Here is a 397034-nt window from a genome sequence, read left to right as displayed (position 1 = left end):
TCCGAACACGGCCGTGAAACGCCCCAGCGCCAATGGTACTTCGTCTCAAGACGCGGGAGAGTAGGTCGCTGCCAGGTCTGCTAAAGGCAATCAAAAATCTTCCCGAAAACACGACAACAAAATTCCCGTCCGGGCAAAGCGCCCGCTTTCTTGGTGACGCGGGGTGGAGCAGCCCGGTAGCTCGTCAGGCTCATAACCTGAAGGCCGCAGGTTCAAATCCTGCCCCCGCAACCAAATTCCCATCGCCCAAACACAGACAGACAAACCCCCATACCTCCCGCTCCTCCGCAAACGCCGAGGAGCGTTTTGCGTTTTGGGGGCACGAGAGCTCATCGGGCGCCAGGTCCGCCAGGGGTGGAGATCACGACCTTCAGGTCCGGCACGATCCGCGTCAGGCACTATTCGACACGCTCATCGCCTCTGCCTGAGCTTGGCCGTGAGGGGAAACGGGAAGTTGGAAAGCAAATCCCGCGCCGCCGAGTGTGCTTTCTCGCATGAGTTCGATGTGGCCCTTGTGCGCTTCGATGATCGACCGGCATACGGCCAGCCCTACCCCCATTCCATCCTCCCTCATGGTGAAGAAGCTGTCGAAAAGCTGGGGGACGTGCTGCTCCGGAATGCCGGGACCGGAATCCTCGACCCTGCATCGGACCCAGGTTGCGTCCGCCGTCGTGGTGACGCGGATCTTGCGGGTGCCGGGAGGCGATGACGACAGTGCCTGTTTCGCGTTGAGCGCAAGGTTGACAATCACCTGCTGGACCTGTGTCCGATCGACCGCGGCCAGCGCATCTTGTTCAGACGGGCAATGTTCGACGTCTATCTGTGCTGAATTGAACTCATGCTCGAGAAACAGCAGGGCTTCTCGGATGATGTCGTCGAGGGAAAGGACTTTCAGCTCCGTTTCCCGGCGTATGGCCATTGACCTCAGCCGGGTGACGATATCGGCGGCGCGACGGGCGTCGGAGACGACACGCCCCAAGGCTTCCTGGACCTTGCCGGGCTCGGGGGAGCGCCTGAGCCAGCGCAAGCCCGCCTCGCCGTTGATCGCGATCGCAGCCAAGGGCTGGGCGATCTCGTGGACGATCGAGGCCGTGAGTTGGCCCATGGCCGAGACCCTCGCGGCGTGAGCGAAATTTGCCTGAACCTGAGCGAGTTGCCGCTCGGCCCGTTTCTTGTCGGTCAGATCGACAAAGGCATTGAGGGTAAGCCCCGCCTGCACTGACGCGGGCGAGGAGGTCACGGTCAGCATGCCCTCGAGGATGCGTCCATCGAGCGTGATAAAAGTAGCTTCCTCCCGGAAGGAGCGGGCGAAACGGAAACGGTTTTCGAGATGGCGCAGGTAGGCCTCCTCGCTGTTGCGCCAGAAAGGTTCGACCGGTCCAAGAAGATCCTTCAGACGCCTTCCCCCGAACAGTGTAATCGCTTCCCTGTTGGCGTGCAGGATGATGGTGTTTTGCATGGCGAACTTCAGGAAGCCGGGGTTGTCGCGTGTGTAGTCGCGTATGCTGGTGACGCCCCGACTTTTCAACTCCGTCATCCGGCGCGTCAGCCTGCCCGCCTCGACCTGGAGGAGCGGGATCGGGGCATATTGAAAAAGGTCGTCGTAACGTTGATCGCTTCCGTCCAGGTCGCAAAATGCCTGACCCGCTTGCGCGCCACGCGATGCGGGCTGAAAGTCAGCCGCGTCTTCGCCCCAATATCCAAGGGACTCCTCGACAGCCGGCGGCACGATATCAGGCGCCATGCGGGGCTCATCGACGAGCCCTCCGTCTTCCTTCCGGCAAGCGTGCGGGAACATCATTCGTCTCCATTGAGGACCATCGGAACTGATGTTGCGGCCAGAGTGGAGGAGACAAAGGAGGTGCGCCAGTTAAACGGTGTAAAGCCGCGTGTAATGGCATGGCGAAGGACGACGAGATAACTGCATTCGACAGCGAACGTATGGGCTGCCCTGATCGCGGCTGCGTGTTTCAGCCGATAGATCCGATGGACAGGGAATTCATCGACCAAAGAGGGACGGCAGGAAGAAAATGATCTCGGGCGAGCCCAGCAACAGGAGAAGGATGGCGAGGTCCATCAGCAGAAACCAGACGATGCCCTTGAAGATGGAAGAGGTTTCAACCCTGTCTCCAACCACGGCCTTGATGACGAAGACGTTCATCCCCACGGGTGGCGTGATCATCCCGATTTCCAGGAGCTTCGTGAGCACAACTCCGAACCAGACGAGGCCGAACCCCGCGTCGGACACCAGCGGCAGAACAATGGGCAGGGTCAGCAGCATGGACCCGATCGGATCGAGGAACAGGCCGAGGACAAGGTAGACGATCACCAGTCCAAGAAGAAAGAGCAATGGGTCTGCGTCGAGCGCGAGAACGGCGTCGGTGATCAAGGTGCTGGCTCCGGAGAGGGACAGCAACCTGGCCAGCATGCTTGCGCCGATCCCGATGATGATCAGAGCCGAGGTTGTCACGGCCGCTTCGCAGATCGACTGGATCAGGCGAGGGACGCTGTACGTCCTCTTGTAAATTGCAATGACGCAGGCAAGCGCGACGCTGACTGCGCCCGCCTCGGTCGGCGTCAGGAAACCACCCAGTATTCCGGCAAGAACGACGCCACCCAGCAACAGCAGATGCCAGCAACCGAGGGTCGCCACCACCCTCTCGCGGGCGGTGAAGGAAGCATCGGCAGCGGGTGCGAGATGGGGTTGCAGACGTACACGGACCAGGATGACGACGACATATCCGATCGCCGTCAGGACGCCCGCAAACAGCCCTCCCAAGAACAGTTCGGTCACGGAAACCTGGGCAAACACGCTGTAGATGATCAGGATGATCGAGGGCGGGATCAATGCCCCGACCGTGCCGGCAACTGCGACCGTGCCGGCGGCAAGTTGCGCATCGTATTTTGCGTCAAGCATCACCGGAACGGCTACGCGGCCTATCGTTGCCGAACAGGCAATCGACGAGCCGCATATCGACGCGAAGGCTGAGGCGCCAAGGACGGCGGCGATGGCGAGGCCGCCCGGTATTCGCGACAGCAGGATCGTGGCGAGCTTGAGAAGCTCATTCGATAATTGCATGTGCTGGCAGATAAAGCCGAGCAAGAGGAACATCGGAAGGGAGCTGAGTATCCAGCTTGCCGCGAAATTGTAGGGAATGATGCCGAGGGTCCCCCAGGCAACGCTCCACCCCGAAAGGCACCACAGGCCCAGGTAGGAGGTTGTCAAGAGAGCGATGCCGACCGGAACTTTCAAAAGGATCGCGACGACGACCGCAGCCAGCGATATCAGGCCGATGTTGGCGTCACCGATATTCATCTGGCTCGCCGGTTTCGCAGGGCTTCAAGCAGTCGGGCAAAGGCCAGCAACGCCATGATGCCCGTCCCGAACGGCAGGAAAAAATATCCCGGCCATGTGGGAATAAGGTGGTTTCCATCAATATGAGCGGTTCGCAGGCGCCACGCCTCTATCGCCTCGGTCATGGTGCGGACAGCCAGCACAGACATCACGATCCAAATCAGGAGGAGGATGGCGATGTCGAGAAATCTGACCCGGTGGGGTAGGATAAACCCGTCGAGAATTTCGACCGATATGTGGGCCCTCTGCTTCTGTGCCAGTGCGAGCGGAGCAAAGCTGGCGGCCAGCATGTAATATTGCGAGACGGCGACGAAGGTACCCGGGAGTCCCATGCCAAAGGCGGTACGCAGGGCAACATCGCACGTAATGTGCAGCATCATCAGAAAGATCCCGATCCCTCCGACAACGGCGCCAAGATTTACCAGCATGGACAGGAGCCGATCAGCTTTCGCGCGCATCATTGCGCATTGACCGAAGGCAGCGCGTCGGTCAAATCCAGCTTGGAGAACAGCTCCAACATGTAGAGATCCGCGAGTTCTTCCTCGGAGGTGAGCCCGCCTGCAAGAACCAGCCATCGCTCGATGATCTCGCGGAAGTCCTTTTGCATCTCGGCCGCACGGGTCACACCCCGCCCTTCATAGATCGACGCCAGGGCAGCCAGGTCCTCTTCCATGAAATTCTCGGTGAGATCGAGGAGCGCCTGGTCAGAGTGATAGACCTGGCCTCCGTTCTGACGAAAGCGGTCGAGTACTCGCTGCTCATCCTGGTGATAGGCCCAGCTTGTGGCGGCTGCACCACGAGCAACCCCCTTCACCATGGCGGCCTTTTCCTGTGGCGTGAATGCCAGCCACCTGTCCCGGTTCACATTGGCGAAGGATGCAACATAAACCCCTCCCGGCACATCCCGGGTTATGTGTTTGACCGCCGAGACGAGGCCGAAGGTCTGGATATCGGGTATCGACAGGACGACGCAATCTATCAGGCCCTGGCTGAGGGCCTGAAGCGTCTCGTCGCCGGCCATGGTCACCGGCGACGCTCCGACGGCTCCGGCCCACCTCGCCCAGCTTGCACCGCCGACCCTTAATCTCGCGCCGCCGATCTCGGCCGCGGACGAGATCGGCTTGCTGCAGTTCAGCGCATAGCGCGAGCTTCCTGCACCTCCAAGGAACACCTGGTTCTGTCGCAGGAACTCGCTGATGCATTCGGGACATCTGGTATGGATGAACTCCGTGACCGCAGCGGCATAGGCCGCGCCCACCGGCGTGTCGCCGGGAGCGGCACCGATCAGGAGCGATGAATCGAGAATGAAGTTGGTGTGAGGATATTCGGCAGGATGATAGGTGACCATGACGGCGCCCATGTCGGCCAGGCCATCCCTGATCCCGGCGGAGGTTTCGGCCATGGTAAGCAGCGACATCGGAAAAATGCGCGCTTTGACGAGGCCACCGGTTTCTTCTTCGAGAGTCCTTGCGAAGGTTTCGGCCCCTCGTGCAAAGATTGACCCTGGGGGATGGCCGAGCGAGAAGGAGATATCGCGGGCCTCGGCCGACGCGAAGCTCCACGTCAGCATGAATACGGAAAGCAGACCTCTACGCCAAGTTGACATCGCTTTTCCTCCGGGTGCCTCTACAGGCTCGCTCGCACGGCTCTTTCATTGCCAGTCGGACGTCGGGGACTTGCAGCAGCGCCCGGGCCTCCGTCAGACAGCGGGAGGTGCCGTTAAGCGCGACCGAGGCCATGAGCACTGCCAGTTCCTGATGCATCCGTTGCCCGTGCTTCAGCAGTTCCAACGACGCCTCAAGCTCGTGATGTACATCTGAATGTCGCCGTGCGACTGCTCGTGCCTCCTGAAACCACTCAACCATCCTGCCCGCAGGAGCGCTGGGGTCTCGGCCCTCGATCTGACCGGCGAGAATGTAAAGCTCGGGCAGATGGCATGAGCCCGATCCTCGCCGGGCTCTCTCTATGGCGACGTCGATCAGTCGTTTGGCCCGGTCGATCCTGCCCGATCTGCTGAAAGCATCGCTGAGGCTCCCCAGGAAGACCGGCGTCAGGATGTGGTGTTCTTCGGCCTCCAGATAGGCGATCGCGGCCTGAAGTTTTTCGATGCCGCTGTCCAGGCGATTACACAGGACGTCCACCTGGCCTGCGAGGGCGAGGCCCACCATCTCGTACGGCTTCAGCGAATTGCGCGCAGCGACCTCGAGAAGCCGCTGCGACCTTGCGTCCGCCGTTTCAGCATCCCGATCCCAAATCGCGATCGTGCAGACGTACAGCAGAGCGATACAGAGGTCGATCTGGCTGTTCTTTCGCACCGCCTCGGAGATGGCCGTTTCGGCCACCCGTCTTGCTTCTTCCGGCTTGCCGCGCAGCCACAGGGTTCGTACGAGCACGATCAACGCTCTGATCTGGTGATCGTAGCCGAAGTATCGCGTGTCCCGTGGCGAAGACAGGGGCACAGTGTCAAAGCCGCGCTCGGTAAATTCCAGCGCCTTCGCCTGGTCTCCGATGAGATGATAGGAACAGCCCACCATCCATTCGGCGGTCGCGATCCCGGCGGGGTCACCCTCAGCCCGGCATACTCTCAAGCAGTGCTCGGCGCATTCCAGCGCAGCCCGGAAGTCCCCGATGCGGGTAAAGAATATGTGCTGGCCCGACAGCAGATGGAGCGTTCTCTCGAACTGGCCGCTCCGTTCCGCAAGCTCCAGGCCCCTTGAGATGGCGCTACGGACGGTATCGTGGTTGCCGTTCGTGAACATGCTGGCGATCGCCAGCCCCTCCTGGATCGAAAGCTCCAACGGATCGTCGAGAGCAGGGCCCGACCGGGCGAGGACATGGGCACACCACTTCCCGCACTCCGTGAGCAAGCCAAGTCCGACAAAAACGGGCACCGATGCCGCGCAGAGCCGTGCCAGACACGGATGGTCCGGGGCCGCCGCCGCCCTTTCCAGGGCAAGCCGGATGTTGGGGACGTCCGCCATGTAGGAGGAGAAATCCTTCCGGGTGAAAGCGCCTCCTGAACCCGTCCCACCCAGCCGTGCCAGATAATAGGCGGCATGTTTTTCGTAGGCATCACATGCGGCGCCGGAGGCCATCAGCTTTTCCTGCGCATATTCGCGCGTGGTGTCGAGCAGACGGAAACAAGTCAGGCTGCCTTTGGCGGATGCCGTGAGGAGGGATTTGTTCACAAGCCGGGTGATGGCGTTCGATACCGCGAAGATGTCGCGCGTGTCGTTTGTGGCCACGAATTGCGCGGCATCGAGCGTGAAGTCGCCGACGAAGGCTGACAGGTACATAAGCACGTCACGATCGGTCATGGAAAGGAGATCGTAGCTCCAATCCAGCATGGTCTCGAGCGTCTGATGGCGAAGAGCGGCATTTCGCTTCCCCTCCAGTCTGAGGCTGTGTCTTTCGCCGAGTAGCGTCAGCAGGCCTGAAAAGCCGAAGGTCGAGGCGTGGCTCGCGACAAGCTCGATCGCAAGCGGTATTCCATCAAGGCGTCGGCAAATGTCTCCCACGATGGCAAGATCCTCGGCCGCTAACTCGCCGCGAAATCCGCTTGATGACACCTTGTCGAAGAACATCTCCACCGCAGGCGAGGCCCTTAACGCTCCCAGTTCGCTGTCCCCGGTCGGAACGGCAAGCGCGGAGAGATGGAAAATCCGCTCGCAGTCAATTCGAAGCGCTTCCCTGCTGGTGACGAGAATATGAAGCTCGGGGAGATGGTCCCAGAGGCTTTGGGCGAGTTCGGCCATGGCGTCGGCGAGATGCTCGCAACTGTCCAGAACCAGGAGCGCGCGTTGGCCCCTCAGATGGGAGAGAAGCAGTGCTTCAGAAGGTTGCCGGCCGGTTGCCACGCCAACGGATCGTGCCAGGGCAGGTATGACGAGGCCGGGATCCCTGATCTCGGAAAGGTCCAGAAAGAACTGGGCAGCAAGATCACTTCCGAGAAGCCGATGTGCGGTGGCGAGTGCAACGGTTGTCTTGCCCAGGCCGCCGGGGCCGACGATGCTGACGAACCTGCCCGCTGCCAGCAACTGGCAGACATCGGCGACCTCCGCTTCCCGACCGATGATGCGTGAGCGCAGCGGGGGCGGTGGAGAAGCGCTCCCGGGCGCTCCGGATACTTGTGCACCGGACGACGCTGCCGCCGGCGGATCTCCATCGAGCCACTGCACGGGTGCCACGAAGCAATAGCCGCGCCCGACGAGGTTTTCTATGTAGCGGACGCCGTCCTTTCCGCACCCGAGCGTCTTGCGAAGGCTCGAAATGTGAACCCGAAGGTTCGCCTCTTCGACGTGGATCCCGGGCCACGCGAACTGGATGAGTTCCTTGTTGGTGAGGCTCCGTCCGGCACTTCCGACAAGCGCCTGAAGAATGTCGAATGCACGGGTGCCGAGAAGGACCTCCTGATGATCCCGCATCAGCCGTCGCCGAGACGGATTGAACCGAAACGGACCGAAGCTTGCCACCCTGACATCACTACCCGCCATGTACCCTCGACAGAGAATTCTACGCTGCTCACAGGGACGAAGGCCTAGCCCCGTTCGTCACGGATCGAGCGTCTTCCTTTCCATTGACGCAAGAGTGAGATGGTTCCACCGATGGAGCGCTCCCGGTGTGGGCCGGACCCGTATCGGTACTAGAGCGGGGCTAGAGATTGCCGGCTATCGCCGCACGTCCCGCTCTTCCGGATATTCATTGTGCGCCAATGTGACCTTATCCGCGACCGGATGCGGACGATTACTGCAAATTCAGAGTATTACTGTCCCACGCCGAGACCGCAGCCCTTTAAAACCCACCGTCCCATCCTCCTGCATCCAGGAAAGACTACAACAAGAACTTTTGGTTGCAAAGGTCGCGGGGTCAGTGCCCGGATTGCTTACGCCAGGCCCTTGGCGTCACTCCGAAGAACCGCTTGAAAGTATTGGTGAAATGGGCCTGATCCGCCATTCCGATCTCCAACGCGACCTGGCTCAGCGAATAGTCTGTGCGCAGCATAAGCGTCCGGGAATAGTTCAGGCGTTGGCGAAGTACATAGTTGTAGGGAGAGTCATTGAAGCTGATCTGGAATGCCCTGGAAAAATGGCTGGTGCTCAGTTGTACATGGGCTGCCATGCTGGCGACCGAAATGGTGATGCTGAGATTGCTTTCGACATAATCGACGATCCGGGCGATCTGCCAGGGGGCGAGCCCGCCCACGCTTGCAGAGGGATCCGCAGGCTTGCGTCCGTTTCGAGCTTGGGACCTCGGTATCGGCGGTGGCCCGACCGAGCAGGCCGCATCCAGGTCTCGCATGTCATTTCCTCGGCGACCGGTGTCGAGGAAGGATGACGTCCGCAGGTCGCCGCTGCGATCACGCAGGCGTTTGGCTCGTCCACGCCAAGGTATGAACCGCCTGATCCCATAGTAGGCGGGAATCGCTTCTGGGGGTGGACTGGGCAGTGCGGCCAACCGCGCGGGGACTTGCCGGCCGTCTCCCTCATGTCACCACGTCCGACGCCAGCGGTGCCCTGTGTAGGATGGGGATGACGATGCAGGGGACCCGGCATGGTTGAGGCCACGTTTTTCCGCCACCGGTTTCATGGTATTCTCGCCGAGAGGTCGGCCGGGGCGGCATTGCGGGGTAAGGATGCAGGGGAATTCAGGGATAAAAGACAATCCGGTTCCAGTCGCGGATGCCCGGCGAGGATACTGCCTCGCGGACCGGAAGGGGATATCTTTGCCTCCTATCGATGAGGCCAAAGCATGAGGACCGATCACGCCCTATCCCGGCCTCCGATCGTTTATATCATCGACGACGACCAGGGTCTGCGCGCCGCGCTCAAGGATCTTCTCCAATCGGTCGGCTATGAGGTGGACAGCTATGGAAGCCCGGCGGAGTTCCTCGAGGCGCACCACGTCGATCGACCGGCCTGTCTCATTCTCGACATCCGGCTGCCGGGCGTTAACGGTCTCGATTTCCAGGATCACCTTACAAGCCAGGGATACACGCTGCCGATAATCCTGGTGTCCGGTTTCGGCGACGTGCCGATGAGCGTGCGCGGCATCAAGGCGGGAGCGATCGATTTCATCGAGAAGCCGTTCCGGGATCAGGACCTGCTTGACGCGGTGGGTCGCGCCCTGGAGGAAGGCCGCCGGCGCGCGGCGATCGTCCAGCGCCAGCAGGATGCCCGGCAGAGATTTGACGCCCTGACGCCCCGGGAAAGAGACGTCATCGAACGCGTCGTTCAGGGCCAGCTCAGCAAGCAGATCGCCTTCTCGCTCTCGATCAGCGAGGTTACCGTGAAGATCCACCGCGCTGCCGCGATGAAGAAGCTCAAGGTCAGGTCGCTGATCGAACTGACGCGGCTGGCCGAGGTGCTTGGTCGCTGAGACGGCAGGATCAGATGGTGATGACGGTCGCCAGCCGCGCGATCAGGGTCTCGGCGCTGAACGGCTTCCGCAGAAAACAGATCGCCCCGACATTTTGCGCCCTGGCTTCATAATCCTTGTCGGAACGGCCGCTGATCAGGATCAGGGGTTGCCTGGAAACGGCGGCTAGCTTTGTTCCCAGTTCGAACCCGTTCATCCCGCCCGGCAGGTCCACGTCACTGATCACGCAGCCGGGCCTCGACGAAAGGGCAGAGCGAAGAAACTCTTCGGCCGACGCAAATGCCGCCGACCGCAAGCCAAGGGAGCGCATGAGGCTGTCCAGTGAAGAGCGGACGGCCTCGTCATCATCGATGATGGAAATGATAGCCTCGCCCACGGAATCTCCAGTCGCTTTTGCGCAGGTGGTCATCCCCCGGGTATAGGGCAAAGCAAAGCCCGCTCCAATTATACACACGTGTTACTTAAGGAATTCCTCATATACGTAGCCGCGTCTCGTTTCGGGCCGAAGTCACGGGTGGACCGGGTGACGATGACGGTAGGTCCTATGCTTCGTTGGTTGAAGAGGCGGCCGGTTCTGCATGGGGAAGAAGAAGGCTGAAGCGCGCGCCACCCAGGACGCTTTCATTGTCCGCACGGATACTGCCGCCGTGGCTTTCCACGATGGAGCGGCAGATGGCCAATCCCATCCCCATTCCGTCATGCTTGGTCGTGAAGAAGCTCTGGAAGATGCGGTCGTGATCGTCCTCTGCAATCCCGGGTCCCGAATCCTCGATGCAGAAGCGAGCATAGCCCCCCTCGGCGTCCGTGCTGACGCGGATCTCGCGCCGTCGATCGGAGTGGGCTGCCATGGCCTGTGCCGCGTTCACCGCGAGGTTGACGACGATCTGTTGCAGCTGAGTGCGGTCAGCCGACACGTCCACCCTCTTTGCCGCAGGGTGATGCGTGACGGTCACCCCCTTCGCCTGAAGCTCATGGCGCAGCAACAGAAAGGATTCGCGCACGATCTCGTCCAGCTGGAGGATTTCCCGTTCAGGCGCACGGCGAAGTGCCATCCCGCGGACCCGGGCGATCACATCGGCGGCGCGCTGGGCTTCCGAGACGATCCGCGTCGTGAGCCCTTCCAGTTCCCGGAGGTCGGGTTGGGGGCGCCTGAGCCAGCGCAGCCCCGCCTCGCCATTGGTGGCGATTGCCGCCAACGGCTGGTTGACCTCGTGAGCGATCGAGGCGGTCAGCTCGCCCAACATCGACACACGGGCGGCATGGGCAAACTCACTCTCCATCTCTCGCACCCGCATGACCGCGCGGTTCTTGTCGGTCGTATCCACGAAGGCATGCAGCGTGATCCCGAGCTTGTCCAACGCAGGCGGAAAGGCAACCGTCAGGACCCCTTCGATGACGCGACCGTCGATGGCGGTCACCTTGATTTCCTCCTCATAGGTGTCCATGCCCCGGAAGCGATTGTTCAGTACCCTTGCGAACGCGGAGGGGTGGCTTTCCCACAGGCGGGTCATGGGGACGTGCAGATCGTCGGCCCTGCGGGCGCCAAACAGGCGGACGGCTGAGCCATTGGCCTCGGTGATCAGGGAGGATTCCATGGCGATCCGCAGGAACTCGGGATGTTCTGCCACATAGGCGCCGAGATCACTGATCCCCGCCTCCTTCAGTTCGATCAGAAGACTGCGCAGATTGCGGGTGTCGACCTGGAGAACCGGGATCGGCATATGGTCGAAGAGATCCTTGTATCTTTGCTCGCTGAGTTCGAGCTGGGTATAGGCGCGGACCCGCTCGCTGATGTCGGTAACGGCGACCAGGCCGCGGCTTCGATCATCATCCATGAACCGAAGCGTGAACTGGGCGTCGAAGATCGTTCCGTCGAGCCGCTGCAGGAGGGTTTCGATGGTTACCGCAGACCCGCCTTGAAGGACGGCTGCCAAAGCATCCGCAAAGTCGCCGATGCGCTCGCTCGGCCAGAACTCCTCCAGGGGGCGCAGCAAGGCCGGCTTATCTGTGCCTCCGAACAGGGCAAGCGTCTGCTCATTGACGTCCAGGATCCTCGCCGCTTTCAGGATGTGCCCGACAATGTCGACATTGTCGCGGAAGTACTGTCGGTAATCGGTACCTGTTTCGGGCTCATGTTTCGGGAGAAGATCCAGGACCTCGGCCAGGTCCACCTCCCAGAACGAGACCGTCATGGCCTGAAACAGGTTCTGATAACGACGTTCGCTGCGCTGCAAGGCGGCCTCGGCCTTCTTGCGCTCGGTGATGTCGATGAAGCCGACAAGGCTCTTTTCGGGCATGTCCTCGTTTCGGGCAGCGGCATAGAGGACGTCGAGGCTCTCGCCATTCATGCGGACGACACGGGTTTCCTCCTGGAAGAGATCCTGGCCGCGATAGCGTGCCACCAACGAGCGGCGCATGGTCGACCGGCTTGCCTGCCAGTAGCGCCAGACCGAGCCGCGCATTTCCTCGACCGATCCCGCCCCGAACATGGAAAGATTGTGCTGGTTGACGTCTTCGACGGTCAGCGCCTCGAGCGCCTTGTCGAGGAACTCGGGGTGTTCATCGATGTAAGCGTCCAGATCCTCCACTCCCTTCCGCCGCAGGTCGACAAACAGGGCAACGAGCGAGCTTGCATCGACCTGCGTCAATCCGATCGGCATGTAGTCGAAGAGGCTCCGGTAGCGACGCTCGCTGGCTTCCAGCTCGCGGTAGGCCTGTTGGGACGGTGACACATCCTTGAAACCGAAGATCAAGGTCGCTGCAGGATCGTCGCTTGAGCGGATAGCCGTGACATCGAAATCTACGGGCGCACCGAGCGCCGGCATCAACTGGAAAGTGCCCCGGTAGGACGACTGGCCGTTCGACAGCGCAAGCAGACAATCGGTGAAAGTCGACAGGCTTTCCTGGGGCCACATATGCTGAAACGCGTGCGTCGGATCAGTGGAACCCCCTTGGCCGAAGAGCGACAAGAATGCCCCATTCGCCTCAACGACTTTCACCCGCTGCAACATGGAGGCAATTCTGCGGGACCTTCCTGATGGGGTGCCTTTGGGTTCGACGCCAAAGGTCGACAGCTCCGTCGTCAGGGTGGTGATATTCACCTCGCACCAGGCAAGTTCCATGGCATCCAGAAGACGGAGGCTGCTCCCCTTATCGCCCATGCCCCGATCAGAATGTCCACTAGCCTCCGGTGTCGTAACCAATGCTCGTCTCCTGGACCCATTAAGAACGTTATCGCGACGGATGAGAAACCAGCGTCTCGGTGCCACGTCCTCCTCTCCTCTGGAGCGGGAAAGCGCGTGGTGATCGGAGCTGCCGGATCCCCCGGATTCAATCCCGATTGCCGGACAACGAGGGAGGGCGCCCGTTGTCCGGCTTCGGATGCTGCCGCGGTCTGGCGGGGAGGGAAGCGCGGATCAGCAATGGCATGATCCCCCAAACGGCTCCTTTGGCCTATCGCGCATTAGTAGATGCGAGCTCACTCCTGGGTATGAGGCCGATCATCCTCCCGGCCTGACATGCGTCAACGAACCGACGTGACCGGGACAGCTCGGACTGGGTGCAATCCGTTAAAAAGCGATCGCTCATCCCTGACGTTCTGTCCGGGATGAGCGATGAGCTGGATACGAGATGGTATGCCGAGCTGGGAGGCTCCGCCCTTGTGGTTTGCGACCTGGACGGGACCTGCCGATGTCTTGAATGGACTGCGTTAGATCGGGCGCTCGGCGCCGAGGTAGTAGTCGCCGCTGTTGACCGGTGCCTTCGAGACAGAGCGCATGCCGGCCGCATCGGAAACCGAACCCGTATAGCCGAAGCTGCGGTCGATGCCGACGGAGCGGGTGCTTTCGTTCGGCGATACACCTTCGTAATATTCGCCTTCGGCGGCAAAGGCGGGGCCGGATGCCATGGCAAGCAGGGCAAGGGCGGTAAGGGAGGAAAGATACTTCATGATCGTGGTCCTTTCGTTGGGTGCGCTTTGCGCGGGTTGATGAAATCTGAACTACGTCTTCATTTATCAATTGCGATAATTGTTATCGCAATAACTAAATAGGCTGATCACCTTTGAATGTCAACCTTCTCCGCATCATTTCGACCAAATGCCTCGGGCCACTCTTGATGCGCAGATATTTCTGAAGCTCGGCCGCCTTTCCAAAAACCTGGGGGAAGGAGTGCTTTGCTATCTCCGGTTTGTTCCGGCGATGAGTTGAATCTACATTGATTTTCTTCCGATCCTACTGAACTCCTGGGCGTGTTCCTCACATCTTGCGTTTAGCCCTCTATACCCAGGTATGAAGGACCGGTGACGGCAAGGGCGCAGCGTCCAGCACTCTGGTTCAGCGTTTCGGCTGCCGATCAACTCGCCTCTCAGGCTTTTCGTCGAGGAATGTTTTCCTCCGGTTACAAAACCGGCCGGTTCTTCAGCTCCTCAAGGTACCAGAGGATGATCGGACGGGCGACCGTCGCTTCCCGGCTTTTCCAGTCGCGGAAGAGTTCCGTGCTGAGCGCGAGGGCGGTATTCGGAATGGCTCCGGCGTGAACCATCCGGTCTATCGCCGTCGCATGAGCGGTCTGCGACAGGCCGCCAACCGCATCGTTGACGATGGCGACTTCATATCCCTCTGCAAGGGCTTCCACGACGGGGTAGGTCAGGCAGATTTCCGTGTAAAGCGCACCGATCATCAGCCTGCGTTTACCCGTGGCTCTGACCGCGGCCAGAAAGTTCGGGTCTTCCCACGCGTTCATCGAACTGCGGTCGATGATGCTTGAGCCTGGAAGCTCCCCTGCAATCGCCTCCACCGTGGGACCGTTGACGCCCATCTCCACGCCGACGGTCGAAAGAACGACCGGGATGTTGAACGCTTTCGCTATCTTGATCAGGAAGCGGGTGTTCAGCTCGACCTGTGCGGCAGTGGTCTCGGAGCGGATGTTGCCGAACATCTCCGGCTGGTAATCGATGAGCAGCAGCGCCACTTCGTCGTGGTTCCACACAGCCTGTTGAGCAGACTTGGGTTGCGATCGATATGGGGCGCCCGCGCCCGTCGTGGCGCCTGAAGGTTGTGCAAGCGCCGGGGCTGCGAAGAGCAGTCCGGCTGCCGCGGTCACGAAGGTGCGGCGGGGAAGCGTGATTCTCCGGATGGGAGAAACCTCATTCTTGTTCATCGGCTTGTTCCTCTGACTGGGGGGGGATCAGTTGCGGATGAGGAGGGCTGAGATAGGCAGGTCGTCGATGGATCCCTGTCCGGATTGATCTCGAGCGCGGTCCCTGACCCGAAACTGCGCCAAACGCGCTGCACCGGAAACTCCACCTGACGGTGCGTCGCTCATCCATGAGTATGAGCAAACCAACGCGGAGGTCTGTCCCTATTGTTCGGATCAGCACGTGATCGGCGTCACGGAGCCACGTCCGTGGAGGCACCGTTACCAGACGGCCGAGGGGAAGGCGTTGAGCGGGATTTTCAGGTAGCGCTTGCCGCTGGCGTCTTCCGCCGGCAACCTGCCTCCGAGAATGTTGACCTGCAGGGCAGGCAGAATAAGCTTCGGCATCGGCAGGGACCGGTCGCGTGCTTCGCGCAAGGCGATGAACTCCGATGCCGACCTGCAGCGCAGATGCGCGTTGAATTCCCGTTGCTCGGCGATCGTCGATTGCCATTGGGCGGGCCGCCCGCCGGGTCGATAGTCATGCCCGGTAAACAGGCGGGTATCCTCCGGCAATGCCAGGATCTCCTGGATGGAGGTCCACAGGTCGGCGGCGCTACCGCCCGGGAAATCAGCACGCGCCGAGCCGCTGTCGGGCATGAAGAGCGTATCATGGATGAACGCGGCGTCGCCGATCAGATAGGTCACGGACGCGAGCGTATGCCCGGGAGAATGGAGGACACGGGCCTGCAGCCTTCCGATGGGGAAACTGTCTCCGTGAGAGAAAAGCTGGTCCCAGCAGGAGCCTTCACAGGGCAGGGCTTCCCAGTCGTAGATCTCCTTCCATATGGCCTGGACCCGTCTGACGTGCTCGCCCATGGCGGTCGGAGCCCCGGTTTTCTCGCTCAGGTAACGGGCCGCGGAAAGATGATCGGCGTGAGGGTGGGTATCCAGGATCCACTCGACGACGAGTTCTCTGTCTCGGATATGCTGCAGGATAGCATCGGCATTGGTGGTGGCCGTCGAGCCGGACTTTTCGTCAAAGTCCAGCACCGGATCGATGATCGCACATCGCCGCGTTTGCGGATCCGCCACGACGTATTGGACGGAACCTGTGCGTGCATCATGGAAGGCAGAAACAGCGGGCTTCGACATGGATGGCATCCGGTGCGGTGGGAGGCAATGTCGCCAACATTCCTCGATCGGGGACTCCGGTCGGAGATGTGGCCTATGGCGCCTGGGCGGTAAGTTGCACGCATCATAACAGGGACGGGGGACGTTGCCGGGGCTTAGCCAAGCTGGACCATCTCTCTACCGTCCCCCGGGTAAGCAATCAGGCCGTGGGTTGCCTCGTCTTGCGCAGATAGGGCAGGACCGTCTCATAACCGCCAAACCGGGCGACGGCGTCTTCGTTGGACACGGCCGCGGTGATGATCACATCGTCGCCCTGCTGCCAGTTTGCCGGCGTAGCCACCTGATGGCGCAACGTCAGCTGAATGGAGTCGATCGCCCGGAGGATCTCGTTGAGATTGCGGCCCGTCGTCATCGGATAGGTCAGGATCAGCTTGATCTTCTTGTCGGGTCCGATCACGTAGACCGAGCGAACGGTGGCATTGTCCACCGGCGTCCGGCCCTCCGCTGACGTGCCAGCGTCGGCGGGCAGCATGTCGTAGAGTTTTGCGACATGAAGGTTTTCATCGCCGATAAGGGGATAGTCGACATCGAAGCCGGTCGCCGTCCGGATATCCTGCTTCCAGGCCGCGTGGCTCTCCACTGCATCGACGGAGATTCCGATGATCTTCACGTTGCGCTTCTGAAATTCATCTGCGAGGCCCGCCATCGCGCCAAGCTCCGTGGTGCAGACGGGGGTGAAATTCTTCGGATGCGAGAACAGCACCACCCAGTCGTCGCCCATCCATTGATGGAAGTCGATCAGACCGTGGGTGCTTTTTGCCGAGAAATCGGGGGCGATATCATTGATGCGCAGGCTCATGTCTTCATCCTTTTCGTTTTGTTCCTGGAGTGCCGGTGGTCTTCGAGCGGGCTGACCGCTTAGCGGTCGCCGTGTGCTCAGGGTGCAGGCCCGAGGATCTGATCCATCTGCCGGTCGCTCAGGTCGACCTGGTAGAAGAGCTTGAAGAAATGATGGACCTCCGAGCGGATATTTTCGGCCTTGCGCGCGGGAAAGAGTTTGGCTTTCAACCAGCTCAGGCCGATCAGGCGGTTTATGCCGGGAGGCTGGTCGAGCCAGCCGAAGGGCAGGGCGGGCGGTTGGAAGACCATGCCATTGCGCAGCGCCGTGATGTCGCTCCACTCAGGATTTTCCATGACAGCCTCCGCAAACGCAGGCGTTGCGGCGACGATGACCTGCGGGTCCCATTCCCGGATCTGGTCTACCGAAACCTTCGCCGTTGCCTCCATTCCGTCCGCGGTGGCTACGTTTGTGCCGCCGACCAGTTCGATCCACTCGGTATTGATCGAAGCCTGGAAGCCGGGCTCGAGCCCGTCCTCACCCTTGCCATAATAGATTCTGGGCCTCTCGGAAGGCTGGAGGGTTCCAAGGTGGGCGGCGAGGCTCCGGAAGTGCGGTCCGGCGAAGGACGCGAGTTTCTCTGCCCGCGGGGACACGTCGAGAACAGTCCCCATCAGTTGAAGGCTCTCGGGCGTTTGGGTCAGGCTGCCGTCGATCAAAACGTAGGGAATGCCTGTCTCCTTCTGTACCCGGTCGGCGAGCGACACGTAGCGTCCATCGATATTTCCGACGTCGATGATGAGATCGGGCTTCAACGCTTCGAGCGCGGCGGGCTCGATCGTGCCACCTCTGCCGGTAAGCCGACCGACGACGGGCAGTTCGCCGGCGGCGGGCAGCAGGAATGCCTTTTCTGCAGGCGACATCTCGCGGTGCCAGCCGAGGAGTTTGTCCGGGGCCACGACATAAACCATCACGGCGGCAGGCGGACCGGCCGGGAACACGCGGCTGATGCGATCGGGCAGGGTGACCGTCCTTCCGGCCGAATCCACCACCTGCCGGGCGACAACCGCTGGGCAGGTGATGAGCATGAATGAGATCGTCAAAAGGATTATCTTCAGCATGTCAGGTCCATGAGGCGATCTTGGAGAACGGGTGCGGGCCCTCATCCCGGAACCCTGGGAGACATGCGGCCGCCCCGTTACCCGATGGTTTCAGGGGCAGCCTGCGACGCTACAGATGTAGCTGGCCCGATCGGCCCGAGGCGCAACCGCTCAGGGCGGACTTGGGCCCGCCGGCTAGCGGCTGCTCGAGGCGGAGCGCCATGTCAGCTTCAGGGAGTGATCCGGGCGCACGACATAGAGCTCCTTGATCCGTTGGCCCCGGTAGTGAAACTCGTGGGTCACCGTGCTTCCGATCGGCAGTTTCGCGCGCTTCACAATCGGCTTCTCGAAGGTCAGGCTTCCCGGCAGGGCCTCCAGCGCCGAAGCGGGCCCCAAAATTCCCATCAAGAGAATACCTGTCAGGAAAAAGGTCTTCATGAATCGTCTCCTATCTTTGAACACTGACCGGCTCTTCGCCGGCTCCTCGATAAGAACGGAGTTCCGCCATGCCGCGATTTCAGGAACGGGTGAAATGCCTGCAATGGAAACGCACAGGTTGCATGCGTAACCGCCGAACGGGGAAAACACGGCTGTGTTGGAGCGGGCCAATCGAGGCTCTCGAGGCACATCCGCGTCAGGCGCCCCGACCCGTATCGCAGTCGATCAACTTCGTACCGCAACCCTTGATACCGGCGCGGCATACGCGCGTATGAGCAAAGGCATCCGATGAGGTCGAACGGATGCTCCAAAGGCCGATTTAAGAAGGTGCGGATTTCTCGGAAGCTTTCCCGGTCACAACAACCCTAGATCGGAGAAAAAGAAATGCTTCAGTCAAAGCCAACCATGATGGCCCTCCTGCTTACGGCCGTCTCCGTCGGAACTGCAAACGACGATCTTTCCGGCAAGTACTTCATGCCGGACGGGCAGGAATCCATCGTTTCCGATGCTCATCGGAATTTTGCGGGCAACAAGCCCTCCGTTCGTCCGCCGACGTCCCGCGACGACCGGTTCCGGGGGGATGACGTACGACAAGGCCGATGATCCGTAGCGTTCCGGGGTGTGTCCAGTGGCGAGCAGACGGAGCGCCGGTCCTGCCGCCAACCCTTCGTTCCCTCTCGGCACACCTCAGGAACGCCCGGTCATCGATAGCCAGAATGTACCCTGGCTACTCGTCGCCCTGCTTCGCGTCCCAGTCGCCAACCGCGGGGCCCGCAGGCCTGCCCGGCTCCCGGCTCCGAAGCACGGCCGGGACAACACACAGGCGTAAGCGCCTCATACGAAGGTTTGAGGCCGGAATCCACAGGTTCAATGGGCCTGCCATCGGTCTTCGGGCACCTTGGTATGGCTGATCGATGGGGCTTCCCGCCTTTCCGAGCTGGACCAACGACCGCCCCATGACCCGAAGGTCACGACCGTCGTCCTGCCTCGATCAGCACGCCCATCGGCTTTACCGATTTTTCTCGAACCAAAGGAACGGAACATGGAACTCCTTCAGCTTACCCTTTCCCTCAGCGGCGCAACCGCGCTGGCGCTCGCGATGCTTCTTCCGACCGCGGCTGCCGCCGAACCGGTTAAGAACGTCGTCCTGGTGCATGGCGCCTTTGCGGATGGCGCCGGCTGGCGCAAAGTCTATGACGATCTCACCAGTCGCGGATATCAGGTCACGATCGTGCAGAACCCGCTCACGTCCCTTAAGGATGATGTCGCCGCGACGACGCGGGTCCTTGATCGCCAGCAGGGCCCCACCATTCTCGTCGGGCACTCCTGGGGCGGCACCGTGATCACCGAGGCCGGCGTGCATGAGAACGTCGCCGGGCTCGTATACGTCTCGGCGCTTTTGCCCGATGCCGGCGAAACGACGAGCCAGCAATACGAGGGCTTTGCGGCCACGCCCGATTTCGTCATCGAGACGACCGACGACGGTTTCGGCTTTCTCAGCCTCGAAAAATTCAAGGCCGGGTTTGCAGCCGACACGAGCGACGCCGATGCCGCTTTCATGGCCCGCTCCCAGGTGCCGATCAACATGTCGGCATTCGGTGAAAAGGTCCAGAACGCCGCCTGGCGGAGCAAGCCGACTTGGGCCGTCATCGCCACGCAGGACAAGGCCTTCGATCAGGCCATGCTGATCCATATGGCAGAACGAGCCGGCGCAAAGATTACCAAGGTCGATGCGAGCCATGCGGTGTTTACGACGCAACCGACGGCGGTTGCCGATACGATCGACGAGGCCGCGAAAAGCGCCGTACATTCCGCGAACTGAACTGATCCGGTCGGACGGCGCAGCATCATCCGAAGCTGCGCCGTCCTCGACACTTCAAAGAAAGGCTGACGGGTGGAAAAGAACAAGGTTTTCACCGTGCATGTCATCGACGATGACACCGGGATGCGTCTTGCCCTGGACACATTGTTCCGTTCGGTCGGATACGCGACCAAGCTTTACGGCAGTGCGGCCGAGTTCAGCGGGGCGGACGACCATCTGGCGGCCGGCTGCCTGGTGCTGGATGTGCGCCTTCCCGGCCTGAGCGGGCTCGATTTTCAGGAGCAGCTTGCGGCGTCCGGCAGTTCGCTCCCGGTGATCCTGATGACCGGCCACGGTGACATCCCGATGAGCGTTCGCGGGATGAAGTCAGGAGCGGTGGACTTCCTGCCGAAGCCCTTCCGGGATCAGGACATGCTAGATGCGGTCGCCACTGCAATGAAGCGCGATCGGGAGAACCGGGAGGCCGCAAGCAGTCAGGCATCTCTTCAGGCACGCCTGGAAACGCTCTCGCAGCGGGAACGCCAGGTTGCTGCCCTGGTTGCCCGGGGATTGATGAACAAGCAGGTCGCTCACGCGCTGCAGATCAGCGAGATCACCGTCAAGATTCACCGTGGAAACGCCATGCGCAAGATGGGCGCGCGAAGCCTTGCCGATCTGGTGCTCATGGTCGCGAATCTCGGCCTGAACGATCCCCGGTAGAGGCGAGGCCGCCCCTTATACCCGGGGCGTAGTGACCCCCATCCGCAGGCCAATTGCGAAAGGCCCCCTGGTTCGCCAGCCTTGGCGGGCGCCGATCCGCGGCGCCAAGCTCAACAGAGGAGCCTCCCATGGCGCAGATCGGCACAGACTGCGGAGAAGGCATAAGGTCGGTTTCAGTCAGTCCGACTGCGGGACGCAGGTTATGGTTCTCCGTGGGGATCGGCAATTTCATCGAATGGTTCGATTTTGCGATCTACGGATATCTTGCGACGATCATAGCCCAGGTTTTCTTTCCTCCCATGGCGCCCGGGATCGGCCTCCTGTCCGCGTTGGCGATTTTCGCGGTGGGCTTCGTCTCACGCCCGCTTGGTGCCTTCCTGCTTGGGCCGATCGGTGACAGGTACGGGCGAAAGACGGTTCTCGTCATCACGGTATGCGGAATGGGGCTTGTCACCGGCCTGATTGGCCTGTTGCCCGGTTACGGCCAGATCGGCATCGCCAGCCCGATCCTCCTGATCGTATTGCGGTTTCTGCAGGGAACCATGGTGGGCGGCGAGTGGTCCAGCGCCGGGATCTATATTGTCGAAAGTGCTGCACAGGAAAGACGCGCCCTCGCCGCAAGCCTCGTTACCGCAACAGCGGCGCTTGCGTTCGTCGCGGGCATGGCAGCGGCCGCAAGCCTCTCATGGGCGCTGTCCCAGCAGGCCATGATCAGCTGGGGCTGGCGAATTCCGTTTCTCGCCTCCTTCCTTCTGATGGGGCTCGGCCTCCATATGCGGCGCGAACTGGCCGAGTCGCCGGTCTACGCAGTGATTGCGAACCGCCGTCGCTTCGCCCCGGTGGCAGCCGTTCCGGCGCGACAGAAATGGACGTCGTTTGCGGTCACCTTCGCCTTCTCCGCGGTTTTCGGAGTATCCCTCTATTACCTGATCGCCTACCTCGCCAATCATCTGATCCAGTCGGTCGGGGTGACGAGAGCTGCAGCACTGTGGACATGTGCCGCTGCCCTGGCATTGTCTGCGGTGCTTCACCCGCTTATCGGCTTCCTGAGTGATCGGTGGGGACGCCGGCCGTTCATGCTCGGCGCTTCGCTGGGGCTTGCCGTATTCGGCTATCCCCTCTTCCTCATGCTTGATACGGCGGACCTGACCGTCGTCTTCTCTGCACTGGCGATCCTAGCCGTGCTGGTCGCCGTTGCCGCGGTGATGAATGTCGTGCTGCTTGTCGAGGTCTTTCCGGCCTCCGTCCGCTCCACGCATGCAGCTCTCGGGTATAACCTTGCGCTCGCCGTCGTCGCCGGCCCGAGCCCCTTCATCGCCGCCGCGCTGGTTCACTGGAGCGGCCGAGCCACGGCAGCCGGCTGGCATCTATCGCTTGTCGCCCTCGTCTGCTTCCTGGTGCTCTTGTTCACTCTGCCTGAAACTCGGCGACGCGATATCTATCAGGGCTGATCGGGGGGCTGCCGCCTCCTGTCCGCTGGGCGCCGCCGATGGGCGGTCAATTGTTTCGCTTTCGCCGCCGCGGGTATATGAAGGGGTGTCAGGAGGCCATCTTGAGCGACATCCTTACCACAGCTCAGGCAGCAACGCTGCTCGGCGTATCGATCCGCACGGCCCAGTTGTGGGTCGAAAGCGGCCAACTGCCCTCGTGGAAAACGCCGGGCGGGCATCGACGCATTCCCCGGCCCGCGGTTCTGGAACTGATTGCCGGCCGCCCCGCTCCTCTCATCTCGGCGAGAGCCATCGTTCTTGCAGGCGAAGACCAGAGATCGTCCTGGGAAGGGCTGATCCAATGCGGTTTCGTAGTGGATATCATCGAAGATCCCATGCTGGCGGCGGCGCGTATCGGCGAGACCCTCCCGGCGTTGATCGTGATCGACGACGATGGCGCGGGCGAGCGCCTTCCGCTGATCGAGCGATTGCAGAACGTGGCAAGCCTGGCACCGGCGCTGGTTCTGTGTCGCACGGATCAGCCGATCGTCGTTCCGAAACGCTTCCACCATATCCGCCTTCCGAAAAGCGTCTCCATCTCCGAATGCCTCGAGGCCATCGTCGCAGACTTTGCGCGAAACTCTTCGGACGTCCCGCCCGCTGAGGTGGCCTATCCGCTTCCACCCAATGAAGCGGAGCGACTGAAGGCGGTGGAAAACAGCGGGCTGCTCTTCTCGCCGCGAGAACCGTCCTTCGATCGCCTTGTCGATCTGGCGGCTCGATTGTTCGACACGCCTTTGGCCATGGTCAGCTTGCTGACGGAAAGCCAGCAATGGTTCAAGGCGAGCCATGGCTATGCCGGCGATGTCACGCCTCGGGAATGGTCGCTGTGCAATTTCACGGTGACCGCCAACGGACTGACGGTGATCGAGGACATTACCCTCGATCCGCGGCTTGCCGGTCACGCCACGATCGAAGCCCCGTTCGGATTCCGCTTCTATGCCGGCGCGCCCGTGAGGGATCACCGCGGATATGCATTGGGCTCCCTCTGCGTGATAGATCGTCGGCCGAGATCCTTCGGTCCGGAGGATCGCGACGCGCTGACGACACTGGCCGACGCTGCCTCGCGCATCATCAAGGAACGAGGCCAGATGCGAGAGCTTCGGGAGGCGCAGCATTCGTCGGCATCCGTCCGGGATCCATCCATCAGGGCAGGCCAGAGAGCTTGAGTTTCAGGGCTGGGCTTTCGCTGGATAGTTCTGATAGCGATCAGGCGGCCGCAAGCGACCGCCGCGGAGACGCCGTCCATGTTCAAGGGCAGAAACGACTTCTTCCGTTTCTTCGCGATCCAACGGTCGCTTAAACCATTTCAAACGAAACTCGTTTTTTGAAATGATATATTTGATACAATAAGTATAAATGATACCGATCGTGTGTCTTCACGAAAGGATATTATCATGATGCCGATGACAGATGCATACGATCAGTCCTCCGGATCTGACCAAGTGCCGATCTTGCGGGTAAAGGACCTGGAAGCAGATCCGCATGCCGCCTTCCGCTATTGGCGCCAGCGACGCGCAGTCGTCGCCTTCGAAGGTGGGTATTTTGTGCTCCGCCATGAAGCGGTTGTTCGCCTGAGCAAGGACGAGCGCCTTCGCGCCACGGAAACCGCATTTCCCCGAACACGCGGCATTTCGGACGGTCACCTGTTCGAATTCTTCCAGAACGGCATGCTGACGGCCAATGACGGGATCCATGCCACCCGTCGCCTTCCCGTGTCACACGCGCTGGCGACGCGCTTGATCGACGACGTCAGACGTCATGCCCGCGCCTCTGCCCGTCGTTTGATCGCGGCCTTCCCGAAACAGGAACCCTTCGATTTCGTCGGTCATTTTGCAGCACTCCTGCCCATCCATGTGCTCGCCAGCCTTCTGGCCGTGCCCGAACAGGAACAGGCGGCGTTTACCGACGAGGTCCAGCAGTTCAGTACATTCTTCCGCCCATCCTCCGGCGAGAAGGATGTCGCTTCCTCATCAGACGCGGCCGGACATCTCTTTGCCCGTCTTCGATCGCTGTGCGAGACGCGACGGCATGACCCCCAAGACGACATCATCTCCCATCTCGTTTCCTCGGCGGATGATCATGAGCTTAGCGGGGAGGAAGTGCTTGCCCAGGTCACGCAGTTGATCATCGGCGGCACGGAATCGATGCGCGCGACCATTGCGGGAATGACCGGAAATCTCCTCCTGCGCCGGGCGCAATGGCGGGAGGTCTGCCAGGGACCGGAACTGGTGGCGGCCGCCGTGCGCGAAGCCATGCGCTACGAACCTGGGATTGCCGGCCTGGTCAGGATAGCCGCGGAGCCGATCGACATCGACGGCACCACCATCCCTGGCGGAGCGCTCGTCGTTCTTTCGATCATGTCGGCCTTGCGGGATGAGGAAGTCTTTCACGATCCTGACGTCTTCGACATTCATCGCGCGCCCGGGCCTTTTCCGCATCTTGCCTTCGGAGCCGGCGTTCACCATTGCGTCGGGCGGGCCCTGGGGCTTGCACAACTGGAGGAATGCCTCGCCGTCCTCACAAGCACGTTGCCGGGCCTGCGGCTTGAAGATGTTCCCGTCGTGAACGGCTTCATGTTCACCCGAGATCCCTTGCCGATGTGCGTTTCACATCCCGATCGCCTTGCAATGGACTAAGGGCCGCCCGCTGGCGAACGGGGGCACATGCCTGTCGCTCCCGTGCTCGCGGGTTCCGGTTCCATTCGAAAGACAATTCCACAGTCGTGAAATTCAGACGCCACGGGGATGGAAAGAATGGGAACTGACACCGGCTCGTGTCGGTGTGTCCCGATCATCACGATGGAGGATGGAAGATGACCACACATTTTGTGAGCCTCGACCGTCAGACAGCCAGAGGCGTTCTTTCACGGCTTGTGAGCAAGTTTACCGATGCGCTGAAGCGTCGGCGCAAACAGCAACGGGCGACCGAAGCTCTGGAAAGCCTGCCTGACTATCTGCTGAAGGACATCGGTATTTCCAGGAGCCAGATCCGGTCCGCCGTGACGCGCGATATCGAGCCGGGTCCCTTCTAGGCTCAAACGGTCCTGTCCTGGGCGCGGGCAGAACACGTGGCGCATTACTCGACGATGCGGTCCCATCTTTGGGCGCGGACATAGCTGAGGAATGCGCGGACAGCGGCGCTGGTGTGGCGTCGGCCGGGATAATACAGGTACCAACTCGGCAGCGTCTGTTTCCAGTCGCCGAGCAATTCCGTGAGCCTGCCTTGGCGGATATCCTCACGGGAATAGTCGTCGAGCAGATGAGCGATGCCTGCGCCCGCAAGAGCCGCCTGGCGCTCCTGGTGCGCGGAACTCAGCGTCAGACGACCTTTCGGCGCGATTTCCACCTCCGCGCCGTCTTTCGAGAATTTCCACGTGGCCATGGTCCCGCCGGGAAAACGGCGGCGAACGCAATCGTGCTGCAGAAGATCCTGCGGCGTCTCTGGTCGGCCGCGCCTGACGAGATAATCCGGCGATGCCACGATCGCATACTGCAGGGCAGGTCCGAGGGGGATTGCAATCATGTCCTGCGCGAGTTGGTTTCCGAAGCGGACGCCCGCATCAAAACCCTGCTCGACGATATCGATGATTGCAGCATCACTGACGATCTCGACGTTGATGTGGGGATAGATTTCCATGAACCCGAAGGCCAGCGGGCACAAGATGTGGTCGGCGGCCGGACCCGGAGCATTGATCCGCACCGTGCCGGACGGGTGCTCGCGCAACTGGTTGAGATCGTCGATGGCCGTCCTGATGTCGTGAAGGGCGGGTCTCAGCCGCTGGAGAAGCCGCTCGCCCGCTTCGGTCGGCGCGACGCTCCGGGTCGTCCTGTTCAGCAGGCGGATGCCCAGCGCCTCTTCGAGCAGACTGATCGACTGGCTGATCGCGGAGGACGAGACGCCCCTGTTCAGCGCGGCAGCCCTGAAGCCTCCGCACCGGACGACGTCCTCGAAAATCTCCAGATTGTCCAGGCGGAGCGGGCGCATTGCAAAGCCTTGCTTAATAAGCTGATCGGGTTTGATTAGCTTATCCGCGCGATCCATCCGTGTCATCCTTTCAAGGCAGGTAGTAGACGGGAAGGCGCTCAGCGCCTGCCACCGACCGCTGGAAAACAATCGGCACGAACCACTGATGGACGGGATGACGAGGATGAGCGAAATCACAGTAAACCGCCGGCGGATCATGCTGGCTGCCGCTTCGGGTGCAGCGGGGCTGATGGTGGCCCCTGGCATCGCGCTTTCGCAGGACGCTCCGGCGACGTCATCGCCTGCCCGGGGCGGAAACGTCGGGTATTACCGTTTTCGCGTCGGCGAGGATATTTCGGCGACGGTGTTGAGTGACGGGCTGATCGGCGGGCCACCGCGCGTCTATGCCAGCGACGTGCCGGAGGCTGAGCTGGAGGCGGTTCTGAGGCAGGCCTTTCTGCCGACCGATCGCCTGACGCTCAACCTCAATACGCTGCTGATCGAGACGCAAGGGAGACGGATACTCCTGGAGGCCGGAGCAGGAGAGACGATGGGGCCGCAAGGTGGGCGGGTCTTCGCCAACCTGGCGGCGATCGGTCTACGACCCGAAGATATCGACGTGGTGGTCGTCTCCCACACGCACCCGGACCATGTTGGCAACCTGCGAACGGCTGACGGCGGCAGGGCATTTCCGCGGGCGACGATCTTTGCCCCTCGTGCTGACTGGGACTTTTTCGTCAGCAACGATCCCGACCTTTCCTACATGCCGGTGCCGGAGGAATTCCGCCGCAATTTCGCAGCCGCCATCAAGCGGAGTGTCGAGCCCGTCACAAGGGGGATCGAGCTCTACGAGGCAGGGGCGGAGATCGTTCCCGGACTGACCACGCTTCCGGCAGTCGGACACACTCCCGGCATGGCGAACTTCCTCGTTCATTCCGGGAGTGACCAGCTCCTGTTGACGGCCGATCTCGCCTATCATCCCGTCGTCAATGTCGATCGCCCCTGGCTGCCTGGACCCGACCGCGACAAGGACACCGCCCTTGCATCGCGCCGCCGCATATTCGACATGGCAGCGGCAGACCGGCTCCTCGTTCTCGGCTTCCACTATCCGTTCCCGGGGCTTGGCCGGATGCTCAAGACCGATGCGGGCTATGCCTGGGTTCCGATCACCTGGCAGTTCTGACGAGGTGAGGTGACGCCTGGGCCATCCGCGCCAGTTGACATCGACAATCAGTGCGGGTTGTGTGCTCCGATAAGGACAACCAAGATATTGTTGTGGAGCGCCGCAATGACAGCGACCATTTCCGGCATCACGCATCATCGCGCGGTGGTGAACGGCACGAACCTGCATTACGTCTCCGCGGGCAATACCGGTTCGCCGGTCCTCCTGATCCATGGTTGGCCGGAAACCTGGTGGGCTTTCCACAAGGTCATTCCATCGGTTGCCGAAAACCATCGCGTGTTCGCCATCGATCTGCGGGGCTTCGGGGATTCCGATATCGCCCGACCCGGCGACACGGCCGCCACCATGGCCGAAGATATTCACGCACTGATCGGGCATCTTGGGCTGGGGCCGGTTCACCTCGTCGCCCAGGACTTTTCCGGCCCGCTGGCCTTTCGGGCGGCGGCGACCTGGCCGCAGGACGTCAAGAGTTTCATCGCAGTCGAGACCGGCCTGCCGGGTTTCGGCCTCGAAATCCTGGCCCACCCGACGATCGCCTGGTATTTCGGCACGCTCGCAAAACCGGGTGCCGCAGAGCGCTTCTTCAAGGGGCGTGAGACGGAACTGCTGAGCGAGTTCATCTTCACGCCGCCCGTAACAGTATCCAATGCCATCCAGGCTGACGACATTGCCGAATTCATTCGCGGCTATGCCCGGCCAGGTGGCTGGAATGGCGCGCAGACGATCTATGACAGCAACCTGCGAGACATCGAGGCGTACAAGGCGCTGGTCGCGACCAGGCCTCTGGCAATGCCAGTCCTAGCCATCGACCAGCAGGGGTCCAGTTTCACCGCGCAGTCGTTCAGCGCGGCTGCCCCGAATACCTTAAGGACCCGGGCGATCGCCGAGACCGGTCACTATATCGCCATGGAGGCACCGGTCTCTCTCGCCTCGGCCATGCTGGAATTCATGAGGGACATCGACCAGACCGGCTGACATCGTGTCGGAGCCTCAGGCACTCCCCGAAGATGCTCGCGGAGGCGGGCTTTCCTCGATCGCCATGTTGCTGGACAGGCGGTCCAGGTCGTCCGAGATCGCAGAGGCCGCCGACTTGAGGACGGGGGCGAAGCGGTCGATGGCCTGCTGGTCCGAATCGAAGGCGGACTTGAAGTAGGTGAGGCCGAGGGTGGCGAGGACGCTTCCTGTCTTGCCGATGATCGGAACGGCGATCGTGTTGGAGTTTCTGGGCTCCACCAGCGAGGAACGCGTAGCGTAGCCGGTCTTGCGGATCTGCTTGATCAACCGGTTCAGGTCGTCCGGGTGGTGGCTGAGCGCATTTTCGGGATCTTCCGACTTCCTGAGGCTGTCTGTGATCGCGTCGAACTCCTGCTGGTCCACGAAGGCGAGGTAGGCAAGCCCCAGGCCCCGGGTCAGCATGCCAAGCCTGCGGTTTACCGTGCTGTGGAAGGGCGAGATCGGGCTGTCCGGCACGGTGCTGAAGCGCACGATCATCCCGTCGTAATCCGGAAGGGCGATCGCGACCGGCCATTTGTGCTTGCGGGTGATGGCGATCGCCCAGGCGCGCCCGGCCTCGACTACCATCGGCCCCTTGTGGAAGCCCGAACTGAGGGAGGTGACGAGCGCGGTCACCTGATAGCCCCCCTGGCGTGCGTCATTCTCCACATAGCCGGCTTCCTCCAGGGTCTGGAGGATGCGCACGAGCGTCGGTTTGGGAAGCTTGGTCCGCGCGTGAAGCCTTGCAATCGTATTGATGGGCTGCAGGTTGAGTTCCTGCAGGACGTTCATTGCACGTTCGATCGACCGAATTCCCATGATTGTCTCCCCCTCGTGCTCCACATCGTTTCGATGCGCGGAACGTTCCGGACGATAGGTTGTCGCAGGCCCAAGTCAAGTTCTAAGCCTGCCGGGACAGAGCGAGGAGACAGCATGGCCACCGCAGATGATACGAAACGCAATCGCGAACAGGTCCGCGAACTGATTGCCGGCGTGGACGAGGCTCTTGCGGCAAGGCTGCTGCGCGGCGCACTCGATCTTCATGTCCATTCCGGTCCCTCGACCATGCCGCGTCAGCTCGACCATCTCCAGGCGGCCGAGGAGGCGGCGGCAGCGGGTATGAGGGCCGTGCTCTTCAAGGACCATCACTATTCCGTCGCCCCGTTCATCCCCTTGATGGAGAGGATCCTCGACCGCGATGGCCTGTCGATGTTCAGCGGCCTCGTCCTCAACAATTCGACCGGCGGCCTCAATCCGTTCGTCGTCGATGCCCAGCTGAAGATGGGCGCCAAGCTCATCTGGATGCCGACGGCGCAGGCGGCGAACCATATCAGGAGCGCCCATCGCAAGGTCCGTCTCGCCTCCAACGTCCAGTTGCGGGACGCTCCCGGGCTTACCGTCGTCGACGGCTACGGCAATATCCTCGACGAGGTGAAGCAGATCCTCGATCTCATCGCCGAGTTCGACGCCATTCTCTCCTCTGGACACCTGCATGTCTGGGAGATCTGGCGGCTGTTCGAGGAGGCGAGGGCGCGGGGCGTGAAGCGGCTCCTGGTCAACCACCCTATGTACGGGCTGCATTTCAGTTATGACGACATCCGCGACCTCGCCGCCATGGGGGCGCTGATCGAACAGTCGGCCGCGCTTTATGTGGACAGCCGCTTCAACGTCTTCTCTCCCCAGGAGCTGAAGGAGCACATCCTGGCAGCCGGGGTCGCACGATCGTCGATCGGCTCGGACCTCGGGCAGGTGGATAATCCGACCCCGGTCGAAGGGATGCGCCAAGCGATCAAGCTTTGTCTCGCCCTCGGGTTCACCGAGGCGGAGGTGCGTACCATGGTGGCGGACAATCCGGCTGCGCTCGTGGGCCTGACGGACTGACCGGACGAGCACGGTGAAGATCGTCGAAATCGAAAAGCCGGGTGGTCCGGAGGTGCTGCGGATCGTGGAACGACCGCGGCCTCGGCCAAAGGCAGGGGAGGTCGTGATCCGGGTCGTCGCCGCCGGCGTCAACCGGCCGGACGTCCAGCAGCGGCGCGGCCTTTACCTTTCGCCACCGGGTGCCTCGGCGGTCCCCGGTCTCGACGTCTCCGGCATTGTCGAGGAGGTCGGGGCAGGGGTCATGACGCTGACGCCGGGAACCCCGGTCTGCGCTCTCGTGAACGGCGGCGGATATTCAGAGTTCTGCCTCGCCCCCGCCGTGCAATGCATGCCGGTTCCCGCAGGCCTCACGTTCATCGAGGGGGCGTCCTTGCCGGAGGTCTTCTTTACCGCATGGAATAACCTCATCCGGCTCGGTCGCCTTGCCGAGGGGGAGACGCTTCTTATCCACGGGGGGACGAGCGGCGTCGGCATGGCCGGCATCCAGATCGCACGGCACCTGCGTCGCGCGACAGTCTTCGCAACTGCAGGCAGCGTCGAGAAACGGAATATCTGCCTGCAGGCGGGAGCCATCGCGGCCGTGGACTACCGGGGAGCCTGGGATGCGGAGATCCGGGCGCTAAACGGCGGACGCGGCGTGGATGTTATCCTCGACGCCCAGGCGGGACCGGACACGCAACGGCAACTCGATCTCCTCAGCGAAGACGGGCGGCTGATCCTCATTGCCAGCCACCAGGGGGAGGTTGCGGAGGTGAACTTGCGGACGCTGGTGCGGCGTCGCCTGACAGTCGCCGGCTCGACCTTGCGACCACGGACCCCGGAGTACAAGGGGCAAATAGCCCGCGAACTGGTGGAGGAGGTCTGGCCGCTGATCGCCGACGGTCGCATCCGGACACGGATCCACGACGCGCTGCCCTTCGGGAAGGTTCGTGATGCCCACGCCATCCTGGACGAGAACCGGCAGATCGGAAAGGTCGTGCTGGTCGTCGATCCGTCGCTGGCGGAGACGGTTCCCCAGCCATGTCATTCGTTTCGGCAGGAGAAGACAGCATGACCGGTGAACGACCGAGCTTCACGACCTTCCGCGATCGTCTCCTGGCGCGCGAGCGAATGCTCGGCACCTTCCTGAAGATCCCGACGACGCAGGTCATCGAGATCCTCGGCGCGCTCGGCTACCATTTCGTGGTGATCGACCAGGAGCATGCCGCCCTCGACCGGGGGATAACCGACCTCATGATCCTCGCGGCACGGGCGGCCAATATCGCACCGGTGGTCAGGGTTCCGGAATACAATCCGGCTGCCATCCTGTCGGCGCTCGACAGTGGCGCGATGGGGATCATGGTTCCGCATGTCACCTCCGTGGAGAAGGCGCAGGCGGTTACCAGAAGTTGCCGGTACGCCGGCGGTGGTCGCGGTTTTGCCGGATTGACCCGGGCGAGCAACTGGGGAAGCGTCGGCGGCACGGAGCACATGGTCCTGCAGGACAGCCAGGTTGCCTGCATCGCCATGATCGAGGACCAGGAAGCGGTCGACAGGGCGGGAGATATTGCCCGCGTCGAGGGGGTGGATTGCCTCTTCATCGGACGCGGCGACCTCACGGCATCCTTCGGGGCCGATCCCGATGCCGGCCAGAAGGTCGCGGAAATCAGTACGAGAGTTGCGTCCGCTGCACGGCAGGCAAATGTGCCGTTGATGATGCTTTCCGGGAGCAAGGCCGATCATGAGTTCGTGACAGGGCTCGGTGCAAGCGCCATGCTGGTTTCCAGCGACCACGGATTCATCCGGCAAGCCGCGGGAAAGGCTCTTGCCGATTACAGGGAATAGGCGGTCTGCTGCGTTGGAGGGGAGCGGAAGAAAATGTCGGACAGGATCAAGATCCCCGAACTGCCGGTGCCAGGGGTAAGCGTCGTCACGGGCGGAAGCAGCGGGATCGGCCGAGCGACCGCCGTGCGGCTGGCCGCGCTCGGCGGGACCGTGGTCGTCGGCTACAACAGCCGACTTGATGCGGCCGAGGATGTCGTGCGCGGACTTGCCGGGAACGGCCATGTGGCGATGCGGATTTCGATCGACGATCCGGTGTCGATTTCAGCCGCGGTCGCCGCCGTCACGGAGCGGTTCGGAAAGGTCGATGCGCTCGTCAACAACGGCGGCGCGACCACGCCCGTCCCTGCCGGGGACCTCGATGGCCTGACGGACGAGATCTTCGACCGGACCGTCATGCTCAACCTGCGCGGTCCGTATGCGATGATCCGGGCCTTCCGCCCGCTGCTCGAGCGCGGGGACAAGGCGGCGATCGTCAACATTTCCTCCATTGCGGCGCGGACGGGGATCGGCAGCAGCCTTGCCTATCTCGCGGCGAAGGGCGGGCTGGACTCGCTGACGATCGCTCTCGCCAAGGTGCTGGCACCGAAAATCCGGGTCTTCTCCGTCTCGCCGGCGGGGGTGGACACCGACTTCGTGCCAAACCGGACGCGGGAGCAGCTCGAGAAGGTCGCCGAGAAACTGCCGCTGGGACGAGTTACCACTCCGGACGACGTGGCCCGCGCGGTCGTCGCCTGTATCGTCAACCTGACGAGCTCGACAGGCATCATCGTGCCGGTCGACGAAGGCCGGCACCTGTGAGGCGGGCAGGCGCCTTGCCTTCAGGCATGTTCCGCCGGCTCCGTCAGGCGGAATGGCACCGGGAACGCGTTGCGACGACGACTGAAAACTGTACTGTCCTCAAACCCAAGCCTGCGGTCACCCAATGAGCCGAACCATGGAAAAGCTGAAATTCTATATCGACGGTGGCTGGGTTGATCCGGCCGTGGCCGCCGAGACCGGCGTTATCAATCCGGCCACGGAGGAGGAGTTCGGGAAGATCAGTCTCGGCACGCGCGAGGACGTGGATCGCGCCGTTCGGGCCGCCCGGTCTGCCTTCTGGACCTACAGCGAGACGAGCGTCGCGGAGCGGCTCGAGTATCTGGCAAGGATCATTCGCGGGTTCAGGGCCCAACTGCCCGAACTGGCGAGGCTGATGACGCTGGAGATGGGATCGCCCATCACCTTTTCCACCGAGCGCCAGGCTACGGTGGCGCTGTTCCATTTCGAGGAGGCGGTCCGCGTCCTGTCGGCCTATGAATTCGAGCAGAGAATGGGCAGCGGGATCATTCGCCGCGAGCCGATCGGGGTTTGCGGTTTCATCACGCCGTGGAACTGGCCCCTCAACCAGGTTGCCTCCAAGGTCGCGCCCGCACTGGCCGCAGGCTGTACCGTCGTGCTGAAGCCGAGCGAGCTGGCGCCGTTGAGTTCGATGCTGCTCGCCGAGATCATCGACGATGCGGGGCTGCCGTCGGGGGTCTTCAATCTGGTCAACGGCGACGGCCCGGTCGTGGGCGAGGCGATTGCGAGCCATCCCGATATCGACATGGTCTCTTTCACCGGCTCGACCGCTGCCGGCATCAGGGTCGCAAAACTCGCCGCGGATACGGTCAAACGCGTCGCCCAGGAGCTCGGCGGAAAGTCGGCCAACATCATCCTGCGCGATGCCGATATCGAGGCCTCGGTGACGGCGGGCGTGCACGCCTGCTACACGAATGCCGGCCAGAACTGCCAGTCGCCCACCCGCATGCTCGTTCACCGGTCACAGCGCGATCTGGCGTTCGAGGCGGCTCGAAAGGCCGTGGCCGGCATCCGGCTGGGGGATCCGCTCGATCCCGGTACCACGATGGGACCACTGGTCAGCCGTGCTCAGTTCGAGAAGGTCGAGAGCCTTATCCAGGCGGGGGTGGACGAGGGTGCGACCCTCGTCGCGGGCGGACCCGGCCAGCCAGCCGAACTCAACCGGGGATACTTCGTCCGCCCGACGGTCTTCGGCGACGTCACGCGCGGGATGCGGATCGCGCGCGAGGAGATTTTCGGCCCCGTCCTATCGATCATCAACTACGAGACGGAAGAGGAAGCGATCGAGATCGCCAACGACACTCCGTTCGGCCTTGCCGGCTTCGTCCAGTCCTCAAATCCGGACAGGGCCCGACAGGTTGCCAATCGGATAAGGGCAGGACGGGTCTATCTCAACGGCGCGCCCTTCGACCGCAGCCTGCCGTTCGGAGGCTACAAGCAGTCCGGCAACGGCCGGGAGTTCGGCCTTTTCGGCTTCGAGGAATATCTCGAGGTCAAGGCAATCCTTGGCTACCCATCCTAGCCGGCCACCAACTGCAGCCGCTTCGACGAGGAGGTCGAGCGGCTTGCAGCAACATTGCTGAATACGGGCGACCCCGGCCAAACGGGACTTCTGCGCGTGTTCGTTTCGGGAGGTTTCGCATGAAAATCGGCCAGGACAGCTTGCTCGGGTTCTTTTTTACCCTGACCGGCTGCGTCGCGTTCGCGATCGCGATCCAGTATCCGTTCGGTACGTCCGGGCGCATGGGGCCGGGATATTTCCCGGTTATCGTCGCGGGACTGCTGGTTCTGACCGGAATAGCCGTTCTCGTCCGCTCCATGTCTTCCTCCGGGGAAGAACTCCAGGCGGTCCGCTGGAAGCCAATGCTCCTGGTGCCCGGGGCAATCGTCGTTTTTGCCCTCGCCGTCGAGCCGCTCGGGCTTCTGGTGGCGGTTGTTCTTCTGCTCGTTCTCAGTGCTGCAACCAGCATCAAGTTCCGCCTCGACCCCAAGGCGCTCGTCGGATCGGTGGTCTTCGCCGGCGTCTGCTGCATCCTGTTCGTGCAGTTGATCGGTCTTCCCATGCCGATCCTCGGCACCTGGCTGCAATAGACGACGCGGAAGGAGAGCTCTGACATGGACATATTCGACGGACTTCTGGTGGGGTTCTCGACGGCGACCACCCTTTGGAACCTGCTCTACTGCTTCGCGGGCGTCCTGCTCGGCACGGCGGTGGGTGTCCTGCCGGGGCTGGGGCCGATCGCCACGATTTCCATGCTCCTGCCGTTCACCTTCGGCCTCCCGGTCGACACCGCGTTGATCATGCTGGCCGGCATTTTCTACGGCTCGCAGTATGGCGGCTCCACCACGGCCATCCTGATGAACCTCCCGGGCGAGGCTTCCTCGGTCGTCACCACGCTTGACGGCCACGAGATGGCGAAGCAGGGCAAGGCAGGCCGGGCGCTGGCAGCTGCGGCGATCGGCAGCTTCTTCGCGGGCACCGTCGGCACGCTTTTCATCGCCATCTCCGCGCCGCTTTTGGCAAGTCTCGCACTCACCTTCGGCCCGGCCGAGTACTTCTCCCTGATCATGCTCGGGCTGATCACCTCCATGGTGCTGGCAAGCGGATCGCTGCTGACGGCCTTCGGAATGGCGCTCTTCGGGATGATGCTCGGCATGATAGGCACGGACGTCAATTCAGGCGCGGCGCGCTTCACCTTCGGGTCTCCAAACCTGCTCGACGGGTTGAACTTCGTCGTCGTCGCGACGGGTATCTTCGGGCTCGGCGACATTCTCGCCAATCTGGAGAACGAACGGACCAGGCAGGCCGGAATTGCCCCGGTCAGCAGCCTTTTCCCGACCCGCGAGGATCGGCGCCGGATGGTCGCCCCGATCCTGCGGGGCACGGGTCTCGGCGTCGTGCTCGGCGTGCTGCCGGGTGCGGGGGTGCTGCTTGCCTCCTTCTCCGCCTATGCCCTAGAGAAGAAGGTCTCGCGCCATCCGGAAGAGTTCGGCAGGGGCGCCATAGAGGGGGTGGCGGCGCCGGAGGCGGCGAACAACGCCGCAGCCCAGACCTGTTTCATTCCCATGCTGACGCTTGGACTTCCAGGAACCGCGACCATGGCGCTGATGATCGGGGCCCTCGTTATTCAGGGCGTGCAGCCGGGACCGGAAATCCTGTCGCAGCAGCCGGCCCTGTTCTGGGGGCTCGTCGTGTCCATGTGGCTGGGCAACCTGATGCTGCTTTTCCTGAACCTGCCGCTTGTCGGCCTCTGGGCGAAGCTTATCTCGGTGCCCTACCACTTTCTCTATCCGATGATCTGCGTCTTCGTCGCCATCGGGGTCTACAGCATCAACAACAGCGTGTTCGACGTCTACATGATGGCCCTGTTCGGCGTGCTCGGCTATTTCTTCCGCAAGGTGGGAGCGGAGCCTGCGCCGCTTATCCTCGCCATGATCCTGGGACCGATGGCGGAGGAGTACCTGCGACGCGCGCTCCTGCTCTCGCACGGTGATGCCAGCGTTTTCGTCACCTCGCCTCTCAGCCTCATAACACTGATCGCGGCGGCCCTCCTGCTCCTTTCCATCGTCTCGCCGAGGTTTAGGCGGGTACGGGAGGAAGGCCTGCAGGAAGCGGACTGAGCGAGACGATCTTCCATTCGTCCCCCGGAATTGATGCGCGCAGTCGCAGGAGGAAGCCATGCTGCAGGATACCGATACTCGCCTGAGGGCACATCTCGACCGCGAGGAGCTTTTCGATCTGGTCCGCCGCGAGCGGTTTGCGCGGGACCAGCGCCGCTTCGAGGTGATGCGGGCATGCTTCCATTCGGACGCCTACGTGCGCACAAGCTGGTACGAGGGACGCGGCGGCGACGCCTATGTCGAGGCGACCCGGACATGGATGGGCAATACCGGCAACAGCAAGCACTGGGTCTTTCCAGCCTTCGCCCAGGTGGTCGGGGACCGGGCAACGGTGGAAAGCCCGGCGATGATCTTCAACCGGGCGCGGGTGGAGGACGTGGAAGTGGATTTTCATGTGTTTTGCCGCTTCTTCTCGCGCGCGGTCAGGGAGGAAGGGCGGTGGCGGCTCGCGTCCTTCGAGGTGCTGTTCGAGAGGGACGTCATGAAACAGGTCAATCCCGCGGATACGCTGCCGATCGACTGGCAGGTGCTTTCCGGCATGAGACCCTCCTACAAGTTCCTGACCTACATTCAGAGCCTGCGCGGGGTGATGGTCAATCCCGATCTACTGGGAGATGACCGACCGGAGCAGTTGACCCGGTTCCACGCCGGCGAGGATCATTGGCTTGCGGGTGATGAATGACGGTGTCTGCAGGCTCGCGGTTCCGTCAGGCGAAAGACCGGAAGTCGGCCCTTCGGCGAAAGGCTTCACCACGCTATTTTCGATGAGGAGGCCCGCCTAGCGGGCGGAGGGAGGAGCAAGAGATGAACAGACGTGAATTCATGGTGCTGGGCGGGACGGCAGCCATGCTGGCTTCCGGCCGGTTTGCCCTGGCCGATCAATGGCCGAGCAAATCAGCCGTCGTGATATCCGCATATCCGCCGGGCGGGACGAGCGACATCATTACGCGACTGGTGGCCGACCTGCTAACGGCAAAATTCGGCCAGCAGTTCGTCGTCGAGAACCTCGCCGGTGCCGCGGGTGCACTGGCGGGCGGTCGGCTCGCCCGGTCGGCGCCGGACGGCTATACCATCATGGTGAGCGGCAGCGCGCCGATCGCCGCCAACAAGGTCGTCCAGAAGAACCTCGCCTATGATCCGCAGGTGGACTTTACCCCGATCACGATCATCGCCCAGAGCCCGGCACTCCTGACCGCCAGCGCGTCTGCCCCTGCCGGTACGTTGCAGGAGCTTGTCGCCTATGCCAGGGCCAATCCCGGCAAGGTCAATATCGGCAATCCCGGTGCCGGGACCAAGGGCCATATAGCGGCGGCGATCATCGGCCAGATGGCCGGCGTGGAGATCAACCACATTCCCTACAAGGGATCGCCGCCCTTGCTCGCCGACCTTCTCGGGGGCCACATCGACTTCGCCCTCGATGCACCGTCGAACTACCTGCCGCATGTGCGGGAGGGGAAGGTCCGGGCACTTGCCGTCACCTCGGCCGAGCGCGCGTCGGAACTTCCGAACGTGCCGACGGTCGGGGAGCAGGGCTTCAAGGATTACGAGCAGACGCTCTGGTTCGGCGTGGTCGGTCCGAAGGACTTGCCAGTGGAGATCGTGAGCGCGATCAATGGCGCCATCAAGGAATGGGCCGACACGCCGGCGGCCAAGGAGAAGCTCGCAACGCTCGGCCTGACGCCCGTCGTCAATTCCCCGCAGGAGATGAGCGAGGCGATACAGCGCGAGATCGACGCTATTCGTCCGCTGGTCGATGCAGGGCTCGTCCTGCCCACCTGAACGATCGCGCCCGGGGTTCGTCCGCTGGACGCGCGCCCCGGGCCGCCGTTGCCGATGAGGATGCCCGGGACTCCTCCCGGGCATCGCCGATTCAATCCTGCTGCGGTCTCATCGGATAATCGTCCTCGTTGAGGACCCAGCCGGGCTTCAGCGAAAAATCCAGGCGTGGCGGCGCGAAGATATCCACGAGCTGGTTCACTCCGCTCCCCTCCGCCGTGGTCGTGTGGATTGAGGGCGGCGGGATCACGCAGATCGACGGAGACTCGCAATAGAGATGTTCGTCCTCGCGCCAGACATTCATGTTGGTGGTCCAGGGCCAGCGCAGGTGGTGCGTGAAGGCGCCGCTCAGTGCCAGCGAGCACTGCTCGAAGTCGTCATGATGATGCGGCGAGACCTTATCCCGCTCACGGGGTCCGATCCGGGGATTGAGGTAGTTGATCATGAAGGTCGTGCAACGATAGATCCGCCCGAAACGCGACGGATCGTCCGGCACGTCGAGCGTGTACCACCTGAGCTTCAACCCGCCCGGCGGCTCCGGCCAGGGTTCGAAGGGCGTCACATTGGGATGAGGCTCGCTGAACGCCGCTGCATTGGAGGCGGACGCAGCCATGTCGGCAGATTTCGGAGTGAAAAGCCGGATGATCGGCCCCGGGGCCAGCATTCGGATCGTGCTCTCGCCCGGCGGCACGAAGGCGACCGAGTAACCGGGGACGGTGGTGGTTCCCTCCGCCGTGGTGATCTCGACCGACGTGTCCTTCTCGGGGAGGATGACGGCATACTCGTCAGGCTGGCCGCTCCGCGAGAAAAGGCCGCCCTCCGCGCCGCGGCTGTAGGCCACCACGAAGCTCCCGCCCCGGCTGATCCAGGTGTCTCCGTGGTCGTCTGAAACCTGTGGCTCGGTGCCATAGAAGAGGCACAACTGCGAGCCGAAGAATTTGTCGTGCGTCTTGCCTGCCTTCGGCTTTTCGGTCGCGGCAAGGGCGGATCGCGGGTCGCTCTGGATGTACATGCTGGGGCTCCAGTTATCGTTGAGGATGATGCGGGACCGCGATTGGTTTCGGGCGAGCCCGGCCTGTCGGTCCGCCGGTCAAGCCGCCTTGGGCAGCTGCCTCTTCAGGCCGAGGATCTCGCGGGTTTCCGCCGGCGTGGCGATCGAGCCCCCGAGGTCCTTGACGATTCGGGCGGCCTTGCGCACGAGTTCTGCATTGCCTTTGGCAAGTACGCCTTTTTCGAGATAGATGTTGTCCTCCAGCCCGACCCGGACGTGGCCTCCGAGCAGGAAGGCCTGCGCCAGCATGGGGAATTCCCAGCGGCCGATGCCGAAGGCAGCCCAGTGGGAGCCGGCAGGCAGAAGCGATTTCATGTAGGCCAGCGTCTCCGTCGTCGCTATCGCGCCATAACGCACGCCGAGCACGATCTGGAAGAGGGCAGGGGCGTCGAGCCTGCCTTCCTGGATGAACTGGTTCGCGAGCTGGATGTCACCGCTGTCGAAGACTTCAAGTTCCGGACGAACGCCGGCATTGCGTATGATCTCGGCCATGATGGCAAGGTTGCGCGGCGTGTTGATGACGACGGAGTTGCCCGAATACATGGTGTTGAAGTCAAGGCTGCAGAGTTCCGGGCGCAGCGCCAGTATGTGCTCTACCCGCCGCTCCGGCACCATGAGAGTGGTGCCGGAAGCGGCGACCGCCGGATCGGCTTCGCTCGGAACGTATCTCTGTCCCGGACCGGTCGTGAGGTTGATGATGACGTCCTCGTCGGCCGCGCGGAGCCGATCGACCACCTCGCGGTAATGCTGCATTTCCATGCTCGGACGGCCGTCCGGATGACGAACGTGGATATGAACGATGGCGGCCCCGGCTCTGACGGCCTCGAGGCTGGAACTGGCGATCTGCTCCGGCGTCACGGGCAGGTAGGGCGTCGAATCGACGGTTGTGATGTTGCCGGTGATAGCGCAACTGATGATGGTCGGCTGAACCAATGCTCTCTCCTGCGTCGTGGAGCATCGAACCTGCCCACCGCCCGGTCGTCGCATTGTCTCGAAGGGGACGCAAAAGCTCTTCCTCGGCGTTTCGCAGGAAGAAATTGGCGCGCCCTCAGGCTGCCTAGGCGCTAACCCAGTGGCCGAGATCATTTCCATCCGCCGGCACCGCCTTGTCGACGCTGCGACGGTCAGGACCCGGGAAACGACGGCGTCCCATCATCTGCTCGCGCCACACCTTTGGCGTTACGCCGTAGAACCTCTTGAACGTGTTGCTGAAGTGAGCCTGATCGACCATCCCGATTTCCAGCGCGATCTCGCTCAGCGAACTGTCGGTGCAGAGCATGAGGATCTGGGAAATGTTCAGGCGCTGGCGCAGGACGTAGTTATAGGGCGAGTCATGGAAGGTGAGCTGGAACGCTCTGGAAAAATGGCTCTCGCTCAGCTTGGCATGGGCAGCCATCTTTGCGACCGAGATGCAGATGCTGAGGTTGTTTTCGACATAGTGAAGGACCCTGCTGATCTGCCAGGGGGTCAGGCCGCCGGTGACCGCAGGTGCGTTCGCCGTTCGGGCGATGCGGCGGATACGCTCCTTCCGCAACGGCAATGTAACCGGCACCCCCTGAAAGTCTTGATGCACGTCTTGCATGTAACCGCTCCTAGTTGATGCCCGTCCGGAAGAACGGCTCCCTGTCGCTTCAGGCGAAATCGCGCGTGGTTCCATACGTTGCGTCCCAGGTCGGGACGCTGCGAGTATGTTACGGACGCCGATACTGGAAATGCATGGCGGTGATGTCCCCGCGAAAGATGGGCGCATCTTTATATTAAAGCGATGACGAATGTACCCCTCGCCGTCGCAACAGTTTGTTCCTCTGGACTAGACAATCAAAGAAAATACTCGTCACGCCCCAAAGCCAAAGGATTGCAAATGAAAGGCTGTCGGCGGAGCGCGACATTTGCGGCCAACAATCTCTGGCTAGAAGCGGGACGGCTGCGTGTGCAGCCGCGAGCTGAAACCAGGAGTAGCGCCGTGCCTATTTTTTCCTTTCGTCCCAGAGTATTGGCATGTCGATCCACATTGGCCCTCTGGGGTCTGACCACGCTTCTCCTGCCGCAGCCGAGCCAGGCAGAATCCATTGCCAGCCTTCTGCAGAGGGGAGAATATCTGGTCACCATCGGCAATTGCGATCACTGTCACACGCCCGGACATTTCCTCGGAAAACGACAGGATGCGCAAAGGCTGGCGGGGTCGGATGTAGGCTTCCAGATTCCGGACGTCGGCACGATTGTGGGACCGAATATCACCCCAAGCAAGACGACCGGTATCGGCAACTGGACCAGGGCGGAAATCATCAAGGCCTTGCGGACGGGGGAAAGGCCGGACGGCCGGATTCTCTCCACCATCATGCCGTGGCCCGATCTCGCAAAACTGACCGACCGAGACATGGAGGCCATGGTTGCCTATCTCCGCTCCCTCCCGCCGGTAGAAAGGCAGACGCCAGGCCCGTTCGGACCCGGTGAGCCCGTGTCGGTCCACGTATTCCAGTTGATGCCGCCGGATGTCGATTAGTTGAAGCGAAGGGCCGCCCATCAGGCGATGGGTGTGGCCGGAACTCGCGTCTCGATCAGCAGCATGCCCCATGCTGACGGATGGCATTTGTAGCGGTTTGCGGTGTTGCCGAAACCTGTCTGTAACAGTCCCGCAGCAAACGTTCCGTCGCCCGGTTCCGCCTGCGAAAGGTAAGACAATGCAAGGCAAATCCGCTGATCCGATTGTCTGCGTCGCAGGTGCGGGGTCCATCGGCCTCATGCTCGCCGGTCGGCTGATGATCGGCGGTGCCAGGGTCAGGCTGGTCGCAAGACAGGCCAGCGTCGATTTCATCCGCCAGTACGGCTTGCGTCTGGTCGACACCGACGGCACGCATCACCTGCGACCCGAGACCGGGGTGGCGTCGCATTTTTCAGCGGCAGACATCCTTTTCCTCTGCTCGAAATCCTATGACCTTGCCGAGCTTGCGGTCTCCGTTCGTCATCTGATCTCTGCCGACACCCTTGTCGTTCCGATCGTCAACGGCGTCCCATGGTGGTATTTCGATGGCCGGAACGATGTCTGGGACGGGCAGCCGATCCTCGCGGTCGATCCGGAAAACCGGCTGAAGACGGTGATATCGTCACGCCAGGTAATCGGCACCACCACGATGGTCACCGCCGAGAGGCTCGATCGAGGCACGGTCCGGATCATGAACGGGCTTCAAATGACCATCGGCGAACTGGATGACCGCGTAACGCCAAGGCTGGCGGAACTTGGCCTGCTGCTTGAACGAAGCGGCTTTCGTGTCGACATCGTGCCACGGATAAGGGATGCGGTCTGGAACAAGGTCGCGAAGAACCTGATCTCCAACCCGTTGACGGCGATTACCGGTGCAAGCCTGGGCACTGTTTTTTCCGAACCCGTTCTGGCCAAGGTGTCGCGCCAGATGCTTCACGAAGTAACGCCGCTGATCGAGGCCCACGGCGCACGGCTCGATATCGATGAGCAATCGATTTTCCTGCAGGGCGCGAAGCTCGGAGCGTTCAAGACGTCCATGCTCCAGGATATCGAACGGGGGCGTCCGCTGGAATTGGCGGCCATCTGCGATGCGGTGCTCGAACTTGCGGCGGGCCACGGTATCCCCATGCCCGTCGTCGAGGCAGTCCGAAATATCGCCCATTACTGCTCGGAGCGACCGGACGAGGGCGTGCTCCTGCCGGTGGAGAGTGCACGACCGGCGACGGCGGAGGTCGTGAAAGGCGATTTCTCCCGGCGTCAATAGGGAGGCGGGGCGATTGCGGCGAACGCCTTGTGCGCAGACGCGAATGCCGCCTTCAGGGAACGCTTGACGAAACGCCAGATTGTTCGCGGGATCATTTCACCCTCCGGGTCGCGCCCAGTCGGCGCAACAGGATGGTGATGGCTGGAGATCAACCTTTGATCACAGGTCGACGGCAAAAGGTTGCAGGTGAAACGCCCGTGAATCGTGGAGGTACGGCTTTCTCCAACGGCTGAGGGTCCGCACGATGCGGCAGTTTCAGGCCCGTTCCGTGGCAACTCGGCGACAAAGATGTCGTTGCTCCGATTTCCCGGTTCCAATCGAAAGACAATTCCAGCCCCCTGAAATCCCGAGGCCATCCCGATGGAGAAAATGGGCATGCAACCGGTGATGCCGGTGCATACCGCTCATCACGATGGAGGATGAAGATGACTACGCATTTGATCGGATCATTCGCAGGGAGTACGAGAACTCAAGGCAGGGCCTCGCGGCTGGTCGCCGGACTTGCGGCGGCTTGGCGACGATGGAGCCGACGGCGACGCGCGGCGGAAACCCTGTACAGCTTGCCTGATTACTACCTCAAGGATCTCGGCATTTCGAGAAGCGAGATCGAAGGCGCGGTCCGAGGTGACTTCAACCGAGGCAGGCTCTAGCGCGACGGGTGTCCAGCCCGCATATGCCTTCGAAGCCTTGGTTCATCCGGACCGGGCACAATGATGCAGACGCGATCGCGTCCAGGGCATTTTCGAGGATGGCGGCAGCATTGCCGCCTCGAACGCCAGGCTATCAGGCGGACGACGCGTCCCTGCTGGTGTCCCGAATTTCCTGGAATGCTTGTCCCTGTTCGGCATCCCATGCCGGACGACGGTCGCAGCGAGCCTCGCCGGCTCCTGAGGTTATTTCCGGAGATTTCAAATGAAGAAGATCGAGGCCAATATCCCGACCTTCCGCCTGCTCGAGGTAAGGGAGGCATTGGCCGTCCTCGGGATGTTCGAGTTCCTTGCGATCGATGCCAATGACGTGGCGCAGGCGGCCGGGCTGATTGAACTCCATCGCGGGCTTGCAGCGGAGAGCGATTTGCGCCCCGTCCTGCGGCTGGAAATCCTCGTGGAGGATGATCTCATCCGGCCAGCCATCGCGGCCATCGCCTCCGGAGTGGCTGGTCTGAGGGACTGGGACCTTCCTGGCTCTCACAGATATCCAGAGCGTCACGACCATCGACGGTACTCGACCTGGTGCAGTGCCATTTACCGCGTAGACGCCGCGGATCCCGACTTCCCGTCTCTCGACAGGCCTCAATGAGCTGGCGTCGACGATCTTCTTCCCGCTACGGACAGTTCGGGCTGGCCTTCAGGTCATCTTGAGGGGCGGCTCCGCTCCCACGGCGCAGAGATTCCCGAGGGCAAAAAGAAAGGGCCAACGGAAACCGAAGGCCCTTCAAAGCTGGAGGGACTGGGCCTCCAGAGGGAACAGCCGAGACCATCCCGGGAGAACATGGCCTCAACGCTTTTCATATCAGCCTTCTTTTTCTTCAGCACAATAGCTCCCGCATCGGGTGTTAGTTTTGACATCAATATCCGTGGTTTGTAACGCCCGGTTAATCGAGCCGGACCGCTTCCGGTTTCAGATTACACGGCTTCATATCGTTTGAAGCCTCGCGCTCGCGAAGCGAAATTTCCCGACCATCGGCACGAACTAGGACTTCATCCGCGACGCCGGCCGTCTCCTCGGACGGCGGCCGAAACGAAGGTTGGACCACACGGAGGAGGTGGTTATGAACTCTCTCGCCAGACTGCCGGGCGAACTCGATCCCTGCACGCTTTTTTCCGCGGCATTGCCCCGCCGGGCGCCAGTGCCGGCTCGCGCCCATGCAGCCGGCATCCCGATTATGTCCCCACTACCGTCGATCGCGCGTAACGGCTTCGAGGAGCCCGTGTGATGCTTCCCGTCATCGATGGCAACCCCGTCGCCATAGCCGCGGCAGGCTTCGGTGCCCTCTGCCTCATATCCTGGCCGTTCTTTCCCAATCGTCGGCTCATGCTCCTGGTTCAGCTTGGAATAGGCTTGGGCTTTGGTGCTCATTACGCGCTGATAGGGGCCGGGACGGCAGCAGTTGCAAACTGGCTGAGCGCCTTGCAGGTCGCCTTGTCGCTGCGGCTGCCAGCCACCGGGTGCTGGCGCTGGGTTCCCGTTTCTCTGCTGATTGCGGCCATGCTGGTTGTGGGTTTGCTCACCTTTGCGGGGCCATCCTCCATGTGTGCAATGGCGGGGACTGTAATCCTTGCGATCGGCAGGATGCAGATCGACGAACTCCGCCTGCGCATATGGGTGATGGCCGGCACCATACCCTGGCTTGTGCACGACCTCCTGGTCGCGTCGCCCATTGCCGTCGTCGATGCAGTCGGCATAGCAACGGCTCTTTTCGGGATCTGGCGATCGCGCCGCGCAATCCCCGCGTGTCACTCATGAGAGTACGGCACTGCTCCGCTGAGGCGGGTCCGGCCTCGCCTCGTTCAGCGGGCGGTGTTCATCAGATCAAAGATCGCATTTGCCAGGGCCCTGGAGCTGAAGGGCTTCTTCAGGAATGACGCGGTGATCTCCGGATTTGCGACACATTGCTTGCGGTCATCCTCGACCAGCACGAGGTAGCGGCCAGCCGACAGCGATGCGGCGAGAGAATGAGGGGGGCCGTCCAGGGAGAGGGAATCGGCGTCGATGATCATCAGGTCGGGCGAGGTGCCATTGCCGTGAATGGCCTCCTTGAGGGTCCTGATGTTCTGGTAGCCCAAGGCTTCGTAACCCAGCGCGGCGACCTTCTCCTCGTACATTTCAAGCAGGGATCGGTCGTTGTTCAGGATCACGACGCGCTCTCCGTTCCCGGTCGGGACGGCGCGCTGGTCGAAGAAGCTCTTGATCGGCAAAGGCGGGAGTGAGCTGGCCGGGAAATAGAGTTCGAAGCGGGTCCCCGATCCCGCTGCGCTCTGGACGTTGATGCTTCCGCCCAGGCTGGTGACGCTGCCATGAACGGCCGACAGGCCGAGCCCCGTCCCCCCGACAGTCGATTTCGTGGTGAAGAAGGGTTCGAACACATGGGGCAGAACATGTTCCGCGATGCCCGGGCCGTAGTCTTCGACCGACAGATAGACATAGGTGCCGGGCGATATCTCGCCGTGAGACAGGGTGCGCCTGCGCCTCACCTCGATCGTCTTGACCTCGACCACCACCTCCTGTCCCCGTGACGAGGCCTCCATGGCGTTCTTGCAGAGGTTCATGATGATCTGGTGGATCTCGATCGGGTTGCCTTCCACGACGGCGGGCTGCTGGCTCAGGTGCGCCATGAGCGTCACCTTGCTGCCGAGGGTGACCTCGATCAGCGGCAGGATGTCGGCCACCGCCTCGGTGACGCTGAACGGCCTGATCGCCCGTTCGCGCTTGCGGCTGAAGGTCAGGATCTGGTCGACGATATGCTTTGCCCGCTCGCCGCTGATCAGAATTTCCTGGACGTAGTTACGCGTCATCGAGGGCTTGCGCAGCAGCTGGAGAGCCATCTCACCATAACCCAGGATGGCGCCCAGGACGTTGTTGAACTCGTGGGCGATGCCGCCGGCGAGCGTGCCGACGGCTTCGAGCCGCTGCGCATGTTCCAGCCGGTGCTCGAGTGCCTCCCGCTCGCGCTGGCTGTTGTTGGTCTCGACGAACTCGATCAATGTCTGAAGGCATCCCTGCAGGAAGGTAATCTCGTCTGTACCCAGTTCCGGGCGCGGGAGATCGAAGAGCAGCAGCAGGGCGGCCATCTGCCGGTCTGGCATTGGGGATCCGACGACCAGCCCCAGGATCGTGGCATCGCGGGTGTAGGTCAGCTCGTTGGGCCGCAGGAGGCTGACATAGGGGGAACGGTCATGGGGCGCAGGGGGAGGGTCCTTTGCCCGAACGTCGCGGATGAAGTCGATGATGAGGGCGCGATTTTCCTCGTCCTCCTCCGCAAGTCCGTAGACCTGCTTTATCTCCTCGCTGTCGAGATTGACCATGGCCAGCGAGCACGAGTCTCCGGTGAAGAAGGACGTCATCCTGTTCAGCGCACCGTTCATGAACTCGGCGAAATCGCGTGGTGCTGTATTGAACATCTCCGCCTTGCTCTCGGCGATGACCTGTTCGTACTGCAGGCGCCGCTTCAGCCTTTCGGTCTGGTTGCGCAGGCGATAGACAAGAACGAAGACGTAGAGGCACAGCGCAATGGCCGTCACCGCGAGCAGCATCCGGCTGGCTGCCGCGCGTGCATTGGCCTCCCCTGCCACCTCCAGATACTTCGCCTGCAGGCGTTCGGCGCGCAAAGGGGTGGCGGAGGCCTGCATCGAGGCGACCTTGGCATCGACCGTCGGAAGGATCGACAGGATCATGCGGGCGTGGGCCGTCAGCGTCTGTATGTCCTTTCCGACCGGAAGGACGGGGATCGACTGATCCAGCCGGGCCAGGCGAATTCCGATGGCTCGTTTGAGATCAAGGTCAGGCCGCGTCGAAAACCGCATCATCAGGTTGCCGAGGTCGCTGACCTCATCCAGCACCGACTTGACCCCGTCGTCAGGCGACTGATGCAGTTCCGTCAGGGTCTGCCCGAACACGCCGATCGAGTTTTGCAAGAGGGCGTTGCGCGTCTTGAAGCGCTCCACAAGGGTTTCGTCCGCGTCGATCGCGGCTTGAAGTTCGGACAGCAGAGCTTCGAGCTCGCCGCGAGGACCGAAGTAGCTGTTGGCGAACAGCTCGTGAAGGGTCGCTGCGGTCTTGCGCAGCGCGACCACGGAATTGACCAGGGGATCGTAGGACATCAACAGGCCGGCACGCGCCCGCAACACGTCGCGCTGAAGCGAGGCGTGGTTGACGTCGACGGCTCTCAGGTTCAGCATCACCGCTTCATGCGCCGGGCGTCCTGCGTCGCGACCGACCGCGATGACCGCGAGAAAGATCGCAGAAAGCGTCGCAAGGACGATCAGCCAGGCTTCACCGGCGATCTTCTCCGTTAGAGGTTTGAAGCCTCTTGCCATTGTATTCTCCGGTCAGGCTTTCAAGAAATGCGGTGATTGCGTCTATTTCAGTGTCGGCGATTTCGCGTCCGAGCTGGCTTCTTCCCATGATCGCCACCGCTTCACGGAGCGTCTCGGCCCTGCCGTCATGGAAATAGGGGGCGGTGACCGCGACGTTGCGCAGGCTCGGAACGCGAAACGCTTCCTGGTCCTGGGCGATGTCGTTCAGCGGCCATTCCGGGGAGAGGGTTGCCGAGAGCCTGTCGGTTTCGGGGTCCGCAAAGACGCCAAAAATCTGGAACATGTTGCCGCCGATATGTGCTCCCTGATGGCACGACATGCAGCCATATCCCTTGAACAGCTCGTAGCCATGTTTCTGCTGCGCCGAAATGGCGTTGGTATCACCCTGCAGGAACAGGTCGAACGGTGCGTTCGGGGTCGTCAGCGACCGCTGAAAGCTGACCAGCGCATCCAGGACGGATTCCCGATCCGGTACGTTGCCGTACACCCTCTTGAACTCAGCGCCGTAGTAGTGATGTCGACTGAGGCGCGGGAGAAGGATGCCCCACTCGTTGGCCATCAGGTTGGGATCGATCAGGACCCTCTCGTTCTGCAGGGCAAGGGAGGTGAACTTCCCGCGCCAGCCGAGCCGGTAGTTATGACCGACGTTGAAAATGGTGGGTGCATTGAAGGCATGCATCCGTCCGTCATAACCGATAGTCCGCTTCAGCGGCACGGTGCCGCCGATCGACAGGTCGTGACAAGAGCTGCAGGAGAGCGTCTGGCGACGCGACATGATGGTATCGTGAAACAGGCGGCCGCCGAGCGCCACCCGGTCCCGATCCAGCGGCGGGGTAGCCGGCAGAGGTGCCAGCGGCTCCGACGGAGCAAAGCCGCGGATCTCCTCCGCGCCGACCAGTGGTGGTCCCGGTACGGCGAGAGAAAGGGCCAGAAGGGCGATCAGGTTCACCCATAGCCGCATGGCCGGCTGGTTCACGTCCGGGCTCCCGCGGCCTGATTGACGGCCACCTCCGCATCGAAAGTATAGCCTATTCCCCGCTCCGTCTTGATCAGGCGGGGACGCGAGGGATCGGCCTCGAGCTTGCGGCGGAGCCTCAGGATCAGGACGTCGATGCTTCGGTCGAAGACTTCTTCGCTATGGACGCGGCTCGCCGACAGTAGCTGCTCGCGGGAAAGAACCTGCATCGGCGACTTCAGAAAGGCGCAGAGAAGATTGAATTCGCCGGCCGTCAGCTTCACCTCATCGCCCTTGGGACTGAGAAGACGGCGCAGCCTGACGTTCAGGTTCCAGCCCGCGAAGGCGTAGCTCTTGTCGGAACTCGTTCGCCTCGGCTGCTCGTCGGTTCGTCGCAGGCAGGATCGCAGGCGAGCGAGAAGCTCGCGAATGCCGAACGGCTTGGTGATATAGTCGACGGCGCCCAGTTCCAGCCCTACGACCTTGTCGGCCTCTTCAAGCCGGTCGCCGCTGATGATCATCACCGGGGCATCCGAGGACGTGGTTAGTGTCCGGACGATCTGGAGGCCGTCTTCATGGCCGAGGTTGAGATCGACGATGACCACATCGGCCGGATCATTGGTCATGATGCGGGTCAGGTGTTGGCTGTCGCTGAGGCCGGTGACGCGGAACGCATGCTGGGACAGGAAATCGACCAGCATGGATCGTATGGCCGGATCGTCATCAATGAGAAGAACATGCTTCATGTCGTCATGTCCACGGAAGCTTCTGACATCGTTTGCGGCCCGGGAAGACGTCCTGAAGCAACGCCCCTGATTTAACGTTGCCGCCAGGCCCGAATCCTCGCCGGAGCGACTGCGTAACCCCGCTCCGTTTCATTTGTGTTTCAGAATCTTCCCCGCCGTTGCCGATGGAAATCTGTGCAGCCGGCGCATTGGGACTTCGTGCGCTGAAAGCCGTGCCGAATGCTCCTTGCGGGTACATAGCCTGCCAATTCTCCCGAAAGCTGACGGACGTGACAGTGCGAGAGGGTGGTCGCCTTGCGGCGTCATCCCGGTTCGGGTGCACACATCCATGGCGCGCAAGCGCGCCCCGGCGTCAACAAAACCGCAAACCGCCCCGCAATCTTGCAAGATTCGATCACAAAGGGGTGGCGATCACGTGCAAGCGGGTCACGTACGCGAGCGTCCCCAGTGAAAGCCTTCTGCGGATCCCTCCAGGAGATAGGGATTGCGGTACAGATAGTGGCCAAGGCAGAAGGTGAGGAAGGCGATGAACAGGATGTAATAGGCTGGCGCCATCGGCTCGAACTGGACCAGCCAGGCTACCAAGGCGGGGGGCAGCCCGCCAAAGACCGCTAAGGTTATGTTGTACGCGGCCGACACTCCGCTTGCCCTGACGCGCGGCGGAAACGACATGACCATGATAGAGGGTGCCGCGCCCAGCAATCCGACCGTGAACCCCAGGGATGCAGAGAGAATATAAAGGAGGGGGAGGGACCAGCCTGCAAGGGAATAGAAGGAAAAGCTTGTCAGTGCGCAAAGAATGCTGCCCCCCATCATGCAGGTCGCGGGGCCCAGCCGGTCGAAGAGGAGGCCGGAAATAAAGGCGCCCGTCGTCAGGCCGAAGGCCGTGATGCTCACCGCGAGGAGGGCGTGTTGCGTTGTCACGCCGTAGACCGTCTGCAGGATGACCGGCGTCATCAGCAAGATTACGATCATACCGGCCGATATTACCCAGGTCAGCAGAATGGAGAAAGCGAGCGCAGGCCGATGGTCGTGCAGGACGGCGTGCAGGGGAAAGCTCGGCATCAATACCCGATTGCCCTTGAGCGCCGGATATATCCTCGTTTCCTTCAGCCGACGGCGAAGACAAACCGCCGGCACGGCAAGTGCAGCCCCGAGTGCAAAGGGGATGCGCCAGGCGAAGGCTTCCATCTCGGCGACGGTGAAGATCAGGTTGAGCGCCGTTACGATGACGGCGGCGAGAAGCATGCCCCCGATAAGGCCGGCGGAAACCGCGCCGCAGGCCAGCCCCACCCGCTCGCGCGGCACCTGTTCCGCAGCAAGCGTCCATGCGCCGGGAATGTCACTTCCGATGGCAATTCCCTGCAGCGCCCTGAACGCCAGCAGAAGGATCGGTGAGGCAATGCCGATCGAGGCATAGCCGGGCAGAACCGCGATCGCGAGCGTCGCGCCGGACATCAGGAGGGTGGAGAAGGCGAAGATGCGTTTGCGCCCGAAGAGGTCGCTGTAATGGGCAAGGACGATCCCCCCGAAGGGGCGGAAGACATAGCCCGCGGCAAAGATGCCAAAGGTCTGGACCGAGACGAGCCAGGGCGAGATTCCGGAAGGAAAGAAGATCTTGCCGATGACCGGGGCAAGGAAGGCGAAGACGATGAAATCGTACGTGCCGACTGCCCCGCTGAACGACACCAGCCCAACCGTTCGAAGGCTGTCCTGCATGCGAATGCCTGGGCCTGGCTTTTGCTGGGCGCTTTCCGGATACTCTATCCTGTCCGCCATACCATTTCCCACCCCCTTTGCGCGTTGCCTATGCACCATTACCCGCACATGTGAGGCGTTTGTTTCAGGGCCGGCAAGGCTTTGTTACAAAGGTAACGAAGCGAGGATGGATAACGCCTTCGCCATGGGGGAGATCGGGATATTAACTTGGGCACCACTCCCCAAGTTCAATTCGTCAGCAGGCTTTGGGTCGCGGACGATCAAGCAGCGCGACATCCGCGTTGAAGACATAGCCTGCGCCTCGTTCCGTCTTGATGAGGCTAGGGCGGGAAGGGTCGATTTCGAGTTTCCGGCGCAGCCTGAGGATCAGGACGTCGATGCTGCGATCGAAGACCTCCTCGTCGTGGACGCGGCTTGCGGCCAGCAGTTGTTCGCGGGAAAGGATTTGCCGGGGTGATTTCAGGAAGGCCGTCAGCAGGTTGAATTCGCCGGCGGTCAGTTTCACCTCCCTGGTTTCAGCGTGAACAAGCTTGCGCAGCTTCATGTTCAGCACCCAGTCGCCAAAGGTGTAGACCTTCCGTTCCTTCCTGCCCGGATTGCTGGTGCGCGGCCTCATCGAGGCGCGGACCCGGGCCAGGAACTCGCGGGTCCCGAACGGCTTGGTGATGTAGTCAACCGCACCGAGCTCGAGACCAACGACCTTGTCGGCTTCTTCTATGCGATCCCCGCTGATGATGATCACCGGGGCATCGGAGGAGGTGGAAAGGTTGCGGACGATCTCCAGTCCATCCTCGTGACCAAGATTGAGATCGACGATGACAAGATCGACAGGATCTGTCCCCAGAATGCGGACCAGATGCTGACTATCGCCTATGCCGGTAACCCTGAAGGCATGCTGGCTGAGATAGTCGATCAGAAAGCTGCGCATGCTTGTATCGTCATCGATAATCAGAATGTGCTTCAAAATTCATGCTCCTGGCGGCAAGCCCGGGGGCTGCGCGCTCCTCACCGACCGTGATGGCGCCACAGAGTTGCCGAACGGGCACGTGTAGGTCGCCGGAAACCATAGTCTCCGGGGCGGCTTTATTTGACACTCCAGATGTCACCGCGATTTCATATCCGCGGAATTGAATGCATTCGTAACATTTCCGCTCCGGAGGCGGAGGACAACAATTCCCAAGGGTAGTGTTCTCCTTCCTGAAGGCCGAGATCCAAGCATGAAGAGCGGTCGTTGCAGATGAAGCCCAAGTCAAGGCCTTCGTAATCATCCGTCAATGCAGGAAAAACAACGATCGTGACGTCAACGTCACGAGGAAGACCATGAACGATACCTGGACAAGACGAAGCCCGCTGTCGGCCGCTGCCCTGGAGGCATTTCGGCTGCATTTCGGCGAGGCGGCCATCTGGCCGGACAGCCCGCTGTACGAGAATGCCCGCAAGGTCTGGAACGCGATGATCGATCGTCGTCCCGGCCTGATCTTGATGTGCTCGAATGTCGTCGACGTCGTCACCGCCGTAAGGCTGGCGCGCGCCTACGACGTGGACGTCGCCGTACGCGGTGGCGGCCACAACATCGCCGGGCGTGGGGTCTGTGACGACGGTATCGTGATCGACCTCAGTCGAATGAAGGCGATCAAAGTGGACCCGGCGCGTCGGGTGGTCGAGGTGCAACCGGGCGTGACGCTCGGGGAGCTCGATGCGGCGACCGCACCTTTCGATCTCGCGGTGCCGACGGGGATTGCCCCGCCGACCGGGATCGCCGGCCTTACGCTCGGTGGCGGGATCGGGTGGTTGACCCACAAATACGGGCTGACATGCGACAATCTCCTGCGCTGTGAAGTCGTTACCGCCGAAGGTGCCGTCCTGACCGCAGACAAACACGAAAACCCGGAGCTGTTCTGGGCGCTTCGCGGCGGCGGCGGGAATTTCGGCATCGTCACTTCCTTCGAGTTCCAGGCGCATCCCGTCGGGAAAATCTTCGGCGGAATAGTCCTCCATCCCAGGGATCACGCACGGGGCGTCCTTCGGGTCTATCGCGACCTCATGGCGGCGGCTCCCAGGGAACTAACCGCTTACGCAGGCGTGATGTCGGCACCCGACGGAACGCCGGTGGTTGCCATTGCGGCGTGCTATTGTGGTGATCTCGACGAGGGGAAGGCGGTTCTGCAACCCCTTCGGGAGTTCGGCCACCCGATCATGGACATGATGGACATCCTGCCCTTCGTCGAGATGCAGAAACTCGGCTACCAGCCTGGCAACGCTCCCACCCACCACTACTGGCGCTCCGTTGTTGTCGACGAACTGCCGGACGCGTTAATCGACCTGATGATCGATCGCACGAACCTCGCGGCGTCCCCCCTCAGTGGATCCTTCATCCAGTTTATGGGTGGAACCGCAGAGCGACTGCCTGACGAAGGGACGGCCTTTGCGCATCGCCAACGGCGCTACAGCCTGGGTATCGAGGCGCAATGGAGCGAGAAGGGCGAAGGGGATCAGCATATCGCCTGGGCGCGCGATCTGGCGAAGGCTCTGGAGCCGTTTTCGAAGCCGGGCCATATTCTCAACTTCCTGAATGATGAGGGCGAGAGCGCCAACAGGGCGAGTTTCGGGGAGAATTACGAGCGTTTGCGTGCCATAAAGACCCGCTATGATCCGGGCAATTTCTTCCACCACAACCAGAACATCCTGCCCCTGGGTAACGGCGTGCGGTGACGCGGGAAGCTCCGTCGGTGACGACCCGCGAGTGGACCGGGGCTGCGGCCGATGCCTCCGCCCCGGGTCCTTGGCCTAATTGGGACGAACCGCCCCTTCGTAGTAGTCCCCGCTGTTGAGGTGGCCATCGACAGGCCGCCTCTGGGGTCTCGGGTAGCTCATGGTCCTGGGGCTCTCCGCCGGAACAGCCTGACGGCTGAACGGCTGCCCATCGTCCAGTAGCGATGAGTTCGAGCTGTCTTCGATGGTCTCTGGAACGAGTGCGAGGCGATGATGCGATCGACCCATGGAGCCGACCTCGTGGTCTGGCACCGGAAGAGCCCACATCGGCGCATCGAAGGCACCGGCCGATGTGGATCCGAGCAAAAGGGCGAAAGCGGCAATGGGAAGTCTGTTCATGGTATTCTCCTGCTTCGACGGTCTTGGGAGGTCGTCGGGATTTGAATGATGCCGTCGCGGCGCGGAATTCGGCGACGCTGTCGGCCATTCGATAAGAACGGGCGCGTGCGACGGTGCGATTTCAGATCCGGGAGAAGCGCCTGCAACGATAACCTGCCGAATGCAGATGTAACGGCGCGAGGTGCGCGGTGACCTGATCGGCATGCCCTGGCTCGATCCGACCGACGTCCCGGGCGGATTGATCACGGGACGATGCGCGCGGGGTATGACCGGTATGACCATTGCCCATAAGGAGGATACCAAGTGAGCGAAGCGACCTCGGTAACAGGCCGGCTCCTGCACCCCGGGCCGGCGAATCCGATCCGGCGGCAGGTCGTAAGGACCTCTCTTGCACCGGTCAGCGGCAGGCTCGAACCCGGCGAGACGGTCATCGAGGGTGTCACGCGCGTCGTTTCCGGGGCCGGATGCCGTGGCGGCGTCCTGTTCTTCGAAGATGGCGCGTGCGATCCCTTCCGGTATGTTCTGCCCGCACTCTCGCGCGACCCCGATCATGCAGCATGGTACAGCGAGACACTTGGGCCGCATGCCGGTGCGCGCTTCGTCAACGCCACCGCCACGATCGGAGAAAGGAATGGCGCTCCCTTTCTCCACTGCCACGGGCTTTGGGATGTCGGGGAGGGCGCCTTGAGGATGGGACATCTCCTTCCCTACGATAGCCTGGTCAGTAAGCCGGTGCCGGTCCGCGGTTACGGCAGCTTGTCCGCGAGCTTTGTTTCATCTCTCGATGCCGAGACCAATTTCGCCCTGTTCTCGGCAGAGGGGCGGGCAGGAAACGGTGGTGATCATGTCTTCGTGCGTTTGCGACCCGAGGAAGATGTCTGCACGGCAGCAGAGGAAATCTGCGCCGACCTGGGCATCGAGCGGGCTCGCATATACGGGCTGGGCAGCATTTGCGCGCCGGTTTTCAGCGGTGGCCGCAAGGTGAACTGCTCCGCCACGGAGGTGGTCATCCAGGATGGACTTCTCGAGAGGGGCTCCCTGGGCGTGAAGGCGATCATCGACACGGCGCTCGTCGACATGGACGGAACCGTCCACTATGGGCGCTTGCGCAAAGGCGACAACCCGGTGGCCGTGACATTCGAGCTGGTGATCGTAAACCTCGACGGGCGCTGATCAACGCCCATCGCCCCAAGAGCGATCCGAGTCCTGCTGAGGGACGCCGATGTGCGACGTGGAGGGCGGAGCCCGTATGGAAAGGGCCCCGCTGGCCGGATCGGCAGGCTTACTGCACGGTCGTATAGGTGATCGAGCCGCTGCTGTCGGGACCCCACTTGTAGACGGTGTAGTCCTGGTCCCTCCGGTCGCCTTTTCCGTCGAACATGATCGGGCCGATGGCGGTCTGGAAGGCCTGGTCGGAGGAGAGAAGGAAATCCGCGACGGCCTGCGGATCGCGCGAGCCTCCGCCCTCGATGCCCTGCTTGAGAATCTCCAGGGCGGCATAGGCGTAGAGAGTATAGGCTTCCGGCTCGAAGCCGTTGGAGCGGAAGGCCTGCACGATCGGCGTTGCCGTCGGATTCTGTCTCGGATCCGGCGCAAAGGTCATCAATGTGCCTTCTGCGGCAGGGCCCGCGATTGCCGCAAATTCACTGGATGCGATCCCATCGCCGCCGATCAATACCGCTTTCAGGCCCTGATCGGCCGCCTGCCGGACGAGCAGGCCGGCTTCCGTATAAAGGCCTCCGAAGTAGATCGCCTGGACGCCCTGTTCCTTGAGCTTCGCGATCAGGACGGAAAAGTCCTTTTCACCGGGGTTGATCCCCTCGAAGGTGACTTCCTTGACGCCCGCCGCGTTGATGGTCTTCTTGACCTCGCCGGCGATGCCCGCACCGTATGCAGTCTGGTCATGGATGATGGCGAGCGGCTTGTCCTGCAACTTGTCGACGATGTATTTCCCCGCAACTGCCCCCTGCTGGTCATCCCGGCCGCAAATGCGGATGGTGTTCCAGAGGCTGCGCTCCGTAAAGACGGGATTGGTGGAGGCCGGAGTGATCTGGAGAATGCCGTTCTCGGCATAGACTTCCGAGGCCGGGATGGAGACCCCCGAGTTATAGTGCCCGATGACATAGGTGACGCCGTCGGCAACGAACCTGTTGGCAACGGAAATTCCCTGCTTCGGGTCAGAGGCGTCATCGCCAAAGGACAGGACCACCTGTTCGCCGTCGATGCCGCCATTCGCATTGATCGTCTCGGCAGCCATCGTGGCGCCGCGACGGAATTGTTCGCCCACGGCCGCGTTCGGCCCGGTCAGAGGCCCGGCAACTCCGACCAGTATCTCGGCGTGTGCGGTCTCGGCGCCGGCCAGGAGGCCTAGCAGGATGGGCAGATATTGATAAAAGTGCGTCATTGGAACGACCCTCGCGTTGAAGTTACGGCGGGTCTTAAACCGACTCAAGATGATCGGTTTGTATCCAAACAGCAGGAAATGATGTGAACTGTAACGCGGCGCCATTATGGGGCAAGATGCCGCGACTGGCTTGGGACCAAGTCTACCCGGGCGCCGAGAGCGGCCGCAACTTCGAACGTCAGCAGCATCCCCGCAGGGAGCGCAGCCGCAAGGCTGGGTAGGCGCCGTAGTGCGGTCTGACCGCGAGGCGGGCGTGCCCACCAATGGTGAAGGTTTCGGGCCTTCTGCGGCATTACATTTTAAATTGAACCAGCGGGAACTGAAATACGCGGGAGACTTCGCCGCCTGATCTTCCGACCCGACGAGAACCGCTAGAGGAAGACGCCGTGACCCAGCTGGAAATGAATCGAACCGCCGCACAGCCGCCCGTTGTCAGCTTTGAAGAGTTGAACAGCCGGCCGCATGACGTATTCCGGACCTACCGCGGCGACTATCCAGTTATTCAGCGCGACGACGGAGTTTTCTTCGTGCTGAGGGCACGTGACGTTGAGGCTCTCGTTGCCGATCCGCGCACTCGTCAGGTGGCGACGGAACTGTTGGCTGCGCGGGGCTTGACCTCCGGTCCGGTAGTCGATTTTCTAGCCAACACCATGCTTTTTGCCGACGGTGCTGTGCATCGGCGACGCCGCAAGCCGTTGTCCCGATTGTTTGCCTATCGCATGATGGCCGATCTCCGTCCCAGGATACGGGAACTCGCCGAGGACCTGCTCAAGGAGCCGTTGCGTAACGGAACACTGCGTGTGGGCGAAGAGTATGCATCGCTCGTTCCGAGCATTACTATAGCGGCGATCCTGGGCATCCCACGTTCCGACGTGCCGCATTTCACCAAGATCGCCTACGACGTGGCAAGATCCCTGACGACTTCCTGGACGATGGAGGACGTGCCGGGCATCGAGGCCGCGACCGACGAACTCCTTTCGTATACCGCGAACCTAATCGAGGAGCGGCGCCGTTCACCCAAGGACGACTTCCTGTCGACTTATGTGCGAAACGTCGATGACGCGCACGAGTTATCCGCCATCGAGGCAATAAACCAGATTGCCGGCATCATTATTGGTGGTAGTGACACCACCCGTGCTGCGATTGTCATAGAGACCGCTTTGCTGGCGGAGAGGCCCTCGGTATGGGAGGCGGTTTGTCAAGATAGTGATCTTGCAGCACCCGCAGTCATGGAGTGCCTGCGGTTCGAGCCGCCTGTTGCCTCCTTCACTCGTTTCACGTTGGCGGACATCGAGATCGATGGTTACCTCATCCCCAAGGGGCGGCCGCTCGTCATGTCCTCCCTTTCGGCCATGCGTGACCCGGCGGTTTATGACGATCCCGACGAATTCGACATCATGCGTACGCAAGTCCGGTGGCATCCGGTGTTCGGCGGAGGCGCGCACCGATGCCTGGGGGAAGCGCTTGCGAGGATCGAATTGGAAGAGGCACTTCTGGCACTAGCGGCGTCTGGCAAGCGATTGGAACTCGCCGGCGAGCCCTTGAGAGTTCAGGGACACGGCGGCATCCGCCGGGTCGATGAACTGGAAGTTCGCTTCGTTTGAAAAGATAAGCCTCCATTAGGCCTGCAACGCTGCCAAAGCCGGACCCTGCAAAGGGGGGGAGCCGGCAGTGCCGGCGTTCTTGGACTGAAGGCGCGTCAGGAGATGTCGGCTTGCCAGCCTGCTCCGGGCGCGCAGTCCTGCTTCAGGAAATCCACGAAGGCCCGCACGGTCGGCGACAGCACGCGGCGACTGGGAAACACGGTCGAGACTTCGACCGGCGGCATCGACCATTCCGGCAGCACCCTGACGAGCCGCCCACTTTCGAGGTCCTCGCGGCACAGGTATCCCGAGATGATCGCTATTCCGGCGCCGTGCAGGCAAAGCCGATGGATCGTCAGCGCTTCGTTCACGGTGATCCTGGGCGTGAGCCGGACCTCGGCTGTTTCCTCTCCGCGCTTCATGGCCCAGGTTCGCCCCCTGCCGTCGCGTCCCGGCATCTCGATACAGTCGTGGTTTTCGATATCCGAAGGAACGTGGGGCATGCCGCGTTCTTCAAGATATGCGGGCGAGGCGCACATGTATCTCGGCAGTCTGCCGATGCGGCTGGTGATGAGGGAAGAGTCCGTGATCGGACCCATGCGGATCGCCACGTCCACCTGTTCCTGCACGAGTTCAGCCTCTCGGCTGGTGAGATCGAGCAAAACGTTCACCAGGGGATAGCGACGCGTGAAGGCCGGGAGGCACTCCGACAGGACATTGATGCCGAAGCCTATTCCGGCACTGACGCGCAGAAGCCCGCGAGGCTCGTCCGCCAGGCGTGACACGAGGTCGATCGTCTCGTTGGCATCCGCGAGCAGGAGTGCCGACCGGTCTTGAAGCAGTCGCCCCGCCTCGGTCAGGACCACGTCCCGGGTGGTCCGTTGGAGAAGCCGTATCCCCAGCGCGGCTTCCAGTCTCGTGACGCTTCGGCTGACCGTGGATTTCGGCATTGCCAGAGACTTGGCAGCCTTGGAGAAACTCCTCAGGGCTGCCACGCGTTCGAAGATGCGCAGGTCGTTCAAGTCGATCATGTCTTGCCGCTGCCAACCAAGCCCGTCGCCGGAAAGCATCCCGTTTTTCGCCCGAAGCGTCAACGGCGTGCGTGTTCGCGAACACTCTCATCCCATCCTGCGGAGGATTTGTTCCGGAAACGGGACAAAGCTTACACCGCGAGGAACGATCCAAAGCCCGAGTAGCACGTTGTCGGCTCCGTGAAGGACAGGAGACCGCGCCGGATGCCTCGTGGCAGGCGCTTCATCGGAGGAGACCGGAGGATGAAGACGGGCAGGATCGTTGTCGTGACAGGTGCGGCGGGCGGAATGGGAAAGCTCTTCGCCGCCCGCTTCCTGGCAAACGAGGACATCGTCATCGCGAGCGACACGAGCGAGGAAGCGCTGGAAAAGCTGCAGGCGGAACTCGGTCACGAACGGCTGCATGTGAAGCACGGCGACATCAGCGACGAGCGCGACACGCAGGCACTTGCCGATCTCGCGCAAGAGGCGGGCGGCAGGGTCGACGTGCTGGTGAATGCAGCCGGCTGGTTCCCCATCCAGCCTTTCGAGGAGGTCACCGCGGACGATTTCCGCAAGGTCGTCGACATCAATCTCACCGGCACGTTCCTGGTGATCAAGGCGATCTATCCGCTCATGAAGAACGGCTGGGGCCGGATCATCAATTTCGGGTCCGGGTCGACGTTCGTCGGCGTCGCGACGCAGGCTCATTATGTTGCCGCGAAAGCCGGCGTCACCGGCCTTACGCGCAGCATCGCCCGAGCCCTGGGCGGCGAGAACATTACCGTCAACGTCATCACGCCGGGGCTCACGGTGACGCCTGTCGTGAAAAGAACCTTTCCATCGGAACTTCTGGACGCATCGGTGAAGGCGAGGGCGATCCAGCGCGAGGAGATCGCCGAGGATCTGGTCGGCGCCGTGTTCTTCCTCGCGTCACCCGATGCGGATTTCATCTCGGGGCAGACCATCAATGTCGATGGCGGCGCCTTCATGATCTGACACACAACATCCGGAGGAGACCATGACCGATCTTTTTTCGCCGATCACAATCGGCACGATGAACCTGCCCAATCGCGTCTTCATGTCCGCAATGACGCGGACGCGGGCGACCGAAGACAATGTTCCAACGGCACTGATGGCGGAGTATTATTCGCAGCGCGCTGCGGCCGGCCTGATCGTGACGGAATGCACTGCAGTCTCGGCTCAAGGCAAGGGCGTCATCCGCGGGCCGGGGATCTGGCGGCAGGACCAGGTGGAGGGATGGAAACAGGTCACCCGCGCCGTTCACGAGGCGGGCGGGAGAATATACTGCCAGCTCTGGCATTGCGGCCGCGTCGCACATCCGGACATGAGAAACGGAGAGATGCCGGTCGCGCCGTCCGCCATCCCGGCCGAAGGCAGCTTCTTTCTCGACAGCGGACGGGTCGACTTCCCGGTCCCGCGGGCGCTCGAGAGGGACGAGATACCCGGCATCATCCTCGATTTCGCGCAGGCGACGCGCAACGCCCGGCAAGCGGGCTTCGATGGCGTCGAACTGCATGGCGCCAATGGCTACCTGCACGACGAGTTCCTTCAGGACAATGCCAACCGACGTACCGATGAATATGGAGGCTCCGTCGAGAACCGCGCGCGCCTCATCATCGAGACCGCGCAGGCAATGATCGATGCATGGGATGCAAGCCACGTCGGGGTGCGCCTCGGGCCTTCGATACCGCTTTATGGGATCAACGACAGCAACAAGCTTGAGACCTTCAGCACGGTGATCAAGGGCCTGGATGCGCTGCGGCCGGCCTATATCTGCCTTCTGGAGCCAACCGCCAAGGACCTCAAGGAGGGGGTGCAGATCGAGCATGTCGCAAGGACGTTCCGGCCGCTCATCTCGGTTCCGCTTGTCGTCAACACCGGGTTCGACAAACGGTCCGCCGACCGCGTCATTGCGAACGGGGAGGCCGATGCGGTCTCCTTCGGCGTCCCCTTCATCGCCAATCCGGATCTCGTTCAGCGCTTCCGCCTGGATGGACCGATCAACGCGCCGGACCCGCAGACCTTCTACGGCGTCGGTCCGAAGGGATACACGGACTACCCATCCCTGGCCCGGGCATCGTGAGCCGGCTTTCTTCTTTCAGCATCGGAAAAGGATGAAATGATGGACAATCGTGACAGAATGGATGCCGAAGTGAAGCCCATCCCGGCCGATGATCCCGGTCGTGAGCTGACGCATGTCCGCCGAGACGGACCGGGTGTCGAGCACATCCACCTCGCCGGCGGGACCTACACAATTCTGGTCAGCGGCGCAGACACCAACGGCACCTATTGCCTGATCGACATGCTGGTTTCTCCGGGTGGCGGGCCGGCCCCGCATCGGCACGACTTCGAGGAGATGTTCTACCTGCTCGAGGGCGAGGTGGAACTGACTTTCCGGGGCGAAAGAGTTACGGCCAGGGCGGGCGAGACGATCAACATACCGGCAAACGCGCCGCACGCCTTCCGCAACGTCTCGACGCGAGCGGCGCGGCTCTTGTGCATGTGCACGCCCGCCGGCCAGGAGGATTTCTTCCGCCAAGTCGGCAGCCCCGCCGGAAGTGCAGAGGAGCCGGCGCCGAAGCTGACGCCGGACGAACTCAAGGCATTCGTCGCAAAAGCCGTGCGCCTTGCCCCGATCTATCGCTCGGAACTGCTGCCTCCCGCCTGAGGCAAGGGTGACGCATCCCTCATCCTAGCGCTTGCCGTCGAAGCATTCCTGCGCGGCGGCAAGGTCGCCCTGATGATCCACCGCCCAGTCATAGAGGGCCAGGAACGGGTCCTGCAGCGTCCGGCCCAGCGGGGTGATGGAATATTCCACGGCAATGGGGGAAGTGGTCGTGACGCTGCGCGCGATGAGGCCATTGCGCTCGAGCTTTCGGAGCGCCTCGGTCAGCGACTTCTGGGTGATCCCGTCCAGCCGGCGCTTCAGGGCGTTGAAGCGTTTCGGCTCCTCGCAGAGGAAGGTGAGGATCAGGATCGACCACTTGTGCGCAATCTGCTCCAGCACCGGCCTTACGCCCGGAAGCGTATCGAGAACCTGTTCTTCCGTGTAGGCCATCCGGTTTCCTCCATCATACCTAGGATACAACAGGTGCGTAATTGACACCTAGTATACGACATATACCCATGGAGGCCCTTCGTCACCATAGGAAAGAGAGCGCCGTGACAGTCCTTCATTCACCCGAAATCGGCACGGCCATCGTGACCGGTGCATCATCCGGCATCGGCAAGGTCTATGCCGAACGTCTTGCCGCCCGCGGGCACGATCTTGTCCTGGTCGCCCGAAGGCGCGATCGGCTGGAGCAGATCGCAGATGACCTGCAGGCGCGGTTCTCGATCAGGGCGAGGCCCCTGGTGGCCGATCTCTCCACCGGCACGGGGGTCGATGCGGTCACGGACCTCCTGGCGACCGACCCTTCCGTCTCGCTCATCGTCAACAATGCCGGGTTCTCGGCCCTGAGGCCGCTGACGCAGACACCGGAAGACACGGTCAGCAGGATGATCGCGCTCAATGTCACCGCGCTGACGGCGCTCTCCAAGGCGGCGCTTGCCGCGTTCAAGGCGCGCAACAGGGGAACGATCATCAATGTCGGTTCCGGCGCCGGGTTCAGTCCCTATCCGGGCATTCCGGTCTATGGTTCGACCAAGGCCTATGTCTTCCTCTTTACCCAGAGCTTGCAGCAGGAAATCGCGGGAACTGACGTGCGGGTGCAACTCGTGCTCCCCGGCGCTGTCCTGTCGGAGGGCTGGGAGGTCGCCGGTGGAGGGGATCTCGATCCCTTGCCCGACAATCTGGTCATGACGGCCGAAGATTGCGTCGATGCGGCTCTTGCCGGCCTGGACCAGGAGGAAGCCATCTCCGCCCCGTCGCTGCACGACGTCTCCCTCCTGTCGGAATACGTCGCCCTGTCCGGCAGGCTGTTGCAGGCGGTGTTCGATGCGACGCCGGCCGAGCGATACCGGCTGCGCAGATAGCGGGCGGCACCCGCACCATCCTCGCCAACCGAGCGGATAAGTATCCAAAAGATGGCCGCTGCTCGCGGCCATCTTCATGTGCGGAACAGATGGGGAGCCGGTCGTCAGTCCAGCGGCTTGTAGGCGATGACGTCCATCTCGACCTTGGCGTCGACCATCATCGGCGACTGGACGGTGGAGCGAGCCGGCGGGTGGTCGATGAAGTGCTTCTGGAATACCGCGTTGAAGCTCGAGAAATCGCGGGCGTCATCGAGCCAGACGTTGACCTTGACCACGTGCTCCAGCGTGCAGTCCGCAAGGGCGAGGACGGACTTGATGTTGGCGATCACCTGTTCGGTCTGCGCAACGATATTGCCGACGATGACCTCGCCATCGACCGTCGGGACCTGGCCCGAGACGTAGACGAAATCGCCGGCGCGAACCGCCTTGGCGAAGGGGCGGCGCTGGCCGCCGGCCTGGTTATCAGCGACATCGTAGCGGATGAGGTTCTTGCTGCTCATGGTTCGGCTTTCTGTTTTCGTTGGGGCAGGTGCGGCGACGGCGACCTAGGCGATTTCCTGGACGAGATGCCCGGGCGAGACTTCGCGGTAGATCCGTTTCGGCACGACATAGTCGAACGGCCGGACCGGGCTCTTGATCTCCTCGGAAAGCGGCGGCGCCATCTGACCCCGGCGGGTCGGGTCGGGGACGGGCACGGCGGAGATCAGTCGACGGGTGTAGGGATGTTGCGGGTTGTCGAAGATGGCCGCCCGCGGCCCGATCTCGACGATCTCGCCCAGGAACATCACCGCCACGCGGTGGCTCATCCGTTCGACCACGGCCATGTCGTGGGAGATGAAGAGGTATGCCAGGCCGTGCTTCTGTTGCAGGTCCAGGAGGAGGTTGGAGACCTGCGCCTTCACCGTTACGTCGAGCGCCGAGACGGCTTCGTCGGCGACGATGAACTTGGGTTCGAGCGCGAGCGCCCTCGCGATCGAGATGCGCTGGCGCTGGCCGCCGGAGAACTCGTGCGGATGGCGATCGGCCATCGCGGCGGACAATCCCACCTGTTCAAGGAGTTGCGCAACGCGCGCCTTGGCATCCCGGCGGCCCATCAGGCCATGGGCGAGGATCGGCTCGGCGATCGCGGACCCCACCGTGATGCGCGGATTGAGCGACGCGAACGGATCCTGGAAGATCATCTGCGAGGTGCGCCGCATGACGCGCAGGTCGCGTGTTCCGGCTTTCGTCACGTCGTTGCCGTCGATCACGATCGAACCGGCGGCCGGCGTCAGCAGGCGGATGATCGCCCGTCCGGTCGTGGACTTGCCGCAGCCGGATTCACCGACCAGCGAAAGCGTCTCGCTTGGCCGCAGGTCGAAGGATACGTCTTCGACGGCATGGACGCGGCCATTCGGAAGGTCGAAGCGGACCGCGAGATTTTCGACCTTGAGGATCGGCTCGACCGTCTGCGGCACCGGACTTGTCTCGATGCCGTCCGTCGCCTCGCCGGTCAGCGGGTCGACCTCGGGAAAACGTCTCGGCGCGACGGCAGCTCCCATCGTGCCCAGACGTGGAATGGAGGCGAGCAGCGACTTCGTGTAGACGGCCCTCGGCTTTTCGAAGAGGTCTGCGGTCCGGCCGGTCTCGACCATGTCGCCGCGGAACATCACGACGGTGCGATCCGCTATCTCGGCGACGACCCCCATGTCGTGGGTGATGAACAATATCCCCATCTTCTCTTCACGCTGCAATTCGCGCAACAGGTGAAGGATCTCGGCCTGGATGGTCACGTCGAGCGCCGTCGTAGGCTCGTCGGCGATGAGCAGTTTTGGCCGACAGGCAAGCGCCATGGCGATCATGACGCGCTGGCGCATGCCGCCAGAGAACTTGTGCGGATATTCGTTGAGCCGGGCCTTCGCCGCCGGAATGCGGACGCGTTCCATCAGGCGCAGGGCTTCCGCTTCCGCTGCCTTCCACGACAGCCCGCGATGCAGGACGAGCGCCTCGGCGATCTGGTTGCCGATCGTGAAGACCGGGTTGAGCGACGTCATCGGCTCCTGGAAGATCATCCCGATCGAACCGCCGCGGATGGAGCGCATGGTCTTTTCGCTCGCCTTCAGGAGGTCCGTTCCATCGAGCAGGATCCGGCCTTCCGTGCGCGAGCGCCCGGCGGGAAGAAGACGCATGGCAGACAGGGCTGTCACGCTTTTGCCAGAACCGGACTCGCCGACGATGGCAACCGTTTCGCCGGCGTCGACATGCAGGTTGATGTCGCGAACGACCGTCTTCCATCCCTGCGGCGTCTTGAAGGAGGTCGTCAGGTTCTCAACCGCAAGTACCGGCCGGGCGATGATCGTGGAATTGGTCATGATCAGGCTTCCTTGGCCAGTCTCGGGTCGACGAGATCGCGCAGACCGTCTCCCAGCAACTGCAGGGAAAGGACGGAGAACACGATCGCAAGTCCTGGAAACACCATCAGCCAGGGAGCATTGTTCATATACTCGCGGCCGGATGCCAGCATCGTGCCCCAGGTCGGCATGTCTGTGGATACGCCGACGCCCAGGAAGGAGAGGCTCGCTTCGGCCAGCATCGCGGATGCGAAGACGAAGGTCGCCTGGACCAGGATGGGGGAGGCGAGGTTCAGGAGAACGTGGCGGACAAGGATCTGCCAGGTCGGCAGACCCATGGCGACGGCCGCTTCGATATAGGGCAGTTCGCGCAGGACGAGCGTCGAGCCGCGTACGATGCGGGCAAGGCGCGGCGCATAGGTGATCCCGAGTGCCAGGATCACCGTCGAAAGCGATGGACCGAGCGCCGCTACCAGTGCGATCGCCAGCAGGATGTCCGGGAAAGACATCATCGCGTCGAGCAGGCGGGAGATCGGTGCGTCGAGGCGTCGGAAGAAGCCGGCGGCCACTCCGAGGATCACGCCGAGCACGGTGGAGATGAGGACGACCCCCAGGCTGACGAGCAGCGAGATCCGCCCGGCAAAGACGGCGCGGGAGAAGATATCGCGTCCGAATTCGTCCGTCCCGAAGAAGTGCGCCATCGACGGGGGCTGGAGCTTGTTGACGATCGAGAGCTTGTTCGGCGCGTAGGGCGCCACCCAGGGCGCGAGAAGGGCGGCGAGGACGACAAGCGCGAGGATGATGGCGCCGACGAGGATGGTACGGTTGCCGAAAAGGCGGCGAAGACCGGAGGCGAGAGGCATGGAGACGGAGGCCATGGCGGTCATTGGCGCACCCGCGGATCGACGAGGATATAGAGCATGTCTACAACGAAATTGATGAGCACATAGATGGCGGCCACGACGAGCAGGGCTCCCTGGATCACCGGATAATCGCGTCTCAGCACCGCGGAGACGACGAGGTTTCCGATGCCGGGAAGGCCGAAGACGGTTTCCGTCACCACCGCGCCCGCCACGAGCATGGCGACCGACAGCCCGATGACGGTGATGATCGGGATCAGCGCATTCTTCAATGCGTGCTTCAGGATCACGCGACCTTCGCCGGCGCCCTTCGCCCGTGCGGTACGGACATAGTCGTCGCCGAGGACGTCGAGCATGGCGGCGCGGGTGAAGCGCGTGATCAGCGCGGAATTGACGATGCCGAGGGCGACGGCCGGGAGAACGAGATGGTGCAGCCGTTCGAGGAGCGGCGTGTCGGGCCCGCCGTAACCGGAGGCGGGAAACCAGCCCTGGCTGACCGCAAACACCTGGATCAGCAGCAGGCCGAGCCAGAAGCTCGGAATGCTCGCCGCCACCATGGTGAGCGTCACGACGATCTGGTCGAAGATCGTGCCGCGCTTGACGGCGGACAGGATTCCGACCGGCAGAGCAATCGCGATGGCGATCAGGATGGAGAACAGGGTGAGAAAGAAGGTCGGCTCAGCCCGTGCGGCAAGGGCCGTGGTCACGGGCTGATTGAGGAAGATCGACTGACCAAGGTCGCCCTGCAATATGCCCAGGACGAACTGGCCATACTGCAGGAGGAGCGGCGCATCGAGCCCCAGGCGGGTGCGCAGTTGCGCGATGTCTTCCGGGGTCGCATCCGACCCCAGCATGACGGCGGCAGGATCGCCGGGCGTGACGCGAACGATGATGAAGACCACCGTCACGACCAGGGCGAGCACGATTGCCATACCTCCCAGCCGTTTCAACAGTGCCTGTGCGACCCTTGCCATGGTTCGGTCCTTACTTCTTCGGGCTTACGTTCCAGAAATGCGGCCAGTAGGTGGGCTCATAGCCTTCAATGCCATCGGCGAGACCGGAAACTGCGTTGAAGTTGCCAACCTTGTAGAGCGGCGCGTCATCGTAGATGACGGTCTGGATGCCTTCCCATGCCTGCTTCTTGGCGTCGTCGGTCGTGGCGTCCATGTAGGTCGCGACCGCCTTGGCCTTCTGCTCGGACACATACCAGCCCGGATAGCTGTCCGTGATGGTGTTGATGGTCGTCGGATCGCCCGGGAAGTTCGAGTGGGTGATGAAGATGTCCCATTCCTTCGGATCGGCGCGACGGGTCGTGAGCGTTGCCCAGTCGACCACCTGCAGGTCGACCTTGAAGCCCGCGGCTTCGAGGTAGGCCTTGGCAACTTCGCCGATCTTGTAGTGGAATTCGTACTGGCGGCTGGTCATGAGGCGCAGGGGCGTGCCGTCATAGCCACCCTCTTCCAGAAGCTTGGCGGCCGCTTCCGGATCGCCTTCGCCATAGCGCTCGACGCCGGCTTCGGTGTGCCAGAAGGAGCTTTCCGGGAATATCGAGGCGTCGACGCTGAAGAAGCGATCATCGGAGAAGGCGGCCAGCATCATGTCGTTCGGGTTGAGCGCAGCCTGTACGGCCTGGCGGAATTCCTTCTTAACGAGAAGGCCTTCCTTCATGTTCATGTTCATCGACGCCCAGCCGGCATCCTTGAAAATCACCGGCTTGGCCTTGCGGCTCTGCTCGACCCGCTCATAGGCGCTCACGGGAAGCGCATCGGCGTAGTCGAATTGTCCGGAGATCAGGCCTTCGACGCGGGTATTGGCGTCGGGAACGGGCACGAAGCGGATTTCCTTGGCGATCGCCTCGCGCTTGCCGGCATAGTTGCTGACTTCGCCTTCCGGAGACTTGTAATCCTCGAAACGGACGAGCTGCGTGTACTGGTCGGGCTTCCGCTCCTTCAGCGCATAGGGGCCGGTGCCGACGAATTCGGTCAGCGTGTCGGCGATCTTTTCGGACGGCATGATGACCGAAGCCTGCGACAGCGTGGCGAGCAGGGGCGCGTAACGCGACTTCAGCTTGATCACGACGGCATTGTCGCCGTCTTCCGTGATGTTCTCGACGATTTCCGCGACCTGCTTGCCCTTGGAGTTGATCGCCATCCAGCGCGTGAGCGACGCGGTCACGTCCTTGGCGTCGAAGCTGCTGCCATCGTGGAAGGTCACCCCTTCACGCAGCGGGATGCGGTAGGTGAGCCCATCTTCGGAAAGCTCCGGCATGCCGGCTGCCAGCAGCGGTACGGATTTCCACTGCGCATCATAGGTGTAAAGCGTCTCGAAGATGTGCTGGTCGATGGTGAGGACGATATCGGTGGGCGTCTGCATGACGTCCAGCGTCGGCGGTTCGCCGATCGTTGCCACCGTCAATACGCCTTCGCTCGCCTGCGCCAGGGCCAGGCTGCTGGTGCCGGCAAGCGCTGCCGCGGTCATTAGAACAAGTGCACTCTTTTTCATGGTAACTCCCCTTCGTTGCATCAAGTGGTTCTTCAGTTCCGGCCGGCTTTCCTTCCGGCCGGAAGTTCAGGCATGGTCCAGTCCCAGCGGATCGGCGACGCGCGGCCAAAGTTCGAGACTCGCCTTTCGGTAAGGCGTTGTCGCCGGGTCGGTGGGATAGGAGGTCGGCGCGGCGATGTAGACGATCTCGGACGAGATCGGCTGGAAGCCCGCATAGAAGTGGTTGGTCGACTTGATCAGCAGATAAGCCTTCCCGGAGACGTCGACGCCCTGGTTCGTAAAGATGTCGGGCTCGTAGGTCTGCGTGCGGCTGGTGATCAGCACGATGTCGATATTGGTGCCGACCGGGCGCACGACGGCTGTGCTGCCGAGCGTTACCCGGCTGTTGCGGAAGCTCTGCGATCCGGCGTCGAATACCTTCTCGACAGTCACCCTGAGGTCGAGTGGATCGCCACCCTCAGGGGCCGACTTTCCGCCGAGGCGCAGATTGAGCTGCGCTCCCTCTCCCGCCGCATGGCAGAAGCTGACGGCGATCGGATCCCATATGGTCGCCACGGCGAAATCATCCATGCCGCGTTCCATCATCCGGCGCAGGATGTGCGTCGCGTCGCCCGCCACGCCGCCGCCGGGATTGTCCCAGATGTCGGCGATCGTGACCGGCCTTTGCGACTGGGCGGTGCGGATCGCCACCGCATGGTCCAGGCCTGCCTCGGTATCGAACATCGGCATGGCCGTCGTCTTGCGCAGGCCATAAAGCTCGTGCCCCAACCGGGCGGCCGTAGCGTCGCCCTTTGCCTTGTCGTTGTCGGTTACGACGACGATGCGTGTACCCATGTCGGGCAGGTCGCCCGCCATGAAGCCGTGGATGACGGAGGCGGAGAGGATCCCGTCCGTCCCTTCCATGGCCTTGAGGCGGTCCACAAACGATCGCATCGGTTCGCGGCTGGTCGGGAAGATGGTGATCATCCGGCAATCAAACGTGGAAATGACCGGCTTGATCTCGCCGCGCAATGTACGGAGCGCCAGATCGACGACATGCTCGCCCCGCTCCTCGAAATCCGTGTGGGGGAACTCGAGGAAGGCGGCCATGATGTCGAGATTGGCGACGCGCAGCGCCGTCAGATGGCTGTGCGGGTCGAATTCCGCCGCGATCAGGACCTCTTTGCCGACGATTTCCCGGACACGGGAAAGAAGGTCGCCTTCCGGATCGTCATAGCCCTGGGCGGCCATGGCGCCGTGCAGGCCGAGCACGACACCATCGACTGGCAGTGCTGCCTTCAGTTCGGAAAGGATCAGGTCGCGGAGCGTTTCGTAGGTCCGGCGCTGGATGAGGCCCGCGGGCTCTGCCCAGCAGGACGTGCCCTCGATGACGGTGAAGCCTTCCTCCCGTCCGCGGCGGCGCAGGATGGGTACGACCGAAGAGCAGAGCGTCGGAGTGTCGGGGTGCTCGCCCGGTGCAGCATAGAAGGCTGCCTTGAAGGCATTCATGTCTGTTGGAACGGGGGAGAAGGTATTTGTTTCGGTTGCCAGCGAGGCGGTGAAAATGCGCATTTTACTCTAGTTCCGAATACACTCCGGCCTTCGGGCCGTCACTAACCGGTCCGCCGCCGTGGTTCTGTTTTTCTGTGTGCAAATCCCCGAACTGGCGGACTGGTCGGCGTCTTGTTCAGCCGCAGCCGCGCTATCCCCGGTTCTCGATCTTCCGTCGTCTTCTGTTCACCCGCTCACCGTCTCGGTGTAATTTATTTTCTTCATAATGCGTCAAAAACGTTCCAAGTCAATGTTGCCTGGTCGTAACAGTGGGGATTGTGTAACAAATTTTCTTATACGGGAAAAATCTGCGAAATTTTCATCAGGCGCTCGCTTGGTCGGAGTCGCTATTCGAACGACCTGGATCGGGCAATCGCTTGGATAATCATGGCGGTCACACAGGCCGGATCGTTTTGAAGGTGGCCTGCAGGCATCGCTAGAGGTCACTAGAGAATGAAAAAGCGCGCCCATAGGAGGCGCGCCATTTTCATGGTTTTGCCCGTAGCCGGTCGGCCGGGCATTCAACGCCTCTCGAGGGAGGGTAAGAAAATGTAACGCAGATCACCAGACGGTGCCGCGCGCGTCTACCTTCTCGACCCGCGTGACGATGCCGCCCCGGTGAAAGACCATGCGGTCGAAAAGGTTGGTCACGACGCATGTGTGGTTCGGAACCACTCTCACCATGGTTCCGATCTCCGGGAAGGCGCTGCTGCACTGCGAAAGGTCGACCACCGCATGCTCTTCCGACAGCGACACGATCCGGGCTCTTTCGAAGCCGTCGATCGCTCCGAAATCGGCAAAGCCGAGAAGGTCGGAGGTCAGGGCCTTGGAGCCGCAATCGAGCACGGCCCTGTCGGGTGCCGGGCGCGAGACCACGGTGGCAAGGACGTGCATGGCGAGGTCGTCCGAGCTGCAGTGACCAGCGCGAACCATGCTTCGGTCGTTGTAGACATAGGTGCCGGCCCGATGTTCCGTCGCAGAGGGCACGAGATGGGCGGCGAAGAGATCCGGCGATCCGCCGCTGGAGCGGACGGGGCAGTCGATGCCCTTCTCTGACAGGAGCGCCATGGTTCTGGCGAGGAAAGCCTCGACCTCGGTGGCGCCGCCGATTGCCGGATAGGTCATGACGCCGCCGAAGCGCAGGCCGGGGGCGGCTGCGATCTTCTCCGCGAGCGCGACCGCCGCCTCCGGCGACTGCACGCCGCAACGCCGGGCACCCGTGTCGCATTCGATCAGGACGGTGAGGGGACGGTCTGCCGCGAAGGTAGAAGCAAGGCCGGCAACGGTGATCTCGCTGTCGGCAACCACTGCAAGTTTCGCCATCCGGCTATTGAGGGCCTTCAGCCGTGCGAGCTTCGCCTGCCCCAGAATGTTGTAGGTGATCAGGATGTCGTCGAAGCCGGCATCGGCAAAGACCTCCGCCTCGGTCACCTTCTGGCAGTTGATGCCGACAGCGCCGGCTTCGATCTGCTGGCGGGCAACGGCTGCGATCTTGTGGGTCTTGATATGAGGCCGGAATGCCTTGCCGTGCTGATTGCAATAGGCCTGCACGCGCGCGATGTTGGCGGCCAGGCGATCCTCGTCGATGACCGGCATGGGCGTTGCGATCTGGTCGAGCGGAGTGCCGGCTTGCGGCCAAGGGTAGGTCATTCTGGTCCTCGTTGGAAAAGACGCGCTGCCGGTGCATCACGGAAAGCGCAGGAAGTTGCATTTATTTTCTTTGCCGGGGGCAAACAGTTTGATGCCCGTCTCTATAATGCTATCAAAAGAGCGGCAGTGAAATTTATTTTCAGCGGATTTCGTTTTTTCCACCGCCGCGGTTACAGGGTACGCTCGAATGGACTTGTTTCATGCGCTTTCCAACGAGGACGGCCGACTTTCCGCCCTGGAGGCCAAGCTTGCGCAGTTCGCGCTGGAAAACGTGGATTTCGTCGTCAACTCTTCCATCGTCGAACTCGCTGAGCGGGCAGGCGTCTCACCCCCGACGGTCACCCGTTTCTGCCGGCGGCTGGGTTGCCAGGGTTATTCGGACTTCAAGGTTCAGCTTGCCAAGCTCGCCTATGTCGGGCTGCGCTACCTGAAACCGGAAGCGCCGACGGCAACCGCCGAAGAAGTGGCGCACGATATCGTCTCGAAGGCGCAGAACGCACTGTTCGAACTGCACCGGCAGCTCGATCTCGCGGCAATCGAAAAGGCGGCGCATATCCTGCGGGCGGCCGAGTTCATTCAGGCCTTCGGTGCCAGCGGCAACTCGACGATGATCGTCAATGAGTTGCACAATCGCCTTTTCCGTCTCGGCTGCCGCATCAACGCGTCCAACGATTACGGCATGAACCTGATGATTTCGGCGGCGGCGCAGCCCGGAACGGTGGTGTTCGGGTCGTCCTTCACCGGTCGCGACATGGGCCTCGTCCATTGCCTGGAGCTTCTGCGCCGGAACGGGATCCCGACCATCGTGATGACCCAGCCCAATTCCCCGGTTGCGGCGGCCGCGGACGTGGTGATCGCGATCGAGATGCCGGAAGGAAAGAACATTTTCCGCCCGACATCGACGCGCTACGCCTATCTTGCCGCGATCGACATCCTGGCCAACATGGTTGCCTATGCCGATCGCAACAAGGCGCTCAGATCACTGCGAAGAATCAAGGAGGAACTCGTGCGTAACCGGGATGGCGACGACCGCCAGCTTCTCGGGGACTAAGTGCCGGCGAAGGACCTCGGAAGCCCGAGGCGTCAGCGACAGATCAATAGGACTTGTCGGAGCGACGATGGTTTTCCCCGCCGCCATCAGGTCTATATGAAAGAGGATGCAGGAACTGCATGCCGATCGAGCAAATGCGTTCTGAGAATGACGTCCAATGATCATATCTGATGGCCTAACCTCTCTGCCGACGGCAGACGTCTGCATCGTCGGAGCGGGGCCCGTCGGCCTTGCGCTGGCCTTCAAGCTCGAGACACTGGGGCGAACCGTCCTCGTGCTCGAAAGCGGACCCTCGGCGCCTTCGCTAGGTTTGACCGAATTCACGGCGGGCAATCATGCTCAACCCGCCCTGTCCACCTCTCGCGGGATTGGCGGAACCTCGGCGCTGTGGGGCGGGCGTTGCGTGCCCTTCGACGACCTCGACTTCCAGCCGCGTTCCCATGTGCCCTATTCCGGCTGGCCGATCCCGCATTCCAGCGTTTCGCGGCACTATGCGGACGCAGCGCGGTTTCTTCAGGCCGGTGAGGTCGGCCTTCCGCCAGGCACACGGGGCGAGGAGGAGGACGAAGGCGACGAGGGCTTCACGCTCGACGCGGTCGAGACATGGAGCAGGAAGCCGGCGATCGCGCCTCTCTACGAGCCCGGATTGATCCACTCGCAGAAGATCACGCTCGTCACCGGCGCCGCCGTCACCGGGTTGGTGCTGGGGGAGAACGGCCGGGTGAAGGCACTGCGCCTGGACGGAAGGGGCGACGTTCCCATGCCGAACCAGGTCGTCCTGGCGGCCGGAGGCCTGGAGACTGCAAGGCTGCTTCTGGCTCTCCAGGGGGAGCATCCCGCGTTGCTTGGTGGTCCGGAGGGACCGCTCGGCCGCTTCTACCAGGGACACCTCACCGGATATCTCGCCGTCGCCCATCTGGAAGACGGGGCGATCATCCGGAAGTTGTCCTTCGCATCGGACGGACATGGCCATCGCAGTCGTCGGCGTCTTCAGCCCAGCGAAAGGCAGCAGACGAGCGAGGAATTGCTCAACATCGTGTTCTGGCTCGACGCGATCTCGATCTCGGACCCTTCGCACGGCTCGGGCCGACTGTCGCTGCTCTATCTGATCCTGAAGTTTACCGGCACCTATCGGTGGCTCTCGCAGGGGCTCGCTCCCCGTTCCGGGCCGACGAAGCCGGAAGAGGCCTTCCGTCACCTTCGAAACCTGAAGCTCCGGGACGCCTCGCCGGCGCCGATCCTCCGAATGCTGAGGCATCTCTGGAATGACGGCGAGCGGGGGATGCTGATGAGATCGTCCGGACGATTTCTGTTGCGGTACCACGCCGAGCAGGCGCCCAATGCGGAAAGTCGGGTGAGGCTGCGGGAGGGGGACGGAGGAGCGTCCACTCTCCAGGTCGACTACCGTGTCGAGGATCGGGACATCGTCTCGGTCATCAAGTCTCACCAGCTGCTCGACGAGTGGCTGAGGGCGAAAGGCTATGGACGGTTGGAATATCTCCAGCCCGACGAGGAGCGTTTCCGCAGCGTCCTTGCCCAGGCTTTTGACGGCTACCACCAGATCGGCCTGGCGCGCATGTCGGAGGATCCGGGGCTCGGCGTCGTCGACAAGGAATGCCGCGTGCACGGAATCGATAACCTCTACCTTGCCGGCGCTTCCGTATTCCCGACCGGGGGTCACGCCAATCCGACGCTTCCCGCCGTCGCCCTGGCGCTTCGGCTGGCGGAGCATCTGGCCGGGGTAACCGAGCAGGCAAGACCGGCCGCCACAATGCAGGAGGCTAGGGGGCGGGAGGAGGCGTTACCGCATAGTCGGCCCTGAAGCGGCGGCGCTTCACCAGCCGCTGGATCGGCTTTTCGATCATCTCGTAGGCCACGACCCCCGCCAGAGTGCCGGCGACGATGCCCGCCGCGGCGACGGCCGGGGCCGGCAGGTGAAGACTGAAGCCGACCTTGGTGACGACCGCCAGAGCGAACGTGTGCCAGAGATAGGTGGAATAGGAAGCATCGCCGAGATAGGCGAGCATCGGGAGGCTGGGCAGCTTCCTCCCCGTCTCGACGGCAAGGGTGCCTGCCACCAGCAAGACGGCGAGCGGGCCGCAATTCCAGGCGCCGAACTCCATCCGGCCCAGTTCGATAATGCCGAAGCCGATGAGAGCTGCAAGGATCATCGCCACGCCCGCTCCGGGACCAGGCGTGATCCCTCGCAGCCACAGTCGTCCCAGCCATGCGCCGGCGGCGAACTCGAGGATGATCGGTTGCATGTAGAATTGCAGCAGCGGGTTTTGAGGATGCGCAACGGCTCCTACGACGACCAGCACGAGCAGCGTGCCGGCGAGCCAGGGCAATTGCCTCCCCGGCGGCGCAAGGAGGGCCATCGCGAAGACGAGGTAGAAGAAAATCTCGTAGTTCAGGGTCCATCCCTGCACAAGCACCGGCCAAAGATGGCCGCCGTTCGGGGACGGGATGGGCACGAAAAGGTACGACCCGAGGACGTGAAGGGGCTCGATCTGCAGGTTTGGAAACAGTCCGGCGACGGCGCCTGCAAGCATTACCGCGGTCGCGATCCAGTAGCTGGGGACGATGCGCAGCAGCCGGTCGCGCAGGAATTGCAGCGGCCTGACGGGGCGCCTTGCGGCTATCACCATCATGATGAAGCCGCTGACCACGAAGAAGACATCGACGCCCGCCGCACCGATGTTGAAATGGAGACCCGTGCGCTCGGCCGCGTGGAACACGACCACCGCACAGGCGGCGATGGCGCGCAGGTACTGGATGCCGTAGAGCGTCGTTGCCGGAGGGGTGGTGCTCGGGTAGCGGATGGACGACATCTCGGCTAGCCTGTCCCGACGGGGATCTGGCCGATATCCCGACCCTTGCGCCCGCGCGAAGATGCGGGAGCAAGGCGATGCTCCCGTTGCGCAAGCGTCAGGCTTCCCGCCGCGAAATAGAGCAGGAAGGAACCGACCTGGTAGGGGTGCATGACATCGATCTCCACGAAGGATCGGATGATGAGCAGGATGGTCACCGCGAAGAGAAGGGCGGCCTCGGGGCTGCGGTCGAGGACCAGCAGCCGGCGGAAATGGCCGGCCGTGGTCCGCACGAGGACGAAAACGATGAAAACAGTGCCCAGGAGACCTGTTTCCACCATGGTTTCGATGTAGGTGTTGTGGAAGTGGAAGCCATTGCGTGACCCGATGAAGAACTCATCCCACAAGCGCTCCGCTTCGGGAAAACCCTGCACCCAGTAGCCCTGATAGCCGACCCCGATCCAAGGCGAAGTTCCGGCTGCCTCGAGGCCCTGCTGCCAGAGGTAGGTCCGCCCGGTCAGTGTCGTATCCTTGCCGAAGGCGCCGAGCAGAGCATCCATGGCTCCCGACTGAAGAGCGAACGCACTACCGCCGATCGCGACGATCATGCCGGCAACGAAGAGAAATCGTCTCTGCCTTGGAGAAACGCGGAGCATGACCTGCAGGGTGCCCGCCAGGGCGATGATGGCGACCGTGGTGATGACCGAGGTTGCCGATTGCGAGGCCAGAAGCGAATAGGCGGAAATGATCCCGACGACGGCCGACAGTGCCAGCCAGATGCCACGGGCGCGAAAGACGAAGCACGTGGTGAAGGTGAACAGCAGGCCGAGCGAGGCGTAGAGGCCGAGCTGGTTCTTGGAAGAGAAGGCGCCGACGAAGCTGTAGCTGCCGTCGAGCGGATCGTAGTGGTAGCTCCCGACGAGCAGCGAGTAGATCAGCACCACGGCGCAGCCGATCATGGCGCCCCGCGAAAGCGTCCGGGGCGCCAGTACCCGCACGGCGATGAGGGCGCAGACGACATGGGTGAGGTACTGGATGGAGGCCCTCAGCGACGTGCCCGGCGCCGCCGACCAGAAGCTCGACAGGAAACACACCGCCGCGAAGGCGAAGATCCATCCATAGCGCGTGTAGGGCCCCAGCACTCTCCGGTAGTCGATCAGGACGAGAGGGAGCCAGAGCGCATAGTAGAGGAGGATGGCGACCGGCCCGAAACGGGTGGAATAGGCAAACACGAAAAGCGACAGCGTGACCGCGCCAAGCCCGTAGGCCTGGTTACGTTGCGGGTCCACGATTGTCGCCTTGGCGATCTTCATCGTCGCCTCACTGCATCAGCAGTTCAGAGGCAACCTTGACGACATCGCCGGGCTTGAGGGGCGTAGTCTCGTCGACGGGCATCTCCTCCGGTCCGTCTTCTCCTTCGCGCACCACGATGTAGTTGATGGTGGCCTTCGATGCGTCGAACTTCAGGGCCTCAGCCGATTGCGCCAGGGCTTCCGACATCAGTTGCCTGCTCGTGGTCAGTTCCAGGTCAAGCTTTTCGAGTTCCGCTTCCGTGTCCTGGAGTTCCTTGGCCCGCTGGGCCTCCCAGTCGTTGCGAAGGTTTATTTCGTCCTGGTTGGCCTTGCTGATGTCCTGCTTGGCCCGCAGCGAGGCCGTATCTATGTCCAGCAAGGTCGATTCGACGTCGGCCGTGCGTTCCTCGATGGAAAGGCGACGCTGGCTGGTCGCAAGGCCCTGCTCGCTGAGACGGGAGATGCGCTCCCTGTCGCGCTGGGCGAGCGCAAGCTGCTCCTTTTGCGTTTCCGCCTTCTGCGCGAGGGATTTCACCTCGCTCTCAAGCAGTTCGCGAAGTTCGGCGAGCGCCTTGAGCTGGAGTTCATAGCGCTCGCGGCGGGACTTCATGAGCGCACTCTCGCTTCCGAGGAGCGCCGGAGCGTTCGGCACCTTTTCCAGGGATGCCGGCATCGCGATCTCCTCGGCGCCGTCGATCTCCGCCAGGAGCCGAGCCTTTCGGGCGAGCAGCCTGCCACGCTCGCTTCCGGAGACGGCGGCGTCGCCGCTGGCGTTGATGAAATCCCGCGCAAAGCGCTGGCCGGCGTCGGAGCGCCGCAGGCCGCCCGCAAGGCTGACGGCCTTGAGCACGGTCATCCCCGGCGCGTATGGATATTCACCGGGCGTCGTCACGTCGCCCGTGAGGTAGACTGGCCGAAACCTTGCGATCTCGACGGACGCCGATGGCTCCGTCTTGAGGGCGAATTCACTCTGGAGGCGTTGACCGATCTCGCTGGCGACGTCGCCGGTCGTCTTCCCGGCAACCATGAGTTCGCCGATGAAGGGCAGCGAGATGGCGCCTCCAGGGCCCACGGCATAGTCGCCGCCGATGACGCCCCAATCCCTGACGGTCCCCTCGGCCGGTTGCCATTCCGCAACCCGGATCCTCACCTGATCCATGACGCCCAGGTGATAAGCCGTTTCCTGGGCGCGGACGCCCGAGGGCGCCGCCAGCACGGCTGCGAGAGCGCCCACGGCGAGCATGTTAAGAGCGGCTGAAACCGTCTTGTCGCGCATGATACCTCCTTGGTTGGCAAACGATGCGGCGCGAAGGTCCCGGGACCTCCGCTGACTTGCCCGGAACCTGGAGCAGGAATCCGGGCAGTTCCTAGTAGCTGCCTCTGGACAGGCAGACTGCCGGCACGGTCTTCGCGATGATCAGGACGTCCTGGATCAGGGACCAGTTCTGTACATACTGGGTGTCGAAGGCGATGCGGGTCTCGTAGGACACGTCGTTCCGTCCGCTGATCTGCCAGAGGCCCGTCAGCCCGGGACGCGTGCTGAGGTAGTAGACCGCATGGGCGTCGTAGAGATTGAGTTCCTCGTCCACCACGGGACGGGGACCGACGACGCTCATCTCCCCACGAAGAATGTTGATGAGCTGGGGGAGTTCATCGAGGCTGAGCTTGCGCAGAACGTTGCCCACCGCTGTCACGCGGGGGTCGGAACGCAGCTTGCGCGTTGCACGCCATTCCTCGGCGGCAGACGGGTTGGCGTTCAGATAGGCCCTCAGAACCTCGTCGCCATTCGGGACCATGGTGCGGAACTTGAGGCAATGGAAATATCTTCCGTTATGGCCGACCCGTCGGTGGCCGTAGAAGATCGATCCCCCGTCGGAGCACTTCACGAGTGCCATGATCAGGAGAAAGATCGGGGCGAATGCGATCAGCGCAAGGGTTGCGATGGTCACGTCAAAACCGCGCTTGGCGACTCCTCCGGTCGCGAAGCTGAAGGACGTCTTGTCGGGAATGATGAACGGCGATCCGGCCGAACGTGTCGCTGACTTCATAGAGGAAACTCCATCCAGTTGTGCGCGGGATCGGTTGTCTTGCGGCGTGTCTGCAGTGCGAAGAGAATAACAAGTATGTGTTCGGAATTTGTTGGCAATGCGAATTCTGACACTGTCTCGCATCGGGAGCCAATTTCCCATGTTGATTCTGCCGATGTTTCACGGATTTACCATCCGAAGCGACAAGTGACGTTCAGTGTAGTTTGAATAAGTCTTTCAGAGAATCTGTATGGCGGCATGATATGCTGTGAAAAATGGCGTTGATCATCTTTTAGAGGGTCGAAATGTTTATCGCGGATGCACGCGAATTAGGCGGCGGATACTACCATCCAAGCGACCGAGCCTAAAAATGTTGCGCTGCAATACAGTGCTGCAGCGCGGTAGTTGTGATCAGTTGGCGCCACACCCTGGAAATAAAAGTTGATTAAAATCAAATCTCGTGGCGACGGCTGGCGCCGGAGGTCCGTCCTTTGGTTCCCGACGGGAGAGATGCGGGGTCGATTCGCTGACGGTGGTGGTAAATGTGTTCGCCCGGAAGCCACAGTTTTCCAAAATTACGAAAGTTTCAACGCGATCGCTGCATATATACGGCGAGATACGTATACCCGCGCCCTCCGATATGGTTCAATGATACGGTGAGGCAGCGGACACTGAGATCTGCAACTCCGGGAGGGTGAAGGCCATGTATGCGCCGCGCGTCTTTTTCAGCATGATCTGCGTCCTGCTGGTATTTGCGGTCGCAGCCTATTGGATGACGGGATCAGTCGCCCAGGTGCTTCTGGCAACCATAGCCTGTGCCATGCTGCTTCAGGTGGGCTATTTCATCGGCATCCTTTACCTGGTCCGCCAGGAGAAACAGGAGCGTCGCGAGACCTCCTCGTCGCAAGCGGGCGCGCATCCGGTCAGCGACGTCGGCAACACGAACGATATTCCCGGGGACGTCGCGCGGCATTGATGCCGACTTGGCGAGCTGTCGCCACTGTTCCATATCCAGGTCACTTTTGCCGCGTCTAGTGCGGCCGGATGTCAGCCTGGAGAGAAGCAATGCCTGAGCCCACCCCCGAGGCAATCTGCGTGATCATCGCCGCGAAGAACGCGGCAGCCACGATACCGACGGCCATCTCTTCGGCCCTTTCGCAACCCGCCGTCGCAGAGGTCGTCGTCGTCGATGACGGTTCCACCGATGACACCGCTTCGGTCGCCGAGGGTGCCGACGACGGGAGCGGACGGCTCCGGGTCCTGTCCCTGCCGCGCAACGTCGGACCGGCCGCTGCCCGCAATCATGCGATCGCCCACTCGCAGGCCCCGCTCATCGCGATCCTCGATGCCGACGACTTCTTCTTCCCGGGCCGTTTCGAGGCGATGCTGCGGCACGCCGGATGGGATTTCATCGCAGACAACATAGCCTTCACGCGCCATGCGTCCGCGCAGCATGAGCCACAGGCATTCGAGGCTCGGGCGCGATCGCTGTCGACAGTGGAATTCATCCAGGGAAACATTTCCGTCCCCGGATCACGCCGCGGCGAGATCGGTTTCCTCAAGCCGGTCATGCGGCGAAGCTTCCTCGACAGCCACAATCTCCGATACAACGAGGATCTGCGGCTCGGGGAGGATTACGATCTCTATCTGCGGGCGCTCGTGAAGGGAGCCCGCTACACCGTCATCGAACATTGCGGCTATGGCGCCGTGGTGCGAAGCGATTCCCTCAGCGGCCGCCATCGCACCGAAGACCTGCGCCGACTTTATGAGGCCGATCGGAGCGTGCGGGCGACTGCCGGTTTGCCCGCCGACGTCATGGCGGCACTCAGGGAACACGAGCGCCACATTCGCGGCCGGTACGAACTGAGGGCTTTCCTGGACAGGAAGCGGAGCGGGGGTGCCGCGGAAGCGGTCGCCTATGCCATACGCAATCCGCGAGCCGTGCCGGCCATCACGACCGGCGTTCTCCGAGACAAGACGCGCCGCTTCAGGCAGGAGCCGGACGCCGCACCCGAAACGGGCCTTAGGTACCTTATGCCGGGTATCCCGATCCCTCAGAAATAATCCCGTCGGACACCTTCCAGAACCTCGTAGAACTGCTGCTTCCGCGATTCCAGTGCGCCGTCCGGGCTTAGCTGGGGTTCCTGGCGACTTGCCTGCCAGAGGGCCAGCACGGACGGTGCGGCGAGAAACTGCTTCACCATGCCCCGGACACCTTGCCGCGAGCGTTCGGCCCTGACGAGGAGTTCTCCCGCGGGAACGTCATCGGCCGTCGCTTCCCTATTGCCGCCATCGAAGGGGAGGCCCCAGAAGCGTGTCTTCTTGGCGATTGCCTCGGCGCGCGTCGAGACCGGCACGAACCGCGGCCGGTAGGTCGCCCCGACGCTGCCGGCCCAGTCGTTCCACTTGAAGTCATTGATCGACGATGAGGTGGTCACCGCGATCCACGGCACCCGGAATGCGTCGGCGAGGATCGCTCCGTGCATGGATTCCGCGACGACCATTTCCGACTGGGCAATGTGCCGGATGACTGCCTTCGCCTCGCCGCGCGGGTCGAGATAGGTGAGCCCCGCGGGTTCGCAGACGGCATTCCAAATGCCGAATTCCGCAGACTCCCAATGGGGCACGAAGGTCTTCTTGTGAAGCTTGGGGAGGTCCCGGAACTCCTCCATGTCGCTGATCATCACCGCCGGATCGACGATCCCCTTGTCGGGGGAAAGACCAAGCCTTTCCGCTGTCTTCGGCCCGCGGACGCAGCGGACATCCCATTCGCGCGGGTCGCGTATGTCCGGCGGATCGCCGTATCCGTAGCCGCTGCCGATGACCAGTTTGTGGACGCCGCCGGGTAGGAGGGCCGGATTGAGCACAGTGCCGACGCCAACCAAAAGCGTTTCCTCCCGCACCTCCCGCACGCCGGGAAGGAGGGCGTCCCATAGCCAGAGGTTGAGGTCGTCACCGAAATTGCCGTGATGCGAAGGCCAGTGGTACGGCTTCATCGCTGTTCTCCCCGTGCCTGGTTGCCGCGTGCGAACTTGCCTGCTCCGAGTTCCATCAGGGTGCGCAGCAGGGCCGGATCCCGCCATGCCCAGCGTGCAAGCAGGCTGACCTCGGGAGCGCTGCGCCGCCGCACCCGGCCCGCCTGGCTCCATAGGGCCTGTTGGCGCGCCCTGTTCTTGTAGGTGGTGATGGAGGCGACATCGTCCGGCCGGCGGGAGAAACGCTGCTCGAGCCGGTCGAGCGCAACCCAGGTATTGAACTGCTGCTGCAGGAACTGGGGCGACTGGTTGTCGATGCTGTGGAAGATGTTCAGGCCCATTCCCCGGGCCGCGCCCGGTTCGTCGCAAAGAAGGCTGCGCTGGGAGGCGAGGATGCAGTCGCAGAAGAACAGGACGTCTTCCGCCGCCAGCCGGAGGGCGGCGTCGAACCGGATCGTCTCGAAGAGGTTCCGGGCGAGGACCATGCAGGAGAGGTGGAGGAAGCTCCAGTTCTTGAGCATCACGCTGGCCAGATCGGGCACCTCGATCACGAGCGGCTCGTTCGACAGCCGGTTGCCTCCCTCCTTCGCCTCCAGTTCGGCCATGCCGAAGTGGTAGTAGAATTCGTCGCTCGCCTGCATCGAGGCCCAGTAGCAGTCGCCGTCGAAACGCGTCATGCAGTCGTGGGCGTTTTTCAGGTGGTCCGGAAGCCAGAGGTCGTCGGAATCGAGGAAAGCCACGAAGCGGGTCGCGGCCGGCACATTGTCGAGGCCGGTATTGCGTGCGCCTCCGGGACCTGCGTTCGCCTGCCTGATGACGGTGATCCGCGATCTTGCCTTTGCATCGAGCGGCTCCAGTTCCCTCTCTGCCTCCAGGGGAGACGCGTCATCCACCACCAGGACGTCGAAATCCTGGAAGCTCTGCTCGAATACCGAAGTCAAGGCACGCCGCAGAATGCCTGCCTCTCGTTGATAGAACGGAATAACTACCGTGAATGTCGCCATCTTTTCGCCCCTGCTGTCGCTGAAGGAATGCAAGTTCGCTGGTAAAAGGCTGTCCTAGGCTTTCGCCAAACGACCCAGCTACGGGATCTTATCTATGGCTCCAGTTCATGGCGTGAAGACGATCACGACAAATGTCGGATGGAGCGTCCTGTCAAAGACCGCCACATTCGGGCTGAAATTTGTCACCGTGCCCATTCTCGCGCGGCTGCTCACGCCCGACGAGTTCGGCGTCGTCGCGGTGGCGCTCACCGTGGTGCAGTTCCTCGCCATGATCGGCGGTGCCGGACTGACGGCGGCGCTCGTAATGCAGCAGGACGCCGACGAGGAAACCGTTCACAGCGTCTTCTGGGCCAACCTGTTCATGGCGCTTCTGATGTCGCTCTGTCTCTACGTGTGGGCCGCGCCGCTCGGGAGCCTGATGGGCGCCGTCGAAAGCGCTCCCTTATTGCAGATCATGGCGCTTCTGATCCCCGTGCAACTGGCGGGAGACGTTGCCTACACCCTGCTGGCCAAGCGCATGAACTTCAGCAAGGACGCGATGTGGAGCACGATCTCCGAGTCGACCGCGGCGGTCATGGCGGTGTTCATGGCCTATCTCGGATTCGGCATATGGGCTCTTGTCGCGCAGCTGTTCTGCTCGGCGCTGATTCGCCTGGTCGGGCTCTACTCGGCGGCACGTTATATACCCAGGCTCGTCCTCCGTCCGGCGAAGCTGAAGCCGCTGCTCGCCTTCAGTTCCGGGGTCATGGGGTCCGAAATCGCGAATTTCGCGACCTTCCAGTCCCCCATGATCATCGTCGCGCGTCTGCTCGGGCTCTCCGATGCCGGTGCCTATTCCGTGGCAAACCGCTTCGCCAGCATTCCCAACCAGGTGGTGCTGACGGCGGTCATGGGCGTCCTTTTCCCGGCGTTCAGTCTCATGGGGGACGATCGAAAACGGCGCTCCGATGCGTTGATCCTCAGCACGCAGGTCACCACCGTTCTTCTGGCGCCCGCCATGTTCGGGCTCTGGGCGGTCGCCGAGCCGGCGATGACGGTCATCTTCGGCGCGTCGTGGGCCCATGCATGGCCGGTACTGGGGCTATTGGCGCTCTCGAAGGGCATCGTGACCCCATGCAGCACGTTCATCCCCTATCTGAAGGGCGCCGGCCACGGGCACGCACTCTTCTGGTCGGCCGTCATCCGTGCCGTCGTGACCACCGTCGCCGTCGCGATGGCTGCGTGGTACGGCACGCTGGTCGACGCGATGATCGCGCTCTGCGTCGTCAACGCAGCCACCCTGATCGGCTATTCCTGGGCGGTCTTCCGCGTCGATAACATTCCCTTCCTCAGCGGCTTGCTGACGACCAGCCGTTCCATGATCAACGCGATGATCATGGCCGTCTGCGTGCGTATTTCGCTGGGGCCGATACAGGCGCGGCTCGACCACGAGTACCTGCAACTCGCGGCGGGCGCCGCGATCGGCGCAGTAATCTACGGCGCTCTTCTGCTGCTGACGGAGCGGACGCTGTTGCGCAAGCTTTTCCGACTCGTCCGGACAAGGGGCGTGGCTGCGGCCTAGCTGCCCGATTGGAGCCACATTACATCCCCTCGGTGCAGGATATGCTTCATGCACCCGAGTTCCACTTCCCCTACAGCGGAAGAAAAACATGCCGTTCCTATAATTGAGACCTACCTAACATGCCTTGGTTCCATGGAGGTTAGCGCAACGGCAATGCCCCTCAAATGACATGGTGGAATCTTGGGTCTGGCCTTTTTGCTGCGCCGCCACATTTTGCTCCAATCCGACGTCGATGTTTCCAAGGACGCGGGCACCAGTCTGCTTTGACTGAACCGGTGGCGAGGGAGGCGCTGCCCAAATAGGGGTGACTCATTTGGCGGTTGATCAGAACCTGTCTTCCCGCATCAACCTGATGCGCATCCTTCTGATCTGCGGCATCGTGTTTGTCCACGTGCCTTTTGATCCTCAGACGAGCCCGTTCCTGGGGCAGTTCGGGCTGTTCGACTGGCTCAGGGTCTTCCTCGGCGACAGCCTGTTCCGGATCGGCGTGCCCTGCCTGAGCGCGATCTCCGGCTATCTCCTCTTCAGGCGGGGGCTTTCCGGCTTCCGATATCAATCCGTCGTCCGGTCGAAGCTCGATACGGTCGTGTTGCCGTTCCTGCAGTGGAACCTCACGCTCTTGCTGCTCATCCTCGTCATGCAGCTTGCGCAGGTCGGCATCGGTTACTTCCCGGATTTCTGGAACAGCGGTGCTGCCGAGTTCGCCAACAGCGCCATCGCGCTCCAGGGATACCCGATCAACCTGCCGCTGTACTTCCTGCGCGACCTCTTCGTCTGCATCCTTCTTTCGCCGCTTCTGGCCGCACTCGTCGCGCGCGCTCCCTGGCTCACCTGCGGCGCCCTCTTTCTTCTCGCGATCCTGCCGGACGTGACCATCGGCCTGGTGCTGAAGAAGTCGATCCTGTTCAGCTTTACCTTCGGCATTGCCCTGGCGGTGCACGAAGTTGACGCCAAGGCGTTGGACCATCACGCCCGGATCGGTGTCGTCGTGACATTGGTTGCTGCGGTGCTGCTGGCCTCGGCCCTTTACCTGACAGGCCCGGACTTTGCCTTTTGGCTGAAGCTGGCCCGCAACATGCTCTCCATCGTCGGGGCACTCGGCGTCTGGCTGCTGTCAGCCCTGCTCATCCAGACAGGGTTAGGACAAAGACTGGCGAAGACGGGCAGTCTCAGCTTCTGGATATTCTGTGGCCATTATCCGGTGCTTGTAGCCCTGTGGATGGTCTGGAACCGGGTCGGCACGGCCGCTGAGTATTCGCTGTTCTACATGGGGGCGATCCTGGCCACCTTTGCGATCCTGATTTCCTCCAATGCCGTCATCAGCCGCCTCCTGCCTGGAATCTATCAGGTCCTGACGGGAAGCAGAGATCGGATTGCGCGGGCCTTGCCGGCGCCCCGTCGCCTGGATGATCCCGACGCTCTTGCCGCAAACGGCGGCGCGTTCAGCCAAGATCGGAGATAAGCCATGTCCAAGATCCTTTTCGCTGGAAGGCGAACCATGCTCGTTGCTGCCATCGGACTTGCAATAGGGGCGGCAGGCTCCCAGGCCCTCGCACAGGACAAGACCGCGGGCGCCTCCTTCGTCGAGGAGTTCGACAGTCTCGACAGCTCGTTCTGGTACGTCTCCGACGGCTGGAGCAACGGCAATCACCAGAACTGTGTCTGGTCCAAGAAGCAGATCCGCATCGAGGATGGAAAGGTCCAGCTCGGTCTCGAGAAAGCCGATGTCCGCGACCGCGAATTTGCCTGCGGAGAGATCCAGACCCGGGCGCGATACGGCTATGGCACTTACGAGGCGCGGATGAAGGCCGGGGAGGGCTCCGGCGTCAATTCGGCCTTTTTCACTTACATCGGCCCAACCGACAAGAAGCCGCACGACGAGATCGATTTCGAAGTGCTGGGCAAGAACCTTCGCCAGGTGCAGCTCAACCAATATGTCTCCGCCAAGGGCGGCAACGAAAAGATGGTGGGTCTTGACGAAGAGGCCGATACGACGTTCCACGATTATGCCTTCATCTGGGAAAAAGACCGATTGCGCTACTTCGTGAATGGCGAGCTCGTCCATGAGGTCACGGATCCTGCGAAGATCCCTTCCAATCCTCAGAAAATCTTTCTGAGCTTCTGGGGAACCGACAACCTTAGCAGCTGGATGGGCCACTTTTCCTACGAGGGACCACGGAAGATGGAGGTCGAGCGTGTCGCCTTCACGGCGCAGGGCGATGAGTGCCAGTTCGCGGAATCGCTCCTCTGCAAGCTCAATTGAGAGGCTCTCCACCCGGACACAACGCAGCAAGGGAAAGCGTGGACATGACAGATGTTCTCTATCTTGCACATGACCTGAGCGACGCTGCGGTCCGTCGGCGTGTCCTGATGCTGAAGGCCGGCGGGGCACGGGTCACCGTGGCCGGGTTCCAGCGGGCGGGCAACCTGCTTGCCGAGGATCCGGACGTCCCGGTCATCGTTCTCGGCCGGACAGCCGACGCGCGACTGGCCCAGCGGGTATCAGCGGTCCTCGGGGCGTCGGTCGCGCTTCGGCGAACGCTCGGAGAGATGAAAAGGCCTAGCCTGATCGTGGCGCGCAATCTTGAAATGCTCGCTCTCGCCGGGCGTGCATCAAGCCTGTTCGGCGGCAAGGTCCCCATTGCCTACGAATGCCTCGATATCCACCGGCTGCTTCTCGACGAGGGCGGCAAGGGCCGCCTGCTGCGGATGGCAGAGGGCTACTTCGGTCGCAATGCCAGCCTGCTCATCACCAGTTCGCCGGCCTTCATCGAGAACTACTTTGCGCGAAAATCGGGACTGGATCTTCCGACCCTGCTTCTCGAAAACAAGGTTCTCGATATTCGCGGGGGCTTCGAAGGCCTGCCACGCAGGACCGCTCCGCTCCCCGGCGAGCCATGGCGGATCGGCTGGTTCGGCGCGCTTCGCTGCCGTAAATCGCTGCAGATCCTGATCGATCTGGCGGCGCGCCTTCAGGGGCGGGTCGAGATCATCCTTCGGGGCCGGCCGGCCTACAGCGAGTTCGAGGACTTCGACGATCTGGTCCGGCGGGCGCCGCATATCGACTTCCGCGGATCCTACCGCAATCCCGAAGACCTGGCCGATATCTACCGGGACGTCCACTTCGTCTGGGCCATCGATTTCTTCGAAGAGGGCCTGAATTCGGAATGGCTCCTGCCGAACCGGCTGTACGAAGGCTCGCTGCATGGCGCCGTTCCGATTGCGCTGGATTCCTCGGAGACAGGCCGCTTCCTCCGGCGAAAGTCGATCGGGCTTACGCTCGGCTCGGTGAAGCCTGACGCACTGGCCGAGGTTTTCGAGCGGATGGATGCGCAGCGCTATGACGAACTTGCCGAGGGAATTGCGGCGATCGATCAGGACTGCTGGGTAACTGGGCCGGAGGAATGCCGTGCGCTGGTCGAGCGCCTGTCGTCGCTGTCCAGGCCCCTGCATTCGGGAGGCACCCCATGACGCCTGCAGGTGAACAACAAGCGGCGCTGATCGCGATCCCCTGCCTCAACGAGGAGGGGAACATCGAGCGCCTGGTGCGTCAGCTCGTCGATGGACGCGGGGGGCGGAGCATGCCGATCGTCGTGGTCGACGGGGGCAGCACCGACAGAACCCGCGACATCGTGGCGACACTGGCGGAAGAGTTCCCCGATCTCTTCCTCCTCGACAATCCCAAGCGCCTCCAGGCGCCTGGCATCAACCTTGCGGTAGAACGGTTCGGCGACGGCTGCGAGTTTCTCATCCGGATCGATGCCCACGGGGATTATCCGCCGGACTATTGCCAGGTTCTGCTGAAGGAAGCCGCGGCGCGGCAAGCCGATTCCGTCGTCGTGGGGATGAAGACGGTCGGCTTCGGCTTCTTCCAGAAGGCAACCGCGATCGCCCAGAACTCCTTGCTCGGGAATGGGGGTTCAAAGCATCGCGAGGGGCGCGGCGGCCAGTGGGTTGATCACGGGCACCATGCGCTGATGCGGATATCGGCCTTCCGCGCGGTCGGGGGCTACGACGAGAGCTTCAGCCACAACGAGGATGCGGAGCTCGATCATCGACTTCGCGCTGCCGGCTTCCGGATATGGATGACCGGAGAGACGTTCATGACCTACTATCCGAGGTCCACCGCCTGGTCTCTGTACCGTCAGTATCTCGGCTATGGCCGGGGGCGGGCGAGAAACCTGCTGAAGCATCGGATGAAGCCAAAGCTCAGGCAGGCACTTCCGCTGGCCGTCGTCCCCGTTTTCGTCGGTGCCCTTCTGGCATTCCTTCACTGGGTGGCGGCGGTGCCCTTCATCCTTTGGGCCGGCCTGTGCGTGGCCTACGGCTTCTGGATCGCGGTGTCGCAGAAGAACCCGTACGCCCCGATGGCGGCGGTGTCCGCGATGATCATGCACTTTGCGTGGTCGGCCGGCTTCTGGTGGGAACTGCTGCGGCACCGGCAAAGGAGGTCCGTTCAGTGATCGCGACAACCCGTCCGCCGCTCTCCGTGGATATCGCCGTCTGCACCTTCCGCCGACCTGCGTTGAGGCAAACGCTGTCATCACTCTTCGGCTTGAGCCTTCCGGAGGGATTCCGGGTGCGGCTGATCGTGGCTGACAATGATGCGGAACCGACCGCGCAGGCGCTGGTGCACGAGATGCGGAGCGCGTCGCCCTTCGAGATCGAATACGTGCATTGCCCGAAATCGAATATCTCGATCGCGCGGAATGCCTGCCTCTCCGCCAGCAGAAGCGACTATCTTGCATTCATCGACGACGACGAAGTTGCAAACCCGTCATGGCTGCAGGAACTCGTCCAGACCATCCGGGCTACGGGTGCAGATGCGGTGCTGGGACCTGTCCGGGCGATCTATGACACCGATGCGCCCGGATGGATGAGGCGCGGCGACGTGCATTCCACCATGCCCGTTTGGGTGTCCGGAGTGATCAGGACGGGCTATACCTGCAACGTGATCCTCGACATGCGCTCGCCCCATGTTGCTGGTCGCCGGTTCGACCTGTCGCTTGGACAAAGCGGTGGCGAGGACACGCAGTTCTTCTCGGCGATGACCGATGAGGGCGGCAGGATCGCCTTCGCGCCGGGGGCGTTCCTCGACGAGCCGGTCCCAGCGGCACGGGCGAGCTTTTCATGGCTCGCCAAGCGCCGGTTCCGGTCAGGGCAGACGCATGGACGTATCATCGCGAGCAAGTCCGCGGGCAGCGGACGGTTCGCGCAGGCCGGGCTTGCCCTCGGGAAGTCGGTTTATTGCACTTTCGCAGCGCTGATGACGGCCCCGATGCCTGTCCGGCGCAATCAATTCATTCTGCGCGCAATCCTGCATGCCGGCGCCGTCGCCGGCCTTCTGGGGATGCGCGAGGTTCGTCAGTACGGACTGGTGGAGGTATCATGAGCGACGCATCGCAACAGCCTGACGTCACGTTTGTCATCGCCGCCTACAATGCGGAGCAGACGCTGCCCCGCGCGATCGAAAGCGCTCTTTCGCAGGTATCGGTGGATGTCGAGGTCGTCGTGGTGGACGATTGCTCCACCGACGGGACGCTCGAAGCCGCCCGCGCCTTCAACGATCCCCGGGTCCGGGTGATCCGGCAGGCAAGTAACGGCGGACCGGGCAGGGCGCGCAACATCGGCATCGCCACTGCGACCGGCAAATGGATCGCGGTCCTCGATGCCGACGATGCGGTGCTGCCGAGGCGTTCAATCGCGATGATCGAGCGGGCGGCCGCAAGCAGCGCGGAGGTCGTGGTCGACAATCTCGAGGTCGTTCCCCCCGGCGAGGGCCAGGCCTATCGCATGTTCGAGGACGGGGCGCTTTCGTTGCGCAGGGAAATAACCCTCACGGACTACATCGATTCCAACGTGATTTTCCGCGAGACCTTCAACTTCGGCTACATGAAGCCGATCTACCTGCGCGAGTTCATCCAGCGTCACGACCTTCGCTTCGACGAGAGCCTGAGGATCGGCGAGGACTACATCATGATGGCCTCCGCGCTTGCCAGCGGAGGCCGATGCGCGGTCGAGCCTTCCGTCGGCTACGTCTATTATCTGATGCAGGGCTCCATCTCCCGCGTGCTGGAACTGCACCACGTGGATTCCATGCTTGCCGCGGACCAGGCTTTTCTCGACCGTTTCCCGCTGAAGGGAAGCGCTCTCGCCGCACAGTATCGCCGCACGCACAGCCTGATGGAGGCACGCGCCTTTCTGGTGCTGGTCCAGGCGATCAAGAGGCGGTCGCCGGCCGGGATTATCCGGACGGCGGTCGCTCACCCGGCGGCGCTGCGCCACCTGCGGATGCCGATTGCCGTGCGGCTTCGACGCCTACTCTCGCGCTCATCCGTATGGCAGCGACGCGCCGGCTCCCGGAAAGGCGGGGTCCGGCAGGCAGGATAGAGGCCATGCTGATCAGCCGTGACCGCACAAGAACCATCCCGAGGGCTCAGAGGCAGTTCCTCGAGCCCGAATGCAACAGGTTCCGCATCTTGCGGCCCCAAAAGAATCCGAGGTGAAGCGACATGGACCAGATGAGTTTTCGATCGCGGTCGATGTTCAGGAACAACGAGCCGGACGGCGACAGTTTCATCGACCTGGACAAGCTCTGGGCAGCCGTGGTGCGGCGGCTCGGGATCATCATCGCCTGCGTCATCGCGTCGATGGTCCTTGCCGGGATCTATCTGTTCGCGGCGCCGCCGACCTATACCGCGATGACCCAGATCCTCATCGACGACGATCTCTCGCGTTTCGCCGAAGAGCAGACCGACGTGCAGAGCGCGCAGCAGATCGACAATCGCATGTCGAGCGCTGTCGAGATCCTCAAGTCCAAGGCGCTGGCGCTTCGCGTGGTGGACGATGCCCAACTTGCGGACAATGAACTGATCACCGATCCGCCGCGATCGCCGGTCGATTTCATCAAGAGTACCGTAAAAAGCGTCGTCTTCGCGCTTACGCCCGCGAAGCCGCCGGTGCCTGAGGAACAAGCGCGCAACGGGCGTCGCGAAAAGGCGGCCGCCGTCCTTCAACAGTCTCTCAACGTCAACCGGGTCGGTCGCAGTTCCGTCATCGCGCTCGCCGCCGCATCGCCCGATCCGCTGCTTTCCGCGAAGATCGCCAAAACCTATGCCGATGCCTACATCGAGGAGCAACTGAACGCGAATTTCGACGCCAGCGAGAGGGCCTCGGTCTGGCTTCAGGAGAGGCTGAACGATCTCAATGCGCGCTCGCAGGAAGCATCGCTGGCCGTCGAACGTTTTAAGCGGGAGCACGGGCTCGTTTCCCCGCGGGGTGAATTGCTCTCGACGCAGCAACTGGCGGACCTCAACAGCCAGTTGATCGTCGCCCAGGCGGACGCCGCCACAGCCTCTGCCCGTTACCAGCAGTACAAGGCGATCATCGACCAGGGACCCGAAGCGGCGGTCAACAATGCGGTCGTTTCCACCAGGGAAACCGACAATTCGATCCTCCAGGACCTTCGCAAGAGATATCTCGCAGCCCATCAGCGGGAGCAGGCGATCGTCGAGCAGTTCGGTGCGGAGCACCGCCAGGCGGTTGCCCTGAAGGTGGAGAAGGAAGACCTTTCCCAGCAGATCTACCGGGAACTGGAGCAGTTGACCGGCAGCTTCCGCAACGAGTTCGAAGTGGCGAGTTCGCGCGAAAAGTCGCTGCGCGAGAGTATCGAAAAGGTCGCGGGCACGAATTCCGAGGCGAATGTCTCCATGGTCCAACTGGCCGAACTGGAGCAGAAGGCGGCGGCGCTGAAGACGCTCTACCAGTCCTATCTGGCCCGATTCGAGCAGGCATCACAGCAGCAGTCTTTCCCGATTGCGAAGGCGCGGGTGATTTCCGAGGCGGGCGTGCCTACGGCCCCGTCCAGTCCCCGCAAGACCCTTACCATGGCGCTCTCCATCGTGCTCGGCCTGATGGCCGGCGGTGGGGTGGCGGGCTTCCTCGAAATGCGCGAACGCTACTTCAGGACGGGCGAGGACGTGCAGGCTAAGCTCGGCATGCGCTTCCTCGGCTATCTGCCGCTGATCACGGCCAAGAAGCTCACGGCCCAGGCGCCAACGGGCGAGGAGGGGGAGCAGCCCCCTGAAGGCCAGTCGATCGATTTCCGCGAGATGATGCGCTACGCGGTCGATGCGCCGCGCTCGAGCTTCGCAGAGACATTGCGGAACACGCGACTTGCTTGCGACGTCGTTCTGCAGGGGAAGAAACCCCGGGTCATCGGCGTCGTCTCCTGCCTTCCCGGCGAAGGCAAGTCCACGGTTGCGGCGAACTTCGCCGGACTTCTTGCTGCCAGCGGCGTGCGAACGCTTGTCGTGGACGCGGACCTGCGCAACCCCGGGCTCACCCGCATGTTGTCGGCCGAGCCGAAGGTCGGGCTGGTCGAGGTGGCGCTGGGGCAGGCCGAATGGACGCAGGCAGTGCGGGTGGATCGCCGCTCGAAACTTGCGATCCTGCCGGTCGCGAGCGGTTCCACCAAGCTTTCGCATACGAGCGAACTTCTGTCCTCTTCGGGAATGGCGCAACTGCTGGACAGTGCCCGCGAGACCTTCGACGTCATCGTCGTCGACCTCGCCCCGCTCGTGCCGGTCATCGACGCGAAAGCCATCGAGCCGCAGGTGGACGGCTTCATCTTTGTCACGCAGTGGGGCGTCACGCCGGCGACGACCGTGCAGAACGTTCTGGCAGCAGAACCCCAGATCGCTTCCAAGGTGATCGGCGTGGTCCTGAACAAGACCGACATGGAACGGTTGCACCGCTACGCCGATCCCGGGACCCCGGAGCAATTCCGGCAGCGATACATGTTCTACTACGAGAGCTGAGAGGGCGGGGCGACCTTGCCGCCCGGCGGCTAATCGAGCTCCTGCACGCCGCCGCCGGACACGGTGAGGATCTGGCCGCTGATCCAGGACGCCGCGCCCGAGCACAGGAAGAGTGCGGCATAGGCGATATCGTCCGGCTCTCCCAGACGACCGAGCGGGGTGTGCTTCAGCATCGCCGCCTCGGCTTCCGGCGTCAGAACGGAGGCGAGGGCGGCGGTCCGGATCGCCCCGGGCGCAATGGCATTCACCCTTACTCCCATCTCACCGAGGTCGAAGGCGATGTTTCGCGTCAGATGATTGAGCGCGGCCTTGGAGGAACTGTAGGACGCCATCCGCACGTTCTTGTTCTCGCCCGCCATGGAGGAAATATTGAGGACCGCCCCGTTGCCCGCCGCTGCGAGGTGAGGGGAGGTAAGCTGCGCCAATCGAAAAACCGAAAAGACGTTCAGTTCATATGCCCACCGGAAGTCGCTCATGGGCATGTTGAAGGGTTTGGGTCCCCCGCCACCGGCATTGTTTACGAGGATGGAAAGCTTGCCGAAACGGTTGATCGATGTCTGGACCAGGGCCTGCAGGTCGTCATCCTTGGTGACGTTGCAGGCGACCCCTATGGCATTCCCACCGGCCTCCCTGATTTCGGCCGCCACCGTCTCGGCGGCATCGGCGCGCAGGTCGCTGATGACGACACTCGCTCCGGCGCTTGCGAAGAGAACCCCGATGGCACGGCCGATCCCGGCACCGGCGCCGGTGACGATGGCCACGTGCCCGTCCAGACGAAACTTCGCGCCATCGAACATTGCGTGCCCCCCTCCAGTGCTGGGTGCGAGCCTGACAATTCAGGGGCCCGGAACTTCCCTGCCGACTGACGGCCGCGCCACGGTTCCCGTCACTAGACCCCATTCTGCAAGGGGGCTCATTGCTCACGGTCAATTCCGTATCCCTTGCGGGAGGCTACGCGTTGCCGCCACCTGCCGGCCGACCAATGGCGCTCCTACAGCGAGTAGCGCGCTTCCATCAGGTCGATCTCGCTCACAAGCCGGCGCATGAGGTCGTCGGGAATTTCTCCCTTGCGGGCCAGGCGGAAGTATTCGTCCCGCTGAGCCCTGAGGGCTCCAAGCCGGAGACGGCGGTCTGCCGCCTCAATCTTCCGAAATGTATCGATCTCGTCGTTCGTGCCGGCCCGCCCGTCGATGCGACGGCGATACATTTCCGTCAGCCTCGATGCGACATCGGCGTAAAGCTCGGAGTCCGGACCCTCTTCCGTCACGGCTTGCTGAAGGCGGCTGATCATCCGGATCGCAGCCTCGGCTGCGCTCGCGCGGGCCATGTCCTCGGCGTGGCGATGGTTGGGTTCCGGAGGAAGCTCGATACCCTTCAGCACCATCGGAAGTCCTATGGTCGCGGCAATCAGGGATAGGACGATGACGCCGGCTGCGAGGAAGATCGCCAGGTCGCGGGCGGGAAAGGGCGTGCCGTCGTTCATCAGGAACGGCAGCGTCAGGATGCCTGCGAGGGTGACCGCGCCGCGGGTTCCTCCAAGGGAGGTCGCGACCAACAGGCGCCAACCGGGCCTGGAGGCGTGCTTTCCTGCAGGAGCCGTTCCGAACCACGTAAACCGGAACGACACCCAGACCCAGGCGAAGCGCAGGAGCGCGAGGCCCGCGGTGATGGCGATCACGTAGACCGCCAACCACACCGGGTGAAGATGTCCCGTTTCGCGGACGATCCTTGCCGCACCTGACGCGATCCGCGGCAACTGCTCGCCGAAGAGAACAAAGATCATTCCGTTCAGCGCGAAATGCAGGGTATCCCATACGGCGTTGCGGCCGACACGGGTCGTCGCCATCGCCGCACCGCGCAATTCGACGTAGCTCATGGTGATACCGGCGGCCACTGCGGCAAGGATGCCAGAGCAGCCCAGATGTTCGGCCAACAGATAGGCGCCGAACGGCAGCACGAGGCTGAGAAGGATTTCCGAACCCGACTCCTCTCCGTATCGGCGCACGAGCGCCTGCTTGACGGTCATCACAAACAGGACGGTGCCGGTTCCGAGTGCCACGCCCCCCAGAGCGAGCCACAGAAAGGTTCCGAAGGCGTCCAGGAGCGAAAACGTCCCGGTCAGGGCGGCGGCAACCGCAAACCGCATGCAGACGAGGCCCGACGCATCGTTCAGCAGCGCTTCGCCTTCGAGGATCTGCATAAGCCGGTGCGGGATGGGAACGCGTGCGGCGACCGCCGAGACCGCGATCGGATCCGTCGGCGAGAGGATGGCGGCAAGCGCGAACGCAACCGCCAGCGGCATCGCCGGGATCATCCAGTGGATGAGGAAGCCGGCGCCGAGCACGGTGAAGACGACGAGGCCCATGGCCAGGGAGAGTATCGTCCCCTTGTTGCGAAGCAGGCCTTCCTTCGGGATGCGCCATCCGTCCAGGAACATCAGCGGCGGCAGGAAAAGAAAGAAGAATATCTCGGGTTGAAGCCTCACCCCGCTATGGGTGAACCCGGCTATGGCTGCTCCCAGCGCGATCTGGACAAGCGGCAAGGGGATGGCGACCGGGGACAGGCGCGATATCGTGCCGCTCAAGATCACTGCGAGGATGAAGATCAGCGCGATCGTAATGCTTTGCATTTCCCGCCCCATTGTTTCCGCAAGAGCGGCGTGGATAGGAGATACGGCGTGTCGATTGGCGAGAGCTATCCGGCGACCATCAAGGTCTCTTCCCGGCCATAACCTGCTCAACGCCTCCAGCATTTCCGGCTCCGGAAGCCGGTTTTCTTCATCACGAGATGGATTGCTAAGTTAGCTGATGGTGATGGAGGCGGCAATCTGCGAGAAGGCGGGATAGACGATGAGGCTGGTTGGCTGGAGAGCCCAATTGGCCGGCGGGGGCAAAAAATTCAGTGGGGGATGCAAGATGGAGCCGACCGGCTCCGTATACTCCCACATGAACGACAGGAAGAGCATGCTCGACGTACTGGGGCAACTGAATGCATTGAGGCGCTACGCACGTTCGCTGTCCCGCAATGCGGTCGATGCGGAAGACCTCGTGCACGATGCGCTGATACGAGCCTACGAGCGGCGCTCGACCTTCCGGCCCGGAGCCAATCTCAGAGGCTGGCTGATGTCCATCCTCCACAATGTGCATGTAGACCGGAGCCGGTCCGACACCGCACGCGTGCGGCGGGAGGCGGAAACGCGGGCGGAAGCGGATATCGCTTATCCGCCGCACCAGGAGCACGGCGTTCAGCTCGCTCAGGTGCGCCGGGCATTCGAACGTCTTCCTGAGGAGCAGCGCGAGGCGCTGCATCTCATCGCCGTGGAAGAGCTTTCCTATCAGGAAGCGAGCGAAGTCCTCGGCGTGCCCGTCGGCACGCTGATGTCGCGCGTCTCCCGCGCCAGGGCGACGCTCCGCGGCTTGGAGGAAGACGCCGACAGGCCGAGCCATTTGCGATTGGTCGGAGGTGACCATGACTGACAACATGATTTGCAGCGAAACGGATATCCTGGCCTATGTGGACGGCCAGCTGGACGCTGCCGGACGCGCGCGGGTCGAGGCTGCGTTGTCGAAGGACCCCGAGCTTGCTGCGCGGGTGATGGCGGATCTGAGCGTCAATACGCGACTGAAGCTTGCCGCAAGCGAAGACGAGCCGCGCTTCCGGCCGCGGACGCGCCAGGCCGCCCGACATCTGCAGGCGGGACTTTCGGAAGCCGGCCTTTTCGTCGCCCTGCGGAAAGTGGCCGCGGTCGTGCTGCTGATCGCCATAGGCTGGTCCGCCAGCACATCCATGGGCGCACGCGACGTGAATGCCAATGCGCATCCGCCCGCCTTCGTCGAGCAGGCAATACGGGCGCACACCACGTCGCTGGTTCGCTCCCGCATGCATTCCCAGCCGGAGGTGAAAGCATACGACCGCAGCGATATCCGCTCGGCTACCGGGATCGTCATGCCGCAACTTCCCGACAACTGGAAGGTGGCGGATGTCCAGGTTTTCCCGTCCGAGCACGGTCCGAGCGTTGAAGCGCTGGTGCATACCAGCGAGGGCACGCTGATCTCGCTGTTTGCCAACCGGACCGGGACTTTCGCGGTCGAACCCGTAGCGGACATCAACCTCTCGGGCGCCGAAGCCGCATGGTGGCAAATCGGCGACGTCGCCTACGCCGTCGTTTCAAGCACGCCTCAGACCGGCCTGGTCGACGAGGCTCAAACTCTCAAGAACTCTCTCTACTGATCGCGAGGAAATCATCATGTATCCAAACCAGAACCGCTTCGGTGGCGTCAGCCAGGCGTCTGCCGCCGCCTTTGACGAGGGCCTGCGCCAGCACATGCTGCGCGTCTACAACTACATGGGCCTCGGCCTCGTTTTGACGGGACTTGTCGCCTTCATCGTCGGCAACACGCCGGCGCTCTACGTCCCGATCTTCTCCTCGCCGCTCAAGTGGGTGGTGATGCTGGCGCCGCTCGCCTTCGTCTTCTTCTTCTCCTTCCGCATCCAGACGATGTCGGCCTCGACTGCCCAGATGACCTTCTGGGCCTTCTGCGCGATCATGGGGCTGTCGCTCGCTTCCGTCTTCCTGGTCTTCACGGGAGCGAGCATTGCGCGCACCTTCTTCATCGCGGCCACGATGTTCGGCGCCACGAGCCTCTACGGCTACGTGACCAAGCGTGATCTGTCGAAGTTCGGCTCCTTCCTGATGATGGGCCTGATCGGCGTCCTCATCGCCTCGGTCGTCAACATCTTCCTCGGTTCCAGCGCCCTGCAGTTCGCCATTTCGGTGATCGGCATCGTCGTCTTCGTCGGCCTCACCGCCTGGGATACGCAGAATATCAAGGAACAGTACGCCGAGAACTTCGACCAGGAGTCGCAGCAGAAGATCGCCGTCTTCGGGGCGCTGTCGCTCTACCTGAACTTCGTCAACATCTTCCAGCTGCTGCTCAACTTCACCGGCCAGCGCGAAGAGTAACCTATCCGTGAAAGCGCCCTGCCGTATCTTGCGGTGGGGCGTAACGGCTCCGACCAGTTGATATGAGTATCAGTGGTTGTTCAGGATGATGTGCAGGTCGCGGATCATGCCGGCGGCGAGCAGAAGCGCCTTCCTGACAAGCTGGTCGTCCTCCGACTTCTGGCTGATGGCGATCTCCACCGCCTGAAGATAGGCGATGGCCTCGTCGGCCTTCTTGGTGCGGGGAATGCCAGCTTCCTCCCTCAGCTCGCAGATGGTAATTATCGCGCGCTCAAGCAGCTGACCTTTTTTGAAGCGAGTGTCGCTCCCGGTGTCATTTGCCGCCTTCACTAGTTCGGCTATGAAAGCGTTTACCCTGCTCATTTTCCACAACCCGCAGGATGGAGTTCGTGACGTGCGTGCAGCGTCTACAGACCTCTGTCTGTCAGAAATTGCCAGGTCCTGGTCCCGACAAAGGGTCAACGTCGGTCAAAACGGGAAACAGGCCACAGGCCCGGCAGCCGATGCCGAACATCGGCACGCCGGTGATCGAAGGGTGGTTGCTTTGCGGTGTCCGACGATCTATTCGTGGAGGCCGAGCGCGGCGAGATCCACCGAGGGCGCCTGTTCGAGGTTTTCCTTGGTCAGCGTGGGCGCCGTGATGAGCAGCTTGCGGCCATTGTCTTCGGGCGTGATCTGGAGGGTCTTCCAGTTGACGAGCACATGCTTGGCGTCGATCCCGAGGAAGCCGCCGACCTCCAGCGCCACGGCTGCGACCGTGCCGTCCATGTTGAGCAGCACATCCTCGATGTCGGCGATCTTCTTGCCGTCGGCGCCGTAGACGTCGTATTCTTCCAGGGTGTTGGCGGAGGTGTAGCTGGGCAGCCCCTCGACGACGACGATTTCCGAGAGCACGACGAAAGGTCCTTCGGTGGCGGTCTGAGCGAATGCGCTGCCGGCCAGGAGTACCGCAGCTGCGGTCAGGACGATGGTCTTCATGAGCCTTCTCACTTCCAATCTAGTCGCCCGACCGGGACGGCCGCGCTTCATCGCCACAACGATACCCACGTCCCCGCCTTGCGGCATTGATTGCAAGCAATGAGGGACAGCGCGTGGGATCCGGCCCTGCGGCGCGTCTATTGCTGCCGCTTGCCTCCGCTAAGCGCTCCACCCGTGGCCAGTCCTGCCAGGACGGCGAGGAAGCCGATGACGAGGCTGGCGACCGCATAGGTGACGCCCACCATGACCCCGATCTCCGAGGTGGTGAGAAGTACGAATGTCGCGTAGACGAAGCTCGAGAAGGTGGACATGCCGCCCGTGAGACCGGTCCCGACGAACAGATTGGCGTTAGTCCCGATCGATCCACCGGAATGAAGACTGTTCGTCAGTCCCAGCACGTAGGACGCGACCACGTTGGCGACGAAAATGGAGTAGGGAAAACCCTCATGCCCGGTCGGTACCGTCAGCATGAGAAGTTCCCGGAGCGTCGCTCCGACCGCACCTCCCAGGAATACGAGGATCACCTGCTGGAACATGGGTTCTGCCTTCTTCCGACTTTCACTAGAGCGAGCCGCGCCAGGCGCTAGCCGCTCAGCCTCGCCAATTCCGCTCCGAGCCCCGCGGCAACTATCCCGAAGACGACCGAGCCGATCAGGTAGGCCGCCGCCGTTCCCGCAGAACGTGCCTTGCTCAGCTTGGCGGCATCCAGCTGCATCGTGCTGAAGGTCGTATAGCCACCGAGAAGGCCGGTCAGGACGGCCGAATTCAATGCGCTGCCGTAGCGGTCGTGCCATTCCACGGAAAACAGGACGGACAGGTATCCGATCACGAAGGCGCCGCTGACATTGATAAGGATCGTCGACCATGGAATTCCGTCTGCATGAGTGGGGACGAGTTTTCCCACCAGCCATCGCAGCAACGATCCCACTCCCCCGCCAAGTGCTACTAGAAGGACGTCAGGAAGCTCCATGTCAACGACCTCGCAGGCAAGTATTCCGTCTTAACTATTTCCCGCTGGTATAAAGACATTTCCAGAATTGAAATTGCGTACGATCAACGACAGGTCACCTGGCATATCGTTTAGTGAGGACATCACTTGGGTCGCACGAGCCCGTCGCGATCGCCAAAGAACATATCCATCTACAGGAGGCAGTTACATGAAACGGTCCCCGGTTTGTCTTCTGGCTGCCCTTTCAAGTATTATCCCAAGCGTGGCTCTCGCGCATACAGGTGCTCACACGAGCGGTTTCGCACATGGGTTCGCTCATCCCATATCCGGTCTGGACCACGTTCTCGCCATGGTCATGGTTGGGCTGTTTGCCTACCAGCTTGGCGGGCGTGCCCTGTGGATCGTCCCTCTTGCATTCGTCTCGGCAATGTCCGTCGGGGGAGTCCTCGGGCTTGCGGGTATCGGCGTACCATTCATTGAAATCGGCATCGCGCTCTCGGTGGTCGTCCTGGGAGCCCTCGTAGCCTCGAATGCACGAACCCCTGTCATCGCGGCCGTCGCGATGGTCGGCTTCTTCGCCATTTTCCACGGTTACGCTCACGGGGCCGAGATGCCGGCGAATGCAGCCGCTCTCACCTACGCCATCGCCTTCCTCATCGCCACGGCGCTGCTCCACCTGACAGGTGCAGCCCTCGGGCTCGGTATCGACAAGGCGGGTCAACGGACCGGTTCCGCATTCGTGCGCGTGGCCGGGGCGTTCGGGCTGGTTGCGGGTCTGGGGATCTTCACGGGCATTCTCTGAGGCCGAGCCGCGACCGAGGACGAACGATATCGAGCATTGGACGCGGAGGTCTCAGACCCCCCGCATCCGCATCATCGTCTGCAGGAAGCTAACTCCAGTAACGTCCGAGGCTTGAGATGCACATCACCCCGCGAGAATTCGACAAACTCCTGATCTACATGATGGCCATGGTCGCGCAACGGCGCAAGGACAGCGGCCTCAAGCTCAATCACCCCGAAGCGGTATCCCTCATCACGACCGCAGCGCTCGACAACGCCCGCGCCGGCAAGAGCCTAGAAGAGGTCATGGACATAGCGCGCAAGGCGATCAAGCGCAGCGACGTGATGGAGGGGGTCGCCGACATGATCCCCTATGTCCAGGTCGAGGCGGTCTTCACCGACGGAAGTCGCCTGGTCACCGTTCACAATCCCATCCAGTAGCTTGAGGAGTGGTGGCCATGGCCCCGAAGACAAAGAAGGCAGGCGTCGGTGGACTGGTGCTCGCCGACGGCGACATAGAGATCAACGCCGGCTATCCGACAACCAACCTCAAGGTGCGAAATACGGGTGACCGTCCCATCCAGGTCGGTTCCCACTTCCATTTCTTCGAGGTGAATGCCGCCCTCGAGTTTGCGCGGGAGGAGGCGTTCGGAAAGCGCCTCAACATACCCGCGACGACCGCGCTGCGGTTCGAGCCCGGCGACGAGAAGGATGTTGTTCTGGTTCCCATACAGGGCAAGCGCCGCGCGATCGGCTTCAATGGCCTCGTGAATGGATGGGTGGGGGAAGAGAGCTACAACGACAGTCGGCCACGCCTTGCGGATGCGATGGTGCGCGTCGAGCGATACGGATTCAAGAACAAGCCTGAATGACGTCGAGGATACCTCCTTAGGATAGGTCAGACCATGGCAAAGATATCGAGAGCGCAGTACGCGGACCTCTATGGTCCCACCACCGGCGACAAGATCCGTCTGGGCGATACCGAACTTTACATCGAGATTGAGAAGGATCTGCGCGTCTATGGCGAGGAAGCCGTCTACGGTGGCGGCAAGACCCTTCGCGACGGCATGGGGTTCGACAACGAACTGACGAGTATTGCCGGCGCACCGGACCTGATCATCACGAATGTCACCATCGTCGATGCCATCCAGGGCGTCATCAAGGCGGATGTCGGCATCAAGAACGGCAACATATGCGGCATCGGAAAAGCCGGTAACCCGTCGACCATGCCCGGGGTTACGCCGCAACTGGCGCTCGGGCCCGGCACCGACGCGATCTCCGGCGAGCATCTCATACTCACCGCAGGCGGTATCGATGCACATGTCCACTTCATCTCGCCGCAGCAGGCCGAAGCCGCGCTCAGCAACGGCATCACGACCCTGTTCGGCGGCGGTATCGGGCCGAGCGACGGCACCAACGGAACCACCATAACACCCGGGACATGGAACATCGAAATGATGCTCCGCTCGTTCGATGCCTGGCCGGTCAACGCGGGTGTCCTCGGAAAGGGAAACTGCTCCTCGCCGACCCCGTTGACGGAACAGATCCACGCGGGGGCAATGGGGCTGAAGATCCACGAAGACTGGGGAAGCACTCCCGCCGCCATCCGCACGGCGCTGAAGGTGGCCGACCAGTACGACGTGCAGGTCTGCATCCATACCGACACGCTGAACGAAGCGGGCTTTGTGGAAAACACGATCGCGGCCTTCGAAGGGCGCACCATCCACACCTACCACACGGAAGGTGCGGGTGGCGGACACGCGCCGGATATCATCCGGGTGGCCGGCCAGCCCAATGTCCTGCCCAGCTCGACCAATCCGACCTTGCCTTTCGGGATAAATTCCCAGGCTGAATTGTTCGACATGACGATGATCTGCCACAATCTCAACCCCAAGATCCCCACCGACGTGGCGTTCGCGGAAAGCCGCGTCCGGCCCGAGACCATCGCCGCAGAGAACGTCCTGCACGATCTCGGAGCGATCTCGATCATCTCGAGCGACAGCCAGGCAATGGGTCGAGTCGGTGAAAGCTGGATGCGAACGATCCAGACGGCTCACCTGTCGAAAGTTCGGCGAGGGGCCTATTCCGGCGACACGTCCAACAACGACAATGAACGGGTCCTCCGCTTTGTCGCAAAAGTCACCATCAACCCGGCCATCGCGCAGGGCGTCAGCCAACTGATCGGCTCTATCGAAGTGGGCAAGATGGCGGATCTCGTGCTTTGGGAGCCCGCATTCTTCGGGGCAAAGCCCAAGCTGGTGATCAAGGGCGGCTTCATCTCCTGGGCGCTGATGGGCGATCCCAACGCCTCACTGCCGACGCCCCAGCCCGTCCGGTACCGACCAATGTACGGCGGCATGGGATCGGCGCTGCAGCAGACGCGCGTGACCTTCACATCCCGGGCGGCCTTCAACGACGGCATCGTCGATCGCTACGGCCTCCAGTCGAACGTGGTTCCGGTCTCCGGCACACGTATCGTCAGCAAGACCAACATGGTGCGCAATTCGACGCTGCCGGTCATCGAGGTGAACCCGGAAACCTATGCGGTGACGGTGGATGGCGTGCACGCCACCATCGAGCCGGCCGACCGGCTGCCGCTTGCACAACTGCATTTCTTCAGCTGAGCCGCGCGGGCTGTCACGAGCACGCGCCGGCCAGGAGCAACCGGAGAATGAGATGATCTTGATCGAGAAGACGCTTGGAAATATCCGGGAGCACAAATGGAACGGTGCTGACGTCGAATACCTCACCCTTGAACAGTGGGAAGCACCGAAGACGAGGCTGCGCAAGCACACCCGCAGCGGCCTGGAACTGGCGATTTCCCTGCCTCGCACGGATCATCTGCACGACGGAGACGTCCTTTATCACGACACCCGGGAGAACCGGGTGGTCGTCGCCAAGATCGCGATGAAGGAGGTCATGGTGATCGAGCTGGAAGACGTCGAAGGAATGCCGCCCACCGAGATTTTCAAGCTTGCGTTCGAAATAGGCCATGCGCTCGGAAATCAGCATTGGCCGGCCGTCATCAAGGGGACGACGATCTACGTGCCCCTCTCGGTGGACAGGAAGGTAATGGCCTCGGTGATGAGGACGCACGCCTTCCAACATGCCGAGATCCGGTTCGAACCGGGAGAGGAGGTGGCGGCCGGGCTCGATGCCAAGGAGATCAGGCTTCTGTTCGCCGGGGCCGACGCCACACCTCACCATCACCACCATGAACATGGCTAGATGCGATGAACGCCAATGCGAAGTGGCCCAGTTCAGCCATGACCCGGCTGGCGCACCTGTTGCAGTTCTCGGATTCGACGCTGCCGGTCGGCGCGTTCGCCTTTTCCCAGGGGCTGGAGTCCGCGATTCAGCTAGGCGTGGTGACCGACGCGGCGAGCCTGAAAAGCTACCTCGCGCTCATCCTGCGGCAGGCGGCACATTCGGACGGGATCGCGCTTCTGCATGCGCACCGTGCTGCATGCGAGGGCAATTACGAGAAGGTACGTGAAGCCGACCAGGCCCTCTGGGCGCGTCGCGTCGGCGAGGAGCAACAGTTGATGCTGGCGCGGATGGGCAAGAAGTTTGCGGAACTGGCGCTGGCGATCGAGCCCGCGCCTCTTCTCGGCCGCTGGCTCGCGGACGTCAATCGCGGCGAGACGCCGGGTTGCTTCCCGGTTGCCCAGGCGATCGGATTTGCCCGACTGCAGGCAAGCGAGGCCGAAGCCTTCACCATCCATCAGTACGGCCTGTCGTCGATGATCCTCAATGCCGCGCTTCGGCTCATGAGGATCGATCATCTCACGACGCAGAAGATACTTTTCGAGGCGCAGGCCACCGTGGACGGCCACTACGAAGCCATCCGGCCGCTCGAACTCGATGAAATGTCGAGCTTCGCCCCCGTCTACGACGTGATCGTCGCTCACCACACACGAACGCATCTCCGGCTGTTCATGAACTGAACGGCCCAAGGAAGGACCAGCCATGAAGAAGATCACGCGCATCGGTATCGGCGGGCCGGTCGGCTCCGGCAAGACCGCGGTCATTGAAACCATCACGCCGCGGCTCATCGAGTTGGGAGTGAAGCCGCTGATCATCACAAACGACGTGGTGACCACCGAGGATGCGAAACAGGTCCGCCGCACCCTGAAGGGCATTCTCGTCGAGGAAAAGATCGTCGGCGTCGAGACGGGTGCGTGCCCGCATACCGCCGTGCGGGAGGACCCCTCGATGAACATCGCCGCGGTGGAGGATCTGGAAGAGCGCTATCCGAACAGCGACGTGGTTCTGATCGAGTCGGGCGGCGACAACCTGACCCTGACCTTCAGCCCGGCGCTGGCGGATTTCTACATCTATGTCATCGACGTGGCTGCCGGCGACAAGATCCCCCGCAAGAACGGCGCCGGCGTCTGCCAGTCCGACATCCTGGTGATCAACAAGAAGGACCTGGCTCCCTACGTGGGAGCAAGCCTCGAGGTGATGGATCGCGACTCGCGACTGATGCGCGGCGACAAGCCATTCGTCTTCACAAACTGCAAGACGGGCGAGGGGGTCGACGCGCTGATGGACCTGATCATGGACATGGCGCTCTTCGACGTCAAACCCGAGACGACGGCCGTGCGAATGGAGGCAAGTGCATGAGCCTCCACGAGCGGCTGGTATCGATCGACAAGTCCCGGGAACTGGACGGCTTTCATACCGAGCCCGCTCAGATGCGTGCAGCCGGGCCGGGAAAGGTCGGGGAGCTGCGCCTCGGCTTTGCGATGCAGGACGGACGATCGGTGCTGCATGATCTCTATCGGGTGACGCCGTTGCTGGTGCAGCAGGCCCTTTACTGGGACGAGGCGATGCCGGAGTTGCCGGTATGCTCGATCATCTCGATCGGCGGCGGGGTGCTCCAGGGAGACCGCTATCGCATCGACATCACGGCTGAGGCGGGCGCGTGCGCTCACGTCACGACGCAAGGCGCAAACCGCATTCATCGCATGGATGCGAACTACGCGTCCCAGTACATGGACCTGCATCTCGCTGCGAATGCCTATCTGGAATACCTCCCGCACGTCACGATCCCCTATCGGGACTCCCGCTTCGTCAGCCGGACGGACATCACCATCGACGAGACTGCGACGCTTCTCTACGGCGACATGTTCATGTCGGGGCGGAAATACCATCACGCATCCGAGCGCTTCGGGATGGACGTCTTGTCCATGCAGGTATGCGCGAAGCGTCCCGACGGAACGGTTATCTTCGCCGAGAAGCTTCTGATCGAGAGGGGCAACGAGACGATCGACTTTCCGTCCGTCGCGCAAGGCTACGATGCCTTCGCGAATGTTCTCTGCCTGACACCTCCCGAGATTGCGGCGCGCATCAGCGAGCGCATCGAGATCAACGCTGCAGCCGGTTCTTCCCGCGCCATGTCAGGCGTGTCGAAGCTGCCGAACGCGGCAGGGCTGATGTTTCGCGCCGTCGGGGTGGAAACCTACGACGTGCGCGCCGAGGTCCGCCGGTTCTGGCGTGTCGTGAGAGAGGAAGCGCGGGGACGGACCTTGCCTGAAGAGTTCCTTTGGCAGTGAACCTGGAGGCTGCGTGCCATGCAAGTCAACGAAGGAAACTTTCTGATGGTTTGCCTGAAGGGGGCCGGACAGGTCTTCTTCATGGAGAACGCGGTGACCGGGGCGCTGTTTCTCGTGGCCATCGGTTACGCCTCCTTCGAGACAGGGGTCTGGGCCACGACGATCGGCGCGGTCATAGGGTTGCTCGTCGCGACCGCCGCGGCCAAGGCGTTCAGCGTCGATCCTCAATCCTATAGATCGGGGCTTTTCGGTTTCAACGGCATTCTCGTAGGGGTGGCACTTCCGACCTTCATTGCCGTATCGCCGCAGCTCTGGCTCTACATCATCCTCGGCGCTGCAATCAGCACCGTCGTGACCAGCGCCTTCAGCGCGACGATCACCAAGAGCTGGGGAATTCCCGGATCGACCGGACCCTTCGTGCTGACCGCCTGGCTGCTTCTGGCGGGCGCCTACCAGTTCGGCTCCCTCAGGGTGGTCGGCGAGACGCCCAAGTTCACGACCGACTACACGCTGGGAACGGAAACCATCCCCAATGCCCTCGAGGTGGTCGAGATCTTCTTCCGCAATATCGGGCAGGTCTATCTTCTCGGAAGCTGGGTCAGCGGCGCCATCATCCTGATCGGGATCATCATCGCATCGAGAGCGGCGGGAATCGCGGCCATCGGGGGATCGCTTCTGGCGCTGGCCACCGCCTATGTGATGAAAGCCGATCCCACTGTGGTCTCGCAGGGGCTCTACGGCTTCAGTCCGGTCCTCACCGCCATTGCCGTCGGGACGGTCTTCCTCAAGCCGTCCTGGTCGGTGGCCGCCTACGCGGCCCTGGCGACGGTGACCACCGTGTTCGTGCAGGCGGGCTTCGACGCGCTGATGGCACCGATGGGACTGCCGTCCTACACGGCACCCTACGTGCTGACCATGTACCTGTTCATCGCGCCGAGAATGTTCGAGGCACCGCATCCGCACAGTCCGGTCACGGAACATTTCCTGAATGAAGAACAGGCTCCACGTTCGCAGACGGGCGCACAGGCGTCATAGCTGGAGAAAGGAAAGAGCAATGAGTGCCATCAATCCCGGCGATACCGCCTTCCTGCTGATATGTACTGCGCTCGTTTGTATGATGACGCCGGCGCTCGCGCTGTTCTACGGCGGCCTCGTCAGGGAACGCGACGTCCTGTCGATCATGATCCAGAATTTCGTCTGCATCGGTGTCGTGGGGATCATATGGGTCTTCGGCGGATTCAGCCTCGCCTTCGGCCCGTCCATAGGCGGCGTCATCGGCAACCCCTGGACCTATTTCGGCATGTATCACATCGGTGTCTCTCCCGACCCCAGATATGCTGCGAACGTGCCTTTCATCCTGGTTTTCGGATACCAGATGATGTTCGCGATCATCACCCCGGCGCTGATGACCGGCGCCTTCGTCGGCCGGATAAGGTTCGGGGCCTATCTGTGGTTCATCGCGCTGTGGACCATCCTCATCTATCTCCCGGTGGCCCACTGGATCTGGGGCGGCGGCTTCCTGTCGCGTCTCGGGGTCGTGGATTTTGCGGGCGGCATCGTCATCCACGCCTCTGCCGGCGTCTCCGCGCTGGTGACGGCGCATTACCTCGGCAAGCGGGTCACTGGCGACGGGGAGAGTTCGCCGGCGAACCTGCCGCTGGTGGCGCTAGGTGCCGGCCTGCTCTGGTTCGGCTGGTTCGGCTTCAATGCCGGCGGCGCCTACGCCGCGGATGCGCTCGCTGCCTACGCCTTCACCAACACCATGCTTTCAGGCTCGATCGCAATGCTGGTCTGGATGTTCTGGGAATGGCGGGAGACCGGCCGTCCGTCGTTCTCGGGCGTCCTCGTCGGCGCGGTGACGGGACTGGCCACCATCACGCCGGCATCGGGCTATGTCGACCCGATGGCTGCGCTTCTGATCGGGGCCATCGGTGCCACGGCGTGCTATTTCGCCAAGTACATCCAGTCCTGGCTCAAGGTGGACGACACGCTCGAGGTCTTTCGGGCCCATGGCATCGGCGGGATCACCGGCTCGCTGCTGATCGGGATCATGGCGAGCTCCCACATCAACGCCGTCTCGGCAAGCCTTCGTCAGTTCCTGGTGCAGGCGCTCGCAATCGTGGTCGTCGCCGTCTACTCGGCCGTCGTCACAAATATCATCCTTCGCCTGATCGACAGCATGGGCACGCTCCGTGTTCCGGAAGAGGTCCAGAGGCAAGGTCTCGACGAAAGCCTCTATGGCGAGCACGCCTACAGCTGGTGGAACATGAAGCCCGGAATGAAGGATTGATCAGAGCTTTGTCTGGCAGAGCCCATCGGTTCCAGGCGGTCCAGGGATGAACACAGATCTGACCGATCTCACCGTCCTGATCTTCCTGCTGGTCTACCTTGCCATGGCGCTGGGGACTTTGCCTGGCCTGCGGGTAGACCGGACCGGCGCGGCGATCGTCGGCGCGCTGGCGATGATGACGATCGGCAGTATTTCGCCCCGGGCGGCCTGGGATTCGATCGACTACGCCAGTCTCGGGATGCTCTTCGGCCTCATGCTGGTTTCCGCCGCCTTCGTGGTCTCTGGCTTCTACGGGTTGACGGCGCAGAAGGTGGCGAGCGCGCAGGTATCTCCGCCGGTCCTTCTGGCGATCCTCATCAGCGTCGCCGGCGTGATGGCGGCGTTTCTGACCAATGACGTCGTGGCAGTAGCGATGACGCCTCTCCTGATCTCGATCGTCCTTGCGCGCGGGCTCAATCCCATCCCATTCCTGCTCGGCTTCTGCTTCGCCGCCAATGCAGGTGCGGCAGGGACGATCATCGGGAGCCCGCAGAACATGATCGCGGCGCAACAGCTGAACCTCTCGTTCGCGGGTCTCTCGGAGATCACGGCCGCCCCCGCCCTTATTTCCCTGGTGGTGATATGGGCGGTGATCTGCGTCCTTTACCGCAGGCGCTGGCGCCTCTCCACCCAGGTCAACCAAGTCACCCATCCGTCCGCCCCCGCTGCTTCCCAAGCCCCGCCATTTTCCATGGGGGAGACGATCAAGGCATTTCTTGTGGCCATCGCGGTCGTGCTGGCCTTCATCTTCAGCGACTGGCCCCGGGACCTCATTGCCCTGACCGCCGCCGGTTTCCTGCTGCTCAGTCGGAAAGTCTCGTCGAGGGACATGCTCAAGGAGGTGGACGGCGACCTCCTCCTGCTCATCATGGGGCTGTTCGTCGTCAATGCGGCGCTCTCCAACACGGGGCTGCCGCAAGTACTTCTGACCCGGCTCGCCGATACCGGCATCGACCTCAACAAGCCTTGGACGCTCTTCCTGGTGAGCAGCGTCGTCAGCAATATCGTCGGAAACAACCCGGCCGTTATCATGCTCGTGCCGTATCTTCACGCCGAAGGGAACGCGAACGATCTGGGTGCCGCACTCTCGCTCGGCACGCATTTTTCCAGCAACCTCGTGGTGTTCGGAAGTCTTGCGGGGATCATCGTCGTCGAAAAGGCCAGGGAATATGGTCTGAAGATTTCGCTTGCCGAGTTTTCGACCGCGGGAGCGATCGTGACCGCGCTGACGATGGCTGTAGGGATCGCTTGGCTTCTTGCGTTCTAAGCCGCGGCGTCATGCCGTCCGTGCTCCTTCAAGGGGACCTTCGCTGACGCGATGACCGTTCTTATCGGCCTCGAGATGCTGCAGGATCCCGAGCAGCGTTTCCACCGCATATCTGATCTCGTTGTCCTCGGGGCGTGTTTCGCTCCCCTCGATCCGTATCGTGTCAGCGAACTGGGGCTCGGGTTCGCCTGGTGAAGGGCTCTCTCCCACCAGTAGCCGCAGGCGATCCCTGATTTGGCGGAGGGCTTGAGCTTCATTGGCATTCGGCGGGTTGTCGCGAAAGGCGTGCTGCAGGAGATGTGCCGCATGGGTCATGAAATAGGCGTGCCGCATCATGTTCACCGTGTGCACGTCCGTGCTGCCGAGTGTCCATGCGCTGCGCATCGGCTCGCAGGCCGTCAACACATCGGTATAGGCGTGGTCCACGGCGTTGATGCCGGCTGTCATCGATTTCGCGGGTTTCCGGTCGTCGATGATGATCTCGATCAGGTCGAGAAGGGCAACGGTCAGACCATGCATCGTCTCCTCCGCTTTTCGCACCGCGCTGACCGGAAGTATCATCAGCGATACGAACATCCCGGCGGCCGCGCCCACTGCCGTCTCGAGCAAGCGCAAGAGGAGGAGCTCAGGCGTGAATATCCCGATATAGCCGTAGATGAGGGAGATGGCGATGTTGATGCAGAACATCATAGTAACATAGGACAGACGCGTGATGTAAAACGCCGTGAAGATGGCGATCGCAACCAGCGGAATGGTCCAGTACGGGTTGCCATGAATGAGCGTTGCCAATGCGATGCCGACAAATATCCCTGCGGCCGTTCCGAGGGACCGGTTCACCGCGCGGATCGCCACCGCTCCCCCGGACTGGGTGTTCATGAAGATCAGAAAGGCAGTCATGACCGCCCAGAACCAGCGCTGGGAGGATAGCAATTCCCCACCCGCCATTGCTATGCCGCACGCCAGAGTGACCTGGAGAGAACGGCGCAGAGGCTCGTCCTTCAGCCATTGCCCGGGAGCGGGAAACAACTTCGCCTTTCCTGCAGGCGGCTTGGCTGAAACGTTCTTGGGCAAGGAGTCCGGGAGGCTTTTTACCGCGGCCCGTATGGCTTCCTCAGATTGCCTGAGTTCCTCTGTCGCATGAGACAGGTCTCCCGCCTGGGGACCGCGCCGTCCCGCAACCTCAGGGATACAGAGTTCTGTAGCGGTTTCGGCGGCAAGCTGCAGGTCGAGAAACCGCAGGCCGATCGCGGACGTCGGGTCGGCGTTCTTGTCCTCGGTCTGAGGCGGAAGATAGCTCTCGCACATCATGATGGCGTTGCGGAGACTCCGCATGATCATCATGATGTCCTTGCTGCGGGGGCTCCCATCCGCGACAGGCGTCGTGCCTATCGCCTGCCGCAACTGCCCGGAAACGTAAAGCGTCGTGCCCACGACGCGCCGGAAGTCACGGCTGGCGATTTCCGGCATGACAAAGTTGCGAACGAGATGGGCAGTAAATCCGGAAATCACCAGTGCTATGGCAATGTCGCGGAGATCCGCCTCCGGCGCCTTCAGGTATGCACCCACGATCCCGCACATGAAGGCGAATACTCCGACCGCCTGCCAGCGGAGGCCAAGGCGGCTCACATATATCGCCAGGAAGACGACGAGCAGCACGACGAGATCGAGTTGCAGCACTGATTGCCTGACGACGGATATGGCGGCAATGACGACGAACGCGGCGATCGCGGCATAGACGCGCGTCACGGCTCGGCCCGCGATCGTGGGATCCCGGATCTGGGCCGCTCCCTGGACGGCCGACAGCATACCCAGCGTGAGTGCCGCCGTCGGCATATGCAGCCAGCGATCAACAATGATGAGAACAACGCAGACCGCGGCAAGCGTGAGAACGACACGGACGCCTACCCTGAGGTTCACCCGGCCTGGATCGGATGCCAGAAGATAGAATTTAAGCCTGTCTACCGGTCCCATGGCCGTCAAGCTCTTGTCCGAGTAAGAGGGATCCGGTTATCGGAAAGCCCGGATTGCGAAGTTCGGCCGACCAAGCCCGTCTCGGGGACTTATACAGGTTCGCCTGCCGACGGCGACTGAGTTCCAATCTTCTTCGTCTGCTCATCCAGTGGGGCGGTAATCGTGTCGTCTGAGGTGGAATCCTTGTTGCCGTAGAGCGGGTGACCAAGAAGCCTCGCGTGACCCCACTCCCGCACGCGCTCCAGGACAACGTAGAGCATCGGGATCATGAAGATCCCGACGACCGCGCTTGCGATCATTCCGCCGAAGACGGTCGTGCCGACGGAGCGTCGGCTTGCCGCGGATGCGCCAACCGCAATCACCAGCGGGACGAGGCTGAGGATGAAGGCGATGCTCGTCATCATGACCGGGCGGAACCGCTGGCGCGCGCCCACGATTGCCGCCTCGTCCACAGACATTCCTTCCTCTCGCCTGTCCTTGGCAAACTCCACGATCAGGATGGCGTTCTTGCTGGCGAGAGCGATGAGCACGACGATGCCGATCTGGGCATAGATGTCGTTTTCCAGTCCTGTCGCCAGAAGCGCGACGAAGGCTCCGAAGACACCGACGATCACGGAGAGAAGCACGCCGAGGGGAATGGTCCAGCTTTCGTACAATGCCACCAGGAACAGATAGGCGAACAGCACCGCCAGCCCCAGAACGATCGGGGTTTCGCCGGCGGCCTGCAATTCCTGCAGGGCAGTGCCCGTCCACTCGTATCCATAGCCGGAGGGAAGGGTGGCATTCGACACCTCCGCCATCGCCGCCAGGGCTTCGCCGGAACTGACACCCGGCGCCGCGTTGCCGTTAATGGCCACGGCCCGATAATTGTTATAGCGGGTGATGAAGAGCGGACCGAGGCTCTCTTCCACGGTGACCAATGAGCGTAGCGGGATCATGTCCCCGCTGGAGGAGCGTACGAACACCCGGTAGATGTCTTCAATCGTCGTTCGGTCGGTTTCCTCTCCCTGGACGATGACCTGCCATGTCCGCCCCAGTGTGTTGAAGTTGTTTACGAAATATCCGCCCAACGTGGATTGCAACGCGTTGTAGATGGCGACCGGCTGCACGCCGAGACTAAGCGCCTTGTTGCGATCCACCTCTAGCGAAAGCTCTGGCGTGTCCGTCGCAAAGGTCGTGAACACGGCCGAGAGTTTCGGATTCTGGTTTGCCGCGATGACAAGCGCCTGGGCGACGGAGGCAAGCTCCTGGGGCGAACTGCCTTCCCGATCCTCCAACTCGTACTGGAACCCGCCCGACGTACCGAGTCCGATGATGGGGGGGAGATTGAGCGAGATGGCCGTGGCGTCCGTGAGCCCTGCAGTGCGCTTGTTGACCTCGTCGATCACCTTGAAGACGGTGATGTCGTCCTTCGTCCGCTGGTCGAACGGTGTGAGCGCCACCATCAGCAGCCCCGCATTGGATTCCGCAAGCCCGTCGATAAAGCTGAAGCCTGTGACGCTCGTGACGTCTGCCACGCCGGGAATATCGCGTATCATTCCCTCGACCTGAGACACCACCGCCGACGTGCGTGGCTGCGATGCGGCGGGCGGCAGGGTGACCTGCACGAAGAACAGCCCCTGGTCCTCGGAGGGCAGGAACCCGGTCGGAGTTATTCGGTTGAGATAATAGCTTCCCCCGGCAAAAAGCAGGACAAGGGGGATGCTGATCGCCGCGACGCGGACGAGCCTGCTGACGATCTTCGCGTATCCCTCGCTGACGTGTTCTATGCCGTTGGACAGCTTGGTCATCAGCCGTCCGTAGGCACTCGTACTGCGATGGCTCGGCTTCAACAGGACGCCGCACAATGCCGGACTGAGGGTGAGGGCGTTGATCGCCGATATGAGCATCGCGACGCTCACCGTGACCGCAAACTGCGAATAGAGCTCGCCGGTGATGCCGGGGATGAAACCGACCGGTACAAAGACGGACAGAAGGACAAGCGTCACCGCGATGATGGGAGCGGTAATCTCGCGCATTGCCATCTTGGTCGCTTCCTTCGGGGGAAGCCCGGTCGTCGTCATGACGCGCTCGACGTTTTCCACGACGATGATGGCATCATCGACCACGATGCCGATGGCAAGGATCATCGCAAACAGTGAAATTGTGTTGGCGGAATAGCCGAGTACCAGGAGAACCGCGAAGGTTCCGACGAGGGATACCGGCACCGCGATCGTCGGTATGAGCGTGGCGCGAAGGTTGCCGAGGAAGAAGAAGACCACCAGCACCACCAGCACGAAGGCCTCGATCAGCGTCTTGATGACCTCGTCGATGGTCGAGGAGACGAAGACCGTCGTGTCGTAGGTGATCTTGTAGTCGAGCCCTTCCGGGAAACCTTTCGATATTTCCGCCATGGCCTTGCGCACGCCGTCGGCGGCGGCAACCGCGTTTGAACCCGGTGACTGGTAGACGGCAATGACGGAGGCAGGTGCGCCGTTCAGCCGGCCCATGCTCTCGTAGGACTGGGCGGCGAGCTCGACGCGGGCGACGTCGCCAAGCCGTACAAGCGAGCCGTCGGGATTGGCGCGGATGACGATCTGTTCGAACTCGTCGACGGTGGTCAGCCGACCCTGGGTCGTCAACGTCAATTGTATCTGCTGCTGGTCGCTGATGGGCGGCGCCCCGATCCGCCCGACCGCGGCCTGGACGTTCTGATCACTGACGGCATTGATGATGTCATTCGGTACGAGCGCAAGGCTGGTGAGCGCATCGGTATCCAGCCAGATGCGCATGCTGTAGTTCATCGTTCCGAAGGACTGCGCCTGGCCGACGCCGGATACGCGTGCAAGGGGATCGATGACATTGAGAACCGCGTAGTTGTTGAGGAAGAGCTCGTCGTAGACGCCGGTCGGCGAATAGAGCGTGACGACCTGCAGGAACGAGCTCGACTGCTTCTTGACGAAGACGCCGACACGGGTGACTTCCTCCGGCAGGAGCGTCTCCGCAATCTGGACGCGGTTCTGGACGTTGACCGCGTTCAGGCTGGGGTCCGATCCCACCGCGAAGGTGATCGTCAGGTTGTAGGAGCCGTCGTTGCCGCTGGTCGAACTCATGTAGATCATGTTGTCGACGCCGTTGATCTGGGCTTCGATGGGCTGGGCTATGCTTGCCTCGACAACCTCCGCGCTCGCTCCGGTGTAGGTCGCGGTCACAGAAACCTGCGGGGGGACGATGTTGGGGAACTGCGCGATCGGTATCGCCCGCAGAGCGATGATCCCGGCAAGCGCGGTAACGATGGCGATGACGATGGCGAACCGGGGGCGATCTACGAAGATTGACGACAGCATGGTTCAATTCCCCGCTGCTGGCGGGGTTTCCGGCGGGGTTACGGGGCTCGTCGCCGCCGGCTGGGGGTCGATCGGCTGGGGGTCGATTGGCTGGCCGGGGCGGACCCGTTGCAGCCCGTCGACAATCACCCGGTCTCCCTTCTGCAGTCCCGACCGGATGACCACGTCGGTGCCGACCGTCTCGCCCTGCGTGACCTGTCGTTGCGCGGCCTTGTTGTCCTCGCCGACGACGAAGACGTAATTGCCGCTCTGGTTTGTCAGCACCGCTTTCTGCGGGATAACCAGCGCCTGGACCGGGCTCTTGATCTCGGCGGACACGCGCGCGAACTGTCCGTCGAGCAGCCTGTTGTCCGGATTGGGGAAGACCGCGCGGATGAGAACCGTATCGGTATTCTCGTCGACCTTTACCCCGGTGAAGTCGATCTTGCCCGGGTGCGGATAGGTTTTGTTGTCGCTCGTGACCAGCTGTACCGTGATTTCGTTCGTAGAAAGGTCCGCGCGGTTGCCCTGGGTATAGGTGAGGATGGTGGCGTCACTGACCGGAAATGCCGCATAGATCGGATCCTGGCTTATGACGCTGGTCAGAGCGCCCGAACTCGGACCGACCAGGGCACCGATGCTGAAATTGGAAACCCCGACGCGACCGTCGAAAGGAGCACGGATATCCGTGTAGCCGAGATTGATCTCGGCCTGTTTCAGCGAGGCTTGAGCCTGCTGGACGGCCGCCTTGGCCTGCAGTTCGGTGGCGACGCGATCATCGAGCGTGCTCTGCGAGATGGTGTTCTGGGAATAGAGCAGGCGGGCCCGATCTGCTTGAACCTTCGCGTTGTTCGCGTCGGCCTCCACCTTGGCGAGGTTTGCCTGGGAAGCCTGGAGGGCGGCCTCCAGCGGGGCCTTTTCCAGAACGAAGAGGAGATCGCCGGCCTTCACGGCCTGGCCTTCCGTGAAGGTCCTTTGAACCACGAAGCCCTCGACGCGGGCGGTAATGTCGACGGTATTGACCGCCTGGACCCGTCCCACGAAGGACATTCCGGGGTGGATGGGGCGTTCGACCACGTCGAACACGCCGACGCGGATCGGGGTAGGAGCCTCGCTGCTTGCGGTCCTGGTTTCTTCCTTGCGGCAGGCGGCGGTGGCAAGCGCAATGGCAACCGCGAGAGTTGCGGCTGAAAGGCGCCGCACGAAATGGTCACTGGGATGAGAAGCCTGATGCATCAACTGTTCCCGACGATGGAAAGGCGGCTGACGGTAAAATCTTACCAGAGCCCGCGGCGGTGCGGCCTGCGGCAGACCTGTGATCTTCAGAGGCCTCGGATGTGGCCGATATTCGATCGGACACCTGGGAAGAGGCCGGATCTCCACGCCCTCTCTGTCATTGATCGCGCACGGATCGCGAAATGATCGCTGGGAATCTCGCCGAGGCGTCCCCGGCTCCTTCGTGCTGCGGAACCTCCGCGACGCTTCGAACCCATCGTCCGGAGGTGCGGAAAGCGCTAGTCGCCTAACGCCTTTCGCCCTGTTCTCCGCGTCTTGGAAGCAGTGACCGCCCCATGACTTTGCTGATGTCGATGGTCGAAGTGGACCAGTCAGGGCGTCAGGCCAGGCCGACACCCACATCAGCTGGTGGCGTCACTTGACGTAGACGATCTTGCCGCCATCCGCCGCGGTCTGGATGCCGACGACGTTCTTCAACTCGACGTTCTGTCCTTCCAGGATCGATTTCAGGGAAGGGTTCGCCTCGATCTCGGCTTGAGCCTGCTGCTCCGTCTCGGCGTTCAGCGGAGGAAGCGGCTGGGTCTTGTTGTCGCGGGTGAGGTCCGAATTGACGAAAACAACGTTGACCTGAGCAGGCGTAAGCGTGGTCTGTGCATTCGCTACTCCAAGGAAGGACAACGCAGATACAGAGAGTGCGAAGAAAAGCGTACGAGTTCTCATTGTAATCTCCAAGATTTAAGAGCCGGACAAGTCAACTCGCGCCAGATGGCGCAATTATATCTCAGTCGCGCTATGGATCTGCGGAAGGCTCGGCGGCGACAAATATATCTCCCGCGGTAGCAGATGTTCCCAAGCAAATTCACGATAGCGGAGGCTCATGCGAGTGTAATTGATCATGAGCAATTGAGACGGGGCACCCGGGTCGCGGTTACTCGGCAGGTTTCCTGCTTCCCGCGTTCTCCAGCGTACGCGCCAGCAATTGCTCGTAGATCGGCTTGCCACCCAGCCAGTTCGCAACGAGGCTGGCCGCCAGGCAGGTCGCCAATAGGGGAACTGTGTGGGCGTATGCACCGGTCAATTCCACAGTGAGAACAACGCCGACCATGGGCGAACGAACGGATGCCGTGAAAAGTCCCCCCATGGCTGCAATGGCAAATGCGGCGGGAACGACACCCCAGTCGACCCCGAAGGCACTCACCAGAGCCGCAAAGGCCATCCCGACACATCCGGCTAGAGAAAGCATGGGCGCGAAAATGCCACCCGGGACGCCGGAAGAGTAGCTTGCAACCGTGGTGAAGAAGCGCGCGGTGGCCAGCAGCAGCAGCACGACCAGACCAGGCTGTTCGGCGACCAGCGCCGGAACCAGGCTTTCGCCTCCCGTGACGCTGTGCGGGTAAAGCACTACCAAAGCCCCGACGACCAGGCCTACCATGGCCGGGTAAGCGTACGGAGCCCTGGACTGGGCAGTCGCCGCAAAGGCCAGCCCTCGCAGGACGGCGGCGTTGAACAGGACGCCTATCACGCCCAGGAGACAGCCGAGAACGATGAAGAGCGGCAAGGCAAGAAGAGGGGGGGCATCGGCAGACATTGAGAGGTCGGGCCCCATGCCGCCGATCCACTCCGTCATGGCGGTTGCCAGCAGGCAGGCGGCGATCACACCCATATATGTCCGGAACGTGTAGGGAAACTCGCTGCGGGTCTCCTCTATGACAAAGAGGATGGCCGCGACGGGCGCGTTGAATGCGCAGGCGAGCCCGGCCCCGGCGCCGGCTGCAAGCAACCCGCTGCGGTCGGTTCTGCCCGTTCGGAGGACGTCTGAAAACATGGCGGCCACGGAGGCGCCGATGTGAATTGTCGGTCCTTCGCGCCCCAGGACAAGGCCGGAGCCTATCGAGGCGATGCCGCCGAAGAATTTTACGGGAAGAACCCGCGCCCAGCGGACCTCCCTCAGGCCCACCATCGCACCCTCCACCTCCTGGATACCGCTTCCACCGGCTTCGGGAGCGGAGTGGCGAACCAGCGCGACCACAGTTACGGTGATGAGCATGGTGATGAGGGCGGCGCAGATTACGAGAAGGGGGCCCTCCAGCATCTGGCGAAGGTGTGACGGCCAAAGGAGAAACGCGTTTATCGCCAGATGAAAAATCGATCCGATTGTGCCGGCGATGACCCCGACCACGCAGCAGAGCGCCACATAGCGGCCATCCGCTAGGTGCCGTTCCGGTGATCCTGCGCCGCTGGCATCGGACATCATCGGTGCTCCGGTTACTTATGGCTTCTGGAAACCCGCCGAGGGCCGCAGAGGATCGGCGGCAGGCCGCCGCCGGCCGTCTCCGGATCAAGCGGCGCAGCCCACACGTCTCGCCGGGAATGGTACCATCATTTGTTGGGATGTAACTGATCAGGCGCAGGTATATCGGAGCTCTTACACGGCGATTTCGAGTATCCTTGCCGCGCCTTCAGGAGCCAACACGGGCAATGCTTCCCGGCGGAGTGGGTACTAGTGTTGCCGGGACATCGGCCGGAATTGATCCTAATCACGCAGGGATTGGCATTGAGGGAGTAAGCTGGTCCGTGAACCCGTGCGGCCAGGCCCAAGCCGGGGCTGCAGCGTGGGCCAAGGCAATCCATGGGAGACCTAGCGCGTGTCAGGGCCGTCATTCTACCTGTTCGGAGCGTACTTCCCGTCCTGGATGCTATGCCTGCTGGTTGCGGTGATCTTGACGCTCGTCGTCCGCGCGGTCTTCATCTGGGTCGGCATCGACGACATCCTGCCGTTGCGTCTCACGGCCTATACCGCGATGGTCGTGACGATCGCCTGCGCTGTGCTGCTGTTGGTCTACGGTCGGTAACATGGACAGCAACGCCTACAGCAAAAGAAGATACAGCATCGTCGGGGTGTTGCTGACCGGCATCCTCGTCGTCGCAGCCTTCACGATGACCTGGCTCTATCTGCGCAAGGCACGCGACAACCCGCTTTCGGAGGATGCGGTCATCGGGGCCACCCTCGTCAATATATCGGCGAGCGTGGCCGGAAGGGTCGTCTCCATCGATGTCCGGGAAAACCAGGCCGTCAAAAAGGGGGATGTCCTTTTTGTGATCGATCCAAAGCCTCTTCAACTCATCGTCGAGCAGACGGCGGCGGATCTGGCGATCGCCGAGGCGGAACTGGAAAACCAGCGGCGCGCGGTCAAGGCAGAGGCCGAGAATGCAGGGATCGCCGACCAGCAGATCGCGCGGGCCGAGTCGAACCTTGCTCTTGCGGAAGCGACGCTCAAGCGACTCGAGGCGCTGAGCCCGAAGGGCTACGTGACGCGCCAGCAGGTGGAGGATGCGAGGACCGCGCGGGACGATGCACAGATCAGCCTCGGTCAGGCCGTCCAGCAAGCCGCGGCAGCCAAGACGCTTGTCGGCTCGCTCGACGGAGCCGAAGCGCTGGTGCGCGCCCGCCAGGCGGCCCTCGCGCTCGCCCAGCACAACCTGGACAACGCCGTCGTTCGTGCACCCCATGACGGCCGGATCGTCGGTCTTCTGTACGGTACCGGGCAGGTCGTGGCGCCCGGCCAGTCAATGTTCACGCTGATCGATACATCGAGCTGGTACGCTTCGGCGACATTTCCCGAAACAGAACTGAGGAGCATCAGCAAGGGTGACTGTGCCGAGGTGCGGATTCTTGCCGACAGCTCGATCGTCGTCAGGGGCACCGTCGAGGGTATCGGCTGGGGGGTCTCGTCGGAGGACGTGGTCAATATCCCGCGCAACCTGCCCTATGTGCCGAAAGACCTCGACTGGGTGCGGATCGCCCAGCGTTTTCCCGTCAGGGTAAGGTTGATCGATCCACCCGAAGACCTCACGCGCTCAGGCGCCTCGGCCGTTGTGACGGTGATCCATGGAACAAATTGTTAGACCGACGCTGGCGGATGCAATCCGCGAGACGCTGGCGGATCTGATGCCGTTTCCGGGGCGCATGGCGACGTCCCTGGGTGTCGCCGTCGTGTCCGCCATGGTGGCGGGCATCGCGATGATGTTTCACATCCCTGAATCGGCGCTCAGCTGCTACCTCGTCATGTACCTGATGAAGGCCGACGGGGCCGAGAATACCGTCGTGGCCACGGCGGCAATCCTGGGCTTCGCCTTGCTCGTTGTGCTGATGATCCCGATCCTTCAATGGACGGTCAGTTCCGCTCTGTTGCGGATCCTGGTGATGATCGCGGTATCCTTCGTCTTCATCTTCCTCGGTGCCGCAAGCAAGCTCGGCGAGGGGGGCAGCGTCGTTGCGCTCATCATTGCCTTCATACTGAGCCTTGTGAACCAGGTGCCCATCAATGGCGTGATTTCCTATGCGCTGCGTTACGCCGCGGAGATGGGGATCATGCCCATGTTCGTCATCGCCGGTTTCAGCCTCTTTTTCGGCCGCTGGAGCCTGGCGCTCTTGCGCGATGAGATGCGCGAGCGTTTCCAGGTGGCGCGCGACGTATTGCTCGCGAGGAATTCGGGGACGCTGTCCGCCTTGCAGGAAAAGCTCGGAGCGGCGAACGAAGAGCAGGACAAGCGCCTGATGCTGGTGAACATCCTGCATCAAACGACCCGCGGGAGAGCAGCCAAGATCAAGGTCGACATTCCGGCATCCTACCAGCTTCTTTTTGCCGTATCCGCGCTGCCGCCCGAAACATCGGCCGAACATGAAAGGAAGTATGTCGAGCACCTCGATGACATGGCGTCGGCGCTCGATGCAGGCCGGCCGCTTCCACCTCCTTCGCCGGAACTTGCCGTTTCGGGGAGCCGGCAGGAAGCCGCGATGTTGCAGGCTCTGGAAAACCTCGCCGGCACCGGCAATCACGCTTACGCCTCCGGTGGTCGCGACAGGCTGTTTGCCGCCGACGCCTTCACCAACCCGATATACGAGCGTTTCGCGATCAAGACGACGATGGCCGCGATACTGTGTTACATGTTCTATGCCGCGATAGACTGGCAGGGCATCCATACGGCGATGGTGACCTGTTACGTCGCCTCGATGGGCACCGCCGGGGATACGATCCACAAGCTCGGCCTGCGCATCGCCGGGTGTCTCGTCGGGGCGGCGATCGGCGTCGGTTCGCTGATATTCCTGATACCGCACCTCGAGACCGTCGGCGGGCTGATGGTCCTCGTCTTCGGCGTCGCTCTCCTTTCGGCCTGGGTCACGGCGGGCAGCGAGAAGGTTTCCTACGGCGGGCTGCAAATCGGCCTCGCCTTCACGCTCACCGTCCTGCACGGCTTCGGTCCCTCCACCGACCTCGACACGGCGCGCGACCGCATCATCGGCATCCTGGTCGGCAATTTTGCGGTCTACATCATCTCCACCATGATATGGCCGGTGCCGGTCGCGACGGTCATCCGACAACGTCTCTCGCAGGCTGCTCGGAAGGTCGCGCAGATTGCCGCAGCGCCCTCCGAGCACCGCTTCGGGATGATCGCCACCGCGGCGGAAACCGAACGGCTGCTTCAGGACGTGCGCTACTGTTTCTACCTCCTGCCATTCGAACCCAGCGCCCTTCGACCGTCCGCTGAACGGGAGGGCGCGCTCCTCTTTGCCGCCAACAAGCTTGCTTCGCTAAATAAGCATGTTTACTTTTCAGCCGAGGCGATGCCGGATGCTGTCGCAAGACTAAACAGCTTATCGTCGCAACTCGAAAGATCCCGGCCACCGGGGGAGAGCTCGGTCCGCGATCCATCTTCTTCTGCTTCTGACACGGAGACTGCGGGGATAATGCAAATCCACAGGCATATCACGGACCTGGAGGCAGCCCTGCAGGACAGTCGCTTATGAGAGCAACTGCGGACGCATGCCTGCTCGTCCTGCCTCTCCTGATCGCCCTCATTCTGACCGGCTGCGCGACGGAAGCGCTGGAACTGGCGCCGGAAGCAGCGGACAAGCCCTGGAAGATGACGGCGGCGCGCGGCGAGCCTGCAAGTGCGACCGGAGGGCCGGATGATTTCAGCGTCCCGTCCAATCCGTCGCTTGCCCGGATTGCCGATCCCGTGGCGATCGATACCAATGCCCGGTACAACCTCGCGCAACTCATCGATATTGCCCAGCGCAGCAATCCCACGACCCGCAACGCCTGGGAACAGGCGCGCCAGGCCGCGCTCAGTGTCGGCATGGTGGAGGCCACCATGCTGCCGGTCATCACCGCGAACGTCATCGGGGGTGTCCAGGAAACCACGGTCCCCGTCGAGGTACCGCTGCTCGGTCGGCGCGACATCGACACGAGGGTGGAAGGGGTGACACCTTCCATCGCGCTCCAGTGGCTGGTTTTCGATTTCGGGCAACGCGCCGCCCTCGCGGATGCCGCCGAACAGGTCTCCTTCGCGGCGAACGTGACCTTCAACGCGGCGCATCAGAAGGTCATCTTCGATGTGACGCGAAGCTATTACGTCTACAGCGCCTCGGTCGTGGCGAACCGGATCGCGCAGGAAACGCTGCGCAACAGCGAGGCGGTGGCGGCTGCTGCCCAGGCGAACTTCGACGAGGGACGCGCGACCACCGTCGAAACCGCACTCGCCCGCCAGCAGGTCGCCCAGTCGGAACTGAGGATCGTGCGGGCGCAGGGCCAGCAACAGGATGCCTATCAGGCCCTTCTCGCGGCCATGGGCGTGAACGCGATGCTGAAGATCAAGATCAACGGTTCGCTGGACGGAAGGCTGCCCGCCGGTCTCGACAGGATGACGCAATCGGTGCTGGACGCGGCACTCTCCCGCCGTCCTGACGTGATCGCCAGTTTCGCGGCGCTCCAGGCAAGCAGGGCGGGCGTGCAGGCCGCGGAGGCGGAGTTCCTGCCGAAGATATTCGTTGCCGCAACGCTGGCGTCGACATCCGACAGCTTCGACGTCGGCAACCTGCCGGCCCTCGGCAACCAGGCATCGGGCGTCGGCGTGCTTGTGGGTGCCACGGTGCCGCTATACGACGCCGGCCTGCGTGCAGCCCAGTTGAAGAAGGCACAGTCCGCGGTCGGCGCCGCAGCGGAGACCCTCCGCCAGGTTCAGCTGGAGGCGGCGACGGAAATCATGGTCGCCTCGAACGCGCTGCGGACTGCCCTGGCTGCCAACAAGGCCGCCGGCGTTCTCGTCCAGACATCGGAGACCGCCTTCGATGCCGCGCTTGCATCCTACAAGAACGGGCTGGGAACGGTTACCGTGGTGAACGAGACCAACAATGCCCTGTTGGATGCCAGGCTAGCTCAAACCGATGCGCGGGCAGCGGCCCGCATTGCCGCCGCCAACCTTGCCTTTCTTACAGGGGCCTTGACCTCCAACCGCAGCGTGCTCCCCGGCGTCACCATGGCGGGTTCTCCGTGATGGTCGCGTCGTCAAGGGCGATGAGAGGGTAGAGGCCGAGCAGCATCGTTTGTCCGTTAGAGCCAGAGGAGGTGCGCCAGATGCAGAGATCGGGTTCGATAAAGACCGAGGACTTGGGGCTGGAATCGGCACAGCTTCTCTGCCCGAGATGCGGAGGTCATCAGATCACCCACATGGGAGCGACCTTCTTCGAGCGCGACCAAGATGCGCCGCAAGAAGTGGTAACGGCGGTACAGGGACAAACAACGTCCGTATCCGTTCAGAGTGCCACCGGAACCCTTAATCCGAGTGCCCGTCGTCACGGGGTGCTGATGCATTTCCATTGTGAAGCCTGTTCGGGGAAGGGCGTGCGTATCGATCTGGCGTTCGCGCAGCATATGGGCAAGACGGAGATCAGCTGGCGGTTCGACCCGTTTGGCCCTTGAGCGCAGCCGCCGCTGGAAGGCAGGGCCGTCAGCGGGCGCGATTTCGGGGAGGAGCGCCTGTCAATGCACGACGGGCGGGGGATAGCTTCGCCCGATCGAGTGCAGGTATGCGGTTATCTGCGACTTCAGATGATCGCGCTTGCCGTATTTCTCGGTTATCCGCTCCAGTTCCGGCTCGACCGTCTTGAAGACATCATCGGGAAGGTCGGCATCGGCGATGACGTAGATGTGGCCGACGGCGCGGATATCGCAGCCGGTCGCCAGGATCTCGTTCACAAAATCCGGTATCTCCTCTTCCGTCATGCTTTTCATGCCAATTCCTTTTCCGTGCCCGCCGACACATGGAGAAGACAGATCGACTGCAAAAATTGACAACAATAGGAAGGCAAACCCATTGTGAAATGGGGGATCGGCGTAATCGCTCTTCAAGATTTCTTGACAGGTGCGTCATGCCAATTCCTTGACTGCAATCAAGCAGCAAGGAATTTCCGCCCGCAGGCTTCAGGGGAAGGGCGGACGGCGCCGAAGCGGTTCTCCTTGCGGGCCCCGCCAAGCTCTTCGCATTCACATAACGTGACTCGACTCCGTAAGTGGTGAGCGTAGGCTTTTTCTATCGCCAACCATGTAGAAGGGCACTGGCGACAGGGAGCTGGCAGCTCTCGCCCCAAACGGGGAGCCAATCCTATGCAGGATCATCATTTCAATGGTGGGGTTCCGGGTATCTTTGCCCCAGAAGACCTGGATCGAATGGGGGTAGCGACGGCCGCCGCCATTGCCCGGCTGGCGGACGAGGATGCGCCGGTCGAGAAAGAGGCGATTGCTCGCGTTGTTCTCCGGTTCTACCGCCGTGGGCTCGTGGATCCCAACAAGCTCACAGATGCGGCCGTGATGGTCGCACATTCCAAGCTTTTTCAACGCGTCCCGTAGCGCTGCCGGGTCTCCGGCAGCGCGGTAACGCCCACTGACCGCGGCCGCCAGGTTGCGGAGGCCGGTTTGTTATGGCTTACCAGCCGAAGCCCGGTCCCCAGGGGCCGAAATCGTAGAACTGGCCCGGTCCCCACACATCCCAGTTCCACTGCGCGTCCGCATAGGTCTGGGCCGCCCACAGCTCTCTATTGGCAATGCGCTCCTGCTGCTTGGCCCGACGATAGGCGTCATAGGCCTGCTGGTTGCCGACGTAGAGGCAATTGCAGTTCACCGGGTCGGCGTAGACGTAGCTTACGTTGTTGCCCCGCGTGCGGATAAGGAACCTGTTCGGCGGTAGGCGCTTCAGCATGGCCTGCCGCGCCGGCGTATTGGCGGGACGCACGACGAAGCCTGCCGCAGCCAGATCGTCCTCCGTGCTCTGGATATTGGACACGCACGACGACAGCACCAGTGCAACGGCGATCGCCGTTGCCGTTGCCATGGGCGCCGTAGAAAGACCGGATCGAGTGGAAGGTGACTTCGCCATGATTACTGCCTCGCTTAAGATTTGTTGCGCCGAACAGTTTTCCGACAGATCGATATCTCACTGATATTCTGGATCGTTTCCAGGAAAGACATGATTGCGCGGAATTTCTATGGGGTATTCCTGCGACGTTAGATGAGGGGATTGATCGCCGCATTGCGTGTAGGCAATTCGGGTTTCGAAGCATCCAGGGGCGCTCACTGCCAACTTAGCATCGCGCGTGGTGCACGGGGTGACGCTCGCTTTGGGCGAGGGGGCATGGCGAATTGATTGCAGTCAATGCCCCGCGTTGCGCGGCAGTCTACGTTCGTCCGGTGAGCCAGGGTTATCACCAGTTACTCTTGTCAGATGTGGAAGAGAAAATGACGGACCTAGTTGCCATTTCATTTGCCGACATGCACGAAGCCGATCGTGTTCTTGTTGAGCTCAACAGGCTGCAGAAAGAATACTTGGTTGATCTTGCCGATGCTGTCGTGGTCATCAGGCAGCCCGATGGAAAAATCAACCTGAAGCAGAGCTTCAACGTGGTTGGTGCCGGCGCGGCTTCCGGAGGTCTTTCCGGTGCCGTCTGGGGAACCCTGGTGGGGCTGCTGTTTCTCAACCCGCTTGCGGGACTTGCGGCGGGCGCCGTCGTCGGTGCCGGCGCGGGTGCGTTGTCGGGCTCTCTTGTCGATTACGGTATCGATGACAAGTTCATCCGGTCCGTGGGCGAAACACTCGCGCCGGGCAGTTCGGCTCTTTTCATCCTCATTCGAAAAATTCGCCCGGAGAAGGTTCTCGACGAACTGGCCAAGTATCCCGGCGGCAAGGTGTTGAAGAGTTCGCTTCCCCCGGATCAGGAGCGGCGCCTGGAAGAGGCACTTTCAAAGGCGGCCAAGAGCGAGAACGCCAGCAGCGTCTGACCGACTTCATCTGGCGGCGAGAGGAGTCCGGAGTGAAATCTGTCCTGATCTTGGGAGGCGATGGGTTCTGCGGATGGCCCACTGCCCTTCACCTGTCTGCGAACGGGTTTCGGGTCGGAATCCTGGACAATCTCTCGCGCCGGATGATCGACGAGGAGCTGGGGGCCAGCAGTCTTACCCCGATCGCGTCGATCGAGGATCGCCTGGCAACCTGGGCGAAGGTGTCCTCCAACAAGATTCCCTTCTACCCGATCGACGTCGCCCGGGATTATACAGGCCTCGTTCGCGTGCTGTCGGACTTCAAGCCCGATGTCGTTGTCCATTTCGCGGAGCAGCGGTCGGCGCCCTACTCGATGAAGAGCGCGTATCACAAGCGTTACACCGTCGACAACAACGTGTCGGGCACACACAATCTCTTGGTGGCGGCCGTCGAACTGGGGAATGACATCCACATCGTCCATCTGGGTACGGTGGGTGTCTACGGCTACAGCGGCAGTGATCTGGCGATGCCGGAAGGATATCTGGACATCATCATCCGCGGACCGAGCGGAAAGGAGCTCGAGCGCTCCATCCTTTATCCGACACAGCCCGGCTCGGTCTACCACATGACCAAGTCCATGGACCAAATACTGTTCCAGTACTATGCCGAGAATGATCGATTACGGATCACCGACCTCCATCAGGGGGTCGTGTGGGGAACCGAAACCCCGGAGACCTGCCGCGACGATGCCCTCATCAACCGGTTCGACTATGATGGCGACTACGGAACGGTCCTCAATCGCTTCCTGGTTCAGGCGGTCGTCGGCCACGCTCTTACCGTTCATGGAACAGGCGGACAGACCCGCGGCTTCATCAACATCCAGGATACGGTGCAATGCGTGAGGCTGGCGATAGAGCATCCCCCGGAACGCGGTGATCGCGTGAAGATATTCAATCAGGTGGCGGAGACCAAGCGGGTCCGCGACCTTGCCGAGATGATTGCCGCAATAACCGGCGTTCGCGTCGCTTACGTCGACAATCCTCGCAACGAAGCGGCCGAGAATGAGCTTGAGGTCACCAACGTCTCTTTCCCGGCGCTGGGGTTGAACTCGATTTTGCTCGACCAGCAATTGTTCAACGAGACGATGAACATCGTGGAGCGGTTCAAGGCGCGCTTCGATCCTGCCGTGGTCCCCGCGAGATCGCTTTGGACCGCACGTCACAAGCCCGGAGTGGTTCCCGAAATGTGAGGTTCTCCGATGCGCGACTTCCTCAGACTGATCGCACTCGCACTGGTCGTGTTCGCCATCACATTTCTGGCTTTCATGTTCAGCAACCCGGAAGCTTCGCGGACCCTCGGTCAGCGGTTGGGGTTGTCGGAGCGGCTTGACTTCACCGATCGACTGGGACTGTCGGAGGGATCGGCTGCCAACACGCCGGAGCGCCTGACCGAGAGCGAGAGGATCCTGCGTCTGGGGAGCGCGAACGGCACACGCTGGGACGCGCTCCTTGGATTTCCCTCCACGTCCCAAATCCGGTTCGACATTCCGGAAGAGCTGGAGCCGGTCCGGGTGCAACTGCAGCTTGATCTGCAAAGCGAACTCATCGCACACGGCGACGGGCTCGTCCGGGTGCAGGTGAACGGCAATCTCGTGGATGCGATCCTGCTTGAGCCGGGACGCGCCGAACATCGTCTTACCTACAACCTGTCGCCGCTCGATATCGCTACAGGGGAGATACTGGTCACGCTCGAAGGCAACGGCACGACGAACTACGGTCAGGTCTGCCCGACGAACGTGACAAATCTCGGCTCGATCGTCCAGGTGCTGCCAAGCACGGCGGTAATGCTGGAAGTGGTCGAGCCCCTTTCGGACCCCGAGGTCTATGCGGAGCTCCTCCCGTCTCCCCTACAGATCGAGGCTGAAGGCGATGTCGTCCCGGCCGCCTGGGCGAGCCAATGGCTGACCAGGCAGGGCGTTGCGGCGGAGATCACCGGAACCGAGGCTCCGAAGGGGATCAGCGTCATGCCGACGGACGGCGAGCCGCCAATCACGCTGGCCGAGGACAAGCTTTCCGTTGCCGGACCGACGGGCCTGTCGGAACTCCTGCGGCTGAGGGGCGGTTCGCTTCCCTCCTCCTACGGACAGTCGTGGCCGTTGCCGGTATCGGCGCTTACGACCGACATCCTCACCCATACCTTCCGGGCATCCACCCGGTGGCAGCTTAACTACAAGCTTGCCGATCTCCCGGAGGGCAGGGCGCCAGATGCGTTGGAGCTTCACCTCAAGACAAGCCAGTTGAGAGGCGAGAACTACTGGTCGCTTCGAGTGGTCTTGAACGGAATGCTGGTGAATTCCACCAATCATCCCGGCACCGGCAATGATCTTCTGCTTAGCGTGCCCCTTCCGGCCGACTACCAGCGGCTCACGAACCAACTGGTCGTGACGCTTGTCGATAACACGCCCAATCAAGGCATATGCCGCGCCGGACCGGAGCAGGCAGCGCAACTTCTGCCCTCGACCACGCTGACCTCCGGCAACAGTCCCCAGGGGGACGCGCAGATCCTGGTTCATCAGCTGGCGGTTGCCGACAGGGTCGGCCTGCAGGCGGTGGAGGGATCGGGCCTCGAAACCGCGGTCCAGCTTGCAGGCATGCTCGACCTGCTGCTGCCGCTCGACACTCCCGTCGACCTTGCGGGCGGGCAGGGACAGGTTGCCATCCGGGCAGGACATGGAGAACGCCTTGCCGGGCTTCTCCAGGAAGTCAGCCAGAGCGCCAATATTCTTGTCGTCTGGGGAGGCAGGCCGCCAGATGGAGTTTCGTCGGAACTCAATATGCAGCGCGTCGTCCCGAATGCGCCGCCGCCGCAAGTTCCCGCCGGAAGCACTGGCCTGATCGTCACATGGTAGAAACGATCGACGGCCACGCGCTCAGACGCGAGCTTCAGAAAGATCAATATGCCTCGGAGGACTCCAGTCCCGGCGCCCTGTCCCACCCCGTGCCATATGATGTCGCGCCGCGGGTGCTGGCGATCTTCTCGGTGGTGACGTTCTGCCTGATGCTGCTCTTCAACCGGACACCGATCGTGCAGTTCTTCCCCGAGCGTGACCTGTTTTTCTCGCGCTACGATGGAGCGCTTGCCGTTCCGCTCCGGTTGTTCATCATCGGTTTCGTGGTCGCATTCTCTTCCGCGATCGACGCGGGATGGACCGTGCGGATCAGGTTCGGCGGCAGGCTTCTGCTCTTCTTTCTCGCGTTCTGCCTGATCTTCGACATGGCGAACCTGGCGGCTTTCGCGCTTTCCGGCGTCCGTCTCACGCTGACGACGGCGGAACTCGTCTCGGCCCTGATGGGATTTCTCATCTTTTCCCTACACCTTATCCGCACCGCGGACATGCCGGCCCGTTCGGACGCACCTCTCGGGAGGCGCCTGAGGCTGCAATCCTTCCTGACCGCGATGGCCATCCTCGCGATCTCTGCGGCAGTCTCCATCAGGGTCGCGGGCTATGAACTGGATTTCATCCAGAACCTGAGGGACGTGGCGCTCATGGGCGGGGTTAGCGTGGGCATATTCCTGTTCGTGCCGCTGGTATATTTCCTGCTCAACGTGCTCGCATCGTTGCAGAGCATATTCCGGAGGCACCGGACATATCAGCCTCCGATCACCCTGATCATCCCCGCCCATAACGAAAGCCATGCCATTGGCGCGTGCATAGCGGCGGCTGACGCTGCTGCCGGCAGGTATGGCGGACCGGTCACTCTGTTCGTCATCGACAACGCTTCCATCGATGATACATCCGAGCAGGTTCGAGCAGCCCTGGCGGACGCGCGTCACCTCGAGGGGGAACTCCTGCACGAATCGCGGCGGGGAAAATCCTTTGCCCTGAACCGGGGGCTCGACGCGGTCGAAACCGGCTATTTCGCGCGGGTCGACGCGGACACCCTGCTTTCGCAAGATGCTCTCATGCGGGCATTCAATCATTTCGGGGATACGAAGGTCGGTGTCGTCGGCGGGCTGGCGCGGCCTCCCGGCAATGGTCCCTTCGACGGACCCCGATACATCGAGGTCCTGCTCAAGATGGGCTATGATCAGGTGGGTCTCGGCGCAGCGGACTGTATCGTTGGCATTGCCGGCATGTTCGCCTGCTACGACACCAGGGCGGCGCGCTTGGTCGGGGGATTCGCCGTCGGAATGAACGGCGAGGACACCGACATCGCCTTCCGGATCGGAGAGGCCGGCTACCGCCTGCTGGTGGATCCGGCCGTGACCTTCATCTCCGAGGTGCCGCGGACCTTCAGCCACCTGCGCGAGCAACGGACACGATGGTTCCGTTCCATCTTCCATGTCACGGCGAGAAACATCCAGGATTTCCTGCCGCCCAGGATATCGACGCGGGGATGGCTGGTCCTTCCCTACATGCTGACGAATACGGCAAGGCGGGCGATGGCGCTTCCGCTGGTGATATTCTGCGTGAACTTCCTCATCCTGGACGCGGACCCCTACGCCACGCTCAGGGCAATCTCCATACTTGCGCTGTTCATAGGGACCCCCATGGTCAACGCAATTCTTGCCATCGTCGTCAACCTCAGGCTGGCGGCGCTGATCGGTATTCCATCCTACATCGTCTTTCGAATGCTCCGCTCGTATCTGACCCTCGAGGCTCTCCTGAGCATGAACTTCAACAACTACTCTTCCCGAGGTGTGTCGGGATCGGTGCGCGTTGCCACGGGAGGGTAGGGCTGGTCCGTTTCGCAAGGTCTATCCGGAAAGATGCCGGAGTCAGCTTGCCGCGGTAGACGATCCTTGCAGATCCAGCACCATGCGGCCATCGACCCGACCTTCCTTCAGTTTCGCAAAGATATCGTTGATCTCCTCGAGAGGCGCCGTGCGGATCGTCGCGTTGACCTTGCCGTCGGCCGCGAAGGCGATCGCTTCGTCGAGATCCCGGCGTGTGCCGACGATGGATCCGCGTATGGTGATGCGCTTGAGGACGACGTCGAAGATCGGCGTCGGAAAATGGCCGGGAGGAAGTCCCACGAGACTGACCGTCCCCCTTCGCCTCGTCATTCCGATCGCCTGCGCGAAGGCCGGAGGCGAGACGGCAGTGACCAGGACCCCATGCGCGCCGCCGCCCGTGGCCTCGACGACCTCCTCGATCGCGGTACCGGAACCTGCATCCACGGCAAGATCGGCACCGAGTTCATTTGCGAGGCGGAGCTTGTCCGCGCTCACGTCCACCGCCACGACCTTCAGGCCCATGGCCTTGGCGTATTGAAGCCCGACATGTCCGAGCCCGCCGACACCGGAGACCACCACCCATTCACCGGGTCTTGCTTCCGTTTCCTTCAGCCCTTTGTACGTGGTCACGCCGGCGCAGAGGATCGGGGCGATCGCGGTGAAATCGACATCCCGGGGAAGCGGCGCCGCGAACGCGGCGGCAGCGATGACATATTCGGCAAAGCCGCCGTTGCAGCTGTAGCCGGTGTTGTGCTGTTGCTCGCAAAGCGTCTCCCATCCCGTCTCGCAATATTCGCAGTGAAGGCAGGCGTCATGGAGCCAGGCAACTCCGACCGCGTCTCCTTCCCGGAGGTTCGTCACGCCGGGCCCGAGCTTCGCGACGATGCCGGTGGCTTCGTGGCCCGGGATGAACGGCAGGGTCGGCCTCACCGGCCAATCCCCCTCCGCCGCATGAAGGTCGGTATGGCACACACCGCAGGCCATCACCTTGACCAGGACTTCGCCCGGCCCGGGTTCGGGTATCGGGACCTCCTGAATGGTAAGCGGCTTGCCGAATTCCGTAACCACCGCGGCTCTCATCGTACTGGACATGGATAGAACTCCTGATCTGGTGCTACCGGGGTCTGGCTAGGATTTGCGTTCGATCGGTATCCGACGACGAACCGTGCGACTGTTCCGGATCGGTGCCGTCGCTTTCCGGGCCTGGCGGCTCGCCGAGGAGGCGGGCCTTTTCCGCGAAACGAACGAACGCCTCCTTTGCAGCCTCGGAAGGCACGCGGCGCCTCAGGGCCTGGGAGCAGGCCAGCCTGGCCGAATGATGAAGGCCGTCCTTTTCGCCTCCCCAGGCGATCGTGAGAAAGGCCAAGGCTTCCGCGGGATTGGTTATCTGGGTCGTCCGGTGCGACGTTCCGGTCTGGAGGACTACCGGGAACAGCCAGTTGCCCCATGTCGGGTCATCGGTCTTCGGAGGCTCATTTCGACGTCGGGTCATGCCAACCCTCCGCATTGCAGGCCTTCGATCTCAGGCCTTGCTGCTTCGTTGAACCGGCAGGGTGGAGAAGACTGTCCGCTCAAGGGGACGATCCCCGCATCGCCCGGGCGGGAGTTTCGGATTCCGGATGGTCAAAGCATGTGCCGCCAGGTCTGCGGCACCCTCGTGGCCATGATGCTTGCATATGCTTTCCCGCATCAATCCCCAGGGGCGGTCGGACCGTGCTGCCCCAGAAAGCACAGATATACTTCAAGCGTCCCGCCTTGGAATTGACTGCAAGCAATGATCGCAGGCCCGGCAACACACAGAATGATTGCAGGCACGGAGAAGATTCCCGTGACCGGCGTTTCAGTCGGCTGTAGCGGCGCCGCCTCAACAGGATGATCAGAATGTGGAAGATAATATTATGTGCGTGTGGGCTGACGGTCATGCTGACCGGCTGCAACCAGAGCCGCTATGTCAACCTGCCGGGATACGCCCACGCAACCGATCCCGACTGCCGCAGGACCCAGCCGCCGTCGAAATATGATGCGAAATGTGACTGCCCGAAGGTCGGATTCTCGAACTTCACGCCCCCGGACTGCCCCGTCTCGGGAATATAGCGGAGCAGCTCATCTCCTTTTCCCGAAAGCGTCGATTGCCCCGTGCTGCGGGAGCGTACTTATGGCCCCGCGGTCCACGGTTCGGCCGGCTCGGCCTTTCGTAGACGGGACGTTCTTTGATCAGGGTTGAGAGAAGGTGATGAGGGTGACCCGGCAATTGAGGCCGAGCGGCGGACGACACAGGTCTGGTCAGCCCAGCAATCAATGAACGATTGCAGCACCCCCTCGTCAGCACACGTCCGACCTCAGGAGGGGAAGGCCAGTAGCGGACTCTTTGTGCCGACTTCCTATAAGGTATTGCGATGTGCAGGGATTGTCGTTGCTTGCGATCAATCCGTATTACAGCCATATCTTCGGAAAGATCTGTCGTCAGACCGGTAATGGCCCGCTTATTCTCGGTTTTCGGGCTCGATATGTGCGCGAATATCGAGGTTTGGTCCGCGGTAGCAACAGGCCCGGCAGCCGATGCCGAACATCGGCGCGCCGGTGATCGAAGGGTGGTTACTTTGCAGTGTCCGACGATCTATTCGTGGAGGCCGAGCGCGGCAAGATCCACCGAGGGCGCCTGTTCGAGGTTTTCCTTGGTCAGCGTGGGCGCCGTGATGAGCAGCTTGCGGCCATTGTCTTCGGGCGTGATCTGGAGGGTCTTCCAGTTGACGAGCACATGCTTGGCGTCGATCCCGAGGAAGCCGCCGACCTCCAGCGCCACGGCTGCCACCGTGCCGTCCATGTTGAGCAGCACATCCTCGATGTCGGCGATCTTCTTGCCGTCGGCGCCGTAGACGTCGTATTCTTCCAGGGTGTTGGCGGAGGTGTAGCTGGGCAGCCCCTCGACGACGACGATTTCCGAGAGCACGACGAACGGTCCTTCGGTGGCAGTCTGAGCGAATGCGCTGCCGGCCAGGAGTACCGCAGCAGCGGTCAGGACGATGGTCTTCATGAGCCTTCTCACTTCCAATCTAGTCGCCCGACCGGGACGGCCGCGCTTCATCGCCACAACGATAGCCGAGGCGGAACCTGCGGCATTGATTGCAAGCAATGGGGAAGTTCGATTGGGCATGCCGGCTCGTCGGACGAGACCGGAGTCGGTCTGGCGTCTCAGTCGCGCTGCGGCGGCGTCGACTTGAGGTACTGGGCGACGGCCCGGAAGGCGGGGATCGACGTCGGGTCGATGAGGGGGTTTTCCGACCGCGGGAAGGAAGCAAACCTGACGATGACCATGCGCGCGGTGAAATCCACATAGATCGTCTGGCCGTGAACGCCGCGCGCCGCGATGACCTGGTCCTCGCCGGGATAAATCCACCACAGGCTGGTGTAGCTGCCGCCCGTCAGGGCAGGATAGGCGGTCCCGAACTTTGAAGGGTCTCCTCCGGCCCGTATCCTCTGGACCACCTCCGCGGGAAACAGTCTCTTTCCGTTGATGACGCCCTCGTTCAGCATGAGAAGGCCCAATCGACCGAGATCGCGCAGGCCCGCGCTCAGGCCGCCACCCGCATAGGGAACGCCTTTCCCGTCGACGGTCATGTAGGCATCCTGATCCGCCCCCATGGGTTTCCAGAGGCGCTCCGAAGCCAGTTCGCTGACGCTCTGCTCGGCGATCCGGGCGACGATCCAGCCGAGCATGTCGGCATTGACCGTCTTGTAGTGGAAGCCCTCGCCATGCTGCCCCTCGGGCTTCACCTGCTGCAGGTATTCCCAATAGCCGTTGGGTCCGTCATAGCTCTCAGGCTTGGGAAGCGGGCTCGCCGCAGCGGAATATTTCCAGATATCGGCGTTCGGGTTGGCGTATTCCTCCGAGTACTGAAGGCCCGTCGTCATGTCCATCACCTGGCGGACGGTCGCATTGGCGAAGGCGCTGTCTCCAATCTCCGGGATGATGTCCGATACGAGCGCGCTCTCGTCGAGGCGGCCCTCCGCAACCAGGATCTGCGCCAGGAGCCCCGTCAGCGACTTCGTCATCGACATCGCCGCATGCTTTCCGGCATCCGTGAGGCATCCGAAGTATCGTTCGTAGACGACCCTGTTCTCGTGGAGAATGAGCATGCCATCGGTATAGTTGGCGTCAAGAGACTCCCGCCACGTCATCTCCCCGTCCGCGCCGATCGGCGTAAAGGTCAGAGCGTCGATCGCGGCGCGGAGGTTGGCGAATTCCAGCACGTTGACGTAGTCGAGGGGGACCGGCGCTCCAATTCCCCGGCTGATCTCGACCGTGGGAAGAAGCTCCCGGATATGGCAAACCGTCCACCGCAGGCGGGGAAAGCTGAAATACACCGATTCCGGCTGGGTGATGATCTTGTCCGGGGCGGGCGGGAAGCCCTGCATCCATCCCATCACCCGGGGATCCGATTCCGCCGCCGACAGGACCGGCGCCTGGGCGGATACGTTCGATGTCGTTGCAGCTGCCATTGCGACCCCCAATACAAGAGTGATCAACCTAGAAATCGACGACGACATTGACGAAGCCTCCTGGTCAGGTGACAGCCTGCTTTCCCGAAGAAGTGCCTGCGGACGGGGTGCCGAACTTCGACAGCGTGCCACCCGACCGCCAACAGGACTACTTCGCCGTGCCCGCCTCAAGGATCGAGACGATCGAGAAAAGGGTGAAGCATACGGCTCCCAATCCGGCGAGTACGCGCGCGGGAACGAAGAAGTTTGCATCCGTCATCGCGGTTTCGGCCAGAAACGCTGAAAGGAACAAGCACGCCAGGCACGTCATCACGGGGATGAGCGGGACCCTGTTGGCCAGCGGAAACCGGCGCCGCCAGACCGCCGCCAGCAAGAACACCTTGGAGACGATGCTGAAACAGACCATGGCGAGCCCGAGAAGGATGTATCCCGGAGCAATCCGTTCCACCCTGTCGGACCCCAGCAGCACGTACAGGCCCCAAAGAAGCGTTACGGATCCCATCAGCAGGACCCATAGGGTCCAGTACCAGCGCTCCGGCTCGTCGAACCGGTTGCGCACCTGGCGCACGACGGTTGCGACCAATGCGATAAGGCTGGAGCAGATCGCCGCCAGGCCCATGAGGACATGGCCGGCGACATAATGGTCCGTGACGGAGGCATCCCTCAGCAGGGCTGCAGCCCAGAGCCCGTTAATCAGCGTTGCGGCCACGGGCACACAGACGAGCAGCCAGCCCGTGCCCGCGCCGTAGACGGTCGCTGGCGGTCCATCCTCGCGACGGCCGGCGGCGTTCTTCGGTATGAGGGTGAAGCTGGAGGAGGCGGCGGCGACGGTGGACACGCAGGCCGCTATCATCCCGACGCCGAACACGACATGACCGGCGACGAAGGCATCCGCCGCGCTTCTCGTCCCGATCAACCAGAGACCCCACAGTGCCGTCGCAAGCGCAACCCCGTATCCGAGGGTCGGTAGTGCGTACTTCCATTTTGGCCCGAAGGTGTGGGTCAGTTGACGGATGATCATTGCGGCGGTGGTGAACAGGGCGATGCAGATGGCTGTCAGGGAAGCGAGCACGTGGCCGGCGACGAAATGTGCCGCGTCCGCCTGGCCGGAGAGGACGTAAAGGCCGAGGCCCAGGCAGACGGCCCCCATCATGAGGGGTATGGCCCGAAAGAGAACACTGATCCCGTAGTTCATCGCGGCCTGCTTTCTGAAGACGGGCGGCCCGCTGCGGAGCTTCGTTGCGGACGAAAATCCTACTGCATCGTACGACGAGAGAAATGATTGCGGTCAATTGCGGCGCCTCTGAACCAGATCGCCTGGAGCCAAGCCCCGGACTGCGCGACGCTACTTTACTGAAGAAAGCGCCGGAACCGCTTGAGGGCGAGGATGAAAAGCACGATCGATATTGCCAGGAGGGATGCAAGCTGCGGCCAGACGACATCGATGGACGCGCCCCTGAACAGCACTGACTGCGCCAGCATGACGAAGTGCGTGTTCGGGGTGAGCAGCATGATGTCCTGGACGAAGGCAGGCATGCTCTCGCGGGGCGTCATGGCGCCCGACAGGACCTGAAGCGGCAGCAGCACGAGGATCAGGAGGAGGCCGAACTGGGGCATCGAACCGGCCACCGTGGCGAGGAAAATGCCGAGCGAGGTCGTCGCCAGGAGGAAGAGTGCCGTCCCGAACAGGAATAGCGGTAGGCTTCCCTCGATGGGAACCGCGAGAAGGCCCTCGACCACCACGATCAAGGAGATGGCGGTCGCGACAAGGACGACGAGCCCCATCGAGAGTATCTTGCTGACCATGATCTCCGCCGGTGTGACCGGCATGACGAGGAGATGCTCCACGGTTCCCCGTTCGCGCTCGCGGATCAGGGCGGCTCCCGTCAGGATAATGGAGAGCATGGTGATCGAGGTGATCACGTTGGTGATCGACCCGAACCACGCCTTGTCCAGGGCAGGGTTGAAGCGCATCCTTTGAACGAGCTCCACAGGCAGCGCCGATGATGCCCGGTATCCCTCGAGGAATTCGTTCACCTCGCTCGATATGATCGACTGGATGTAGCCGCTCCCGGTGAAGGCCTGGCTCATGCGGGTCGCATCCACGTTCAGCTGGATGACGGGTTGATCCCCGGCGAGCAGCTTCCGCTCGAAGTCCGGAGGAATGTCGAGCGCGAAGGTATCCAGGCCGGCATCCATTCGCTGGTCCATTTCCGCGATTGAGATGGATTGCGGCGGCGTGAAGTAAGGCGGGAGAAATGCCCCGGTAATGCGGCTGGACAGCTGCGACTGATCCTCGTCGACGATGGCAATCGCCGCATTGCTGAGGGCCTCAGGCAGCGCATGCGATCCAGTGTAGATCTCCAGGGTGAATGCGTAGATGATCAGAAGCAGCAACAAGGGATCACGTGCAAGTCCCCGCAGTTCCTTCACTCCCAGCTGGTACACCGTCGAGAAGAACATCGTCATCGCTCCTGCTTCCTCAAGAGGATCGCGCCCAGGGCGACCAGCAGCGGTATGGCGACAAGCAGCGGCACAAAGGAACCCGATAGTCCGCCAAAATCCAGGCCCTTCGAGAAAGTTCCCCGCGAAATCGTCATGAAGTGCGTGGTCGGGTAGATCTTTCCGATGAAGGCGCCCGCGCCGCGGAGGGAGGATACAGGATCGATCATCCCCGAATACTGGGTGGCCGGAATGAGCGTGAGAAGTGCCGTCCCGAATATCGCTGCCACCTGGCTCGACATGAATGTCGACATGAGGATGCCGATCGACGTCGCGATCGTCACATAGAGAAGGGCGGCCGACGTGTAGGTGATCATGCTGCCCGTCAACTGTACGCGGAAAATCACGACCGCAAAGGCGACGAGGAGGAAGAAATTGAGCATGCCCAGCGCGATGTACGGGATCTGCTTGCCTAACAGGAACTCCAGCCGCGTCACCGGCGTCACGTAGAGGTTGATGATCGATCCAAGCTCTTTCTCGCGAACGACGCTGAGCGCGGAGAGCATCGCCGGAATGAGCATAAGGAGGAGCGGGATGACGGCGGGCACGATCGCCACGAGGCTTTTGACGTCCGGGTTATATCGATACCGCGTCTCGATCGAGAAATCTCCCTGCGCGGCGGCGTCGCCCAGCGTCTCGGCGGCTTTTCGCGTGAGCCACTGCGAATGCATGCCCTGCACATAGCTTCTGATCGTTTCCGCCCGCTGGGGCATGGACCCATCGACCCAGGCACCGACCTCGACATCGTCCCCCCGCATCAGCTTGCGTCCGAAGCCGGGCGGAATTTCCAAGGCAAGGGTGATCTCGCCGTTTCGCATGCGTCTGTCCAGGTCCGCATAGTCGGCGAGAGGCTCCTGCTCGATGAAATAGCGCGAGCCCGCTATGTCTAGGACATAGTCGCGGCTGATGGGCGTGTCGTCGCGATCGAGGACGGCGAAGGTCAGGTCCTCGACATCCATGTTGATGCCGTAACCGATCACGAACATCAGGATTACGCTGCCGAGAATGGCAAGCGTCGCGCGGATCGGATCGCGGCGAAGCTCGAGCGTCTCGCGCCACGTATAGCTGAACATGCGGCGGACGTCGAAGTAGCGGCGTATGCCATCTCCTCGCGCCGGTGTGGTCGGGTGCGGGGGCGTGCCAAAGGCGATCTCGCCAGGTTTTTCCTCGGTGTCGCCCGATGGCTTTGGCGTTCCGGCCGCCTCCTCCAGGACGGAGATGAACGCCTCTTCGAGGTTTGCCGCGTGTCGCTGTTCCACGATCGCCTGCGGCGTCGCCGTGACCAGCACCTTTCCCGCATGCATGAGGGAAATTCGGTCGCAGCGTTCCGCCTCGTTCATGAAGTGCGTGGAGATGAAGATCGTGACGTTGTCGTTGCGGGAGAGATCGACGAGGATCCGCCAGAAATCATCGCGCGCTATAGGATCAACCCCCGACGTGGGCTCGTCCAGGATCAGGACATCGGGGGAATGAATCAGCGCGACGGCAAGCGACAGGCGCTGGCGGATACCAAGGGGCAGACTGTTCGGCAAGGTATCCAGGACCTCCTCGAGGCCCAGCCGACGGGCCAGTTCGGAAATCCGTTCCGCAACCCTTTCCGTGGACAGTTGGAACAGGCGCCCGTTCAGTTCCAGGTTCTGCCTTACCGTCAGTTCGTAGTAGAGCGAAAACGCCTGGCTCATGTATCCGACGCGGCGCCGGAATGCGATGTTCTCGCCGCCGACCTTCTGACCGAACAGGCGCGCCTCGCCCTCGCTGGCGATCAAAAGCCCCGTCAGCATCTTCATGGTCGTCGTCTTGCCGCAGCCGTTCGAGCCGAGGAATCCGAAGATTTCGCCGCGAGAAATCTTGAAGCTCACGTCGTCGACCGCGGTGAAATCGCCAAATCTCATGCTGAGATGGCTGGCCTCGATCGCATATTGTTCGCCCCCGAGGACCTTTCGGGGTGGGATGACCAGGGCTACGTGACCCCGGGAGACGTCCTGCGGCAACAGTGCGATGAAGGCTGCGTCGAAGTCCGTCGTCCCTGTCCTTGCCATGAGTTCGGACGGGGTGCCCGTGCCGATCACCTCGCCGGCGTTCATCGCGACGACCCAGTCGAAGCGGGCAGCTTCCTCCATGTAGGCTGTTGCAACCAGCACGCTGAGGTTCGGGCGTTCCGCCCGGATCGCGGCAATCAATTCCCAGAACTGCTGGCGTGAAAGGGGATCGACCCCTGTCGTCGGTTCGTCGAGGATGAGGAGGTCCGGATCGTGGATCAGGGAACAGCACAGTCCGAGTTTCTGCTTCATGCCGCCCGACAGCTTTCCCGCAGGCCTGTCGGCAAAGGGAGCAAGCCCGGTACTTTTCAGGAGAAGGTCAATCCGTTCGGCGCGCTCCTGCCTGTCCTGTCCAAACAGGCGACCGAAGAAGTCGACGTTCTCGAAGACGGATAGCGTGGAATACAGGTTCTTGCCCAGCCCTTGCGGCATGTAGGCAATTCGCGGGCAGACCTCCCTGCGGTGGCGGGCGTCGGCGATGTCGCCTCCCAGTACTTGGATCTGTCCCTTCTGCATGGCACGCGAGCCGGAGATCAGGGAGAGCAGCGAGGACTTGCCGACCCCGTCCGGTCCCACCAGTCCGACCATGCGCCCGGAAGGCAGGGACAGCGATATGTCATTGAGAGCGATCACTCGTCCGAAGGCGAGGGTGGTGTGGCGTACCTCGACGACCGCCTCGATCTCGTTGCCGGGCTTGTCGCTTCTGACCTTGTTGCCTGGAGAGGCGCCGTTCATGATGGGCCCTCAGTCGACGAGGTTTCTTTCGAGGCTTTCCGGCCATTCGGCCTGGGGATCAAGCCGGACATATGCGGTTCCCGGGAGCCCGGTCTTGACGTACTCGATGTGTTTTTGAAGCAGCTCCTTCGGTATTCTTGCCCTCACGCGAAATGTGAGCTTCTGGCGCTCGTCCTCGGTCTCCACCGTCTTCGGCGTAAACTGCGCCACATCCGCGACGAAGGAGACCTCCGCCGGAATGGTGAGCTGGGGTGCTGCGTCCAGCACGAGGCGCGCGTCGGAGCCGATCGCCAGCCTGCCCGCCTGTTCGGTGGGCAGGAAGAATGTCATGTAGACGTCGCTGAGATCGACCATGGTGAGGACGCGCCCGCCGGCCCCCAGGACTTCCCCCGGTTCCGCCACGCGATACTGCACGCGGCCGTCCCGCGGCGCCTTCAGGATGGTGTCCTCAAGGTCTGCATCTATGCTTTCGATCGCGGCCTTGGCCGCATCGACGGCGGCTTCGGCGTCCACGACCTGCGCCTTGGCGGCGTTGATCGCAGCCTCCGAACTGGCGAGTGCCGCCTGAGCGGATGCAAGCGTCGCTCGCGCGGCCTGTTCGGCGGCCTCGTTTTCGTCGACAACCTGCTGCGAGACCGTCCTGTTGCTGAGGAGCTGCTTCGACCTTGCATTGGTCTTTGCCGCCGAATCCAGCTGCGCCTTGCGCTGCTCGATTACCGCGAGAGCGGATTCACGCTCGGCTTCCCGTTGCTTGACGAGACTGTTGGCGGTGTCGATTGCGATTTCTGCACGACGCAGATCGGCTTCGGCCTGCCTCTTTCGCGCCTCCAACTGGGCAGTGTCCATCTGTGCCAGGACCTGGCCCGCCTTGACGAAATCGCCCTCCTTGACGTCGATCTCGCGAAGCCGTCCGCCGGACTTCGTGGCGATATCGATCTCGACGGCTTCGATGCGGCCGTTACCGGAATAGAACCCCGCAGGAAGGCCTTGCTCGCGAAACGCCGTCCAGGCCCAATAGGCCAGGCCAAGAGCGAGAAGGATCGTAACTCCGGCTATTAATCCATACCTCGACCGGGCGGTCGGCATCGCGCTTCTCCTGGCACCTGCTGGCGTTCGGCGCGGCGAAATCCGGATCGTCGGAGCGACCGCTTTCCGATTCTCGCTTGCGCTCTTCTAATCTATCAGAAATTGGAGCGCGCGCGGCCGGATAATCTCGACAATTCGCGGGGTTCGCAACTTTATGATGCCCTTGAGGCGCAGGAAGGTGAAGACGCGGGAAATGGTTTCGATGCTGAGGCAGAGATGGTCGGCAATATCCGCCCGCGGCATCAGAAGCTCGATCGTCCCTGTCCGTCCCTGCCGGGAATCCAGGTCCGAGAGGAAAGCAGCCACGCGTTCAACCGGGTCGCGGTAGCCGAGCACCAGCACGTTTCGTTGCGTCCTCTCCATGCTTTGCAGCCAGGAGGTGGCGTCGCTCGGTAATTGATCTCCCATCTCGTTGAGGGCGCTGATGCGTGTCGGGCTGATGGCTTCCGCAAAGAAGACATGCGTCATGTCCGTTTCGAAGCCGAAGGTATCTCCGGAGAACTCGAAGGAGCATATCTGACGGCGGCCATTGGAAAGCAATCGGTAGATCCGAACCGCGCCGTAATCCACGGTGTAGATCCCCCGCCTTATCTCGCCAGGCACATAGATCGTGCCGTTTGGCTCAAGCGTTCGGGTGCTTTGAAGCGTCTCGGGAGGTTTGTGAGCAAACCCCTTATTGACTTTCGCGGTACGCGTGACTGCCGCTAACCTATCCATGCTACTCCTCCCGACCAACTTTTCTGGGGCAAAGGGCAAGTAGTCCGTAGGATGGGCCGGGATAGTCAGCGGCTTCGCAACTCAACAGAGCTAGATGACCATATTCGCCGATATTTGTTACGCATTTTCGTCTCCAGCCTTCGCGGGAAGGCCGGTCTCCCGCATATTCTATTATACTAATGTCTATGGAAATATAACTCCTCCCTCACGGCTTTGTTCCTCTATCGGATCGCTTCTCCTGCTCAGCGCATTGCCGGGTGAAAGTCCCGGTTTCACAGGCGTTCTCAGTGGGCTCTGCGGCATCATTATCCGTGTCTCACCCATATGTAGCGGAAGTAGCCCGGCCTCTCAGAACCCTGGCCGCGTCGAATGGTAACGCGCTGGTACGTGCCGTCCTCACGGGGCTTCGTCGTCATGGTTGCCACGTGAGGACCCGTCTCGATATTCCGCTGAACCCAGATGGACGTGTCCTCAAAGTCAGGATGCGTCTTCGGGCATCGGCCAAGCCCCCACATGCTTGGCCGTCCCGTCGCCGTTGCCGTCCTTCTCACCGGCTCGCCGTCGTAGCTGAGGATATGGCAGTCTGGCCATTCGTCCAGTTGGGCGAGGTCGAACCCCTCGCTCGTGGTCGTGGTCGTACAACTGATGAGTAAAGCGGGGACAAGAAGGACAGATGGGAAAATCCGACTGCGCACTGTATTCCTCCGGTGGACGTGCCACTCATTGCACCACGCGAACCTGTCGTTGCGTGACGGCTTCGAAGGCAGGCCCCGTAGGTTCGACGGAGCCTGTAGGGGAAGGGCGCTTCAGGTGCGGATGTCGATCCGCCTGGTTTTCGAACTGGCTTTCTCGCTCTTTGGAAGCGTGATCTTCAGCACCCCGTTCTCGAAGTGAGCGTCGATCTTGTCGTCCTCCAGCTCGTAGCCGATCGGGATCCGCCGCTCGAACCGGCCGTAGAAGCGCTCGGAAAACTGGGTGCTCTTGTTTTCGGTTTCGGATGTCTTCTCGCCCTTCAGGGTCAGGACGCCATCTTCGAGGGACACTTCGATATCCTTCTGCTCCATGCCGGGCAGGTCGGCAACGATGCGGACTTCCTTCTCGTCGTCGGTGATATCGATCTTGGGCCAGACATCGGACCCGCTACCGAACCATTGCTGGCCCGACGTGCTCAACCGGAAGACCTCGTCGAACAGGCGATCGACGTCGTTGTGCAGCGATTGGAGCGGATCGCGACGGGATCCGGCGAGTGAACTCGGTACGTAGCTTTCGTGTCTGCGATGCCAGGGGATCAAACCGCGAATGCTCATTGTGCTGTCCTTTCCACGGTAGTTGTTTGATTGTCTTCGCTCGCCGTATCGGCCGCCTTCGTAACGTTCTCCCGCTTCGCAACCTGTTCGAATGAAACCTTGAGGTCTTCCGCATCCCAGCGGGCGCGTACGTGATCGCCGTCATGGATCTCGTCGCCCAGCATGGCCTTGGCGAGCGCTGTCTCGAGTTCGGCACGGATAAGGCGGCGCACTTCTCGCGCACCGAACTCGGGCCGGAAGCCGGCATCCGCGAAATGGTCCAGAAGCTGTTCGTCTATATCCAGGGTAACCCCCTGGGCATGGCTCGTGCGCTTGACCCGCTCCAGTTGCAGTTCCAGGATCGAGCGGATGTTGCTGCGGCTTAACGCATGGAAGATGATGATTTCGTCGATGCGGTTGAGGAACTCCGGCCGGAAATGGCGACGCAGGACCTCCATGATCTGAGGCTTGAGGTCCTCAGCGTCCTCCTCGGCGTCTTTCTCCGGCTCTCCCTCCCGCAGCCGGCTCTGGATGATGTCCGAACCGAGGTTTGACGTTGAGATCAGGATTGTGTTCGTGAAGTCGACGACCCTGCCTTTGCCGTCCGTCAGGCGACCGTCATCGAACACCTGCAACAGGATGTTGTGAACGTCAGGATGAGCCTTTTCTATCTCGTCGAGCAGGATGACGCTGTAGGGACGACGGCGGACCCTTTCGGTGAGCTGGCCGCCTTCGTCATATCCGACATATCCGGGAGGCGCGCCAATCAGCCGTGCGACGGCATGCCGTTCCATGTATTCGGACATGTCGATGCGGATCATCGCATCCTCGTCGCCGAAGACCGTCTCGGCGAGCACCTTGGCAAGTTCCGTCTTGCCGACGCCTGTTGGGCCGAGAAACATGAAGGTGGCGACGGGGCGGCTGTCTTCGCCAAGACCCGCCCGGGCGAGCCTTACGGCGTCGCTAACTGCTTTTACCGCCTCTTCCTGGCCGACCACGCGCTGCTGGAGGCGCTCCTCCATGTTGACGAGCTTCTGCCGCTCCTCGGTCGTCAGTTCGCTGACGGGCACGCCGGTCAGTTTTGAAACCACCTCCGCCACGTGTTCGGTACGTACCTCGGCGCTTCCCGATCCGCGCTTGCGGCGCCAGCGCGCGCTTGCCTTCTCCAGCGCCTTGCTTTTTTCCTCGTGCTGGCCCTCGAGCTCGGATGCGCGGTCGTACTGCTTGCGGGAGGTCGAATAGTCCTTTTCCCGCTTGAGCTGGCGCACTTCCGCCTCCAGTTCCTGCACGTCGGCGGGGCGGGACGTCGCGGAGATCTTCACCCGCGCGGCCGCCTGGTCGATGAGATCGATGGCCTTGTCGGGCAGGAAGCGTCCGGTGATGTAGCGGTCGGAGAGTTCTGCGGCGGCAATGATCGCCTCCTGGGTGATCGCGACCTTGTGGTGTGCTTCGAGCACGTCCCTCAGTCCGCGGAGTATCATGATCGTCTGCGCGACCGTCGGTTCCGGCACGAACACGGGCTGGAAGCGACGCTCGAGGGCCGCATCCTTCTCGATATGCTTCTGGTATTCGTTGAGGGTGGTGGCGCCGATCAGGTTAAGGTCGCCCCGTGCGAGCGCCGGCTTGAAGACGTTGGCAATATCAAGTCCTCCTTCGCCCCCACCTTGTCCCGCACCGACGATGGTGTGGATCTCGTCGATGAACACGACCAGTTCCTCGCGGTGTTCGGTCACTTCCTTCAGCACGTCCTGGACGCGCTCCTCGAACTCGCCGCGATATTTCGCGCCGGCAACCAGTGCGTTGATGTTGAGTTCGACCAGCCGCTTGCCCGCAAGCGATTCCGGCACCTCGCCGGCGACGATCCGCTGGGCGAGCCCTTCCACGATCGCGGTCTTGCCCACGCCGGGCTCTCCGATCAGCACCGGATTGTTCTTCCTGCGCCGGGCGAGAACCTCGATTGCCGTCTCGATCTCCTTCGCGCGACCGATCACCGGATCCAGTTGGCCGTCGCGCGCGAGCTTGGTCAGGTCACGGATATACTTGTCGAGGTTGGGCGTGTTGGTGGGCGTCTCGACCCGGCCGTCTTCCGCGCCGCGGCCGACGACCTTGGTAACCTGCTGGCGAATGGCCTGGGGTGTCAGCCCGTAGCCTTGCAGGATGTCGGCCGCTATGCCTTCGCCTTCTTCCGCCAGACCGATGAGGAGGTGCTCCGGGCCCACATATGAGTGGCCCATTTCCGCCGAGGCCTGCAGGGCCCGCGACAGGGCATCCTTCACGCGCGGGCTTACCCCGACCGCTTCGTCCTCGCTCTTGCGCTCGCTCTTCGGTTCCTGTTCCTCGATCTGGTGACGCAGATCGTCGACCGACAGCTTGAACTGCTTGAGAATGGTCGCGACGACGTCACTCTCCGTCAGGGCGTAGAGGAGATGCTCGGTGTCGACCTCACTGCTTCCGTTCTCGCTCGCACGGCGCGCGGCAGCCTGCAGGAGTTCCTCCGCGTTCTTGCTCAGGCGTTCGCCAAGGCTTCCCGCGGCGCGGCCGCCCTTGGTTTCGCGACGAGATGCGGGCGCACCCGCATCTTTCTCGTCGTCGTAATCCGCAAGCCCCGCCGATCCGAAGAAATCATCGCCGAAGAAGTCGTCGAACAGGCTTCCCCGCCGGGAACTGAAGAGCGACTCCAGCGGCGAGACGGGGTGACCCTGGCTTCGGCTCAGCCGGCGGTAGTCGACGTCGCACAGTTCCAGGATTGCGGTTTTCCCGTTGGAAACGACCCGCGCACGGACGACGGCGGGGCGGATGCCGCAAATGTCGCAAGTTCCGTTTGCCATGTCTTGGCTCCCTTCGCGAAAACTGCAGCAAAAGCGGTGATGCGCTCATCAATGAGTGTCGCTGCACGCCGCTCACTGCCTTTAGCCGACGCTGCGGCGGCTCACTGTCCGCCGAAGGAAAGGCGCGTCGCAGGACAGCATCCGGCTTGTTATTGCTAGCATTTGCCGAGCTTTGGCGAATTGACCGCACGCAATTACAACGAGGCAAGATTAGGGCAGCCTCATCAAGCCCATACTGCAATAAAATCCCCCAATCGGAGCAGCCCAATGTCCGACCTGCCGGCTGATTACTCTTCCAGCGATGCGAGCACGCCTGCCATCCGGACCGGAAACCTTACGCTGGTCCCGCTCATCGGCCTCGTCATAGGCTCGATGATCGGTGGGGGCGTCTTCAACCTCCCGAGCGACATGTCCCGCGGCGCCTCGCCACTTGCGATCATGATCGGATGGCTGATCACCGGCATCGGCATGCTGATGCTTGCCTTCGTCTATCAGGGTCTTGCGCTGCGCAAGCCACACCTCGATGCCGGGCCTTATGCCTATGCGAAGGCCGGCTTCGGCGATTTCATCGGTTTCAACAGCGCCTGGGGGTACTGGATCAGCGCGTTCCTCGGGAACGTCGCCTATGCAGTCGCGATCTTTTCGGCGCTTTCCTATTTCGCGCCGGTCTTCGGCGAAGGCAACAACGCGGTGTCCATCCTCGGGGCGTCGATCTGCCTCTGGGCGGTGCATTTTCTGGTGCTGAGAGGCGTCAAGGAAGCCGCGTTCGTCAATGTCGTGACCACCATCGCGAAACTCGTTCCGATCACCATCTTCATCCTTCTGGTGATCATCGCCTTCAACTTCGACATCTTCCTTTCCGCCTTCGACAACATGGGCCGTCCCACCGCCGACAGTCCCGGCCTCGGAAGCATGCTGGAGCAGGTGAAGAGCACCATGCTGGTGACCCTTTGGGTGTTCATCGGGATAGAGGGCGCCAGCGTCTATTCGGGGCGTGCGGCGAACCGGAAGGACGTCGGACGTGCGACCGTCATCGGCTTTGCCGGTGCCTTGCTGATCTACGTCCTGGTTTCGCTGCTCTCGACCGGGATCATGAACCAGCCCGAGCTTGCCGCGCAGAAAGTGCCATCGATGGCGGGCGTGCTCGCCCATGTCGTCGGCCCCTGGGGTGCCGGGCTCATCAATCTCGGCCTGGTCATCTCCGTGGGCGGCGCGTTCCTCAGCTGGACGCTCCTTTGCGCCGAAATCCCCTATACCTGCGGCAACGACGGGACGTTTCCGCGGTGGTTCGCCAAGGAGAACAGCAAGGGGGCGCCCGCCAACTCGCTTTGGGTCACGAACCTGGCCATCCAGGCGTTCCTGCTTCTCACCTACTTTGCGCAGGACGCCTACAACTTCTTCTACTTCATCGCCTCGGTCGCCATCCTGCCGCCCTACGTCTTTTCCGGGGCATATGCGCTGAAGCTGGCCCTGAGCGGTGAAAGCTACGAAGGGCAGGACGCCCAACGTCGCCGGGATATCTTCATCGGCGGGGTCGCGACCCTCTATGGCCTCTGGCTCGTCTATGCGGCCGGCCTGGAATTCCTCCTCATGGCGATGCTGCTCTTCGCGCCGGGCCTCATCATCTACGCCATCGCCTGCCGCCAGCGCAACGTCCGCGCCTTTGCCGGCATCGATCTGCTCGTCGCGATCGCCATACTCGGCCTCGCCCTTGTCGCCCTTTACCTGATCTGGACCGGCGCAATCAGCCCGTTCTGAGGGAGCATGATCATGGTGCGTCAACGAGACACCGCAAGGAGGCTTGGTGTTTCCGCGTGCACGGCGCTGGTCGTCGGAAACATGATCGGATCCGGCATCTTCCTCCTGCCGGCATCGCTCGCCTTCTATGGGCCGATCTCGATTGCCGCATGGGTTGTCACCTCGATCGGCGCCATCGCCCTCGCCATCCTCTTCGGGCGCCTGGCGCGCATGGTTCCGGGGACGGGTGGACCCTACACCTATACGAGGGAGGGCTTCGGCGAATTCGCCGGGTTCCTGATTGCCTGGGGATACTGGATCGCGCTTTGGGCCGGCAATGCCGGGGTGGCGGTCGCGTTCACCGGCTACCTCGGGCATTTCGTGCCGGGCGTATCGAGCGGGCCGCTTGCCCTTTTCGTGGCACTGGCAGTACTCTGGTTCATTGCATTGGTGAACATCCGTGGCGTCGGGTTCGCGGGCGCGGTCCAGATAGGCGCGACGCTGCTGAAGCTGCTGCCGCTTCTGGCGCTCGTCATCGTCGGTGTGGCGAGCGTGGACGTGTCCCGCCTGACCCCCGTCAATCCGAGTGGGATGGAGCCGCTTTCGGCCATTGCCGCGTGCTGCGCGCTGACCTTGTGGGCCTTCCTCGGTCTGGAGTCCGCGACTGTGCCGGGGGATGAGGTCGAGAACCCAAGTCGCACCATTCCCCTGGCCACGCTGGCCGGGACCTGCTTCGTGGCCGCCATCTACATCCTCGTCACCATTGTCGCGTTCGGGACCGTACCGCTTGCAGAACTGAGCGGCTCGAGCGCTCCGCTCGCGGTCGTGGCGGAAGAGCTATGGGGCACGTCCGGCGCCCTGCTCATCGGCGGCGGCGCCATCATATCGACGTTCGGTACGTTGAACGGCTTCACTCTTCTCGCCGGGCAGGTTCCCTACGGGGCGGCGCGGGACGGCGTATTTCCGGCGATCCTGGGCAAGGTCACCAAGGCCGGCGCTCCCGCGAACGCCCTGATCGCGTCAAGCCTGCTGTCCACGATCCTGATCACGATGAACTTCCAGCGCAGCCTCGTCGAGCAGTTCACCTTCATCATCCTGCTGGCGACGATGACAAGCCTCGTTCCCTACCTCTTCTGCGCCCTGGTCGAGCTTCTTCTCTACGCCACCAAGCCGCTGGTCTACCTGCCACCCGCTCGCCTCGACCACCTGGTGGCGCTCGCGACCGTCGCATTCCTCTTTTCCATGGGAGCGATCTACGGAGCCGGCTCCGAGATCGTCTTCTGGGGCTTTCTGCTGCTGATGAGCGGCCTGCCTGTCTTCGTCTGGATCAAGCACAGCAACCCCAAAGTAGTGCCTCTAGAAAGCCGCGCCGAAGCCGTCGCGCCGGCCCAACCGCTAAGGAGAGCGTAGATGTCGTTCAATCTCAGAAATCGGTCACTGCTCACGGTCCAGGACTACACGCAGCGCGAATTCCAGTACCTCCTCGACCTGGCGAGAGATCTCAAGCGAGCCAAGTATGCGCGCACGGAACAACAGCATCTGAGCGGGCGCGAGGTCGTGCTGATCTTCGAGAAGACCAGTACCCGCACGCGGTGCGCCTTCGAAGTGGCCTGCCACGATCAGGGGGCACATGTCACCTATCTGGATCCGGCCGGCTCGCAGATCGGCCACAAGGAATCTTTCAAGGACACTGCCCGCGTTCTGGGGCGGATGTTCGATGCCATTGAATATCGCGGCGCTTCCCAGTTCGGCGTCGAGCAGCTTGCGGAGTATGCGGGTGTTCCGGTCTATAACGGGCTCACCGACGAGTATCACCCAACCCAGATGCTCGCAGACCTGATGACGATGCGGGAGCATTCCGACCGGCCCGTGCACGACATCAAATATGCCTATGTCGGCGACACGCGCTCGAACATGGGCCACTCGCTCATGATCGCGGGCTGCCTCATGGGCATGGACGTGCGTCTGGCCGGACCGAAGGAGCTTTGGCCCTCGGATGAATTCACGTCCGTCGCCCGCGATCTCGAGAAGCGATACGGAGCGAAGCTCACCATCACCGAGGATCCGCAGGAAGCCGTAAAGGATGTCGACTTCATCCATACGGACGTCTGGGTCTCCATGGGCGAGCCGAAGGAAGTGTGGTCCGAGCGGATCAAGCTCCTGAAGCGCTACCAGGTGAACGCCGAGCTCATGAAGGCGAGCGGAAATCCGCGTGTGAAGTTCATGCATTGCCTGCCCGCCTTTCACGATACCGAAACGACGGTCGGCAAGGACGTGGCGGAGAAATTCGACATCCACAATGGTCTGGAAGTGACTGACGACGTCTTCGAAAGCGAGGCCAACGTGGCGTTCGAACAGGCGGAGAACCGGCTTCACACGATCAAAGCGCTTCTTGTGGCCACGATCGGGGAGTAACGCCGATGCTCATCGTAACAGCCCTCGGCGGCAACGCGCTCCTGCGGCGCGGACAGGCCCTGACAGCGGAAAATCAGCGGGAGAACGTTGCCATCGCGGCGCGTTCTCTTGCCCCAATCGCAATGGATCACAAGCTGGTGGTCGGTCACGGCAACGGGCCGCAAGTCGGGCTGCTGGCGCTTCAGAGCGCGGCCTATGCGGAGGTCGATCCCTATCCCTTCGACGTCCTCGGTGCACAGACCGAGGGCATGATCGGTTACATGATCGAGCAGGAACTCGGCAACCTTCTCCCGTTCGATAGACCGATCGCCACCCTTCTGACGATGGTCGAGGTGGACGCCAGCGATCCTGCATTCAGCAATCCGACTAAGTTCATCGGCCCCATCCACACCAAGGCCGAGGCCGATGCGACGGCCGCCGAGAAGGGATGGACGTTCAAGGCGGACGGCGATTCCTATCGCCGCGTCGTCGCGTCGCCCATGCCGAAGCGGATCTTCGAACTGCGTCCCATCCGCTGGCTGCTCGATCACAACACAGTCGTCATTGCTGCCGGTGGTGGTGGCATCCCGACCATGTACACGCCCGAAGACGAACGGCGGCTGGTCGGCGTCGAGTGCGTGATCGACAAGGACCTCGCGGCGGAGCTGATGGCCCGCGAACTCGGAGCGGACTTCCTCGCCATCCTGACCGATGTGGATTCCGTCTACGTCGATTGGGGAACCCCTACGCAACGCGCCATCAGAACCGCCTCCCCGGACGCTCTCGATGAGGTGAAGTTTCCTGCGGGATCGATGGGGCCGAAGGTCGAGGCGGCCTGCCGCTTCGTCCGCGCAACGGGAAACCGGGCCTGCATCGGTTCGCTGAAGGACCTCTCCGCCATGATCGAAGGCACTGCAGGCACCACCGTCACGCGAGACACGTCCGGGATCACGTACGTCGCGTCAAATTGAGGAGAAAGAACATGAGAGAATTCGGTGTTCATTCCGAAGCCGGCCGACTGAGGACGGTGATGGTGTGCCGCCCCGGGCTGGCACACAAGCGACTGACCCCGGGCAATTGCCGGGAACTGCTCTTCGATGACGTGCTCTGGGTGCAGGAGGCACAGAAGGAGCACTTCAACTTCTGCAACAAGATGCGGGAAGTGGGCGTCGAGGTCCTGGAGTTCCATGATCTGCTCGCGCAGACGCTTCAGGACAAGGAGGCGCGCGACTGGATCCTGGATCGCCGCGTCACTGCCAATCACGTCGGGCCCGGCATGGTGCCGGAACTCCGCCAGTGGCTCGACGAGATGCCATCGCAAAAACTCGCGGAGCATCTGATCGGCGGCATCGCCCGCTTTGAGCTGCCTTTCGAGACGCGCGCTATGTTCGGCCATTATCTGGAGCCGACCGATTTCGTTATACCGCCGGTGCCCAACACGCTGTTCACGCGTGACAATTCGTGCTGGATCTACGGCGGCGTGAGCCTCAATCCGATGTACTATCCGGCGCGCCGTCCGGAGACGCTCCTGACGACGGCCATCTACAAGTTCCACCCCGAGTTCAAGGGCGGGGACTTCAAGGTATGGTGGGGAGATCCGGACCAGGACTTCGGGCCCGCCACGCTGGAAGGCGGCGACGTGATGCCGGTCGGAAACGGGGTCGTGCTCGTCGGCATGGGCGAACGCAGCACCCCCCAGGCAGTCGGCCAGCTTGCGACCGCGCTGTTCAAGCAGGAGGCGGCCACCCGGGTTGTCGCCTGCCAGATGCCGCGGTCACGGGCCGCCATGCACCTCGATACCGTCTTCACGCTTTGCGATCGCGATGTGGCCAACATCTTCCTCGAGGTGTGCAGCCAGATCAAATGCTACAGCCTGCGTCCGGGCGACAAGGAAGGCGAGATCGACTACGCCGTCGAGGACAAGCCCTTCCTCACCGAAGAAGGGACGGGGGTCGCGGCGGAATCAATGGGGCTTCAGCGCCTCAACGTGATCACGACGGGAGGCGACTACTACGAGCAGGAGCGCGAGCAATGGGATGACGGCAACAACGTCGTCGCACTGTCTCCCGGGGTCGTCGTCGCCTACGAGCGCAATTCCTACACCAACACCAAGCTTCGCAAGGCCGGAATAGAGGTCATCACAGTGGAAGGCGATGAACTGGGCCGCGGGCGGGGCGGCGGGCACTGCATGACCTGCCCGATCTTGCGGGACCCTGTTTGAGTTGAAAGTGGTTCTGCTGCCTTGCCCCGAGGGCGACCAGGTCCTTGCGGGCAAGGCAATTTTCCAAGTGCCGCTCCCCCCTTACATGCTCGCAGCCATCACCTCCCCGTGGTGAGGTGCGCGACCGTATCGCCTTCGGCGACCTTGGGGAAATTCGTCCGAATGAAAACACCTTGAACGCCAGACCGTTGGGTCCGGTGCAGGAGGGGTTTGCTGCACGCCCCGACCATTCGCCCGGAGGGCTAGATTTCGCGGGTTGCACGGCGCAGATTTATGGCGCTAAATCGATTAGCTTTTGCATCCTATTGCGGGCTCCTGCGTTGAAGAGCATAGTACTAAAGTCCCCCTTGACGAGACTTTCAGGCGGCAACCAGACGGAATGATCAACTGGCCGTCCAATGGCCTGGTTTGGTAGCCTCACTGTCAACTGCAAAGGACGACCACCGTGTGCGTATTGGCGGTTTACGGGGCGAATTATTCCAGTGCGTTCATCAGTCTTGATGGAAAAGGGTCATTTCTGCTTTTCGGTCAGGCTGAGGCGAAGGCTCTTGAACTTTGCGTCCAGCACCTCGCAAGCGAACCGGCGAGCGCCCGCGTCGATTTCTACCGAGACCTCCTCAACGACCATCCTCTTTGTGGCGCTGACGGTCTGCTGATGAAGTTCGTCAAACCATGATAGATCGTCCGTGCCTTTCACCTGCGCGAGCGCCAGCAATGTGGTCCCCAACGCGTCCTGAAGGGCAAGCGCGGTAGCGCCAAGAAAAGCCTCAGCGTTATCTTTATCGTAGAAATTCGTCATCCAAATGCCCCCTGTGTATCGAGCATGCATTGAACAATTATGGGAGTCAATTTCGAGTTGGCGGAGTGGGGTATCCGGCATTACTCGGTCCCAAGCAACACGCGCGGCCGTCCCGAGGCGGCCTCAAACTAATGGCGATTGAAGAAGTTCCGGTCCTCGGGGAGACCGTGTCGGGCTTATTTTAAAATCTTCCGGCGGTATCGCCACCTGCGACAATCGCCAGCATTCTTCAAGTAATTTTGGCGATACACCACGGCGGGATCTTCTGCAAGAAAAGAGCACGTGTGGTCATTGATGGCATCACGTCAGTTGCACGTCGGCAACTCCATCAGTTCCTGGAGGTGGCCTTGCTTCTCAGAAGAGTTCTGCCGAGACTTGAAGGCTCAGGCAGGCGGTCTGCCTCCAGCGAGGCGAAGAGCCAGTCGATGAACACCCGGACGATGGGCGCGGCGCGCATTTCCTGGCGACAGGCGACGTAGAACGCATCGTTGGCCGGCACGCTGAGGTCGAAGGGAACCAGGAGCCCGCCTTCGGCAATCAGCTTTGCTGCGGTTATCGTATCCCCGAGTGCAACGCCCTGTCCCTGGAGAGCCGCTTCCGTGGAGAAGCGCGCGTCCCCCATGAAGTGTTGCCGGCGCCGGGGGATCTCCGCGCCGTCGGCGGCAGAAAGCCACGTGTTCCATTCGCGGCCGTCCGTATCGCCGTGCAGGAGGACATGGTCTTCCAGGTCCTTCATCGACCGAAGCGGCCTGCTGTTGAGCAAGGTCGGACTGGCGACCGGAAAGAGCTGCAGATTGCTCCAGAGGCGCGTCCAGGCATCCGGCCAGTTGCCATCGCCATAGAGGATGCAGACGTCCACATCCGAGGAATGGAGGTGGCGGGGTTCGTTGGACGCGGCAAGCTTCAGCGTCACGTCCGGGTATCGATCCGTGAACGATGACAGTCGCGGAACGATCCAGAAGGACAGGAGCGCGGGAACGCAGGTGATCGAGAGGCTGCCCCGGGTCGCGGGTCGTTGCATCTGCGCGGTCGCCGCCGCAATCCCGCTGAAGGCCTGGGTTACAGCCGGCAGCAGAAGGGCGCCTGCGGCCGAGAGCTTCATGCGCTTTCCGCCCCGTTCGAAGAGCGCAGTAGCAAGCGATTCCTCGAGCGTTCGCAACTGATGGCTCACGGCGCCATGGGTTACGCGAAGCTCGCGCGCGGCAGCCGACACGGAGCCGAGGCGCGCCGTCGCCTCGAATGCGCGAAGCGGGTTCAGCGGTGGCAGACGACCGTTCATCCTTTCTCCCATGTGAGAATTTCTCACAGAGACTGCTAGTACATCGTGAATTGCATTTCCAGCGGGTCTTTGTCGATAATGCTCAAAACAAAGGCGACCGGTTTGCGGGAGCTAAAATTAGGCATGCATAGAGGGGTCACGCGATGGCGCTAGAGGACGACAAGCTCAAGGACCTGCGCGAGAAGTACGGGACGGGGCACGGCGGCAATCTCTACGATCCCGATTTCCGCAAGGTCGCGGAGAAAATCTTCTCGAAGAGCGGGAGCAGGATCGCTCCCTATGCGGGCGTTCCGACGTTTCTTTCCGCTCCCTTCATGCAGGTCGATGCGGAAGATCCCTCGTTCGGCGACCTGCAGGTCGCGATCACCGGCGTTCCGATGGATCTCGGTGTGACGAACCGGCCGGGATCGCGTTTCGGGCCGCGGGCATTGCGGGCAATCGAGCGGATCGGCCCCTACAATCATGTGCTGAAGACGGCGCCGGTCTTCGATCTGCGCGTCGCAGACATCGGCGATGTGCCGCTCCGCAGTCGCTACGATCTCGAAATGTGCCATCAGGACATCGAGAAACGCTTCACGCAGATCGTTGAGGCGGGCGTTTTGCCGCTTGCTGTCGGCGGCGACCATTCGATCAGCCAGTCGATCCTGAAGGCGGTGGGGCGAAATGCGCCCGTCGGAATGATCCACATCGACGCGCATTGCGACACGAGCGGTCCCTTCGACCACAGCAAGTTTCACCACGCCGGCCCGTTCCGCAACGCGGTGCTCGATGGCGTGCTGGATCCGACACGGACGATCCAGATCGGCATTCGCGGCGCGGCGGAATACATCTGGGAGTTTTCCTATGCGTCCGGCATGACGGTCATCCATGCCGAGGACGTCTCGGGCCTCGGAATACCGGCGATCATCGAAAAGGCGAAGGCAGTGGTCGGTGATGGTCCCACCTACCTGTCCTTCGACATCGACAGCCTCGACCCAGGCTTCGCGCCCGGTACCGGCACGCCCGAGATCGGCGGCCTGACGACCCGGGAAGTCCTGGAGATCATCCGCGGATTGAAGGGGATCAACCTCGTCGGTGGCGACGTGGTTGAGGTCGCGCCGCAGTATGATCCGACAAGCAACACCGCGCAGGCCGGCGCGCAGATGCTGTTCGAGATACTCAGCCTGATGGTGTTCAGCCCTTCCGTCACGGGCAAACCCTGACATAGACTGGCAACAAGAGTGGGAACTGGCCGGGCAGGCAGAGAACCTGCCGGCAAAACAAAGGAGAAAGACATGGGTAAGATCTTGAACATGCGGCCCACCCGCCGCGCGGTGCTCGGCGCCGGCCTGGCAGGTGCCTCCATGCTGGCGATGCCGTCCATCCTTCGCGCGCAGGACCGTTCCCTGAAGGTCGGCGTCTATGGGGGCTACTTCAAGGATTCGTTCGACAAGAACATCTTCCCGGAGTTCACCAAGGCGACCGGGATCGCGGTGGAATCCATCGCCGAGCCGACCGGTGAGGCCTGGCTGGTGCAGCTGGAGCAGGCAGCCCGGGCCGGACAGGCGCCCGCGGACGTTTCGATGATGTCGCAGGTGGCGCTTTTGAAGGGGCAGTCGACGGAGCTCTGGGCGCCGCTCGACATGGCGAAGATCGCAAACGCCTCCGGCCTGATCGATACCTTCGTCAACAAGTATCCGGACGGTCGCGTCGCCGGCATCGGCGCCGTGTCCTGGTACATCACGCTGGTGACCAATACCGATAGCTATCCCGAGGCGCCGACGTCCTGGGCAGCCCTGTGGGATCCGGCAAATGCCGACAAGCTTGGCCTTCTCGCGCTGGTCTCCAACTCCTTCCTTCTCGAAGTCACGGCGAAGACGCATCTCGGCGGGACCGACGTGCTGGCCACCGAGGAAGGCATCCTCAAGGCGCTGGAAAAGCTTGCGGAGGTAAAGCCGAACGTCCGTCTCTGGTATCGCGACGAGGCCCAGTTCGAACAGTCGCTGAAGTCGGGCGAAATCCCGATGGGCCAGTACTATCACGACGTAACCGGCCTCGCCGCCGCCGACGGCCATCCGGTACGTTCGACCTTCCCGAAGGAAGGCGGCATCCTCGATTCCGGCAGCTGGGCTCTCTCCCGCGCCTCCGAAAAAGCCGAGGAAGCGCATGTCTTCATCGACTACATGTGCCAGCCGTCCGTCCAGGCAACGCTGTCGCGGAAGGTCGGAACCTCGCCGACGGTCAAGCGCGATCTCCTCGACCTGACCGCGGAAGAGTTCGCGGCGGTATCATCCGACATCGATCCGATCATCCCGCGCTACGAGATGTACCAGCAGAGGTCCGACTTCCTGAACCAGAAGTGGACGGAAATGATCGCTGGCTGATCCCGCGATAGCCATCCTCGCCCGTGAGGGGGAGGATGGCCTTCTCCCGAAGACGAGAGCTTCCCGAAAGGTCGAGCGCAGAGCAGATGTCCGGACTTAACCTCAGCCATGTGACGAAAGAGTTCGGCGCGTTCAAAGCGGTGAACGATGTCAGCCTGTCGGTCCCCGACGGGACATTCGTCTGCCTCCTCGGTCCCTCCGGATGCGGCAAGACCACGCTGATGCGGATGGTGGCGGGTCTCGACCTTCCCACCGAAGGTTCGATCACACTGGGCGGCGAGGATATTACCCGCGTCCCGACCCACAAGCGCAATCTCGGCATGGTGTTCCAGTCGCTGGCGCTCTTCCCGCATCTCACCGTCGGCGAGAACATCGCCTACGCGCTACGCATCCGCGGCGTTTCGAGGAGCGACCAGAAGAAACGGGTCGACGAACTCCTGTCGATGATCCACCTGCCGGGCTTTGCAGATCGCTCCGTCAACAAGCTCTCCGGCGGGCAGCGCCAGCGGATCGCCATTGCCCGCGCGCTCGCCATCTCTCCGAAGCTCTTCCTGCTGGACGAGCCGCTGTCGGCGCTGGATGCCAAACTGCGCGAGGCGATGCAGGTCGAACTGCGCCAGTTGCAGCAGCGCCTCGGCATCACCACGATCGTCGTCACCCACGACCAGCGGGAGGCGATGACCATGGCCGACACCGTCGTGGTCATGAATGGCGGCGAAATCCGTCAGGCGGCGGCCCCCGTCGACATCTATCGGCACCCGGCCGATTCCTTCGTCGCTGATTTCATCGGCTCGACGAACCTTATTCCCTTCACCGCCGACGCCACCGGACAGGCTTCCATCTGCGGTTCCACCGTGCGGGGCCTCCCGCTCGGCACCCTGAAGAGCGGGACCATTTCCGTTCGCCCGGAGGATGTACAGGTCGTGGCGCCGGCGGAAAGCAGCCTGAACGGCACGGTCACCTTCGTGCGTGACCTGGGCGGCAGTGTCGAGACATTCATCGAGGCAGGCGGCGAGCAGATCGTCGCCGTTTCCGCGCCCCGCTCGCGACCGGACGTGGCGGTCGGGCAGACCGTTGGCCTGCGCTTCGATCCCGAGACAAGCGTGGTGCTGGCGAAATGAGACGGGAGGCGCCGCAGCGACTGGCGGATTACGGGCCGCTTTTCTTTCCGGCCGGGATGCTGATCGTCTTCTTCGTCATCCCCTTCGCCACGATGATCGCCGTCTCCTTCTTCGAGCGGCAACAGGGCGGCTTCTACGAGCCGGCCTTCGTCCTCGACAATTACGGGCGCTTCCTCAGCCTGTTCTTCGGCAAGGTGCTCGGTTTCTCGCTCTTCCTGGCCATGGCCGTTGCAGCCGCCTGCGTCGCGATCGGCGTGCCCTTCACCTATCTTCTCTCCAGCGCCTCGAGACGGGTGCAGGTCTGGTGGCTCGTTGCCCTGCTGTCGATCCTGTCGCTTTCCGAGGTGATGATCGGGTTCGCCTGGTCGACCCTGTTGTCGCGCACGGCGGGGATCACCAACCTTTTCGTCATGCTCGGCCTCATGGACGGCCCGCAGGCTCTGACGCCGAGCTTTGGCGCGGTGATGACGGCGATGACCTATCAGGCGCTCCCCTATACGGTGCTCGTTCTTTATCCGGCGCTCGTCAGGCTCGACCCGACGCTTACGGAGGCGGCACGCACGCTGGGGGCCTCGCCCCTCAAGGCCTTCTTCTCGGTCGTGGTGCCGGCGCTGCGCAACACAATCCTCGCCACGTCGATCATGGTCTTCATCTTCGCCCTGGGCTCGTATCTGCTCCCGCAGTTGCTCGGCAGGCCGCAGCACTGGACGCTTTCGGTGCTGATCACCGATCAGGCAATATACCAGTCCAACATGCCGTTTGCCGCGGCGATGGCCGTCTTCCTCGTGCTCGTTTCGCTCTCGCTGGTGGGGCTTGCCCTTTACGCCGGACGGCAAAGGGAGGCGGTGTGATGACTGCCCTCAAACGCCTGTTCTTCCTTGCGATCGGCCTGTTCCTTGCGCTGCCCCTGATCGTCGTGGCGGGCGTCTCCGTCAACGAGAAACAGACGCTTGCCTTTCCGCCGCAGGGCTTTTCCCTCTCCTGGTATGGGGAGATATTCACCAACAACGAGTGGCGAAGCGCACTTGTCGCCTCCCTCGTCCTGGCGGCAACGTCGGCAGCGCTTGCCCTGTTGATCGCCCTTCCGCTCGCCTGGTTCCTGTGGCGGCGGGTGGCGCCCTGGGCGAACATCTTCCAGGTTCTCGGGGTCGCGCCATTCACCCTGCCGCCGGTCATAACGGCGCTCGGCCTTCTCACCTTCTGGGCGACAAGCGGCTTCTACGGCCAGCCGTGGACCGCCGTCATCGGCCACGCGATCTTCTTCGTCACCCTGCCGCTGGTAACGTTGTCGCTGGGTTTTTCGGCGATCGACCGGTCACTGGTGGAAGCTGCGGCGACCATGGGCGCCGACGACCGGACGATCTTCCGCACCGTGATCTTTCCGCTGATCCTGCCCTACATGGTTTCCGGCTACGCCTTTGCCTTCGTCCTGTCGCTCAACGAATATATCGTGGCCTACATGACGGTGGGCTTCACCATGGAAACGCTGCCCATCAAGATCTTCAACGCGCTGCGCTACGGCTATACGCCCACCATGGCTTCGGTTACCGTCTTCTTCCTGGCGATCGCGGCGCTGGTATTCGGCGCGATCGCAAGGTTCGGGGATCTGCCGAAGCTGCTGGGAGCCATGACGAACGACCGATGATGATCGCCGGATATCAGATGCAGTCGGTGCCGGGCGCCGTCGAGACCAATCTCGACAGGATCGCCAGCGCGGCCGCCAGCGCCGCCGAGCAGGGCGCTAGGCTTCTGGTCACGCCGGAGCTTGCCCTCAATGGCTACGGCTCGGCCCATCTCGTGTGGGAAACGGCCCTGCCGCTCCATTCGCCACAGATCGAGCGCCTGTCGCGCCTGGCCGCCGACCATGATCTGGCGATCGTTGCCGGCTTTGCCGAATCCGACGATGGTGCAGTCTACAACAGCGCCGTCCTTGTCGATCCATCGGGAAAACGCACCGTCTACCGAAAATCCCATCTCTACGGGCCTTATGAGCGCCAATGGTTTCGTGCCGACGAACCCCGCGCGGTGATCGCGGATGTCGATGGCCTCCGTGTCGGGATGCTGATCTGCTACGACGTGGAATTCCCGGAAAACGTGCGCCGGCTGGCGAAGGCGAACGTCGATCTCGTGGTCGTGCCGACGGCGCTTCCCGTGGGATGGTCAGGGAGTTTCATCGCCGAGCATATGATCCGGGTGAGGGCCTTCGAGAACCAGGCCTTCGTCGCCTATATCAACAACTGCCGTGCGGACGAGAATTTCTCCTATGCGGGCCTGTCATCGATAGCAGCGCCCGACGGCACTCTGCTGGCGAAGGCGCCTGCGGATGACGAGGTGCTGCTCTTCGCCGAAATAGATCCCGCGGCATTCTCAGTGTCCCGTTCCGAAAATACCTGTCTGGCCGACCTGCGCTAGCCGCTCATCCGCGATGATCCCGCTCCCGACCGGGACAGGGATGTTGCACTCCGCATTTCCGCGCGAATTGATAGCGGTCAACAACCGCCTCGTATGCTCTACTATAATGATGGGATTCGAGGCTGGCTGGGGTCGATGCGGGAGGGGTGATGACGAAGAATTCGTGCAATCAGGTGGGCAGCGGACCGAGGGACAATCTGCTTGCCGGTGATGCGCCAGCGCCATGATCCGGATCCTGGGAAGCAAGCTGGGCGAGGTGCTGAAGGCGGTCATGCCGCTTATCGCCGTCGTTACCGTTCTGCAGATGACTGTCATTCACGCGCCAATCGAACTCTTCATTCAGTTCCTGGTCGGCTCGGCGCTCGCGATAGCTGGCATGATCCTGCTGTTCCTGGGAATAGACCTCGGCATTCTGCCGATGGGGCGCTTCATCGGGGCGGAGCTGCCGAGGCGGGGGTCGCTCCTGCTGATCGTCGGCGTCGCATTCGCAACGGGCTTCGCGACCACCGTCGCCGAGCCTGACGTCCTCGTCCTTGCCACGCAGATCGGCGTCGTTTCCGGGAATTCGGTGTCGGGCCAGGTGGTGCTCTACGCGGTCGGGATCGGCGTGGCGGTGCTGACCGCGGTCGCGATGGTCAGGATTATCTTCGGATGGTCGATCCGGATGCTGATCACCGGAGCCTATCTGCTGATGCTGTTGCTTGCCTTCCTTGCGCCCGCCGATTTCGTGCCGATGGCCTTCGATGCCGGCAGCGTGACGACCGGCGTGCTGACGGCGCCGGTGGTGATTGCGCTCGCGATCGGGCTGAGCTCAGTCCTTGCCGGACGTTCGGCGATCACGGATGGCTTCGGCCTGCTGGGACTGGCGTCCACCGGTGCAATCCTTGCCGTTCTCGGAATGGGGCTCGTCTGGCAATGATCGAAGCGCTCGCAAGCGATATCGTTCCTGCCGCCTCGAGCGTGGCGCTGGCGCTCGTGCCGCTCGTGATCATGTTTCTGATTGCCCAGATCTTCATGCTGAAACTCCCCCTACGGACCGTGAAGGACATCCTGCTCGGAACGGCGCTCGCCGCCGGCGGGCTGTTCCTCTTCCTGCTCGGCGTCGGGATCGGCTTCCTGCCGTACGGCCGGGCAATCGGCGAAGCCGTGGGCGGAATGCGGGAGCCCTGGCTCCTTGTCGGAGCGGGTCTCTTTCTCGGCTTCGTGACGACCTGGGGAGAACCTGCTGTCCGCATCCTCGCCGACCAGGTCGAGGAAGCGTCCAACGGTTCGATACCCGGTTTCCTCGTCCTCAATGCGGTCTGCGTGGGGGTGGCGATCTGGGCGGCTCTCGGCATGCTCAGAGTTGGCTACGGCATGCCGTTGCTCTACCTTCTTCTTCCCGGCTACGGACTGGCGATCCTCATGCTCTGGATCAGCGACAAGGATTTCGTGGCCATTGCGATCGACGCCGGAGGTGTCGCCACCGGCCCGCTTGCCAACACATTCCTTCTGGCGATCGCCCTTGGGGCGTCGGCGGCCGTGGAGGGACGCAACCCGGTGGTCGATGGACTGGGTTTCGTCGCGCTGGTAGCTTTGGCGCCGATCATATCGGTGATGGCGCTTGGACTTCTGATGGGCAGAATGAAACGAACCGAGGGATAGGCGAGATGTTGGATCCGTGTCTGATCGTAAGCATTGTTCGGAAGGGTTGGGGTGACGTGGTGCTCGAGGCGACCATGAACGCCGGGGCGCATGGCGGCACGGTGCTGATGGGGCGCGGAATCGGGCGCAATGAACAGCAGCGCGTCTTCGGCATTCAGATCGAACCTGAAAAGGAGATCGTGCTGACGGTCGTACCGGCAGAGCAGCGCGAAGCCGTTCTTCGCGAGGCGGAGCGGGCGGGAGAACTCAACGCGCCCGGCAAGGGGCTCGCATTCGTCCTGCCGCTCGAAAAGGTGGTCGGGATCGTCCACCTCGTGAGCGAGATGCCCTGACGCACGTTCGTACCCTGGCGTGGAGGATATCGGCATGCGGGCAATGGTATTGCAGGACATCGGCGAGCCACTGGTTCTTTCGGAACGGCCGGATCCCGTTCCCGGGCCAGGGGAACTGCTGGTTCGGGTCGAGGCATGCGCCGTCTGCCGCACCGATCTCCATGTCGTCGACGGCGACCTCTCCAGCCCGAAACTGCCGCTCGTTCCGGGACACGAGATCGTCGGCCGTGTCGAGGCGGTGGGCGAGGGCGTGTCGAGCGACAAGCTCGGTCTTCGTGTCGGGATACCGTGGCTCGGGTACACCTGCGGACATTGCGAATATTGCCTGAACGGGCGGGAGAACCTCTGCGACGAGCCGCAGTTCACCGGCTATACCCGCGATGGAGGCTTCGCGACCCATGTGGTTGCGGATCAGGATTACGCCTTCGAGCTTCCGGAGGGCGAGGACCCGGTCTCGCTCGCGCCCCTCCTATGCGCCGGGCTCATCGGCTGGCGATCCCTCAAGATGGCGGGCGAGGGGAAACGGATCGGCCTTTACGGCTTCGGCGCGGCGGCGCACATCATAGCGCAGATCTGCATCTGGCAGGGCCGCGAGGTCTTCGCGTTCACGAAATCCGGGGACGTGCAGGCGCAGGAATTCGCCAGAAGCCTCGGCGTCAGCTGGGCGGGAGCTTCGGGTGATACGCCGCCAGAGCTTCTCCATGCGGCGATCATTTTCGCGCCGGTGGGGGAACTCGTGCCGCAAGCCCTCAAGGTGGTGAGGAAGGGCGGACGCGTCGTGTGCGGCGGGATACACATGAGCGACCTGCCGGCGATGCCCTATTCGCTCCTGTGGGAGGAGCGGAGCATCGCCTCGGTCGCCAACCTGACGCGGGAGGATGCGTTGGAATTCTTTCCCGTCGCCCGGGCGGCAGGGGTAAGGACCCATACGGTTCGCTATCCGTTGACGGAGGCGAATGCGGCGCTCGACGATCTGCGCGCCGGTAGACTGTCGGGGGCGGCGGTCCTCGTTCCCTGACGGATGGGGCGGCACCGCGCAACTCAGCCTCCCGGTCAGGTGGCGTAGCGGCGTCCTTCGGCCTCCGCCACCCGCCTCTTCACGGCGACGAAGCTGTCGGGGCTGACGGAGATGCTGTCGATGCCGCAGTCTACGAGGAATTCCGCGAACTCCGGATGGTCGCTCGGCGCCTGGCCGCAGAGGCCGATCTTGGCACCGGCCCTGCCGGCTTCGGTGATCACGCTGCGGATCATCCACTTCACCGCCTCGTCCTGCTCGTCGAAGAGGTCGGCGAGCTCTCCTGAATCGCGGTCGACGCCCAGGGTCAGCTGGGTGAGGTCGTTCGAGCCGATCGAGAACCCGTCGAAGTGCTGCGCGAACTGCTTCGCGAGGATGACGTTGGAGGGGATTTCGCACATGACGTAGACCTGCAGGCCGTCTTCCCCCCGCTTCAGTCCGTTTTCTGCCATCACTTGCAGTACTTTCTCCGCTTCGGCGACGGAGCGGCAGAAGGGGATCATCACGACCACGTTCCGGAAGCCGAGATCTGTGCGAAGCTTCCGGATTGCCCGGCACTCCAGCGCGAAACCTTCGCGGTAGCGGGGCGAATAGTATCGTGATGCGCCGCGGAATCCGAGCATCGGGTTTTCCTCCCGGGGCTCGAACTCCGCGCCTCCGACGAGACCTGCGTATTCGTTGGTCTTGAAGTCGCTCATCCGCACGATCACCGGCCTCGGGTAAACGGTCGCCGCGATGCGGGCGAGGCCTTCCGATAGCCGATCGACGAAATACTGGGACTTGTCCTCGTAGTCGGCGGTCAGCTCGGCAATCTCGTTCCTGGCGGCCTCATCCCTCAGGCGGTCGAAATGCACCAGCGCCATGGGATGGATGCGGATCGCATTGCTGATCACGAACTCCATGCGTGCGAGACCGACGCCGTCGGCCGGCAGCTTCCACCATCGAAAGGCCGCGCCGGGGTTCGCGAGGTTCAGCATGACCTTGGTTTCGGTCGGCGGGATGTCGTCCATGTTCAGCGTTTCGACGTCGTATTCCGCGATACCCTCGTAGACCATGCCCTCGTCACCCTCCGCACAGGAGACGGTGATCGCCTCGCCGGTGTGCAGGACGCGCGTGGCGTCCCCGGTCCCCACCACCGCCGGCAGGCCCAGTTCGCGGCTGACGATGGCCGCATGGGAGGTGCGCCCGCCATGGTCCGTGACGATGGCTGCGGCTCTCTTCATGATGGGGACCCAGTCCGGGTCCGTGGTGGAGGTCACGAGGATCGAGCCGTCGATGAACTGGTCGATATCCCTGGCGGTCTCAATCAGGCAGACCTCGCCGGAGACGATCGCATCGCCGATGGAAAGCCCGCTGACGAGGGGCTTTCCCCGGCTCTTGATGTGGTATGCCTTGAAGATGGCCGCCGCCCGGTTGGACTGGACCGTCTCCGGCCGGGCCTGCACGATGTAGAGGCGGCCGGTCTCGCCGTCGCGGGCCCATTCCATGTCCATCGCGCATCCATAGTGCCGCTCGATCGTCGTGGCCCAGCGCCCCAGTTGCAGGATTTCGTCGTCGTCCAGCACGAAGGCTTCCCGCTCGGCCTTCGAGGTCGGCACGTTGCGCGTCGGCTGCTCGCCGGTGCCGTAGATCATCTTGATGGCCTTGGCGCCCTTCTTCCGGGCGATGACGGGGCGCAGCGCCGGCTGGCCGAGGAAGGGCTTGAAGACCTGGTACTCGTCCGGATCGACCGCGCCCTGGACGACATTCTCGCCCAGCCCCCAGGCGGCGTTGATCAGCACGACCTTGTCGAAGCCCGTCTCGGTATCGATCGAGAACATGACGCCGGATCCGCCGATGTCGGACCGCACCATCTGCTGAACGCCGATTGAAAGGGCGACCTTCATGTGGTCGAAGCCCTTCGCCTGCCGGTAGGAAATGGCGCGGTCGGTAAACAGCGAGGCGAAGCAGCGCCGGCACGCATCGAGGAGCGCCTTTTCGCCGGAGACGTTGAGGAAGGTTTCCTGCTGTCCCGCAAAGCTTGCGTCCGGAAGATCCTCGGCCGTCGCGCTCGAACGGACGGCAACGCTGACGTCTTCGCGGCCGGCCCGCCTAGACAGCTCGCGATAAGCTTCGGTTATCGCCTCCGCCGTCGCCCTGGGCCACTCGCCGCGGAGGAAAAGCTTGCGTATGGCCGCACCGGTTTCGGCCAGGCTGGCCTTTCCCGTCGTCCAGTCGGTGGTCAGCGCCACCATGGCGTCGCGGATGCCGTTTTCGTCGACGTAATCCCAGTAGGCGTCGGCGGTGGTGGCGAAGCCCCGTGGAACATCCACGCCTTCCTGCTGGAGCGTCTGGATCATTTCTCCAAGGGAGGAGTTCTTGCCCCCGACCCTTGCGACGTCGACCCGCCTTAGTTTCTCGAACCAGACGACGGGAGCACGGGCATCGTTCATTGCTGACCTCCAGGACTGCGGCAGGCGCCGGATAGGCTTCCTCGCAAGCAGGGACGCTAGCCCGCGGGCGCGGCTGCAACCATGATCCTGATCAAGAACGCAGACAAGTCGCCATTCGTCCCGACTGTCTGCCGCGAGACGTGTAGAGGGAGGCGTTTGGCATCCTTTATCTTCGACGAGATTGGACCGCCGATGCCCCGGGCGATCAGGGCCAGGCGGCGAAATTGGTTTCCTGCTGCGTCCGCCTCAACGCCGTGTCCTGGCGGTGGGCGCGGGGCGAATGCCCAGCCGTCCGCTTGAAGAAACGGCTGAAATAGGCGGGGTCCTTGAAGCCGAGGACGTTGGCGATCTCGGCGATCTGCATGGTGCTCCCGTCCAGAAGCATTGCGGCCTCCGCAACGAGGCGGCTGTGGACCAGTTCCATCGGTGTCCTGCCTGTCGATCGGCGCACGGCGGTGTTGAGGCGGTCCGCGGTGACCCCCAGGGCGTCCGCGTATTCCGCGACGGACCAGTGCTCGCGCGCGTGAAGCTCGACCAGGTGGACGAAGCCGCGGAGGATCATGCGGGGCGAGGGCTGGGCCTGCTCGGAGGAGGGCTTCGACAACCGCCAGACATGCAGCAGCAGGAGCGCCAGGTGGTGACGGACGGCGTCCTGTGCGCCGGGCATGTCGAGGCGCAGTTCCTGATCGATCGCGGTGATGGTGGACAGCAGGTGGCGCGCGTCGGCGCCCGCCAGCCGGGCACCGAGGATCGGGCGGGTGATCGCGTCGCGCACCTGCGAGAAGATTGCCCCGGTCGGCATTGCCGAACCCAGGAGGAGGTCCGGAATGGCAAGCGCGCCGCCCTCAGCGCCGGCATCGAAGAGGATCGCCCCGTGCTTGTCGGCGGGTATCCAGACCACGGCGGGGCCGGCGACCGGTACGTCCCGGTCCGCGAATGTCAGGTTCGCTGCTCCGGACTGGAGGACGAAGATGCGGCTTCGCCTGCCACGGAAGGTCCACCCCGTGCTCGAAAGTCCGCCGTGAAAGAGGCGGGCCTCCATGGGGTTGGACGAGGCGGCGAATTTCGTGGCGGCCGAGGGGGCAGATGCGGATTTCATGCAGGGGTCCCGGTTCCCGTGAAAAGTACCAGTATCTCCTGTGAAAGTCTATTTCATCGGTGCCAACACCTGCTAGCTTCTCAGGGTCTGACCGGTCACACCTCTGTTGGGGCCGGGAAGGTCATTACGGCCCGGTGGAGCGGGCCATGGGAGGACATCATGAAGAATTTGCTACGCAGGCACATCCTGCGCACGACGGCGCTGGCCGTCACTACGCTTGCACTTGGCATGGGTGGGGTTGCTTCCGCTCAGGATCGCACTTCGGTCAAGATCGGCTATGCGCTGTCGCTCACCGGTCCCAACGCCGGCGGTACCGGCATCACGACGCTGCCCAACTACCAGCTCTGGGTAAAGGAAGTGAACGAAGCGGGCGGCCTGGAAATGCCCGACGGCAAGCGGCTGCCGATCGAAGTCGTGGAATATGACGACCGTTCCTCCGCGGAGGAACTCGTGCGGGCCTTGCAGCGCCTCGCAACCCAGGACGAAGTCGATTTCATCCTGCCGCCGTGGAGCACCGGCTATAACCTGGCCGCGGCACCGCTGCTCGACCGCTACGGCTATCCGCACCTCGCCGCCACTTCCGTGACCGACAAGGCGCCCGAATTCGTGCAGCGCTGGAAGAAAAGCTTCTGGATGCTCGGCGGAGGTCATGACTATACCGGGGCGCTGGCCAAGGTCCTGACCGATGCGGCCGACAAGGGGACGATCAACAAGAAGGTCGCGATGAAAGGCGCCGCTCGTCGTGCTGGATGACGCGGATGTGGGCGAGGCGGTCGCCGCGGCCGCGTTCGGCGCCTACATGAACCAGGGCCAGATCTGCATGTCGACGGAGCGCCTGGTCGTCGACGAGAAGATCGCCGACGAGTTCGTGGAAGCGATGGCGGCCAAGGTGCGCACGCTGAAGGCCGGGGATCCGCGCCGCAGCGATTCACCGCTCGGGTCGCTGGTCGACCTGAAGGCGGCGCAGCGCGTGGAAGCGCTGGTGAAGGATGCCGTGTCGAAGGGCGCCGTTCTTGCGGCGGGCGGCGGCAGCGAGGGAACGCTGATGGATGCGACCCTTCTCGACCGTGTCACGCCTGCAATGCGCATCTATGCCGAGGAGAGCTTCGGGCCTGTTGCCTCCGTCGTTCGGGTCGGCTCGATCGACGAGGCAGTCAGGATCGCCAACGACACGGAATACGGCCTGTCAGCCGCGGTTTTCGGTCGCGACGTCAACCGCGCCATGAGCGTGGCCCGCCGCATCGAGACCGGCATCTGCCACATCAACGGCCCGACCGTGCACGACGAGGCGCAGATGCCGTTCGGGGGCGTCAAGAATTCGGGATACGGGCGCTTCGGGGGCAAGGCCGGTATCGCGGAGTTCACGGAACTCCGCTGGCTGACCGTGCAGGACGGCCATCTTCATTACCCCATCTAGGATATCTTCGGGCCTCAACGAAAATGGCGCAGCAATCGCTGCGCCATTTTGCGTTCCGGTGTCTGAAATGACCGGCTGTCAGATCGGCACGTAGGGCGTCACCTCGTTGAAGCCGCGCCAGATCATTTCGAGAGCGACGTAGAGGATGACCGCAAGCCCGACATAGGCAATCCAGCGGTGCTTGTGGAGAAGGCGCGCGATGAAGGTCGCGGCCAGACCCATCAGGGCAATCGACAGCGCAAGACCGAAGATCAGTACGATCGGATGCTCCCGCGCGGCACCGGCGACGGCCAGGACGTTGTCGAGCGACATCGAGACGTCGGCGATGACGATCTGCCAGGCGGCCTGGGCAAAGGTCTTGCGGGGCGCGGCGCCCGCGACGGTGCCGTCGGCGTTGAGATCGGCATCCTCGAGCGCCTCGTTCGCATCCGCTTCCTCGGCATGAGTGGTGCGCAGTTCGCGCCACATCTTCCAGCAGACCCAGAGAAGCAGAACGCCACCTGCGAGAAGCAGACCGACGATCTGCAGCAGCTGCGTGGTCGCCCCGGCAAACACGATGCGAAGCAGCGTGGCGGCGATGATGCCGATGAGGATGGCCTTGTTGCGTTGTTCCTTGGGAAGTCCTGCTGCTGCGAGGCCGATGACGATCGCATTGTCGCCCGCCAGCACCAGGTCAATCATGATGACCTGCAGGAAGGCCGTAATCACTTCCTGCGAAAATATTTCGCCCATTTTTCACCCTGTCCTTTTCTGCGGGACCCGGAGCTAAGCGTCGCTGACCATCCTCCCCGTGCGGTGCGCGCGAGGGTCAAGGTAGATTGTCGACGGCGTCTATCTGATCACAACCGTGGCGCCCTGATCGAATTTTGCAGTCCGACATCGCAGCCAAACGCTGCCAGAGGGGCCCGGACTGGTAACCGCACACCTATTCCTATCGTTGCTGAAACTCAAGCGGTGCCACTCCGATCCCCGACCGAAAATACCTGTGGCGAAAGGCCTAAAAGAAAAGGGGCGGCGCGGCTTCGATCAGAAGCCCGCCAGCCTCGGGAGCCACGTGGAGAGCGAGGGCACGAAGGTGATCAGCAGCAGGATCACGCCATAGGCGATGAGGAAGGGCGCCAGCTCGCGGGTAATTTCGCTCACCCTGATCTTCACCACGGATGAGACCACGAAGAGCAGGGCGCCTACCGGTGGCGTGATGAGGCCGACCGTGAGGTTGAGGATCACGATCATGGCGAACTGGATCGGGTCGATGCCCAACTGGAAGGCGATCGGCGCAAGGATCGGGACCAGGATCATCACCCCCGGCAACGGGTCCATGAACATGCCGAAGATCAACAGCAGCACGTTGACGGCGAGCAGGAAGACGATCGGGCTGAGGTTCCAGCCGATGATCGTGTCCGCAAGGAACTGGGGCACCCCTTCGATGATCAGCACCCAGGCGAAGGCGCGCGCCGAGGCAAGGATCAGCAGGATGCCGACGGTCACCATGGCCGAGCGGAAGATGATCTCGGGAAGGTCCCGCACCTTCAGGGACCGGTAGATGAACATGCCGCAGAAGAGGGCATAGAAGACCGCGATGACGGATGCTTCGGTGGGCGTGAACCAGCCGAGCCGAATGCCGCCGACGACGATGACGATGAGTGCGAGGGCGGGAACCGCAAAGAGCGTGTTGGCCGCCATCTCCCGGATGCTCGGACGGATTTCCATCGAGCGGTAGTTTCGCTTGCGGGAGACGTAGAAGTTCACCGCGCACATGGCCGCTGAGATGATGAGGCCCGGCACCACGCCGGCGAGGAACAGCCCGCCCACCGAGACGCGCTGGTCCTGGAGGGCGTAGATGATCATGGTGATGGACGGCGGTATGATCGGGTCGACGACCGCGACGGCGGCCGCAAGTGCTGACGCGTATCGCTTGTGATAGCCGCTCTTCTCCATCATCCGGATCGACATCGCGCCGGGGCCGGCGGCGGCGGCGAGCGCCGAGCCGGAAATCCCGGCGAACAACGTGGTGGAGATGATGCTGGCATAGCCCAGGCCTCCCCGCGCCCTGCCGACGAACTGCGAGGCCAGCCGCAGCAGGTGATGGGTCAGCGCGCCGCCGGTCATCAACTCGGCTGCGAGGATGAAGAAGGGCACGGCCAGAAGCGGGAAGCTGTCCACGCCGGTGAACATTTCCTTGATCACCACGATCTGCGGATAGTTGCTGCCGAGGACCACGGCGAGCCAGGTGGCGATCGCCAGCGTGAAGGCCACGGGAACCCCGAGAGCAAGCAGGATGAAGAACGAGGTGAAGAGGATGATGATCATGGGATTGCGACGTCTTCGGCTGGAGCGTGAGGGACGGTGGTGACGGTCAACCCGCAACGGGCGGGACGTCGTCCCCCTGCTGGAGGGCGCCCATTCCGCCGGCAAGATAGGTCCTCAGGACCAGCAGCAGGTGAAGGATGAGCAGGCCGAAGCCGATGGGCATCGCAAGGTAGATGTAGCCGAACCGGATCCGGGTCGAGGGCGTCGTCTGGAACATCGTCCGCTCGACGTAGATCTTGCCGGCCCAGATCATCGTCAGGAAGAAGATGATCATGATGGCTGCGACGATCGCGCGGATGACGCGTGCGGACCGCGCGCCCAGTACCGCCTGCAGATTGTCGATGGCGACAAGGCCCCCGTGGCGCAGCGTCAGGCCCGCGCCGATAAAGGTCAGCCAGATCATCAGGTGGCGGGCGACCTCGTCCGACCATGTAATCGAATGGTTGGTGAAGTAGCGAAGGCAGACATTGCTGAAGACTAGACCTGCCATCACCGAGAGGATGGCGATCATTGCCCATCGATTGGCTTCGACGAAGATCGTTTCCGCCTTGCGTACCAGCATTTCAAGTCCTCCCGTCGAAGAGGCGCGCGCACCGCATCGATGCGGCGCGCGCGCGCCGAGGATCATTTCGTCGCGATGATCTGGTCGATCAGGTCCTTGGAGAAGGTCCCGTAATACTGTTCGTAGGCAGCCTGGATCGCCTGCTGGAACTGGGCCTTCTGCTCGTCGCTCAGCACGTTAACCTGGATACCCGCCTGCCTGGAGGTTTCGACGCCATTCTTTTCGGAATTGTCGACGAAGGCGCGCATGGCTTCCTTGCCCTTGATGGCGCCGTCGGCGAAGATCTTCTTGTCTTCGTCCGAAAGGCTGTCCCAGAAGGTCGGCGAGACGATCAGCATGGCGGGCGAGTAGACGTGGCCGGAAATGGTCAGGTACTTCTGCACTTCCCACAGCTTTGCCGACACGATCACCGAGAGCGGGTTTTCCTGTCCGTCGATTGCGCCCTGCTGCAGGGCGGGGATGACTTCCGGCCAGGACATCGGCGTCGGAGCGGCGCCTGCCGTTTCGAAGGCCGTGATGTGAACCGGGTTCTCCATCGTGCGGATCTTGAGGCCCGCAAGGTCTTCCGGCTTCTCGATGGGCTGGCGATTGTTGGTGATGTGGCGGAAGCCCTGTTCGCCCCACGCGAGCGCGATCAGCTGACGTTCGGCGAACTTCGCGAGGATGTCCTCGCCGATCGGACCGTCGAGGACGGCGCGCGCATGACCGAGGTCACGGAAGAGGAAGGGAATGTCCGTCACGCCGATCTCGGGCACGAAGTTGGAAAGCGCTCCGGACGAGACGACGACCGCCTGGACGCCGGTTCCGAGCTGAAGGCCTTCGATGACCTCGCGCTCACCGCCCTGGGCGGAGGAGGGGAAATGCGTGAAGGTGAAACGACCGCCGCTGGTTTCGGTGACATACTTGTCCCAACCGTCGGCGGCGGCGCCGTAGTGCGATTCCCGGGCGAGCGCATAAGCGATCTTGACTTCGGTGCTCTGGGCCAGGGCGCTGCCCGTCCAAAGCGCGGAAGCGGCCAGGCCAAGTGCGGCGAGGCGGCCGAAAAGCATGTTCATGAGTGTCTCCTCCTTCTTCGATACCCGCTTGTGCAAGTTTCTCGTCCGTCCATCCGCGAAAAGCCAGGCGGGGTCAAGCTGTCAGGCAACCGGCCAAGTACGCTCCCTCGGCCAATGCAGGGATTTTTGCGGCGGAGCCATTCCGACCGGCGCCCGTCCGTCCGGCCGATGATGAGGAATCCTGAACTGGCCTGTTTTAATCTTCCCGGCGCCGTCTATATTGCCGCCGTTCCGAAACCCGATGACACGGCGAGGCGGCATGACGCAGAAGAAAGTCCTGGTGGTCGGAGGAGCCGGCTATATCGGCTCGCATACCTGCCTAGTCCTGGCGGAGAGGGGCTACGCGCCCGTCGTCTTCGACAATCTCTCCAATGGTCATGCGGAGTTCGTCCGCTGGGGACCTCTTGAAGAGGGAGATATCCGCGACAGAAAGCGGCTGGACGAGGTGTTTGCCAAGCACCGTCCGGACGCCGTTCTGCATTTCGCGGCCCTGATCGAGGTGGGGGAATCCGTGAAGGATCCCGTCTCTTTCTACGAGAACAATGTCGGCGGCGCGCTCAACCTCCTGGCGGCCGCACTTTCGGCGGGCGTCGATGCCTTCGTCTTCTCGTCGACCTGTGCGACCTACGGTCTTCCCGAGCGGGTGCCGATGGACGAGACCCATCCCCAGGCTCCGATCAATCCCTATGGTCGCACCAAGTGGATCATTGAGCAGGCGCTCAAGGACTACGGCACCTACAAGGGCCTGCGCTCCGTCATGCTGCGCTATTTCAATGCCGCCGGGGCGGATCCCGAGGGCCGGATCGGCGAGTGGCATAGCCCCGAGACCCACGCCGTGCCGCTGGCGATCGAGGCGGCTCTCGGTCGTCGAGACGGTTTCAAGGTATTCGGCAGCGACTACGACACGCGGGACGGCACCTGCGTTCGCGACTATATCCACGTCCTCGACCTTGCGGACGCGCATGTCCGCGCGGTCGACTATCTCCTCGGAGGCGGACAGACCGTCGAACTGAACCTCGGCACCGGCACCGGGACGACGGTCAAGGAACTGCTGGCAGCCATCTCAGCGGTCTCCGGCAAACCCTTCCCGGTCGAATATGTCGGCCGGCGTGACGGCGATTCCACCTCGCTTGTCGCGGACAATGCGAGGGCACGCGAGGTTCTCGGCTGGGAGCCCCGATACGGTCTCGGCGACATCATCGGCTCGGCGTGGAAGTGGCATTCCCGCACCAATTCCGGTGCCGGCAGGTGAAGCGTCGGTAACAATCTGTCATCGGACCGCGATGGATCGTTCGCCCGGCTTTCTCGTTGTCTCTCCTGCGAACGGTGCGGGCACCTTCTGCCCGCGGGGTGCGTTTTCAAGGAGAACCAATATGAGAAGAATTGTCGCATCCGTATTCGTTGCAGCGGTTGCCGGTGGAGGGGTGACTGCCGCCGTTGCGGCGGATACTACCCGCTATTCCGAGCCGGCCTATGAGGCGGACGCCCGCAACGGCGTCAAGATCGGCTACCTGACCTGCGACATCGGGGGTGGCGTCGGATATGTCCTAGGCTCCGCCAAGGAAGTGAGCTGCGTCTTCACCTCAACCGACGGCATCCGGCAGGACGAGTATGTCGGAAGCCTCCGCAAGATGGGTATCGACCTCGGCTTCACCACCCGGGGCAGGCTGGTCTGGGCGGTCTTTGCACCGACGGCCGGCTACCATTCGGGTTCGCTCGCCGGCCTCTACCAGGGCGCAACTGCGGAAGCGACCGTCGGCGCGGGCATCGGCGCCAATGTCCTGGTGGGCGGCACGTCCGGCTCGATCCATCTGCAGACCGTCAGCATCCAGGGGCAACTGGGCCTCAACATCGCGGCGACCGGCACCTCGATGACGCTCACGCCGGTCAGTTGATCGGAATAGCCATCGGGAATGGACGGGCCCTCCATCGCGGAGGGCCTTTTCACATCCCGGGTGCGCCGACTCCTGCCGCCTTGTCCGCGATCCGTAATGCGCCCGGACGTCGCGGAACGGCTGGCTTGAGTCTCACAACGATCCGGGGTATTCGCCCCCCTTCGAACGACCAAGCTCCGAGGCAGTTGTGAACAACGGCATTCAGACCCCCTATTACCTGATCGACAAAACGAGCCTGCTCCGCAACATGGAGCGGATCGCGCGGGTCCGCGAGGCGTCGGGGGCAAAGGCGCTTCTCGCTCTGAAATGCTTCGCCACATGGTCGGTCTTCGACTTCATGCGCGACTACATGGATGGCACGACCTCGTCCTCGCTGAACGAGGTGCGCCTCGGCCACGAGCGGTTCGGCAAGGAGACGCATGCCTATTCGGTGGCCTATGCGGACTACGAGATCGACGAAGTCGTCAGCCACGCCGACAAGATCATCTTCAACTCGATCAGCCAGCTCGAGCGATACGCGGACAAGGCCGACGGGATCGTCCGCGGCCTGCGCCTCAATCCGCAGGTCTCGTCCTCCAGCTTCGATCTCGCAGATCCGGCGCGTCCGTTCTCGCGGCTGGGCGAATGGGACCTGGCCAAGGTCGAGCCGGTGATGGACCGGATCAGCGGCTTCATGATCCACAACAACTGTGAAAACAGCGACTTCTCGCTCTTCGACCGGATGCTGGGGGAAATCGAGCAGAAGTTCGCGCCCCTGCTGCACAAGGCGGAATGGGTCAGCCTCGGCGGCGGCATCCATTTCACCGGCGACGACTATCCGATCGACCTGTTTTCCGAGCGGCTGAAGCGCTTCGCCGGCGAATACGGCGTACAGGTCTATCTCGAGCCGGGCGAGGCCTCGATCACGCGCTCGACGACGCTCGAGGTCACGGTGCTCGACACGCTGTTCAACCGAAAGAACCTCGCGATCGTCGATTCTTCGATCGAGGCGCACATGCTCGACCTCCTGATCTACCGGGAGAGTGCAAAGGTTGCGCCGAACACGGGCTCGCACCGCTACATGGTCTGCGGGAAGTCCTGCCTCGCGGGAGATATCTTCGGCGAGTTCAACTTCGAGAAGGAATTGAATGTCGGCGACCGCATCTCGTTCCAGGACGCGGCCGGTTACACGATGGTCAAGAAGAACTGGTTTAACGGCGTGAAGATGCCGGCAATCGCCATCCGCGAGCTGGATGGCAGCATCAGGACGGTCCGCGAGTTCGACTACGCGGACTACGAGCAAAGCCTCTCCTGAGGCTTCTGACGATTGGACACAAGGAGTTGGTCCCCATTATGAAAAAGAACGTCCTCATCATCGGCGCCGGTGGCGTCGCCCAGGTGGTGGCGCACAAGTGCGCCCAGAACAACGACGTGTTGGGCGATATCCACATCGCGTCGCGCACGAAGGCAAAGTGCGACGCAATCATCGCCTCGGTGAATGAGAAGAAGGCGATGAAGCAGCCCGGCGTCCTCGAGGCGCATGCGCTCGACGCCCTCGACATCGAAGCGACGAAGGACCTGATCCGCAAGACCAAGTCCGAGATCGTCATCAATGTCGGCACGGCCTTCCTCAACATGTCCGTGCTGCGCGCCTGCATCGACACGGGCGTCGCCTATATCGACACCGCCATCCACGAAGAGCCGAACAAGATCTGCGAAACGCCGCCGTGGTATGGCAACTACGAGTGGAAGCGCGCGGCCGAATGCGAGGAGAAGGGCATTACCGCCATTCTCGGCGCCGGCTTCGATCCGGGTGTCGTGAACGCCTATGCGCGCCTTGCGAAGGACGAGTACCTCGACAAGGTCACGGACGTCGATATCGTCGACATCAACGCCGGAAGCCACGGCAAGTACTTCGCCACGAACTTCGACCCGGAAATCAACTTCCGCGAGTTCACCGGCGTCGTCTACTCCTGGCAGGGCGGCGAGTGGAAGGTCAACAAGATGTTCGAGATCGGCAAGGACTACGACCTGCCGGTCGTCGGGACGCGCCGCGCCTACCTCTGCGGCCATGACGAAGTGCACTCGCTGGCCAAGAACATGGATGGGGCGGACGTCCGCTTCTGGATGGGCTTCGGCGACCACTACATCAACGTCTTCACCGTCCTGAAGAATATCGGCCTTCTGTCGGAGCAGCCGGTAAAGCTTGCGGACGGTTCGGAAGTCGTGCCGCTGAAGGTGGTCAAGGCCTGCCTGCCCGATCCCGCCTCGCTTGCTCCGAACTACGAAGGCAAGACCTGCATCGGCGACTTCGTGAAGGGGATCAAGGACGGCAAGGAACGGACCGTCTTCATCTACAACGTGGCCGACCACAAGGAAGCCTATAACGAAGTCGGCAGCCAGGGCATTTCCTACACCGCCGGCGTTCCCCCGGTCGCCGCCGCCATGCTGGTCGCCACCGGCGAGTGGGACGTGAAGAAGATGGCGAATGTCGAGGAACTGCCGCCCAGGCCGTTCCTGAACATCCTCAACCATATCGGCCTGCCGACCTGGATCCGCGACGAACAGGGCGAGCGGCCGCTCGACTTCTCCTGATCGTCTTCCTGCTTGACTATCCGATGCCGCAGCGGTTCTCCGTTGCGGCATTTTTCTTTTGGGCGCACGCCCCTCAGGCGGCGGCCTCATCCAGCATTTGGGCTTCCACGCATGCGTCCAGGAATGCCCTTCGCGCGGTTTCGGCGTGTCGACCATCGGCGAGCGCAATGGTGCACGCTTCCTTGGCCTGGCGGTAGCACTCGCCGTAGATGGCGGGCCATCGGAAGTCGAGATAGGCGAGGGCCTCGCGCGGTCCCCTGATCGTTTCCGGAAATCCGTAGCCGACGCGGACACGGACGGGAGAAGGCCAGCGGATGTCGCTGGTGGTGATCATCATGTTCATTTCGATACCCTGAATTCCGGGCAGATGAACGCGACAGGTTGGTGATGGTTGCAGGAAAAATAAGAGAAAATGCGAGGAGCGCTTCCGGCCGGCGACGGCTGGCGCCGCCGGCCGGAAGGGGAGGGTGCTACAGCTGTACCTTCTCGTTTTCGCCGATCTCCGGCTTGGCGCTCGACACCGCGGCCGCAGCCATCTTGATATAGCTGACCACGGTCCCCGGGCTGTCCCAGAACTCGGCGAACGAGGGATTGATCTTCAGCACGCGGACCGACGGATCGTCGGGGCTGTCCCACCAGGCCTTGGCGGGCGTCGACCAGATCTCGCGGATCAGCTCACGGTCATTGGAGACTTCCGCCGTGCCTGAAACCGAAACATATTTCTGGCCCTTCGGCTCGGCGAACGAAAGGCAGACGTTCGGCGAGCGGGAAACTTCCTCATCCTTGTGGCTGGCGACGTCCGTCAGGAAGTAGATCGCGCCATCCTCCTTCTTCGTGTAGGCGGACATCGGCCGCGAACGAATGTCCCGGCCGTCATGCGTCGCCAGCATGCAGAAGCCGATCTTGTCCATGAGGTCCCATACCTTCGCGGTATCGTCTTGATTGGTCATTGCGGGTCTCCTTTTACCAGTTCGGAGAACCCCGCAACCGGCCATCGGTTCCTGCGGTGATCGATGCGAAGGCGCGTTGGCGACGCGCGTGCGGTGTCACCGATGCGGTCCCGGCGGAGTGAACCGCGAGCGGGATTGCATGATGCCGATCCGCCGCTTAAGCAGGATGGCGATGTCAGAGCGAAACGGATCGGCAATGAACGACAGCAACTATTACGCCCGGCTCGGCGGTCTTCCCGGGCAGACCCAACTGCTATCCAGCAAGGCGGTCTTCACGACAGCCTATGCGGTCATCCCGGGGTCGGTCATGACCGACATCGTCACCAGCGTTCTGCCGCACTGGGAGGGCACGCGCGCCTGGATCATCGCGCGGCCGATGACCGGTTTCTCCGAGACGTTCGCCCAGTATGTGATGGAGGTGGAGGCCGGCGGCGGCAGCCTTCGCCCCGAACCCGACAGCCGGGCCCAGGCGGCCTTGTTCGTCACCGAAGGCGAGATGACCGTCGAACTGGACGGCAAGCCCCATCAACTGCGCACTGGCTCCTTCGCCTACCTTCCGGCAGGCAGTTCGTGGAGCCTGCGGAACCATTCCGCGGCACCGGTCCGGTTCCACTGGATCCGCAAAGTCTTCCAGGTCGTGGACGGCATTGCGCCGCCGCCTGCCATATTCACCCATGAGAGCGAGCAGCAGATGGTCGCCATGCCGGATACCGACGGCAAATGGGCGACCACCCGGTTCATCGATCCTGCCGACGTCCGGTACGACATGCACGTCAATATCGTCACGTTCGAACCGGGCGGCACGATCCCCTTCATGGAGACGCACGTGATGGAGCACGGGCTCTACGTGCTCGAGGGCAAGGCCGTCTACCGGCTCAATACCGACTGGGTGGAAGTCGAGGCTGGCGATTTCATGTGGCTGCGCGCGTTCTGCCCGCAGGCCTGCTATGCCGGCGGCCCCGGGCGTTTCCGGTACCTGCTCTACAAGGACGTCAACCGCCACGTCGCGCTCTGGTAACTCCGGTCGCCGGAGAAAACGGAGGCCGGTCAAGCCGGCCCCCGGGATCACTCACTGCTTCTGCCAGCTCTTCACCAGTTCGTCATAGTTGACGGTGACGGGCTGTTCCTTCTCGTTCTCGACGGCCGGCTGCGGTGCAAGGTTGCCCTTGGCGACCGCGTCCTTGTGCCAGTAGTCGAGATCGTGCTCCTCGGCGAGCTTCGGGCCGATATCACCCTGCACTCCGGCACGCTCGAGGCGCTCCAGCACCTTCTCCTGTTCCTCGCAAAGCGAATCCATGGCTTCCTGGGCAGTCTTTGCACCCGAGGATGCGTCACCGATCGCCTGCCACCAGAGCTGCGCCAGCTTGGGATAATCAGGGATGTTGGTGCCGGTCGGCGACCACTGGACACGGGCCGGCGAGCGGTAGAACTCGATCAGGCCGCCGAGCTTCGGCGCACGTTCCGTGAAGGAATCGTGGTTGATCGAGGAATCCCGGATCAGGGTCAGCCCGACATGGCTCTTCTTCACGTCGACGGTCTTGGAGACCACGAACTGCGCATAGAGCCATGCGGCCTTTGCGCGGTCGTCCGGGGTCGACTTGAGCAGCGTCCACGATCCGACGTCCTGGTAGCCGAGCTTCATGCCGTCCTTCCAGTAGACGCCGTGCGGGCTCGGGGCGAAGCGCCATTTCGGGGTGCCGTCCTCGTTGACCACCGGCAGGCCGTCCTTCACGAAGTCGGCGGTGAAGGCGGTGTAGGTGAACATCTGCTGGGCGACTTCGCCCTGCGAGGGGACGGGTCCCGATTCAGAGAAGGTCATGCCGGCGGCCGCCGCCGGGGCATAGGCCTTCATCCAGTCCAGGTATTTCTGGATGGCATAGACAGATGCCGGGCCGTTGGTATCGCCGCCGCGCGCGACGCATGAGCCCACCGGACGGGAATTCTCATCGACCTTGATGCCCCATTCATCGACCGGAAGGCCGTTCGGCAAGCCCTTGTCGCCGTTGCCGGCCATGGAGAGCCAGGCATCGGTGAACCGCCATCCGAGCGACGGGTCCTTCTTGCCGTAGTCCATGTGGCCGTAGACCTTCTTGCCGTCGAGTTCGCGGCCGGTGAAGAATTCGGCAATGTCCTCATAGGCGGACCAGTTGACCGGAACGCCGAGGTCGTAGCCGTACTTCGCCTTGAAGTCGGCCTTGTTCTTCTCGTCGTTGAACCAGTCGTAGCGGAACCAGTAGAGGTTGGCGAACTGCTGGTCCGGCAGCTGGTAGAGGTCGCCGTCCGGCGCGGTCGTGAACTTCAGGCCGATGAAGTCATCCAGGTCCAGCATGGGATTGGTGACGTCCTTGCCTTCGTTCGCCATCCAGTCGGTCAGCGAGCGTGCCTGCTGGTAGCGCCAATGGGTGCCGATGAGGTCGGAGTCGTTGACATAGGCGTCGTAGACGTTTTCCCCGGACTGCATCTGGGTCTGCAGCTTCTCGACGACATCGCCCTCGCCGATCAGGTCGTGGCTGATCTTGATGCCGGTAATGGCGGTGAATGCCGGTGCGAGTACCTTGGACTCGTATTCATGCGTGGTGATGGTTTCCGAGACGACCTTGATGTCCATCCCCGCGAAGGGCTGGGCCGCATCGACGAACCATTGCATTTCCTTTTCCTGATCCGCGCGCGAGAGCGAGGACATGTCGCCGATTTCGGCGTCGAGGAACTGTCTTGCCTCTTCCATTCCGGCGAAGGCATGCCCTGTCATTGCAAGCAGCAGCGCTGCCGTCGTCGTCATAAGATGCGCTCGCATGTCATCCTCCCATGGGTTGCGATTGCACTCGGTCATGCGCGGAGGCGGGGCTTTCCGTCTCCGTATTGCTTGCCTCAGACCGTCCTGAACACGACGACCGCGTAGAGAATGCTGATGACAAGAGCCCACCACAGGCTGAGGTCCGTGAGCCCCAGCCATGCGAGGTGAATGAAGGCCGCTCCGAGCAGAGCGATGAACAGCCGGTCGCCCCGCGTGGTCTCGAAGCCAAGCAGGCCGAGGCGGGGATTTCCGCCGGGGCGGGCATATTCCCACACCGCCATCAGCGCGAGCAGCGCAAAGATCGTCAGGAAGAACATGGCGGTCGGAAACGACCAGGCCATCCATCCGCCCGGGATGAGCGGCGCCGACCAGTCACGCGCTTCATCCTTCATGGGAAGCGACATGGCCAGCGACGTTGCGGCGGCCGTGTAGACGAGGAGCACGCCCCCAAGGGCGACGGGCCAGCGGCGGCTTCGATGAGCGACGGCTTTCGACATCACACCCTCCCTAGGGCGAAGCCCTTGGCGATGTAGTTGCGAACGAAATAGATGACCAGCGCGCCCGGAATGATCGTCAGCAGGCCGGCCGCCGCGAGGACGCCCCAGTCCAGGCCCGAGGCGGAAACCGTGCGGGTCATCGTCGCGGCGATGGGCTTGGCGTCGGTCGTCGTCAGCGTGCGCGCGATCAGCAGTTCGACCCAGGAGAACATGAAGCAGAAGAAGGCCGCCACCCCGATGCCGCTTGCGATCAGCGGCATGAATATCTTCACGAAGAAGCGCGGGAAGGAATAGCCGTCGATATAGGCCGTCTCGTCGATCTCCTTGGGAACGCCGGACATGAAACCTTCGAGGATCCACACCGCAAGGGGCACGTTGAAGAGGCACTGGGCGATGGCGACGGCGATATGGGTGTCGATCAGGCCGAAGGCGGAATAGAGCTGGAAGAACGGCAGCGCAAAGACCGCCGGCGGCGCCATGCGGTTGGTCAGGAGCCAGAAGAACAGGTGCTTGTCTCCGAGGAACCGGTAGCGCGAGAAGGCGTAGGCGGCGGGAAGGGCGGCTGTCACCGAGATGATGGTGTTCAGGACCACGTAGATGATCGAGTTGATATAGCCGTTGTACCAGGATGGATCGGTGAAGATCACCATGTAGTTGCGGAGCGTCGGAGCTTGCGGCCAGAGCGAGAAGGGCCCGAGGATTTCGGCATTCGTCTTGAAGCTCATGTTGGCCAGCCAGTAGATCGGCAGGATGAGGAAGACGATATAGACGGTCGGGACGATGAAGGCCCAGCGTGGCTTGATGTCTGCGCTCATTTCGGGCCCCCTATCGCTGCGCGTCCTGGCTGGTCATGACGGTATAGAAGACCCATGACAGCAGCAGGATGATCAGGAAGTAGATGATCGACATGGCGGCAGCCGGGCCGAGATCGAACTGGCCGATCGCCATCTTCACCAGGTCTATCGACAGGAACGTTGTCGAGTTGCCGGGCCCGCCGCCGGTGACCACGAAGGGTTCGGTGTAGATCATGAAGGAGTCCATGAAGCGCAGGAGAACGGCGATCAGCAGCACGCGCTTCATCTTCGGAAGCTGGATGTAGCGGAAGACCGACCAGCGGGAGGCGCCGTCGATCTGTGCGGCCTGATAGTAGGCATCGGGGATCGAGACGAGGCCGGCATAGCAGAGCAGGACGACGAGGCTCGTCCAGTGCCAGACATCCATGACGATGACCGTGGCCCAGGCGTCCACCGGGTCCTGCGTATAGTTGTAGTCGACGCCGAGGACGCGGAGGTAATGGCCAAGGAAGCCGATATCGACCCTCCCGAACACCTGCCAGATCGTGCCGACGACGTTCCAGGGGATGAGCAGCGGCAATGCCATCAGGACGAGGCAGACCGGTACGCCGATGCCTTGCTTCGGCATGTGGAGGGCGATGAAGATCCCAAGCGGTATCTCGATCGCGAGGATCACGAGCGAGAAGATGAGGTTTCGCAGCAGCGCGTCCCAGAAGCGATCCGATTCCAGGATCTCGACGAACCAGTCGGTGCCGGCCCAGAAGAAGGCATTGTTGCCGAACGTGTCCTGGACCGAGTAGTTGACCACCGTCATCAGGGGCACGACCGCCGAGAAGGCAACGAGCAGCAGGACCGGGAGGACCAGGAACCAGGCTCGGTTGTTCCATGTCTTTTCCATGCTCAGCCTCCCATCTCGACGCGCCATGAATCCGCAAAGATGCCGATTGCGGCCGGATCGAATTCGACCCTCGGATCGGCGGGGATCTCCTCGTCCTCCGGCACGACCGCAGCGATCGGCTGGCCGCAGAAGGTCGCCCGCACGATCTTCTGGCGGCCGGTGTCCTCGACCCTGGAGATCGAGATCGGCATTCCTTCGCGCGAAAGCCGCACGAATTCGGGGCGAATGCCCAGTTCGAGCCTCTGCGCCCCCTCGGTTCTGGGAGCGCCGGGGAGCGGGATCGACTGGTCGCCGATCACGGCGCGCGCTCCCTCGACCTCGATGGGCATCACGTTCATGCCGGGCGAACCGATGAAATAACCGACGAAGGTGTGGCTCGGCCGCTCGAAGAGTTCTGCCGGCGTGCCGATCTGGACGATCTGGCCGTCGTGCATGACAACCACCTTGTCGGCGAAGGTCAGGGCCTCGGTCTGATCGTGCGTCACGTAGACCATGGTGAAGCCCGAGTGCCGGTGAAGCCGCTTCAACTGCGAGCGGAGGACCCACTTCATGTGCGGATCGATGACGGTGAGAGGCTCGTCGAAGAGGATTGCGTTGACGTCGGAGCGGACGAGACCCCGGCCGAGCGAGATCTTCTGCTTCTGGTCGGCCGTCAGACCGCGCGCGCGGCGCGTCGCCATTCCGGCGAGGTCGGTCATCTCCAGGATATGTTCGACCCGGTTCCTTACCTCGGCTTCCGGAACATGCCGGTTGCGCAATGGAAAGGCCAGGTTGTCGTAGACGGTCATCGTGTCGTAGATCACCGGGAACTGGAAGACCTGGGCGATATTCCGTTCCCGCGTCGAGAGCTTCGTCACGTCCTTCCCGTCGAAGAGTATCCTTCCCTCGGTGGGGTGAAGCAGGCCCGAGATGATGTTGAGGAGCGTGGTCTTGCCGCATCCCGAGGGGCCGAGAAGCGCGTAGGCGCCGCCGTCGGCCCATTCGTGGTTGACCTCCTTGAGCGCATAATCGCCAGCGGCCTCGGCGCGGGGGCCGTAGGCGTGGCGGATATGATCGAGATTGATGCGTGCCATGTCCGCTCCCTCACATCCCTTCATGTGCCGGGCCTGCCCAAGAGCGTCCGCTCGCGGGAGCGAACGCCATCAGGTGGCGGGTGTCCAGGAAGATGTCGATCGACCGGTCGGGGTCGATGTCGTGGATGCCGCGCGTCAGCAGCACCCACCGCGTGCCTGAAAACTCCAGGTGGATGAAGCTTTCCGAGCCTGTAATCTCCGATACCTGCGTGCGCGCCGTCAGCGGAACGCGGGACGGGCGGGGCTCCAGCGACAGGTGATGCGGATGGAAGGCCACCGTGACCGGTCCGTCCGGGATGGCGTCCAGATGCGCGGGCACCGGCAGAATGGCCCGGTCGCCGAAGAGGAGGTCCTTGCCGCGGCGCGTCACGTCGAGCGTGTTGAGCGGCGGGTCCGCAAAGGTCTTGGCCGAAACGAGATCGACCGGTTCGCGGTAGACCCGGATGGTTTCGCCGAACTGCGTTATCCGGCCCTCCGAGAGGGTTGCCGTATTGCCGCCGAGGAGAAGCGCTTCGGAAGGCTCCGTCGTGGCATAGACGAAGATCGCACCCGATTGCGCGAAGATCCTGGGCAGCTCCTCGCGCAGTTCCTCGCGCAGCTTGTAGTCCAGGTTCGCCAGCGGTTCGTCGAGGAGGACGAGGCTCGCGTTCTTGACCAGGGCCCGGGCAAGCGCGGTGCGCTGCTGTTGTCCGCCCGACAGGCTGAGCGGTGTCCGGTCGAGATAGGGCGTGAGTTTCAGGAGTTCGGCCGCCCGATGCACTTCGCGATCGATCGTCTTCCTGTCCTTGCCGACGATGCGCATGGGGGAGGCGATGTTTTCGTAGACGGACATGGCCGGATAGTTGATGAACTGCTGGTAGACCATCGCAACGTGACGGTCCTGAACGCGGACACCCGTGACGTCGGCGCCGTCGAAGTGGATGGTTCCGCCCGTCGGCACGTCCAGTCCGGCCATCAGGCGCATCAGCGACGTCTTTCCCGAGAGCGTCGGTCCGAGCAGGACGTTCAGCGTTCCCCGTTCCAGGCTGAGGCTGGTCGGATGAATGTGGTATTCACCCGCGACCACCTTCTCGACATTGCGCAATTCCAGCATTCGGCTCCCGGGCCTCCTCCTCCGCGGGGAACCACATGCCTGCTAGCCGACTGACCTCGCCGGCACAGAAGCCATGTATTCCTCCAAGAAATCCGCTTCTTCCTGAGACAGGCGCAGTCCCTGCTTGGTCCTGCGCCACAGTACGTCTTCGGCGCTGTGCGCCCATTCCCGCATCATCAGCCAGTCTACCTCGCGGGCATAGAGGTCGCCACCGAAGCGGCGGCCGAGGTCCCGTTCGGTCCGTGCGTCTCCCAGCAGGGAATGAGCCGCCGTGCCGTAGGCGCGAACGAGGCGTCGCGCATGTTCCTGCGAGAGGAACGGGTAGGCGGACAAGAGAGCCGAAACCTGCCCGTCATAGCCTGCGACCGGAAATTCCCCGCCCGGCAGGCGGCTTGCCGCGGTCCAGGCCGGTCCTTTCGTCCCGATCCTTTCGCCGATCTTCTCCAGCGCATGCTCGGCCAGGCGCCGATAGGTGGTCAGCTTGCCGCCGAACACGTTCAACAGCGGCGCGCCATCGGCGTTCTCCACCTTCAGCACGTAGTCGCGGGTCGCTTCCTGCGCCTTGGAGGCGCCGTCGTCGTAGAGAGGGCGGACGGCGGAATAGGTCCAAACGATGTCGCGGGGCGTCACGGGCTCCCGGAAATACTCGCTTGCCGCCGAGCAGAGGTAATCGATCTCTTCCTGGCTGATCTTTGCGTCCCTCGGATCGCCGTGGAAATCGCGGTCCGTGGTTCCGATCAGGGTGAAATCGTGCTCGTACGGTATGGCAAAGATGATGCGGTTGTCGGGGTTCTGGAAGAAATAGGCGCGCGGGCCTTCGAACTTCTTCTTCACGACGATGTGGCTGCCCTGGACCAGCCGCACGCTCGGGCGGCCATTGGCGCCCATGGCCTCGGAAAGGACGTGATCCACCCAGGGCCCGGCGGCGTTGACCAGCATGCGGGCCGTCACCACGCGCCGTGCTCCGCTCTGCCGGTCCTCGACCTCGACGTTCCAGGCGCCGTCCTTTCCTCGGGCGGAGATCACCTTCGTCCGGGGAAGGATCAAGGCGCCCTTGTCGGCTGCGTCGCGGGCGTTGAGCACCACCAGCCGGGCGTCGTCCACCCAGCCGTCCGAATATTCGAAGGCCTTCCTGAAAAGCGGCTTCAGCGGCAATCCGGCAGGATCGCGACGCATGTCCAGGCTCTTGGTGGGCGGCAGCAGTTTTCGTCCGCCGAGGTGGTCGTAAAGAAAGAGGCCGAGGCGAATGAGCCAGGCGGGACGAACGCCACCCTTCTGGAAGGGCAGTACGAACCGCAACGGCCAGATGATATGGGGCGCCATCGCCCACAGGACTTCGCGCTCCATCAGGGCTTCGCGCACGAGGCGGAACTCGTAGTGCTCGAGATATCGCAAGCCGCCGTGGATGAGCTTCGTGGAACCGGAAGAGGTGCCGGCGGCGAAATCGTTCATTTCCGCAAGCGCGACCTTGTATCCGCGGCCCGCCGCATCACGCGCGATGCCGCACCCGTTAATGCCGCCGCCGATTACGAAAATGTCGAATTCCGGCCCTGCCACGCTTTCCCCACGATTTCGAAAGTCGCGTGATGCGACGATAACGAAAGTCGTAGGCAGTTCATATGAGCTTTAAACGAATGTCAAACGAAAGATGCCGCTCAGGTCTGATTTGTCTCGATCAGCGCGACGTTGTTTTCGGAACATATCCGCCGCAACGAGGGCAGCGGGCATTGGTCGGTGATGAAGGTGTGCACCTGGGTGATCTGGGCGATCCGGACGGGGGCGGTCCGCTCGAACTTCGTGGAGTCCGAGACGAGGATGACATGCCGGGCATTGGCAATGATCGCCTGGGCGACCTTGACCTCGCGGAAGTCGAAATCCAGGAGGGCGCCGTCGGCATCGATAGCGGATGCGCCGATCACGGCAAAGTCCACCTTGAATTGGCGGATGAAGTCGACGGCGGCCTCGCCGACGATGCCACCGTCAGAGCCGCGGACCACGCCCCCGGCGATGATCACCTCGATCGAGGGAAGAAGGCGCAAGCGATTGGCGACGTTGATATTGTTGGTGATGACCATCATTTCCTGATGGTTCGCCAGTGCCTCGCCCACGGCCTCCGTGGTCGTTCCGATGTTGATGAAGAGAGAGGCGTTGTTGGGAATGAGGTCGGCGGCCGCCGTGCCGATGGCCTGCTTTTCCTGGGCGGCGATCTGCCGGCGCGCCTCGTACTGCATATTCTCGGTGCTGCTCGGAAACGTCGCTCCGCCGTGAATGCGATTGAGCAGCTGGCGATCGCACAGATCGTTCAGGTCCTTGCGGATGGTCTGCGGGGAGACGGTGAAACGGGTGGACAATTCGTCCACCAGGACGCGTCCATGCAGCCGGGCAAGCCGGACGATTTCCTCCTGCCGGGGGGTGAGAAACATGAGCCGTCTTTCGCGTCGCTTTCGATTTGAACGACGGCATCATGGACGAGGTCAAAAACGAAAGCCAGCCCTTGTTCCAGGTGGTTTGGCTTTCCTGTCCGTCAGTCGTGCTGCTTGTCGCCGGCGCTTCGACCGTCGGAACTGCGCGACCGCTCCTCGAAACGGTCGGCGCCCTTGGCTAGATCGCTGCCCTTTTCGGTCTCGACCTGCCGTTCTTCAGCCTTGGTGCTTTCCCTCAAGCCGCGGGCGGCTTCCTTGCCCTGCTCCGTGGGTGCCTGTTCGATGCCCATTTTCTCCTCCATGTTCTGCCAGAACAACTCGCCTCCTTGGCTGTTGTTCCGGCATGCGAAGGAACTCCGGAGCCGGTTTCCCATTCTCCTGTGGCGACAGGTTCCGGCATCAAGAGATTGTCAGATGGTATCGGTGGACGAAGACAGGTGGAAGGCCGGACATCGCTCTCGCGAAGAGCGCATCCAGCTGCTTCGGCGGCTCCGACGCCTGAACAATGTCGCCCGGCTGATGGATACGGCGGTGCGGGTGCCAGGCACGGGTATTCGCTTCGGTGCCGATTCTCTCCTGGGATTGCTCCCCGTGGTCGGCGATGCGAGCGGTGCGATCATCGGTCTTGCGATCGTCAACGAGGGCCGAAGGCTCGGGCTCCCGTCCGAAAAGCTGGCGCGGATGCTGACGAACATCGCGATCGACGCGGCCGTCGGGTCCGTGCCCCTGCTGGGCGACGCCTTCGACTTCTACTTCAAGGCCCACAAGCGCAATATCGGCATCATCCTCGAGCATTTCGACGTCGACACCGCGGAACTGGCAGAACCGCGACATCGCTGAGAAGGCGCCTGGTCAGGCGAGGAAGTCCGCCCTGTGGGGCGTGAACGAATCCACCAGCCGACCCGCCTCGAGGGCCCGCACCCCATGCACGACATTGGAGGGCACGATGAAGCTGTCGCCGGCCGACAGCACATCCGTGCTGTCTCCCACGGTCACCTCAAACTGTCCTTCGGCAACATAGCTCGCCTGGACATGCGGGTGGGAGTGGAGGGCCCCCATGCCGCCTTTGTCGAAAGCGAACTCGACCATCATCAGCTCATCGGTGTGCAACAGGATGCGGCGGCGGTTGCCGCCACCGAGATCCGTCCAGTCACCCTCGTCCTTGCGCGCGAATATCTTCATGTCGAACCCTGCGTTTTTCTGATCGTGTCGGATGCGCCGGGGCCTGCTATCGCAGCATGTCCATGGGGACGGCATCAACGTCTGTATAATCGACATTGTCGCCGGCCATCGCCCAGATGAAGGCGTAGCTGGAGGTGCCGCAGCCCGAATGGATGGACCAGGGCGGGGACACCACGGCTTCCTCGTTCGCCATGACGATGTGACGGGTCTCCGTCGGTTCGCCCATGAAATGGAATACCCGCGCCGTCTCCGGCAGGTCGAAGTAGAGATAGGCCTCCATCCTGCGATCGTGGACGTGGCACGGCATGGTGTTCCAGACCGAGCCCGGCGCCAACTGCGTCATTCCCACCACGAGCTGGCAGGTCTTGGCGCCTTCGGCGTGGATGAACTGGAAGATCGACCGCTCGTTCGAGGTCTCCCGGCTGCCGAGGTCGAGACGCTTGGCATCGCTGATCTGGATGAGCTTCGTCGGGTGCTTCTGGTGTGCCGGCGCGCTGAGGAGGTAGAACTTCGCCGGCGAGGCGGCGTCGTCGGATGCGAAGCTGACCTCGCTTCCCATCCCGACATAGAGCATGTCGCGCGTTCCAAGCGTGTGGCGTTCGCCGTCGACCTCGATCGATCCCTTGCCACCGATATTGACCGCGATCAGCTCGCGGCGATCGAGGAAGCCCGGCGTCCCGGTCGGCTTGATGGTTTCGAGCCGCAGCGGCCCGCTGGTCGGCATCGCGCCGCCAACCACCATCCGGTCGTAGTGGGTGTAGGTGAGGTTTACGCGACCGGGTGCGAAGAGATTGCCGATGTGAAAGTTGTCGCGAAGTGCCTCGCTGCCCATCTGCGCGCCCGTCGCCGGGTCGAAGGCCTGGCGAATGGAATAATCCGTGTGGTTCGCGGTCATGGTTTTCTCACTTTCGTTGCTGTGTCGGTCAGGGCTTCGCTGCGGAACCGAAGCGGTACTCCGCCTGCTGGTCTGCAAGGCGGTCATGGTAGCGGCGCTGGCTCTCCGTCAGGTGCGCGCGCATCGCAGCACGCGCGCCCTCGGCGTCACCGGCCGAGATCGCCTTGAGGATCGCCAGATGTTCACGCTGGAGCGTGACCTGGTACTCCCGGGTCAGGAGGCTGTCGGTGCCCCAGGGGGAGGTGATGTCGCAGGGGATGGCCCGCATGCCGAGGGCGTCCAGCACTTCCACATAGAAGGGATTGTTGGTTGCTGCCGCGATTGCACGATGGAACATGAAATCGCTGCGCCCAGTCGCCTCGCCGAGCGACAGCAGCCGGTCGAACTCGAAGAAGGCCTCCTGTATGGCGGCCTCCTGTGCGGCGTTCCGGCGCTGGGCCGCAAGGCCGGCGCTCTCGATCTCGAGGCCCATGCGGACCTCGATGACGTTGAGCGCGTGCGAGATCTTCATGCCGATGTCCTGCGTGATCGACGTGAAGGCCATCGCCGGTCGTTCGCAGACGAATATTCCCGCACCCTGGCGTGTTTCCACCAGTCCGTCTGCCGCCAGGTTCGCAACCGCTTCACGGACCACGGTCCGGCTGACGCCGAAGGCCTCGGTGAGCTGGCTCTCGGTCGGCAGCTTCTGCCCGACGCCGATGTCTCCCGCGAGTATCTGGGCGCGCAGGGACGCGGCGACGTGAGCCGAGAGTTTCGGTTTGCGTTCTACCTTGGTTGCGACAGTCAGATCCGCTGGCATATCCCGTCCTATTTGAAGACGCCCGGAAGCCATAGCGAGATGGCGGGGACGTAGGTGACGAGGCCAAGTACCACAACACCGGCCAGGTAGAAGGGCCAGATCGACCGCATTGCCTGCCATACCGATATCTTCCCCACCGCACAGGCGACAAACTGCACCGCACCCACGGGCGGCGTGTTCAGGCCAATGCCGAAGTTCAGGATCATGATGACGCCGAAGTGGACCGGATCGACACCGTAGGCCTGCGCCACCGGCAGGAAGATCGGGGTGCAGATGATGATCGTCGGTCCCATGTCCATGAAGGTGCCCAGGAAGAGCATCATCAGGTTGAGGAGAAGGAGGATGATCAGCGGGTTCTCGGAGATCGTATTCATCCACGAGATGAGTGCCGCGGGCACCCGCAGGAAGGCCATGAGCCAGGAGAAGGCCGCCGCCATGCCGATGATGAGGAGAACCATGGCCGTGGTGCGCACGGCGCCCATGGTGGCATGCACGAAGCCTTCCCAGGTCATCTGCCGGTAGACGAGGACGGTGATCAGCAGGGCGTAGATGACCGCGATGCAGGAGCTTTCCGTGGCGGTGAAGATGCCCGAGCGAACGCCGCCGAAGATGATCGCTATCAGCAGGAGGCCCGGGATCGCCACGGCCGCGAGATGCACGACCGCCTGGAAGCCCGGGAAGGGTTCGGTGGGGTAGCCCCTGCTGCGGGCGACCATATAGGCCGTGACCATCAGTGCGAGCGCGAGCAGGAGGCCGGGGATGATGCCGGCGGTGAAGAGGTCCGCGATGGAGATCTTGCCGCCTGCGGAGATCGAATAGATGATCATGTTGTGGGACGGTGGCAGGAGCAGCGCGATCAGCGCGGCCATCGAGGTGACGTTCACCGCGTAGTCGGTGCCGTAGCCGCGCTCCTTCATCTGCGGGATCATCAAGCCGCCGACGGCGGCCGCCTCTGCGACCGCAGAGCCCGAGATGCCGCCGAACAGAGTGGCGGTCACGATATTGACCTGGCCAAGTCCGCCCCGGACGTGGCCGACGAGCGATGCCGCGAAGGCAACAATCTTCTGGGCGATCCCGCCGCGCACCATCAAGTCGCCGGCATAGATAAAGAACGGGATCGCGAGCATCGAAAAGACGCTCATGCCGGAATTCAACCGCTGGAAGACGACGAGCGGCGGCAGCCCGAGATAGGCGGCGGTCGCGAAGCTTGCGGCGCCGAGGCAGAAGGCGATCGGCGTTCCGATGAGCATCAGCAGCGTGAAGACGCCGAACAGGATCCAGTATTCCATTGCTTCAGACCTTCACATTCGCAGTTTCGAGTTCGCTGGCGACCTCGGCCGGCGGCATCTCGTCAAGAATTTCGTCGATTGGTTCGCCGGCGGCTCTGAGAACGATCCGCTCCAGCGTGAAGAGCACCACCAGAATTCCGCCTGCGGTCAGCGGCAGGTAATCCCAGGCGCCGGAAATCCCCAGCGACGGCAGGGTCGTGTTCCAGGTCAGCGCCATCAGCTTCCAGCCGTACCAGATCATGCCGATCCCGAAGGCCAGCGCCACGAGATCCGAGATCATCCGCAGCCACTTCTTGCCGCCGGGCGGCAGGACGTAGAGCAGGACGTCGAAACCCAGGTGGTAGTTTTCGCGCACGCCGACCGCGGCCCCGAGGAAGATGAACCAGCTCATCAGCATGACGGCGCCCGGCTCGGTCCAGCTGGGCGAATCGTTGAGCACGTAGCGGCAGAACACCTGCCAGGCCACGAAGCATGTCATCAGGATGAGCCCGATACCGGCGCTCCAGAGGGCCAGTGTGTTGAGCCGGCCGAGAAGGCCAGCCGCGAGTTTAAGACGCTCGGTCATTGTGCGCTCGTGATTGCGTTCGTCGCAGTTGCAGATCGTTTCCGGTTCGACGTCCGCCGGAAAGAACGGGCGGCGGCAGAGCAGCCGCCCTCAGCTGGCGCTACTGGACCGCCTTGACGTCTTCCACCATCTTCTGGAGGACGGGATCGGTCACATGCTTTGCGTAGACAGGCTCCATGGCAGCGATGAAGCCCTGCTTGTCGGGGGTGGTGATCTGGGCGCCGGCCTCTTCGACCCGCTTGCGGGATTCGGCGACCTTGGCGGCCCAGAGTTCGCGCTGCTTCGCAACGCTGTCCTTGGCTGCCTGCTTGAAGATCTCCTGATCCTCGGCGGACAACTGGTCGAAGGCAGCCTTGTTCATCACGAAGACTTCCGGAAGGATCGTGTGCTCGTCCAGCGAGAAGAATTTGGCGACTTCGAAGTGCTTGGCCGTGTCGTAGCTCGGGAAGTTGTTCTCCGCGCCGTCGATGACGCCGGTTTCGATCGAGGAATAGACTTCGCCATAGGGCATCGGCGTCGCGTTGGCGCCGAGCGCGGTGACCATGTCGACGAAGATGTCCGACTGGATGACGCGGAACTTCATGCCCTTCAGGTCTTCGACCGAGTTGACCGGCTTGGTCCGGTTGTAGAAGGAGCGCGAGCCGGCGTCATAGTAGGCGAGGACAACCAGGCCGACATTCTCGAAGGCTGCCTTGATCTGGTCGCCGACGGCTCCGTCCATGACCTTGTGCATGTGATCTTCCGACCGGAAGATGTAGGGCAGGGCCGGGATGATCGATTCCTTGACCGTGCCGTTGAATGGCGCCATCGAGACGCGGTTCAGTTCCAGGACGCCGGAACGGACCTGCTCGATCGTGTCCTTTTCCTCGCCGAGCTGGGCCGAGTGATAGACCTCGACGGCATAACGCCCGCCGGTGCGGTCCTTGACCAGTTCACCGAAGTATTTCACGCCTTCCACGGTGGGATAACCATCCGGATGGGTGTCCGACGAGCGCAGCACCGTCTGTGCGGCGGCGGTGCTCGCCATCAGCGACGCCGCAACCGTCATCGCGGCAGCAAACTTTCCAAAATGCAGCATTGAATTCCTCCCTGTTTCCCTCGGCGCGTGATGCGCCATTCAAAGCCGATACGCTTTTTTCGCCAGCGTATAGGCAAGCTCCCTGGCCAGATCGAAGGCTTCCTCCTCCCTCAACCTGTGTTCGGCGACGAGGCGCGCCAGGAAGGCGCAGTCCACGCGTCGCGCGATGTCGTGCCGCGCCGGGATCGACGGAAAGGCGCGGGTATCGTCGTTGAAGCCGACCGTGTTGTAGAATCCGGCGGTTTCGGTGGTCATTTCCCGGAACCGGCGCATGCCCTCGGGGCTGTCGTGGAACCACCAGGCCGGTCCGAGCTTGAGCGCGGGATAGACCCCGGCCAGCGGCGCAAGCTCGCGGGCGTAGGAGGTCTCGTCCAGGGTAAACACCACGACGCTGAGATTCCGCTCGAGCCCGACGGCGTCGAGCAGCGGCTTCAGCGCCCCGACGTAATCGGTGCGGGTCGGGATATCGACGCCCATGTCGCGACCGTGGCGGGAGAGTATCGCCGGCGAATGGTTGCGCCAGGAGCCCGGGTGGATCTGCAGGACCAGACCGTCGTCCAGGCTCATCTTCGCCATCTCGGTCAGCATCTGCGCCCGGAACAGGCGATTATCCTGCGGATCTCCCCGTCCGGTCCTGATCCTGTCGAAGAGGGCGGCGGATTCCGCCTCGGAAAGGTTCGCGGTATCCGCGGTCGCATGGCCGTGGTCCGACGACGTGGCGCCGAAGGACTTGAAATAGTCGCGCCTCTGACGATGGGCGGCGAGATAACCCGTCCAGGTGCCGGTATCTTCTCCGGTGATCTCGCCCAGCTGGTCGAGATTGCCCGAGAAACCCTCGAAATCCGGATCGACGACGGCGTCCGGCCGATAGGCCGTCACGACGCGGCCGTCCCAGCCGCTTTCGAGGATCATCCGGTGCCAGCGCAGGTCGTCGAGCGCGCCTTCCGTGGTGGCGATCACCTCGATATTGAACCGCTGGAACAAGGCCCGCGGCCGGTATTCCGGCTGGCGAAGCTTCTCAGCGATCCGGTCGTAGCTGCTGTCTGCCGTTTCGGCGCTCAGCGGCTCGTCGATGTGAAAGAGCGACGACAGGACATAGTCCATCCACAGACGCGTGGGCGTCCCGCGGAAGAGATGGTAGTTTTCCGCAAAGATCTTCCAGATGCGCCGGCCGTCGGTCTCGGTCCGTGTGCCGTCCAGCCGCTTGACGCCGAGATCTTCCAGCGCGATCCCCTGGCTGAAGAGCATGCGGAAGATATAGTGGTCCGGAACGATCAGGAGCTGGGCAGGATCGGGAAAGGGTTCGTCAAGCGCGTACCAGCGCGGATCGGTATGGCCGTGCGGGCTGACGATCGGCAGGCCGGAAACGCTCCGGTAGAGCGCGCGCGCAATCGATCGAACCCCGGGCTCCGGCGGAAACAATACGTCTTCATGTACAAGTGAATTCATCCCGATTGCCGCTCCTCCTTCGGCAGAAGAATGGCTAGAGCAGCGACGGCTAGTATGTCAACATACAAAAATCAGTATTTTGTATGACAATTCTTCGAAGCAAAGGAATAAGCATGAGACTAGGCTTGATCGGGCTCGGAATGGCATCGGCACCCCATGCGCAAAGCCTTGTGGATTTGCGCGACCGCGTCGAGGTGGTGGCCGCCTTCAGCCCGACGCCGGAGAGGCGCCAGAGCTTTGCAAGCCGCTGGTCGATGCCGGTGACGGACACGGTCGAGAGCATATTCGACGACCCTTCCATCGACGCAGTCCTCATCCTGACGCCCCCGAACACGCACCGCCAGCTCGTCGAGCAGGCGGCGGCGAAAGGAAAGCATGTCCTCCTGGAGAAGCCGCTCGATGTCTCGACGGAGAATGCGACGGCGCTGGTGGAGGCGGCCGAGAGGGCCGGGGTGACGCTGGGGGTCGTGCTGCAGCACCGGTTTCGTCCGGTCAGCGTCGCCATGTCCCAGATCGTCGCCGACGGCCGGCTGGGCGAGATCGTCGGCGCATCGGCGCGCTTGTCCAACTGGAGGCCGCAGAGCTATTACGACCAGCCCGGCCGGGGAACGAAGGCGAGGGATGGCGGCGGTGTGCTCCTGACCCAGGGGATCCACACGCTCGACCTCCTGGTTTCGGTTGCCGGCCTGCCGGCGGAGACGACGGCATATGCGGTCACGACCCCCGTGCATCGCATGGAAACGGAAGACCTGGTCGCGGGGGCGATCCGGTTCGGGAATGGCGCCATCGGCACGGTGAGCGCCACCACCTGCGCCTATCCCGGCACGCCGGATTCCATCGAAGTGATCGGAACTCGGGGAATGGCGAGGATCGAAGGCGCCACCCTCGTTGCGGCCTTCCATGACGGGTCCACAATCGAGATGGACGACGGTGAGGTCGGCGGTGGGGCCGGCGCCGATCCCATGGCCTTCTCCCACATGCATCATCGGGCGGTGATCGCAGACTTCGTGGAGGCGGTGGAACAGGGCCGGGCGCCGCGGGTCAGCGGACGCGAGGCGTTGAACGTCCACCGCCTGATCGATGCGATGCTGCGCTCGGCCGAGACCGGACGCAGGGAGCGGGTCTAGGGCAAGGTTACGGTCGCGGGAATCTGTCGGGACAAGGAGGGGAGCGGACCTGCCGGTGCCGCTCCTCTCCTCGTATTACCGGTCTTCGCGTCAGACCTTGGCGGTCTCGCCGGCTTCGCGCAGCTGGGCGAACCGCATCGTCACCGTGCGCAGGTTGTCGTCGATCCACTTTGCCATGTCCTGCTCCTCCCTGAGGTTCGCCTGCAGGGCGGAGGTCGCGGACGGGAAGCCGCCGAGGTCCGCGATCGTCAGCAGGGACTTGTAGGCGGCGATCTCGAAATTCTCGAAGGCGAAGTTGGCGAGGGAGTTCTTGAGGATTTCATCCCCGGCGACGGTATGGCTCATCGCGGCCATCGCGCCTGTGAAGGACAGTGCCATGTCCTTCAGCGACGAGTGGCTCTCGTCCAGTTGCTGCAACAGTTCTTCGAGGCGTGCGATCTGGCCTTCCGTCTCGCGGATATGCTCCTCGAGGCGGCGGGCGACTTCCGGATAGTTCTCGATGCGGGAAACCTGCGGCTTCATGATCGACAAGGCCTGGTTTTCCATCGCGTGGGCGTTCTTGAGGCCGGTTACGAAGATCTCACGTGTCTTGCTGGTGTCAGCCATGCTCATTCTCCATCTGGGTTGACGTCCGCGGCACGAACCTCGTCCGCCGGACAAAGTTCCTCGGCGGCGCGGAGAGTTGCCGGCAATGGATTTTCCGTCGCGGGCGGTCTATCCAGTTGGTCTGGCCGCAGAGCGGAGCAGGCGCTTGCGCGTGCCCGAGTGGGGGGAAGAGCTTGGAGTGGCTTGCACTGAGCGAGGAGGAATGGACTGCCGTCCGCCTCAGCCTGAAGGTATCGACGGTTGCAGTCATCTGCAGCCTGCCTGCAGGCATCGCCATCGCCTACCTGCTTGCCCGCACCCGCTTCTGGGGTAAATCGCTCCTGAACGGGATTGTGCATCTGCCGCTCGTCCTTCCGCCCGTGGTCACCGGATTTCTCCTGCTGATCACCTTCGGCCGGCAGGGGGCGATCGGTTCCCTCCTGTATGACTGGTTCGGCTTCACCTTCTCCTTCCGCTGGACCGGGGCCGCGCTTGCCTGCGCCATCATGGGGTTCCCGCTCATGGTCCGCTCGATCCGCCTTTCGATGGAGGCGGTCGATACCAGGCTGGAGGAGGCGGCAGGCACGCTCGGCGCGCGTCCTGCCTGGGTCTTCCTCACCGTGACCCTGCCGCTTGCGGCTCCGGGCATCATCGCCGGCATGATTCTTTCCTTCGCCAAGGCGATGGGGGAATTCGGGGCGACGATCACCTTCGTGTCCAACATCCCCGGCGAGACGCAGACGCTCTCGGCCGCGATCTACACCCTCACGCAGGTGCCGGGCGGAGATGCCGGAGCAATGCGGCTGACGGTGGTCGCCATCGCCATCTCCTTCGGTGCGCTGCTGGCATCCGAATGGGTGGCGCGGTTCCTCGGGCGGAAGGGTGAGGCGCCATGAAGCTCACCGTCGACGTGAAACAGGCTCTCGGAGCATTCCGCATGGATGCCGGCTTTACCGCGGAGGGTGGGGTGACGGCATTGTTCGGCCAGTCGGGCTCAGGCAAGACGTCGCTCGTGCGGGTAATCGCGGGCCTCGCGAGGCCACAGTCCGGCCGGGTCGTGTTCGATGACGACGTCCTGCTCGACACCAGCCTGGGCCGTTTCGTCCCCCCGCACCGCAGGCGGTTCGGCTATGTGTTCCAGGAGGCCCGGCTCTTCCCGCATCTCAGCGTGCGGCGAAACCTGACCTTCGGCCGCTGGTTCGCGCCGCGCGGTGCGGACCATCGCGATCTCGACCGGGTCGTCGATCTTCTCGGCATTGCGCCCTTGCTCGGCCGACCGCCGGCCAACCTGTCCGGAGGCGAGCGCCAGCGCGTCTCGATCGGGCGCGCGCTTCTCTCTTCGCCTCGCCTGCTTTTGATGGACGAGCCGCTTGCGGCCCTCGACGACGATCGCAAGGCGGAGATCCTGCCCTATCTCGCGCGTCTGCGGGAAGAGGCGGGCATTCCGATCGTCTATGTCAGCCATTCGGTGACCGAGGTCGGGCAGCTGGCCGATCGCGTCGTCATGATGCGCGACGGGCAGGTCGCCGCGATCGGTACCCCTTCGGAGATATTCAAGGGTCGTCTGCTCTCGGCCCACGAGCGCCGCGAGGCCGGTGCCGTGCTCGCCGCCGTCGTGCGTTCGGTCGATGTCGCTCACGGACTGGCGATCGTCGATGCGGGCTCAGTGGAGATCGTGGTGCCCGACCCCGGCCTGCACGCGGGCCAGGCCGTGCGCCTGCACATTCCCGAGCGGGACGTCATGATCGCGACGGAAAAACCGGTCGGCATCAGCGCCCTGAACATCCTCGCCGGCACGATAGCGGGCTTCGAGGACGATACGGACGGGTTGATCCGCGTCGAACTCGCTGTCGGCGAGGTCCGGATCTTCGCCCGGATCACCGCCTTTTCCCGGGACCGGCTGGGTCTTGCGGTGGGGCGGCCGGTCTATGCGGTGGTAAAGTCCGTGGCGCTCGCGCGCTGATCCCTCCCGGTCAACCTGAGGGGGAAGGCAAGACCGTGCTGGCGCAAGCCGCCGGCTTGTGCAAAATCCCTGCACAGTCCTGGCGGGAGGCCGAGGGAGACCAAGGGAGGCGAGACATGGATTTCATGCTCACCGAGGAGCAGGCTGCGATCCGGCAGATGGCGCGCGATTTCGCAGCTGAGGAGATCGCGCCCTTCGCGCTGGAATGGGACCGGGAAAAGCACTTTCCGGTCGAGACGATCCGCAATGCCGGTGCTCTGGGAACGGGCGGCATCTATGTTCGCGACGACATCGGCGGCGCGGGGCTCGGACGGGTTGAATCGGCGCTGATCATAGAAGCACTCGCCGGCGGATGCCCGGCGGTCGCGTCGTATATCTCCATCCACAACATGTGCGCCTGGATGGTCGACCGTTTCGGCAACCAGCAGCAGCGTGAACAATGGCTGCCCGGCCTCGTGACCATGGACCGGCTGGCAAGCTACTGCCTTACCGAGCCGGGTTCCGGATCGGACGCCGCGGCCCTGAAGACGAGGGCGGTGCGCGACGGGGACCACTATGTGGTTTCCGGTCAGAAGCAGTTCATCTCGGGTGCGGGAGCCTCGGATGTCTACGTCGTCATGGTGCGGACGGGGGAGGACGGCCCGAAAGGGATTTCCACGCTGGTCGTACCGGCCGATACGCCCGGTCTCTCTTTTGGCGCCGACGAGCGCAAGATGGGATGGCATGCGCAGCCGACCCGCGCCGTCATTCTCGACGGTGCGCGCGTGCCCGTCGCAAACCGGCTCGGCGAGGAGGGGGACGGGTTCCGGATCGCCATGGCGGGGCTCGATGGCGGGCGCCTCAACATTGCGGCGGCCTCGCTCGGGGGCGCGCAATCGGCCTTCGACAAGGCGCTTGCCTACATGGGCGACCGAAAGGCCTTCGGGCAGCCACTCACCGCCTTCCAGGCGCTGCAGTTCTCGCTCGCCGACATGGCCGCAAATCTCGAAATGTGCAGGACCTTCCTGTGGCGGGCGGCGACCGCCCTGGATGAGAAGGCTCCCGACGCGACCACGCTTTGCGCCATGGCCAAACGGCTCGTCACGGACCGCTGCTTCGAGGTGGCCAACGGCGCGCTCCAGTTGCATGGCGGATACGGCTATCTTGCCGAATACGGAATCGAGAAGATCGTCCGCGACCTCAGGGTGCACCAGATCCTCGAAGGCACGAACGAGATCATGAACGTGATCATCGCACGCTCGCTCATCGGGCGAACGTCCTAGGGAGTACCGCAGGTTCAGTTCCGGGCCGGCGCCGTGGCGCGGGTCCGTTCATGGGAGGAAAGACATGCAGGATCGCATCGCATTCATCGGACTGGGGAACATGGGCGGGCCGATGGCAGCCAATCTGGTCAAGGCAGGTCGCGAGGTCTCGGGCTTCGACCTGTCGCCGGAATCGCGCCAGTCGGCTGCGGCGAACGGGATCGCCATTGCCGGAAGTGCCGTCGAGGCGGTGGCTGGAGCGGGGATCGTGGTGACGATGCTGCCGGCCGGCAGGCACGTCCTGTCGGTCTGGGAGGAACTGGTCGCGGCCCTCGTGCCCGGTACCTTGCTGATCGACTGCTCGACCATCGACGTCGAAAGCGCAAGGCAGGCGCATACGCTTGCGAAGGGTGCCGGCTGCCTCTCGCTCGACGCGCCGGTCTCGGGCGGCACGGGTGGCGCGACAGCCGGGACGCTGACGTTCATGGTCGGTGGCGCCGACGACGCCTTCGCCCGCGGCAGGCCGGTCCTCGAGCAGATGGGAAAGCGGATCGTGCATTGCGGCGACGCGGGCGCGGGACAGGCCGCCAAGATCTGCAACAACATGATCCTCGGCATCACCATGGCAGGCGTCTGCGAGGCCTTCGTGCTGGGCGAGAAACTCGGATTGTCGCACCAGGCACTGTTCGACGTGGCCTCGACCTCGTCAGGCCAATGCTGGTCGATCAACACCTATTGCCCGGTCCCCGGTCCCGTGCCCGGCTCCCCGGCGAACAACGGATACAAGCCGGGCTTCGCGGCCGCGCTCATGCTGAAGGACCTTAAGCTGTCCCAGGATGCGGCCTCGGCGGCAGGAGCAACCACCGAAATGGGAGCCCATGCGGCCGAACTCTATGAACGTTTCAACGCGCTCGGGCACGGCGGCGACGATTTCTCGGGGCTCATCAAGTTCCTGCGCGATCAACGCTGAGCTCAATCGCCGGAATAGCGCTGCTCGGCCCATGGGTCGCCACGCATGTGGTAGCCGTTCTCTTCCCAGAAGCCGGCGCGGTCGGATGCGATGAAATCGATCCGCTTCAGCCACTTGGCGCTCTTCCAGAAATAGAGGTGCGGCACGACGAGGCGGACCGGTCCGCCGTGATCGGCGGTCAGCCGCTGGTCCTGCCATCGGTGGGCGAGCAGGGCGTCGTCGGCTGCAAAGTCCTCAAGGAGAAGATTGGTCGTGTAGCCGTCGTAACTCGTGAGCATGACCGCGGCGGCCTCCGCCGTCGGGCGTACGACGGCCAGCAGGTCACGGGTCGAGACGCCCGTCCAGTCGTTGTCGTAGCGGGACCATGTGGTGACGCAGTGGATGTCCGAGCGGTTTTGCGTCTGCGGCAGGGCGAGGAATGCCGTCCAGTCGAAGGACCGGGGGTTCTCGACCAGTCCCGCGACGTCAAGGCGCCATTGGGCCGTGGATATCTGCGGCTGCTGGCCGAGGTCGAGGACGGGCCAGTTCTTCACCAGATGCTGGCCGGGGGGAAGTCGTTCGACCTCCGGGCGGGCGATCCTGCCGGTGAGGAACCGGCCCTCCTGCGCCCATGTCCGCTTCGTGCGCGTCAGCTTGCTGTCCTCGTGCTCGGCAGGGTCGTCGGCCATGACATGTCCTTTCGTGGCGATCTCGTCCTTGCCAGCAGCAATATTCTGGTAAATGGGTGGCAAATCAATGCCACCCGCCGATATCGTCCCTCGTCACGGAATCATCATGCCAGCGTTCAATCCCCTCGTCGAAAAGCTCGCCCCGCCGCCCGTCCCTTCCGTATTTGCCTGGGGCAGGGCCTATGACGGATCGCGAGGCCCGTTGATCGACCTGTCGCAGGCGGTGCCCGGCTATCCGCCGCATCCGGACATGCTGGCGCTTCTCGGCGAGATGGCCTCGTCGGCCGCCTATTGCGGCTACGGCCCGATCGAGGGTGACGCCGATCTGCGTCGCGCCTATGCGGAGCATGTAAGCGAGGTTTACGGCGCAACGCTGAAACCCGACAACATCCACATCACCTCGGGGTGCAACGAGGCCTTCGCCAGTGCCGCCATGACGATTGCCGGTCCCGGCCAGACGGTGCTGATGACCAACCCCTTCTATTTTAACCACGATACGACGCTCGCGATGATGGGCGTGAAGTTGCAGACGGTGACCTGCCGCGCGGAGGACGGGTTCATTCCGCGGCCGGAGGCGATCGCCGCGGCCATCACGCCTGACGTGCGCGCGCTCGCGCTGGTCTCCCCGAACAATCCGACGGGTTCGGTCTATCCGCCGGAGCTCCTCCTGGAAATCTTCGAGCTTTGTCGCAAAAGGGACATCTGGCTTATCCTCGACGAAACCTACCGTGACTTCCTGTCGGAGGCGGGCAGCGCGCCGCACGGCCTGTTCGCGATCGAGGACTGGGAAGACCACCTGATCTGCCTCTACAGCTTTTCGAAATCCCTCTGCATTCCCGGCCATCGGCTCGGGGCGATCACCGCGGGGCCGAAGGCCGTCGAGCAGATCGCCAAGGTCATGGACAATCTGCAGATCTGCGCACCGAGGGCGGCGCAGGCCGCGGTGGCGCGGGCGCTTCCGCTGCTGGCGGACTGGCGGGAAACCAATCGGCAGGAAATCGTCCGCCGCGCCGATGCCCTGACGGCGACGATGGCGAAGCTGCCCGAATGGCGGGTCGATTCGCTCGGCGCCTACTTCGCCTTCGTGCGTCATCCCTTTCCGGAGCTGGGGTCTGCCGCCGTCGCCGAGCGGCTGGCGAGGCAAGCAGGGGTCATCTGCATTCCGGGCGCCTATTTCGGCGAGGGCCAGGAAGCCTATCTCCGCTTTGCCTTCGCCAATGCGGACGCGGGCACGATCTCCCTTCTGGCGGACCGGCTGCGAGATTTTCGGGCGAGCTGACGGCGCGATCCTGTTTCGTCTCCCGAATCCAGCTATATAAGCAGAAACTGGAGAAGGTCCCGGATATGGCAAAGAGAGCCGGCAGCGCCGACCTTCCGCTTCACGGCGGCCGGGTGCCGCAATGGCTCGGCCAGCGGATGACCCGTCTCGGCGCGCTGATCACCGAGGCAGTGGTGCAGCACTATGGCCGCGACGAATTCCTCCGCCGCATGGCGCACCCGTTCTGGTTCCAGTCCTTCGGCGCGGTCATGGGCATGGACTGGCATTCCTCGGGGATAACCACGAGCGTGATCGGCGCGCTGAAACGCGGCCTGACGCCGCTCTCAGGGGAACTCGGCATTCACGTCTGCGGCGGGCGCGGACAGCATTCGCGAAAGACCCCCGACGAACTCGCAGCCGTGGGCAATCGGGTCGGGATCGATGGAGGGGCGCTGGCGACGACGAGCCGTCTCGTTGCCAAGGTGGACAGCGCCGCCGTCCAGGACGGCTTCGATCTCTATCTGCATGGTTTCATCGTCACCGACGACGGCAAGTGGGTGGTCGTGCAGCAGGGCATGAATGGTGACCGGCGACAGGCCCGGCGCTACCATTGGCTGTCGGAGGGGCTGGAGAGCTTCCTGGATTCGCCCCATGCGGCGATCGAGGGGAAAGGGCAGGGCGAGATCCTCAACCTGGCGGACCGACGCGCCGACGCTTCCCGCATGTCGCAACTCGATCTGCTGGCGAACCTCGGCCCGGACCGGATCGTCGGCGAGCTTGCCTTGCTCGAGCGACGTGAGCCGTCTGTCGATGTTTCGCAGCCGATGCTGCCGCACCTGGTCATGCCCGCCCATCACGACGTCCGCGAGAAGGACGTCAACATGCGGCGGCTCCACGGGACGCTCGCCGCCGCGGCCGACCGCGGGCCGGAGGACTTCCAGCAACTGCTGCTCGTCCCCGGCGTCGGCGCGCGCACGGTGAAGGCTCTCGCGATGGTGGCCGAGGTCGTCCACGGCTCGCCGTGCCGCTTCTCCGACCCGGCCCGTTTCTCGCTCGCCCATGGCGGCAAGGATCGCCATCCCTTCCCGGTGCCACTCAAGGTCTATGACGAGACGATCCGGGTGATGAAATCGGCGGTCGGCAAGGGCAGGCTCGGGCGCGAGGAGGAACTGCAAGCGCTGAAACGGCTGGACGACCAGGCACGGCAGCTTGAGCGATATGTGACCGGCCCGGATCTCAAGGAGATCGTGGCGGGCGAATTCCGCGACTCCGCGGAACTTGGCGGGCGAAGCGTGTTCGGCTGGGAAGAGGATTTCGGAAGTCGCGGCGCAAGACGGGGCTGAACCCAGGAGGGAACCAAGGGCGCGCTTCCGCCTTCTAGGTCCCATGACGATCATCGGTTACCACGCCTCCCACGAGCAGTTTGCCCCGAGCGAACTCGTCGCCTGCGTCCAGGCGGCGGAAGACGCCGGCTTCGGGGCCGTCATGTCCTCCGACCACCTGGCGCCCTGGAGCGAGCGGCAGGGGCAGTCAGGCTTTGTCTGGACGTTTCTCGGCGCAGCCATGCAGGCAACGCGGGAGATTCCGTTCGGGCTGATCACGGTGCCGATGGGCTGGCGGTATCATCCGGTCGTCACCGCGCAGGCCGCCGCGACGCTGGGCGAACTCTTCCCCGGCCGCTTTCCCTGGATGGCTGTCGGAACAGGCCAGGCGCTCAGCGAGCATGTCACGGGCGGCCGCTGGCCGTCCAAGCCGGAGAGGAACGAGCGGCTGCTGGCCGGGGTGGATATCATCCGGGCGCTCTGGGACGGATCGACCGTCAGCCGCGAGGCTCCGATCGGGGTCGACGAGGCGCGGCTCCATACGTTTCCGAAAGAGGCGCCGAGCCTCATAGCCGGTGCGCTTTCCGTCTCAACGGCCGAGTGGGCCGGAGGCTGGGCAGACGGTCTGATCACCATCAACCAGCCTCGCGACAAACTTGCCGGGATCGTCGATGCCTTCCGGCGTGGCGGCGGGGGCGGGAAGCCGGTTTACCTCCAGGTCCACGTCTCCTACGCGCCGACTGAATCAGAGGCGCGGGACAATGCGTTCGACCAGTGGCGGACAAATACGCTGCCCGCCGCGGTGGCGGAGACGCTCAGGACACCGGAGGAATTCGACGCCGCCTGCGCCCGCGTGAGGCCGGAGGAGATGGACGAATTCGTCCGGATCTCGGCCGATCCTGCGCGCCATGTCGCATGGCTGGAGGAGGACATGGCGATGGGGTTCGAGCAGATCTACGTCCACAACGTCGGACGTAACCAGCGGCAGTTCATCGACCTTTTCGGAGCGCAGGTCATTCCACGGCTGAAATGATCCGCGCGCCCCGAGGCTGCATCAGCCGATCGCGCGCCGTCCTTCGGGCCTGACAAGGCGCTCGGCCAGATCGGCGATTCGCTTCATGGCGGTCAGCAGCACCTCGTCGGGTACGGTGAGCGAAATGCGGAGGAAGCCGTTTGCCTGCTCGCCGAACGACCCGCCCGGCATGACGGCGACATTTTCCTGCCGCAGCAGTTCCCAGGCGAATTCGAGGCCAGAGAGACCAGTCGCGGAAATGTCGAGGAGGATGAACATCCCGCCCTCCGGCAGCATGGGCCTCACGAGGTTGTTGCCTGCGAAGGCCTCGCCGGCAATCTGCGCGCGCCTGCGGTAGTTCGCACGCATGGTCGGCGCCATGTGGAAATCCCTGGACAGCGCCAATGCGGTCATGTCGGCGATGAAGGGCTGGACGCCGAACAACATGGTTTCCGAAACCGGCAGGAGACGACGGCAGAACTCCGCAGGGCCGGCGGCCCAGCCGCTGCGGAAACCTGGTGCCGCATGCGACTTGGAGATGGACGATACCACGATGGTGCGCTCGGCCAGTTCGGGCATGTCGAACGGGGAGGCGAACGGCACCCCGTCGAAGACCAGCTGCTCGTAGACCTCGTCGCAGACGATCCAGAGATCGTGCTTGCGGCAGACCTCCCCGATTGCCGAAATCTCGTCGGCCGTCAGCACCGCGCCGGTCGGATTGTGCGGCGTGTTGAGGAGCACCGCGCGGGAGGCCGGCGTGATGGCCCGCTCCAGGTCTTCGGCCTGCATGTGGAAGCGTTTCCCGGGGCGGAGAGGTACCATGACCGGATGCGCACCGGTGGACGCGATGACGCCCTCGTAGGTCGCGTAGAGCGGATCGCCCACGAGCACGCCGTCGCCGGCCTCGACCAGGCCCGTCATGACGGCGTAGAGGGCCGTCTGGGTGCCGGGGAAGCAGAGGAAATTCTCTTCCGTCACGCCGGTGCGGCGCTTTGCGTATTTCTCGACCAGGGACTTCAGGACGGAAGGCTCGCCGCGACCGTTCGAATAACGGATGCGGCCGGAATGCATGGAACCGGCCGCCATGTCCAGTAGCGCCGTGTCGGGCGCGACATCCGGCTCGCCGATGGTGAGCTCGATGATATCGGCGCCCTCCTGCTTCATCTGGCGGGCGGCGGTGTGGACCGCCCAGCGGCCGGACCCGAGATCGGCCAGACGGTCGGTTATGGAGGCGTAGCGCATGATGGTTCCTTTATCGTCTTGGTCTCAGGACAGTTCGCCCGGTGGAAGCCTCAGAAGGGCCTCCACCGAGACGATGGCCGTCTCTGCAATTTCGTGGTCCTTGAACATATCCGGCGCCAGCGTCGCTTCCAGCCAGAGTCCGTCGATCAATCCGTTCAGCGCTATTGCGCAGGAGCGGCATTCGCCAGCGCTTACCGTACGCTTGCTCTCTGCGAAGAAATCCCGGAGCAGTTTCTCGAGTTCCCCGAGAAAGCCCAGATAGCTCTCGCGGTGAATGGCCGCGAAGGCGGGATCGAGCGGGATATGGCTGATGAAGGCGGCCCAGAGGGACAGCGTCCGGCTGTCGGTGACGGGCGGCGTGACATTGGCGACGATGAACCGGCGCAGCCGCGTGCGCGGGTCGTCCCCCTTCGCCGCGGCCGTCGTCGTCTCGGTGATGTCGTTCATCAGCTGCCGGTAGGCGGCCTGCAGCATCTGGTCCTTGCTGGTGAAATAGTGGCGGATCAATCCGGCCGTCACGCCTGCGCGGGCGGCGATCTGCCTGACCGTCGCGCCTTCGATGCCGGCCTCGGCAATGCAGTCGAGCGTTGCCGCGATCAGCTCTTCCCGCCGCTCGGCCTCGCTGGCACGATGGTAACTGCGACGCGCGTTCATTGAGGCCTGGGTCCAAGAGAGAGGGGGCGGCAATCGCAAAGCCAACCGGCTGCGATGCCATCATTCCGACTATTATTATACGTCTGGATAATAAGCTTCAAGTGCCTTCAGCGGCGTCCGTTTGCGAGTTGTCTCGCGGCAGGAAGGCGCCGCAGGTAGAGCATTGCCGCCGCGCCGACGAATGGTCCGACCGCGAGGACGGAGAATGTCCATTGCCATCCGCCCATCAGTTCGGCAAGCCGGGGAAGGCCCCATATCATGCCGATGGTCAGCGCAAACCCCATCCCCATCTGCAGCGAGAGGGCGGTGCCGATATAATTGCGCTCCGCAAGTTCCGTGACGGCGGCGGAGAACTGGGCGGAATCGCCGATGATGCTGATGCCCCAGACGACAACCACGAGCGTGAGGAGCCAGGCCGGTCCGTCGAAGACCAAGCCCACGGCAAGCGCGCAGGTCCCCGAGACGATCATCATACCTGCCGTCGTCGCGGTGCGTCCGATACGGTCGGAAAGTATGCCGCCGACGAAGCATCCGACAACGCCCACGGCGACGGTCGCGAAGGTGAGAAGCGATGCCTCCCGCGCGGTTCCGAAGCCGCCGGCCTCGAAGGCTGCGGTCAGATAAACCAGCAGCCAGGCCCACATGGCGTAGAGTTCCCACATGTGGCCGAGGTAACCGATGTTCACCAGGGCGATGTTGCGGTCGCGCAGCACGCGGCCGATCTGGCGCGGGTCGAACACCGCCTTGCCATAGGGGTGGGGTCCTTCCCGCACGCAGAAAAGGAAGAGGACCATGCTTGCGAGCGCCGCGACGGTCGACATCACCAGCACCTGCTGCCACCCCATCCCCGACGTCGTGCCGCGGAAGAGATGCGGCAGTGCCGATCCCGCCGTTATCGCCCCGATCACCGCGGCGAAGGCGAGGCCGCGACCGGTCACGAACCATGTGGACACGAGCTTGAGGGCGGGCGGATAGACGCCGGCGAGTGCGAAACCCGTGACGATCCGGCAGGAAATCGCGACAATCGGCGACGGCTCCAGCAGCAGTGCCGCATTTGCGGCGACGGCCAGCGCGGCAGATCCCGCCATGAGGCGGTTCATCCTGATCAGGTCGGGCAGGTTGAACAGGCTTGCGAAGAGGGCGCCGGCGACGAAACCGATCTGGACGCCGTTGGTCAGCCAGGCCGTTTCAGCGGGGGAGAGGGCCCATGCGCGGGTCAGTTCCGGAGGGATCGCCGTTGCGGAAAACCACGTGGAGAAGGACAGGACCACAGCACAGCAGAGGAGAACAAGCGTTGTCCAGCGCCGGCGCGCGTCGCTGTCGCTGTGCTGAATTGGATATGCCGTCAATTTCCAGTCGCCCCCCATGCTCCCCGTGCCCCCCGGAGCAAGCAATCCGGCGTTCCCGCAGGAACCAGTCAGGGAACTGTAACGCGTGCCCGGATGATGTCCACCCGCAGGTGGTCGCCATGCAGAGACGCGCGGGCCCTGACGGGTCCGATCAGGTGCCGAGCCAGAACTTGATGATCAGCCCGACGATCCCCACGGTGACGACGCCCAGAAGCCAGAGGCCGACGAACCAGACGATCCGCCGGAACGTCCCAGGTCCCGCCATCAGTGGTAGCCTTCCTCGGGATTGACCTTGCCGCGGAACACCCAGTAGGCGTAGGCCGTATAGGCGAGGATCAGTGGAACGAGGACCACGGCCCCGACGAGAAGGAATGCGAGGCTCTCATCGGGAGCCGCCGCGTCCCAGATCGTCACCGAGGTTGGCACGATATAGGGATAGAAACTGATCCCGATGCCGATATAGCCGAGGACGAAGAGGCCCAGTGACGCCAGGAAGGGCCGGCTATCGTGACCGGTACGCAAGCCCTGGGCCAGGACCAGGAAACAGCCGATGACGAGGAGGGGCACGATAAAGCTGAAGGCCGCCGTCGGCCATCCGAACCAGCGGTCGAGATAGAGCGGCTCGAGGAATGGGGTCCAGAGGCTGACGATCCCCATGGCCACCAGCGTACCCACACCGGTGACATAGGCGTAGCGCCGTGCCCTTTCGGCAAGCTCTCCGGTGGTCTTCATGATCAGCCAGGTGGCTCCGAGCAAGGCATAGCCGACCAGGACGGCCAGCCCGGTTACGACGGAGAAGGGGGTAAGCCAGTCCCACCAGCCGCCGGTATAGGCGCGGTTCGCGACCGGTATGCCCTGGACGAGGGCACCCAGCGCCACACCCTGGGAGAAGGCGGCCACCACCGATCCGCCGGTGAAGGCACCGTTCCATAAATGCTCCGCGCGCTTCGTGCGCCAGCGGTATTCGAAGGCGACGCCGCGGAAGATCAGCCCGAGCAGCATGGCGACGATGGGCACGTAGAGCGCCGGCAGGATGGTGGCATAGGCAAGCGGGAAGACCGCAAGCAGCCCTCCGCCGCCCAGCACCAGCCAGGTCTCGTTGCCGTCCCAGACGGGCGCCACGCTGTTCATCATCACGTCCTTCTCGGCCTTGGTCGGGAAGAACGGGAAAAGAATTCCCACGCCGAGGTCGAAGCCATCGAGGATGACGTAGGCGAGGACCGCGAACGCGATGATGGCAGCCCAGATGAAAGCGAGATCAAGCTCCATGACGGGTCTCCTCGTGTTTGGCTGCCTGCGGGGCGGGCGTGATCCCCGCCGTGCGGATCGGGCCTTCGTCCAGATCGCCCATCGGATCGCGCGGCAGGCGGGCCATCAGCCGGAGAATGTAGAAGGTCCCCGCGCCGAAGATCAGGAAGTAGACGATGATGAAGGCGATCAGCGAGGTTGCGACGGCCGGCGCCGCGATCGGCGAAACGGAATCGGCGGTCAGAAGGTGGCCGTAGATGGTGAAGGGCTGTCGTCCTACCTCGGTGGTTATCCAGCCCGCCAGAACGGCCACGAAGCCTGCCGGTCCCATCACCATGGCGCAGCGATGCAGCCAGTCGCTGTCGTAGAGGGAACCGCGCCAGCGACAATAAAGGCTCCACAGTCCGAGCCCGAACATCGCAAAGCCGATGGCGACCATGATGCGGAATGCCCAGAAGACGATCGGCACCGGCGGCTGCAGCGCCTCGGGAACGGTATCGAGGCCGGCGAGTGGCGCGTTCAGGTCGTGCTTGAGGATGAGGCTCGAGAGCTTCGGGATCTCCAGCGCATAGTCCACGCGCTTCTCTTCCGGGTTCGGCATGCCGAACAGGATGAGCGGCGCCCCGTCGGGATAGCTTTTGTAGTGCCCCTCCATCGCCATGACCTTGACCGGCTGGTACTCAAGCGTGTTGAGGCCGTGCAGGTCTCCGGCGATGATCTGCACGGGCGCGACGATCGTCAGCATCCACATGGCCATCGAGAACATCGTACCGGACCGGAGCGGCGACGTCCTGCGCAAGAGATGGTAGGCCCCGACCGCGCCGACGACCAGCGCGGTCGTCAGGTAGGCGGCAAGCACCATGTGGACCAGCCGGTAGGGGAAGGAGGGGTTGAAGATGATGGCCCACCAGTCCGCGGGAACGTACTGGCCGGCGTCGTTCATCGCAAAGCCCGCCGGCGTCTGCATCCAGGAGTTGACCGCGAGAATCCAGATCGCCGACATCAGCGTTCCGAGGGCGACCATGATCGTCGCGAAGAAGTGCAGGCCCGGACCGACGCGTTCACGGCCGAAGAGCATTACACCGAGGAACCCTGCTTCGAGGAAGAACGCGGAGAGCACCTCGTAGCCCATCAACGGGCCGATGATGGGCCCGGCCTTGTCGGAGAAGACGCTCCAATTTGTGCCGAACTGGTAGGACATGACGATTCCGGAGACGACACCCATCCCGAACGCCAGGGCGAAGATCGTCTTCCAGAAGTCGAAAAGCTCCAGATAGACCTTCTCGTTCGTGCGCAGCCACAGGCCCTGAAGGACGGCGAGATAGCTCGCGAGGCCGATGGAGAATGCCGGGAAGATGATGTGGAAGGAAACCGTGAAGGCAAACTGAAGCCTGGCCAGGAGCGTGGCGTCGAGATTATCGAACATCGTCCATCCTCACTCTAACAAAGGCAGCGTCGAGTCCGCTCAGGGAGAAATGGGCCGAACATGGTGGAGGTCAATAAGGATATGCTCGCGAAGGGGGCCGCCGCATAAAAAAGTGGCACTATGGGAGGGCGCACAGGCCGCGCGAACTCGCCTGCCGGTTCCTTTCGTGGTCAGAGGGAGGCGGTCTTCACAGGCGGATCGTCGCCAGTAGCGGCAGGTGATCCGAGGCCCTTCGCGTCAGCGGGTTGGAGATCACTTGCGCATCCAGGACCTCGATGTCGTCCGACACGAAGATATGGTCGAGGCGCATCACCGGATAGCGCGACGGAAAGGTGGCCCGGGCCCTCCGACCCGGAGCGAGCTGGACGTCCTTCATATGCTTCGCGACCAGCCCGTAGGAGGCCGACCTGCCGATGGAATTCAGGTCGCCGACGAGAATGCGAGGCTTGTCGGCGTTCTCCGGCTTGCCGAGCCAGCCGGACCCGAGCAGGGTCCGCATCTGGGTGACGCGATCCCTGCGGCGCAGGCCGAGATGGGTATTGAAAACCTGGACCGTCTTCTCGCCCGCCGACACTTCCGCCCAGACGGCTCCCCGCTGTTCGCCGGAGGAGGGCAGCATGGCTGCCTTCACGAGCCGCATGGGCAGCGCTGTCAGCACCGCGTCCCCGTAGCGCTCTTCCGCCACGTGCAGCGCCGCGTGGAAATGGAATTCCATGCGCAGGAGAGAGGCGACGATGTGCGCCTGGTCGGCGCCACCGGTGCGCCGCCGACCGACATCCAGTTCCTGCAGGCCGATGATATCGGGTTCGATGCTTGCGATCACCTCGGCGATGCGCGCACAATCGAGCTTGCGGTCGGTGCCGATGCAACTGTGAACGTTGTAGCTGAGAACCTTGAGGACGGTGCCGGGCTTGGCTGGTGATTGCTGCAGGTTGGCTGACATGAGCGGGGGAACCCGTTTGTCCAATTTTCGTTCCCCGTTCGCATGTTTAGAGAGGGGAGAGGATGGTCACGAGGCAGGGCTTTTTCAGAATTCTGGTGGCATTGGCGATCGCGGTGGCGGCCTTCCTCGTCTACCGCAGCCTCGGACGCTACAGTCTTGAGGAAATCCGGATTTCGGTGGCGGCCATACCCCAGCAGAGGCTGATCCTCGCCTTCGTCTTCGTGATCGCCTCCTATACCTGTCTTTCCGGCTTCGACTGGCTGGCGGTCCGTTATGCCGGCCACGCGCTTGCCTATCGCCAGACGGCGCTTGCCTCCTTCTGCAGCCTCTCCATCGGCCACAATGTGGGAATGGCTGCGCTCAGCAGCGGGGCGGTGCGTTACCGTTTCTATACGCGATGGGGGCTTTCCGGGGAGCAGGTGGCCAAGGTCATCATCTTTTGCGGCGTCACCGTCGGGATCGGCCTCATGACGCTTGCCGGCCTGGCCCTGATCGTCACCCGCGGGCAGGGCGGCGATCTCCTCGGCCTCAACGAAACCTCCGCGGTCCTGCTTGGCAGCGCCTGCCTGCTGGTGCCGGTTCTGTATCTGCTGATCTGCTGGCGCGTGCGGCGGCCGCTCGTCATCCACCGGTGGAGCTTCCAGCCGCCGTCCCTCGGGCTTGCGCTCGGCCAGGTGGTGGTCGGCACGCTCAACTTCGCCTGTGTGGCGGCCTGCGTCTACCAGCTCATGCTGGGCCTTGCGGCGGTGAACTACCTCACCGTCGCAACCGCCTACGTGACGGCGAACCTCGCGGCGCTTATCAGCCATGTGCCGGGCGGGCTGGGCGTCCTGGAGGCGACGATCCTCGGCATCCTGCCCACGGTCGGAGCCATCGGAGCGCTCGTGGTGTTCCGGATTCTCTACTTCTTCGTCCCGCTGATGGTGGGCGTGCCGATGCTCGTGGCAAGCGAGGCGTATTTCCGCCGCCAGCCGCGCCGCGGGCCGATATCAAAGCAGGCGGCGGGTTAGGCGGGTAAACCCGCGCCTGCCGAGCGTGAGCATGGGGCGGATCGGCCAGAAGGGCTGCTTCGGGTCCATGATGCCGGTGCCGAGAACGGATTCCGTCTCGCCCGGCCCGGAGTCGACATGGAAGGGGCGAAGTCCACGCGGCGAGACGTTCAGCCGGTCTATCGCCGCCAGGAGCGATCCCGTCTCGCGGATCAGGGCCGACACCTCCTGCGGCGATGCGGCGAGATGCTCCGCGATGAGGTCGTCCCTGACGCGCTCGATCGCCCGGCGCCCTTCGTCGGTATAGGTCTCGATGGCAAGATCGCACTCGGTGTCGAGGCCTTCGGAGCGATTGTTGAGGTTCGAGGAGCCGACCCGGATGAACCGGTCGTCCACGATGATGACCTTGGAATGGACGACGATCTCGCGGTCCTTGCCCTCACCGTCCGGGGTCACGGCATAGTAGACCCGCAGGCGGTTGTAGCGGTCGGCCCGCATCAGCCTGCGGATGAGACGGTTGCGGTTCTTGCCCATCATCAACTGTTCGAAGAAACCGTGGGATTCCCGCGTCACGATCACCACGATCTCCGGCCCGCGGGGTTCCTTCAGGCGCCGGGCGATCGTTCGGGCGACGCCGAACGAGGCGAGATACTGGGTCTCTATGTAAAGGTGGCGCTCCGCGGCGCGGAGCGCGTCATGGGTCAGTCGGATCGCCTCGCGGTGGCCGCGACGACCCTTCCATTTCCATGCCTCGGTGAGGGCCAGCGCCGTCGAACAATCCTCCAGGGTCGCAGGGAGATCCTGCGGCCACGGGTTGGGCCCCGGGAGGGGAGGCACGGGCTGCAGCGTCTCGCCCGTCAGCTTTCGCCACCGCCGCCGTGCAACGTCGCCGATCATGGTCGCCGCCTGCCCGGTGACGATGCTCTGGACATCATGGACGGGCCCGTAGGGTGTTCCGTCAGGCGATCGGCGGAGCGGGTTCTCTTCCCGGTGCTCGCGATCGTCCCATCGGCGGGCCGTCAGGTCGATGCCGCCAAGAAAGGCCGTTTTGTCATCGATGACGACTATCTTCTGGTGATGGCTGGCCCGCAGGGGATGATCGAAGTCGAACTTCAGCGTGATCCGCTCGTGGTCGCTCCAATCCATCTTGCCGAACATCTTCAGGCTCTTGCCGGAATAGACCGGTCCCATGCCCCAGACGATCAGCCGGACTTCCAGTTCCGGCCGGCTATCGACGAGGCTGCGGAGCCGCTCGCCGAGCGTCGGGCACCCGGGATCCTCTGGGCGCAGACGGATATAAGGATTGAAGTCCCACCCTATGATGAAGATCGAGCGCCGTGCCTCATCCAGCACGTCGTCGAGGCGGCGGAAGTATTCCGCGCCGTCGATGAGAAAGGCAGCCTTCTCCGCGCGAGCGCTACGCCACGCGTTCTGGCCGGGCTTGATGATTGGATTTACACGGGATTTCTGGTCTTCCGAAAATGCGGTTGTCGTCACGTCCACCTGCGCGCCCCTTGCTTGCGATCGTAAATGAACGCACGCAGGTTCCGCTTGTTCCATGGCGTTCCCGAGGGCCCGTCAGGCGTAAACGGGCGGATCGGTCGTCTCGTCGGGGTTGGGGACCGGGTCCTCGTCGGGGAGCCTGTCGGGCTCCGGTTCGTCGATCGGGGGCACGGGAGTGAGGTCCGGTGCAGGAACCGGCGGCGTTTCGCGCGGCTCTCGTGGATCTTGCACGGTCATTTCCGTGTCCTCTCGTGGTTTCTAGTTCTCGATCGCGCCGGTCGGCTGTTCATTGCCTGTCGCCCTGCCGGCGGGCAGGTCCTGCACGGTGTCCGTCCGCTCGGGTTCGGCAATCTCCGCAGTCTCCAGCGACGACTGCAGGAAATAGGCCGCGACGAGCATCAGTACGACGACAACCGCGGCGCCCATCATTGCTTTTGCCTGGTTTGCATTGCGCATCTTCTGCCCCTGGTCCTCCATTCGCGATGATGGGTGAACTGCAGAGCGCCGCCTAGGTTCCCGCTTTTGTCGGAACCGAGGGCATTACAGTCGAGTTGAACTCGTGCCGAGCAACTGAGCCGCGAGGGACGACCACATGCATATGAAGGATCACTTTGCCGCGTGGCTTCGCGATGCCCATGCGCTGGAGAAGCAGGCGCTGACGATGCTCACGTCCCAGGCAAAGCGGCTCCAGAATTATCCCGAACTGAAGGAACGCATCGAGGCGCATATCCTGGAGACGCAGGAGCATCTGCGGCTTCTCGAGGGGCTGCTGGACGCGTTGCCCTCGGGCGGAAGCTCGCTGGTGCGGGACCTGACGGGCCGGCTGGCGGGCACGGCGCAGGGGCTCGGGGCCGTCCTGACGTCGGACGAGGTGGTGAAGGGGGCGATGGCCGGCTATGCGTTCGAGCACATGGAAATCGCCGCCTACCGCGTTCTCATCGCAGCAGCCGACGAACTCGGAGAGGTCGAGGCGAAGGCGGTCTTCGAGCGGATACTCGAAGAGGAGATCGAGATGGCCGACTGGCTGGCGGGCAATCTCGATGACACGACACGGCTCTATCTGCTCCGCGACGAGCGGGACCTTCAGGCAAAGCGGTAATCGCTGAAACCTAGGCCTGCAGATGGGAAGTCAGGTCTTTCTCTTCCCGCACGCCCTGCTGATAAAGCTCGACGATGCGAACGGCGAGATGGTCGGCTGCTTCTCCCTTGCCGTCCATGCCTCTTGCGGCGCATGCCGCACTGAAAAGCTTCTGCATGCGGGCCAGATCCTGCGGCTCAAATGTATTTGGGTGAATATGATGCGTCATTGGTAGCCCTCCGTAGTCCGGAGCAAGGTCCTGGGCCGTGTGGCGCCAGCGCTTCCAAGAAGAGAGGGCAAGCCTACTCTTTCCGGGCCGTCATGCAAGCGCGGGAGGGGACGATACTTCTTGAGCGGCGGCCCCGGCGCCGATTCTCACGCAGACTTTACAGAAGACTGCGGTTCAGTCGATCTGCAGGAGGAAGAACGTCGTGGGGCCGGACGGGGCATCGTTGTCCAGGAGAAAACGCACCGGTCCCGTACCGCTCAGGACGGGGGCATGGACGGCGCCGTCCAGCCCGACGGGCGACAGCCGCCAGGGCCCGGACCTGCCGGATAGCGAAACCGAGACACTGCCCCTGCGGACAAGAACCGGGAGCGTTCCGAAGTCCTCGATCACCCGTTCCGCACTGTCGCGGAACCGCATCCCGGTATTGCGGGCATCGGTGGCGTAAACCAGGAGAATGCGCCGGCTTTCAGCGAGGGAAGGGGCCCCGTCGATGACCGAGGCCGCGAGCAATCCTCCCTGTTCGGCGCCCTCGATCGTCAGCGAGCGGAGGGGGATGGTTGGGGTCAGCGACGAAAACGCCGCCGCCTCCGTGAGCGGCGTCACCACCGTGAACAGCCGCTTCCCGGCGTCGAGCAGAAGTTCGCCGGTATCGCTCTCGAAGATGCCCTGCGAGAGGTCCGTCCGGTTCGTGGACGGGAGGAGACCGGCCTGTTTCATGGCCCTCAGCAATTTGCCCGCCTGCCCATCGGATCGTGGCTGTTCGATCGCATGGGCCATCCTCAGGCCGTCGCCGTCGCGAAGCCCGATGGCGGAAACCAGGGCAAGCGAGGTCAGGACATCGGGTTCGGTCGCCTGCATGTCCCCGGTCAGGTCCGAGAGGCCCTCGACGGAGAACGGGATGGTCTGTCTCGCCCTTGAAACGTCCTGCCGCCTGAACAGGAGGGCCGCCAGAGTTTCCCCGGCGCGAGCGACCGGGTCGAGCGCGATCGCATAGGGAAGCATGGCCCGCTTGTGCGCGAACGGCTCTCCGTAGCGCAGGGCAATCGGGCCGTGCCCGTGGCGGCAGAGCGCATCCCAGTCCTGGAGGGCGGCATAGGAGGGAACGACCAGGCCGGCCTCGTACCGGTAGGGGTTCCAGAAGAGGTGGTCGTATTCGCTGATGGCGAAGGGCCTGTCCAGCCAGCGGGCGGCGGCTGCTCGGCGCAGGTAGGCTGCCCCGCTGGCGATCGCGCTCTCGCCCGTGATCGTCGCGCCGCGACCATAACCCCCGACCCAGTCGTGGTAGGTGTTCATCGTCACCGCCTCCATCCGCGACCGGGTGAGCGCGGTCTGGACCGTCGGCCAGTTGTTGTAGGAACTGACGAGACCGCCATAGCCGAGGCCTCGAACGACCGCCGTCATCTTCTCCAGAAGCGCCTGTTCGTCATGGACGAAATAGGCCTGGAGATCCCGCATCCGGGGCGTGTCGTGGTAGCGGTTGGCCGGCAAGCGGACGGTGCCGGATCGCAGGCTTTCGGTAGGCTCCAGCTCATCCCAGGCCGCGCGGAGTGAGGCATCGTCGGGATAATGCGCCCGCAGCCAGTCGTTGAAGCCTTTCTGCAGGCCGGCGGGATAGTGCGGCTCGCTCTCTCTTTCATGGACGACCGTCTCGAATTCCATTCCGCCTTCATTGGCGAGGATCAGCAGGGCAAGCGCCTCGTCATGCACGGGAGCGATGCCCGTATAGGGGTTCACACCGGCCAGAATTCCCGTCACCAGCTGTCGCCAGTGGGCGAAGGCCCGCTCGTCATGGTGCATGTCGAGCTTCAACCCAGGGGCAGGGTCCCAGCGGTCGTCGACGCCGCCGGTGCCTCCATGCCATGAGGTCAGACCGTCGACCATCCAGTAGATGCCCTCCCTCTTGAGGGCGGCCATCAGGTAGTGGATCCGGTCGAGCGTCTCCGGATCGAAATCGAAGTCCCGCTCCCGCGCCGTCATCAGGCTGGCGTCGAGGAAATGCAGCCGGGCAATGTTATAGCCGCGCATGGCGAGTTGCCGGGCGTAGATATCGGCGGTGGCGTGATCGGGAAAGCCACCGGAGGCCGGGCTCCAGGCAAGCGAGGCACAATGGAGCCGCAGCGGTTCCGTGGGGGTCTCCGCGCGGGCCATGCGTCCGCCATCGCCCGCGACAAGCCGCGCGCCGGGGCGATCTATCGGCAGGTTGGCGAGGAAGGGAGAAAAGTCGAGCGGGCTGCCGGCCTCGATCGAGAGGTTTTCCTCCCGGACGGGAAGCCAGTCATCCGACGCGCTGGCGAGTCCCGGTCCTGCGATCGCGATCGCCGTCCAGACCAGCCGAAGCATGTTCCGCATCCTGTCCCCCCAATTCCCGGCTCTCGATCCACAATCGCGGATCCCGGCGCGGTCGGAAATACCCGAAAGGCAGGGCCGTCGTGTGGAAAAGCCAGGCTGTGACCGTGTAGAGCCCCATCGCGAGGCTACCCTTACGCACCGACATTGCCGCGACCACGCCTGCCGCAATCGCCAGCACGATCGATGCGGCGAGAAGTTTTGCCGGAAGAAGGACCAGCAGGGCGAGCGACGCGAGCATCCAGCAGCCGACAAGCGCCCAGAGCTTCAGTTCCGGCAGATCGGCGATGACAGTCCTCCAGTGAGGCTTGCCGATCGAGGCGCGCAGCAGTTCGCCGATGCCGAAGAGGTACCTGGTCCGCCATCGCCTTACCAGGAGCCGGTATGAATTGATGGCATGGCCGTAGTGGGAGACGAAGCGCCGGTCGAGCCGGTGGAGGATCCATCCGGCGTTCCGCAGCCGGACGCCGAGATCGAATTCCTCGTGGCAATGGAGATTACGATCGGTGAAGTAGCCGACGGTCTCGATCGCCGAGCGGCGATAGAGCCCCCCGCCATTCATCCGGTCGATCGTGCCGATCCTCGCCTCCGGCGCATCCCGCGTCACGCGCCGGGTATATTCCAGGCTATCTAGCATCTTCTCCTCGACATGACCCGTGACACCCGCGACCTTCGGGTTCCGGGCAAGATAATCCAGCGCTTCGGGGATGAAGTTCTCGTCCAGTTCCATGTCGCCGTCGATGAGGCAGATATACTCGCCCCGGGCATACTGGTAGCCGAGCTGGGGGCCGATGCCGCAGCTCGGTTCGGCCGGCGGCATGATCTGGACAATGCGAACCGGATGGGCGGCGGCAATGGCGACCGTGCGGTCGGAGGAGCCGCTGTCGGCGACGATGACCTCGCCGCCGACCGAGGAGATTGCCGAAAGCGCGGTTTCGATGGTCCGCGCGATGCGCTTTTCCTCGTTCAGTGTCTTGATGATGACGGAGACGGTCACTTGCGTTCCCCGTCGTTATGGCCGCCAAGGACCGACCGGTAGACCGCTACGGTGGCCTCGGCGATCGAAGGCCAGGCATAGTTCATCTCGGCATGGCGGATGCGCGCAACGGAATCCCGCTCGACGAAGGGCAGGGCGAGCTTGCGGCCAAGGGCGGCGGAGAGCGCCTCGACGTCCCCGGGCGGGAAATAGTCCTCGTCGGGAAGCTCCACCTCGTGATTTGCGGGAATGTCGCTCGCAAGGGCGGGGAGCCCGTAGCTCATGGCCTCGAGTAGCGAGATCGGCATGCCTTCATGCAGCGAGGGCAGGACGAACAGGCCGGCCTGCGAGAAGATCGCGGACAGATCGTCGCCGCTCCGGAAGCCCGTCATGACCACGTCGGGAACTTCCCGGGCAAGGGCTTCCACCTCTTCGACATAGCGGCTCTTGTGGTCCGCTCCACCGACGATGGCGAGCTTCCAGCCGGGGGTGCCGAGGAGCGCGAACGCCCTGATGAGGTCCGTCTGGCGTTTTTCGGGCACGATCCGCGCGACCATGACGATATAGCGGCGGGGTTCGAGCCCAAATCGTTCCAGGATGTCCGTGGAGGAGACGGGCGGGCGAACCGACACTCCGTTGGGGACGTGGCTGGGGACCCGGTCGTAGCGCCTTTTCATCGTCTCGGTGACGTCGCGGGAAACGGCGATCGTCGCGTGGGACATCCTCACCGCAAGCCGCTCCCCGAGCCGCAGGATGCGCTTTGCGGCGGGACCCCACTTCTCGCGATCGTAGTCGTAGCCGTGATGCGTGGTCACCACGCGCAGGCCCAGCATGCGGGCCAGCGGTACCAGCAGGCCCGGACCGACCGCATGGATGTGAAGAATGTCCGGCCGCTTCCAGGCGGCGTAGAGGACGCCGGCCAAGGTGTGGGCGAGGGCCTCCAGCGTCATCGAACGCGGTGCCCAGAGCGGCGTCACCTTCATGCCATCCCATGAAAAGGACTTTGCCTGCTGCAGGTAGGAGCGGCGCCCGACAACCTCGACGTCCCAGCCGGCGCGCACGAGTTCCCGGCCGAGCATTTCCACATGCCGTTCCACGCCGCCCTGAATTTCCGGAACGCCGCGAAGGCCGAGCATCATGATGCGGCGTCCGGCACTCCCGGCACCAGTTACAGCCTCCTGATGCTCAGACTGCTCGGGCGTCCCGTCCGACCCGTCAAGGGCCGGTGGCGCCATGGACAGGCGTCGCGCCGGTTCTGTTTCTGCGACTGGTTCCAGATGCTTCGTTGTCATTGTGTCCCGGCTTGCAAAGGCATTTCGAGACCAGTTCTACAGCGGGAACATTCGAGACGTGGAAACCTGTTCGTTAGAATTCTAGCGATCCTGCCGCTGTGTTCGGGGAGCGGTGGAAAAACTTTCGGCGCCGGCGGCTACCGGGAAAGGGCCGCCGAGCTGCCGAAGACACCGGGTTGCAATTCGCCGTAAACCGAGAGCATCCGATCGCGATAGGACGAGCGGGAAAACTCACGCGAGACCCAGTCGCAGCCGGCAGCACCCATTGCCGACCTTTGGGCCGGCCCGAGGGACGCCATCCGCGTCAGGGCGTCCGCAAGGTCTTCGACAGAGGCGGGCGTCGGGGTCAGGCCGGTCTCTCCGACCCTCACCATTTCCGGGATGCCGCCGATAGCCGCGCCGATGACCGGGCGCCCGAGCGCATAGGCTTCCAGAATGCTGATCGGGGCGTTCTCGTACCATTCCGACGGCAGGACCAGCGCCCGGGACTGGCCGATCAGCCGGTGGAGCGCCTCCCCGCCCACGAAGCCCGCGAAGGTGACGTCCGCGTCGGTTTCCTCCACCAGGCGGCGCAGCGCCTCCTCCTCCGGACCGGTGCCGGCGATGACGAGCCGCTGTTTCGCGCGGGCCGCAGCCCGGATCAGGGTCGCCAGACCCTTTTCCGGGGCGAGCCGACCCGCAAAGACGAAATAGTCTCCTTCGTCCCGTCGGATATCGAAACCGTCGAGATCGACGAAATTGGGCACATAGGTCAGTTGCCCGGCCGGCCATCCCCATTCGATCAGCTTGTCGCGATAGAAGCGGCTCGGGACGACGATGCGATCCACCTTGTTGCGGTAGAGGCCGAGCATGCGGTGGACGGCCGTCTCGGCGAAGACGACGGCGCTCAGCGGCAGGGAGCCCTTGAGGCACCTGTTGCGGACGACGTTGTGAATTCGGCCGCCGCGGCACTCCTCGCAGATCCGGCCTTCCCGGAGCATCTTGTAGGAAGGGCAGGCGATCTTGAGGTCGTGCGCGGTCATCACCACGGGGATGCCGGCATCCTTCAGGGTGGAGAAGATCGCGGGCGACAGGTGATGATAGACGTTGTGCGCGTGGGCGATGTCGGGGGGCGCCTTCGCGATCAGCCTTTTGAGGCTGGACTGCGCCTCGAAGGAGTAGATGACCTTGGAGGCCTGCAGCACGCGCTTGAGCGCGCCGCCCTCCCGCCCGTACTCGATCTCGGAGACGAAGTAGTCCGACCACGGGGAGGGCAGGTTCTTCTCATGCTGCATGGCGAAGGGGACGACATCCCATCCCATCTCCTCGAAGAGCGCCGTATGGTCGAGGAAGACCGCCTCCGCGCCGCCGCGGCGGTAGAAGTAGTTGTTGATGTTGAGCAGGCGTACGGGGGAAACGTCGCGCGCGAGGAAGTTCATCGACCGGTCTCCCATCCGAACCGCCGGACCGCGTCCGCCACCGTGATCACCCGACACCCGGCCCGGATCGTATACTCGACGAGACGGTCGAAAGTGTCGGGCCGGCAGCCGTGAGGCGTCGGCCGGTCGGCAATGTCATGCGTGAAAAAGATGAGCCATCCGGGCCTGGCGACCACGTCGTCGACCCATCGTGTCAGTCCCCGCGCGTGCTCCTCCGGCTGGCGGATCTCCACGGACTTGAGCATCCACGGATCGACGCGGTCGCGGTTGATCGCTTCGCCGGCACCGCGACAGGTGGCATAGCGGGCCTTCAGGGTCTTCCGGGCAATGGGCCAGGCAGCATTGTAGGGAAAGGCAAAATTCGTGGGAGCGCGGCGCACCTGCGCCTCTTTGAGGAACTGCCCGTTCCGGTCGAGATCCTGCGACAGGGCGTTTCCATAGGTGCGGACGCTCCGGTGGGCGAAGGTGTGGCAGCCGATCTCGTGGCCGCGCTCTTCCAGCTCGCGACAGCCGGACGAGGAGATCAGCGTGCGGTCCGCTTCCACCCGTCCGGAAAGTCCGCCGGCGATGTAGAAGGTCCCGTGTACGCCGTGGCTTTCGAGGATGGTGGCGCCACGTGTGAGAGCCGTATCGGGAACATCGTCGAAGGTGAAGGTAACCAGCGGGACGTCGGTCTCGATCGTGCGGCTTTGCGAGGCAAGGCTCCAGATCAGCCGGTTGCCCAGCCGGTCCACCAGCCGGTTGGCGCGTGCTGCAAGATCACGCATGGGCTACCTCCCGGACTGATTGCGGGCCGGGGGAGGCGACGAGATTTTCGGAGCGCAGGCGGAAGGCGTAGAGGGCGGCGAGGAACAGGAACCACAAGGGGTTGCCGTTCGCGAAGAAGATGCTTTCGAGCACCGAGTTGAAGAGCGTGTAGAGCCAGATCCGGAGAAAGAGCCGGGTGATGTCCGACTGCGGGCCGCTTGTCTCGATCCCGCGAAGATGCCGCAGCGGGATGATCAGGACGAGCGCGAGGGTCAGCAGCAGGCCGGGCACGCCCGTCGTCAGGGCGATGTCTAGATAGGCATTGTGGCCGTTATAGGCCTGGACCGCCCAGTTCTCGATCGAGCCGCCGCTGTAGACGAGTTCCGGTGTCTGCCAGAAGCCGTTGAACCCGTAGCCGAGGATCGGCCGCTCGGAAATTGCCCCGAATGCCAGGCGCCAAATGTCGTCGCGGTTGGTGAAGGTGGCATCGACGCCAAGGCCGTTCACGAATTCGCGGAAGGGTGGAATGACCGCGGAGCCGACGGCGAGCATGTTGAACGCCGCGACGCCGCCGATCGCGATCGGCACGCGCGTCCAGCGGAATCGCTCGAAAAGCCAGGCGAGGAGCAGCACGCCGGGCAGCATCGCCGATGCAGACTTTCCGCCGGTGTGCAGGAGGAAGAAGGTGGAGAGGGCGACGATCGCCAGCCCGGCAAGCTTCGACCATGTGGACGCGACATATAGGCCGATGAAGGCGGTGATGACCATGATGCCGGCGGCGCTGTTCTTGTGCGGCAGGTGACCGCGCCAGAAACCGGCGTTCATGGGCTCGCGCAGTTCGGAGGCTTGGTGGATGGAAAGCTCCGGCAGGAAGACGACGCCGTAATAGGCAAATCCCAGCATTACCAGCGCGCCGAGGGCCAAGAGCTTCGAGAACTGGCGCTCGGAGGTCGGCAGGAGCAGGAAAACCGCAGCCAGCACGAAGGTGATGGCCGAAAGCGCGACCGCCTTGATGCTGGCAAATGCGTGAGGCGAGGCGAGGGAGACGATGAGGAACCAGGCCAGGATGCAGAGCATCAGGCCATGCGGCTTCAGGATGATCGACCGCATCGGATGGGCCAGCCCGTATATCAGCAGGCCGGCGAACAGCAGCAGCGTGATGACCTGGTTCAGGCGGTGGGAGTTGCCGGCGGACGGGTCGAGAACGGCTTCTCCGGTAAGATCGACGTAAGGCTTGACGGTGATGAACAGGAACAGCAGGACGGCCATGAAGAGGATGGCGCCGATCGGAGCGGGACGATCCTCTTCGTATGCCACCGTCTGCAGCACACGGTCCGTCATCGGGGCCTCGTGACCTGCCGGCGGCTGGACGGGATCGGTTGGAGGTTGCGGAGATGTCCGAGCAGCCCCATCGCGATTGCTAGGCCGACCCCCAGGACTGCTCCGGCGACCGCTCCTGCCGCAGCGAGGATCACCGTTCGCGGCGGCCAGCTCTTCGACTGCGGCGGGACGGCGGGCGAGATCACCCTGACATTAGTCGCATCGATCTGCTGGCGCTCGGCAATCTGGGTGGTGCGGGCAAGGAAGGTCTCGTAGACGGTGGCCTTTGCCCGGGCATCCCGTTCCAGTTCGCGAAGCCGCACCTGGGCGTCGTTGGCGACGTATACGGTCGTGCGGCCGTCCTCGGCGGTCGCCCGCAATTCCTGAAGCGCCGTCCTCGCCTGTTCCATGTCGGTTCGAGCCGACTGCAGGATGCGTTCTGCCTCGTCGGCAATCGCGTTGCGGAGGGCCGCCTCCTCGGAGCGCAGGGCGATCAGGCGCGGATGAAGCCGGCCATAGGTCCGCTCCATGGAGCCGACCTGCTGGCGAAGGGTGTTGTAGGTGCCGCGCAGCGTCGTCATCGCGGGGGAATCGAAGACCGCCGCTGTTGCCGCCTGGCCGCTGGCGACGGCGGCCTGCATCTGCGCGTAGCGGGCATCCGCCTGGATCAACCGCTGCTGCGCTTCCACGACCTGCGTATCGACAAGCGACGACATGCGGCTGTTGGCGAGTTCTCCCGCCGTGGCCTGCAGGTCGTTTTCCCGCCGGAACGCCTCCACCTTTTCCTCGGCCGCCGTGACGGCGGAGCGGAGTTCGTCCAGCCGTTCGCCCAGTCCGGACGCGATCCGGCCGGCACTCGTCGCGGCGGATTCGAAGAGTTCCGTCTCGAAGGCGCGGACGACGGATTCGGACAGCCGCACGGCCTTGTCCGGATCTTCGCTCCAGACCGACAGGACGACCACGAAGGATCGCTCCTCGCGTCGTGCCTCCACCCGTTCGCTCAGTTCGCGCAGCACGCCCAGTTCGAGGTCCTGTTGGGACGTGCCCGACGAGAACATGCGCAGGAGCGGCTCGAACGGTCCCGGTTTCACGAACTCGGGATCCTCCGTCAGCTTTAGGTCGGAGATGACCTCGCGCAGGACATTACGCGACGTCAACACCCTGAGGCGGCTCTCGACTTCCAGGAGCTGCGCTTCGCGCTGCGGGCTCGACGCGAACACGTCGTCCGAGACGACGTTGAGGTTCTGCGGATCGATGATCAGGTCGGTATAGACCGTGTAGCGCGGCGTGGCGGTCAGTCCGAAGATGGCGGCCGCGCAGATGCCCAGGATCGTCGCGCAGACGACGAGCCGGAGCCGTTGCTGCAGCCACAGGAGGATGTCGGCGGGGCCAAGTTCGCGCAGACTGTGCAGCCCCGCGTTGAGGCGCCCCTGGATCCACGCACGGTGATCGGATGGCTGTTCTTCCGGCCTTGCTTCAGGCGGCGGTGGTTCTTGGATTTCAGGCTCGGTGACCGCGAGTCGGCGATAGGTTTCGGCGCCCTGTTCCGTCTGCGGATGGCTGATGAGGTCGAGAAGCGATGCGGGGGTGCGTCCGGCCTGCGCTCTCGGCATGTCCGGTCGTCCGTCTTCAGGCTCCTTCGGCCGATACATCTCCTACCTCCAACCGGGCCGGGTCGCGCGGGGAGAGCGCGGTTCTGCGACAGCGAATATCTTCGGGAACCTAGTCCTGCGCTATAAATATTGGGTTAACCCGCCTCACCGGAAGTCGGTGACGAGCCGGCTCCAGCTCTCGGAGGCAAGGCCGCCGACGTAGAGATCGTTGCGGAGAACCGCTTCGCGGACGTCTTCCCGATCGGTCGTCATGCAGAAATAGCCGCGGCTCACGAAGCTGGTCCTGCCGCTCCTGAGCAGGGCGTTCATCAGGAATGGCTGCGCCATTCCGCGCGCCGCAACGTGGCCGGATGCCTCCAGTTCGGCAAACAGGGCTCTCACGACCTCCACCTCGCGCCCCGGCTCGCTCAGCACGTTCAGGACGTGGGCGGTCCCACGCGGCTTGTGAAGGTAGAGACAGGCGCCGATCTCCTCGTCCCGCCGGTCGAGCAGGATCTTGCCGGTGAGCCTCCCCTGCGCCGGGTTGGCGGCCGCGTTTTCCATCAGCCAGCGAAACTCCCTTCCCGACCAGGAGGGGCGCAGCGAGAAACGGCGCGTCATGGTTCGGAAGGAGCGCAGGAACGTGGGTGCGTCAGCCGTAACCCAGCGCGCGTCAATGTCCGGCTCGGCGCGCAAGGAAGGCATCATGCGGCGTGCCAGCCGGTCAAAGGGATAGGCGGGGAGGGAGAGCATCGGCACGTTGAGCCACGGCAGCTTCGTCCGTACCCGTTCGATCGCCGCGGCCGCCGGCCGGAATGTCCGGCGCCATTCGAGGCTCTGGATCGGAAGGACGCTGCCGCCTCCGACTGCCCAGTGATCGGCACTGGCGGGTGAGGAGTTATCGGAAAAGCAGAATTCCGGCTGCGACAGGCGGATGGCGCGCGCGATGCGCGCCGCTCCCGCCAGTCCCGCCCTGCCATCCGCCATGAAGGCGCAGAGAAGCCGGGCCGTGATCTTCCTGCCATCCACCTCGAAGCTCATGGGAAGCGCCAGAACGGCGCTGTCGATGCGGCCGGCGGCATTCCGATGCACCAGCGATCCGGCCTCCTCTCTATAGCCGGGCGAGGAGAAGAAGACGTGATCCAGATAGGTGACCAGTTCTCGGGAGGGGGGCTTAGAGACCTTCCGGAAGGCCAGGTTGAAGAGCCGCCCGACGTCATCGAGATCATCCCGCGACATGGGTTGCACCCCGCGGGGGACGACAGGCGTCGAAGGCGGCACCGCAGGCGGTGCGGACCGGGCGAGGGCGGACTGTCTCATTCTGCCGGCACCCCCGCGCGCATGGAGATCGTCCTGTCGCGGGATCTGGCGAGGACGCGGAGATAGACGATCCAGGCCGCGACCGCCATGGCGATCTCGATCACGTAGTAGGAGAGGATGGTACCCGCAGGCGGGGCGTACCAGGTCGCCCAGGCGGCAAGGGCTGCCCCGAGCAGGCTGCCGCCGCCGAGAACGGCGCCGCGGGCGCCCTGGTGACCGGCAGCGCCGAGCGCCTCCAGCGCGATCGCCCAGCAGGAAACCGGGATCAGTACCCAGCAGAGATAGCGGACGAACTGCACAAGTGACGTGTACTCGTGACCGAACAGATAAGGCAGAACCGGGGCCAGCAGGTAGACGCCCAGGGCTGCTGCAATGCTGATCGTCAGCGCTACGATGAAGATCCGTCGCACCCGCACCGCCGCGTGATGCAGGCCGGCGGCGCTCGCGCGTGCGGTACCTGGATAAAGGATGCGGTTGAGGGCATCCACCGACAGGTAGCTGCTCTCGATGATCCGGCGGGCGACGCTGTAGCTCGACATGATCTCGGCGCTCGTCACCAGGCTCAGTACCACGAGATCGGCGTTCTGCCGGGCCGCCTTCAGGATGAACGGAATGCTGAAGTAGAGGCCGAGCCTGAGTTCTTCCCGAACGATCCGGAAGCGGGGCCGGCCGAGCGGGCGAAGCGCGGCGGCACAACCGGCCAGGAAAAGCGCGTGGGCGGCAAACTGCCAGATGATCCAGCCCTGGAGGGTCGAAACCTCGAAGACGATGCAGGCCAGACCTGCCGCGGCGGTCCGGATCAGGGCGAAGCCCATGACGGATTTGTTGGCGGCGCCGAAATCGGAAAAGGCGATGAAGACCTGTTCGGTGAAGAGGATGGCACGAACCAGGACGATGTTGGTCGCCAGCATCGTCGTGATCAAAAGGACGTTGACAAGCCTGTCTTCGGCGACCTGGAAGAAGTAGGGCAAGGCCACCGCGCCGACCAGGACCAGGACAAACCCGCTGACCGCAATCAGGATGAGATTGTGGCCAAGGAGCGCGGGATAGATTTCCTCGTCGCGGGCCACCCTGCGCACCAGGCATTCCGTTGCTCCCAGCCCGCAGAGGTGCACGGCGACGTTCGACAGGGCGGTGATCGCAACGAAGAGGCTGAACTCGTCCACGCCGAGGAAGCGGGCGAGGATGGCGAACGTCAGAAGCTGAGCCGCCGAGCTGACGATGAGACTGCCTCCCGAGGCGGCATAGGCCGCGGCATGGGGAAGGAAGGTGCGAAGGTTGCGAATTCGCGATGCATGCTTGCCCATTGCGGTCATCCCGCAACCGCCAGAGGCGCGCCCGCGGAAGCGGAGCCGGGATCATCGCGGCGTGTGCCCGGCGCGAATTGTCGGTGCCACAACTGCGTAGAGATTATGCCGACAAGGGCTGCATTGTCACGAAAGCCGGTCAGCGGACGGGAGCGGGACTTGTCGCGGAGCCGCGAGACGGCGTTCGCGTTGAAAAAGCCGGCGTTGCGGATCGCCTCCTCGCCGAGGCATTCGCCGACATAGGCCTCGTCGTGCCCGTTCACGAAGGAACTGCTGTCGGGCGCCCGGTAGGGCTGCTTCGGACGACGGATGACGTTTTCGGGCAGCAGGCCGTCGGCCACCCGGCGCAGGATGTGTTTTTCCTCGAGCCCCTTCAGTTTCGTCTCCGGGGAAAGCCTTCCGGCAAATTCCACGACGCGGTGGTCGAGGAAGGGGAAGCGGCCCTCGATCCCGTGCGCCATGGCCATCCGGTCGCCCTGGCTCGACAGTATGTAGCCGGGCAGGAGGAAGCGCGCTTCCAGGTATTGCGCCTGGTGGAGCGGATGCCAGCGGCAAAATTCGGAGGGCAGGCGCGAGGCGAGGTCGTCGGCGGCATCGTAACCGCCGAGTTCTGCCCGCAGATCGTCGGAATAGAAGATCTTGGCCGCTGCGGTGCTGCGAAAGCGCGGCCGGTGGGAGAAGAGCGGATCGTCGGACCGGTCGGCACCCGCGCCGAAGAAGGCTGCCAGATACTCGGGGGATTGCTGCTTCAGGCCGGGAAGGTAGGGATAGAGCTTGCGGAAGAGATGCGGGCGGATGCGGGATTGCGGCTGGCGAGCGCAAAAGCGCCGGACCCGTGCCTCCCGAAAGATGTCGTAGCCGGCGAAGATCTCGTCGGCGCCCTCGCCGGTCAGCACGACCTTCATCCCCTCGTCCCGCACCAGCCGGGAGAGATGGAAGAGGGGGGCGGGCGCAGTCCTCAGGATCGGCCGTTCCGCATGCCGCACCACGTCGGGAAAGCGCGAGGCGATTTCCGAGGGACCGCAGCGGACGGACCGGTGGCGGGTGTTCAGTCTTTCGGAAACCAGCGCCTGGAAGCTGCTCTCGTCATGCTCCGCGCTGTCGAAGGTGACCGAGAAGGTGTTGAGGCCGTTCGGGGCCATGGGCGCGGCGAGCGCGGTGACGAGCGAGGAATCGAGGCCCCCGGAAAGGTAGGCCCCAACTGGCACGTCGGCGCGCATGCGCAGCCGGATGGAATCGGTCAGGAGGGCATGCAGTTCGTCCCGCCGGTCGGCGCCTCGGTCGGGATTGATATCGCGCATGTCCGGAAACTGCATCGTCCAGTAGGGGCGCTCGGCGATCTGTCCGTCCCGCGCAGTCAGCACATGGCCGGGCTCGAGTTCGTATATCCCCTTGAAGGCGGTGCGGGGTGCGATCGGCGCCCAGAGGGTGAAGATCTGGTCCAGCGCCAGCGGATCGAGTTCGGCGTCGATGCCCGGAACCTGCAGCAGAGCCTTGATCTCGGATGCGAAATAGAGCGTGTCGCGCAACCGGGTGTAGAAGAGAGGCCGGACGCCCATCCGGTCGCGGGCCAGCACGAGACGCCGGTTTCGCCCGTCCCATATCGCAAAGGCAAAGTCGCCGTTGAGGCGCTGCAGGCACTCCTCGCCGAAGGTCTCGTAAAGCGCCAGCAGCACCTCGGTGTCGCTTTCGGTGCGGAAGCGGTGGCCTTTGGCCTTCAGATCTTCCCGCAGTTCGACATAGTTGAAGATCTCGCCGTTGAAGGCGATGACGATCGACCCGTCGGAATTGCGCATGGGCTGCTTTCCGTCCGAAAGGCCGACGATGGAAAGACGGACATGGGTAAGTCCGATGCCGCGCGCGGAGAAGGTCCCGCGGCCGTCGGGCCCGCGATGGGCGATCGCCTCGGCCATCCTCTCCAGGAGGCACTCTGTCGCCCCCGGATGAGCTGCTTCACCCAGAAATCCTGCAAGTCCGCACATTTTTCGGTCACCTTTACGCTCCGAGAACCTAGCGGAAATGCCTGCCAACGGAGTTAAGCAACGGCGGCAAAAGGCGGAAACGGTGAACGGAAGATTAAACGGGCGACATGTCCTGGATCACGGTCGGCCAGAGCTCGGATACGGTGGGGTGGATGGGCACGGCCCAGCGGAGCGTATCGACGCTCGCGCCCGTGTTCATGACATCCAGCACGCCATGGATCGCCTCGTCGCCGCCGGTCCCCAGGATGGCGGCTCCGAGGATGGCGCGGGTTTCGGCATCCGCGACGATCTTCATGAAGCCCTGCGTCTCGCCCTTCTCGATCGCTCGTCCCACGCGGCTCATAGGGCGCCTGCCGACGAGGACCTTCTTTCCGGCCTTCACGGCCTGCGCTTCCGTCATGCCCACCCGTCCCAGGGGCGGGTCGATATAGAGCGCGTAGCCGAGGATACGGTCCGAGACCCGCCGGTCTTCGCCATCGAGCAGATTGGCGGCGACGATCTCGAAGTCGTTGTAGGCGGTATGGGTGAAGGCACCCTTGCCGTTGCAGTCGCCCAGCGCCCAGATGCCCTTGGCGGTCGTGGTAAGGTCGTCGTGAACCTTGATATAGCCGCGCTCGTCAACGTCCACGCCCGCCTTGTCGAGACCGAGGTCATCCGTGTTGGGACGCCGGCCGGTGGCGAGCAGCACGTCCGAGCCGACGATGGTCGGCGGGCCGTCGGTGCAATCGACGCCGACGGCCGCACCTTCGGGATGGGGCTCCAGACGGATGCATTCGGCGCCCGTGCGAATATGGATGCCTTCCGCCTCGAGGATCTCGCGGATCGCGTCGGAAATGTCGGGATCCTCCCTGGCTATGAGGCGCTCGCCCTTCTCGATGACGGTCACCTCGGCGCCGAACCGGCGGTACATCTGCGCGAATTCCAGGCCGATATAGCTTCCGCCGATGACGATGAGATGGCGAGGCACGCGGTCGAGCAGGACGATGCTGCTATTGGTCAGATAGGACACACGCTCGGTTCCGGGAAAGTCCGGTATCGCCGCCCTGCCGCCGACATTCAGGAAAATACACGGAGCCCGCAGAAGCTCCTCGCCGACGCGAACGGTGTTGCTGCTTTCCAGCCGGGCATGTCCCTCGATCAGACTGCATCTCTCCATCGACTGCAGCCATTCGCGATTGTTGCGCCGCGCGTTCAGCGTCACCTGGTGAGAGCGCGCCATGACTTTCGGCATGTCCACCCTGGGCGGACCATCGAGCTCAATTCCGTAGTCGGAGGCCCGGCGGGCGAGGTGGGCCGCATAGGCGCTGGCGACCAGCGCCTTGGTCGGCATGCAGCCGGTGTTGACGCATGTGCCTCCCACATGCTTGCGCTCGATGATGGCCACGGTCATTCCCGCCGCCGTAAGGCGTCCGGCAAGCGATGGTCCTGCCTGTCCGGTGCCGATGATGATGGCGTCGAAATCCCTCATGAGCTGGCCATGCGGGTGAGCGCGTAGATGATAAGCCCCGCGCCGGCGATGGCGATCGCATCCTCGATGAAGGCCGCGGGCGGATCGCGCCGGAACGCTGCCGCCACCCTCGACCGGAATGCGGCGCCGCCGAGCGTCCCGGCGACGGCCCCGATCGCCCCGGCAGCGAGGCCGCCCAGCCATTGTCCGAAGCCCATGCCGATGGCGGCGCCGGAGAAGGCTCCCGTGATGATGCGGGTCGCGAACTGCGCCGGCACGGTCCGGCTCGGGGTGCGGGGAAGCTGGTCCGTCACCAGTTCGCCGATCGCCAGTATCGTCAGGATCAGGGCGGTCCAGATCGACCCGAGGAAGGCCATCCAGCTGCCCGCAACGCCGACGAAGCCCAGATAGGCTCCCCAGCTTACCGCGGCCGGAGCAGTCATGGCGCGCAATCCGGCGATCACGCCGATCAGCAAGGCAAGCAGATAAATCATGCGGCAGTTCTCCGCGAAGGCGTTCTCCGAACCCATCGGCGACGCCGTGAGATGCAAGCACGACCGCGGCAATAGTCAAGCAGTAAAGCGCTTCTGCCGCCCGGTCTATTTGCAGGAGCCGCATGTTAAAGCGCTCCACCCTATGGAATTGGGGGGAGTATTCTCTATTATCGCGCGAGCCTGTCCTGGGGGAGCCTGCTGCTTGCGTCGCCGTACTGCCATCCTGTCCGTGGTTTTCGTCGTATTCGGCCTCGGTATCGTCTTCGGCGGCGGCGAGATTACCGCGCGCCGGTATATGGACGAATCCGCGGCCCAGGCGGGGACAACGCTCCGGCTCGCCGTGCTGGCGCTTGAGGGGCACCTGAAGCGCTACGAGGCCCTGCCTGCGCTGATTGCCGACCAGGCCCTGGTCGAGGAACTGGTCCAGAGGCCGGATGACGAGCAGCTGAGGGAGCGAACGAACCGCTACCTGAAGGAGATCAACACGCTTCTCACCTCGTCCGACATCTATGTGATGACGCCGGACGGCAATACGATTGCGGCCAGCAACTATGACGGCCCGCTGAGCTTCGTGGGCGAGAACTTCAGCTACCGCCCGTATTTCCAGGACGCGGCCAACGGTCGGCAATCCCGCTTCTATGCGCTGGGCACCACATCCCTGAAGAGAGGCTATTACTTCGGCTCTCCCGTGACGGTGGATGGAGCGGTGCTCGGCGTCATCGTCTTCAAGGTCGATATCGACGGCATCGAGCGCTCCTGGACCGGCGGCGACAGCCGCATCTTCGTGTCGGACCCGGAAGGCATCATCTTCATGACGGGCTCGCCGCAATGGCTTTACGCCGCGATCGAACCGCTGACGCCGGAACGCCTGGCGCGCACCGAGGCCTCGCGCCGCTATGCGGATGCATGGCTGAGGGAACTTCCGATCCGCCGCGGCAGCTATGCCGGGCACGAGAGCGTCACGATCGCGGATGCGGGCGAGGAGCGGGAATACCTCGCGGTCTCGGCGCAGATGCCGGAGGCAGGGTGGACGGTGACAGTGCTCGCCGATACCGGCACCGTGCGGGCGCAGACGCAGACCGTGATCGTGGCGATTGTGCTTTTCCTCTGCCTTGCGGCGCTGTTCCTGGCGATCATCATGCAGCGCCGGGCACGGCTGAACGAGCGGATGCAGATGCAAGCCGACGCGAAGCAGGAACTGGAGAGGCGCGTCGTCGAGCGTACCGCGGACCTTGCCCGCGTCAACAGCCGCATCGAAAAGGAGATCGCCGAACGGCGGCTGACGGAGCAGCGCCTTCGCCAGACCCAGGCGGACCTGATCCAGGCCGGCAAGCTCGCCGGGTTAGGTCAGATGTCGGCGGCGCTGTCGCATGAATTCAACCAACCGCTGGCGGCCGCGAAGACCTATGCGGAAAGCGCGGCCATGCTGATGGAACGTGGCCGCATCGACGAGGCGCGAGACAATGTGCGCCGGATTTCCGCGCTGATCGACCGGATGGCCTCCATCAGCCGGCATCTGCGCAATTTCGCCCGCAAGCCCAACGAGAAGCTGGGTGCCGTCTCGGTCGGCGAGGTGGTCGCGGATACGTTCGAGATCGTCGAGACGCGGCTGAATATCGCCAAGGCCACGCTCAGCATCGACCTTCCGCCCGATCTGCCCCAGGTCCGGGCGGGAGCGGTCCGTCTGCAGCAGGTGCTCGTCAACATCATCACCAATGCCGCCGATGCCGTCGAGGGGCGGGAGCACAGGGTGATCGAGCTTTCCGCGCACCGCGAGGCGAACAGGGTTGTGATCCTTGTCAGGGACAGGGGAACCGGAGTTGAGGCGGCCATACGGGAACGGATATTCGACCCGTTCTTCACCACGAAAGGCGTCGGCAAGGGGCTGGGCCTCGGACTTTCGATCTCCTACAACATCATCAAGGACTTCGGCGGCAGCCTGACCGTGTCCGATCATCCCGACGGCGGTGCGGTCTTCCGCATCGAACTGGACGTCGCAACCGAGGTTCTCAAGGCGGCGGAATGAGCGAGCAACGTGTCTTTCTGGTGGACGACGAGGAGGAGTTGCGCCGGTCGACGGCGCAGGCGCTCGAGCTTTATGGGCTGCCTGTCGTCACCTTCTCCAATGCCGACCATGTGTTCGAGCTTCTCGGCTACAGCTTCGATGGCGTTGTGGTGACGGATATCCGGATGCCGGGAACGGACGGGATGACGCTCCTGCATCGGATCCGCGACCTCGACAGCGAAATCCCGGTCATCCTGGTCACCGGGCACGGCGACGTGCAGCTGGCGGTCAAGGCGATGCGGGAGGGAGCCTACGACTTCCTGGAAAAACCGTTCACCCCCCAGCATCTCGCCGGCGTTATCCGTCGGGCGATGGACAGGCGCGGCCTGGTACTCGAAAACCGGCGTCTCAGGGCCGTGGCGGGCAAGCGGGACGACTTGGAGGCGCGCCTGCCCGGCCGGACCCAGGTCATGGTGGATCTCCGCTACCGTATCCGCGCGATCGGGGCGACGGATGCCGATACGCTGATCATCGGCGATACCGGGGCCGGCAAGGAGGTCGTCGCGCGGGCGCTGCACGATATCAGCCCCAGGGCCAATCGCCCCTTCATCGCGATCAACTGCGCCGCGCTGCCGGAAAACCTCATCGAAAGCGAATTGTTCGGCCATGAGGCCGGGGCCTTTCCGGGCGCGATCCGGGCCCGCTACGGCAAGTTCGAGCATGGTCGCGGTGGCACGATCCTGCTGGACGAGATCGGATCGCTGCCTTTCGACCTGCAGGCCAAGTTCCTGCGTGTCCTCCAGGAGCGCGTCATTACCCGTCTGGGATCGAACGAAGTGGTCCCGCTCGACGTGCGTTTCATCGCGACGAGCAAGGTCGATCTCGAGGCGGAGGTTGCCGCCGGCCGGTTCCGCGCCGACCTCTTTTATCGACTGAACGTCGCGACGATCCATGTTCCTTCCCTGGAGCAGCGGCGCGCCGACATTCCCCTCCTGTTCCTGCAACTCGTCCGGGAAGCCTCCGCCCGATACGGGCGCGAGGACGTCGAGGTTCCACCGGACGTGATATCGGCCATTGCGCAGCGGGAGTGGCCGGGCAATGTACGTGAGTTGAGGAATGCGGCGGACCGTTTCGTCCTCGGTCTGGATGCCGGGCCGGGCGACGCCTCCGCGTTGCGGGAGGACAGCGAGAGGCTTGCCGACAAGGTGGCGGCCTTCGAGCGCAGCATCATTGCAGGTGCCATCGCCGCGCATGGCGGGGCGTTGCGGCCGGTCTACGAGATGCTCGGGATTTCCCGGAAAACACTTTACGAAAAGATGCAGAAATACGGGCTCGACAAGAAACTGCTCGGTCCGGACCAGTTTGCCTCCGAGGACAGGGACGGCCAGTCTTCCTGACGGGATGGGTGGATTTCCACCCAATGTTCGCCTCGTATGTTTCGATTTCCACCCAAGGCAGGGGTCTGAGGCCTAGCTATCAACGGTTGTCGGGGGAGAACTAATTGCGCCACGGAAAAATGCGGCAGCAAAGTGCATGGAAGCTGGCGGAGGAGGAACTTTTGCCGGCTGACGACTGCATTCTGGAGGAACCTCATGAAAATCTTGAACGCCATTCTCGGCGCAACCGCTGTTGCCGCCGTTTCGCTTTTTTCCGCCGCTGCCGGCGCGCAGACCTATCCTGACCGGACGATCACCATGGTCGTGCCGTTCTCGGCGGGCGGCCCGACCGATACGGTCGCACGGCTCGTCGCCGAATCCATGTCGAAGGATCTCGGCCAGCAGGTGATCGTGGAGAATGTCGGTGGTGCGGGCGGTACGCTCGGCGCGGCCCGGGTGGCCAATGCGGACCCCGACGGCTACACGATCCTGCTGCATCACATCGGCATGGCCACCAGCGCCACGCTGTACCGCAAGCTGAACTACGACACCCTCAACGCCTTCGAGTATGTCGGCCTCGTCACCGACGTGCCGATGACGATCGTCGCGCGCAAGGACCTCGAGCCGGCCGATCTCGGCGGCCTGATCGAGTATGCGAAGGCGAACAAGGACACCGTAACGGTCGCAAACGCCGGCATCGGCGCCGCGTCCCACCTTTGCGGCATGCTGTTCATGAGCGCCATCGATACACCGCTCGTCACGGTTCCCTACAAGGGCACAGGACCGGCGATGACCGATCTCCTCGGCGGCCAGGTCGATATCATGTGCGACCAGACCACCAATACGACCAAGCAGATCCAGGCCGGCACGATCAAGGCCTATGCCGTCACCTCTCCGGAGCGTCTCGACGTCCTGAAGGACATCCCGACGACCGCCGAAGGCGGCCTCACGGATTTCCAGGTCGGCATCTGGCACGGCATCTATGCTCCCAAGGGCACTCCGCCCGAGGCCGTCGAGCGCCTGTCCAAGTCTCTTCAGGTTGCGCTCAAGGACGAGAACGTCGCGGCCCGCTTCGCCGAGCTCGGCACCGAACCTTCCCCGGAAGCGGACGGCACGCCGGAAGCCCTGAAGGCAAAGCTCGAAAGCGAGATCGCACGCTGGAAGCCGGTGATCGAAGCTGCCGGCCAGTACGCTGACTGACATTCATCGTCACGCTGACGCCGATCCTCTCTCCGTTTGGGGAGGGGATCGGCTCTGCGGCGCCGTCTCCGCGCGCCGCCTCCTCTTTACGGAGTGCACATGAAATCCCTTAGAATCGACGTCCCCAATATCATTTGCGGGCTCCTGTTTATCGCGCTTGCGCTGTTCTTCGGCATGCAGTCCCTGTCGCTGGAACTCGGAACGGCTTTCCGCATGGGGCCGGGCTATTTCCCCTTCGTCCTCGCCTGCTGCCTTGCCCTGTTCGGGGCGATCCTTGTCATTCAGGCGCTCCGCGTCGAAGGCGAGCCGATCGGACAGATCGCCTGGCGGGGCATGATGTTCATCCTGCCGGCACCGGTCTTCTTCGGCCTTACCGTCCGCGGCCTCGGCTTCGTGCCGGCGCTGTTCCTGACGGCGCTGATCGCAGCCTTCGCGTCGAACCGGATGAAGCCCGTCACCGCCGTGCTGCTTGCGACGGGCCTGACGATCTTCTGCTACCTCGTCTTCAGCTACGGGCTCAATCTCCCGTTCAGGGCCATCGGCCCCTGGCTGGGCCATTAAGGGAGGGGCGACATGGATTTCATCAGCAACCTCGAACTGGGTTTTGCCACGGCGACCTCGCTCGACAACCTCTTCTTCTGCCTCATCGGCGTCCTCCTCGGAACACTGATCGGCGTGCTGCCCGGCATCGGGCCGACGGCGACCATCGCCATGCTCCTGCCGATAACCTTCCAGCTCGAGCCGGTCTCGTCGCTGATCATGCTGGCGGGCATCTACTACGGCGCCCAGTACGGCGGATCGACGACGGCCATCCTCATCAACCTGCCGGGTGAATCGTCGTCGGCCGTCACGGCGATCGACGGTTACCAGATGGCCCGGAAGGGCAGGGCGGGCGTCGCGCTTGCGGTCGCCGCACTCGGCTCGTTCTTCGCGGGCAGCGTCTCCACCTTCCTGGTGGCGATTTTTGCCCCGCCGCTCACTGCGATCGCCCTCCAGTTCGGGTCGGCCGAGTATTTCTCGCTGATGATCGTCGGTCTCGTCTCCTCCGTGGCGCTCGCGCATGGTTCGATCATCAAGGCGCTCGCCATGGTGACGCTCGGCCTCCTGCTCGGAATGGTCGGCACCGACATCTACACCGGCACGCCGCGCTTCACGCTGGGCGTCCGCGAATATGCCGACGGACTGAACTTCGTCGCCGTCGCCGTCGGGGTGTTCGGGATCGCCGAAATCCTGCGGAACCTGGAAAGCGAAAAGACCCGCTCCCTGCTGATGGCCAAGGTCACCGGCCTCTTTCCCACGAAGGAGGACTTCAGGCAGATGGTCGCGCCCGTGCTTCGCGGCACGGCAATCGGATCGGCGCTCGGCATATTGCCGGGAGGCGGAGCGATCCTTGCCGCCTTCGCCTCCTACACGGTGGAGAAGCGGATCTCGAAAAATCCGGAAGAGTTCGGACAGGGAGCGATTGCAGGGGTGGCCGGACCGGAATCGGCCAACAATGCCGGCGCGCAGACCTCGTTCATTCCGCTCCTGACGCTCGGCATCCCCGCCAATCCGGTGATGGCGCTGATGATCGGCGCCATGATCATCCAGGGGATCGTGCCGGGTCCGAACGTGGCCACCGAACAGCCGGCGCTGTTCTGGGGCATCATCGCCTCGATGTGGATCGGCAACCTGATGCTCGTCGTCCTCAACCTGCCGCTGGTGGGGCTGTGGGTGAAGCTCCTGACGGTGCCGTATTACGTGCTGTTCCCGATCATCATGGCCTTCTGCGCGATCGGCGTCTACAGCGTCAACTCCAACGTCTACGACCTCTATGCCGTCGCCTTCTTCGGGTTCATCGGCTACGTGCTGACGAAGCTGCGGTGCGAGCCTGCGCCGCTTCTGCTCGGGTTCGTGCTCGGTCCGCTGCTGGAGGAAAACCTCCGGCGCGCGATGATCCTGTCGCGAGGCGATCCGACCACCTTCTTCACCCGGCCGATCAGCGCGACGCTGCTTCTCATCGCGCTTGCGGTTCTGGTGGTCGTGCTGCTGCCGAGCGTCCGCAAGAAGCGGGACGAGGTGTTCCAGGACGAAGACTGAGAAAAGACTGCAGGTGCTCAGATCGAGTGGAGCACCTGCAGTTCTGACACCTGCGGCTGCTCGGCGATCCGCCGCAGCAGCAGGCGGCCCATCGTCGCCCCGGCGGCTGAAAGATCCTCGTAGATCGTTTCCACGCGCGGCCTGATCTGGTCGAACAGGCCTGATGTCTGCTTGGCGACAAGGTGTATGTCGCGTCCAGGCTGCAGACCCTTGTCATAGGCGGCCGCCATGGCCGCGAGCGCCGAAACCTCGCCCCCGCAGATGAAGCCGTCGGGGGGAGAGGCTTCGTTCAGCAGGCGAAACACGGAACGCCTTATCTCTTCCGATTTGCTGTCCAGCGTGACGTCCCTTGCGATCTCGAAGGGAATGCCTGCTTCGCGGATGGCGGTCATGAAGCCGTGGCGCATATGGTGGGCGAAGGTGAACCTGTCCGGCGGCAGGATGATGCAGAGCTTTTTCGCGCCCGCCAAGATCAGCTTGCGCGCGGCCTCGTAGGCGAAGACATAGTTGTCGAAGTCGACATAGGGATGCTGCGTCGCAAGTTCCGTCCTGCCATGGCAGACGAAGGGGAAATCCCGCTCCAGCAGAAGCTTCACCCGATCGTCGGCGGGCTCGGTGCGGGTGAAGATGATGCCGTCGGCCATGCGGTTGCGCATGATGTAGCGGACCGGGTCCAGCTGGGGCGTGTCGGAGAAATGCGGGGTTATGACCAGATGATAGGGCGTTCCGCGCAACGCTTCCGTCAAGCCGTTGATCATCGACGTCGCATAGCCAAGGATTTCCTCGTGCGGATCGAGAACGAGGCTGATGACATTGGTGCGGCCGGTTCGCAGCCGCTGTGCCGCCCGATCCGGGAAGTAGCCGATCTCCTCGGCGGCACGCCGGACACGCTGGCGCGTCTCAAGCGCGATCTGCGGGGCGTCGGCGAGCGCCCGGGACACCGTCGTCACCGCGAGCCCCGTCAGGTCGGCAAGCGTCCTCAGGGTCGGCTTGGTGTCCGCGGAAGCGGATGGCATACCGCCAGGCGCCCGGTCCGGAGCTCCCCCGCTGTTCCTCCGGCTGCTCATCTTCTCGCGTCTCCTCGCCTCGCATGACCGGTTTCGCACGAAACTATATCGTTTTAAATCCGGTGATCAATTCATCCGGTAGGAGGGAGCTGAAAAAATGATCAACGATAACATTTGGTTCGATCCGCTGGCACGCGATCCCGATCCTTCGCGGTCGGTTGACAGCCCCCGGGTTTGTATCGTTATAAATCATCCTTCCGGAGAGGAGCCCGGATTAGAGGAGAGTCTCATGAAGATCGCAACAGTTTCAAAGCTGGCCGCCGGCGCCGCCATTATCGCGCTTGCAGCCGGAGCCGCGAAGGCCCAGGAAAGCGTCGAGGTCCTGCACTGGTGGACATCCGGCGGAGAGGCCGCAGCGCTCAACGTGCTGAAGGAAAACCTGCAGAAGGAAGGCATCGGCTGGCAGGACATGCCGGTTGCAGGCGGTTCCGGCGTGCAGGCGATGACGGCGCTTCGCGCGCGCGTCACCTCCGGCGACCCGCCGACTGCGGTGCAGATGCTCGGCTTCGACATCAAGGACTGGGCGGAGATGGGAGTTGTCGGCAACCTCAACGACCTGGCGACGGAGCAGGGCTGGGACAAGGTCATCCCCGCGGCACTTCAGGAATTCTCCAAATATGACGGCGACTGGATCGCGGCGCCCGTCAACGTCCACTCCACCAACTGGCTGTGGCTGAACAAGGCGGCCCTGGACAAGGCGGGCGGCAAGCCGCCCGAGAACATGGGTGAGTTGTTTGCGCTGCTCGACAAGTTCAAGGAGCAGGGCATCACGCCGCTCGCCCACGGCGGGCAGCCCTGGCAGGACGGCACGCTGTGGGAAGCCGTCGTGCTCTCCGTCGGCGGCATGGACTTCTACAGGAAGGCCGTGATCGAGGCCGATCCGGAAGCGCTTTCCAGCGACACGATGCGTAAGGTCTTCGACGACATGTCGAAGCTGCGCGAATATTTCGATCCGAACTTCTCCGGCCGCGACTGGAACCTCTCGACCGCGCTCGTCATTGAGGGCAAGGCCGGCGCCCAGCAGATGGGCGACTGGTCGAAGGGCGAGTGGCTTCGCGCTGACAAGAAGCCGGGCGAGGACTTCGTCTGCATCCGCTTCCCCGGAACGCAGGGCTCGGTGCTGTTCAACTCCGACCAGTTCGTGATGTTCGACGTCGGCGACGACAAGCGCGATGCCCAGCTCAAGATGGCCGCCGCCGTCGAGGACCCGGCCTTCCAGATCGCCTTCAACACCGTAAAGGGTTCGGTTCCGGCCCGCACCGACGTTCCGGACACGGACTTCGACGATTGCGGCAAGAAGGGCATGAAGGATCTCGCCGAAGCCGCCTCGAGCGGCAACCTGGCCGGCTCGCTGGCCCATGGCCACGCCCAGCCGTCGTCGGTCAAGGAAGCCGTGTTCGATGTGGTGACCCAGCATCTGAACGGCCAGATCACCACCGATCAGGCTCTCGAGCGTCTTCCGCAAGCCGTCGCCGCGGCGCAGTAAAAAAGACGCGGATCGCCCAGATCTCTCTGAAATGGCCGGGAACTCCCGGCCATTTCGTCACCCGAGCGCAAGCGGACTGCGCCCGGACCTGCCGGAGGTGGTGCATGACAACCATTGAACCCGTTCCCGAAGTCACGCCCGAGCGACCACAAGGCGGGCTGCCGGAACGCCTCGGGGCCTGGCTGCCAAAGATCGTGCTGGCGCCGTCCTTCGCCATCACCCTCGTCTTCGTCTACGGCTTCATCCTGTGGACGGTCTACCTCTCGTTTACCCGGTCCCGAATCCTGCCGATCTACGAGTTGGTCGGTTTCGATGCCTATTACCGTCTCTGGTCCCAGCCCAACTGGTACATGGCGATCAAGAACCTGGCGATCTTCGGCGTCCTCTACATCAGCATCTGCATCGCCATCGGCCTGTTCATCGCCATCCTGATGGACCAGCGCATTCGCGCGGAGGGCGTGCTACGGCCGATCTTCCTCTATCCGATGGCCCTTTCCTTCGTCGTCACCGGCACCGCCTGGAAATGGTTCCTCAATCCGGGGCTCGGGCTTGAAAAGACGATGCACAACCTCGGCTGGGAAAGCTTCAAGTTCGACTGGCTGATCAACACCGACATGGCGATCTACACGATCGTCATCGCCGGGGTCTGGCAGGCCTCCGGCTTTATCATGGCGATGTTCCTTGCCGGGCTGCGCGGCATAGACGGAGAGATCATAAAGGCGGCCCAGATCGACGGCGCCCCGACCTTCGCCATCTACCGCCGGATCATCATTCCCATGCTCCGTCCGGTCTTCCTGTCGGCCGTCATCGTGCTGGCGCACATGGCGATCAAGTCCTACGACCTCGTGATCGCGCTGACGGGCGGCGGACCGGGCAATGCGACGGAGATGCCGTCGACCTTCATGTATTCCTACACCTTCACGCGAAGCCAGATGGCGGTCGGCTCCGCCAGCGCGGTGATGATGCTGATGGGGATCACCGCGATCATCGTTCCCTATCTTTATTCCGAGCTTCGGGAGAAACGGACATGAGCGGCGCCACCGAAACCGTCAGCGCGGGCTCGGCGAGAACCGCCCGCATCGTCATATATACGCTTCTCTTGTTGCTGGCGGCCGTCTATCTCCTGCCGCTCTATGTAATGCTGACGACGTCCTTCAAGTCGCTGGCGGAGATCCGCGCGGGCGACATGCTGGCCCTTCCGGCCGATCCCTCCTGGGCCGCCTGGACCAAGGCCTGGGGAGAGGCGTGCATCGGCGTGACCTGCGAAGGGATTAAGGGGTACTTCTGGAACTCGATCAAGATGGTGGTTCCGGCGGTGGCGATCTCCACCGTTCTGGGCGCCCTCAACGGCTACGTGCTGACCAAATGGCGTTTTCCCGGCCACAAGCTCGTTTTCGGCCTGATGCTGTTTGCCTGCTTCATCCCGTTCCAGGCGGTCCTCATCCCGATGGCCCGGGTGCTTGGAACGCTCGGGCTTGCCAATTCCACAGCAGGCCTCGTCTTCGTCCACGTCGTCTACGGTCTCGGCTTCACCACGCTCTTCTTCCGCAACTACTACGAGGCCTTTCCGGATGAACTGATCCGGGCGGCGATGATCGACGGCGCGGGCTTCTTCAAGATCTTCTGGAGGATCCTGCTGCCGAATTCCGGCCCGATCATCGTCGTCACGGTGATCTACCAGTTCACCAATATCTGGAACGACTTCCTGTTCGGCGTTTCCTTCTCCTCCGGATCGGAATCGCCGATGACGGTCGCGCTCAACAACCTCGTTTCCTCCTCCACCGGCGTCAAGGAATACAATGTCGACATGGCCGCCGCGGTGTTCGCCGCCCTGCCGACGCTCCTCGTCTACGTCGTCGCCGGACGCTATTTCGTGCGCGGCCTGATGGCCGGCGCAGTCAAGGGATAACCGCAATGAGCTTTCTCCGGATCAGCAACCTCCACAAGAAGATCGGCAGCCACGAGGTCCTGAAGGATATCAACGTCGAGCTGGAAAAGGGCGGGTTCCTGGTCCTCGTCGGGCCCTCGGGTTGCGGCAAGTCCACGCTCCTCAACGCGATCGCCGGCCTCCTGCCGCCGACGTCCGGCGAGATCGTCCTCGACGGCCAGGTCATCAACGACCTGCATCCTTCCAAGCGGGACATCGCCATGGTGTTCCAGAGCTATGCTCTCTATCCCAACATGACGGTGGAGGAGAATATCGGTTTCGCGCTCGAGATGCGCGGCGTCGGCAAGGCGGACCGCGCAAAGGCGGTCAGGAATGTCGCCGGGACGCTGCAGATCGAACATCTCCTCAACCGTCGCCCGAGCCAGCTGTCCGGCGGCCAGCGCCAGCGTGTGGCGATGGGCCGGGCGCTCGTCCGGCAGCCTCGCGTCTTCCTGTTCGACGAGCCGCTCTCCAATCTCGATGCGAAGCTGCGCGTGGAGATGCGGGCGGAGATCAAGTCGCTGCACCAGAATACCGGCGCCACGATCATCTACGTCACCCATGACCAGATCGAGGCAATGACGCTTGCGACGAAGATCGTGGTCCTCAAGGAGGGCGGCATCCAGCAGGTCGGAACGCCGGCGGAAATCTACAACCACCCCGCCAATCTTTTCGTGGCCGACTTCATGGGCTCGCCCGCCATGAACATGCTGAAGGGCAAGGTCGTGAAAGCCGACGGTACCCGCCGGATTTCCCTCTTCAACGGCACCGTGGATGTCGCAATGCCGTCCCTGACGACGGAGATTCCCGAAGGCAGGGAGGTCATCGTCGGCCTGCGCCCCGAAGGCATTACCGACGAGGGGATGGTCGATCCCACCGCCCGTGCGGTCGCAAGGGTCGATGCGGAGGTCCATCTGGTCGAGCCCACCGGGTCGGACACGTTCGTCGTCGCCCGGCTGGAGGGCGAGCGGTTCACGGGAAGGGTGCGCGCCGATGTCGCCATCGCTCCGAAACAGCGCTTCACCTTCATGTTCAATCTCGACAAGGCGGTGGTATTCGACGTTGCGACGACGCAGCGCATCCCCTGAGCAGGGCTGCTCCGCAACAATTCGCGGCGACGCCTGTTCCTTCCGTCCCGGCCGGCAACGCGCTGATCGCAACAAGTGTGGACCTCGCGCGTTGGTGTCGAAGACGCACAGTGCGTGAGGACCCGCGCTGCGTGCGGTTCAGGCAAAGACAGGAGTGGATGATGACCTCCCCGAACAAGTCTCCCGATGTGAAAACGATCGAAAGCGATGCCCGCGGTCAGTTCGCGAACGTCAAGGAGGGCGGGAAAAGCTCAGGGGTCGCAAGCGCGAAACCGACGGTGATCACAGGGTCGGAGGATGCGACCGCGCACAAGATCCCGCCGGGTACGCCCGCTCCGGAAAAGGAATGGGATGCGAACTTCGACGTCGCCGAGCATCCGACGGATCGATAGGAGCGTCGGTCCGCTCTGTGTCGATCCGGTGCAGGGCTGCTCCGGTCCGTGACCCGGGCGCGGCTCCTCGAGTTCGAACGCAGGTGGGGTTTTACCCCGTCCGGGAAATTTTCATCGTGGACAATCAAAATATTGGCCCCTTTATGAAAAGCGGCTAAGTAACGTCCTCGTGCATATTAGCTGAGGGCGGGCATATGAGGCTTTCTGCGGATGCGGCTGTTCAAACGCCGCGGAGGGTAAGACCTGGTGGGTAAGGCGCGTCTGTTCTTGCCGACCTTCCCTTCGGTGCCGATGAGCATCTATCTGATGGCGCTTTCCGCCGTCGTCGCCCTCCCGCTCGTCGTTTTCGTGCTGCTCCTGATGATGGAACTGGAGCGTCGCGACCGCGAGATACTCGCTGCCGATACCGCAGCCGACGCGCAGGTCGTGGCTCGGTCGGTCGAGCGGACGCTCCAGGACATGACGACCACGTTGCGCATCCTTTCCACCTCTCCTGAGCTGGAAAATGGCGACCTGCAGTCGTTCCACAACCGCACCCAGAACAACCTCAGGTCCAATTCGATCTATGTCCTGGCGGTAGGGCCAGGCGGAGAACAGCTTCTGAATACCCGTCTTCCCTACGGGACGGAGCTGCGGAAGGTGTCGAACCCGGCAACCGTCACTGCCGCGCTCGAAACGGGCGTCACGCATGTTTCAGACGTGTTCTTCGGGGCGACCAGCGGGCAATTTGTCTTCAATGTCACGATGCCGCTCCCGGAGAACGTCGCGAAGAAATCGGGGGCGGTCGCGCTGATCATGACGCAGAACGCGGCCAACCTGACGCGCGTGATCAGCACGGATATACTCCCGCCGCAATGGTCTGTGGCGATCGTCGACGGTGCAGGTACGATCATCTCCTCGATCGGTGCGAGCAATGCGTCGCCGATAAGTGCCTTCCCGGAAAACACGCTGAAGCTGATGACGGGCATCAACGGCACGATCGAGGACGTGGAAGGCGAGCCGCGGCAGATGTACGGCTACGGGCAGGTGCTGGGGTCCACCTGGAAGGCGGTGCTCTGGGGCCCGATCGAGACCGCGCAGAGCGAAGTCGTCGAGGCCTCGCGCCGACTGGTGATCGGAAGCCTGCTGTTCCTCGGGATCGGCATGCTTTGCGGCTACCTGATTGCCCGCCAGCTGAGAATACCGATCCGGCAGATCGCCCAGATGGCCGAGCGCATCGGAAAGGGCGAGATCGTCTCCCCCGTCGAGACGCGTATCCGCGAGGCCAACCAGATTTCCGTTGCGCTCTCCAACGCATCCTTCGACCGCAGCCAGGCGGAAGACAGGATGCATCTCATTCTTCACGAGCTCGTCCACCGGACCAAGAATATCCTGACCCTGGTGCAGGCCATGATGCGGCAACTCGCCCGCCAGTCGAAGGACATGGACGAGTTCCAGAAGGCTATCTCCGACCGCATACAGGGGCTGGGGAAGTCGATCGAGGCGCTCGCGATCGAGCAATGGACAGGGGTGCCGCTGCAGCGTCTCGTAACCGCCCAGCTCGAAACCTTCGCCGATGTCGCGGAGCGTGTGGAACTGCAGGGCGAGGATTTCCTCCTGCGCGCCGAGGCGGTCCAGAACCTCGGCCTCGTGCTGCACGAACTCGCGACCAATTCGATCAAGTACGGCGCCCTTTCCGTGCCCGAGGGCAGGGTGCGCGTCTCCTGGCGGCAGGAGGACCCGTCCGATCCGAAGTCGCTGCTCCACCTGTGCTGGGAAGAGTTCGGCGGTCCCCCCGCCATCGAACCGAAAAAGACCGGTTTCGGCACGACCATCATCAAGCGCCATGCGGCTGCGGCCTTCGGCGGGCAGGTGGACATCCGCTATCTTCCGACAGGCCTTGTCTGGACGCTCGTCGCTCCCAGGGATGCGTTCGAACGTGGTCCGGGGGAAGCCGCACAGGAATTCATTTCGTGATCGCATCGCTCAGGAACGAAGCGCATGTGCGCTCGTTCTTAGGCCCATGGATGCCGTCACCGATATTCCCGTCTTCGATGAAGAGACCCTCAAGGCCGTCGGCCTGACCTATGTCAGCGACACTGAGCCCGGCATTCGCCGGCTCCGGAAGGGCAAGGGGTTCTGCTACCGGCTTCCGGACGGAAGCCTCCTCAGCGATCCGAAGGAGCGGCGCAGGATCGCCGCGCTCGGCCTGCCGCCCGCTTACGAGAACGTCTGGATATGCATGGACGGCCGGGGCCATCTACAGGCGACCGGGTATGATGCCCGCGGGCGCAAGCAGTACCGGTACCACGCCGAATGGCAGAGCCTTCGCAGCGAGCTCAAGTTCGACCAGCTCGCTCGTTTCGGCGAAGTGCTGCCGCGCATCCGCCGACGGATCGAGCGCGATCTGGCACTGGGGCTCCACAGGCCTGAGGCCGTGCTGGCCGCGATCCTGGCGCTGATGGATACCGCGCATCTGCGCGTCGGCAATCTCGCCTATGCCAAGGAAAACCGGACCTACGGCGCGACGACGCTTTTGAAACGGCACATGACCTTGACGGAGGAGGCCGTGCTCTTGCGCTTCACGGCCAAGGGCGGAAAGCGGGTCAGCCATACGATCAAGCATCCGCGACTGCAGCGGATATTCGAGGAGATCGCCGATCTTCCGGGTCGTCACCTCTTCTCGTTTCCCGACGAGGGAGGCGTCGCCCGATCCGTGGATTCAGGCCGGCTCAACGCCTATCTGGCGGAGATCGCGGGCTTCCCGGTCTCGGCGAAGACATTCCGCACATGGGGCGGGAGCCTTGCCGGCTTCAATGCCGTGTGGGAGGCCTATCGGGGAGGGCTGCAGCCCAGGGTGAAGCTGATCTGCCAGGCGGCATCCGAGCGGCTGCACAACACACCCGCGGTTTGTCGCTCAAGCTACATCCACCCGGCGGTGCTGTCGCTCGTGGACGACATATCCCCGGTCGAACGGCTTGTCGCCAACGAGCTGAAGCTTCCGCAACTGCGGGGCTTGCGCGCCGATGAAAGACGCCTGCTCGCCATCCTCAAGAGCGCGTCGGTGCAGATACAGACCGGGGCGGCCACGGATTCCCTCCAAAAGTGGAGGGCCGCGGCCGCCGAGGCATGATCAGGCGGCGCGGGCGTGGCGACCTTCCTTGACCTCCTCCACGATCTTCGCCACGAAAGGCTGCAGATCCTTCGGCGAGCGCGAGGTGATGATGCCCTGGTCGACGACGACGGCCTCATCCACCCATTCGGCGCCGGCATTGCGCATATCGGTCTTGATGGAGGAATAGGAGGTCGCCTTGCGGCCACGCAGCGCATCCGCCTCCACAAGAAGCCACGGTCCGTGGCAGATGGCCGCCACCGGCTTTCCGCTCTTCACGAAGTCCCGGACAAGCTGAACCGCGTCTTCGTCGGCACGCAGGACGTCCGGATTGATCTGGCCGCCGGGAAGAACGAGGGCGTCGAAATCCTCCACCTTCACGTCCGGAACGAGCAGGTCGACATCGACGCTGTCTCCCCAGTTCTTCTCATCCCAGCTCTTGATCTGCCCCGATTTGATCGAGGCGATCTTCACCTCTGCTCCCGCGTTGCGGAGCTCCTCCAGTGGGACGCGAAGTTCGGACCGTTCATAACCGTCGGTCGCGAGAATGAGAATGGACGCAGACTTGAAGTCAGCCATTGTATGCTCCTGTTGATGCGGTTTGATATGTTGGGGCCGGCGCCTAGAGCCGGCCGCTTGAGAGGTCGCGTCCGTTGATGGACGCAGGGACGGCGATTTCCTCCCGGGGCGCCTTCGGCAATGGCAATTCCACGGCCTCGGGCACCAGAACCTGCACATCCTCAGGCGGACCGTCCTTTCGCGAGGCACGCGTTCTGGTCCTGCCGAACAAGCGCTGGAAGAAATTGAGCATCGCCGCCGTTCCTTCTGGTAACACCTCTCGGAAGGCAAACCCGCAAAAGCGCCCGGAGTTCCACTTTTTTGTCCCGGTGAAATCTAAGTTGACCGATCGGCTGGAACAAATCGCCGGGCAATCAGTTTCGCCGCGAGGCTCTTCGGCGGGGAGCGGTTCTGGAACTGCGGGGGGAACTTGACGGGCGATGCGGTTTGCCGGACGGCGGGACGAAACAGACGGTCGCATCCGGTGAACGGGCGTGGCCGCGGTCGGTTCCGACAGCTTGCCTGGATTTCTGCCTGCCCTGCGGCAACGTCCTGTTCCGGCATCCAATCAGCGCTCGATCCGGCCGGTCCCGAGGCGTCCGACGTCGCGACGCTCTTTTATGTCATGGTCGTCGGAGGCGGCCTGATCTGGGCCGCCGTGGTGCTGATGCTGTTCTACGCCGCGCGCACCGCACGCGAGCCGCATTCGGAGCGCTCCGCCGGCCGGCTCATCCTGTGGGGCGGGGCAATCGGCCCGGTGATCGTGCTGACCGTTCTCCTCTCCTATGCCGTCTGGCTGCTCCCCAACCTTCGCCCATGGTCGGCGGCGGGCGCGGAGGGCGCGCATCGCATCGAGGTGACCGGAGAACAGTTCTGGTGGCGCGTGCGCTACCTCGACGCAGAGGGCCGAATTCTCCTGGAGCGCGCCAACGAGGTGAGGATGCCGGTAGGAGAACGCGTGATCTTCATCGTGAAATCCCCGGATGTCATCCATTCCTTCTGGATACCCTCTGTAGGCGGCAAGATGGACATGATCCCGGGACGCACCAACCATCTGATGCTGGAAGCGTCGAAGCCCGGCATCTATCGTGGCGCCTGTGCGGAGTTCTGCGGTCCGTCGCATGCGCTCATGGCATTCCATGTCGAAGCGGTGGAAGCCTCCGAGTTCGAGGACTGGCTGACGACGAGCCGCCAACCCGCAGGTGCTGCGGCAAGTCCCGGCGCGGGCGAGGGGCACCGCCTTTTCCTGCGGCACGGATGCGGGGCCTGCCACGCCATCGACGGGACGGAGGCGCGAGGCACGATCGGGCCCAATCTCACCGCGTTCGGAGATCGCGGCAGCGTTGGCGCGGGGACCATGGCGAACACGCCGGAGAACCTAGCCCGCTTCATCCGCCATCCCTCGGAGATCAAGCCGGGCTCGCGGATGCCATCGTTCGGGATGCTGCCGGACGGAGATGCCGAGAGCATCGCAACATACTTGGCGGGGCTTCGATGACGGACGTTCTCGGCGACTTCACCCCCGAGGAGCGCGCCGCGCAGGAGGCGCGACTGCGGAAGGTCTGGGAGACGCCCTCCGGCTGGCGCTACTGGACTTCGGTCAACAACAGCGAAATCGGCCTGTGGTACGGTGTCGCCTCGTTCGGCTTCATGCTGTTTGCGGGCGTGCTCGCGCTGCTGATGCGGCTCCAGCTCGCGGTGCCGAACAACGACCTGCTGACCGCCGATTTCTTCAACCAGGCCTTCACCCTGCACGGCACGGTGATGATGTTCCTGTTCGCCGTGCCGATCTTCGAGGCGATTGCGATCTTCCTCCTGCCTTCGATGCTGGGCGCCCGCGAGCTTCCCTTTCCGCGCCTGTCCGCCTTCGGCTTCTGGAGCTTCCTGCTCGGCGGCATCTTCGTCTGCGGCTCGATCTTCTTCAATTCCGCGCCGAGCACCGGCTGGTTCATGTATCCGCCGCTCGCGACCGACAAGGAATTCTCCGGGATCGGCGCAGACATCTGGCTGCTGGGGCTTTCCTTCATCGAGGTTGCGTCGATCGCGGCTGCCGTCGAAATCATCGTCGGGATCATGAAGTGCCGCGCACCCGGCATGCGGATCAACATGATGCCGATGTTCGCATGGTATCTGCTGATCGTCGCGGGGATGATCCTGTTCGCCTTCCCGCCGCTGATCGCCGGCGACATTCTCTTCGAGATGGAGCGGATGTTCGACTGGCCGTTCTTCGACGCGGAAAGGGGAGGCGACCCTCTCCTCTGGCAGCATCTGTTCTGGATATTCGGCCATCCGGAGGTCTACATCATCTTCCTGCCGGCCATCGCGCTGATGGCCATGATCGTGCCGACGTTCTCCCAGCGGCCGATCGTCGGCTATTCCTGGATCGTGCTGGCGGCCGTGGGGACCGGGTTCCTGAGCTTCGGGCTCTGGGTCCACCACATGTTCACCACCGGACTGCCGCAGATCTCGCTCGCCTTCTTCTCCGCGGCATCGGAAGCTGTCGTCATTCCGACGGGCGTGCAGATATTCGTCTTCATCGCCACCATGCTCGCCGGGCGGGTGATATTCTCGGTGCCCATGCTGTTCGGAGCGGGAGGCCTGATCACCTTCGTGATCGGAGGGCTGACCGGCGTGATGGTGGCGCTCGTTCCTTTCGACTGGCAGGCGCACGACACCTATTTCGTCGTCGCCCATCTGCATTACGTGCTGATCGGCGGCATGCTTTTCCCGGTGATCGCAGGAATCTACTATTACTTTCCCTTCGTCACCGGCAAGAAACTGAGCGATGCCTGGGGCAAGGTGGCGTTCTGGCTGATGTTCGTCGGCTTCAACATCGGCTTCTTCCCGATGCATTTCTCCGGGCTCCGGGGCATGCCGCGGCGGGTGTTCACCTATCCGGGCCATGTCGGCTGGGACTGGTTCAATCTGATTTCCACCATCGGCGCCTTCGTCTTCGCCGCCGGGGTCCTAACCGTCGTCGTGGATATGTTCCGGCCGAAGCAGAAGATCGGCGACCTCAACCCCTGGCGATCGGGCACCCTCGAATGGACCAACGATCCCGACGAAAGCTGGGGGATGCGATCGGTGCCGATCATCGAGAGCCGATACCCGCTGTGGGACCAGCCGGACCTCCAGAAGAATATCGACGAGGGGCGCTACTACCTGCCGGACGCGAAATCGGGCCGGCGCGAAACGCTCGTCACCTCGGTTCTCGATGCCGAGCCGATCCAGTGCCTCAGGGTCGGCGGCACGTCCTACGTCACGATCATCGCCGCCATGGCGCTGGGCGGGGTTTTCATCGCCCTGACATTCCACGGGTGGGCGGTCACGATCGTCTGCGCGATCATCACGCTCATCGCCATCCTCTACTGGCTCTGGACCGGCACGGCGGAAATACCGGAGGCGCCGGACATCGATGTCGGACTGGGCAGGCGGTTGCCCATATACCGTTCGGGGCCCGCCTCGGTCGGATGGTGGGCGATGTTCATCACCATGGTCGGCGACGGCACGGCATTCGCGAGCCTGATGTTCGGCTACTTCTTCTACTGGACGATCCACGACGACTTCACTGCCGGCCTCGGCGGTCCCGGCATCTTCTGGCCGACGACCTCGCTCGTGCTGTTCCTCGTCTCGTGGGTCCTCATGCTCGCGGCACGGCACCTCAACCGCGAGGACCGGGCAAACGGGGCACGCGCGGCACTGGCGGCTTCGCTGATCGTCACCTGCGCCGCTGCGGTGGCGGCGCTCCTCGGCCCCTATGCCCACGATATGCAGCCGACGGTCCATGTCTATCCGGCGACGGTGTGGATCATCGCGATCTGGACGGCGGCGCATGCGGCAACCGGATGCATCATGCAGGCCTATTGCCTTGCACGGAGCCTCGCCGGCAGGATGACGGCCCGATATGACCAGGATATTGTCAACGTGACGCTCTACTGGCACTTCCTGACAGTGACCGCCGTCGTGTCGCTCGGCGTGCTCGGCCTGTTTCCGGCGATGAGGTAGGCCATGCGACATATCCTGCCCCGCGAAATCGAAACGCTCTGGACGCTGTTCACGGCCCCCGCGGTCTGGGCCCTGCACTTCATCCTCTGCTATGTCGCGGTGGCGATCTACTGCGAGAAGGCTGGCGAATGGTACATCGGCTTCGGCACGGTCAGGCTGGTGCTCGGCGCCATCACGATCCTTGCGCTCGCGATGATCGTCCTGTCCTCCTATCTCGCCTGGCGTCAATGGGGCTTCGGCTCGGGCGACCCGCCCCACGACCAGCCGACCGCCGAGGATCGCCGCCGCTTCCAGGGTTTTGCCACGCTGCTCCTGTACGGCCTGAGCTTCGTCGCCGTGGTCTATGTCGCCATTCCGCTGATCTTCATCCACGGGTGCTACCAATGAGGACGGTGGCGCTGACGGCAGGTCTGCTTTTCCTGGTCGTCGCATGGGGCGTCGTGCTGCCCTTTGGCGGGCGGCAATCCTTCACCGTGCACATGATCGTCCACATGAGTGTCGTCGCCGGCGCCGCTCCTCTGCTCGCCGTCGGGTTATCCGGCTCACGCCATGACGTCACCATGCGCTGGCCCTGGTTCACGCCGGTGATCGCCTCGCTCGTCGAACTTTTCGCGGTATGGGGTTGGCATCTTCCCGCAGCGCGTGCCGCGACCGAAGCGTCCTTTGCGGTCACCGCGCTGGAGCAGGCGACTTTCCTTGGCGCCGGGCTGCTGCTCTGGCTTTCCTGTCTCGGAGGCGCGGAGGAGGGGCGGGAGGCTCGCCGGCTGGCCGGGACGTTCGGGCTGCTGTTCACCTCGATGCACATGACCCTGCTCGGCGCGCTGCTTTCGCTGTCACCGCGACCGCTCTACGGTGTCGGCGAGGTCAGCTGTTTCGGGGTCACGCTGGGCGCTGCGGTCGATCAGCAGACCGGCGGCGTCGTGATGCTGCTGGTCGGAGCGGTCGTCTACCTGCTTGGCGGCGTCCTGCTGCTATCGTCGGCGCTAGGCCCACGTGAACATTCGGGAGGACGCCTGTGAGCGCCTGGCGCAGATATCTCGTCGCAGCGGTTGTCCTTGCTCCCGTCGCCGGGCTCCTGGTTGGCTGGTCGGGCCTTGTCGGGGTCAGGGCGAGCACCGGCCACTGGGCGGTCACGGACTGGTTCCTTCACTGGGTAATGCGAAACTCCGTCGAGACGGCAGCGCTCTCGCACGAGGCGCCGCCTCTTGGCCATCCGGCCCTGCTTCCCCCGGCGGCGGGCCACTACGAGATCGGCTGCGCCATGTGCCACGGGTCTCCGGCGAGGCCCAAGCCGGATACCGTAAGGGCAATGCTTCCCGAGCCGCCCGACCTTGGGCCGCTGATCCCCGCCTGGACCGACGAGGAACTGTTCGAGATCGTCCAGCACGGGGTGCGGTTCACCGGGATGCCGGCCTGGCCCAGCCAGGCGCGCCCGGACGAGGTCTGGGCAATGGTCGCCTTCCTGCGCCAGCTGCCGGAGATGGACGCCGAGCGCTACCGTGCGCTTTCGGGGCTCTATCCTCCGCCTATGGCAGGGGAGGTGGACGACCTGCCGCTCAGCTGCGAGAGCTGCCATGCGGAGCGCAGGCTCGACGCGGAAAGCATCGTGCCGAGCCTCTCCGGACAATCGGAAGCCTATCTGCTGGAGAGCCTGCGCGCCTATGCCGACGGCCGGCGGCCGAGCGGCATCATGCAACTGGCGATCCGTTCGCTTCCGGAAGAGGCTTTCGAGGATCTCGCCCGGTTCTATGCCGGCCAGAGCCGTCCGGCGCGGGTCTTGCCTGAGGTGGAAGGCGAAGCGATCGAGCGGGGAAGGATACTGGCGCAACAGGGGCGCCCGTCCGACAAGATACCCGCCTGTCTATCCTGTCATGAAAAACCCGATGGAAATCCGGCCTATCCCCGGCTGTCGGGCCTCAGCGCCCCTTACCTTGCGGGGCAGCTTCGGCTTTTCGCGGAGGGCGTCCGGGGCGGGACGAGATACGGTCATCTCATGACCGATGTCGCGAAGAACCTCGAGGAAGAGGATATGACGGCGGCTGCCGCCTATTTCTCGCAGAGAACCCGCTGAGCGCGATCCCTCAGACAGGTATGACCATCATGTAGCAGGCGGCGACGACCATCACGAACCCGGCTGCTTCGACCCAATCCTTGACCATGTTTCCCTCCTAAATCGCTCATCAATCCAGGCAATGAACGACCATGGGAAGGATTGTGTTCCACACATACGACATGATTGTGTCACGGTTGGCGCGATTGTGGAGATAGTGAGGCGTCGGCGGCTGCGCGCGCCTGGGCGGCATGAAGGATCGCTCTCACCTCGCGGGCGGCCACGTTTTCGGTGGCAAAGCCCCTTCCGGGCACAACACCCGGATCCTCCTCGTTGTCCTTGAACGTGGCGTCGTCGCGAAGCCGCTGCACGAACTGGACGATCGTCATCTCGCCGCCGATCATCGCCGCAAGCATGTCGATCATCAGTTCCCGGTGCGCGTTGAGCCGGCCTTCCAGTTCCTCTGATGTCAGGTTGCTCATGTGGTCAGTCCTCCGTTGCGAAGAGAAATAGGCGTTTCGCGGGAAAGGGAACCCGTGGCGGGGTGTCAAAGTTAGCCATCCGCACCCAAAGCCCGAATGACCTTCGCAGCGATGCCGCAGTCACGATCTTCCTGGCCCGGCCTTCCCGGGCGGCGGATCGTTCGGAGGAGAAGAAGGAAATACCGATGAAGAAGCTCACCCTAGCGATTACGACCGTCATCCTCCTCGCGGGATGCAGCGACGGGGGAAACAACCAGTCGGACCCCGTCGACAACACCCCGGCGAGCGGCCCGACCGCTCCCGCCCAGACGGATGCCGATCCCACGCCGCAGACCGGCAGCGGCGGTCAGTCGCCGGTCGATAGTTCGTCCGGAACCGAGAAGCGATAATTCGGCTGGTGCGCCGGGAACGAAAGCCCCGTCGCCCCATTGTTAGATGGTTCTTCAACGGGGCGACGCATGAAAAGCGACAGCGCGAATTTCGAAATACTCCCGGGCAGCTGGACTGAACTCGGAGCGATCTACGATGGCGAGGGCACCAACTTCGGCCTCTTCTCGGCGCATGCGGAACGGGTTGAGCTCTGCCTGTTCGACAGCAGCGGCAAGATGGAGATCGCCCGGCTCGAACTGCCGGAATATACCAACGAGATCTGGCACGGCTATGTGCCGGGGCTGAAGCCCGGAGCGCTCTACGGCTACCGGGTCTACGGTCCCTACGATCCGGAAAACGGTCACCGCTTCAATCCGAACAAGCTCCTGATCGACCCCTATGCGCGCGAACTCGTGGGCGACGTGGAGTGGAACGATGCCCACTTCGCCTATGACCTTCTCCATGAAGACAAGGATCTGACCTACGACGAGAGGGACAGCGCGCCATTCATGCCGAAGTGCCGCGTCATCGATCCCGACGGCTTCGATTTCCATGACGCGAGCCGGCCCCGCATCCCCTGGTCCTCCGCCATCGTTTACGAGACGCATGTGAAGGGGTTCACCAAGCTCAATCCGGCCATTCCGCCGGACCTTCGCGGCACGTTCGACGGCATGGGTCACCCGGCGTCCGTCGACTACATCAAGAGCCTCGGGATCACCTCCGTGGAGCTGATGCCGGTCCATTACTTCCCGGACGACCAGCATCTCCTCGACAAGGGGCTCCACAATTTCTGGGGCTACAACACGCTCGCCTTTTTCGCGCCGGCCTCCCGCTACTACGGGCCGCGGGGCCTGGAAGGCTTCCGGGAAATGGTCAGGAACTACCACGACGCCGGCGTCGAGGTGATCCTCGACGTTGTCTACAACCATACGGCGGAAGGAAACGAACTCGGTCCGACCCTTTCCTTCAAGGGTATCGACAACTTCTCCTACTACCGGACGATGCCGGACCAGCACCGCTACTACATTAACGACACCGGGACCGGAAACACGGTCAACACATCCCATCCGCGTGTGCTGCAACTGGTCATGGATTCGCTGCGCTACTGGGTGCAGCACATGCATGTGGACGGCTTCCGCTTCGACCTCGGGACCATTCTCGGCCGCGAGCCGGAAGGCTTCGACGAGCGTGGCGGCTTCTTCGACGCGGTCACGCAGGATCCCGTCCTCTCCAAGGTCAAGCTGATCGGCGAGCCGTGGGACATCGGGCCCGGCGGCTATCAGGTCGGCGGCTTTCCGCCCGGCTGGTCCGAATGGAACGACAAGTATCGCGACACGATCCGCGACTACTGGAAGGGAGACAATGTCGCGACGGACTTTGCGGCCCGCCTCCTCGGTTCGGGCGACATCTACGACCTGCGGGGCCGCCGTCCCTGGGCGAGCGTCAATTTCATCGCCGCCCACGACGGCTTCACGCTCAATGACCTCGTTTCCTACAACGAGAAGCACAACGAGGCGAACGGCGAAGACAACAACGACGGCCATAACGACAACCGCAGCTACAACTACGGAGCTGAAGGCCCGACGGAGGACGAGGGCATCAACGCGGTGCGCGAGCGCCAGAAGCGCAACTTCCTGGCCACGCTCTTCCTGTCCCACGGGACCCCGATGCTGCTTGGCGGCGACGAGTTCGGCCGCAGCCAGATGGGCAACAACAACGGCTACTGCCAGGACAGCGAGATTTCCTGGGTGCGCTGGGAAGGCCTGCCCGAGACCAACGAGCAGTTGCGGGACTTCGCGCGGCACATCATCGCCTTGCGGAAGGAGCAGCCCATCTTCCGCCGCGAGAACTGGCGAGACGGCATGGAAGTGCGCTGGTTCAATGCCGGCGGAGGTGAACAGCTCCCCGAGCAATGGCAGGAGGGAACAACGCTGGGGTTGAACCTCCGGCGCGCTGATCTCGAAAATCAGGAGGGGCTCTGGTCCAACGTCCTGGTTCTCTTCAACCCGTTCGAGGGCAATGTCCCATTCCATGTCCCGCCGATGGGCGAGGGGAAGTGGATCCTCGAACTCACGACCGCCGATCCCTCTGCAAGGGGCATGGAGGTCGAGCAGGATGCGGATTTCGAACTGGAGGGTCGCTCGCTGGTGGTGCTCAGGCGCTCCTGACGCGAACGCAAGGCGAAAGCGGGGTGACCGGTCGAGGCCGGTCTCCCGCTTCTTTTCGTCAGGATACTGCCTTGGGAAGGGGGCGCGACGGCGTGGTTCTCGACCTGCGCACCAGCGAGGCATAGACCGCGGCATACTGCTGGGCGCTGCGCTCCCAGGAAAACCTTGCCTTCATCCCCTGGTTCTGCAGGCGCGCCCATTGGCGGGGATCGGCATAGGCTTCAAGCGCGCGCCGCAACGCCATCCGCAGGCCATCGCTCGTGACCGGATGAAACTGGATGCCCGTCGCCACCCGGGCGGACATGGCGGCGTCGTTGGCGTCGATGATGGTTTCCGACAGCCCGCCCGTCCGGGAAACGACGGGGACGCAGCCGTAGCGCATGGCGTAGAGCTGGGTCAGGCCGCAAGGCTCGAAGCGGGAGGGCTGGATGATGGCGTCGGATCCACCGAGGACAAGATGCGCGATGGATTCCGCGTAGCCGATATGAACCGTCATTCGGCCCGGATGGCGCGCCGCCGTCTCGAGAAGCTGCCGCTCGATATCCCGGTCTCCCTGTCCGCAGACGATCAGCTTGCCACCATTGCCGATGATCTCGTCAGCCGTTTCCGCCAGCATGTCCATGCCCTTCTGCCAGGTCAGGCGGGTAACGGCGGAGAAGACCGGACCGGCATCGTCCGCATCGAGGCCGAATGCCTGCAGCAGGTGTCTCCGGTTCTGTCGCTTCTTGCCGAGGCTTCCCGGACCGTAGTTCACCGGCAGGTAGGGATCGGTGGCGGGGTTCCAGACATCGAGGTCGATGCCGTTGACGATGCCGCGGAGCACGTCGACCCTCTGGTTGAGGATGCCATCCATGCCCATGCCGAAGCGGGGGCTCAGGATTTCCCTGGCATAGGTCGGGCTGACCGTGGTGATGGCGTCGGAGGTCTGGAGGCCGCCCTTCAGGTAGCTGATGTCCCGGAAGTATTCGAGGCACTCGGTCGAGTAGAGCTGCGGACGGAGCCCGAGGGCGGGCAGGAGCGAGGCCGAGAACTGTCCCTGGAAGGCCAGGTTGTGAACCGTCAGCACGACGGGGGTGGCGACCTCGAGCTCCCGCATGTAGACGGAGGTGAGGGCCGCCTGCCAGTCATGGGTGTGGACGATATCCGGGATCCAGCCCGGGAGTGCGCCGCCTGCAACCTCGGCGGCCGCAAGGCTCAGCGCCGCGAAGCGTTTCCAGTTGTCGGAATGGTCGGCGCCCGCGGCATCCACATAGGGGCCGCCATCGCGGTCATAAAGCGCGGGGCAGTCGAGGACGAGCAGGCTCAGTCCGTCAATCCGGGCGTAGAGGAGCGCTGCCCGCTCGCCCAGCAATTCGTCGAAAACGAGAAGCGGCGGAGCGCTCTTCAGCTGCCGCATTACCGAGGGGTATCCGGGGATGAGCGAGAGGGTTTCGATGCCCAGCCGTTCCAGCGCCTTCGGCAGGGAGCCGGTGACGTCGGCGAGGCCACCGGTCTTGATCAGGGGGAAAATCTCGGAGGTGACCGACAGGACCCTGATCGGCCCTGAGACGCCTTTCCGCCTCGGTGCGCCCTCAAGGTCGGAGGTGCTGGCCGTGGCCTGATCATCTGGCGAGAAGAATGCGTCCGTCATGCCGTCCTCCACCGTGCACGCGGCCGGTGCTGCCGAACGTCCGGACGGGGGCATGCGTTCCAACGGGAGGGGTAACAGAAAATTTTATTGCGCACGGCGCACCTAACAGCATGCAAGATCGGGGACGCTGCGGCATGAATTTGCCGCAGCCGAAGTGCCAGGTGTCAGCTGCCGGGCACCTTCCTGGTGCGCGTCGCCTTCCTCGTCGTTTCCGCGGGCTCAGCCGCCGGAGAACCGGCGGCTGCCGCCTTGCTGCTCGTGCGCGGAGACCGGCGTTTCAGGGGGCTGAAGCTTTCAAACTCCCGCTTCGCGCGCTCCCAGTGCTCAAGATGCTTTCCCGCCGGATATCCTTCTTCTTCCCACAGAGAGTACGCGCGCTTGCGCACCCAGTCGTCCTCGTTGTCCGCCATGAACGTCTCCATACATCGGCGTCCGAACGTCTGCGGAAACCGAAGGTTCCTCCGGCCTGAAAATTATTCTGACCCGTGGAGCGGCGAGGCGGAACCTTTGCCGAGATGGCGAGTTAGTGCGCGCTGAAGGGAGTCCGCCATGAACAATTTCTGCGATATCGTGCCCCATCCGGACGGTTGGACCTACATCCTGAACGGGGTCGAGTCCCGATGCTCGTATCACACCTATGATCTCGCCGTTGCCGCCGCGCGGGTCGAGATGGCCAAGCGCAAGCACAACAAAATCTTCCGCCGCATGGAACTGAATGGCGTCATGCTGCCGGTGCAGCCTGATGCGGCGAAGCCGCTGAAGCCTGAGGCCTTCAACAATTATTTGGAAAAGGCCCGGTCGTTCGACCGGGCCTTTTCCGTTTGATGATCAGGCGGCCTTCTGGGCGGCCGAGTTGACGGCGGTCTTGGCAAGACCCGTCAGCTTTTCGTCGGTCTGGCTTTCCTCGGCCAGCGTCTCTTCGAGAAGCGTCGCGGCTTCGCTCAGGCCAAGCTGCTGTGCCCAGGAACGAAGGGTGCCGTAGCGGCTGATCTCGTAGTGCTCGACAGCCTGCGCGGCGGCGAGAAGGCCGGCGTCCAAGGCGGGCGTGCCCTTGAACTCTTCCATGATCTCCTCGCCTTCGGAAAGGATGCCCTCGATGGCGTCGCAGGTCTTGCCGCGGGCGCGCTTTCCGATGAGGTCGAAGACCTGCTTCAAGCGCTCGATCTGGCCTTCCGTTTCGTCCTTGTGCTCCTGGAAGGCAGCCTTGAGTTTCTCATCCTGGGCCGCGCGCGCCATCTTCGGCAGCGCCTTCACGATCTGACGCTCGGCATAATAGATGTCCTTGAGCGTCTCGTAGAAAAGGTCGTCGAGGGTCTTCGTTGCCATATTTCAATCTCCTGGATAGTTGCAGGTTGGTGTTTCCGCGCCGAATAACAACGCGATCCAGCAAAAGTTCCGCAGGCTCAGTTCTGCCTGTAGGTCGGCTGACGTCCGCCTTCCGGCTTGTCGTAAAGCTGCTCGACCGCCTCTTCCTGACGCGCCTTCTCGACCGAACTGATGCGGCGTTTGCGCATCAGGGCGAAGGCAAGCACCAGTCCCAGAAGGACAGGGCCTATCGCCACGATCAGGAACCACAATTTGTCCGCCATCTTTCTTCTCCCAGATTTTGTCGATGCGACCTCAGTGGGCTTCCCCAGCCACACGCAGGTTGTTGATCACGCCCCTCACGCCATCGACGGACTGGCAGCGCTCCTGCGCGTGGTGGTAGTCGTCTTCACGGGCGACCGATCCCTCGAGCGTCGCGACGCCGTCCTCGACCGAGACGCTGATCGTTGCGGGATCGAGAAAATCGGCGTCGGCGAGGGCGTCGTTCACCGCGGCTTCGATATCGGCGTCGGAGCGGCCATGTCCTTCGGGATCGTCCGAGAAGATGTTCGCCTCGCCCGGAAGGTAGCCGTGCGGACGGCTTTCGGGAGGCCCTTCCCAGCGGGGCCATTGGGACGTCTCGCCTGGGCGGCCGGCTTTCGGGGTGTCGTTCTTCATCGGGAATCCTCCTTCGCGATGGTCATGCGAAGAGAACCGGTTTGCGGCGGCGAAGGTTCCCTTAGGACCACCAGTCGAGAACGTCCGGCACGCTGGAAACCTGAATCTGCGTCGAAAAACGGGACGCGTAGATGCCGAGCGTGGCGTCATGGGTTTCGTCGGACGCGCTGCAGATGGCATCCTTGAGGAGAAGGATCGAATAGCCGAGATCTACGGCACCGGTCACGGCGCCAAGCACGCAGACATCCGTCTCTCCTCCCGAGATCACCAGCGTCGTGACATCCTGTTCCTGGAGATGCCGATGGAGGCGGCCGTCCATCCATGGCGAGTAGACGGCCTTGTCGAAGACGGTCGCCGGGGGAACGAGTTCGCGAAGCTCAGGGAGGAGGTCGACCATGTCGTCGCCCAGCACTTCCCGGGTCATCATCGGCCATTTCAGGTAGTATTCACGCCAGGTGCCGGTGGCGTCGGAAGGCCGGAGGGGCGGCACGAAGCGCGTGAAGATCGTTTCGGCAGGATGGGCGCAGGACAATGTCGCAATCGGCTCGCGGATCTTCTCCATCCACGGTACATGCCAGGCGGTATCCTCGGCAAACAGCCTCTGCATGTCGATGCAAAGATGACGGCAACGGTTCGGGTCTTCCATTCTCTCCTCCGCGCAGGGCTCGCCTTGAACCACGCGGGTCAGTCAAGGTTCCGGAGGACGTCGGAAGAGACGGTTCAAGACCAAACGGTCGCGGAAGGTTGGAGAGTAAGAGCGGAGTAGGCGAGGGGTGCGGGAACAGGGACGGTGACGCTGCGGCGGCGTGGCCGCCCGAACGCGGACGTTGGGCCTACTTTTCGCCGAGAGCCTTTTGAAGTTCCTGGGCAAGTTCGAGGAGACGATCGGGCACAGGCTCCTTCTCGATCTCGTCCAGGAGGACCGACACTTCCCGGCTGACGCGCCGTCCGAGCCGAAGTTCCGTCTCTGTACTGGGATCGATCTTCTTCGCCATTCCGACCTCTGACGACGCCGTGACAGTCATCGTCCACCTTCTGCACTGGAGATTGCCTCAATCCTCCATACAGCAATAGTCCAGACTTCGGAAATCCCGAAAATGTCACAGGTGACAAAATGCAAAGGCGATCCACTGGGCTGGATCGCCTGAAACCTAAGATGGGTAAGCTTACTTGCGCGGGGGAGGCGGGGTGCCGGCGGGAATCGAGGTTATCGTCGTCGCGACCGGGTCGCTGGCGGGGAAGGTATCTTCCAGCCCTTCCTCGAGTTGCTCTTCCAGGTCCGCCTTGTCTTCCCTCTCGCGCGCCGTGGGCGTGGTCTTCTGCTGGTCGTCCGGCTTCTTGCGCGGGTCTTCCTGCGTGGTCATGGCATATCCTCCGTACCTGGATGATCCGGAGGGAACGCCGGCGCCCGATCTTGGTTCCGGTGCCGAGGCCGCGGGAACCTATGGCGGCGCGAGCCGTTCCGCCGCTCGAAGGAGACCGTCATGGCGCCGCGATCATTCTGGAAGGGCTATCTCAAGCTGTCGCTGGTGACGTGCCGGGTCAGCATGACGCCGGCGGTCTCGGAATCCGGCAAGATCCGCTTCCACAATCTCAACAGGAAGACACACAACCGGGTGATGAGCCAGTATGTGGATGCCGTCAGCGGGGAGCAGGTGGATGACGAGGACCAGGTCAAGGGCTATCCGAAGGGAGAGGACGACTACGTCCTGATCGAGGACGAGGAATTCGAGGATGTGGGGCTTGAGAGCACGCGCACCATCGACATCTCGACCTTCGTCCCCGTCGGGTCCATAGGCTGGATCTGGTACGACCGGCCGCATTATCTGGCGCCGGACGACGAGGTGAGCGCGGAAGCCTTCGCAGTGATCCGCGAGGCCATGGCAAAGACGGGGACAGCAGGCATTGCCCGTCTCGTCATGTACCGCCGCGAGCGGGCGGTGCTTCTCGTTCCGAAGGACAAGGGGATCGTCGTCTGGACGCTTCGCTACGGCGACGAGGTGCGGGATGCGCATTCCTATTTCGACGACGTCGCGAAGGAGAAGCCGTCCTCGGAGCACCTTGCGATCATGAAGAAGCTGATCGAGGAACGCACCGCGAAGTGGGACCCGAGCATGGCGGATGACCCGGTCCAGGATCGGCTCCTCGACATCATTGCTTCCCGGAAGAATGGCAGGAAGGCGAAGAAGCCGACGGAACAGAAGCCGGAACAACCCAGCAACGTCATCGACATCATGAGCGCGCTGAAGAAGAGCCTGGCGGCCGAGCGCAAAAATCCCCGCTGACGGCTATTTCTTGCCGCGGCGGTCGCCCGGTACCTTGATCTCCGCCTGGGCCTGCCGGAAATCGCCCCAGGGATCGCTTGCCAGCTGCTGCAGGCGGCTCGGCGCATTGCCGACGGTGAAGTAGGCCGGGCCTATAGCCTGGCCCAGTTCCTCCCAGGCGATCGGCATCGATACCGGCGCGCCGGCGCGTGCCCGGGTGGAATAGGGAGCCACCGCCGTGGCACCCCGGCCGTTCCGCAGGTAGTCGATGAGGATCTTGCCGGTTCGCTTGGACTTGGTGATGGTCGAGACGTAGCGATCGGGGCTGTCGCCGGCCATGCTGTCGGCGAGCGCCTTCATCGCCGCCTTCACGTCCGGCCACTCCGCCTTCGGCTTGACCGGCGCCACGACATGCAGGCCCTTGCCGCCGGACGTCTTCACGAAGCCGACAAGCCCCATCGCCTCGAAGCGCTCTTTGACTTCGTGGGCGGCGGCGATGACGTCGTCCCAGCTCGTTCCTTCACCCGGGTCGAGGTCGATGTTGACCATGTCGGGCTTTTCCCAGTTGTCGATGGTGGAACCCCAGGGGTGGATTTCCAGCGTCCCGCCCTGGACGAGGCCGAGCAGCCCGTCGAGATCGTGGATGACGATATCCTCCTCGGCAGGATCGGCAGGATCCTTTGCGGTGGAGATGTTCCTGTTCATGCCCTTCCAGGCATGTTTCTGGAAGAACAGCGGCTTGCTGATGCCGTCCGGCCCCCGGACGAGCGCGAGGGGACGGTTGACCACGAAGGGTGCAATGTAGCGCCAGACCTGCACGTAGTAGTCGGCAAGGCCTTCCTTGGTCACGCCGGCATCTGGCCAGTAGATGCGGTCTGGATGGGTCAGGGTCACGGTTCGGGCTCCTGTCTGCTGTCCCTCATCGGAGCTTGCGGTCGCGGGTGCGGTCTCGCGCACCACGTCGCTTGGCTGCTTGTCCTCCCTCAGGCCCCGGTAGGCAGCGTGCCTGATGTGAGCGTCGCCTGTCCAGCCGCGGAACTCGACCTCTGCCACCAGTTCCGGCCTCACGAAGACCACGTCCTTTCGTTCGCCGGTCGTCAGCTTGTCGTGGAACGGGCTTTTTGCCACCCGGAGGTCCTGCAACTGGCCAAACAGGGTGTGCGCGACCTTGTTGCTGTAGCCGGTGCCCACCCGTCCGGCATGCATCAGCTTGCCACGGTCGTAATATCCCATCACCAGCGAGCCGATGGCGTTGCCGGAGACGGAGGAGGGGACGTAGCCGGCGACGACGAATTCCTGCCGGGCGGAGCATTTCGACTTCACCCAATCCTTCCCCCTGCCGCTGCGATAGGGGGCGTCTGCGATCTTGGAAATGATCCCCTCCAGGCTTAGGCGGCAGGCATGCTTGAGGACAAGGCCGCCTTCATCGTCGAAATGCTCGCTGTAGCGCAGGATATCGCCCCCGTCGGACAGTATGCCGGCGAGCGCCTGCTTGCGGTCCACCAGGCTGGCCGAGGTGAGGTCGAAACCGTCCAGGTAAAGGAGGTCGAAAGCGAAGAGCACCAGGCGATCGGTTCGACCCTCGCTCAGATCCTGCTGGAGGAGGGAAAAGTCGCTGGCGCCCGATCCGCCGTTGACGACAATTTCGCCGTCGAGCACGGCCTGCCTGACCGGCAGGCCCTTCAGCGCGCCCACGATCGCCTTGCCGAACTTTTGCGTCCAGTCGAGGCCGGTCCGCGTGAGGAGCGTGACATCGCCTCCGTCGATGCGGGCCTGGACGCGGTATCCGTCCAGCTTGATCTCGTGAACCCAGCGCTTCCCGGACGGCGCGCTCTTTACCAGGGTCGCAAGCTCGGGCGGCACGAAATCCGGAAGTGCCGCCTTCTTCGCGCCCTTCACCTTCTGGGTCGTCGTGGCGGCATGGTCTTCCGGCGACGGCTCAGTCGGGGAGGGGGCCTTGGACGAGGAGGAAGCGCGAGAGCGGGAGGAGGCCTGCGCCGACTTTGACTTCGTCTTCGCCTTCTTTCCTTCCTGGAGTTCCTCCAGCAGTCGTCCGGTTTTTACCGATCTCGGCAATTCCTCGAGGATATCGGCATCTCCCTCGGCCCTGGCGAATTCGTCCTCGCCCTTGATAAGGAGCCAGTTCTCCCGATTTTCGCCGCGCCGATTGGCCATGCGCACGAGATGCCAGCGGCCCTCGAGCTTCTCGCCCTTGAGTTCGAATTCCATGTGTCCCTTCCGGTACCCGTATTCCGGATCGCCGATCGGCTGCCAGGTGCCCCGATCCCACAGAAGGACCGCTCCCGCGCCATAGTTCCCCTGCGGGATCGTCCCTTCGAACTCACCGTAGTCGAGGGGATGGTCCTCGACATGCACGGCCAATCGCTTTTCGCCCGGAACGAGGCTTGGGCCGCGGGTCACCGCCCAGCTCTTCAGGACGCCGTCCATCTCCAGCCGGAAGTCGTAGTGCAGCCTTCGGGCGGCATGCTTCTGGATGACGAAGCTGTTGCCTGCGGCCTTCGCCTTCCGGCCCTTCGGCTCGGGGGAAGCCTTGAAGTTGCGTTTCTCGTTGTAGGTCTCGAGTGCCATGGTCAGCTCGCTTTCCGCTGCGGAGTGCGGGTCTTCGGCTTGCGGGCAGGCTTGGCTGCGGCTGCCGTCTTCTTCGCCCGCCCGGTCCCGCTTCCGGCCCCGGCGCTCTGGCGCAGGGCGTCAAGCAGGTTGGAGACCTTTTTCGGCTCCGCCTTCGGCTTCTTGGGCAGCTTGCGGCCTTCGATCTTCGCCCGGATGAGTTCGGCAAGCGCGGTCTCGTAGCGGTCGTCGAACTCGGTCGGATCGAACTTGCCCTTCTTGGTGGAAATGATGTGGCGGGCAAGATCGAGCATCTCGCCCTCGATCTTGAAGTCGGGAATGTCGGCAAAGACTTCCTCGGCCGAGCGGACCTCGTAGTCGTAGTTGAGGGTGGTCGCGATCATGCCCTCCTCGCTCGGACGTATCAGCAGCGTGCGCAGCCGGCGGAAGAGGACCGTGCGCGCGAGCGCGACGACGTTCTTCTCCTCCAGCGCCTTGCGGATCAGCGCGTAGACATCGGCTGCTGCCTTGTCGGCGGGCGCGAGATAGTAGGGACGGTCCAGGAAGATGGTATCGACGTCCGCACAGGGTATGAAGGTTTCCAGTTCCAGCGTCTTGTCGCTGTTCGGAACGGCCTCCTTGATCTCCTCCGGCTCGAGGACGACATATTCGCCGCTTGCAACCTCGTAGCCCTTGACGATGTCGTCGCCGGCGACCTTCTTGCCGGTGTCCGCATCCACCATCTGGCGGTGAACGCGGTGACCGGTTTCGCGATTGACGATGTTGAAGCTTACCCGTTCTGCCGTCGATGCCGCGGTGTAAAGCGCGACGTGACAGCTGAGTTCCCCGACCTTCAGATATCCCTTCCAGTTAGCACGCGGCGCCACGACTCGAACTCCTTGAGAAACCCTATCAACAGGGGCGGTCGAGCTTTGTTCCGTTCGTTCCGTTGCTTCACGAGGAAGGTTGATCGCGCCCGATCCCGTCGCGGAACCAAAGCCATAACGGCGCGTTTGCCACCATCATCCCGCCCAGTGATACGACGGAGAGGTAGGCCACGGTGTCTGAATCACAGTTGAAACGTGATCCTGCACGCGCAGATATTGTAAAACTCATCCCCGCTCTCCGCGCGTTCGCCCGCACCTTCTGCCGCAATCCGACGGACGCGGATGATCTCGTTCAGGAGACCCTGATGAAGGCGCTGGCGAACCTGGACAAGTTCGAGCCCGGCACGAAGCTCAAGTCCTGGTTGTTCACCATCATGCGCAACACCTTCTATACGCGTTCGAAGGTGCTGGGCCGCGAGGCGCCGGGAACCGACGAGCCTGTCTCCGGCGACACGCCGATGCCGGCGACGCAGGAGGTGAGTGCACGTGCCAGGGAGGTCCAGCGGGCGCTCCAGAAGCTGCCGCCCCATTATCGCGAAGTGCTGACCCTCGTCGCCATCCTCGGCGAGAGCTACGAGGCGACCGCCGAGATCTGCGATTGCGCCGTCGGCACCGTCAAGAGCCGGCTCAACCGAGCCCGCCACCAGATCCTGCTCGAATTGGGCGAAGAACCGGCGTGACAATATAAGCCGGCCAGACACTATAAAGGGAGAGACCCCGTGACACTGAGATATTCTGCAGCGGCCTTGGCGTTCCTGGCGCGTGCGGCGAGCGCCGCCGCACAGGAAGAAACGGACAACGCAACCTTCGTCGGCCTCGACGGCGCCGAAATTGGTGCGGCAACGCTGACCTCCACGCCGGCCGGCGTGTTGATCGACGTCGAGGTCTCGGGCCTGCCGGCGGAGAAGTGGGTGGGTTTCCACTTCCACGAGACCGGAAGCTGCGACCACCAGAGCGCGCATGAAAGCGCCGGCGGTCACTTCGACCCGGGCGGCAAGGAGCATGGCTTCAATGCCCCGAACGGACCGCATGCCGGCGACATGCCCAACCAGTATGTCAGCGCCGACGGGGTGCTGCGGGCCCAGGTCCTCAACACCTTGGTGACCCTCGACGAGGGCGAGAACGGCGTGAAGGGTCGGGCGCTGATGGTCCATGGCGGCGCCGACGACTACAAGAGCCAGCCGTCGGGCCAGGCGGGCGACCGGCTTGCCTGCGCCGTCGTGAAGTGATCGCTCGGACGAAGCTCAGCTACCCGGATCGAGTTCCGGGAAGTGCCGGAAGATTCCTGATTCATTGAAGGGCAGCCGCCGCTCGGAGGCGAGGTAGTTGCGAAGCGTGGGGCGATCCTTCACCTTCGCATGCAGTGCCGCGACCTTCGGCCAGCCAGTCCCTTTCTCGCGCATCGCGTTCGGGAAGGCGTAGTTCAGCCCCTCGACGACATGGAAAAGCGAAAGGTCCACATAGCCGATCCGGTCGCCCACGAGGTTCCCTTCGGCGCCGCCATTCGCCTCGATGACGCGCTCGAAATAGTCGAGGAACTTCGGCAGCCTCGACGCGAGGAAGCGGCCCGAGCGGGCCTTGGCCTCCGCCTTCTGGTCCTCGTAATAGTCGTCCATGCCCAGCGGGTGATGCGTGTCGTGAATTTCCGTCAGGAAATCCGCAAGGGTGAGTTGCAGCCCGTGGGCGTAGATCTGCGCGGCCTCGTCGGCCGGCGCGAGTTCGAGCCGGGGGCCGAGATACCGGAGAATGTTGGCGACATGGGAAATGACGAGGTCGCCATCCTTCAGGAAGGGCGGGGCAAAGGGGATCTGCGGGCCCCGCTTGCCCTTAAGGAAGGCCATCATTTCCTCCATTCCGCCCGGCTCGCGCGCCACGTCTCGGTAGTCGGCCCCGGCATCCTCCAAGGCAAGCCTGATGAATTCCCCCCGGCCCGGAATGCCGTCCCAGTAATAGAGCTCGTAGGTCAATGTCGTTCTCCAGGGTTGTCTAGGAAGGTTTGCGACCTGCCCGCAGTTCATAGATGGCGCAGGAACCGACGCCCGGCCGGCCGGAATGGGTCGATCGCGAGGTCCTGCCGTCGCAACACCATCTCCGCAAAATGGTTCCCGCATCCCAGTCACAGCCGTTCCCGGAGGGAACCTTCGCACCGGCGATGTGTTGAGGACGTGGGGGACTGCGGCTGCTGCCGCAGCCCGATGACGCAATCGGGACAGGATGCACGCCATGGCCGTTACGATCACCTCAATCTTGCTCGGGCTGATGGGGCTCGCACTGGCGCTCGGTGGCGGGCAGCTGGTCGCGCTCGGCGGCAGCGTCTACTATCTGATCACCGGCATCGCCTTCATCGTGACGGCCGTCCTGCTCTATCTGCGCCGCCCGACCGCGCTTGTCCTCTACGCACTCATCATTCTGGGATCCCTTGCATGGGCGATCTGGGAAGTGGGTTTCGACTGGTGGCAGCTTGGCCCCAGGGGCGGGCTGATCATCCTGATCGGCATGTGGCTGCTGACGCCGTGGATACGCCGGCCGCTCGGCTTCCAGAGTCCGACCGGCGCACGCTACGCCACGGGCGCCACCTCGCTTGCCGCATCGGTCGGGCTGGCGGTCGTGATGGCGCTGGCCTCGATGTTCGTGGACCCCTACGACCTGAAGGGGCGGCTGCCGGAGGCCGCGGTGGCGGCGGCGCCCTCGATGGGCAATGCCGTTCCGCCGGGCGAGTGGCACCAGTACGGCCGTACCAACTACGGCCAGCGATATTCGCCGCTCGACCAGATCAACGTCGAAAACGTCGGTGAACTGGAAGAGGTGTGGCGCTATCAGACAGGCGATGTGAAGCTCCCCGACGACGTCGCCGAGACGACCTACCAGGTCACGCCGCTGAAGGTCGGCAACAGCATGTTCCTCTGCACGCCGCACAACTGGGCGATCGCCCTCGACGCGACGACCGGCGAGGAGAAGTGGAAATACGATCCCAATGCGGGCCTAAATCCCGATCGCCAGCACCAGACCTGCCGCGGCGTCACCTATTACGCGGATCCCGATGCGCCGGCCGGTGCGCCTTGTGCCGAGCGGGTCTATCTTCCGACATCCGACGCGCGACTGATCGCCCTCGACGCCACCAATGGCGAAGTCTGCACCGCGTTCGCAGACCAGGGTACGCTGCGCCTGGAACAGGGGATGCCCTACAATCCGGCGGGCTATTACTATTCCACGTCCCCGCCCGTCATCGCTGCCGGCAAGATCATCATCGGCGGCGCGGTCAACGATAACTATTCGACGCAATCGCAGTCGGGCGTCATCCGCGCCTTCGACGTCGATACCGGCGAGCTCATCTGGAACTGGGATTCGGGAAATCCCGGACAGACCGCGCCGCTGCAGCCGGGCCAGACCTATACCGCGAACTCGCCGAACAGCTGGTCGGTGTTCAGCGTCGACGAGGACCTCGGCCTCGTCTACATCCCGCTCGGCAACCAGGTGCCCGACCAGCTCGGCATGGGACGCAGCGAGGCGGTGGAGAAGCATTCATCCTCCATCGTCGCGCTGGACGTCAATACTGGTGCGGACCGGTGGGTCTTCCAGACCGTCCATCACGACCTCTGGGACATGGACGTCCCCGCGCAACCGGTGCTGCTCGATCTCACCCGGGAGGACGGCACGGTGGTGCCCGCCCTCGTCGGTCCCACCAAGCAGGGCGATATCTACGTCCTCAACCGCGAGACCGGCGAGCCGATCATCGAGGTGACGGAGGAGCCCGCGCCCGGCGGTGCAATACCGGAAGACTTCACCGCCCCGACCCAGCCAACTTCGGCGCTTACCTTCAAGCCGGAGCCGCTGCAGGAAAAGGACATGTGGGGCATCTCGATGTTCGACCAGCTGGCATGCCGCATCCGGTTCCACCAGCTGAACTACGAAGGACGCTACACGCCCCCTTCGCTGGACGGAACGCTGGTCTATCCGGGCAATTTCGGCACGTTCAACTGGGGCAGCGTCGCCATCGATCCCGAGCGGCAGGTCATGTTCGGCATGCCGACCTATCTCGCCTTCACCGTGAAGCTCGTTCCTCGCGACGAAATCCCGCCGAAGGGCACGGACGAGAAGGGAAGCGAGCAGGGCCTCAACCGCAACGAGGGTGCTCCCTACGGCGTCTACATGGGGCCCTTCCTCGGACCGCTGCAGATCCCGTGCCAGGCACCGCCGTGGGGTTATGTCGCGGGCGCCGATCTCAGGACCGGCGAGGTCGCCTACAAGCATCGCAACGGCACCGTCTACGACATGACGCCGCTGCCCCTTCCGTTCAAGGTCGGCGTGCCGGGCATCGGCGGCCCGATGATCACCAAGGGAGGCCTCGCCTTCCTCGGCGCTGCCGTCGACGACTACCTTCGCGCCTATGACCTCACCACCGGTGAGCAGCTATGGCAGGCGCGTCTGCCGGCCGGAGGCCAGGCGACGCCGATGACCTACGCGGTAGACGATGGCCGGCAGTTAGTTGTGATGGTGGCGGGCGGTCACGGTTCGGTCGGCACCAAGCCCGGCGACTACGTCATCGCCTATGCATTGCCGCGGGAGTGATCCCGCGGAAGGGCCGGAGGCTTAGGCTTTCCGGTCCTTCGCACGCGGTCATCCTACTTGGCGATCCCTTCCGCACGGATCTCGTTACGCACCTCGGTCACGCCCTTTACGCTGCGGGCGATCTCCTCTGCACGGGCGACCTCCTGCGCCGACAGGACCGAACCCGTCAGCGTGATCGTCGATCCTTCCGCAATGACGAAAACATCGGTTGCGTCGATGCCGCCGGCCGCGGCAAGCTCATCGGAGACCGCGCTCTCAAGCACGGCAGCCGGGGGGAACTCCTCCTCGACGACAGGGGGCTGGTCGTGGAATGTCGGATGCTTGAAAACCATGTCGCTTCTCCGGATTGAACTCCGGATCAACGCTTGGCTACGCCCTTTGGTTCAGGACCGCGGCAGCGTGTGGGCAAGCACCTCGGCCAACTGGCTCTGCGAAAACGGCTTGGAGAGCTTCGGAAGCCTTCCGCCTTCTCCCGAGGGGAGTTCCGCATAACCGGTTGCAAGGATGACCGGAAGGTGCGGCCAGCGCTCCTGGATGCGGGCCGCGAGTTCGGCGCCCGTCATCTTCGGCATGGAATGATCGGTCAGCACGAGGTCGAAATGCTCGCCACTCTCCAGGAATTCCAGTGCTTCCCCGCCATTATAAGCCTCGACGACCTGATGCCCGAGGTCCTCCAGCATTAGCGTCGTGTTCATCAGCACCAGCGCGTCGTCGTCGACGGCGAGTATCCTCAGCGAGGCCGGCAGGCTTGGCAATAGCTGCTCCGATGCGGTTTCCGCGGGGGGCGGGGGAAGGTCGGCATTCTGTGCCAGGGGAAGCAGGAGCGAGATGGTCGTACCTTCGCCCTTGCGGCTCTCGATCAGGAGCTTGCCTCCCGACTGCTCCACGAGCCCCTGGACCATGGAGAGGCCGAGACCGGTTCCTTTTCCCACGCCCTTGGTGGTGAAGAAGGGCGTCGCCGCCCGCTCCAGCGTCTCTTCGTCCATGCCCTCGCCGGTGTCGCTGACGGCGAGGCGAAGGAAACCGGCTCCCGTCGTCCCGGAAGGGCCGTCCGGCTCCTGCAGGCGGGCCGCACGCACGGTGATCGTGCCGCCATAGGGCATGGCGTCGCGCGCATTGACCATGAGGTTCAGCAGGGCGGTTTCCAGCTGGACGGCGTCGGTCAGGACATTTGGGAGGTTGTCTTCCAGGTCCGTCTCGATCTGTATTGCCGCGCCGACGGAGCGCTGGACGAACTCCATCATGCCGGCAACCACCGAGGGGATGTCGACCGGGGCAAGGTGCAGGTCCTGCCTTCGCGAATAGGCGAGCATCCGCTGGATCAGCGCGACGCCGCGATCTGCACCCTGGATGGCATTGTCGAGGAGGGGCATGATCGACGGGTCGTCCGGAAGCCGCTTCTTGAGGATCTCCAGGCTTCCAAGGATGGCCATCAGCAGGTTGTTGAAGTCGTGGGCGATGCCGCCGGTCAGCTGGCCGATCGCCTCCATCTTCTGGGCCTGGAAAAGCTCCTCGCGGGTCCGGTTCAGGGCGTTCTGGGCTTCCACCTTTTCCGTAATGTCATGGGTGACCTTGGCGAAGCCCAGGATTTGCCCGGCCTCGTCGCGGATGGCGTCGATCGTCACATGGGCAAGGAATCGCGACCCGTCCTTGCGGACCCGCACGCCCTCCTTTTCGAAGCGGCCGTCCTTTCGCGCGCGTTCCAGTCCGAATTCCGGCAGTCCCGCGGCGCGGTCTTCCTCGGTATAGAAGCGCGAGAAATGCGAGCCGATGATCTCGTTCGCGTCGTAGCCCTTGATGCGTTGGGCCCCGGAGTTCCAGTTGGTGATATGGCCCGTCGGGTCGAGCATGTAGATCGCATAGTCGCTGACGGCCTGGACCAGGAGCTGGAACTTCTGCTCGCTCGACTTCAGTTCCAGTTCCGCCTGCCGGCGTTCCGTCAGGTCGCGGGTGATCTTGGCGAAGCCCAGGAGCGTACCGGTCGGGCTCCATATGGGGTCGATGATGACATGGGCCCAGAAACGGCTCCCGTCCTTCCTTACCCGCCATCCCTCGTTCTCGAACCGACCCTCGGTGCGGGCACGATGGAGAGCCCTTGCCGGAAGGCCGCGTGTATTGTCCTCCGGGGTATAGAAGCGGGAGAAGTGGTGTCCCAGGATCTCAGGTTCGCGGTAGCCCTTGAAGCGCTCGGCCCCCGGGTTCCAGCTGCTGATGCGTCCTTCCGGATCGAGCATGTATATGGCGTAGTCGGTGATCGCATCGATGAGGAGCCGATATCGCTCGTCCTGGATCTCCGTCACCGGTAACTGATGTGGCATCGAAATCTGTGTCCCCCTCAGATTCGCCCTAAAATCGATCAACTGCGATAAACTTCAAGTGCCGGCGTCGGTTCCAGCGTCGAGAACGAGAAGTGGCGTCCCGTTCAGGAGCCGTAAAGTCGTGCCGGCCCCGCCGTCGGGGCCAGTTCGGCGGTGTCCGGGACGGGCCGAAGAAAGGCATCCCGGCCTGCCCGCACCGCGGCGAAGATGAAGTCCGAGACCGAACGCACCCGCGGGACATTGCTGAGGTCGCGATGGCAGGCGAGCCAGTAATTCCGCGTCAGCGTGATCTCCTGCGGCAGGACGATCTGCAGGTCCGGCTGGGTGCGCGCGATGAAATGCGGCAGGACGCAGAGCCCGAGCCCGTTCTTCGTTGCGGTGAGCTGCGCGAAGATGCTCGAGCTCTGGAACTGCGGCCTGATCCCGGGGTGGACGTCACCAAGGTAATCGAGCCCGGGCGCGAAGATCATGTCCTGGATATAGCCGATGAAGGGATGCGCCAGGAGATCGTCGCGTCCCCTGATCGTCGCGGCCCGGGCCAGATAGCTGCGGGAGGCGTAGACGTTGAGCGTATAGTCGGTGATCTTCTCGGTGCGGTAGGGCCCCGCCTTCGGCGGATCCAGGGTCACGGCGATGTCCGCTTCCTTGCGGGAGAGCGACATGATCTGCTGGATGGTGATCAGTTCCAGCGAAATGTTGGGGTGATGGGCGAAGAAGGCGCCCATCTGCTGGGAGAAGAAGAAGTTGGCGAAGCCTTCCGGTGCGCTCAGTCGGATGACGCCGCGCTGGATCATCGCGCCCTCGGCAATGTCGGCCTGCAGGCGGTCGGTCTCGGCCTCGATCTTCTCCGCCGTCTCGACGAAGCGCTGTCCGACGGAGGTCAGGACGTAGCCGCGCGGATTGCGCTCGAACAGCTTCACCTTCAGCACGAATTCGAGACGGTCGATCCGGCGCGAGACCGTGGCATGGCTCGTTCGCAACTGGCGTGCCGCGGTGGACAACTGGCCCGTCCTGGCAACCGCCAGGAAATATTGCAGATCGTCCCAGGTGAAGCTCGGATTGGCTGACATCGAATCTTTCGTTCAAAAATGCACAGGCCCTGTTTGGAATTTGATGCGCAGTTCTCCTTGCGTCAATCCCGGAATTCCGGAACGATGGGCCCCGGAAAGCGTCACCTTGAGGAGGGGGGCCTTCCAAATTTGAACAGACTCGCGATCGGCTTTCTCTGGGAGGAGAACATCATGCGAAAGAGCCTCATCACGTCGCTTGCGTTCCTGCTGGCGGGGAGCACCGCCGCGCTGGCGCAGAGCGCCTCGGACGGCAAGGTCAAGATCGGCATCCTGAACGACCAGTCCGGCGTCTATGCGGATTTCGGCGGGAAATCGTCCGTGGAGGCCGCGAAGATGGCCATCGAGGATTTCGGTGGAAAGGTGCTGGACGTCGAGGTCGAGCTGGTCGACGCCGACCACCAGAACAAGCCGGACATCGCCTCCAACATCGCGCGCCAGTGGTACGATACCGAGCAGGTCGACGCGATCATGGAACTGACGACCTCGTCGGTCGCACTCGCCGTCCAGGCCCTCGCCAAGGAGAAGAAGAAGATCAATATCGTCACCGGGGCAGCGACCACCGACCTGACGGGCAAGCAGTGCAGCCCCTACGGCTTTCACTGGGCCTACGACACGCATGCGCTGGCCGTCGGCACGGGCGGGGCACTGGTGAAGCAGGGCGGCGACAGCTGGTTCTTCCTGACCGCCGACTACGCATTCGGCTATTCGCTGGAGGACCAGACGAGCGCCTACGTGAAGTCCGCCGGCGGCAACGTGGTAGGGTCCGTGCGCCATCCGCTGTCGACCAACGACTTCTCGTCCTTCCTGCTGCAGGCCCAGTCCTCCGGCGCCAAGGTGATCGGGCTCGCCAATGCCGGCCTCGACACGTCGAACGCCATCAAGCAGGCGGCCGAGTTCGGCATCACCGCGGGCGGGCAGAACCTCGCAGCCCTTCTCTTCACGCTGGCGGAAGTCCACGGCCTCGGCGTCGAGGCGGCGCAAGGGCTGACGCTCACCGAAGGCTATTACTGGAACCTCGACGACCAGAGCCGGGAGTTCGGCAAGCGCTTCTTCGAGCGCACCGGAAAGATGCCGAACATGATCCACGCCGGCACCTATTCCGCCGTCAGCCAGTATCTGAAGGCTGTCCAGCAGGCCGGCACGGACGAGACGGAGGCGGTGGCCAAGGCGCTGCACGAGATGCCGGTCGAGGATTTCTTCGCCCGCAACGGCACGGTCGGCGCCAATGGCCGGATGATCCACGACATGTATCTCCTGCAGGTCAAGAAACCCGGCGAGAGCAGCGAGGCGTGGGACTACTTCAACGTGCTTTCGACGATCCCGGGCAAGGAAGCCTATATCGATCCGGCCAAGAGCGGCTGCGAGCTGGTGAAGTAAGCCGTCATGGCCAGCAATGCGGCTCAAGCGCATGAGGAGCCGCGGGTGGTGCTTTCCGCCCGCGGTCTCACCCGGCGGTTCGGCGCGTTCGCGGCGGTGAAGGATGTCGACCTCGACGTCCAGCACGCTCGCGTCCATGCGCTGATCGGCCCGAACGGGGCCGGCAAGACGACCGTCTTCAACCTGCTCACCAAGTTCCTGCAGCCGTCGGCCGGGACGATCAAACTCCTGGGCACCGACATCACCAATACCGCGCCGGACAAGGTGGCGCGCATGGGGCTCGTCCGCTCGTTCCAGATTTCCGCGGTCTTTCCCCATCTCAGCGTTCTCGACAATGTCCGGGTAGCCCTGCAGCGACCCAACAATCTGGCGACGCAGTTCTGGCTGCCCATGTCGTCGCTCAACCGGCTGAATGCGAGAGCGGAGGAGCTTCTGGCGGAGGTCGGGCTGCTCGACGCGCGCGACGAGATCGCCGCGGATCTTTCCTACGGTCGCAAGCGCGTGCTGGAGATCGCTACGACGCTTGCGCTCGATCCCAAGGTCCTCCTCCTCGACGAGCCCATGGCCGGCATGGGGCAGGAGGATATCGGCACCGTCTCCGGCATCATCCGCAATGTCGCGAGGGAGCGAGCGGTGCTGATGGTGGAGCACAATCTCTCGGTCGTCGCCGACATCTGCCATCACGTGACCGTCCTGCAGCGCGGGGAGATCCTCGCCGAGGGCGACTATGCGACGGTCAGCCGGGACCCGCGGGTCCGTACGGCCTACATGGGTACCGAGGAGGCGTGAGATGAAACCCCTGCTGCAGGTTTCCGGCCTCAACGCCTGGTATGGCGAGAGCCACGTTCTGCATGGCGTCGACATGACGGTCGGCGAGGGCGAGATGATCACCATCCTCGGCCGCAACGGCGTCGGCAAGACGACGACGCTTCGGACCATCATGGGGATCGTTCGCGAGCGCAAGGGCAAGATCCTGTTCGACGGCCGCGACATGATGGACGTGCCGCTTCATCGCACCGCCCATGCGGGGATAGGCTTCGTGCCGGAGGAGCGGGGCATCTTCGCGACGCTGACGGTCGAGGAGAACCTCATGCTGCCGCCGGTCGTCGCGGGCACCGGCATGGTGCTGGAGGAGATCTACGAACTCTTCCCCAACCTTCTCGAGCGCCGCACGAGCCCCGGAACCAAGCTTTCGGGCGGGGAGCAGCAGATGCTGGCGATCGCCCGTATTCTCCGGACCGGGGTGCGGCTGCTGATCCTCGACGAGCCGACGGAGGGGCTCGCGCCGGTCATCGTCCAGCGGATCGGCGAGGTGCTGAAGACGTTGAAGGAGCGGGGGATGACGGTCCTTCTGGTGGAGCAGAACTTCCGCTTCGCCAGCCGCGTCGCCGATCGTTTCTATCTCATGGAGCATGGCCGGATGGTGGCTGACTTCCCGGTCGGCGAGCTGCCCGAGCGGATGGACATGCTTCACAAGGTTCTGGGGGTGTGACCATGACGATGATCTTCGGTATCCCGATCCAGGCATTTCTGGGCCAGTTGCTCATCGGGCTGATCAACGGCTCCTTCTATGCGCTGCTGAGCCTCGGGCTGGCGGTCATCTTCGGCCTCTTGCGCGTCATCAACTTCGCCCATGGCGCGCAGTACATGCTGGGCGCCTTCACGGCGCTGCTGCTCCTCCAGTATTTCGGTATCAACTACTGGCTGGCCCTCGTCGTCGCGCCGCTCATCGTCGGGCTTCTTGGCGCGCTCATCGAGCGGACCATGCTCAGCCGTCTCTACAAGCTCGACCCGCTCTACGGCCTGCTCTTCACCTTCGGGCTGGCGCTCGCGATCGAGGGGACGTTCCGCTACCTCTACGGGGCCGCGGGACAACCTTATTCCGTCCCGGTCGCGCTCTCGGGCGGCGTCAATCTCGGCTTCATGTTCCTGCCGGTCTACCGAGGCTGGGTCGTGGTCATCTCGCTTGTCGCCTGCATCGGCACGTGGCTGCTGATCGAGAAGACCAAGCTCGGCTCCTACCTGCGGGCCGCCACGGAAAATCCGGTTCTCGTTCAGGCCTTCGGCGTCAACGTGCCGATGCTCCTGACGCTGACCTATGGACTTGGGGCGGCGCTCGCAGCCTTCGCGGGCGTGCTTGCCGCTCCCATCTACCAGGTCTCGCCGCTGATGGGCACCAACCTCATCATCGTCGTCTTCGCGGTGGTCGTCGTCGGCGGCATGGGGTCGATCCTGGGCGCCATCATCACCGGCTACATGCTCGGCATCGCCGAGGGACTGACCAAGGTCTTCTATCCGGAGGCCTCCAACATCGTCATCTTCGTCATCATGGCGATCGTGCTGCTCATCAGGCCGGCGGGCCTCTTCGGACGGGATGCGTGACATGAGCCATACCACCCAGGCGGCAAGCGGGATCAGGAACGGGCGTGCTCCGGCGGCATCCTTCACCTATGCGGCGTTCCTGCTGGCGGGACTGGCCTTCCTGCTGGTCGCGCCGATGTTCCTCTATCCGATCTTCCTGATGAAGCTCCTCTGCTTCGCGCTCTTCGCCTGCGCCTTCAACCTGCTCCTCGGCTATACGGGGCTGCTTTCCTTCGGCCATGCCGCCTTCTTCGGCGGCGCGGCCTATTTCACGGCCCACGCGGTGAAGGAATGGGGCTGGACGCCGGAACTCGGCATCCTGCTCGGCGTCGCCGGCGCGGCCGGGCTCGGGCTCGTGATGGGCTTCGTCGCCATCCGCCGCCAGGGCATCTACTTCGCGATGATCACGCTCGCGCTGTCGCAGATGTTCTACTTCTTCTGCCTGCAGGCGCAGTTCACCCGCGGCGAGGACGGGATCCAGCAGGTACCCCGCGGACACCTGTTCGGTCTTATCGACCTCAATGTTGCGACCAACATGTATTATTTCGTGCTGGCGGTCTTCGTCATCGGCCTCGTGATCATCTGGCGCTTCGTCAACTCGCCCTTCGGCATGATCCTCAAGTCCATCCGGGAAAACGAGGCACGCGCCACGTCGCTCGGCTATTCGGTGGCGCATTACAAGCTCGGCGCCTTCGTCATGTCGGCGGCACTCGCCGGGCTCGCCGGCGCCGTCAAGTCGCTCGTCTTCCAGTTCGCGACGCTGACCGACGTGACCTGGCAGATGTCCGGCGAGGTGATCCTGATGACGCTGCTAGGCGGCATCGGCACCCTGATCGGGCCGATCTTCGGGGCAGGCCTGGTCGTGACGCTGCAGAACTACCTCGCGACATCGGAATTCCCGGTGACGATCATCACCGGCGTCGTCTTCATGGTCTGCGTGCTCGTCTTCCGCCGCGGCATCATCGGCGAGTTCTACGCGTCGCGCATCGGTCGCCGGCTCGGGTTCGAACACAGGCACTGAAGGGCTGGACGCGCGGGACGGGCATGCGGCCTCTGGAGACGTGACATGCAGCAATACGACTATATCGTCGTGGGCGCGGGGAGCGCTGGATGCGTGCTCGCCAACCGGTTGTCGGCCGACAGCCGCAACCGGGTCCTGCTCCTGGAGGCGGGGGGCAGCGACAATTATCACTGGGTCCACATCCCGGTCGGCTATCTCTACTGCATCAACAATCCGCGCACCGACTGGTGCTTCACCACGGAGAAGGAGGAGGGCCTGAACGGCCGCTCTCTCTCCTATCCGCGCGGCAAGCTGCTGGGCGGCTGCTCGTCCATCAACGGCATGATCTACATGCGCGGCCAGGCGCGGGACTATGACCTCTGGCGCCAGCTCGGCTGCGAGGGCTGGGGCTGGGACGACGTGCTTCCCTATTTCAAGCGGTCTGAGGATCATTACCGCGGGGCGGACGACCTGCATGGCGCCGGCGGCGAATGGCGGGTGGAAAAATCGCGCGTGCGCTGGGCCGTGCTCGACGCCTTCCAGAGGGCAGCCGAGGAGGCGGGCATCCCGATCACCGACGACTTCAACCGCGGCTCCAACGAGGGGTCAGGATATTTCGACGTGAACCAGCGTTCCGGCATCAGGTGGAACACGGCCAAGGCCTTCCTCCGCCCGGCCAGGGGAAGGCGCAACCTGACGATCCTGACGAAGGCCCATGCGCGGCGCCTGATCGTCGAGGCCGGCGAGGTGAAGGGCGTCGAGTTCCAGCACGACGGCATTGCGAAGCGGGCTTTCGCCTCTCGCGAGACGATCCTGAGTGCCGGGTCCATCGGGTCGCCGCAGATCCTGGAACTGTCCGGGATCGGCCGGGGCGAGGTGCTGCGGGAGGCGGGAATAGAGGTGGTCAGGGAGGTAAAGGGGGTCGGAGAAAACCTGCAGGACCACCTGCAACTGCGCATGGTCTACAAGGTAACGGGCGTTCCGACGCTCAACGAGAAGGCATCGCGCCTTATCGGCAAGGCTGCGATCGGGCTCGAATATGCGTTGCGCCGGTCGGGGCCGATGTCGATGGCGCCGAGCCAGCTCGGCATCTTCACGCGGTCGGGACCGGACAAGGACATGCCCGACCTGCAATACCACATCCAGCCGGTTTCGCTGGACAAGTTCGGCGACCCCGTCCACGGCTTCCCGGCCATGACGGCTAGCGTGTGCAACCTGAGGCCGGAAAGCCGGGGGTCGGTGCATGTGAAGAGCGGCGACTTTGCCGCGCCGCCGGCCATCCGGCCGAACTACCTTTCGGCACCCGCCGACCGGGAGGTCGCGGTAAAGGCGATCCGCCTCACGCGCGAGATCGTCCGCAAGCCATCGTTTGCCCGCTACCATCCGGAGGAATACAGGCCCGGACCGGGCTACGAGAGCGACGACGATCTCGAGAGGGCGGCCGGCGAGATCGGCACCACGATCTTCCATCCGGTCGGGACGGTACGCATGGGCGCCGATCCCGACAGCGTCGTCGATCCCCGGCTGCGCCTGCGGGCGCTCGGGCGGCTGCGGGTGGCGGACGCGTCGATCATGCCGAATATCGTTTCCGGCAACACCAATTCCCCGACTATCATGATCGCGGAGAAGGCAGCCGAAATGATTCTGGCCGACAATCGATGACCGGAGGGCGGCGTGCAGGGCAAGGACAGGGCGATGAGCGACGAAGTCATTCTTGACCGGGCAGGGTCGGCGGCCGTGATCCGGCTCAACCGGCCGACGGCGCTGAACAGCATCAACCTGCCGATGGTGCGCACGATCCGCCACGCTCTCGAACAGTATCGGGACGATCCGTCGACCGGGGCCGTCATCCTCAGGGGCGAGGGCGAAAGAGGCCTTTGTGCCGGCGGCGATATCCGCGTGCTCTACGACCTGGGCAAGGCCGGCGATCCGGAGGTCACCCGCTTCTGGCGCGAGGAATTTCCGCTCAACTATACCATCGCGCACTACCCCAAGCCCTATGTCGCGCTGATGGACGGGATCACCATGGGCGGCGGCGTCGGGCTGTCCGCGCACGGTCGCCACCGCGTGGTCACCGAGCGAACCCGGCTTGCCATGCCCGAGACCGGGATCGGCTATTTTCCGGACGTGGGGGCGACGTGGCTCCTGCCGAAGGCGCCCGGCGAGGTCGGAACATGGATGGCGCTGACGGGCCAGGAGGTCGATGGCGCCGGAGCGATCTATGCGGGCCTTGCCGATGCGTTCTTGCCTTCGGAACGTCTGGATGCGCTGGTCGATGCGATCGGCGCCCTGGGCGGGGAGGCCGGGAATGGCAAGGTCGACGATACGATCGCGAGCTTCGCGGTTCCCCCCGCAGAAAGCGTGCTCGAGAAGAACCGACAGCTGATCGACCGCTGCTTCGGCTTCGACGGCGTCGAGGACATTCTTGCCGCGCTTGCGGCGGAGGAGGGAGACTTCGCCGCCACCACCCGCGAGGCCATGCTCAAGCGCTCGCCAACCAGTCTGAAGCTCAGCTTGCGCCTGCTGCGCGCCGGGCGCCAGAGTTCGGGTCTGGTGGAATGCCTTGAGCGGGAATTCGGGGCAGGCGTGGAAATCCTGCGCCATCACGACTTCTACGAAGGGGTGCGGGCGGCGATCATCGACAAGGACCGCAATCCCCGTTGGTTGCCGGCAGGCCTTAGCGACGTGACAGGGGACAGCATCGAACGCTACCTGCAGGGCAAGCACGGAGGCCTGTTCCCGGACCACCGTCTCTGACGGAGTGCTCAGGCGGGCGGTTTTCGCCTGCGTAGCAGATCCCTATCGCCGAAGACGCTCCGAACGGAACATAATTTCCACCCTTTGCGTGCTGGAGGGCGCCGGTTTCTCGCGGACATGCCGGGCGATCACTATCTTCCGGACATCAACGAATTCCGGAGACCTTCATGAACCGCCTCCTCGTCCTCAGCACCGCTCTCGCCGCACTCTTTGCAGCGCCCGCCTTCGCGCAGTCGCCGAACACGCTGCTGAACGCGTCCTACGACGTTGCCCGCGAAGTCTTTGCGGCGCAGAACGAAGCATTCGTCAAGCAGAACCCGGGCATCACCATCGACCAGTCGCATGCCGGCACGTCGAAGCAGGCACGCGCCATCGTCGAGGGCCTGGAAGCGGATGTCGTCACCTTCAACCAGGTGACCGATATCGACTTCCTGGTGAAGCAGGGCTTCGTTTCCGACGACTGGCAGCAGGATTTCCCCAACAGCGCCTCTCCGTTCTATTCGTTCCCGTCCTTCCTGGTGCGCGAAGGCAATCCGAAGAACATCAAGGACTGGAGCGACCTGGCGCGCGAAGACGTGAAGGTGGTCTTCCCCAATCCCAAGACCTCCGGCAACGCCCGCTATACCTATCTCGCGGCGGTGGCCTACGCGAAGGAAGCCTTCAACGGCGACGAGGAGAAGATCGAGGCGTTCATCAGCAAGATCTTCGACAACGTCCCGGTTTTCGACACGGGAGGCCGCGCCGCCACCACCACGTTCGTGGAGCGCGAGATCGGCGACGTCCTGATCACCTTCGAAGCCGAGACGCGGGCGATTGCCAAGCAGTATGGCGAGGACAAGTTCGACGCAGTCATTCCGTCGGTCAGCCTGCTTGCGGAGTTCCCGGTGGCGATCGTCGACAAGGTGGCGGACAAGCGCGGCTCCCGCGATCTCGCCAAGAGCTATCTGGATTTCCTCTACAGCGAAGAAGGGCAGCGGATCGCAGCCGATTTCGGCCACCGCGTTCACAACGAGAAGGTCGCCGCCGAGTACAAGGACCAGTTCCCGGAAATCCGGCTGGTCAACGTCGATGACGTCTTCGGCGGCTGGGGCAAGATCCAGGAAGAGCATTTCGCTTCCGGCGCCACCCTCGACACGCTCTACGGCAACCGTTAATCCGTCTCCCAGGACGACCCTCCCGGCGGTCGAAAGGCCGCCGGGTTTTTGCATTCGTAGGACAGGGGAATACGTTTGAGACGCAATGTCCTGCCGGGATTGTCGCTTTCGCTCGGCATAACGCTCTTCTATGTCGGCCTGATCGTAGTGCTGCCGCTTGCGGCGCTGATCTTCAAAGCCGCCAGTCTGGGGCCTGCCGACTATTGGGCGATCGTCTCCTCTCCCCGGGCCGTCGCAAGCTACCGCGTCACCGTCCTGACCGCCCTCGGGGCGACTGCCTTCAACCTCGTCTTCGGCCTCGCGCTCGCCTGGGTGCTGACGCGATACCGCTTTCCGGGCTGGCGCCTCGTCGACGCCATGGTCGACCTGCCGTTCGCATTGCCCACCGCCGTCGCGGGGATTTCGCTCACCGCGCTCTTCGCGACCAACGGCTGGTTCGGCTCGGTGCTTGCCGATCTCGGGATCAAGGTCGCCTATACGCCGCTCGGCATCATGATCGCCATGTGCTTCACGTCGCTGCCCTTCATCGTGCGCACCGTGCAGCCGGTCCTGGAGGATCTCGATCCGGCGCTGGAAGAGGCGGCGCAATCACTCGGTGGCTCCGACTGGGCGATCTTCCGCAAGGTCATCCTGCCGCTGCTGACGCCGGCGCTGCTGGCCGGCCTTTCCCTGTCCTTCGCGCGGTCGCTCGGCGAATTCGGGGCCATCATCTTCATCGCCGGCAACCAGCCGATGTCGACGGAGATAACCGCGCTCCTCGTCTTCATCCGCCTTGAGGAATACGACTACCAGGCGGCGGCCGCGATCGCCTCCGTCCTCCTCTTCACCGCCTTTGCCATGCTGGCGATCACCAATCTGCTGCAGGCGCGGGCGCTGCGCTATACCGTGAGGAACTGAGGATGTCGGCCGTCCATTCCCGCAACAAGCCCCCGCGCGTCGGAGACCAGCCGGTCTTCCGCCGCGTCATGATCGGCGTCGTGCTGATCCTCGGTGCGCTGCTCATCCTCGCGCCCCTCGTCGTCATAGGCTTCGAAGCCTTTTCCAAGGGGTGGCGCGTCTATGTGGAGACGCTCGCCCATCCGGATACCCGCCACGCCATCATGCTGACGGTCATAACGGCGCTCGTGGCGGTTCCGGTCAACACCGTCTTCGGCGTTGCTGCCGCCTGGGCGATCACCAAGTTCGACTTCCCGGGCCGCCGTCTCCTGCTTGTGGTGATCGAGATCCCGTTTTCCGTCTCGCCGATCGTCGCGGGCGTCGCCTACCTGTTCGTCTATGGTCTGCAGGGCGTTTTCGGCCCCTTGCTGGAGGCCTATGACATCAAGATACTCTTCGCCTTGCCGGGGATCATCCTCGCCTCGCTGTTCGTCACGGCTCCCTTCGTGGCGCGCGAACTCATTCCGCTGATGCAGGCGCAGGGCAGGGACCTCGAGGAGGCCGCGACCTCGCTCGGCGCGTCGGGCTGGCGCACCTTCTTTTCGGTCACGCTTCCGAACATCAAGTGGGCGCTGCTCTACGGGGTGGTGCTCTGCAATGCCCGCGTGATGGGCGAATTCGGCGCCGTGTCGGTGGTCTCCGGCAATATCCGCGGCCAGACCAACACGCTGCCGCTCCATATCGAACTTCTCTACCACGATTACCAGGCCGCCGGTGCCTTCGCCTCGGCCTCGATCCTGGCGGTCCTGGCCGTGTTCACCATCATCGCCAAGGTTGCGCTGGAAGGGCGAGGCGCCGGTCGCGTCCGCCGTCCCTCGCTGTCCGCACCGCCCGTATCGGCCGTACCTGCCGTGGAGCCCAAGCCATGAAGATCCGCCTCGACCGCGTCGCGAAGACCTTTCAGACCTTCCGTGCCGTACGCGACGTCTCGCTGGAGATCGGGAGCGGCGAACTGGTTGCCCTGCTCGGGCCGTCCGGTTCGGGCAAGACGACCATATTGCGCATGGTCGCCGGTCTCGAATACGCCGATGGCGGGCATATCTATTTCGGCGAGCAGGACGCGACCGACATTCCGGTCCGCGAGCGTGGCGTCGGTTTCGTCTTCCAGCATTATGCGCTCTTCCCGCACATGACGGTGGCGGAGAACATCGCCTTCGGCATGAAGGTATCCAAGGTGAGGCGCGAGAAGGCGGCGATCGCAAGGCGCGTCGAGGACCTGCTGCGGCTCGTGCGACTGGAGGGGCTCGGCGATCGCTTCCCGGCGCAGATCTCCGGCGGCCAGCGCCAGCGCGTGGCGCTTGCCGTCGATCCGAAGGTGCTGCTGCTCGACGAACCCTTCGGCGCGCTCGACGCCGCCGTCCGGCGCGACCTGCGTCGCTGGCTGCGGGAAATCCATGACGAACTCGGCATCACCACGCTCTTCGTCACCCACGACCAGGAGGAGGCCCTCGACCTGGCTGACCGCGTGGTCATCCTCAACGAGGGAATGATCGTCCAGGAGGGAACGCCGCAGCAGGTCTGTCGTGATCCGAACTCCGCCTTCGTCACCCGCTTCCTCGGCGATGCGAACCGGTTTGCGGCGGAAGTCCGCGGCGGCGTGGCCCGTTCGGAAGGTGCTTCGGTGCCGGCGGGCGACGTCAGGGATGGGCCGGCGGAGGTCTATGCCCGCCCCGGAGACCTGGACTGGTCGACGACCGGGCCCGGCATTGCCGCGACCATCACCCGCGTGCTGGACCGGCCCGGCGGGCGCCGCGTCGTGGCGATCACCACCGGCGGCGAGCATCTGGAATTCGACGTGGAGCCGGAACTCGGCGTCCGCGCCGGCGAGCAGGGGTTCGTGACCCTCAGGCGGGCACAGGTCTTTGCCGCCGAGTAGGCAGTAAAGAAGGCCGGCGAAACATTCCGCCGGCCCTTTTGCATATCGATCAGACGATCAGTTCATCTGCGTGACGAAGCGGGTCTCCAGGTAGGCTTCGACGGCTTCCGAACCGCCTTCGGTGCCGTAGCCTGAATCCTTGATGCCGCCGAAGGGCACTTCCGGAATGGAAAGCCCGTTGTGGTTGATCGTCAGCATGCCGGCTTCCATGTTGCGGCTGAGCGCGTGCGCGGTCTTCACCGAGCCGGTGAAGGCGTAGGAGGCGAGGCCGAAGGGCAGGCGGTTGGCTTCCTCGAGCGCCTCGTCGATCGACGAGAAGCGGTTGATGATGGCGAGCGGCCCGAAAGGCTCGTCGTTCATCATCTTGGCCGATGTCGGCACGTCTGCAAGGACGGTGGGCTCGAAGAAATAGCCCTTGTTGCCGATCCGCTTTCCGCCGGTCTTCAATTCGGCACCCTTCGAGACGGCGTCGTGGATCATGTCCTCCATGGCCGGGATGCGGCGCTCGTTGGCGAGCGGTCCCATTGTCACGCCGTCCTCCAGTCCGTTTCCGACCTTGATGGCTTGGGCGGCCTTCACGAAGCCCTCGACGAAACGGTCGGCCACGGCGTCCTGGATCAGGAAGCGGGTCGGGGCGACGCAGACCTGCCCTGCGTTCCTGAACTTCGCCGCCGCGGTGACCTCGATCGCCTTATCGAGATCGGCGTCGTCGAAGATGATCGCCGGGGCGTGGCCGCCGAGTTCCATCGTCGCGCGCTTCATGTGCCTGCCGGCCAGTGCCGCCAGGTGCTTGCCGACCGGGGTGGACCCGGTGAAGGAGATCTTGTGGATGACCGGATGGGGGATCAGGTATTCCGAGATTTCGGAGGGAATGCCGTAGACGAGGTTGACGACGCCTGCCGGGACGCCCGCATCGACGAAGACCCGGATCAGTTCGGCCGGGGAGGCCGGGGTTTCCTCGGGCGCCTTGACGATGATCGAGCAGCCGGTGCAGAGCGCCGCGGAAAGCTTGCGGACGATCTGGTTGATCGGGAAGTTCCACGGCGTGAAGGCGGCAACCGGTCCGACCGGAAGCTTGACCGTCATCTGCGAAACGCCGCTGAAGCGCGACGGAATGACCTGGCCGTAGGTGCGGCGGCCTTCTTCCGCGAACCAGTCGATCGTGTCGGCGGCGCCGAGGATCTCGGCCGTCGATTGCGCCAGCGGCTTGCCCTGTTCGCGCGTCATCAGCCAGGAGACGTAGTCGACGCGATCGCGAAGCAACTGGGCTGACTTGCGCATGATCCTGGCGCGCTCCAGCGGCGACGTGTCCCGCCAGACCTTGAAGCCGCGCTCAGCCGCCTCTAGGGCGACGTCGAGATCCGCCTTCCTGGCGTGGGCGATCTTGCCGATGACTTCTTCCGTGGCCGGATCCGACACTGGAATGGTCTCGCCGGCGACGGCGTCGCGCCAGGAGCCGTCGATGAAAAGCTGGATGTCGGGATAGGAATGCATCGTGTGAACCTTGTTTACCTGAAAGACCGGAACCTGAGAGGCCGGCGAACCCTTTCGGGTGATGCCGGTGGAGCCCTGGCGGAGCGGTGTGACGGCGGCAGGGCCGCCCGTCCGCCTTCCCCACATAGGCCTTCCGGCCGATCGATCCAAGGTCGAAGGCGGTAACAAGGGGCGAAATGCCGGCGGCAGGTCACCGCCGGCATTTTCCGGGTTCTCAGAAGAATGCCTGGATGCCCGTCTGGGCGCGGCCGAGGATGAGAGCATGGACGTCGTGTGTGCCCTCGTAGGTGTTGACCGTCTCAAGGTTCTGCGCGTGGCGCATCACGTGGTACTCGATCTGGATGCCGTTGCCGCCGTGCATGTCGCGGGCCTGGCGGGCGATGTCGAGCGCCTTGCCGCAGTTGTTGCGCTTGATGATGGAGATCATTTCCGGCGCCATCTTCTTCTCGTCCATCAGTCGGCCGACGCGGAGCGATGCCTGCAGGCCAAGCGCGATCTCCGTCTGCATGTCGGCGAGCTTCTTCTGGTAGAGCTGCGTGCCGGCGAGGGGCTTGCCGAACTGCTTGCGGTCGAGGCCATACTGGCGGGCGCGGAACCAGCAGTCTTCCGCCGCTCCCATGACACCCCAGGAAATGCCGTAGCGGGCACGGTTGAGGCAGCCGAACGGGCCCTTGAGGCCGGAAACGTTGGGAAGCAGGGCATCCTCGCCCACCTCGACGCCGTCCATGACGATCTCGCCGGTGATGGAGGCGCGCAGCGACAGCTTGCCGCCGATCTTCGGCGCCGAGAGGCCCTTCATGCCCTTTTCCAGCACGAAGCCGCGGATCTCGTTGTTGTGGGCTTCCGACTTGGCCCAGACCACGAAGACATCGGCGATCGGGGCGTTGGAAATCCACATCTTGGAACCGCGCAGGCGATACCCGCCGTCGATCTTCTCGGCGCGCGTCTTCATGCCGCCGGGATCGGAACCGGCGTCGGGCTCGGTAAGGCCGAAGCAGCCGATCAGTTCTCCGGAGACGAGGCCCGGGAGGTACTTGTCCTTCTGTTCCTCCGAGCCGTAGGCATAGATCGGATAGATCACCAGCGAGGACTGGACGCTCATCATCGAGCGGTAACCGCTGTCGATGCGCTCGACCTCGCGGGCAACCAGCCCGTAGGCCACGTAGCTCGCGTCGGCGGCGCCGTATTTTTCAGGCAGTGTAACACCCAGAAGTCCGGCCTGGCCCATCAGGCGGAAGAGTTCCGGTTCCGTGATCTCGTTGAGATAGGCCTCCTGGATGCGGGGCAGGAGTTCGGACTTTCCGAAAGCGGCCGCGGCATCGCGGATCATGCGTTCTTCTTCGGTCAACTGGTCTTCGATAAGGAAGGGATCTTCCCAGGAAAATGCTGCGCGTCCGCTCACGGTGAACCTCCATTGTTGTGGCGGGATTATCGGCGACCGGTTCCAGTGCAGCAAGGTGCGTTTACTCATTCCCCCATGAGTGATAGTAATAGGACGTATGACCAGTCTCAGTCGTCGCCTGCTTCCTTCCACCGCCGCGCTCGCGGCGTTCGAGTCCGTTGCGCGCCTGCGCAGCTTCTCTGCCGCGGCGGAAGAGCTAGCCCTGACGCAAGGGGCCATCAGTCGCCAGGTTTCCGGGCTTGAGGACCTTCTCGGCACCCTTCTGTTCGAACGGACGAGCCGCGGCGTCGTGTTGACGTCGGCGGGCGCCGAATATGCCAAGGCGGTCGGCGCGGCGCTCTCCCAGATAAGGTCGGCCTCGCTTCAGGCCATGACCAAACGGCATAACGACACGCTGAACCTCGCCATATTGCCCACCTTCGGAACGCGCTGGCTGATGCCCCGCATTCCGGGCTTCGTCGCCCGTCACCCGGAGATCACCCTCAACTTCGCCACCCGGATCGGCATCTTCGATTTCGAGCGCGACGGCATAGACATGGCGATCCATATCGGTCAGCCGGACTGGCCGGGTGCCGACTGCGCCTTCCTGATGGAGGAGATGGTCGCGCCGGTCTGCAGCCCCGCCTTCCTTGCCGATCATCCGATCGGCCGGGCGGAGGACATCATGGGCCTTCCGCTCCTCCACATGGCCTCGCGCCCGCGTGCATGGGCGCACTGGTTCCAGAGCCTCGGCATCCCGGGCGGGCCTGCCCAAGGCATGCGCTTCGAACAGTTCGGCAGCGTCGCCCAGGCCTGCGCAGCCGGGCTGGGCGTGGCGCTGATGCCGCTTTTCCTGATCGATTCGGAACTCGCAACGGGCCGGCTGGTGCAGGCCTATCCGCACCAGGTGCGCAGCCCCAGCGCCTATTATGCGGTCGCGCCCCTCACCAAGACCGACTTCCGCCCGGTCGTGGCCTTCCGCTCCTGGCTGCTGGAGGAGGTGGAGCGCTATCGGGGCGGCGAAGTGATCGCCTGGTAGGACCGCCCGGCTGTTCAGAAATGCGAAATGGGTCTTGCGGTCGCGGGCACGCGGGATAGGATCGGCCGTCATCCACGACCCCGCTCCCTTACAAACTTCTCAGGACATTCCCAATGGAACTGGTGTTCGACGGCCATAACGATGTGCTCTTGCGGCTCTGGCGAACGATGAAGGCGGGCGGCGATTCGATCTCGGAGTTCATGGACGGCACGCCGGAGGGGCACATCGACGGTCCGCGCGCGAGGAGCGGCGGGCTCGCGGGCGGCTTCTGCGCCATCTACATCCCCTCAGGCGACCTCATCCTCAAGGAGCCGAACGCATCCGGCCACTATGACACGCCCCTCGCCGCGCCGCTGGCGTTCGAACCCTCGCTCGAGATCGCGCTCCAGAAGATGGCAATCGCGCTGCGGCTCGAAAGAGCAGGGGCCTGGCGCATCTGCCGGTCCACGAGGGACATCCGCGACGCCATGGCGGAAGGGATCTTCGCATCGGTGCTTCACATGGAGGGATGCGAGGCCATCGACCGGGGCCTCGACAACCTGGAAGTCTTCTACGCCGCCGGGCTGCGGTCGCTCGGGCCGGTCTGGAGCCGGAACAACATCTTCGGCCACGGCGTCCCGTTCTCCTATCCGAAGTCACCGGACACGGGGCCCGGCCTGACCGAGGCGGGTTTCGACCTCGTGCGCGCCTGCAACCGGATGGGCATTCTCGTCGACCTTGCGCATATCACCGAACAGGGTTTCTGGGACGTCGCGAAGACAACCGACCAGCCGCTCGTCGCCAGCCATTCGAACGCCCACGCGCTCACGCCCGTCGCGCGCAACCTGACCGACCGGCAGCTGGACGCGATCAGGGATTCCAACGGCATCGTCGGCCTGAACTATGCCGTGACCATGCTGCGGCCCGATGCGCGCGACAGCGCCGACACGCCGCTCACCGACATGATCCGCCACGTCGACTACATGGTCGAGCGCATGGGGATCGATCATGTCGCGCTTGGTTCGGACTTCGACGGGGCGACGATTCCGGCGGCGATCGGGGATGCCGGCGGCACTCAAAATCTGGTTGCGGCCCTCCGGGACGCGGGATACGCTGACGACGATTTGAAGAAGATATGCCGGGAGAACTGGCTCAGGGTCTTGGCGTCGGCCTGGCGCGAATAGCCGTCAGGCGGCCGGAAAAAGGCAACTCATCAACCGGGGAACAAGAACAATGATCGACTTGCTGAACAAACGCGTGCGCCTGATGGCTTCCAGCGCTGCCCTTGCGGTGCTTCTGGCGGCGACACCCCAGGCATTCGCCGCAACGCCCGCGGATACGCTGGTCCAAGGCTGGGCCATCGACGACATCATCTCGCTCGATCCGGCAGAAGCCTTCGAACTCTCGGCGGCGGAGATGACGGCCAATACCTATAGCAAGCTCGTGGGCCTCGACCTCAACGACACATCGAAGGTCGTGGGCGAGCTTGCCGACAGCTGGACCATTTCCGACGACGGGCTGACCTATACGTTCAAGCTGAAGCCGGGGCTTACGTTTGCGTCCGGCAATCCGTTGACGGCAGAGGACGTGGCCTTTTCCTTCGAACGCGCCGTGAAGCTCGACAAGTCCCCCGCCTTCCTGCTGACCCAGTTCGGGCTCACCGGCGACAACGTCACCGAAAAGGCCAAGGCCGCCGACGAGACCACGTTCGTCCTCACCGTCGACAAGCCCTATGCCCCGAGCTTCGTTCTCAACGTGCTGACCTCCACGGTGGCGGCGGTCGTCGACAAGAAGCTGGTCATGGAGAATGCCCAGCCGGTCACCCCGAGCGAGGAATACAAGTACGACACCGATTTCGGCAACGCATTCCTGAAGACCGGCTATGCGGGCTCCGGTCCGTTCAAGCTGCGCGAATGGCGCGCGAACGAGGTCGTCGTGCTTGAACGCAACGACAACTACTTCGGCGAAAAGCCCCCGCTCGCGCGCGTCATCTACCGCCACATGAAGGAGAGCGCCGGCCAGCGCCTCGCGCTCGAAAACGGCGACATCGACGTGGCCCGCAACCTCGAGCCGGGCGACGTGCAGGCGATCTCCGACAAGGAAGGCCTCGACACCACGTCCGCGCCGAAGGGAACAATCTATTATTTCAGCCTCAACCAGAAGAACGAGACCCTGGCCAAGCCGGAGGTCATCGAGGCGTTCAAGTACCTCGTCGATTACGACGCGATCGGCGAAACCCTGATCAAGGGCATCGGGACGATCCACCAGACCTTCCTGCCTGCGGGCCAGCTCGGTGCATCGACGGAGAAGCCCTACAGCCTGAATGTCGAGAAGGCCAAGGAACTGCTGGCCAAGGCGGGACTTGCGGACGGCTTCTCGGTAACGATGGACGTACGCAACAACCAGCCGGTCACCGGCATTGCCGAGAACGTGCAGCAGACGCTCGCACAGGCCGGCATCAAGCTGGAAATCATTCCCGGCGACGGCAAGCAGACGCTGACCAAGTACCGCGCGCGCCAGCACGATATCTATATCGGCCAGTGGGGCTCCGACTATTTCGACCCGAACTCCAACGCCGAGACCTTCACCTTCAATCCGGACAATTCCGACGAAGGCACCAACAAGACGCTCGCCTGGCGCAATGCCTGGGACCCGGAGGGCCTGAGCGAGAAGACCCAGGCGGCGCTGGTCGAGAAGGACAGCGACAAGCGCGCGGCCATCTATGACGAACTCCAGAAGGAAGTGCTGGCGCGGGGTCCGTTCGTGATCGTATTCCAGCAGACGGAAGTGGCGGGCTATTCGGACAAGCTGAAGAACTACAAGCTCGGTCCGAGCTTCGACACCAACTTCCTGCATAGCGTCTCCAAGGAATAGTCGGGTCCAGCCTTGACCATCTCCGACACCAATACGGCGCTTCGGCGCGGCGGAAGCCGCGCCAGGCGTCGGGGACTGGCGATCCTCGGCTTCCTGCTGACGGTCGCGACCACCTTCCTCGGCCTGCTCGCCGTGACCTTCTTCATCGGTCGGGTGGTGCCGATCGACCCGGCCCTGGCGATCGTCGGCGATCGTGCGCCGGCGCACGTGGTCGAGCGCGTCAGGCTCGAACTCGGCCTGCACCTGCCGCTCTACCAGCAGTTCTGGATCTACCTGAAGCAGGCGCTCTCCGGCGATTTCGGCACTTCGGTCCTGACCACCAATCCGGTTCTGACCGACATTAAGCGGGTCTTCCCGGCGACGATCGAGCTTGCGACGGTCGGCACCATCATCGGTGCGGTCCTCGGCGTGCCGCTCGGCGTGCTCGCGGCCGTCAAGCGCGGCTCGCTCATCGACCAGGTCGTGCGGGTGATCGGGCTCGTCGGCTATTCGGTGCCGATCTTCTGGCTCGGCCTGCTTGCCCTCCTGCTCTTCTATGCGAAGCTCAACTGGGTCGCCTATCCGGGCCGGGTGGACATCGTCTACGAATACAGCTTCACACCGGTCACCGGTTTCTTCCTGCTCGATGCTGCCATGCAGCGCCAGTGGGACGTGCTCTGGGATCTCCTGCGGCACATCATTCTTCCGGGTGCGCTGCTCGGCTATTTCTCGCTCGCCTATATCAGCCGGATGACGCGCTCCTTCATGCTGAACGAACTCTCGCAGGAGTATATCGTCGCGGCCCGGGCGAAAGGGTTGTCGGAAGCGCGGATCATCTGGTTCCACGCTCTGCGCAATGCGGCTGTTCCGCTCGTCACGGTGATCGCGCTTTCCTATGCCGGACTTCTCGAGGGCTCCGTGCTGACGGAAACGATCTTCGCCTGGCCCGGGCTCGGGCTCTACATCACCAATTCGCTGCAGAACGCGGACATGAACGCGGTGCTCGGCGGGACCGTCGTCATCGGCTCGGTCTTCGTCGGTATCAACCTCCTGTCCGACCTTCTCTACCGGACGCTCGATCCAAGGACGCGCAACCGATGAGCATCGCCGAGGTCCAACCCAGACCCTACAGCCGCGAGTGGCTTCTTTCCGACCGGCCATCCTCGCGCCGGCAGGCCCGGCTCGGCCGCGCCTATGTCATCTGGCGGCGCTTTGCGGAGAACCGGCTCGCGCTTCTCGGCCTGTTCATCCTGATTGCCCTGCTGTTCGTGGCCGCTTTCGCCGATGTCCTCGCTCCGCACAATCCGCTGCAGGGCGACCTGCGCAACGCGCGGCTGCTACCGCCGGGCGCCGACGGCTATATCCTCGGCACGGACGACCAGGGACGGGACATCCTCTCGCGGCTGATCCACGGCTCCCGGCTGACGCTCTTCGTCGTCGTGCTGGTCGCGGTCATCGCCGCGCCCGTCGGCCTCATCGTCGGGACGGTTTCGGGCTATGCGGGCGGCGCTATCGATGCCGTGCTGATGCGCATCACCGACATCTTCCTCGCCTTCCCAAAGCTGGTGCTGGCGCTTGCGCTGGTCGCCGCACTCGGGCCCGGGATCGAGAACGCGATCCTCGCCATTGCCGTCACCTCCTGGCCACCCTATGCGCGCATCGCCCGCGCCGAGACCATGACCTTCCGCAACTCGGAGTTTATCTCCGCCGTGCGCCTGATGGGGGCGTCGCCGCCCCGCATCGTCATGCGCCACGTCATGCCGCTCTGCCTCTCCTCGCTGATCGTCCGGGTCACGCTCGACATGGCGGGCATCATCCTCACGGCCGCGGGTCTCGGCTTCCTCGGCCTCGGCGCGCAACCGCCCCTTCCGGAATGGGGTGCGATGATCGCCTCCGGTCGCAGGTTCATCCTCGACCAGTGGTGGGTCGCCGCCATGCCGGGTCTCGCCATCCTGATCGTCAGCCTCGGCTTCAACCTGCTCGGCGACGGACTGCGCGACGCGCTCGATCCGAAGGAGGCGGGCCAATGACGCCGCTTCTCAGCGTCGAGAACCTGCGCGTCGGCTTTCCCACCCGCACGGGGCTGGTGCAGGCGGTACGCGGCGTTTCCTTCGAGCTTGGCCGGGAGCGCCTCGGCATCGTCGGCGAGTCCGGTTCGGGAAAGTCGCAGACGGGACGCGCCATCATGGGGCTCACGGCGCCCCAGGCGGTCATCACCGCCGACCGCCTCGCCTTCGGGGACACCGATCTCCTCAGCCTGTCTCCGAAGGAACGGCGCCGGCTGCGCGGCCGGCGCATGGCCATGGTCCTGCAGGACCCGAAATACTCGCTCAACCCGGTGATGACGATCGGCCGGCAGATCGTCGAGACATTGCGGACGCACGAGGATATCGGCCAGTCGGAGGCGAAAGCGAGGGTGCTCGCCATGCTCGAGGCGGTGCAGATTTCAGATCCGGAACGGGTCTTCGGGCTTTATCCGCACGAGGTTTCCGGCGGAATGGGCCAGCGGGCGATGATCGCCATGATGCTGATCTGCGGGCCGGAGCTTCTGATCGCCGACGAACCGACGTCGGCGCTCGACGTGACGGTCCAGATCGAGGTGCTGTCCATCCTCGACAAGCTCGTCGCCGAACGCGGCATGGGGCTGATCTTCATCAGCCATGATCTCCGGCTGGTATCGACCTTCTGCGACCGGGTGCTCGTCATGTATGCCGGGCGGGTCGTCGAGGAGCTTTCCTCCGCCAACCTGCACGAGGCGCGGCATCCCTATACGCAGGGCCTGCTGAACTGCCTGCCGCAGATCGGCAACCATCGCCGCCCGCTTCCGGTCCTGGAGCGGAAGCCGGAGTGGGCGCTATGACGACAGCTCTTTCCGTACGCGATATGACGGTCGTCTACGACGCGTTCGCCGCCCTCGATCGGGTGAGCGTCGAGGTCGATCATGGCGAGTCCTTCGGAATCGTCGGCGAGTCGGGTTCCGGCAAGTCGACCCTCTTGCGCGCGGTGACCGGGCTTACCGCCTTCCAGGAAGGGACCCTGACCGTCGATGGACGCGAATATCGCGGCCAGAAGCGCGGCGCGGACTTCTACCGGACCGTCCAGATGGTCTTCCAGGACCCCTACGGATCGCTGCATCCGCGCCAGACGGTGGACCGGCTTCTCCTTGAGCCGCTCGTGATCCACGGCTTCGACGACGTCGACCGGCGGATCGCCCGGGCGCTGGATGAAGTCGGCCTGGGTTCCGGGTTCCGCTTCCGCTATTCGCACCAGCTTTCGGGCGGCCAGCGCCAGCGTGTCGCGATCGCCCGGGCGCTGATCGTCGAGCCGAAGATACTGCTTCTCGACGAGCCGACCTCGGCGCTCGATGCGTCCATACAGGCGGAAATCCTCAACCTGCTGGAGCAGGCCCGCCGGGACCGGGGCCTGACCTTCGTGATGGTCAGCCACGATCTCGGCGTCATCAGCCACATGTGCGAACGTGTCGCCGTGATGAAGGGCGGCCAGGTGGTGGAGACGGTGCCGGTCGATGCGCTCGAGAAGCGGGAGTTCTCGCAGGACTATACCCGCCGGCTGCTGGCCGCCAGCGAGGGCTTTCGCCGTGACTGACCGGAGGGCAGGAGAATGAACCTTCGTGCCCTCATGTATTTCGACGAGGTCGTCCGCACCAATTCGATGCGGGCGGCGGCCGAGAACCTCAATGTCGCGGCGACCGCGGTCAGCCGCCAGATCGAGAACCTCGAAGAGTATTTCGGCGCCCAGCTCGTGGAGCGGACCAATCGCGGCATCCGGCTTACGGCCGCCGGCCGCCTGCTGGCGGAGCGGGCGGGACGGACCCTGCGCGAACTGGAGCATGTCCACCAGCTGATCTGCGATCTCCAGGGACTGGAGGGAGGAAGGGTCTCGATCCACGCCAACGGCGCCACGGTCGCGAACGTCATTGCGCCGGTGCTTGCCGAATTCAGCATTCGTCATCCGAAGCTGCGGTTCGAGGTCGCGATCACCAGTGCCCGGCAGGCCATCGAGGCGCTCGGCACCGGCGAGGCCGACCTTGCGGTCTCCCTCTTCGCGCCCTCGGTTTCCGGGGTGAAGCTGCGGATGCGTTCGGCGATCGTCTATGACGTCATCGTCAACCCGGTCGAGCCGGCGGCGAAGGCGGGCGAGATCACCCTGCAGCAACTGGCGCGCATGCCGCTTGCGCTGCCCGAGCGCGGCTTTACGGCCCGGCAGGCGATCGAGGAAATCTTCGCCGGGGAAGGGATCGGTCTCGACCCGGTCTTCGTCAGCAGTTCCGTCGAAATGCTCAAGGAACTGGTCCTGCGCGGGGCCGCGGTGACGCTGCTACCCGCACTTTCCGTCCGGCGGGAGATCGACGCAGGCCTGCTGGTCGCCGTGCCGGTGGCGGAGGGCAAGGCCATCCACACCTCGATCGATCTCTGCGTCTCCGCAGACCGGCAACTGTCTCACGCGGCAAACGCACTGGCGCAGTTCATCGAGGATTACATGGATCCGAAGGCCGGAACGCAGCGATGATGCACCGCGGGCGATCCTCTGTGTAGCCATTCAGGCTACGCAACCTAGCATTTGTTGCTATTGTGTGTCCGCGAGGGAAATGCCATATGCGTTTCTGGTTCTTTCCAGCCGGAGGCTCACCATGCGTATCCGTTTTCCGCTCAGCGCCGTTGCGACCAGCGCCTTTCTCGCAACTGCAGTCATGGCGACCATGCTGCCCGGCGAGGCGGTCTCCGCGCCGAAGACATCCGCCACGATCGGCATGGCGGTCGAGCCGACGGGCCTCGACCCGACCATCGCTGCACCCGTCGCGATCGGCCAGGTCACCTGGCAGAACATCTTCGAGGGACTGACCACGATAGACCGGAACGGAGAGATAAAACCGCAGCTGGCCGAAAGCTGGGATATCTCCGAGGACGGGCTGACATATACATTCAAGCTCCGCGAGGGCGTCACCTTTCACGACGGCGAAGTCTTCGATTCATCCGTCGCGAGGTTCACGATCGAGCGGGCGCGAGGCGAAGAGTCGGTCAATCCGCAGAAGCGCTATTTCGCGACGATCCAATCCGTCGAGACGCCTGACCCGCGGACGCTCGTGCTGAAGCTTTCAAAGCCGACCGGCAGCCTTCTCTACTGGCTGGCATGGCCCTCTTCCAGCATGGTAGGCACCCGCTCCGCCGACAACAACAAGACCACGCCGATCGGCACCGGCCCTTTCACCTTCGTCCGCTGGGCCAAGGGTGACAAGGTGGAGCTGGCGCGCAATCCGAACTACTGGAACCCCGAGGTTTCGGTCGGGCTGGAGACGGTCGCGTTCCGCTTCGTGCCGGATCCCCAGGCGCAGGCCGCGGCGCTCAAGGCCGGGGACGTGGATGCCTTCCCGGAATTCGGGGCGCCCGAGCTGATGCACAGCTTCGACGGCGACGAGCGCCTGGTCACGGTGATCGGCAATACCGAACTCAAGGTCGTGGCCGGCATGAACAACGACCGCAAGCCCTTCAACGACAAGCGCGTCCGTCAGGCGTTGATGATGGCGATCGATCGCAACCTGATCCTCGAGGGCGCCTGGTCGGGCTACGGCACGCCGATCGGGAGCCACTACACGCCGAATGATCCGGGCTACCTCGACCTCACCGATGCCTATCCCTACGATCCGGAAAAGGCGAAGGCCCTTCTGGCGGAAGCGGGCTTTGCCGACGGCCTCAGCTTCACCATCAAGGCGCCTCAGATGGCCTATGCGCAGCGGACCTCGCAGATCATGCAGGCCATGTTTGCCGAGATCGGCGTGACGATGAACATCGAGACCACCGAGTTTCCCGCCAAGTGGGTGTCGGACGTGCTGAAGGCGGCGGATTACGACATGACGATCGTCGCCCATGCCGAACCGATGGACATCGACATCTACGCGCGCGATCCCTACTATTTCAACTACCGGAACCCGGCCTTCAACGAGGTCATGGACAAGGTCCAGCAGACCAGCGACGCCGGCGAGCAGGCGGCGCTCTATGGCGAGGCGCAGAAAATACTGGCCGAGGACGTTCCCGCACTCTACCTCTTCGTGATGCCGAAGCTTGGCGTGTGGGACCGCAAGCTCAAGGGCCTTTGGGAGAACGAGTCCATTCCCTCGAACGTGCTGACGGAGGTCTATTGGGAGGAGTGATGATCGGCCTTGTCGCCCGCCGCTTCGCAGGCCTGATCCTCACGCTTTTCATTGTCTCGGTACTGATCTTCACCGTGATGGACCTGCTGCCGGGCGATCCCGCCTCGATCATGCTCGGCACGTCCGCGAGGCCCGATACCCTGGCCGCGCTTCAGAGGGAACTGGGCCTCGACCAGCCGCTCCCGGTTCGCTACCTCACATGGCTCGGCGGCGTGCTGGCGGGCGATCTCGGGGTCTCCTACACCTACGGCGTTCCCGTCGCGGGGCTGATCGCGGAGCGCCTCGCGGTGACGCTGCCATTGGCTTTCATGGCCATCCTCATATCGCTCGCAATCGCCATCCCCGCCGGAGTGCAGGCCGCGCGGAGCCGCAACGGCCCGGTGGATGTCGCGATCGGCCTGTTTTCCTATACGGGGATTGCCGTTCCCTCCTTCTGGTTCGGGCTGCTGCTGATCCTCCTGTTTGCAACCGACCTCGGATGGTTTCCTGCGGGCGGGTTTCCGGGCTGGGGGGAGGGTGGCGTCGCGGCCGTGAAGGCGCTGGTCCTGCCCGCGCTGGCACTGGCGCTGCCGCAGGCCGCGGTGCTCACCCGGGTGACGCGATCGGCGGTCCTCGACGTCCTTGCCGAGGACTATATCAGGACAGCGCGCGCCAAGGGATTGAGCGAGCGGGCGGCCGTCTGGCGGCACGCCCTTCCGGCGGCGCTCGTGCCGATCGCCACCATGCTCGGATTGCAGTTCACCTTCCTCGTGGCCGGTGCCGTCCTCGTGGAGAACGTCTTCAATCTTCCCGGTCTCGGGCGTCTCGCCTTCCAGGCTCTCTCGCAGCGGGACGTCATCGTCATGCAGGATGTGATCCTGCTCTTTGCGGCGCTGGTCATCGTGGTCAACTTCGTGGCGGACGTCGCGCATCTCGTCCTCGATCCCCGACTGCGGACGGTCCAGCGATGAGGACGCTCCTGTCTCGCCGGCCACTCCTGCTTGCAGGGATCGTGCTGACGGCCGCGCTGTCGATGGTGGCACTCCTTTCGCTGTTCTGGACACCCTTGCCTCCCGCCAAGATGCAGATCGCGGCGCGGTTGAAGGCGCCGATGGAGCATGGCTTGCTCGGGACAGACCAGTTCGGCCGCGACATGGTTTCCATGCTGATGGGCGGCGCCTGGAACTCGCTCTCCACCGCGGTGGCGGCGGTCGCCATCGGCGCGAGCCTCGGAACGCTCATCGGGCTCGCCGTCGCGACGCGCAGTGGCTGGGTAAGTTCCGCGGTGATGCGCGGGTGCGACATCATATTCGCGATCCCGCCGATCCTGTCGGCCATGATGCTCGCGGCCTTCATCGGTGCGGGGAGGTTCACGGCGATCATCGCGATTGCGGTCTTCATGATCCCGGTCTTCGCACGCCTGGCGCTTGCGGCGGCGATGCAAATATGGACGCTGCCCTATGTCCGCGCGGCCATCGGCATGGGGCGTGCGAACTGGAAGATCACGCTCGTGCACGTGCTCCCCAACATTGCCGGGCTGATCATCGTCCAGGTGACCATCCAACTGGGGCTTGCCATCCTGACGGAGGCTGGCCTCGGCTTCCTGGGGCTCGGCATGGCACCGCCCGCTCCCAGCTGGGGGCGGATGCTTGCCGATGCGCAGACGTATCTCGGCCAGGCGCCATGGCTGGCACTTCTGCCGGGGCTCGCGATCTTCCTCTCGGTTCTCGGCTTCAGCCTCCTGGGGGACGGGCTCAGGGATCATCTCGACCGACGCTCGCGCTAGCGGAAAGTTTTCTGGAACAAAATCGGTGCCGGGCCATTAACCGCTTGCAGTGCGGAGGGGCGAGCCGTGCGCGCCGACCATTGCGTTCGCCCGAGGAGGCTCGCTGTTGATGGCATTCTTCGGTGACCGGTCGGTCTTCCATCCCCAGCCCTCTTTACCTCGTCGGCTCCCCTAGGGGCGGACGGGGCACTGCGTCGATTGATGTTTTCGCCGAGACGATAACAGGAGTAAGTGATGGCACCCGTCAACGTATCCAATGAGCCCCTGGGCTCCTCCGCATCGCGCAACGATGTCGAATCCCAGCTCCAGCAGCTGCGCGACGATATCGCAAACCTTGCGCGGACAGTTGCTGCCGTCGGCTCCGAGAAGGCCGACGACTATCGCAGTCGCGTCCGGAAGGCCGGCAATGACGCAGCGGACGCTTCCATGCAGATGGTCGAGGCCGCTCGCGATCACGCCATTTCGCTGGAGCGCGATCTCGAGGGCAAGATCCGCACCAACCCGCTGCAGGCCGTCGCCATGGCCGCCGGCGTAGGCTTTCTGATCGCCCTGCTGGTTCGCCGCTGATGCTTTCGGGACTGGCGCCGCTCCTGGCATCGTTGGCAGCGGTCGATGTTGCGACATCCGTCCGCCGCCTGCAGCGCAATGTCGTGCTCTATGCGCTGATGCTGCTCTTCCTGTTGACGGCCTATGGTGCCCTGGTGGGGGCGGCGGCGCTTGCCATCGCCCGGCATCTGGGCGCCGTGGGTGCCCTGCTGACGGTTGCGGGCGGCGGTCTCCTGCTTGCGCTTGTCATCTTCCTCATCACCGGGGCGACGGCACGTGCCGACGAGAGGCGCAAGCGTGAGGCTGCCACGAGCAACAGCAGCAAGGCCCTGATGATCACGGCGGGGCTTTCCGCCTTTCCGGTCCTCGTCCGCTCGCGTCCGCTTGCCGCCATAGCGATTGCCGGCGGCCTAGGTTTCCTGGCGATGCGGAGCCTCGACGTGCTCGGCCCCCGGGCCGGCAGGCGCGATAGCGTGCCGCCGCGACCGGACCGGCCGCGGCCTAGATGAATGGTCTGGCGCCCTCTTCCGGGGGGCGCCATTCGGCTACGCGATAAAGGCCCTCGGCATCGATCACTTCGCAGCCGCGGTCGAGCCAGCGTACAAGTCCCTGGTCCATCAGCTTGCGCAGCGTCTTGTTGGTATGGACGAGCGACAGGCCAAGCGTATCCGCCACGTGCTGCTGGGTCAGCGGCAACTGCCGGAATTTCCCGTGGGAAGCAATCGCCGCCTGGGCGCGCGCGTCCAGGAAGGCCAGGAGATAGGCGGCCCGCTCGCGGGCGCTCCGCCGGCCGACGCTCAGCAGATGCTCGTCCAGCATGGATTCCTCCCGTGACGCGATCCAGGTGATGTCGAAGGCAAGCGCCGGCTGGCTGCGGAAGAGGTTGGGAAACCGCTCCCGTTCGAAGGTGCAGAGCGTCATCCGGGTCAGCGCCTCGACCGAATGCTGCATTTCCTTCATGACATTGCCCTGCAGGCCGATCATGTCGCCCGGCAGAACATAGTTGAGGATCTGGCGCCTGCCGTCCTCCAGGATCTTGTAGCGAAATCCCCATCCGCTCAGGACAGTGTAGAGCGAAGGGTTGCGTTCTCCCTCGACAATGATGGCCATGCCCGGTTCGGCAGGGGTTTCGGCGACCTTGAAACCCGCCACGAAATCCAGTTCCTCCGGGGTGAAATCCCGGAAAAACGGGCGTTGTCGCAACGGACATTGCTGGCAGGGGATGCGCGGCGGTACGGCAGGCTTCGATATGGCCATGAAGAATCACGAGTAGCGAGGTAGCTCGCTCCTAGCGTATCGCGATCCATCGCACTGTGTCTTTTTTAAATGACGGGCTTCTTTCGCGAACTCATAGAGGTCGTTTCGGAAGGAGAGGACGATTTCGTCAGTCCTGACTATCCTGATTGCAGAGCGGGAATACCTTGTCGCGATGGAGGCCGAGCGCATCTTCGCGGAGGCCTTGCCGTGCCGCGTCCGGATCGCCACGCCGCGGGAACTTGCGGTCCTGCTCGACGAGGAGCCCATCGACCTTCTGGTTCTCGATGTGGACCTCGCAGCCGATGTGCTTTCGCTTGTCAGGCGCCGTCAGGCGTCCGGCACGCGGGTGATCCTCACCATGTTGATGCCGGACGATCGCGCATGGGTGGCCGAGCTTCCCGGGTCGACACCGGTCACCAAGCCTTTCATGGAGGATGACCTTCTGGCGGCGGCACGTGCCGCCGGCTCTCCCACGATGCCGGAACTTGAACCCTAGCTGCCGAAGGCGCGGGCCGTGATCGCGGCATGGCCGGCATCGGGGCCGAAGTCGCCTTCGCCGGAGACGCCAAGGAGCTCCTGCAGGCGCGTGCGGGCCCGGCTGACGCGGCTCTTGATGGTCCCGACGGCGCAGCCGCAGATGGTTGCCGCTTCCTCGTAGGCGAAGCCCGCCGCACCGACCAGGATGATCGCCTCGCGCTGGTCGTCGGGAAGCGTGTCCAGGGCCTTGCGGAAATCCTGAAGGTCCAGCCTTCCGTACTGTTCGGGATGCACGGAGAAACGTTCGCTGAACAGCCCGTCGGTATCCTGTACCTCGCGGCCGCGCTTGCGCATCTGGCTGTAGAATTCGTTGCGCAGGATCGTGAAGAGCCATGCCCGCATGTTCGTGCCGGCCGTGAAGCTGGTCTGGTTGGCCCACGCCTTCATGATGGTGTCCTGCACCAGATCATCGGCCTTGTCATGGCGACCCGTCAGAGAGACAGCAAAGGCACGGAGATTGGGCAAGGATGCGAGAAGGTCGCGCTTGAAGCCGCGATCATCGTCCTCGGTCATTGTCATTTTACCTTCACCGACTGCGACTGCGACTGAGCGTTGCGTTCCGCGTCCTCCAGCTTTTCCAGGAGATCGAGAAAACGGTCGGGAATGCCTTCCTCCTGCACGGCGTCATAGAACTCGCGCAGCTTGCGGGAGATCGAGGCGTTTGGCGGCACCGATCCGGGTTTCATGTCGTGCTGGGAGAGGGTCATGTCTTGCTTTTTTCTGTTGTCGTCACTCATCACGCGGGCAGCCTGTTGCGATATCGTGAGGAGACAATGCGGCAGCGGAAAAAAAGTTCCAACACTTGCGGAACTTTTTTTCTGTTCCCACGTTCTCACCACGTAATTGCCCGCCGGGCGACAGGGGAGAATTCTGTATGTCACTTACTACACGCGTTGCATCACACCTTCCGTATTTGCGCCGTTATGCACGCGCCGTTACCGGATCCCAGACTTCCGGAGACGCCTATGTGGCCGCCGTACTGGAAGCGCTGATCGCGGATGTCTCGATCTTTCCCGAAACATCCAAGGACCGTGTTTCGCTCTACAAACTGTTTGTCGCGATATTTGGTTCCACGTCGATCGATATCCGGCCGATCGAGTCGCCCTTCGCCTGGGAGCAGCGCGCAGCGGCCAACCTCGCGTCCCTGCCGTCGATGGCCCGCCACGCCTTCCTGCTCGTCTCGGTAGAGGGCTTCACGATCGAAGAGACGGCGGAAGTGCTGAACGTCAGCGTCGAGAAGGCGACCGAGCTGCTCGACGAAGCGTCGAGGGAGATCTCGCGCCAGGTCGCGACCGACATCATGATCATTGAGGACGAGCCGCTCATCGCGCTCGACATCGAGCAGATGGTGCAGGAACTCGGCCACCGCGTCACAGGCATTGCCCGCACCCACAAGGAAGCCGTGGATCTCTTCCAGAGCTCGAACCCGAAGATGGTCCTCGCCGATATCCAGCTTGCCGACGGAAGCTCGGGCATCGATGCGGTCAACGAAATCCTGAAGGCCTCTACCGTTCCGGTCATCTTCATCACCGCCTTCCCTGAGCGGCTGCTGACCGGCGAACGCCCCGAGCCTGCCTTCCTGGTCACCAAGCCGTTCAATCCGGACATGGTGAAGGCTCTGATCAGCCAGGCGCTGTTCTTCAACGAAACGGTCAAGGCGGCCGCCTGAGCGGACGCCGTGAACGGTCTCTTGCCAATGGGCGGGCTCTGTCGCCGGGAGATGCCGGCGACAGCTTCGGGCCGTCTCGTTTTCGATGCGTAAAATTGATGCGGTGGGGGAACCGCTTGCGGCTTTCCCCATTTCACCACCTGGCCGCTTCGGAGACAGATTGGCGGGTTGTTGCCGCGATGGCCAGTCTCTATAAGGGCACAGGCAGGCGGGAAAGTACGCGGGTGTCGCCGGCTCTTTCCTTCAAGTTGGACGAGGTGAGAAATTGGTGCATCCGCTGACATGGCAGCGAGCTGGTCAGAGTGATGACAAGTTGCGAGAGTTCCTGCTGCCTGCGCTGGTCGATCTCGGCGCCAGTGTCATCATCCAGGATGCTCGCCATGACTATCTCCTCGTCGCAAACCTCCCCGATGCCTGGCTTCCGGATGCGTGGCGGTCGGACGACGGGCCCGGCGAGGCGCCTGCTTCACCCACCGACGACAGCCTGTTCGGACCCGAGGTCGCCACGCGCCTCAATGCGCTGAAGGCGGACATGACCGAGCCCGGCCAGAAGGGCCAGCTCGAGGTGATGTTCGGCGCTGAACAGTTCTTCGAATTCCGGATACAGGCAGTCGAGTTCGCCCAGGGCGGGCTTCACCTCGTGACGACGATCGTCGATCGCTCCGAGGAACGGCACCGGGAGCGCCTGCTGCGGGCACTTCTGCGCGAGGTCAGCCATCGATCCAAGAACCTGCTGGCGATCATCCAGAGCATTGCCCTGCAGACAGCGCGCTATTCCGGATCGCTCGACCTCTTTCTCCACAAGTTCCGCGGGCGTCTTTACTCGCTCTCCCAGTCGCAGGATCTCATTACCGATTCCAGCTGGCGGGGAGCGTATTTCTTCGAACTCGTGCAGCAGCAGACCGAGAAATACCTGCCGGAGAACCGCGACCTGGTGAAGGTGCGCGGCGACAACCTGCTGCTCAGCCCCAATGCCTCGCTTCATCTCGGGCTGGCCCTGCATGAGCTCATCGTCAATGCGGTGAGCCACGGCTCGCTCTTGCGCACCAGCCTGCCGATCGAGGTGTCATGTACGCGCAAGCGCATCGACGGCCACGACATGGTGGAAATGATCTGGCACGAACCGCTCGCAGCAGTCGACGGGGAGGCTCACGATCCGCAGCACATCAAGGCTCATTTCGGCAGCACGGTCCTCGAGCGCGTGGTCCCGGCCTCGGTGAACGGCAGGGCGGAGTATGTGGTCGCGCCCGACCGTATCTCCTACCACCTGACGTTCCCGCTGGAACCCGGGGCGAACGACGAAGACTGATTGCGTCCCGATGGAGTGCCGGATGCCGCTTGCCCGATAGGGGGGCGCATCCAGGTCGCCAAAAACAAATTGGCTCGGTTCCAGGGGAACCGAGCCAACTCATCTCTTCGAGGGGGACTGAAGAGTGTGTCTGGAAGCCTTGTAGGGCGGGGGACGGGGGGTGCTTCCAGACATCCACATAACGACCGTCCGCGCGGAACGTTCCTTCCCCGGTGAAATAAATCTAATTTATTTGCCGCCCGGTCAGCGCTTCAGGGTGCGCGGGTCGAGGGCATCGCGGATCGCGTCTCCCATGAAGTTTACGCTCAGCACAGTCAGGGAAATCGCAAGGCCCGGCCAGAGCACGCGCGAGGGCGTCAGCTGCATGAAATTGGCGCCGTCATAGAGAAGGCGCCCCCAGGTCGGGAAGTCGGAGGGGAAGCCGAGCCCGAGGAAGCTCAGCGCCGATTCCGTGATGATCGCCGACGCAATGCCGAGGGTTGCGGAGACCATGATGGAGCTCAGCACATTCGGCAGGATGTGGCGGAGGACGATGCGGTGCTCGCGCATCCCGCTGCTCTTGGCGGCGATGATGAACTCCTGGCTCTTGACCGCCAGCACGTCGCCCCGGACGATGCGTGCCGTGTGCATCCAGCTGGTGATGCCGATGACGAAGACGATCAGGATGAAGATGCCGGTTTCGGGGCCGAGCGCGGCGCGCAGCGTATCGCGGAACAGCATGATGATGACGAGCAGCAGCGGAAGCAACGGAAGCGCCAGGAAAAGGTCCGTCACCCGCATCAGCGGTCCGTCCAGCCGCCGGAAATAGCCCGAGATCACGCCGACCAGCGTCCCCAGCAGCAGGGCGAGCAGCATCGCCGTGATGCCGACGGCGAGCGATATGCGCCCGCCGGCGAGAACCTGCGCGAGCATGTCCTTGCCGAGATTGTCGGTTCCGAAGGGATGCGCAAGCGAGGGCCACTGGTTCTTGTCGCGGATGTTGATCGCGTTCGGCGCGACGGTGTGGATATAGGGGCCGACATAGACGGCCAGGAAGATGAAGACGAACACCCCGAGGCCGACGATCCCGCCCCGGTGGGCGCGGAATTGCCTCCACACGTCTCGAAGGGCGGAGCGGGCGGGGCTTTCGGCCTTTGCCGGGGCGGCGGCGAGTACCGTATCAGTCATACCGGATCCTCGGATCGAGAATGCCGTACAGCACGTCGGCAATCAGGTTGAAGAGGACGATCAGCACCGCGAAGATGAAGGTCAGCGTTTGCACCAGCGGAATATCGGCACCCTGGATGGCGGTGATCAGCAATTGTCCGAGGCCGTTCACCCGGAATATCTGCTCGGTGATGATGGCGCCGGAGAAAATGGTCGGCACGCCGAGCGCGATGACGGTCACGACCGGGATCAGGCTGTTGCGGAGGACATGGACGAGCAGCACCGCCTTCTCCCTGACGCCCTTGGCGCGTGCGGTGCGGACATAGTCCTGGTGCAGGTTGTCCAGCATGGAGGCGCGAACGAAGCGGGCGATCTGCGAGGCGTTGTAGAGCGCCAGCACGGACACCGGCAGAACCATCTGGCGCGCCTGCGCCATGAAGCTCGAGAAATCGGTAACGCGAAGATTGGTGTCGTAGACCGACGGGAACCACTGCAGATAGGAGGAGAAGACGACGATCAGCAGGACGCCGGTGAAGAATGTCGGCACCGAGTATCCGACCATGGAGACGAAGGTGCCGATCTGGTCGAAGATCGAATACTGCTTGTAGGCGGAGATGACGCCGATCGGGATGGCGATCAGGATGCCGAAGAGATAGGCGAGGCCGACCACCCACAAGGTCTGCGGCAGGCGCTGGACGATCAGGTCGACCACCGGGCTCCTCGTCGCCCAGGACAGTACCCGCATGCGCTCGCCGTCGCCGATCTGCCAGCCGGTCAGGCTTTCCAGGATGTTCAGGGGCTCGTTTATGAAGAACTGCTGCAGCCAGAGGAGGTAGCGGATCAGGAAGGGCTGGTTGAGGCCGAGCGAGGCGCGGATCTGTTCGCGGACTTCGGGCGGGATGGTCAGGGGCAGGTCGCCGGTCGGATCGTTCGGCGCGAGGTCGAGCAAGGCGAAGATGACGAAGCTGATGACCAGCAGGGTCGGGATGGCAAACAACAATCGCCGCAGCGTGTATGTGAACATCGATTTTCCCCGGACTGCAGCCTGATGCCCTGTTCGGGGTCTTCATGGCTGCAGGTTTCTGAGACGGCCCACATCGCCGGCCGCTCCGGCGATGTGCCAACGCAGGGAAGGGCAGTGCCGGGGCTCGCGCCGCAAGCCCCGGCCGCTTCCTATTTCTTGCGATGCCAGTCGGCGACATTCCAGAGCTGGGAATCCCAGGAGTTCATGCGGATGCCATCAAGGGTCACCGCGAAGGACGACTGGTCTCCCCGATGCACGAGCGGGATATGGGCGCCCTCTTCGGTCAGCATGTCATTGAGCTGCTTGGCGAGTTCCGCGCGCTTCTGGAGGTCAGCCGTGCGGGAGAGCTCGCCGACCAGCTTGTCGTAGTCGGCATTGCAGTAGCGGGGGATGTTCTGGCCCTGCCAGCCGTTTTCCGGCCCCGGCATCTTGTCGCACAGCCACTCCGCCAGATACTTCTCCGGGTCCGTCCCGTCGAAGTTGTTGGTGTACATCTGCACGTCGGCATAGAACTTCTGGAAGGTATCGGGGCTTGCCGGATCGCCGCCGAAGAAAACGGAGGCGCTGGCATTGCGCAGTTCGGCATCGACGCCGATCTCGGCCCACATGGCTTTCACCAGTTCCTGGGTCGCCTGGCGCACGGAGTTCGTCGAGGTCGCATAGAGATATGCGAGACGAACGCCATCCTTGGCGCGGATACCGTCAGGTCCGGGGGCCCAGCCCGCGTCGTCGAGCAGCTTGTTGGCCGCCTCGACATCCTGCTTCAGGCACCAGCTGTCGTTCTTGGTGGAGGCAACCGATTCCGGCGCCGGCACGATGTTGCACGTCGGTTTGCCGGCGCGACCGTATCCGGCCTCGACGATGATGTCGCGGTCGATCGCGAGCGACAGAGCCCGGCGGACGGCGGGATCGCTCAGCGAGGGATGCGGACCGCCCTCCTTGGTGGAGCGCTTGTCGCCGAGTGCCGGGTCGGGATTGGTGTGATTGAGCTGGATACGCTCCACCTGGGTGCCGAAGGAAATCTCCAGCCTTCCCTTGCCGGCGGCCAGCATGGTTTCCAGCACTTCCGGCTCGACCTGCGCGTTCCAGGCGTAGTCAAACTCACCCGTTTCGAGCACGGCGCGCGCAGCCGATGCGGCGTCGCCGCCGCCTTTCAGCGTCGCCGAGGCGAAGCTCGGCTTGGCCGGGTCGCGGTAGTTCGGATTGGCCTCGAACGTGACAACGTCGTTCGGCTTGAAATCCGTGACGACGAAGGGGCCGGTGCCGATCGGCTTGAAGTTGGCATCCGTGCAGCTCGGGGCCTTGGCGCCGAGGCAATCCTTGAACTGTGCCGCCTGAATGACCGGCGACTGGGAGCCGACGAATGCACTGTAGGGATAGGGTTTGGGCTCCTCGAAGGTGATTTTCACCGTCTGCGGATCGACGGCTTCGACGTTCTTGACACCTTCGTACTGCGCCGCCTGCGCGCATCCGCCGTCGGGAGCGGTGCAATACTTCCAGGTGAAGACGACATCGTCGGCGGTGAAGTCCGTCCCGTCCGACCATTTGACGCCCGGCTTCAGCTTCCAGGTCATGCTGAGCATGTCTTCGGCGAAGCCGCCGTTCTCGATCGTGGGGATCTCCTCCACCAGATAGGGAACGAGGGCCCCGGTCTCGTCGTAGCGGGCCAGCGGCTCGATCACCATGGATGCGGCATAGACATCCTTGGTGCCCGCCGAAAGGAAGGGATTCATCGTCGAGACAGCCTGCCAGAACAGGATCTTAAGGTCGCCGTCGGTGCCTCGTTCGGCATGGGCAAGCGATGCAGAAAGCGTCAGGCAAGCCACCGTCCCCGCAAGCAGGGTATTGAAGGTCTTCATGCTGCTATTCCCCTTGTGTTTATTGTCGACGTTGATCTGCGGCGCGCTCGTCTTCGGGCCGCTACCACTGCTCTTGCTGCAAATGCGATCTTGTTAAGTCGTTGTATTCGCAGACGGTGGTCTCATATCCTCCTTGTGAGGTTGAGCTGATTGTCGCGTGTCGGACCGGGCACTCCCAGTGGTGCCTGATCAAATTTTGGGCCATCTAAGCATAGGCCTATTTTTCGTTCAAGCGTGAAATTTGACGCTTGCCAAGTGCTCTTGGGGCTGCACAGTATCCCAACACGAACGAGTGGGAACGACAACAACAAGCACGAGGTTTTCATGCCTGTCCTCAATCGCGCCGCCGAAATGCAGGAAGAAGTTGCGGGCTGGCGGCGTCACCTCCACGAGCGTCCGGAAATCCTCTACGACGTTCACGAGACGTCGGCATTCGTGGCGGAAAAGCTGCGGTCGTTCGGGTGTGACGTCGTCGAGACGGGCATAGGCCGCACCGGCGTCGTGGGCATCATCAAGGGACGGCACGGGGATGGAAACGTCATCGGTTTCCGCGCCGACATGGACGCGCTGCCGATATTCGAGACGAGCGGCAAGCCCTGGATGTCGAAGACGCCCGGCAAGGCACATTCCTGCGGCCATGACGGGCACACGGCCATGCTGCTGGGGGCCGCGCAATACCTCGCGGAGACGCGGAACTTCCGCGGCTCGGTCGCCGTCATCTTCCAGCCTGCGGAGGAGGGCGGCGCCGGCGCGCTCGCCATGGTCAACGACGGTTTCCTTGAAAAGCACGGGATCAGCCAGGTCTACGGAATGCACAATTCTCCCGGTCTTCCGCTCGGGCAGTTCGCCATCCGCAAGGGCTCCGTCATGGCCGCGGCTGATACGTTCGAGATCATCGTCAACGGGCGCGGCAGCCATGCGGCGCAACCGCATCTTTCCGTCGATCCGGTGCTGACCGCCGGCCATATCGTGGTGGCGCTGCAGTCGATCGTGTCCCGGCAGACGGACCCCCTGAAATCGCTGGTGGTGACGGTCGCCTCCATCCACGGCGGAGACGCCAACAATGTCATCCCCGATAGCGTCAGGCTTGGCGGGACGGTGCGGACGCTCCTGCCGGAGACGCGTGATTTCGCGGAGAAGCGGCTGAAGGAACTGGTGCAGGCGACCGCCCTTGCCCATGGGGCCAGCGCGGACGTCACCTATCGACGCGGCTATCCGGTCACCTTCAACCACGAGGCGGAGACCGAGTTCGCAACGGGGATCGCGACGACCGTCGGCGGGCCGAACTCGGTCGATACGCAGATGGCTCCCCACATGGGGGCGGAAGACTTCTCCTACATGCTGGAGCGCAGGCCGGGCGCCTTCATCTTCATCGGCAACGGCGATACCGCCGGTCTTCACAATCCCGCCTACGACTTCAATGACGAAGCACTTCCCTATGGCATCAGCTACTGGGTCACCCTTGCCGAAACGGCGCTCGCCGCCTGACATCGCAACCCCCGAAAAGGGAGAATGACATGTCTCACGCGAAGACCCCCATGGACAGAATCGGCGAGGCGGCCGAGCCCGTGCTCTCGGTCCGGGATCTCACCACGTCCTTCAAGGTCGAGGACCGCTGGCAGACCGTCGTCAACAAGATCTCGTTCGATGTCGGCGCAAGGGAGACGGTCGCCATCGTCGGGGAGTCGGGGTCGGGCAAGAGCGTCACCTCGCTCTCCATCATGCGCCTGCTGCCGAAGCTTTCGAGCCGCATCGAGGGCAGCGTCAGGCTTGCCGGGCGCGAACTGCTGACGCTGCCCGACGAGCAGATGCGGCAGGTGCGCGGCAACGAGATATCGATGATCTTCCAGGAGCCGATGACCTCCCTCAACCCGATCTTCCCGATCGGAAAGCAGATTGCGGAGGCCCTGACGGTCCACACGGACATCAGCCGTGCCGAGGCGAAGGCCGAGGTCGTGCGGCTTCTCGAAAAGGTGCGTATCCCGAATGCCAGGAGCCGCTACGACGAGTTTCCGCACCAGTTTTCCGGAGGCATGCGCCAGCGGGTGATGATCGCCATGGCATTGGCGTCGAAGCCGAAGCTGCTCATCGCCGACGAGCCGACGACGGCGCTGGACGTGACGATCCAGGGCCAGATTCTCGACCTCATCAAGACGCTGCAGGACGAGGAGGGGATGTCGGTTCTCTTCATCACCCACGACATGGGCGTCGTCGCCGAAGTGGCGGACCGGACCATGGTGATGTTCCGCGGCGAGGTGGTCGAGGCCGGGGCGACCGAGGACATATTCCACCACGGCCGTCATCCCTATACGCGGGCCCTGCTGTCTGCCGTCCCGCGGCTCGGTTCCATGGCCGAACGCACGCTGCCGCAGCGGTTCTCGCTCATCGACGTGAGAACCGGGGAACAGCAGATTCAGCTCGACGTCACCGATACCGTGTCCCGTCGCAAGACGCCGATCCTCCAGGTGCGCGACCTCACCACCCGCTTCGATATCCATTCGGGACTCTTCGGGCGAAAGACCGGTGCCGTCCACGCGGTGGAGAAGGTGTCGTTCGACCTCTTCGAGGGCGAGACGCTGTCCCTGGTGGGCGAGTCCGGCTGCGGCAAGTCGACGACGGGCAGGTCCATCACCCGGCTGATCACGCCGACGAGCGGCCAGATCATGATCGACGGCTTCAACGTGATGAGCCTCGACAAGCCGTCGCTGCGGGCCATGCGCCGGTCGATCCAGATGATCTTCCAGGACCCGTTCGCGAGCCTCAATCCGCGCATGAGCATAGGCTCGGCGGTCATGGAGCCGTTCCTCGAGCATGGTCTGGGCCCGAAGCAGCAGGCCCGCGAGAAAGCCGCGGATCTCCTGGAAAAGGTCGGTCTTTCGGCCGACATGATGCGGCGCTTCCCGCACGAATTCTCCGGCGGGCAGAGACAGCGCATCGCGATCGCCCGGGCGCTGATGCTCGATCCGAAAGTCATCGTCGCGGACGAGGCCGTGTCGGCGCTCGACGTGTCGATCAAGGCGCAGGTCTGCAACCTGCTTCTCGATCTGCAGCAAAGCCTGAAGCTCGCCTACCTCTTCATCAGCCATGACATGGCCGTCGTGGAACGGGTCAGCCACCGGGTTGCGGTCATGTATCTCGGCGAGATCGTCGAGATCGGCCCCCGGGCCGCCGTGTTCGAGAACCCTCAGCATCCCTATACCCGCAAGCTGATGGCGGCGGTGCCGATTCCCGATCCCTCGCGACGCGGGATCAAGCGCGACATGCCGACCGACGAGATCAAGAGCCCCATCCGTCCGGTGGATTTTGTGTCTCCGCCCCGACACTACAGGGAAGTTTCGCAAGGCCACCTCGTTCAGGTCTCCTGATCGGCCTGCCGTCCTTGCCGTTTGACGGAGGATCGGCAAACATGGGGCCAGGAATTGCGCAGGGAGGGGTTGGCTAGTGGCGAGACGGTCCGATGTGCACGGGAGGCTGGATGACGCGGCGAGGGCGGGTTGGCTCTACTATGTCGCGGGCCGCACCCAGGACGAAATCGCGGCCGCCATGGGGATTTCCCGGCAGTCGGCGCAGCGGCTCGTCTCGCTCGCGGTGGCCGAACGCCTGATCAAGGTCCGCCTCGACCATCCGATCGCCGCCTGCCTGGAGCGGGGCGAGGCACTCAAGCGCAAGTTCGGCCTTCGCCAGGTGGAGGTCGTGCCGAGCGATCCCATGGGCGCCTCCAGCACCGTCGGCATTGCCGAGGCCGGCGCCGCCGAGATCGAGCGCTGGCTGAAGCGGCAGGAGCCGATCATCCTGGCGATCGGGACGGGCCGCACGCTGAAGGCTGCCGTCGACCAGTTGCCGCCGATGGAATGCCCCCAGCATCGCATCGTGTCGCTGACGGGAAATATCGGGCCCGACGGTTCGGCGGCCTATTACAACGTCATCTTCTCCATGGCCGACGCCATCAAGTCGCGGCATTTTCCCATGCCGCTGCCGGTTCTCTGCTCCTCGCCGGAGGAGCGCGAGACGCTTCACGAACAGGCGCTGGTGCGCTCGACGCTGGCGCTCGGCGCGCAGGCGGACGTCACCTTCGTCGGCATAGGCGAACTCGGGCCGGACGGCCCGCTCTGCGTCGACGGCTTCCTGGGGCGCGACGAGATGGAAAGCCTGGTGTCCGGGGGTGCCGCGGGGGAAATCTGCGGCTGGATGTTCGATCACGAGGGACGCCTGCTGTCCGATTCGATCAACAGGCGGGTCGCCAGCGTGCCGATCCCGGCGATCGACACCTGTTGCGTCATCGGCCTTGCGCAGGGGCCCCGCAAGCTCGTGGCACTGAGGGCCGCCCTGAAGGGGCAGTTGATCAACGGATTGATCACCGACGAGAATACCGCGGAGCAATTGCTCGCGTAGTGGGCATAAATATCGAAATAGTTTCAACCGCTTGCGATATGCGTTGCGGCGCAGCACGGATTCTGAATTGACTTCGCCGTTCCATGAATGAGTAATTGCCCATGGGCAAAGCGAATGCTCGTTCAATCTTCGGGAGGAAGATATGACTTTGAAGACGATTCTGCTGGGCGCGTGCTCGGCGCTGGCTCTTGCCGGTACGGCATCGGCCGAAACCATCACCATCGCAACCGTCAACAATGGCGACATGATCCGCATGCAGGGCCTGACGGAGGAGTTCACCTCGAAGAACCCCGACATCCAGATCGAGTGGGTCACCCTGGAAGAGAACGTCCTGCGCGAGCGCGTGACGACGGACATTGCGACCTCCGGCGGCCAGTACGACATCATGACGATCGGCAATTACGAGGTTCCGATCTGGGCGAAGCAGGGCTGGCTGACCGAGCTTTCGGAGCTGGGCGACAGCTATGACGTCGATGACCTACTGCCGGCGATCCGCGGCGGCCTGACGGTCGAGGACAAGCTCTACGCGGCGCCGTTCTACGGCGAGTCGGCGATGATCATGTACCGCACGGACCTGTTCGAGAAGGCCGGGCTCGAAATGCCCGACAACCCGACCTGGGAGTTCATCGGCGAGGCGGCCCGCAAGATCACCGATCGCGACACGGACATCAACGGCATCTGCCTTCGCGGCAAGGCCGGCTGGGGCGAGAACATGGCCTTCGTCACGGCGCTGACCAACTCGTTCGGCGGTCGCTGGTTCGACGAAAACTGGCAGCCGCAGTTCGACCAGCCCGAGTGGAAGGAAGCGCTGCAGTTCTATGTCGACCTGATGAAGGATGCCGGCCCGTCTGGTGCGTCTTCGAACGGCTTCAACGAGAACCTGACGCTCTTCCAGCAGGGCAAGTGCGGCATGTGGATCGACGCGACCGTGGCTGCGTCCTTCGTGTCCAACCCGAAGGATTCCACCGTCGCCGACAAGGTCGGCTATGCGATCTTCCCCTCCAAGGACGGCGTGAACAACCACGGCAACTGGCTGTGGTCCTGGAACCTCGCCATCCCGGCAAGCTCGCAGAAGGTGGACGCCGCCAAGAAGTTCATCGCCTGGGCGACCAGCAAGGACTACACCGACCTCGTCGCTTCCAACGAAGGCTGGGCGAACGTTCCTCCGGGAACCCGTACCTCCCTCTATGAAAACGAGGAGTACAAGAAGGCGGCTCCGTTCGCCGAGCCGACGCTTGCGGCGATGCAGGCTGCCGACATCACCAAGCCGACCGTCCAGCCGGTGCCCTATACGGGCGGCCAGTTCGTCGCGATCCCGGAATTCCAGGCGATAGGAACGAATGTCGGACAGCTGTTCTCGGCTGTCGTGGCCGGGCAGTCGTCGGTCGACGACGCGCTCGCCCAGGCCCAGTCGGCGACCGTGCGCGAGATGACCCGCGCCGGCTACATCAAGTAAGACCTCCCGAGCACCTTGCCGCCCGGTCACGGGCCGGGCGGCCCTTTCCATTTCCACCTCGGACCAGCAAGGTACGGGCGCGACGGGGGCGTTCCGCCGCAAGTCGCGCGGAATTTTGAGGAGGGCTTCGCCATGGCAACGCAAAATACCAAGGGGCTGGCTCGCCTGATGATGGCGCCGTCCGTCATCCTTCTCCTGGTCTGGATGATCGTGCCCCTGTCGATGACGCTGTGGTTCTCGTTCCAGAACTACAACCTCCTCAATCCGGCCAATGTCAGCTTCGCCGGCCTGTTCAACTACCAGTATTTCTATTCGGACCCGGCCTTCTTCCAGTCCATCTGGAACACGCTGGTCATCGTCGGTGGCGTGTTGCTGATCACCGTGATCGGGGGAACGCTGATCGCGCTTCTTCTCGACCAGCCGATCTTCGGTCAGGGGATCGTCCGCATCCTGGTGATCTCGCCCTTCTTCGTCATGCCGCCGGTGGCGGCACTGGTGTGGAAGAACATGATCATGCATCCGGGCTACGGGGTCCTGGCCGATGTCAGCCGCTTCTTCGGACTGCGGCCGATCGACTGGTTCGCGCAGTATCCGCTGCTCGCGATCGTCATCATCGTCGCATGGCAATGGCTGCCGTTCGCCACGCTGATCCTGCTCACCGCGCTCCAGTCGCTTGACAGCGAGCAGAAGGAAGCCGCGGAGATGGACGGCGCGAATTTCCTCAACCGCTTCATCTACCTCACGCTGCCGCATCTCGCCCGGGCGATCACCGTCGTCATCCTGATCCAGACGATCTTCCTGCTCGGCGTCTATGCCGAAATCCTGGTCACCACCAATGGCGGGCCGGGCTATGCCTCCACCAACCTGCCGTTCCTGATCTACCGCACCGCGCTTCTCGGCTACGACGTCGGCGGCGCATCGGCGGGCGGCATCATCGCCATCATCCTCGCCAACATCGTCGCCATCTTCCTGATGCGCGCGGTCGGGCGGAACCTGGACCGATAGGGGGAACGAGAATGGCACGCGCCGTCACCACCCGCCACAAGATCATCGCCACCGCCGCCGCATGGCTGGTCGCGCTGCTGATCTTCTTTCCGATCCTCTACACCCTGGTCACCAGCCTCAAGACGGAGCCGGAGGCGATCGCGGGCTTCAGCCTCATTCCCTCCGGCACGTTCGAGAACTACGTAACCGTCCAGACCCAGCGGGACTACATCAAGCCGTTCATGAACTCGGTGGTCCTGTCGGTCGGGTCGACGATACTGGCGCTCATCATCGCCATTCCCGCCGCCTGGGCCATGGCCTTCTCTCCGACCAGGCGCACGAAGGATGTGCTGATGTGGATGCTCTCCACGAAGATGATGCCGGCCGTTGCCGTCCTCGTGCCGATCTACCTGATGTTCCGTGATTTCGGCCTGCTCGATACCCGCATCGGGCTGACGATCATGCTGACGCTCATCAACCTGCCGATCGTGGTCTGGATGCTCTACACCTACTTCCGCGAGATACCGGGCGAGATCCTGGAGGCGGCGCGCATGGACGGGGCGGGGCTCTGGCAGGAGATCGTCTACGTGCTGACGCCGATGGCGGTACCGGGGATCGCCTCGACCCTCCTCCTCAACATCATCCTTGCCTGGAACGAGAGTTTCTGGACCATCCGGCTGACCACCACCAATGCGGCGCCGCTTACCGCCTTCATCGCCTCCTTCTCCAGCCCCCAGGGACTGTTCTGGGCGAAGCTGTCGGCGGCCTCGACCATGGCCATCGCGCCGATCCTCATCCTCGGCTGGTTCAGCCAGAAGCAACTCGTTCGCGGCCTGACCTTCGGCGCGGTTAAGTAAGGAAGACGGAGATGGGCAGCATTACCCTCAGGAAGGTTTCGAAAGCTTTCGGCGAAGCCAAGGTCATTCCCTCGATCGACCTGGAGATCAAGGACGGCGAGTTCGTCGTCTTCGTCGGTCCGTCCGGTTGCGGCAAGTCCACGCTCCTGCGGCTGATCGCCGGGCTGGAGGATGTCAGCGGCGGGCAGATCCTGATCGACGGACAGGACGTGACGCATAACGCGCCGGCACAGCGCGGGCTCGCCATGGTGTTCCAGTCCTACGCGCTCTATCCGCACATGAGCGTGCGCAACAACATCGCCTTCCCGCTGAAGATGGCCAAGGTGGACAAGGCCGTGATCGAGCGGAAGGTCCAGGAAGCCGCGGGCATCCTCAACCTCACCGACTACCTGGAGCGCCGTCCGTCGCAGCTTTCGGGCGGCCAGCGACAGCGCGTCGCGATCGGGCGCGCGATCGTGCGCGAACCTTCGGCCTTCCTGTTCGACGAGCCGCTTTCCAACCTCGACGCGGCGCTCCGCGGCACGATGCGGTTGGAGATCAGCGAACTGCACAACGAACTGAACACGACGATGATCTACGTCACGCACGACCAGGTCGAGGCGATGACCATGGCCGACAAGATCGTCGTGCTGAACCGCGGAAACATCGAGCAGGTCGGTTCGCCGCTCGACCTCTATTCAAGGCCGCGCAACCTCTTCGTGGCCGGCTTCATCGGTTCGCCCCGCATGAATCTCATCGAGGGGGACTTCGCCCGCGGGAAGGGGGCCCGAACCGTCGGCATCCGCCCGGAGCACCTTGCCCTCTCCAAGGAGAGCGGGTTGTGGAACGGCACGGTCAAGGTTGCCGAGCACCTCGGATCGGACACGTTCCTGCATGTCGACGTTCCCGGGATCGGCCAGATCAACGCGCGTTGCGACGGGGAGTTCGGGGCGCGCCACGGCGAGACCGTATATTTGACGCCGAACGAGGCGAAGCTTCATCGGTTCGATGAAGAGGGACTCGCGATCTAGCGTCGGAGTGGAGCAAGCAATGACCGTAAGACTATCCTCCTCGGCACTGGGCGAGATCGCCCATCGGGCCGCCGTGCCGGCCTATGATCCGATCATGCTGAAGCCGGGCATCCTTCATTTCGGCGTCGGCAATTTCCACCGGGCGCATCAGGCGGTCTATCTCGACGACCTGTTCAACAAGGGCCACGGCCTGGACTGGGCGATCGTCGGCGCCGGGGTCATGCCGTCGGATGCGCTGATGCGCGAGAAACTTGCCGAACAGGATTTCCTGACGACCGTCGTCGAGCAGGACAACAACCGCACGGCGGCGCGGGTCACCGCACCGATGATCGACATCATCGCACCCTCCGATACCGGCAAGATCATCGCCGCGCTCGCCGATCCGCGCATCCGCATCGTGTCGATGACGATCACAGAGGGCGGCTATTTCATCGATGCCTCGGGGGAGTTCAATCCCGGCCATCCGGCGATCTTCCACGACGGACAGAATCCCGACAAGCCGACGACGGTCTTCGGGCTCATCGTTGCCGGGCTGAAGCGCAGGAGGCAAGCGGGGCTCGCGCCCTTCACCATCATGTCCTGCGACAACATTCCCGGAAACGGCGAGGTGACGGAAAACGCCGTGGTGGGCGTCGCGGCGCTTTCCGATCCGGCATTCGCCCAGTGGATCGCCGATAACGTCGCGTTCCCCAATTCGATGGTGGACCGCATCACCCCGGCGACCGGAGAACGCGAGATCGCCCTGCTGCGCGATACATTCGGGATCGACGACAACTGGCCGGTCTTCTGCGAGGAATTCAAGCAGTGGGTGATGGAGGACAACTTTCCGGCCGGCCGGCCGCCGCTCGAGGAAGTGGGCGTCCAGTTCGTGCCGGACGTGGCACCCTACGAGCACATGAAGATCCGCATCCTCAACGGAGGGCATGCGGCGATCGCCTACCCGGCCGCGCTCCTCGACATCCATTTCGTCCATGAGGCGATGGAGCATCCGCTGATCCGCGCCTTCCTGGCAAAGCTGGAGAAGGAGGAGATCATCCCGATCGTGCCGCCGGTGCCGGATACGGACCTCAACGAGTACTACGGCCTGATCGAACGGCGCTTCGCCAACCCGAAGATCGGCGACACGATCCCGCGGCTGGCGCAGGACGGTTCGAACCGGCAGCCGAAGTTCATCCTGCCGTCCACCGCCGACCGGCTGGCGCAGGGCAAGGACATCATCGGCCTGTCGCTCGTCTCGGCGCTCTGGTGCCGCTATTTCGAAGGCACGACGGACAGCGGCAAGCCGATCGTCTTCAACGACACCAGCGCCGAGAAGCTGCAGGCGGCGGCCAGGCAGGCCCGGGACAATCCGGAAGCCTTCCTTGTGTTCGACGAGATTTTCGGAGAGGTTGCCCATTCGGAGCTGTTCCGCCGCCGTTTCTCGCACGCGGTAAGGACGCTCTGGGCCGAGGGGACGGCCAAAACTCTGGAGCTCTATCTCTCCGATGCTCTGGCGACCTGAGGGGGCAAGGAACTGGTGGAGGCGTCGCGACCACTGTTGATCTTCGACTGCGACGGCGTGCTGGTCGACAGCGAGCCGCTCTCGGTCAACGTGCTGGTCGAGGCGCTCAACCGTCGCGGCGTGGTGATCGGCGAGGGCGAGGCCTATGCCCGGTTCCTGGGCCGCAGCCTTTCCACGCTCGCGCAGATCCTGCACGACGATTTCGACCACAGCATCGACGCGGCCTTTCTCGACGACCTTCGCCGCGCGCTCTACGACCGGTTTTGCCATAGCCTGAAGCCGGTGAGGGGCGTCGCCGAGACGCTCGACGCGCTCGATTGCCCCCGATGCGTCGCGTCCTCCAGCCAGCCGGAGCGTATTCGCCTCTCCCTCGGCCTCACCGGCCTGCTGGAGCGCTTCGAGCCGCATATCTTCAGCGCCAGCATGGTCGAGCACGGCAAGCCGGCGCCCGATCTCTTCCTCCATGCGGCCGGCGCCATAGGGGCAGAGGCCACGGATTGCATCGTGATCGAGGATAGTCCGGCAGGCATTGAGGCAGCGCAAAGGGCAGGGATGACCGTCTTCGCCTTCACCGGCGGTTCGCATGCCGGAGCGCCGGGATATATCGAGCGCATCGCGGCCCTTTCCCCGGACGCGGTGTTTGACGCCATGCCGGATTTGATCCACCTTGTCCGCAAACACATGGAAGGCCCGGACAGGCATCGTTCGCATCGCGGCGGATAGCGGCGAGGAGGAGCGGCCGAAGGGCTCAAGGGGCAGGGAACACGCACGAATGCGAGATCACGTCGTTGCTGTCGATATCGGCACGACCAGCGCCCGCGCCGGCGTGTTCGATGCCGAGGGACGGCTTCTCGCCCGCGCGACGTACCCGATCGTCATGCGGCGTCCCCTCGACAACCACGCGGAGCATGATTCAGAGGACATCTGGCGGGCGGCCTGCCTGGCCGTTCGCGCGGCGATGACGGAGGCAAACCTTGCAGCGGACCGGGTCGCGGCGCTCGGTTTCGACGCGACCTGCTCGCTGGTTGCGCGCGATCGCGACGGGCGGCAACTCACCGTCTCCACGACCGGCGAGGATCGCTTCGACACGATCGTCTGGCTCGACCATAGGGCGATCGCCGAGGCCGAGGAGCTTTCGGCCACCGGCCATGCGGTGCTGGATTATTCCGGCGGCTCGCTTTCCCCGGAAATGGAGATGCCGAAGCTCCTGTGGCTGAAGCGCCACCTGCCCCGGTCATGGGAGCGGGCCGGATATTTCTTCGACCTCGCCGACTTCATGACATGGCGGGCGACGGGCTCGCCCGCGCGATCACGCTGCACGCTGACGGCGAAATGGAACTTCCTGGCGCATCGGGACGAGGGCTGGCAGCAGGATTTCCTGGCTCTCGCCGGGCTGGAGGATCTCATCGAGCGCGGCGGCCTGCCGACCGATACGGTGCCGGCCGGCTCCGTAGTCGGGCAGTTGTCGCCGGTCGCGGCCGGGGAACTGGGGCTCGATACCGGCTGCCGGGTAACGTCGGGGCTGATCGACGCCTATGCCGGCGCCTTCGGCGTCCTCGGCGGGGTGGAGGAGGGCGCGGCCCTCGATCGCTCCGTCGCGCTGATCGGCGGCACCTCGAGCTGCATCGTCTCGTTCGCGGCAGAAGCCAAGCCCGGCCAGAGCATCTGGGGGCCCTATTACGAGGCGCTTCTTCCAGGCCGCTGGCTGGTGGAAGGCGGCCAGTCGGCAACCGGTGCGCTCCTCGACCATGTGGTGCGGATGCATGCCGCCGGCGGCGAGCCGGACCGGGACATCCACGCCCGGATTGCCGCGCGCGTGCAAGAGTTGCGGGCGGAGCAGGGCGGCGATTTTGCCGGCGACCTGCATGTCCTGCCCGATTTCCACGGGAACCGTTCGCCCCTTGCCGATCCGCATGTGAAAGGCGTCATCAGCGGGCTTACCCTTGACACATCCTTCGACGGTCTCTGCCGCCTCTATTGGCGCAGCTGCGTGGCGATCGTGCTGGGTATCCGGCACATCCTCGAGGCCATGGAGCAATACGGCTACCGCTTCGAGACGCTGCACGTCACCGGCGGCCACGCCCATAACCCGCTCCTCCTCGAACTCTATGCCGATGTCACGGGCCGCAAGGTAATCGTCCCGCAAACGCAGGACGCCGTTCTCCTCGGGACCGCCATGACGGCCGCCGCGGGAGGTGGGCTACATCCGGACCTCGCGACGGCCGGACGCGCCATGGCGGCCGCCGAGCGGGACTACTTTCCCGATGCCGGGCGCGCCGGCGCCTATGACCGCGACTACCGGCGGTTCCTGGCGATGATCCGACATCGCGACGAACTGAACGATATCCATTAATCCGCCGCCAGAACGCGGCCTATCCGGGAGGTGTTGTCCATGTATTTCGCGATCCTCGCCTATCATGCGGAAACCGTCGTCCAGTCCTGGAGCGCGGAGGAAGACGCCGCCCTCATGGGCGAACTGCTGAGCATCAACGATCGGCTGGTGGCGGACGGATCCCTCGGTCCCGCGGCCCGCCTCGGGCCCACGGCGCAGGCTGTGACGCTCCGCGGCAAGGGCGACGCGCCGGTGACGGACGGGCCGTTCGCCGAGACGAAGGAACAGCTGCTGGGCTTCTACGTGGTCGACTTCCCCGACATGGACGGGGCGATCGCCGCCGCGCGCGCGAGCTTCAGGGCGCCAATCCGACGGCCGTCTACGAAATCCGCCCGATCCTGCTCTACCTGCCCGGCGCATCGCTTGGAGCCGGTGGAGAGGAATGACGGTATGGGGGCGGCGCTTGCTCGCCAGCGTCCGGGAACCTACATGCTTGCGGCAACCGGAGACGCTTCATGATCCTCGACGCCGCCCGCCTGTCGCTCCTCAACCTCTTTGCGCCGGAGACGCGCTCGGTCTTCTGGAAGGTCCTCGGGCTCACCATCCTCGTTCTCATCGGCCTTTGGCTTGCGCTGCGGCAGACCTTCGTCTCCGTTGTCTGGCCCTGGTTTGCGCTCTACATGCCGGACGTCCCCGACTGGGCGGGCTGGCTCACCTTCATCGCGGCGATCTTCGCGGGCGTCGGGCTTGCGCTTGCGCTCGCGCTCCTCATCGCGCCGATCACCGCCCTCATTGCCGGCCTCTTCCTGGACGATGTCGCTGAAGTGGTGGAGAAGCGCGACTATCCGGCCGACGCGGCCGGACGAGCCATGCCGCTCGGCCGCGCCATCATCAGTTCGCTGCAGTTCCTCGGCGTCGTGATCGCCGGCAATATCGTCGCCCTGCTGCTGCTCTTCGTCCCCGGAATAAACCTCGTCGCCTTCTTCCTCGTGAACGGCTACCTGCTGGGGCGCGAGTTCTTCGAGTTCGCCGCCATGCGCTTCCGCACGCCGCCGGAGGCGCGGGCCTTCCGCTCCAAGCATCGCGGTACGGTCTTCCTGGCGGGCCTTCTGATCGCCGGCTTCCTGGCCATCCCGATCGTCAACCTGCTGACGCCGCTCTTCGCTGCCGGGCTGATGGTGCATCTCCACAAGAAGATTTCCCGTCGCGACCCTGCCTTCCGCCTGGCGCCGGTCGCGGTCAGATGAACTGTTGACGGAGGGCGGCTTGCGCCTTGCGAAGGCGGCAGCCGGTGTGGGAGAAGGAAGGCTTCTCCCGCGAAAGCCTTTCCATGCCCAAAGCCAGCACTGCCAGTTCCGCCCTCTTCGAACCCGGTTCGACGAGAGACCCGCTAGCGGTTCTGCGGCACGTCTACGGCTATGACAGCTTCCGCGGCAAGCAGGCGGCCGTCATCGAGCGCGTCGTGGCGGGCGGGGACGCCGTCGTTCTCTTCCCGACCGGCGCGGGCAAATCGCTCTGCTTCCAGGTCCCGGCGCTCTGCCGCGACGGCGTCGGGGTCGTCGTCTCGCCGCTGATCGCGCTGATGCGGGACCAGGTCGAGGCGCTACGTCAGCTCGGCGTCCGCGCGGCCGCCCTCAATTCCTCGCTCTCCGCCGAGGAGTTCGCCGGCGTGCGCCGGGCACTGGCCGAAGGCGCGCTCGATCTTCTCTATGTGACGCCCGAGCGGATCGTCACCTCGGCCTTCCGGGAGATGATCGGACGATCGCGGATTGCGCTCTTTGCCATCGACGAAGCCCATTGCGTCAGCCAGTGGGGGCACGACTTCCGGCCGGAATACCGGGAACTGGGATTGCTCGGCGAACTCTTTGCCGGCGTGCCGCGCATTGCCCTTACGGCGACCGCTGACCCGCATACGCGCGAGGACATCATCGAGAGGCTGGGTCTTGGCGGAGCGGAAGTGTTCACGACCTCCTTCGACCGGCCGAACATCGCCTACGAAATCGTCGAGCGGGACCAGCCCCGGCAGCAGTTGCTGCAGTTCCTGTCGCGCCATCGGGGATCGAGCGGGATCGTCTATTGCCTGTCGCGCGCCAAGGTGGAAGAGACCGCCGAATGGCTGAATGAAAAGGGCATAAGGGCGCTTGCCTATCATGCCGGCATGGATCGCGCGGTGCGGGATGCCAACCAGGATGCCTTCCTCAAGGAGGAGGAGCTTTGCCTGGTGGCGACCGTCGCCTTCGGAATGGGCATCGACAAGCCGAACGTGCGCTATGTCGCGCATCTCGATCTCCCGGGCTCGGTGGAAGCCTATTACCAGGAGACCGGACGGGCCGGGCGCGACGGGCTGCCGTCGGAGGTCTGGATGGCCTACGGAATGGCCGATGTCATCCAGCGCGGCCGGATGATCGACGGGGCCGGGTCGAGCGACGAGATCAAGCGCGTCGAGCGGGCCAAGCTGAATGCGCTGCTCGGCATCTGCGAAACGGCCGGCTGCCGCCGCAAGGCAATCCTGGCGCATTTCGGGGAGGCGCATCCGGGCGGCTGCGGCAATTGCGATACCTGCCTGAAGCCGGTCGATACCTGGGACGGGACGGAGGCAGCGATCAAGGCGCTCGCGGCCATCTACCGCACGGGCGAGCGGTTCGGGACGGGCCACCTGATCGACGTCCTCACCGGCAACGAGAACGAGAAGACCATCCGCTTCGGCCATGTGGACATGCCGGTCTTCGGCGCGGGCAAGGACCTGCCGGTTAGAACCTGGCAGTCCGTCTACCGGCAGCTTCTCGCCGCGGGGCTCGTCAGCGTCGATCACGAGGCTTTCGGTGCGCTGAAGCTCGAACCGGACGCCCGGGCCGTCTTCCGGCGCGAGCGGGAGGTCCACTTCCGCAGGGACCGTCCGAAGACGGGCCGATCCGGCAGGGCGGCGGCATCCGCGTCAGGCGCCAGCCGGTCGACGCTCGAGGGGGCCGACATGGAACTGTTCGAGGAATTGCGCCGGACGCGGCTGGAGATCGCCAAGTCGCTTTCGGTGCCGCCCTATGTCGTCTTTCCCGACACGACGCTCGTCGCCTTCGCCACCAGCCGGCCGACGAGCGGGGAGGCGCTTCTGTCCATCTCGGGCGTGGGCCAGTCGAAGCTGGAACGCTATGGCGACGCCTTCATCGAGGTCATCCGAGCCCATACCCGGTAGCCGGGCCGGGCCGTCGCCCTAAACGTCGCCGACCGTCTCGCCGATCCGCTGCGGCGGCAGTTCGACCAGTGGGGCGGGCACGTCGCAGGTCTTTTCCGGCGACTTGCAGAGATCGGCGATCACGCAATGCTCGCATTCCGGCTTTCGGGCCTTGCAGGTATAGCGGCCGTGCAGGATCAGCCAGTGATGCGCATGGAAGAGATACTGCTTCGGGATGACCTTGAGGAAACGCTCCTCGACTTCGTCCGGCGTCTTGCCCGGCGCCATCAGCAGACGGTTCGCAATGCGGAAGACATGGGTATCGACGGCGAGCGTCGGGATGCCGAAGGCCATGGACATCACCACGTTCGCGGTCTTGCGGCCGACGCCGGGCAGCGTCACGAGCTCCTCGCGCGTCTTGGGGACTTCCCCGCCGAAATTCTCGATCAGCATTCGCGACAGGGCGATGACATTCTTGGCCTTGTTGCGATAGAGGCCGATCGTCTTGATATGCTGGATGACCCCCTCTTCGCCGAGCGCCAGCATCTTCTGAGGCGTGTCCGCGACCTCGAAGAGGCCGCGCGTCGCCTTGTTGACACCGGCGTCCGTCGCCTGGGCCGACAGTGCAACCGCCACCAGCAGCGTGAACGGATTGGTATGCTCGAGTTCGCCCTTCGGCTCCGGCCGCTGGACGGAGAACCTGCGGAAGATTTCCTCCATCTCCGCCTTCGAATACCGGCTTCGGATATGCCGTCGGGCAGCTGCCGCGGCGGGGCTGGACTTTTGTGGAGAAGCCGCGCTGGACTTTGATTTCGGAAGGGCCATATCGTTTCTATAGCCAGTGCTTGCGAGGAAAGGCAACGTGCAGATGCGCGATGAGCAACCCGTTTTCGCTGCCGAACTCACACCCCACCGTTCGCTCGGGCGAAAGGGATTTCACGTCCTGCTGATCCTGACCGGCGGCATCTGCTTCGTCCACGGCGTGTTCTTCCTGGTGACCGGAGCCTGGCCGATCGGCATCTTCCTCGGGATCGACTTCATCGCGCTCTACGTCGCCTTCATGATGAGCTATCGCTCCGGCCGGGCTCGCGAGGAGGTGACGGTGACGCGGACGAGGCTCTCGATCCGCAAGTTCTCCCCCACCGGCCGCATGGTCGAGCATCGCTTCAATCCCTTCTGGGCCCGTTTCGGCGTCAACCGGCATGACGAGTTCGGCATCACCTCCATGTATGTGACGGGGGAGGGGCACCGGACGGATATCGGCTCCTTCCTCAACCCGGACGACCGCGAGAGCTTCGCGAAGGCGTTCCGCAGCGCGCTTGCGACGGTGACGCAAAGGCTTTGAACCGACAAGAAACGGGTGGTTTCTCCCCTGCGGCTGCGGCATTCTTCCGGCAAAGGAGAAACACGATGAACGGATTGGCACAGCTTGCGGAACCTGCTCGCGACGTGACGCCGGAAGGCGGCGACTACGAGACCGTCCGGCGGGTCATCGAACTCATCTCGCTCGACTACCGCGCCCAGCCCTCGCTCGATGCGATCGCGGCCGAACTCGGCCAGTCGCCGACGCAGTTGCAGAAGGTCTTCACCCGCTGGGCGGGCCTGTCTCCCAAAGCCTTCCTGCAGGCGGTGACCCTTGACCACGCCAAGCGGCTGCTCGGCAAGGAGGGCCTGCCGCTCCTTGAGACATCCTACGAAGTGGGACTTTCCGGGCCGGGGCGGCTGCACGATCTTTTCGTGACGCATGAGGCGATGTCGCCGGGTGAGTGGAAGGCGAGGGGCGGCGGGCTTACCATCCGCTACGGCTTCCATCCCTCGCCCTTCGGCGTCGCGCTGGTGATGGCGACCGATCGCGGCCTCGCCGGGCTCGCCTTTGCCGATTTCGGCAGCGAGAAGGCGTGCCTCGACGACATGGTCCGTCGCTGGCCGAATGCAGGTTATGTCGAGGACCTGGAGGCGACGGAGCCCTATGTCCGGCGCATCTTCGACCGCTCGCAATGGTCGTCCGGCCAGCCGCTGAAGGTCGTGCTGATCGGCTCCGACTTCCAGGTGCGGGTATGGCAGAGCCTCTTGAAAATCCCGTTCGGCAAGGCCGTGACCTATTCCGACGTCGCCCGCGATATCGGCCAGCCCGCCGCGAGCCGCGCCGTCGGCGCCGCGATCGGGCGCAACCCGATCTCCTTCGTCGTTCCCTGCCACCGGGCGCTCGGCAAGAGCGGTGCGCTCACGGGATATCACTGGGGGCTGACGCGCAAGCGCGCCATCCTCGGCTGGGAAGCGGGCAATCTCTAGCGGGCCGGCGCGGGGAGAGGGGGCGGGAGGCTGCCGCTAGGCGTCTTCGGCAAGCTTCAGGAGTTCCCGTGCCGCGGCCTCGTCGGTGATCAGCGTATTGCAGCCGATCCGGCGGATCGTGGCGCGGATTGCCAGCGCCCGGTGAGCGCCACCGGAGGACAGCACGATGTGCCTTGCCTTCTTCAGCGTGTCGAGATCGACAGACATCACCCGCTCGTTGATCGGATGGTCGACCGAGCGGCCCTCGGCGTCGAGGAAGTTGAACATGGTGTCGCAGACGCAGCCGGCGGCGATCAGTTCGCCCAGTTCCGTCCGCGAGATGAAGCCTTCGGAGAGCGAGGTGGAGCGGGGGCCGATATCGCCGCAACTGACCACGGCAAGGTCCATCTGCTGGGCCAGGTCGTAGATCGACTTCAGGCCACATTTTTCGATCAGGGCGCGCTTGGTCTCGACGGAATCGACCAGTAGCGGGGCGAGGAAGAGGTAGCATTCGGCGCCGAACTGGCTGGCGAGCCGCCAGGTATAGTCAATCGGATTGGTCTGGTGCACGGCGACGATGCCGCCGAGCAGGGAGACGACCTTGCAGTTTTCACGGCGCGGCGGGCGGAAGCTCGCCAGCGAGGCCGTCATCGTGCGCCCCCAGCCGACGCCGATCGTCATGTCGTCGTGGATGACTTCGGAGAGAAACTGCCCGAGCGCCAGTCCCACGGCCTTCGCGAGCGCGTCCGCATCCTGCTGCGGCGGCGCCGGCACGACGATCGCCTCGTCCAGCCCGTAGGCCTGTTCCAGCCGCGTCGCCAGCGACAGGCAATCCCCCACGCCGGCGTCGATCCATATCTGCACTTCCGAACGCTTCATCGCCTCGTCAAGCATGCGGATTACGGTGGACCGGCTCACGCCGAGGCGTTCGGCAACGTCCTTCTGCGTCATGCCCTGGTTATAGTAGAGCCATGCCGCACGCAGCCTGAGTGCGGACGCCTCCGCCATTCCGGGATGGGATTCACGTCGAAGTTTTGCCAAGTGGTCTCCGCCCGACTGCCGATCATTATTGAGTATGATACTTATGTCGATCGCATTGAGCAAATGTCTTGACTTGGCCATGTTCGGCTGGTGATAGTTCAATCAGAGGACGCCCCGTTCGGCGGTCCGCCTCCTACTCCCGATCCGAAGGATTTCCGGCATGACGTCGAAACTCGAACAGCTCCGCTCCATGACCACCGTGGTTGCCGATACCGGCGACATCGAGGCGGTTGCCCGCCTGAAGCCGGTGGATTGCACGACAAATCCGACCATCGTCCTCAAGGCGCTCGGGACCCCGATGTTCGCCGATGCAATGAAGGAAGCCATTTCCTGGGGCAAGGCCCGCAACGGCGGCTCCGATGCCGTCGTGGCGGAGGTCGCAGACCGCCTCGCCATCTCGGTGGGCGCAGCCCTTGCCGAACTCGTGCCCGGCCGCGTTTCGACGGAGGTCGATGCCGACCTCTCCTTCGACACCGAAGCCTCGATCGCGAAGGCCCGTGCCATCGTCGCCGCCTATAAGGAGCGCGGCATCGAGCGGGATCGCATCCTCATCAAGCTCGCTTCCACCTGGGAAGGGATCAAGGCGGCCGAGGTGTTGCAGAAGGAAGGCATCGACTGCAACCTCACGCTGCTCTTCTCCATGGCCCAGGCGATTGCCTGCGCCGAAGCCAAGGTCTTCCTCATCTCGCCCTTCGTCGGGCGTATCCTCGACTGGTACAAGAAGTCGACGGGCGAAGACTATACCGCGGAAACCGACCCGGGCGTCCTGTCGGTGCGGCAGATCTACAACTACTACAAGGCCAACGGCATCGAGACGATCGTCATGGGCGCGTCGTTCCGCAATGCGGGCGAGATCGAGGCGCTCGCCGGCTGCGACCGGCTGACGATCAGCCCCGCGCTGCTCGACGAACTCGACAAGGACCAGGGAACGCTGGAGCGCAAGCTGTCGCCCGAGCGGTTCGAGGCGGTGCCGGCGCAGAAGCTCGACGAGAAGAGCTTCCGCTGGATGCTCAACGAGGACGCGATGGCGACGGAAAAGCTTTCCGAGGGTATCCGTTCCTTCGCCAAGGATCTCGTCGCGCTCAGGACCATGGTGAAGAAGGAACTGGCTTCGGCCTGATCCCTGCGCCATCGAAGAACAGGAGGCGGTCTCTCGACGAGAGGCCGCCTCTTTTCGTTTCAGACGGGCACGGACCGGGCCTTGGCGGCCAGCGTCGTTCTCACGAAGGCAAGGACGAACATGGCGGTCATGGTCAGCACGATGGTCGGTGCCGGCGCGCTGTCGATGAAGAAGCTCAGGTAGATGCCGATGAAGGTGGCGCTGACGGCAACAGCGATCGCGACAAGCAGCATGGCGGAGAAGCGCCGGGTCAGCAGGAAGGCGATTGCTCCCGGCGCCACCAGGAGCGCGATCGACAGGATGATGCCGACCGCCTTCAGGGCGCCGACCACGACCAGCGACAGGACGGCGAGCAGGCCGTAGTGCAGGAGGCGGGTCGGCAGGCCGATCGCCCTTGCGTGCTGCTCGTCGAAGGACTGCACAAGAAGATCCTTGCGGAAGATCACCAGGAAGAGCGTCGCCGCCAGTGCGATGAGCGCCGTCTCGGCCATGTCGAACGGGGTGATGCCCAGCATGTCACCGAACAGGATATGGTCGAGGTGAACGTCGCTCTGCACCTTCACGTAGAGCACGAGGCCGAGGCCGAACATGCCCGAGAACACGATGCCGAGCACCGTATCCTCCTTGATGCGGCTGTTCTCCTTCAGGAAGCCGGTCGCGAGCGCACAGAACATCCCCGCCGCAAAGGCGCCAATGGCGAGCGGGATGGAGAAGATATAGGCGAGCACGATACCGGGAAAGACGGCGTGCGAGACCGCGTCCCCCATCAGCGACCAGCCCTTCAGCACCAGGAAGCAGGAGAGGATGGCCATCGGCACGGCGATCATCAGCGTCACGATGAAGGCGCGTTGCATGAAGTCGATCTGGAACGGGAAGGTCGCGAGGTCGATGAAGTCGGCGAGGCTGCTCATGCCGTCTCCTCCAGCGTCACGCGGAGCCGGCGGCGGGCCGCCAGCATGCCGTGCTTCGGGGCGAACAGGAAGGCGAGAAGGAAGAGGGCCGTCTGCAGCACGACGATGATGCCTCCCGTGGCTCCGTCGAGGAAATAGCTGAGATAGGCGCCGACGAAGCTGGTCGCCGCACCGATGCCGAGCGCAAGCCCGATGACGCGCGGGAACCGGTCGGTCAGCAGATAGGCGGTCGCGCCCGGCGTCACCACCATGGCGACCACGAGGAAGGCGCCGACCGTCTGGAGCGCGGCAACGGTCGAGGCGGACAGCAGGGTGAAGAACAGCAGGCGAAGGAGGTCCGGCCGGAGACCGATCGTTCGGGCGTGGTTCTCGTCGAAGAAGGCGACCATCAGGTCCTTCCACTTGAGCGCCAGGATCGCGAGGCTGACGCCGCCGATGATGACGAGCTGCAGCGTGTCGCCCGGCGTGATGGCGAGGATGTTTCCAAGCACGATCGTCTGGATGTTCACCGAGGTCGGGGAAAGCGAGACCATGAAGAGGCCGAGGCCGAAGAAGGAGGTGAAGATCAGGCCGATGATGGCATCTTCCTTCAGCCGGGTGCGCTGGTTGAGGAACAGCATGGCGCCGGCCGCAAGTCCGCCGGAGAGGAATGCGCCGAGCGCGAAGGGCAGGCCCAGCATGTAGGCGCCGGCGACGCCCGGAACGATGGAATGGGAGAGCGCGTCGCCGATGAGCGACCAGCCCTTGAGCATCAGGTATGCGGACAGGAAGCCGCAGACGCCCCCGACCAGAGCGCTGACCCAGATGGCGTTCCGCATGTATTCGTAGGTGAACGGCTCAAGAAGCGTCTGGAGCATTTTCCTGCGCCTTCTGCTTCTGCTGCCTGTCTCCATAGAGGACGAAGGGCCGCTCGTCGTCGCTGATGACCTTGAGATGCCGGGGGTCGGCGTCGTCGTGCAGGTCCGTGCCGCTCAGGATGAAGTGGCGCAGCACGCCGCCGAAGGCCAGTTCCAGGTTGGCTTCGGTGAACGTGTCCTCGGTCCTGCCATAGGCCAGCACCGTGCCCTTCACGAAGACGGTGCGGTCGCAGAAGTCCGGGACGCTGCCGAGATTGTGCGTGGAAACCAGCATCACCCGGCCCTCGTCGCGCAGGCTTTTGAGGAGCGTGATGATCTGTTCCTCGGTGGTGACGTCGACGCCCGTGAAGGGTTCGTCGAGCAGGATGATCTGTCCTTCCTGGGCGAGTGCACGGGCGAGGAAGACCCGCTTGCGCTGGCCGCCGGAGAGTTCGCCGATCTGGCGCTTGCGGTAGTCCAGCATGTTCACGCGCCGGAGGGCTTCCGTCACCATGTCGTGGTCGCGGCGGGAGGGGATGCGCAGGAAGTTCATGTGGCCGTAGCGGCCCATCATCACCACGTCCTCCACCAGGACGGGGAAGTCCCAGTCCACTTCCTCCGCCTGGGGGACATAGGCGACGAGGTTGCGCCGCAGGGCCTCGCGGGCCGGCATGCCGAGGATTTCCACCGCCCCCTCGGCAAGGGGGACGAAGCCCATGATCGCCTTGAACAGCGTGGACTTGCCGGAGCCGTTGACCCCGACAAGTGCCGTTATCGTTCCCTTGGGAACGGTGAAGCTTGCATGGCGCAGGGCCGTGAGGCCGTTGCGGTAGGCCACCGTGATATTGTCGACCAGGAGACCGGCGTCCGCAGGCTTCACCTTGCCCATCATCATGAAGCGAGACCCTTTGCAATGGTGTTGACGGTCACCGACAGGAGGTCGAGATAGGTGGGGACCGGACCGTCTTCCTCGCTCAGCGAGTCGACGTAGATGACGCCGCCATAGGCAGCGCCGGTTTCACGCGCGACCTGCTCGGCGGGATCGGACGAAACCGTGCTCTCGCTGAAGATCACCTTGATATTGTTTTCCCGTACGGCATCGATCACGGCGCGGACCTGCTGGGGCGTGCCCTGGCTGTCGGCGTTGACCGGCCAGAGATAGAGTTCCTTCAGGCCGAAATCGCGGGCGAGGTAGGAGAATGCACCCTCGCTGGTGACGAGCCAGCGCTGCTCTTCCGGCAGTGCCGCGAGCTGCTCGCGGATCGGCTCCACTGCGGCCTTCAGCTTTTGCGTGTAGGCCGCAGCGTTCGCCGCATAGGTTTCGGCGTTTTCCGGGTCGATCTCGCTCAGGGCCTTGCGGATGTTCTCCACGTAGATCACCGCGTTGTCGAGCGACATCCAGGCGTGCGGGTTGGGCTTGCCCTCGTAGGCGCCGCCGGCGATCGACATCGGTTCGACCCCCTCGGACACGGTAACGTTCGGGATATCGCCGAGATTGGCGAGGAACTTGTCGAACCAGAGTTCAAGGTTGAGACCGTTTCGCAGGACGAGGTCGGCGTCACGGGCGCGCAAGAGGTCGTGCGGGGTAGGCTGGTAGTTGTGGATCTCGGCGCCGGGCTTGGTGATGCTCTCCACATCGGCGGCTTCCCCCGCGACGTTGCGCGCCATGTCGGCGATCACGGTGAAGGTCGTGACGACCTTCGTCTTGTCGTCGGCGAGTGCGGAGACCGCGGACGTCGAGAGCAGTGCTGCGAGCGCGAGACCGCGGAGAAGCGATGATGCCATGATGATAATGAACCTCTTTTGCAATTAAGTTGCAATACCATTATCGGCGAAAAATTGGTCTGTCAACGCTAATGCAAATCATTGTCAACTAGATGATGTGTAACTGAAGGAACGGCGGGCGGCATCCGAAGGTTCCGCTTAAATCTTCGTCAAGGACCTTGAGGCACTGTCGCCCCACCGTATCGAGTGTTGCGTATGTCGAGGTTTGGAATGCCGGAGTTTCGCGGATGAAGAGTATTGTGTCCCGCATCCCGCGAAAACTCCTGCTGATCCTGTCCGGCGTCACGGTCCTGGGTGGCGGGAGCGGCGCGGCTGCGGTCTATATCGGTGCCGACAAGCTGCTCGGCCCATCCTATTCCGCCCTCAACGGGCTTTCCTGCACCACGGTCGAGACCATCAGGATCAAGAAGGCGGACCGCTACTGGGTCCGCAAATATGTCACCATGGACAAGCCCGGCGACGGCATGTCGAGGCTGAAGACGGCGCTCCGCGTGGCCCGCAAGGTGCAGGAGGCCGAGCGCTCCGATCTCGTCCAGGTCACGGTCCTGGATCCGGCCGGACCCACGGACCGGTCCCGGATGCGCGGACGCGCCATCGGCGCACAGGTCGTCTACATCCCCGACACGAGCAAGGTTCCGGACGGTCATCCCGCCCAGCCCGTCACCGCCTACTACGTCGATGGCGCTGCCGATGCGAACGGCGACTTCTGGGGAATGCGGATCGACATGCCGCTGGAGGATGCGGAGCACCTGACGGCCGCTCTCACCGACGACACGGATTGCCTTGATGCGCTGGGCCAGGGCGCGGGAGAGCCCGGTTCCTTGAAGGCTGACGACAAGAGCGCCGGGCACGGCGACGCCGTCGGTGGACATGACGCCGAAAAGCAGGGCGGACCTGCGGTCACGCCCGCAGAGGTTCCGGTTGCCTCCGACGGGACCGGCCCGGAGCAAGGCCTGCTCGCCTCCCTGATGGGGATGGTCGGTCTCGGCGCTACGGACACCGCCGAGGAGACCGGCGGCGCGGCGTCCTCGCACGATCTGCCGCCGGACGATCTACCCGATCCGGCGCATAGCGCCGAGGGGGATGCCGCACCTGCGGCCGATGAGAAGGCCGAAGCAGGCTGGCTCGATACCGTGAAGGGCATGGTCGGGTTTGGCGATAGCGAGCCGGAGCTCGAGGTGCCGGCGGAGACGGAGAGCGCCGCGGCGCCTGTACAGGAGGAAAAGCCGTCTTCCCCGGCTGCGGCGGAGAGCGCCGGGAAACCGGCGGAGACGGGTGCGCAGAACCATGGTGCGGCCTGGCTCGCCAGGATGCGCGCCCAGCCCATGGCTCCCGAAAAGCACGAGGCGCCGGACGTGGTCGAAAAGGCCGCCGCCGCCGAGGCAGTACCGGTCTCCGTGGTTGCCGAGGAGGACGATCCGGAAAAGCACCGCCGGAAGCGGGAGCCCGTCAAGGCCCCGTAAGACACTTATCGGAAGCAATAAAAAAGGCGGCTCGGGGCCGCCTTTTCAGTTCCGGTCAGTCCGTCTTGGCGCGCCGGGCCGGGAAGAGGATGACGTCGCGGATCGACGGCGCATCCGTCAGCAGCATGATCAGGCGATCAACGCCGATCCCGAGGCCGCCGGCGGGCGGCATGCCCTGATCGATTGCATCGAGGAATTCCTCGTCCAGCTGCTTGTCCTTCTCGCCGCGCGCATGCGCCTGCTCAAGCTGCTCGACCATGCGGGCACGCTGCTCTTCCGGATCGTTCAGTTCCGAGAAGGCGTTGCCGAGTTCCCAGGTGTTGCAATAGGTCTCGAAGCGCTCGACGAGGCGCGGTTCGCCGGGCACTTCCTTGGCGAAGGGGGAGATGTCCTTCGGGAAATGCGTGACGTGGGACGGCTGGATCAGCGTCGCTTCCACCTTCTCCTCGAAGATGAAGGCCAGGCATTCGCCCCAGGTCCAGTCCTTCTCGACCTCGAAGCCGGCGGCCTTGGCGGCGGCGCGGGCTTCCTCGTCGGTCTTGATCGCCAGGAAGTCGATGCCGGTCGCTTCCTTGACGGCGTCCGGCATGGGCACGCGGCGGAACGGTCCCTTGAAGGAGAGTTCCTTGTCGCCGTACTTGAACTCGGTGGAGCCGTGGATGGTCATGGCGAGACGCGCGAAGAGGCGCTCGACCAGGTCCATCATGTCCTCGTAGTCGGCATAGGCCCAGTAGCACTCCATCATGGTGAACTCTGGATTGTGCCGGGTGGAGACGCCTTCATTGCGGAAGTTGCGGTTCACCTCGAAGACCTTGTCGGAGAGGCCGGACACCAGCGTGCGCTTGAGGTACAGTTCCGGCGCGATGCGCAGGTACATGTCGAGCTTCAGCGTGTTGTGGTGGGTCTTGAAGGGTTCGGCCGTCGCGCCGCCGTAGATCGACTGCAGCATCGGCGTCTCGACTTCCATGAAGCCGTCGTCTTCCATGAAGCGGCGGATGCCGGAAACGATGCGGCTGCGCTGCTGGAAGCGGAGCTTGGACTCCTCGTTCGACAGGATGTCGAGATGACGCTTGCGGTAGCGCGTCTCGATGTCGGCGAGACCATGATACTTCTCCGGCATGGGCAGGAGAGACTTGGTCAGCATGGTGATTTCCTGCGCGTTGATCGTCAGCTCGCCGCGCTTGGTGCGGCGGACGACGCCCGTCACGCCGATGATGTCGCCGAGATCGATCATCGGCAGCATGTCGCGCGCCTCTTCCGGCGTCGTGTCCTTATGGCTGAAGATCTGGATCTTGCCGGAGGCGTCGCGCAGGTCGATGAACATGCCGGAATTGCGCATGGAGAAGACGCGACCGGCGACGGTCACGACGTCCTGCGTCTCGACGTCCGGCTCGAGGTTCTTGTACTTCTCCGCAAGGTCGGCATTGGTCATCGTCCGGTGGAAGTGCGCCGGATAGACGTCGCCGATCTTTTCGCGCAGCAGCTTGAGCTTCTGGGCGCGGACTTCCGTTGCGTCGGAGGAAAGGGCGTTTTCGTTCTGGTTATCAGCCATCTTACGGGACCTTCCTAGTTACGCCGCGCCGACCATGGAGGCGACCACGGCGGCGGCGACCTTCAGGCGCTGACGGACGACCGAGCGGCCGAGCAGGGCCATGGAATCGAAGAGCGGCAGCGAGCGCGACGAGCCGGACATCGCGACGAAGAGCGGCGGGGTCACGACGCGCAGCTTCTTGCCGAGCTTGTCGGCGACATTGCGCAATTCCTGGTCGATCGCCTCGACGTTCCACTCGAGGATCTTCTCGAGGTCGGCCTGGACGGTGTTGATGATCTCCAGCGTCTCCGCCGGGCTTGTCTTCAGGCCCGCGAAGGAAGCCGGCGTCAGGCCAACGTCGCCCGCCAGCAGGAAGCCGGCGAGCTGCGGCAGTTCGCCGAGCTTGGAAATGCGGCTCTGCGAGAGCTTCAGGCCCTCGGCCAGCCGGTCGTTTTCCGATGCCCATTCCAGGGTGCGGGCGATGAAATCCTCGGGCGTCAGCTTCTCGCGGATCCAGCGGCCGTTCAGCCAGTCGAGCTTCTGGATGTCGAAGATCGCGCCGGCCTTGGAGAGATTGTCCGGGTCGAACTTCTCGGCCAGCTCATCCATGGTGAGCAGTTCCTCGCCTTCGGCGATCTGGATGAAGAAGAGGCCGAGGAAGTTCATCAGCGCTTCGGGCAGGTAGCCCAGCGCGGAATAGTAGGAGATCGAGGTCGGGTTCTTGCGCTTCGACAGCTTCGACTTGTCGGCATTGCGCATCAGCGACAGGTGCATGAACTTCGGCTCTTCCCAGCCGAAGTAGCGGTAGAGCAGGATGTGCTTTGGAACCGAAGCCAGCCATTCCTCGCCGCGCGCCACGTGGGTGATCTTCATCAGATGGTCGTCGATGACGTTCGCCATGTGGTAGGTCGGCATGCCGTCGGCCTTGATCAGCACCTGCATGTCGACCGAGTCCCACGGGATCGACACGTCGCCGTAGACGCCGTCGTGGAAGTCGCAGGAGCCCTCGGTCGGGATCTTCATGCGGATGACGGAAGGTTCGCCGGCTTCCATGCGGGCGGTGACTTCCTCGGCCTTGAGGTTGAGGCAGAGCCCGTCGTACTTCGGCGGCTTTCCGGCGGCGCGCTGCGCCTCGCGCATCTGCTCCAGCCTTTCCGGCGTGCAGAAGCAGCGGAAGGCATGGCCCTTGTCGAGGAGTTCCTGCGCATAGGGCTGGTAGATGGCCTTGCGGTCCGACTGGCGGTAGGGGCCGTAGGGGCCGCCGACATCGGGACCTTCGGACCAGGTCAGGCCGGTCCATTTCAGCGCGTCGAGCACCTTCTGCTCGAACTCCGGCGTCGACCGGGTCGCATCCGTGTCCTCGATGCGCAGGATGAACTCGCCGCCCATCTTCTTGGCGAAGAGGTAGTTGAACAATGCGATGTAGACGGTGCCGACATGCGGCTCGCCGGTCGGCGAGGGGGCAATGCGGACGCGGGGGCCGGAAGTGCTCATGGGTAATGCTCGATTTGGCGCCGGATGCGGCGCGGACATGCGTGTCTCGGGATTGCTGGGCCTTAGCGCATATTCGGGCCCGAGCGTCAAGACTTGCCACCAAAGCTAGGCCACCGGCCAGACCCAGAGAAGGGCCGGAACGCTGACCAGCACGATGATGAAGGAGAGCGGCAGGCCGAGGCGCGGATAGTCGGAAAACCGGTAGCCGCCGGGTCCCATGACGAGCGTATTGCACTGGTGCCCGACCGGCGTGAGGAAGTCGCAGCCAGCCCCGATGGCGACGGCCATCAGGAATGCTTCCGGCCTGTACTCGAGCGCCGTCGCGAAGCTTGCCGCGATCGGCCCCATGACCAGCACCGTCGCGGCGTTGTTGAGGAAGGGCGTCACGCCCATCGCCGTCAGCAGGATCATCGCCAGCGCCGCATAGGCCGGCATGCCGCCGGCGATCTGCCCGAGCCAGGACGCGATGAGTTCGCTCGCGCCTGACGTCCGCAGCGTGTCGGACACCGGGATCAGTGCCGCCAGCATGACGAGGATCGGGCCGTCGACGGCCTTGTAGACGTCCGTCAGGGGGATGGCGCGGAACACCGCCATGCCGAGCGCGGCAGCGAAGAAGGCGACGGCGACGGGCGCCCAGCCGAGCGCCGTGGCGATCATGGCGACGGCCAGGATGACGAGCGGGATGAAGGCGCGGCGCTGCGTGCCGAGCATGACCTCCCGCTGCGCCAGCGGCAGGAGGTCGAAATCCTGCATGACGCCCGGCAGCGCGTTGCGATTGCCCTGCAGCACGATGACGTCGCCCGCCATCAGCGTCAGGTCGCGCAGCCGCTCGCTGAGGCGATGGCCGCGGCGGCTCACCGCAAGCAGGTTGACGCCGCGCGTGTAGGAAAGGGCAAGCTCGCGCGCGGATAGCCCCGCCAGCGGCGATTCCCGCGAGATGATCGCCTCGATGGACACGATGTCGTCCCGCTGCTGGCCCTTGCCGGTCAGCGGTTTTCCGGACAGCTGGAGCTTCGCATTGGAGACCAGCCGGTCGATCGCCGCGGAACTGCCCTCCAGGATCAGCGTGTCGAGTTCGCGCAGGATCACGTCGGGAAACGGCGACATGCGCGTCGTGCCGCGAAGGATGGTGGTCGCGATCACCTCGCCGTCGCCGAGCCGCAGCAGGTCGCCGAGCGACTTTCCGGCCATGGCGGATTGCGCCGGGATGGTCGCCTCCGACGTGTAATTGGCAATTTCCACGGCGTCTTCGATGGAATGGTTCTGCTTCCTGCGCGCCGGGACGAGCCAGTTGAAGAAGATCAGGAAGACGATCCCGACGAGCGCGAGCGTGGCGCCGACCGGGGTGAAGTCGAACATGGTGAAAGGGGTGCCGGTAAGCTCGGCGCGCAGCTGCGAGACGACGATGTTCGGCGAGGTGCCGATCTGCGTCATCAGCCCGCCAAGAAGCGCCGAGAAGGCCATGGGCATGAGATATCGCGAGGGCGAGACCCCGGTGCGCTTTGAAAACTGGAAGGCGACCGGCATCATGATCGCCAGCGCGCCGATGTTCTTGATGAAGGCGGAAAGCACCGCCACCACGATCATCAGCAGGGCGAGCTGCGTCCTGACGGAGTTGAGGTTCGGAAAGAACTTCTTGATCGCGACGTCGACGATCCCGGAGCGGGCGACCGCCGCGCTGACCACCAGCGCGCTGCCAACGATGATGACGATATCGTCGGAAAAGCCGGAAAAGGCGTTGTCGATCGGGACGATCCCAACGGCGACCGCGGCGACCAGGGCGCAGCAGGCGACGATGTCATAGCGGAATCTGTCCCAGATGAAGACGGCCATCATGATGCCGATGACGGTGAAGGCGAGGATCTGATCAGTCGTCATATAGCCCCGGAAAGGTCACATGCGTCGTCGGAACGAGACGCGGCATTGCAGAACACCCATAACTGCGAGAGCGCGGAAGGTATCCCGGAGGTCGGAGAAAAAAACGGCCCGGACTGTGCCGGGCCGCGATGCGATGCTCAGTGGAGCGTCGTTTCCGTCTTCTTGCGTCGCCGCGCGTTGCGGGCAAACATGTTGAGGACTTCGACGAGGGCCGAGAAGGCCATGGCCGCGTAGATGTAGCCCTTCGGCACGTGGAAGCCCATTCCCTCGGCGATCAGCGTCGTTCCGATCATCAGCAGGAAGCCGAGTGCCAGCATCACGATGGTCGGGTTCTTCTCGATGAAGTTGGCGAGCGGCGTGGCGGCGACCAGCATGACCGTCACGGCAGCGACGACGGCGACGATCATGATCGGCAGATGCGGCGTCATGCCCACGGCGGTGATGATGCTGTCGACCGAGAAGACGAGGTCGAGAAGCAGGATCTGGATGATCGCCGAGCTGAAGGTGATCGAGGCGGCGCCGCCCACCATGTCTTCCTTGTGATCGACCGGGTCCACGGAGTGGTGGATCTCGCGCGTCGCCTTCCAGACGAGGAAGAGGCCGCCGGCGATGAGGATGAGATCCTTCCACGAGAAGGGGTGACCGAAAGCCTCGAAGAGAGGATTGGTCAGCTGGACGATCCAGGCGACGGTGCCGAGAAGCGCAAGCCGCATTACCAATGCGAGCCCGATCCCGACCTTGCGGGCGACTTCACGGTTTTCCGGGGGAAGCTTGTTGGTGAGGATCGAAATGAAGATCAGGTTGTCGATACCAAGCACGACTTCCATGATCACCAACGTGACCAAGGCGACCCAAGCGGTCGGATCCTGTAGAAGCCCTAGAATTTCCTGCACCGGATGGTCCCTCTCTCGGTCGATGGCAAAATGCTCGTCCGATTTAAGGAGTCGCGTTGCAAAGACAAGAGGAGGAGCGCGCGCCAGAGGTGCCGTTTTTCAATCAGCCGGCGCCCGCCGACGCGTTTGTCCTGCCATAGGCGGCCATGAAGACGCGGATGGCGCTCTTCACGATGCGGTCGAGTTCCTGTCGGGACGGCACGTCGTCGAGGTCGCCGAACAGGCGCGCCTTGAGGAAGGAGCCGCTGGTCAGGTCGATGAACTGTCGCGCGGCGAGGTCGGTATCCTCCACCTCGAGCTTGCCCTGTCCGATATGCCGCACGATGAAGTCCTCCAGCACCGTGCGGACATTCGCGGGCGAGTGGAAGAAACGGCTGCAGAGACCCGGCATGCGGTTTCGCACGCCGATGAGCGTGCGCATGGCGTTGATCGTGCGGGGAGAAGTGATGTGGGTGGCAAAGCCTATACCGAACCGGTAGAGCCCGTCCTCGACCTCCTCGCTGCCCGCAAGGATATCTTTGAGCATGCGGGTGATGCGCTGCCGTTCCTCCTCGATGATGCTGGCGAAGAGGTCTTCCTTGTTTTGAAAATATACGTAGATCGTGCCCTTGGAGACGCCGGCTTCGCGGGTGATGTCGTTCATGCTGGCGGCATCGAAGCCGAGCCTCATGAACACCCGCTTGGCGCCCTCGATGATCTGCTCGCGCTTGGCCGGATCCTCGCCGGCGGCGAAGCGTCCGGGCTGCTGCCCGGGGTTGATTTCGATTTCTACGTTGTCGCTGGCCATGGGAGACCTTCCGATTTGCGAACCGTTCGGTTCGATTGTCCTTGATATGCGCACGAAAAGGCTCTATGTCAACTAACTGAACCGATCGGTTCGATTACGCTCGCAATGAATGGTGCTTCCGATGACCTCATCCTCCAGTGCGGGCGCGGTCCGCGCAGTAGTCCAAGAGAACATTCCTGCATCGGCGCGGTCCGACGAAACGGACGCCAGCCCCGCCGCCGATGTGCAGGCACAGGCGGCGGTACCGAAGAAGCGCCGCAGCCCCATCCTGCCCGTCATCGTGCTCGCTTTGCTCGGCGGAGCCTCATGGTACGGCTATGGCTGGTGGACCGATGGCCGCTTCCTGATTTCCACCGACGACGCCTATATCGAAGCGGATATTGCGATCATCTCGCCGAAAGTCTCCGGCTATGTGGAGCAGGTGAATGTCGTCGAGAACCAGGCGGTCCGGGCGGGCGACCCGCTCGTGACGCTCGACGGACGCGACTACCAGATCGCGCTGGAACGGGCGAGGAATGCAATCGAGAGCGCGCAGCTCGCCGTCAGCCGGATCGACGCGCAGATCGTCGGGGCCGGCGCGGCGCTGAAGCAGGCGGAGGCGCAACGCGGCGCGCTGGAAGCGGCTCTGCGCGGTGCCGAGATCAACGAGCGGCGCGCGGGCGGTCTTGCCTCGAAGTCGATCGGTACGGCGGCGGACCTCGACAATGCCAAGGTCGCACTCGACCAGGCGCGCGCCAACCTCATCGCAGGAGATGCGAGCGTTGCGTCCGCGGAGGCCAATATCGGCCTCCTGCGCGCCCAGCGGGACGAGGCCGTGAACGCCATCCGTGCCCAGGAACTGGCGCGCGACCAGGCGCAGCGCGATCTCGATTTCACGGTGCTGAGGGCGCCCTATGACGGTGTCGTCGGCAATCTCGCGATGCAGACCGGCGACCTCGTGTCGGCCGGCAAGCGGCTTGCGGCCCTTGTCCCGCTCACCAGTCTCTACATCCAGGCCAATTTCAAGGAAACGCAGATCTCCGGCCTCACGCCCGGTTCGAAGGTCCGCGTCCATGTCGATGCCTTCAAGGAGCACGACATCATGGGAACGGTGACCTCGCTCGCCCCGGCGTCCGGCTCGGTCTTCTCCATGCTGCCGGCCGAAAATGCCACGGGCAACTTCACCAAGGTGGTGCAACGGGTTCCGGTCCGCATCGCCATTCCGCCGGAGGCCCTGGCCGAGGGCCGCCTGCGCGCGGGTCTCAGCGTCATCGTCGATGTGGATACGCGCACGGCGCCTTCCGATCGGGCTGTGGCGCAGGTCGACTGACCGGCGGCACGAACCGCTCAAACAGCAAGGAGAGGGCCATGGCGACATCGGCCGTTGCGGGAACGCTCCCCGTCGATCCGCCCATGGATCCCCCGATGGACAGGCGCAAGCTCATCGCGTTCTTCGCGATGGTCTTCGGCATGTTCATGTCGATCCTCGACATCCAGATCGTCTCCGCCTCGCTGGCCGAGATCCAGGCCGGGTTGGGCGCGGGGTCCGACGAGATCGCCTGGGTGCAGACGTCCTACCTGATCGCCGAGGTCATCATGATCCCGCTGTCGGGGACGCTCGCGCGCATCCTGTCGACGCGCGTCCTTTTCAGCATCTGCGCGGCCGGCTTCACGATCGCCAGCGCGCTCTGCGCGACCGCCACCAGCATCGAGCAGATGATCGTCTACCGGGCGATCCAGGGCTTCATCGGTGGCGGCATGATCCCGTCGGTCTTCGCCGCCGCCTTCACCATATTCCCACCCTCCAAGCGGGCCATCGTCTCGCCGATCATCGGACTTGTCGCGACGCTCGCGCCGACGATCGGCCCGACGGTCGGCGGCTATCTGAGCCATGCCTTCTCCTGGCACTGGCTCTTCCTCGTCAACATCGTGCCGGGCATCCTGGTCACCGCCGTCGCCTGGAGCATGATCGATTTCGACGAGCCGCAGGCAAGCCTCTGGAAGAAGTTCGACTGGTGGGGGCTGCTTTCCATGGCGCTGTTCCTCGGCTCGCTCGAATACGTGCTGGAGGAGGGCAACAACAAGGACTGGTTCAACGACGGGCATATCGTTCTCGGCACGCTGGCGATGGGCGCCGGGGCGATCGTCTTCTTCTGGCGCGCCTTCAGGGTCGAGTTCCCCGTGGTCGACCTCAAGGCCTTCGCCAACCGCAACTTCGCCTTCGGCTCGCTGTTCTCCTTCGTGATGGGCATCGGGCTCTACGGGCTCACCTATCTCTATCCCCTCTATCTCGGGCGCATCCGTGGCTATGACGCGCTGATGATCGGCGAGACGATGTTCGTCTCGGGCCTTGCGATGTTCCTCACCGCGCCGGTCGCCGGTTTCCTGTCCAACCGGCTCGATCCGCGGGTGATGATGGCCATCGGCTTCTTCGGCTTTGCGCTCGGCACGTACATGCTGACCGGGCTCACCGCCGACTGGGACTTCTACGAACTCCTCCTTCCGCAGATCCTGCGCGGCTGCTCGATGATGCTGTGCATGGTGCCGATCAACAACATCGCGCTCGGGACGCTGCCGCGAGCGCGTGTCGGCAATGCGTCCGGCCTCTTCAACCTGACCCGCAACCTCGGCGGGGCGGTGGGGCTCGCGGTCATCAACACCATGCTCACGCAGCGCTCCGACGAACATTACGCCCGCCTCTCGGAGCACCTGAGCTACAGCAACCCGGCGGTGGTCGATTGGCTCGACAGCGTCGGGGCGAACTACGACAGCTTCGGCCTCGATGGCGCGGGCGTCGCGCTGCAGCGCCTGTCGGGCATGGTAACGCAGCAATCCTGGCTCCTGTCCTTCATCGATGTCTTCACCGCGTTGACGGTGCTGTTTGCAGGCCTCATCCTTCTCGTCATGCTGATCGCAAAGCCCTCGGCCCAGGCGGGCGGCGGCGGGGGGCACTAGAGGCACCTTGCAACCCGCCGGAGCGGGGACAGACGCCTCCCGCACCCTCACGGAACATTTTTGATTTACGTACCTCAAGAATTCCGCTACCACGGCGGCGGGAGGACGTATGAAGCCGACGGTTCACGATATCGCGCGTCTTGCGGGCGTCAGCCTCGCCACGGTGGACCGCGTCCTAAACGGCCGGCCCGGGGTGCGGAGCGTGACGCGCGAGAAGGTCAACGAGGCGATCGCCTCGCTCGGCTATGTCCGCGATCTCGCCGCGGCGAACCTGGCGAAGGGGCGGACCTACCGCTTCACCTTCATCCTGCCTTCCAACGACAATTCCTTCATGATCGGCGTGAAGCGCGAGGTCGAGGCGGCGATCGAGCGGTCGTCCGTCGAGCGCACCCGCATCGAGATCGTCCAGGTCCCGGCATTCGATGCCCCGGCGCTTGTCGCGGCTCTCGCGTTCGTCGCTGCCGACCGTCCCGACGGCGTGGCGCTCGTCGCCATCGACGAGCGGAGCGTGCGCGCCGCGGTTGACAATCTTGCCGAAGCCGGGATCGCGGTCGTCACCCTCGTGTCCGACCTCAGCGGCTCGGCCCGCCATCATTACGCGGGGATCGACAATGTCGCGGCCGGCCGCACCGCGGCAAACCTGATGGGCCGCTTCCTCAGCAAGGTCGACGGCCGGGTCGGCGTGCTTGCCGGGTCGATGATGGTCCGCGACCACCGCGAAAGGCTCGAGGGCTTCCTCGCCGTTCTCTCGGAGGATTTTCCCCAGGTGGCGATCCTGCCGGTGATGGAATCGCGCGACGATGCGGCCATCGCCGAGGCGCTGGTGCGCGACGCGCTGCGCCGTCACGTCGGGCTGAACGGCATATACAGCCTCGGCGCGGGCAATCGCGGCCTGATCCGCGCGCTTGGCGACGTCGCGCCCGACAGGAGGCCGGTCGTCATCGCCCATGAACTCACCGCCTCGACGCGCAAGGCGCTTCTCGACGACACGATCGACGCGGTGCTCAACCAGGATGCGGGCCACGAGGTGCGCAGCGCCATCCGCGTGCTGAAGGCGAAGGCCGACGGCCTGCCGCTGCTCGCCGCGCAGGAGCGGATCCGCATCGACATTTTCCTCAAGGACAACCTGCCCTGAGCGCAGAAGGAAGGCATGACATGTATCTCGGTCTCGATCTCGGAACCTCAGGCGTCAAGGCCATGCTCATCGACGGCGACCAGCGGATCGTCGGCTCGGCAAACGGCGCGCTGGACGTGTCGCGGCCGCATCCGGGCTGGTCGGAGCAGGACCCGGCTGACTGGATACGCGCGGCAAAAGAGGCGGTGTCCGGCCTGAAGGCCAGCTTCCCGCGGGAACTCGGTGCGGTGAAGGGCCTCGGCCTTTCGGGGCAGATGCATGGCGCGACACTGCTCGACGGGGACGACAAGGTCCTGCGGCCCTGCATCCTGTGGAACGATACGCGCTCCTACCGGGAGGCGGCGGCGCTCGATGCCCATCCGCGCTTCCGCAGGATCACCGGCAATATCGTCTTTCCAGGCTTCACCGCGCCGAAGCTCGTCTGGGTCAGGGACAACGAGCCGGACATCTTTTCCAGGGTCGCGAAGGTCCTGCTCCCGAAGGACTACCTGCGCCTCTGGCTGACGGGCGAGCACATTTCGGAAATGTCGGATTCGGCCGGCACCTCCTGGCTCGATACCGGCGGGCGCAAATGGTCGTCGGAGCTTCTCGCGGCAACTGGGCTTTCGGAGGATCACATGCCGTCGCTCGTCGAGGGCACGGAGCAGGGCGGCAGGCTGCGCGCCGAACTCGCCTCCTCCTGGGGGATGGGGGAAGGCGTGGTCGTGGCCGGCGGGGCGGGCGACAATGCCGCTTCGGCCTGCGGCATGGGCACGGTCTCGGAAGGCCACGCCTTCGTGTCGCTCGGCACGTCCGGCGTGCTCTTCGCCGCCAACGCCTCCTATCTGCCGAAGCCGGAAAGTGCGGTGCATGCCTTTTGCCACGCGCTGCCCAGGACCTGGCACCAGATGGGCGTCATCCTGTCGGCAACCGATGCGCTGAACTGGTATTCCGGCATTGCCGGCAAGTCCGCGGCTGAGCTGACCGGCGAGGTCGGCGACACGCTGAAGGCGCCGTCCGGCGTCACCTTCCTGCCCTATCTTTCCGGCGAGCGGACGCCGCACAACGATGCGGTCATCCGCGGCGCATTCATCGGGCTCGGCCACGAGTCGGGCCGCGCGGCGCTGACCCAGGCGGTGATGGAGGGCGTCACCTTCGCGATCCGCGACAATCTCGAAGCGCTGAAGTCCGCGGGGACGTCGATCTCGCGGGTCACCGCGATCGGCGGCGGCTCGCGCTCGAAATACTGGCTGGCATCGATCGCCACCTCGCTCGGTGTCCCGGTGGACGTTCCGGCGGACGGCGATTTCGGAGCGGCATTCGGCGCAGCACGGCTCGGCCTGATCGCCGCGACGGGCGCCGATCCGCTCTCGGTCTGCCAGCCGCCCGTCATGGCGGAGACGATCGACCCGGTTTCGGGGCTCGGCGAGGCCTATGCGGCGGCCTATGCGCGGTACCGCTCGGCCTATCCGGCGATCCGGTCGCTGGCGCATTGAATTGGGCTCGCCCTGACCTCTCCGGCCTGCGGCGAAGGGGACGCCCAGCGCGACGCGTCGAGAGGGCGCTGCAGGGAGGTGGGTGGGGGAAGCCGGAAATTTCCAGGAACCAAGGAGGAATGACACGATGAGCACAGGCTTTTTCGGTGACATAGGCAAGATCAGTTACGAAGGTCCGGACAGCACCAATCCGTTCGCCTTCCGCTTCTACAATCCGGACGAGATCGTCGCGGGAAAGCGGATGGAGGACCATCTGCGGTTCGCCGTCGCCTACTGGCACACCTTCACCTGGCCGGGCGGCGATCCGTTCGGCGGCCAGACCTTCCAGCGCCCGTGGTTCGAGGACACGATGCAGGCTGCGAAGATGAAGGCCGACGTCGCCTTCGAATTCTACCAGCTGCTCGGCGCGCCCTTCTACTGCTTCCATGACGCGGACGTCAGGCCGGAAGGCAATTCCTTTGGCGAAAACACCCGCAACCTCAACGAGATCGTCGACTATTTCGAACAGAAGCAGGCCGAGACCGGCGTCAAGCTTCTCTGGGGCACCGCGAACCTCTTCTCGCACCGTCGCTACATGGCCGGGGCGTCGACAAATCCGGATCCGGACGTCTTTGCCTTCTCCGCAGCGACGGTGAAGACCTGCATCGATGCGACCAAGCGGCTCGGCGGGGTCAACTACGTGCTCTGGGGCGGGCGCGAGGGTTACGAGACCCTGCTCAACACCGACCTTTCGCGCGAGCTCGACCAGATGGGCCGCTTCCTCAACCTCGTCGTCGAGTACAAGTACAAGATCGGCTTCGAGGGCACGATCCTGATCGAGCCGAAGCCGCAGGAGCCGACCAAGCACCAGTACGACTACGACGTCGCCACCGTCTACGCCTTCCTGCAGAAGCACGGGCTGGAGAAGGAGGTGAAGGTCAATATCGAGCAGGGCCACGCCATTCTCGCCGGCCATTCCTTCGAGCACGAGATCGCCATGGCCAATGCCTTCGGCATCTTCGGCTCGATCGACATGAACCGGAACGACTACCAGTCGGGCTGGGACACGGACCAGTTCCCCAACAACGTGCCGGAAATGGCCCTTGCCTATTACCACATCCTCCAGGGCGGCGGGTTCCGGAACGGTGGCACCAATTTCGACGCCAAGCTTCGCCGCCAGTCGCTCGACCCGCAGGATCTGCTGATCGGCCATATCGGCGGCATGGACTGCTGCGCGCGCGGGCTGAAGGCGGCCGCGCGGATGATCGAGGACGGCGCCCTGTCGAAGCCGCTCGAGGAACGCTATGCCGGCTGGGACAGCCCGGAGGCGCAGAAGATGCTTCGCGGCGAGTACAAGCTCGACGACATCGCCGCCATGGTGGAGCGGGAAAACATCAATCCCGAACCGCGCTCCGGCCGCCAGGAATACCTGGAAAACGTCGTCAACCGCTACGTCTGACCAAAAGGCAGGGCCGCGAGAGTGGCCCCGCCTTTCGTCTCAATGCGCATCCGCGAAGCGATCGAGTTCCGCGACGACATCCTGCGGCAGGTGGAGATCGGCGACGGCAAGGTTCTCCTTCAGGTGCGCGACCGACGAGGTGCCGGGGATGAGGAGAATGTTGGGCGAGCGCTGCAGGAGCCAGGCGAGCGCCACCTGCTTGGGCGTGGCCCCGAGGCGCGCGGCCGCCCCGTCCAGCGTTTCGGACTGGAACGGCGTGAAGCCGCCGAGCGGGAAGAAGGGCACATAGGCGATGCCGTCAGCGGCCAGGGTGTCGATCAGCGCGTCGTCGGCGCGCCTGGCGATGTTGTACATGTTCTGCACGCAGACGATGTCGCAGATTGCGCGGCTGTCGGCGACCTGCCTGGCGGTCACGTTGGAAAGGCCGATGTGGCGGATGAGGCCCTGCCGCTGAAGCTCCGCAAGGGCAGTAACCTGCTCCTCGAGCGATCCTTCCGCCGGCCCGTAGACGTCGAGCATGGAGCGGAAGTTGACGACCTCGATCTTATCAAGACCGAGATTGCGCAGGTTGTCATGAACGGCGGACACGAGGTCCTGTTTCGACGTCGCCGGCACCCATTCGCCGTTGGGCCCGCGCCTTGCGCCGATCTTGGTGACGATCGTCAGGTCGTCCGGATAGGGATGGAGCGCTTCGCGGATGATCTGGTTGGTGATGTGCGGGCCATAGAAGTCGCTGGTGTCGATGTGATTGACGCCAGCCTCGACTGCGGCGCGCAGCACGGCGATCGCCTGGTCGCGATCCCGGGGCGGGCCGAATACGCCCGGGCCCGCAAGCTGCATGGCGCCATAGCCCAGCCGCCGGACCGGGCGATCGCCCAGGCGGTAGGTGCCGGTTTGTGAAATGCTGTCCATTGTTGATCTCCCCGGTGACGATGTGAACATTGCTCCCAAGAGCTATGCCCTGTTGCGCCTGCCGATAATCCGGTACAATTCGCACGACCTGTGCGGGAGGGCGAACAATGGCGGTGGAGCTGGGTGATCTCGGTGCGTTCGTGGCAGTGGCTCGCGCGAAGGGTTTTCGCGAGGCCGCACGGTCGACCGGCGGCAGCCCTTCCGGCCTCAGCGAGGCCGTGCGGCGGCTCGAGGCGGAACTCGGCGTCCGGCTCCTCAATCGCACGACCCGCAGCGTCGCCCCGACCGAGGCCGGACAGAGCCTGCTTGCACGCCTGGCGCCGGCGCTCGGGGAGATGGAAGCCGCCCTCGATGCGGTCAACAGCTTTCGAGACCGTCCTGCGGGAACCCTGCGGCTGAACGTACCGGTCAGCGCCGTCCGGCTTGTCCTGCCGAAGATCGTGCCCGGCTTTCTCGCCGCCTATCCGGATATCCGGCTGGAGCTGATGACGGACGAGAGTTTCGTCGATGTGCTCGCTGCCGGCTGCGATGCCGGGATCCGCTATGGCGAACGGCTGGAGCAGGACATGATCGCCGTCCCGATCGGGCCGCGCAGCCAGACCTATGCGCTTGCGGCCTCTCCGGCCTATCTCGACCTCCGTGGCCGGCCGCAGCATCCGCGCGACCTTCTCGACCATTCCTGCCTGCGCTTCCGCTTCCCAAGCGGCAACATGCCCAACTGGGAACTGGAGCTGGAGGGCGAGGTCGTGGTCGTCGAGCCGAAGGGACCGCTGATCGTCCAGGCGGGGGGCGCCATCGAGCTGGCGGTGGAGGCCGCGGTTGCGGGCGTCGGGATCATCGGCCTTTTCGAGGACTGGCTCAGGCCGCAGCTGGAAAGTGGCGCCCTGGAGCCGGTCCTGAGGCCATGGTGGCAGGAATTCCCCGGGCCGTTCCTCTACTATCCCGGCCGACGCCTGGTGCCGGCGCCGCTTCGGGCCTTCCTGGATTTCGTGAAGTCCCGTCCCGCAGGTCGATGACCCGACCGATGGTCGGCCATTCGGCTCGGACGGCTCGGTCGCGCTATCCTGCCTCGCCCGGCCGTTTGCCGCCGGTCGTGAACGGCCTGCATCGCAAGGGCCAGCGCCTGGATGCCGTCGATGCCGAATGTGCGGTGACGGACGTCGCCATCCGGCCAGGCGATGGACCATCTGCATTCGAAATCGCTGCCGGGGACCTCGGCGGGCGCTTCGAACCTGATCAGCAGGGGCTCGCCATCGAGGTCGAGGCGCCGTTCCACGAAACTCTTTCCGTTCATCCGTATCCTCGCTGGGCTGGCCGTGGCGCCGGGGCTTCGGGCGTATTTCGCGCCGTACCGGCAGGCATGTCGTATCCGTTTCTGAAGGCATCGAACTTATCGAGAAACCTGCTTTACGTACCTCATTTTCTTGGATAGCGTCAATTCCGGGAGGAAGTTCAGGTGCATCAAGCAAGGTTTTTGCCTGCGCGTGAGGGGTTGGCCAGCGACCGGACGGCCGGTCCGTCGTCCGCAGCGGAAGGCGGGCCGCGATGACCGGCGATCCGGTTCCGGGCACATCCGCGATCCTTGCCGCGCGGGGCCTTTCCAAGAGCTTCGGTCCGGTCGAGGTGCTGCATGACGTGACGCTGTCCGTGCGGCCGGGCGAGGTGCATGCCATCATCGGCGAGAACGGTGCGGGCAAGTCGACCCTGATGAAGATCCTCGCCGGCCACGAGCCGCCGACGCGCGGCGAGATCCTCGTCGACGACAGGCCGGTTGTCTTTGCCGGGCCCGTGGATGCCGAACACCGCGGCATCGTGCTCGTCCACCAGGAAATCCTGCTCGCCCCCGACCTGACGGTCGCGCAGAACATCTATCTCGGCCGCGAACTTGGCAGGGGAATAGGCGTCGACGACAGGGTCATGAACGAGGGAGCGGCCTCCGCCCTTCGCGACCTCGGGGCCGATATCGATCCCCGTGCCGTCGTCGCCAGCCTGTCGATCGCCCAGCGCCAGCTGGTGCAGATCGCGCGCGTCCTGCTCGTCCCCCATCGGGTGGTGATCTTCGACGAGCCGACCGCCTCCCTGACGCCCTTCGAGACCGAGGCGCTGCTCAAGGTCATCCTCGACATTCGCGCCCGGGGTGTCGGTGTTCTCTATATCTCGCACCGCCTGCCGGAGGTGAAGCGCATCGCCGACCGGGTGACGGTGCTGCGCGACGGCCGGCTGGTGGCCAGCCATGATGCCGCCGACCTGGAACCTGCCGACATGGCGCGGCTGATGGTCGGGCGCGACGTCACAAAGCTCTATCCGGACCGCCATGCGGGCGAGGCGCGGGAGACGGTCCTGGAGGTGCGCGACTTCGACGTGCCGGGCCATGCGCGGAATGCAACCTTCGAATTGCGCAAGGGCGAGATCCTGGGCTTTGCCGGCCTTGTCGGCGCCGGCCGAACGGAACTGATGGAGGGACTGGTCGGCCTGCGGCGCGCCCATGGCGCCGTCCGGCTACGCGGTCGGGACGTGTATTTTCGGTCCGCCAGCGAGAGCCTCGATGCGGGCATCGCCTATCTGTCGGAGGATCGCAAGGGCAAGGGCCTCCTGCTTCTCAAGGATCTCGCAACCAACCTGACGCTCGCCTCGATCACGAGGTTCGTCCGCGGCCTGCAGATCGACCGCAAGCGCGAGGCGGATGCGCTCGACGTCGCCATCCGCGACTTCGACATCCGCACCGGGCGCAAGGACCTGCTGGCCGGGCAGCTTTCCGGCGGAAACCAGCAGAAGCTCCTCATTGCCAAGATGATGATGCTCGACCCGTCGATCGTCATCATCGATGAGCCGACCCGCGGCATCGACATCGGCACCAAGCAGCAGATCTACAAGTTCATCGCGCGTCTGGCGGAGGAGGGGCGCTCGATCATCGTCGTATCCTCCGAGATGCCGGAGCTGATCGGCATCTGCGACCGCATCCTCGTCATGCGGTCGGGGCAGATTGTCGGGGAAGTCACGGGGGAACACATGACCGAGAACGAAATCGTGGTGCTCGCCACCGGTGTGAAGGCAGGGGAGGCGGCCTGAGACATGACGACCGCCACCACCGAAACGGCCAAGCCGAAGACCTCCCGCGACTGGGACCTCAGGGCGGTCGCGCCCTTCGTGGCGCTGGCCCTGCTGCTCGTCCTCGGCACGGTCGCCAACGAGAACTTCATCTCCGTCACCAATCTGATGAACGTCATCACCCGCAGCGCCTTCATCGCCATCATCGCGCTCGGGGCAACCTATGTGATCTCCTCGGGCGGACTCGATCTTTCCGTCGGCGCCATGGTGGCCTTCGTCGCCAGCCTGATGATCATGTTCCTCAATTCCGGGGCGATCGCCGATCCGCTGCTGCTGCTCGTCGCGGGGATGGCGCTTGCGGTTGCAATCGGCGCCGCCTGCGGGCTCTTCAACGGATTGATCACGACGGTCGGCCAGATCGAGCCTTTCATCGCCACGCTCGGCACGATGGGCATCTATCGCGGCCTCACCACCTGGCTCTCGCAGGGCGGCGCGATCACGCTGCGCGACCGGGAACTGCAGTCGCTCTACCGTCCGGTCTATTTCGGCGATATCCTCGGCGTGCCGGTGCCGATCATCGTCATCTTCGTGACCGCGGCGATTGCCGCCTTCGTGCTCTACCGCACGCGCTACGGCCGCCACCTGATCGCGGTGGGTTCCAACGAGGACGTCGCCCGCTATTCCGGCATATCCGTCAAGCGGGTGCGCACCATCGCCTACGTCGTGCAGGGGCTCTGCGTGGCGATCGCGGTCCTTCTCTACGTGCCGCGTCTCGGCTCCACCTCCGCCACGACGGGAATCCTGTGGGAGCTGCAGGCGATCACCGCCGTCGTCGTCGGGGGGACGGCGCTGCGCGGCGGCGTCGGGCGCATCTGGGGCACGATCTGCGGCGCCTTCATCCTGGAGATCGTCGGCAACATCATGCTGCTGTCGAACTTCGTCAGCGAATACCTCATCGGCGCCATCCAGGGCGCGATCATCATCATCGCCATGCTCGTGCAGCGCTCGCTGTCGCGGCGATCGTGAGGAACCGACCGGGCCCAAACGGGTCGTGCCCGGCCGCCGGCAAAGACCCGAACTTGGGAGAGAGAACATGCTTAGAAGAACTTTCGGCCTGCTCGCAGCGGCGCTCGCGACCTCGGTCGCCATCGGCCCCGGCCTCGGCTGGGCCCAGGAGGAGAAGAAGGCAACGATCGGGGTCTCAATCCCGGCCGCCGACCACGGCTGGACCGCAGGCGTCGTCTACCATGCCGAGCGCGTCGCGAAGCTCCTGATGGGCGAGCATCCGGGCCTCAACGTCATCGTCAAGACCTCGCCCAATCCGGCAAGCCAGGCGAATGCGGTGCAGGACCTCGCCGTCCAGGGCATCGACGCGCTGGTCATCCTGCCGACCGATCCGGACCCGCTCGTCAACGCCATCCAGCAGGTCAAGGATGCCGGCACATTCGTCGCCCTCGTCGACCGCGCTCCGTCGAGCAACGACAGTTCCGTCCGCGACCTCTATGTCGCCGGCAACAACCCGGCGCTCGGCGAAGTGGCCGGCAAGTACATCGCGGAGACCACGCCGGATGCCGAGGTCGTCGTCATCCGCGGCCTGCCGATCCCGATCGACCAGCAGCGACAGGACGGTTTCGACAAGGGCATCGAGGGCTCCAACGTCAAGGTGCTGGAGCGCCAGTACGGCAACTGGAACCGCGACGACGCCTTCCGCGTGATGCAGGACTACCTCACCAAATATCCGAAGATCGACGTGGTCTGGGCGCAGGACGACGACATGGTCGTCGGCGTGCTGGAGGCGATCGAGCAGTCCGGGCGCAGCGACATCCAGTATGTCGTGGGCGGCGCCGGCTCCAAGGACATGGTCAAGCGGGCGATGGACGGCGACAAGATGGTGCCGGTCGACGTGCTCTATCCGCCGGCGATGATTGCAACCGCCATGCAGCTCACCGCCGACGGCCTCTACGACCAGGTGCCGGTCAGCGGCACCTACATCCTCGACGCCACGCTCGTCACCAAGGACAATGCCGAGCAGTTCTACTTCCCGGATTCGCCCTTCTGAGGCGTGGTCCGGTCCTGACGCCAGCCCTCTTCCCGTGATCGCGGGGGGAGGGAGCGCCCTTCATGCTCGGTCCGTCTCAGGCGCGGACCGGATCGATCTTCTCTTCGCGGGCGAGGGGAAGGCCGACAGGCAGGCAGGGGGCAATCGATGCAAGCAGCCATACGACACTGGAGGAATTTTCATGAAGACGATCAAGGGGCCGGCCATCTTTCTCGGCCAGTTCGCCGGGGATGCGGCGCCGTTCAACTCCTGGGACGCCATCACCAAATGGGCGGCGGACAAGGGCTATGTCGGCGTCCAGGTGCCGACCTGGGCAGGGCAACTGATCGACCTCAAACGGGCGGCGGAATCGAAGGACTATTGCGACGAGTTCGCCGGCGTCGCGCGCCAGAACGGCATCGAGGTGACGGAACTCTCCACCCACCTCCAGGGCCAGCTCGTCGCGGTCCATCCCGCCTATGACGAGGCTTTCGACGGGTTTGCGGCGCCGGAAGTGCGCGGCAATCCGAAGGCGCGGCAGGAATGGGCGGTCAACCAGGTGAAGATGGCGCTCTCGGCGTCACGGCATCTCGGCATCAAGGCGCATGCCACCTTTTCCGGCGCGCTCGCCTGGCCCTTCACCTACCCCTGGCCGCAGCGGCCGGCCGGTCTCGTGGAGACCGCCTTCGACGAACTCGCCCGCCGCTGGACACCGATCCTCGACCATGCGGAGGAATGCGGCGTCGACGTCTGCTACGAGATCCACCCGGGCGAGGACCTGCATGACGGGGTGACATTCGAGATGTTCCTCGAGCGGGTGAAAAACCACCCGCGCGCCAACATGCTCTACGACCCGTCGCACTACGTGCTGCAATGCCTCGACTACCTGGACAACATCGACATCTACAAGGACCGGATCAAGATGTTCCACGTCAAGGATGCGGAGTTCAATCCGACCGGCCGCCAGGGCGTCTACGGCGGATACCAGAGCTGGGTGCAGCGCGCCGGGCGCTTCCGCTCGCTGGGCGACGGGCAGGTCGATTTCGGCGCCGTCTTCTCGAAGCTCACCGCAAATGATTTCGACGGCTGGGCCGTGGTCGAATGGGAATGCGCGCTGAAGAATTCCGAGGACGGAGCGCGCGAGGGCGCGGAATTCGTCAAGGCGCACATCATCCGTGTCACGGAAAAGGCCTTCGACGACTTTGCCGCCGGCGGCACGGACGAGGCGGCGAACCGGCGGATGCTGGGGCTTTAGGAACGTCGGTCAGGGCGCCTTGCCGCAACTCTTCCCGTTTGCCGGGAGGAGGCCGAGGCGAGGCGGCCGCGAACCTTTCTTCCCAACCTCCGGGAGAAGGGACCGACAGGGCGGGGGAGGCAGGCTTCCTCCGCAGGTTTTTCAAGGAGACATGAGAATGGCGATCGAAGGCAAGGACGAACAGGCGCGCGAACCGCGCATCCGGCTCGGGATGGTGGGCGGAGGCACGGGCGCCTTTATCGGCGCCGTCCACCGGATGGCGGCGCGGCTGGACGACCAGTTCGAACTCGTGGCGGGGGCGCTTTCCTCCACGCCGGAAAAGGCCGTGCAGTCGGGACGCGACCTCGGGCTCGATCCGGCCCGGACCTACGGGTCCTACAAGGAGATGGCGATCCGCGAGGCGCGGCTGAAGAACGGCATCGAGGCCGTGTCCATCGTCACGCCGAACCATGTGCATTACGAGGCGGCGAGGGAATTCCTTCGCCGGGGCATCCACGTCATCTGCGACAAGCCGCTCACCTCCAACCTTGCCGATGCCAGGAAGCTGAAGAAGGCGGCCGACGAGAGCGACGCGCTCTTCATCCTGACCCATAACTATACCGGCTATCCGATGGTGCGGCAGGCGCGTGAAATGATCGCCAGCGGCGACCTCGGCCGGCTGCGCGTCGTGCAGGTGGAATATCCGCAGGACTGGCTGACGGAAGCGGTCGAGCAGACCGGCGCCAAGCAGGCGGTCTGGCGCACCGATCCGGCCCAGTCGGGGGCCGGTGGCTCGACCGGCGACATCGGCACGCATGCCTACAACCTCGCCTGCTTCGTGACCGGCCTGACGCTGGAAAGTCTCGCCGCCGATCTCGACAGCTTCGTCGAGGGCCGCAGGCTGGACGACAACGCCCATGTCATGCTGCGTTTCGAGGGCGGCGCCAAGGGCATGCTCTGGTGCAGTCAGGTCGCGCCCGGCAACGAGAACGGACTGAGGCTGCGCGTCTACGGGGAGAAGGGCGGGCTCGAATGGAGCCAGGAGAACCCGAACTATCTCTGGTTCACCCCGTTCGGCGAGCCGAAGCGGCTGATCACCCGCAACGGTGCCGGCGCCGGGCCCGCCGCCGGCCGCGTCTCGCGCATCCCCTCCGGTCACCCCGAGGGCTATCTGGAAGCCTTCGCGACGATCTACACCGAGGCGGCACGCGCCATCCAGGCAAGGAAAAGGGGCGCCAAGGTCGACAAGGACGTCATCTATCCGACCGTCGACGACGGCGTGAAAGGCGTCGCCTTCGTCGAGGCCTGCGTCGCGTCGTCGAGAAAGAACGGGGGCTGGGTGAAGGTCTAGGCCTCGCTGGCGATCTCTCCCACCAGGGCGCCTGCCGGGATGTGCCATGCTCGGCTGATCTTCCTGATCTGGTCGAGATTGATCTCGCGCCGGCCGTTTAGGAGATCGGCTGCGCGAGACTTCGAACCAAGGACTGCGACGAGGTCGGCGCGCGTGTAGCTGTTGGCTTCCATTACCGCCTTGAGGACCTCGACCGGCGAGGCGGTCGGGATGGGATAATGCCTGGCCTCGTATTCCTCGATCAGCAGCACGAGGGCATCGAAATGGGCCGCCTCGACGCGACCCTCTTCCGGTTCGTTATCGAAATAGGGCCGCACGGCCTTCAGCGCCTGTTCGTACTCGGCTTCGTCGAGGAGGGTTCGTACCGATCCGATATCCATCTGCAACCTCACAATCCCGCAACATCGATGCGGTCATATTCCGCGTGAGTGCCCACAAAAAGGAGGAACACCCGCTCCGTCCGAGAAAACTAAACGGGCAGCAGGTGTTTCATCGTTCCCAATCTGGAGACAATAGGACGGGGAGACTGCAACGTTACAGTTTTGCCTGTACAACCGTCCCCGCGTCCCATAAATCGCCGCCATAGTCACCAACCACGCTGGCGCAGCTCCCATGACCGACCCCAAGATCCTGGCTTCCCGTTTTCCCGGCGACTTCACCTTCGGCGTCGCCACCGCCTCCTTCCAGATCGAGGGGGCGACGAAGGAGGATGGGCGCAAGCCATCAATATGGGATGCCTTCTCCAACATGCCCGGCCGGGTCCACAACCGCGACAACGGCGATGTTGCCTGCGACCACTATCACCGGCTGGACGCCGATCTCGACCTCATCAAGGAAATGGGCGTTTCGGCCTACCGCTTTTCCATCGCCTGGCCGCGGATCGTCCCGGAGGGCGTCGGGCGGGTGAACGAGAAAGGGCTCGACTTCTACGACCGTCTCGTCGACGGCTGCAGGGAGCGCGGCATCCGGACCTTCGCCACCCTCTACCACTGGGACCTGCCGCTGGCGCTGATGGGAGACGGCGGCTGGACCGCGCGCTCGACGGCCTACGCGTTCCAGCGCTATGGCCGGGTGGTGATGGCAAGGCTCGGCGACCGGCTGGATGCGGTTGCGACCTTCAACGAGCCGTGGTGCTCGGTATGGCTGAGCCACCTCTACGGCGAGCATGCGCCGGGCGAGCGCAACATGGAAGCCGCGCTGCATGCCATGCACTATACCAATCTCGCCCACGGGCTCGGCGTCGAGGCGATCCGCGAGGTCAACCCTTCCGTCCCGGTGGGCCTCGTTCTCAACGCCCATTCCGTGATCGCGGGTTCCGGCAGTGCGGCGGACGAGGCGGCCGCCGAGCGTGCCTTCGACTTCCACAACGGCGCCTTCTTCGGGCCGGTGTTCAAGGGAGAATATCCGCCGGCGCTTCTCGATGCGCTCGGAGACCGGATGCCGAAGGTCGAGGACGGCGATCTCGAAACGATCGGTCGCAAGCTCGACTGGTGGGGGCTCAACTATTACACGCCGATGCGTGTCGCCGATGACGCCACGCGGCAGGGCGACTTCCCCTGGACCGTCGATGCCCCGCCCGCGAGCGAGGACCGGACCGATATCGGCTGGGAAATCTACCCGCCGGGGCTCAAGCTGCTGGTCGAGGACCTCTACCGTCGCTACGACCTGCCGGAAATGTACATCACCGAGAACGGCGCCGCCTACAACATGGGCGTCGGCGCGGACGGGGAGGTCGATGACCAGCCCCGGCTCGACTATTACGCCGAGCACCTCTCCGTCTGCGCCGACCTGATCGCCGACGGCGTGCCGCTGCGGGGCTATTTCGCCTGGAGCCTGATGGACAATTTCGAGTGGGCGAAGGGCTACCAGATGCGCTTCGGCCTCGTTCACGTGGACTACGAGACGCAGGTCCGCACCGTCAAGAAGAGCGGCAAGTGGTACCGCGCGCTGGCGTCCGAGTTTCCCAAGGGAAATTACAAGGCGGGTTCCTGAACCGTCCGACGGGGCTGACGAGAGCGCCGGTTTTCGGGGTGCCTGCGTGCCTGCGGCCTGTCGCCGGGGCGCTCCCCGCCGTCTGCCCGTCTGCCCGTGAGCATGGTTTTTCCCCAACCCTGCGAATATTGGAAAACGCGTGTCTCGGCAGGCATGAGGTTGTGGTGCCATAAGCGGATCGTCGGATCGGCAAACCGATCCCCGCAATGGATTTGATAAGGTGAAAGCAAAGATGCTAGAGGGACGCCCGACCGTCCGAATGTGTAAGCGGGGCTGAGGCCTTCGTCATACGCTCGTCTTTTCCGCTGTTGCGGCATTCACCAAAGAGAAGTCCATGAACCGTCCCCACAGTCCGCGTGACGCCTCCTCCGGAGGTATCCGATGAGTGATGTCTCCGTCCTGAACGAGGCTGCCCGACCGGAGGCCATGGTGGCCTTCGAGGCCGTCACCAAGCGCTTCGGGGGCACCGGCTCGCAGCCTGCCTTCACGGCGCTCGACGGCGTCGACCTCACCGTGCCGCGCGGCGGCATCACCGGCATCATCGGCCGTTCCGGCGCCGGCAAGTCGACGCTGATCCGTCTCGTCAACGGGCTCGAGAAGGCAACGTCGGGCCGCGTGGTCGTGGATGGCGTGGAGGTCGGCGGCCTGGGCGAAGGCGGGCTTCGCGACCTGCGCCGCCAGGTCGGCATGATCTTCCAGCACTTCAACCTGCTGTCCTCACGCACCGCGTTCGACAATGTCGCGCTGCCGCTGGAAATCGCCGGCGTCGACCGCCAGGCGATCCGCGAGCGGGTCACGCCGCTCCTCGACCTGGTCGGCCTCGGCGACAAGGCGGGCCGCTATCCGGCGGAGCTCTCGGGCGGCCAGAAGCAGCGCATCGGCATTGCCCGGGCGCTCGCCACCGAGCCGAAGCTCCTCCTCTCCGACGAGGCGACGTCGGCGCTCGACCCGGAGACGACGCAGTCGATCCTGGCGCTCCTGAAGACCATCAACCGGGATCTCGGCCTTACCGTTCTCCTCATCACCCACGAAATGGAAGTGGTGAAGACGATCGCCTCGCAGGTCGCGGTGATCGACAGGGGGCAGATCGTCGAGCACGGCCGTACCTTCGAGGTCTTCACGACGCCGAAGCACGAGACCACGCGGGCGCTGCTTTCGGCGGCCGTCGGCGCCAAGCTGCCGGAATGGATCGGTCCGGACCTGAAGCAGGAACCGGGGCCGGGAGACCGTGCGCTGGTGCGGCTGATATTCTTCGGCGAAACCGCCTTCCAGCCGCTGACGGCGCGCCTCGTCGCCGAGATCGGTCCCGACGTGAACATTCTTGCCGGCGCGATCGACGAGATTGCCGGCGAACCTTACGGCTCGCTGGTGGTTTCCTATCCGGCCGATCCTGCGACCCTGGAACGGGCCGCGCGCTTCTACGCTGAAACCGGCCTGGCCACGGAGGTGCTCGGTTATGGCGCCTGACATTCTCATCGCACTCCTGTGGAAATCGCTGCTGCAGACGGCACAGATGGTGATCGTTTCCGGCCTTGTCGGCACTCTCATCGGCCTGCCGATCGGCGTCTTCCTGGCGACCAGCAACCGTGGCGAACTCTTCCCCGCACCGCTCGTCAACCGGATCGTCGGAGCGATCGTGAACGCCACGCGCTCGACGCCGTTCATCATCCTCGTGGTCGCGATCATTCCCTTCACCCGGATGATCGCCGGCACCTCGATCGGCACGACCGCCGCAATCGTGCCGCTGACGATCGCCACCATCCCGTTCATCGCGCGGCTGATCGAGGCATCGATCCGCGAGGTGGACAAGGGGCTGATCGAAGCCGCGCGCGCGATGGGCGCCACACCGGTGCAGATCGTCACCAAGGTGCTTCTGCCCGAGGCGCTGCCGAGCATCGTGCTCGCCCTGACGCTGACGCTGGTCAGCCTCGTCGGCTACTCCGCCATGGTCGGTGCCGTCGGCGGCGGCGGCCTCGGCGATCTCGGCATCCGCTACGGCTACCAGCGCTTCATGCCCGAGGTGATGCTGGCCGTCGTCGTCGTGCTGATCGTGCTGGTGCAGGCGATCCAGAGCGCCGGCGATGCGCTCGCCCGCCGCTTCGACAAGCGTACCCGCAAGAACTGACAGTCCTCTTCCCAAGCAAAGGAGTTACCAGATGAAGAAACTCGCTCTCCTCGCCGCATTCGCGGCCGCTCTTTCCGCCGGCACGGCTCTCGCCGAAGACATCAAGGTCGGCGTCTCCGTCGGCGAACACGCCGAGATCATGGAAAAGGTCAAGGAAGTCGCCGCCGGCAAGGGGCTCAACATCGATATCGTCGAGTTCTCCGACTATGTCGTGCCGAACCAGGCGCTGAATGACGGCGACCTGAACGCCAACTCCTTCCAGCACCAGCCCTATCTCGACAACCAGATCGCCGACCGCGGCTTCAAGATCGAAAGCGTCGCCAAGACCATCACCACCCCGATGGGCGTCTATTCCAAGAAGGTGAAGAGCCTCGACGAACTGGCGGACGGCGCAACCGTCGGCATCCCGAACGATCCGACCAATGGCGGCCGCGCGCTTCTCGTGCTCCAGGCCAACGGCCTGATCAAGCTGAAGCCGGAAATCGGCCTCAAGGCGACCCCGGCCGACGTCGTGGAAAACCCGAAGAACATCCAGTTCGCCGAGCTCGATGCCGCCCAGCTGCCGCGTTCGCTGGACGACACGGACGCGTCGGTCATCAACACCAACTACGCTCTGGATGCCGGCCTCAACCCCAACACGGATTCCATCGCCATCGAAGGCAAGGAAAGCCCGTATGCGAACGTCATCGCCGTCCGCACGGAAGACAAGGACGCGCCGTGGGTCAAGACGCTGATCGAGGCCTATCACGACGACAGCGTGAAGGCCTACATCAACGATGAATACAAGGGCGCGGTCATCCCGTCCTGGTAAGCAGGCCTTGCCTGACTAAACGAGCCCGCCGGCCTCGCCGGCGGGCTTTTTCATTATGCGCCTTATGCGCCTTGGCGCGCGGCGGACGGGATGCGAGCGATCGCCTTGATCTCGAAGTCGAACCCGGCGAGCCAGTTGACGCCGACCGCGGTCCAGTTCGGGTAGGGGGCCTCGCCGATGTTCCGGCTCCGGACGGCCATCACCGTCTCGACCTGCTTTTCCGGGTCGGTATGGAAGGTCGTCACGTCGACCACGTCGTCGAGCGTGCAGCCGGCGGCAGCGAGCACGGCGCGGAGGTTGTCGAAGGCAAGCTGCACCTGCTTTTCGAAGTCGGGTTCCGGCGAGCCGTCGGGCCTGCTGCCGACCTGGCCGGACACGAAGAGCAGGTCTCCCGACCTGATAGCGGCAGAGTATTTATTCGCTTCATATAGCGCCTGGCGCTCGGCGGGAAAAATGGCTTCACGGTCTGACATCGGTCATCCTTGTCAAAGGGAGAAGAATTCGTATACGTTGCGTATGTGAGCGTAATGCATACAACGCGTATGTCAATGGCATGCAAGTCGTATGTGAATGAGGAGATCGTCGGTTGGCGAGAAAAACACGCCTGGAAATGATGGAGGAAACGAGGGCCAAGCTCATAGGAGCGGCCCGCAAGGCCTTTGCGGAAAAGGGCTATGCGGAAGCCTCGATGGACGACCTGACGGCGGCGGTCGGCCTCACGCGCGGCGCGCTCTACCATAATTTCGGGGACAAGCGCGGCCTGCTGGCCGCCGTCGTTCACGCGATCGACATGGAGATGGCGACGCGGGCCAAGGATGCGGCGTCTGCGGCGCCGACGGAGTGGGAGGGGCTTCTGGCGGAAGGGACCGCCTATATACGGATGGCGCTGGAGCCGGAGGTGCAGCGCATCGTGCTCCTGGACGGGCCGGCGTTCCTCGGCGATCCCTCGCAGTGGCCGAGCCAGAACCTCTGCCTTCAGTCGACCGTGGAGAAGGTGCGTAGCCTGATCGAGGCGGGGACGATGCGCCCGGTCGATGCGGAGGCCGCGGCGCGGCTGATGAGCGGTGCTGCCCTCAACGCGGCACTCTGGGTCGCGGCGAGCAGGGATCCGGAAGAGGTGCTTTCGCGCGCGACGGAGGCATTCCGCTGCATGATGGAAGGATTTCTGGACGAGCGCAAAGCGGCCTAGCGGGTGCGGTCTATCAGGTGCCGGGGGGCTGCTTATCCGCCGATATGCTTCTGCCCGCGCTTCTTCGCCAGCGCGATCTGGTGTTGCCGCTGGCGGTAGCGCTCGCGGTCGGCTTCCGTCCGCGTCTCGTAGCAGTGCGAGCAGGAAACGCCTTCCTCGTAGAAGGGGGAGGTGACTTCCTCGGCGGTGATCGGGTTGCGGCAGGCATGGCAGAGCCGGTGGTTGCCTTCCTTCAGGCCGTGCTCCACCGAGACCCGCTCGTCGAAGACGAAGCAGGCGCCTTCCCAGAGGCTTTCCTCGACCGGCACTTCCTCCAGGTATTTCAGGATGCCGCCCTTGAGGTGATAGACTTCCTCGAAGCCCTGTTCCTTCATGAAGGCGGTCGCCTTCTCGCAGCGGATGCCGCCGGTGCAGTACATGGCGATCTTCGGCTTGTTGTGCAGGCCGGGATTGTTCTTCACCCATGCCGGAAACTCGCGGAAGGTCTTGGTCTTCGGGTCGACCGCGCCCTTGAAGACGCCGATCGCCGTCTCGTAGTCGTTGCGGGTATCGATCAGGATCGTGTCCGGATCGGAGATCAGCGCGTTCCAGTCCTTCGGATCGACATAGGTGCCGACGATCTTGTTGGGGTCGATATCCTCGACGCCCATGGTGACGATCTCCCGCTTCAGGCGCACCTTCATGCGCAGGAAGGGCATCTTCGACGCGCGGCTTTCCTTGTGCTCGAGCGCCGCGAATTCCGGCTGGGCGCGCAGGTATGCGAGAAGCCGCGCGATCGCCTCGTCCGTTCCGGCGACGGTGCCGTTGATGCCTTCGCGGGCAATCAGCAGCGTGCCCTTGATGCCGTTCTCGTCGCAGAACGCCTGCAACGGGTCGCGGAACGCCTCGTAGCGCGGAAAGTTCGCGAAGTGGTAGAGCGCGGCCACGCAGGTGGTGCCGGCTGCCGGACGGTCGATGGTCGTGTTGTCGGTCATGGCGCGGGAAATACTACCAGACGGGAGCGGACGCAACGCGCTTTCTGTCCCCGGCAATGCCGCCCCGTCCCGCTACCGGCGCGACGCTGCCTCCTGCCAGAGAAGCGCGATGCGGGAAGCTTCCGCATCGGCGTCGTCGGCAAAGACGCGCCTGGCCTGGTCGATCGCCCGCTGGCGCAGTTCCTGCCGGCGGGCGATGATCGCGCCGATCAGCCTCGCCAGGGTATCGCTGTCGCCGAAGAGGTCCGGGTTCTCGTTCACCACCTGGGTCAGCACCGAAAGGTCGTGCTCGTGTCCGAGGATGTCCACCAGCGCCTTGGCTTCCGCCCGCTTGGCGCGCATGGCCGAGGGCCATAGGTCGGAGAGAAGCGAGAGGTGCATCCAGTAGATCTGGCCGACCTTCCGCAGGTCGTGGAAGGCTTCCGTATCGCCGCCCTCCTCGCAGGCGAGCAGGTCCGCCGCCGCCCGCGACATCTGCCGGCGCCATGCCTTGGCGAGACGCCGGGCGGTCTTGCCGCGGCCGTCCTCGAGCTTGAGGTCGTCCAGCGCTGCGATTGCGTCGCGGCAGGTGCCGATCGCCGCGGCGATCTTCTCGGGCAGGTCCACTTCCTCCTCGGCAATCCGGTCGCGCCGCTCGATCAGCGCCCTCGAGGCAAAGGAAAGCGCCGATATCTCGTCCGGCGAAGTTGCCTCCGAAGCGAGGTAGTCGACCGTTTCGACCAGTGCCGTGGCGTCGCGCACGACCGACAGGGTCTTTGCCATGTCGCGGATGCGCGCGTTCTCGCGGTGCCGGAACTCCCGGGCATCGGCCTGGACCAGCCGGTAGAGGGCACGGACCCGCTTGAACTTCTTGCGGGCGTCATGGATCGCCTCGTGCGGGCCGTCCGGCTGGTCTTCCAGGAAATGGATCGCCTGTTCCAGCTGCCGCCGGGCGACGGAGCGGAACTCCTCGGTGAACGGGCGGTCAGGCCGGATGCGAAAGGCCATGGCAAAGCTCTCCGCTCAGGTCCTCGGTCGCCATCACCAGGTTGGAGAAGCGCCGGTCGCCGGTCACCTCCTTGCCGATCCAGGACGGAAGCGACGGCTGCTGCTCCTCGTGCTCCAGCTCGACTTCAGCCACCACGAGGCCCTGATAGACCCCGGCATAGACGTCCACCTCCCAGGTGAACCCCTCGTGCTCCACCTCGTGGCGCGTCTTCTCCAGCACGATGCCGAGCGCGCTGCCGATCAGGTCGTGCGCGTCCTCGACGGGGATGTCGTATTCGAACTCGTCGCGGCTGATGATCTGCCGGCCGATCTTGATGGTCAGCGTCGCGCGACGGTCGTCGATCAGCCGCACGCGCAGCGACCTGTCCTCCTGGGCGGTGACATAGGCCTGCACGAACGCGCGGACCGACCGCGCCTCAGCGCGCCAGCCATCGTTATTCACGATAAACTTCCGCTCGATTTCCTTGGCCATGCGCATCCCCGTTGCCGGTCGTGGTGGAACCTATGGCAAAACGTCCATTTGGCAAAGGTTCACGCCGCGCGACGGTTTATTTTTCCTCGACAAGCGGGGGGAGGGGGGATAATTCCGAGACCTCAGTTCAATCGTTTGAAACGGAAGCGCCGATGACTGCCAAGACCGAAAACCTCCTCGCGATCCTCAAGGCCCAGCCGGTGGTTCCGGTGCTGATCGTCGATGATGCGAAATCGGCCGTGCCGCTCGCCCGCGCACTTGTCGCGGGCGGGCTCAAGGCGATCGAGATCACCATGCGCACGCCGGTCGCACTCGATGCGATCCGCGCCGTCGCAGCCGAGGTGGAGGGCGCCAATGTCGGCGCCGGCACGATCCTGAATTCCCGGGACTGGGACGCGGCGGTCGCCGCCGGCTCCACCTTCATCGTCAGCCCGGGCGTGACCCGTGGCATCCTCGATGCCGCAAGGGGGTCCGACGTGCCGATCCTGCCGGGTGCTGCGACCGCAAGCGAGGTCATGACGCTGCGCGAGGAAGGCCTGGAGGTGATGAAGTTCTTCCCGGCCGAACAGGCGGGCGGCGCGGCCTACCTCAAGGCGCTGTCGTCTCCGCTCGCGGGCACGCTGTTCTGCCCGACCGGCGGTATCTCGCTCAAGAACGCGCGCGACTACCTGTCGCTTCCGAACGTCGTCTGCGTCGGCGGTTCGTGGGTTGCGCCGAAGGAACTCGTCGCTTCCGGCGACTGGGACGGCATCACGCGCCTTGCCTCGGAAGCCGCTGCGCTCAAGGCGTAACATCTTTCGCCGCGGCTTTTGCAATTCCACCCCCGCCACCCTATCTCCCTGTCGTCACAAACAGGGAGATCTCGATGTTCGACGCCAAAAAGCTTCTTGACCAGTTCCTTGGCTCGCAGATGGGCGGGCAATTGGGCGGAAAGTCGGGAGACCTCCTCGGCAAGGCCGGGCAGTTCGGCGACATCGCCAGGAACAATCCCTGGAAGACGGCCGGCATTGCCGCGGCGCTTCTCGGCACCAAGACGGGCCGCAAGCTTGCCGGCAACGTGGCGACCGTCGGCGGGCTTGCCGCCATCGCCGGCCTAGGCTACCTCGCCTACAAGAACTACCAGTCCGGCCAGGCGCCCCAGACCGTGGCCCACAAGGAGCCGGAAATCCTGCCGCCTCCGGCGGATTCGCCCTTCAACCCCCAGTCTCCCGCACTCACCAACGATTTCGCCCTGACCCTCATCCGGGCCATGATCGCCGCGGCCAAGGCCGACGGACATATCGATGCGGCCGAGCGGGCCAATATCATGGACAAGGTGCACGCCGTCGATCTCGGCTCCGAGGCGGAAGCCTTCATCGCCAGCGAGCTCGCCAATCCGCTGGACATTGACGACCTCGTCGCGGCGGCGCGGACAGAGGAGCAGAAGGTCGAGCTCTACACGGCGACGCGCCTGACGATCGACCCGGACACGCGTGCCGAACGCGGCTATCTCGATCTCCTCGCCGGCCGCCTCGGCCTGCCGGACGCGCTGCTCGATCATATCGACGCGACGGTGTCGGCGGCCAAGGTCCAGGCCTGAGCCCTTCGATCCCGTCACCGGACCCTCTCCCGTCCGGACGGGGGAAGGGGCGGCCTGAGCGTGCATGCCGATTGCCTTTCGCCTGCCTCTGGCCTAAGCCTCGTCGCGGACAAGGGGCATACGATGCACGATCTCAGGAACTACAAGGTTGAGCCACCCGGCCCGGTCACGCTGCGGGGCCGTTTCGTGACGCTGGAGCCTTACGAGGCCGAGCGCCACCTGCAGGCCCTGTGGGAAGGGCTCGGCGGCCAGGAGATCAACGCGCTCACCCGCTATTTCCCCAATGACGACTTCACGGGGGTCGAAGACTTCGGCAAGTGGCTGGAGGCGGCGCGCACGGACGGCAAGTATGTGACGCTCGTGTTCCGCGACAACGAAGGCGGCCGGATCGTGGGCATGGCGAGCTACATGCGGCCCGACCCGAAGAACGGCGTGGTCGAGGTCGGCGCGGTCGCCCATGCGCCGGACATCCAGCGGTCGCCGCTGACCACCGAGGCGCACTACCTGATGGCCCGCCACGTCTTCGAGGACCTCGGCTACCGTCGCTACGAGTGGAAGTGCCACAACGACAATGCGCCCAGCAGGCGTTCCGCGGTGCGGTACGGCTTCACGTTCGAAGGCGTCTTCCGCCAGCATGTAATTTCCAAGGGTGCCAACCGCGATACGGCGTGGTTCTCGATGATCGATGGGGAGTGGCCGGTGTTGAAACAGGCTTTCGAGGTGTGGCTGATGCCGCAGAATTTCGACGAGACCGGCGGCCAGCGCCGGCGGCTCGAGGATATCCGGGACGAAATCCGGTCGGGAGCGGCACAATGAGCGGCGAGCGCGGACGCAGCCCCGCCCTGGCTGCGGCAATCATTTTCCTCGGCTTCCTGGTGCTGTTCTTCGTCATGCCGCCGATCATGATCTGGCTGGCGGAAACCTTCTCGCCATACCTGGCCGCGGCGTTCGGGGTTCTCGCCGTGGCATCCTTCTTTGCGATCTTCTGGCTGCGGGGCCGCTACCAGCGCGGTCGCAAGCCCTGACGTCTTCAGGCCTGCAGCGCCGCTCCCAGCAGCGACAGGCCGATCAGCAGGATGAACAGCGCGCCGGCGATCTCCAGCCCGGAGGTGATCCGGCCCGCCATGCGCGAGCCGGGGCCGGCGAGCCGGACCGCAAGGTCCTTCGCCCCGACCGCCAAGACGGCGAGGATCGAGACGGTGATGGCGGTGCCGAGCGACATGGCGAGCACCGAAAGCAGGCCGCCAAGATAGAGGCCGTTCAGCAGCGAAAAACTCATGACCAGGATGGCGCCTGAACAGGGGCGCAAGCCGACGGCGACCATGGCCGACCATGCTTCCCTCGCGCCGAACCGGTTGCCGCCGAGTAGGCTCGGATCGGGCGCATGGGCGATGCCGCAGGTCTCGCAGTATCTGCCGTCACCCGTCTGGTCGTGATCGGCGACCTCGACTGCCTGGAACGCCGAACCGGACCGCCTTTTGAGGCCGAGCCGCATTGGGGAGGGTGGGGCGGAGGGCATTGCGGCCGGCACGGGCGAGGGCGCGGCGCGCGCAGGCATCAGCTTGCGGGCAAGCAGCCATGCACCGAAGGCGGCGATCAGCGCAAAGCTCGCGATCTCCATGGCGCGGGTCGCGGCGGTCATGGTGATGCCGCTACCGCGCAGGAGGAAGAATGTGGCGCCCACCAGCAGCACGGCGACTAGCCCCTGCAGGAGCGAGGAGATGAAGGAAATGGCGACGCCGCGGCGCAGCTGCACCTCGTTGGCGATCATGTAGGAGGAAATCACCGCCTTGCCGTGTCCCGGCCCTGCCGCATGGAAGACGCCGTAGGCGAAGGAGAGGCCGACCAGCCCGGTCAGGGCCCGAGGGTCCTCGCGCATCGCCTTGAGGGCGCCGGTCAGCGCCCGGTAGAAGCCCTGCTGGTAGTCGTTGATCCAGCCGAGGAAGCCGCCGAGCGGCCCGCCGATCCGGAATGCCGGCTCGGCCGAGCCGACGCCGAGCGGCGACTGTGCGTAGGCCGCCCCGGCGAGCGCCAGCCCCACGAGCACGAATCCCAGGAGCCGCAGGCGCATCAGCAGTTCAGCTCCAGGCGCGTGGCGAAGAGCTTGGACATGTCGTTGCCGGACGGGTCGTCGAAGAATGCTTCCGTCAGCGTTTCGCTGTTTTCGGCGATGATCTCGTCGGGGTTCGGGCGGACGACCTGCCGCTGGCATGCGTCCGCCGCCTTGCCCTGCGCCACGAGGTCGCCGTCGGTCGGGAAGTCGATCGCGGTGTACATGGAGGGATCGTAGACGCCGAAGGCGAGCTTGCCCTTCAGCGGCAGCGGCGCCTGCGGGCGTACCGCGAAGAAGATGAGGATCTGGTTTTCCTCGTAGGACACGTGGATCGCGTCCGGCTTGACGATGGCGGCACTTTGGCCGTCGACGGAAATCGTCGTGAAGTAGTCGAAATCGGCGAGCGAGGTGCGCATCACCTCGCCGAGTTCGGCAAGTTCGGCCTCGTCGAGCTTCAGGTTGGTGTTCTGGTCGAAGTCGAGGAGGACGCTGGAGGAGAACACCTCGTCGAAGCGCCAGACGTGCCGCAGTTCCTGGACAGTGCCGTCATCGCCGGCGACGACCTCGAGGCGCGCTTCGGCGAAGATATGCGGGTGCGCGGCTGCCATTCCCGGCAGCGACAGCACGATGGCGGTCAGCAATGGCAGGGGGTATTTCATGCGGCGGTCCCGCGTCTCCGGTTCGAACATTGGCGCTATCTGGGCGGCAAATGGGTCGGAATTTCGACCTCGTGTCAATGCTGGTTCCTGCGGAACCAGAGGACGAGGTAGTCGACAAAGCTGCGCACCTTGGCGGGCAGGTAGCGGCGATGGGGATAGACCGCATAGATGCCGCGATCCCTGGCGATATAGTCGTCGAGAAGGGTGACGAGATCGCCCGCCTGGATCGACGGATTGGCGATGAAATCGGGAATGATCGCGACGCCGAGTCCCGCCTTCGCGGCGCGCAATGTCGCCTGCGGGCTGTTGACCTCCACCGGGCCGCTGACCGGAACCGAGATCGTGTTGCCGTCGGTGCCGGAGAAGCGGACGTTGTTGTGCCAGCGGGAATTGGTGTCGATCAGGAAGGGGATGCGCGAAAGGTCCTGGGGCGTCTCGATCGGGCCGTGGCGGGCGACGAAATCAGCCGACGCACAGGCGTAGACGCGGAAGTCGGCGATCTTTCGGGCGATCAGGCCGGAATCCTCGAGCTTGGTAATGCGGATCGCCAGGTCGAAGCTCTCCTCGATCAGGTCGACGAATCGATCCTCCGCAACGATCTCCAGCGACACTTCCGGATGTTCCCTGGCGAAGTCTATGAGCGACTGGCCCACCTCGGCATCCACGAAGGTGCGCGGCACGGAAACCCGGAGCCGGCCTTTCAGGTCGGCGTTGTTCTCGCGCACCAGGTCGGCGAGGTTGTCGATTTCCTTGAGGATGTCGGCGGCGGTCCGGTAGTAGGTGTGGCCCGCCTCGGTCATGGAAAACTGCCGCGTCGTGCGGTTGAGAAGAAGGGCGCCGAGATCGTCTTCGAGCTCCTTCACGTACTTGGAAAGCAAGGCCTTCGAGCGCCCGGTCCGCCGGGAGGCGGCCGAGAAGCCTTCTGCTTCCACGACTTCGATGAAGGCGCGCATGCGCGTCAAGGTATCCAATGCGATCGTCCCTTTACTGCCCCACGCCTAGTTGGGAACTCAGGTTCCCGCCGGCAATGCGAAAAATAGTTAAAAGCGGGAAAAAAATCTCTTGATTGTGAAGGCGAATATTCTTATTTCCCGTGCTGCCCAAAGTCGCACGTGCCTGTGGGTGTCCGCCGACCCTCGAACTGGGATTTATCCCTAAGGTGAGGTCATCGGTAAGGTACCTGGAACTAACCCCTCCAGTCGCTATTCCGGCCAACCGGGAAATGCGAGGACATCTTGAAGCAACGACGGTGCGGGCCTTTCTGGTTCTCTTCCGGCTTTCCATCAGCCGGGGTCACTGAAGAGGCACACCATCATTGCCGGACGTGCGGTGGGTTATCCCCTCCAATCCATGGCAGACAAAGCCGGATCTTTGCCCGTGGCAGGGCGCTGATCCATTGTTTGCGCGTATGAGCGTGTAGCGGCGTCGGGGTCTCCACCGGCTGGCGCCATGGCATACTCTCATCCGCCCTTTGTCCTCCGGTTCGCCGGAGCCTGGAATTTGAGGGACTGCAAGATGACGACCGCTCGTATTCTCGATTTCATCAAGACCCGACGTCCCGACGGCCCCTGCCTGGTCGTCGACCTCGATGTCGTGCGCGACAATTTCCACGCTTTCCGCCATGCCCTGCCGGACAGCGCCATCTACTATGCCGTCAAGGCGAACCCGGCTCCCGAAATCCTGAAGCTGCTCGCGTCGCTCGGCTCGAGCTTCGACTGCGCGTCCGTCGCCGAAATCCAGATGGCGCTCGATGCCGGCGCCACCGCCGACCGCATCTCCTTCGGCAACACCATCAAGAAGGAGCGCGACATCGCCCGCGCCTTCGCTCTCGGTGTCGAGCTCTACGCCGTCGACAGCCACGAGGAAGTCGAGAAGATTTCGCGCGCCGCTCCCGGCTCCAGGGTATTCTGCCGCGTGCTCACGGATGGCGAGGGCGCCGAATGGCCGCTGTCGCGCAAGTTCGGCTGCGTTCCGCAGATGGCCGTCGACGTGCTCGTCTACGCCCACCAGCTGGGCCTGGAATCCTACGGCGTGTCGTTCCACGTCGGCTCGCAGATGATGAAGGTCGATGCCTGGGATTCGGCGCTCGCCGATGCCAAGCGCGTCTTCGCGCAGCTGGCCAAGCAGGGCATCCACCTGCAGATGGTCAACATGGGCGGCGGTTTCCCGACCAAGTACCTGCGCGACATTCCGTCGGCGGAAGCCTACGGCCAGGCGATCTTCGCGGCACTCCGGTCGCACTTCGGCAACAACCTGCCGAAGACGATCATCGAGCCCGGTCGCGGCATGGTCGGCAATGCCGGGGTGATCAAGGCGGAAGTCGTCCTCGTGTCGAAGAAGTCCGACAACGACAACCACCGCTGGGTCTACCTCGACATCGGCAAGTTCGGCGGTCTCGCCGAAACCATGGACGAGGCGATCCGCTACCCGATCCGCACCGAGCGCGACGGCGACGAGATGGAAGCCTGCGTGCTCGCCGGCCCGACCTGCGATTCGGCCGACGTGCTCTACGAGAAGAACATGTACCCGCTGCCCGTGTCGCTCACGATCGGCGACGAGGTTCTGATCGAGGGTACCGGCGCCTACACGACGACCTATTCGGCGGTTGCCTTCAACGGCTTCGATCCGCTGAAGAGCTACGTCATCTAGCGCCTGACATCGCCGACCCCGTAGCCAGCCGGGGCGGCAAGCTCACAATTCCTTTTCATCGCCGCTGATAACGGTATTGGGTACGGGAGGCCGCCATGGCCGCTGTTCTTGACACTGTGCGCGCATTCCTTGCGCCGACCTCCACCTACTCGATCGATACCGAAACGCCGGCGGATGTCGTCGCGCGCGAAAACCTGCTCGACCGGGTCATGGGTGCGGAACGCCGCCTGAAGTCGTCGGAGAAGATCCGCCGCGGCCGCCTGCCGGCGGAGGGCCTTGCCCTCGTCGCCCGCGACGAGGACGGTCACGTCATCGGCACCGTGCGCCTCTGGAGCATCGAGGCGGGCATCAGCCAGCAGGGGGCGCCCGTCGAGGCGCTGCTGCTCGGGCCGCTCGCCGTCGACTGCGCCCACGAAGGCCGGGGTATCGGCGGGGCGCTGATGCGGGCGGCGATCGCCGAAGCCGCGCGCCGCGATCACGGCGCCGTTCTTCTGGTGGGCGATGCGGCCTATTACGAGCGGTTCGGCATGTCGGCCGGCAAGACCCGGCATCTCGTCATGCCCGGCCCCTTCGAACGGTCGCGTCTGCTGGCGCTGGAACTGAAGGACGGCTGGCTCGACGGAGCGGCCGGGATGATCGTCGCCAACGGGCGAAAGCTCGCCTGATCCGCAAGCCGCGGCGATGTCCGAAGACACTGAAAAGCCCGGCTGTCCCGAGAGGAAGGCGGGCTTTCGTTTTGTCGCGCGTCAGAACTGGTGTTGCGGGGCGGGCGGGCGCGGAAGCGCCGCGGTACTGGCCTCCCGTTCCGCCTGGCCGCGCGCCGTGGCCACGCCCTGCGGAAAACCGCTGCGGTCGCTGTAGTCGCGCACGTCGCCGTCGTCGCGGCGGTTCTGCTGGCGTGTCGCAAGCGCTGCCGCGACGTCGAGCAGCGTCACCCCCGCGACCATGGCAAGCGCGAGCACCGCGTTGCCCCGTCTGGGATTGTCGTGCCGGACGGCAGCTCCGATGACCGCAAGGTCGAGCGCATCGCCCGCCACCCGGCTGTACAGTCCCGCCTTCGTGTCGACGGAGAGCGTCAGCACGCCGCTCGCGATCTCGCGCGCCCCGAAGGCGCGGATCAGGCCCTCCGAATTTGGCATGCCGAGCGCGCGGCTGATGCTGCGGGCCGCGACGAGTTCGACGACCCCGAGACCGATGCTGAACCAGCCGAGCTGGCGGGCGAGGCGATCCGTGCCGGTCAGCGAGCCCGAGCTCCTCCTGACGAGGCCGGGATTTTCCGAACGTCGGACGGCGTCGAGGCTATTGCTCATGGCTGTTCTCCGTTCTCATGGTTTCAGCACGACCTTGATGCAGCCGTCCTGCTTGTTGCGGAAGACCTTGTACATCTCCGGACCCTCCTCGAGCGTCGCGGTATGGGTGATGACGAATGAGGGGTCGATCTGGCCCTCGTCGATCCGCCGTACGAGGTCGTCGGTCCAGCGGTTGACGTGGGTCTGGCCCATGCGGAAGGTCAGCCCCTTGTTCATGGCCGCGCCCATCGGGATCTTGTCGACCAGCCCGCCGTAGACGCCGGGGATAGAGATGATGCCGCCAGGGCGACAGACATAGATCATCTCGCGCAGCACATGCGGGCGATCGCTTTCCAGCATGACCATCTGCTTGGCGCGGTCGAGCAGGGTATCCGGCTGGCCCATGGAGACATGCGATTCCAGCCCGACGGCATCGATGCATTTCTCCGGTCCCTTGCCGTCGGTCAGGTCGTTCAGGCGCTCGATGACGCTTTCCCTCTCGAAGTTGATGGTGATCGCGCCGCCGGCCTCGGCCATGGAGAGCCGCTCGGGGATGAAGTCGATCGCGATGACCTGCCTTGCGCCGAGCAGCACGGCACTGCGGATCGCCATCTGGCCGACCGGCCCGCAGCCCCAGACCGCGACCGTGTCGGTCGGCTCGATGTCGCAGTGAACGGCGGCCTGCCAGCCGGTGGGCAGGATGTCTCCGAGGAAGAGCGCCTGCTCGTCGGTAAGGCTGTCGGGCACCTTGACATGCGTCTTGTCGGCGAAGGGGACCCGCAGATACTCGGCCTGCCCGCCGGGAAAGCCGCCCGTCAGGTGCGTGTAGCCGAAGAGGCCCGCCGTGGCGTGGCCGAAGGCCTTGTCGGCCATGTCCCTGTTGGGATTGGAGCGTTCGCAGACGGAGAAGTTGCCGCGCATGCACTGCTCGCATTCGCCGCAGAAGATGGTGAAGGGCACGACGATCCGGTCGCCCTTCTTCAGCGCGCCGTTGATGCCGGAGCCGGTTTCGACGACCTCGCCCATCATCTCGTGGCCCATGATGTCGCCTGGCTTCATCGCCGGGATGAAATTGTGGAAGAGGTGCAGGTCGGAACCGCAGATGGCGCAGCTGGTGACCTTGATGATCGCATCGCGGGGGTCCTCGATCTCCGGGTCGTCCACCGTGTCGCAGCGAATATCCTCTTTTCCGTGCCAAACCAGAGCTTTCACAGGCTTCTCCTTCGATTGCTGTCGCCGCCCGCGTGCCGCGTGCGGGGCATCACAACCGTCGAATGAGCCTGAAGTTTCAGATCTTTCAGAATGGCGGGACGGGCTGCCCGGCGTCGGGCCGGGCAATCCACTCGTTTCAAGCCGCGGTTACGTCGCGGGCCGGCTGGCGCCGGACCTGCTCAATCCCGGGCGCGGTAGGCCTCGGGGACGAGGTAGACCTCGTCGGCCCGGCCATAGCCCCCGTCCTTCACCTCCTCGATCAGCACCATCGTGTGCGGCCGGGCGGCTTCGGAGAAGTATTCGACCAGCATATCGGTGGTCCGATGCACGATCTCCTCTTTCTGCGCCCGGGTCAGGGCGCCTTCAGGGGTCTTGATGTTGACGAATGGCATCATTCTTCTCCCTTCATCCCGTCAGAGCATGCCGCCGTTGGCGCGAAGCACCTGGCCGTTCACCCATCCTGCTTGCGGGCTCGCCAGGAAGGAGACGACCGAGGCGATGTCGTCCGGCTGGCCAAGTCGTCCGAGCGGGATGCCCTGGACGATCGACTGCACCAGTTCTTCCGACTTGCCGTGCATGAACATGTCCGTCTCGACCGGGCCGGGGGCGACGGCATTGACGGTGATCTGCCGGCTGCCGAATTCCTTAGCTGCGACATGGGTCATGGCCTCGACGCCGCCCTTGCTGGCTGCGTAGGCGCCGTAGCGCGGACCGTAGGCGCCGACGACGCTGGACGAGAAATTGATGACGCGGCCTCCTTCGCGAAGCCGGCGGCCGGCCTCGCGGATGCCGTAGAACGTGCCGGCGAGGTTGACCGTGATGTGACGGTCGAAGGTGTCGTCGTCGGTTTCGGTCAGCGGGGTGAGCGTCATCACGCCGGCGTTGTTGACGAGGACGTCCACGCCGCCGAAGTTTTCGTCGGCCGCGTCGAAGAGGGCAGCCATGCCGCTCGACGTTCCGACATCGGCCTTGACCGCAACGGCCTTGCCGCCCGCCGCCTCGATCCCCGCGACGACCTCGTCGGCCGCTACGCTGCTGGAGGAATAGTTGACGATCACCGCCAGCCCATCGGCGGCCAGCCGTTGGGCGACCGCGGTGCCGATCCCCTTGGAGGCACCGGTGACGATGGCGACGCGTTGTTCTTTCTCTGTCATGGCCTGTCTCCTTTTTCTGTTCGTCCCGAAAATACGCCTTCGGCCTCGAAGAACAATAACGGCGAATTGACATAAAAATTCATCTGTGATGAACAATGGACATGGATCGCCTGACGCGTATGGAACTCTTCGTGAGGGTGGTGGAACGCCGCAGCTTCGCGGCCGCCGCCGCCGATCTCGGGCTTGCGCGGTCGACGGTGACGGCTGCGATCAAGGCGCTCGAGGCGGATATCGGCGCGCGGCTCCTCGACCGGACGACGCGCCATGTGGCGGCGACCCTCGACGGTCACGCCTTCTACCAGCGCTGCCTCTCGATCCTGGCGGAAATGGCGGAAACGGAGGCGATCTTCCGGGAGGCGAAGCCGCAGGGTATCCTGCGGGTGGATGCCCATCCCATGCTGACGCAGATCTTCCTGCTGCCGCACCTGCGGGAATTCCTCGACCGCTACCCGGCGCTCGAACTGCAGATCGGCCAGACGGATCGCTATGTCGACCTGGTGCGCGAAGGCGTCGACTGCGTCATCCGCGCCGGCGAGATCTCCGACAGTTCGCTGATCATGCGCAAGCTCGGGTCGATCACCGAACTGACCTGCGCCAGCCCCGGCTATATCGCGGCGCACGGGATGCCGCAGACGCCGGACGCGCTGGATGGGCACGAGGCGGTCGGCTTCATTTCGTCTCGCACGGGCCAGGTCATGCCGCTCGAGTTCACCGTCGACGGGCAGATACGCAACGTCACGCTGCCGGCGCGGGTCAGGGTCAACAATTCCGAGACGCTGATTGACCTCGCGCGGCGGGGCTTCGGCCTGATCCAGGCGCCGCGACACCGCCTGCAGCCGTTCATCGAGGGCGGCGATCTGGTGCAGGTGCTGGCGGATTATCCTCCGGTGCCGACTCCGCTTTCGGCGCTCTATCCGCAGAACCGGCAGCTATCGCCGCGCGTCAGGGTCTTCCTCGACTGGATCGGCGGGATCTTCGACCGGGCGGACCTGTAGAAGGCCAATCCGCTCGCAATCCCATCACCTTGGCGTGAGACATCGCGGCCGTCATGGTTCCGCCCCGGCCGCCGTCCTAGATTGCCGGCATGATCAAGCGTCGCACCCTGCTTTCCGCCTTTCCCCTCGCTCTCGCCGCACCGCATGTGCTGGCCCAGGCGGTTCCGCAACCGCCGGCGGGCCGGTCCCCCGTGGAGGTCGCGCTGGACGGGGCAGGGGGACTTTCGCCGCTCAAGGTGGTGCTGGTGTCGCGCGACGGCGAAATGCTGGCGGAGCGTGCCTTCAACGGCCGTTCTGTCAACGAGTCCACCAATATCAAGTCGGCGTCGAAATCGATCATATCCGCGATGATCGGCATGGCCATCGACAGGGGCCTGCTGGAGGGACCCGACCAGAAGATCGCGACCATTCTCGCCAGCGACCTGCCGCGCGATCCGGACCCGCGCCTCCACGAGGTCACGATCGGCAACCTTCTTTCCATGCAGGCCGGGCTGGCGCGGATGTCGGGGCCGAATTACGGCCGCTGGGTCTCCAGCCGCAACTGGGTGCGCTTTGCGCTGTCGGAGCCCTTCGAGGGCGAGCCGGGCGGCGCGATGCTCTATTCGACGGCCTCGACGCATCTCCTCTCCGCCATCCTCACCCGGGTCGGGGACAAGTCGACGCTGGCGCTGGCGCACGAGTGGTTCGCGCCGGTCGAGGGGTTCCGCATCGGCGCATGGGAGCGGGATCCGCAGGGCATCTATCTCGGCGGCAACCAGATGGCGATGACGGCGCGGTCGCTGCATGCCTTCGGGGAGGTCTACCGCAACGGCGGAAAGGCCGCCGATGGCACGCACGTCCTCTCGCAGGGCTGGATCGGGCAGTCGTGGACGCCCCGCACGAATTCGCGCTTTTCCGGCGACGGCTACGGCTACGGCTGGTTCCTGCGGACGATCGGCGGCGAGGAGGTCAGGTTCGGCTGGGGCTATGGCGGCCAGATGCTCTACGTCGTCCCCTCGCTCGGGCTTACCGTGGTGATGACCTCGGACGAGAATTCACCCTCTGCCAGAACAGGGTATCGTGACGATCTGCATGCGCTGCTGGGGGCGATCATCGGTGCCGTCCGCACGGCCTGACGTTAGCCCTGATGGTAGCCCTGCTGGTAGCAATGAAATTGCGCGGTGAAGAAACTTCGCAGGCATTTCAACGATCCGGCCCTCCCGTGCTTCCCCTTTCATCCCCGCGGGCCGATGCCCATCTATCCTGAAGCGGTCATCGGGAAGGGCCGGGTCGCGAACCGGTTGCCTCCCCCGGGAAGCACCCGGCGCCCGATGATGGTTGCAGACGGTGGCGGGCCGGCGTCAGGCCGGTCCCCACCCGAAGCTCCGGAAAAGGGGCGCCCCACCTTCATCCGGATTTTCGGGAAAAACCGGAAGCGACCGGGCAGGCGGCAAACCTGACCAACCAATACCCTCGATACCGGCTGCCTGCCCACCTCTCGTCCCGTCGCGGAATTTTCCAGCGCGGCCGTTTGCGCTGGCCTCGTGTTGGCTGATGGCCGCTAGCGGTCCTGCTTCACGCCCAGCCAGATCATGTGCTTTGCGCCGCGTCCCCTGGTGCTGGCACGCGTCGGCACTTCCTCGACCGTAAAGCCTGAAGATTGCATCCGGCGCGTAAAGCGGGAATCGGGGGCGGAAGACCAGACGGAGAGGACGCCTCTGGGCCGCAGCGCGTTCTTCGCCGCACCCAGCCCGCCGGCGTCGTAGATGCGGTCGTTCTCTTCGCGGGTAAGCGCTTCCGGACCGTTGTCGACATCCAGCAGGATGGCGTCATAGACGCTCCTGTCACGGCGGATCAGTTCGCCGACATCCGCCTCCATGATCGTGACCCGGGGATCGTCTAGGCAGCCCTTGAAGACGTCCGCCATCTCGCCCTTCGCCCAGCGGATCACCGCCGGGACGAGTTCGGCGACGACGACGCTCGCCTCCTGCGGCAGTTCGGCGAGCGCTGCGCGGAGCGTGAAGCCCATGCCGAGCCCGCCGATCAGGATCACCGGCCGCTTACGGTCGCGGATCTTGTCGATGGAAAGGCGCGCGAGCGCCTCCTCGGAGCCGGAAAGGCGGCTGTTCATCAGCTCGTTGGCGCCGAGCATGATGGAGAATTCGGAGCCGCGCCGCTTGAGGCGGAGCTCCTCGCCGCCGCCGGGTACCGTCGCGGTATCGATGAGGGTCCAGGGGATCACGGGCTCAGGCCGAAATGTCGATGACGCCGCAGTCGCCGGCTTCCGAGCCGAAGGCGAGGAGCTTGCCCGTGGCGCTCCAGCCCATGCCGGTGATGGCGCCCTTGCCGGGGCGGCGCAGAAGCGCCTCCTTGCCGTCGGCGATGCGGACGCCGAGGATCATGCCGTCGATGAAGCCGATGGCGAGGACTTCCTCGGCCGGATGGAAGGCGACCTGGGTGACCATGATGTCGGCGCGGGTGCCGAGCTCGAGCGGCGCCTTGCCCATCGGGCCGTCCTTGGCCGAGAAGGGCCAGACGATCGCGGCCGGCGCCCCGGAGGAGGCAAGCCACTTGCCCTTCACTGACCAGGAGAGCGACTTCACCTTGGCCGGGTAGCCGGTCATGCGCATGTGGCGGGCTTCGCCGGGCTTGCCGTCGAGCTTCCAGCCGTGCAGGGCATTTTCCTGCATGGTGGTGACGAGGAAGCGGCCGTCCGGGGAGAAGGTCACGCCCGTATGGGCGCCCTTCCACTCGAGATCGGCGGGCGCACCGTTGGTGCCGACCCAGTGCAGGGTGACGCCGTTATAGCGGGCGGCGGCGATCCGCAGGCCCTTCGGCGCAAAGGCGAGGCCTTCGACCGTCCTCTCTTCGGAAAATTCCCTGGTGGAACCGTCGGAGAGCCGGACGAAGCCGTTGCGTCCGTGCGCATAGCCGACGGCGCCCTGCGGGCCTCCGGCCACGGCGGCGATCCACTTGCGCGGCGCTTCGGCGATTTGCGTCACCGTGCCGTCCTGAGCGATGCGCAGGACCTTGCCGTCCTCGCCGCCGGTCAATAGCGTCGGGCTATGGGGGTCGCGGATGCAGGTCAGCAGCCCCTCGTGCGCCTCCGTCACCTTCTCCCCGCCGTCGAGACGGTGGATGGTGCCGGCGGCGGTTGCGAAGAGCGGGACTTCACCCAGGAAATGAGCGGCGACGACGTGACCTTCGAGATCAAGGGGAGCGACTGTCGGCATCAGGCAGGCGTCGCCTCGCAGGCCTTGAAGCTCTTCTCGATCTTCTCGACGTCGAGATCGCGGCCGATGAAGACGAGGCGGGATTCACGCTTCTCGCCGTCCTTCCACGGACGCTGGTGGTCGCCCTCGACGATCATGTGGACGCCCTGCACCACGTAGCGCTCTGCATCGCCCTTGAAGGCGATGATGCCCTTGAGGCGCAGGATGTTGGGGCCGTCCGTCTGGGTGATCTTCTGGATCCACGGGAAGAACCGGTCGGGGTTCATCTCTCCGCCGCGCAGCGAAATCGACTTCACCGTCACGTCGTGGATGGGCGAGGGCGCGTGGTGGTGGTGCCCGTGATCGTGGTTGTGGTCGTGGTCGTGATGATGGTGATCGTGGTCATGATGGTGATGATGATGGCCGTGATCGTGGTCGCAATCCGGTCCGCAGACATGGTCCTCGTGGCCGTGGTCCAGGAACTGCGGGTCGTTTTCCAGCGCCCGCTCCAGGTTGAACGCGCCCTGGTCCAGCACCTTCGCGAGATCGACGCCGGAGCGGCTCGTCTTGTAGATGCGCGCGCCGGGATTGATCGCCCGCACGACGTCCTCCACCTGCGCCAGTTCTTCCGGCGTCACGAGGTCGGTCTTGTTGATGACGACGACATCGGCGAAGGCGATCTGGTCCTCGGCCTCGCGGCTGTCCTTCAGCCGTAGCGGCAGGTGCTTGGCATCGACCAGCGCGACGACCGCGTCGAGCTCGGTCTTTGCCCTGACGTCATCGTCCATGAAGAAGGTCTGCGCCACCGGAACGGGGTCGGCGAGGCCGGTCGTCTCGACGATGATCCCGTCGAAGCGGCCGGGGCGTCGCATCAGGCCCTCGACGACGCGGATCAGGTCGCCGCGAACCGTGCAGCAGACGCAGCCGTTGTTCATCTCGTAGATCTCCTCGTCGGATTCCACGATCAGGTCGTTGTCGATGCCGATCTCGCCGAACTCGTTGACGATGACCGCATATTTCTTGCCGTGGCTCTCCGACAGGATGCGGTTGAGGAGCGTCGTCTTGCCGGCGCCGAGATAGCCGGTAAGGACGGTGACGGGAACGGGCTTGATGGTGGTCGTATCGGTCATGGAGAACCTCGAAGGATGTTCCGGCGCCGCATCGGCGGGAAAGGGTGTCGGCCTGATATAAGGGCAAGCCGGGAGCAGTTCAAAGGGTTTTGAATGTTATAAGGTGACGTTTGGGGTCAGGGGCGGGTGTCGATGTCCGTCTCGCGCAGCAGGCGGTCCGTCGTCAGCATCGGCTGTCCCGTCACCTTTGCGTGGGCGTAGTGGAAGCAGTCGAAGTTGCTCAGGTACCGACGGCCAATTCCATGCGTCTCGGCCACAGCGACGGCGTGCTGCAGTATCTCGCGCGGCATTCCCGTTTCCGTCAGCATGATCTGCCGGTCGTCCAGCCATTCGAGCACCGCTCCCTCTGCCTCCCGGTAACTGCAGTCAAGCTGGTCCGGACGCGAAAGGATGATGATGGCCTCCCAGGCGGCGAGCGCCGAGGTGAAGGGCGACGCGGCCGCAACCAGGGCCTCTTCGTAGGCATCGGCGGTCTCTTCACCGGCCATCAACGCCACGATCGCGCAGGCATCGACGAACATCAGTCGGAATCCAGTGGGTGGTCGAGATCGTGAAACGCTTCGGGGTCGGCGGGACGCCGACCGGGCCTGAAGGCAAGGCCACGTTTTGCCAATATCCTCCTGGCGGTATCGCGCGGGGTCTCGTTCCTGAGCCGGGCGGCAATCGCTTCACGCAGGGCAGTTACGATTGCATCGGTGATCGTCGTGCGGTCGAGTTCCGCCAGTTCGCGCGCCAAGGCATCCGCCTGCTTGTTCCGGATGTTCAACGTCATCGGCGCCTCCTTGTGTAGTAAAAGGATAACCGATTGTGTAGCCGTTCGCAACGCGGACCTACCCCAGCTCCGCCACATCGAAGGCCGCCACGTCCTCCAGCAGTTCCACGATGCCCTTGACCGCGTGGCCGAGGATCGCCTCGCCCTTCTCCGCGGTCGCGGCGGCCGCGTTTCCGGCGACGCCTTGCGGGTTGAGGTCGGACATCCTCCAGCCGAAGGCATGCGGGCCGTAGGCGCGGAGATGCCGGAAGCGGCGGGCGAATTCCGCCTGCCGGGAGGTGAAGGCCTGCGCCCTCGCCATGTCCACCCGGTCCGGATGGAGCGCCAGCATGACCGAGGTCTCGATGTCGCCGCCGTGGATGTCGATCGCCCTGTCTTCCGGCGCGATCAGGCCCTCGGGCAGGCCGAAGCGCGTCCAGCTCGTGGCCACGGCCAGCATGTTGAAGCGGATGCGCGCCTCGGTGGCGACGATGGTCATCAGCGGCGCATTGCCGCCATGGGCGTTCAGCATCACGAACTTGCGGATGCCCTGGCGGTGCAGGTCCTCGGCGATCCTGAGCCACCGCGTCACCGCCTCATCGAACGAAAGGGTTCTCGTTCCGGCAACATCCATGTGCTCGATCGAGTAGCCGACCGGCTCCGTGGGCAGAAAGGTGACCGGAAGACGAGGGGGGAGGGCCTGGACCAGCCGGTCGACGATCCCGGCCGCGATGAGGGTATCGGTCTCGAAGGGAAGGTGGGGCCCGTGCTGCTCATGGGCGCCGAGCGGCAGGACGGCGATCCAGTCGCTGCGCTCCGCCGGCGAAAGGGTCTTCTCGTTGTCGGCGAATTGCGGCCGTGGGTGAGGCATCTGGCGGTCCATCCCTCGTTTCGCTATGCATGGACCGAAGTCTATAGCCGTGCCGGCGTGGGCACGGAAGCGGGAAGGGCAGATGGCCAAGAAGAAGGACGGCAAGAAGAGCAAGGACGGCAAGAAAAAGGATGCGGAAGCCTTCGCTCCGGCCGATCTTGCGGCCGGGCTCACCCAGGCCGCCCGCTCGCTGCGTACCGCGCTCAGCCGCAGCCTTGCCGAAAGCGGTCTCTACGCGGGGCAGGATGGCGTGATCCTCGCGCTTGCGGAGGAAGACGGCCTGACGGCCGGCCAGCTCGCGGCCCATCTCGGCGTCAAGGCCCCCACCATGACCCGCACGATCGGACGCATGGAGGCGCAGGGCTTCGTGCGCCGCGGCGATGACGGCGAGGACGGGCGCCTGACGAAAGTGTTCCTCACCGACGCCGGCCGGGCGAGCGTCGCGCGGATCGAGCAGAGCGTCGCGGCCTGCGGCGAGCTTGCGCTCAGGGATTTCTCGGGCAAGGAAATCCGCACGCTGATGCGGCTCCTGCGGGCGCTCGACGACAACCTGCATGCCCCGCTGCATGCCCCCCTGCAGGCCCCCGAATAAGTTGTTGGAACGCTCTCGCCGGGCAGTTGCGATCTCGGATTTAATTATTTAAAGATTTTAAATCCGGCCCGAGCCGGTACTTGCCTGGCCGGAGGGGACGTGGCGCAAAAGATCAAGCTGTCGACGATTGCCGAAAGCCTCGGCCTCTCCACCGCGACCATTTCTCTCGCCCTGCGTGACAGCCCCCTGGTGGCGGCGGATACCCGCGAGAAGATCAAGGAGCAGGCGCGCGCGCTCGGCTATATCTACAATCGTCGCGCCGCGAGCCTCAGGACCTCCCGGTCCGGCATCGTCGGCGTCGTGGTGCACGACATCATGAACCCGTTCTACGGGGAAATCCTGAAGGCCATCGAGAGCGAACTCGACCGCAGCGGCCAGACTTTCATTCTCTCCAACCACTACGATTCCGTCGAGAAGCAGCGGACGTTCATCGAGACGCTGCTGCAGCTGGGCGGCGACGGGGTGATCATGTCGCCCGCGATCGGAACGCCGGTGGAGGACGTCAAGCTCGCCGAGGCCAACGGCATGCCGGCGATCCTCGTCGCGCGGTCGATGGAGGGCGTCAGCCTGCCGATGTATCGCGGCGACGACAGCTACGGCATTTCGCTTGCCACCAACCATCTCATCGGGCTCGGCCACCGGGTCATCGCCATGATCGGCGGCACGGACCAGACCTCGACCGGCCGCGACCGCTACCAGGGTTATGTCAACGCGTTGCGCAAGGCAGGCATCGCGGTCGATCCGAACCTGCGCATTCCCGGCCCCCGCTCCAAGCAGGGCGGGTTCGAGGCGGCGGTGCATTTCCTGTCGCTGCCGCAGAAACCGACCGCGGCGGTCTGCTGGAACGACCTCGTCGCCATCGGCCTGATGAACGGCATCGCCCGTGCGGGACTGGTGCCCGGCGTGGACATCTCCGTCACCGGCTATGACGACCTGGAGGAAGCCTCGATCGCCATGCCGGCGCTGACCACGGTCTGGAACGGCCAGAGCGAGGTGGGCCGGCTTGCGGCGCGCGCGCTCCTCGACCGTCTTGCCGGCAGCCACGAGCCGGACGGCATCCACCTCATCAAGCCGGAGATGCGCATCCGCCAGTCCACCGGCATCTACCGACCCCGCAGCTGAAGTCGAAGGAAAACAAACAGCATGTCCCAGCAGCCCGTTGCCATACTCGTTCCCGGCCGCATCCATCCGCGCGTCCTCGAGCGCCTGAAGGAAAGCTTCGAGATCGTCGCCGTCCCGATGGGTCCGGCGACCGACATCGACGCCGGCCTCCGCGACAGGATCCGGGGCGTGGCCGTTTCCGGTGCGCTGGACAACAGCTGGATCGAAAGGCTGCCGAACCTGGAAGTCGTCTCCAACTTCGGCGTCGGCTATGACGGGGTGGACACGAAGAAGGCCGTGGAGCGCGGCATCATCGTCACGCATACGCCGGACGTCCTAAACGACGAAGTCGCCGATACGACGATCGCGCTGCTTCTCAACACGATCCGCCAGTATCCTCGCGCGGAAACCTATCTTCGCGAGGGACGCTGGAAGAGCGAGGGGCCCTATCCGCTGACGCCGCTGTCCTTGCGGGGGCGCACGGTGGGCATCCTCGGCCTCGGCCGGATCGGCATGGAGATCGCCAAGCGGCTCGAGCCCTTCAAGGTCAGGATCGGCTACCATACCCGCACCCGCAAGGAGGGGTTGCACTACACCTATTATCCGTCGCTGAAGGCCATGGCCGAGGAGGTGGACACACTGATCTCGATCGTGCCCGGCACGGCCGCGACCCACAAGATCTTCACCTCCGAGATATTCTCCGCGCTCGGCCCGAACGGCGTCTTCGTCAATGTCGGGCGGGGCACGAGCGTCGACGAGGAGGCGCTCGCCGATGCGCTCCGCACCGGTACCATCGCCGCTGCCGGGCTGGATGTCTTCTACGACGAACCGAATGTCCCGCAGGCGCTGCTCGACCTTCCGAATGCCTGCCTGCTGCCGCATGTGGCCTCGGCCTCGGTGCCGACGCGCAACGCCATGGCCGACCTGGTCGTCGACAATCTCGTCGGCTGGTTCCGCGAACGCAAGGTGCTGACGCCGGTTCCGGAAACCCCCGTCCAGGCCTGACCGACTACTTCGCCGCCGCGCCCGCCTGGCGGATAGCGGCGGCAAGGGTCGCGGGAGGCGCGTCCGGCCGGCGGGTCGCGGCATAGTCCCGCACCGCCTTTCCGAATGCCTCGAAGAGGGCGCGGGACGGGGCATCCGTCTCGGCCCAGTATTCCGGGTGCCACTGCACGCCGACGGCGAAGCCCTTGGCGTCGATCACCGAAACCGCCTCGATCGTCCCGTCCTCCGCCGTCGCCTCGACCGCCAGCCGCGGCGCCGTCTCGGCGATTGCCTGGCGGTGCAGGGAATTGATCTGCACCTCGCCAGACAGGCCCAGATGGCGGGCTATGCAACTGCCCTCGCGCACGAAGACCGGCTGGCGGATGGCGTACATGTGGTCGCGCTCCGGCACGGGCGGCTTGCGGTGGTCCCAGATGCCCGGCTGTTCCTGTATCTCGCTTGCAAGCGTCCCGCCCAGCGCGACGTTCAGTTCCTGCAGCCCGCGGCAGATGGCGAGTAGCGGGATGCCGCGCTCGATGGCGCGGCGGATGAGGGGCAGGGAGGTCGCGTCGCGGGCCATGTCGTAGGGCCCGTCCACGTCCGTCGCTTCCTTGCCGTAGAGCGAGGGATGGACATTGGAGGCGGAGCCCGAGACGAGAAGGCCGTCGACCCGGTCGAGGATCGCGTCGGCATCGTTGCCGTCCTCGAAGGCGGGGATGATGAAGGTCATCACGTCCGCCACCTTGAGGGCCGCCCTGACGTACTGGTTCGGCGTGGCGTGCCAGTCGGTGCCATCGAAGTGGCGGATGTCGGCGGGCAGGGCAACGATCGGCTTGGACATTTACGGTCTCCGGAACTGCGGGGATTTCTGGCGCCGGATTGTCCCCGCTGTCAAGCAGTCCGGCTGACGCAGGCCGATCCGCCGGGACGGATGCCGCCGTGGGGACCCTTCCGGGATTGACTGCCGACTGTGTCTCGGACAGATCACCCTAGTAAAATGTCATACGCAACCAATGAATAGGCGCGGCGATACTTGCGCGTCCGAAGGGGACATGGTTACCTCCGCGGCTAACCGGGGAGATGGGAAGAAGACCTTCCCAGCGGTTTTGTCTTTTTGGGAGGTAATACATGGATCGTCGTTCATTCTTCAGGAGGGCGGCAGTAACGGGGGCCGGCGCGGCCGCGGCCACGGCGCTGGCGGCCCCGGCCATTGCCCAGGAAAATCCGAAGATCACCTGGCGTCTGACGTCTTCGTTCCCGAAGTCGCTCGACACCATCTATGGCGGCGCCGAGGACATCGCACGCCGCGTTTCCGATGCCACGGGCGGCAACTTCGTCATCCAGCCCTTCGCGGCCGGTGAAATCGTCCCCGGCCTCCAGGCTGCCGACGCCGTCAGCGCCGGTACGGTCGAGATGTGCCATACCTGCTCCTACTACTATGTCGGCAAGGATCCGACCTTCGCGATCGGCACCGCGATCCCGTTCGGCCTCAACGCCCGCCTGACCAATTCCTGGTTCTACGAGGGCAATGGCAACAAGCTCCTCAACGAGTTCTACGCGACCCATGGTCTCTACGGCATGATCTCCGGCAATACCGGCGCCCAGATGGGCGGCTGGTTCCGCAAGGAGATCAACACGGTCGACGACTTCAGGGGCGTCAAGATGCGCATCGCCGGGCTTGCCGGCAAGGTCGTCGAGAAGCTGGGCGTCGTGCCGCAGCAGATCGCCGGCGGCGACATCTATCCCGCTCTCGAGAAGGGCACGATCGATGCGGCCGAGTGGGTCGGTCCCTATGACGACCAGAAGCTCGGCTTCTACAAGGTCGCCAAGTACTACTATTACCCTGCCTTCTGGGAAGGCGGCCCGGTCATCCACTCCTTCGTCAATCTCGACCAGTGGAACAACCTGCCCAAGAACTACCAGGCAGCGCTGACCGATGCCTGCGCCTATGCCAATACCAGCATGATGGCGAAGTACGACGCCAAGAACCCGGGCGCGGTCAAGCAGCTCGTCGCCGACGGCACGATCCTGCGCCCGTTCAGCCAGGAAATCCTCGAGGCCTGCTTCAACGCCGCGCAGCAGGTCTATGCCGAGCTGACCGCTTCCAACGAGTGGTTCCGGAAGATCTACGAGGACCAGGTCGCCTTCAAGAAGGAAGGCTATCTGTGGATGCAGCTGTCGGAATACACGTTCGACACCTTCATGATGATCCAGCAGCGCAACGCCAAGCTCTGAGCGCCGCAGGACGGCGGGAAAAGAAGAAGGCCCGGATCACAGGATCCGGGCCTTCTTCGTTTGAAATGCAGGGGCCACAAAGCAGAAAGCCCGGCGCTGGCCGGGCTTTCGTTCGTTCGGTCTAGTGCTTCATCGCCTTGACGATGTCCTCGGTCATCTTCTTGGCGTCGCCGAGCAGCATCATCGTGCCGTCCTTGTAGAACAGCGTGTTGTCGATACCGGCATAGCCGGAGCCGAGCGAGCGCTTGACGAAGAGGCAGGTCTTGGCCTTGTCGACGTCGAGGATCGGCATGCCGTAGATCGGCGAGGTCTTGTCGTCGCGCGCCGCCGGATTGGTGACGTCGTTGGCGCCGATGACATAGGCCACGTCCGCCTGGGCGAACTCGGCATTGATGTCTTCCAGCTCGAAGACCTCGTCATAGGGGACATTGGCCTCGGCGAGCAGCACGTTCATGTGTCCCGGCATGCGGCCGGCGACGGGATGGATCGCGTACTTCACCTCGACGCCGTGTTCCTTCAGCGTATCGGCGAGCTCGCGAAGGGCGTGCTGCGCCTGGGCCACCGCCATGCCGTAGCCCGGCACGATGATCACCTTCTCGGCGTTCTGCATCAGGAAGGCGGCGTCGTCGGCCGAACCCTGCTTCACGGTCCGCTGCACGCCGTCGTCGGCGCCGGCCGTTGCCGCCTCGCCGCCGAAGCCGCCGAGGATGACCGAGATGAAGGAGCGGTTCATGCCCTTGCACATGATGTAGGACAGGATCGCGCCCGAGGAGCCGACCAGCGCGCCGGTGATGATCAGCGCCAGGTTGCCGAGTGTGAAGCCGATGCCGGCCGCGGCCCAGCCGGAATAGGAGTTCAGCATCGACACGACGACGGGCATGTCGGCGCCGCCGATCGGGACGATGAGGAGGACGCCGAGCGCCAGCGACAGGATGACGATCAGCCAGAACTGGGTGTGGCTCTCGGTCTGCGTCAGCGCGACGATCAGCACCACGATCGCCACCAGCAGGCCGATGTTGATCATGTGCCGGAAGGGCAGGAGGATCGGCTTGCCGGACATGCGCCCGTCGAGCTTCAGGTAGGCGATGACCGAGCCGGTGAAGGTGATCGCGCCGATCGCCGCGCCGAGCGCCATCTCGATCAGTGCCTGGCCGTGGATCTGGCCCACGTCGCCGATGCCGAAGGAGACCGGGTCATAAAGGGCGGCCGCAGCCACCATGACGGCGGCGAGGCCGACCAGCGAGTGGAAGCCCGCCACCAGCTGCGGCATGGCCGTCATCGGAATGGTGCGGGCGATATAGGCGCCGGCACCGCCACCGATGGCGAGCGCCAGGACGATCAGCGCGAGTCCGGTGAAGCTCGGGGTCGCCAGGAGAAGCGTCGTGCCGATGGCGATGCCCATGCCGACCATGCCGTAGACATTGCCCTGACGGCTCGTCGTCGGATGCGACAGGCCGCGCAGCGCCATGATGAACAGCACGCCGGAGACGAGGTAGAGGAAGGCTGCAAGGTTCTGTGACATTGTTCAGGACCCTCAGCGATCTTTTTTCTTGTACATGGCGAGCATCCGGCTGGTCACCAGGAAGCCGCCGAAGATGTTCACGGAGACGAGGACCAGCGCCACGAAGCCGAAGCTGGTGGCAAAGCCGCTCGCCGAGATGCCGACGGCCAGGAGCGCGCCGACCACGATGACCGACGAAATGGCATTGGTGACGGCCATCAGCGGCGTGTGGAGCGCAGGCGTCACCGACCAGACGACGTAATAGCCGACGAAGATCGACAAAACGAAGATCGCCAGCCTGAAGACGAAGGGATCGATCGCGCCGCCGGACACGCCGTGGGCCGCCTGCGCGACCGCCTCGGGGGCCTGTTCCGCCGCAACCCGGACCGCCTCGACCGCCTGGTCGAGGCGGTCAAGAGCCGAATTCATAATCTCGCTCGCCATCACAGCCCCTCTTTCTTGTCCGGCGTTGCCGCCTCGGCCTTCTTGCGCGTCCGCTTCGGCTTGTCCGCTTCGGCTTGGCCGGAGGCCGGAGCCTCGGCCTTGGCCGGCTTGCTGCGGGCGGGCGATGCCGGGGCCGCAACCGATGCTTCCGCCTCGGCGAAGGCGGGATGAATCACCTGGCCGCCATGGGTCAGCATGGTCGCCTTGACCAGTTCATCGTCCGGGTTGATCGCGAATTCCTTGCTTTCCTTGGAGACCATGGTTTCCAGGAAGGCGAAGAGGTTCTTGGCATAGAGAGCGGACGCGGAGGCCGCGACGCGGCCAGGCACGTTGGCATAGCCGATGACCCGGACGCCCTCGACCGTGGCGATCGATCCCTTGACGGAGCCCTCGATATTGCCGCCCCGCTCGACCGCGAGGTCGACGGCGACGGAGCCCGGCTTCATGGCGGCGAGCATGGCGCGCGTGACGAGACGCGGGGCCGGCCGGCCGGGAATGAGGGCGGTGGTGATGACGATGTCCTGCTTGGCGATATGGTCTGCCACCAGGGCCGCCTGCTTGGCCTGATAGGCTTCCGACATCTGCTTGGCATAGCCGCCCGCGGTTTCGGCGGCCTTGAACTCGTCGTCCTCTACGGCGATGAACTTGGCGCCGAGCGAGGCGACCTGTTCCTTGGCGGCGGGACGGACGTCGGTCGCCGAGACCACGGCGCCGAGACGGCGGGCGGTGGCGATTGCCTGCAGCCCGGCGACGCCTGCGCCCATCACGAAGACCTTGGCGGCCGGAACGGTGCCGGCGGCGGTCATCATCATCGGCATGGCGCGGCCATATTCATGCGTCGCGTCGATGACGGCGCGGTAGCCGGCAAGGTTGGCCTGCGAGGAAAGCACGTCCATGGTCTGGGCGCGGGTGATGCGCGGCATGAGTTCCATGGCGAAGGCGGTGAGGCCTGCACGCGCCATTTCCGCAAGGGCCGCCTCGTTGCCGTAGGGGTCCATGGTGGCGAAGACGGCGGCACCGGACCGATAGCCGGCGATCTCGGCCGAGGTCGGCCGGTTGACCTTGAGGATCACGTCCGCGGTCGCGGCGTCGGCGGCCCGGCCGATGCGTGCGCCTGCCGCCTCGAAGTCGGCGTCGAGGATGCCCGACGCCGTTCCGGCGCCTGCCTCGACGACGACCAGGAAGCCCATGGCGGAAAGCCGCTTCACCGTGTCCGGCGAGGCGGCAACCCGTTCCTCGCCTGCCCCTTCGCGAGGAACGAAAATAGTTCTTGTCATAAAATACCCCTCACATCCGTGCCCCCGACAGGCATGAAGACCATACCTGTCCCGCGATCATGTCGACGGAGGAATCAGCGAAGCAGGAAGGCGCCGGCGGCGTTGAGGACGAGGAAGACAATGAGGGCGCCGAAGAAGCCCAGGCCGCCGAAGAAGCCGGCCGCCATGGCGATCATCAGAACCACCAGGCACATGGTGCCCCACTTGGTCAGCGAGAGGAACATGTTGTAGGTCTGCTCGTGCTCCGCATAGTCCATGGAAGCACCCGTCTCGACTGGAGCGCTGTTGTGGTTGTCCATTCGTCGTCTCCCTGATTCGACCGATCCGTCCACCTTTTCGGTGCGGTCACTGAAACCTTCCGGACCGGCCCCGGGCAAATTGCCGGAGGCCGGTCTCGTCGGATTCTGGCCTTACACAAAGCGGCCACAAAGCGCAATGCCACCTTGTGGGGAAGGGGCCCCCGGAGGGGTGGTCAGTTGGGGAAGGCATGCTGCGAGGCCATCCGTGCCGTCGGCAGGATGGTCAGCGGAGCGGTGCCGCTGAGCGGCGACCGGTCGAACATGAGACGGCGCTCGTAGGCCTGCGATTCGTATATCGGAAAGCGCGTCATAAGGCGGGTCCGGATCTCGCGCGTTCGTGACGCGAGCAGCGTCAGATCGAAGCCGTAGATGCTGGCGAAGGTCGGCGGCACGACGGTATCGGCGTAGAAATAGCGTCGATAGAAGGCCGAATGGGCGGGGCGTATGTGCTGGAGCATGCGGTCCGCGTTGAAATATATCGCGGCCATGATCGTCGGCCTTACGGTCAGGAAGGGTAGTGCTGAGCGTTCGTCGTCCAGTTCCGGATCGATGGCGAGTCTCGCCGGGTCGATCAGCGTCATGCCTGCGTCGAGGAAGGCGTTGACGGCATCCGGAAATATGCCGGACGACTGGCTCACCCGGTGCGAGGGGGTCACGTGGTGCACCCTTATGGTGCTGACGAGTTCCTCATAGAGATAGACTCCGAAAACATAAGCGTGGTCATCGAAGTCGACCTCGTCGAGCATGCTGCTTGCCGAAAGCGGCAGGACCCCTCGCTCCTGGTAGGACTTGTAGCGCAGGCGGGCAATGTCTTCAAAATCTTCCTGGCTTTCGATGCGCCGGTATTCGACGGCGTCCAGGATGGAGAGTAGCTTCTTTCCAAATGGCTCGTTCGCAACGACATTATTGTTATGCATGTAACAGCATTCTCCTCAGCGTTAACGAGAAGTTAATCTGAGTTTGCTCGCTGCGGAGAATCAACCGTCGTGATAAGACGATATTTTAACAAACATGGTTAAAATTTTAGGGATTGGACGCGTCCGGCCCGGATCACTTCACCGGCTTTAGACGCTTTCGGGATGCCTTCAGGGCCTGAGGCTGGCTGCCGATGCGTAGCATCCCGGCTGCGGTATCCGCATCCACCGGCGGCGCAAAGACGTAACCCTGGATCAGGTCGGCGAAGCGATTGTCGCTGATCAGCATGAGCTGTTCCTGCGTTTCGACGCCCTCCATCACGATCTGAAGCCCCAAATCCCGGGACAAGAGCGTGATTCCGCGAAGGAGCTTGGTCTGTCGCGGATTGTGGTTGATGTCGCGGATGAAAGCCCGATCGACCTTGACGATATCGAGCGGCAGGGCGCTCAGGTAGCTGAGACTGGAGAACCCGGTGCCGAAATCATCGATCGCGATCGTGACGCCTTCCTCCCGCAGTTGATACAGGATGTCGCTGACCGCGACAGGGTCGTCGATGAAGCAGCTTTCCGTCAATTCTACGTGAAGGCGCGTCGGCGGCAGGCCGTTGCGTGCTAGTATCCGCAATACGTCGCCCACGAAGTCCGGCGTCATGAGGTCGTGGACGGAAAGGTTGACGGAGACGGCGGCCGGTTGTTCCCAGCCCGCGCAGTCGCGGCTTGCGCGTTCGAGGACGAAATGCGTGATCCTGGAGATGATGCCCATCTCCTCCGCCATCGGGATGAAGACGTTGGGCGCGATCGTACCCTTTTCGGGATGATCCCAGCGTACCAGTGCCTCCATGCATTCGATCCGGCTGCCGTCGAGCGTGTACATGGGCTGGTAGACCACATGCAGGCCCTCGTCCGAGACCACCTGCCGCAACGCCGCGCGCAGCTTCTGCTCCTCGACGTAGCGGGCATCCATCTCGGGACGGAAGAAGGAGAGCGAACCGTGGCCCCGCAACTGCGCGTCGCTGAGGGCGAGGTCGGCCTTGATCAGCCATGTCTCCATGTCGAATTGGTCTGCGCGTGCCGCGATGGCGCCGCTGTTGACGGAGACCTGGATACGAAGGTCAGGAAGCTGGTAGGCCTTCTGGATCTCCTCGTGAACCCTGCGGACGTGGGCCTCCAGTTGCGGACGATCCTCGGCCATCACGAAAAGGGTGAACTCGTCGCCCACCAGTCGCCCGGTGAGGAGATCGGGGCCTGCTTGCGCCGACAGCCGGGATGCGATCGCCGACAGGAGCCGGTCGCCGACCACATGGCCCCTCAGGTCGTTGACGTGTTTGAAGTCTTCGACATCCAGCACGACGAGAGCGGCGAGGCTGTCTGGCGGCCGCCGTTCGAGTTCGGTTCTCGCCATCGCGGCAAAGTGCGCCCGGTTGCGTAGTCCCGTCAATGCGTCGAACTGGACCATGTGCAGGATCTGCGCTTCCGCATCGATACGGGCGCTCACGTCCTCGAAAATCAGGACGACGCCTCCATCCTCGCGCCGGCTGGCGGAGAATTCAACGTGCAGGCCCTTCTTGAGCTGGAAGACCGTACGGTCCACGTGGCCGCCCAGCAATCGGCGGACTTCGCTCACCACCCTGGTGCGGCGGTAGCCGTTATGGGATTCCAGCACGCCGACCAGCGGGAGACCCTGGATCTCGGCGGCATCGGACAGGCCCAGCAGGTCGCAGGCACGACGGTTGGCAACCTCGATCCGGCCATCCCTATCCAGCATGATGAGGCCGTGTGCGATGGTCGTGAGCGCGAGGTCGAACCGATTGGCGATCAGGCGGATTTTTCGCGCCGCCAGCACGTTCTCATAGAGAAATTCCCTGACGCCGGTGGCCATGGAGCGGGTGGTAAGGGCGAACGGTATGAGCAGCAGGGACATCGCCGCAAGATGTGTATCGCCGCTCGCCACGCAGGCCACGACGATGGGAACGCAACAGCCGAACGTCTGGAAATCCACGGCGTAGCGCGAGCCGTAGTTGCGGCCGACGATCGACATCATCGACCCCATTGTCATGGCGATGCACGTGAAGGCTACGAAGCTGTCCTTGAGGACCAGCATGCCGTGGCCGCTCGTCGTCCCCAGAAGGAGCGCGGTCATCGCCGCCCCGAGGACATAACGGCGCTCCCAGCCGGCAATCTCCTTGCGGGTCAGGGTCGTCTTGTCGACCTTGTCGAACTTCAGGAAATCGAAATAACGGTAGGCGAATACGAGCGGGAAACCCGCCGCAGCATAGAGATAGAAGTTGGACTTCGTATAGCTGTAGACAATAGCGCACCAGACGACATGCACCACCACGCCGGTAATCAGTGTCCCGCGGTTTCCAAACAGCGACGTCACGAAGGACAGGTAGACATCCGTCGGAAGCGTCGTTGCGTCTTGCGCTCTCATGGGTTGCCCCTCGTCTCGACCCCACCCTGACCGAGACAGTTAAATGATTTCTCCGAATCGGTAGCCCTTCCCCTAGGAAGGCGAGGGTTTGTTCGGTTTTTGCTTAACAGAACACAAAGACGCTTACGCGAAAATTCGCACCCTCTCTCCATTGGCTGGTGAACGGCGGCAGACGAAGCAGGACTCTAA

The 397034-nt window shown here is 63.6% G+C and carries 372 protein-coding genes, 1 tRNA gene, 1 rRNA gene and 3 pseudogenes; 198 read left to right on the top strand and 179 right to left on the bottom strand.

The features are described from left to right. Together rrf and ACWGPT_RS03000 are read left to right on the top strand one after the other, a co-directional pair. Positions 1 to 77: ribosomal RNA gene (rrf, locus tag ACWGPT_RS03005) — 5S ribosomal RNA — on the top strand; the annotation flags it as partial. Positions 78 to 157: 80 nt separating this feature from the next. After that, positions 158 to 234, top strand: a tRNA-Met gene (locus ACWGPT_RS03000). A gap of 157 nt (positions 235 to 391) precedes the next feature. Here the strand turns inward: ACWGPT_RS03000 and ACWGPT_RS02995 are convergent. The 7 genes and pseudogenes from ACWGPT_RS02995 to ACWGPT_RS02965 form a co-directional block, all read right to left on the bottom strand. After that, entirely contained in the window at positions 392 to 1744 is a 1353-nt protein-coding gene (locus ACWGPT_RS02995; RefSeq protein WP_452604073.1) for a sensor histidine kinase, read from the bottom strand. 255 nt (positions 1745 to 1999) lie between these two features. Beyond that, positions 2000 to 3316 carry a TRAP transporter large permease gene (locus ACWGPT_RS02990; protein WP_452604072.1) on the bottom strand — a complete coding sequence of 439 codons (1317 nt, stop codon included), beginning with the start codon at positions 3314 to 3316 and terminating at the stop codon, positions 2000 to 2002. Next, the gene (locus ACWGPT_RS02985; protein WP_452604071.1) at positions 3313 to 3816 is read right to left on the bottom strand and encodes a TRAP transporter small permease; all 504 of its coding nucleotides are present in this window, start codon (positions 3814 to 3816) and stop codon (positions 3313 to 3315) included. Before ACWGPT_RS02985 ends, ACWGPT_RS02990 begins: the two co-directional genes overlap by 4 nt. Then, complete coding sequence (locus ACWGPT_RS02980) at positions 3813 to 4925, bottom strand: C4-dicarboxylate TRAP transporter substrate-binding protein (RefSeq protein ID WP_452604106.1); 1113 nt, start codon at positions 4923 to 4925, stop codon at positions 3813 to 3815. Before ACWGPT_RS02980 ends, ACWGPT_RS02985 begins: the two co-directional genes overlap by 4 nt. A 19-nt stretch (positions 4926 to 4944) precedes the next feature. Next, entirely contained in the window at positions 4945 to 7542 is a 2598-nt protein-coding gene (locus tag ACWGPT_RS02975) for an ATP-binding protein (protein ID WP_452604109.1), read from the bottom strand. 12 nt (positions 7543 to 7554) lie between these two features. Next, a pseudogene (locus ACWGPT_RS02970) lies at positions 7555 to 7779 on the bottom strand (winged helix-turn-helix domain-containing protein); the annotation flags it as partial. 442 nt (positions 7780 to 8221) lie between these two features. Then, positions 8222 to 8653, bottom strand: a complete 432-nt coding sequence (locus ACWGPT_RS02965) for a helix-turn-helix domain-containing protein (RefSeq protein ID WP_452604070.1) — start codon at positions 8651 to 8653, stop codon at positions 8222 to 8224. Positions 8654 to 9103: 450 nt separating this feature from the next. On the opposite strand from ACWGPT_RS02965, the gene ACWGPT_RS02960 reads away from it, so the two are divergent. Beyond that, the gene (locus ACWGPT_RS02960) at positions 9104 to 9730 is read left to right on the top strand and encodes a response regulator transcription factor (RefSeq protein WP_452604069.1); all 627 of its coding nucleotides are present in this window, start codon (positions 9104 to 9106) and stop codon (positions 9728 to 9730) included. Between the two features lie 10 nt (positions 9731 to 9740). Here the strand turns inward: ACWGPT_RS02960 and ACWGPT_RS02955 are convergent, their stop codons facing one another. The 8 genes from ACWGPT_RS02955 to ACWGPT_RS02920 form a co-directional block, all read right to left on the bottom strand. Beyond that, positions 9741 to 10106 carry a response regulator transcription factor gene (locus ACWGPT_RS02955; protein WP_452604068.1) on the bottom strand — a complete coding sequence of 122 codons (366 nt, stop codon included), beginning with the start codon at positions 10104 to 10106 and terminating at the stop codon, positions 9741 to 9743. Positions 10107 to 10272: 166 nt separating this feature from the next. Continuing rightward, entirely contained in the window at positions 10273 to 12645 is a 2373-nt protein-coding gene (locus tag ACWGPT_RS02950; RefSeq protein WP_452604067.1) for a PAS domain-containing sensor histidine kinase, read from the bottom strand. Positions 12646 to 13439: 794 nt separating this feature from the next. Further along, positions 13440 to 13679: a hypothetical protein gene (locus tag ACWGPT_RS02945; RefSeq protein ID WP_452604066.1), complete on the bottom strand. Its 240-nt coding sequence runs from the start codon at positions 13677 to 13679 to the stop codon at positions 13440 to 13442. Between the two features lie 449 nt (positions 13680 to 14128). After that, the gene (locus ACWGPT_RS02940; RefSeq protein WP_452604065.1) at positions 14129 to 14890 is read right to left on the bottom strand and encodes an isochorismatase family protein; all 762 of its coding nucleotides are present in this window, start codon (positions 14888 to 14890) and stop codon (positions 14129 to 14131) included. Between the two features lie 258 nt (positions 14891 to 15148). Continuing rightward, complete coding sequence (locus ACWGPT_RS02935) at positions 15149 to 16021, bottom strand: MBL fold metallo-hydrolase (RefSeq protein WP_452604064.1); 873 nt, start codon at positions 16019 to 16021, stop codon at positions 15149 to 15151. 178 nt (positions 16022 to 16199) lie between these two features. Then, positions 16200 to 16859, bottom strand: coding sequence for a peroxiredoxin (locus ACWGPT_RS02930; protein WP_452604063.1), 660 nt, complete (start codon positions 16857 to 16859; stop codon positions 16200 to 16202). Positions 16860 to 16936: 77 nt separating this feature from the next. After that, positions 16937 to 17959 carry an ABC transporter substrate-binding protein gene (locus ACWGPT_RS02925; protein WP_452604062.1) on the bottom strand — a complete coding sequence of 341 codons (1023 nt, stop codon included), beginning with the start codon at positions 17957 to 17959 and terminating at the stop codon, positions 16937 to 16939. Between the two features lie 174 nt (positions 17960 to 18133). Further along, positions 18134 to 18376: a hypothetical protein gene (locus ACWGPT_RS02920; protein ID WP_452604061.1), complete on the bottom strand. Its 243-nt coding sequence runs from the start codon at positions 18374 to 18376 to the stop codon at positions 18134 to 18136. A gap of 384 nt (positions 18377 to 18760) precedes the next feature. Here ACWGPT_RS02920 and ACWGPT_RS02915 point away from each other — a divergent pair, with 384 nt between their 5' ends. The 7 genes from ACWGPT_RS02915 to ACWGPT_RS02885 all read left to right on the top strand — a co-directional run bounded on the left by ACWGPT_RS02915 (position 18761) and on the right by ACWGPT_RS02885 (position 25421). Next, the gene (locus ACWGPT_RS02915; RefSeq protein WP_452604060.1) at positions 18761 to 18979 is read left to right on the top strand and encodes a hypothetical protein; all 219 of its coding nucleotides are present in this window, start codon (positions 18761 to 18763) and stop codon (positions 18977 to 18979) included. 496 nt (positions 18980 to 19475) lie between these two features. Beyond that, positions 19476 to 20198, top strand: coding sequence for an alpha/beta fold hydrolase (locus tag ACWGPT_RS02910; RefSeq protein WP_452604105.1), 723 nt, complete (start codon positions 19476 to 19478; stop codon positions 20196 to 20198). Positions 20199 to 20270: 72 nt separating this feature from the next. After that, the gene (locus ACWGPT_RS02905) at positions 20271 to 20897 is read left to right on the top strand and encodes a response regulator transcription factor (RefSeq protein ID WP_452604059.1); all 627 of its coding nucleotides are present in this window, start codon (positions 20271 to 20273) and stop codon (positions 20895 to 20897) included. Between the two features lie 128 nt (positions 20898 to 21025). Continuing rightward, complete coding sequence (locus ACWGPT_RS02900; protein ID WP_452604058.1) at positions 21026 to 22348, top strand: MFS transporter; 1323 nt, start codon at positions 21026 to 21028, stop codon at positions 22346 to 22348. Positions 22349 to 22449: 101 nt separating this feature from the next. Beyond that, the gene (locus tag ACWGPT_RS02895; protein ID WP_452604057.1) at positions 22450 to 23556 is read left to right on the top strand and encodes a GAF domain-containing protein; all 1107 of its coding nucleotides are present in this window, start codon (positions 22450 to 22452) and stop codon (positions 23554 to 23556) included. Between the two features lie 228 nt (positions 23557 to 23784). Further along, positions 23785 to 25026, top strand: a complete 1242-nt coding sequence (locus tag ACWGPT_RS02890) for a cytochrome P450 (RefSeq protein ID WP_452604056.1) — start codon at positions 23785 to 23787, stop codon at positions 25024 to 25026. Positions 25027 to 25202: 176 nt separating this feature from the next. Beyond that, positions 25203 to 25421, top strand: a complete 219-nt coding sequence (locus ACWGPT_RS02885) for a DUF1127 domain-containing protein (protein WP_452604055.1) — start codon at positions 25203 to 25205, stop codon at positions 25419 to 25421. Positions 25422 to 25465: 44 nt separating this feature from the next. Here the strand turns inward: ACWGPT_RS02885 and ACWGPT_RS02880 are convergent, their stop codons facing one another. Further along, complete coding sequence (locus ACWGPT_RS02880) at positions 25466 to 26440, bottom strand: LysR family transcriptional regulator (RefSeq protein WP_452604104.1); 975 nt, start codon at positions 26438 to 26440, stop codon at positions 25466 to 25468. A 130-nt stretch (positions 26441 to 26570) separates the two neighbouring features. Between ACWGPT_RS02880 and ACWGPT_RS02875 the strand changes: the two genes are divergently transcribed. Further along, positions 26571 to 27536, top strand: coding sequence for an MBL fold metallo-hydrolase (locus ACWGPT_RS02875; RefSeq protein ID WP_452604103.1), 966 nt, complete (start codon positions 26571 to 26573; stop codon positions 27534 to 27536). A 105-nt stretch (positions 27537 to 27641) separates the two neighbouring features. Then, positions 27642 to 28511, top strand: coding sequence for an alpha/beta fold hydrolase (locus tag ACWGPT_RS02870; RefSeq protein ID WP_452604054.1), 870 nt, complete (start codon positions 27642 to 27644; stop codon positions 28509 to 28511). A gap of 15 nt (positions 28512 to 28526) precedes the next feature. On the opposite strand, the gene ACWGPT_RS02865 is transcribed toward ACWGPT_RS02870, so the two are convergent. After that, positions 28527 to 29348 (bottom strand): helix-turn-helix domain-containing protein, encoded by an 822-nt coding sequence (locus ACWGPT_RS02865; protein WP_452604053.1) that lies wholly within the window; start codon positions 29346 to 29348, stop codon positions 28527 to 28529. Between the two features lie 114 nt (positions 29349 to 29462). On the opposite strand from ACWGPT_RS02865, the gene ACWGPT_RS02860 reads away from it, so the two are divergent. The 9 genes from ACWGPT_RS02860 (at position 29463) to ACWGPT_RS02820 (ending at position 38471) form a co-directional block, all read left to right on the top strand. Continuing rightward, complete coding sequence (locus ACWGPT_RS02860; RefSeq protein WP_452604052.1) at positions 29463 to 30410, top strand: DUF6282 family protein; 948 nt, start codon at positions 29463 to 29465, stop codon at positions 30408 to 30410. Between the two features lie 13 nt (positions 30411 to 30423). Then, positions 30424 to 31464, top strand: a complete 1041-nt coding sequence (locus tag ACWGPT_RS02855; RefSeq protein ID WP_452604051.1) for an NAD(P)H-quinone oxidoreductase — start codon at positions 30424 to 30426, stop codon at positions 31462 to 31464. After that, on the top strand, positions 31461 to 32234 hold the full coding sequence (locus ACWGPT_RS02850; RefSeq protein ID WP_452604050.1) for an HpcH/HpaI aldolase family protein: 774 nt from the start codon (positions 31461 to 31463) through the stop codon (positions 32232 to 32234). The genes ACWGPT_RS02855 and ACWGPT_RS02850 overlap by 4 nt, the downstream gene beginning before the upstream one ends. Positions 32235 to 32267: 33 nt before the next feature. Further along, positions 32268 to 33032 carry an SDR family NAD(P)-dependent oxidoreductase gene (locus ACWGPT_RS02845; RefSeq protein WP_452604049.1) on the top strand — a complete coding sequence of 255 codons (765 nt, stop codon included), beginning with the start codon at positions 32268 to 32270 and terminating at the stop codon, positions 33030 to 33032. Between the two features lie 136 nt (positions 33033 to 33168). Then, a complete protein-coding gene (locus ACWGPT_RS02840; protein ID WP_452604048.1) occupies positions 33169 to 34593 on the top strand; it encodes an aldehyde dehydrogenase family protein in 1425 nt (474 codons plus the stop codon). Between the two features lie 119 nt (positions 34594 to 34712). Further along, positions 34713 to 35162 (top strand): tripartite tricarboxylate transporter TctB family protein, encoded by a 450-nt coding sequence (locus tag ACWGPT_RS02835; RefSeq protein WP_452604047.1) that lies wholly within the window; start codon positions 34713 to 34715, stop codon positions 35160 to 35162. A 24-nt stretch (positions 35163 to 35186) separates the two neighbouring features. Then, positions 35187 to 36692 (top strand): tripartite tricarboxylate transporter permease, encoded by a 1506-nt coding sequence (locus ACWGPT_RS02830; protein ID WP_452604046.1) that lies wholly within the window; start codon positions 35187 to 35189, stop codon positions 36690 to 36692. Between the two features lie 58 nt (positions 36693 to 36750). Then, a complete protein-coding gene (locus ACWGPT_RS02825; RefSeq protein ID WP_452604045.1) occupies positions 36751 to 37374 on the top strand; it encodes a nuclear transport factor 2 family protein in 624 nt (207 codons plus the stop codon). Between the two features lie 122 nt (positions 37375 to 37496). Then, on the top strand, positions 37497 to 38471 hold the full coding sequence (locus ACWGPT_RS02820) for a Bug family tripartite tricarboxylate transporter substrate binding protein (RefSeq protein WP_452604044.1): 975 nt from the start codon (positions 37497 to 37499) through the stop codon (positions 38469 to 38471). Between the two features lie 91 nt (positions 38472 to 38562). On the opposite strand, the gene ACWGPT_RS02815 is transcribed toward ACWGPT_RS02820, so the two are convergent. The 3 genes from ACWGPT_RS02815 to ACWGPT_RS02805 all read right to left on the bottom strand — a co-directional run bounded on the left by ACWGPT_RS02815 (position 38563) and on the right by ACWGPT_RS02805 (position 41101). After that, complete coding sequence (locus ACWGPT_RS02815) at positions 38563 to 39480, bottom strand: hypothetical protein (RefSeq protein ID WP_452604043.1); 918 nt, start codon at positions 39478 to 39480, stop codon at positions 38563 to 38565. Between the two features lie 78 nt (positions 39481 to 39558). Further along, entirely contained in the window at positions 39559 to 40452 is an 894-nt protein-coding gene (locus tag ACWGPT_RS02810; protein ID WP_452604042.1) for a 3-keto-5-aminohexanoate cleavage protein, read from the bottom strand. A 124-nt stretch (positions 40453 to 40576) separates the two neighbouring features. Continuing rightward, on the bottom strand, positions 40577 to 41101 hold the full coding sequence (locus ACWGPT_RS02805) for a helix-turn-helix domain-containing protein (protein WP_452604041.1): 525 nt from the start codon (positions 41099 to 41101) through the stop codon (positions 40577 to 40579). Positions 41102 to 41380: 279 nt separating this feature from the next. Here ACWGPT_RS02805 and ACWGPT_RS02800 point away from each other — a divergent pair, with 279 nt between their 5' ends. From ACWGPT_RS02800 to ACWGPT_RS02780, 5 genes are all read left to right on the top strand, one after another. Next, positions 41381 to 42022 carry a c-type cytochrome gene (locus ACWGPT_RS02800; RefSeq protein WP_452604040.1) on the top strand — a complete coding sequence of 214 codons (642 nt, stop codon included), beginning with the start codon at positions 41381 to 41383 and terminating at the stop codon, positions 42020 to 42022. Between the two features lie 178 nt (positions 42023 to 42200). After that, entirely contained in the window at positions 42201 to 43265 is a 1065-nt protein-coding gene (locus ACWGPT_RS02795; protein ID WP_452604039.1) for a ketopantoate reductase family protein, read from the top strand. Positions 43266 to 43684: 419 nt separating this feature from the next. Beyond that, complete coding sequence (locus ACWGPT_RS02790; RefSeq protein WP_452604038.1) at positions 43685 to 43915, top strand: DUF1127 domain-containing protein; 231 nt, start codon at positions 43685 to 43687, stop codon at positions 43913 to 43915. Between the two features lie 262 nt (positions 43916 to 44177). Then, positions 44178 to 44564 (top strand): P-II family nitrogen regulator, encoded by a 387-nt coding sequence (locus tag ACWGPT_RS02785; protein ID WP_452604037.1) that lies wholly within the window; start codon positions 44178 to 44180, stop codon positions 44562 to 44564. A gap of 636 nt (positions 44565 to 45200) precedes the next feature. Further along, entirely contained in the window at positions 45201 to 45731 is a 531-nt protein-coding gene (locus ACWGPT_RS02780) for a YgjV family protein (protein ID WP_452604036.1), read from the top strand. Between the two features lie 44 nt (positions 45732 to 45775). Here ACWGPT_RS02780 and ACWGPT_RS02775 read toward each other — a convergent pair whose 3' ends face one another. From ACWGPT_RS02775 to ACWGPT_RS02755, 5 genes are all read right to left on the bottom strand, one after another. Then, positions 45776 to 48301, bottom strand: a complete 2526-nt coding sequence (locus ACWGPT_RS02775) for a two-component system VirA-like sensor kinase (protein WP_452604035.1) — start codon at positions 48299 to 48301, stop codon at positions 45776 to 45778. Then, positions 48258 to 49250, bottom strand: a complete 993-nt coding sequence (locus tag ACWGPT_RS02770) for a cytochrome-c peroxidase (protein WP_452604034.1) — start codon at positions 49248 to 49250, stop codon at positions 48258 to 48260. Before ACWGPT_RS02770 ends, ACWGPT_RS02775 begins: the two co-directional genes overlap by 44 nt. A gap of 23 nt (positions 49251 to 49273) precedes the next feature. Continuing rightward, on the bottom strand, positions 49274 to 50002 hold the full coding sequence (locus ACWGPT_RS02765) for a response regulator (protein ID WP_452604033.1): 729 nt from the start codon (positions 50000 to 50002) through the stop codon (positions 49274 to 49276). A 426-nt stretch (positions 50003 to 50428) separates the two neighbouring features. Then, complete coding sequence (locus tag ACWGPT_RS02760) at positions 50429 to 51721, bottom strand: MFS transporter (protein ID WP_452604032.1); 1293 nt, start codon at positions 51719 to 51721, stop codon at positions 50429 to 50431. Between the two features lie 235 nt (positions 51722 to 51956). After that, positions 51957 to 52685, bottom strand: a complete 729-nt coding sequence (locus ACWGPT_RS02755; protein WP_452604031.1) for a response regulator — start codon at positions 52683 to 52685, stop codon at positions 51957 to 51959. 356 nt (positions 52686 to 53041) lie between these two features. Between ACWGPT_RS02755 and ACWGPT_RS02750 the strand changes: the two genes are divergently transcribed. Beyond that, complete coding sequence (locus tag ACWGPT_RS02750; protein WP_452604030.1) at positions 53042 to 54433, top strand: FAD-binding oxidoreductase; 1392 nt, start codon at positions 53042 to 53044, stop codon at positions 54431 to 54433. Positions 54434 to 54508: 75 nt separating this feature from the next. Here ACWGPT_RS02750 and ACWGPT_RS02745 read toward each other — a convergent pair whose 3' ends face one another. Continuing rightward, on the bottom strand, positions 54509 to 54832 hold the full coding sequence (locus ACWGPT_RS02745) for a hypothetical protein (RefSeq protein WP_452604029.1): 324 nt from the start codon (positions 54830 to 54832) through the stop codon (positions 54509 to 54511). 303 nt (positions 54833 to 55135) lie between these two features. On the opposite strand from ACWGPT_RS02745, the gene ACWGPT_RS02740 reads away from it, so the two are divergent. Continuing rightward, entirely contained in the window at positions 55136 to 56005 is an 870-nt protein-coding gene (locus ACWGPT_RS02740; RefSeq protein ID WP_452604028.1) for a PCC domain-containing protein, read from the top strand. 109 nt (positions 56006 to 56114) lie between these two features. On the opposite strand, the gene ACWGPT_RS02735 is transcribed toward ACWGPT_RS02740, so the two are convergent. After that, a complete protein-coding gene (locus ACWGPT_RS02735) occupies positions 56115 to 57236 on the bottom strand; it encodes a branched-chain amino acid ABC transporter substrate-binding protein (protein ID WP_452604027.1) in 1122 nt (373 codons plus the stop codon). A 386-nt stretch (positions 57237 to 57622) separates the two neighbouring features. Between ACWGPT_RS02735 and ACWGPT_RS02730 the strand changes: the two genes are divergently transcribed. Next, entirely contained in the window at positions 57623 to 58840 is a 1218-nt protein-coding gene (locus ACWGPT_RS02730; protein ID WP_452604026.1) for a cytochrome P450, read from the top strand. 95 nt (positions 58841 to 58935) lie between these two features. Here the strand turns inward: ACWGPT_RS02730 and ACWGPT_RS02725 are convergent, their stop codons facing one another. After that, positions 58936 to 59850, bottom strand: a complete 915-nt coding sequence (locus ACWGPT_RS02725) for a LysR family transcriptional regulator (RefSeq protein ID WP_452604025.1) — start codon at positions 59848 to 59850, stop codon at positions 58936 to 58938. 243 nt (positions 59851 to 60093) lie between these two features. Between ACWGPT_RS02725 and ACWGPT_RS02720 the strand changes: the two genes are divergently transcribed. From ACWGPT_RS02720 to ACWGPT_RS02710, 3 genes are read left to right on the top strand one after another with little or no spacing between them, the layout of a single operon-like run. Continuing rightward, entirely contained in the window at positions 60094 to 60828 is a 735-nt protein-coding gene (locus tag ACWGPT_RS02720) for an SDR family NAD(P)-dependent oxidoreductase (RefSeq protein ID WP_452604024.1), read from the top strand. Between the two features lie 22 nt (positions 60829 to 60850). Continuing rightward, positions 60851 to 61936 (top strand): alkene reductase, encoded by a 1086-nt coding sequence (locus ACWGPT_RS02715; RefSeq protein WP_452604023.1) that lies wholly within the window; start codon positions 60851 to 60853, stop codon positions 61934 to 61936. 39 nt (positions 61937 to 61975) lie between these two features. After that, entirely contained in the window at positions 61976 to 62521 is a 546-nt protein-coding gene (locus ACWGPT_RS02710; protein WP_452604022.1) for a cupin domain-containing protein, read from the top strand. Between the two features lie 24 nt (positions 62522 to 62545). Here ACWGPT_RS02710 and ACWGPT_RS02705 read toward each other — a convergent pair whose 3' ends face one another. After that, positions 62546 to 62911, bottom strand: a complete 366-nt coding sequence (locus ACWGPT_RS02705) for a winged helix-turn-helix transcriptional regulator (RefSeq protein WP_452604021.1) — start codon at positions 62909 to 62911, stop codon at positions 62546 to 62548. A 104-nt stretch (positions 62912 to 63015) separates the two neighbouring features. Here ACWGPT_RS02705 and ACWGPT_RS02700 point away from each other — a divergent pair, with 104 nt between their 5' ends. Continuing rightward, positions 63016 to 63828, top strand: coding sequence for an SDR family NAD(P)-dependent oxidoreductase (locus ACWGPT_RS02700; protein ID WP_452604020.1), 813 nt, complete (start codon positions 63016 to 63018; stop codon positions 63826 to 63828). Positions 63829 to 63932: 104 nt separating this feature from the next. On the opposite strand, the gene ACWGPT_RS02695 is transcribed toward ACWGPT_RS02700, so the two are convergent. The 7 genes from ACWGPT_RS02695 to ACWGPT_RS02665 all read right to left on the bottom strand — a co-directional run bounded on the left by ACWGPT_RS02695 (position 63933) and on the right by ACWGPT_RS02665 (position 72700). Then, the gene (locus ACWGPT_RS02695) at positions 63933 to 64328 is read right to left on the bottom strand and encodes a RidA family protein (RefSeq protein ID WP_452604019.1); all 396 of its coding nucleotides are present in this window, start codon (positions 64326 to 64328) and stop codon (positions 63933 to 63935) included. A 45-nt stretch (positions 64329 to 64373) separates the two neighbouring features. Then, the gene (locus tag ACWGPT_RS02690; protein ID WP_452604018.1) at positions 64374 to 66179 is read right to left on the bottom strand and encodes an ABC transporter ATP-binding protein; all 1806 of its coding nucleotides are present in this window, start codon (positions 66177 to 66179) and stop codon (positions 64374 to 64376) included. Between the two features lie 2 nt (positions 66180 to 66181). Then, positions 66182 to 67045, bottom strand: coding sequence for an ABC transporter permease (locus ACWGPT_RS02685; protein WP_452604017.1), 864 nt, complete (start codon positions 67043 to 67045; stop codon positions 66182 to 66184). After that, the gene (locus ACWGPT_RS02680; protein WP_452604016.1) at positions 67042 to 67992 is read right to left on the bottom strand and encodes an ABC transporter permease; all 951 of its coding nucleotides are present in this window, start codon (positions 67990 to 67992) and stop codon (positions 67042 to 67044) included. Before ACWGPT_RS02680 ends, ACWGPT_RS02685 begins: the two co-directional genes overlap by 4 nt. A 10-nt stretch (positions 67993 to 68002) precedes the next feature. Beyond that, positions 68003 to 69520, bottom strand: a complete 1518-nt coding sequence (locus ACWGPT_RS02675; RefSeq protein ID WP_452604015.1) for an ABC transporter substrate-binding protein — start codon at positions 69518 to 69520, stop codon at positions 68003 to 68005. Between the two features lie 66 nt (positions 69521 to 69586). After that, on the bottom strand, positions 69587 to 71071 hold the full coding sequence (locus tag ACWGPT_RS02670) for a M81 family metallopeptidase (protein ID WP_452604014.1): 1485 nt from the start codon (positions 71069 to 71071) through the stop codon (positions 69587 to 69589). Between the two features lie 540 nt (positions 71072 to 71611). Further along, complete coding sequence (locus ACWGPT_RS02665) at positions 71612 to 72700, bottom strand: D-TA family PLP-dependent enzyme (protein ID WP_452604013.1); 1089 nt, start codon at positions 72698 to 72700, stop codon at positions 71612 to 71614. A 187-nt stretch (positions 72701 to 72887) separates the two neighbouring features. On the opposite strand from ACWGPT_RS02665, the gene ACWGPT_RS02660 reads away from it, so the two are divergent. Then, positions 72888 to 73751: a MurR/RpiR family transcriptional regulator gene (locus tag ACWGPT_RS02660; RefSeq protein WP_452604012.1), complete on the top strand. Its 864-nt coding sequence runs from the start codon at positions 72888 to 72890 to the stop codon at positions 73749 to 73751. 157 nt (positions 73752 to 73908) lie between these two features. Beyond that, positions 73909 to 75573: a GMC oxidoreductase gene (locus ACWGPT_RS02655; protein ID WP_452604011.1), complete on the top strand. Its 1665-nt coding sequence runs from the start codon at positions 73909 to 73911 to the stop codon at positions 75571 to 75573. Here ACWGPT_RS02655 and ACWGPT_RS02650 read toward each other — a convergent pair. From ACWGPT_RS02650 to ACWGPT_RS02635, 4 genes are all read right to left on the bottom strand, one after another. Continuing rightward, positions 75533 to 76582 carry an acyltransferase family protein gene (locus tag ACWGPT_RS02650; RefSeq protein WP_452604010.1) on the bottom strand — a complete coding sequence of 350 codons (1050 nt, stop codon included), beginning with the start codon at positions 76580 to 76582 and terminating at the stop codon, positions 75533 to 75535. The two genes, ACWGPT_RS02655 and ACWGPT_RS02650, sit on opposite strands and share 41 nt — an antisense overlap. 5 nt (positions 76583 to 76587) lie before the next feature. Beyond that, positions 76588 to 77874, bottom strand: a complete 1287-nt coding sequence (locus tag ACWGPT_RS02645) for an O-antigen ligase family protein (protein WP_452604009.1) — start codon at positions 77872 to 77874, stop codon at positions 76588 to 76590. Between the two features lie 7 nt (positions 77875 to 77881). Further along, complete coding sequence (locus ACWGPT_RS02640) at positions 77882 to 79129, bottom strand: polysaccharide biosynthesis/export family protein (RefSeq protein WP_452604008.1); 1248 nt, start codon at positions 79127 to 79129, stop codon at positions 77882 to 77884. Positions 79130 to 79220: 91 nt separating this feature from the next. Then, on the bottom strand, positions 79221 to 79901 hold the full coding sequence (locus tag ACWGPT_RS02635) for a sugar transferase (protein WP_452604007.1): 681 nt from the start codon (positions 79899 to 79901) through the stop codon (positions 79221 to 79223). Between the two features lie 682 nt (positions 79902 to 80583). Here ACWGPT_RS02635 and ACWGPT_RS02630 point away from each other — a divergent pair. Together ACWGPT_RS02630 and ACWGPT_RS02625 are read left to right on the top strand one after the other, a co-directional pair. Then, on the top strand, positions 80584 to 80856 hold the full coding sequence (locus ACWGPT_RS02630; protein WP_452604006.1) for an exopolysaccharide production repressor protein: 273 nt from the start codon (positions 80584 to 80586) through the stop codon (positions 80854 to 80856). A gap of 89 nt (positions 80857 to 80945) precedes the next feature. After that, complete coding sequence (locus ACWGPT_RS02625; protein ID WP_452604005.1) at positions 80946 to 81944, top strand: glycosyltransferase family 2 protein; 999 nt, start codon at positions 80946 to 80948, stop codon at positions 81942 to 81944. Here the strand turns inward: ACWGPT_RS02625 and ACWGPT_RS02620 are convergent. Together ACWGPT_RS02620 and ACWGPT_RS02615 are read right to left on the bottom strand one after the other, a co-directional pair. After that, entirely contained in the window at positions 81935 to 82876 is a 942-nt protein-coding gene (locus tag ACWGPT_RS02620; RefSeq protein ID WP_452604004.1) for a polysaccharide pyruvyl transferase family protein, read from the bottom strand. The genes ACWGPT_RS02625 and ACWGPT_RS02620 overlap by 10 nt on opposite strands. After that, the gene (locus ACWGPT_RS02615; protein WP_452604003.1) at positions 82873 to 83859 is read right to left on the bottom strand and encodes a glycosyltransferase family A protein; all 987 of its coding nucleotides are present in this window, start codon (positions 83857 to 83859) and stop codon (positions 82873 to 82875) included. Before ACWGPT_RS02615 ends, ACWGPT_RS02620 begins: the two co-directional genes overlap by 4 nt. Positions 83860 to 83953: 94 nt before the next feature. Here ACWGPT_RS02615 and ACWGPT_RS02610 point away from each other — a divergent pair, with 94 nt between their 5' ends. From ACWGPT_RS02610 to ACWGPT_RS02575, 8 genes are all read left to right on the top strand, one after another. Then, the gene (locus tag ACWGPT_RS02610) at positions 83954 to 85420 is read left to right on the top strand and encodes a lipopolysaccharide biosynthesis protein (protein WP_452604002.1); all 1467 of its coding nucleotides are present in this window, start codon (positions 83954 to 83956) and stop codon (positions 85418 to 85420) included. Positions 85421 to 85733: 313 nt separating this feature from the next. After that, positions 85734 to 86882 carry an acyltransferase family protein gene (locus ACWGPT_RS02605; RefSeq protein WP_452604001.1) on the top strand — a complete coding sequence of 383 codons (1149 nt, stop codon included), beginning with the start codon at positions 85734 to 85736 and terminating at the stop codon, positions 86880 to 86882. A 3-nt stretch (positions 86883 to 86885) separates the two neighbouring features. Beyond that, on the top strand, positions 86886 to 87683 hold the full coding sequence (gene exoK, locus ACWGPT_RS02600; RefSeq protein ID WP_452604000.1) for an endo-1,3-1,4-beta-glycanase ExoK: 798 nt from the start codon (positions 86886 to 86888) through the stop codon (positions 87681 to 87683). A 44-nt stretch (positions 87684 to 87727) separates the two neighbouring features. Then, a complete protein-coding gene (locus tag ACWGPT_RS02595; protein WP_452603999.1) occupies positions 87728 to 88891 on the top strand; it encodes a glycosyltransferase in 1164 nt (387 codons plus the stop codon). After that, on the top strand, positions 88888 to 89883 hold the full coding sequence (locus ACWGPT_RS02590) for a glycosyltransferase family 2 protein (protein WP_452603998.1): 996 nt from the start codon (positions 88888 to 88890) through the stop codon (positions 89881 to 89883). The genes ACWGPT_RS02595 and ACWGPT_RS02590 overlap by 4 nt, the downstream gene beginning before the upstream one ends. Next, positions 89880 to 90812 (top strand): glycosyltransferase family 2 protein, encoded by a 933-nt coding sequence (locus ACWGPT_RS02585; RefSeq protein WP_452603997.1) that lies wholly within the window; start codon positions 89880 to 89882, stop codon positions 90810 to 90812. Before ACWGPT_RS02590 ends, ACWGPT_RS02585 begins: the two co-directional genes overlap by 4 nt. Further along, a complete protein-coding gene (locus ACWGPT_RS02580) occupies positions 90809 to 91810 on the top strand; it encodes a glycosyltransferase family 2 protein (RefSeq protein ID WP_452603996.1) in 1002 nt (333 codons plus the stop codon). Before ACWGPT_RS02585 ends, ACWGPT_RS02580 begins: the two co-directional genes overlap by 4 nt. Before the next feature lie 122 nt (positions 91811 to 91932). Then, positions 91933 to 94239 carry a polysaccharide biosynthesis tyrosine autokinase gene (locus tag ACWGPT_RS02575; RefSeq protein WP_452603995.1) on the top strand — a complete coding sequence of 769 codons (2307 nt, stop codon included), beginning with the start codon at positions 91933 to 91935 and terminating at the stop codon, positions 94237 to 94239. Between the two features lie 29 nt (positions 94240 to 94268). Here the strand turns inward: ACWGPT_RS02575 and hdhA are convergent, their stop codons facing one another. Next, positions 94269 to 95036: a 7-alpha-hydroxysteroid dehydrogenase gene (gene hdhA, locus ACWGPT_RS02570; protein WP_452603994.1), complete on the bottom strand. Its 768-nt coding sequence runs from the start codon at positions 95034 to 95036 to the stop codon at positions 94269 to 94271. Positions 95037 to 95230: 194 nt separating this feature from the next. Then, positions 95231 to 96868, bottom strand: a complete 1638-nt coding sequence (locus ACWGPT_RS02565) for a Na+/H+ antiporter (protein WP_452603993.1) — start codon at positions 96866 to 96868, stop codon at positions 95231 to 95233. 316 nt (positions 96869 to 97184) lie between these two features. On the opposite strand from ACWGPT_RS02565, the gene ACWGPT_RS02560 reads away from it, so the two are divergent. Genes ACWGPT_RS02560 through ACWGPT_RS02550 form a run of 3 tightly spaced genes read left to right on the top strand, consistent with a single transcriptional unit; the run spans position 97185 to position 99202 of the window. Beyond that, a complete protein-coding gene (locus ACWGPT_RS02560; RefSeq protein WP_452604102.1) occupies positions 97185 to 97715 on the top strand; it encodes a sigma-70 family RNA polymerase sigma factor in 531 nt (176 codons plus the stop codon). Further along, a complete protein-coding gene (locus ACWGPT_RS02555) occupies positions 97708 to 98469 on the top strand; it encodes an anti-sigma factor family protein (RefSeq protein WP_452603992.1) in 762 nt (253 codons plus the stop codon). The genes ACWGPT_RS02560 and ACWGPT_RS02555 overlap by 8 nt, the downstream gene beginning before the upstream one ends. Before the next feature lie 16 nt (positions 98470 to 98485). Continuing rightward, the gene (locus tag ACWGPT_RS02550) at positions 98486 to 99202 is read left to right on the top strand and encodes a Bax inhibitor-1/YccA family protein (RefSeq protein ID WP_452603991.1); all 717 of its coding nucleotides are present in this window, start codon (positions 98486 to 98488) and stop codon (positions 99200 to 99202) included. A 69-nt stretch (positions 99203 to 99271) separates the two neighbouring features. On the opposite strand, the gene ACWGPT_RS02545 is transcribed toward ACWGPT_RS02550, so the two are convergent. The 4 genes from ACWGPT_RS02545 to ACWGPT_RS02530 all read right to left on the bottom strand — a co-directional run bounded on the left by ACWGPT_RS02545 (position 99272) and on the right by ACWGPT_RS02530 (position 101150). Continuing rightward, on the bottom strand, positions 99272 to 99565 hold the full coding sequence (locus ACWGPT_RS02545; protein WP_452603990.1) for a hypothetical protein: 294 nt from the start codon (positions 99563 to 99565) through the stop codon (positions 99272 to 99274). Between the two features lie 198 nt (positions 99566 to 99763). Beyond that, positions 99764 to 100180 (bottom strand): PRC-barrel domain-containing protein, encoded by a 417-nt coding sequence (locus tag ACWGPT_RS02540; RefSeq protein WP_452603957.1) that lies wholly within the window; start codon positions 100178 to 100180, stop codon positions 99764 to 99766. A 137-nt stretch (positions 100181 to 100317) separates the two neighbouring features. Beyond that, the gene (locus ACWGPT_RS02535; RefSeq protein ID WP_452603989.1) at positions 100318 to 100716 is read right to left on the bottom strand and encodes a CrcB family protein; all 399 of its coding nucleotides are present in this window, start codon (positions 100714 to 100716) and stop codon (positions 100318 to 100320) included. A 47-nt stretch (positions 100717 to 100763) separates the two neighbouring features. Beyond that, on the bottom strand, positions 100764 to 101150 hold the full coding sequence (locus ACWGPT_RS02530; RefSeq protein ID WP_452603988.1) for a fluoride efflux transporter FluC: 387 nt from the start codon (positions 101148 to 101150) through the stop codon (positions 100764 to 100766). Positions 101151 to 101337: 187 nt separating this feature from the next. Between ACWGPT_RS02530 and ACWGPT_RS02525 the strand changes: the two genes are divergently transcribed. The 11 genes from ACWGPT_RS02525 (at position 101338) to ACWGPT_RS02475 (ending at position 111063) form a co-directional block, all read left to right on the top strand. Next, positions 101338 to 101931, top strand: coding sequence for a HupE/UreJ family protein (locus tag ACWGPT_RS02525; RefSeq protein WP_452603987.1), 594 nt, complete (start codon positions 101338 to 101340; stop codon positions 101929 to 101931). 116 nt (positions 101932 to 102047) lie between these two features. Next, a complete protein-coding gene (locus tag ACWGPT_RS02520; protein ID WP_452603986.1) occupies positions 102048 to 102350 on the top strand; it encodes an urease subunit gamma in 303 nt (100 codons plus the stop codon). Positions 102351 to 102367: 17 nt separating this feature from the next. Continuing rightward, positions 102368 to 102781 (top strand): urease subunit beta, encoded by a 414-nt coding sequence (locus ACWGPT_RS02515; RefSeq protein ID WP_452603985.1) that lies wholly within the window; start codon positions 102368 to 102370, stop codon positions 102779 to 102781. Positions 102782 to 102814: 33 nt separating this feature from the next. Further along, positions 102815 to 104533, top strand: a complete 1719-nt coding sequence (locus ACWGPT_RS02510; protein WP_452603984.1) for an urease subunit alpha — start codon at positions 102815 to 102817, stop codon at positions 104531 to 104533. Between the two features lie 52 nt (positions 104534 to 104585). Continuing rightward, positions 104586 to 105137 (top strand): urease accessory protein UreE, encoded by a 552-nt coding sequence (ureE, locus tag ACWGPT_RS02505; protein ID WP_452603983.1) that lies wholly within the window; start codon positions 104586 to 104588, stop codon positions 105135 to 105137. 5 nt (positions 105138 to 105142) lie between these two features. Continuing rightward, positions 105143 to 105856: an urease accessory protein UreF gene (locus tag ACWGPT_RS02500; RefSeq protein ID WP_452603982.1), complete on the top strand. Its 714-nt coding sequence runs from the start codon at positions 105143 to 105145 to the stop codon at positions 105854 to 105856. Between the two features lie 22 nt (positions 105857 to 105878). After that, positions 105879 to 106535, top strand: coding sequence for an urease accessory protein UreG (ureG, locus tag ACWGPT_RS02495; protein ID WP_452603981.1), 657 nt, complete (start codon positions 105879 to 105881; stop codon positions 106533 to 106535). Continuing rightward, positions 106532 to 107467, top strand: coding sequence for an urease accessory protein UreD (locus ACWGPT_RS02490; RefSeq protein WP_452603980.1), 936 nt, complete (start codon positions 106532 to 106534; stop codon positions 107465 to 107467). Before ureG ends, ACWGPT_RS02490 begins: the two co-directional genes overlap by 4 nt. Positions 107468 to 107512: 45 nt before the next feature. Continuing rightward, on the top strand, positions 107513 to 108502 hold the full coding sequence (gene yut, locus ACWGPT_RS02485; protein ID WP_452603979.1) for an urea transporter: 990 nt from the start codon (positions 107513 to 107515) through the stop codon (positions 108500 to 108502). A 19-nt stretch (positions 108503 to 108521) separates the two neighbouring features. After that, the gene (locus tag ACWGPT_RS02480; RefSeq protein WP_452603978.1) at positions 108522 to 109757 is read left to right on the top strand and encodes an ammonium transporter; all 1236 of its coding nucleotides are present in this window, start codon (positions 108522 to 108524) and stop codon (positions 109755 to 109757) included. A gap of 46 nt (positions 109758 to 109803) precedes the next feature. Continuing rightward, complete coding sequence (locus ACWGPT_RS02475; RefSeq protein WP_452603977.1) at positions 109804 to 111063, top strand: SLC13 family permease; 1260 nt, start codon at positions 109804 to 109806, stop codon at positions 111061 to 111063. Between the two features lie 9 nt (positions 111064 to 111072). On the opposite strand, the gene ACWGPT_RS02470 is transcribed toward ACWGPT_RS02475, so the two are convergent. From ACWGPT_RS02470 to clcA, 5 genes are all read right to left on the bottom strand, one after another. Next, positions 111073 to 113034, bottom strand: a complete 1962-nt coding sequence (locus tag ACWGPT_RS02470; RefSeq protein WP_452603976.1) for an FUSC family protein — start codon at positions 113032 to 113034, stop codon at positions 111073 to 111075. 89 nt (positions 113035 to 113123) lie between these two features. Further along, entirely contained in the window at positions 113124 to 116360 is a 3237-nt protein-coding gene (locus ACWGPT_RS02465) for an efflux RND transporter permease subunit (RefSeq protein ID WP_452603975.1), read from the bottom strand. A 3-nt stretch (positions 116361 to 116363) separates the two neighbouring features. Continuing rightward, positions 116364 to 117575 (bottom strand): efflux RND transporter periplasmic adaptor subunit, encoded by a 1212-nt coding sequence (locus ACWGPT_RS02460; RefSeq protein WP_452603974.1) that lies wholly within the window; start codon positions 117573 to 117575, stop codon positions 116364 to 116366. 414 nt (positions 117576 to 117989) lie between these two features. Next, the gene (locus tag ACWGPT_RS02455) at positions 117990 to 118295 is read right to left on the bottom strand and encodes a hypothetical protein (protein ID WP_452603973.1); all 306 of its coding nucleotides are present in this window, start codon (positions 118293 to 118295) and stop codon (positions 117990 to 117992) included. Positions 118296 to 118503: 208 nt separating this feature from the next. After that, positions 118504 to 119826 carry a H(+)/Cl(-) exchange transporter ClcA gene (clcA, locus tag ACWGPT_RS02450; protein WP_452603972.1) on the bottom strand — a complete coding sequence of 441 codons (1323 nt, stop codon included), beginning with the start codon at positions 119824 to 119826 and terminating at the stop codon, positions 118504 to 118506. A 394-nt stretch (positions 119827 to 120220) separates the two neighbouring features. On the opposite strand from clcA, the gene ACWGPT_RS02445 reads away from it, so the two are divergent. From ACWGPT_RS02445 to ACWGPT_RS02425, 5 genes are all read left to right on the top strand, one after another. Continuing rightward, positions 120221 to 120427: a YtcA family lipoprotein gene (locus ACWGPT_RS02445; protein WP_452603971.1), complete on the top strand. Its 207-nt coding sequence runs from the start codon at positions 120221 to 120223 to the stop codon at positions 120425 to 120427. 1 nt (position 120428) lies between these two features. Further along, positions 120429 to 121481 carry a multidrug transporter subunit MdtN gene (gene mdtN / locus ACWGPT_RS02440; protein ID WP_452603970.1) on the top strand — a complete coding sequence of 351 codons (1053 nt, stop codon included), beginning with the start codon at positions 120429 to 120431 and terminating at the stop codon, positions 121479 to 121481. After that, positions 121465 to 123384: an FUSC family protein gene (locus tag ACWGPT_RS02435; RefSeq protein ID WP_452603969.1), complete on the top strand. Its 1920-nt coding sequence runs from the start codon at positions 121465 to 121467 to the stop codon at positions 123382 to 123384. Before mdtN ends, ACWGPT_RS02435 begins: the two co-directional genes overlap by 17 nt. Next, positions 123381 to 124913 carry a TolC family protein gene (locus tag ACWGPT_RS02430; protein ID WP_452603968.1) on the top strand — a complete coding sequence of 511 codons (1533 nt, stop codon included), beginning with the start codon at positions 123381 to 123383 and terminating at the stop codon, positions 124911 to 124913. Before ACWGPT_RS02435 ends, ACWGPT_RS02430 begins: the two co-directional genes overlap by 4 nt. Before the next feature lie 80 nt (positions 124914 to 124993). Next, positions 124994 to 125338, top strand: coding sequence for a hypothetical protein (locus ACWGPT_RS02425; RefSeq protein WP_452603967.1), 345 nt, complete (start codon positions 124994 to 124996; stop codon positions 125336 to 125338). Between the two features lie 60 nt (positions 125339 to 125398). On the opposite strand, the gene ACWGPT_RS02420 is transcribed toward ACWGPT_RS02425, so the two are convergent. Continuing rightward, the gene (locus ACWGPT_RS02420) at positions 125399 to 125650 is read right to left on the bottom strand and encodes a hypothetical protein (RefSeq protein WP_452603966.1); all 252 of its coding nucleotides are present in this window, start codon (positions 125648 to 125650) and stop codon (positions 125399 to 125401) included. Between the two features lie 372 nt (positions 125651 to 126022). Here ACWGPT_RS02420 and ACWGPT_RS02415 point away from each other — a divergent pair, with 372 nt between their 5' ends. Then, positions 126023 to 126265: a hypothetical protein gene (locus tag ACWGPT_RS02415; RefSeq protein ID WP_452603965.1), complete on the top strand. Its 243-nt coding sequence runs from the start codon at positions 126023 to 126025 to the stop codon at positions 126263 to 126265. 76 nt (positions 126266 to 126341) lie between these two features. Here ACWGPT_RS02415 and ACWGPT_RS02410 read toward each other — a convergent pair whose 3' ends face one another. Continuing rightward, positions 126342 to 126791, bottom strand: coding sequence for a hypothetical protein (locus ACWGPT_RS02410; protein ID WP_452603964.1), 450 nt, complete (start codon positions 126789 to 126791; stop codon positions 126342 to 126344). Positions 126792 to 127150: 359 nt separating this feature from the next. Here ACWGPT_RS02410 and ACWGPT_RS02405 point away from each other — a divergent pair, with 359 nt between their 5' ends. The 4 genes from ACWGPT_RS02405 to ACWGPT_RS02390 are packed head-to-tail and all read left to right on the top strand — an operon-like array spanning position 127151 to position 132407. Next, positions 127151 to 127690, top strand: a complete 540-nt coding sequence (locus ACWGPT_RS02405) for a DUF1269 domain-containing protein (RefSeq protein ID WP_452603963.1) — start codon at positions 127151 to 127153, stop codon at positions 127688 to 127690. A 32-nt stretch (positions 127691 to 127722) separates the two neighbouring features. After that, positions 127723 to 128919 (top strand): NAD-dependent epimerase/dehydratase family protein, encoded by a 1197-nt coding sequence (locus ACWGPT_RS02400; protein WP_452603962.1) that lies wholly within the window; start codon positions 127723 to 127725, stop codon positions 128917 to 128919. A gap of 9 nt (positions 128920 to 128928) precedes the next feature. After that, a complete protein-coding gene (locus ACWGPT_RS02395; RefSeq protein ID WP_452603961.1) occupies positions 128929 to 130578 on the top strand; it encodes a hypothetical protein in 1650 nt (549 codons plus the stop codon). Then, positions 130572 to 132407 (top strand): glycosyltransferase, encoded by a 1836-nt coding sequence (locus tag ACWGPT_RS02390; RefSeq protein ID WP_452603960.1) that lies wholly within the window; start codon positions 130572 to 130574, stop codon positions 132405 to 132407. Before ACWGPT_RS02395 ends, ACWGPT_RS02390 begins: the two co-directional genes overlap by 7 nt. A gap of 42 nt (positions 132408 to 132449) precedes the next feature. Here the strand turns inward: ACWGPT_RS02390 and adhP are convergent, their stop codons facing one another. The 11 genes from adhP to ACWGPT_RS02335 form a co-directional block, all read right to left on the bottom strand. After that, positions 132450 to 133499, bottom strand: coding sequence for an alcohol dehydrogenase AdhP (gene adhP / locus ACWGPT_RS02385; RefSeq protein ID WP_452603959.1), 1050 nt, complete (start codon positions 133497 to 133499; stop codon positions 132450 to 132452). Positions 133500 to 133521: 22 nt separating this feature from the next. Next, complete coding sequence (locus tag ACWGPT_RS02380) at positions 133522 to 133899, bottom strand: DUF982 domain-containing protein (RefSeq protein WP_452603958.1); 378 nt, start codon at positions 133897 to 133899, stop codon at positions 133522 to 133524. A 1125-nt stretch (positions 133900 to 135024) separates the two neighbouring features. Next, positions 135025 to 135441 (bottom strand): PRC-barrel domain-containing protein, encoded by a 417-nt coding sequence (locus ACWGPT_RS02375; RefSeq protein WP_452603957.1) that lies wholly within the window; start codon positions 135439 to 135441, stop codon positions 135025 to 135027. Between the two features lie 158 nt (positions 135442 to 135599). Further along, on the bottom strand, positions 135600 to 136907 hold the full coding sequence (locus ACWGPT_RS02370) for a serine hydrolase domain-containing protein (RefSeq protein WP_452603956.1): 1308 nt from the start codon (positions 136905 to 136907) through the stop codon (positions 135600 to 135602). Between the two features lie 148 nt (positions 136908 to 137055). Next, positions 137056 to 138102, bottom strand: a complete 1047-nt coding sequence (locus ACWGPT_RS02365) for a DUF2776 family protein (RefSeq protein ID WP_452603955.1) — start codon at positions 138100 to 138102, stop codon at positions 137056 to 137058. A gap of 155 nt (positions 138103 to 138257) precedes the next feature. Next, positions 138258 to 139370, bottom strand: coding sequence for an ABC transporter permease (locus tag ACWGPT_RS02360; RefSeq protein ID WP_452604101.1), 1113 nt, complete (start codon positions 139368 to 139370; stop codon positions 138258 to 138260). Positions 139371 to 139372: 2 nt separating this feature from the next. Continuing rightward, positions 139373 to 142183 (bottom strand): ribosome-associated ATPase/putative transporter RbbA, encoded by a 2811-nt coding sequence (gene rbbA / locus ACWGPT_RS02355; RefSeq protein ID WP_452603954.1) that lies wholly within the window; start codon positions 142181 to 142183, stop codon positions 139373 to 139375. A 9-nt stretch (positions 142184 to 142192) separates the two neighbouring features. Then, positions 142193 to 143269 carry an HlyD family secretion protein gene (locus ACWGPT_RS02350; RefSeq protein WP_452603953.1) on the bottom strand — a complete coding sequence of 359 codons (1077 nt, stop codon included), beginning with the start codon at positions 143267 to 143269 and terminating at the stop codon, positions 142193 to 142195. An 87-nt stretch (positions 143270 to 143356) separates the two neighbouring features. After that, entirely contained in the window at positions 143357 to 143986 is a 630-nt protein-coding gene (locus ACWGPT_RS02345; protein WP_452603952.1) for a helix-turn-helix domain-containing protein, read from the bottom strand. Positions 143987 to 144792: 806 nt separating this feature from the next. Continuing rightward, positions 144793 to 145293, bottom strand: coding sequence for an Hsp20/alpha crystallin family protein (locus ACWGPT_RS02340; RefSeq protein ID WP_452603951.1), 501 nt, complete (start codon positions 145291 to 145293; stop codon positions 144793 to 144795). Next, positions 145290 to 148100 carry an ATP-dependent Clp protease ATP-binding subunit gene (locus tag ACWGPT_RS02335; RefSeq protein ID WP_452603950.1) on the bottom strand — a complete coding sequence of 937 codons (2811 nt, stop codon included), beginning with the start codon at positions 148098 to 148100 and terminating at the stop codon, positions 145290 to 145292. The genes ACWGPT_RS02340 and ACWGPT_RS02335 overlap by 4 nt, the downstream gene beginning before the upstream one ends. Positions 148101 to 148367: 267 nt before the next feature. Here ACWGPT_RS02335 and arcD point away from each other — a divergent pair, with 267 nt between their 5' ends. Genes arcD through arcA form a run of 5 tightly spaced genes read left to right on the top strand, consistent with a single transcriptional unit; the run spans position 148368 to position 154452 of the window. Continuing rightward, entirely contained in the window at positions 148368 to 149858 is a 1491-nt protein-coding gene (arcD, locus tag ACWGPT_RS02330) for an arginine-ornithine antiporter (protein WP_452603949.1), read from the top strand. A gap of 12 nt (positions 149859 to 149870) precedes the next feature. Next, positions 149871 to 151247, top strand: coding sequence for an amino acid permease (locus tag ACWGPT_RS02325; protein WP_452603948.1), 1377 nt, complete (start codon positions 149871 to 149873; stop codon positions 151245 to 151247). Further along, positions 151248 to 152252 (top strand): ornithine carbamoyltransferase, encoded by a 1005-nt coding sequence (locus ACWGPT_RS02320; RefSeq protein WP_452603947.1) that lies wholly within the window; start codon positions 151248 to 151250, stop codon positions 152250 to 152252. Between the two features lie 5 nt (positions 152253 to 152257). Further along, positions 152258 to 153202 carry a carbamate kinase gene (arcC, locus tag ACWGPT_RS02315; protein WP_452603946.1) on the top strand — a complete coding sequence of 315 codons (945 nt, stop codon included), beginning with the start codon at positions 152258 to 152260 and terminating at the stop codon, positions 153200 to 153202. Between the two features lie 11 nt (positions 153203 to 153213). Further along, complete coding sequence (gene arcA, locus ACWGPT_RS02310; RefSeq protein ID WP_452603945.1) at positions 153214 to 154452, top strand: arginine deiminase; 1239 nt, start codon at positions 153214 to 153216, stop codon at positions 154450 to 154452. 511 nt (positions 154453 to 154963) lie between these two features. Here arcA and ACWGPT_RS02305 read toward each other — a convergent pair. Together ACWGPT_RS02305 and ACWGPT_RS02300 are read right to left on the bottom strand one after the other, a co-directional pair. Beyond that, positions 154964 to 155251 carry a hypothetical protein gene (locus ACWGPT_RS02305; RefSeq protein ID WP_452603944.1) on the bottom strand — a complete coding sequence of 96 codons (288 nt, stop codon included), beginning with the start codon at positions 155249 to 155251 and terminating at the stop codon, positions 154964 to 154966. A 328-nt stretch (positions 155252 to 155579) separates the two neighbouring features. Then, positions 155580 to 156530, bottom strand: a complete 951-nt coding sequence (locus tag ACWGPT_RS02300; RefSeq protein WP_452603943.1) for a LysR substrate-binding domain-containing protein — start codon at positions 156528 to 156530, stop codon at positions 155580 to 155582. Between the two features lie 143 nt (positions 156531 to 156673). Here ACWGPT_RS02300 and speB point away from each other — a divergent pair, with 143 nt between their 5' ends. The 10 genes from speB (at position 156674) to ACWGPT_RS02250 (ending at position 165420) form a co-directional block, all read left to right on the top strand. After that, positions 156674 to 157732 (top strand): agmatinase, encoded by a 1059-nt coding sequence (gene speB, locus ACWGPT_RS02295; protein WP_452603942.1) that lies wholly within the window; start codon positions 156674 to 156676, stop codon positions 157730 to 157732. A 72-nt stretch (positions 157733 to 157804) separates the two neighbouring features. Beyond that, on the top strand, positions 157805 to 158893 hold the full coding sequence (locus tag ACWGPT_RS02290) for an ABC transporter substrate-binding protein (RefSeq protein WP_452603941.1): 1089 nt from the start codon (positions 157805 to 157807) through the stop codon (positions 158891 to 158893). Between the two features lie 86 nt (positions 158894 to 158979). Continuing rightward, a complete protein-coding gene (locus tag ACWGPT_RS02285) occupies positions 158980 to 160014 on the top strand; it encodes an ABC transporter ATP-binding protein (RefSeq protein WP_452603940.1) in 1035 nt (344 codons plus the stop codon). Further along, positions 160011 to 160865 (top strand): ABC transporter permease, encoded by an 855-nt coding sequence (locus tag ACWGPT_RS02280; RefSeq protein WP_452603939.1) that lies wholly within the window; start codon positions 160011 to 160013, stop codon positions 160863 to 160865. The genes ACWGPT_RS02285 and ACWGPT_RS02280 overlap by 4 nt, the downstream gene beginning before the upstream one ends. Beyond that, the gene (locus ACWGPT_RS02275) at positions 160865 to 161659 is read left to right on the top strand and encodes an ABC transporter permease (RefSeq protein ID WP_452603938.1); all 795 of its coding nucleotides are present in this window, start codon (positions 160865 to 160867) and stop codon (positions 161657 to 161659) included. Before ACWGPT_RS02280 ends, ACWGPT_RS02275 begins: the two co-directional genes overlap by 1 nt. Then, entirely contained in the window at positions 161656 to 162426 is a 771-nt protein-coding gene (locus ACWGPT_RS02270; RefSeq protein ID WP_452603937.1) for a carbon-nitrogen hydrolase family protein, read from the top strand. Before ACWGPT_RS02275 ends, ACWGPT_RS02270 begins: the two co-directional genes overlap by 4 nt. Before the next feature lie 223 nt (positions 162427 to 162649). Next, on the top strand, positions 162650 to 163345 hold the full coding sequence (locus ACWGPT_RS02265) for a DUF1538 domain-containing protein (protein ID WP_452603936.1): 696 nt from the start codon (positions 162650 to 162652) through the stop codon (positions 163343 to 163345). Beyond that, on the top strand, positions 163342 to 164070 hold the full coding sequence (locus tag ACWGPT_RS02260) for a DUF1538 domain-containing protein (RefSeq protein WP_452603935.1): 729 nt from the start codon (positions 163342 to 163344) through the stop codon (positions 164068 to 164070). Before ACWGPT_RS02265 ends, ACWGPT_RS02260 begins: the two co-directional genes overlap by 4 nt. A gap of 5 nt (positions 164071 to 164075) precedes the next feature. Continuing rightward, positions 164076 to 164402: a P-II family nitrogen regulator gene (locus ACWGPT_RS02255; RefSeq protein WP_452603934.1), complete on the top strand. Its 327-nt coding sequence runs from the start codon at positions 164076 to 164078 to the stop codon at positions 164400 to 164402. A 34-nt stretch (positions 164403 to 164436) separates the two neighbouring features. Further along, complete coding sequence (locus ACWGPT_RS02250; RefSeq protein ID WP_452603933.1) at positions 164437 to 165420, top strand: zinc-dependent alcohol dehydrogenase family protein; 984 nt, start codon at positions 164437 to 164439, stop codon at positions 165418 to 165420. A 35-nt stretch (positions 165421 to 165455) separates the two neighbouring features. On the opposite strand, the gene ppsA is transcribed toward ACWGPT_RS02250, so the two are convergent. Together ppsA and ACWGPT_RS02240 are read right to left on the bottom strand one after the other, a co-directional pair. After that, the gene (gene ppsA / locus ACWGPT_RS02245; protein ID WP_452603932.1) at positions 165456 to 167849 is read right to left on the bottom strand and encodes a phosphoenolpyruvate synthase; all 2394 of its coding nucleotides are present in this window, start codon (positions 167847 to 167849) and stop codon (positions 165456 to 165458) included. Positions 167850 to 168054: 205 nt separating this feature from the next. After that, positions 168055 to 168948, bottom strand: coding sequence for a helix-turn-helix domain-containing protein (locus tag ACWGPT_RS02240; protein ID WP_452603931.1), 894 nt, complete (start codon positions 168946 to 168948; stop codon positions 168055 to 168057). Positions 168949 to 169107: 159 nt separating this feature from the next. Between ACWGPT_RS02240 and ACWGPT_RS02235 the strand changes: the two genes are divergently transcribed. Both ACWGPT_RS02235 and ACWGPT_RS02230 read left to right on the top strand, forming a co-directional pair. Then, complete coding sequence (locus ACWGPT_RS02235; RefSeq protein WP_452603930.1) at positions 169108 to 169701, top strand: ABC transporter substrate-binding protein; 594 nt, start codon at positions 169108 to 169110, stop codon at positions 169699 to 169701. Continuing rightward, positions 169676 to 170365, top strand: a pseudogene (locus tag ACWGPT_RS02230) (aldehyde dehydrogenase family protein); the annotation flags it as partial. The gene ACWGPT_RS02235 and the pseudogene ACWGPT_RS02230, both read left to right, overlap by 26 nt. Before the next feature lie 78 nt (positions 170366 to 170443). Here the strand turns inward: ACWGPT_RS02230 and ACWGPT_RS02225 are convergent. The 4 genes from ACWGPT_RS02225 to ACWGPT_RS02210 form a co-directional block, all read right to left on the bottom strand. Beyond that, positions 170444 to 171097 carry a TerC family protein gene (locus ACWGPT_RS02225; RefSeq protein ID WP_452603929.1) on the bottom strand — a complete coding sequence of 218 codons (654 nt, stop codon included), beginning with the start codon at positions 171095 to 171097 and terminating at the stop codon, positions 170444 to 170446. A 294-nt stretch (positions 171098 to 171391) separates the two neighbouring features. Beyond that, entirely contained in the window at positions 171392 to 172675 is a 1284-nt protein-coding gene (locus ACWGPT_RS02220; protein ID WP_452603928.1) for a TRAP transporter large permease, read from the bottom strand. Between the two features lie 46 nt (positions 172676 to 172721). Next, positions 172722 to 173237, bottom strand: a complete 516-nt coding sequence (locus tag ACWGPT_RS02215) for a TRAP transporter small permease (RefSeq protein ID WP_452603927.1) — start codon at positions 173235 to 173237, stop codon at positions 172722 to 172724. Between the two features lie 62 nt (positions 173238 to 173299). Further along, the gene (locus tag ACWGPT_RS02210; RefSeq protein WP_452603926.1) at positions 173300 to 174292 is read right to left on the bottom strand and encodes a TRAP transporter substrate-binding protein; all 993 of its coding nucleotides are present in this window, start codon (positions 174290 to 174292) and stop codon (positions 173300 to 173302) included. A gap of 259 nt (positions 174293 to 174551) precedes the next feature. Here ACWGPT_RS02210 and galE point away from each other — a divergent pair, with 259 nt between their 5' ends. The 4 genes from galE (at position 174552) to ACWGPT_RS02190 (ending at position 178761) form a co-directional block, all read left to right on the top strand. After that, the gene (galE, locus tag ACWGPT_RS02205; protein WP_452603925.1) at positions 174552 to 175544 is read left to right on the top strand and encodes a UDP-glucose 4-epimerase GalE; all 993 of its coding nucleotides are present in this window, start codon (positions 174552 to 174554) and stop codon (positions 175542 to 175544) included. Between the two features lie 121 nt (positions 175545 to 175665). Then, complete coding sequence (locus ACWGPT_RS02200; RefSeq protein WP_452603924.1) at positions 175666 to 176187, top strand: DUF992 domain-containing protein; 522 nt, start codon at positions 175666 to 175668, stop codon at positions 176185 to 176187. Between the two features lie 247 nt (positions 176188 to 176434). Continuing rightward, complete coding sequence (locus tag ACWGPT_RS02195) at positions 176435 to 177481, top strand: carboxynorspermidine decarboxylase (RefSeq protein WP_452604100.1); 1047 nt, start codon at positions 176435 to 176437, stop codon at positions 177479 to 177481. Positions 177482 to 177519: 38 nt separating this feature from the next. Then, the gene (locus ACWGPT_RS02190; protein ID WP_452603923.1) at positions 177520 to 178761 is read left to right on the top strand and encodes a saccharopine dehydrogenase family protein; all 1242 of its coding nucleotides are present in this window, start codon (positions 177520 to 177522) and stop codon (positions 178759 to 178761) included. Positions 178762 to 178834: 73 nt separating this feature from the next. Here ACWGPT_RS02190 and ACWGPT_RS02185 read toward each other — a convergent pair whose 3' ends face one another. Together ACWGPT_RS02185 and ACWGPT_RS02180 are read right to left on the bottom strand one after the other, a co-directional pair. After that, positions 178835 to 179104, bottom strand: a complete 270-nt coding sequence (locus ACWGPT_RS02185; protein ID WP_452603922.1) for a DUF982 domain-containing protein — start codon at positions 179102 to 179104, stop codon at positions 178835 to 178837. 127 nt (positions 179105 to 179231) lie between these two features. After that, positions 179232 to 179711 (bottom strand): pyridoxamine 5'-phosphate oxidase family protein, encoded by a 480-nt coding sequence (locus ACWGPT_RS02180; protein WP_452603921.1) that lies wholly within the window; start codon positions 179709 to 179711, stop codon positions 179232 to 179234. A gap of 196 nt (positions 179712 to 179907) precedes the next feature. Between ACWGPT_RS02180 and ACWGPT_RS02175 the strand changes: the two genes are divergently transcribed. Then, entirely contained in the window at positions 179908 to 180729 is an 822-nt protein-coding gene (locus ACWGPT_RS02175) for a bifunctional allantoicase/(S)-ureidoglycine aminohydrolase (protein WP_452603920.1), read from the top strand. Positions 180730 to 180780: 51 nt separating this feature from the next. On the opposite strand, the gene ACWGPT_RS02170 is transcribed toward ACWGPT_RS02175, so the two are convergent. The 9 genes from ACWGPT_RS02170 to ACWGPT_RS02130 form a co-directional block, all read right to left on the bottom strand. Further along, a complete protein-coding gene (locus tag ACWGPT_RS02170) occupies positions 180781 to 182505 on the bottom strand; it encodes an ABC transporter substrate-binding protein (RefSeq protein WP_452603919.1) in 1725 nt (574 codons plus the stop codon). Positions 182506 to 182579: 74 nt separating this feature from the next. Next, entirely contained in the window at positions 182580 to 183002 is a 423-nt protein-coding gene (locus ACWGPT_RS02165) for a DUF2160 domain-containing protein (RefSeq protein WP_452603918.1), read from the bottom strand. Then, on the bottom strand, positions 183002 to 183817 hold the full coding sequence (locus ACWGPT_RS02160) for a carbohydrate ABC transporter permease (protein WP_452603917.1): 816 nt from the start codon (positions 183815 to 183817) through the stop codon (positions 183002 to 183004). The genes ACWGPT_RS02165 and ACWGPT_RS02160 overlap by 1 nt, the downstream gene beginning before the upstream one ends. 10 nt (positions 183818 to 183827) lie before the next feature. Next, the gene (locus ACWGPT_RS02155) at positions 183828 to 184694 is read right to left on the bottom strand and encodes a carbohydrate ABC transporter permease (protein ID WP_452603916.1); all 867 of its coding nucleotides are present in this window, start codon (positions 184692 to 184694) and stop codon (positions 183828 to 183830) included. A gap of 2 nt (positions 184695 to 184696) precedes the next feature. After that, entirely contained in the window at positions 184697 to 185767 is a 1071-nt protein-coding gene (locus ACWGPT_RS02150) for an ABC transporter ATP-binding protein (protein WP_452603915.1), read from the bottom strand. A 10-nt stretch (positions 185768 to 185777) separates the two neighbouring features. Further along, positions 185778 to 186860 carry an ABC transporter ATP-binding protein gene (locus tag ACWGPT_RS02145; RefSeq protein ID WP_452603914.1) on the bottom strand — a complete coding sequence of 361 codons (1083 nt, stop codon included), beginning with the start codon at positions 186858 to 186860 and terminating at the stop codon, positions 185778 to 185780. Positions 186861 to 186902: 42 nt separating this feature from the next. After that, on the bottom strand, positions 186903 to 188417 hold the full coding sequence (gene glpD / locus ACWGPT_RS02140; RefSeq protein ID WP_452603913.1) for a glycerol-3-phosphate dehydrogenase: 1515 nt from the start codon (positions 188415 to 188417) through the stop codon (positions 186903 to 186905). Positions 188418 to 188515: 98 nt separating this feature from the next. After that, positions 188516 to 189283 (bottom strand): DeoR/GlpR family DNA-binding transcription regulator, encoded by a 768-nt coding sequence (locus ACWGPT_RS02135; protein ID WP_452603912.1) that lies wholly within the window; start codon positions 189281 to 189283, stop codon positions 188516 to 188518. Positions 189284 to 189384: 101 nt separating this feature from the next. Beyond that, positions 189385 to 189573 (bottom strand): hypothetical protein, encoded by a 189-nt coding sequence (locus ACWGPT_RS02130; RefSeq protein ID WP_452604099.1) that lies wholly within the window; start codon positions 189571 to 189573, stop codon positions 189385 to 189387. Positions 189574 to 189697: 124 nt separating this feature from the next. On the opposite strand from ACWGPT_RS02130, the gene ACWGPT_RS02125 reads away from it, so the two are divergent. Continuing rightward, positions 189698 to 190123, top strand: coding sequence for a DUF4112 domain-containing protein (locus tag ACWGPT_RS02125; protein WP_452603911.1), 426 nt, complete (start codon positions 189698 to 189700; stop codon positions 190121 to 190123). Between the two features lie 12 nt (positions 190124 to 190135). Here the strand turns inward: ACWGPT_RS02125 and ACWGPT_RS02120 are convergent, their stop codons facing one another. The 7 genes from ACWGPT_RS02120 to uxaC all read right to left on the bottom strand — a co-directional run bounded on the left by ACWGPT_RS02120 (position 190136) and on the right by uxaC (position 196540). Further along, positions 190136 to 190465 (bottom strand): cupin domain-containing protein, encoded by a 330-nt coding sequence (locus ACWGPT_RS02120; RefSeq protein WP_452603910.1) that lies wholly within the window; start codon positions 190463 to 190465, stop codon positions 190136 to 190138. Positions 190466 to 190511: 46 nt separating this feature from the next. Next, positions 190512 to 191360, bottom strand: coding sequence for a 5-dehydro-4-deoxy-D-glucuronate isomerase (gene kduI, locus ACWGPT_RS02115; protein ID WP_452603909.1), 849 nt, complete (start codon positions 191358 to 191360; stop codon positions 190512 to 190514). A 28-nt stretch (positions 191361 to 191388) separates the two neighbouring features. Further along, entirely contained in the window at positions 191389 to 192159 is a 771-nt protein-coding gene (locus tag ACWGPT_RS02110) for a FadR/GntR family transcriptional regulator (protein WP_452603908.1), read from the bottom strand. 8 nt (positions 192160 to 192167) lie between these two features. Next, a complete protein-coding gene (locus tag ACWGPT_RS02105) occupies positions 192168 to 193448 on the bottom strand; it encodes a TRAP transporter large permease (RefSeq protein ID WP_452603907.1) in 1281 nt (426 codons plus the stop codon). Positions 193449 to 193452: 4 nt separating this feature from the next. Next, positions 193453 to 194013, bottom strand: a complete 561-nt coding sequence (locus tag ACWGPT_RS02100; protein ID WP_452603906.1) for a TRAP transporter small permease — start codon at positions 194011 to 194013, stop codon at positions 193453 to 193455. A gap of 100 nt (positions 194014 to 194113) precedes the next feature. After that, positions 194114 to 195091, bottom strand: a complete 978-nt coding sequence (locus ACWGPT_RS02095) for a TRAP transporter substrate-binding protein (RefSeq protein ID WP_452603905.1) — start codon at positions 195089 to 195091, stop codon at positions 194114 to 194116. Between the two features lie 39 nt (positions 195092 to 195130). Beyond that, the gene (gene uxaC, locus ACWGPT_RS02090; RefSeq protein ID WP_452603904.1) at positions 195131 to 196540 is read right to left on the bottom strand and encodes a glucuronate isomerase; all 1410 of its coding nucleotides are present in this window, start codon (positions 196538 to 196540) and stop codon (positions 195131 to 195133) included. A 113-nt stretch (positions 196541 to 196653) separates the two neighbouring features. Between uxaC and ACWGPT_RS02085 the strand changes: the two genes are divergently transcribed. Continuing rightward, positions 196654 to 197667 carry a Gfo/Idh/MocA family protein gene (locus tag ACWGPT_RS02085; RefSeq protein ID WP_452603903.1) on the top strand — a complete coding sequence of 338 codons (1014 nt, stop codon included), beginning with the start codon at positions 196654 to 196656 and terminating at the stop codon, positions 197665 to 197667. A gap of 90 nt (positions 197668 to 197757) precedes the next feature. Here the strand turns inward: ACWGPT_RS02085 and ACWGPT_RS02080 are convergent, their stop codons facing one another. After that, a complete protein-coding gene (locus ACWGPT_RS02080; protein ID WP_452603902.1) occupies positions 197758 to 198273 on the bottom strand; it encodes a ferritin-like domain-containing protein in 516 nt (171 codons plus the stop codon). A gap of 173 nt (positions 198274 to 198446) precedes the next feature. Here ACWGPT_RS02080 and modB point away from each other — a divergent pair, with 173 nt between their 5' ends. The 4 genes from modB to mmsB all read left to right on the top strand — a co-directional run bounded on the left by modB (position 198447) and on the right by mmsB (position 202426). After that, positions 198447 to 199148, top strand: coding sequence for a molybdate ABC transporter permease subunit (modB, locus tag ACWGPT_RS02075; protein ID WP_452603901.1), 702 nt, complete (start codon positions 198447 to 198449; stop codon positions 199146 to 199148). Next, positions 199145 to 200215, top strand: coding sequence for a molybdenum ABC transporter ATP-binding protein (gene modC, locus ACWGPT_RS02070; RefSeq protein ID WP_452603900.1), 1071 nt, complete (start codon positions 199145 to 199147; stop codon positions 200213 to 200215). Before modB ends, modC begins: the two co-directional genes overlap by 4 nt. Before the next feature lie 116 nt (positions 200216 to 200331). Then, a complete protein-coding gene (locus ACWGPT_RS02065; protein WP_452603899.1) occupies positions 200332 to 201477 on the top strand; it encodes an isobutyryl-CoA dehydrogenase in 1146 nt (381 codons plus the stop codon). A 64-nt stretch (positions 201478 to 201541) separates the two neighbouring features. Beyond that, complete coding sequence (gene mmsB / locus ACWGPT_RS02060; RefSeq protein WP_452603898.1) at positions 201542 to 202426, top strand: 3-hydroxyisobutyrate dehydrogenase; 885 nt, start codon at positions 201542 to 201544, stop codon at positions 202424 to 202426. Positions 202427 to 202428: 2 nt separating this feature from the next. Here mmsB and ACWGPT_RS02055 read toward each other — a convergent pair whose 3' ends face one another. Then, entirely contained in the window at positions 202429 to 203094 is a 666-nt protein-coding gene (locus tag ACWGPT_RS02055; protein WP_452603897.1) for a sulfite oxidase-like oxidoreductase, read from the bottom strand. Positions 203095 to 203200: 106 nt separating this feature from the next. On the opposite strand from ACWGPT_RS02055, the gene ACWGPT_RS02050 reads away from it, so the two are divergent. From ACWGPT_RS02050 to ACWGPT_RS02040, 3 genes are all read left to right on the top strand, one after another. Beyond that, positions 203201 to 204373 (top strand): aminotransferase, encoded by a 1173-nt coding sequence (locus tag ACWGPT_RS02050; RefSeq protein ID WP_452603896.1) that lies wholly within the window; start codon positions 203201 to 203203, stop codon positions 204371 to 204373. A gap of 65 nt (positions 204374 to 204438) precedes the next feature. Further along, complete coding sequence (locus ACWGPT_RS02045) at positions 204439 to 205695, top strand: DUF763 domain-containing protein (RefSeq protein ID WP_452603895.1); 1257 nt, start codon at positions 204439 to 204441, stop codon at positions 205693 to 205695. A gap of 43 nt (positions 205696 to 205738) precedes the next feature. Next, complete coding sequence (locus ACWGPT_RS02040; RefSeq protein WP_452603894.1) at positions 205739 to 206707, top strand: TIGR03885 family FMN-dependent LLM class oxidoreductase; 969 nt, start codon at positions 205739 to 205741, stop codon at positions 206705 to 206707. Positions 206708 to 206728: 21 nt separating this feature from the next. Here the strand turns inward: ACWGPT_RS02040 and ACWGPT_RS02035 are convergent, their stop codons facing one another. The 6 genes from ACWGPT_RS02035 to ACWGPT_RS02010 all read right to left on the bottom strand — a co-directional run bounded on the left by ACWGPT_RS02035 (position 206729) and on the right by ACWGPT_RS02010 (position 213548). Then, positions 206729 to 207928, bottom strand: coding sequence for a pyridoxal phosphate-dependent aminotransferase (locus ACWGPT_RS02035; protein WP_452603893.1), 1200 nt, complete (start codon positions 207926 to 207928; stop codon positions 206729 to 206731). A 24-nt stretch (positions 207929 to 207952) separates the two neighbouring features. Next, the gene (locus ACWGPT_RS02030) at positions 207953 to 208582 is read right to left on the bottom strand and encodes a TetR family transcriptional regulator C-terminal domain-containing protein (RefSeq protein ID WP_452603892.1); all 630 of its coding nucleotides are present in this window, start codon (positions 208580 to 208582) and stop codon (positions 207953 to 207955) included. 107 nt (positions 208583 to 208689) lie between these two features. Beyond that, a complete protein-coding gene (locus ACWGPT_RS02025; protein ID WP_452603891.1) occupies positions 208690 to 209931 on the bottom strand; it encodes an MFS transporter in 1242 nt (413 codons plus the stop codon). A gap of 264 nt (positions 209932 to 210195) precedes the next feature. Continuing rightward, positions 210196 to 211200, bottom strand: coding sequence for a cytochrome d ubiquinol oxidase subunit II (gene cydB, locus ACWGPT_RS02020; RefSeq protein ID WP_452603890.1), 1005 nt, complete (start codon positions 211198 to 211200; stop codon positions 210196 to 210198). Continuing rightward, the gene (locus ACWGPT_RS02015) at positions 211190 to 212605 is read right to left on the bottom strand and encodes a cytochrome ubiquinol oxidase subunit I (protein WP_452603889.1); all 1416 of its coding nucleotides are present in this window, start codon (positions 212603 to 212605) and stop codon (positions 211190 to 211192) included. The genes cydB and ACWGPT_RS02015 overlap by 11 nt, the downstream gene beginning before the upstream one ends. A gap of 187 nt (positions 212606 to 212792) precedes the next feature. After that, positions 212793 to 213548, bottom strand: coding sequence for an endonuclease/exonuclease/phosphatase family protein (locus ACWGPT_RS02010; RefSeq protein ID WP_452603888.1), 756 nt, complete (start codon positions 213546 to 213548; stop codon positions 212793 to 212795). A 62-nt stretch (positions 213549 to 213610) separates the two neighbouring features. Here ACWGPT_RS02010 and ACWGPT_RS02005 point away from each other — a divergent pair, with 62 nt between their 5' ends. Continuing rightward, the gene (locus ACWGPT_RS02005; RefSeq protein ID WP_452603887.1) at positions 213611 to 214558 is read left to right on the top strand and encodes a lysylphosphatidylglycerol synthase domain-containing protein; all 948 of its coding nucleotides are present in this window, start codon (positions 213611 to 213613) and stop codon (positions 214556 to 214558) included. On the opposite strand, the gene ACWGPT_RS02000 is transcribed toward ACWGPT_RS02005, so the two are convergent. The 3 genes from ACWGPT_RS02000 to ACWGPT_RS01990 form a co-directional block, all read right to left on the bottom strand. After that, positions 214538 to 216040: a phospholipase D-like domain-containing protein gene (locus ACWGPT_RS02000; RefSeq protein ID WP_452603886.1), complete on the bottom strand. Its 1503-nt coding sequence runs from the start codon at positions 216038 to 216040 to the stop codon at positions 214538 to 214540. The two genes, ACWGPT_RS02005 and ACWGPT_RS02000, sit on opposite strands and share 21 nt — an antisense overlap. Positions 216041 to 216115: 75 nt before the next feature. Next, positions 216116 to 216277: a hypothetical protein gene (locus tag ACWGPT_RS01995; protein ID WP_452604108.1), complete on the bottom strand. Its 162-nt coding sequence runs from the start codon at positions 216275 to 216277 to the stop codon at positions 216116 to 216118. A 21-nt stretch (positions 216278 to 216298) separates the two neighbouring features. Next, complete coding sequence (locus ACWGPT_RS01990) at positions 216299 to 216496, bottom strand: hypothetical protein (RefSeq protein ID WP_452603885.1); 198 nt, start codon at positions 216494 to 216496, stop codon at positions 216299 to 216301. A 136-nt stretch (positions 216497 to 216632) separates the two neighbouring features. Here ACWGPT_RS01990 and ACWGPT_RS01985 point away from each other — a divergent pair, with 136 nt between their 5' ends. After that, the gene (locus tag ACWGPT_RS01985) at positions 216633 to 217139 is read left to right on the top strand and encodes a ferritin-like domain-containing protein (RefSeq protein WP_452603884.1); all 507 of its coding nucleotides are present in this window, start codon (positions 216633 to 216635) and stop codon (positions 217137 to 217139) included. Between the two features lie 10 nt (positions 217140 to 217149). Here ACWGPT_RS01985 and ACWGPT_RS01980 read toward each other — a convergent pair whose 3' ends face one another. The 13 genes from ACWGPT_RS01980 to ACWGPT_RS01920 all read right to left on the bottom strand — a co-directional run bounded on the left by ACWGPT_RS01980 (position 217150) and on the right by ACWGPT_RS01920 (position 233588). Then, positions 217150 to 217347: a hypothetical protein gene (locus tag ACWGPT_RS01980; RefSeq protein WP_452603883.1), complete on the bottom strand. Its 198-nt coding sequence runs from the start codon at positions 217345 to 217347 to the stop codon at positions 217150 to 217152. Between the two features lie 174 nt (positions 217348 to 217521). Then, the gene (locus ACWGPT_RS01975) at positions 217522 to 219687 is read right to left on the bottom strand and encodes a glycoside hydrolase (protein WP_452603882.1); all 2166 of its coding nucleotides are present in this window, start codon (positions 219685 to 219687) and stop codon (positions 217522 to 217524) included. Beyond that, a complete protein-coding gene (locus ACWGPT_RS01970; protein WP_452603881.1) occupies positions 219623 to 220690 on the bottom strand; it encodes a glycosyltransferase in 1068 nt (355 codons plus the stop codon). Before ACWGPT_RS01970 ends, ACWGPT_RS01975 begins: the two co-directional genes overlap by 65 nt. After that, complete coding sequence (locus tag ACWGPT_RS01965; RefSeq protein ID WP_452603880.1) at positions 220687 to 221808, bottom strand: glycosyltransferase family 4 protein; 1122 nt, start codon at positions 221806 to 221808, stop codon at positions 220687 to 220689. The genes ACWGPT_RS01970 and ACWGPT_RS01965 overlap by 4 nt, the downstream gene beginning before the upstream one ends. 290 nt (positions 221809 to 222098) lie before the next feature. Further along, the gene (locus ACWGPT_RS01960; protein ID WP_452603879.1) at positions 222099 to 223379 is read right to left on the bottom strand and encodes a glycosyltransferase family 4 protein; all 1281 of its coding nucleotides are present in this window, start codon (positions 223377 to 223379) and stop codon (positions 222099 to 222101) included. Next, positions 223376 to 224146 carry a polysaccharide deacetylase family protein gene (locus ACWGPT_RS01955; RefSeq protein WP_452603878.1) on the bottom strand — a complete coding sequence of 257 codons (771 nt, stop codon included), beginning with the start codon at positions 224144 to 224146 and terminating at the stop codon, positions 223376 to 223378. The genes ACWGPT_RS01960 and ACWGPT_RS01955 overlap by 4 nt, the downstream gene beginning before the upstream one ends. Continuing rightward, positions 224139 to 225467: an O-antigen ligase family protein gene (locus ACWGPT_RS01950; RefSeq protein ID WP_452603877.1), complete on the bottom strand. Its 1329-nt coding sequence runs from the start codon at positions 225465 to 225467 to the stop codon at positions 224139 to 224141. The genes ACWGPT_RS01955 and ACWGPT_RS01950 overlap by 8 nt, the downstream gene beginning before the upstream one ends. Continuing rightward, positions 225464 to 227098 (bottom strand): GumC family protein, encoded by a 1635-nt coding sequence (locus tag ACWGPT_RS01945; protein WP_452603876.1) that lies wholly within the window; start codon positions 227096 to 227098, stop codon positions 225464 to 225466. Before ACWGPT_RS01945 ends, ACWGPT_RS01950 begins: the two co-directional genes overlap by 4 nt. A gap of 105 nt (positions 227099 to 227203) precedes the next feature. Continuing rightward, complete coding sequence (locus tag ACWGPT_RS01940; RefSeq protein WP_452603875.1) at positions 227204 to 228358, bottom strand: GNAT family N-acetyltransferase; 1155 nt, start codon at positions 228356 to 228358, stop codon at positions 227204 to 227206. Beyond that, complete coding sequence (locus ACWGPT_RS01935) at positions 228355 to 229665, bottom strand: lipopolysaccharide biosynthesis protein (RefSeq protein WP_452603874.1); 1311 nt, start codon at positions 229663 to 229665, stop codon at positions 228355 to 228357. Before ACWGPT_RS01935 ends, ACWGPT_RS01940 begins: the two co-directional genes overlap by 4 nt. 5 nt (positions 229666 to 229670) lie before the next feature. After that, a complete protein-coding gene (gene asnB / locus ACWGPT_RS01930) occupies positions 229671 to 231647 on the bottom strand; it encodes an asparagine synthase (glutamine-hydrolyzing) (RefSeq protein ID WP_452603873.1) in 1977 nt (658 codons plus the stop codon). A gap of 94 nt (positions 231648 to 231741) precedes the next feature. Then, positions 231742 to 233115 carry an FAD-containing oxidoreductase gene (locus ACWGPT_RS01925; RefSeq protein ID WP_452603872.1) on the bottom strand — a complete coding sequence of 458 codons (1374 nt, stop codon included), beginning with the start codon at positions 233113 to 233115 and terminating at the stop codon, positions 231742 to 231744. Further along, the gene (locus tag ACWGPT_RS01920) at positions 233112 to 233588 is read right to left on the bottom strand and encodes a DUF4126 domain-containing protein (protein WP_452603871.1); all 477 of its coding nucleotides are present in this window, start codon (positions 233586 to 233588) and stop codon (positions 233112 to 233114) included. Before ACWGPT_RS01920 ends, ACWGPT_RS01925 begins: the two co-directional genes overlap by 4 nt. A 202-nt stretch (positions 233589 to 233790) precedes the next feature. Here ACWGPT_RS01920 and ACWGPT_RS01915 point away from each other — a divergent pair, with 202 nt between their 5' ends. From ACWGPT_RS01915 to ACWGPT_RS01895, 5 genes are all read left to right on the top strand, one after another. Next, positions 233791 to 235614, top strand: a complete 1824-nt coding sequence (locus ACWGPT_RS01915; protein ID WP_452603870.1) for a sensor histidine kinase — start codon at positions 233791 to 233793, stop codon at positions 235612 to 235614. Then, positions 235611 to 236990, top strand: coding sequence for a sigma-54-dependent transcriptional regulator (locus tag ACWGPT_RS01910; protein WP_452603869.1), 1380 nt, complete (start codon positions 235611 to 235613; stop codon positions 236988 to 236990). The genes ACWGPT_RS01915 and ACWGPT_RS01910 overlap by 4 nt, the downstream gene beginning before the upstream one ends. Before the next feature lie 195 nt (positions 236991 to 237185). Continuing rightward, the gene (locus tag ACWGPT_RS01905) at positions 237186 to 238169 is read left to right on the top strand and encodes a tripartite tricarboxylate transporter substrate-binding protein (protein ID WP_452603868.1); all 984 of its coding nucleotides are present in this window, start codon (positions 237186 to 237188) and stop codon (positions 238167 to 238169) included. A 99-nt stretch (positions 238170 to 238268) separates the two neighbouring features. After that, entirely contained in the window at positions 238269 to 238730 is a 462-nt protein-coding gene (locus ACWGPT_RS01900) for a tripartite tricarboxylate transporter TctB family protein (RefSeq protein ID WP_452603867.1), read from the top strand. 12 nt (positions 238731 to 238742) lie between these two features. Next, positions 238743 to 240248 (top strand): tripartite tricarboxylate transporter permease, encoded by a 1506-nt coding sequence (locus ACWGPT_RS01895; RefSeq protein ID WP_452603866.1) that lies wholly within the window; start codon positions 238743 to 238745, stop codon positions 240246 to 240248. A gap of 17 nt (positions 240249 to 240265) precedes the next feature. Here the strand turns inward: ACWGPT_RS01895 and ACWGPT_RS01890 are convergent, their stop codons facing one another. After that, complete coding sequence (locus ACWGPT_RS01890; RefSeq protein ID WP_452603865.1) at positions 240266 to 241264, bottom strand: LacI family transcriptional regulator; 999 nt, start codon at positions 241262 to 241264, stop codon at positions 240266 to 240268. 280 nt (positions 241265 to 241544) lie between these two features. Between ACWGPT_RS01890 and ACWGPT_RS01885 the strand changes: the two genes are divergently transcribed. From ACWGPT_RS01885 to ACWGPT_RS01855, 7 genes are all read left to right on the top strand, one after another. After that, positions 241545 to 242801 carry an ABC transporter substrate-binding protein gene (locus ACWGPT_RS01885; protein ID WP_452603864.1) on the top strand — a complete coding sequence of 419 codons (1257 nt, stop codon included), beginning with the start codon at positions 241545 to 241547 and terminating at the stop codon, positions 242799 to 242801. A gap of 104 nt (positions 242802 to 242905) precedes the next feature. Continuing rightward, entirely contained in the window at positions 242906 to 243832 is a 927-nt protein-coding gene (locus ACWGPT_RS01880) for a carbohydrate ABC transporter permease (RefSeq protein WP_452603863.1), read from the top strand. Next, complete coding sequence (locus tag ACWGPT_RS01875) at positions 243829 to 244710, top strand: carbohydrate ABC transporter permease (RefSeq protein WP_452603862.1); 882 nt, start codon at positions 243829 to 243831, stop codon at positions 244708 to 244710. Before ACWGPT_RS01880 ends, ACWGPT_RS01875 begins: the two co-directional genes overlap by 4 nt. A 5-nt stretch (positions 244711 to 244715) precedes the next feature. After that, the gene (locus ACWGPT_RS01870) at positions 244716 to 245816 is read left to right on the top strand and encodes an ABC transporter ATP-binding protein (protein WP_452603861.1); all 1101 of its coding nucleotides are present in this window, start codon (positions 244716 to 244718) and stop codon (positions 245814 to 245816) included. A 188-nt stretch (positions 245817 to 246004) separates the two neighbouring features. Then, a complete protein-coding gene (locus ACWGPT_RS01865; protein WP_452604098.1) occupies positions 246005 to 246208 on the top strand; it encodes a hypothetical protein in 204 nt (67 codons plus the stop codon). Between the two features lie 291 nt (positions 246209 to 246499). Next, positions 246500 to 248164, top strand: coding sequence for an HWE histidine kinase domain-containing protein (locus ACWGPT_RS01860; RefSeq protein WP_452603860.1), 1665 nt, complete (start codon positions 246500 to 246502; stop codon positions 248162 to 248164). A gap of 46 nt (positions 248165 to 248210) precedes the next feature. Then, positions 248211 to 249320 carry a DNA topoisomerase IB gene (locus ACWGPT_RS01855; protein ID WP_452603859.1) on the top strand — a complete coding sequence of 370 codons (1110 nt, stop codon included), beginning with the start codon at positions 248211 to 248213 and terminating at the stop codon, positions 249318 to 249320. Here the strand turns inward: ACWGPT_RS01855 and ACWGPT_RS01850 are convergent, their stop codons facing one another. After that, the gene (locus ACWGPT_RS01850) at positions 249321 to 249878 is read right to left on the bottom strand and encodes a type 1 glutamine amidotransferase domain-containing protein (RefSeq protein WP_452603858.1); all 558 of its coding nucleotides are present in this window, start codon (positions 249876 to 249878) and stop codon (positions 249321 to 249323) included. Positions 249879 to 250341: 463 nt separating this feature from the next. On the opposite strand from ACWGPT_RS01850, the gene coxB reads away from it, so the two are divergent. Genes coxB through ACWGPT_RS01825 form a run of 5 tightly spaced genes read left to right on the top strand, consistent with a single transcriptional unit; the run spans position 250342 to position 255933 of the window. Beyond that, positions 250342 to 251355, top strand: coding sequence for a cytochrome c oxidase subunit II (coxB, locus tag ACWGPT_RS01845; RefSeq protein WP_452603857.1), 1014 nt, complete (start codon positions 250342 to 250344; stop codon positions 251353 to 251355). After that, on the top strand, positions 251352 to 253862 hold the full coding sequence (gene ctaD, locus ACWGPT_RS01840) for a cytochrome c oxidase subunit I (protein WP_452603856.1): 2511 nt from the start codon (positions 251352 to 251354) through the stop codon (positions 253860 to 253862). The genes coxB and ctaD overlap by 4 nt, the downstream gene beginning before the upstream one ends. Before the next feature lie 3 nt (positions 253863 to 253865). After that, positions 253866 to 254249, top strand: a complete 384-nt coding sequence (locus ACWGPT_RS01835; protein ID WP_452603855.1) for a hypothetical protein — start codon at positions 253866 to 253868, stop codon at positions 254247 to 254249. Then, positions 254246 to 254881: a cytochrome c oxidase assembly protein gene (locus ACWGPT_RS01830; RefSeq protein WP_452603854.1), complete on the top strand. Its 636-nt coding sequence runs from the start codon at positions 254246 to 254248 to the stop codon at positions 254879 to 254881. Before ACWGPT_RS01835 ends, ACWGPT_RS01830 begins: the two co-directional genes overlap by 4 nt. Then, on the top strand, positions 254878 to 255933 hold the full coding sequence (locus ACWGPT_RS01825) for a c-type cytochrome (protein WP_452603853.1): 1056 nt from the start codon (positions 254878 to 254880) through the stop codon (positions 255931 to 255933). Before ACWGPT_RS01830 ends, ACWGPT_RS01825 begins: the two co-directional genes overlap by 4 nt. Before the next feature lie 170 nt (positions 255934 to 256103). Here the strand turns inward: ACWGPT_RS01825 and ACWGPT_RS01820 are convergent, their stop codons facing one another. Further along, on the bottom strand, positions 256104 to 256394 hold the full coding sequence (locus ACWGPT_RS01820; protein WP_452603852.1) for a hypothetical protein: 291 nt from the start codon (positions 256392 to 256394) through the stop codon (positions 256104 to 256106). 62 nt (positions 256395 to 256456) lie between these two features. Between ACWGPT_RS01820 and ACWGPT_RS01815 the strand changes: the two genes are divergently transcribed. Together ACWGPT_RS01815 and glgX are read left to right on the top strand one after the other, a co-directional pair. Beyond that, on the top strand, positions 256457 to 256783 hold the full coding sequence (locus tag ACWGPT_RS01815) for a membrane lipoprotein lipid attachment site-containing protein (RefSeq protein ID WP_452603851.1): 327 nt from the start codon (positions 256457 to 256459) through the stop codon (positions 256781 to 256783). A 69-nt stretch (positions 256784 to 256852) separates the two neighbouring features. Continuing rightward, the gene (gene glgX / locus ACWGPT_RS01810; RefSeq protein ID WP_452603850.1) at positions 256853 to 258931 is read left to right on the top strand and encodes a glycogen debranching protein GlgX; all 2079 of its coding nucleotides are present in this window, start codon (positions 256853 to 256855) and stop codon (positions 258929 to 258931) included. Positions 258932 to 258989: 58 nt separating this feature from the next. On the opposite strand, the gene glgA is transcribed toward glgX, so the two are convergent. Then, the gene (gene glgA / locus ACWGPT_RS01805; RefSeq protein ID WP_452604097.1) at positions 258990 to 260468 is read right to left on the bottom strand and encodes a glycogen synthase GlgA; all 1479 of its coding nucleotides are present in this window, start codon (positions 260466 to 260468) and stop codon (positions 258990 to 258992) included. Between the two features lie 257 nt (positions 260469 to 260725). Beyond that, a complete protein-coding gene (locus ACWGPT_RS01800) occupies positions 260726 to 260971 on the bottom strand; it encodes a DUF2934 domain-containing protein (RefSeq protein ID WP_452603849.1) in 246 nt (81 codons plus the stop codon). 139 nt (positions 260972 to 261110) lie between these two features. Between ACWGPT_RS01800 and ACWGPT_RS01795 the strand changes: the two genes are divergently transcribed. Continuing rightward, positions 261111 to 261386 carry a hypothetical protein gene (locus ACWGPT_RS01795; RefSeq protein WP_452603848.1) on the top strand — a complete coding sequence of 92 codons (276 nt, stop codon included), beginning with the start codon at positions 261111 to 261113 and terminating at the stop codon, positions 261384 to 261386. 3 nt (positions 261387 to 261389) lie between these two features. Here the strand turns inward: ACWGPT_RS01795 and ACWGPT_RS01790 are convergent, their stop codons facing one another. The 6 genes from ACWGPT_RS01790 to ACWGPT_RS01765 form a co-directional block, all read right to left on the bottom strand. After that, a complete protein-coding gene (locus ACWGPT_RS01790; protein WP_452603847.1) occupies positions 261390 to 261887 on the bottom strand; it encodes a YciE/YciF ferroxidase family protein in 498 nt (165 codons plus the stop codon). Positions 261888 to 261964: 77 nt separating this feature from the next. Next, positions 261965 to 262150 carry a hypothetical protein gene (locus ACWGPT_RS01785; protein WP_452603846.1) on the bottom strand — a complete coding sequence of 62 codons (186 nt, stop codon included), beginning with the start codon at positions 262148 to 262150 and terminating at the stop codon, positions 261965 to 261967. A 31-nt stretch (positions 262151 to 262181) separates the two neighbouring features. Then, positions 262182 to 262388, bottom strand: a complete 207-nt coding sequence (locus ACWGPT_RS01780) for a BON domain-containing protein (protein ID WP_452604096.1) — start codon at positions 262386 to 262388, stop codon at positions 262182 to 262184. A 217-nt stretch (positions 262389 to 262605) separates the two neighbouring features. Continuing rightward, positions 262606 to 263190 (bottom strand): cysteine hydrolase family protein, encoded by a 585-nt coding sequence (locus tag ACWGPT_RS01775; protein WP_452603845.1) that lies wholly within the window; start codon positions 263188 to 263190, stop codon positions 262606 to 262608. Positions 263191 to 263377: 187 nt separating this feature from the next. Then, a complete protein-coding gene (locus ACWGPT_RS01770; protein WP_452603844.1) occupies positions 263378 to 263569 on the bottom strand; it encodes a hypothetical protein in 192 nt (63 codons plus the stop codon). Between the two features lie 141 nt (positions 263570 to 263710). Further along, the gene (locus ACWGPT_RS01765; RefSeq protein WP_452604107.1) at positions 263711 to 263908 is read right to left on the bottom strand and encodes a hypothetical protein; all 198 of its coding nucleotides are present in this window, start codon (positions 263906 to 263908) and stop codon (positions 263711 to 263713) included. A 120-nt stretch (positions 263909 to 264028) separates the two neighbouring features. Between ACWGPT_RS01765 and ku (ACWGPT_RS01760) the strand changes: the two genes are divergently transcribed. After that, positions 264029 to 264829 carry a non-homologous end joining protein Ku gene (gene ku / locus ACWGPT_RS01760; protein WP_452603843.1) on the top strand — a complete coding sequence of 267 codons (801 nt, stop codon included), beginning with the start codon at positions 264029 to 264031 and terminating at the stop codon, positions 264827 to 264829. 3 nt (positions 264830 to 264832) lie between these two features. Here the strand turns inward: ku (ACWGPT_RS01760) and ligD are convergent, their stop codons facing one another. Together ligD and ku (ACWGPT_RS01750) are read right to left on the bottom strand one after the other, a co-directional pair. After that, the gene (gene ligD, locus ACWGPT_RS01755) at positions 264833 to 267397 is read right to left on the bottom strand and encodes a DNA ligase D (RefSeq protein WP_452603842.1); all 2565 of its coding nucleotides are present in this window, start codon (positions 267395 to 267397) and stop codon (positions 264833 to 264835) included. A 2-nt stretch (positions 267398 to 267399) separates the two neighbouring features. Further along, positions 267400 to 268263, bottom strand: coding sequence for a non-homologous end joining protein Ku (gene ku / locus ACWGPT_RS01750; protein ID WP_452603841.1), 864 nt, complete (start codon positions 268261 to 268263; stop codon positions 267400 to 267402). Positions 268264 to 268436: 173 nt separating this feature from the next. Here ku (ACWGPT_RS01750) and ACWGPT_RS01745 point away from each other — a divergent pair, with 173 nt between their 5' ends. Then, entirely contained in the window at positions 268437 to 268943 is a 507-nt protein-coding gene (locus ACWGPT_RS01745; RefSeq protein WP_452603840.1) for a sigma-70 family RNA polymerase sigma factor, read from the top strand. A gap of 39 nt (positions 268944 to 268982) precedes the next feature. Further along, entirely contained in the window at positions 268983 to 269492 is a 510-nt protein-coding gene (locus ACWGPT_RS01740) for a superoxide dismutase family protein (RefSeq protein ID WP_452603839.1), read from the top strand. A gap of 15 nt (positions 269493 to 269507) precedes the next feature. Here the strand turns inward: ACWGPT_RS01740 and ACWGPT_RS01735 are convergent, their stop codons facing one another. Further along, positions 269508 to 270230 carry a glutathione S-transferase gene (locus ACWGPT_RS01735; protein WP_452603838.1) on the bottom strand — a complete coding sequence of 241 codons (723 nt, stop codon included), beginning with the start codon at positions 270228 to 270230 and terminating at the stop codon, positions 269508 to 269510. A 256-nt stretch (positions 270231 to 270486) separates the two neighbouring features. Here ACWGPT_RS01735 and ACWGPT_RS01730 point away from each other — a divergent pair, with 256 nt between their 5' ends. Continuing rightward, the gene (locus ACWGPT_RS01730; RefSeq protein ID WP_452603837.1) at positions 270487 to 272832 is read left to right on the top strand and encodes a glucose/quinate/shikimate family membrane-bound PQQ-dependent dehydrogenase; all 2346 of its coding nucleotides are present in this window, start codon (positions 270487 to 270489) and stop codon (positions 272830 to 272832) included. Between the two features lie 53 nt (positions 272833 to 272885). On the opposite strand, the gene ACWGPT_RS01725 is transcribed toward ACWGPT_RS01730, so the two are convergent. The 3 genes from ACWGPT_RS01725 to ACWGPT_RS01715 form a co-directional block, all read right to left on the bottom strand. Further along, entirely contained in the window at positions 272886 to 273164 is a 279-nt protein-coding gene (locus tag ACWGPT_RS01725) for a BON domain-containing protein (protein WP_452603836.1), read from the bottom strand. 51 nt (positions 273165 to 273215) lie between these two features. Further along, a complete protein-coding gene (locus ACWGPT_RS01720; protein ID WP_452603835.1) occupies positions 273216 to 275150 on the bottom strand; it encodes a PAS domain S-box protein in 1935 nt (644 codons plus the stop codon). A gap of 104 nt (positions 275151 to 275254) precedes the next feature. Beyond that, a complete protein-coding gene (locus ACWGPT_RS01715; protein WP_452603834.1) occupies positions 275255 to 276220 on the bottom strand; it encodes a LysR family transcriptional regulator in 966 nt (321 codons plus the stop codon). Positions 276221 to 276391: 171 nt separating this feature from the next. Here ACWGPT_RS01715 and ACWGPT_RS01710 point away from each other — a divergent pair, with 171 nt between their 5' ends. The 11 genes from ACWGPT_RS01710 to ACWGPT_RS01660 all read left to right on the top strand — a co-directional run bounded on the left by ACWGPT_RS01710 (position 276392) and on the right by ACWGPT_RS01660 (position 287681). Further along, positions 276392 to 277597, top strand: coding sequence for an ABC transporter substrate-binding protein (locus ACWGPT_RS01710; protein WP_452603833.1), 1206 nt, complete (start codon positions 276392 to 276394; stop codon positions 277595 to 277597). A 6-nt stretch (positions 277598 to 277603) separates the two neighbouring features. Beyond that, on the top strand, positions 277604 to 278386 hold the full coding sequence (locus ACWGPT_RS01705) for an ABC transporter ATP-binding protein (protein ID WP_452603832.1): 783 nt from the start codon (positions 277604 to 277606) through the stop codon (positions 278384 to 278386). Position 278387: 1 nt separating this feature from the next. Further along, positions 278388 to 279089: an ABC transporter ATP-binding protein gene (locus ACWGPT_RS01700; RefSeq protein WP_452603831.1), complete on the top strand. Its 702-nt coding sequence runs from the start codon at positions 278388 to 278390 to the stop codon at positions 279087 to 279089. Positions 279090 to 279091: 2 nt separating this feature from the next. Then, the gene (locus ACWGPT_RS01695) at positions 279092 to 279979 is read left to right on the top strand and encodes a branched-chain amino acid ABC transporter permease (RefSeq protein WP_452603830.1); all 888 of its coding nucleotides are present in this window, start codon (positions 279092 to 279094) and stop codon (positions 279977 to 279979) included. 115 nt (positions 279980 to 280094) lie between these two features. Beyond that, the gene (locus tag ACWGPT_RS01690; protein WP_452604095.1) at positions 280095 to 280979 is read left to right on the top strand and encodes a branched-chain amino acid ABC transporter permease; all 885 of its coding nucleotides are present in this window, start codon (positions 280095 to 280097) and stop codon (positions 280977 to 280979) included. Positions 280980 to 281024: 45 nt separating this feature from the next. Next, complete coding sequence (locus ACWGPT_RS01685; protein WP_452603829.1) at positions 281025 to 282620, top strand: GMC family oxidoreductase; 1596 nt, start codon at positions 281025 to 281027, stop codon at positions 282618 to 282620. Positions 282621 to 282653: 33 nt separating this feature from the next. Next, on the top strand, positions 282654 to 283715 hold the full coding sequence (locus ACWGPT_RS01680) for an enoyl-CoA hydratase/isomerase family protein (RefSeq protein WP_452603828.1): 1062 nt from the start codon (positions 282654 to 282656) through the stop codon (positions 283713 to 283715). Positions 283716 to 283882: 167 nt separating this feature from the next. Further along, positions 283883 to 284869: a thiosulfate ABC transporter substrate-binding protein CysP gene (gene cysP / locus ACWGPT_RS01675; RefSeq protein ID WP_452603827.1), complete on the top strand. Its 987-nt coding sequence runs from the start codon at positions 283883 to 283885 to the stop codon at positions 284867 to 284869. A 75-nt stretch (positions 284870 to 284944) separates the two neighbouring features. Next, on the top strand, positions 284945 to 285766 hold the full coding sequence (gene cysT, locus ACWGPT_RS01670; protein ID WP_452603826.1) for a sulfate ABC transporter permease subunit CysT: 822 nt from the start codon (positions 284945 to 284947) through the stop codon (positions 285764 to 285766). Positions 285767 to 285768: 2 nt separating this feature from the next. Next, positions 285769 to 286674 carry a sulfate ABC transporter permease subunit CysW gene (gene cysW / locus ACWGPT_RS01665; RefSeq protein WP_452603825.1) on the top strand — a complete coding sequence of 302 codons (906 nt, stop codon included), beginning with the start codon at positions 285769 to 285771 and terminating at the stop codon, positions 286672 to 286674. Then, positions 286671 to 287681, top strand: coding sequence for a sulfate/molybdate ABC transporter ATP-binding protein (locus ACWGPT_RS01660; RefSeq protein WP_452603824.1), 1011 nt, complete (start codon positions 286671 to 286673; stop codon positions 287679 to 287681). Before cysW ends, ACWGPT_RS01660 begins: the two co-directional genes overlap by 4 nt. 57 nt (positions 287682 to 287738) lie before the next feature. Here the strand turns inward: ACWGPT_RS01660 and ACWGPT_RS01655 are convergent, their stop codons facing one another. Both ACWGPT_RS01655 and ACWGPT_RS01650 read right to left on the bottom strand, forming a co-directional pair. Then, the gene (locus tag ACWGPT_RS01655; RefSeq protein WP_452603823.1) at positions 287739 to 289175 is read right to left on the bottom strand and encodes an NAD-dependent succinate-semialdehyde dehydrogenase; all 1437 of its coding nucleotides are present in this window, start codon (positions 289173 to 289175) and stop codon (positions 287739 to 287741) included. A 214-nt stretch (positions 289176 to 289389) separates the two neighbouring features. After that, the gene (locus ACWGPT_RS01650; protein ID WP_452603822.1) at positions 289390 to 290577 is read right to left on the bottom strand and encodes an acyl-CoA dehydrogenase; all 1188 of its coding nucleotides are present in this window, start codon (positions 290575 to 290577) and stop codon (positions 289390 to 289392) included. A 97-nt stretch (positions 290578 to 290674) separates the two neighbouring features. Here ACWGPT_RS01650 and ACWGPT_RS01645 point away from each other — a divergent pair, with 97 nt between their 5' ends. From ACWGPT_RS01645 to ACWGPT_RS01585, 13 genes are all read left to right on the top strand, one after another. Next, complete coding sequence (locus tag ACWGPT_RS01645; RefSeq protein WP_452603821.1) at positions 290675 to 291595, top strand: LysR family transcriptional regulator; 921 nt, start codon at positions 290675 to 290677, stop codon at positions 291593 to 291595. A 113-nt stretch (positions 291596 to 291708) separates the two neighbouring features. Continuing rightward, on the top strand, positions 291709 to 292758 hold the full coding sequence (locus ACWGPT_RS01640; RefSeq protein ID WP_452603820.1) for a dipeptidase: 1050 nt from the start codon (positions 291709 to 291711) through the stop codon (positions 292756 to 292758). A gap of 49 nt (positions 292759 to 292807) precedes the next feature. Beyond that, positions 292808 to 294448 (top strand): ABC transporter substrate-binding protein, encoded by a 1641-nt coding sequence (locus tag ACWGPT_RS01635; protein WP_452603819.1) that lies wholly within the window; start codon positions 292808 to 292810, stop codon positions 294446 to 294448. An 18-nt stretch (positions 294449 to 294466) separates the two neighbouring features. After that, positions 294467 to 295528: an ABC transporter permease gene (locus tag ACWGPT_RS01630; protein WP_452604094.1), complete on the top strand. Its 1062-nt coding sequence runs from the start codon at positions 294467 to 294469 to the stop codon at positions 295526 to 295528. After that, the gene (locus tag ACWGPT_RS01625; RefSeq protein WP_452603818.1) at positions 295525 to 296457 is read left to right on the top strand and encodes an ABC transporter permease; all 933 of its coding nucleotides are present in this window, start codon (positions 295525 to 295527) and stop codon (positions 296455 to 296457) included. Before ACWGPT_RS01630 ends, ACWGPT_RS01625 begins: the two co-directional genes overlap by 4 nt. Next, entirely contained in the window at positions 296454 to 297287 is an 834-nt protein-coding gene (locus ACWGPT_RS01620; RefSeq protein ID WP_452603817.1) for an ABC transporter ATP-binding protein, read from the top strand. The genes ACWGPT_RS01625 and ACWGPT_RS01620 overlap by 4 nt, the downstream gene beginning before the upstream one ends. Continuing rightward, positions 297284 to 298033, top strand: coding sequence for an ABC transporter ATP-binding protein (locus tag ACWGPT_RS01615; RefSeq protein WP_452603816.1), 750 nt, complete (start codon positions 297284 to 297286; stop codon positions 298031 to 298033). The genes ACWGPT_RS01620 and ACWGPT_RS01615 overlap by 4 nt, the downstream gene beginning before the upstream one ends. A gap of 15 nt (positions 298034 to 298048) precedes the next feature. After that, complete coding sequence (locus ACWGPT_RS01610; RefSeq protein ID WP_452603815.1) at positions 298049 to 298957, top strand: LysR family transcriptional regulator; 909 nt, start codon at positions 298049 to 298051, stop codon at positions 298955 to 298957. A gap of 121 nt (positions 298958 to 299078) precedes the next feature. Continuing rightward, on the top strand, positions 299079 to 300596 hold the full coding sequence (locus tag ACWGPT_RS01605; protein WP_452603814.1) for an ABC transporter substrate-binding protein: 1518 nt from the start codon (positions 299079 to 299081) through the stop codon (positions 300594 to 300596). Then, positions 300596 to 301546, top strand: coding sequence for an ABC transporter permease (locus ACWGPT_RS01600; protein ID WP_452603813.1), 951 nt, complete (start codon positions 300596 to 300598; stop codon positions 301544 to 301546). Before ACWGPT_RS01605 ends, ACWGPT_RS01600 begins: the two co-directional genes overlap by 1 nt. Further along, positions 301543 to 302361, top strand: coding sequence for an ABC transporter permease (locus tag ACWGPT_RS01595; protein WP_452603812.1), 819 nt, complete (start codon positions 301543 to 301545; stop codon positions 302359 to 302361). Before ACWGPT_RS01600 ends, ACWGPT_RS01595 begins: the two co-directional genes overlap by 4 nt. Positions 302362 to 302595: 234 nt before the next feature. Next, positions 302596 to 302928, top strand: a complete 333-nt coding sequence (locus ACWGPT_RS01590) for a DUF883 family protein (RefSeq protein WP_452603811.1) — start codon at positions 302596 to 302598, stop codon at positions 302926 to 302928. Next, complete coding sequence (locus ACWGPT_RS01585) at positions 302928 to 303416, top strand: hypothetical protein (protein WP_452603810.1); 489 nt, start codon at positions 302928 to 302930, stop codon at positions 303414 to 303416. Before ACWGPT_RS01590 ends, ACWGPT_RS01585 begins: the two co-directional genes overlap by 1 nt. Here ACWGPT_RS01585 and ACWGPT_RS01580 read toward each other — a convergent pair. Then, positions 303409 to 304164, bottom strand: a complete 756-nt coding sequence (locus ACWGPT_RS01580; RefSeq protein WP_452603809.1) for a Crp/Fnr family transcriptional regulator — start codon at positions 304162 to 304164, stop codon at positions 303409 to 303411. The genes ACWGPT_RS01585 and ACWGPT_RS01580 overlap by 8 nt on opposite strands. A gap of 172 nt (positions 304165 to 304336) precedes the next feature. Between ACWGPT_RS01580 and ACWGPT_RS01575 the strand changes: the two genes are divergently transcribed. Beyond that, entirely contained in the window at positions 304337 to 304660 is a 324-nt protein-coding gene (locus ACWGPT_RS01575) for a hypothetical protein (protein WP_452603808.1), read from the top strand. On the opposite strand, the gene ACWGPT_RS01570 is transcribed toward ACWGPT_RS01575, so the two are convergent. Further along, entirely contained in the window at positions 304657 to 305214 is a 558-nt protein-coding gene (locus ACWGPT_RS01570) for an RNA polymerase sigma factor (RefSeq protein WP_452603807.1), read from the bottom strand. The two genes, ACWGPT_RS01575 and ACWGPT_RS01570, sit on opposite strands and share 4 nt — an antisense overlap. 2 nt (positions 305215 to 305216) lie before the next feature. Then, a complete protein-coding gene (locus ACWGPT_RS01565) occupies positions 305217 to 305408 on the bottom strand; it encodes a NepR family anti-sigma factor (protein WP_452603806.1) in 192 nt (63 codons plus the stop codon). A 167-nt stretch (positions 305409 to 305575) separates the two neighbouring features. On the opposite strand from ACWGPT_RS01565, the gene ACWGPT_RS01560 reads away from it, so the two are divergent. Next, positions 305576 to 306370 carry a response regulator gene (locus ACWGPT_RS01560; protein ID WP_452603805.1) on the top strand — a complete coding sequence of 265 codons (795 nt, stop codon included), beginning with the start codon at positions 305576 to 305578 and terminating at the stop codon, positions 306368 to 306370. A gap of 313 nt (positions 306371 to 306683) precedes the next feature. Continuing rightward, positions 306684 to 307679 (top strand): sensor histidine kinase, encoded by a 996-nt coding sequence (locus ACWGPT_RS01555; RefSeq protein WP_452603804.1) that lies wholly within the window; start codon positions 306684 to 306686, stop codon positions 307677 to 307679. A 243-nt stretch (positions 307680 to 307922) separates the two neighbouring features. Here ACWGPT_RS01555 and ACWGPT_RS01550 read toward each other — a convergent pair whose 3' ends face one another. The 3 genes from ACWGPT_RS01550 to ACWGPT_RS01540 form a co-directional block, all read right to left on the bottom strand. Next, entirely contained in the window at positions 307923 to 308846 is a 924-nt protein-coding gene (locus ACWGPT_RS01550) for an ABC transporter permease (RefSeq protein ID WP_452603803.1), read from the bottom strand. Then, entirely contained in the window at positions 308839 to 309849 is a 1011-nt protein-coding gene (locus ACWGPT_RS01545) for an ABC transporter permease (RefSeq protein WP_452603802.1), read from the bottom strand. The genes ACWGPT_RS01550 and ACWGPT_RS01545 overlap by 8 nt, the downstream gene beginning before the upstream one ends. 149 nt (positions 309850 to 309998) lie before the next feature. Continuing rightward, the gene (locus tag ACWGPT_RS01540) at positions 309999 to 311708 is read right to left on the bottom strand and encodes a peptide ABC transporter substrate-binding protein (protein ID WP_452603801.1); all 1710 of its coding nucleotides are present in this window, start codon (positions 311706 to 311708) and stop codon (positions 309999 to 310001) included. A 324-nt stretch (positions 311709 to 312032) separates the two neighbouring features. On the opposite strand from ACWGPT_RS01540, the gene ACWGPT_RS01535 reads away from it, so the two are divergent. The 13 genes and pseudogenes from ACWGPT_RS01535 (at position 312033) to recQ (ending at position 327430) form a co-directional block, all read left to right on the top strand. Beyond that, positions 312033 to 313196: a M20 aminoacylase family protein gene (locus ACWGPT_RS01535; RefSeq protein ID WP_452603800.1), complete on the top strand. Its 1164-nt coding sequence runs from the start codon at positions 312033 to 312035 to the stop codon at positions 313194 to 313196. A gap of 29 nt (positions 313197 to 313225) precedes the next feature. Next, a complete protein-coding gene (locus tag ACWGPT_RS01530) occupies positions 313226 to 315073 on the top strand; it encodes an ABC transporter ATP-binding protein (RefSeq protein ID WP_452603799.1) in 1848 nt (615 codons plus the stop codon). A 76-nt stretch (positions 315074 to 315149) separates the two neighbouring features. Further along, positions 315150 to 316100 (top strand): sugar-binding transcriptional regulator, encoded by a 951-nt coding sequence (locus ACWGPT_RS01525; RefSeq protein ID WP_452603798.1) that lies wholly within the window; start codon positions 315150 to 315152, stop codon positions 316098 to 316100. 142 nt (positions 316101 to 316242) lie between these two features. After that, a complete protein-coding gene (locus ACWGPT_RS01520; RefSeq protein WP_452603797.1) occupies positions 316243 to 317556 on the top strand; it encodes an ABC transporter substrate-binding protein in 1314 nt (437 codons plus the stop codon). Between the two features lie 132 nt (positions 317557 to 317688). After that, entirely contained in the window at positions 317689 to 318561 is an 873-nt protein-coding gene (locus tag ACWGPT_RS01515; protein WP_452603796.1) for a carbohydrate ABC transporter permease, read from the top strand. Between the two features lie 11 nt (positions 318562 to 318572). Then, positions 318573 to 319397, top strand: a complete 825-nt coding sequence (locus ACWGPT_RS01510; protein ID WP_452603795.1) for a carbohydrate ABC transporter permease — start codon at positions 318573 to 318575, stop codon at positions 319395 to 319397. A gap of 11 nt (positions 319398 to 319408) precedes the next feature. Next, entirely contained in the window at positions 319409 to 320407 is a 999-nt protein-coding gene (locus ACWGPT_RS01505; protein ID WP_452603794.1) for an ABC transporter ATP-binding protein, read from the top strand. 19 nt (positions 320408 to 320426) lie between these two features. Then, on the top strand, positions 320427 to 321908 hold the full coding sequence (locus ACWGPT_RS01500; protein ID WP_452603793.1) for a mannitol dehydrogenase family protein: 1482 nt from the start codon (positions 320427 to 320429) through the stop codon (positions 321906 to 321908). Positions 321909 to 321920: 12 nt separating this feature from the next. Continuing rightward, a complete protein-coding gene (locus ACWGPT_RS01495; protein ID WP_452604093.1) occupies positions 321921 to 322631 on the top strand; it encodes an HAD family hydrolase in 711 nt (236 codons plus the stop codon). A 49-nt stretch (positions 322632 to 322680) separates the two neighbouring features. Further along, positions 322681 to 324261 carry an FGGY-family carbohydrate kinase gene (locus ACWGPT_RS01490; protein ID WP_452603792.1) on the top strand — a complete coding sequence of 527 codons (1581 nt, stop codon included), beginning with the start codon at positions 322681 to 322683 and terminating at the stop codon, positions 324259 to 324261. Between the two features lie 39 nt (positions 324262 to 324300). After that, positions 324301 to 324686: pseudogene (locus tag ACWGPT_RS01485) on the top strand (YciI family protein). A gap of 69 nt (positions 324687 to 324755) precedes the next feature. Further along, positions 324756 to 325487, top strand: coding sequence for a sulfate transporter family protein (locus ACWGPT_RS01480; protein WP_452603791.1), 732 nt, complete (start codon positions 324756 to 324758; stop codon positions 325485 to 325487). Positions 325488 to 325570: 83 nt separating this feature from the next. After that, the gene (gene recQ, locus ACWGPT_RS01475; RefSeq protein WP_452604092.1) at positions 325571 to 327430 is read left to right on the top strand and encodes a DNA helicase RecQ; all 1860 of its coding nucleotides are present in this window, start codon (positions 325571 to 325573) and stop codon (positions 327428 to 327430) included. Positions 327431 to 327448: 18 nt separating this feature from the next. Here recQ and nth read toward each other — a convergent pair whose 3' ends face one another. Further along, positions 327449 to 328234, bottom strand: coding sequence for an endonuclease III (nth, locus tag ACWGPT_RS01470; protein ID WP_452603790.1), 786 nt, complete (start codon positions 328232 to 328234; stop codon positions 327449 to 327451). Positions 328235 to 328277: 43 nt separating this feature from the next. Between nth and ACWGPT_RS01465 the strand changes: the two genes are divergently transcribed. After that, on the top strand, positions 328278 to 328754 hold the full coding sequence (locus ACWGPT_RS01465; RefSeq protein WP_452604091.1) for a DUF2244 domain-containing protein: 477 nt from the start codon (positions 328278 to 328280) through the stop codon (positions 328752 to 328754). A gap of 65 nt (positions 328755 to 328819) precedes the next feature. After that, positions 328820 to 329701 (top strand): methylated-DNA--[protein]-cysteine S-methyltransferase, encoded by an 882-nt coding sequence (locus ACWGPT_RS01460; protein WP_452603789.1) that lies wholly within the window; start codon positions 328820 to 328822, stop codon positions 329699 to 329701. A gap of 36 nt (positions 329702 to 329737) precedes the next feature. Here ACWGPT_RS01460 and ACWGPT_RS01455 read toward each other — a convergent pair whose 3' ends face one another. Next, complete coding sequence (locus tag ACWGPT_RS01455; RefSeq protein WP_452603788.1) at positions 329738 to 330721, bottom strand: sugar-binding transcriptional regulator; 984 nt, start codon at positions 330719 to 330721, stop codon at positions 329738 to 329740. A 160-nt stretch (positions 330722 to 330881) separates the two neighbouring features. Between ACWGPT_RS01455 and tal the strand changes: the two genes are divergently transcribed. Then, complete coding sequence (tal, locus tag ACWGPT_RS01450; RefSeq protein ID WP_452603787.1) at positions 330882 to 331841, top strand: transaldolase; 960 nt, start codon at positions 330882 to 330884, stop codon at positions 331839 to 331841. 59 nt (positions 331842 to 331900) lie between these two features. Here tal and ACWGPT_RS01445 read toward each other — a convergent pair whose 3' ends face one another. Genes ACWGPT_RS01445 through ACWGPT_RS01430 form a run of 4 tightly spaced genes read right to left on the bottom strand, consistent with a single transcriptional unit; the run spans position 331901 to position 335373 of the window. Continuing rightward, entirely contained in the window at positions 331901 to 332752 is an 852-nt protein-coding gene (locus ACWGPT_RS01445) for a metal ABC transporter permease (RefSeq protein ID WP_452603786.1), read from the bottom strand. Beyond that, the gene (locus tag ACWGPT_RS01440; RefSeq protein WP_452603785.1) at positions 332749 to 333609 is read right to left on the bottom strand and encodes a metal ABC transporter permease; all 861 of its coding nucleotides are present in this window, start codon (positions 333607 to 333609) and stop codon (positions 332749 to 332751) included. The genes ACWGPT_RS01445 and ACWGPT_RS01440 overlap by 4 nt, the downstream gene beginning before the upstream one ends. Beyond that, positions 333590 to 334483: a manganese/iron ABC transporter ATP-binding protein gene (locus ACWGPT_RS01435; protein WP_452603784.1), complete on the bottom strand. Its 894-nt coding sequence runs from the start codon at positions 334481 to 334483 to the stop codon at positions 333590 to 333592. Before ACWGPT_RS01435 ends, ACWGPT_RS01440 begins: the two co-directional genes overlap by 20 nt. Then, positions 334480 to 335373 carry a metal ABC transporter substrate-binding protein gene (locus ACWGPT_RS01430; protein ID WP_452603783.1) on the bottom strand — a complete coding sequence of 298 codons (894 nt, stop codon included), beginning with the start codon at positions 335371 to 335373 and terminating at the stop codon, positions 334480 to 334482. The genes ACWGPT_RS01435 and ACWGPT_RS01430 overlap by 4 nt, the downstream gene beginning before the upstream one ends. A 227-nt stretch (positions 335374 to 335600) precedes the next feature. Here ACWGPT_RS01430 and ACWGPT_RS01425 point away from each other — a divergent pair, with 227 nt between their 5' ends. Then, positions 335601 to 336836, top strand: coding sequence for a hypothetical protein (locus ACWGPT_RS01425; RefSeq protein ID WP_452603782.1), 1236 nt, complete (start codon positions 335601 to 335603; stop codon positions 336834 to 336836). A 55-nt stretch (positions 336837 to 336891) separates the two neighbouring features. Here the strand turns inward: ACWGPT_RS01425 and lysS are convergent, their stop codons facing one another. From lysS to ACWGPT_RS01400, 5 genes are all read right to left on the bottom strand, one after another. Continuing rightward, positions 336892 to 338388 (bottom strand): lysine--tRNA ligase, encoded by a 1497-nt coding sequence (gene lysS, locus ACWGPT_RS01420; protein WP_452603781.1) that lies wholly within the window; start codon positions 338386 to 338388, stop codon positions 336892 to 336894. Positions 338389 to 338406: 18 nt separating this feature from the next. Then, positions 338407 to 339861 carry a glutamate--tRNA ligase gene (gene gltX / locus ACWGPT_RS01415; RefSeq protein WP_452603780.1) on the bottom strand — a complete coding sequence of 485 codons (1455 nt, stop codon included), beginning with the start codon at positions 339859 to 339861 and terminating at the stop codon, positions 338407 to 338409. Between the two features lie 105 nt (positions 339862 to 339966). Continuing rightward, positions 339967 to 341739: an SLC13 family permease gene (locus ACWGPT_RS01410; protein WP_452603779.1), complete on the bottom strand. Its 1773-nt coding sequence runs from the start codon at positions 341737 to 341739 to the stop codon at positions 339967 to 339969. Positions 341740 to 341876: 137 nt separating this feature from the next. After that, positions 341877 to 342632 (bottom strand): TerC family protein, encoded by a 756-nt coding sequence (locus ACWGPT_RS01405; protein ID WP_452603778.1) that lies wholly within the window; start codon positions 342630 to 342632, stop codon positions 341877 to 341879. Between the two features lie 103 nt (positions 342633 to 342735). After that, entirely contained in the window at positions 342736 to 343419 is a 684-nt protein-coding gene (locus tag ACWGPT_RS01400; RefSeq protein WP_452603777.1) for a TetR/AcrR family transcriptional regulator C-terminal domain-containing protein, read from the bottom strand. 121 nt (positions 343420 to 343540) lie between these two features. Between ACWGPT_RS01400 and ACWGPT_RS01395 the strand changes: the two genes are divergently transcribed. The 5 genes from ACWGPT_RS01395 to xylA all read left to right on the top strand — a co-directional run bounded on the left by ACWGPT_RS01395 (position 343541) and on the right by xylA (position 350401). Then, the gene (locus ACWGPT_RS01395) at positions 343541 to 344728 is read left to right on the top strand and encodes an HlyD family secretion protein (RefSeq protein ID WP_452603776.1); all 1188 of its coding nucleotides are present in this window, start codon (positions 343541 to 343543) and stop codon (positions 344726 to 344728) included. A 38-nt stretch (positions 344729 to 344766) separates the two neighbouring features. Next, positions 344767 to 346353: a DHA2 family efflux MFS transporter permease subunit gene (locus ACWGPT_RS01390; protein ID WP_452603775.1), complete on the top strand. Its 1587-nt coding sequence runs from the start codon at positions 344767 to 344769 to the stop codon at positions 346351 to 346353. A 109-nt stretch (positions 346354 to 346462) separates the two neighbouring features. Beyond that, complete coding sequence (locus ACWGPT_RS01385) at positions 346463 to 347488, top strand: LacI family DNA-binding transcriptional regulator (protein ID WP_452603774.1); 1026 nt, start codon at positions 346463 to 346465, stop codon at positions 347486 to 347488. Positions 347489 to 347508: 20 nt separating this feature from the next. Then, on the top strand, positions 347509 to 348963 hold the full coding sequence (gene xylB / locus ACWGPT_RS01380) for a xylulokinase (protein ID WP_452603773.1): 1455 nt from the start codon (positions 347509 to 347511) through the stop codon (positions 348961 to 348963). 127 nt (positions 348964 to 349090) lie between these two features. Further along, entirely contained in the window at positions 349091 to 350401 is a 1311-nt protein-coding gene (gene xylA / locus ACWGPT_RS01375) for a xylose isomerase (RefSeq protein ID WP_452603772.1), read from the top strand. Positions 350402 to 350440: 39 nt separating this feature from the next. Here xylA and ACWGPT_RS01370 read toward each other — a convergent pair whose 3' ends face one another. Continuing rightward, the gene (locus ACWGPT_RS01370) at positions 350441 to 351313 is read right to left on the bottom strand and encodes an aldo/keto reductase family oxidoreductase (RefSeq protein WP_452603771.1); all 873 of its coding nucleotides are present in this window, start codon (positions 351311 to 351313) and stop codon (positions 350441 to 350443) included. Positions 351314 to 351420: 107 nt separating this feature from the next. On the opposite strand from ACWGPT_RS01370, the gene ACWGPT_RS01365 reads away from it, so the two are divergent. Beyond that, a complete protein-coding gene (locus ACWGPT_RS01365; RefSeq protein ID WP_452603770.1) occupies positions 351421 to 352329 on the top strand; it encodes a LysR substrate-binding domain-containing protein in 909 nt (302 codons plus the stop codon). On the opposite strand, the gene ACWGPT_RS01360 is transcribed toward ACWGPT_RS01365, so the two are convergent. Beyond that, positions 352251 to 352607 (bottom strand): DUF6968 family protein, encoded by a 357-nt coding sequence (locus ACWGPT_RS01360; protein WP_452603769.1) that lies wholly within the window; start codon positions 352605 to 352607, stop codon positions 352251 to 352253. The genes ACWGPT_RS01365 and ACWGPT_RS01360 overlap by 79 nt on opposite strands. Positions 352608 to 352858: 251 nt before the next feature. Here ACWGPT_RS01360 and ACWGPT_RS01355 point away from each other — a divergent pair, with 251 nt between their 5' ends. The 5 genes from ACWGPT_RS01355 to ACWGPT_RS01335 all read left to right on the top strand — a co-directional run bounded on the left by ACWGPT_RS01355 (position 352859) and on the right by ACWGPT_RS01335 (position 358984). After that, positions 352859 to 354382 carry a sugar ABC transporter ATP-binding protein gene (locus ACWGPT_RS01355; protein ID WP_452603768.1) on the top strand — a complete coding sequence of 508 codons (1524 nt, stop codon included), beginning with the start codon at positions 352859 to 352861 and terminating at the stop codon, positions 354380 to 354382. 3 nt (positions 354383 to 354385) lie between these two features. Further along, positions 354386 to 355387 carry an ABC transporter permease gene (locus ACWGPT_RS01350; protein WP_452603767.1) on the top strand — a complete coding sequence of 334 codons (1002 nt, stop codon included), beginning with the start codon at positions 354386 to 354388 and terminating at the stop codon, positions 355385 to 355387. Between the two features lie 67 nt (positions 355388 to 355454). Further along, positions 355455 to 356420 carry a substrate-binding domain-containing protein gene (locus tag ACWGPT_RS01345; RefSeq protein ID WP_452603766.1) on the top strand — a complete coding sequence of 322 codons (966 nt, stop codon included), beginning with the start codon at positions 355455 to 355457 and terminating at the stop codon, positions 356418 to 356420. Between the two features lie 181 nt (positions 356421 to 356601). Continuing rightward, the gene (locus tag ACWGPT_RS01340; RefSeq protein ID WP_452603765.1) at positions 356602 to 357654 is read left to right on the top strand and encodes a sugar phosphate isomerase/epimerase family protein; all 1053 of its coding nucleotides are present in this window, start codon (positions 356602 to 356604) and stop codon (positions 357652 to 357654) included. Between the two features lie 157 nt (positions 357655 to 357811). After that, positions 357812 to 358984: a Gfo/Idh/MocA family protein gene (locus ACWGPT_RS01335; protein WP_452603764.1), complete on the top strand. Its 1173-nt coding sequence runs from the start codon at positions 357812 to 357814 to the stop codon at positions 358982 to 358984. Here ACWGPT_RS01335 and ACWGPT_RS01330 read toward each other — a convergent pair. Next, positions 358981 to 359364, bottom strand: a complete 384-nt coding sequence (locus ACWGPT_RS01330) for a helix-turn-helix domain-containing protein (protein WP_452603763.1) — start codon at positions 359362 to 359364, stop codon at positions 358981 to 358983. The genes ACWGPT_RS01335 and ACWGPT_RS01330 overlap by 4 nt on opposite strands. Before the next feature lie 232 nt (positions 359365 to 359596). On the opposite strand from ACWGPT_RS01330, the gene ACWGPT_RS01325 reads away from it, so the two are divergent. The 4 genes from ACWGPT_RS01325 to ACWGPT_RS01310 all read left to right on the top strand — a co-directional run bounded on the left by ACWGPT_RS01325 (position 359597) and on the right by ACWGPT_RS01310 (position 363912). Beyond that, positions 359597 to 360976 (top strand): GH1 family beta-glucosidase, encoded by a 1380-nt coding sequence (locus ACWGPT_RS01325; RefSeq protein ID WP_452603762.1) that lies wholly within the window; start codon positions 359597 to 359599, stop codon positions 360974 to 360976. A gap of 426 nt (positions 360977 to 361402) precedes the next feature. Further along, on the top strand, positions 361403 to 362443 hold the full coding sequence (locus tag ACWGPT_RS01320) for a methionine ABC transporter ATP-binding protein (protein ID WP_452604090.1): 1041 nt from the start codon (positions 361403 to 361405) through the stop codon (positions 362441 to 362443). Then, positions 362433 to 363101 carry a methionine ABC transporter permease gene (locus tag ACWGPT_RS01315; RefSeq protein ID WP_452603761.1) on the top strand — a complete coding sequence of 223 codons (669 nt, stop codon included), beginning with the start codon at positions 362433 to 362435 and terminating at the stop codon, positions 363099 to 363101. Before ACWGPT_RS01320 ends, ACWGPT_RS01315 begins: the two co-directional genes overlap by 11 nt. A gap of 31 nt (positions 363102 to 363132) precedes the next feature. Beyond that, positions 363133 to 363912 carry a MetQ/NlpA family ABC transporter substrate-binding protein gene (locus ACWGPT_RS01310; protein ID WP_452603760.1) on the top strand — a complete coding sequence of 260 codons (780 nt, stop codon included), beginning with the start codon at positions 363133 to 363135 and terminating at the stop codon, positions 363910 to 363912. A gap of 62 nt (positions 363913 to 363974) precedes the next feature. Here ACWGPT_RS01310 and ACWGPT_RS01305 read toward each other — a convergent pair whose 3' ends face one another. Continuing rightward, on the bottom strand, positions 363975 to 364385 hold the full coding sequence (locus ACWGPT_RS01305) for a RidA family protein (protein WP_452603759.1): 411 nt from the start codon (positions 364383 to 364385) through the stop codon (positions 363975 to 363977). A gap of 140 nt (positions 364386 to 364525) precedes the next feature. Here ACWGPT_RS01305 and ACWGPT_RS01300 point away from each other — a divergent pair, with 140 nt between their 5' ends. After that, a complete protein-coding gene (locus ACWGPT_RS01300) occupies positions 364526 to 365101 on the top strand; it encodes a TetR/AcrR family transcriptional regulator (RefSeq protein ID WP_452604089.1) in 576 nt (191 codons plus the stop codon). Between the two features lie 32 nt (positions 365102 to 365133). Here ACWGPT_RS01300 and trhO read toward each other — a convergent pair whose 3' ends face one another. The 3 genes from trhO to ACWGPT_RS01285 form a co-directional block, all read right to left on the bottom strand. Continuing rightward, entirely contained in the window at positions 365134 to 366075 is a 942-nt protein-coding gene (gene trhO / locus ACWGPT_RS01295) for an oxygen-dependent tRNA uridine(34) hydroxylase TrhO (RefSeq protein ID WP_452603758.1), read from the bottom strand. Positions 366076 to 366147: 72 nt separating this feature from the next. Beyond that, complete coding sequence (locus tag ACWGPT_RS01290) at positions 366148 to 367062, bottom strand: CHAD domain-containing protein (protein ID WP_452603757.1); 915 nt, start codon at positions 367060 to 367062, stop codon at positions 366148 to 366150. Beyond that, positions 367040 to 367534: a CYTH domain-containing protein gene (locus ACWGPT_RS01285; RefSeq protein WP_452603756.1), complete on the bottom strand. Its 495-nt coding sequence runs from the start codon at positions 367532 to 367534 to the stop codon at positions 367040 to 367042. Before ACWGPT_RS01285 ends, ACWGPT_RS01290 begins: the two co-directional genes overlap by 23 nt. Positions 367535 to 367686: 152 nt before the next feature. On the opposite strand from ACWGPT_RS01285, the gene ACWGPT_RS01280 reads away from it, so the two are divergent. From ACWGPT_RS01280 to ACWGPT_RS01265, 4 genes are all read left to right on the top strand, one after another. Next, a complete protein-coding gene (locus ACWGPT_RS01280; protein WP_452603755.1) occupies positions 367687 to 368325 on the top strand; it encodes a 2-dehydro-3-deoxy-phosphogluconate aldolase in 639 nt (212 codons plus the stop codon). A gap of 74 nt (positions 368326 to 368399) precedes the next feature. Then, the gene (locus ACWGPT_RS01275; protein ID WP_452603754.1) at positions 368400 to 369113 is read left to right on the top strand and encodes a tellurite resistance TerB family protein; all 714 of its coding nucleotides are present in this window, start codon (positions 368400 to 368402) and stop codon (positions 369111 to 369113) included. A 123-nt stretch (positions 369114 to 369236) separates the two neighbouring features. Further along, positions 369237 to 369929, top strand: a complete 693-nt coding sequence (locus ACWGPT_RS01270) for a GNAT family N-acetyltransferase (protein WP_452603753.1) — start codon at positions 369237 to 369239, stop codon at positions 369927 to 369929. Further along, positions 369926 to 370138, top strand: a complete 213-nt coding sequence (locus tag ACWGPT_RS01265; RefSeq protein WP_452603752.1) for a hypothetical protein — start codon at positions 369926 to 369928, stop codon at positions 370136 to 370138. The genes ACWGPT_RS01270 and ACWGPT_RS01265 overlap by 4 nt, the downstream gene beginning before the upstream one ends. Before the next feature lie 5 nt (positions 370139 to 370143). Here the strand turns inward: ACWGPT_RS01265 and ACWGPT_RS01260 are convergent, their stop codons facing one another. From ACWGPT_RS01260 to ACWGPT_RS01250, 3 genes are all read right to left on the bottom strand, one after another. Further along, positions 370144 to 371190 (bottom strand): nickel/cobalt transporter, encoded by a 1047-nt coding sequence (locus tag ACWGPT_RS01260; protein WP_452604088.1) that lies wholly within the window; start codon positions 371188 to 371190, stop codon positions 370144 to 370146. Then, a complete protein-coding gene (locus tag ACWGPT_RS01255) occupies positions 371184 to 371825 on the bottom strand; it encodes a DUF1007 family protein (RefSeq protein WP_452603751.1) in 642 nt (213 codons plus the stop codon). Before ACWGPT_RS01255 ends, ACWGPT_RS01260 begins: the two co-directional genes overlap by 7 nt. A gap of 74 nt (positions 371826 to 371899) precedes the next feature. Continuing rightward, on the bottom strand, positions 371900 to 372796 hold the full coding sequence (locus ACWGPT_RS01250; RefSeq protein ID WP_452603750.1) for a LysR family transcriptional regulator: 897 nt from the start codon (positions 372794 to 372796) through the stop codon (positions 371900 to 371902). A 544-nt stretch (positions 372797 to 373340) separates the two neighbouring features. On the opposite strand from ACWGPT_RS01250, the gene odc2 reads away from it, so the two are divergent. Further along, the gene (gene odc2, locus ACWGPT_RS01245; protein ID WP_452603749.1) at positions 373341 to 374474 is read left to right on the top strand and encodes an ornithine/lysine decarboxylase; all 1134 of its coding nucleotides are present in this window, start codon (positions 373341 to 373343) and stop codon (positions 374472 to 374474) included. A gap of 95 nt (positions 374475 to 374569) precedes the next feature. After that, entirely contained in the window at positions 374570 to 375139 is a 570-nt protein-coding gene (locus ACWGPT_RS01240) for a GNAT family N-acetyltransferase (RefSeq protein WP_452603748.1), read from the top strand. An 81-nt stretch (positions 375140 to 375220) separates the two neighbouring features. Here ACWGPT_RS01240 and ACWGPT_RS01235 read toward each other — a convergent pair whose 3' ends face one another. The 4 genes from ACWGPT_RS01235 to ACWGPT_RS01220 form a co-directional block, all read right to left on the bottom strand. Then, positions 375221 to 375784 (bottom strand): hypothetical protein, encoded by a 564-nt coding sequence (locus ACWGPT_RS01235; protein ID WP_452603747.1) that lies wholly within the window; start codon positions 375782 to 375784, stop codon positions 375221 to 375223. A gap of 15 nt (positions 375785 to 375799) precedes the next feature. Then, positions 375800 to 376975 carry a zinc-dependent alcohol dehydrogenase gene (locus ACWGPT_RS01230; RefSeq protein WP_452603746.1) on the bottom strand — a complete coding sequence of 392 codons (1176 nt, stop codon included), beginning with the start codon at positions 376973 to 376975 and terminating at the stop codon, positions 375800 to 375802. A gap of 179 nt (positions 376976 to 377154) precedes the next feature. After that, positions 377155 to 377367, bottom strand: a complete 213-nt coding sequence (locus ACWGPT_RS01225; RefSeq protein WP_452604087.1) for a tautomerase family protein — start codon at positions 377365 to 377367, stop codon at positions 377155 to 377157. Positions 377368 to 377388: 21 nt separating this feature from the next. Next, positions 377389 to 378129, bottom strand: a complete 741-nt coding sequence (locus ACWGPT_RS01220; protein ID WP_452603745.1) for an SDR family oxidoreductase — start codon at positions 378127 to 378129, stop codon at positions 377389 to 377391. 101 nt (positions 378130 to 378230) lie between these two features. Here ACWGPT_RS01220 and ACWGPT_RS01215 point away from each other — a divergent pair, with 101 nt between their 5' ends. Continuing rightward, positions 378231 to 379124 carry a LysR family transcriptional regulator gene (locus ACWGPT_RS01215; RefSeq protein WP_452604086.1) on the top strand — a complete coding sequence of 298 codons (894 nt, stop codon included), beginning with the start codon at positions 378231 to 378233 and terminating at the stop codon, positions 379122 to 379124. 89 nt (positions 379125 to 379213) lie between these two features. Beyond that, entirely contained in the window at positions 379214 to 380239 is a 1026-nt protein-coding gene (locus ACWGPT_RS01210; protein ID WP_452603744.1) for a serine hydrolase domain-containing protein, read from the top strand. Between the two features lie 425 nt (positions 380240 to 380664). On the opposite strand, the gene ACWGPT_RS01205 is transcribed toward ACWGPT_RS01210, so the two are convergent. The 6 genes from ACWGPT_RS01205 to ACWGPT_RS01180 all read right to left on the bottom strand — a co-directional run bounded on the left by ACWGPT_RS01205 (position 380665) and on the right by ACWGPT_RS01180 (position 385067). After that, entirely contained in the window at positions 380665 to 381345 is a 681-nt protein-coding gene (locus ACWGPT_RS01205) for a spermidine synthase (protein WP_452603743.1), read from the bottom strand. Between the two features lie 4 nt (positions 381346 to 381349). Then, the gene (locus ACWGPT_RS01200; protein WP_452603742.1) at positions 381350 to 382336 is read right to left on the bottom strand and encodes a WD40 repeat domain-containing protein; all 987 of its coding nucleotides are present in this window, start codon (positions 382334 to 382336) and stop codon (positions 381350 to 381352) included. Then, positions 382336 to 383445 (bottom strand): CobW family GTP-binding protein, encoded by a 1110-nt coding sequence (locus ACWGPT_RS01195; RefSeq protein ID WP_452603741.1) that lies wholly within the window; start codon positions 383443 to 383445, stop codon positions 382336 to 382338. Before ACWGPT_RS01195 ends, ACWGPT_RS01200 begins: the two co-directional genes overlap by 1 nt. A 116-nt stretch (positions 383446 to 383561) precedes the next feature. Next, positions 383562 to 383966 carry a type II toxin-antitoxin system VapC family toxin gene (locus tag ACWGPT_RS01190; protein ID WP_452603740.1) on the bottom strand — a complete coding sequence of 135 codons (405 nt, stop codon included), beginning with the start codon at positions 383964 to 383966 and terminating at the stop codon, positions 383562 to 383564. After that, complete coding sequence (locus ACWGPT_RS01185) at positions 383966 to 384217, bottom strand: type II toxin-antitoxin system VapB family antitoxin (protein ID WP_452603739.1); 252 nt, start codon at positions 384215 to 384217, stop codon at positions 383966 to 383968. Before ACWGPT_RS01185 ends, ACWGPT_RS01190 begins: the two co-directional genes overlap by 1 nt. Before the next feature lie 58 nt (positions 384218 to 384275). Beyond that, entirely contained in the window at positions 384276 to 385067 is a 792-nt protein-coding gene (locus ACWGPT_RS01180; protein WP_452603738.1) for a creatininase family protein, read from the bottom strand. A gap of 82 nt (positions 385068 to 385149) precedes the next feature. On the opposite strand from ACWGPT_RS01180, the gene ACWGPT_RS01175 reads away from it, so the two are divergent. The 3 genes from ACWGPT_RS01175 to ACWGPT_RS01165 all read left to right on the top strand — a co-directional run bounded on the left by ACWGPT_RS01175 (position 385150) and on the right by ACWGPT_RS01165 (position 387765). Further along, positions 385150 to 385659 (top strand): MarR family winged helix-turn-helix transcriptional regulator, encoded by a 510-nt coding sequence (locus ACWGPT_RS01175; RefSeq protein WP_452603737.1) that lies wholly within the window; start codon positions 385150 to 385152, stop codon positions 385657 to 385659. A gap of 99 nt (positions 385660 to 385758) precedes the next feature. Beyond that, positions 385759 to 386781 (top strand): LacI family DNA-binding transcriptional regulator, encoded by a 1023-nt coding sequence (locus ACWGPT_RS01170; protein ID WP_452603736.1) that lies wholly within the window; start codon positions 385759 to 385761, stop codon positions 386779 to 386781. Between the two features lie 21 nt (positions 386782 to 386802). After that, positions 386803 to 387765, top strand: a complete 963-nt coding sequence (locus tag ACWGPT_RS01165) for a 2-hydroxyacid dehydrogenase (RefSeq protein WP_452603735.1) — start codon at positions 386803 to 386805, stop codon at positions 387763 to 387765. A gap of 4 nt (positions 387766 to 387769) precedes the next feature. On the opposite strand, the gene ACWGPT_RS01160 is transcribed toward ACWGPT_RS01165, so the two are convergent. Beyond that, complete coding sequence (locus ACWGPT_RS01160; protein ID WP_452603734.1) at positions 387770 to 388585, bottom strand: gamma-glutamyl-gamma-aminobutyrate hydrolase family protein; 816 nt, start codon at positions 388583 to 388585, stop codon at positions 387770 to 387772. A gap of 287 nt (positions 388586 to 388872) precedes the next feature. Between ACWGPT_RS01160 and ACWGPT_RS01155 the strand changes: the two genes are divergently transcribed. Beyond that, positions 388873 to 389979: a TRAP transporter substrate-binding protein gene (locus tag ACWGPT_RS01155; protein WP_452603733.1), complete on the top strand. Its 1107-nt coding sequence runs from the start codon at positions 388873 to 388875 to the stop codon at positions 389977 to 389979. A gap of 121 nt (positions 389980 to 390100) precedes the next feature. Here ACWGPT_RS01155 and ACWGPT_RS01150 read toward each other — a convergent pair whose 3' ends face one another. From ACWGPT_RS01150 to ACWGPT_RS01125, 6 genes are all read right to left on the bottom strand, one after another. After that, positions 390101 to 391501 carry an NAD(P)(+) transhydrogenase (Re/Si-specific) subunit beta gene (locus ACWGPT_RS01150; RefSeq protein WP_452603732.1) on the bottom strand — a complete coding sequence of 467 codons (1401 nt, stop codon included), beginning with the start codon at positions 391499 to 391501 and terminating at the stop codon, positions 390101 to 390103. A 12-nt stretch (positions 391502 to 391513) separates the two neighbouring features. Then, a complete protein-coding gene (locus ACWGPT_RS01145) occupies positions 391514 to 391924 on the bottom strand; it encodes an NAD(P) transhydrogenase subunit alpha (protein WP_452603731.1) in 411 nt (136 codons plus the stop codon). After that, on the bottom strand, positions 391924 to 393201 hold the full coding sequence (locus ACWGPT_RS01140) for a Re/Si-specific NAD(P)(+) transhydrogenase subunit alpha (RefSeq protein WP_452603730.1): 1278 nt from the start codon (positions 393199 to 393201) through the stop codon (positions 391924 to 391926). Before ACWGPT_RS01140 ends, ACWGPT_RS01145 begins: the two co-directional genes overlap by 1 nt. 74 nt (positions 393202 to 393275) lie before the next feature. Further along, the gene (locus ACWGPT_RS01135) at positions 393276 to 393500 is read right to left on the bottom strand and encodes an aa3-type cytochrome c oxidase subunit IV (RefSeq protein ID WP_452603729.1); all 225 of its coding nucleotides are present in this window, start codon (positions 393498 to 393500) and stop codon (positions 393276 to 393278) included. Positions 393501 to 393673: 173 nt separating this feature from the next. Beyond that, positions 393674 to 394417 (bottom strand): N-acyl amino acid synthase FeeM domain-containing protein, encoded by a 744-nt coding sequence (locus tag ACWGPT_RS01130; RefSeq protein ID WP_452603728.1) that lies wholly within the window; start codon positions 394415 to 394417, stop codon positions 393674 to 393676. A 133-nt stretch (positions 394418 to 394550) separates the two neighbouring features. Beyond that, on the bottom strand, positions 394551 to 396845 hold the full coding sequence (locus tag ACWGPT_RS01125) for a putative bifunctional diguanylate cyclase/phosphodiesterase (protein ID WP_452603727.1): 2295 nt from the start codon (positions 396843 to 396845) through the stop codon (positions 394551 to 394553). Between the last annotated feature and the right edge of the window lie 189 nt (positions 396846 to 397034).

Source organism: Pseudorhizobium sp. NPDC055634, assembly GCF_053618655.1.
The sequence above is the reverse complement of the archived record's forward strand: the minus strand, read 5'-3'. Positions and strand labels throughout refer to the sequence as shown.

Excerpts from the sequence above, each read along its gene's own strand:
- ACWGPT_RS01305 (WP_452603759.1), bottom strand. The coding sequence starts at position 364,385 with ATGTCAGACCGTGAAGCCATTTTTCCCGCCGAGCGCCAGGCGCTATAT.
- ACWGPT_RS02410 (WP_452603964.1), bottom strand. The coding sequence starts at position 126,791 with ATGGCGAAGTCACCTTCCACTCGATCCGGTCTTTCTACGGCGCCCATG.
- ACWGPT_RS01385 (WP_452603774.1), top strand. The coding sequence starts at position 346,463 with ATGAAGCCGACGGTTCACGATATCGCGCGTCTTGCGGGCGTCAGCCTC.
- ACWGPT_RS01275 (WP_452603754.1), top strand. The coding sequence starts at position 368,400 with ATGTTCGACGCCAAAAAGCTTCTTGACCAGTTCCTTGGCTCGCAGATG.
- ACWGPT_RS01720 (WP_452603835.1), bottom strand. The coding sequence starts at position 275,150 with ATGCCACATCAGTTACCGGTGACGGAGATCCAGGACGAGCGATATCGG.
- ACWGPT_RS01945 (WP_452603876.1), bottom strand. The coding sequence starts at position 227,098 with ATGTATCGGCCGAAGGAGCCTGAAGACGGACGACCGGACATGCCGAGA.
- ACWGPT_RS01855 (WP_452603859.1), top strand. The coding sequence starts at position 248,211 with ATGGATGCCGTCACCGATATTCCCGTCTTCGATGAAGAGACCCTCAAG.
- ACWGPT_RS01185 (WP_452603739.1), bottom strand. The coding sequence starts at position 384,217 with ATGACGTTGAACATCCGGAACAAGCAGGCGGATGCCTTGGCGCGCGAA.
- ACWGPT_RS01500 (WP_452603793.1), top strand. The coding sequence starts at position 320,427 with ATGACCGTAAGACTATCCTCCTCGGCACTGGGCGAGATCGCCCATCGG.
- ACWGPT_RS02840 (WP_452604048.1), top strand. The coding sequence starts at position 33,169 with ATGGAAAAGCTGAAATTCTATATCGACGGTGGCTGGGTTGATCCGGCC.
- ACWGPT_RS01800 (WP_452603849.1), bottom strand. The coding sequence starts at position 260,971 with ATGGCGGACAACGAGGACGACTGGGTGCGCAAGCGCGCGTACTCTCTG.
- ACWGPT_RS02145 (WP_452603914.1), bottom strand. The coding sequence starts at position 186,860 with ATGCTGGAATTGCGCAATGTCGAGAAGGTGGTCGCGGGTGAATACCAC.
- ACWGPT_RS02580 (WP_452603996.1), top strand. The coding sequence starts at position 90,809 with ATGAGCGACGCATCGCAACAGCCTGACGTCACGTTTGTCATCGCCGCC.
- ACWGPT_RS01195 (WP_452603741.1), bottom strand. The coding sequence starts at position 383,445 with ATGACCGATACGACCACCATCAAGCCCGTTCCCGTCACCGTCCTTACC.
- ACWGPT_RS02515 (WP_452603985.1), top strand. The coding sequence starts at position 102,368 with ATGGCCCCGAAGACAAAGAAGGCAGGCGTCGGTGGACTGGTGCTCGCC.
- ACWGPT_RS02120 (WP_452603910.1), bottom strand. The coding sequence starts at position 190,465 with ATGAAGATATTCGCGCGCAAGGACGAGGGTGACTGGACGGATCTCGGT.
- ACWGPT_RS02930 (WP_452604063.1), bottom strand. The coding sequence starts at position 16,859 with ATGAGCCTGCGCATCAATGATATCGCCCCCGATTTCTCGGCAAAAAGC.
- ACWGPT_RS02640 (WP_452604008.1), bottom strand. The coding sequence starts at position 79,129 with ATGCGCGACAAGACGGTTTCAGCCGCTCTTAACATGCTCGCCGTGGGC.
- ACWGPT_RS02325 (WP_452603948.1), top strand. The coding sequence starts at position 149,871 with ATGGTGCGTCAACGAGACACCGCAAGGAGGCTTGGTGTTTCCGCGTGC.
- ACWGPT_RS02480 (WP_452603978.1), top strand. The coding sequence starts at position 108,522 with ATGAGTGCCATCAATCCCGGCGATACCGCCTTCCTGCTGATATGTACT.
- ACWGPT_RS02215 (WP_452603927.1), bottom strand. The coding sequence starts at position 173,237 with ATGCTGGTACGCAAGGCGGAAACGATCTTCGTCGAAGCCAATCGATGG.
- ACWGPT_RS02195 (WP_452604100.1), top strand. The coding sequence starts at position 176,435 with ATGGAGCGGATCGCGCGGGTCCGCGAGGCGTCGGGGGCAAAGGCGCTT.
- ACWGPT_RS02190 (WP_452603923.1), top strand. The coding sequence starts at position 177,520 with ATGAAAAAGAACGTCCTCATCATCGGCGCCGGTGGCGTCGCCCAGGTG.
- ACWGPT_RS02235 (WP_452603930.1), top strand. The coding sequence starts at position 169,108 with ATGAAGAATTTGCTACGCAGGCACATCCTGCGCACGACGGCGCTGGCC.
- ACWGPT_RS01225 (WP_452604087.1), bottom strand. The coding sequence starts at position 377,367 with ATGCCATTCGTCAACATCAAGACCCCTGAAGGCGCCCTGACCCGGGCG.
- ppsA (WP_452603932.1), bottom strand. The coding sequence starts at position 167,849 with ATGAACGATGCCCGTGCTCCCGTCGTCTGGTTCGAGAAACTAAGGCGG.
- ACWGPT_RS02200 (WP_452603924.1), top strand. The coding sequence starts at position 175,666 with ATGAGAAGAATTGTCGCATCCGTATTCGTTGCAGCGGTTGCCGGTGGA.
- ACWGPT_RS01150 (WP_452603732.1), bottom strand. The coding sequence starts at position 391,501 with ATGTCACAGAACCTTGCAGCCTTCCTCTACCTCGTCTCCGGCGTGCTG.
- ACWGPT_RS01705 (WP_452603832.1), top strand. The coding sequence starts at position 277,604 with ATGGCCAGCAATGCGGCTCAAGCGCATGAGGAGCCGCGGGTGGTGCTT.
- ACWGPT_RS02345 (WP_452603952.1), bottom strand. The coding sequence starts at position 143,986 with ATGGATAGGTTAGCGGCAGTCACGCGTACCGCGAAAGTCAATAAGGGG.
- ACWGPT_RS02055 (WP_452603897.1), bottom strand. The coding sequence starts at position 203,094 with ATGGCCGACGACCCTGCCGAGCACGAGGACAGCAAGCTGACGCGCACG.
- ACWGPT_RS01725 (WP_452603836.1), bottom strand. The coding sequence starts at position 273,164 with ATGGTTTTCAAGCATCCGACATTCCACGACCAGCCCCCTGTCGTCGAG.
- ACWGPT_RS02690 (WP_452604018.1), bottom strand. The coding sequence starts at position 66,179 with ATGACCAATTCCACGATCATCGCCCGGCCGGTACTTGCGGTTGAGAAC.
- ACWGPT_RS02320 (WP_452603947.1), top strand. The coding sequence starts at position 151,248 with ATGTCGTTCAATCTCAGAAATCGGTCACTGCTCACGGTCCAGGACTAC.
- ACWGPT_RS02265 (WP_452603936.1), top strand. The coding sequence starts at position 162,650 with ATGATCCGGATCCTGGGAAGCAAGCTGGGCGAGGTGCTGAAGGCGGTC.
- ACWGPT_RS02015 (WP_452603889.1), bottom strand. The coding sequence starts at position 212,605 with ATGTTCGATAATCTCGACGCCACGCTCCTGGCCAGGCTTCAGTTTGCC.
- odc2 (WP_452603749.1), top strand. The coding sequence starts at position 373,341 with ATGACGACCGCTCGTATTCTCGATTTCATCAAGACCCGACGTCCCGAC.
- ACWGPT_RS01350 (WP_452603767.1), top strand. The coding sequence starts at position 354,386 with ATGACGACCGCCACCACCGAAACGGCCAAGCCGAAGACCTCCCGCGAC.
- ACWGPT_RS02435 (WP_452603969.1), top strand. The coding sequence starts at position 121,465 with ATGGAACAAATTGTTAGACCGACGCTGGCGGATGCAATCCGCGAGACG.
- uxaC (WP_452603904.1), bottom strand. The coding sequence starts at position 196,540 with ATGAATTCACTTGTACATGAAGACGTATTGTTTCCGCCGGAGCCCGGG.
- ACWGPT_RS02365 (WP_452603955.1), bottom strand. The coding sequence starts at position 138,102 with ATGAACTACGGGATCAGTGTTCTCTTTCGGGCCATACCCCTCATGATG.
- ACWGPT_RS01690 (WP_452604095.1), top strand. The coding sequence starts at position 280,095 with ATGTTCCTCTATCCGATCTTCCTGATGAAGCTCCTCTGCTTCGCGCTC.
- ACWGPT_RS02210 (WP_452603926.1), bottom strand. The coding sequence starts at position 174,292 with ATGAACATGCTTTTCGGCCGCCTCGCCGCACTTGGCCTGGCCGCTTCC.
- ACWGPT_RS02615 (WP_452604003.1), bottom strand. The coding sequence starts at position 83,859 with ATGGCGACATTCACGGTAGTTATTCCGTTCTATCAACGAGAGGCAGGC.
- ACWGPT_RS01530 (WP_452603799.1), top strand. The coding sequence starts at position 313,226 with ATGTCTCACGCGAAGACCCCCATGGACAGAATCGGCGAGGCGGCCGAG.
- ACWGPT_RS01515 (WP_452603796.1), top strand. The coding sequence starts at position 317,689 with ATGGCAACGCAAAATACCAAGGGGCTGGCTCGCCTGATGATGGCGCCG.
- mmsB (WP_452603898.1), top strand. The coding sequence starts at position 201,542 with ATGCAGGATCGCATCGCATTCATCGGACTGGGGAACATGGGCGGGCCG.
- ACWGPT_RS02550 (WP_452603991.1), top strand. The coding sequence starts at position 98,486 with ATGTATCCAAACCAGAACCGCTTCGGTGGCGTCAGCCAGGCGTCTGCC.
- ACWGPT_RS01880 (WP_452603863.1), top strand. The coding sequence starts at position 242,906 with ATGACAACCATTGAACCCGTTCCCGAAGTCACGCCCGAGCGACCACAA.
- ACWGPT_RS01905 (WP_452603868.1), top strand. The coding sequence starts at position 237,186 with ATGAAAATCTTGAACGCCATTCTCGGCGCAACCGCTGTTGCCGCCGTT.
- ACWGPT_RS01765 (WP_452604107.1), bottom strand. The coding sequence starts at position 263,908 with ATGACCACGCAGGAAGACCCGCGCAAGAAGCCGGACGACCAGCAGAAG.
- speB (WP_452603942.1), top strand. The coding sequence starts at position 156,674 with ATGGCGCTAGAGGACGACAAGCTCAAGGACCTGCGCGAGAAGTACGGG.
- ACWGPT_RS02095 (WP_452603905.1), bottom strand. The coding sequence starts at position 195,091 with ATGCTGCATTTTGGAAAGTTTGCTGCCGCGATGACGGTTGCGGCGTCG.
- ACWGPT_RS02845 (WP_452604049.1), top strand. The coding sequence starts at position 32,268 with ATGTCGGACAGGATCAAGATCCCCGAACTGCCGGTGCCAGGGGTAAGC.
- ACWGPT_RS01985 (WP_452603884.1), top strand. The coding sequence starts at position 216,633 with ATGCATATGAAGGATCACTTTGCCGCGTGGCTTCGCGATGCCCATGCG.
- yut (WP_452603979.1), top strand. The coding sequence starts at position 107,513 with ATGGTTTGCCTGAAGGGGGCCGGACAGGTCTTCTTCATGGAGAACGCG.
- ACWGPT_RS02720 (WP_452604024.1), top strand. The coding sequence starts at position 60,094 with ATGAAGACGGGCAGGATCGTTGTCGTGACAGGTGCGGCGGGCGGAATG.
- gltX (WP_452603780.1), bottom strand. The coding sequence starts at position 339,861 with ATGAGCACTTCCGGCCCCCGCGTCCGCATTGCCCCCTCGCCGACCGGC.
- ACWGPT_RS01835 (WP_452603855.1), top strand. The coding sequence starts at position 253,866 with ATGCGACATATCCTGCCCCGCGAAATCGAAACGCTCTGGACGCTGTTC.
- ACWGPT_RS02415 (WP_452603965.1), top strand. The coding sequence starts at position 126,023 with ATGCAGGATCATCATTTCAATGGTGGGGTTCCGGGTATCTTTGCCCCA.
- ACWGPT_RS01125 (WP_452603727.1), bottom strand. The coding sequence starts at position 396,845 with ATGAGAGCGCAAGACGCAACGACGCTTCCGACGGATGTCTACCTGTCC.
- ACWGPT_RS01520 (WP_452603797.1), top strand. The coding sequence starts at position 316,243 with ATGACTTTGAAGACGATTCTGCTGGGCGCGTGCTCGGCGCTGGCTCTT.
- ACWGPT_RS02535 (WP_452603989.1), bottom strand. The coding sequence starts at position 100,716 with ATGTTCCAGCAGGTGATCCTCGTATTCCTGGGAGGTGCGGTCGGAGCG.
- ACWGPT_RS02540 (WP_452603957.1), bottom strand. The coding sequence starts at position 100,180 with ATGAAGACCATCGTCCTGACCGCAGCTGCGGTACTCCTGGCCGGCAGC.
- ACWGPT_RS01730 (WP_452603837.1), top strand. The coding sequence starts at position 270,487 with ATGGCCGTTACGATCACCTCAATCTTGCTCGGGCTGATGGGGCTCGCA.
- ACWGPT_RS01160 (WP_452603734.1), bottom strand. The coding sequence starts at position 388,585 with ATGTCCAAGCCGATCGTTGCCCTGCCCGCCGACATCCGCCACTTCGAT.
- ACWGPT_RS01135 (WP_452603729.1), bottom strand. The coding sequence starts at position 393,500 with ATGGACAACCACAACAGCGCTCCAGTCGAGACGGGTGCTTCCATGGAC.
- ACWGPT_RS01635 (WP_452603819.1), top strand. The coding sequence starts at position 292,808 with ATGATCGACTTGCTGAACAAACGCGTGCGCCTGATGGCTTCCAGCGCT.
- rbbA (WP_452603954.1), bottom strand. The coding sequence starts at position 142,183 with ATGAACGGCGCCTCTCCAGGCAACAAGGTCAGAAGCGACAAGCCCGGC.
- ACWGPT_RS01580 (WP_452603809.1), bottom strand. The coding sequence starts at position 304,164 with ATGGCCATATCGAAGCCTGCCGTACCGCCGCGCATCCCCTGCCAGCAA.
- ACWGPT_RS02390 (WP_452603960.1), top strand. The coding sequence starts at position 130,572 with ATGGTAGAAACGATCGACGGCCACGCGCTCAGACGCGAGCTTCAGAAA.
- ACWGPT_RS02395 (WP_452603961.1), top strand. The coding sequence starts at position 128,929 with ATGCGCGACTTCCTCAGACTGATCGCACTCGCACTGGTCGTGTTCGCC.
- ACWGPT_RS01590 (WP_452603811.1), top strand. The coding sequence starts at position 302,596 with ATGGCACCCGTCAACGTATCCAATGAGCCCCTGGGCTCCTCCGCATCG.
- ACWGPT_RS01645 (WP_452603821.1), top strand. The coding sequence starts at position 290,675 with ATGACCAGTCTCAGTCGTCGCCTGCTTCCTTCCACCGCCGCGCTCGCG.
- ctaD (WP_452603856.1), top strand. The coding sequence starts at position 251,352 with ATGACGGACGTTCTCGGCGACTTCACCCCCGAGGAGCGCGCCGCGCAG.
- ACWGPT_RS01870 (WP_452603861.1), top strand. The coding sequence starts at position 244,716 with ATGAGCTTTCTCCGGATCAGCAACCTCCACAAGAAGATCGGCAGCCAC.
- ACWGPT_RS02660 (WP_452604012.1), top strand. The coding sequence starts at position 72,888 with ATGGACTTGTTTCATGCGCTTTCCAACGAGGACGGCCGACTTTCCGCC.
- adhP (WP_452603959.1), bottom strand. The coding sequence starts at position 133,499 with ATGTCCAGTACGATGAGAGCCGCGGTGGTTACGGAATTCGGCAAGCCG.
- ACWGPT_RS02915 (WP_452604060.1), top strand. The coding sequence starts at position 18,761 with ATGCTTCAGTCAAAGCCAACCATGATGGCCCTCCTGCTTACGGCCGTC.
- ACWGPT_RS02650 (WP_452604010.1), bottom strand. The coding sequence starts at position 76,582 with ATGTCGTCCATCCGCTACCCGAGCACCACCCCTCCGGCAACGACGCTC.
- ACWGPT_RS01770 (WP_452603844.1), bottom strand. The coding sequence starts at position 263,569 with ATGACTGTCACGGCGTCGTCAGAGGTCGGAATGGCGAAGAAGATCGAT.
- ACWGPT_RS01895 (WP_452603866.1), top strand. The coding sequence starts at position 238,743 with ATGGATTTCATCAGCAACCTCGAACTGGGTTTTGCCACGGCGACCTCG.
- ACWGPT_RS02745 (WP_452604029.1), bottom strand. The coding sequence starts at position 54,832 with ATGAACAGACTTCCCATTGCCGCTTTCGCCCTTTTGCTCGGATCCACA.
- ACWGPT_RS02010 (WP_452603888.1), bottom strand. The coding sequence starts at position 213,548 with ATGTCAGCCAACCTGCAGCAATCACCAGCCAAGCCCGGCACCGTCCTC.
- ACWGPT_RS01410 (WP_452603779.1), bottom strand. The coding sequence starts at position 341,739 with ATGACGACTGATCAGATCCTCGCCTTCACCGTCATCGGCATCATGATG.
- ACWGPT_RS02900 (WP_452604058.1), top strand. The coding sequence starts at position 21,026 with ATGGCGCAGATCGGCACAGACTGCGGAGAAGGCATAAGGTCGGTTTCA.
- ACWGPT_RS02750 (WP_452604030.1), top strand. The coding sequence starts at position 53,042 with ATGAACGATACCTGGACAAGACGAAGCCCGCTGTCGGCCGCTGCCCTG.
- ACWGPT_RS02255 (WP_452603934.1), top strand. The coding sequence starts at position 164,076 with ATGTTGGATCCGTGTCTGATCGTAAGCATTGTTCGGAAGGGTTGGGGT.
- ACWGPT_RS02525 (WP_452603987.1), top strand. The coding sequence starts at position 101,338 with ATGAAACGGTCCCCGGTTTGTCTTCTGGCTGCCCTTTCAAGTATTATC.
- ACWGPT_RS02110 (WP_452603908.1), bottom strand. The coding sequence starts at position 192,159 with ATGCCAGCGGATCTGACTGTCGCAACCAAGGTAGAACGCAAACCGAAA.
- ACWGPT_RS01955 (WP_452603878.1), bottom strand. The coding sequence starts at position 224,146 with ATGCGTGATCTTGCAGCACGCGCCAACCGGCTGGTGGACCGGCTGGGC.
- ACWGPT_RS02065 (WP_452603899.1), top strand. The coding sequence starts at position 200,332 with ATGGATTTCATGCTCACCGAGGAGCAGGCTGCGATCCGGCAGATGGCG.
- ACWGPT_RS02595 (WP_452603999.1), top strand. The coding sequence starts at position 87,728 with ATGACAGATGTTCTCTATCTTGCACATGACCTGAGCGACGCTGCGGTC.
- ACWGPT_RS02910 (WP_452604105.1), top strand. The coding sequence starts at position 19,476 with ATGCTTCTTCCGACCGCGGCTGCCGCCGAACCGGTTAAGAACGTCGTC.
- ACWGPT_RS02170 (WP_452603919.1), bottom strand. The coding sequence starts at position 182,505 with ATGCGAGCGCATCTTATGACGACGACGGCAGCGCTGCTGCTTGCAATG.
- cydB (WP_452603890.1), bottom strand. The coding sequence starts at position 211,200 with ATGGAGCTTGATCTCGCTTTCATCTGGGCTGCCATCATCGCGTTCGCG.
- galE (WP_452603925.1), top strand. The coding sequence starts at position 174,552 with ATGACGCAGAAGAAAGTCCTGGTGGTCGGAGGAGCCGGCTATATCGGC.
- ACWGPT_RS02715 (WP_452604023.1), top strand. The coding sequence starts at position 60,851 with ATGACCGATCTTTTTTCGCCGATCACAATCGGCACGATGAACCTGCCC.
- ACWGPT_RS02620 (WP_452604004.1), bottom strand. The coding sequence starts at position 82,876 with ATGAAGCCGTACCACTGGCCTTCGCATCACGGCAATTTCGGTGACGAC.
- tal (WP_452603787.1), top strand. The coding sequence starts at position 330,882 with ATGACGTCGAAACTCGAACAGCTCCGCTCCATGACCACCGTGGTTGCC.
- ACWGPT_RS02885 (WP_452604055.1), top strand. The coding sequence starts at position 25,203 with ATGACCACACATTTTGTGAGCCTCGACCGTCAGACAGCCAGAGGCGTT.
- ACWGPT_RS01965 (WP_452603880.1), bottom strand. The coding sequence starts at position 221,808 with ATGATGCTCGGCCTTCGCGGCGTTCCGGAAATTCAGGGCGGCGTGGAA.
- ACWGPT_RS02805 (WP_452604041.1), bottom strand. The coding sequence starts at position 41,101 with ATGCAAGACGTGCATCAAGACTTTCAGGGGGTGCCGGTTACATTGCCG.
- ACWGPT_RS01585 (WP_452603810.1), top strand. The coding sequence starts at position 302,928 with ATGCTTTCGGGACTGGCGCCGCTCCTGGCATCGTTGGCAGCGGTCGAT.
- ACWGPT_RS02675 (WP_452604015.1), bottom strand. The coding sequence starts at position 69,520 with ATGAAAAAGAGTGCACTTGTTCTAATGACCGCGGCAGCGCTTGCCGGC.
- ACWGPT_RS02705 (WP_452604021.1), bottom strand. The coding sequence starts at position 62,911 with ATGGCCTACACGGAAGAACAGGTTCTCGATACGCTTCCGGGCGTAAGG.
- ACWGPT_RS02635 (WP_452604007.1), bottom strand. The coding sequence starts at position 79,901 with ATGAAGTCAGCGACACGTTCGGCCGGATCGCCGTTCATCATTCCCGAC.
- xylA (WP_452603772.1), top strand. The coding sequence starts at position 349,091 with ATGAGCACAGGCTTTTTCGGTGACATAGGCAAGATCAGTTACGAAGGT.
- ACWGPT_RS02130 (WP_452604099.1), bottom strand. The coding sequence starts at position 189,573 with ATGGGCATCGAACAGGCACCCACGGAGCAGGGCAAGGAAGCCGCCCGC.
- ACWGPT_RS02575 (WP_452603995.1), top strand. The coding sequence starts at position 91,933 with ATGGACCAGATGAGTTTTCGATCGCGGTCGATGTTCAGGAACAACGAG.
- ACWGPT_RS02865 (WP_452604053.1), bottom strand. The coding sequence starts at position 29,348 with ATGGGAATTCGGTCGATCGAACGTGCAATGAACGTCCTGCAGGAACTC.
- ACWGPT_RS02790 (WP_452604038.1), top strand. The coding sequence starts at position 43,685 with ATGAAGATGACTACGCATTTGATCGGATCATTCGCAGGGAGTACGAGA.
- cysW (WP_452603825.1), top strand. The coding sequence starts at position 285,769 with ATGTCGGCCGTCCATTCCCGCAACAAGCCCCCGCGCGTCGGAGACCAG.
- ACWGPT_RS01600 (WP_452603813.1), top strand. The coding sequence starts at position 300,596 with ATGATCGGCCTTGTCGCCCGCCGCTTCGCAGGCCTGATCCTCACGCTT.
- ACWGPT_RS02870 (WP_452604054.1), top strand. The coding sequence starts at position 27,642 with ATGACAGCGACCATTTCCGGCATCACGCATCATCGCGCGGTGGTGAAC.
- ACWGPT_RS02475 (WP_452603977.1), top strand. The coding sequence starts at position 109,804 with ATGAACACAGATCTGACCGATCTCACCGTCCTGATCTTCCTGCTGGTC.
- ACWGPT_RS01325 (WP_452603762.1), top strand. The coding sequence starts at position 359,597 with ATGACCGACCCCAAGATCCTGGCTTCCCGTTTTCCCGGCGACTTCACC.
- ACWGPT_RS02180 (WP_452603921.1), bottom strand. The coding sequence starts at position 179,711 with ATGACCAATCAAGACGATACCGCGAAGGTATGGGACCTCATGGACAAG.
- ACWGPT_RS02655 (WP_452604011.1), top strand. The coding sequence starts at position 73,909 with ATGATCATATCTGATGGCCTAACCTCTCTGCCGACGGCAGACGTCTGC.
- ACWGPT_RS02520 (WP_452603986.1), top strand. The coding sequence starts at position 102,048 with ATGCACATCACCCCGCGAGAATTCGACAAACTCCTGATCTACATGATG.
- ACWGPT_RS02875 (WP_452604103.1), top strand. The coding sequence starts at position 26,571 with ATGCTGGCTGCCGCTTCGGGTGCAGCGGGGCTGATGGTGGCCCCTGGC.
- ACWGPT_RS01320 (WP_452604090.1), top strand. The coding sequence starts at position 361,403 with ATGGTGGCCTTCGAGGCCGTCACCAAGCGCTTCGGGGGCACCGGCTCG.
- ACWGPT_RS01550 (WP_452603803.1), bottom strand. The coding sequence starts at position 308,846 with ATGACTGATACGGTACTCGCCGCCGCCCCGGCAAAGGCCGAAAGCCCC.
- ACWGPT_RS02850 (WP_452604050.1), top strand. The coding sequence starts at position 31,461 with ATGACCGGTGAACGACCGAGCTTCACGACCTTCCGCGATCGTCTCCTG.
- trhO (WP_452603758.1), bottom strand. The coding sequence starts at position 366,075 with ATGACCGACAACACGACCATCGACCGTCCGGCAGCCGGCACCACCTGC.
- ACWGPT_RS02490 (WP_452603980.1), top strand. The coding sequence starts at position 106,532 with ATGAGCCTCCACGAGCGGCTGGTATCGATCGACAAGTCCCGGGAACTG.
- ACWGPT_RS02030 (WP_452603892.1), bottom strand. The coding sequence starts at position 208,582 with ATGAACGCGCGTCGCAGTTACCATCGTGCCAGCGAGGCCGAGCGGCGG.
- ACWGPT_RS01660 (WP_452603824.1), top strand. The coding sequence starts at position 286,671 with ATGAAGATCCGCCTCGACCGCGTCGCGAAGACCTTTCAGACCTTCCGT.
- ACWGPT_RS02860 (WP_452604052.1), top strand. The coding sequence starts at position 29,463 with ATGGCCACCGCAGATGATACGAAACGCAATCGCGAACAGGTCCGCGAA.
- ACWGPT_RS02165 (WP_452603918.1), bottom strand. The coding sequence starts at position 183,002 with ATGTCGAAAGCCGTCGCTCATCGAAGCCGCCGCTGGCCCGTCGCCCTT.
- ACWGPT_RS01310 (WP_452603760.1), top strand. The coding sequence starts at position 363,133 with ATGAAGAAACTCGCTCTCCTCGCCGCATTCGCGGCCGCTCTTTCCGCC.
- ACWGPT_RS01560 (WP_452603805.1), top strand. The coding sequence starts at position 305,576 with ATGTCACTTACTACACGCGTTGCATCACACCTTCCGTATTTGCGCCGT.
- ACWGPT_RS02425 (WP_452603967.1), top strand. The coding sequence starts at position 124,994 with ATGCAGAGATCGGGTTCGATAAAGACCGAGGACTTGGGGCTGGAATCG.
- ACWGPT_RS01900 (WP_452603867.1), top strand. The coding sequence starts at position 238,269 with ATGAAATCCCTTAGAATCGACGTCCCCAATATCATTTGCGGGCTCCTG.
- ACWGPT_RS02240 (WP_452603931.1), bottom strand. The coding sequence starts at position 168,948 with ATGAAATCCGCATCTGCCCCCTCGGCCGCCACGAAATTCGCCGCCTCG.
- ACWGPT_RS02225 (WP_452603929.1), bottom strand. The coding sequence starts at position 171,097 with ATGGGCGAAATATTTTCGCAGGAAGTGATTACGGCCTTCCTGCAGGTC.
- cysP (WP_452603827.1), top strand. The coding sequence starts at position 283,883 with ATGAACCGCCTCCTCGTCCTCAGCACCGCTCTCGCCGCACTCTTTGCA.
- ACWGPT_RS01935 (WP_452603874.1), bottom strand. The coding sequence starts at position 229,665 with ATGGGCAAGCATGCATCGCGAATTCGCAACCTTCGCACCTTCCTTCCC.
- ACWGPT_RS01360 (WP_452603769.1), bottom strand. The coding sequence starts at position 352,607 with ATGAACGGAAAGAGTTTCGTGGAACGGCGCCTCGACCTCGATGGCGAG.
- ACWGPT_RS02630 (WP_452604006.1), top strand. The coding sequence starts at position 80,584 with ATGTATGCGCCGCGCGTCTTTTTCAGCATGATCTGCGTCCTGCTGGTA.
- ACWGPT_RS01940 (WP_452603875.1), bottom strand. The coding sequence starts at position 228,358 with ATGAGACAGTCCGCCCTCGCCCGGTCCGCACCGCCTGCGGTGCCGCCT.
- ACWGPT_RS02080 (WP_452603902.1), bottom strand. The coding sequence starts at position 198,273 with ATGGCTGACACCAGCAAGACACGTGAGATCTTCGTAACCGGCCTCAAG.
- ACWGPT_RS01980 (WP_452603883.1), bottom strand. The coding sequence starts at position 217,347 with ATGACGCATCATATTCACCCAAATACATTTGAGCCGCAGGATCTGGCC.
- recQ (WP_452604092.1), top strand. The coding sequence starts at position 325,571 with ATGCCCAAAGCCAGCACTGCCAGTTCCGCCCTCTTCGAACCCGGTTCG.
- ACWGPT_RS02275 (WP_452603938.1), top strand. The coding sequence starts at position 160,865 with ATGACTGCCCTCAAACGCCTGTTCTTCCTTGCGATCGGCCTGTTCCTT.
- ACWGPT_RS02300 (WP_452603943.1), bottom strand. The coding sequence starts at position 156,530 with ATGAACGGTCGTCTGCCACCGCTGAACCCGCTTCGCGCATTCGAGGCG.
- ACWGPT_RS02940 (WP_452604065.1), bottom strand. The coding sequence starts at position 14,890 with ATGAACAAGAATGAGGTTTCTCCCATCCGGAGAATCACGCTTCCCCGC.
- ACWGPT_RS01710 (WP_452603833.1), top strand. The coding sequence starts at position 276,392 with ATGCGAAAGAGCCTCATCACGTCGCTTGCGTTCCTGCTGGCGGGGAGC.
- ACWGPT_RS02990 (WP_452604072.1), bottom strand. The coding sequence starts at position 3,316 with ATGAATATCGGTGACGCCAACATCGGCCTGATATCGCTGGCTGCGGTC.
- ACWGPT_RS01850 (WP_452603858.1), bottom strand. The coding sequence starts at position 249,878 with ATGGCTGACTTCAAGTCTGCGTCCATTCTCATTCTCGCGACCGACGGT.
- ACWGPT_RS01920 (WP_452603871.1), bottom strand. The coding sequence starts at position 233,588 with ATGATTTATCTGCTTGCCTTGCTGATCGGCGTGATCGCCGGATTGCGC.
- ACWGPT_RS02565 (WP_452603993.1), bottom strand. The coding sequence starts at position 96,868 with ATGCAAAGCATTACGATCGCGCTGATCTTCATCCTCGCAGTGATCTTG.
- ACWGPT_RS02510 (WP_452603984.1), top strand. The coding sequence starts at position 102,815 with ATGGCAAAGATATCGAGAGCGCAGTACGCGGACCTCTATGGTCCCACC.
- ACWGPT_RS02460 (WP_452603974.1), bottom strand. The coding sequence starts at position 117,575 with ATGCATCAGGCTTCTCATCCCAGTGACCATTTCGTGCGGCGCCTTTCA.
- ACWGPT_RS02670 (WP_452604014.1), bottom strand. The coding sequence starts at position 71,071 with ATGCGCATTTTCACCGCCTCGCTGGCAACCGAAACAAATACCTTCTCC.
- ACWGPT_RS01620 (WP_452603817.1), top strand. The coding sequence starts at position 296,454 with ATGACGCCGCTTCTCAGCGTCGAGAACCTGCGCGTCGGCTTTCCCACC.
- ACWGPT_RS02270 (WP_452603937.1), top strand. The coding sequence starts at position 161,656 with ATGATGATCGCCGGATATCAGATGCAGTCGGTGCCGGGCGCCGTCGAG.
- ACWGPT_RS02125 (WP_452603911.1), top strand. The coding sequence starts at position 189,698 with ATGGTATCGGTGGACGAAGACAGGTGGAAGGCCGGACATCGCTCTCGC.
- ACWGPT_RS01890 (WP_452603865.1), bottom strand. The coding sequence starts at position 241,264 with ATGCCATCCGCTTCCGCGGACACCAAGCCGACCCTGAGGACGCTTGCC.
- ku (WP_452603843.1), top strand. The coding sequence starts at position 264,029 with ATGGCGCCGCGATCATTCTGGAAGGGCTATCTCAAGCTGTCGCTGGTG.
- ACWGPT_RS02950 (WP_452604067.1), bottom strand. The coding sequence starts at position 12,645 with ATGTGGCCCCAGGAAAGCCTGTCGACTTTCACCGATTGTCTGCTTGCG.
- ACWGPT_RS01280 (WP_452603755.1), top strand. The coding sequence starts at position 367,687 with ATGACTGCCAAGACCGAAAACCTCCTCGCGATCCTCAAGGCCCAGCCG.
- ACWGPT_RS01290 (WP_452603757.1), bottom strand. The coding sequence starts at position 367,062 with ATGGCCTTTCGCATCCGGCCTGACCGCCCGTTCACCGAGGAGTTCCGC.
- ACWGPT_RS01270 (WP_452603753.1), top strand. The coding sequence starts at position 369,237 with ATGCACGATCTCAGGAACTACAAGGTTGAGCCACCCGGCCCGGTCACG.
- ACWGPT_RS01265 (WP_452603752.1), top strand. The coding sequence starts at position 369,926 with ATGAGCGGCGAGCGCGGACGCAGCCCCGCCCTGGCTGCGGCAATCATT.
- ACWGPT_RS02455 (WP_452603973.1), bottom strand. The coding sequence starts at position 118,295 with ATGAGAACTCGTACGCTTTTCTTCGCACTCTCTGTATCTGCGTTGTCC.
- ACWGPT_RS01490 (WP_452603792.1), top strand. The coding sequence starts at position 322,681 with ATGCGAGATCACGTCGTTGCTGTCGATATCGGCACGACCAGCGCCCGC.
- ACWGPT_RS02785 (WP_452604037.1), top strand. The coding sequence starts at position 44,178 with ATGAAGAAGATCGAGGCCAATATCCCGACCTTCCGCCTGCTCGAGGTA.
- ACWGPT_RS02360 (WP_452604101.1), bottom strand. The coding sequence starts at position 139,370 with ATGTTCTTCTCGACGGTGTACCAGCTGGGAGTGAAGGAACTGCGGGGA.
- ACWGPT_RS01575 (WP_452603808.1), top strand. The coding sequence starts at position 304,337 with ATGGAGGCCGAGCGCATCTTCGCGGAGGCCTTGCCGTGCCGCGTCCGG.
- ACWGPT_RS01695 (WP_452603830.1), top strand. The coding sequence starts at position 279,092 with ATGACGATGATCTTCGGTATCCCGATCCAGGCATTTCTGGGCCAGTTG.
- ACWGPT_RS01655 (WP_452603823.1), bottom strand. The coding sequence starts at position 289,175 with ATGCATTCCTATCCCGACATCCAGCTTTTCATCGACGGCTCCTGGCGC.
- ACWGPT_RS01510 (WP_452603795.1), top strand. The coding sequence starts at position 318,573 with ATGGCACGCGCCGTCACCACCCGCCACAAGATCATCGCCACCGCCGCC.
- ACWGPT_RS02920 (WP_452604061.1), bottom strand. The coding sequence starts at position 18,376 with ATGAAGACCTTTTTCCTGACAGGTATTCTCTTGATGGGAATTTTGGGG.
- ACWGPT_RS02815 (WP_452604043.1), bottom strand. The coding sequence starts at position 39,480 with ATGTACATCCAGAGCGACCCGCGATCCGCCCTTGCCGCGACCGAAAAG.
- ACWGPT_RS01235 (WP_452603747.1), bottom strand. The coding sequence starts at position 375,784 with ATGAGCAATAGCCTCGACGCCGTCCGACGTTCGGAAAATCCCGGCCTC.
- ACWGPT_RS01460 (WP_452603789.1), top strand. The coding sequence starts at position 328,820 with ATGAACGGATTGGCACAGCTTGCGGAACCTGCTCGCGACGTGACGCCG.
- ACWGPT_RS01605 (WP_452603814.1), top strand. The coding sequence starts at position 299,079 with ATGCGTATCCGTTTTCCGCTCAGCGCCGTTGCGACCAGCGCCTTTCTC.
- ACWGPT_RS02280 (WP_452603939.1), top strand. The coding sequence starts at position 160,011 with ATGAGACGGGAGGCGCCGCAGCGACTGGCGGATTACGGGCCGCTTTTC.
- ACWGPT_RS01715 (WP_452603834.1), bottom strand. The coding sequence starts at position 276,220 with ATGTCAGCCAATCCGAGCTTCACCTGGGACGATCTGCAATATTTCCTG.
- ACWGPT_RS01595 (WP_452603812.1), top strand. The coding sequence starts at position 301,543 with ATGAGGACGCTCCTGTCTCGCCGGCCACTCCTGCTTGCAGGGATCGTG.
- ACWGPT_RS01165 (WP_452603735.1), top strand. The coding sequence starts at position 386,803 with ATGTCCCAGCAGCCCGTTGCCATACTCGTTCCCGGCCGCATCCATCCG.
- ACWGPT_RS01395 (WP_452603776.1), top strand. The coding sequence starts at position 343,541 with ATGACCTCATCCTCCAGTGCGGGCGCGGTCCGCGCAGTAGTCCAAGAG.
- ACWGPT_RS02555 (WP_452603992.1), top strand. The coding sequence starts at position 97,708 with ATGACTGACAACATGATTTGCAGCGAAACGGATATCCTGGCCTATGTG.
- ACWGPT_RS01430 (WP_452603783.1), bottom strand. The coding sequence starts at position 335,373 with ATGGCATCATCGCTTCTCCGCGGTCTCGCGCTCGCAGCACTGCTCTCG.
- ACWGPT_RS01685 (WP_452603829.1), top strand. The coding sequence starts at position 281,025 with ATGCAGCAATACGACTATATCGTCGTGGGCGCGGGGAGCGCTGGATGC.
- ACWGPT_RS01200 (WP_452603742.1), bottom strand. The coding sequence starts at position 382,336 with ATGCCGACAGTCGCTCCCCTTGATCTCGAAGGTCACGTCGTCGCCGCT.
- ureG (WP_452603981.1), top strand. The coding sequence starts at position 105,879 with ATGAAGAAGATCACGCGCATCGGTATCGGCGGGCCGGTCGGCTCCGGC.
- ACWGPT_RS01615 (WP_452603816.1), top strand. The coding sequence starts at position 297,284 with ATGACGACAGCTCTTTCCGTACGCGATATGACGGTCGTCTACGACGCG.
- ACWGPT_RS01925 (WP_452603872.1), bottom strand. The coding sequence starts at position 233,115 with ATGAGGGATTTCGACGCCATCATCATCGGCACCGGACAGGCAGGACCA.
- ACWGPT_RS02285 (WP_452603940.1), top strand. The coding sequence starts at position 158,980 with ATGTCCGGACTTAACCTCAGCCATGTGACGAAAGAGTTCGGCGCGTTC.
- ACWGPT_RS01610 (WP_452603815.1), top strand. The coding sequence starts at position 298,049 with ATGAACCTTCGTGCCCTCATGTATTTCGACGAGGTCGTCCGCACCAAT.
- ACWGPT_RS02880 (WP_452604104.1), bottom strand. The coding sequence starts at position 26,440 with ATGACACGGATGGATCGCGCGGATAAGCTAATCAAACCCGATCAGCTT.
- ACWGPT_RS02725 (WP_452604025.1), bottom strand. The coding sequence starts at position 59,850 with ATGATCGACTTGAACGACCTGCGCATCTTCGAACGCGTGGCAGCCCTG.
- ACWGPT_RS02155 (WP_452603916.1), bottom strand. The coding sequence starts at position 184,694 with ATGGAAAAGACATGGAACAACCGAGCCTGGTTCCTGGTCCTCCCGGTC.
- mdtN (WP_452603970.1), top strand. The coding sequence starts at position 120,429 with ATGGACAGCAACGCCTACAGCAAAAGAAGATACAGCATCGTCGGGGTG.
- xylB (WP_452603773.1), top strand. The coding sequence starts at position 347,509 with ATGTATCTCGGTCTCGATCTCGGAACCTCAGGCGTCAAGGCCATGCTC.
- ACWGPT_RS02935 (WP_452604064.1), bottom strand. The coding sequence starts at position 16,021 with ATGTCGAAGCCCGCTGTTTCTGCCTTCCATGATGCACGCACAGGTTCC.
- ACWGPT_RS02405 (WP_452603963.1), top strand. The coding sequence starts at position 127,151 with ATGACGGACCTAGTTGCCATTTCATTTGCCGACATGCACGAAGCCGAT.
- ACWGPT_RS02335 (WP_452603950.1), bottom strand. The coding sequence starts at position 148,100 with ATGGCAAACGGAACTTGCGACATTTGCGGCATCCGCCCCGCCGTCGTC.
- ACWGPT_RS01860 (WP_452603860.1), top strand. The coding sequence starts at position 246,500 with ATGAGCATCTATCTGATGGCGCTTTCCGCCGTCGTCGCCCTCCCGCTC.
- ACWGPT_RS02995 (WP_452604073.1), bottom strand. The coding sequence starts at position 1,744 with ATGGCGCCTGATATCGTGCCGCCGGCTGTCGAGGAGTCCCTTGGATAT.
- ACWGPT_RS02680 (WP_452604016.1), bottom strand. The coding sequence starts at position 67,992 with ATGGCAAGGGTCGCACAGGCACTGTTGAAACGGCTGGGAGGTATGGCA.
- ACWGPT_RS01345 (WP_452603766.1), top strand. The coding sequence starts at position 355,455 with ATGCTTAGAAGAACTTTCGGCCTGCTCGCAGCGGCGCTCGCGACCTCG.
- ACWGPT_RS02985 (WP_452604071.1), bottom strand. The coding sequence starts at position 3,816 with ATGATGCGCGCGAAAGCTGATCGGCTCCTGTCCATGCTGGTAAATCTT.
- ACWGPT_RS01220 (WP_452603745.1), bottom strand. The coding sequence starts at position 378,129 with ATGACAGAGAAAGAACAACGCGTCGCCATCGTCACCGGTGCCTCCAAG.
- ACWGPT_RS01570 (WP_452603807.1), bottom strand. The coding sequence starts at position 305,214 with ATGACCGAGGACGATGATCGCGGCTTCAAGCGCGACCTTCTCGCATCC.
- ACWGPT_RS02820 (WP_452604044.1), top strand. The coding sequence starts at position 37,497 with ATGAACAGACGTGAATTCATGGTGCTGGGCGGGACGGCAGCCATGCTG.
- ACWGPT_RS01820 (WP_452603852.1), bottom strand. The coding sequence starts at position 256,394 with ATGAGCAACCTGACATCAGAGGAACTGGAAGGCCGGCTCAACGCGCAC.
- ACWGPT_RS01700 (WP_452603831.1), top strand. The coding sequence starts at position 278,388 with ATGAAACCCCTGCTGCAGGTTTCCGGCCTCAACGCCTGGTATGGCGAG.
- ACWGPT_RS01540 (WP_452603801.1), bottom strand. The coding sequence starts at position 311,708 with ATGAAGACCTTCAATACCCTGCTTGCGGGGACGGTGGCTTGCCTGACG.
- ACWGPT_RS02380 (WP_452603958.1), bottom strand. The coding sequence starts at position 133,899 with ATGACCCGACGTCGAAATGAGCCTCCGAAGACCGATGACCCGACATGG.
- ACWGPT_RS02175 (WP_452603920.1), top strand. The coding sequence starts at position 179,908 with ATGAACGACAGCAACTATTACGCCCGGCTCGGCGGTCTTCCCGGGCAG.
- ACWGPT_RS01425 (WP_452603782.1), top strand. The coding sequence starts at position 335,601 with ATGAAGAGTATTGTGTCCCGCATCCCGCGAAAACTCCTGCTGATCCTG.
- ACWGPT_RS01355 (WP_452603768.1), top strand. The coding sequence starts at position 352,859 with ATGACCGGCGATCCGGTTCCGGGCACATCCGCGATCCTTGCCGCGCGG.
- ACWGPT_RS01995 (WP_452604108.1), bottom strand. The coding sequence starts at position 216,277 with ATGACCGTGCAAGATCCACGAGAGCCGCGCGAAACGCCGCCGGTTCCT.
- ACWGPT_RS01240 (WP_452603748.1), top strand. The coding sequence starts at position 374,570 with ATGGCCGCTGTTCTTGACACTGTGCGCGCATTCCTTGCGCCGACCTCC.
- modC (WP_452603900.1), top strand. The coding sequence starts at position 199,145 with ATGAAGCTCACCGTCGACGTGAAACAGGCTCTCGGAGCATTCCGCATG.
- ACWGPT_RS02290 (WP_452603941.1), top strand. The coding sequence starts at position 157,805 with ATGGGTAAGATCTTGAACATGCGGCCCACCCGCCGCGCGGTGCTCGGC.
- ACWGPT_RS01210 (WP_452603744.1), top strand. The coding sequence starts at position 379,214 with ATGATCAAGCGTCGCACCCTGCTTTCCGCCTTTCCCCTCGCTCTCGCC.
- ACWGPT_RS01255 (WP_452603751.1), bottom strand. The coding sequence starts at position 371,825 with ATGAAATACCCCCTGCCATTGCTGACCGCCATCGTGCTGTCGCTGCCG.
- asnB (WP_452603873.1), bottom strand. The coding sequence starts at position 231,647 with ATGTGCGGACTTGCAGGATTTCTGGGTGAAGCAGCTCATCCGGGGGCG.
- ACWGPT_RS01960 (WP_452603879.1), bottom strand. The coding sequence starts at position 223,379 with ATGAACTTCCTCGCGCGCGACGTTTCCCCCGTACGCCTGCTCAACATC.
- exoK (WP_452604000.1), top strand. The coding sequence starts at position 86,886 with ATGTCCAAGATCCTTTTCGCTGGAAGGCGAACCATGCTCGTTGCTGCC.
- ACWGPT_RS02795 (WP_452604039.1), top strand. The coding sequence starts at position 42,201 with ATGCAAGGCAAATCCGCTGATCCGATTGTCTGCGTCGCAGGTGCGGGG.
- hdhA (WP_452603994.1), bottom strand. The coding sequence starts at position 95,036 with ATGTTCGATGGCGCGAAGTTTCGTCTGGACGGGCACGTGGCCATCGTC.
- lysS (WP_452603781.1), bottom strand. The coding sequence starts at position 338,388 with ATGGCTGATAACCAGAACGAAAACGCCCTTTCCTCCGACGCAACGGAA.
- ACWGPT_RS02375 (WP_452603957.1), bottom strand. The coding sequence starts at position 135,441 with ATGAAGACCATCGTCCTGACCGCTGCTGCGGTACTCCTGGCCGGCAGC.
- ACWGPT_RS01340 (WP_452603765.1), top strand. The coding sequence starts at position 356,602 with ATGAAGACGATCAAGGGGCCGGCCATCTTTCTCGGCCAGTTCGCCGGG.
- ACWGPT_RS01625 (WP_452603818.1), top strand. The coding sequence starts at position 295,525 with ATGAGCATCGCCGAGGTCCAACCCAGACCCTACAGCCGCGAGTGGCTT.
- ACWGPT_RS01445 (WP_452603786.1), bottom strand. The coding sequence starts at position 332,752 with ATGAGCAGCCTCGCCGACTTCATCGACCTCGCGACCTTCCCGTTCCAG.
- ACWGPT_RS01505 (WP_452603794.1), top strand. The coding sequence starts at position 319,409 with ATGGGCAGCATTACCCTCAGGAAGGTTTCGAAAGCTTTCGGCGAAGCC.
- ACWGPT_RS01190 (WP_452603740.1), bottom strand. The coding sequence starts at position 383,966 with ATGTTCGTCGATGCCTGCGCGATCGTGGCGTTGATGGCCGGTGAAGAG.
- ACWGPT_RS02040 (WP_452603894.1), top strand. The coding sequence starts at position 205,739 with ATGACGATCATCGGTTACCACGCCTCCCACGAGCAGTTTGCCCCGAGC.
- ACWGPT_RS02050 (WP_452603896.1), top strand. The coding sequence starts at position 203,201 with ATGCCAGCGTTCAATCCCCTCGTCGAAAAGCTCGCCCCGCCGCCCGTC.
- ACWGPT_RS02035 (WP_452603893.1), bottom strand. The coding sequence starts at position 207,928 with ATGCGCTACGCCTCCATAACCGACCGTCTGGCCGATCTCGGGTCCGGC.
- ACWGPT_RS01390 (WP_452603775.1), top strand. The coding sequence starts at position 344,767 with ATGGCGACATCGGCCGTTGCGGGAACGCTCCCCGTCGATCCGCCCATG.
- ACWGPT_RS02185 (WP_452603922.1), bottom strand. The coding sequence starts at position 179,104 with ATGAACATGATGATCACCACCAGCGACATCCGCTGGCCTTCTCCCGTC.
- ACWGPT_RS02710 (WP_452604022.1), top strand. The coding sequence starts at position 61,976 with ATGGACAATCGTGACAGAATGGATGCCGAAGTGAAGCCCATCCCGGCC.
- ACWGPT_RS02465 (WP_452603975.1), bottom strand. The coding sequence starts at position 116,360 with ATGCTGTCGTCAATCTTCGTAGATCGCCCCCGGTTCGCCATCGTCATC.
- ACWGPT_RS01680 (WP_452603828.1), top strand. The coding sequence starts at position 282,654 with ATGAGCGACGAAGTCATTCTTGACCGGGCAGGGTCGGCGGCCGTGATC.
- ACWGPT_RS01975 (WP_452603882.1), bottom strand. The coding sequence starts at position 219,687 with ATGCTTCGGCTGGTCTGGACGGCGATCGCGATCGCAGGACCGGGACTC.
- ACWGPT_RS02590 (WP_452603998.1), top strand. The coding sequence starts at position 88,888 with ATGACGCCTGCAGGTGAACAACAAGCGGCGCTGATCGCGATCCCCTGC.
- ACWGPT_RS02420 (WP_452603966.1), bottom strand. The coding sequence starts at position 125,650 with ATGAAAAGCATGACGGAAGAGGAGATACCGGATTTTGTGAACGAGATC.
- ACWGPT_RS01875 (WP_452603862.1), top strand. The coding sequence starts at position 243,829 with ATGAGCGGCGCCACCGAAACCGTCAGCGCGGGCTCGGCGAGAACCGCC.
- ACWGPT_RS02645 (WP_452604009.1), bottom strand. The coding sequence starts at position 77,874 with ATGAAGATCGCCAAGGCGACAATCGTGGACCCGCAACGTAACCAGGCC.
- ACWGPT_RS01130 (WP_452603728.1), bottom strand. The coding sequence starts at position 394,417 with ATGCATAACAATAATGTCGTTGCGAACGAGCCATTTGGAAAGAAGCTA.
- ACWGPT_RS02685 (WP_452604017.1), bottom strand. The coding sequence starts at position 67,045 with ATGACCGCCATGGCCTCCGTCTCCATGCCTCTCGCCTCCGGTCTTCGC.
- ACWGPT_RS02135 (WP_452603912.1), bottom strand. The coding sequence starts at position 189,283 with ATGTTTCTCACCCCCCGGCAGGAGGAAATCGTCCGGCTTGCCCGGCTG.
- ACWGPT_RS02945 (WP_452604066.1), bottom strand. The coding sequence starts at position 13,679 with ATGAAGTATCTTTCCTCCCTTACCGCCCTTGCCCTGCTTGCCATGGCA.
- ACWGPT_RS02925 (WP_452604062.1), bottom strand. The coding sequence starts at position 17,959 with ATGCTGAAGATAATCCTTTTGACGATCTCATTCATGCTCATCACCTGC.
- ACWGPT_RS02250 (WP_452603933.1), top strand. The coding sequence starts at position 164,437 with ATGCGGGCAATGGTATTGCAGGACATCGGCGAGCCACTGGTTCTTTCG.
- ACWGPT_RS01215 (WP_452604086.1), top strand. The coding sequence starts at position 378,231 with ATGGATCGCCTGACGCGTATGGAACTCTTCGTGAGGGTGGTGGAACGC.
- ACWGPT_RS01330 (WP_452603763.1), bottom strand. The coding sequence starts at position 359,364 with ATGGATATCGGATCGGTACGAACCCTCCTCGACGAAGCCGAGTACGAA.
- ACWGPT_RS02430 (WP_452603968.1), top strand. The coding sequence starts at position 123,381 with ATGAGAGCAACTGCGGACGCATGCCTGCTCGTCCTGCCTCTCCTGATC.
- ACWGPT_RS02220 (WP_452603928.1), bottom strand. The coding sequence starts at position 172,675 with ATGATCATCATCCTCTTCACCTCGTTCTTCATCCTGCTTGCTCTCGGG.
- ACWGPT_RS01300 (WP_452604089.1), top strand. The coding sequence starts at position 364,526 with ATGGAGGAAACGAGGGCCAAGCTCATAGGAGCGGCCCGCAAGGCCTTT.
- ACWGPT_RS02105 (WP_452603907.1), bottom strand. The coding sequence starts at position 193,448 with ATGGAATACTGGATCCTGTTCGGCGTCTTCACGCTGCTGATGCTCATC.
- ACWGPT_RS02005 (WP_452603887.1), top strand. The coding sequence starts at position 213,611 with ATGGTCACGAGGCAGGGCTTTTTCAGAATTCTGGTGGCATTGGCGATC.
- ACWGPT_RS01565 (WP_452603806.1), bottom strand. The coding sequence starts at position 305,408 with ATGACCCTCTCCCAGCACGACATGAAACCCGGATCGGTGCCGCCAAAC.
- ACWGPT_RS02370 (WP_452603956.1), bottom strand. The coding sequence starts at position 136,907 with ATGGCAGCTGCAACGACATCGAACGTATCCGCCCAGGCGCCGGTCCTG.
- ACWGPT_RS01440 (WP_452603785.1), bottom strand. The coding sequence starts at position 333,609 with ATGCTCCAGACGCTTCTTGAGCCGTTCACCTACGAATACATGCGGAAC.
- arcC (WP_452603946.1), top strand. The coding sequence starts at position 152,258 with ATGCTCATCGTAACAGCCCTCGGCGGCAACGCGCTCCTGCGGCGCGGA.
- ACWGPT_RS01785 (WP_452603846.1), bottom strand. The coding sequence starts at position 262,150 with ATGGCGGACAAATTGTGGTTCCTGATCGTGGCGATAGGCCCTGTCCTT.
- ACWGPT_RS01145 (WP_452603731.1), bottom strand. The coding sequence starts at position 391,924 with ATGGCGAGCGAGATTATGAATTCGGCTCTTGACCGCCTCGACCAGGCG.
- ACWGPT_RS02695 (WP_452604019.1), bottom strand. The coding sequence starts at position 64,328 with ATGAGCAGCAAGAACCTCATCCGCTACGATGTCGCTGATAACCAGGCC.
- ACWGPT_RS02150 (WP_452603915.1), bottom strand. The coding sequence starts at position 185,767 with ATGGCACGCATCAATCTCGATCATATCCGCCACGCCTACGGCCCCCGC.
- ACWGPT_RS01175 (WP_452603737.1), top strand. The coding sequence starts at position 385,150 with ATGGCCAAGAAGAAGGACGGCAAGAAGAGCAAGGACGGCAAGAAAAAG.
- ACWGPT_RS02980 (WP_452604106.1), bottom strand. The coding sequence starts at position 4,925 with ATGCTGACGTGGAGCTTCGCGTCGGCCGAGGCCCGCGATATCTCCTTC.
- ACWGPT_RS02560 (WP_452604102.1), top strand. The coding sequence starts at position 97,185 with ATGAACGACAGGAAGAGCATGCTCGACGTACTGGGGCAACTGAATGCA.
- nth (WP_452603790.1), bottom strand. The coding sequence starts at position 328,234 with ATGGCCCTTCCGAAATCAAAGTCCAGCGCGGCTTCTCCACAAAAGTCC.
- ACWGPT_RS02760 (WP_452604032.1), bottom strand. The coding sequence starts at position 51,721 with ATGCAGGACAGCCTTCGAACGGTTGGGCTGGTGTCGTTCAGCGGGGCA.
- ACWGPT_RS02100 (WP_452603906.1), bottom strand. The coding sequence starts at position 194,013 with ATGACCGAGCGTCTTAAACTCGCGGCTGGCCTTCTCGGCCGGCTCAAC.
- ACWGPT_RS02965 (WP_452604070.1), bottom strand. The coding sequence starts at position 8,653 with ATGCGAGACCTGGATGCGGCCTGCTCGGTCGGGCCACCGCCGATACCG.
- ACWGPT_RS02045 (WP_452603895.1), top strand. The coding sequence starts at position 204,439 with ATGGCAAAGAGAGCCGGCAGCGCCGACCTTCCGCTTCACGGCGGCCGG.
- ACWGPT_RS02825 (WP_452604045.1), top strand. The coding sequence starts at position 36,751 with ATGCTGCAGGATACCGATACTCGCCTGAGGGCACATCTCGACCGCGAG.
- ACWGPT_RS01885 (WP_452603864.1), top strand. The coding sequence starts at position 241,545 with ATGAAGATCGCAACAGTTTCAAAGCTGGCCGCCGGCGCCGCCATTATC.
- ACWGPT_RS01545 (WP_452603802.1), bottom strand. The coding sequence starts at position 309,849 with ATGTTCACATACACGCTGCGGCGATTGTTGTTTGCCATCCCGACCCTG.
- ACWGPT_RS02735 (WP_452604027.1), bottom strand. The coding sequence starts at position 57,236 with ATGACGCACTTTTATCAATATCTGCCCATCCTGCTAGGCCTCCTGGCC.
- ACWGPT_RS01180 (WP_452603738.1), bottom strand. The coding sequence starts at position 385,067 with ATGCCTCACCCACGGCCGCAATTCGCCGACAACGAGAAGACCCTTTCG.
- ACWGPT_RS01335 (WP_452603764.1), top strand. The coding sequence starts at position 357,812 with ATGGCGATCGAAGGCAAGGACGAACAGGCGCGCGAACCGCGCATCCGG.
- ACWGPT_RS02085 (WP_452603903.1), top strand. The coding sequence starts at position 196,654 with ATGAGACTAGGCTTGATCGGGCTCGGAATGGCATCGGCACCCCATGCG.
- ACWGPT_RS01435 (WP_452603784.1), bottom strand. The coding sequence starts at position 334,483 with ATGATGATGGGCAAGGTGAAGCCTGCGGACGCCGGTCTCCTGGTCGAC.
- ACWGPT_RS02765 (WP_452604033.1), bottom strand. The coding sequence starts at position 50,002 with ATGAAGCATGTTCTTCTCATTGATGACGATCCGGCCATACGATCCATG.
- ACWGPT_RS02305 (WP_452603944.1), bottom strand. The coding sequence starts at position 155,251 with ATGACGAATTTCTACGATAAAGATAACGCTGAGGCTTTTCTTGGCGCT.
- arcA (WP_452603945.1), top strand. The coding sequence starts at position 153,214 with ATGAGAGAATTCGGTGTTCATTCCGAAGCCGGCCGACTGAGGACGGTG.
- ureE (WP_452603983.1), top strand. The coding sequence starts at position 104,586 with ATGATCTTGATCGAGAAGACGCTTGGAAATATCCGGGAGCACAAATGG.
- ACWGPT_RS02890 (WP_452604056.1), top strand. The coding sequence starts at position 23,785 with ATGATGCCGATGACAGATGCATACGATCAGTCCTCCGGATCTGACCAA.
- ligD (WP_452603842.1), bottom strand. The coding sequence starts at position 267,397 with ATGGCACTCGAGACCTACAACGAGAAACGCAACTTCAAGGCTTCCCCC.
- ACWGPT_RS02625 (WP_452604005.1), top strand. The coding sequence starts at position 80,946 with ATGCCTGAGCCCACCCCCGAGGCAATCTGCGTGATCATCGCCGCGAAG.
- ACWGPT_RS02160 (WP_452603917.1), bottom strand. The coding sequence starts at position 183,817 with ATGAGCGCAGACATCAAGCCACGCTGGGCCTTCATCGTCCCGACCGTC.
- arcD (WP_452603949.1), top strand. The coding sequence starts at position 148,368 with ATGTCCGACCTGCCGGCTGATTACTCTTCCAGCGATGCGAGCACGCCT.
- ACWGPT_RS02470 (WP_452603976.1), bottom strand. The coding sequence starts at position 113,034 with ATGGGACCGGTAGACAGGCTTAAATTCTATCTTCTGGCATCCGATCCA.
- ACWGPT_RS02775 (WP_452604035.1), bottom strand. The coding sequence starts at position 48,301 with ATGGCAAGAGGCTTCAAACCTCTAACGGAGAAGATCGCCGGTGAAGCC.
- ACWGPT_RS02800 (WP_452604040.1), top strand. The coding sequence starts at position 41,381 with ATGAAAGGCTGTCGGCGGAGCGCGACATTTGCGGCCAACAATCTCTGG.
- ACWGPT_RS02545 (WP_452603990.1), bottom strand. The coding sequence starts at position 99,565 with ATGAGCAGGGTAAACGCTTTCATAGCCGAACTAGTGAAGGCGGCAAAT.
- ACWGPT_RS01315 (WP_452603761.1), top strand. The coding sequence starts at position 362,433 with ATGGCGCCTGACATTCTCATCGCACTCCTGTGGAAATCGCTGCTGCAG.
- ACWGPT_RS01910 (WP_452603869.1), top strand. The coding sequence starts at position 235,611 with ATGAGCGAGCAACGTGTCTTTCTGGTGGACGACGAGGAGGAGTTGCGC.
- ACWGPT_RS01950 (WP_452603877.1), bottom strand. The coding sequence starts at position 225,467 with ATGACGGACCGTGTGCTGCAGACGGTGGCATACGAAGAGGATCGTCCC.
- ACWGPT_RS02350 (WP_452603953.1), bottom strand. The coding sequence starts at position 143,269 with ATGCCGACCGCCCGGTCGAGGTATGGATTAATAGCCGGAGTTACGATC.
- kduI (WP_452603909.1), bottom strand. The coding sequence starts at position 191,360 with ATGACCGCGAACCACACGGATTATTCCATTCGCCAGGCCTTCGACCCG.
- ACWGPT_RS01400 (WP_452603777.1), bottom strand. The coding sequence starts at position 343,419 with ATGGCCAGCGACAACGTAGAAATCGAAATCAACCCCGGGCAGCAGCCC.
- ACWGPT_RS01795 (WP_452603848.1), top strand. The coding sequence starts at position 261,111 with ATGAACAATTTCTGCGATATCGTGCCCCATCCGGACGGTTGGACCTAC.
- ACWGPT_RS01790 (WP_452603847.1), bottom strand. The coding sequence starts at position 261,887 with ATGGCAACGAAGACCCTCGACGACCTTTTCTACGAGACGCTCAAGGAC.
- glgX (WP_452603850.1), top strand. The coding sequence starts at position 256,853 with ATGAAAAGCGACAGCGCGAATTTCGAAATACTCCCGGGCAGCTGGACT.
- ACWGPT_RS01155 (WP_452603733.1), top strand. The coding sequence starts at position 388,873 with ATGGATCGTCGTTCATTCTTCAGGAGGGCGGCAGTAACGGGGGCCGGC.
- ACWGPT_RS02610 (WP_452604002.1), top strand. The coding sequence starts at position 83,954 with ATGGCTCCAGTTCATGGCGTGAAGACGATCACGACAAATGTCGGATGG.
- ACWGPT_RS02835 (WP_452604047.1), top strand. The coding sequence starts at position 34,713 with ATGAAAATCGGCCAGGACAGCTTGCTCGGGTTCTTTTTTACCCTGACC.
- ACWGPT_RS01370 (WP_452603771.1), bottom strand. The coding sequence starts at position 351,313 with ATGGACAGCATTTCACAAACCGGCACCTACCGCCTGGGCGATCGCCCG.
- ACWGPT_RS01535 (WP_452603800.1), top strand. The coding sequence starts at position 312,033 with ATGCCTGTCCTCAATCGCGCCGCCGAAATGCAGGAAGAAGTTGCGGGC.
- ACWGPT_RS02260 (WP_452603935.1), top strand. The coding sequence starts at position 163,342 with ATGATCGAAGCGCTCGCAAGCGATATCGTTCCTGCCGCCTCGAGCGTG.
- ACWGPT_RS02530 (WP_452603988.1), bottom strand. The coding sequence starts at position 101,150 with ATGGAGCTTCCTGACGTCCTTCTAGTAGCACTTGGCGGGGGAGTGGGA.
- ACWGPT_RS01775 (WP_452603845.1), bottom strand. The coding sequence starts at position 263,190 with ATGGAAGACCCGAACCGTTGCCGTCATCTTTGCATCGACATGCAGAGG.
- ACWGPT_RS01285 (WP_452603756.1), bottom strand. The coding sequence starts at position 367,534 with ATGGCCAAGGAAATCGAGCGGAAGTTTATCGTGAATAACGATGGCTGG.
- ACWGPT_RS01830 (WP_452603854.1), top strand. The coding sequence starts at position 254,246 with ATGAGGACGGTGGCGCTGACGGCAGGTCTGCTTTTCCTGGTCGTCGCA.
- ACWGPT_RS02830 (WP_452604046.1), top strand. The coding sequence starts at position 35,187 with ATGGACATATTCGACGGACTTCTGGTGGGGTTCTCGACGGCGACCACC.
- ACWGPT_RS01465 (WP_452604091.1), top strand. The coding sequence starts at position 328,278 with ATGCGCGATGAGCAACCCGTTTTCGCTGCCGAACTCACACCCCACCGT.
- ACWGPT_RS01990 (WP_452603885.1), bottom strand. The coding sequence starts at position 216,496 with ATGCGCAATGCAAACCAGGCAAAAGCAATGATGGGCGCCGCGGTTGTC.
- ACWGPT_RS02665 (WP_452604013.1), bottom strand. The coding sequence starts at position 72,700 with ATGACCTACCCTTGGCCGCAAGCCGGCACTCCGCTCGACCAGATCGCA.
- ACWGPT_RS02780 (WP_452604036.1), top strand. The coding sequence starts at position 45,201 with ATGCTTCCCGTCATCGATGGCAACCCCGTCGCCATAGCCGCGGCAGGC.
- ACWGPT_RS02500 (WP_452603982.1), top strand. The coding sequence starts at position 105,143 with ATGAACGCCAATGCGAAGTGGCCCAGTTCAGCCATGACCCGGCTGGCG.
- ACWGPT_RS02340 (WP_452603951.1), bottom strand. The coding sequence starts at position 145,293 with ATGAGCATTCGCGGTTTGATCCCCTGGCATCGCAGACACGAAAGCTAC.
- ACWGPT_RS01480 (WP_452603791.1), top strand. The coding sequence starts at position 324,756 with ATGATCCTCGACGCCGCCCGCCTGTCGCTCCTCAACCTCTTTGCGCCG.
- ACWGPT_RS02960 (WP_452604069.1), top strand. The coding sequence starts at position 9,104 with ATGAGGACCGATCACGCCCTATCCCGGCCTCCGATCGTTTATATCATC.
- clcA (WP_452603972.1), bottom strand. The coding sequence starts at position 119,826 with ATGTCCGATGCCAGCGGCGCAGGATCACCGGAACGGCACCTAGCGGAT.
- ACWGPT_RS01140 (WP_452603730.1), bottom strand. The coding sequence starts at position 393,201 with ATGACAAGAACTATTTTCGTTCCTCGCGAAGGGGCAGGCGAGGAACGG.
- ACWGPT_RS01365 (WP_452603770.1), top strand. The coding sequence starts at position 351,421 with ATGGCGGTGGAGCTGGGTGATCTCGGTGCGTTCGTGGCAGTGGCTCGC.
- ACWGPT_RS01640 (WP_452603820.1), top strand. The coding sequence starts at position 291,709 with ATGGAACTGGTGTTCGACGGCCATAACGATGTGCTCTTGCGGCTCTGG.